Source organism: Prochlorococcus sp. RS04 (assembly GCF_001989455.1).
Lineage (GTDB): Bacteria > Cyanobacteriota > Cyanobacteriia > PCC-6307 > Cyanobiaceae > Prochlorococcus_A.
Window position 1 is genome coordinate 623,679 of record NZ_CP018346.1, and the last position, 461,373, is coordinate 1,085,051.

470 protein-coding genes, 10 tRNA genes, 1 other RNA gene and 1 riboswitch (2 of these 482 running past the window's edge) are annotated in these 461,373 nt (G+C 32.0%); of the genes, 266 read left to right on the forward strand and 215 right to left on the reverse strand.

Annotated features, from left to right (window positions below; translation table 11 throughout):
* Window positions 1-782: the 5' portion of an NAD(P)/FAD-dependent oxidoreductase gene (locus tag BS621_RS03635; RefSeq protein WP_025913212.1), read on the reverse strand. It extends 175 nt beyond the left edge of the window; the window shows 782 of its 957 coding nt (coding positions 1-782); its start codon is at window positions 780-782; its stop codon lies off the left edge, out of view.
* A 254-nt stretch (window positions 783-1,036) separates the two neighbouring features.
* Here BS621_RS03635 and BS621_RS03640 point away from each other — a divergent pair, with 254 nt between their 5' ends.
* Both BS621_RS03640 and BS621_RS03645 read left to right on the forward strand, forming a co-directional pair.
* On the forward strand, window positions 1,037-1,354 hold the full coding sequence (locus BS621_RS03640; RefSeq protein ID WP_077141844.1) for a hypothetical protein: 318 nt from the start codon (window positions 1,037-1,039) through the stop codon (window positions 1,352-1,354).
* Window positions 1,351-3,018 carry an ABC1 kinase family protein gene (locus BS621_RS03645; protein WP_077141845.1) on the forward strand — a complete coding sequence of 556 codons (1,668 nt, stop codon included), beginning with the start codon at window positions 1,351-1,353 and terminating at the stop codon, window positions 3,016-3,018. Before BS621_RS03640 ends, BS621_RS03645 begins: the two co-directional genes overlap by 4 nt.
* A gap of 4 nt (window positions 3,019-3,022) precedes the next feature.
* Here BS621_RS03645 and eno read toward each other — a convergent pair whose 3' ends face one another.
* Window positions 3,023-4,315 carry a phosphopyruvate hydratase gene (gene eno, locus BS621_RS03650; RefSeq protein WP_077141846.1) on the reverse strand — a complete coding sequence of 431 codons (1,293 nt, stop codon included), beginning with the start codon at window positions 4,313-4,315 and terminating at the stop codon, window positions 3,023-3,025.
* Between the two features lie 261 nt (window positions 4,316-4,576).
* Here eno and BS621_RS03655 point away from each other — a divergent pair, with 261 nt between their 5' ends.
* The 10 genes from BS621_RS03655 (at window position 4,577) to BS621_RS03700 (ending at window position 13,792) form a co-directional block, all read left to right on the forward strand.
* Window positions 4,577-7,342, forward strand: coding sequence for an ATP-dependent Clp protease ATP-binding subunit (locus BS621_RS03655; protein WP_077141847.1), 2,766 nt, complete (start codon window positions 4,577-4,579; stop codon window positions 7,340-7,342).
* A 61-nt stretch (window positions 7,343-7,403) separates the two neighbouring features.
* A complete protein-coding gene (secE, locus tag BS621_RS03660) occupies window positions 7,404-7,646 on the forward strand; it encodes a preprotein translocase subunit SecE (RefSeq protein ID WP_077141848.1) in 243 nt (80 codons plus the stop codon).
* A 51-nt stretch (window positions 7,647-7,697) separates the two neighbouring features.
* On the forward strand, window positions 7,698-8,309 hold the full coding sequence (gene nusG / locus BS621_RS03665) for a transcription termination/antitermination protein NusG (protein ID WP_011817697.1): 612 nt from the start codon (window positions 7,698-7,700) through the stop codon (window positions 8,307-8,309).
* A 67-nt stretch (window positions 8,310-8,376) separates the two neighbouring features.
* A complete protein-coding gene (gene rplK / locus BS621_RS03670) occupies window positions 8,377-8,802 on the forward strand; it encodes a 50S ribosomal protein L11 (protein ID WP_002805232.1) in 426 nt (141 codons plus the stop codon).
* A gap of 66 nt (window positions 8,803-8,868) precedes the next feature.
* Window positions 8,869-9,576, forward strand: coding sequence for a 50S ribosomal protein L1 (gene rplA / locus BS621_RS03675; RefSeq protein WP_029968747.1), 708 nt, complete (start codon window positions 8,869-8,871; stop codon window positions 9,574-9,576).
* A gap of 190 nt (window positions 9,577-9,766) precedes the next feature.
* Window positions 9,767-10,294: a 50S ribosomal protein L10 gene (gene rplJ / locus BS621_RS03680; RefSeq protein ID WP_077141849.1), complete on the forward strand. Its 528-nt coding sequence runs from the start codon at window positions 9,767-9,769 to the stop codon at window positions 10,292-10,294.
* Window positions 10,295-10,322: 28 nt separating this feature from the next.
* A complete protein-coding gene (gene rplL, locus BS621_RS03685) occupies window positions 10,323-10,718 on the forward strand; it encodes a 50S ribosomal protein L7/L12 (protein ID WP_011817694.1) in 396 nt (131 codons plus the stop codon).
* Between the two features lie 47 nt (window positions 10,719-10,765).
* On the forward strand, window positions 10,766-11,485 hold the full coding sequence (rnhA, locus tag BS621_RS03690) for a ribonuclease HI (RefSeq protein WP_077141850.1): 720 nt from the start codon (window positions 10,766-10,768) through the stop codon (window positions 11,483-11,485).
* Between the two features lie 6 nt (window positions 11,486-11,491).
* A complete protein-coding gene (locus tag BS621_RS03695; protein ID WP_077141851.1) occupies window positions 11,492-12,661 on the forward strand; it encodes a quinone-dependent dihydroorotate dehydrogenase in 1,170 nt (389 codons plus the stop codon).
* Between the two features lie 9 nt (window positions 12,662-12,670).
* A complete protein-coding gene (locus BS621_RS03700; RefSeq protein WP_077141852.1) occupies window positions 12,671-13,792 on the forward strand; it encodes a pyridoxal phosphate-dependent aminotransferase in 1,122 nt (373 codons plus the stop codon).
* Here BS621_RS03700 and BS621_RS03705 read toward each other — a convergent pair.
* Window positions 13,771-14,862 carry a UDP-N-acetylglucosamine--N-acetylmuramyl-(pentapeptide) pyrophosphoryl-undecaprenol N-acetylglucosamine transferase gene (locus BS621_RS03705; RefSeq protein WP_077141853.1) on the reverse strand — a complete coding sequence of 364 codons (1,092 nt, stop codon included), beginning with the start codon at window positions 14,860-14,862 and terminating at the stop codon, window positions 13,771-13,773. The two genes, BS621_RS03700 and BS621_RS03705, sit on opposite strands and share 22 nt — an antisense overlap.
* 41 nt (window positions 14,863-14,903) lie before the next feature.
* Here BS621_RS03705 and BS621_RS03710 point away from each other — a divergent pair, with 41 nt between their 5' ends.
* On the forward strand, window positions 14,904-15,629 hold the full coding sequence (locus tag BS621_RS03710; protein WP_077142658.1) for a hypothetical protein: 726 nt from the start codon (window positions 14,904-14,906) through the stop codon (window positions 15,627-15,629).
* Window position 15,630: 1 nt separating this feature from the next.
* On the opposite strand, the gene BS621_RS03715 is transcribed toward BS621_RS03710, so the two are convergent.
* Window positions 15,631-16,839 carry a phosphoglycerate kinase gene (locus BS621_RS03715; protein ID WP_077141854.1) on the reverse strand — a complete coding sequence of 403 codons (1,209 nt, stop codon included), beginning with the start codon at window positions 16,837-16,839 and terminating at the stop codon, window positions 15,631-15,633.
* A 218-nt stretch (window positions 16,840-17,057) separates the two neighbouring features.
* On the opposite strand from BS621_RS03715, the gene ylqF reads away from it, so the two are divergent.
* Window positions 17,058-17,930 (forward strand): ribosome biogenesis GTPase YlqF, encoded by an 873-nt coding sequence (gene ylqF / locus BS621_RS03720; RefSeq protein ID WP_077141855.1) that lies wholly within the window; start codon window positions 17,058-17,060, stop codon window positions 17,928-17,930.
* Window positions 17,921-18,880 carry an RluA family pseudouridine synthase gene (locus BS621_RS03725; RefSeq protein ID WP_077141856.1) on the forward strand — a complete coding sequence of 320 codons (960 nt, stop codon included), beginning with the start codon at window positions 17,921-17,923 and terminating at the stop codon, window positions 18,878-18,880. Before ylqF ends, BS621_RS03725 begins: the two co-directional genes overlap by 10 nt.
* Here BS621_RS03725 and BS621_RS03730 read toward each other — a convergent pair.
* Complete coding sequence (locus tag BS621_RS03730) at window positions 18,873-20,471, reverse strand: ABC transporter ATP-binding protein (RefSeq protein WP_077141857.1); 1,599 nt, start codon at window positions 20,469-20,471, stop codon at window positions 18,873-18,875. The two genes, BS621_RS03725 and BS621_RS03730, sit on opposite strands and share 8 nt — an antisense overlap.
* A gap of 54 nt (window positions 20,472-20,525) precedes the next feature.
* On the opposite strand from BS621_RS03730, the gene BS621_RS03735 reads away from it, so the two are divergent.
* A complete protein-coding gene (locus tag BS621_RS03735) occupies window positions 20,526-22,835 on the forward strand; it encodes a RelA/SpoT family protein (protein WP_077141858.1) in 2,310 nt (769 codons plus the stop codon).
* An 18-nt stretch (window positions 22,836-22,853) separates the two neighbouring features.
* Here the strand turns inward: BS621_RS03735 and BS621_RS03740 are convergent, their stop codons facing one another.
* Complete coding sequence (locus BS621_RS03740) at window positions 22,854-23,297, reverse strand: DUF2062 domain-containing protein (protein WP_011817683.1); 444 nt, start codon at window positions 23,295-23,297, stop codon at window positions 22,854-22,856.
* Between the two features lie 66 nt (window positions 23,298-23,363).
* Between BS621_RS03740 and mnmE the strand changes: the two genes are divergently transcribed.
* The 4 genes from mnmE to BS621_RS03760 all read left to right on the forward strand — a co-directional run bounded on the left by mnmE (window position 23,364) and on the right by BS621_RS03760 (window position 28,646).
* Window positions 23,364-24,746: a tRNA uridine-5-carboxymethylaminomethyl(34) synthesis GTPase MnmE gene (gene mnmE / locus BS621_RS03745; protein WP_077141859.1), complete on the forward strand. Its 1,383-nt coding sequence runs from the start codon at window positions 23,364-23,366 to the stop codon at window positions 24,744-24,746.
* Window positions 24,747-24,828: 82 nt separating this feature from the next.
* On the forward strand, window positions 24,829-25,695 hold the full coding sequence (nadC, locus tag BS621_RS03750) for a carboxylating nicotinate-nucleotide diphosphorylase (protein ID WP_077141860.1): 867 nt from the start codon (window positions 24,829-24,831) through the stop codon (window positions 25,693-25,695).
* A 27-nt stretch (window positions 25,696-25,722) separates the two neighbouring features.
* A complete protein-coding gene (gene argS, locus BS621_RS03755) occupies window positions 25,723-27,537 on the forward strand; it encodes an arginine--tRNA ligase (RefSeq protein WP_077141861.1) in 1,815 nt (604 codons plus the stop codon).
* Window positions 27,537-28,646, forward strand: coding sequence for a pyridoxal phosphate-dependent aminotransferase (locus tag BS621_RS03760; RefSeq protein WP_077141862.1), 1,110 nt, complete (start codon window positions 27,537-27,539; stop codon window positions 28,644-28,646). The genes argS and BS621_RS03760 overlap by 1 nt, the downstream gene beginning before the upstream one ends.
* On the opposite strand, the gene BS621_RS03765 is transcribed toward BS621_RS03760, so the two are convergent.
* The 6 genes from BS621_RS03765 to prfB form a co-directional block, all read right to left on the reverse strand.
* A complete protein-coding gene (locus BS621_RS03765) occupies window positions 28,643-29,368 on the reverse strand; it encodes an MBL fold metallo-hydrolase (RefSeq protein WP_077141863.1) in 726 nt (241 codons plus the stop codon). The genes BS621_RS03760 and BS621_RS03765 overlap by 4 nt on opposite strands.
* Before the next feature lie 20 nt (window positions 29,369-29,388).
* Window positions 29,389-29,985 carry an anthranilate synthase component II gene (locus tag BS621_RS03770; protein WP_077141864.1) on the reverse strand — a complete coding sequence of 199 codons (597 nt, stop codon included), beginning with the start codon at window positions 29,983-29,985 and terminating at the stop codon, window positions 29,389-29,391.
* A 12-nt stretch (window positions 29,986-29,997) separates the two neighbouring features.
* On the reverse strand, window positions 29,998-30,408 hold the full coding sequence (locus tag BS621_RS03775; RefSeq protein WP_025933002.1) for a diacylglycerol kinase family protein: 411 nt from the start codon (window positions 30,406-30,408) through the stop codon (window positions 29,998-30,000).
* Window positions 30,409-30,414: 6 nt separating this feature from the next.
* Entirely contained in the window at window positions 30,415-30,954 is a 540-nt protein-coding gene (gene ybeY, locus BS621_RS03780; protein ID WP_077141865.1) for an rRNA maturation RNase YbeY, read from the reverse strand.
* 6 nt (window positions 30,955-30,960) lie between these two features.
* Window positions 30,961-31,143 carry a DUF3285 domain-containing protein gene (locus tag BS621_RS03785; RefSeq protein WP_011817674.1) on the reverse strand — a complete coding sequence of 61 codons (183 nt, stop codon included), beginning with the start codon at window positions 31,141-31,143 and terminating at the stop codon, window positions 30,961-30,963.
* 3 nt (window positions 31,144-31,146) lie between these two features.
* A protein-coding gene (prfB, locus tag BS621_RS03790; RefSeq protein WP_156858201.1) for a peptide chain release factor 2 occupies window positions 31,147-32,266 on the reverse strand; the annotation gives its coding sequence in 2 pieces (ribosomal slippage) (window positions 31,147-32,190 and window positions 32,192-32,266; 1,119 coding nt in all).
* A 76-nt stretch (window positions 32,267-32,342) separates the two neighbouring features.
* Here prfB and grxC point away from each other — a divergent pair.
* Window positions 32,343-32,597: a glutaredoxin 3 gene (gene grxC, locus BS621_RS03795; RefSeq protein ID WP_025937944.1), complete on the forward strand. Its 255-nt coding sequence runs from the start codon at window positions 32,343-32,345 to the stop codon at window positions 32,595-32,597.
* 5 nt (window positions 32,598-32,602) lie between these two features.
* On the forward strand, window positions 32,603-33,526 hold the full coding sequence (gene gshB, locus BS621_RS03800) for a glutathione synthase (protein WP_077141867.1): 924 nt from the start codon (window positions 32,603-32,605) through the stop codon (window positions 33,524-33,526).
* Here the strand turns inward: gshB and BS621_RS03805 are convergent.
* On the reverse strand, window positions 33,519-34,931 hold the full coding sequence (locus BS621_RS03805) for a chorismate-binding protein (protein WP_077141868.1): 1,413 nt from the start codon (window positions 34,929-34,931) through the stop codon (window positions 33,519-33,521). The genes gshB and BS621_RS03805 overlap by 8 nt on opposite strands.
* A 101-nt stretch (window positions 34,932-35,032) precedes the next feature.
* Here BS621_RS03805 and menA point away from each other — a divergent pair, with 101 nt between their 5' ends.
* From menA to BS621_RS03820, 3 genes are read left to right on the forward strand one after another with little or no spacing between them, the layout of a single operon-like run.
* Window positions 35,033-35,950, forward strand: coding sequence for a 2-carboxy-1,4-naphthoquinone phytyltransferase (gene menA / locus BS621_RS03810; protein ID WP_077141869.1), 918 nt, complete (start codon window positions 35,033-35,035; stop codon window positions 35,948-35,950).
* Window positions 35,947-36,912, forward strand: coding sequence for an o-succinylbenzoate synthase (locus BS621_RS03815; RefSeq protein ID WP_077141870.1), 966 nt, complete (start codon window positions 35,947-35,949; stop codon window positions 36,910-36,912). The genes menA and BS621_RS03815 overlap by 4 nt, the downstream gene beginning before the upstream one ends.
* Window positions 36,909-38,111, forward strand: coding sequence for an AMP-binding protein (locus BS621_RS03820; RefSeq protein WP_077141871.1), 1,203 nt, complete (start codon window positions 36,909-36,911; stop codon window positions 38,109-38,111). Before BS621_RS03815 ends, BS621_RS03820 begins: the two co-directional genes overlap by 4 nt.
* 3 nt (window positions 38,112-38,114) lie before the next feature.
* Here the strand turns inward: BS621_RS03820 and BS621_RS03825 are convergent, their stop codons facing one another.
* Entirely contained in the window at window positions 38,115-38,567 is a 453-nt protein-coding gene (locus BS621_RS03825; protein ID WP_077141872.1) for an acyl-CoA thioesterase, read from the reverse strand.
* A 9-nt stretch (window positions 38,568-38,576) separates the two neighbouring features.
* The gene (locus tag BS621_RS03830; RefSeq protein ID WP_077141873.1) at window positions 38,577-39,764 is read right to left on the reverse strand and encodes an NAD(P)H-quinone oxidoreductase subunit H; all 1,188 of its coding nucleotides are present in this window, start codon (window positions 39,762-39,764) and stop codon (window positions 38,577-38,579) included.
* Between the two features lie 38 nt (window positions 39,765-39,802).
* On the opposite strand from BS621_RS03830, the gene rsmH reads away from it, so the two are divergent.
* Window positions 39,803-40,705, forward strand: coding sequence for a 16S rRNA (cytosine(1402)-N(4))-methyltransferase RsmH (gene rsmH / locus BS621_RS03835; RefSeq protein WP_077141874.1), 903 nt, complete (start codon window positions 39,803-39,805; stop codon window positions 40,703-40,705).
* A 13-nt stretch (window positions 40,706-40,718) separates the two neighbouring features.
* Here rsmH and BS621_RS03840 read toward each other — a convergent pair whose 3' ends face one another.
* Window positions 40,719-41,864: a cysteine desulfurase family protein gene (locus BS621_RS03840; protein ID WP_077141875.1), complete on the reverse strand. Its 1,146-nt coding sequence runs from the start codon at window positions 41,862-41,864 to the stop codon at window positions 40,719-40,721.
* Window positions 41,865-41,923: 59 nt separating this feature from the next.
* On the opposite strand from BS621_RS03840, the gene BS621_RS03845 reads away from it, so the two are divergent.
* The gene (locus BS621_RS03845) at window positions 41,924-42,652 is read left to right on the forward strand and encodes a response regulator transcription factor (protein ID WP_077141876.1); all 729 of its coding nucleotides are present in this window, start codon (window positions 41,924-41,926) and stop codon (window positions 42,650-42,652) included.
* A 1-nt stretch (window position 42,653) separates the two neighbouring features.
* Here the strand turns inward: BS621_RS03845 and bchM are convergent, their stop codons facing one another.
* Window positions 42,654-43,355, reverse strand: a complete 702-nt coding sequence (gene bchM, locus BS621_RS03850; protein WP_077141877.1) for a magnesium protoporphyrin IX methyltransferase — start codon at window positions 43,353-43,355, stop codon at window positions 42,654-42,656.
* Between the two features lie 89 nt (window positions 43,356-43,444).
* On the opposite strand from bchM, the gene purE reads away from it, so the two are divergent.
* The gene (gene purE, locus BS621_RS03855; RefSeq protein ID WP_257787468.1) at window positions 43,445-43,981 is read left to right on the forward strand and encodes a 5-(carboxyamino)imidazole ribonucleotide mutase; all 537 of its coding nucleotides are present in this window, start codon (window positions 43,445-43,447) and stop codon (window positions 43,979-43,981) included.
* Between the two features lie 15 nt (window positions 43,982-43,996).
* Here purE and cysC read toward each other — a convergent pair whose 3' ends face one another.
* On the reverse strand, window positions 43,997-44,620 hold the full coding sequence (gene cysC / locus BS621_RS03860) for an adenylyl-sulfate kinase (protein ID WP_077141878.1): 624 nt from the start codon (window positions 44,618-44,620) through the stop codon (window positions 43,997-43,999).
* 42 nt (window positions 44,621-44,662) lie between these two features.
* Window positions 44,663-44,974 carry a translation initiation factor SUI1 gene (locus BS621_RS03865; RefSeq protein ID WP_077141879.1) on the reverse strand — a complete coding sequence of 104 codons (312 nt, stop codon included), beginning with the start codon at window positions 44,972-44,974 and terminating at the stop codon, window positions 44,663-44,665.
* A gap of 48 nt (window positions 44,975-45,022) precedes the next feature.
* On the opposite strand from BS621_RS03865, the gene trpB reads away from it, so the two are divergent.
* On the forward strand, window positions 45,023-46,267 hold the full coding sequence (gene trpB / locus BS621_RS03870) for a tryptophan synthase subunit beta (protein WP_077141880.1): 1,245 nt from the start codon (window positions 45,023-45,025) through the stop codon (window positions 46,265-46,267).
* Here the strand turns inward: trpB and BS621_RS03875 are convergent, their stop codons facing one another.
* Entirely contained in the window at window positions 46,268-46,618 is a 351-nt protein-coding gene (locus BS621_RS03875; RefSeq protein ID WP_077141881.1) for a rhodanese-like domain-containing protein, read from the reverse strand. It lies immediately after the preceding gene.
* Window positions 46,619-46,707: 89 nt separating this feature from the next.
* Between BS621_RS03875 and BS621_RS03880 the strand changes: the two genes are divergently transcribed.
* The 9 genes from BS621_RS03880 to BS621_RS03920 all read left to right on the forward strand — a co-directional run bounded on the left by BS621_RS03880 (window position 46,708) and on the right by BS621_RS03920 (window position 53,953).
* The gene (locus BS621_RS03880) at window positions 46,708-48,168 is read left to right on the forward strand and encodes a hypothetical protein (RefSeq protein ID WP_077141882.1); all 1,461 of its coding nucleotides are present in this window, start codon (window positions 46,708-46,710) and stop codon (window positions 48,166-48,168) included.
* A gap of 123 nt (window positions 48,169-48,291) precedes the next feature.
* Window positions 48,292-49,437 carry a citrate synthase gene (locus BS621_RS03885; RefSeq protein ID WP_077141883.1) on the forward strand — a complete coding sequence of 382 codons (1,146 nt, stop codon included), beginning with the start codon at window positions 48,292-48,294 and terminating at the stop codon, window positions 49,435-49,437.
* A 75-nt stretch (window positions 49,438-49,512) separates the two neighbouring features.
* Window positions 49,513-50,631, forward strand: coding sequence for an NADH-quinone oxidoreductase subunit NuoH (nuoH, locus tag BS621_RS03890; RefSeq protein ID WP_156858202.1), 1,119 nt, complete (start codon window positions 49,513-49,515; stop codon window positions 50,629-50,631).
* A 68-nt stretch (window positions 50,632-50,699) separates the two neighbouring features.
* Window positions 50,700-51,326 (forward strand): NAD(P)H-quinone oxidoreductase subunit I, encoded by a 627-nt coding sequence (gene ndhI, locus BS621_RS03895; RefSeq protein ID WP_077141885.1) that lies wholly within the window; start codon window positions 50,700-50,702, stop codon window positions 51,324-51,326.
* A 13-nt stretch (window positions 51,327-51,339) separates the two neighbouring features.
* Window positions 51,340-51,939, forward strand: coding sequence for an NADH-quinone oxidoreductase subunit J (locus BS621_RS03900; protein WP_077141886.1), 600 nt, complete (start codon window positions 51,340-51,342; stop codon window positions 51,937-51,939).
* Between the two features lie 18 nt (window positions 51,940-51,957).
* Window positions 51,958-52,278, forward strand: a complete 321-nt coding sequence (gene nuoK, locus BS621_RS03905; RefSeq protein ID WP_032567656.1) for an NADH-quinone oxidoreductase subunit NuoK — start codon at window positions 51,958-51,960, stop codon at window positions 52,276-52,278.
* Between the two features lie 9 nt (window positions 52,279-52,287).
* Complete coding sequence (locus tag BS621_RS03910) at window positions 52,288-53,199, forward strand: NAD(+) kinase (protein ID WP_077141887.1); 912 nt, start codon at window positions 52,288-52,290, stop codon at window positions 53,197-53,199.
* Entirely contained in the window at window positions 53,200-53,673 is a 474-nt protein-coding gene (locus BS621_RS03915) for a CYTH domain-containing protein (protein WP_077141888.1), read from the forward strand.
* Window positions 53,674-53,764: 91 nt separating this feature from the next.
* The gene (locus tag BS621_RS03920; protein ID WP_077141889.1) at window positions 53,765-53,953 is read left to right on the forward strand and encodes a hypothetical protein; all 189 of its coding nucleotides are present in this window, start codon (window positions 53,765-53,767) and stop codon (window positions 53,951-53,953) included.
* Here the strand turns inward: BS621_RS03920 and BS621_RS03925 are convergent.
* Window positions 53,916-54,194: a helix-turn-helix domain-containing protein gene (locus BS621_RS03925; protein WP_011817646.1), complete on the reverse strand. Its 279-nt coding sequence runs from the start codon at window positions 54,192-54,194 to the stop codon at window positions 53,916-53,918. The genes BS621_RS03920 and BS621_RS03925 overlap by 38 nt on opposite strands.
* Before the next feature lie 77 nt (window positions 54,195-54,271).
* Between BS621_RS03925 and BS621_RS03930 the strand changes: the two genes are divergently transcribed.
* Complete coding sequence (locus tag BS621_RS03930) at window positions 54,272-55,162, forward strand: methylenetetrahydrofolate reductase (protein ID WP_077141890.1); 891 nt, start codon at window positions 54,272-54,274, stop codon at window positions 55,160-55,162.
* On the opposite strand, the gene BS621_RS03935 is transcribed toward BS621_RS03930, so the two are convergent.
* The 5 genes from BS621_RS03935 to BS621_RS03955 all read right to left on the reverse strand — a co-directional run bounded on the left by BS621_RS03935 (window position 55,146) and on the right by BS621_RS03955 (window position 61,828).
* A complete protein-coding gene (locus tag BS621_RS03935) occupies window positions 55,146-56,324 on the reverse strand; it encodes a nucleotidyltransferase family protein (RefSeq protein WP_032515839.1) in 1,179 nt (392 codons plus the stop codon). The two genes, BS621_RS03930 and BS621_RS03935, sit on opposite strands and share 17 nt — an antisense overlap.
* A 48-nt stretch (window positions 56,325-56,372) precedes the next feature.
* On the reverse strand, window positions 56,373-57,194 hold the full coding sequence (locus BS621_RS03940; RefSeq protein ID WP_077141891.1) for a segregation/condensation protein A: 822 nt from the start codon (window positions 57,192-57,194) through the stop codon (window positions 56,373-56,375).
* A 123-nt stretch (window positions 57,195-57,317) separates the two neighbouring features.
* Window positions 57,318-58,922: an NAD(P)H-quinone oxidoreductase subunit 4 gene (locus tag BS621_RS03945; protein WP_077141892.1), complete on the reverse strand. Its 1,605-nt coding sequence runs from the start codon at window positions 58,920-58,922 to the stop codon at window positions 57,318-57,320.
* A 121-nt stretch (window positions 58,923-59,043) separates the two neighbouring features.
* Window positions 59,044-61,065 (reverse strand): NAD(P)H-quinone oxidoreductase subunit 5, encoded by a 2,022-nt coding sequence (locus tag BS621_RS03950; RefSeq protein ID WP_077141893.1) that lies wholly within the window; start codon window positions 61,063-61,065, stop codon window positions 59,044-59,046.
* Between the two features lie 34 nt (window positions 61,066-61,099).
* A complete protein-coding gene (locus BS621_RS03955; protein WP_077141894.1) occupies window positions 61,100-61,828 on the reverse strand; it encodes an NnrU family protein in 729 nt (242 codons plus the stop codon).
* A gap of 83 nt (window positions 61,829-61,911) precedes the next feature.
* Here BS621_RS03955 and BS621_RS03960 point away from each other — a divergent pair, with 83 nt between their 5' ends.
* Window positions 61,912-62,856, forward strand: a complete 945-nt coding sequence (locus tag BS621_RS03960) for a LysR family transcriptional regulator (RefSeq protein ID WP_077141895.1) — start codon at window positions 61,912-61,914, stop codon at window positions 62,854-62,856.
* 6 nt (window positions 62,857-62,862) lie between these two features.
* Here the strand turns inward: BS621_RS03960 and BS621_RS03965 are convergent, their stop codons facing one another.
* Together BS621_RS03965 and ndhM are read right to left on the reverse strand one after the other, a co-directional pair.
* Window positions 62,863-63,486, reverse strand: a complete 624-nt coding sequence (locus BS621_RS03965; protein WP_077141896.1) for a DUF3172 domain-containing protein — start codon at window positions 63,484-63,486, stop codon at window positions 62,863-62,865.
* Entirely contained in the window at window positions 63,483-63,830 is a 348-nt protein-coding gene (gene ndhM, locus BS621_RS03970) for an NAD(P)H-quinone oxidoreductase subunit M (RefSeq protein WP_011817637.1), read from the reverse strand. The genes BS621_RS03965 and ndhM overlap by 4 nt, the downstream gene beginning before the upstream one ends.
* Window positions 63,831-63,920: 90 nt before the next feature.
* On the opposite strand from ndhM, the gene pds reads away from it, so the two are divergent.
* Both pds and BS621_RS03980 read left to right on the forward strand, forming a co-directional pair.
* Entirely contained in the window at window positions 63,921-65,321 is a 1,401-nt protein-coding gene (gene pds, locus BS621_RS03975; protein ID WP_077141897.1) for a 15-cis-phytoene desaturase, read from the forward strand.
* A gap of 34 nt (window positions 65,322-65,355) precedes the next feature.
* Window positions 65,356-66,264, forward strand: coding sequence for a phytoene synthase (locus BS621_RS03980; protein WP_077141898.1), 909 nt, complete (start codon window positions 65,356-65,358; stop codon window positions 66,262-66,264).
* A 7-nt stretch (window positions 66,265-66,271) separates the two neighbouring features.
* On the opposite strand, the gene BS621_RS03985 is transcribed toward BS621_RS03980, so the two are convergent.
* Window positions 66,272-66,691, reverse strand: coding sequence for an RNA recognition motif domain-containing protein (locus BS621_RS03985; protein WP_025931301.1), 420 nt, complete (start codon window positions 66,689-66,691; stop codon window positions 66,272-66,274).
* A gap of 58 nt (window positions 66,692-66,749) precedes the next feature.
* Window positions 66,750-67,967, reverse strand: coding sequence for a CCA tRNA nucleotidyltransferase (locus tag BS621_RS03990; protein ID WP_198025685.1), 1,218 nt, complete (start codon window positions 67,965-67,967; stop codon window positions 66,750-66,752).
* Between the two features lie 14 nt (window positions 67,968-67,981).
* On the opposite strand from BS621_RS03990, the gene BS621_RS03995 reads away from it, so the two are divergent.
* Window positions 67,982-68,233: a Ycf34 family protein gene (locus BS621_RS03995; RefSeq protein ID WP_077141899.1), complete on the forward strand. Its 252-nt coding sequence runs from the start codon at window positions 67,982-67,984 to the stop codon at window positions 68,231-68,233.
* Between the two features lie 9 nt (window positions 68,234-68,242).
* A complete protein-coding gene (locus BS621_RS04000) occupies window positions 68,243-68,896 on the forward strand; it encodes a molecular chaperone (protein WP_077141900.1) in 654 nt (217 codons plus the stop codon).
* Window positions 68,897-68,900: 4 nt separating this feature from the next.
* Here the strand turns inward: BS621_RS04000 and BS621_RS04005 are convergent, their stop codons facing one another.
* The 5 genes from BS621_RS04005 to rpaB (BS621_RS04025) are packed head-to-tail and all read right to left on the reverse strand — an operon-like array spanning window position 68,901 to window position 73,669.
* Window positions 68,901-69,521: a lysophospholipid acyltransferase family protein gene (locus BS621_RS04005; RefSeq protein ID WP_077141901.1), complete on the reverse strand. Its 621-nt coding sequence runs from the start codon at window positions 69,519-69,521 to the stop codon at window positions 68,901-68,903.
* A gap of 6 nt (window positions 69,522-69,527) precedes the next feature.
* On the reverse strand, window positions 69,528-70,424 hold the full coding sequence (gene fabD / locus BS621_RS04010; RefSeq protein WP_077141902.1) for an ACP S-malonyltransferase: 897 nt from the start codon (window positions 70,422-70,424) through the stop codon (window positions 69,528-69,530).
* Window positions 70,425-70,442: 18 nt separating this feature from the next.
* Entirely contained in the window at window positions 70,443-71,450 is a 1,008-nt protein-coding gene (locus tag BS621_RS04015) for a beta-ketoacyl-ACP synthase III (RefSeq protein WP_077141903.1), read from the reverse strand.
* Between the two features lie 53 nt (window positions 71,451-71,503).
* Window positions 71,504-72,922, reverse strand: a complete 1,419-nt coding sequence (gene plsX / locus BS621_RS04020; RefSeq protein WP_077141904.1) for a phosphate acyltransferase PlsX — start codon at window positions 72,920-72,922, stop codon at window positions 71,504-71,506.
* Window positions 72,923-73,669: a response regulator transcription factor RpaB gene (gene rpaB / locus BS621_RS04025; RefSeq protein WP_025892447.1), complete on the reverse strand. Its 747-nt coding sequence runs from the start codon at window positions 73,667-73,669 to the stop codon at window positions 72,923-72,925. It abuts the gene before it with no gap.
* 107 nt (window positions 73,670-73,776) lie between these two features.
* On the opposite strand from rpaB (BS621_RS04025), the gene radA reads away from it, so the two are divergent.
* Window positions 73,777-75,138, forward strand: coding sequence for a DNA repair protein RadA (gene radA, locus BS621_RS04030; protein ID WP_077141905.1), 1,362 nt, complete (start codon window positions 73,777-73,779; stop codon window positions 75,136-75,138).
* A gap of 5 nt (window positions 75,139-75,143) precedes the next feature.
* On the opposite strand, the gene BS621_RS04035 is transcribed toward radA, so the two are convergent.
* Window positions 75,144-75,665, reverse strand: coding sequence for a photosystem I assembly protein Ycf3 (locus BS621_RS04035; protein ID WP_025932958.1), 522 nt, complete (start codon window positions 75,663-75,665; stop codon window positions 75,144-75,146).
* A gap of 121 nt (window positions 75,666-75,786) precedes the next feature.
* Here BS621_RS04035 and BS621_RS04040 point away from each other — a divergent pair, with 121 nt between their 5' ends.
* From BS621_RS04040 to BS621_RS04050, 3 genes are read left to right on the forward strand one after another with little or no spacing between them, the layout of a single operon-like run.
* Complete coding sequence (locus tag BS621_RS04040) at window positions 75,787-78,081, forward strand: heavy metal translocating P-type ATPase (RefSeq protein WP_077141906.1); 2,295 nt, start codon at window positions 75,787-75,789, stop codon at window positions 78,079-78,081.
* The gene (gene tmk / locus BS621_RS04045) at window positions 78,082-78,720 is read left to right on the forward strand and encodes a dTMP kinase (RefSeq protein ID WP_025971598.1); all 639 of its coding nucleotides are present in this window, start codon (window positions 78,082-78,084) and stop codon (window positions 78,718-78,720) included.
* Window positions 78,717-79,679, forward strand: coding sequence for a DNA polymerase III subunit delta' (locus BS621_RS04050; RefSeq protein WP_077141907.1), 963 nt, complete (start codon window positions 78,717-78,719; stop codon window positions 79,677-79,679). The genes tmk and BS621_RS04050 overlap by 4 nt, the downstream gene beginning before the upstream one ends.
* 2 nt (window positions 79,680-79,681) lie before the next feature.
* Here the strand turns inward: BS621_RS04050 and BS621_RS04055 are convergent, their stop codons facing one another.
* Window positions 79,682-80,464 carry a response regulator transcription factor gene (locus BS621_RS04055; protein WP_077141908.1) on the reverse strand — a complete coding sequence of 261 codons (783 nt, stop codon included), beginning with the start codon at window positions 80,462-80,464 and terminating at the stop codon, window positions 79,682-79,684.
* Between the two features lie 397 nt (window positions 80,465-80,861).
* On the opposite strand from BS621_RS04055, the gene BS621_RS04060 reads away from it, so the two are divergent.
* Complete coding sequence (locus BS621_RS04060; RefSeq protein WP_077141909.1) at window positions 80,862-81,221, forward strand: DUF7326 family protein; 360 nt, start codon at window positions 80,862-80,864, stop codon at window positions 81,219-81,221.
* A 431-nt stretch (window positions 81,222-81,652) separates the two neighbouring features.
* Window positions 81,653-81,850, forward strand: a complete 198-nt coding sequence (locus BS621_RS04065; protein WP_077141910.1) for a helix-turn-helix transcriptional regulator — start codon at window positions 81,653-81,655, stop codon at window positions 81,848-81,850.
* Window positions 81,851-81,881: 31 nt separating this feature from the next.
* Here BS621_RS04065 and BS621_RS04070 read toward each other — a convergent pair whose 3' ends face one another.
* The 4 genes from BS621_RS04070 to BS621_RS04085 all read right to left on the reverse strand — a co-directional run bounded on the left by BS621_RS04070 (window position 81,882) and on the right by BS621_RS04085 (window position 84,400).
* The gene (locus BS621_RS04070) at window positions 81,882-83,255 is read right to left on the reverse strand and encodes a restriction endonuclease (RefSeq protein ID WP_198025683.1); all 1,374 of its coding nucleotides are present in this window, start codon (window positions 83,253-83,255) and stop codon (window positions 81,882-81,884) included.
* Window positions 83,256-83,324: 69 nt separating this feature from the next.
* A tRNA-Asn gene (locus BS621_RS04075) sits at window positions 83,325-83,396 on the reverse strand.
* A 48-nt stretch (window positions 83,397-83,444) separates the two neighbouring features.
* Window positions 83,445-84,119, reverse strand: a complete 675-nt coding sequence (locus BS621_RS04080) for an ABC transporter ATP-binding protein (RefSeq protein ID WP_077141911.1) — start codon at window positions 84,117-84,119, stop codon at window positions 83,445-83,447.
* A gap of 8 nt (window positions 84,120-84,127) precedes the next feature.
* Window positions 84,128-84,400 (reverse strand): hypothetical protein, encoded by a 273-nt coding sequence (locus BS621_RS04085; protein ID WP_077142662.1) that lies wholly within the window; start codon window positions 84,398-84,400, stop codon window positions 84,128-84,130.
* Window positions 84,401-84,551: 151 nt separating this feature from the next.
* Between BS621_RS04085 and cysK the strand changes: the two genes are divergently transcribed.
* Together cysK and BS621_RS04095 are read left to right on the forward strand one after the other, a co-directional pair.
* On the forward strand, window positions 84,552-85,520 hold the full coding sequence (gene cysK / locus BS621_RS04090) for a cysteine synthase A (RefSeq protein WP_077141912.1): 969 nt from the start codon (window positions 84,552-84,554) through the stop codon (window positions 85,518-85,520).
* A 16-nt stretch (window positions 85,521-85,536) separates the two neighbouring features.
* Window positions 85,537-86,214 (forward strand): DnaJ domain-containing protein, encoded by a 678-nt coding sequence (locus BS621_RS04095; RefSeq protein WP_025954281.1) that lies wholly within the window; start codon window positions 85,537-85,539, stop codon window positions 86,212-86,214.
* Between the two features lie 11 nt (window positions 86,215-86,225).
* On the opposite strand, the gene BS621_RS04100 is transcribed toward BS621_RS04095, so the two are convergent.
* Window positions 86,226-86,462 (reverse strand): NAD(P)H-quinone oxidoreductase subunit O, encoded by a 237-nt coding sequence (locus BS621_RS04100; protein WP_077141913.1) that lies wholly within the window; start codon window positions 86,460-86,462, stop codon window positions 86,226-86,228.
* Between the two features lie 136 nt (window positions 86,463-86,598).
* On the opposite strand from BS621_RS04100, the gene BS621_RS04105 reads away from it, so the two are divergent.
* Entirely contained in the window at window positions 86,599-87,525 is a 927-nt protein-coding gene (locus tag BS621_RS04105; protein ID WP_077141914.1) for a TIGR01777 family oxidoreductase, read from the forward strand.
* Here the strand turns inward: BS621_RS04105 and BS621_RS04110 are convergent.
* Genes BS621_RS04110 through BS621_RS04125 form a run of 4 tightly spaced genes read right to left on the reverse strand, consistent with a single transcriptional unit; the run spans window position 87,476 to window position 89,769 of the window.
* A complete protein-coding gene (locus BS621_RS04110; protein ID WP_025890277.1) occupies window positions 87,476-87,745 on the reverse strand; it encodes a hypothetical protein in 270 nt (89 codons plus the stop codon). The genes BS621_RS04105 and BS621_RS04110 overlap by 50 nt on opposite strands.
* Window positions 87,738-88,940: a lipid-A-disaccharide synthase-related protein gene (locus BS621_RS04115; RefSeq protein WP_077141915.1), complete on the reverse strand. Its 1,203-nt coding sequence runs from the start codon at window positions 88,938-88,940 to the stop codon at window positions 87,738-87,740. The genes BS621_RS04110 and BS621_RS04115 overlap by 8 nt, the downstream gene beginning before the upstream one ends.
* Before the next feature lies 1 nt (window position 88,941).
* Window positions 88,942-89,370 carry a tetratricopeptide repeat protein gene (locus tag BS621_RS04120; protein WP_077141916.1) on the reverse strand — a complete coding sequence of 143 codons (429 nt, stop codon included), beginning with the start codon at window positions 89,368-89,370 and terminating at the stop codon, window positions 88,942-88,944.
* A gap of 6 nt (window positions 89,371-89,376) precedes the next feature.
* A complete protein-coding gene (locus BS621_RS04125; RefSeq protein WP_025921325.1) occupies window positions 89,377-89,769 on the reverse strand; it encodes a HesB/IscA family protein in 393 nt (130 codons plus the stop codon).
* Window positions 89,770-89,868: 99 nt separating this feature from the next.
* On the opposite strand from BS621_RS04125, the gene zds reads away from it, so the two are divergent.
* Window positions 89,869-91,323 (forward strand): 9,9'-di-cis-zeta-carotene desaturase, encoded by a 1,455-nt coding sequence (zds, locus tag BS621_RS04130; protein WP_077141917.1) that lies wholly within the window; start codon window positions 89,869-89,871, stop codon window positions 91,321-91,323.
* Window positions 91,324-91,326: 3 nt separating this feature from the next.
* Entirely contained in the window at window positions 91,327-91,797 is a 471-nt protein-coding gene (locus tag BS621_RS04135) for an SRPBCC family protein (RefSeq protein ID WP_077141918.1), read from the forward strand.
* Here BS621_RS04135 and BS621_RS04140 read toward each other — a convergent pair.
* From BS621_RS04140 to BS621_RS04150, 3 genes are read right to left on the reverse strand one after another with little or no spacing between them, the layout of a single operon-like run.
* On the reverse strand, window positions 91,790-92,587 hold the full coding sequence (locus tag BS621_RS04140; RefSeq protein ID WP_077141919.1) for a uroporphyrinogen-III synthase: 798 nt from the start codon (window positions 92,585-92,587) through the stop codon (window positions 91,790-91,792). The genes BS621_RS04135 and BS621_RS04140 overlap by 8 nt on opposite strands.
* A complete protein-coding gene (gene rbfA, locus BS621_RS04145) occupies window positions 92,574-92,966 on the reverse strand; it encodes a 30S ribosome-binding factor RbfA (protein ID WP_077141920.1) in 393 nt (130 codons plus the stop codon). Before rbfA ends, BS621_RS04140 begins: the two co-directional genes overlap by 14 nt.
* Complete coding sequence (locus tag BS621_RS04150; protein WP_002806502.1) at window positions 92,966-93,175, reverse strand: DUF751 family protein; 210 nt, start codon at window positions 93,173-93,175, stop codon at window positions 92,966-92,968. Before BS621_RS04150 ends, rbfA begins: the two co-directional genes overlap by 1 nt.
* Window positions 93,176-93,229: 54 nt before the next feature.
* Here BS621_RS04150 and BS621_RS04155 point away from each other — a divergent pair, with 54 nt between their 5' ends.
* Window positions 93,230-93,955 carry a glutathione S-transferase family protein gene (locus BS621_RS04155; protein WP_077141921.1) on the forward strand — a complete coding sequence of 242 codons (726 nt, stop codon included), beginning with the start codon at window positions 93,230-93,232 and terminating at the stop codon, window positions 93,953-93,955.
* Here the strand turns inward: BS621_RS04155 and BS621_RS04160 are convergent.
* Window positions 93,942-94,649 carry a DUF6816 family protein gene (locus tag BS621_RS04160; protein WP_083703280.1) on the reverse strand — a complete coding sequence of 236 codons (708 nt, stop codon included), beginning with the start codon at window positions 94,647-94,649 and terminating at the stop codon, window positions 93,942-93,944. The genes BS621_RS04155 and BS621_RS04160 overlap by 14 nt on opposite strands.
* Window position 94,650: 1 nt before the next feature.
* Between BS621_RS04160 and BS621_RS04165 the strand changes: the two genes are divergently transcribed.
* A complete protein-coding gene (locus BS621_RS04165) occupies window positions 94,651-94,908 on the forward strand; it encodes a chlororespiratory reduction protein 7 (RefSeq protein ID WP_011375677.1) in 258 nt (85 codons plus the stop codon).
* Here BS621_RS04165 and BS621_RS04170 read toward each other — a convergent pair.
* Entirely contained in the window at window positions 94,905-95,462 is a 558-nt protein-coding gene (locus BS621_RS04170) for a shikimate kinase (protein ID WP_077141923.1), read from the reverse strand. The genes BS621_RS04165 and BS621_RS04170 overlap by 4 nt on opposite strands.
* Window positions 95,463-95,512: 50 nt before the next feature.
* Between BS621_RS04170 and BS621_RS04175 the strand changes: the two genes are divergently transcribed.
* From BS621_RS04175 to petL, 5 genes are all read left to right on the forward strand, one after another.
* The gene (locus BS621_RS04175) at window positions 95,513-96,439 is read left to right on the forward strand and encodes a 6-pyruvoyl trahydropterin synthase family protein (RefSeq protein WP_075439142.1); all 927 of its coding nucleotides are present in this window, start codon (window positions 95,513-95,515) and stop codon (window positions 96,437-96,439) included.
* Window positions 96,436-97,086 carry a dihydrofolate reductase family protein gene (locus BS621_RS04180; RefSeq protein WP_077141924.1) on the forward strand — a complete coding sequence of 217 codons (651 nt, stop codon included), beginning with the start codon at window positions 96,436-96,438 and terminating at the stop codon, window positions 97,084-97,086. Before BS621_RS04175 ends, BS621_RS04180 begins: the two co-directional genes overlap by 4 nt.
* Window positions 97,087-97,103: 17 nt before the next feature.
* A complete protein-coding gene (locus BS621_RS04185; protein WP_077141925.1) occupies window positions 97,104-98,258 on the forward strand; it encodes a peptidogalycan biosysnthesis protein in 1,155 nt (384 codons plus the stop codon).
* Window positions 98,259-98,317: 59 nt separating this feature from the next.
* The gene (locus BS621_RS04190) at window positions 98,318-98,704 is read left to right on the forward strand and encodes a DUF4346 domain-containing protein (protein WP_077141926.1); all 387 of its coding nucleotides are present in this window, start codon (window positions 98,318-98,320) and stop codon (window positions 98,702-98,704) included.
* Between the two features lie 64 nt (window positions 98,705-98,768).
* Window positions 98,769-98,861: a cytochrome b6-f complex subunit PetL gene (gene petL / locus BS621_RS04195; RefSeq protein WP_011375671.1), complete on the forward strand. Its 93-nt coding sequence runs from the start codon at window positions 98,769-98,771 to the stop codon at window positions 98,859-98,861.
* 3 nt (window positions 98,862-98,864) lie between these two features.
* Here petL and rimO read toward each other — a convergent pair whose 3' ends face one another.
* Window positions 98,865-100,229, reverse strand: coding sequence for a 30S ribosomal protein S12 methylthiotransferase RimO (gene rimO, locus BS621_RS04200; protein ID WP_077141927.1), 1,365 nt, complete (start codon window positions 100,227-100,229; stop codon window positions 98,865-98,867).
* Window positions 100,230-100,334: 105 nt separating this feature from the next.
* Here rimO and BS621_RS04205 point away from each other — a divergent pair, with 105 nt between their 5' ends.
* Window positions 100,335-101,270 carry a vitamin K epoxide reductase family protein gene (locus BS621_RS04205; RefSeq protein ID WP_077141928.1) on the forward strand — a complete coding sequence of 312 codons (936 nt, stop codon included), beginning with the start codon at window positions 100,335-100,337 and terminating at the stop codon, window positions 101,268-101,270.
* Here BS621_RS04205 and nadB read toward each other — a convergent pair.
* Together nadB and BS621_RS04215 are read right to left on the reverse strand one after the other, a co-directional pair.
* On the reverse strand, window positions 101,260-102,927 hold the full coding sequence (gene nadB, locus BS621_RS04210; RefSeq protein WP_077141929.1) for an L-aspartate oxidase: 1,668 nt from the start codon (window positions 102,925-102,927) through the stop codon (window positions 101,260-101,262). The genes BS621_RS04205 and nadB overlap by 11 nt on opposite strands.
* Entirely contained in the window at window positions 102,927-103,694 is a 768-nt protein-coding gene (locus BS621_RS04215; protein ID WP_077141930.1) for a DUF3120 domain-containing protein, read from the reverse strand. Before BS621_RS04215 ends, nadB begins: the two co-directional genes overlap by 1 nt.
* A 178-nt stretch (window positions 103,695-103,872) precedes the next feature.
* Between BS621_RS04215 and BS621_RS04220 the strand changes: the two genes are divergently transcribed.
* From BS621_RS04220 to BS621_RS04240, 5 genes are all read left to right on the forward strand, one after another.
* Window positions 103,873-105,252, forward strand: a complete 1,380-nt coding sequence (locus BS621_RS04220; RefSeq protein ID WP_077141931.1) for a TIGR03279 family radical SAM protein — start codon at window positions 103,873-103,875, stop codon at window positions 105,250-105,252.
* A gap of 25 nt (window positions 105,253-105,277) precedes the next feature.
* Window positions 105,278-106,705 carry a TolC family protein gene (locus tag BS621_RS04225; protein WP_077141932.1) on the forward strand — a complete coding sequence of 476 codons (1,428 nt, stop codon included), beginning with the start codon at window positions 105,278-105,280 and terminating at the stop codon, window positions 106,703-106,705.
* Between the two features lie 2 nt (window positions 106,706-106,707).
* The gene (locus BS621_RS04230) at window positions 106,708-107,508 is read left to right on the forward strand and encodes an inositol monophosphatase family protein (protein ID WP_077141933.1); all 801 of its coding nucleotides are present in this window, start codon (window positions 106,708-106,710) and stop codon (window positions 107,506-107,508) included.
* A gap of 90 nt (window positions 107,509-107,598) precedes the next feature.
* Window positions 107,599-108,513, forward strand: a complete 915-nt coding sequence (locus BS621_RS04235) for a YihY/virulence factor BrkB family protein (protein WP_025922022.1) — start codon at window positions 107,599-107,601, stop codon at window positions 108,511-108,513.
* A gap of 11 nt (window positions 108,514-108,524) precedes the next feature.
* A complete protein-coding gene (locus BS621_RS04240) occupies window positions 108,525-108,866 on the forward strand; it encodes a hypothetical protein (protein WP_077141934.1) in 342 nt (113 codons plus the stop codon).
* 4 nt (window positions 108,867-108,870) lie between these two features.
* Here the strand turns inward: BS621_RS04240 and BS621_RS04245 are convergent, their stop codons facing one another.
* From BS621_RS04245 to BS621_RS04255, 3 genes are all read right to left on the reverse strand, one after another.
* The gene (locus BS621_RS04245; protein WP_012006908.1) at window positions 108,871-109,017 is read right to left on the reverse strand and encodes a high light inducible protein; all 147 of its coding nucleotides are present in this window, start codon (window positions 109,015-109,017) and stop codon (window positions 108,871-108,873) included.
* 70 nt (window positions 109,018-109,087) lie between these two features.
* Window positions 109,088-109,471: a hypothetical protein gene (locus BS621_RS04250; RefSeq protein WP_025924047.1), complete on the reverse strand. Its 384-nt coding sequence runs from the start codon at window positions 109,469-109,471 to the stop codon at window positions 109,088-109,090.
* 24 nt (window positions 109,472-109,495) lie between these two features.
* Entirely contained in the window at window positions 109,496-109,759 is a 264-nt protein-coding gene (locus tag BS621_RS04255; protein ID WP_077141935.1) for a DUF2973 domain-containing protein, read from the reverse strand.
* 169 nt (window positions 109,760-109,928) lie between these two features.
* On the opposite strand from BS621_RS04255, the gene BS621_RS04260 reads away from it, so the two are divergent.
* A complete protein-coding gene (locus BS621_RS04260) occupies window positions 109,929-111,050 on the forward strand; it encodes a trypsin-like peptidase domain-containing protein (RefSeq protein ID WP_077142663.1) in 1,122 nt (373 codons plus the stop codon).
* Window positions 111,051-111,310: 260 nt separating this feature from the next.
* On the opposite strand, the gene BS621_RS04265 is transcribed toward BS621_RS04260, so the two are convergent.
* The gene (locus BS621_RS04265; protein WP_077141936.1) at window positions 111,311-112,939 is read right to left on the reverse strand and encodes an ABC-F family ATP-binding cassette domain-containing protein; all 1,629 of its coding nucleotides are present in this window, start codon (window positions 112,937-112,939) and stop codon (window positions 111,311-111,313) included.
* A gap of 71 nt (window positions 112,940-113,010) precedes the next feature.
* Here BS621_RS04265 and BS621_RS09420 point away from each other — a divergent pair, with 71 nt between their 5' ends.
* Window positions 113,011-113,187: a hypothetical protein gene (locus BS621_RS09420; RefSeq protein WP_198025671.1), complete on the forward strand. Its 177-nt coding sequence runs from the start codon at window positions 113,011-113,013 to the stop codon at window positions 113,185-113,187.
* Here the strand turns inward: BS621_RS09420 and BS621_RS04270 are convergent.
* On the reverse strand, window positions 113,165-113,395 hold the full coding sequence (locus BS621_RS04270; RefSeq protein WP_025931252.1) for a hypothetical protein: 231 nt from the start codon (window positions 113,393-113,395) through the stop codon (window positions 113,165-113,167). The two genes, BS621_RS09420 and BS621_RS04270, sit on opposite strands and share 23 nt — an antisense overlap.
* A 34-nt stretch (window positions 113,396-113,429) precedes the next feature.
* Window positions 113,430-113,768 carry a hypothetical protein gene (locus BS621_RS04275; protein WP_025922015.1) on the reverse strand — a complete coding sequence of 113 codons (339 nt, stop codon included), beginning with the start codon at window positions 113,766-113,768 and terminating at the stop codon, window positions 113,430-113,432.
* 117 nt (window positions 113,769-113,885) lie between these two features.
* Here BS621_RS04275 and BS621_RS04280 point away from each other — a divergent pair, with 117 nt between their 5' ends.
* On the forward strand, window positions 113,886-114,188 hold the full coding sequence (locus tag BS621_RS04280) for a ribbon-helix-helix domain-containing protein (protein ID WP_025924041.1): 303 nt from the start codon (window positions 113,886-113,888) through the stop codon (window positions 114,186-114,188).
* Window positions 114,189-114,194: 6 nt separating this feature from the next.
* Here the strand turns inward: BS621_RS04280 and BS621_RS04285 are convergent, their stop codons facing one another.
* The 4 genes from BS621_RS04285 to BS621_RS04300 are packed head-to-tail and all read right to left on the reverse strand — an operon-like array spanning window position 114,195 to window position 119,377.
* Window positions 114,195-114,899: a potassium channel family protein gene (locus BS621_RS04285; protein ID WP_011862125.1), complete on the reverse strand. Its 705-nt coding sequence runs from the start codon at window positions 114,897-114,899 to the stop codon at window positions 114,195-114,197.
* Window positions 114,900-114,917: 18 nt separating this feature from the next.
* Window positions 114,918-116,321, reverse strand: a complete 1,404-nt coding sequence (locus tag BS621_RS04290) for a potassium transporter TrkG (protein ID WP_077141937.1) — start codon at window positions 116,319-116,321, stop codon at window positions 114,918-114,920.
* 4 nt (window positions 116,322-116,325) lie between these two features.
* Window positions 116,326-118,134 (reverse strand): SLC13 family permease, encoded by a 1,809-nt coding sequence (locus BS621_RS04295; protein WP_077141938.1) that lies wholly within the window; start codon window positions 118,132-118,134, stop codon window positions 116,326-116,328.
* A gap of 49 nt (window positions 118,135-118,183) precedes the next feature.
* Window positions 118,184-119,377 carry an NAD(P)/FAD-dependent oxidoreductase gene (locus tag BS621_RS04300; protein WP_077141939.1) on the reverse strand — a complete coding sequence of 398 codons (1,194 nt, stop codon included), beginning with the start codon at window positions 119,375-119,377 and terminating at the stop codon, window positions 118,184-118,186.
* Window positions 119,378-119,472: 95 nt separating this feature from the next.
* On the opposite strand from BS621_RS04300, the gene BS621_RS04305 reads away from it, so the two are divergent.
* Complete coding sequence (locus tag BS621_RS04305; protein WP_077141940.1) at window positions 119,473-120,195, forward strand: phosphoadenylyl-sulfate reductase; 723 nt, start codon at window positions 119,473-119,475, stop codon at window positions 120,193-120,195.
* A 15-nt stretch (window positions 120,196-120,210) separates the two neighbouring features.
* The gene (locus BS621_RS04310) at window positions 120,211-120,900 is read left to right on the forward strand and encodes a type III pantothenate kinase (protein WP_077141941.1); all 690 of its coding nucleotides are present in this window, start codon (window positions 120,211-120,213) and stop codon (window positions 120,898-120,900) included.
* Here the strand turns inward: BS621_RS04310 and bcp are convergent.
* Window positions 120,897-121,364, reverse strand: coding sequence for a thioredoxin-dependent thiol peroxidase (gene bcp, locus BS621_RS04315; RefSeq protein ID WP_077142664.1), 468 nt, complete (start codon window positions 121,362-121,364; stop codon window positions 120,897-120,899). The two genes, BS621_RS04310 and bcp, sit on opposite strands and share 4 nt — an antisense overlap.
* On the opposite strand from bcp, the gene BS621_RS04320 reads away from it, so the two are divergent.
* Window positions 121,364-122,020, forward strand: a complete 657-nt coding sequence (locus BS621_RS04320; RefSeq protein WP_077141942.1) for a 4'-phosphopantetheinyl transferase family protein — start codon at window positions 121,364-121,366, stop codon at window positions 122,018-122,020. The two genes, bcp and BS621_RS04320, sit on opposite strands and share 1 nt — an antisense overlap.
* On the opposite strand, the gene BS621_RS04325 is transcribed toward BS621_RS04320, so the two are convergent.
* The 5 genes from BS621_RS04325 to BS621_RS04340 all read right to left on the reverse strand — a co-directional run bounded on the left by BS621_RS04325 (window position 122,017) and on the right by BS621_RS04340 (window position 126,920).
* Window positions 122,017-123,306, reverse strand: coding sequence for an AAA family ATPase (locus BS621_RS04325; RefSeq protein ID WP_077141943.1), 1,290 nt, complete (start codon window positions 123,304-123,306; stop codon window positions 122,017-122,019). The genes BS621_RS04320 and BS621_RS04325 overlap by 4 nt on opposite strands.
* Before the next feature lie 33 nt (window positions 123,307-123,339).
* Complete coding sequence (locus BS621_RS04330; protein WP_077141944.1) at window positions 123,340-124,977, reverse strand: alpha-D-glucose phosphate-specific phosphoglucomutase; 1,638 nt, start codon at window positions 124,975-124,977, stop codon at window positions 123,340-123,342.
* Between the two features lie 32 nt (window positions 124,978-125,009).
* Window positions 125,010-125,180 carry a hypothetical protein gene (locus tag BS621_RS09245; RefSeq protein WP_011375642.1) on the reverse strand — a complete coding sequence of 57 codons (171 nt, stop codon included), beginning with the start codon at window positions 125,178-125,180 and terminating at the stop codon, window positions 125,010-125,012.
* 12 nt (window positions 125,181-125,192) lie between these two features.
* Window positions 125,193-126,293, reverse strand: coding sequence for a DUF4912 domain-containing protein (locus tag BS621_RS04335; protein ID WP_077141945.1), 1,101 nt, complete (start codon window positions 126,291-126,293; stop codon window positions 125,193-125,195).
* A 273-nt stretch (window positions 126,294-126,566) separates the two neighbouring features.
* Window positions 126,567-126,920 carry a hypothetical protein gene (locus BS621_RS04340; protein ID WP_077141946.1) on the reverse strand — a complete coding sequence of 118 codons (354 nt, stop codon included), beginning with the start codon at window positions 126,918-126,920 and terminating at the stop codon, window positions 126,567-126,569.
* A 95-nt stretch (window positions 126,921-127,015) separates the two neighbouring features.
* Here BS621_RS04340 and sufB point away from each other — a divergent pair, with 95 nt between their 5' ends.
* Genes sufB through BS621_RS04360 form a run of 4 tightly spaced genes read left to right on the forward strand, consistent with a single transcriptional unit; the run spans window position 127,016 to window position 131,740 of the window.
* Window positions 127,016-128,458 (forward strand): Fe-S cluster assembly protein SufB, encoded by a 1,443-nt coding sequence (gene sufB / locus BS621_RS04345; protein ID WP_077141947.1) that lies wholly within the window; start codon window positions 127,016-127,018, stop codon window positions 128,456-128,458.
* 21 nt (window positions 128,459-128,479) lie between these two features.
* Entirely contained in the window at window positions 128,480-129,265 is a 786-nt protein-coding gene (sufC, locus tag BS621_RS04350) for a Fe-S cluster assembly ATPase SufC (protein ID WP_077141948.1), read from the forward strand.
* Between the two features lie 4 nt (window positions 129,266-129,269).
* Window positions 129,270-130,487, forward strand: a complete 1,218-nt coding sequence (locus tag BS621_RS04355) for a SufD family Fe-S cluster assembly protein (RefSeq protein ID WP_077141949.1) — start codon at window positions 129,270-129,272, stop codon at window positions 130,485-130,487.
* Window positions 130,487-131,740 carry an aminotransferase class V-fold PLP-dependent enzyme gene (locus tag BS621_RS04360; RefSeq protein WP_077141950.1) on the forward strand — a complete coding sequence of 418 codons (1,254 nt, stop codon included), beginning with the start codon at window positions 130,487-130,489 and terminating at the stop codon, window positions 131,738-131,740. Before BS621_RS04355 ends, BS621_RS04360 begins: the two co-directional genes overlap by 1 nt.
* Here the strand turns inward: BS621_RS04360 and BS621_RS04365 are convergent.
* Window positions 131,737-133,662, reverse strand: coding sequence for an alpha/beta hydrolase family protein (locus tag BS621_RS04365; protein ID WP_077141951.1), 1,926 nt, complete (start codon window positions 133,660-133,662; stop codon window positions 131,737-131,739). The genes BS621_RS04360 and BS621_RS04365 overlap by 4 nt on opposite strands.
* Window positions 133,663-133,737: 75 nt before the next feature.
* Here BS621_RS04365 and def point away from each other — a divergent pair, with 75 nt between their 5' ends.
* The 5 genes from def to BS621_RS04390 are packed head-to-tail and all read left to right on the forward strand — an operon-like array spanning window position 133,738 to window position 137,323.
* Window positions 133,738-134,343 (forward strand): peptide deformylase, encoded by a 606-nt coding sequence (gene def, locus BS621_RS04370; RefSeq protein WP_025932903.1) that lies wholly within the window; start codon window positions 133,738-133,740, stop codon window positions 134,341-134,343.
* A 4-nt stretch (window positions 134,344-134,347) separates the two neighbouring features.
* On the forward strand, window positions 134,348-134,689 hold the full coding sequence (locus tag BS621_RS04375) for a histidine triad nucleotide-binding protein (protein ID WP_077141952.1): 342 nt from the start codon (window positions 134,348-134,350) through the stop codon (window positions 134,687-134,689).
* A 46-nt stretch (window positions 134,690-134,735) separates the two neighbouring features.
* Complete coding sequence (locus BS621_RS04380) at window positions 134,736-135,014, forward strand: hypothetical protein (protein ID WP_077141953.1); 279 nt, start codon at window positions 134,736-134,738, stop codon at window positions 135,012-135,014.
* Between the two features lie 42 nt (window positions 135,015-135,056).
* Complete coding sequence (locus BS621_RS04385; RefSeq protein ID WP_025932900.1) at window positions 135,057-137,039, forward strand: ABC transporter ATP-binding protein/permease; 1,983 nt, start codon at window positions 135,057-135,059, stop codon at window positions 137,037-137,039.
* 8 nt (window positions 137,040-137,047) lie between these two features.
* On the forward strand, window positions 137,048-137,323 hold the full coding sequence (locus BS621_RS04390; RefSeq protein ID WP_077141954.1) for a chlorophyll a/b-binding protein: 276 nt from the start codon (window positions 137,048-137,050) through the stop codon (window positions 137,321-137,323).
* On the opposite strand, the gene BS621_RS04395 is transcribed toward BS621_RS04390, so the two are convergent.
* Both BS621_RS04395 and psbX read right to left on the reverse strand, forming a co-directional pair.
* Window positions 137,324-138,253, reverse strand: a complete 930-nt coding sequence (locus BS621_RS04395; RefSeq protein ID WP_077141955.1) for a Ycf66 family protein — start codon at window positions 138,251-138,253, stop codon at window positions 137,324-137,326.
* Between the two features lie 80 nt (window positions 138,254-138,333).
* Complete coding sequence (gene psbX, locus BS621_RS04400; RefSeq protein ID WP_025931229.1) at window positions 138,334-138,519, reverse strand: photosystem II reaction center X protein; 186 nt, start codon at window positions 138,517-138,519, stop codon at window positions 138,334-138,336.
* Between the two features lie 90 nt (window positions 138,520-138,609).
* On the opposite strand from psbX, the gene BS621_RS04405 reads away from it, so the two are divergent.
* Window positions 138,610-138,915 carry a YggT family protein gene (locus BS621_RS04405; protein WP_077142665.1) on the forward strand — a complete coding sequence of 102 codons (306 nt, stop codon included), beginning with the start codon at window positions 138,610-138,612 and terminating at the stop codon, window positions 138,913-138,915.
* A gap of 18 nt (window positions 138,916-138,933) precedes the next feature.
* Here the strand turns inward: BS621_RS04405 and accC are convergent, their stop codons facing one another.
* A complete protein-coding gene (gene accC / locus BS621_RS04410) occupies window positions 138,934-140,283 on the reverse strand; it encodes an acetyl-CoA carboxylase biotin carboxylase subunit (protein ID WP_025931227.1) in 1,350 nt (449 codons plus the stop codon).
* A 261-nt stretch (window positions 140,284-140,544) separates the two neighbouring features.
* On the opposite strand from accC, the gene BS621_RS04415 reads away from it, so the two are divergent.
* Together BS621_RS04415 and BS621_RS04420 are read left to right on the forward strand one after the other, a co-directional pair.
* Window positions 140,545-140,626: transfer RNA gene (locus BS621_RS04415), tRNA-Leu, on the forward strand.
* 4 nt (window positions 140,627-140,630) lie between these two features.
* Window positions 140,631-141,917 carry a glycosyl transferase gene (locus BS621_RS04420; RefSeq protein ID WP_077141956.1) on the forward strand — a complete coding sequence of 429 codons (1,287 nt, stop codon included), beginning with the start codon at window positions 140,631-140,633 and terminating at the stop codon, window positions 141,915-141,917.
* Between the two features lie 3 nt (window positions 141,918-141,920).
* On the opposite strand, the gene BS621_RS04425 is transcribed toward BS621_RS04420, so the two are convergent.
* The 4 genes from BS621_RS04425 to BS621_RS09250 all read right to left on the reverse strand — a co-directional run bounded on the left by BS621_RS04425 (window position 141,921) and on the right by BS621_RS09250 (window position 147,261).
* A complete protein-coding gene (locus tag BS621_RS04425) occupies window positions 141,921-142,964 on the reverse strand; it encodes a PRC-barrel domain-containing protein (RefSeq protein WP_077141957.1) in 1,044 nt (347 codons plus the stop codon).
* A gap of 45 nt (window positions 142,965-143,009) precedes the next feature.
* Window positions 143,010-146,600 (reverse strand): chromosome segregation protein SMC, encoded by a 3,591-nt coding sequence (gene smc, locus BS621_RS04430; RefSeq protein WP_077141958.1) that lies wholly within the window; start codon window positions 146,598-146,600, stop codon window positions 143,010-143,012.
* Window positions 146,601-146,676: 76 nt separating this feature from the next.
* The gene (locus tag BS621_RS04435) at window positions 146,677-147,039 is read right to left on the reverse strand and encodes a hypothetical protein (protein WP_077141959.1); all 363 of its coding nucleotides are present in this window, start codon (window positions 147,037-147,039) and stop codon (window positions 146,677-146,679) included.
* Between the two features lie 84 nt (window positions 147,040-147,123).
* On the reverse strand, window positions 147,124-147,261 hold the full coding sequence (locus BS621_RS09250; RefSeq protein ID WP_100883046.1) for a hypothetical protein: 138 nt from the start codon (window positions 147,259-147,261) through the stop codon (window positions 147,124-147,126).
* Window positions 147,262-147,447: 186 nt separating this feature from the next.
* Here BS621_RS09250 and BS621_RS04440 point away from each other — a divergent pair, with 186 nt between their 5' ends.
* A complete protein-coding gene (locus tag BS621_RS04440) occupies window positions 147,448-147,909 on the forward strand; it encodes a DUF883 C-terminal domain-containing protein (RefSeq protein WP_077141960.1) in 462 nt (153 codons plus the stop codon).
* Between the two features lies 1 nt (window position 147,910).
* On the forward strand, window positions 147,911-148,297 hold the full coding sequence (locus tag BS621_RS04445) for a phage holin family protein (RefSeq protein ID WP_077142666.1): 387 nt from the start codon (window positions 147,911-147,913) through the stop codon (window positions 148,295-148,297).
* A 1-nt stretch (window position 148,298) separates the two neighbouring features.
* Here BS621_RS04445 and BS621_RS04450 read toward each other — a convergent pair whose 3' ends face one another.
* Together BS621_RS04450 and BS621_RS04460 are read right to left on the reverse strand one after the other, a co-directional pair.
* Window positions 148,299-149,423, reverse strand: coding sequence for a THUMP domain-containing class I SAM-dependent RNA methyltransferase (locus tag BS621_RS04450; protein WP_077141961.1), 1,125 nt, complete (start codon window positions 149,421-149,423; stop codon window positions 148,299-148,301).
* A gap of 627 nt (window positions 149,424-150,050) precedes the next feature.
* The gene (locus BS621_RS04460) at window positions 150,051-151,013 is read right to left on the reverse strand and encodes an aldo/keto reductase (RefSeq protein WP_077141962.1); all 963 of its coding nucleotides are present in this window, start codon (window positions 151,011-151,013) and stop codon (window positions 150,051-150,053) included.
* A gap of 150 nt (window positions 151,014-151,163) precedes the next feature.
* Between BS621_RS04460 and BS621_RS04465 the strand changes: the two genes are divergently transcribed.
* A complete protein-coding gene (locus BS621_RS04465; protein ID WP_025880073.1) occupies window positions 151,164-151,835 on the forward strand; it encodes a nucleotide-binding protein in 672 nt (223 codons plus the stop codon).
* A gap of 168 nt (window positions 151,836-152,003) precedes the next feature.
* On the opposite strand, the gene argJ is transcribed toward BS621_RS04465, so the two are convergent.
* On the reverse strand, window positions 152,004-153,242 hold the full coding sequence (gene argJ, locus BS621_RS04470; protein ID WP_077141963.1) for a bifunctional glutamate N-acetyltransferase/amino-acid acetyltransferase ArgJ: 1,239 nt from the start codon (window positions 153,240-153,242) through the stop codon (window positions 152,004-152,006).
* 77 nt (window positions 153,243-153,319) lie between these two features.
* On the opposite strand from argJ, the gene coaE reads away from it, so the two are divergent.
* Window positions 153,320-153,937, forward strand: a complete 618-nt coding sequence (gene coaE / locus BS621_RS04475; protein ID WP_077141964.1) for a dephospho-CoA kinase — start codon at window positions 153,320-153,322, stop codon at window positions 153,935-153,937.
* A gap of 3 nt (window positions 153,938-153,940) precedes the next feature.
* Here coaE and gatB read toward each other — a convergent pair whose 3' ends face one another.
* Window positions 153,941-155,413 (reverse strand): Asp-tRNA(Asn)/Glu-tRNA(Gln) amidotransferase subunit GatB, encoded by a 1,473-nt coding sequence (gatB, locus tag BS621_RS04480; protein ID WP_077142667.1) that lies wholly within the window; start codon window positions 155,411-155,413, stop codon window positions 153,941-153,943.
* A gap of 79 nt (window positions 155,414-155,492) precedes the next feature.
* On the opposite strand from gatB, the gene thiO reads away from it, so the two are divergent.
* Window positions 155,493-156,602 (forward strand): glycine oxidase ThiO, encoded by a 1,110-nt coding sequence (gene thiO, locus BS621_RS04485; RefSeq protein ID WP_077141965.1) that lies wholly within the window; start codon window positions 155,493-155,495, stop codon window positions 156,600-156,602.
* Window positions 156,603-156,605: 3 nt separating this feature from the next.
* Here thiO and ndk read toward each other — a convergent pair whose 3' ends face one another.
* Complete coding sequence (ndk, locus tag BS621_RS04490) at window positions 156,606-157,064, reverse strand: nucleoside-diphosphate kinase (RefSeq protein WP_025932884.1); 459 nt, start codon at window positions 157,062-157,064, stop codon at window positions 156,606-156,608.
* A 122-nt stretch (window positions 157,065-157,186) separates the two neighbouring features.
* Here ndk and speA point away from each other — a divergent pair, with 122 nt between their 5' ends.
* Window positions 157,187-159,133: a biosynthetic arginine decarboxylase gene (gene speA / locus BS621_RS04495; protein WP_077141966.1), complete on the forward strand. Its 1,947-nt coding sequence runs from the start codon at window positions 157,187-157,189 to the stop codon at window positions 159,131-159,133.
* Here speA and alaS read toward each other — a convergent pair.
* Entirely contained in the window at window positions 159,118-161,778 is a 2,661-nt protein-coding gene (gene alaS / locus BS621_RS04500; RefSeq protein ID WP_077141967.1) for an alanine--tRNA ligase, read from the reverse strand. The two genes, speA and alaS, sit on opposite strands and share 16 nt — an antisense overlap.
* A gap of 119 nt (window positions 161,779-161,897) precedes the next feature.
* Here alaS and BS621_RS04505 point away from each other — a divergent pair, with 119 nt between their 5' ends.
* From BS621_RS04505 to BS621_RS04515, 3 genes are read left to right on the forward strand one after another with little or no spacing between them, the layout of a single operon-like run.
* Window positions 161,898-163,673, forward strand: coding sequence for a diflavin flavoprotein (locus BS621_RS04505; protein ID WP_077141968.1), 1,776 nt, complete (start codon window positions 161,898-161,900; stop codon window positions 163,671-163,673).
* 16 nt (window positions 163,674-163,689) lie between these two features.
* A complete protein-coding gene (locus tag BS621_RS04510; protein WP_077141969.1) occupies window positions 163,690-165,492 on the forward strand; it encodes a diflavin flavoprotein in 1,803 nt (600 codons plus the stop codon).
* 16 nt (window positions 165,493-165,508) lie between these two features.
* The gene (locus BS621_RS04515; RefSeq protein WP_077141970.1) at window positions 165,509-166,033 is read left to right on the forward strand and encodes an NAD(P)H-dependent oxidoreductase; all 525 of its coding nucleotides are present in this window, start codon (window positions 165,509-165,511) and stop codon (window positions 166,031-166,033) included.
* Between the two features lie 21 nt (window positions 166,034-166,054).
* Here BS621_RS04515 and mrdA read toward each other — a convergent pair whose 3' ends face one another.
* From mrdA to cbiD, 6 genes are all read right to left on the reverse strand, one after another.
* Complete coding sequence (gene mrdA, locus BS621_RS04520) at window positions 166,055-167,842, reverse strand: penicillin-binding protein 2 (RefSeq protein ID WP_077142668.1); 1,788 nt, start codon at window positions 167,840-167,842, stop codon at window positions 166,055-166,057.
* 13 nt (window positions 167,843-167,855) lie between these two features.
* A complete protein-coding gene (locus tag BS621_RS09430) occupies window positions 167,856-167,999 on the reverse strand; it encodes a hypothetical protein (protein ID WP_198025668.1) in 144 nt (47 codons plus the stop codon).
* A 108-nt stretch (window positions 168,000-168,107) separates the two neighbouring features.
* Window positions 168,108-168,716, reverse strand: coding sequence for a hypothetical protein (locus BS621_RS04525; RefSeq protein WP_025932875.1), 609 nt, complete (start codon window positions 168,714-168,716; stop codon window positions 168,108-168,110).
* An 82-nt stretch (window positions 168,717-168,798) separates the two neighbouring features.
* Window positions 168,799-169,512 carry a PD-(D/E)XK nuclease family protein gene (locus BS621_RS04530; RefSeq protein WP_077141971.1) on the reverse strand — a complete coding sequence of 238 codons (714 nt, stop codon included), beginning with the start codon at window positions 169,510-169,512 and terminating at the stop codon, window positions 168,799-168,801.
* 72 nt (window positions 169,513-169,584) lie between these two features.
* Complete coding sequence (gene guaA / locus BS621_RS04535; protein ID WP_077141972.1) at window positions 169,585-171,171, reverse strand: glutamine-hydrolyzing GMP synthase; 1,587 nt, start codon at window positions 171,169-171,171, stop codon at window positions 169,585-169,587.
* Between the two features lie 54 nt (window positions 171,172-171,225).
* Window positions 171,226-172,338: a cobalt-precorrin-5B (C(1))-methyltransferase CbiD gene (cbiD, locus tag BS621_RS04540; protein ID WP_077141973.1), complete on the reverse strand. Its 1,113-nt coding sequence runs from the start codon at window positions 172,336-172,338 to the stop codon at window positions 171,226-171,228.
* A gap of 87 nt (window positions 172,339-172,425) precedes the next feature.
* On the opposite strand from cbiD, the gene BS621_RS04545 reads away from it, so the two are divergent.
* Complete coding sequence (locus BS621_RS04545; RefSeq protein ID WP_077141974.1) at window positions 172,426-173,562, forward strand: pyridoxal-phosphate-dependent aminotransferase family protein; 1,137 nt, start codon at window positions 172,426-172,428, stop codon at window positions 173,560-173,562.
* 1 nt (window position 173,563) lies between these two features.
* Here BS621_RS04545 and BS621_RS04550 read toward each other — a convergent pair whose 3' ends face one another.
* A complete protein-coding gene (locus tag BS621_RS04550) occupies window positions 173,564-173,761 on the reverse strand; it encodes a hypothetical protein (RefSeq protein WP_025932869.1) in 198 nt (65 codons plus the stop codon).
* Between the two features lie 133 nt (window positions 173,762-173,894).
* Between BS621_RS04550 and BS621_RS04555 the strand changes: the two genes are divergently transcribed.
* The 3 genes from BS621_RS04555 (at window position 173,895) to BS621_RS04565 (ending at window position 175,503) form a co-directional block, all read left to right on the forward strand.
* Complete coding sequence (locus tag BS621_RS04555) at window positions 173,895-174,407, forward strand: AbrB family transcriptional regulator (protein ID WP_077141975.1); 513 nt, start codon at window positions 173,895-173,897, stop codon at window positions 174,405-174,407.
* A gap of 55 nt (window positions 174,408-174,462) precedes the next feature.
* On the forward strand, window positions 174,463-174,927 hold the full coding sequence (locus BS621_RS04560) for a DUF6554 family protein (protein ID WP_077141976.1): 465 nt from the start codon (window positions 174,463-174,465) through the stop codon (window positions 174,925-174,927).
* A gap of 174 nt (window positions 174,928-175,101) precedes the next feature.
* Window positions 175,102-175,503 (forward strand): HNH endonuclease, encoded by a 402-nt coding sequence (locus tag BS621_RS04565; RefSeq protein WP_077141977.1) that lies wholly within the window; start codon window positions 175,102-175,104, stop codon window positions 175,501-175,503.
* Here BS621_RS04565 and BS621_RS09665 read toward each other — a convergent pair whose 3' ends face one another.
* Entirely contained in the window at window positions 175,504-175,731 is a 228-nt protein-coding gene (locus tag BS621_RS09665) for a transcription factor TFIID (RefSeq protein WP_077141978.1), read from the reverse strand.
* A 35-nt stretch (window positions 175,732-175,766) separates the two neighbouring features.
* Here BS621_RS09665 and BS621_RS04575 point away from each other — a divergent pair, with 35 nt between their 5' ends.
* Entirely contained in the window at window positions 175,767-176,645 is an 879-nt protein-coding gene (locus BS621_RS04575; RefSeq protein ID WP_077141979.1) for an NAD(P)-dependent oxidoreductase, read from the forward strand.
* 21 nt (window positions 176,646-176,666) lie between these two features.
* Window positions 176,667-177,701, forward strand: coding sequence for a 4-hydroxythreonine-4-phosphate dehydrogenase PdxA (pdxA, locus tag BS621_RS04580; protein ID WP_077141980.1), 1,035 nt, complete (start codon window positions 176,667-176,669; stop codon window positions 177,699-177,701).
* Here pdxA and accB read toward each other — a convergent pair.
* On the reverse strand, window positions 177,678-178,184 hold the full coding sequence (gene accB, locus BS621_RS04585) for an acetyl-CoA carboxylase biotin carboxyl carrier protein (protein WP_077141981.1): 507 nt from the start codon (window positions 178,182-178,184) through the stop codon (window positions 177,678-177,680). The genes pdxA and accB overlap by 24 nt on opposite strands.
* Entirely contained in the window at window positions 178,184-178,744 is a 561-nt protein-coding gene (efp, locus tag BS621_RS04590; protein WP_077141982.1) for an elongation factor P, read from the reverse strand. The genes accB and efp overlap by 1 nt, the downstream gene beginning before the upstream one ends.
* A gap of 44 nt (window positions 178,745-178,788) precedes the next feature.
* Between efp and BS621_RS04595 the strand changes: the two genes are divergently transcribed.
* Window positions 178,789-179,880 (forward strand): peptidylprolyl isomerase, encoded by a 1,092-nt coding sequence (locus BS621_RS04595; protein WP_077141983.1) that lies wholly within the window; start codon window positions 178,789-178,791, stop codon window positions 179,878-179,880.
* Window positions 179,873-180,859 carry a thiamine-phosphate kinase gene (thiL, locus tag BS621_RS04600; RefSeq protein ID WP_077141984.1) on the forward strand — a complete coding sequence of 329 codons (987 nt, stop codon included), beginning with the start codon at window positions 179,873-179,875 and terminating at the stop codon, window positions 180,857-180,859. Before BS621_RS04595 ends, thiL begins: the two co-directional genes overlap by 8 nt.
* On the opposite strand, the gene gap is transcribed toward thiL, so the two are convergent.
* Complete coding sequence (gap, locus tag BS621_RS04605; RefSeq protein ID WP_025932858.1) at window positions 180,860-181,882, reverse strand: type I glyceraldehyde-3-phosphate dehydrogenase; 1,023 nt, start codon at window positions 181,880-181,882, stop codon at window positions 180,860-180,862.
* Window positions 181,883-182,075: 193 nt separating this feature from the next.
* On the opposite strand from gap, the gene murC reads away from it, so the two are divergent.
* The 3 genes from murC to BS621_RS04620 are packed head-to-tail and all read left to right on the forward strand — an operon-like array spanning window position 182,076 to window position 184,763.
* Entirely contained in the window at window positions 182,076-183,485 is a 1,410-nt protein-coding gene (gene murC, locus BS621_RS04610; protein ID WP_077141985.1) for a UDP-N-acetylmuramate--L-alanine ligase, read from the forward strand.
* A gap of 16 nt (window positions 183,486-183,501) precedes the next feature.
* Window positions 183,502-184,395, forward strand: coding sequence for a UDP-N-acetylmuramate dehydrogenase (gene murB / locus BS621_RS04615; protein ID WP_077141986.1), 894 nt, complete (start codon window positions 183,502-183,504; stop codon window positions 184,393-184,395).
* 17 nt (window positions 184,396-184,412) lie between these two features.
* On the forward strand, window positions 184,413-184,763 hold the full coding sequence (locus BS621_RS04620; RefSeq protein WP_042849498.1) for a YbaB/EbfC family nucleoid-associated protein: 351 nt from the start codon (window positions 184,413-184,415) through the stop codon (window positions 184,761-184,763).
* On the opposite strand, the gene rsgA is transcribed toward BS621_RS04620, so the two are convergent.
* The 5 genes from rsgA to msrB form a co-directional block, all read right to left on the reverse strand.
* Complete coding sequence (rsgA, locus tag BS621_RS04625; protein ID WP_077141987.1) at window positions 184,729-185,646, reverse strand: ribosome small subunit-dependent GTPase A; 918 nt, start codon at window positions 185,644-185,646, stop codon at window positions 184,729-184,731. The genes BS621_RS04620 and rsgA overlap by 35 nt on opposite strands.
* Window positions 185,636-185,866, reverse strand: coding sequence for a sulfurtransferase TusA family protein (locus BS621_RS04630; RefSeq protein ID WP_077141988.1), 231 nt, complete (start codon window positions 185,864-185,866; stop codon window positions 185,636-185,638). The genes rsgA and BS621_RS04630 overlap by 11 nt, the downstream gene beginning before the upstream one ends.
* The gene (gene dnaJ, locus BS621_RS04635) at window positions 185,863-186,990 is read right to left on the reverse strand and encodes a molecular chaperone DnaJ (RefSeq protein ID WP_077141989.1); all 1,128 of its coding nucleotides are present in this window, start codon (window positions 186,988-186,990) and stop codon (window positions 185,863-185,865) included. Before dnaJ ends, BS621_RS04630 begins: the two co-directional genes overlap by 4 nt.
* A 29-nt stretch (window positions 186,991-187,019) precedes the next feature.
* Window positions 187,020-187,739, reverse strand: a complete 720-nt coding sequence (grpE, locus tag BS621_RS04640; RefSeq protein ID WP_077141990.1) for a nucleotide exchange factor GrpE — start codon at window positions 187,737-187,739, stop codon at window positions 187,020-187,022.
* A 74-nt stretch (window positions 187,740-187,813) separates the two neighbouring features.
* Window positions 187,814-188,308 (reverse strand): peptide-methionine (R)-S-oxide reductase MsrB, encoded by a 495-nt coding sequence (msrB, locus tag BS621_RS04645; RefSeq protein WP_077141991.1) that lies wholly within the window; start codon window positions 188,306-188,308, stop codon window positions 187,814-187,816.
* A 22-nt stretch (window positions 188,309-188,330) separates the two neighbouring features.
* Between msrB and dusA the strand changes: the two genes are divergently transcribed.
* Entirely contained in the window at window positions 188,331-189,335 is a 1,005-nt protein-coding gene (gene dusA, locus BS621_RS04650) for a tRNA dihydrouridine(20/20a) synthase DusA (protein WP_077141992.1), read from the forward strand.
* Here the strand turns inward: dusA and BS621_RS04655 are convergent.
* From BS621_RS04655 to BS621_RS04680, 6 genes are all read right to left on the reverse strand, one after another.
* Window positions 189,332-189,940: an RNA recognition motif domain-containing protein gene (locus tag BS621_RS04655; RefSeq protein ID WP_077141993.1), complete on the reverse strand. Its 609-nt coding sequence runs from the start codon at window positions 189,938-189,940 to the stop codon at window positions 189,332-189,334. The two genes, dusA and BS621_RS04655, sit on opposite strands and share 4 nt — an antisense overlap.
* 111 nt (window positions 189,941-190,051) lie before the next feature.
* Window positions 190,052-191,431: an argininosuccinate lyase gene (gene argH / locus BS621_RS04660; RefSeq protein WP_077141994.1), complete on the reverse strand. Its 1,380-nt coding sequence runs from the start codon at window positions 191,429-191,431 to the stop codon at window positions 190,052-190,054.
* Between the two features lie 62 nt (window positions 191,432-191,493).
* Entirely contained in the window at window positions 191,494-192,837 is a 1,344-nt protein-coding gene (locus BS621_RS04665) for a PP2C family protein-serine/threonine phosphatase (protein ID WP_077141995.1), read from the reverse strand.
* Window positions 192,838-192,904: 67 nt separating this feature from the next.
* Complete coding sequence (ftsY, locus tag BS621_RS04670; protein ID WP_077141996.1) at window positions 192,905-194,284, reverse strand: signal recognition particle-docking protein FtsY; 1,380 nt, start codon at window positions 194,282-194,284, stop codon at window positions 192,905-192,907.
* A gap of 66 nt (window positions 194,285-194,350) precedes the next feature.
* Complete coding sequence (gene nusB, locus BS621_RS04675; RefSeq protein ID WP_077142669.1) at window positions 194,351-194,968, reverse strand: transcription antitermination factor NusB; 618 nt, start codon at window positions 194,966-194,968, stop codon at window positions 194,351-194,353.
* A 3-nt stretch (window positions 194,969-194,971) separates the two neighbouring features.
* Entirely contained in the window at window positions 194,972-195,706 is a 735-nt protein-coding gene (locus tag BS621_RS04680; RefSeq protein WP_025931176.1) for a DUF502 domain-containing protein, read from the reverse strand.
* Between the two features lie 144 nt (window positions 195,707-195,850).
* Here BS621_RS04680 and queG point away from each other — a divergent pair, with 144 nt between their 5' ends.
* From queG to BS621_RS04695, 3 genes are all read left to right on the forward strand, one after another.
* Window positions 195,851-196,807 (forward strand): tRNA epoxyqueuosine(34) reductase QueG, encoded by a 957-nt coding sequence (gene queG, locus BS621_RS04685; protein ID WP_077141997.1) that lies wholly within the window; start codon window positions 195,851-195,853, stop codon window positions 196,805-196,807.
* A complete protein-coding gene (locus BS621_RS04690) occupies window positions 196,804-197,667 on the forward strand; it encodes a tetratricopeptide repeat protein (RefSeq protein ID WP_077141998.1) in 864 nt (287 codons plus the stop codon). The genes queG and BS621_RS04690 overlap by 4 nt, the downstream gene beginning before the upstream one ends.
* Before the next feature lie 77 nt (window positions 197,668-197,744).
* Window positions 197,745-200,186, forward strand: a complete 2,442-nt coding sequence (locus BS621_RS04695) for a DNA gyrase/topoisomerase IV subunit A (protein ID WP_077141999.1) — start codon at window positions 197,745-197,747, stop codon at window positions 200,184-200,186.
* On the opposite strand, the gene purF is transcribed toward BS621_RS04695, so the two are convergent.
* The 7 genes from purF to BS621_RS04730 form a co-directional block, all read right to left on the reverse strand.
* Entirely contained in the window at window positions 200,183-201,643 is a 1,461-nt protein-coding gene (purF, locus tag BS621_RS04700) for an amidophosphoribosyltransferase (protein WP_077142000.1), read from the reverse strand. The two genes, BS621_RS04695 and purF, sit on opposite strands and share 4 nt — an antisense overlap.
* A 47-nt stretch (window positions 201,644-201,690) precedes the next feature.
* Window positions 201,691-204,030, reverse strand: coding sequence for a phosphoribosylformylglycinamidine synthase subunit PurL (gene purL / locus BS621_RS04705; protein ID WP_077142001.1), 2,340 nt, complete (start codon window positions 204,028-204,030; stop codon window positions 201,691-201,693).
* A gap of 3 nt (window positions 204,031-204,033) precedes the next feature.
* Complete coding sequence (locus tag BS621_RS04710) at window positions 204,034-204,741, reverse strand: PRC-barrel domain-containing protein (protein ID WP_077142002.1); 708 nt, start codon at window positions 204,739-204,741, stop codon at window positions 204,034-204,036.
* 1 nt (window position 204,742) lies between these two features.
* Window positions 204,743-205,900, reverse strand: a complete 1,158-nt coding sequence (gene dnaN / locus BS621_RS04715) for a DNA polymerase III subunit beta (protein ID WP_077142003.1) — start codon at window positions 205,898-205,900, stop codon at window positions 204,743-204,745.
* A 335-nt stretch (window positions 205,901-206,235) separates the two neighbouring features.
* Window positions 206,236-207,339 (reverse strand): threonine synthase, encoded by a 1,104-nt coding sequence (gene thrC / locus BS621_RS04720; protein ID WP_077142004.1) that lies wholly within the window; start codon window positions 207,337-207,339, stop codon window positions 206,236-206,238.
* Window positions 207,340-207,345: 6 nt separating this feature from the next.
* Complete coding sequence (locus tag BS621_RS04725) at window positions 207,346-207,915, reverse strand: alpha/beta hydrolase (protein WP_077142005.1); 570 nt, start codon at window positions 207,913-207,915, stop codon at window positions 207,346-207,348.
* Window positions 207,916-209,772, reverse strand: coding sequence for an ABC1 kinase family protein (locus BS621_RS04730; RefSeq protein ID WP_077142006.1), 1,857 nt, complete (start codon window positions 209,770-209,772; stop codon window positions 207,916-207,918).
* A 68-nt stretch (window positions 209,773-209,840) separates the two neighbouring features.
* Here BS621_RS04730 and BS621_RS04735 point away from each other — a divergent pair, with 68 nt between their 5' ends.
* The 3 genes from BS621_RS04735 to BS621_RS04745 all read left to right on the forward strand — a co-directional run bounded on the left by BS621_RS04735 (window position 209,841) and on the right by BS621_RS04745 (window position 216,090).
* The gene (locus BS621_RS04735) at window positions 209,841-211,520 is read left to right on the forward strand and encodes an AAA family ATPase (protein ID WP_077142007.1); all 1,680 of its coding nucleotides are present in this window, start codon (window positions 209,841-209,843) and stop codon (window positions 211,518-211,520) included.
* A 54-nt stretch (window positions 211,521-211,574) separates the two neighbouring features.
* On the forward strand, window positions 211,575-214,478 hold the full coding sequence (uvrA, locus tag BS621_RS04740) for an excinuclease ABC subunit UvrA (RefSeq protein ID WP_077142008.1): 2,904 nt from the start codon (window positions 211,575-211,577) through the stop codon (window positions 214,476-214,478).
* Between the two features lie 202 nt (window positions 214,479-214,680).
* Window positions 214,681-216,090, forward strand: coding sequence for a glycosyltransferase (locus BS621_RS04745; RefSeq protein WP_077142009.1), 1,410 nt, complete (start codon window positions 214,681-214,683; stop codon window positions 216,088-216,090).
* On the opposite strand, the gene BS621_RS04750 is transcribed toward BS621_RS04745, so the two are convergent.
* Genes BS621_RS04750 through BS621_RS04760 form a run of 3 tightly spaced genes read right to left on the reverse strand, consistent with a single transcriptional unit; the run spans window position 216,024 to window position 217,621 of the window.
* Window positions 216,024-216,269, reverse strand: coding sequence for a hypothetical protein (locus BS621_RS04750; protein WP_025882542.1), 246 nt, complete (start codon window positions 216,267-216,269; stop codon window positions 216,024-216,026). The genes BS621_RS04745 and BS621_RS04750 overlap by 67 nt on opposite strands.
* 10 nt (window positions 216,270-216,279) lie before the next feature.
* Window positions 216,280-217,356 (reverse strand): phospho-N-acetylmuramoyl-pentapeptide-transferase, encoded by a 1,077-nt coding sequence (gene mraY, locus BS621_RS04755; RefSeq protein ID WP_077142010.1) that lies wholly within the window; start codon window positions 217,354-217,356, stop codon window positions 216,280-216,282.
* Complete coding sequence (locus tag BS621_RS04760; RefSeq protein WP_025923746.1) at window positions 217,340-217,621, reverse strand: DUF3134 family protein; 282 nt, start codon at window positions 217,619-217,621, stop codon at window positions 217,340-217,342. Before BS621_RS04760 ends, mraY begins: the two co-directional genes overlap by 17 nt.
* 285 nt (window positions 217,622-217,906) lie before the next feature.
* Here BS621_RS04760 and BS621_RS04770 point away from each other — a divergent pair, with 285 nt between their 5' ends.
* Window positions 217,907-219,121 (forward strand): argininosuccinate synthase, encoded by a 1,215-nt coding sequence (locus BS621_RS04770; protein WP_077142012.1) that lies wholly within the window; start codon window positions 217,907-217,909, stop codon window positions 219,119-219,121.
* A gap of 3 nt (window positions 219,122-219,124) precedes the next feature.
* Here the strand turns inward: BS621_RS04770 and rpsF are convergent, their stop codons facing one another.
* Both rpsF and BS621_RS04780 read right to left on the reverse strand, forming a co-directional pair.
* Complete coding sequence (rpsF, locus tag BS621_RS04775; RefSeq protein ID WP_077142013.1) at window positions 219,125-219,586, reverse strand: 30S ribosomal protein S6; 462 nt, start codon at window positions 219,584-219,586, stop codon at window positions 219,125-219,127.
* Between the two features lie 103 nt (window positions 219,587-219,689).
* Window positions 219,690-220,550 carry a shikimate dehydrogenase gene (locus tag BS621_RS04780; RefSeq protein ID WP_077142014.1) on the reverse strand — a complete coding sequence of 287 codons (861 nt, stop codon included), beginning with the start codon at window positions 220,548-220,550 and terminating at the stop codon, window positions 219,690-219,692.
* A 117-nt stretch (window positions 220,551-220,667) separates the two neighbouring features.
* Between BS621_RS04780 and dnaK the strand changes: the two genes are divergently transcribed.
* Entirely contained in the window at window positions 220,668-222,575 is a 1,908-nt protein-coding gene (gene dnaK / locus BS621_RS04785) for a molecular chaperone DnaK (RefSeq protein WP_025929009.1), read from the forward strand.
* Here the strand turns inward: dnaK and BS621_RS04790 are convergent.
* On the reverse strand, window positions 222,572-223,654 hold the full coding sequence (locus BS621_RS04790) for an FAD-dependent oxidoreductase (protein ID WP_077142015.1): 1,083 nt from the start codon (window positions 223,652-223,654) through the stop codon (window positions 222,572-222,574). The two genes, dnaK and BS621_RS04790, sit on opposite strands and share 4 nt — an antisense overlap.
* Before the next feature lie 48 nt (window positions 223,655-223,702).
* Between BS621_RS04790 and purU the strand changes: the two genes are divergently transcribed.
* A complete protein-coding gene (gene purU / locus BS621_RS04795) occupies window positions 223,703-224,557 on the forward strand; it encodes a formyltetrahydrofolate deformylase (protein ID WP_077142016.1) in 855 nt (284 codons plus the stop codon).
* A gap of 9 nt (window positions 224,558-224,566) precedes the next feature.
* Here purU and BS621_RS04800 read toward each other — a convergent pair whose 3' ends face one another.
* The gene (locus BS621_RS04800) at window positions 224,567-225,925 is read right to left on the reverse strand and encodes a ClC family H(+)/Cl(-) exchange transporter (protein WP_077142017.1); all 1,359 of its coding nucleotides are present in this window, start codon (window positions 225,923-225,925) and stop codon (window positions 224,567-224,569) included.
* Between the two features lie 9 nt (window positions 225,926-225,934).
* Window positions 225,935-228,508: a bifunctional aconitate hydratase 2/2-methylisocitrate dehydratase gene (gene acnB / locus BS621_RS04805; RefSeq protein ID WP_077142018.1), complete on the reverse strand. Its 2,574-nt coding sequence runs from the start codon at window positions 228,506-228,508 to the stop codon at window positions 225,935-225,937.
* A gap of 97 nt (window positions 228,509-228,605) precedes the next feature.
* Here acnB and BS621_RS04810 point away from each other — a divergent pair, with 97 nt between their 5' ends.
* Window positions 228,606-229,673, forward strand: coding sequence for a 3-deoxy-7-phosphoheptulonate synthase (locus tag BS621_RS04810; RefSeq protein ID WP_077142019.1), 1,068 nt, complete (start codon window positions 228,606-228,608; stop codon window positions 229,671-229,673).
* Here the strand turns inward: BS621_RS04810 and BS621_RS04815 are convergent.
* The 4 genes from BS621_RS04815 to BS621_RS04830 form a co-directional block, all read right to left on the reverse strand.
* Entirely contained in the window at window positions 229,666-230,307 is a 642-nt protein-coding gene (locus tag BS621_RS04815; RefSeq protein ID WP_077142020.1) for a diacylglycerol/polyprenol kinase family protein, read from the reverse strand. The genes BS621_RS04810 and BS621_RS04815 overlap by 8 nt on opposite strands.
* Before the next feature lie 5 nt (window positions 230,308-230,312).
* Window positions 230,313-231,332 (reverse strand): RpoD/SigA family RNA polymerase sigma factor, encoded by a 1,020-nt coding sequence (locus BS621_RS04820; protein ID WP_032516192.1) that lies wholly within the window; start codon window positions 231,330-231,332, stop codon window positions 230,313-230,315.
* 208 nt (window positions 231,333-231,540) lie between these two features.
* Complete coding sequence (gene ppk1, locus BS621_RS04825; RefSeq protein WP_077142021.1) at window positions 231,541-233,619, reverse strand: polyphosphate kinase 1; 2,079 nt, start codon at window positions 233,617-233,619, stop codon at window positions 231,541-231,543.
* Window positions 233,616-234,887 (reverse strand): MFS transporter, encoded by a 1,272-nt coding sequence (locus BS621_RS04830; protein ID WP_077142670.1) that lies wholly within the window; start codon window positions 234,885-234,887, stop codon window positions 233,616-233,618. The genes ppk1 and BS621_RS04830 overlap by 4 nt, the downstream gene beginning before the upstream one ends.
* 57 nt (window positions 234,888-234,944) lie before the next feature.
* Between BS621_RS04830 and cobA the strand changes: the two genes are divergently transcribed.
* Window positions 234,945-235,748, forward strand: a complete 804-nt coding sequence (cobA, locus tag BS621_RS04835) for a uroporphyrinogen-III C-methyltransferase (protein WP_077142671.1) — start codon at window positions 234,945-234,947, stop codon at window positions 235,746-235,748.
* Here cobA and BS621_RS04840 read toward each other — a convergent pair.
* The 10 genes from BS621_RS04840 to mazG form a co-directional block, all read right to left on the reverse strand.
* Entirely contained in the window at window positions 235,721-236,548 is an 828-nt protein-coding gene (locus tag BS621_RS04840; protein ID WP_077142022.1) for an aminotransferase class IV, read from the reverse strand. The two genes, cobA and BS621_RS04840, sit on opposite strands and share 28 nt — an antisense overlap.
* Window positions 236,545-237,849 (reverse strand): anthranilate synthase component I family protein, encoded by a 1,305-nt coding sequence (locus tag BS621_RS04845; protein ID WP_077142023.1) that lies wholly within the window; start codon window positions 237,847-237,849, stop codon window positions 236,545-236,547. Before BS621_RS04845 ends, BS621_RS04840 begins: the two co-directional genes overlap by 4 nt.
* On the reverse strand, window positions 237,846-238,520 hold the full coding sequence (gene queC, locus BS621_RS04850; RefSeq protein ID WP_077142024.1) for a 7-cyano-7-deazaguanine synthase QueC: 675 nt from the start codon (window positions 238,518-238,520) through the stop codon (window positions 237,846-237,848). Before queC ends, BS621_RS04845 begins: the two co-directional genes overlap by 4 nt.
* Window positions 238,521-238,526: 6 nt before the next feature.
* Window positions 238,527-239,198, reverse strand: a complete 672-nt coding sequence (locus tag BS621_RS04855; protein WP_077142672.1) for a 7-carboxy-7-deazaguanine synthase QueE — start codon at window positions 239,196-239,198, stop codon at window positions 238,527-238,529.
* Between the two features lie 24 nt (window positions 239,199-239,222).
* The gene (locus BS621_RS04860) at window positions 239,223-240,833 is read right to left on the reverse strand and encodes a CTP synthase (RefSeq protein WP_077142025.1); all 1,611 of its coding nucleotides are present in this window, start codon (window positions 240,831-240,833) and stop codon (window positions 239,223-239,225) included.
* A gap of 75 nt (window positions 240,834-240,908) precedes the next feature.
* Complete coding sequence (gene aspS, locus BS621_RS04865) at window positions 240,909-242,705, reverse strand: aspartate--tRNA ligase (RefSeq protein ID WP_077142026.1); 1,797 nt, start codon at window positions 242,703-242,705, stop codon at window positions 240,909-240,911.
* A gap of 55 nt (window positions 242,706-242,760) precedes the next feature.
* Window positions 242,761-243,873 carry a glycine cleavage system aminomethyltransferase GcvT gene (gene gcvT / locus BS621_RS04870; protein WP_077142027.1) on the reverse strand — a complete coding sequence of 371 codons (1,113 nt, stop codon included), beginning with the start codon at window positions 243,871-243,873 and terminating at the stop codon, window positions 242,761-242,763.
* Window positions 243,874-243,923: 50 nt separating this feature from the next.
* Window positions 243,924-244,805: an agmatinase gene (gene speB, locus BS621_RS04875; RefSeq protein WP_077142028.1), complete on the reverse strand. Its 882-nt coding sequence runs from the start codon at window positions 244,803-244,805 to the stop codon at window positions 243,924-243,926.
* A 1-nt stretch (window position 244,806) separates the two neighbouring features.
* The gene (gene speE, locus BS621_RS04880) at window positions 244,807-245,658 is read right to left on the reverse strand and encodes a polyamine aminopropyltransferase (RefSeq protein ID WP_077142029.1); all 852 of its coding nucleotides are present in this window, start codon (window positions 245,656-245,658) and stop codon (window positions 244,807-244,809) included.
* Window positions 245,655-246,509 carry a nucleoside triphosphate pyrophosphohydrolase gene (gene mazG / locus BS621_RS04885; protein ID WP_077142030.1) on the reverse strand — a complete coding sequence of 285 codons (855 nt, stop codon included), beginning with the start codon at window positions 246,507-246,509 and terminating at the stop codon, window positions 245,655-245,657. Before mazG ends, speE begins: the two co-directional genes overlap by 4 nt.
* Window positions 246,510-246,607: 98 nt before the next feature.
* Here mazG and BS621_RS04890 point away from each other — a divergent pair.
* The 4 genes from BS621_RS04890 (at window position 246,608) to BS621_RS04905 (ending at window position 250,488) form a co-directional block, all read left to right on the forward strand.
* Window positions 246,608-246,679: transfer RNA gene (locus BS621_RS04890), tRNA-Val, on the forward strand.
* Window positions 246,650-247,036, forward strand: coding sequence for an AIR synthase (locus tag BS621_RS04895; RefSeq protein ID WP_077142031.1), 387 nt, complete (start codon window positions 246,650-246,652; stop codon window positions 247,034-247,036). Before BS621_RS04890 ends, BS621_RS04895 begins: the two co-directional genes overlap by 30 nt.
* A gap of 96 nt (window positions 247,037-247,132) precedes the next feature.
* Window positions 247,133-249,895 carry a valine--tRNA ligase gene (locus BS621_RS04900; RefSeq protein WP_077142032.1) on the forward strand — a complete coding sequence of 921 codons (2,763 nt, stop codon included), beginning with the start codon at window positions 247,133-247,135 and terminating at the stop codon, window positions 249,893-249,895.
* Window positions 249,892-250,488 (forward strand): TVP38/TMEM64 family protein, encoded by a 597-nt coding sequence (locus BS621_RS04905; RefSeq protein WP_077142033.1) that lies wholly within the window; start codon window positions 249,892-249,894, stop codon window positions 250,486-250,488. Before BS621_RS04900 ends, BS621_RS04905 begins: the two co-directional genes overlap by 4 nt.
* A 4-nt stretch (window positions 250,489-250,492) precedes the next feature.
* Here the strand turns inward: BS621_RS04905 and BS621_RS09435 are convergent, their stop codons facing one another.
* The 3 genes from BS621_RS09435 to BS621_RS04915 all read right to left on the reverse strand — a co-directional run bounded on the left by BS621_RS09435 (window position 250,493) and on the right by BS621_RS04915 (window position 252,519).
* Entirely contained in the window at window positions 250,493-250,645 is a 153-nt protein-coding gene (locus tag BS621_RS09435) for a hypothetical protein (RefSeq protein WP_198025666.1), read from the reverse strand.
* A gap of 116 nt (window positions 250,646-250,761) precedes the next feature.
* Window positions 250,762-252,075 carry an ATP-dependent DNA ligase gene (locus tag BS621_RS04910; RefSeq protein ID WP_077142673.1) on the reverse strand — a complete coding sequence of 438 codons (1,314 nt, stop codon included), beginning with the start codon at window positions 252,073-252,075 and terminating at the stop codon, window positions 250,762-250,764.
* A 24-nt stretch (window positions 252,076-252,099) separates the two neighbouring features.
* A complete protein-coding gene (locus BS621_RS04915) occupies window positions 252,100-252,519 on the reverse strand; it encodes a hypothetical protein (protein WP_011819289.1) in 420 nt (139 codons plus the stop codon).
* Between the two features lie 85 nt (window positions 252,520-252,604).
* Between BS621_RS04915 and BS621_RS04920 the strand changes: the two genes are divergently transcribed.
* Window positions 252,605-253,132, forward strand: coding sequence for a SprT family zinc-dependent metalloprotease (locus tag BS621_RS04920; protein WP_077142034.1), 528 nt, complete (start codon window positions 252,605-252,607; stop codon window positions 253,130-253,132).
* Window positions 253,133-253,215: 83 nt separating this feature from the next.
* On the forward strand, window positions 253,216-253,779 hold the full coding sequence (locus tag BS621_RS04925) for an RNA helicase (protein ID WP_077142035.1): 564 nt from the start codon (window positions 253,216-253,218) through the stop codon (window positions 253,777-253,779).
* Here BS621_RS04925 and BS621_RS04930 read toward each other — a convergent pair.
* Genes BS621_RS04930 through BS621_RS04950 form a run of 5 tightly spaced genes read right to left on the reverse strand, consistent with a single transcriptional unit; the run spans window position 253,759 to window position 259,218 of the window.
* Window positions 253,759-254,334 (reverse strand): chorismate lyase, encoded by a 576-nt coding sequence (locus BS621_RS04930; protein ID WP_225866743.1) that lies wholly within the window; start codon window positions 254,332-254,334, stop codon window positions 253,759-253,761. The genes BS621_RS04925 and BS621_RS04930 overlap by 21 nt on opposite strands.
* A 48-nt stretch (window positions 254,335-254,382) precedes the next feature.
* Window positions 254,383-256,350, reverse strand: coding sequence for a tRNA uridine-5-carboxymethylaminomethyl(34) synthesis enzyme MnmG (mnmG, locus tag BS621_RS04935; RefSeq protein ID WP_077142036.1), 1,968 nt, complete (start codon window positions 256,348-256,350; stop codon window positions 254,383-254,385).
* Window positions 256,351-256,362: 12 nt separating this feature from the next.
* Complete coding sequence (gene dnaB / locus BS621_RS04940) at window positions 256,363-257,745, reverse strand: replicative DNA helicase (protein WP_077142037.1); 1,383 nt, start codon at window positions 257,743-257,745, stop codon at window positions 256,363-256,365.
* Window positions 257,746-257,803: 58 nt separating this feature from the next.
* Complete coding sequence (gene rplI / locus BS621_RS04945) at window positions 257,804-258,259, reverse strand: 50S ribosomal protein L9 (RefSeq protein ID WP_025895206.1); 456 nt, start codon at window positions 258,257-258,259, stop codon at window positions 257,804-257,806.
* A 20-nt stretch (window positions 258,260-258,279) separates the two neighbouring features.
* Window positions 258,280-259,218, reverse strand: coding sequence for an acyl-CoA desaturase (locus tag BS621_RS04950; RefSeq protein WP_025953891.1), 939 nt, complete (start codon window positions 259,216-259,218; stop codon window positions 258,280-258,282).
* 75 nt (window positions 259,219-259,293) lie between these two features.
* On the opposite strand from BS621_RS04950, the gene BS621_RS04955 reads away from it, so the two are divergent.
* From BS621_RS04955 to BS621_RS04975, 5 genes are all read left to right on the forward strand, one after another.
* A complete protein-coding gene (locus tag BS621_RS04955) occupies window positions 259,294-259,992 on the forward strand; it encodes a hypothetical protein (RefSeq protein ID WP_077142038.1) in 699 nt (232 codons plus the stop codon).
* Between the two features lie 18 nt (window positions 259,993-260,010).
* Window positions 260,011-261,303, forward strand: a complete 1,293-nt coding sequence (locus BS621_RS04960; protein ID WP_077142039.1) for a methionine gamma-lyase family protein — start codon at window positions 260,011-260,013, stop codon at window positions 261,301-261,303.
* A 2-nt stretch (window positions 261,304-261,305) separates the two neighbouring features.
* On the forward strand, window positions 261,306-261,695 hold the full coding sequence (gene gcvH / locus BS621_RS04965) for a glycine cleavage system protein GcvH (protein WP_077142040.1): 390 nt from the start codon (window positions 261,306-261,308) through the stop codon (window positions 261,693-261,695).
* A 43-nt stretch (window positions 261,696-261,738) separates the two neighbouring features.
* The gene (gcvP, locus tag BS621_RS04970) at window positions 261,739-264,648 is read left to right on the forward strand and encodes an aminomethyl-transferring glycine dehydrogenase (RefSeq protein ID WP_077142041.1); all 2,910 of its coding nucleotides are present in this window, start codon (window positions 261,739-261,741) and stop codon (window positions 264,646-264,648) included.
* A gap of 129 nt (window positions 264,649-264,777) precedes the next feature.
* Window positions 264,778-265,026, forward strand: coding sequence for a hypothetical protein (locus BS621_RS04975; protein ID WP_025891214.1), 249 nt, complete (start codon window positions 264,778-264,780; stop codon window positions 265,024-265,026).
* Between the two features lie 12 nt (window positions 265,027-265,038).
* Here BS621_RS04975 and BS621_RS04980 read toward each other — a convergent pair whose 3' ends face one another.
* From BS621_RS04980 to rpmI, 6 genes are all read right to left on the reverse strand, one after another.
* Window positions 265,039-266,172 (reverse strand): glycosyltransferase family 4 protein, encoded by a 1,134-nt coding sequence (locus BS621_RS04980; RefSeq protein WP_077142042.1) that lies wholly within the window; start codon window positions 266,170-266,172, stop codon window positions 265,039-265,041.
* Between the two features lie 27 nt (window positions 266,173-266,199).
* Window positions 266,200-267,393 (reverse strand): NAD-dependent epimerase/dehydratase family protein, encoded by a 1,194-nt coding sequence (locus BS621_RS04985; protein ID WP_077142043.1) that lies wholly within the window; start codon window positions 267,391-267,393, stop codon window positions 266,200-266,202.
* 168 nt (window positions 267,394-267,561) lie between these two features.
* Window positions 267,562-268,356 (reverse strand): thiazole synthase, encoded by a 795-nt coding sequence (locus tag BS621_RS04990; RefSeq protein ID WP_077142044.1) that lies wholly within the window; start codon window positions 268,354-268,356, stop codon window positions 267,562-267,564.
* Between the two features lie 2 nt (window positions 268,357-268,358).
* A complete protein-coding gene (locus tag BS621_RS04995) occupies window positions 268,359-268,916 on the reverse strand; it encodes a tetratricopeptide repeat protein (protein WP_077142045.1) in 558 nt (185 codons plus the stop codon).
* A gap of 38 nt (window positions 268,917-268,954) precedes the next feature.
* Window positions 268,955-269,302, reverse strand: a complete 348-nt coding sequence (gene rplT, locus BS621_RS05000) for a 50S ribosomal protein L20 (RefSeq protein WP_077142046.1) — start codon at window positions 269,300-269,302, stop codon at window positions 268,955-268,957.
* 28 nt (window positions 269,303-269,330) lie between these two features.
* Window positions 269,331-269,528: a 50S ribosomal protein L35 gene (gene rpmI / locus BS621_RS05005; RefSeq protein WP_011819271.1), complete on the reverse strand. Its 198-nt coding sequence runs from the start codon at window positions 269,526-269,528 to the stop codon at window positions 269,331-269,333.
* A 91-nt stretch (window positions 269,529-269,619) separates the two neighbouring features.
* Here rpmI and BS621_RS05010 point away from each other — a divergent pair, with 91 nt between their 5' ends.
* Entirely contained in the window at window positions 269,620-271,173 is a 1,554-nt protein-coding gene (locus tag BS621_RS05010) for a SpoIID/LytB domain-containing protein (protein WP_077142047.1), read from the forward strand.
* Between the two features lie 12 nt (window positions 271,174-271,185).
* Entirely contained in the window at window positions 271,186-272,487 is a 1,302-nt protein-coding gene (locus BS621_RS05015; protein WP_077142048.1) for a glycosyltransferase family 2 protein, read from the forward strand.
* Between the two features lies 1 nt (window position 272,488).
* On the opposite strand, the gene BS621_RS05020 is transcribed toward BS621_RS05015, so the two are convergent.
* The 4 genes from BS621_RS05020 to tig all read right to left on the reverse strand — a co-directional run bounded on the left by BS621_RS05020 (window position 272,489) and on the right by tig (window position 277,911).
* The gene (locus BS621_RS05020; RefSeq protein ID WP_077142049.1) at window positions 272,489-274,246 is read right to left on the reverse strand and encodes a DNA polymerase III subunit gamma/tau; all 1,758 of its coding nucleotides are present in this window, start codon (window positions 274,244-274,246) and stop codon (window positions 272,489-272,491) included.
* A gap of 58 nt (window positions 274,247-274,304) precedes the next feature.
* Entirely contained in the window at window positions 274,305-275,672 is a 1,368-nt protein-coding gene (clpX, locus tag BS621_RS05025) for an ATP-dependent protease ATP-binding subunit ClpX (RefSeq protein WP_077142050.1), read from the reverse strand.
* A 104-nt stretch (window positions 275,673-275,776) separates the two neighbouring features.
* Window positions 275,777-276,421 carry an ATP-dependent Clp endopeptidase proteolytic subunit ClpP gene (gene clpP / locus BS621_RS05030; RefSeq protein WP_011819266.1) on the reverse strand — a complete coding sequence of 215 codons (645 nt, stop codon included), beginning with the start codon at window positions 276,419-276,421 and terminating at the stop codon, window positions 275,777-275,779.
* A 65-nt stretch (window positions 276,422-276,486) separates the two neighbouring features.
* Window positions 276,487-277,911 carry a trigger factor gene (gene tig, locus BS621_RS05035; RefSeq protein WP_077142051.1) on the reverse strand — a complete coding sequence of 475 codons (1,425 nt, stop codon included), beginning with the start codon at window positions 277,909-277,911 and terminating at the stop codon, window positions 276,487-276,489.
* A gap of 123 nt (window positions 277,912-278,034) precedes the next feature.
* Here tig and BS621_RS05040 point away from each other — a divergent pair, with 123 nt between their 5' ends.
* From BS621_RS05040 to BS621_RS05050, 3 genes are all read left to right on the forward strand, one after another.
* On the forward strand, window positions 278,035-279,066 hold the full coding sequence (locus BS621_RS05040; protein ID WP_077142052.1) for an aspartate-semialdehyde dehydrogenase: 1,032 nt from the start codon (window positions 278,035-278,037) through the stop codon (window positions 279,064-279,066).
* Window positions 279,063-279,965, forward strand: coding sequence for a 4-hydroxy-tetrahydrodipicolinate synthase (dapA, locus tag BS621_RS05045; RefSeq protein WP_011819263.1), 903 nt, complete (start codon window positions 279,063-279,065; stop codon window positions 279,963-279,965). Before BS621_RS05040 ends, dapA begins: the two co-directional genes overlap by 4 nt.
* Before the next feature lie 80 nt (window positions 279,966-280,045).
* On the forward strand, window positions 280,046-282,034 hold the full coding sequence (locus BS621_RS05050) for a ribonuclease J (RefSeq protein WP_077142053.1): 1,989 nt from the start codon (window positions 280,046-280,048) through the stop codon (window positions 282,032-282,034).
* Here the strand turns inward: BS621_RS05050 and tilS are convergent.
* Window positions 282,031-283,050, reverse strand: a complete 1,020-nt coding sequence (gene tilS, locus BS621_RS05055; RefSeq protein WP_077142054.1) for a tRNA lysidine(34) synthetase TilS — start codon at window positions 283,048-283,050, stop codon at window positions 282,031-282,033. The genes BS621_RS05050 and tilS overlap by 4 nt on opposite strands.
* Before the next feature lie 85 nt (window positions 283,051-283,135).
* Between tilS and BS621_RS05060 the strand changes: the two genes are divergently transcribed.
* Both BS621_RS05060 and uvrB read left to right on the forward strand, forming a co-directional pair.
* Window positions 283,136-283,912: a DUF561 domain-containing protein gene (locus tag BS621_RS05060; protein WP_075487484.1), complete on the forward strand. Its 777-nt coding sequence runs from the start codon at window positions 283,136-283,138 to the stop codon at window positions 283,910-283,912.
* Window positions 283,913-283,941: 29 nt separating this feature from the next.
* A complete protein-coding gene (gene uvrB / locus BS621_RS05065) occupies window positions 283,942-285,981 on the forward strand; it encodes an excinuclease ABC subunit UvrB (RefSeq protein ID WP_077142055.1) in 2,040 nt (679 codons plus the stop codon).
* 7 nt (window positions 285,982-285,988) lie between these two features.
* On the opposite strand, the gene BS621_RS05070 is transcribed toward uvrB, so the two are convergent.
* Complete coding sequence (locus BS621_RS05070; protein WP_077142056.1) at window positions 285,989-287,749, reverse strand: aspartate kinase; 1,761 nt, start codon at window positions 287,747-287,749, stop codon at window positions 285,989-285,991.
* 39 nt (window positions 287,750-287,788) lie between these two features.
* Window positions 287,789-288,790, reverse strand: coding sequence for a DNA polymerase III subunit delta (gene holA, locus BS621_RS05075; RefSeq protein WP_077142057.1), 1,002 nt, complete (start codon window positions 288,788-288,790; stop codon window positions 287,789-287,791).
* 58 nt (window positions 288,791-288,848) lie between these two features.
* Here holA and BS621_RS05080 point away from each other — a divergent pair, with 58 nt between their 5' ends.
* Window positions 288,849-289,472: a precorrin-8X methylmutase gene (locus BS621_RS05080; protein WP_077142058.1), complete on the forward strand. Its 624-nt coding sequence runs from the start codon at window positions 288,849-288,851 to the stop codon at window positions 289,470-289,472.
* Between the two features lie 31 nt (window positions 289,473-289,503).
* Here the strand turns inward: BS621_RS05080 and mutS are convergent, their stop codons facing one another.
* A complete protein-coding gene (gene mutS, locus BS621_RS05085; RefSeq protein WP_077142059.1) occupies window positions 289,504-292,245 on the reverse strand; it encodes a DNA mismatch repair protein MutS in 2,742 nt (913 codons plus the stop codon).
* Window positions 292,246-292,385: 140 nt separating this feature from the next.
* On the opposite strand from mutS, the gene psbZ reads away from it, so the two are divergent.
* From psbZ to BS621_RS05105, 4 genes are all read left to right on the forward strand, one after another.
* Entirely contained in the window at window positions 292,386-292,583 is a 198-nt protein-coding gene (gene psbZ / locus BS621_RS05090) for a photosystem II reaction center protein PsbZ (RefSeq protein WP_002807211.1), read from the forward strand.
* Window positions 292,584-292,632: 49 nt separating this feature from the next.
* Window positions 292,633-293,109 carry a 6,7-dimethyl-8-ribityllumazine synthase gene (ribH, locus tag BS621_RS05095; protein WP_011819254.1) on the forward strand — a complete coding sequence of 159 codons (477 nt, stop codon included), beginning with the start codon at window positions 292,633-292,635 and terminating at the stop codon, window positions 293,107-293,109.
* Between the two features lie 62 nt (window positions 293,110-293,171).
* Window positions 293,172-293,243, forward strand: a tRNA-Gly gene (locus BS621_RS05100).
* Window positions 293,244-293,288: 45 nt separating this feature from the next.
* On the forward strand, window positions 293,289-293,720 hold the full coding sequence (locus BS621_RS05105) for a nuclear transport factor 2 family protein (RefSeq protein WP_025915236.1): 432 nt from the start codon (window positions 293,289-293,291) through the stop codon (window positions 293,718-293,720).
* Between the two features lie 27 nt (window positions 293,721-293,747).
* Here the strand turns inward: BS621_RS05105 and BS621_RS05110 are convergent, their stop codons facing one another.
* Entirely contained in the window at window positions 293,748-294,203 is a 456-nt protein-coding gene (locus BS621_RS05110; RefSeq protein WP_077142060.1) for a GNAT family N-acetyltransferase, read from the reverse strand.
* A gap of 175 nt (window positions 294,204-294,378) precedes the next feature.
* Between BS621_RS05110 and secA the strand changes: the two genes are divergently transcribed.
* Entirely contained in the window at window positions 294,379-297,210 is a 2,832-nt protein-coding gene (secA, locus tag BS621_RS05115; RefSeq protein ID WP_198025659.1) for a preprotein translocase subunit SecA, read from the forward strand.
* An 8-nt stretch (window positions 297,211-297,218) separates the two neighbouring features.
* On the opposite strand, the gene cysE is transcribed toward secA, so the two are convergent.
* From cysE to miaA, 4 genes are all read right to left on the reverse strand, one after another.
* Complete coding sequence (cysE, locus tag BS621_RS05120) at window positions 297,219-297,953, reverse strand: serine O-acetyltransferase (RefSeq protein ID WP_077142061.1); 735 nt, start codon at window positions 297,951-297,953, stop codon at window positions 297,219-297,221.
* A gap of 6 nt (window positions 297,954-297,959) precedes the next feature.
* Complete coding sequence (locus BS621_RS05125) at window positions 297,960-298,946, reverse strand: GntR family transcriptional regulator (RefSeq protein WP_077142062.1); 987 nt, start codon at window positions 298,944-298,946, stop codon at window positions 297,960-297,962.
* Between the two features lie 77 nt (window positions 298,947-299,023).
* Window positions 299,024-299,596, reverse strand: coding sequence for a translation initiation factor IF-3 (gene infC / locus BS621_RS05130; RefSeq protein WP_025937720.1), 573 nt, complete (start codon window positions 299,594-299,596; stop codon window positions 299,024-299,026).
* 53 nt (window positions 299,597-299,649) lie between these two features.
* Window positions 299,650-300,549, reverse strand: coding sequence for a tRNA (adenosine(37)-N6)-dimethylallyltransferase MiaA (gene miaA / locus BS621_RS05135; RefSeq protein ID WP_077142063.1), 900 nt, complete (start codon window positions 300,547-300,549; stop codon window positions 299,650-299,652).
* Between the two features lie 150 nt (window positions 300,550-300,699).
* On the opposite strand from miaA, the gene gyrB reads away from it, so the two are divergent.
* From gyrB to BS621_RS05165, 6 genes are all read left to right on the forward strand, one after another.
* The gene (gene gyrB, locus BS621_RS05140) at window positions 300,700-302,667 is read left to right on the forward strand and encodes a DNA topoisomerase (ATP-hydrolyzing) subunit B (protein ID WP_077142064.1); all 1,968 of its coding nucleotides are present in this window, start codon (window positions 300,700-300,702) and stop codon (window positions 302,665-302,667) included.
* Window positions 302,664-302,993, forward strand: a complete 330-nt coding sequence (locus BS621_RS05145; RefSeq protein ID WP_077142065.1) for a hypothetical protein — start codon at window positions 302,664-302,666, stop codon at window positions 302,991-302,993. The genes gyrB and BS621_RS05145 overlap by 4 nt, the downstream gene beginning before the upstream one ends.
* Before the next feature lie 3 nt (window positions 302,994-302,996).
* Complete coding sequence (locus tag BS621_RS05150) at window positions 302,997-303,362, forward strand: fluoride efflux transporter FluC (protein ID WP_077142066.1); 366 nt, start codon at window positions 302,997-302,999, stop codon at window positions 303,360-303,362.
* A gap of 1 nt (window position 303,363) precedes the next feature.
* Entirely contained in the window at window positions 303,364-303,693 is a 330-nt protein-coding gene (locus tag BS621_RS05155; RefSeq protein WP_077142067.1) for a CrcB family protein, read from the forward strand.
* Window positions 303,694-303,736: 43 nt separating this feature from the next.
* A complete protein-coding gene (gene mgtE, locus BS621_RS05160) occupies window positions 303,737-305,143 on the forward strand; it encodes a magnesium transporter (RefSeq protein ID WP_077142068.1) in 1,407 nt (468 codons plus the stop codon).
* A gap of 100 nt (window positions 305,144-305,243) precedes the next feature.
* On the forward strand, window positions 305,244-306,245 hold the full coding sequence (locus BS621_RS05165; protein WP_025934110.1) for an RpoD/SigA family RNA polymerase sigma factor: 1,002 nt from the start codon (window positions 305,244-305,246) through the stop codon (window positions 306,243-306,245).
* Here the strand turns inward: BS621_RS05165 and BS621_RS05170 are convergent.
* A complete protein-coding gene (locus BS621_RS05170) occupies window positions 306,230-307,144 on the reverse strand; it encodes an alpha/beta fold hydrolase (RefSeq protein WP_077142069.1) in 915 nt (304 codons plus the stop codon). The genes BS621_RS05165 and BS621_RS05170 overlap by 16 nt on opposite strands.
* 89 nt (window positions 307,145-307,233) lie before the next feature.
* Here BS621_RS05170 and BS621_RS05175 point away from each other — a divergent pair, with 89 nt between their 5' ends.
* Window positions 307,234-308,232 carry a carbohydrate kinase family protein gene (locus BS621_RS05175; RefSeq protein ID WP_077142070.1) on the forward strand — a complete coding sequence of 333 codons (999 nt, stop codon included), beginning with the start codon at window positions 307,234-307,236 and terminating at the stop codon, window positions 308,230-308,232.
* On the opposite strand, the gene tsaE is transcribed toward BS621_RS05175, so the two are convergent.
* Window positions 308,190-308,627 (reverse strand): tRNA (adenosine(37)-N6)-threonylcarbamoyltransferase complex ATPase subunit type 1 TsaE, encoded by a 438-nt coding sequence (gene tsaE / locus BS621_RS05180; protein WP_077142071.1) that lies wholly within the window; start codon window positions 308,625-308,627, stop codon window positions 308,190-308,192. The two genes, BS621_RS05175 and tsaE, sit on opposite strands and share 43 nt — an antisense overlap.
* 50 nt (window positions 308,628-308,677) lie before the next feature.
* On the opposite strand from tsaE, the gene ahcY reads away from it, so the two are divergent.
* Together ahcY and BS621_RS05190 are read left to right on the forward strand one after the other, a co-directional pair.
* Window positions 308,678-310,096 (forward strand): adenosylhomocysteinase, encoded by a 1,419-nt coding sequence (ahcY, locus tag BS621_RS05185; protein WP_077142072.1) that lies wholly within the window; start codon window positions 308,678-308,680, stop codon window positions 310,094-310,096.
* Between the two features lie 2 nt (window positions 310,097-310,098).
* Window positions 310,099-310,758 carry a DedA family protein gene (locus BS621_RS05190; protein WP_077142073.1) on the forward strand — a complete coding sequence of 220 codons (660 nt, stop codon included), beginning with the start codon at window positions 310,099-310,101 and terminating at the stop codon, window positions 310,756-310,758.
* Here BS621_RS05190 and BS621_RS05195 read toward each other — a convergent pair.
* Entirely contained in the window at window positions 310,755-311,126 is a 372-nt protein-coding gene (locus BS621_RS05195; RefSeq protein ID WP_025934104.1) for a single-stranded DNA-binding protein, read from the reverse strand. The genes BS621_RS05190 and BS621_RS05195 overlap by 4 nt on opposite strands.
* Window positions 311,127-311,260: 134 nt before the next feature.
* Between BS621_RS05195 and BS621_RS05200 the strand changes: the two genes are divergently transcribed.
* The 6 genes from BS621_RS05200 (at window position 311,261) to BS621_RS05225 (ending at window position 316,376) form a co-directional block, all read left to right on the forward strand.
* Complete coding sequence (locus BS621_RS05200; protein ID WP_011819234.1) at window positions 311,261-312,313, forward strand: rod shape-determining protein; 1,053 nt, start codon at window positions 311,261-311,263, stop codon at window positions 312,311-312,313.
* A 4-nt stretch (window positions 312,314-312,317) separates the two neighbouring features.
* Window positions 312,318-313,067 (forward strand): rod shape-determining protein MreC, encoded by a 750-nt coding sequence (gene mreC, locus BS621_RS05205; protein ID WP_077142074.1) that lies wholly within the window; start codon window positions 312,318-312,320, stop codon window positions 313,065-313,067.
* Window positions 313,067-313,606, forward strand: a complete 540-nt coding sequence (locus BS621_RS05210) for a hypothetical protein (RefSeq protein ID WP_077142675.1) — start codon at window positions 313,067-313,069, stop codon at window positions 313,604-313,606. Before mreC ends, BS621_RS05210 begins: the two co-directional genes overlap by 1 nt.
* 159 nt (window positions 313,607-313,765) lie before the next feature.
* Complete coding sequence (gene rpaB / locus BS621_RS05215; protein WP_025934101.1) at window positions 313,766-314,512, forward strand: response regulator transcription factor RpaB; 747 nt, start codon at window positions 313,766-313,768, stop codon at window positions 314,510-314,512.
* 50 nt (window positions 314,513-314,562) lie between these two features.
* Entirely contained in the window at window positions 314,563-316,101 is a 1,539-nt protein-coding gene (gene lysS, locus BS621_RS05220; RefSeq protein ID WP_077142075.1) for a lysine--tRNA ligase, read from the forward strand.
* A 29-nt stretch (window positions 316,102-316,130) separates the two neighbouring features.
* Window positions 316,131-316,376 (forward strand): hypothetical protein, encoded by a 246-nt coding sequence (locus tag BS621_RS05225; RefSeq protein WP_025934099.1) that lies wholly within the window; start codon window positions 316,131-316,133, stop codon window positions 316,374-316,376.
* Window positions 316,377-316,402: 26 nt separating this feature from the next.
* On the opposite strand, the gene smpB is transcribed toward BS621_RS05225, so the two are convergent.
* On the reverse strand, window positions 316,403-316,897 hold the full coding sequence (smpB, locus tag BS621_RS05230) for an SsrA-binding protein SmpB (RefSeq protein ID WP_025937704.1): 495 nt from the start codon (window positions 316,895-316,897) through the stop codon (window positions 316,403-316,405).
* A 52-nt stretch (window positions 316,898-316,949) separates the two neighbouring features.
* Here smpB and ruvB point away from each other — a divergent pair, with 52 nt between their 5' ends.
* From ruvB to thiC, 5 genes are all read left to right on the forward strand, one after another.
* Window positions 316,950-318,008 carry a Holliday junction branch migration DNA helicase RuvB gene (gene ruvB / locus BS621_RS05235; RefSeq protein WP_025937703.1) on the forward strand — a complete coding sequence of 353 codons (1,059 nt, stop codon included), beginning with the start codon at window positions 316,950-316,952 and terminating at the stop codon, window positions 318,006-318,008.
* Entirely contained in the window at window positions 317,995-318,783 is a 789-nt protein-coding gene (locus tag BS621_RS05240) for a tetratricopeptide repeat protein (RefSeq protein ID WP_025937702.1), read from the forward strand. The genes ruvB and BS621_RS05240 overlap by 14 nt, the downstream gene beginning before the upstream one ends.
* Window positions 318,784-318,786: 3 nt before the next feature.
* A complete protein-coding gene (locus BS621_RS05245; protein WP_077142076.1) occupies window positions 318,787-319,971 on the forward strand; it encodes an amidohydrolase in 1,185 nt (394 codons plus the stop codon).
* The gene (locus BS621_RS05250) at window positions 319,968-320,183 is read left to right on the forward strand and encodes a DUF3188 domain-containing protein (RefSeq protein ID WP_025937700.1); all 216 of its coding nucleotides are present in this window, start codon (window positions 319,968-319,970) and stop codon (window positions 320,181-320,183) included. Before BS621_RS05245 ends, BS621_RS05250 begins: the two co-directional genes overlap by 4 nt.
* Before the next feature lie 63 nt (window positions 320,184-320,246).
* Window positions 320,247-320,345, forward strand: a riboswitch (TPP riboswitch).
* Window positions 320,346-320,381: 36 nt separating this feature from the next.
* Window positions 320,382-321,752 (forward strand): phosphomethylpyrimidine synthase ThiC, encoded by a 1,371-nt coding sequence (thiC, locus tag BS621_RS05255; protein WP_077142077.1) that lies wholly within the window; start codon window positions 320,382-320,384, stop codon window positions 321,750-321,752.
* 14 nt (window positions 321,753-321,766) lie between these two features.
* On the opposite strand, the gene tkt is transcribed toward thiC, so the two are convergent.
* From tkt to acpP, 3 genes are read right to left on the reverse strand one after another with little or no spacing between them, the layout of a single operon-like run.
* Window positions 321,767-323,773: a transketolase gene (gene tkt / locus BS621_RS05260; protein WP_077142078.1), complete on the reverse strand. Its 2,007-nt coding sequence runs from the start codon at window positions 323,771-323,773 to the stop codon at window positions 321,767-321,769.
* Window positions 323,774-323,816: 43 nt separating this feature from the next.
* The gene (gene fabF, locus BS621_RS05265) at window positions 323,817-325,061 is read right to left on the reverse strand and encodes a beta-ketoacyl-ACP synthase II (protein WP_077142079.1); all 1,245 of its coding nucleotides are present in this window, start codon (window positions 325,059-325,061) and stop codon (window positions 323,817-323,819) included.
* A 6-nt stretch (window positions 325,062-325,067) separates the two neighbouring features.
* A complete protein-coding gene (gene acpP / locus BS621_RS05270; protein ID WP_002808065.1) occupies window positions 325,068-325,307 on the reverse strand; it encodes an acyl carrier protein in 240 nt (79 codons plus the stop codon).
* Between the two features lie 133 nt (window positions 325,308-325,440).
* Between acpP and psaC the strand changes: the two genes are divergently transcribed.
* Window positions 325,441-325,686 carry a photosystem I iron-sulfur center protein PsaC gene (psaC, locus tag BS621_RS05275; RefSeq protein WP_007099573.1) on the forward strand — a complete coding sequence of 82 codons (246 nt, stop codon included), beginning with the start codon at window positions 325,441-325,443 and terminating at the stop codon, window positions 325,684-325,686.
* 81 nt (window positions 325,687-325,767) lie between these two features.
* Window positions 325,768-327,663, forward strand: a complete 1,896-nt coding sequence (gene glmS / locus BS621_RS05280; protein ID WP_077142080.1) for a glutamine--fructose-6-phosphate transaminase (isomerizing) — start codon at window positions 325,768-325,770, stop codon at window positions 327,661-327,663.
* 30 nt (window positions 327,664-327,693) lie between these two features.
* Here glmS and rimM read toward each other — a convergent pair whose 3' ends face one another.
* Window positions 327,694-328,233 carry a ribosome maturation factor RimM gene (gene rimM / locus BS621_RS05285; RefSeq protein ID WP_077142081.1) on the reverse strand — a complete coding sequence of 180 codons (540 nt, stop codon included), beginning with the start codon at window positions 328,231-328,233 and terminating at the stop codon, window positions 327,694-327,696.
* A 24-nt stretch (window positions 328,234-328,257) separates the two neighbouring features.
* On the opposite strand from rimM, the gene BS621_RS05290 reads away from it, so the two are divergent.
* A complete protein-coding gene (locus BS621_RS05290; RefSeq protein ID WP_077142082.1) occupies window positions 328,258-328,443 on the forward strand; it encodes an NAD(P)H dehydrogenase subunit NdhS in 186 nt (61 codons plus the stop codon).
* A 3-nt stretch (window positions 328,444-328,446) separates the two neighbouring features.
* Here the strand turns inward: BS621_RS05290 and BS621_RS05295 are convergent, their stop codons facing one another.
* Window positions 328,447-329,196, reverse strand: coding sequence for a ribonuclease III family protein (locus BS621_RS05295; RefSeq protein WP_077142083.1), 750 nt, complete (start codon window positions 329,194-329,196; stop codon window positions 328,447-328,449).
* 22 nt (window positions 329,197-329,218) lie between these two features.
* Window positions 329,219-329,601, reverse strand: an RNA gene (gene rnpB, locus BS621_RS05300) — RNase P RNA component class A.
* A gap of 38 nt (window positions 329,602-329,639) precedes the next feature.
* On the opposite strand from rnpB, the gene BS621_RS05305 reads away from it, so the two are divergent.
* From BS621_RS05305 to BS621_RS05315, 3 genes are all read left to right on the forward strand, one after another.
* Window positions 329,640-329,713: transfer RNA gene (locus BS621_RS05305), tRNA-Arg, on the forward strand.
* A gap of 78 nt (window positions 329,714-329,791) precedes the next feature.
* Window positions 329,792-330,124: a hypothetical protein gene (locus tag BS621_RS05310; RefSeq protein ID WP_011377237.1), complete on the forward strand. Its 333-nt coding sequence runs from the start codon at window positions 329,792-329,794 to the stop codon at window positions 330,122-330,124.
* 31 nt (window positions 330,125-330,155) lie between these two features.
* The gene (locus tag BS621_RS05315) at window positions 330,156-330,611 is read left to right on the forward strand and encodes a hypothetical protein (protein WP_077142084.1); all 456 of its coding nucleotides are present in this window, start codon (window positions 330,156-330,158) and stop codon (window positions 330,609-330,611) included.
* On the opposite strand, the gene BS621_RS05320 is transcribed toward BS621_RS05315, so the two are convergent.
* Entirely contained in the window at window positions 330,604-333,150 is a 2,547-nt protein-coding gene (locus BS621_RS05320) for a glycogen/starch/alpha-glucan phosphorylase (protein ID WP_083703281.1), read from the reverse strand. The genes BS621_RS05315 and BS621_RS05320 overlap by 8 nt on opposite strands.
* Before the next feature lie 150 nt (window positions 333,151-333,300).
* On the opposite strand from BS621_RS05320, the gene BS621_RS05325 reads away from it, so the two are divergent.
* Genes BS621_RS05325 through BS621_RS05340 form a run of 4 tightly spaced genes read left to right on the forward strand, consistent with a single transcriptional unit; the run spans window position 333,301 to window position 337,838 of the window.
* Window positions 333,301-334,668, forward strand: coding sequence for a cation:proton antiporter (locus BS621_RS05325; RefSeq protein ID WP_025922676.1), 1,368 nt, complete (start codon window positions 333,301-333,303; stop codon window positions 334,666-334,668).
* 43 nt (window positions 334,669-334,711) lie between these two features.
* A complete protein-coding gene (locus BS621_RS05330) occupies window positions 334,712-335,611 on the forward strand; it encodes an alpha/beta fold hydrolase (RefSeq protein ID WP_077142085.1) in 900 nt (299 codons plus the stop codon).
* Window positions 335,612-335,620: 9 nt separating this feature from the next.
* A complete protein-coding gene (locus BS621_RS05335; RefSeq protein WP_077142086.1) occupies window positions 335,621-336,475 on the forward strand; it encodes an aldose epimerase family protein in 855 nt (284 codons plus the stop codon).
* A gap of 13 nt (window positions 336,476-336,488) precedes the next feature.
* Window positions 336,489-337,838: a four-carbon acid sugar kinase family protein gene (locus BS621_RS05340; protein WP_077142087.1), complete on the forward strand. Its 1,350-nt coding sequence runs from the start codon at window positions 336,489-336,491 to the stop codon at window positions 337,836-337,838.
* A 2-nt stretch (window positions 337,839-337,840) separates the two neighbouring features.
* Here BS621_RS05340 and BS621_RS05345 read toward each other — a convergent pair whose 3' ends face one another.
* Window positions 337,841-339,265, reverse strand: coding sequence for an NADP-dependent isocitrate dehydrogenase (locus BS621_RS05345; RefSeq protein ID WP_077142088.1), 1,425 nt, complete (start codon window positions 339,263-339,265; stop codon window positions 337,841-337,843).
* 212 nt (window positions 339,266-339,477) lie between these two features.
* Here BS621_RS05345 and BS621_RS05350 point away from each other — a divergent pair, with 212 nt between their 5' ends.
* The 5 genes from BS621_RS05350 to BS621_RS05370 are packed head-to-tail and all read left to right on the forward strand — an operon-like array spanning window position 339,478 to window position 342,661.
* Window positions 339,478-339,909, forward strand: coding sequence for a hypothetical protein (locus BS621_RS05350; RefSeq protein ID WP_077142089.1), 432 nt, complete (start codon window positions 339,478-339,480; stop codon window positions 339,907-339,909).
* A gap of 57 nt (window positions 339,910-339,966) precedes the next feature.
* Window positions 339,967-340,677 carry a biliverdin-producing heme oxygenase gene (locus BS621_RS05355; RefSeq protein WP_025934079.1) on the forward strand — a complete coding sequence of 237 codons (711 nt, stop codon included), beginning with the start codon at window positions 339,967-339,969 and terminating at the stop codon, window positions 340,675-340,677.
* 5 nt (window positions 340,678-340,682) lie between these two features.
* A complete protein-coding gene (locus BS621_RS05360) occupies window positions 340,683-341,393 on the forward strand; it encodes a 15,16-dihydrobiliverdin:ferredoxin oxidoreductase (protein WP_077142677.1) in 711 nt (236 codons plus the stop codon).
* Window positions 341,394-342,155: a phycoerythrobilin:ferredoxin oxidoreductase gene (locus BS621_RS05365; protein WP_077142090.1), complete on the forward strand. Its 762-nt coding sequence runs from the start codon at window positions 341,394-341,396 to the stop codon at window positions 342,153-342,155.
* 32 nt (window positions 342,156-342,187) lie between these two features.
* Entirely contained in the window at window positions 342,188-342,661 is a 474-nt protein-coding gene (locus BS621_RS05370) for a low molecular weight protein-tyrosine-phosphatase (protein ID WP_077142091.1), read from the forward strand.
* A gap of 2 nt (window positions 342,662-342,663) precedes the next feature.
* Here the strand turns inward: BS621_RS05370 and BS621_RS05375 are convergent, their stop codons facing one another.
* The gene (locus BS621_RS05375; RefSeq protein ID WP_077142092.1) at window positions 342,664-344,196 is read right to left on the reverse strand and encodes a bifunctional pantoate--beta-alanine ligase/(d)CMP kinase; all 1,533 of its coding nucleotides are present in this window, start codon (window positions 344,194-344,196) and stop codon (window positions 342,664-342,666) included.
* A gap of 98 nt (window positions 344,197-344,294) precedes the next feature.
* Here BS621_RS05375 and purM point away from each other — a divergent pair, with 98 nt between their 5' ends.
* The 3 genes from purM (at window position 344,295) to BS621_RS09440 (ending at window position 346,269) form a co-directional block, all read left to right on the forward strand.
* Complete coding sequence (purM, locus tag BS621_RS05380) at window positions 344,295-345,338, forward strand: phosphoribosylformylglycinamidine cyclo-ligase (RefSeq protein WP_077142093.1); 1,044 nt, start codon at window positions 344,295-344,297, stop codon at window positions 345,336-345,338.
* A gap of 132 nt (window positions 345,339-345,470) precedes the next feature.
* Window positions 345,471-346,115 carry a histidine phosphotransferase gene (locus tag BS621_RS05385; protein WP_077142094.1) on the forward strand — a complete coding sequence of 215 codons (645 nt, stop codon included), beginning with the start codon at window positions 345,471-345,473 and terminating at the stop codon, window positions 346,113-346,115.
* Entirely contained in the window at window positions 346,102-346,269 is a 168-nt protein-coding gene (locus BS621_RS09440; protein ID WP_198025654.1) for a hypothetical protein, read from the forward strand. Before BS621_RS05385 ends, BS621_RS09440 begins: the two co-directional genes overlap by 14 nt.
* A gap of 211 nt (window positions 346,270-346,480) precedes the next feature.
* On the opposite strand, the gene BS621_RS05390 is transcribed toward BS621_RS09440, so the two are convergent.
* Window positions 346,481-346,551, reverse strand: a tRNA-Cys gene (locus BS621_RS05390).
* A gap of 42 nt (window positions 346,552-346,593) precedes the next feature.
* Here BS621_RS05390 and BS621_RS05395 point away from each other — a divergent pair.
* Window positions 346,594-347,823 (forward strand): lipid-A-disaccharide synthase-related protein, encoded by a 1,230-nt coding sequence (locus BS621_RS05395; RefSeq protein ID WP_225866687.1) that lies wholly within the window; start codon window positions 346,594-346,596, stop codon window positions 347,821-347,823.
* Between the two features lie 35 nt (window positions 347,824-347,858).
* Window positions 347,859-348,125: a hypothetical protein gene (locus tag BS621_RS05400; protein ID WP_077142096.1), complete on the forward strand. Its 267-nt coding sequence runs from the start codon at window positions 347,859-347,861 to the stop codon at window positions 348,123-348,125.
* Window positions 348,126-348,128: 3 nt separating this feature from the next.
* On the opposite strand, the gene BS621_RS05405 is transcribed toward BS621_RS05400, so the two are convergent.
* Entirely contained in the window at window positions 348,129-348,764 is a 636-nt protein-coding gene (locus BS621_RS05405) for a ribonuclease D (RefSeq protein ID WP_077142097.1), read from the reverse strand.
* A 163-nt stretch (window positions 348,765-348,927) separates the two neighbouring features.
* Here BS621_RS05405 and BS621_RS05410 point away from each other — a divergent pair, with 163 nt between their 5' ends.
* A complete protein-coding gene (locus BS621_RS05410) occupies window positions 348,928-349,485 on the forward strand; it encodes a cofactor assembly of complex C subunit B (RefSeq protein WP_025928914.1) in 558 nt (185 codons plus the stop codon).
* Window positions 349,486-349,513: 28 nt separating this feature from the next.
* Here the strand turns inward: BS621_RS05410 and hemF are convergent, their stop codons facing one another.
* Window positions 349,514-350,542 carry an oxygen-dependent coproporphyrinogen oxidase gene (hemF, locus tag BS621_RS05415; RefSeq protein ID WP_077142098.1) on the reverse strand — a complete coding sequence of 343 codons (1,029 nt, stop codon included), beginning with the start codon at window positions 350,540-350,542 and terminating at the stop codon, window positions 349,514-349,516.
* Between the two features lie 160 nt (window positions 350,543-350,702).
* Between hemF and BS621_RS05420 the strand changes: the two genes are divergently transcribed.
* From BS621_RS05420 to BS621_RS05455, 8 genes are all read left to right on the forward strand, one after another.
* On the forward strand, window positions 350,703-351,773 hold the full coding sequence (locus tag BS621_RS05420) for an Mrp/NBP35 family ATP-binding protein (protein WP_077142099.1): 1,071 nt from the start codon (window positions 350,703-350,705) through the stop codon (window positions 351,771-351,773).
* A 3-nt stretch (window positions 351,774-351,776) separates the two neighbouring features.
* Window positions 351,777-353,045: a rod shape-determining protein RodA gene (rodA, locus tag BS621_RS05425; protein WP_077142100.1), complete on the forward strand. Its 1,269-nt coding sequence runs from the start codon at window positions 351,777-351,779 to the stop codon at window positions 353,043-353,045.
* A complete protein-coding gene (locus BS621_RS05430) occupies window positions 353,045-354,409 on the forward strand; it encodes a sensor histidine kinase (protein WP_077142101.1) in 1,365 nt (454 codons plus the stop codon). Before rodA ends, BS621_RS05430 begins: the two co-directional genes overlap by 1 nt.
* Window positions 354,410-354,520: 111 nt before the next feature.
* On the forward strand, window positions 354,521-354,943 hold the full coding sequence (locus BS621_RS05435) for a photosystem I reaction center subunit II PsaD (protein ID WP_025937671.1): 423 nt from the start codon (window positions 354,521-354,523) through the stop codon (window positions 354,941-354,943).
* 59 nt (window positions 354,944-355,002) lie between these two features.
* On the forward strand, window positions 355,003-356,523 hold the full coding sequence (locus tag BS621_RS05440) for an anthranilate synthase component I family protein (protein ID WP_077142102.1): 1,521 nt from the start codon (window positions 355,003-355,005) through the stop codon (window positions 356,521-356,523).
* Entirely contained in the window at window positions 356,524-357,633 is a 1,110-nt protein-coding gene (gene gshA, locus BS621_RS05445; protein WP_077142103.1) for a glutamate--cysteine ligase, read from the forward strand.
* A gap of 61 nt (window positions 357,634-357,694) precedes the next feature.
* Complete coding sequence (gene ppc / locus BS621_RS05450; protein ID WP_077142104.1) at window positions 357,695-360,664, forward strand: phosphoenolpyruvate carboxylase; 2,970 nt, start codon at window positions 357,695-357,697, stop codon at window positions 360,662-360,664.
* A gap of 3 nt (window positions 360,665-360,667) precedes the next feature.
* Complete coding sequence (locus BS621_RS05455) at window positions 360,668-361,114, forward strand: hypothetical protein (protein ID WP_025934059.1); 447 nt, start codon at window positions 360,668-360,670, stop codon at window positions 361,112-361,114.
* Window positions 361,115-361,125: 11 nt separating this feature from the next.
* Here BS621_RS05455 and BS621_RS05460 read toward each other — a convergent pair.
* A tRNA-Arg gene (locus tag BS621_RS05460) sits at window positions 361,126-361,199 on the reverse strand.
* Window positions 361,200-361,276: 77 nt separating this feature from the next.
* On the opposite strand from BS621_RS05460, the gene recF reads away from it, so the two are divergent.
* Window positions 361,277-362,368, forward strand: coding sequence for a DNA replication/repair protein RecF (gene recF, locus BS621_RS05465; protein WP_077142105.1), 1,092 nt, complete (start codon window positions 361,277-361,279; stop codon window positions 362,366-362,368).
* Window positions 362,369-362,420: 52 nt separating this feature from the next.
* Window positions 362,421-362,855, forward strand: coding sequence for an adenosylmethionine decarboxylase (gene speD, locus BS621_RS05470; RefSeq protein ID WP_077142106.1), 435 nt, complete (start codon window positions 362,421-362,423; stop codon window positions 362,853-362,855).
* A gap of 6 nt (window positions 362,856-362,861) precedes the next feature.
* On the opposite strand, the gene larE is transcribed toward speD, so the two are convergent.
* Window positions 362,862-363,686 carry an ATP-dependent sacrificial sulfur transferase LarE gene (gene larE, locus BS621_RS05475; RefSeq protein WP_077142107.1) on the reverse strand — a complete coding sequence of 275 codons (825 nt, stop codon included), beginning with the start codon at window positions 363,684-363,686 and terminating at the stop codon, window positions 362,862-362,864.
* A gap of 108 nt (window positions 363,687-363,794) precedes the next feature.
* Between larE and BS621_RS05480 the strand changes: the two genes are divergently transcribed.
* Window positions 363,795-364,955 (forward strand): cob(I)yrinic acid a,c-diamide adenosyltransferase, encoded by a 1,161-nt coding sequence (locus BS621_RS05480; RefSeq protein WP_077142108.1) that lies wholly within the window; start codon window positions 363,795-363,797, stop codon window positions 364,953-364,955.
* On the opposite strand, the gene moeB is transcribed toward BS621_RS05480, so the two are convergent.
* Complete coding sequence (gene moeB, locus BS621_RS05485) at window positions 364,952-366,115, reverse strand: molybdopterin-synthase adenylyltransferase MoeB (protein ID WP_077142109.1); 1,164 nt, start codon at window positions 366,113-366,115, stop codon at window positions 364,952-364,954. The genes BS621_RS05480 and moeB overlap by 4 nt on opposite strands.
* 294 nt (window positions 366,116-366,409) lie before the next feature.
* Here moeB and BS621_RS05490 point away from each other — a divergent pair, with 294 nt between their 5' ends.
* Complete coding sequence (locus BS621_RS05490; protein ID WP_011819180.1) at window positions 366,410-366,775, forward strand: CAAD domain-containing protein; 366 nt, start codon at window positions 366,410-366,412, stop codon at window positions 366,773-366,775.
* Window positions 366,776-366,782: 7 nt separating this feature from the next.
* Here the strand turns inward: BS621_RS05490 and BS621_RS05495 are convergent, their stop codons facing one another.
* Window positions 366,783-367,661 (reverse strand): fructosamine kinase family protein, encoded by an 879-nt coding sequence (locus BS621_RS05495; RefSeq protein ID WP_077142110.1) that lies wholly within the window; start codon window positions 367,659-367,661, stop codon window positions 366,783-366,785.
* A 4-nt stretch (window positions 367,662-367,665) separates the two neighbouring features.
* On the opposite strand from BS621_RS05495, the gene crtD reads away from it, so the two are divergent.
* Window positions 367,666-369,171, forward strand: coding sequence for a C-3',4' desaturase CrtD (crtD, locus tag BS621_RS05500; RefSeq protein WP_077142111.1), 1,506 nt, complete (start codon window positions 367,666-367,668; stop codon window positions 369,169-369,171).
* On the opposite strand, the gene BS621_RS05505 is transcribed toward crtD, so the two are convergent.
* A complete protein-coding gene (locus BS621_RS05505; protein ID WP_077142112.1) occupies window positions 369,161-370,000 on the reverse strand; it encodes a prephenate/arogenate dehydrogenase in 840 nt (279 codons plus the stop codon). The two genes, crtD and BS621_RS05505, sit on opposite strands and share 11 nt — an antisense overlap.
* 95 nt (window positions 370,001-370,095) lie before the next feature.
* Between BS621_RS05505 and BS621_RS05510 the strand changes: the two genes are divergently transcribed.
* Complete coding sequence (locus BS621_RS05510; RefSeq protein WP_077142113.1) at window positions 370,096-371,544, forward strand: DNA helicase; 1,449 nt, start codon at window positions 370,096-370,098, stop codon at window positions 371,542-371,544.
* A 29-nt stretch (window positions 371,545-371,573) separates the two neighbouring features.
* Window positions 371,574-371,819, forward strand: a complete 246-nt coding sequence (locus BS621_RS05515; protein WP_077142114.1) for a DUF2839 domain-containing protein — start codon at window positions 371,574-371,576, stop codon at window positions 371,817-371,819.
* Window positions 371,820-371,821: 2 nt separating this feature from the next.
* Here the strand turns inward: BS621_RS05515 and recA are convergent, their stop codons facing one another.
* From recA to ndhN, 5 genes are all read right to left on the reverse strand, one after another.
* Complete coding sequence (gene recA, locus BS621_RS05520) at window positions 371,822-372,919, reverse strand: recombinase RecA (protein ID WP_025934047.1); 1,098 nt, start codon at window positions 372,917-372,919, stop codon at window positions 371,822-371,824.
* 112 nt (window positions 372,920-373,031) lie between these two features.
* On the reverse strand, window positions 373,032-373,808 hold the full coding sequence (locus tag BS621_RS05525) for an HAD family hydrolase (protein WP_077142115.1): 777 nt from the start codon (window positions 373,806-373,808) through the stop codon (window positions 373,032-373,034).
* Between the two features lie 16 nt (window positions 373,809-373,824).
* Window positions 373,825-373,896 (reverse strand) — tRNA-Gln (locus BS621_RS05530).
* Window positions 373,897-373,990: 94 nt separating this feature from the next.
* A complete protein-coding gene (locus BS621_RS05535) occupies window positions 373,991-374,998 on the reverse strand; it encodes a Light dependent period protein LdpA domain-containing protein (RefSeq protein WP_077142116.1) in 1,008 nt (335 codons plus the stop codon).
* A gap of 5 nt (window positions 374,999-375,003) precedes the next feature.
* Entirely contained in the window at window positions 375,004-375,480 is a 477-nt protein-coding gene (gene ndhN, locus BS621_RS05540; protein WP_077142117.1) for an NAD(P)H-quinone oxidoreductase subunit N, read from the reverse strand.
* A gap of 279 nt (window positions 375,481-375,759) precedes the next feature.
* On the opposite strand from ndhN, the gene rplC reads away from it, so the two are divergent.
* From rplC to prfA, 30 genes are all read left to right on the forward strand, one after another.
* Entirely contained in the window at window positions 375,760-376,413 is a 654-nt protein-coding gene (gene rplC, locus BS621_RS05545; RefSeq protein ID WP_025923608.1) for a 50S ribosomal protein L3, read from the forward strand.
* Window positions 376,410-377,042 carry a 50S ribosomal protein L4 gene (gene rplD / locus BS621_RS05550; protein WP_077142118.1) on the forward strand — a complete coding sequence of 211 codons (633 nt, stop codon included), beginning with the start codon at window positions 376,410-376,412 and terminating at the stop codon, window positions 377,040-377,042. Before rplC ends, rplD begins: the two co-directional genes overlap by 4 nt.
* Window positions 377,039-377,341, forward strand: a complete 303-nt coding sequence (locus BS621_RS05555) for a 50S ribosomal protein L23 (RefSeq protein ID WP_011377190.1) — start codon at window positions 377,039-377,041, stop codon at window positions 377,339-377,341. The genes rplD and BS621_RS05555 overlap by 4 nt, the downstream gene beginning before the upstream one ends.
* A gap of 12 nt (window positions 377,342-377,353) precedes the next feature.
* Window positions 377,354-378,217 (forward strand): 50S ribosomal protein L2, encoded by an 864-nt coding sequence (rplB, locus tag BS621_RS05560; RefSeq protein WP_002807290.1) that lies wholly within the window; start codon window positions 377,354-377,356, stop codon window positions 378,215-378,217.
* A 37-nt stretch (window positions 378,218-378,254) separates the two neighbouring features.
* The gene (gene rpsS, locus BS621_RS05565; protein WP_011819167.1) at window positions 378,255-378,533 is read left to right on the forward strand and encodes a 30S ribosomal protein S19; all 279 of its coding nucleotides are present in this window, start codon (window positions 378,255-378,257) and stop codon (window positions 378,531-378,533) included.
* Window positions 378,530-378,916: a 50S ribosomal protein L22 gene (gene rplV, locus BS621_RS05570; RefSeq protein WP_077142119.1), complete on the forward strand. Its 387-nt coding sequence runs from the start codon at window positions 378,530-378,532 to the stop codon at window positions 378,914-378,916. The genes rpsS and rplV overlap by 4 nt, the downstream gene beginning before the upstream one ends.
* Entirely contained in the window at window positions 378,916-379,647 is a 732-nt protein-coding gene (rpsC, locus tag BS621_RS05575; RefSeq protein WP_025937652.1) for a 30S ribosomal protein S3, read from the forward strand. Before rplV ends, rpsC begins: the two co-directional genes overlap by 1 nt.
* Window positions 379,648-379,658: 11 nt before the next feature.
* A complete protein-coding gene (rplP, locus tag BS621_RS05580; protein ID WP_025934038.1) occupies window positions 379,659-380,141 on the forward strand; it encodes a 50S ribosomal protein L16 in 483 nt (160 codons plus the stop codon).
* On the forward strand, window positions 380,138-380,356 hold the full coding sequence (gene rpmC / locus BS621_RS05585; protein ID WP_025934037.1) for a 50S ribosomal protein L29: 219 nt from the start codon (window positions 380,138-380,140) through the stop codon (window positions 380,354-380,356). The genes rplP and rpmC overlap by 4 nt, the downstream gene beginning before the upstream one ends.
* 9 nt (window positions 380,357-380,365) lie before the next feature.
* Entirely contained in the window at window positions 380,366-380,632 is a 267-nt protein-coding gene (rpsQ, locus tag BS621_RS05590; RefSeq protein ID WP_025923604.1) for a 30S ribosomal protein S17, read from the forward strand.
* Window positions 380,629-380,994, forward strand: a complete 366-nt coding sequence (gene rplN, locus BS621_RS05595; protein ID WP_002807235.1) for a 50S ribosomal protein L14 — start codon at window positions 380,629-380,631, stop codon at window positions 380,992-380,994. The genes rpsQ and rplN overlap by 4 nt, the downstream gene beginning before the upstream one ends.
* Entirely contained in the window at window positions 380,995-381,351 is a 357-nt protein-coding gene (gene rplX / locus BS621_RS05600) for a 50S ribosomal protein L24 (RefSeq protein ID WP_011819161.1), read from the forward strand.
* A 74-nt stretch (window positions 381,352-381,425) separates the two neighbouring features.
* The gene (gene rplE, locus BS621_RS05605) at window positions 381,426-381,965 is read left to right on the forward strand and encodes a 50S ribosomal protein L5 (RefSeq protein WP_011819160.1); all 540 of its coding nucleotides are present in this window, start codon (window positions 381,426-381,428) and stop codon (window positions 381,963-381,965) included.
* 9 nt (window positions 381,966-381,974) lie between these two features.
* The gene (gene rpsH, locus BS621_RS05610) at window positions 381,975-382,376 is read left to right on the forward strand and encodes a 30S ribosomal protein S8 (protein WP_011819159.1); all 402 of its coding nucleotides are present in this window, start codon (window positions 381,975-381,977) and stop codon (window positions 382,374-382,376) included.
* A gap of 12 nt (window positions 382,377-382,388) precedes the next feature.
* Window positions 382,389-382,928, forward strand: a complete 540-nt coding sequence (gene rplF, locus BS621_RS05615; protein WP_011819158.1) for a 50S ribosomal protein L6 — start codon at window positions 382,389-382,391, stop codon at window positions 382,926-382,928.
* Window positions 382,929-382,942: 14 nt separating this feature from the next.
* Window positions 382,943-383,311: a 50S ribosomal protein L18 gene (gene rplR / locus BS621_RS05620; protein WP_025934034.1), complete on the forward strand. Its 369-nt coding sequence runs from the start codon at window positions 382,943-382,945 to the stop codon at window positions 383,309-383,311.
* 16 nt (window positions 383,312-383,327) lie between these two features.
* Complete coding sequence (gene rpsE / locus BS621_RS05625) at window positions 383,328-383,948, forward strand: 30S ribosomal protein S5 (RefSeq protein ID WP_025934033.1); 621 nt, start codon at window positions 383,328-383,330, stop codon at window positions 383,946-383,948.
* Window positions 383,949-383,952: 4 nt separating this feature from the next.
* A complete protein-coding gene (rplO, locus tag BS621_RS05630) occupies window positions 383,953-384,408 on the forward strand; it encodes a 50S ribosomal protein L15 (RefSeq protein ID WP_077142120.1) in 456 nt (151 codons plus the stop codon).
* Window positions 384,409-384,440: 32 nt separating this feature from the next.
* Complete coding sequence (gene secY / locus BS621_RS05635) at window positions 384,441-385,760, forward strand: preprotein translocase subunit SecY (RefSeq protein ID WP_025934031.1); 1,320 nt, start codon at window positions 384,441-384,443, stop codon at window positions 385,758-385,760.
* Window positions 385,760-386,308: an adenylate kinase gene (locus tag BS621_RS05640; protein ID WP_077142121.1), complete on the forward strand. Its 549-nt coding sequence runs from the start codon at window positions 385,760-385,762 to the stop codon at window positions 386,306-386,308. Before secY ends, BS621_RS05640 begins: the two co-directional genes overlap by 1 nt.
* 45 nt (window positions 386,309-386,353) lie before the next feature.
* Window positions 386,354-386,470: a 50S ribosomal protein L36 gene (gene rpmJ, locus BS621_RS05645; RefSeq protein WP_011377173.1), complete on the forward strand. Its 117-nt coding sequence runs from the start codon at window positions 386,354-386,356 to the stop codon at window positions 386,468-386,470.
* Between the two features lie 41 nt (window positions 386,471-386,511).
* Window positions 386,512-386,877, forward strand: a complete 366-nt coding sequence (gene rpsM / locus BS621_RS05650; RefSeq protein ID WP_025934029.1) for a 30S ribosomal protein S13 — start codon at window positions 386,512-386,514, stop codon at window positions 386,875-386,877.
* 44 nt (window positions 386,878-386,921) lie between these two features.
* Entirely contained in the window at window positions 386,922-387,314 is a 393-nt protein-coding gene (rpsK, locus tag BS621_RS05655) for a 30S ribosomal protein S11 (RefSeq protein WP_002805825.1), read from the forward strand.
* Window positions 387,315-387,367: 53 nt separating this feature from the next.
* On the forward strand, window positions 387,368-388,306 hold the full coding sequence (locus BS621_RS05660; protein ID WP_077142122.1) for a DNA-directed RNA polymerase subunit alpha: 939 nt from the start codon (window positions 387,368-387,370) through the stop codon (window positions 388,304-388,306).
* A 14-nt stretch (window positions 388,307-388,320) separates the two neighbouring features.
* On the forward strand, window positions 388,321-388,671 hold the full coding sequence (gene rplQ / locus BS621_RS05665) for a 50S ribosomal protein L17 (protein ID WP_025895051.1): 351 nt from the start codon (window positions 388,321-388,323) through the stop codon (window positions 388,669-388,671).
* Window positions 388,672-388,709: 38 nt separating this feature from the next.
* Window positions 388,710-389,516, forward strand: coding sequence for a tRNA pseudouridine(38-40) synthase TruA (gene truA, locus BS621_RS05670; protein WP_077142123.1), 807 nt, complete (start codon window positions 388,710-388,712; stop codon window positions 389,514-389,516).
* 114 nt (window positions 389,517-389,630) lie between these two features.
* Window positions 389,631-390,062, forward strand: a complete 432-nt coding sequence (gene rplM, locus BS621_RS05675; protein ID WP_077142124.1) for a 50S ribosomal protein L13 — start codon at window positions 389,631-389,633, stop codon at window positions 390,060-390,062.
* Between the two features lie 9 nt (window positions 390,063-390,071).
* Window positions 390,072-390,482 carry a 30S ribosomal protein S9 gene (rpsI, locus tag BS621_RS05680; RefSeq protein ID WP_011819147.1) on the forward strand — a complete coding sequence of 137 codons (411 nt, stop codon included), beginning with the start codon at window positions 390,072-390,074 and terminating at the stop codon, window positions 390,480-390,482.
* Between the two features lie 13 nt (window positions 390,483-390,495).
* The gene (gene rpmE / locus BS621_RS05685; protein WP_077142125.1) at window positions 390,496-390,756 is read left to right on the forward strand and encodes a 50S ribosomal protein L31; all 261 of its coding nucleotides are present in this window, start codon (window positions 390,496-390,498) and stop codon (window positions 390,754-390,756) included.
* A gap of 27 nt (window positions 390,757-390,783) precedes the next feature.
* Entirely contained in the window at window positions 390,784-391,878 is a 1,095-nt protein-coding gene (prfA, locus tag BS621_RS05690; protein WP_025972581.1) for a peptide chain release factor 1, read from the forward strand.
* Between the two features lie 10 nt (window positions 391,879-391,888).
* Here the strand turns inward: prfA and BS621_RS05695 are convergent, their stop codons facing one another.
* Window positions 391,889-392,446 carry an HNH endonuclease gene (locus BS621_RS05695; protein ID WP_032520888.1) on the reverse strand — a complete coding sequence of 186 codons (558 nt, stop codon included), beginning with the start codon at window positions 392,444-392,446 and terminating at the stop codon, window positions 391,889-391,891.
* A 17-nt stretch (window positions 392,447-392,463) separates the two neighbouring features.
* Here BS621_RS05695 and alr point away from each other — a divergent pair, with 17 nt between their 5' ends.
* The gene (gene alr, locus BS621_RS05700; RefSeq protein ID WP_077142126.1) at window positions 392,464-393,663 is read left to right on the forward strand and encodes an alanine racemase; all 1,200 of its coding nucleotides are present in this window, start codon (window positions 392,464-392,466) and stop codon (window positions 393,661-393,663) included.
* Between the two features lie 61 nt (window positions 393,664-393,724).
* Window positions 393,725-393,813, forward strand: a tRNA-Ser gene (locus tag BS621_RS05705).
* 35 nt (window positions 393,814-393,848) lie between these two features.
* Here BS621_RS05705 and BS621_RS05710 read toward each other — a convergent pair.
* Both BS621_RS05710 and cobJ read right to left on the reverse strand, forming a co-directional pair.
* Window positions 393,849-394,637 carry a TIGR01548 family HAD-type hydrolase gene (locus tag BS621_RS05710; protein WP_077142127.1) on the reverse strand — a complete coding sequence of 263 codons (789 nt, stop codon included), beginning with the start codon at window positions 394,635-394,637 and terminating at the stop codon, window positions 393,849-393,851.
* A 97-nt stretch (window positions 394,638-394,734) separates the two neighbouring features.
* Window positions 394,735-396,537, reverse strand: coding sequence for a precorrin-3B C(17)-methyltransferase (gene cobJ / locus BS621_RS05715; protein ID WP_077142128.1), 1,803 nt, complete (start codon window positions 396,535-396,537; stop codon window positions 394,735-394,737).
* A 334-nt stretch (window positions 396,538-396,871) separates the two neighbouring features.
* On the opposite strand from cobJ, the gene psaA reads away from it, so the two are divergent.
* The 3 genes from psaA (at window position 396,872) to BS621_RS05730 (ending at window position 402,497) form a co-directional block, all read left to right on the forward strand.
* Entirely contained in the window at window positions 396,872-399,175 is a 2,304-nt protein-coding gene (gene psaA, locus BS621_RS05720; RefSeq protein ID WP_025927692.1) for a photosystem I core protein PsaA, read from the forward strand.
* 27 nt (window positions 399,176-399,202) lie between these two features.
* Window positions 399,203-401,431 carry a photosystem I core protein PsaB gene (gene psaB, locus BS621_RS05725; protein WP_011819135.1) on the forward strand — a complete coding sequence of 743 codons (2,229 nt, stop codon included), beginning with the start codon at window positions 399,203-399,205 and terminating at the stop codon, window positions 401,429-401,431.
* A 103-nt stretch (window positions 401,432-401,534) separates the two neighbouring features.
* A complete protein-coding gene (locus BS621_RS05730) occupies window positions 401,535-402,497 on the forward strand; it encodes a glycosyltransferase family 2 protein (protein WP_077142129.1) in 963 nt (320 codons plus the stop codon).
* 4 nt (window positions 402,498-402,501) lie between these two features.
* On the opposite strand, the gene BS621_RS09670 is transcribed toward BS621_RS05730, so the two are convergent.
* Window positions 402,502-402,666: a hypothetical protein gene (locus BS621_RS09670; RefSeq protein WP_225866688.1), complete on the reverse strand. Its 165-nt coding sequence runs from the start codon at window positions 402,664-402,666 to the stop codon at window positions 402,502-402,504.
* A gap of 320 nt (window positions 402,667-402,986) precedes the next feature.
* Between BS621_RS09670 and BS621_RS05740 the strand changes: the two genes are divergently transcribed.
* Together BS621_RS05740 and BS621_RS05745 are read left to right on the forward strand one after the other, a co-directional pair.
* The gene (locus BS621_RS05740; protein ID WP_011863629.1) at window positions 402,987-403,100 is read left to right on the forward strand and encodes a photosystem I reaction center subunit VIII; all 114 of its coding nucleotides are present in this window, start codon (window positions 402,987-402,989) and stop codon (window positions 403,098-403,100) included.
* Between the two features lie 27 nt (window positions 403,101-403,127).
* A complete protein-coding gene (locus tag BS621_RS05745) occupies window positions 403,128-403,727 on the forward strand; it encodes a photosystem I reaction center protein subunit XI (protein ID WP_025891181.1) in 600 nt (199 codons plus the stop codon).
* A gap of 52 nt (window positions 403,728-403,779) precedes the next feature.
* Here BS621_RS05745 and BS621_RS05750 read toward each other — a convergent pair whose 3' ends face one another.
* Window positions 403,780-404,538 carry a C40 family peptidase gene (locus BS621_RS05750; RefSeq protein WP_077142131.1) on the reverse strand — a complete coding sequence of 253 codons (759 nt, stop codon included), beginning with the start codon at window positions 404,536-404,538 and terminating at the stop codon, window positions 403,780-403,782.
* Window positions 404,539-404,541: 3 nt separating this feature from the next.
* Here BS621_RS05750 and BS621_RS05755 point away from each other — a divergent pair, with 3 nt between their 5' ends.
* Entirely contained in the window at window positions 404,542-405,450 is a 909-nt protein-coding gene (locus BS621_RS05755; protein ID WP_077142132.1) for a serine hydrolase, read from the forward strand.
* Here BS621_RS05755 and BS621_RS05760 read toward each other — a convergent pair.
* Together BS621_RS05760 and BS621_RS05765 are read right to left on the reverse strand one after the other, a co-directional pair.
* A complete protein-coding gene (locus BS621_RS05760; RefSeq protein ID WP_077142133.1) occupies window positions 405,447-405,659 on the reverse strand; it encodes a hypothetical protein in 213 nt (70 codons plus the stop codon). The genes BS621_RS05755 and BS621_RS05760 overlap by 4 nt on opposite strands.
* Before the next feature lies 1 nt (window position 405,660).
* Window positions 405,661-406,284 carry a recombinase family protein gene (locus BS621_RS05765; protein ID WP_225866689.1) on the reverse strand — a complete coding sequence of 208 codons (624 nt, stop codon included), beginning with the start codon at window positions 406,282-406,284 and terminating at the stop codon, window positions 405,661-405,663.
* A 345-nt stretch (window positions 406,285-406,629) separates the two neighbouring features.
* Between BS621_RS05765 and lipA the strand changes: the two genes are divergently transcribed.
* Window positions 406,630-407,523 (forward strand): lipoyl synthase, encoded by an 894-nt coding sequence (gene lipA / locus BS621_RS05770; RefSeq protein WP_077142135.1) that lies wholly within the window; start codon window positions 406,630-406,632, stop codon window positions 407,521-407,523.
* A gap of 6 nt (window positions 407,524-407,529) precedes the next feature.
* On the opposite strand, the gene BS621_RS05775 is transcribed toward lipA, so the two are convergent.
* Together BS621_RS05775 and gltB are read right to left on the reverse strand one after the other, a co-directional pair.
* On the reverse strand, window positions 407,530-407,823 hold the full coding sequence (locus BS621_RS05775) for a YciI family protein (RefSeq protein WP_025934014.1): 294 nt from the start codon (window positions 407,821-407,823) through the stop codon (window positions 407,530-407,532).
* A complete protein-coding gene (gene gltB / locus BS621_RS05780) occupies window positions 407,824-412,395 on the reverse strand; it encodes a glutamate synthase large subunit (protein ID WP_077142136.1) in 4,572 nt (1,523 codons plus the stop codon).
* A 195-nt stretch (window positions 412,396-412,590) separates the two neighbouring features.
* Between gltB and rpsL the strand changes: the two genes are divergently transcribed.
* The 7 genes from rpsL to BS621_RS05815 all read left to right on the forward strand — a co-directional run bounded on the left by rpsL (window position 412,591) and on the right by BS621_RS05815 (window position 418,948).
* Complete coding sequence (rpsL, locus tag BS621_RS05785) at window positions 412,591-412,965, forward strand: 30S ribosomal protein S12 (protein WP_002805703.1); 375 nt, start codon at window positions 412,591-412,593, stop codon at window positions 412,963-412,965.
* A gap of 25 nt (window positions 412,966-412,990) precedes the next feature.
* Window positions 412,991-413,461, forward strand: a complete 471-nt coding sequence (gene rpsG / locus BS621_RS05790; RefSeq protein ID WP_025923576.1) for a 30S ribosomal protein S7 — start codon at window positions 412,991-412,993, stop codon at window positions 413,459-413,461.
* 96 nt (window positions 413,462-413,557) lie between these two features.
* Window positions 413,558-415,633, forward strand: coding sequence for an elongation factor G (gene fusA / locus BS621_RS05795; RefSeq protein ID WP_025937624.1), 2,076 nt, complete (start codon window positions 413,558-413,560; stop codon window positions 415,631-415,633).
* A 45-nt stretch (window positions 415,634-415,678) separates the two neighbouring features.
* Window positions 415,679-416,878 carry an elongation factor Tu gene (tuf, locus tag BS621_RS05800; protein ID WP_077142137.1) on the forward strand — a complete coding sequence of 400 codons (1,200 nt, stop codon included), beginning with the start codon at window positions 415,679-415,681 and terminating at the stop codon, window positions 416,876-416,878.
* A 100-nt stretch (window positions 416,879-416,978) separates the two neighbouring features.
* The gene (rpsJ, locus tag BS621_RS05805) at window positions 416,979-417,299 is read left to right on the forward strand and encodes a 30S ribosomal protein S10 (RefSeq protein ID WP_077142138.1); all 321 of its coding nucleotides are present in this window, start codon (window positions 416,979-416,981) and stop codon (window positions 417,297-417,299) included.
* 56 nt (window positions 417,300-417,355) lie between these two features.
* On the forward strand, window positions 417,356-418,012 hold the full coding sequence (locus tag BS621_RS05810) for an LON peptidase substrate-binding domain-containing protein (protein WP_025937623.1): 657 nt from the start codon (window positions 417,356-417,358) through the stop codon (window positions 418,010-418,012).
* Entirely contained in the window at window positions 418,013-418,948 is a 936-nt protein-coding gene (locus BS621_RS05815) for a methyltransferase domain-containing protein (protein WP_077142139.1), read from the forward strand.
* A 1-nt stretch (window position 418,949) separates the two neighbouring features.
* On the opposite strand, the gene pheA is transcribed toward BS621_RS05815, so the two are convergent.
* On the reverse strand, window positions 418,950-419,795 hold the full coding sequence (gene pheA / locus BS621_RS05820; RefSeq protein ID WP_077142140.1) for a prephenate dehydratase: 846 nt from the start codon (window positions 419,793-419,795) through the stop codon (window positions 418,950-418,952).
* A gap of 52 nt (window positions 419,796-419,847) precedes the next feature.
* On the opposite strand from pheA, the gene BS621_RS05825 reads away from it, so the two are divergent.
* The gene (locus tag BS621_RS05825; protein WP_077142141.1) at window positions 419,848-420,366 is read left to right on the forward strand and encodes a DUF1997 domain-containing protein; all 519 of its coding nucleotides are present in this window, start codon (window positions 419,848-419,850) and stop codon (window positions 420,364-420,366) included.
* Here BS621_RS05825 and BS621_RS05830 read toward each other — a convergent pair.
* Together BS621_RS05830 and BS621_RS05835 are read right to left on the reverse strand one after the other, a co-directional pair.
* A complete protein-coding gene (locus BS621_RS05830) occupies window positions 420,352-420,969 on the reverse strand; it encodes a ribonuclease HII (protein ID WP_077142142.1) in 618 nt (205 codons plus the stop codon). The genes BS621_RS05825 and BS621_RS05830 overlap by 15 nt on opposite strands.
* Window positions 420,926-422,758 carry an Rne/Rng family ribonuclease gene (locus BS621_RS05835; RefSeq protein WP_077142143.1) on the reverse strand — a complete coding sequence of 611 codons (1,833 nt, stop codon included), beginning with the start codon at window positions 422,756-422,758 and terminating at the stop codon, window positions 420,926-420,928. Before BS621_RS05835 ends, BS621_RS05830 begins: the two co-directional genes overlap by 44 nt.
* Before the next feature lie 296 nt (window positions 422,759-423,054).
* On the opposite strand from BS621_RS05835, the gene BS621_RS05840 reads away from it, so the two are divergent.
* Both BS621_RS05840 and clpS read left to right on the forward strand, forming a co-directional pair.
* Window positions 423,055-424,281 carry an LL-diaminopimelate aminotransferase gene (locus tag BS621_RS05840; RefSeq protein ID WP_077142144.1) on the forward strand — a complete coding sequence of 409 codons (1,227 nt, stop codon included), beginning with the start codon at window positions 423,055-423,057 and terminating at the stop codon, window positions 424,279-424,281.
* Window positions 424,282-424,313: 32 nt separating this feature from the next.
* Window positions 424,314-424,631, forward strand: coding sequence for an ATP-dependent Clp protease adapter ClpS (gene clpS, locus BS621_RS05845; RefSeq protein WP_077142145.1), 318 nt, complete (start codon window positions 424,314-424,316; stop codon window positions 424,629-424,631).
* A 15-nt stretch (window positions 424,632-424,646) separates the two neighbouring features.
* On the opposite strand, the gene BS621_RS05850 is transcribed toward clpS, so the two are convergent.
* The 4 genes from BS621_RS05850 to BS621_RS05865 all read right to left on the reverse strand — a co-directional run bounded on the left by BS621_RS05850 (window position 424,647) and on the right by BS621_RS05865 (window position 429,148).
* Window positions 424,647-426,266, reverse strand: a complete 1,620-nt coding sequence (locus BS621_RS05850) for a photosystem II high light acclimation radical SAM protein (RefSeq protein WP_077142146.1) — start codon at window positions 426,264-426,266, stop codon at window positions 424,647-424,649.
* A 106-nt stretch (window positions 426,267-426,372) separates the two neighbouring features.
* The gene (locus BS621_RS05855) at window positions 426,373-427,464 is read right to left on the reverse strand and encodes a glycosyltransferase family 2 protein (protein WP_077142147.1); all 1,092 of its coding nucleotides are present in this window, start codon (window positions 427,462-427,464) and stop codon (window positions 426,373-426,375) included.
* Between the two features lie 37 nt (window positions 427,465-427,501).
* Complete coding sequence (locus BS621_RS05860) at window positions 427,502-429,058, reverse strand: ArnT family glycosyltransferase (RefSeq protein WP_077142148.1); 1,557 nt, start codon at window positions 429,056-429,058, stop codon at window positions 427,502-427,504.
* Window positions 429,059-429,076: 18 nt separating this feature from the next.
* Window positions 429,077-429,148 (reverse strand) — tRNA-Thr (locus tag BS621_RS05865).
* Between the two features lie 53 nt (window positions 429,149-429,201).
* Between BS621_RS05865 and BS621_RS05870 the strand changes: the two genes are divergently transcribed.
* Complete coding sequence (locus BS621_RS05870; protein WP_077142149.1) at window positions 429,202-429,438, forward strand: DUF3493 domain-containing protein; 237 nt, start codon at window positions 429,202-429,204, stop codon at window positions 429,436-429,438.
* A gap of 16 nt (window positions 429,439-429,454) precedes the next feature.
* On the opposite strand, the gene infB is transcribed toward BS621_RS05870, so the two are convergent.
* The 4 genes from infB to rimP are packed head-to-tail and all read right to left on the reverse strand — an operon-like array spanning window position 429,455 to window position 435,072.
* Entirely contained in the window at window positions 429,455-432,841 is a 3,387-nt protein-coding gene (infB, locus tag BS621_RS05875; protein WP_077142150.1) for a translation initiation factor IF-2, read from the reverse strand.
* Between the two features lie 56 nt (window positions 432,842-432,897).
* Entirely contained in the window at window positions 432,898-433,170 is a 273-nt protein-coding gene (locus BS621_RS05880; RefSeq protein ID WP_083703282.1) for a YlxR family protein, read from the reverse strand.
* On the reverse strand, window positions 433,167-434,570 hold the full coding sequence (nusA, locus tag BS621_RS05885; protein WP_077142151.1) for a transcription termination factor NusA: 1,404 nt from the start codon (window positions 434,568-434,570) through the stop codon (window positions 433,167-433,169). Before nusA ends, BS621_RS05880 begins: the two co-directional genes overlap by 4 nt.
* Before the next feature lie 34 nt (window positions 434,571-434,604).
* On the reverse strand, window positions 434,605-435,072 hold the full coding sequence (gene rimP / locus BS621_RS05890; protein ID WP_077142152.1) for a ribosome maturation factor RimP: 468 nt from the start codon (window positions 435,070-435,072) through the stop codon (window positions 434,605-434,607).
* Window positions 435,073-435,233: 161 nt separating this feature from the next.
* On the opposite strand from rimP, the gene BS621_RS05895 reads away from it, so the two are divergent.
* Complete coding sequence (locus BS621_RS05895; RefSeq protein WP_077142153.1) at window positions 435,234-436,364, forward strand: trypsin-like peptidase domain-containing protein; 1,131 nt, start codon at window positions 435,234-435,236, stop codon at window positions 436,362-436,364.
* Window positions 436,365-436,411: 47 nt separating this feature from the next.
* Window positions 436,412-437,125, forward strand: a complete 714-nt coding sequence (gene rpiA / locus BS621_RS05900; RefSeq protein WP_335681503.1) for a ribose-5-phosphate isomerase RpiA — start codon at window positions 436,412-436,414, stop codon at window positions 437,123-437,125.
* Here rpiA and hisD read toward each other — a convergent pair.
* Window positions 437,122-438,408: a histidinol dehydrogenase gene (gene hisD, locus BS621_RS05905; protein WP_077142154.1), complete on the reverse strand. Its 1,287-nt coding sequence runs from the start codon at window positions 438,406-438,408 to the stop codon at window positions 437,122-437,124. The two genes, rpiA and hisD, sit on opposite strands and share 4 nt — an antisense overlap.
* 123 nt (window positions 438,409-438,531) lie before the next feature.
* Between hisD and rpsT the strand changes: the two genes are divergently transcribed.
* The 13 genes from rpsT to BS621_RS05965 all read left to right on the forward strand — a co-directional run bounded on the left by rpsT (window position 438,532) and on the right by BS621_RS05965 (window position 453,824).
* Window positions 438,532-438,825, forward strand: coding sequence for a 30S ribosomal protein S20 (gene rpsT, locus BS621_RS05910; protein ID WP_077142155.1), 294 nt, complete (start codon window positions 438,532-438,534; stop codon window positions 438,823-438,825).
* Window positions 438,826-438,843: 18 nt separating this feature from the next.
* Window positions 438,844-439,653, forward strand: a complete 810-nt coding sequence (locus tag BS621_RS05915; protein ID WP_077142156.1) for a TatD family hydrolase — start codon at window positions 438,844-438,846, stop codon at window positions 439,651-439,653.
* 222 nt (window positions 439,654-439,875) lie between these two features.
* On the forward strand, window positions 439,876-443,169 hold the full coding sequence (gene rpoB, locus BS621_RS05920) for a DNA-directed RNA polymerase subunit beta (protein ID WP_025937605.1): 3,294 nt from the start codon (window positions 439,876-439,878) through the stop codon (window positions 443,167-443,169).
* A gap of 38 nt (window positions 443,170-443,207) precedes the next feature.
* Window positions 443,208-445,112: a DNA-directed RNA polymerase subunit gamma gene (locus BS621_RS05925; RefSeq protein WP_025937604.1), complete on the forward strand. Its 1,905-nt coding sequence runs from the start codon at window positions 443,208-443,210 to the stop codon at window positions 445,110-445,112.
* 32 nt (window positions 445,113-445,144) lie between these two features.
* Window positions 445,145-449,245 carry a DNA-directed RNA polymerase subunit beta' gene (locus tag BS621_RS05930; RefSeq protein ID WP_077142157.1) on the forward strand — a complete coding sequence of 1,367 codons (4,101 nt, stop codon included), beginning with the start codon at window positions 445,145-445,147 and terminating at the stop codon, window positions 449,243-449,245.
* 54 nt (window positions 449,246-449,299) lie between these two features.
* Complete coding sequence (locus BS621_RS05935; RefSeq protein WP_011863593.1) at window positions 449,300-449,452, forward strand: high light inducible protein; 153 nt, start codon at window positions 449,300-449,302, stop codon at window positions 449,450-449,452.
* A 29-nt stretch (window positions 449,453-449,481) separates the two neighbouring features.
* Window positions 449,482-450,528: a 23S rRNA (adenine(2503)-C(2))-methyltransferase RlmN gene (gene rlmN / locus BS621_RS05940; protein WP_077142158.1), complete on the forward strand. Its 1,047-nt coding sequence runs from the start codon at window positions 449,482-449,484 to the stop codon at window positions 450,526-450,528.
* 48 nt (window positions 450,529-450,576) lie between these two features.
* On the forward strand, window positions 450,577-450,723 hold the full coding sequence (locus tag BS621_RS09445) for a hypothetical protein (RefSeq protein WP_198025653.1): 147 nt from the start codon (window positions 450,577-450,579) through the stop codon (window positions 450,721-450,723).
* A gap of 17 nt (window positions 450,724-450,740) precedes the next feature.
* Window positions 450,741-451,508, forward strand: coding sequence for a HEAT repeat domain-containing protein (locus BS621_RS05945; RefSeq protein ID WP_077142159.1), 768 nt, complete (start codon window positions 450,741-450,743; stop codon window positions 451,506-451,508).
* 148 nt (window positions 451,509-451,656) lie between these two features.
* Window positions 451,657-451,872: a DUF2997 domain-containing protein gene (locus tag BS621_RS05950; protein WP_025933988.1), complete on the forward strand. Its 216-nt coding sequence runs from the start codon at window positions 451,657-451,659 to the stop codon at window positions 451,870-451,872.
* Window positions 451,859-452,251 (forward strand): DUF1257 domain-containing protein, encoded by a 393-nt coding sequence (locus tag BS621_RS05955; protein ID WP_025933987.1) that lies wholly within the window; start codon window positions 451,859-451,861, stop codon window positions 452,249-452,251. Before BS621_RS05950 ends, BS621_RS05955 begins: the two co-directional genes overlap by 14 nt.
* A gap of 9 nt (window positions 452,252-452,260) precedes the next feature.
* A complete protein-coding gene (locus BS621_RS05960; protein ID WP_077142160.1) occupies window positions 452,261-452,620 on the forward strand; it encodes a ferredoxin in 360 nt (119 codons plus the stop codon).
* A gap of 10 nt (window positions 452,621-452,630) precedes the next feature.
* The gene (locus BS621_RS05965) at window positions 452,631-453,824 is read left to right on the forward strand and encodes an aldo/keto reductase (protein ID WP_077142161.1); all 1,194 of its coding nucleotides are present in this window, start codon (window positions 452,631-452,633) and stop codon (window positions 453,822-453,824) included.
* Window positions 453,825-453,826: 2 nt separating this feature from the next.
* Here BS621_RS05965 and rsmG read toward each other — a convergent pair whose 3' ends face one another.
* Window positions 453,827-454,540, reverse strand: coding sequence for a 16S rRNA (guanine(527)-N(7))-methyltransferase RsmG (gene rsmG, locus BS621_RS05970; RefSeq protein WP_077142162.1), 714 nt, complete (start codon window positions 454,538-454,540; stop codon window positions 453,827-453,829).
* Window positions 454,541-454,630: 90 nt separating this feature from the next.
* On the opposite strand from rsmG, the gene BS621_RS05975 reads away from it, so the two are divergent.
* Window positions 454,631-455,071 carry a J domain-containing protein gene (locus BS621_RS05975; protein ID WP_077142163.1) on the forward strand — a complete coding sequence of 147 codons (441 nt, stop codon included), beginning with the start codon at window positions 454,631-454,633 and terminating at the stop codon, window positions 455,069-455,071.
* Between the two features lie 16 nt (window positions 455,072-455,087).
* A complete protein-coding gene (locus tag BS621_RS05980; RefSeq protein ID WP_025889355.1) occupies window positions 455,088-455,345 on the forward strand; it encodes a DUF3143 domain-containing protein in 258 nt (85 codons plus the stop codon).
* 8 nt (window positions 455,346-455,353) lie between these two features.
* Here BS621_RS05980 and bioA read toward each other — a convergent pair whose 3' ends face one another.
* Genes bioA through BS621_RS06005 form a run of 5 tightly spaced genes read right to left on the reverse strand, consistent with a single transcriptional unit; the run spans window position 455,354 to window position 459,918 of the window.
* A complete protein-coding gene (bioA, locus tag BS621_RS05985; RefSeq protein ID WP_077142164.1) occupies window positions 455,354-456,655 on the reverse strand; it encodes an adenosylmethionine--8-amino-7-oxononanoate transaminase in 1,302 nt (433 codons plus the stop codon).
* Window positions 456,656-457,321: a dethiobiotin synthase gene (gene bioD / locus BS621_RS05990; protein WP_077142165.1), complete on the reverse strand. Its 666-nt coding sequence runs from the start codon at window positions 457,319-457,321 to the stop codon at window positions 456,656-456,658. It lies immediately after the preceding gene.
* Entirely contained in the window at window positions 457,318-458,076 is a 759-nt protein-coding gene (locus BS621_RS05995; protein ID WP_077142166.1) for a methyltransferase domain-containing protein, read from the reverse strand. Before BS621_RS05995 ends, bioD begins: the two co-directional genes overlap by 4 nt.
* 1 nt (window position 458,077) lies before the next feature.
* Complete coding sequence (locus BS621_RS06000) at window positions 458,078-458,782, reverse strand: hypothetical protein (protein ID WP_077142167.1); 705 nt, start codon at window positions 458,780-458,782, stop codon at window positions 458,078-458,080.
* Window positions 458,779-459,918, reverse strand: coding sequence for an aminotransferase class I/II-fold pyridoxal phosphate-dependent enzyme (locus tag BS621_RS06005; RefSeq protein ID WP_077142168.1), 1,140 nt, complete (start codon window positions 459,916-459,918; stop codon window positions 458,779-458,781). Before BS621_RS06005 ends, BS621_RS06000 begins: the two co-directional genes overlap by 4 nt.
* A 139-nt stretch (window positions 459,919-460,057) precedes the next feature.
* Here BS621_RS06005 and BS621_RS06010 point away from each other — a divergent pair, with 139 nt between their 5' ends.
* On the forward strand, window positions 460,058-461,373 hold the 5' portion of the coding sequence (locus BS621_RS06010; protein ID WP_077142169.1) for a DEAD/DEAH box helicase. It continues 1,411 nt past the right edge of the window; only the first 1,316 of its 2,727 coding nucleotides appear in the window; the start codon lies at window positions 460,058-460,060; its stop codon lies beyond the right edge, outside the window.

Below are 461,373 nucleotides of genomic sequence, written 5' to 3' on the forward strand. Positions count from 1 at the left end.
ATTACTCCTCCGTCTTCTTTTAAAGCAATTTGATCACCTAAAAAATCAGTAATAGGCTTTGAACCACTCATATATACAAAGACTCCATCTAAATTTAAATTGATAGGATTTTCTTCTTGCTTATTTTTTACAACAACACCATTTACACCCATATCATCGCCCAATATCTCCAATAATCTTGTTCTACTCCAATGTTTTATATTTGAATTATCCATCAATTCCATAGCTTCTTCATTATCTGATTTAGGGTCACTTGATGTAATCCAATGCACAGTTGATGCAAATTTAGTTAGGACAGTTGCCTCTTCAATTGCCTCCTTGTTTACTCCAACAACGGCAACTTCTCTATTTTTATAAAAAGCCCCATCACATGTAGCACAATAACTTACTCCTTTGCCAAGAAAATCCGCTTCGCCCTTAAATGATGCAGGCCTACCCATTGCACCACTTGCAAGTACAAGTGCTTTAGCTTTGAAAGTGCCTTCAGGTGTATAAACCATTTTCCATTCACCACTAGCGTCTATTCCGAACACTTGTGCTCTTCTATAGTCTGTACCATATTGCACAGCCTGTTCTCTCATTAAAGTAAGTAATTTCTCCCCACTTATATCAACCGGAACACCTGGATAATTAGCTATTTGATGGGTTATTGCTAAGGCTCCAACAGATGGATTTTTATCTAAAATTACTGTCTTTAAGTTTGAACGAGATGTATAAAGTGCGCAAGTACATCCGGCCGGGCCTCCTCCGATAATAACTACATCTGACTCAATGATTTCCAATTTAATAAAACTCCTTTTTAGTAGTTAATTAGATGAGCTCTTGGTTAGAAGAAATCTTTAATGTAAATACCTAACCATGTTTATAAATATAAGTTAAAAGAAAAAAGAGAAAAAAGCATAATATAGAAACAAACTTACATAGGAAAAACATAAAAAATTAAATATCAAAATGATCAGTTACGTGAAATGTTCTGTATTGATCTATTATTAGTTCATATCGAAACAAAAATTGCCGAAGAAACAATATATTTTTTATGACCAACTCTGACTACATTTTAAAAGCTGCCATTAAGAAAGTAACCGAAAAATTAAACGAGATATTAGTTGAAAAAATTGAAGAAGCAACAAATATTGCTCAGGATGCTCCAGAAATTTTCAAAAAAAAATTTGATAGTTTAAAAGAATCCATAATCGAAGAAGCCTCAAGAATGGAAAAAGCGGAAAATATTCAAGAGAATGAGTCCTCAAATACTTATCAAGATTCCAAAATAAAAAAAGCTTTATATGAAATTGAAGGTATCAGTAAGCAAATTGATCTCCTTAATCAAACTATAAATAATCAAATTAAATGAGTTATCACATTTTTCATTATCGTTTAAAAAAATTGAAGAGAGCCTTTCTTATTTGGATAACTCTGATTTCGCTTTTAACAATTTTGTGGATAGATAATATTAGATTTACAATTTTCCAAACTAAAAGTAATGAAAAAAGTAGGGTCCAAATTCAAAGAGCTAGGTGGTTTACTAATCAATTAATAAAGCTTGGTTCAGCATTTATTAAAATTGGACAATTATTATCAGCGAGACCTGATTTGATTCCTAATACCTGGATACAGGAATTGTCTAAATTGCAGGATCAAGTTCCTAATTTTTCATTTGCGCAAGTTGAAGAAACTATAAGAGATGAACTAGGGTCTAAGTTTAATGAAATAGATCAAATAATATGTGATCCGGTTGGATCAGCATCACTAGCTCAGGTTCATAGAGCGACTTTAAAAAATGGTAAGAAAGTGGTATTTAAAGTTCAAAGACCCAATTTAAAAGAATTGTTTATTATCGATTTGGGCATAATGCAGCAAATAGCAGGATTGTTACAGAAAAACAAGAATTGGAGTCGAGGTAGAAACTGGGTTGAAATTGCTAGAGAGTGTAGGAAAGTTCTCATGAAAGAGCTTGATTTTAATTGTGAAGCACAATATGCAGCAAGATTTAGACAGCAATTTCTTGATGATGAAAATGTTGAAGTCCCTGAAGTAATTTGGGATATGAGCAGTGAAAAAGTTCTTTGTTTAAGTTATTTAGAAGGAACAAAAATAAGCGATTTAGAAAAATTACAATCAAAAGAAATTGATTTACCTAAGATTGCTGAAGTAGGTGCCATCAGCTATTTAAAACAATTAGTAAATTATGGTTTTTTTCATGCAGACCCCCATCCAGGGAATCTAGCAGTTTCAAATGAAGGTAAATTGATTTTTTATGATTTTGGAATGATGGGCAATATCTCAAATAATCTTCAAACAAGATTAGGGGGGATGGTTAAGGCTGCTGCTCTTAGAGACGCCTCATCACTTGTTAGTCAATTACAACAAGCTGGTCTAATTTCAAAAGATATAGATGTAGGCCCAGTCAGAAGATTAGTCAGATTGATGCTTAAAGAAGCCTTAACTCCTCCATTTAGTCCAAATATTATCGAAAAATTATCTGGAGATTTATACGAACTTGTTTATGAAACACCATTTCAACTGCCAGTAGATTTAATCTTTGTGATGAGAGCTTTATCAACTTTTGAGGGAGTTGGTAGAATGCTTGACCCAGGGTTTAACCTTGTATCAGTTACAAAGCCTTATTTAATAGAACTTATGACTTCGAATAATCAAACTCCCAACGATTTAATTAACCAATTTGGAAGGCAAGTAGGTGAACTAGGATCAAAAGCTGTTGGGATTCCCAAAAGAATAGATGAAAGTTTAGAAAGATTAGAGCAGGGCGATTTACAACTGCAAATAAGAATGGGAGAGTCTGATAGACAATTCAAAAAAATGTTTACTGCTCAAAAAACTTTAGGCCATTCAATTCTTATAGGAAGCTTATCAATTGCATCTGCTTTACTTGTAACCAATAAACAAAATAATTTTGCATTATTGCCAATTATTTTTGCACTACCAATAAGTATTGACTGGATAAAGTGCCAATTAAGTATGAGAAAAGGCTCACGTTTAGAAAAACTTAAGCGCTAAAAAACTATATATTTTTGGGACCTAAACCTAAAGCTCCAGCAAATCTTGCTTGATTTCCCAATTCCTCCTCAATTTTTAAAAGCCTATTGTATTTTGCAATCCTTTCACTTCTGCTCAAAGAGCCTGTCTTGATCTGACCCGATCTTGTGGCGACAGATAAATCTGCAATTGTTGTATCTTCAGTCTCACCACTCCTATGACTAATAACACTTGTGAAACCAGACATTTTAGCTAACTCAATAGCTTCCAAAGTTTCAGTTAATGTTCCAATTTGATTTACCTTTATTAGGATTGAATTAGCAGATTTTTCCATAATCCCTTTCCTTAACCTTTCTGTGTTAGTAACGAATAAATCATCACCTACAAGCTGAACTTTATTACCTAATTCTTTGTTTAATTCTGACCAACCCTCCCAATCATCCTCAGCTAAACCGTCCTCTATTGAAACTATTGGATAATTAGAAACTAGTTTTGAAAGATATGAAATCATTTCAGAACTATTTAAACTTTTCCCTTCATATTTATAAGTACCATCACTATAAAATTCAGTGCTAGCAGCGTCTAAAGCTAAAGATACCTGCTCACCCGGCTTGAACCCGGCTTTTTGAATTGCTTCTAATAATAAGTCCCCTGCCTCTTCGCTTGATGACAAATTCGGGGCAAATCCACCCTCATCGCCTACAGCAGTAGATAGACCTTTTTGATCAAGTAATGATTTTAATGAGTGAAAAATTTCAGTACCCATTCTTAATGATTCACTGAAATTATTAACTCCATGTGGGACGAGCATAAATTCCTGAAAATCAAGACTATTTGGTGCATGAGCGCCACCATTTATTACATTCATCAATGGGACTGGAAGAAGATTGGATAATGGATCTCCAAGATATCTATATAGGGGAATGTCTAAAGCATTTGCTGATGCTCTAGCAGTTGCAAGACTTACTGCAAGGATTGAATTTGCTCCAAGGTTAGACTTATTAGGAGTTCCATCAATTTCAATCATTAATTTATCTACTGCAGTTTGATCTAAAGATGACAAACCACATAAAGCTGGCGATATTGTTTCATGAATTTTATTAACAGCATTCAAAACTCCTTTCCCCATATATTTTGAACCACCATCTCTTAATTCATGCGCCTCATGAGCACCAGTGCTAGCTCCGCTGGGAACAATTGCTCTACCAGTTGCACCACATTCCAAAAATACTTCTGCCTCTACAGTTGGATTACCTCTTGAATCAAGGACTTGCCTTGCTTCAACAGTATCAATAAGAAAATCAATAGTTTCTTTCACAATTTAATTATTACTATTTAAATCCTATTAATAGCTGAACTATTTGGCTAATATCTGAAATATATTTGTTAACCAACTATAATTTTTAATTTTATAAGAGCTTAGATATTATTTAACGTTTTTTTCATTCTAAAGTTCCCGCAAATCCTCTCATCTAAATAATTTTCAAATTCATCTTACAATTTGAAAATTATTGGATGATTATTAATGCAGATCCTATTTAGAATATTAATTAATAATCAACTATAGATTTTATAGTTTATGAGAGAAACACTTACATCCAGTCCTGAACTATTTAGCGATATTAGTTGGAATCTCCTTTTATTAGGGGAAGAAACCGCAAAAAAATGGGATCATAGCGAATTTAATATTGAACACATAATTCATACATTATTCTCATCAAGTGAATTCTTTGCCTTCATTGAAAAATTATCAATTGACCAAGATACAGTTTTAGACATAACAGAAGATTTTTTAGAAGAGACACCAACAAATGAGTCAGATATTTTTACTATCGGAGAAGATTTAGAAATTTTATTAGATAATGCGAATCAGATTAAAACTCAATGGGGATCGAGATTAATAGAAATCCCTCATTTACTTATTGCTCTTGGAAGAGATTTAAGAATTGGAAATTATGTTTTTGAAGAAGGAAACCTTTCAATGGAACAATTAGAGGAAGAATTAAAGTTTTACCCAAATATTAATCAATCAAAAAATTCTTTTAATTATGGGAATGTAATTGAAATAAATAATCAATCTAATTTTGAATCAAAAAACGAGACTAACGAGACTTTTGTAAAAGAAGAAAAATTTAAAAAAGCTATTGTTCCATTACCAAAAAGTGAACTTAAAATTGAACCCAAAAAACAAGTTGGAAAAGATGAAAATGCTCTTTCAATTTATGGAAAAGATTTAACAGAATCAGCTAAAAAAGGCTTACTGGATCCCGTTTTAGGAAGAGAAAATGAGATCAATAATTTAATGAGGGTACTCTGCAGAAGAAACAAAAATAACCCTATACTTATTGGAAACCCTGGAGTTGGTAAAACCTCAATTGCAAAATTACTTGCTCAATTAATTGTAGAAAAAAAAGTTCCTGATACTTTAAAGGACTTAAAAATTATTTCACTTGACTTAGGTGCATTAGTTTCTGGGACCAAATTTAGAGGTCAACTAGAGGAAAGACTGAGTTTAATAATGCAGGAACTAAATAATCCAAACCAAGGAATGATTCTATTTATTGATGAAATTCACTCAATATTAAGTTCTGACAGATCTTCTACCGACATCAGCAATATCTTAAAACCTTTACTAGCTGAAGGAGAACTTAGATGTATCGGCACAACAACACCTGAGAAATTTCGTGAAACTATTGAAAAAGATCAGGCATTAAATAATTGCTTTCAAAAGATAGCTGTTAATGAACCTTCAGTAGAATTAAGCGCAAAAATATTACAAGGGATCAAAAAGAAATATGAATCACATCATGGCATAAAAATTTCTGAAGAGGCTGTGAACTATTCTGCAAAATTGGCCGATAGATACATCAGCGATAAATGTCTCCCTGATAGTGCAATAGATTTAATTGATGAAGCAGCTGCACAGTTGAAAATCGAGTCTAATAATATGCCTCAAATCATTCTCCAACAAGAAAACAAACTTAATACTATTGATGAAAAATTGAATAATTTGCAAGGAGAAAATATCGAAGCTCAAGAAAAACTATTTAATAATAGACAACAATCAGAGGCAAAATTGAACGTTCTTTTGGAAAATTGGAACAATTTACGTGAAGAAATGGAGGAATTATCTATTTTAATGAAAGAAGAAGATAAGCTAACCAAACAAATAAATGATAAATCAAATCGCGAAATTGAAAATGATCTAGAGTATTTAGAAAAGCTTGAAGAAGAGTTAAGTGAAGTAGAGAATGACATACAAAAACTTGAAGAGAACTTTAATAAAATAAAGAAAAATAGAAATTTCCCTTTTAAATATCAAGTTGAACCTGATGATATTGCAGATGTTATATCAAAAATCACAGGTATTCCAATTTCTAAAGTAGTTTCAAATGAACGTAAGAAATTAGTCAATCTAGAAACAGAACTAAGTGAAAAAGTTATTGGACAAGAAAAAGCCATAGAAGCTGTTTCTGCTGCAATTAGAAGAGCTCGAGTTGGTATGAAAAGTCCTAAAAGACCTATTGGATCTTTTTTATTTATGGGTCCTACTGGTGTTGGGAAAACAGAATTAGCAAAATCTCTTGCAAGAGTTTTATTTGATGAAGAAGACGCACTTTTAAGATTAGATATGAGTGAATATATGGAGAAAAATGCCGTAGCAAGACTTTTAGGAGCACCCCCAGGTTATGTTGGTTATGAAGAGGGAGGTCAATTAACTGAAGCTGTAAGACGTAAACCCTATTCAGTAATACTTCTTGATGAGATAGAAAAAGCACATGCAGAAGTATTTAATATCCTTTTGCAAGTCTTAGACGAAGGAAGATTAACGGACTCTCAAGGAAGGACCGTAGATTTCAAAAATACGGTAATCATTATGACAAGTAACCTAGCTGGTAAATCTATACTTGAGTATTCACAAAAGATTTCTAAAAGTGAGGGAAAGTTAGAAAAAGATCAACAAACTCTTGATGATTCAATTAGTAATGCATTGTCTTCAATTTTTAGACCTGAATTTTTAAATAGGATTGACGAAGTGGTAAAGTTTGAACCATTATCTATTGATGAACTTCAAAAAATAATCATTCTACAAACAGAAGATTTAAAGAACCTGCTACTTGAGCAGAAAATAAATATCGCTATAGACAAAAAAGTTATCAACAAAATTGCAAACGATTCTTACGAACCTGAATATGGTGCTAGGCCACTTAGCAGGGAACTTAGAAGACAAATAGAAAATCCCTTGGCTGCAAAACTTTTAGAGGATAACTTCAAAAATAAAAAAAATATAACAATTAAACTTAACCCTGCTAAAAAAGATGAGATCGTTTTCAAACCTAGCTGAGGAGTAAATCAATAAGCTAAAATAAAAACTAAAGCATAAAGCTTAATTTCAAAAAAATTTTGTGACAAGTCCTACTACTAATAAAGAACCTCTTAAACAGGATTCTCCTGAAGTTGAAGAGCCTAAAAAAAAGAATAATTTTTTTAGATCTACCTACGATGAGCTTAAACTTGTCGTGTGGCCTAACAAACAACAACTTTTTAGCGAATCAGTAGCAGTTATAATTATGGTATCTTTTTCTGCTGCAGCCATTGCTTCTGTTAGCAGATTCTATGGATGGGCAGCCTCGCAAATTTTTGGTTGAATTTTCTCCCGAATATCCATTTATAAAGACCTTAATTAAGCTTCCAGAAAAATGAGTAATGAATTAACTACAAACCTTGCTTCTTCAAAAGCAAATACAAGCATCGCAAGATGGTATGCAGTCCAAGTAGCATCAAGCTGTGAAAAAAAAGTAAAAGCAACTCTTGAGCAGAGATCAGTAACTTTAGGTGTTAATAATAGAATCATTGAAATTGAAATTCCCCAAACTCCAGGAATTAAATTAAAAAAAGATGGAAGCAGACAAACTACTGAAGAAAAAGTTTTCCCAGGTTATGTACTCGTAAGAATGATATTGGATGAAGATACAATGATGGCTGTTAAAAGTACTCCTAATGTAATTAACTTTGTCGGTGCTGAAGACGGTAGAGGCAGCGGAAGATCGCGAGGTCATATCAAACCTCGACCATTATCAAGACAAGAAGTTAATAGAATCTTTAAGCGCGCATCAGAGAAAAAAGCTGTAATCAAGTTAGATATTGAAGAAAAAGATAGAATCATTGTAACTAGCGGTCCATTCAAGGATTTCCAGGGAGAAGTTATAGAAGTTTCCGGAGAAAGAAATAAATTAAAAGCATTACTTTCAATATTTGGGCGCGAGACTCCTGTAGAATTAGAATTCTCCCAAATCAATAAACAAAATTAATTTCTAATTGTTCTTGTTTATCGAGTAAAATTATGATTTTCTACTCCAGCTTAAATTCTCTAATCTAATGGCAAAAAAAATTGTTGCAGTTATCAAGCTTGCTCTACAAGCAGGCAAAGCAAATCCTGCTCCTCCTGTAGGGCCCGCTTTAGGACAACATGGTGTCAATATCATGGCATTTTGCAAAGAATACAACGCAAGGACACAAGATAAAGCAGGTTTTGTAATTCCAGTCGAGATTTCTGTTTTTGAAGATAGAAGCTTTACTTTTATCACAAAAACACCTCCTGCTTCCGTCTTAATAACAAAAGCAGCTGGTATAGAGAAAGGTTCAGGTGAATCCGCAAAAGGCTCTGTTGGGAATATAAGTAAAGCTCAATTAGAAGAAATAGCCAAAACTAAGCTTCCTGATCTAAACTGTTCTAGTGTTGAATCTGCAATGAAAGTAATTGAGGGTACTGCTCGTAATATGGGCGTCTCTATCACTGATTGAGTTCAATACACAATTTCTCACTATTTAGGGGAGGTTATTTAATAACCGTTTGCACCCAATATTATTATGAAAAAACTATCTAAAAGAATGGCGGCTCTATCAACAAAGATAGAAGATCGCATTTACGCACCACTTGAAGCTCTTAGTATTATCAAGGAAAATGCTAATGCAAAATTTGATGAAACTATTGAAGCACATATACGTCTAGGTATTGATCCAAAATATACTGATCAACAATTAAGGACCACTGTTGCATTACCACATGGTACTGGCCAAAGCATCAAAATTGCAGTAATTACAAGCGGTGAGAATGTATCGAAAGCTAAGGCTGCTGGTGCAGATTTATTTGGCGAAGAAGATCTTGTAGAAAGCATCAACAAAGGAAATATGGAGTTTGATCTACTTATAGCAACTCCAGATATGATGCCAAAGGTTGCAAAATTAGGAAGAGTTTTAGGACCTAGAGGTTTAATGCCTAATCCTAAAGCTGGGACAGTGACGAATGACATTGCTAATGCAATAAAAGAATTCAAAGCTGGTAAGCTCGAATTTAGAGCAGATAAGGCTGGAATCGTTCATGTCCGCTTTGGAAAAGCAAGTTTCACAAAAGAGGCTCTATTTGACAACTTAAAAACCTTACAAGAATCAATTGATAAAAATAAACCAAGTGGAGCTAAAGGAAAGTATTGGAAAACTTTTTATGTAACTTCAACAATGGGGCCTTCAGTTCAATTAGACATAAATGCTGTACAAGATTACCAACCTGAAGGTTAACGCTTTGTAGTATAATTTAAATTGCAATAATACGGCCAAAGAAAGTAGGTAGATTTAGTTATTCTAAATTTTTAATTCCTACCGAGGACTCGTCTTAAATTATTTCTTTTTGGATCTAATAAAAGCGGCCTCTTTAAAAGAACTTTGCCGCATTTCCTGCTCTCCCTAAATTACGATCCAAAAAACATCAATGGGCCGAACACTAGAGAATAAGCAAAAAATCGTTACTGAGATTAAATCTCTTTTAGACGACTCGGAAATGGCTGTAGTTCTTGACTATAAAGGTTTAACTATCAAAGAGATGTCAGATTTGCGATCTAGATTGCAAACAACTAACGGCATCTGCAAAGTTACTAAAAATTCATTAATGCGCAAAGCTATTGATGGAGATAGTAATTGGAACGATCTTGAATCTTTATTGACCGGAACAAATGCTTTTGTGTTAATTAAAGAAGATGTTGGTGGTGCTGTAAAAGCAATCCAATCTTTTCAAAAAGACACCAAAAAATCCGAGACCAAAGGAGCTTTATTTGAAGGCAGACTTCTTAGCGATTCTGAAATAAAAGAAATTGCAAGTCTTCCATCTAAAGAAGTATTGATGGCAAAAATTGCTGGTGCTCTAAGTGGCGTAGCAACAAAAATTGCGATCTCTATCAATGAAGTGCCTTCTGGACTTGCTAGATCACTTAAACAACATTCTGAAAAATCAGAATCTTAAATCAAAACCCTAATTAACTTTTAAGAAAATGTCCGCAAAAACTGAAGAAATTCTTGAATCATTAAAATCTTTATCACTTTTAGAAGCATCTGAGCTTGTAAAGCAAATTGAAGAGGCTTTTGGTGTATCTGCTGCAGCTTCTGCAGGTGTAGTAATGGCAGCTCCTGGAGCAGCTGGTGGTGACGCTGATGGTGGCGCTGCTGAAGAAAAAACTGAATTTGATGTAGTTCTCGAAAGCTTTGATGCAGCTGCAAAAATCAAAGTTCTTAAGGTTGTAAGAAATGCAACTGGTCTAGGTCTTGGCGATGCAAAAGCACTTGTTGAATCTGCACCAAAAACAGTAAAAGAAGGAATAGCCAAAGCAGATGCTGAATCTTTAAAGAAAGAGATTGAAGAAGCTGGCGGTAAAGTTACACTTAAGTAAGAGTACATTTTTTCAAGCCGATAAACTTAATATCGGCTTCAAAAATTATGAATAGTGATAGTATTGCGATTGAAGCCGCAACTGATGGTGCCTGCAGTGGTAATCCAGGCCCAGGTGGTTGGGGTGGTTTAATAATTTTTGACGATAACAGCGAATTAGAAATAGGTGGTTCCGAGCAAAATACTACTAATAATAGAATGGAACTCACTGCGGCTATAAAAACTCTTGAGAAATTAAAAACCTACAAATTAAAAGAGAACTTTAAACTAAGAACTGATAGTAAATATGTCATAGAAGGTTATACAAAATGGATTATTAATTGGAAGAAAAATGGATGGAAAACAAGTTCAGGAAAACCAGTTCAAAATCTTGATCTATGGCAAAAAATTGATCAATTAAGAATTAATGGCCTAATAATGGAATATGTTAAAGGTCATAGCGGGGATAAACAAAATGATAGGGTTGATAAAATTGCAACTAATTACAGCAAAGGTATATCTATAGAAAGTAACTTAAAAAAAGTAGAATCCTCAGTTGATTTTTTTGAAAAAAATGCACCTGCAGAAATTCAGGAATTATTTTCCCGCAATGAATTAATTCAAAAATTTGCAGAAAAAAAGTACCTGTTAAGTTCACCTGAACTAGACATCTTATTAGGTGATGTAAACCACTTAAAGATAAAACAATATTCACTTTTTGAATGGCGTAATTGGAGATTGATTCCTAAAGATAAAAAATATTGGATAATAGAAAAAAAAGAAGCCTAATTTTTTATGAATGAACATAAGGGGGGATTTAAAAATCTTTATAAAAACTTGATTACCCCTGTATTAAAAAGAGACTCTGGAATTGATGCAGAATACTTAACAAATTTATCTCTTAGTCTCCTATCATTCAGTTCAAGAAAATATAATTGGCCTATAGTATCTTCTATCTTAAAAAATCTAAATGAAGAATTTTCTGTAGTTGATAAAAGGTTAACTCAGAACATATGTGGAATAAATTTTTGTAATCCAATTGGTTTAGCTGCGGGTTTTGACAAAAATGGAAATGCTGCAAATATATGGAAAGATTTTGGTTTTGGATTTGCTGAGCTTGGTACAGTCACTAAATTTGCTCAGTATGGAAATCCCAAACCAAGGTTATTCAGATTGGCAGCAGAAGAAGCAGCATTAAATAGAATGGGTTTCAATAATAATGGTGCTGAAAATCTAGTTAAAAACTTTGTCGAACAAGGTATTGAGTTTAAAAAAAACAGGGAGAATATTTGTTTAGGGATAAATTTCGGGAAGTCAAAAATTACAGGTTTATCTCAAGCAAAAGATGATTATTTAACTTCTCTAAAATTATTAATTCCATATTGTGATTACGCAGCGATAAACGTCAGTTCTCCAAATACTGAAGGGCTAAGAAAATTACAAGATCCAATTCTTCTAAAAGAACTTCTCAGAGAAATTAAAAACTTACCTAATTGTCCACCATTATTTGTAAAAATTGCTCCAGATTTATGCCTTGAAGATATTGAAGATATTTGCCAATTAATAATCGAGGAAAACATCGATGGAATAATTGCTACAAACACCAGCATTGATAGATTAGGTCTTGAAAATAGAAAGATCAGGCAAACTGGATTATTACTTTCTCAAGAAAATGGAGGATTAAGTGGAAGGCCTCTCCAAAAAAAAGCAAATCAAATAATAAAACATATACATAATATTGATAAAAAGATTATTTTAATTGGCGTTGGTGGAATAGATAGTCCTGAGTCAGCTTGGGAAAGAATTTGTTCTGGAGCATCATTAATTCAACTTTATACAGGATGGATATATAAGGGTCCACAATTAGTCCCAGATATACTTGAGGGAATTATAAAGCAACTTAATAAACATCAATTATCTAGTATAAAAGATGCAATTGGATCAGATTTAAAATGGGTTGAATAAAATTAGAGAATGAATAATGAACCTCATGATTACTCAACGTTAGCCACGCAAGGATCAAACTTGAAGCACGGTGGAAATGTATATGCAACTGCGAAAAAATTAAATTTATTACCCTCTGAAATAATTGATGCAAGTGCATCATTAGTACCCTTTGATCCCCCTCAAATAGTAATAGATTCAATTAATGAGGAAATTAAGAATCTTGGCTTTAGATATTACCCAGATAGAAACTTGAGTGATATGAAAGAAATAATCGGCAAATTTCATGGGATAAATCCAGACAATATATTGCCTGGAAATGGAGCTTCTGAATTAATAACCTGGGCAGGTTATGAAGCATCCAAATTCGGAATAAGTTGTATTCCTTCTCCATCATTTGTTGATTATGAAAGATCTTTAAATTGTTGGAATAGCAATTTTATACATTGCGAATTACCAAAAAACTGGAATGATATTTTCCCTCAATCATTTCCGCTGCATCCAAAAGGTGATGTTATTTGGATAACAAATCCACATAACCCTACCGGCCAATTATGGGGAAAGAATTCATTGGAAGAAGTTGTAAAAAAATATAAATTAGTTATCTGTGATGAAGCTTTCTTATCGATAACACCTAATGGAGAGAAAGAATCTTTAATACCATTAACCCAAAGATTTGACAATTTATTAGTCTTGAGAAGCTTGACCAAAATCTTCAATATTCCTGGTCTTAGATTAGGTTACGTTATTGGCTCATCGAAAATACTAAAACAATGGGGAATAAATAGAGATCCTTGGCCTTTAAATTCATTTTCTATTAAAGCCGGAATTGATCTACTAAGTAATAAGAAATTCTATGAACAGTGGACAAAACAGATTCACAGCTGGATAAATATTGAAAAAAAAAGAGTATTTGAAAAATTATCAAAAATAGAGAACCTTAAAATTCATAACTCTTCAACCAACTTTTTTTTAATAGAAAGTAAAAAATCCTTGTCGCCTAATATAAAATACTTAGAAAATAAGGGAATATTGCTAAGAGAATGTACTTCATTTAGATTTCTGGATGAAAAGTGGGCAAGAATAAGTTTGCAGAATAGGAAAAATAACACTCTTTTATGTAAAGAAATTCAGAATTCCTTTAAAAAATAATTAAAAAATTTTCTAATCTCAATTTTAGATTTGATTTTATTATTATTTTCCATATTCTTCTTCATAAGATCTAAAATTTCATAGTAATATTTTCCGTTTTTTGATTTTCTCTTAAAAATTCTTTCTATAGTTTCTTCAAAAACTTCTTTAGAAATTTTCCTTTGATTCATTAAAATTGAGCCTCCACTTTCAGCAAGAATCATTGCATTTTTCTCCTGGTGATTATTTTTAGAATAAGGAAATGGAATTAAAATTGAAGGTTTTTCAGTTTCTATAAGTTCATTTATTGTTCCTGCACCAGATCTCGATATTACAAGATCACAGTTTTGAATCAAAGCTGCGATTTCATTAGTAAATTTCTTTTGAACATAATTATTGAAATTTTTTACATTAAAGGATTTTTGATTATATTCGCCAATAATATGAACAATCCGAAACTGTTTTTTCATTAAAAATTCAATAGATTCGTTAAGAATTTGATTTATAGCTTTTGCTCCTTGGCTACCTCCCATAACAATCAAAAGAGGTCCTTTCCCTTTTGGGACCCATTCTGGCAAGGGATGGGATTTATAGAATTGATCTCTTAAAGGAGTACCAGTGAAAATAGTTTTACAATTTCTTAAATAAGAATTTGTTTTCTTAAATCCTAGAAAAACATAGTTACACAAAAAACCAAAATATTTAGTGACCATTCCTGGAATTAAATTTGATTCATGAATAATGACAGGTATCCTGAGAAGTTTTGAAGCAACAATAGTAGGAGCAGATATATAACCTCCAGTCGTAAAAACCAAGTTAATTTTTTTTTCTTTTAAAATCCTAATTATTTGGAAAGTTGACATTAAAATTTTTATATATTGATAAAACAAAAAAATATTTTTTCTTGGTGTCTTTATATTTAAAGTCTTCAAATTATATTTTTGGGGAATAAAATTCACATCAAGTCTTTGCTGAATACCCAACCAATGAATATTCCACTCATCTTCTACCTCTTTAGAAACTGCTAAAGCTGGAAAAATATGGCCTCCTGTTCCACTAGCTGCAACTAATAAATTATTTTTTTTAGACATAAAAACTTTAATTAGTAGAATGAAAATAATAAATGATAAATATGTTGAATTTAAACTTATTCAGAAATATAGGATTCCCTCTCTACTTATTTGTTTATCTCATTCTCCCCTATTCAGCAATAACGCAAACTTTAAAAGTTGATTTTATAAGGAATTTAGAAACCTCATTAAATAAGCGAGACTTAGAGTTTATTAGAAAAAATTTTAGAAATGATGAAAACCAAAATATACCAAAACAGTTCTCAAAAATTATCAATGATTTTCCTGATAGCAAATGGAAAATCAAAAGATTAGAGTCATATATTCCAAATAAAGAAATATTGAGAATAAGTGTTTCAGGAAGAAAAATAGTTAATGGAGAAATGCATACACTCGAATCCGATTTCGATTATGTTTTTTCAGTTCTAAATGGAAAAATTGATGAAGCTACCATTAAAAATTTATTTACAACAATAAGAAATGATAATAATAAGATAGATATTAGTTTTAAAATCCCTGAAAAAGTTCTTACTGGTTCAAAATATGATATCGATATAATCCTAAATAAGCCACTTGAAGAAGTTATCATAACTGGAGCAATTAAAGCTCATCAAGTAAATTCATTGTTTGAACAAGAAATATTATTGGAGCCATTAGCATCTGGGGGAATCTTTAAAATGACGAGAGCCCCTTCAAAACCAGGGATACAAATTTGGTCAGGAATCATAGCTCACCCTGAAGGAATGATTACTTTCACAAAGAGTATTGATATTGTTGATAAAATATAGCCTAAACGTCGTTTAAAGCAGCTACACCAGGTAAGGTTTTACCTTCTAAAAGTTCCAAACTTGCGCCACCTCCAGTAGATATATGAGACATTTTCTCAGCTAATCCTGCTTTTTCAACTGCTGCAACTGAATCTCCACCACCAATTATTGTACAAACTTCAGAAAAAGCACTTAAGTCCGCAAGGGTCGTAGCTATAGCATTTGTACCTTCTGCAAATTTATCAAATTCGAAAACTCCCATTGGCCCATTCCAAATTATTGTCTTACATTCTGCAAGAGCATTCTGAAAAACTTTAATGGAATCTGGACCAATATCAAGACCCATCCAATCTCCACTAATTGAATCAATTTGAGATATTTTACTTTCGGCGTCAGGCGAAAATTCATTAGCTAAAACAACATCAGTAGGTAATAATAATTCGACTCCTTTTGCTTTTGCTTTTGCTTCTAAATCCCTGGCAAGCTCAAGTTTATCTTCTTCTACAAGGCTCTTTCCAACATCTAGACCTCTAGCTTTATAAAAAGTAAAAATCATACCTCCACCAATCATAATTTTGTCACATTTATCTAGCAAAGAATCAAGAACACCTATTTTACTACTTACCTTTGATCCTCCAACTATTGCTGCTAAGGGACGCTTTGGAGCATCTATCGCTCCTTGTAAGTATTTTAATTCTTTTTCTAAAAGGAATCCAGCTACTGATGGACTTAAATAATTAGTAACTCCCTGAGTTGAAGCATGCGCTCTATGAGCAGCACCGAAAGCATCATTTACGTACATATCTGCATGTGATGCTAATTTTTTAGCAAACTCAAGATCGTTCTTTTCCTCTTCACCAAAAAATCGAACATTTTCAAGTAAAAGAACATCTCCATTAGATAAGCTATTTGATTGTGCAACTGCTTCATCACCAATACAACTGTTAGTAAGAGCAATATTTTGCCCCAACAATTCACTTAATCTTGCTGCTACTGGAGTTAATCTCATTTTGTCATTTACCTGACCCTTTGGTCTACCAAAATGAGCAGCTAAAATAATTTTTGCAGAATGATTAATAAGATATTCAATAGTTGGGATCGCTGCACGAATACGCGTATCGTCGGTTATTTGACCATCTTCATTTAATGGAACATTAAAATCTACTCTTACAAGAACTTTTTTTCCTTCTAAATGTGTCTTATCAAGACTGGAAAGAGATAATTTTGACATTAAACTAAACAAGCTATATTTATAATCTCAAGACCCTAACGCTAATTTGGGCTTATTGGGTTAAAAAGTAGTTACTGTTACCTATGCCTTAATAAATTTTAAGAATTAACGATTATAAAAATATTTCATTAATAAAATTTATACTAAACTTTAGAAGTAAATACTTTTGAAACTTATAAAAACTAAAAGGAATACAAAATTTTATTTGATTTATTGAAGTGGACATACCCAAAATCCAATGGTACCCAGGCCATATCGCAAAAGCAGAAAAGAAATTATCTGAAGTTATCAATAAAGTAGATTTAGTTATAGAAGTTAGAGATGCAAGAATTCCTTTGTCGACAGGACATCCACACTTAAATAAATGGATAAATAATAAAAAACATATTCTTGTTATTAACAGATCAGACATGATCTCCCTTCATACAATCAATAGTTGGAATAAATGGTTTAATGCTAAAGATCAATATCCTCTTTGGTGTGATGCCAAAAGAGGAATAGGTATTAAAGAAATTTGTAAGTCAGCCAAAGATTCTAGGTCGTCAATCGACGATAGAAGACTCTCTAGAGGAATGCGAATTAGGTCAATTAGAGCCCTTTTACTTGGTTTCCCAAACGTAGGAAAGTCAGCATTAATTAATAGAATTGCAAAAAAAAGAGTTGTAGATAGCGCTAGGAAAGCAGGCGTGACTCGTAATTTAAGATGGATAAAATTAGAAAGTGGTATAGATCTGCTAGATGCTCCTGGTGTTATACCTCCAAATTTAGAAGATCAAAAATCAGCACTTAATCTTGCACTGTGTGACGATATTGGTGAAGCTGCTTATGAAATAGAGAGTGTTGCAATTGGGTTTATCAAAATTATATCCACTCTCAACAAAGATAAGAATGCGAATATCTCAGTTAAACAAATATCTAATAGATATGGAGTTGATATTGCAAAAGGCTTTAAGAGTCCTTCTGCTTGGATGAACGAAGCAGCTTCAAAACATACCTCAGGCGATATAAGAAGAATGTCTCATAAGTTATTAGAAGATTATAGAAATCAAATGCTGGGTAAAATTGCTTTAGAAGTCCCACTATGGAATTAAATAATCAAAATTCTTTCGGCATTGGAGAAGGTGAGCTTATAGAAATTATTTATGAGCTACCTCTTCCTATGAGGCTAGACAGATGGTTGGTAAGTAAAAGACCAGAACAAAGTAGAGCAAGAATTCAACATTTTATAAATTCAGGTTTAGTACTTGTAAATTACAAGACTGCTAAAGCAAAGACCCCATTAAAAAATGGCGACAATGTTCAAATATGGATGCCTCCTCCAGAACCTCTTATTTATTTGAAACCTGAAAAAATGGATTTAAATATCCTTTTTGAAGACGAGCACATCATAGTAATCAATAAACAATCAGGTCTAATAGTTCATCCAGCCCCTGGACATAAATCAGGCACTTTAGTGAATGGATTACTTTTTCACTGTAAAGATCTACCTGGAATTAATGGGAAACTAAGACCTGGGATTGTTCACAGATTAGATAAAGATACCTCCGGATGTATGGTGGTTGCAAAAAGCCAAGAGGCATTAGTAAATCTCCAGAAACAAATTAAAGAAAAAATAGCATCACGCGAATATATTGCAGTAATTCATGGGGCACCTAATTCTGGAGAAGGTCAAATAGTGGGACACATTGGCAGAGATAAATTAAATAGATTGAAATATAAAGTAGTTGAAGAGACTTCAGGAAGATATGCCTGTACCTATTGGAAATTAGAAGAAAGGTTTGGCAATTACTCATTAATGAGTTTCAAACTAGATACGGGGCGAACCCATCAAATAAGAGTTCATTGCGCTCACATTAATCATCCAATTGTGGGTGATCCACTATATGGAAGATGTAAAAAACTACCATGTAAATTAGATGGCCAAGCTTTACACGCCGTTAAGCTTGGACTTATACATCCAATAAATGGTAAAGAAATGATATTTGAATCAGAATTACCATTAGATTTTAAAAAATTACTAAGTATTCTAAAAGTTAAATAAGATTTAAAGAGGAATTTAGAAGTGATTTTGTATACGTGTTTTTAGTTTTAGTGAATATTGTAGAACTTTCTCCTTCATCAACTATCTTTCCTTGATTCATAACTAGCAACCTATCACAAAATTTTTTAGCAATGCCTAAATCATGGGTAATAAAGATAATCGTTAAATTCATTTTTTCTTGAAATGCTCTAAGTAATTCAAGAATCTCTATTTTTACTGAAGCATCCAACATATTTACGCTCTCATCACAAATTAAAATTTTTGGATTCAACAATAGCGCCTTGGCCAATGAAATTCTTTGCAATTGACCACCAGATAATTGGTTAGGATAAGAATTAAAAAAATCATTATTTAAGGGAAGATTTAAATTTCTTAACATTAATCTTATTTCTTTTTCGATTTTTCCTTTATCTGAAATTTTTTGAATAAAAAATATATCTTCCAAAATACTTTTAATTGTCATTTTCGGGTTCAAACTTGAAAAAGGATCTTGAAAAATAATTTGCACTTTATTGTTCTTTTTAAAAGATTTATTTTTTTTCGATGCATGATTTTTATCATAAATTTTGATTTCACCACCTCTTACTTTAAGAAGTCCAATTAAAGCCCTGCATAATGTACTTTTACCACTCCCTGAAGAACCAACTATTCCAAGAGTCTCATTCTCATATAACTTGAAACTAACTTCATTTAAAGCCTTATTCCATTTATTAATGAAAATTGAAGAATTTAATTTATACCAATGTCTTAGGTTATTTACCTCTAGAATGACCTCATCTCGAGAATTATTTTTAGTATTTGGTTCTAATACTATTTTTGAAGCATTTACTAACTTTTTCCCGATATCTGATTTTGGTGATTGAAAAATATCTAATATATTCCCTTTTTCAACAATCGATCCCTTTTCAATTATTGCAACTTTTTTACACCACTTTGCTGCAAGATTAATATCATGACTAATTAAAATTAAAGTTGTATCAAATTCATTACATAGATGAATTATTTCTTGCATAATTTCAAAACTTGTTTTTGTATCTAAGCTTGTTGTAGGTTCATCAGCTATTAATAATTTAGGTTTCAAAGCAAGTGCCATTGCTATAGAAACTCTCTGTCTCATTCCGCCGCTAAATTGATGTGGGAAAGAATCAAGTCTACTTTCTTCAATTCCGACTTTTTGAAAAACTTCTCTTACTAATTTTTTAATGGCTAAAGATGATTTAGTTTGATCATGTGTTTTAAATAATTCATATAAATGATCCCCAACTCTCATTAGCGGATTAAGTTTTTTTATAGAGTCTTGAAAAATAAATCCAAAATTCTTTCTTCTAAATAATTGTGCATCTTTGTTTTTTATTTTCCTAGGATCTTCATTAGAAATCGATAGATACCCTTTAGAAGTGGCCTTTGCAGGCAATATATTTACTAATGTTTTTGCAAAAGTGGTCTTTCCACATCCAGAAGGTCCTATTATGGCCAAATGATCTCCACTATCTATTTCCAAATTAAAATTTTTGATAATAGGTTGCTGTTTTAGACCATATTTAACAGTAAGATTTTTAACTACAATAATTTTTTCTTTATTTTTTTCCATGATTTATAGCAAATTTTTCTAGACATAAATAAAATATATCTAAAGCAATATAAAATGTCCGAGGCAGCTGCAAATTCAAAAGAAAAAAACGAAATTGAAGTTTCCAAAACTATTTTGCCTGAAAATAAAAAATATGAAAGTGAATCTTTGAATTATCAAATAAAAATTCCCGATTGGCTTCTTAAAGATATTCATAATTTTGAAAAATCAAATAAAGAAAATGATGAGAATCAAAACCTTATAGTAAAGGCTTTTAAACTTGCTTATAAAGCTCATGATGGACAATTCCGTGCGAGCGGCGAGCCATACATTATCCACCCGGTTGCTGTTGCAAATCTCCTTAAAGAAATAGGTGCTAGTTCGTCTGTTATTGCTGCAGGCCTTTTGCATGATGTAGTTGAAGATACTGGCATTGATTTATCCGAAATAGAAACAAATTTTGGATTGGAAGTAAAAATACTTGTAGAGGGTGTAACAAAATTAGGCGGCATTCACTTTAACAATAGGACTGAAGCACAAGCTGAAAATCTTAGGAAAATGTTTTTGGCTATGGCCAGCGATATCAGAGTTGTCTTAGTTAAACTTGCAGATCGACTTCATAACATGAGAACAATTGAATGGCTAAATGATGAGAAAAAACTAAGAATAGCGAGAGAAACAAGAGAGATTTATGCACCATTAGCTAATCGACTAGGAATAAACAGATTTAAATGGGAATTAGAAGATTTAGCTTTTAAATTCCTAGAGCCTAAAGAATATCTAGATCTTAAAGATCAAATCGCCGTTAAAAGAAGTGATAGAGAAAAAAGATTAAAAGTAACTTTGAATCTTATGAAGGAAAACTTGATTTCAGCAGGTTTGAAAAATTTTGAAATAACAGGAAGGCCAAAACATCTTTATGGCATCTGGAGCAAAATGGAAAGACAACAAAAGCATTTTCACGAGATTTATGATGTTGCTGCCCTAAGAATTATCGTGGACAATTCAGATAGTTGTTATAGAGCTTTAGCAGTTGTTCATGATACTTTCAAACCAATTCCAGGTAGATTTAAAGACTATATAGGATTACCAAAACCCAATGGATATCAATCCTTACACACTTCTGTGATTGGAAGACATCGACCTATTGAAGTTCAAATTAGAACTACTTCGATGCATCAAATTGCTGAATATGGTATTGCCGCACATTGGCAATATAAAGAGGGTGGTTCTCCTGCTAAAAGTAATGCCGAGAGATTTAATTGGCTTAGACAATTAGTAGAATGGCAACAAGAAGGAAATGAAAGGGATCATAATGATTATTTAGCTTCAATTAAAGAAGATTTATTTGATGAAGAAGTATTTGTAATCACTCCAAAAGGAGATGTTGTTGGTTTAAGGAAAGGATCTACCGCGATAGATTTCGCCTACAGAATCCATTCTGAAGTTGGAAATCACTGTAATGGAATAAGAATTAATGAAAAGCTTTCTCCATTATCTACAGCACTTCAAAATGGTGACTTCATAGAAATTTTGACAAATAATAATGCTACTCCAAGCTTGGATTGGCTGAACTTTGTAGTTACGCCAACTGCTAAAAATAGAATTCGCCAATGGTATAAGAAAAGCCATCGTGATGAAACGATTAAAAGAGGTAGAGATTTACTTGAAAAAGAAGTAGGTAGAAACGGTTTTGAAGCATTACTTTCTAGTGAAGCCATGAAAAAAGTTGCAAATCGATGCAATTTAAAAACTACTGAAGACCTTCTTGCATCTCTTGGTTTTGGTGGTTTGACTTTGCATCAAGTATTAAACAGACTAAGAGAAGAAATAAAATTACAGACAGAAGATGTTAAAAATGATTCTGACTCTGAAATAGCAAAATCACTTAAAAGTAATAATAATTTATCCACTAATCAATCTAATAAAGCAGCAAAAACACCAATTTCCGGGATAGAAGGTCTTGATTACAGAATAGGTAAATGCTGTTCCCCACTCCCAGGCGAGGATATTATCGGAACTGTGTCGCTCGGCAATCATGGGATAACTATACATAGGGAAGATTGTGAAAATGTAATACCAATTCCAATAGAGAGAAGATTACCTGTCGGTTGGAATCAAGATAATAAAACTGGCGATAATAAGTTTCCAATTCAGCTACGAATAGAAGTAATTGATCGAGTTGGAGTTCTTAAAGATATTCTTATGCGGTTATCTGATAAAGGTATAAACGTTAGTGATGCCAATGTTAAAACTGCTTATGGTAAACCAGCTATTATAAATCTTTGTGTAGGTCTTGAAAGTTATAATCAACTTCACAAAACAATTGAACAAATTAAATCAATGGCAGATGTTTTAGATATTGCCAGAGTTGGGCAAAGTTAATTTTAAAATCAGATCAATCTATCTTTTACTTTTTATCTTGTAGATAAAGAAAACAATACTGCCGCAAATCAAAGCTAATAAAATACCTACACAAGATGAACCTAAGAGTAATTTTAGGGAAAAAATTCTACCTTGTTTCCATAAGTCATCAATAACTAAACTTTTTTCAAGAATTTTATTAGAAGGATTATTTAAAAAAATCGAACCAACTTTATAGTTAAAATAATAAAGTGGAATATAAGTAAAAGGGTTGCTGATCCAGGTACCAATTGCAGCTAGAACAATATTTCCCTTAGCTATTTTCGCAAAAAATACTCCCATTAAAGTCTGAAAACCAAAAAAAGGAAAGCAACCACTAAATACCCCTATAGCTAAACCTTTAGCATTAAAGAAAGGACTTCCATTCTGACTCCTAAATAATGATAGAATTTTCTTATAGGTAATATCTCTTTTAAATCTCATTCAGAAAGAAAATTTCAAAATTAAATTCTTGATAATCTTACTTAATTATCCATAACAAAGCGAGAGATGGATTCGATATTTACTACAGAAGATACGATAGCCGCAATTGCTTCAGCTATAAGTATTGGGAAGGGAGGAGTTGCGATAATAAGAGTATCAGGGAAAGACGCAATAAATTCTTGCAAAAAGATTGTTCAAACTAAATCTAAATATGCATGGGAATCACATAGGGTTTTTCGTGGTTTTATTCAGGAAAATAAACAAAATAAATTTATAGATGAGGTTTTAATTTTAGTTATGAAATCCCCAAATAGCTTCACAGGAGAGGATGTAGTTGAACTTCATTGCCATGGCGGAATTATCATAGTAAATAAAGTTTTAAAGATATTATTATCTAGTAATTCTAGAGTTAGGCTTGCAAACCCAGGAGAATTTAGTCAAAGAGCTTTTCTTAATGGAAAAATAGACCTTACTCAAGCCGAGTCGATTAATCAATTAATTAATGCAAGCAATACCAGATCAGCAGAGTTAGCCTTTAGCGGGGTTCAAGGAGAAATAAAGAAAAAAATTGATGATATTAAAAATGACCTTATAAATCAACTTTGCGAAATAGAAGCGAGAGTTGATTTTGAAGAAGACTTCACAGATTTTGATTACACCAAATATCTAAAAAACATTAAAAAAGTCAAAGAAAAAATAGAATTACTAATAGAAAATGCAAAAAGAAATTCATATATTCACAATGGAATATCGATTGCGCTTATAGGTAAAACAAATGTTGGTAAAAGCTCTTTATTAAATTTGCTTGCAAAAAAAGAGAAAGCAATCGTAACTAATATTCCTGGAACAACTAGAGATGTTATTGAAGTTAATTTAACAATTAATGATGTTCCAATGAAAATAATTGATACTGCTGGCATAAGAGAAACTCATGAACAAATTGAAAGTATTGGAATTAAAAAAAGTTTTGGGAAAATAAAAGAGTCAGATTTTATAATTTATATTTATAGTCTTGAAGAAGGATTTAATGAAGAAGACAAAAAAATAATACAAGAAATTCCCAAAGAAAAATTAATTACTATCTTGGGTAATAAAAAAGATTTAATTGATTGCAAAAATATTAATTCAAATGAGTTAAAAAACACAATTTTTATGAGTATTAAGAATAATGATGGTGAAAGATTATTAATAGACACAATTATAAAAAAATGCGGATTAAAACAAGTAGAAAATATCAATATATTTTTAAACGAAAGACATCTAAGAAATTTGTCTGCTTGCTTATCTAATTTAAATGATACTGATGAAATAATTGAAAATAAATTGCCATTTGATTTGTTATCTATTGAACTGAGAGATGGAATTCAAAACTTATCTAAAATAACTGGTCAAGAATTAACAGAGGAACTTCTAGATAATATTTTTTCTAAGTTTTGTATTGGTAAATAAATTTGAGTTAAATTACATAGTGATATATAGTTGATTCTCTAACTTCAGTTTAATTTTTATTAATTAATTATTTATTAGTTTAGTGGATTTAAATACTCCTATAATAAGTAAAATCATTGATAATTGGATCGATGAAGATATAGGTAGTGGAGATCTTACAAGTTCCTCTATTACAGAAGAGAATGGTAATGCATATTGGATTGCAAAAGAAGAGGGTATATTCTGCGGGGTTGAAATTATAAAAGAAATTTTTAGAAAAATTGATTTAAAAATTAGTCCAAAATTTAATATCTCTGATGGAGATAAATTTGTTAAAGATCAAAAACTCTTAGAAATATATGGGCCTTCAAAAAGTTTACTCGCTAGTGAAAGGATCAGCTTAAATATAGCAATGCATTTATCTGGAATATCAACATATACAAAGAATCTTACAGATAAATTAGAAGGCACAGATATAAAATTAGCAGATACTAGGAAAACGACTCCTGGCTTAAGAATATTTGAAAAATATGCATTCAAATGCGGAGGTGGGGTGAATCATAGAATGGGATTATACGATGCTGCTATGATCAAAGAAAATCATATTGCATGGACAGATAATCTTAAGAATGCAGTACAAAATATTCGCTTAAATTCGCCTTTTACAACTCATATCATAATTGAAGCTGAGAATATCGACCAGGCAAAAGAAGCAGTATTAGCAGGAGCGGATAGTGTCTTATTAGATGAACTTAGTCCTGAAATAATCAAAAAAAACGTTCAAGAATTAAGAGAGTTATCAATTAATAGTCTACAAAAAGAAGTCAATAAAAATTTGATAATAGAAGTTTCTGGAATTAACCCTCAAGAAATCAGTAAATATCTAATAAAAGGTATTGATTTGATTTCAACAAGTTCTTCAATCACCAAAAGTAATTGGATTGATTTGAGTATGCGTTATATTAATTAATCATATAGATAAATAATTGAATAATTAATGCTAATCATTTTTAAAGAATTAACAAAACAATTTGAACAATCTCTTTTAGAAAGTCTTGAAAAAAATGATAAAAAAGGAGAATTCGCAATTCTTAGCAAGAATTTAATTACACAATCATCAAAAGAAGAATTTGGTGATTATCAATGTAATGTTTGTTTAAGTTTATCTAAAATATATAAAAAGAACCCAAGAGATATTTCTAATGATTTTATTAACCTTTTAAATAAAAATAAAATCATAGCAAAATTATGTAAGAGTCTACAAATAGCTGGACCTGGATTTATAAATATAAAATTAAAAGATGAGGTTCTAATAAATGAAATTAAGTCAAATATTCAATGCAATAGGGCTGGTATACCTCTAATTAGAAAAGATTTAGATAATGGTTTGTCCAATAAAGTTATTGTAGATTTTTCTAGCCCTAATATTGCTAAAGAAATGCATGTAGGGCATTTAAGATCAACAATAATAGGTGACTCAATATCTAGAATTTTCGAGTTAAGAGGTTATGAAGTATTAAGACTCAATCATGTTGGTGATTGGGGAACACAATTTGGCATGCTTATTACTCAGCTCAAAGATTTATATTCAAATGATCTAGAAGAAATAGGAAAGATCAAGATAAGTGATTTAGTTGAATTTTATAAAGAATCAAAAAAAAGATTTGATAACGAATCTGAATTCCAAAAAAGATCTAGAGAGGAAGTAGTTAAGTTACAAAGCGGAGATATTAAATCGATTAAAGCTTGGAAATTATTATGTGATCAATCAAGGAAAGAATTTGATGAAATCTATAAAGATTTAAAAATAAAAATAGAAGAAAGAGGTGAATCTTTTTATAATCCCTTTTTAAAATCAGTTATTGATGATTTGAATTTAGAAAAAATATTAGTAGAAGATCAAGGAGCAAAATGTGTATTTTTAGATGGGATGACTAATAAAGAAGGCAAACCTTTACCGCTAATTATTCAAAAAAAAGATGGAGGTTTTAATTATGCCACCACAGATCTTGCTGCTATAAGATACAGATTCAATAAACCTCCTAATGGCGATGATGCTTCAAGAATTATTTATGTAACTGATCATGGGCAAGCAAATCATTTTGCTGGTGTTTTTCAAGTTGCAAAAAAAGCAAAATGGATACCAGAAAATTGTCAAGTAGACCATGTCCCTTTTGGGTTAGTTCAAGGAATTGATGGCAAAAAACTAAAGACAAGAGAAGGTGAAACAATACGCCTAAAAGATTTATTAAATGAAGCAGTTAGAAGAGCAAAAGAAGATTTATTGAAAAGATTAGAAGATGAAGATCGTTATGAGACCGAAGAGTTTATAGCAAATACTTCAAGAATTATTGGATTAGGAGCTGTTAAGTATGCAGATTTAAGTCAAAATAGAATTACTAATTATCAATTTAGTTTTGATAAAATGCTTTCCCTTAATGGTAATACTGCTCCTTATTTGTTATATACACTTGTAAGAATTTTAGGAATTAAAAGAAAAAATGATTTTGTTTATGAATCTAAAGATTTTCAGTACGTAAATTATGAACATAAATCTGAGTGGAAACTTATCAGAAAATTACTTAGGTTTGATGAAGTCATAATTTCTATTGAAAAAGACTTAATGCCAAATAGATTATGCAATTATCTGTTCGAGCTATGTCAGACTTTTAATAGATTCTATGATCAAGTTCCAATCCTCAAAGAAGAAAAAAATATAAAAATCTCTAGGCTTAATTTATGTGACCTAACTGCAAAAACACTAAAATTAAGCTTAGAGCTTTTAGGAATTGAAACTTTAGAAAGAATGTAATGAATGATTTTGATCCATTAAATAATCTTTTCCCAAAACCAAGAGAAGAAATAATAAATATGCAGTCTTACTCTGCACCTTTAGAAAATAGAAGAAATTTACTCCGCTTAGACTTTAATGAAAATACTTTAGGTCCAAGTCCTAAGGTTTTAGAGGCATTACAAGCGATAAAATTAGATGAGATTTCAATTTATCCAGAATATAATTTTTTAAAAAAATTTTTATGTGATAAATATCTTGATTCAAGAAAATTTGGTAATGATGAAATAGGAATTTTCAATGGAGCAGATGCAGCAATAAATGCAATTTTCAATTGCTTTGGAGAAAAAGATCAGATATTTCTAACCACAAATCCAACTTTTGGTTACTATTCTCCTTGTGCAGAAATCCGAGGAATGAAAAAAATAAGTTGTTCTTACATTGGAGAAAATTTTCTATTCCCCATCGAAGAATTTAGGGAAAAAATAATTAAGCATAATCCAAAGTTAATATTTATTTGCAATCCAAATAATCCAACAGGAACTGTTCTAAGCTCTCATGAAATAATTAATTTAGCCAATATCAATAATGATTCATTAATAGTTGTTGATGAACTTTATGAAAAATTTAATGGAGATAGTCTTCTTGAATCGATAGATTTTGAAAAGAATAAAAATATATTAATAATCCAATCTCTTTCAAAAACTGCAGGTCTAGCTGGTTTAAGAATAGGTTTTACTTTTGGCAATAAAAGTTTAATTCAGTACATTAATAAAGTTACAGGACCATATGATGTAAACAGCTTTGCTATAACAGCTGCATTAGCAGCACTTAAAGACAAATCATATATTGATAATTATGTTTTAGAAGTAAAAAAGGCGAGGGAATGGATTTTAAATAAATTTAAATCAACAAAAATCAGAACTCACTTTAGTGGAGGTAATTATTTTTTAATTTGGCCAAAAAAAGATCCTAAAATTTTAATACAACAGATGAGAGAAAAAGGTATTCTTATTAGAAGTATGGAAAACAAAAAAGATATCGGTAATTCTATAAGGGTTAGTATTGGAACTAAAGAACAAATGATTTTTTTCTGGGACAATTACAAGATATTAGATTTAAAAAATTAATTACTGAAAATATAAATTGTATTTTGATCGATTCTTTTAGGTTTTATTTGAAAATCTTTTCCAACATATTTTACTTTAAAATCTTTCATATTTTCGACAAATAAATCAGCATTTGAGAAATCACATTCTTTATTAATTTTTTTGCCGCGATCAAAGTGAACAGGAATAACTACATTAGGTTTTAGAAGCTTAACTATTTTTGAGGCTTCTTTACCATTGTAAGATTTTATTCCTCCTCCAATTGAAATAAATAATATATCTGGACTAGACAAAATAATTTGACTGTTTATATCAATATCACCAGCAGCTCCTCCCATATGAACAATTTTAAGATCATTCTGCTTCCAACTCCAAACAGTTGCCATCCCAAATCTTCTTCCATCTACTCTGTCATGTGGTACAGAAATTCCATTTAATAAAATATCCTCAAATTGATAGATTCCTGGCTCAACGAACATTAATTGATCATCAGGGTTATATCCTTCATCTGGAAGCCTAGAACTAGCCAAAATAAAATCTACGTTAACTTCTTTAGGCTCCTTTAAATTACTTGCACAACCTATTGCTTTAAAGGGATTTATAAGAATAGATTTATCTGCACTAGTAATTAAAAAACTACTATGTCCCAAACTTTTTATTCCTAAGTTCCTTGCCAATAATGAGGTAGGTAAAAAAGAGCTAACTAATATCAAAAATAAAAAGTTTTTAATTTGAGAAATCATAATATTAATTTTTTTTTATTTTACTTTTGTTCAGCCATTTTTAGAAAATTACTAATTAATTTATGACCAAATTGAGTCAACACACTTTCAGGATGGAACTGTACCCCATGTAAATGTTTATATTCTTTATGAGAGATAGCCATAATTGTTGAGTCTTCTAAAGTCGCAGTTATGTCGAAACAAGATGGTAAAGAACTTGAATCAACTATAAGACTATGGTATCTAGTAGCCACAAATGGAGTCTCGATATCTTTAAACAATCCTTTTTGATTATGAAATATTTTTGATGTCTTACCATGCATAAGTTTTTTCCCAACTATAACCTTACCTCCAAAAGCTTGGGCCAAAGCTTGATGACCTAAACAAACTCCCAAGGTCGGAATATTTTTAGATAATTTTTTTAGAATTGGCAGACAAATTCCAGATTGATCTGGATTACCAGGTCCTGGAGATAAGAGAATTCCACCAGGATTTAGTTCGATAATTTCTTCTAGAGTAATTTCATCATTTCTTTTAACTATTAATTCTTTAGTTATTTGATGCTCAACTGAAAGTTCTCCTAAATATTGAACAAGGTTATAAGTAAAACTATCGTAATTATCAATAACAAGAAACATATTTATATAGATTTAAAATAACAACTTTATTTTAGGAACAAAGATATATACAGCAATAATAACAGAATTAATGGAAGCTAATAATACTGCTCCTGCAGAAGTATCTTTTGAAATTTTAGCCAAAATACTAAATTCTTTTTTCACTACTAAATCAACGATTGATTCAATAGATGTATTCAATATTTCTAATATTAAAACAGACATTATTGTTGCAATCAAAATAACATAATTACTTAGACTAATTTTGAGTAAAAAACCAATTATTAAACTTGTAACTGCAAAAATTAATTGAATTTTAAAATTTCTTGAAGTTTTTAATACATAACTAATACCACTGAAAGCATACTTAAAACTTATAAATACATTACTAGAAGTTTTGTATGATTCTTTTCTATTTTCTAAATAGTTTATTTTTTTTTCCATAGATTTTTAATCTAATCGAGTAATTAAATATTCTTGGAAATTTAACATATTTTCTAAATCATGTTCATTATTATGTTCCCATCCCAAAAGATGTAAAAATCCATGACTAGCCAACCAGATCACCTCTCTATAAATTGAATGTTTATATTCATAAGATTGCTCAAGTGCCATCTCTAATGATATAAAAATATCTCCCAACTCTATATGATCTAAATTATTTAGAGATTCATCAGAAATAATTGGAAAAGATAGAACATCAGTTGGACCATTTTTTTGCATCCATTTCTTATTCAAAGAAGCAATTTCTTGATTTGATATTATCTGTAAGCCTAATGAAAAAGATTTTTTTTCAAAAATATAATTTGTTAATTCATAATCCTCTTTTTTTAATATTGTATTTATCCAAGATAAAAAAACTTTCTCCCAAAAAATAGATTCAAAAATAAGATGAGTTTTAGTATCTTTTAACTTATTTGAAAATTGAGAGAAATCATTACATTGAAAAACCAAATCTAAATTTATTTCAGAAATAATTTTTTCTTTCATACATTCTTAAACTGGAATATTGGGCTTACCTATTGTGGCCACAAGTATTAATATCCCAATTAAAACTAGAAAGGTTATTGAAAAATGAGAAATACTTTTTGAGCCTTTCCTTACCATATTTCTCATAGCAAGCTTTATAAAGCTTGGAGGAGAAACTTTTTTTTCTAAAATTTCGTTTTTATTTTCCATTAGTTATTCAATAGATTCATTAGAAATATTCATACGTAATAATTCATGAATAAATGGTTCAAGTCCACCATCTAAAACACTATCTAACTCATTAGTCTCCTGCATAGTCCTAAGATCTTTTACCATTTGATAGGGATGGAAAACATAATTTCTTATTTGATTGCCCCATGCAGCTTCTACAATATCACCTTTAATATCAGCGACTTCAGCAGCTCGTTGTTCTTTAGCAATCACTAATAGTTTAGACTTTAGAAGTAACATAGCTTTTTCTTTATTTTGTAATTGAGATCTTTCTTGAGTACATCTTACTGAAATCCCTGAAGGCAAATGAACAATTCTCACAGCTGTTTCTACTTTATTAACATTTTGTCCTCCAGCTCCACCGGATCTACTCGTTGTAATTTCTAAATCTTTTTCAGGTATATCAAGTGAAATATTATCATCTAATTTTGGCATAACCTCTACCCCAGCAAAGCTGGTTTGTCTTTTGCCATTGGCATTAAAAGGAGAAATTCTTACTAATCTATGAGTTCCTTTTTCATGTTGCAGATAGCCATATGCATATTTTCCATCAATTTCAAACGTTACACTTTTAATACCTGCTTCTTCTCCTTGAGATAATTCATTAATGACAAGGCTCATTTGATTATTATCGGCCCATCTTGAGTACATTCTTAATAATATCTCAACCCAATCCTGCGCATCTGTTCCACCCGCACCTGCGTTTATAGAAACTACTGCTCCTTCCTTATCGTATTCACCACATAACAATCTTTCAAATTCCCATTTATCCAAATTCTCTCTTAATTTCTTTAATCCCAGCTGCGATTCTAAAATCATTTCCTCTTCGGGTTCTAGAGAATAAAGTTCAAGAGAGGCATTAGCATCAGAAATAAAAGTTTTCCATTTTTCTAACAATTCGAGTTGTGCTTTGACATCATCAAGGATTAACATTTGCTTTTTAGCTTCTTCTTGATTTTCCCAAAATTCAGGCTGAGCAGAAATTTGCTCTAACTCTTTCCTTTTCGCTTTTAATCTTGGAACGTCAAAGACAATCCTGAGCATTACCCAGGCGCTCTGTTAGTTCCGAAAGATCTTTTTTGAAATCTGTAATATCTATCAAAATAGAATTTAAATGTTATTTATAATCTAACAAGCACTTTTGTTTAATAGTATAAACTAAGTATTATTTTAAAAAAATGTCTAAAGTTGAAATTTATACTTGGCAATATTGCCCATTCTGTATTCGAGCAAAATCACTACTCAAGAAAAAAAATATAAATTTTACAGAATATAAAATAGATGGCGACGAAGATGCCAGAGCATTGATGATTGAAAGAGCTGATGGTAGAAGAACATTACCACAAATATTTATAGATAATGAGGGTATCGGAGGCTGCGATGATCTCTACGCATTAGAAAATGAAAATAAATTAGAAGCATTATTAAACTAGATCTTATGAAATTTCTATTCGTAATAGATCCAATTAAAAATATAAATCCCCTAAAAGATTCAACTGCTGCTTTAATGCAAGCATCATCAAAAAAAAATATTGAAATCTGGAGTTGTACTCCTCAAGACCTAGAAGCTAGAGGTGATGAAGTATGGGCATCTTCGGTAAAAGTTGAGGTAATTCCGTGGATTTCTTTCAAAGAGAATGATTGCATACCTCTCGCCGAATTTAATTGCATTTGGATGAGAAAAGATCCTCCTGTGAATGAGGCTTATTTATATGCAACCCATCTTTTAGAAGTTGCCGAAAGAAAAGGAGTAAAAGTAATTAACAAACCCTCATCGTTAAGAGCTTGGAATGAAAAGCTAGGTGCTTTAAGATACAGCCACTTAATGGCACCGACAATAGTTGCGAGTAAGGTAAAAGATCTTATTAATTTTGCAAATATAAATAATGAAGTAGTCATAAAACCTCTTGGAGGAAAAGGTGGTCAAGGTGTTATAAGGATAAATAAAAATTCTCCAGGAATTAAATCAATCATTGAATTAATCACTTCTCAAGAAGAATTACCAGTTATGATGCAAAAATTTATTCCTGAAGTCATAGAGGGTGATAAAAGAATAATTATCGTAAACGGAGAAGCAATTGGATCAATAAATAGGATTCCTCAAGGAGGCGATTTTAGGAGTAATTTAGCGATGGGAGGCAAGGCTGAACCCACATTATTAACAGAAAAAGAAAAAAGTATCTGCTCAGAATTATCTCAACACTTCAAAGATGAGGGTTTATTTTTTGTAGGTATTGATGTAATAAATGGAATGCTTAGCGAGATTAATGTAACCAGTCCAACAGGTTTAAGAGAAATTGAAAATTTATCCAATAAAAAAGTTTCAGAGGAAGTTATTGAAAAATTAGTAGAAATTATCTAGGATTTTTAGCGCAAAATATCTGTTTTACTATAGATTCAAATTTTAATTTAATCTCATCTATTTCTTTCTCTAAAACGGAGCCAGAAACTATCCCTGAACCTGCAGTAAATTCAATATTTTCTTCAATACATCTTGCGCCTCTTATTGCTAAAAGAAATGAAGCATTGCCTGATGAATCAACCCAACCCATTGGAGAAGCATAATTTCCTCTAGGAAAAGACTCAAGAGTGTTTATCCAATCCAATGCTGCATTTTTTGGGTATCCACAAACAGCTGGAGATGGATGTAAGTTTTTAAGCAATTCAAAAGGACAAATATTTTCAACTTTAGAGAAAATGAGTGTTTGCAAATGAGAAATATCTCCATATGAATTTACCTTTATATCACTTTTTTTAAAGTTTGTTATTTTTGAAACTTCTAAAGATTTAATCAAATGTTGTATTACATAATTATGTTCCTTTAAGTCTTTAGTACTTTTTAGGAGTTTCTTAAAATTTGAATTAGTAGGGATAGTTCCGGCAAGAGCCTCTAAAGTTAAATTAGGTTTAGAAAAAGAAAATAATTTTTCTGGAGATGCTCCAAACAAAATATCCTTACTATTCCTTTTCCAAACGTATATACATGTATTTGGTTGCTTCTTTTTAAATCTTTTTAAAATTTCTACTAAATCTAGTTTATTTTTAAGTTTTATTTTAATCCTATTTGCTAAAACTATCTTTTCGAGGATATCTTTCTCTACTAATTGAATTCCTCTTTTTACTACTTTTTTCATCTTTGTTTTAGAAGTTTCTAATGAGCGTGAGAAATCATCAATAAAAGGGGAATCAAAACTAGTTTTTAAGCTAGATGATTTTATTAATTCTGAGCCAGAATTAATAACTTGATTTCTAATTGTCCATATTTCTTCAATTAATGTTCTTAATGATGATTTACCTTCAACATGACCATTGATTCTTAACCAGCAATTCTTGCCACTTTTAGTAATTAATATTTTTGGCAAAATGGCTTCCAAACTAGGGATATCTGAAGGTAAATTCTTATTATTCAAATTTTCAGAGAAAGAAAATAGATAAATTATTTTTGAAAGTGCAGAATTATGCGATTCACTAGTTAAGTTTATTAAATTTTGAAAATTCTCAGAATTAAACTCTTTTGCTACCTCAAATCTTTTTGGGCCATCCAGAGTAACATATTTACACTTCTCGAAAGCTATATATGAAATGCCATCAGATTCCTCCCAAAATGAAGAAAACGGATATTGATTTATTAACAATTCATAAACTTGAAATAAATCAATACAAGGAATCTCAACACAAATACTTACTAATCCAGAACTTTCAACTTTCTTATCGAAAGAGGAAAATACATCTTTTAAAAAATCTGTTAAGTTTAAATCATTTTTCATTACTTATTGAAAATAACTAAAAATGATGCAATAAAGTAAAAAATGTAACTCAATTTATAAACTACATTCAATAATTATCTAATTTTGCGTGTTAATTAAAAATGGACGAAGATAAAAAAAAATTATGGAAAAAAGCAATAAAATGGCCTCTTTATTCTGTTGCTATACTTCCAGTTTTAATAACAGGGGCTTACTTGCTCAATCAATATGAAGAGGTAAAAATTTATAATTTGATTTCATTTACTTTAGCTGCAATTTTGATATTACTTTGGGAAAATCTAACTAATGATTTATACGACGCTGAAACAGGAATCGATGAATTTAAATTCCATTCAATTGTAAATCTTGTAAAAAATAAAAAAATAATTTCATTTATTGCATATACATCCTTAGTTATTGGTTTATTAATAATTTTAATTATTTCAGTATCAACAAGTATAAACATTTTTATTTTGGTGGCAGCTTGCTGCTTCTTAGGATATTTATATCAAGGTCCTCCTTTTAGATTGGGCTATCAAGGTTTTGGAGAACCATTATGCTGGCTTGCATTTGGACCTTTTGCGTACTCTGCAGTCTTAATTGCGTTAAATCCGTCTAATATTTACTTCGAAGATATTCCATGGAAAGTTTCTTTATTACTTGGTTCAGGACCTTCCTTGGCAACAACTCTTGTATTATTTTGTTCTCATTTTCATCAAATTTCTGAAGATAAAAAGCATGGGAAAAATTCACCTTTAGTTCGCTTAGGGGCAAAAAAAGGTTCTCAATTTGTGCCTTGGATAATTTTTGCAATATATATTTTTCAACTTTTCACAATAGTTTATGGATTTATTCCAGTGTTTTGCATCCTTTATTTGCTTAGTTTCCCTCAAGGAATAAGACTTATAAATTTATTAAAATCTTCCTATGCAAAACCTTCTGCAATAAAAAATTGCAAATTCGTCGCAATAAAATTTCAAACTCTTAATGGAATTGGTTTAATCACAGGATTAATATTTAATTACTTTCTAAATAAATGAACTTAATATTTCAAAAAAAATCTTATAGCTTTAAGTTATCGGCCAAAGTAGAAAATTCTAAAACCAATTACCAAACAAAATCAGGTTGGATAATTAAATTAATAAGTAATGATAAAAAAATAGGGTTTGGAGAAGTTTCACCGCTACATAAAAAAGACTTAAAAAAGTGTGCGAAACAACTAGATATGATCCCTGAGCATATAGAGGAATTTAATTTATCTGAGCAAATAAATATTTTTCACCCATGCATTCAATCTGCAATAAATTCTGCATTAGCTGAGATCAATGGAAAAATAATTTTTAAAGAAAACTACTACTTTGATGAAATTGGTAAAACAGCCATATTGTTAAATCATGAAAATGTAGTTTCAGATCTAAATGATATTAAAAAAAGACATTGTGATGTTGGAAAATCATTAACCTTAAAATGGAAAGTAGCACTAAAAAATAACCATGAGGAAGAAGCAAAATTAGAAGAAATTCTAAGCAAAATAGGTAATAATATTAAGTTAAGAATAGATGCTAATGGTTCTTGGGGAAGAGACATAGCTAATAGATGGGCTGATATTTTGAAAGATAATAAAAATATAGATTGGTTAGAACAACCTCTCTGTGTTGATGATATTGATGGACTGACAGAACTAAACAAAAAAATTCCAATAGCTTTAGACGAATCACTTTTAAAATTTCCAACTTTGATTGATGAGTGGAAGGGTTGGCAAATTAGAAGGCCTTCTCAAGAAAATAATCCAGTTAAGCTTTTAAGAGAATTAGAAAATAAAAAAGCTTTAATATCTATAAGTACCTCATTTGAAACTGGAATAGGAAAGAGATGGCTCCATCATTTATCTTCTCTACAATTACAAGGACCAACGCCAAAAGTTCCTGGTTTAGCAATGAATAAATTCCCTAATTCGTTTCTATTTTTAAATGAAGCAAAAAAGATATGGGATCAACTATGAAAAATAAAATTCATACTATTGAAGTTGAAAATAACGAAACTCAATCTGTAGAAAAAATTATTGAAAAAATTAGAGAGAATAAAATTATTTATGTAAAAAACAAATTTTATGAAGACAAAGATGTATTAGATTCAATTACTGAAAATGGGCCAGCAATTATCTTAAACAGTAGTGGGAGTTCTGGAAAACCGAGACAATGTTTTCACCATTTAAATAATCTTAAATTATCTGCAACTACATCAGGTCAATGGCTAATAGAGCAAGGATTTGAATTACAAAACTGCTTAATTTTAAATACTTTACCCCTGAACCATATAAGTGGATTAATGCCAATTTTTAGAAGTCAAACTTGGGGATGTGATTGTATTAATATTTCTCCGAATTTGATAAAAAAAACTAGAGAACTTTTACTTTTCACAATTAAATTTAAAAAAAACAAAAAACACTTGGTTACGTCATTAGTACCTACACAATTACAAAGACTTTTAGCTCAAAAAGATGGAATTAGTTGGCTAAAAATTTTTGATCTAATTTGGGTAGGTGGAGCTTCAATTTCAGACGAAACTGCAGAACAATGTATAAAAGAAAAAATAAACTTAGCACCTTGTTACGGCTCAACTGAAACAGCAGCAATGGTTACAAGTTTAAAACCAAAAGAATTCTTAATGGGTTTTAAAAATGTTGGAGAAATACTTCCTGATACAAAAATAAGAATTAACGCACAAGGATTAATCGAAATAAAATCAGCCAGAATTGGAATCGAAATAATAGATTCTTTAAAAACTGAAAATTTCAAAAATAAAAATGGTTGGTGGCAAACAAGTGATTTAGGTGAAATTAAGCAAATCAATAATTCTTACTATTTAAAATTTGTTGGAAGAAGTGATAATGCCTTTAATTCAGGAGGAGAAGTTGTTTTCCCTGAAGTAATTAAATCTAGATTAAATGATTTCATTATGAAAGAAAATATCCCAATTAATAAATTCAATATTTCGAAAGTATCTAACAAATTATGGGGAAATAAAATTAAAGTAATAGTTGAATTTAGAGAACTTACAAATGATAAAAATATTGAAATTTCTTTAAATTTATTAAAAAATTTTTCTCAAAGTTGGCCTAAACATGAAAAGCCTGAAAAGTGGATTGTTAAAAACAAAAATAGCATTACAGAAAAAATAAACTATAAATTTAAAAAATAATAATCAGCATTCTTTTAAATTTGTACTAACATTAGAAGCCTCTATCCATCTTTCTAGCTGATCGGGAATTTCTATTTTATTTCTTGAATCAACATCTAAAGAACAGTGTATAATTTTCCCTTCGGCTACTTTATTTCCATTTTTTATAAAAAAGCTATTTACTTGAAACAAATGTGTATTAATTTTATGAGGGGCAATTTTTACTTTTAAGAAATCTCCAATTTTTATAGGCGCAAGAAAGTTTGCTTCGCAGTTTACTATGGGAAAAATAATTAGATTTTTACGTATAGAAAAATCTGGAAAAATTTCTTGATATGGAATCCCATAAATTTCGATACTCTCTTCCCAAGCTTCGTGCGACCATTTTAATAAGTTATGAAAATGAATTACACCTGCAGAATCACAATCACCGAATCTTACCTTCTTCTGCAATATCAACCAGTCAGCGGGTTTCATTTAAAGAACTTATCTATCAACAGATCCCATAATGACATCTATTGAGCCAAGAATTGCCATAATATCGGCAATTTTGGCACCTTTAAGAATATGAGGCAATATTTGCAGATTATTTAAATCAGCTGCTCTGATTTTAAATCTCCATGGGGTAACTTCATTATTTCCTTGAATGAATACACCTATTTCTCCTTTACCGGACTCTAATCTTGTATACAATTCTCCGTTAGGAATTTTAAAAGTTGGAGCAACCTTCTTGGCTACATATTGATAGTCCATACCAAATATTTCACTTTTCTTATCTTCAGTCGCCATTCTTTGAGCTTCTAAATTTTCTGTTGGACCTCCTGGAATCATTTTGCAAGCTTGGCGAATGATACTTAGTGATTGTCTCATCTCTTCAACTCTTACTCGATATCTCGCGTAACAATCTCCTTCTTTTTCAGAAGCAATGTGCCAATCAAAATCGTCATAACATTCATAACTATCGACTTTCCTTAAATCCCAGGAAACCCCAGAAGCTCTAAGCATTGGCCCAGACAAAGACCAATTAATTGCCTGGTCTCTTTGTATTGTTCCTAGACCTTCAATTCTTTTTCTAAAAATTGGATTATTTGTGATTAATTTTTCGTATTCATCTATCTTAGGACCGAACCAATCGCAAAAGTCTAAACATTTTTCTAACCATCCGTATGGGAGATCACATGCTACTCCACCGATTCTAAAGAAATTATTATTGATTAGCCTTTGTCCAGTAGCAGCTTCCCAGAGATCATAGATCATCTCTCTTTCTCTAAAAATATAGAAAAATGGAGTTTGAGCTCCTACGTCAGCTAAAAAGGGACCAAGCCATAAAAGATGATTAGCAATACGATTAAGTTCGAGCATAAGAACTCTGATGTAACTAGCTCTTTTGGGAACTGGAATATTAGCTAATCTTTCAGGAGCATTTACTACAATAGCTTCATAAAACATTCCTGCGGCATAATCCATTCTGCTTACATAAGGGACATACATTACATTTGTCCTATTTTCAGCTATCTTTTCCATTCCTCTATGTAAATATCCAATTACTGGCTCACAATCAATGACATTCTCACCATCAAGAGTTACAACTAACCTTAAAACCCCATGCATTGAGGGATGGTGAGGGCCAAAATTGACCACCATTGGTTCTGTTCTAGTCTCTAGCTGAGCCATTCAAAATTTAACTTCTAAATAAATCTTAGTCGAAAGTTATGCAAACTGACCTATCTGATTCATCTTTTTTCAATCATCAATCAGTTATGACATATGAGATTATGGCCTCATTAGAGCATTACCCACTGATAAATAACAATCAACTTAAGGGAATAGACGCAACTTTAGGCGGAGGAGGGCACTCTTATCATTTATTGAGAAAATATTCGGATTTAAATATAATTGGACTTGATCAAGATCCATTCGCGAGAAAATCAGCATCAAAAAAACTTGATGAGTTTAAAAATAGGATTGATATAAGGGCTTCAAATTTTGCGGATTTTGTACCTAAAGAAAAAGTTTCTTTTGTAATTGCAGATCTTGGAGTAAATAGCAACCAAATTGATGACCCTAAAAGAGGATTTAGTTTCCAAAAAAATGGTCCACTTGATATGCGCATGAATCCTTTTCTTGATGTTGATGCAGAGAAATTAATTGAGGCTTTAAATGAAAAAGATCTAGCTAACCTAATCTATAAATACGGTGAGGAGAGATTATCAAGAAAGATTGCTAGGAAAATAAAATTGGATTTGAAGGAAAATGGGAAATATTCTGGAACAAAAGAGTTAGCTTATTCTATTGCAGGCTGCTTCCCACCAAAACAAAGATATAAAAAAATACATCCAGCAACAAGAACATTTCAAGCACTAAGAATTGCTGTTAATAAAGAAATTGAAGTATTAGAAAAATTTTTGCAAGTTGTACCTGAATGGCTTTTGCCAGGAGGTATTATTTCTATTATTAGTTTTCATTCCCTTGAGGATAGGTTAGTTAAAAGTTGTTTCAAGAATGATCAAAGACTAAAAAACCTGACAAAAAAGCCAATAACTCCTTCCGAACAAGAAGTTGAACTAAATAAAAGAGCTAGAAGTGGAAAATTAAGAATTGCTCAATTAAATTAAAGGCCAATAATTTCTATCGTAATGATCTGATCGTATTTGTAAGAATATGAATTGCTTGTTTTATGTCTTTTGAATTAGTGCTTAATCCAATACTTAACCTTATTGAAGATTCTGCTTCTTTAAGAGATCTACCTAAGGCTAGTAAAACATGAGATGGTTCACCGTTACTACATGCAGATCCAGTAGAACAAATTATTTTAGATTTTAAAAATTTATGAAACTTTGCTCCATTTAAATCCAATACAGTCAAATTTAAATTGTGAGGTAATCTTTTTTCTATGGAGCCATTAATTAATAAACCAGAATTATTTTTTAACAACCCCTCTAAAAGGTTATTTCTGTAAAAAAGTAATTTCTCAGCATTATTTTTTTGATTCAAAACTGCTATCTCTATTGCTTTAGTAAAGCCAACTACTAAAGGAAGAGGTAATGTACCAGACCTAAGACCATATTCCTGACCTCCTCCAACAATTAAAGGCTCAAGATTAATTTCTTCATCAATCAAAAGAAGTCCTATCCCTTTAGGACCATATATTTTGTGAGAACTCATCGTTATCATGTTTACATCTGATAAAAGATTGTCTAACGCCATATAACCTAAACATTGTGCAAAATCAGAGTGAAATGTTATTCCTCTCGATTTACATATCTTTGAAATATTCTCTATGGGCTGAATAACTCCTATTTCATTATTTGCCAACATGACACTAACCAGAAATGTATCTTCTCTTATATTTTTTTTGAATTGTTCTACTGAAATTAAGCCATCTTTCTCAGGATTAATTGCTGTAACCATAAATCCCTCTTTTTTTAGTTGGTTTAGGGGCTCCAAAACAGCTTTATGCTCTGTTTTTAAGGTAATAATATGTCCATAATTTCCTGTTTTTTTATAGAAATTTCTAGCAAAGCCTAACAAGGCTAAGTTATTAGATTCAGTTGCCCCGCTTGTAAAAATAACTTTTTTATTCTTAAGAAATAAATTTTGTTCTATTTTTTCTCTTGAAGCTTCCAAAATAGCGCTTGCGTTAATCCCCGCCAAATTAGATTTGCTTGCAGGGTTAGAAAATATCTCACTCCAAAAAGGTTTCATAGAATCAACAACATCTTTAGAGCAAGGAGTCGAAGATTGATAGTCTAGTAGTATGGGAGTTGATAGCATTATGTTTAGTATATAAAATTCTGTTTATTACTAGAAAATCAAATTTAAGAATTTAAAAAATGAATGAAATTAATCAAATAAATAATGAACCTGTAAGAAAATCAAGAATTTTATTAGTTGATGATGAGCCTGGTTTAAGAACAGCTGTTAAAACATTTCTAGAAGATGAAGGGTTTGAAATATTTATTGCAGTTGATGGCGAGGATGGTTGGGAAAAAGCTCAAACAATTTTCCCAGATTTGATAATTAGCGATGTTATGATGCCTCGAGCCAACGGTTATGATTTATTAGAAAAAATTAGAGAGGATGAAAAATTAGGAGGAACTCCAGTGATTTTTCTAACTGCAAAAGGAATGACCCTAGACAGAACAGAAGGTTATCTTGCAGGAGTTGATGATTACATTTCCAAACCTTTCGATCCCGATGAATTAGCTGCAAGAGTTAAAAATGTAATCAACAGACAAGAACGACTATTAAAAGAAGCGGCACGATTCGCAGATATTGACGTAAGCAAAATGGCAAAACAAATTACTGAAATAAAATCTATGCTCACAGACCAAAACCAGACTAATCCAGAAAATAAAATTAATCTTCCTAGTTTTACTCCTAGAGAAGCAAGTGTCCTTCAACTAGTAGCAGAGGGACTGATGAACAAGGAAATTGCTAGAAAGCTTGAAACATCTATTAGAAATGTTGAGAAATATGTAAGTAGACTTTTTATCAAGACAGGTACATCAAGCCGAACAGAATTAGTTCGTTATGCACTTGAAAATCATTTAGTAAAATAATTTATTTAATTTTTTCGAATTCAATTAGTTTTGAAAAATAAAAAGGGGCTTGATTTAATTTCTTTTTAACAACTTTAAATCCTCTTTCTTTAGCAGCATTAATAATACCCTTTTCTTTCAATGTATATGCCCTTGTAGTTTTACTTGGCCCAGGAAATAATTTTCCAATATTTTTTAGAACAGCAAGAACTGGAGTATAAGGAGCAAAGCTGACGATTAGTTTTTCTTTGCTTAAATCGCATAGATGTTGAACCATTTCTTCTGCGACTGGTTGAGGATAATGAATAAATACATCCAAACAAACTACAACATCAAATAACCCTTTTAGTTTTTCCAGATCACAGACTTCATATTTAATTTTACCTTGACTCAAACCTAATTCATGAATGCGTTTTTTTGTTTCTTTAATCATTTCAGAAGAAATATCACTCACCTGTAGTTCTTTTATACCGAGTCTTAATAAAGGTATGGAAAGACTTCCTACACCACAGCCTGCATCACAATAACTTTTTTTTGTTAGTTCAGGATAATTTTTGATGTATGAGACTACATCATCTACAGTTTTTTGATGTCCTTTCCTAATATTTTTCTGAACTGTATTAATTTCATCAGATTTGCTATAAATTTTATTCCATCTTTCAAAGCCAGTTCCATTAAAATACTCCCTTACTTCACTTTTTTCGACAATCTTATTTGACGTCATAATATTCTATGAAAATTTATTCTTTTTATACTAACTAACTGGCGCCAAATTAATTGCACGCCATTATAGGAAAGAATTGATTTGTTATTTTGTCAGAATTGAATTCTAAAGATATTTATAAAATTGCTGTCGTAATGGGTAGTGATTCAGATCTAAAAACATTGAAACCAGCCATTGATATTTTAAGAGAATTTGGAATAAAAACTGAAGTTTGTATACTTTCTGCTCATCGAACACCTATTGAAATGATGGAATATGCAAAAAATGCAGAATCAGAAAACATAAAAGTAATAATTGCCGGTGCTGGGGGTGCTGCTCATCTTCCGGGAATGCTGGCATCTATAACTTGCATTCCTGTAATTGGCGTACCAGTAGAGAGTAAGACACTTAAGGGGGTTGACTCTCTTTTATCAATCGTTCAAATGCCCGCTGGAATTCCAGTTGCAACAGTTGCAATTAATGGAGGTCAGAATGCTGGATTATTGGCTATAGAGATGATCAGTTTATTTGATGAATCCATAAAGAAAAATTTGAAAGAATTCAGAGAAAATCTACATACACAAGTAAGAAATAAAAATAGTAAGTTATCAAATATTGGACCTGACAATTATCTTCAAAATAAATGAACTAATATTTTTCTATTAGACCTTGTTAAGAAAGTTTTCTTTTTTAAGGTAGTTAATAATTTTTTCAACGGAATCATTTAAATCTAACGAACCTGTATCAACAACAATTTCGGGATTAAGAGGAGCTTCATATGGACTAGAAATCCCTGTGAATTCCTTAATTTCTCCCAAACGAGCTTTCTTATAAAGGCCTTTAGTATCCCTATTTTCGCAAACTGTGATATTAGCAGCACAATAAACCTCAATAAAATCTTTAGATCCAATAATTTGTCTCACCTTATCTCTATCGCTAATAAATGGCGAAACGAATGCTGTAATAGTTATTATCCCAGCATTCATAAATAAATTCGCAACTTCGCCAATTCTTCTTATATTTTCTTCTCTATCTTCATCCGAAAAACCAAGATCTTTACATAAACCGTGTCTAATATTATCTCCATCCAACACATAAGTCGAAAAACCATCTAAGTGTAAAACTTCATTTAAAGCGTTGGCCAAAGTACTTTTGCCAGAACCAGATAAACCTGTAAACCAGATAACCATACCTTTATGACCTCTCATTTTCTCTAGCTTTTCTCTATCAATAGTTAAGTTATGCCACTTTATGTTGGTTGACTTTGTTTGATTTTGTTCTTTCATTTTTTACTTCATCAAAATTAAAAACCTATCCTAACCCTTGCTTCATAAATTATGAAATCCCTCTTTACGAAGAAACTCAATTGATTTCGATACCATATCACCCTGTAACTGGATATTTCTATCAATTAATGTTCCTCCAGTCCCACAAAAAACTTTAATTTTTTTTAGTAATTCTTTTAATAAGATTTCATCCTCAGTGCCTAAACCTCTAATTAAAGTTATAGTCTTGCCCTTTTTACCTTTTTTTTGTTTTGAAATATTTATTTTTGATCTTTTATTAAAAGTATCTACCTTAGCTCTTTCTTCAAATTTGTTTTCTTGATTATCAAATTCGATCCAATTCTTTTTTCCCATTATTTTCAATATAATCTATAGTTAGTTAATACTTATTCTATAGAAAAAGTGGTAAGTACATTTTCTCGCAAAGATCAAAACTATAAAAATGACGATTTAAATCAACCCTCCAAAGAGGGAAGATTTGGAAAATATGGAGGTCAATATGTTCCTGAAACGCTAATGCCCGCTCTTTTTGAGCTTGAAAACGCTGCATCTAATGCATGGAAAGATAAACTTTTTGTAGAAGAATTAAATCATCTACTTAAGACTTATGTAGGAAGAGAAACACCACTTTATGAAGCCAAAAGACTTACTGAACATTACAAAAATAACCAAGCAACTCCTAGAATATGGCTTAAAAGAGAAGATTTAAATCATACTGGGGCCCACAAAATTAATAATGCTCTTGGACAAGCTTTATTGGCAATAAGAATGGGCAAAAAAAGAATAATAGCAGAAACTGGAGCAGGTCAGCATGGAGTTGCTACTGCTACTGTTTGTGCGAGATTTGGCTTGAAATGTATTATCTACATGGGTGCTGAAGACATAAAAAGGCAATCCCTTAACGTTTTCAGAATGAAACTTTTAGGAGCTGAAGTTAAAGTTGTAAATTCTGGAACTTCAACACTTAAGGATGCTACTAGTGAGGCCATTAGAGATTGGGTTTCTAATGTCGAAACCACACACTACATTTTAGGATCTGTTGCCGGCCCACACCCTTTCCCAAAGATTGTGCGAGATTTTCATGCAGTTATAGGTGAAGAAACTAAAAAACAATGTTTGGAATCATTTGGATCTTTGCCCGATATTTTGCTTGCTTGTGTAGGTGGGGGATCAAATGCAATGGGGCTTTTCCATCCTTTTGTTAAAGACACTAATGTGCGGCTTATTGGAGTTGAAGCCGCAGGAAGCGGAGTTGATACTGACAAACATGCTGCCACTATCACTAAAGGGTCAGTTGGAATTTTGCATGGATCAATGAGTCTTCTCTTGCAAGATGATAATGGTCAAGTACAAGAAGCTCACTCAATAAGTGCAGGTTTAGATTACCCTGGAGTAGGACCTGAACATAGTCATTTAAAAGATATAGGTAGAGCAGAATATGGATCAGTCACAGATCAAGAAGCTTTAGACGCTTTAAAACTTGTTAGTGAACTAGAAGGAATTATACCTGCACTTGAAACTTCCCATGCCTTTGCTTGGTTAGATAAATTATGCCCTACTCTTGAAAAAGATACTCATATAGTCATCAATTGCTCTGGTAGAGGCGACAAAGATGTTAATACTGTTGCATCTTCATTAGATATTTAATCAATACCTTGGGATTGATTGGTCAATATATCTACTCCATCCATCAATACCCTCCTCCAAATTCCATATTTCGCTCACAATATTATTATCCAAGCACCATTGAGAAAAGTTATAACTTCTTATTCCTGCATGACAGGTAACTACAATTTCTCTTTCTAATAAACCAGTAAATATTTCTTCAACATATTCAGATGTGACTTTACTAATTGGTATATGTAAAAATTCTCTTGAGAAACGTGCTATTTCAAGCTCTGACTGTTCTCTTACATCAATCAAAACTGGATCTTCTTTCTCAGAATTAAACCAATCATTGAGACTAGAAGCATTTATAGATTTTGGATAACTTCCCAATTTATAGAATATATTATATGTTATTTACAATTTAATAAATTAAGTTGCAGTAGGAAGTTTATTGTTAAAAATAAAAATAAACATTGATAATGAAACTTAGAATAGTAGCAATAATACTATTATTATCTTTATTACTTTTTTTGGGTTTTAAAAAAGTTTCTGCTAATAAGAATAAGGAGCAAAGTACAAATTTCGAGCAACTAAATATCTTAAGATATATACCTGAAAACAGTAAGTTATTATTTATTTCAAATTTAGATAGTTTTCATGTTTTTAATAATAATGAAAAAGAGAAAAATTCAACAAAACAAGATGACTTTGTTTTAATAAAAGACTCAATATTAGATTACTTAGGTATAGATCTAGGCAACAATAAATTAGAAGATATTTATAACAATGAACTTACAATCTCATTTTTTGAAAATAATAAAAATTTTAAAGATGATATTTTGATTATTTTTAAAATTAAGCCTGAAAAAACAATAGACGATTTATTAAATTTGCCTAACAAAATTGATCAAATTAATGAGATAATTTCAATTAATAGAGAAAACAAAATAAATTTCCTTAACTACATATATCGAACAGAGGATAATTATATAATTGCTTCATCAGATAAAAAATTGATACAAAATAGTATTGACTCTATTAATGACTTTAAAGAAAAAAAATTCCAATATGAAGGAGAACTTTTTGGACTCAAAAATCAAAAAAATATATTATTTACAAAAAAATTTGGGGAAAGTATATTTTTTGATAAAGAAATTTTTACTAATAAAAATGAGGATATTGTAGCTACTACGTTTGATTTAAAAAATAAGCATTTAATTTTAAAATCATATTTACTTAATAATAAAAAAAATATTGATATTATTGCTTATGATAAGTTTATAAATAAAGAAAATAAGTATAAAGATAATCCTCAAGTTTCAATTTTTACTGAAATTAAGAATTTTGAAAAATATCTAAAACCTTTTATAAATAATTTTGAACAAAGTTTTGTCGAAGATTTTAACCAAAATACAAATCAAAACATCTTAATTCTCAATTCAAAAAAAGATTGGCTTTTAACATTTGAAAAAAATACTGAAAATCAATTTGATTTAAGTGCTTTGAAAAAACTAAAAGATTTCAACAAATACACGTTAAAACAAAATGAAGATATTTACTCAATATACTCCAAAGATATTCTTGAAGAAAAAAACGATGCAATAAAACAATTAACTTTTGAAAATATCTATTCAATAGAATCAGGAGGTTTGCAATTCATAAGTAATTTTTTAATAGATAGTAAAAAACTAGAAACAATCTCAAAAAAATTTTTCAATCTAAAAAGTTATAAAGATAAATCTACTTTTCTTTTTGCCAAAGTTGATATCAAAGATGAAAATTCCAATAAAATTAAATATTTACCTGATTTGGAAGATCTTAATTTTCTCATTAGAAATATTTTAAAAATATCAAATGAAGAATATCTAGAAATCATAAGTCAATCTATTCCAGAAAAAAATCCAATTCTTTATACAGAAACAAGTTTTAGAATACCTTAATAAAGTTATTCAAATAAGCTTCAAAGACAATCATTTGAAATTTTTGTGAAGTTAAAACTTGTGGTTAATTAAAAATTATTTGACTATCTTTAATCTATAAGTATTTGATATTGAATTAAGCAATTGGACAATAAAAAACTAATTTTAAAACCAGGATTAGAGGGTGTCCCAGTTACTAATTCATCTATATGTGATATTGACGGCAACAAAGGAAAATTATTATACAGAGGTTTCTCCATTGAGGAACTATCCAAAAAAAGCAGTTTTTTAGAAACTGCATACCTATTGATTTGGGGTGAATTGCCCACAGCTATTCAACTTAGAGATTTTGAACAAGAAGTTCAGATGCATCGAAGGTTAAGTTTTAGAGTCAGAGATATGATGAAATGTTTCCCTGCGACAGGTCATCCTATGGATGCTCTCCAATCTAGCGCGGCTTCTTTAGGGCTCTTCTATTCGCGCAGGGCAATAGATGATCCTAATTACATCTATAACGCAGTTATAAGGCTAATAGCAAAAATACCCACAATGATTGCTGCGTTTCAACTTATTAGAAAAGGACAAGACCCGATCCAACCTAGAGATGATTTAACTTATTCATCAAATTTTCTTTACATGCTGACTGAAAAAGAACAAGATCCTATAGCTGCAAAAGTTTTTGATAGGTGTTTAATTCTTCATGCCGAACATAGTTTAAACGCTAGTACATTTAGCGCTAGAGTTACTGCAAGCACTCTTACAGACCCATATGCTGTCATCGCCTCTGCAGTAGGAACGCTTGCTGGACCATTGCATGGAGGAGCAAATGAGGATGTGATTGCAATGTTAGAAGAGATTAAAACCCCAGAAAATGCTGGTTCCTTTTTAGATAAAGCAATAAAAAATAAAAGTAAGATAATGGGCTTCGGTCACAGAGAATATAAAGTCAAAGATCCAAGAGCAATAATTCTTCAAAAACTGGCCGAAGAACTTTTTATTAGATTTGGAGCAGATGAAATGTATGAAGTTGCTAAATCACTTGAGGCAGAAGCAATACCAAGACTTGGGCCTAAGGGTATATTCCCTAACGTAGATTTTTATTCTGGTCTAGTTTATAGAAAACTTGGAATTCCTCGTGATTTATTTACTCCAATTTTTGCTATATCTAGAGTGGCTGGTTGGTTAGCTCATTGGAGAGAACAACTTGGAGCAAATAGAATTTTCAGACCATCGCAAATCTACACAGGTGCAGCACCAAGAGATTGGATCAGCTTAGAAAATAGAGAATAATATTTGCAGCTTTTCATAAAAAACACACATATTGTTTGTGAAGAGTTAATCTATTAAGTAAATAACAAAAAAATTTTGGAATACGGATTAGATCTCGAATATAGTTTTAATGAATTCTTAAAAGGTTTTGGCCTGTCCAGCGAAATCGCTCATATAATCTGGCTCCCTCTACCTATGCTTTTGGTTTTGGTAGCGGCAGTTGTTGGCGTTTTAGTAACAGTTTGGCTTGAAAGAAAAATATCTGCTGCTGCTCAACAGAGAATAGGTCCCGAATATGCTGGAGCGCTTGGCGTCCTTCAACCAATTGCAGATGGTCTCAAGTTACTTGTCAAAGAAGATATTATTCCTGCCAAAGCGGATGGAGTTCTCTTCACTGCAGGACCCATATTAGTCCTTGTCCCAGTGATTCTCTCCTGGCTAATTGTTCCTTTTGGACAAAACCTTTTAATAAGTAACGTTGGTATTGGAATCTTCCTATGGATCGCTTTAAGCAGTATTCAGCCAATTGGCCTTCTTATGAGCGGATACGCATCAAATAATAAGTATTCTTTATTGGGAGGTTTAAGAGCAGCCGCTCAATCAATAAGTTATGAAATTCCTTTAGCTTTATCTGTACTGGCTATAGTACTTATGACAAATTCTCTAAGTACTGTTGACATTGTCAACCAACAAAGTGGTGCTGGAATACTAAGTTGGAATATATGGAGACAACCAGTTGGTTTTATAGTCTTTTGGATTTGTGCTCTTGCAGAATGTGAGAGACTTCCATTTGACTTACCTGAAGCTGAAGAAGAATTAGTCGCAGGATATCAAACTGAATATGCAGGGATGAAATTCGCATTGTTCTATCTTGGTAGTTACATTAACTTAATCCTTTCAGCTTTATTGGTATCAATACTTTATTTAGGAGGATGGGGTTTTCCTATTCCAGTTGAATTAATAGCTAAGTTTCTAAATTTGCCAATTAATGCACCCTTCATACAAGTTTTCACTGCATCAATAGGAATTGTTATGACTGTATTGAAAGCATACCTTTTGGTTTTCATTGCAATATTATTGCGTTGGACAACTCCTAGAGTAAGGATAGATCAACTATTAGATTTAGGATGGAAGTTTCTTCTGCCAATTTCTCTTGCTAATCTTTTGATAACTGCAGGTTTAAAACTTGCATTTCCTCAATTCTTTGGTGGTTAAACTTAAGTAAAAATACTTAAATTTAAAATTAATCCACTAAAATAAAATAACTAAGTAAATTATTCAAAATGAACAATTTCCTTCATCAAATAAATAGCTATATCAAAGAAGCAATAAACGCTGGAAAATATTTATATAATGGCTTATCAGTAACTTTTGATCATCTTCGAAGAAGACCTGTTACTGTCCAATATCCATATGAAAAATTAATACCTTCTGAAAGATATAGAGGAAGGATACATTATGAATTTGATAAATGTATTGCTTGTGAAGTTTGCGTGAGAGTATGTCCCATAAATTTACCAGTAGTTGATTGGGTAATGAATAAAGAAACCAAAAAAAAGGAACTTAGAAATTATTCTATTGACTTTGGAGTTTGTATATTTTGCGGAAATTGTGTTGAATATTGTCCAACCAATTGCCTTTCAATGACCGAAGAATATGAATTAGCTACTTTTGATAGACACAATTTAAATTTTGATAATGTTGCACTTGGTAGGTTACCTACAAACGTCACAACAGATCCTTCAGTTAAACCTCTAAGAGAACTTGCCTATCTTCCTAAGGGTGTCATGGACCCTCATGAAATCCCAGCTTCAGATACTAGAGTTGGTAAATTACCTGAAGAAGTTTATGATTGGATGAGACCAGAATCCAATGAAAATAAAGATAAAGCTTCTAATCCAAACAATTAAATTACATTAATTTATGTCCATTGCAATAACAACTCAAATTATTTGTTTTACGATTTTATCTTTAGTCATCCTTATTGGAGCTCTTGGCGTTGTATTACTAGAAAGTATTGTCTATTCAGCCTTTCTTCTAGGAGGAGTGTTCATGAGTGTGGCAGGACTATATCTTCTTTTAAATGCAAGTTTTGTCGCTGCAGCACAAGTTTTAGTTTATGTAGGTGCAGTTAATGTATTAATAATCTTTGCAATAATGCTAGTCAATAAAAAAGAAGATTTAAAGCCAATCAATGATATTAAATCGAGAAGAATCATATCAACATCAATATGCTTAACCCTTTTAAGTCTTTTAATAAGAGTTGATTTGACTAATGTATGGAGCCTCTCAAGTCCTCAAAACTCTATAGGAGAAGAATCAACTATCAGAATTGGTGAACATCTATTTAGTGATTATCTCCTCCCATTTGAAGTAGCATCAGTTTTACTTTTAATGGCAATGATTGGAGCTATTGTTTTAGCTCGAAGAGATGTAATGAGCAAGGATATTTCAACTGGATTACCTGTTGATCAAGAGTTAATTGAAAAATCATCAGAACCATTACTTACAAATAAAAGTTAAACTTTCAACTTTCTTATGATGAGTTTAGAATCAATTCCTATTCAAGCGTTTTTAATAGTATCTTCAGCTCTATTCTGTATTGGGATTTGGGGATTATTAAATAGCAGAAATGCAGTAAGAGTTCTTATGAGCATTGAATTAATGCTTAATGCAGTAAATATAAACTTAATGGCTTTTTCTTCCTATGTTGATAATAATTTAATTCAAGGACAAGTTTTTACAATTTTTGTGATTACTGTTGCTGCCGCAGAAGCAGCAGTTGGATTAGCTATTTTATTATCTCTTTATAGAAATAGGGTAACTGTAGATATGGAAAGTTTTAATTTATTAAAATGGTAAAACCACTAAATGAAACTTTCATTGGTGCTTATTGTATATCGTTCAGATAGTTCTACAGCTCAAGAGGCTTCTAAATTTTGTGAAGAAGTCCTAAAATCTAAAAATATAAAATCAAAAAGAATAGATAGTGATTTTCATAAAAACGAAATTGAAAAATATCTTTGTAATCCAGAATTACAACCAAATATTGGCATAGTTCTTGGTGGAGACGGAACCTTGCTAAAATGTGCAAATGCTTTAGCTGATTATGACATTCCTTTATTGAGCATTAATATTGGTGGCAATCTGGGGTTCCTTACACAAGAAAAAGATTTTTTGTTTGATAAATCTTTTATTGAAATCCTTGAAAACGAAGAATATACAATTGACTTTCGTAATAGATTAAATTGTAATGTTTGTATTAATGGGAAAAGTTTTGAGAAAAAGATTATAGAAAGCTACGAAGCCTTAAATGATTTTTATTTTAAATCTGTTGAAGAAGACATTTCTCCCACCAACCAAATACAAATTGAAATAGATAATGAAAAAGTTAGTGAATACAAAGGTGATGGATTAATCATATCTACATCTACTGGTTCAACCGCCTACTCAATGGCCGCAGGGGGGCCGATAGTACACCCTTCTATTGATGCAATGATAATTAACCCTATTTGCCCGATGAGCTTGGCCAGCAGACCAATTATTATACCTAATACAAGTGAAGTAATCATAAAACCTGTAAAAAAAAGTAAAGGGGGAATTAAATTATGGAGAGACGGTTCAAAATGCATGACTATTAAGGAAAATTACTATTGTGAGATCAAAAAAGGGCAATCACCCTGCAAAATAATAAAGTTTAAAAAAAGCAAAAGTTACTATAATACTCTTATAAAAAAACTAGATTTGAAAGGTGATTTATCTCAAAAAAATTTCAAAAATTAAATGTCCTTAGAAATAGAAAGAAGATTTCTCATAAAAAATGATAATTGGAAAGAATTTATTAAAAAAGAAATTTATATTGAACAAGGATATTTATCCAAAAGTTTAGACGATTGGATTATTAGGGTTAGGCTTATAGGCAAAAACTCTAAAATTACTCTTAAAAAACATATCAAAGGCTTTACCAACTTTGAATTTGAATACTCCATTCCACGAAGCGATGCTGAAATAATAATGTCAAATCTTTCAAATACAATTAAAAAAGATAGATTCTTTCTAGAAATTGAAAAAAAACTTTGGATTATAGATTGCTTTAAAGAAAATAATTATCCACTTGTAATTGCAGAAATTGAACTTTCTAATGAAGAGGAAGTTTTATTTCTTCCATCTTTCATTTCAAAAGAAATTACTGGGCTGACCCATTACTCCAATTTCAGTCTCGCTAACAATCCTTTTTCGCAGTGGAAAGAAAACTAGTTAACAACTTGCAAAAGTTCCTAGTCAAAGGAGCCACTCATCTTTTATATTTTCTTTATATTTTAAAAAAGTATTTTTTTATTTTCTTCAAATGTATGGTCTTTACGACAAAGAAGGAATATTGAGATTTGTTGATTCAGACAAGGATGCTTGTATTGCATATGCTGAACTCTTCGAATTAGGATCTACAAATTATTGTCTAATAGATTTAGCTAATGATGCAAAACAAGTAAAGAGTAATACTAATCTTGATCAGAGTCTGGGAGTGTACAACAATTAAATCCATCTCTACAAATCTTGCCGTTGTCCATTGCCCAATTCAAAAGCGCTACTCTGTTTTTAGAACCAGTTTTTGTAAACATATTGCTTACATGATTATCAACAGTTCTTTTACTAATAGTTAGTTTTACCGCAATTTCTTGATTTGTAAGCCCATCAGCTACGAGATCAATGATTTCCATCTCCCTTGCTGAGAGACCCATCATATCAATGTTGTTTACTTCTTCTTCAACCATTTGCATTTAAACAGTTCCTTTTTTATATTAATTAAGTTTAGCAATCTCAGTACACTTGTTAACCAAGTAGGAAACAAAAGCAATTGAAATCAAAACTTCAGCAGACTTTAGAAAAAAGATCTAAGGTAATAACGGCGGAGTTAATGCCGCCAAGAGGTGGAAGCCCCATAAGATCTCTTAAGATAGCACAACTTTTGAAAGATAAGGTACATGCTGTTAACATTACCGATGGAAGTAGAGCTGTTATGAAAATGTGCAGCTTGGCAATGTCCAAACTATTACTGGAAAATGGGATAGAACCAATAATGCAAGTTTCTTGCAGAGATCGTAATAAAATTGCTTTACAATCAGACATTCTGGGAGCAAATGCTTTAGGAATTAGAAACATCTTATGCATTACTGGTGATTCAGTAAAAGCTGGGGATCAACAAGATGCCAAGGCCGTACATGAATTTGAGTCTGTTAGATTGCTTCAACAAATTCAGTCTTTCAATCAAGGAATTGATCCTACTCTAGGAGAACTTTCCGATAAAAAAACATTTATTTTTGCAGGTGCTGCAGCTGATCCAAATTGCAGAAATAAAAGAAGTCTAGAAAATAGAATGAGAAAGAAAAAAGAGGCTGGAGCTGGATTTATACAAACACAAATGGTTATGGAAAAAGAAAATTTGATAGAGTTTTGTGAAAAGATTAGCGAGCCTCTTGAAATTCCTGTAATTGCAGGTGTATTCCTATTAAAGTCTTACAAAAACGCTCTCTTCATAAACAAATACGTTCCAGGCGCAGACATCCCTGAAAATATCTTAAATCGTCTAAAAGATGCTAAAGAGCCATTACAAGAAGGTATTAAAATTGCAGCTGAACAAGCTCATGATTTTATGAATATCGCAAATGGTGTTCATATAATGGCCGTAAAATCAGAGCATTTAATTCCTGAGATTATTGAAAAAGCTAATCTTAGTCTGGAATATTAATCAAATCAGTACCTAATAATTCTGCCATAGCTTTCTGCTGAGGCGATGGCTCAGTCAAATCAGATCTTCTTGAATCTGCTATTAACCAATCTAAAGATGCATCTTGCAAATCAAAGTGATCTCCATTTTTACCGACACAATATTTACCAAACACTAACTTATCCATAAGTCTTACACCTTTACCAATTTTAGAATAATCAAAAATAATTGAATTATCTATGGTTGCTCCCTCGCAAATGCAACAACTTGGACCAATCATAGAAGGGCCAATAATAGTTGCTCCATCTTCGATCCTAGTCATACCTCCTATATAAACCGGCCCAGTAATATTAACCTTTTCCCAGTTAGCCGCTACATTCAAGCCGGTAAAAACTCCTGGTTTTATTTCCTTACCTGGTATTTGCACTTGTCTTACTTTACCTTGTAGAACATTTCTAATAGCACTCCAATAATCAGGAACTTTTCCAATATCTACCCATTCAAAATCCATTGGTAATGCAAAAAATGGTAAATCCATTTCAACAAGTTTAGGAAAAAGATCAGCTCCAATATCAAATTTCTCTGCTGAAGGTATATAATCAAAAATTTCAGGTTCGAAAAGATAAATTCCTGTATTTATAGAATCACTTAAAGCTTGATCAACTGTTGGCTTTTCCTGAAAAGCCTTTATTCTCCCATTTTCATCAGAAACTACGACACCGTAACTTGATACTTGATCTTTAGTTACCTTCTTTGTTATTAAGCTTGCAATAGCTCCTTTCTGCTTATGTTTTTTAACAGCTTGAGTTAAATCTAGATCAACTAAAGCATCACCACATAAAACAACAAAAGTTTCATCAAAGAAATTTTGAAAATCCTGAATTTTTTTTAATCCTCCTGCGGATCCCAAAGCATCACCTATTAATTCTCCATCTTCAATTCTTCCCTCAAAACTATAAGCAATTTCTACTCCAAATCTTTGCCCATCCCTAAAATAATTTTCAATTTCTTCAGCCAGATGAGAAACATTTACCATTATTTCCTTAAAGTTATGTTCTCTTAAAAGTTCCAAGAGAAACTCCATAACAGGTTTTTGCAAAATCGGAATCATCGGTTTCGGAATCACATGCGTAATAGGCTGAACACGTGTACCCTTACCTGCAGCAAGTATCATTGCCTTCATGAATTCTAAACCTCTTTTTAAAGATTATACGTTATTACTAATAAGCTCCTAAACAGCAGAAGGAACGGTCTTGCTTACATCAAGATTCTCTATAGGCAATTGAGCTAAACCTCCTTCAGGAATTATTCTTTTAATTTGAATTGGGCCATATAAGGAGTTAATTTGTTTAATTTCAATTTTGTTTTCAGATGATAAAAATAACAAGGCCCAAAAAACCCCCAAACGATCTTTATCTAAATCATTTTTTACAACAGCTTGCCATTTCTCAACTAGATATTCAAAATCTGTCCACTGTAATGCTTTTTCCCACCCATCAATAAATTTACCTAGTGCTTTAGTGGTTTCCGGTAGTTTCTCACGATGCGCTAATGATTTCACTTGAGAAATTAAAGCTTTATCTGAATATTTTTTATTTCTTTTTCTCTTCATTAGTAGAAGGTCTTGGGTTTCTATAACTTCAGCAATAGACTCTAACTGACTTACCAGTTCTCCCAGAGTTGTTGTACGTTTGAGAATTGGTTGTGCTATTGACCTCCTCCTTAGATATTTTTCAGGATATTTTGGTATATCAAATTCTTGGTCAATCCAATCTTGATCATCCAAGTCAAAATCATCTTCAAAATCGGAAGAATTATCTTTGAAAACATCAGATTCCAAAACTTGAGCCTTTAAATTAACCAGTACGGAAGCAGCAAAAAAAGCTTCGCTTGTCTCAGATAAATCCTTATGATAGGAACTTTTGCTATATGATTTGCTGCCGAAAGATTGTGAATATTGCTCTAAAAAACTATCAATTACACTTATTACATCAATATCCCATGGATCAAGATCACCTTTACCTGCGGCGTCTTGAAGAAACTTAATCAACAATCTAGGCCCTAATTGTTGTCTATGAATAGGGTTGTAGTTAGATATTTTTAAATTGGTAATAACTATACATAAGATATACCCTTAATTATTTAATGCCAAACAATATCGCATTAATTTTAAAAATTATATAGTTGGAGCTTTTAGGATCTCATTTGTTTTAGTTCCTGAAAAAATATTTGTTTTCACAGCACTTTTAACTGCAGTTAAATCTCGATCGACCAAATTATTGATAGATGCAATGTAACTTTCAGTAACTAATCTTGGGTACAAACCTATTCCGATAATTGGTAAAAGTAAACAAGCAATAATATAAACTTCCCTTGGCTCTGCATCTATAAGTTTTCGTTCTTCGATCAATTTAGGATTTTCTTTACCAAAGAAAATTTCTCGTAACATTGAAAGTAGATAAATAGGAGTAAGTATTACACCGATAGCAGCTAAAGAAGCCATCACTACCCTAAACGGAAGTGTATACACTTCATCAGTAACAAATCCTGTAAATACCATCAATTCGGAAACAAATCCACTCATACCAGGCAAGGCTAGGGAGGCAAGGGAGCAAGCAGTCCATAGGGCAAACATGATTCTCATTTTTTGTCCTACACCACTCATTTCATCAAGTTTAAGAGTCTTTGTTCTGTCATAGGTGGCACCAACAAGAAAAAATAAACTTGCACCGATTAATCCATGACTAACCATTTGCAGCATAGCTCCACTTGTTCCAAGGCTACTAAAACTCCCTATACCAATAAGAACAAAACCCATATGACTTATCGAACTATATGCAATTTTTCTTTTAAGATTTCTTTGAGCAAAAGAAGTTAATGCAGCATAAATTATATTGACTACCCCTAGAACTATTAATAATGGGGCAAATTGAGCATGAGCAACGGGTAATAATTGTGCATTAAATCTTAAAAGAGCATATCCTCCCATCTTTAATAAAATTCCTGCTAGAAGCATATGAACAGGAGCTGTAGCCTCTCCATGCGCATCTGGAAGCCAAGTATGAAGAGGTACTATTGGTAGTTTTACTCCAAATGCAATTAAAAGCCCGATATAACATAATATTTGGAATTTTTGACTAAAATCTTGAGCTGCCAAGTGAGAAAACTCAAAGTTCGGAATTTCTGTGCCATAGAACCCCATTGCTAACGCTGCCAAAAGGATGAAGATAGAACTACCAGCTGTATAAATAATGAATTTTGTTGCTGCATATTGTCGATTTTTGCCACCCCATATAGCTAATAATAAATAAACGGGAATTAACTCAAGTTCCCAAGTCAGAAAGAATAAAAGCATATCTTGTACTGCAAACACAGCGATTTGCCCACCATCCATAACCAATATCAAAAAGAAAAATAACTTTGGTTTGAACTTAACTGGCCATGCAGCAAGAACTGCTAAAGCAGTTATAAAACTAGTCAACAATATTAACGGCATAGACATGCCATCAGCGCCAACAGACCAAGTAAGACCTAAATCAGGGAGCCAGCTAATATTTTCTTTCAGTTGAACATTTTCATTACTAATATCAAAGCCATTTATATATGAACCTACAGTTATTAAAAAAGTTATTAATGCAATAGACAATGCAAACCATCTCACCTCTTTGCCATCCCCTTTATCTGGGAAAAAAGGTATCACAAATGCACTACCAATCGGGAATAAAATTGAAGCAGATAACCAAGGAAAATTTGACAATCCAGCTCCCAAAGTTCCCAACATTTGTGTCGCAAAATGTGTATAAAAATAAGTGCTCAATTTAATAAGAAATTTATCTTAAATAAAGTCTAGAAATTTTCTGTATTTTTTCACCCCAATGGACAGTGAAGACACACAATTGTAATTAAGATACTTGTGGGGATTGAATACCAAATATAGCAACTAGTAGAATTACCCCTCCAAAAACAATAAGCGCATAAAATTGAGCCCTACCAGTCTCAAAATATTTTAAACCTTCTCCACTACCTAAAGTTACGAGTCCAGTAAGATTTACAACGCCATCAACAACCTTAGAATCAACCTCTAAGACTTCTTTAGCAAGTTTTCTACTACCCTTAACAAAAAGTTTTTCATTAATATCATCTAAATACCATTTTTTGGATAAAAACTTGTTGATACTAGGAAACTTTTCGGCAAATAAAACTGATAAATTAATTTTTTTCACAAAATATGCCTGATAAGCAATAATGATTCCTGCTGATGCAATAAGAACTGAAGCTATCGCTAAAGGCAAAAATTCTTTTAATTCGAATGCTTTTGCAGCAGTCTCTGCTTCTTCAGGATCTAGTAAATTTGCAATTTTGCTATCCCATGGAAGTCCCATAAAACCGATAATTAGAGACGGTACAGCTAGAAATACTAAGGGAAATGTCATTGACCAGGGTGACTCATGAATAGAGCCATGCTCTTCATGCTGTTCTTCATTTTCTTCATCTTGGTTTGTTTTAGAGGCTATTAGAAGCTCTTTTTGCAATTCTTTATCCTCCCCTCTGAAATCTCCTTCAAATGTCAAGAAATAAAGCCTAAACATATAAAAAGCAGTCATACCAGCTGTTAGAAGTCCTATAAACCAAAAAGCTGGAAATGATATAAAAGCATTTCCGAGGATCTCGTCTTTACTCCAAAAACCTGCCAATGGGGGAATACCACTAATTGCTATGCAACCTATTAAAAATGTTGTTGATGTATATGGCATTTTTTTTCTTAAACCGCCCATTAATCTCATATCTTGAGCTAATACAGGCTGATGACCAACTACTTCTTCCATAGCATGTATTACTGAACCAGATCCCAAAAAGAGCATTGCTTTAAAGCAAGCATGAGTCACTAAATGAAAAATTCCTGCAACTGGTGCTCCACAACCCATCGCAAGCATCATATAACCAAGCTGAGAGACTGTGCTATAAGCTAAACCTTTTTTTAGATCCATTTGGGTCAAAGCTATAGAGGCTCCTAAAAAACAAGTAATCGTACCAACTAAAGCAATAATGAACTGAATAGAGGGAAATATTGAATACAAAGGTTGAAGTCTTGCTACAAGAAATATGCCTGCAGCAACCATTGTTGCAGCATGGATAAGTGCAGAAATAGGTGTAGGGCCTTCCATCGCATCAGGCAACCAGACATGAAGAGGAAACTGAGCAGATTTTGCCATTGGTCCTAAAAAAACTAAAAAACAAAGTAATAAAGCAGCCCAAATAGGTATCGAATTATCAGATATTGATTGAGAAATTCCGGTAGCTATTTCATTAAAATCAAAACTATTTGTTGCCCAAAACAGGCCAAGGATTCCAAGTAATAATCCAAAATCTCCCACTCTATTAACAACAAATGCTTTTTGTGCAGCGTGGGCAGCGCCATCCCTGTCATACCAGAAACCAACCAACAAATAAGAACACATTCCAACTAATTCCCAAAAAACATAAATTTCTAATAAATTCGGACTAACTATTAATCCCATCATTGAACTACTAAATAATGCTAAATATGTAAAAAATCTGACATAACCTTTGTCATGCGACATATAACCATGAGAGTAAATCATCACCAGCAACGTTATAGTCGTTACAAGAGCAAGCATTACACTCCCCAAAGGATCAAGGACAAAACCCATCGGGATTGTAAAATCGCCAGCACTCGCCCATACAAATAATTTTTCTACAGATTGATAACCATTAACTTGTTCAATCAGAGCTTTGTAACTAATTACTGCAGAAATTCCAACAAAAGAGATGAGACCTACAGAAACAATTTCTCTAGAATTATTAATTTTCTTGTTAATACTTATTAGGCCTAAACCAGAAAGCACTGCTCCAATAAGTGGAAAAACAGGAATTAACCAGGCAATTTCTGAAGCTTGAGGCATGTTTTAAAAAACTTATATTTAAGATTTTAAACTGTCAATTGAAAAATTCAGACAAAAATGATGAATTAAATGTTTTAACAGCAATATTTATATATTGATGAGACCACCAAAGTACTCCGATTGCAATTAATATGCCAAATTGAGATAACCTAAAAAATTCTTTAACCTTAAATTCTTGCCTCCCCTGAAGTATTGCCATGAAGGGGATTATGGAAGTATTTTTTTTAAAATTTTCAAATTCTTCTCCAAATCTATTTGCTAATCTCTTGTCACCATGCCAGATTGCAAAAAGATGATGCAAAACTAAGCCAATAGAAGTTACTAATGTAAATGATGTACCAATCCATAAAGTATGAGCAAAACACCAAATTATCTGACCAAATGCTTGAGGATGTCTTGTAATTCGCATTATCCCAGTTCCATAGATTCGTACTTTAGGTTTTAAAACCGAAGGAATTTCTAGCAAATTATAAGTAGCGGGATATAAAAATAAAAAACTTATTGCAGTTAAGAACCAAACAACCATAAAAACAAAATTATTGCCCTGTAAATTCCATAATCTGATTCCGTCATATCTATGAGCCAAAAAATAACTGATCAAGATAATTGCAGATGGCAAACTTAAAAAAACAAAACATAACCGCCATAATCTCGGACCCATAATAGATTCTGCTTTGATTCTTAAAGCAGCTCCCCCACTATGAATTACCGCAAAAATCAAAATCAATAGTAAAATGATTAGGGAAGTTTTATGAGTCTCCATATATTTAAAATGTTCAAATAATTTTTGTTCTTAACAAGAATGCACCAAAGCATTAGAATTATAAGAAATTGTAGGCATAATAGATGCCAGAATTACCTTTTACACTCGACCAATTAAGAATATTAAAAGCTATAGCAGCTCAAGGAAGTTTTAAAAAAGCTGCAGATCTCTTATATGTAACTCAACCTGCCGTGAGTTTACAAATACAAAATTTAGAAAAACAACTTGAAATCACAATTTTCGACAGAGGTGGTAGGAAGGCTCTATTAACTGAAGCAGGAAGACTATTACTTGAATATTGTGAACGAATTTTGAATCAATGCGACGAAGCTTGCAAAGCTATTGAAGATTTAAATAGCTTAAAAGGTGGAACTCTTGTTATTGGAGCGAGCCAAACAACGGGTACCTATTTAATGCCGAGAATGATAGGACTATTCAGACAAAAATACCCTGATGTATCCGTTCAACTTCAAGTTCATAGTACGAGAAGAACTGGTTGGAGTGTCGCCAATGGACAAATTGACTTAGCCATTATTGGCGGACAATTACCTGGAGATTTGGAAAATTTGCTACAAGTAATTCCATATGCCACTGATGAATTGGCATTAGTTTTACCATCTAAACATCCACTTTCGAACAAAAAAGAGCTTCTAAAAGAAGACTTATACAAATTAAATTTTGTAACATTAGACTCACAATCTACAACAAGAAAAGTTGTTGACAAACTTCTCCAAGATTCTGGGCTTGATATTCAAAGATTAAAAATTGAGATGGAACTTAACTCTCTTGAAGCAATCAAGAATGCAGTTCAATCAGGTTTAGGAGCTTCCTTTTTGCCTGTTGTTTCTATTGAAAGAGAATTATCGGCTGGAACAATCCACAAAGCATTCATTGCTGATTTAGAGGTTAAAAGAGAACTTAAATTAATTACTAATCCGTCAAGATATTCATCAAGAGCATCAGAAGTATTTAAGAAAAACATTCTTCCACAATTTGCTAGTTTAGAAAGTCCTTTGAGGCATATATAATTTCGATCAAAACTGAATTGCTTCTTTGTTAATGCCTACCCCGCCGTCTTCGGCTTGTCCATCTCCTTTTATTATGAATTTATTTTCATTTACATCAGTCTGATAAACGCACTTAACTATTGGCTTATCTCTTATAGAACCGATATAAGCAAAAGTATTCATCCTTTGCTTACATTCTCTTACATCTTCATTACTAATTGCGCCCTGTTTTTGTAACACTGTCCAATTCTCTCTTCTAATCACACACCCTGGCTGAAGAGCTGGTTGCGTTACAAAACTAGTAGATGGATTTAAAGTCGTATACATTTCAACATCAATAACAAAAGCACTAGCTCCCCATTGTCTACAAAATTCAGGGTCTGGAACAGCCATATCTAATTGTTGTTGACTTGCTATATTTCCCTGCCCGCCATCAGTTGTACTGGTAATAGCGCTCCCAATACCAACTCCTAATATTAATACTCCAGCAAGTACGGCAATGGTTCCTGTACTAAAGTTGATCTTTTGTTCAGAGGAAGCAGGCAATCTATTGCTTCTTTGACCATACGGATCCATGTCCCTTGGATTTGGAGGATAATAGCTTCTATTTGAGCCTCTTCTTGGCCTTCTATTCGATGGTGGTCTATTCACAGTACTTCATTAGTTTTTGGTAAACCCATTGAATAATTCATGACTCTACAATCAGGGTTATAACTAAGCTGACCGTTTTGAAGCAAAAATTTAATTAGACCTTCGATTTCTGATCCTATTTTTCGAAGTTCATAATCATCTAAATCCTTTCCTGCTCTCTCTTTTATTAATTCATTGAATTTTTCATTTATTTTGTTTAGAGAATCTTCGTTCCAAATAAATTCGTTATCGGGATCTAAATCAAGAGTTAGTTTATTGGGATGAAACTTTAATTCTTCATCTACCACTTCGGCAGTAAAAATTCTTACATGCCTAGTAGTCGATTTTAAAAGCATTTTTTCCATAATTTTACGAAATAATCAACGAAAAAAACTATTATGTTCTAACTTTAATGTAGCTTATTAGTAAGTGTTAATTTATTTCTTGATTTTATAATGCGTGTTGTAATTGCTGGTGCTGGTTTAGCAGGTTTATCTTGCGCTAAATATTTAGTCGATAATGGACATATCCCGATTGTACTAGAAGCTAGAGATGTTCTAGGTGGGAAAGTTGCCGCATGGAAAGATGAAGATGGAGATTGGTATGAAACTGGTTTACATATATTTTTTGGAGCCTACCCAAATATGTTGCAACTTTTCAAGGAATTAGATATAGAAGATAGACTTCAATGGAAAAGTCATTCAATGATTTTTAATCAGCCATCAGAGCCCGGAACTTATAGTAGATTTGACTTTCCTGATATACCTGCCCCAGTAAATGGAGTTTCAGCAATACTTAGCAATAATGATATGCTTTCATGGAATGAAAAGATTCTATTTGGATTAGGTTTAGTGCCTGCAATGTTGAGAGGCCAAAATTACTTAGATAAATGTGATACAAAATCATGGACAGATTGGCTAAAAGAGCACAATATACCGGAAAGAGTGAATGATGAAGTTTTTATTGCGATGAGTAAAGCTCTTAATTTCATTGGACCGGATGAAATATCATCTACAGTTTTATTAACAGCATTAAACAGATTTTTACAAGAAAAAAATGGTTCTAAAATGGCATTCCTTGATGGGGCTCCTCCAGAAAGACTTTGCCAGCCAATGGTTGATTATATTACTGCTCGAGGTGGAGAAGTCCACATGAATAGTCCATTAAGGCAAATCAACCTTAATGATGACAGCACCGTCAAAAGTTTTACTATTGCCTCTTTAGATAAAAACGAAAAGAAAGAGCTCACGGCTGATGCTTATGTAAGTGCAATGCCCGTAGATCTCTTTAAATTAATGATCCCTAAACAATGGAGAGGATTAGATGCATTTTCAAAATTAGATGGTTTAAATGGTGTGCCAGTCATTAATATTCATTTATGGTTTGACAAAAAATTAACAGATATCGACCATCTACTATTTAGCAGATCACCACTTCTTAGTGTTTACGCAGATATGAGTATTACATGTAAAGAATACGAAGATCCAAATAGATCAATGCTTGAATTAGTTTTCGCACCAGCAAAAGATTGGATTAATAGAAGCGATCAAGACATCGTTGATGCAACTATGGAAGAGTTGAAGAAATTATTCCCAACACATTTCATGGGTGACGATAAAACCAAATTAAGAAAATATAAAGTAGTCAAAACACCAAGATCGGTCTACAAGGCAGTTCCTGGATGTCAAGAGTTTAGACCTAGTCAAAAATCACCAATAAAAAACTTTTTCTTAGCTGGTGATTATACAATGCAAAAATATTTAGCATCTATGGAAGGAGCTGTTTTAAGTGGTAAATTATGCGCGGAATCAATCAATAAGAAATATTCCAAATCCTCTCAAAATGTTTCTTCATAACATTTGCAACATACTTTAATTAAGCTAAAACTTTTTGAAAAATTCAATTTCTCAACTTGATCAAGCATACGAGATATGCCGAAAAGAAACTCAACAATGGGCTAAAACCTTTTATTTGGGTACTCTTTTATTACCTCAAGAAAAGAGAAAAGCTATTTGGGCTATTTACGTATGGTGTAGAAGAACAGATGAAATAATGGATAGCATAGAAGCCTCTACTAAATCACAAGATGAGCTTTCAGACAATTTAGATGAATGGGAAGAAAATACTAAAAGTGTGTTTAAAGGAAATATCAAATCTGAATTAGACTTAGTTTTATTAGATACCATCGAGAAATATCCACAAAGTATTAAACCCTATTTAGATATGATTGATGGACAGAGGATGGATCTGAATAAATTTAGATACAAAGATTTCGATGAATTAAAACTCTATTGTTATAGAGTCGCAGGAACTGTTGGTTTAATGACTCAAAATGTAATGGGGATTGATAGTGCTTATACATCAGCCCCGTGGAGTGACATGCCTGACCCCTCTGAAGCAGCTATAGCTCTAGGTATTGCAAATCAATTAACCAATATATTGAGAGATGTAGGGGAAGATAGACACAGAGGAAGAATTTATCTCCCGCAAGCAGATATTGAAAAATTTAATTATTCTGAAGAAGAACTGTTAAAAGGAAAAATAAACAATCAGTGGAAAGCACTGATGAACTTTCAATTAACAAGGGCACGCGAATGGTTCCAAAAGTCTGAGGATGGTATTAAGTGGCTATCTGCTGACGCAAGATGGCCAGTATGGACGTCTTTACGTCTTTATAGAGGGATATTAGATTCTATTGAAAGATTAGATTATGATGTCTTTAATAATAGGGCTTTTGTAAAAAATTCAGTAAAAGCTCTTGAAATCCCAATATCTTTTTTAATTTCTCGAATTAAGTAATAGGTAACTAGGCAGGCGTCTTCTGATTAGCTAACAAATCTTTCAATTTAGATAATTCTCCAGCCCATCTTGGATCAGGAGCTTCTAGGTTGGGAGCATCGCTATGAACAATTTTCTTAAAGTTTTTCCTCTTTTTATTGTTGTTTAATTTTCCACCGTTTCTTTTGTTTGAAGCAGAATCTTTTTTTTCTGATAGCTCTACTCTTAATTTAGAACCATTAAATTCAAAACCATTTAACTTTTGAATTAATAAATCAGCATTATCTTCATTATTAGCTGTTGCGAAACCAAACCCCCTGCATTCCTTAGTTTCCTTATCTAGAACTGCTTTAAATCTAATCGAGTCAGAAACTGACTTTAAAAGTGTATCAAATTCTTTTGGATTAAATCCTTGTGGTAAGTTGCCAATGTAAATGCGAATGCTCATAAATTTTTAAAAATGATTTTGAAGTCTGAACTTCTAAACAAAACTAAGCTATGTGTATTTAATCACATTTTGGTGCATTTTGTTCAATCCATCGCTTTGCTTTATAAATAGCTTCATCAAAATTATTTAATCTTTTATATGCAAGTTCCTTAGAAAGATACCGTAACAGCTCTCCTAGGATAGGCCCATCCTTTATTCTTAAATTTTTTTTGATTATGTCACCATTAAGTAAGTTTGAAGGATGAAACAATTTATCATCATTGTCGCGCCATCTACGAAGCCAATTTAATCGTAAGTTTTGAGGTAAATGAAAAATAAATATTGGAAGAAACATCTCTAATTCTTTATGTAATGCAAATCTATCTGATTCAGAAAATTGAGCGATATTTTTTTTCTCCAACAAAAAGTGCCATTTTCTTAACAACTTAGTTTTTTCAATTTCAGCTTTACTAAATTTAAGTTTCTCTAAAGATATAACGTCTAATAATTGAGCAATAAAAAATGATGGCAAAAATTTTTCTTTTTCTTCCTGATTAAGTTCTACATAATTAATTTTCTCTAAATCCAAAAAAAAAGAATCTTCAGATAAATTATCAGTAGCAAATATATTTAATTTTTTTATCAACAATACTGCATCAAGAGCGCTGGCTCCATGAACTATTTTCTGTATTTCATTATTAATCCTCTCTTTAGCGACAAGATATAATTTCCCTTTATTTTTTTTAATGAAAGTAATTAAATTAAGATCAACTTTAAAATTCAATTCTGAAACAAATCGAAAACATCTTAATATTCGTAAAGGATCATTTAGTAAATTCTTTTCAGAATGAGTTCTAAGCAAAGAAATCTCTAGATCTTTAAGACCATTTAATGGATCAACCAAACACTTCTTATCAAATAAAAAAGCAATTGAATTAATTGAAAAGTCTCTAGAACATAAATCTCCTTCTATCGTAGATGAAACCTGATTAGCAATATCAATATAAATATGATTAAGAATAATTCTTACTACTTCTCTTTTTTCATCTAAGATTATAAATTTTGATCCAATACTATCTGCAATCTTTTTTCCAATTTCAATTGCATTTAAAGGTACCACAATATCAACATCTACCTTTTTAGTTTTTCTTGCCAAAATAATATCTCTTATGTAACCACCAACCAAATATGATCCTTTAGGTAAAAAACCTAATATTAAATCCAAATTATGAAATTTTATACTTCTTTCTAATTGATCAATTATTAGTGTATGATCTGTGTGAATGCTACTTTTCATTTTATTTATTAATTATGTGCATTTGCATCAACTGTAAATGGGTTGATAGATGTATCACATATCATGATGTTGAGAATAATCATGGTGTTGATCATATTTGTGATCTTCCTGATTTTAAAGCAAAAAAACCATTGATTCATATCAATATAGTTAAGGACAATAATGGTGATTATAAAACTGATTGGGATGTTCAATCTTGTGAAAGTTTTGAAAATGAATTTGGTAAATGGTCTAAGTGTAATCCAGGTATGGAATTACCTGTTTAAAGGTAATAGATGACAAATAAACTCAAACAAAGAGAAAATTACCCTATATTAGTCATTCACAGCACAGACAATTCTTTTGGCTTTGGGTATAGAAAAAACAATACCCTTGAATCTGATGAATTATTTATCAAAAAATTTGATAATGACCTTTGCAACAACTTAGTTAATGATCTTGACAAATTCATTTCCAAAGAAAATTTACAAAAAATAAAAAAGTTATCTGTCAGCATAGGGCCAGCAAATTTTAATGCTTCACGACTTGTTGTGGTTTTAGCAAGAACTATCTCACAACAGATAAATTGTCCTCTAGACAGTTTTAGTGCATTTGAAATAATGGCAAAAAGAATTGCATCAAAGAATAATATCTTTAAAAACAAAAAATCATTCTGGATTTACAAGAAATTAAAACGAAAGGGTTTAATTGCAGGTAAATATGAAATTTATCACAAAGAAAAAGACTCCTCTGATCTAGTCATCCGAGAAACAGTTTTACCTAAAGTTGTCAAAGAACTTGAGAGTAAAGAAGTTACTTTTGAGGCAAATTATGATGATAAAGAAGATTTAAAAGAACTATTAAACTTAGCAAATAAAAATTTATTAAATTCAAATTTAGATTCCTGGAAAAAAGTTTTGCCTCTTTACCCTATTTCTCCAATTAACTAAATATTTATCCAATCAAATTATTAATTTTATCTTGAAGGTAAATTGTTACAGAATTCAGATCATTTTTTGATGAACTTTGTGGAGGTTGAACAGGTTCTCCAACTTTAATAACAATTTTTGAAAACAAAGGAATAAAGAATTTAAATCTTATTAGTCTATGAGAATTAACTATTGCAACAGGCAATAATAATTTTTGATTTTTAAAAGCTAATAATGCTGCGCCTTGTTTGGGCTTATTTACTCGACCATTTTTTTGACGCGTACCATCAATAAATATTCCAATACAATTTTCATTTGATAATTTTTTACAAGCTGTTTTAATGGTATTTTTATCAACAATTCCTCTTTTTACAGGATAAGCTCCACAAGCCTTGATAATAAAACCAAGTACGGGTATTTTAAATAGCTCTGCCTTGGCCATAAAAGATATATTACGTCTAAGAGCATGTCCTAACAAAGGAGGGTCAAGCAAAGAACCATGGTTAGAAACCATAATATAAGAATTTTTTTGCGGAATATTTTCTCTACCTATTAATTGACCTCTAAATACAAATTTATAAATTGGCAATACAAACAAGTTGCTAACTAATTGATAGATTAATTTTTGAAAAACATCATTTTTCATACTTGATTAATAAGTTAGTTGATTAGAAGATGAAACTTGAGAAATTTTTAAATCTTTCATATGTCTTTTTGCTAAACCGCTAAGCACATTTGATGGACCAACTTCAACAAAATGAAGATCATTATCTTTTGCCATTAAATCCATAGTTTCTCGCCACCTTACGCCATTACACATTTGATTTTCCAATCTCACTTTAAGCTCATCAGGATCATCACATAATGAAGGTTCATAATTACTTATTACTGGGAAAGAAGGATATTTAAACTTAATCTGTTTTAAATACTCAGAAAATTTAACTGCAGATTTATTCATGAATGGTGAATGGAATGCACCTGAAACATTTAATTTTAGGAATCTTTTACAAGAAATTTCTTTCGATAGATTGTCTAACTCTTCATTAGATCCTGATAAGACAACTTGGGAAGAGCTATTATCATTAGCAATTACAACATCTTTACTTTTTTTGACTAATAAATTAAGTTCATTTCTATCAAAACCAATTACTGCTGCCATAGATCCTTGCTCAGCATTTACCATTAATTGAGATCTTACTTTTATTAGTGATACACAGTCTTCGAATGAAAAAACTTCCGCACAATATAATGCAGTTATTTCTCCCAGACTATGCCCAGCAACATAAGTTGGTTTAAAACCATTTTCTTTTAAGGCATCTAATAAAATTGATTCAACCAAAAAGAGGCAGATTTGTGTATTTCTTGTATAATTCAAATCACTAAGAGGATTTGTTGGATCATTATTTAACTCGCAAATTTCAAATAAATTTCTCTCAAATATCTCAGAAGCATAACTAAACCTCTCTTTTGTACTCGGCAAATTTTCAATTTGTTTTGCCATTCCAATTTTTTGCGAACCCTGTCCAGGGAATACCCATGCAACTGTCATAATGTTCCTATTTTGTTTTTAACCCCATTTAATTAGGGCTGCACCCCAACTTAACCCAGCACCGAAACCACTTGTAGCAATAATATCATTTTGTTTAATTCTATAATCTCTTACAGCTTCATCCATCATGAGTGGAATTGTTGCTGCTGACGTATTGCCATATTTTTCTAAATTACTAAGAATCTTTTCTCTGGGAATTTTTAACCTTTCTCCTACAGAATCCAATATTCTTTGATTAGCTTGATGCAGTAAGAGCCAATCAACTTGATTAGACTTATATCTCATTTTTTTCAACAACTTTTCAAGAATTAGGGAAACTTCTTTAACTGCGAATTTATAAACTTCCTGACCATTCATCTGAATTGGAGAAAAACCTCCACTTAAAAAGTCAATTTCATCAACTATTGAATTCTTATCCTTTTTTGATGGAAGATTAAGAAAAGAACCCCTTCCCCCATCAGTTCGCATGTCAAAACCGATAAAATTATCAAATTCATTTGTGGCTTCAATTGCTAATGCACCGGCACCATCTCCAAAGAGGATACAACTTCTTCTATCATTCCAATCAACAAAACTTGATAATTGATCTGCTCCAATAACAATAGCCCTTTTAAAACTACCCCCTTTTAAAAATTGTGAGGCTGTTATTAAGGCGAATAAAAATCCACTACACGCTGCAGTTAAATCGAAAGCTACAGCATTAGCTGCCCCTAATTTACCTTGAATGGATGGGGCTGATCCAAATAAATCATGCGGAGTAGAAGTAGCTAAAACAATCAAATCAATCGTTTTAATATCCCAATTAGCCATTTCTATAGCGTTTATAGCAGCCTTATAACCCATCTCAGTAACATTATCTTCTACGCTAGAAATTCTTCTCTCAGAAATGCCAGTTCTAGATTTTATCCATTCATTGCTTGTATCAACCTTTTGACTAATTTTTTGATTGGTTAGGATTTGATCAGGTACATAACTTCCGCTTCCCTTGAATGACAATCCAATCTGATTAAATTTAATTCCTTCCAAAAGAGTTTTTTAGTTACTTATATTAGTCAAACATAAATTTGACTCAATATGTTTTATGAATTTAAAACTTGAAGCTTTTGCAGTTGATTCAAATTGTCCATAACACCATGATTCACAGCAGAGTGAGCCAAGCGAAGAGCACTTACTACTGATAAAGATTTGCTACTTCCATGACCAATAACGCAAATACCATTCACCCCAAGTAATAAAGCGCCTCCATGTTCGGCATGATCTAATCTTTTCTTAATTCTAAGTAGATTACTTCTTAAAAAAGCTGAACCAACTTTCCCCCGCCTTCCACGTGGCAGCTCAGATCTCAAAATATCTAATAAAACTCCTCCCACAGATTCAAGAAATTTCAACAATATATTTCCAGTAAATCCATCACAGACAACTACGTCAAAACTACCTGATAGTACATCTCTCCCTTCACAATTACCTCCAAAATCAAAACTTTTTTCAGAAGATAATAATTCAAATGTTTTTAAGGATAAATCATTACCTTTACATTCTTCTTCTCCAATATTTAAGAGGCCAATTCTTGGTTTTTGTACTTGAAGGACATCTTTTGCATAAATATTACCTAGAAGAGCAAATTGATGCAGATAAGATGGCTTACAATCAGTATTTGCACCGACATCTAAAACTAATACCGGGCGAGTTTGATCCCTTGTTGGAAACAATGCTCCTATAGCTGGTCTCTCAATGCCTTTCAATCTCCCAATTCTAAATATGGCAGAAGCCATCATGGCGCCTGAATTACCCGCTGAGTAGACAGCTTCAGCTTTATTATTTCTCACTAAATCCATTGCAACGTTTATACTTGCATTTTTCCTTTTTCTAACTGCGGTAGCTTCTTCATTCATCCCAATAGGTTCTCCACTATCAATTAATTCAAGACGATTATTATCTATTTCATTTTCTAATAATTCTGCTAAACCATTTTTTCTTGCTGCATCTTTAACTTTTTCAATTTCGCCGACAAACTTTATATTTATTGGAAATCTACTTATTGCTTCTAGGCAACCTCCAAGAATTGGACCAGGAGCATAATCACCACCCATCCCATCAACTGCGATCCAAATTCTTTTAGATTGAGATTCCTCCACCCTATCTAAAATATTATCGTTATTTTGTAATCTTTTTAATGGGTCAAAAACTAATGGCTGCAATGTATTTTTAGCTATTGAACTAGCATTTGAAACTACACTACTAGCAGTATTAACAACAGATTCAGCACTTGAAACTACATTACCTGCAACATTACCTGCAACATTACCAGCAACATTACTAGCTGTGGTTACTACTGATCCAGCACCAGAAACCATATTACCCGCAACATTACTAGCCGTTGCTGCAGAACTAGCAGCAGTATCAACTATAGAGGTCACAGCCGAATTTCTTTTATACCAAATTACTAATCTTCTAATGGCTCTAGGCTTGTTAATTTTTTGCGCAGTTTCTTTCCCCATTTATTTACCATCAAAGGGAGCAATATCGACAATCCGTTGAAAAAGATATCCTGTACCCCTTGCTGTCAATATTAATTCTGGATTTGCTGGATCTGCCTCCAGTTTGGATCTTAATCTTGAAATATGAACATCGACAACTCTTGTATCTACATGTCTCTCGGGAGTATATCCCCAAACTTCTTTCAAAATCTCTCCTCTACTAAATGGCTCTCCTGACCTACTCACCAAAAGCTCTAAGAGACTAAATTCCATACCAGTTAATCTAATTCTCTCATCACTTTTAAAAACTTGTCTTCGATTTGTATCAATTTTTATATCCGTAACCAAAATTAATCCTGAATTAGGCATTCCAGGAATTTGCTCTTTGTCGATTCTTCTAAGAACACACCTAATTCTAGCTTCTAACTCCTTTGGGCTAAATGGTTTTACTACATAATCATCAGCCCCTAATTCTAAACCTGTTATCCTATCTGCAACATCTCCTAATGCAGTTAACATAACAATTGGAACATCAGAATCTTTCCTTAACTCTTGACAAACTCCATAACCATCTAGTTTTGGCATCATAACGTCAAGTACAACTAAATCAGGTTCATAATCTTTAAATAACTTTAGTGCTTCTTTGCCATCACTTGCAGTTACAACTTTGTAGCCAATCATGGAGAGACGCGTCTCCAGAATTCTTCTAATACTTGCCTCGTCATCTGCGACAAGTATAGTTTCTTTAGTTTGACTAGATAGAGCCATATGTTTCTATTAGCTAATCAGTAAGAGAATTTATTATTAACCTAATCTAACTTGTAGAGGGGCAATATCCCAAACATTCTAGTTCCATTACTTTATTCAGAGACTAAATGTCTAGCAAATTATCTACTTTTATTTGTCAGAATTGCGGATCTGAAACTTCTCAATACTTTGGTAGATGCCTAAATTGCAACTCATGGAATTCCATTGTTGAAGAAATAAAAAGCAAGAGATCTAAATATCAAGAAATAAAAAATATTAAAGTTAATAAAAAATCTATACAGTTTAACGAGATTTCATCAAAAAAAATATCAAGATTTACAAGTGGTTTTAGAGAATTTGATCGAGTGCTTGGAGGTGGAATAGTACCTGGATCTGTTGTTTTACTAGGAGGAGAACCAGGTATAGGTAAAAGCACAATAGTGCTTCAATCAGCAGGAAAAATATCTCTAAATCAGAAAGTTTTATATATAACTGCAGAAGAATCTTTAGAACAAGTAAAAATTAGATGGGAAAGATTAAAGCAAAACAGTATTGATTTACAAATTTTTGCAGAAACCAATTTATCCCTAATTATTGAAGAGATCAAACGCGTAAGTCCGAGTTTCGCAATTATTGATAGTATTCAAGCCATCCATAATCATGAAATGCAAAGTTCCCCTGGATCGGTTTCTCAAGTTAGAGAATGTTCATCTGAATTGCAAAATCTTGCCAAAGAAAATAACATTGCGCTTCTAATAATTGGTCATGTAACCAAAGATGGTGCTTTAGCTGGCCCAAAAACTCTAGAGCATTTAGTGGATACAGTAATAAACTTTGAAGGAGATAATATTTCCTCACATAGATTACTAAGAAGTATAAAAAATCGATTTGGATCGACCTTCGAGATTGGAATTTTTGAAATGCTTGAAGAGGGTTTACATGAGATAAAAAACCCAAGTTCAATTTTTACAAATAAAGAAAATATTTCAGGTGTAACAACTACGATTACAAATGAAGGCTCTCGACCATTAGCAATTGATATTCAAGCACTGGTAAATAAAACTTTCTACAGTAACCCAAGACGTACTACAACTGGAATAAGCATAAATAGGTTGCATCAAATTCTAGCTGTTATTGAAAAACACGTAGGAATAAAATTATCTGAATTTGATTGTTATATAGCTACTGGTGGAGGGTTTGAGATTAATGACCCATCCTCTGACTTAGGTGTAGCAATTTCAATTTTATCAAGTTTGAAAAATATTCCTCCTTTGGCAAATAGCTCATTTATTGGGGAATTGGGTTTGAGCGGTCAGGTTAGAAAATCGAATAACCTTCGTACAAAGATAGAAGAAGCTGTAAGACTAGGGATCAAAAATATCGTAGTGCCAAAATTAGAAGTAGAACTAAATAATAATTTTCAAAATTTAATAAATATCAAGGAGATCTCCAATATTAATGAAGCAGTTAATTATTCTTTTTCAAAATAAAAAAATCAAAGATACATATCAATTGAGCTTCTGCCTGAGTTTTTCAACCAATTCTCAATATCTAAATATCCACCTGGATAAAGTCTCACTGCTTTAGACCAGACTTCAGCAGCTTTATCAAACCAAATATCTCTTTGATCTAAATCACCATTTTGCTCAGCATATCTTCCCCTTTTTTCATAAATTAAACCTATATTTTTCAAGCATGATGGTTGTTTGGGGTTTTCTACTAATGCTTTTTGATAAGTTTCAATAGACAAATCTTCTTCACCGTTACTCATATATATGATTGCCATATTTTTTAAAGTCTCACCCCTATCAATTTTATTTTCTTCAAGCAGTAAACTCTCTTTGTAATACTCTAATGCTTCAGAATAATCCCCATTATTTTGTGCAGCTAAGCCATCTCTATAATAAATATATGCCTTTTTTTCTTTCTCAGCGATAGGCATTATTTTTACAATAGATTCAGCAATTACAGTAAAAGCTTTATCAATAAAATTGTCTCTGTTTTGATTACTAGGCACTGCTCAAAATCTAATAAAATTAATATAGTAATTTAAAAAATTACTATTTAAAAAGTCTATTACATTTATTATTATAGTTAAATATAAAGACAAGCATTAATTTGCTTCTATCGTGAAAAATATGGAGAGCATTCAATTAAGCGTTAAAGGAATGAAGTGCGGAGGTTGTGTTAGTACTGTTGAAAAAATATTGAATAATTCTGATGGTATTGAAAATGTTTCTGTTAACTTGCTTACTGAAAGTGCATATTTTGAAATTACCCAGAAACATATAGATATAGAATCAGTTCTCGAAAATTTAAAAGAGAATGGTTTCCCAGCAAAGATTTACATAAATGATTTTTCAAAAAAAATAAATAAAACAGAATTAGAAAAAAAAAAGAAGTGGAATAATCAATGGAAAAAACTAACTTTTGCCCTATTACTTTTATTCTTTTCAGGATTAGGTCATCTGGCAGAAGGAAGATATATAAATTTTCCAATATTAGGTAATATATTTTTTCACGCTTCATTAGCAACGTTAGCTCTATTATTTCCTGGCAGAGGAATAATTATTAATGGATTCAAATCATTTATTAAGAACCATCCCGATATGGATTCTTTAGTAGCTCTAGGTGTAATTAGCGCATATACAACAAGTCTTCTATCCTTAATATTTCCTGCCACTGGTTTTCCTTGTTTTTTTAATGAGCCAGTTATGCTGTTAGGCTTCATACTGATTGGGCGTTACTTAGAAGAAAGAGCAAGATATCAAACTGGTTCATCCATTGGAGAATTATTAGATCTTCAACCTGAAATGGCAAATATCTACACAGAAGACAATCAAATAAAGTCAATAAGAGTGAATACTTTAAGACCTAATCAAGAGATTCAAGTTTTAGCAGGAGACAGAGTACCTGCTGACTGTATTGTTACCCGAGGTAATTCATATGTTGATGTTTCACATATTACTGGAGAATCCAAACCTATAGAAGTAAAGGAAGGCGAAAATCTATCTAGTGGGTCTTTAAATCTTAATTCAACTCTTAGACTAAAAGTACAAAAGGTCGGAGGAGATTCTTCTCTTGCAAAACTAGTAAATCTGATTGAGTCTGTAAACGCTAGAAAACCTCGCATCCAAAGCATTGCTGATGAAATTGCAGGTAAATTTACATACTTTGTACTTATTTTTGCTACTCTAACCTTCTTCTTTTGGTGGAAGGGGGCAAGAAACATATGGCCTGATTTATTAAGTCACAATAATGAATTAATCACTCACTCAAGCCATACACTTCATAGTTCGCTTGGTAGTAATGCTGAGAATTTCCTGAGTTTAGCAATTCAATTATCAATTGCCGTTTTAGTGATAGCTTGTCCTTGTGCATTAGGTTTGGCCACCCCAACCGTAATCACTGTCGCATCAGGTAAAGCAGCAAAAAAAGGGGTTTTATTCAAAGGCGGGGACAAAATAGAGATGGCTTCAAAAATTAATCACATTATTTTTGACAAGACCGGTACTTTAACAAAAGGTAAGCCTTTCATTGTTGATTACAAAAATAATAATGATCATACATTTTTATTGAAAATAGCTGCCAGTTTAGAAAAAGAAAGCAGACATCCAATCGCAGATGCCTTAATTCAAGAGGCAAAAAAGCAAAATTTAAGTTTATTTCCAATAAAAAAAATTTTCACTCATTCAGGGCGCGGTATTTCAGGAGAACTTGAGTCAATTGATGGACTTATTAATATTGGAAATATTGAATGGCTACTAAGCAAAGGAATAATTATTGATAGTAATGCAAAACAAGTCATTGAAAATGAAGAAACAAAAACGAACACTATCATTGGAGTAAGTATCAAAGATAATTTATTAGGCTTTATTTTGCTCGGAGATTTACTAAGAGATGATTCAATTAAAACAGTTCAAAATTTAAGAGAAAACAAATTTAAAATTAATATTTTAAGTGGCGATAGAAAACAAACAGTTTTAGCTTTAGCAAAAAAAATTGGTTGTAAAGAAACGGAAGTAAAATGGGATCTTCTTCCTGAAATGAAGCTTAAGACTATAGAAACTTTAAAAATTAACAATAAAGTGGCAATGATTGGTGATGGTATTAATGATGTCCCAGCCTTAGCATCCTCAGACTTAGGAATTGCGGTAGGATCAGGGACTCAAATAGCCAAAGCAAATGCAGATGTAGTATTAATGGGAGATCAACTAAATGGATTAACCTACGCCTTAAACCTTGCAAAAAAAACTATAAGAAAAATAAAGCAAAATCTAACATGGGCTTTTGGTTACAACTTACTAGCTATACCTTTAGCCGCGGGCATTCTATTCCCTAAATACGGTATTCTTCTTACTCCGTCAATAGCAGCATTATTGATGGCTATTAGCTCTATTACAGTTGTAATTAATGCTTTATCTTTGGATTAAATGAAAGGAAAATTTATCGTTATTGAGGGTATTGATGGATGTGGTAAAACTACCCAAATAGATGAACTATCTAAGTGGCTTCCTAATAGTGATCTAATAAAGAAAGGGTCTAAATTAATCACAACTAGAGAGCCTGGAGGCAGTCTTTTAGGAAAAAAACTTAGAGGACTGATTCTTGATAATAATGAAAATAACAAGCCTTCATCTCTTGCAGAATTATTGCTTTATTCAGCAGATAGAGCTGAACACGTTTCCAAAATTATTTCACCTGCTTTAAATAACAATGATTGGGTAATAAGTGATAGATTTTCCGATTCCACACTGGCTTATCAAGGTTATGGAAGAAATATAAATTTAGAAATAATTAAAAATATTGAATCTATTGTGTGTCAAGGAGTATCTCCAGATCTCACTTTCTTCTTAGAAATTTCTCCAGAAGAGAGCATATTTCGAAGAAAAAATGAAATTCCAGACAGAATAGAGTCAGAGGGTATTAGATTTTTAGAGAGAGTAAATGAAGGCTTCAAACTTATTGCCAAACAAAAAAACTGGAAAGTAATATCTGCTTCACAAAATATTAAAACCATTTCTAATCAAATTAAAGAAACTTTGCTAAACAATTTTTCTAATAACAAATGATTGAGGTTAAAAAAAATAATTATTTCTTGAATGAAGAAGTCAATACCTTTCTTCAAAACATAATTAAAAACAAATCATTGGCTAATGGTTATATATTTTATGGTGCTGAAGGATTAGGCAAAAAGCAAACTGCTCTTCAATTTATAAAAGAGATTTTCAAACAGTCTTCACCAAGCAAAAATGTTGAAGAGAGAATTACAAACAATAACCATCCTGATTTTTTAATTATTGAACCTGATTCTCTTTTGGCAACAAAAAGTTCAGGAAGTGTCGAACTTGAAAAAACAATAAAAAGTGGATCCGAGATTATTAAAATTACTCAAATACGTAATATCAAAACCTTTCTTAGTCAAAAATCAATAAACTCAGAAAAAAAAATTGTTTTGATTATTGATGCTCACCTCTTAAACGAAGCGGCCTCAAATTGCCTTTTAAAAACTTTAGAAGAACCTAGTAACGGCATTTTTATTTTACTAACATCTAAATTAAACCTTCTATTAGATACGATCATCTCAAGATGTCAAATCGTAAGATTTCGATCTTTTTCTAGTAAAGAAATAAAATCAATTTTAAAAGAATATCTAAATACTTCTAAATTAAAGATAAATACAAAATTAAAATTTGAAGATTTAATAAACTCTGCAAATGGATCTCCAAAAAAATTATTGAAAAATATTGAAATTTGGAATGATTTTTCAGATGAAATTATGAGTAAATTAGATTATCCAATTAAAAATAGTCTGGAAATATTAGAAATATCTAAATCAATATCTGAAAAATTAGAAATTTTTCAGCAGATTTATTTAGTAAATTTAATTCAAACAATTTGGTGGAGAAAAACAAAAAATATAGGTTTAGTTAAAAAACTTGAAAATTTAAAATCTCTCTTAAGAAAAAATATTCAACCAAAGTTGGCATGGGAAATAACTTTTTTAAAAATTTCAATGGAAGATATATGAGATTAGTCTGCTGCAGAATTTATCAGGTCTGGATTTCTTGCTTGAATGAACTCTTGCCTAGCAGTTTCCACTTGAGAACCAATAGGTAACTCGAGACAATATCCAGCACCGTATACAGTTTTTATATATATAGGTTTGCGTGGATCGGGTTCAAGTTTAGTGCGTAAGTGCCTAATATGTACTCTTATTGTCTCAATATCATCATCAGGTTCATATCCCCATACTTCTTTAAGAATTAATGCTGGCGATACAGTTTGACCATGTCTCTGCAAAAGACAATGAAGAAGTTCAAATTCAAGATGCGTTAACCTAACAGGAGATTCAAACCAAATAGCTTCAAATCTTTCAGGAACAAGAGTTAAGGGTCCATAATTCAATATTTCTTGCTGATTACTAGAATTTAATTGTGCTCTATTGGTTCTTCTTAATAAAGCTTTTATGCGTACATATAATTCTTCTAAATCAAATGGTTTAGTAATGTAATCATCTGCTCCAGAATTAAACCCAGTAACCTTATCTTTAAGGCCTCCTAATGCAGTTATCATCAAAATTGGTATATTTGATGTTCTTTCATCTCTTCTTAGTCGCTGGCATAAAGTCAATCCATCAACACTTGGTAACATTAAATCTAGGAGTATTAAATCTGGTGAATATTGAAGAGCTAATGCTTGTCCTTTAATTCCATCTTCAGCTTTTTGGACATCAAAACCAGAATGTTCTAAATGCCTAGCCACCAAATCACGCATATCACGATCATCTTCAATTAAAAGGATTGAAATTTTCATATTTATGAACTATTAAATTAAAATTAAATTTTTGTATATTCTCTCAAGAATTTATAAAGATTGCTGAATAACTGTAAACAATTTTATCAATTAGATTTATAAAAACTTTGTTATATCAAGAGATTAGATAGAAATTGCAAATTTTAAAAAAGTTGAAATTTTAGAATTTCTTTCGATTTGATTCACTTTTTCTTAATAATCAAAGGATTATTAGAAACAAATAATGGTTCCAATTAAAAAATATTTAACTCAAATTGCCATTCTAAGGTCTACAAAAATTGAATTAAATGGAGATTTTCAGTTTTCAAATAAGAATTAACTAAGTTTAAAATTTTTAGTTTCTCCGAAATGTTTAAACTCATAATTTTGTCTATATTAAAAAAAATTTACGTAGTCTATGAAAAAAAAGTCCATTATCTATTCTGATTTATCAAAAAAACAACTAGAAACTCTCAAAGAACTTTACATTCAGAAAAAAGTTGAATCGATGAGTCATCAAGAACTTAAACAATATGTATTAGAAATTATTTCTCATCAGATAAACGATACTATTGGCAAAGAAGAGGAAATGGAAGCATGGAGAGAAATGTCAGATTTTTTTGGAGAACAATTTGAAATAATTATCTTAGAGATACAAACAAAATACATTGAAGATAAAAACGTAATTGAAACAGAAATAGATTCTCAGAAGCAAAGAATAGAATTACTTGAAAGGCATAATTTGCATGAAGAGAAAAAGGATATGTGGGATGACTAGAATTTCCCGAATGGTGCAGTAATTCAAACGATATGAAAAAGAATATGTCTTTGATTTAAAAAATCAATCAAAGAGCTTATTATTTCATTTTTTTGGAGGATTTAGTAAATGTTCTAATTACTGTTCTTAATAAACAATATTTTAGTTATAAACCCATAATATTTAAAGTAAATTATAATTATTTTTAATGTTCTAATTACTGTTCTTAATATTATAAAATCATATACTTGATTGCATCTTTGGCTAACCACTATTTAACAAAAAGGAGTAGAAGAAATAAAAAAAGTCACCTTTTTAAGGTGACTTAGATAACTTTTTAAAATTTGTAAACTCCCCGGGCGGTAGTCAGGGTGATGTTTCCTGAAGGTGTATGAATGAATATGACATAAGAAATTTGCGATTTCGATATATTTCCCCACCATTTCCCCACCATGACAAACCCAAATAATCGTCCCTTTCTAACTATTAGAGAAGTATCAGAACTTCTTGGAATTTCAATTTCTACGATTAATAGACAAGTTAAAAAAGGAACATTTCCGCCAAAACATAAATTATCTACCAAGAGAATCGGTTTTCTTAGGTATCAAATAGATCAGTGGATAGGAGGGGAAAGAGATAAATGGAAATAAAAAATTTTATAAATCTACTCTTAAATCAGAATCATTCAAAAAGTATTTCCTCAGGATCTCTGTATTGAATTACGCCTTCGTATTCTAAATCAATTTTTTTTAAATATTCTGCTACATTTTTAAAACCTTGTTCAAAAACAATTTCATTAACCACTTCAGCAAGTTTTTTGCCATTTATTAATAAAAGAGGATACTTATCTTCAAGAATTTCAATTTGTACTTTATCTGAAAAATAAGAAGTAGTTACATATACACCCAACCATCCTCTTTTGAGTTTGGCGACAGTTCTTGCAATATGCTTGCCTCCTGTTGGACTATTTAAGGATTCACATTTTGCTTGTCCTAATACAATAACTTTTGCACTTCCAAAACCAGTCCCAATATCCATCCTTCCTATAAAGTCTATTCCAGAATCTCCACTACCTTTTGTTATCCACCCTGCTTTATAGTCTTTTGCAGACTTCCTTATTAAAGATTCTGTTACGATAGACGCTAAATTCTCAAATCTGAGTTTTTTGTTGTCATAAAAATCATATATTTCTTTGAGCGTTTTAAATTCTTTTGAACCTTTTTCTGGTTTTTGTTGTGAAGTTGGAAGAACATTCAGTTTAAATACATTTCTTCTTAAACTATCAATACTTTTATTCCCTAATTCAATCCATTTCTTCCATGATGAAGGTGCTTTTTTTATTGTTTCCTCTATAGATAAATTTTTATCTCTCCGAAGGTTTATCCATTCCCAGTCAAAATATTCATTTTCTGTAGTCATCTCCAATACAGCAAAATCAAAAACATAATTAACAAAATCTTTATTGGTTTTTCCGTTATGTTGAACTATTCTCTCTGCATTTGTAATTATTCCAAATCCATTAAACTCCAAAAAACCTTTTTGCTTTCCATCAATTGATTTTCTTTTAAAAAATATTATCGGGCATGCCCCTCTTCGCACATCAATATTGCTTGAATTATGTATTTCAAATTGCTTAAGTAGTGCTTTATTGCCTGATTTTTTCTCAGGATCTCCTATGTCCTTATTATCTCCGTAATATCTAATATGACCTTTTTGAATATTATAAAAATCTTGCCATGGAGTAACTAAAGAACCACTTTTATGCGGACTTGAAGAAGTGATTATGGCAGGTGTTCTTTCTATACTCTTATTTCGTACTTTTCCTATAGGATTAATTCCACTTTCTAACAAAACTAAATTTTCATTTGGTAAGTCCGTATAAAATGAAAAATTAGGATAACCATCAATTTCAATTTGATCTCTCACTTTATCTTTTGGATATCTAAATATTTGCCCAATTTTTAATTTATTCATAATTTTCTCTGAACAAATATTTATATTTATTTTGCCAGATATTGAAAATAATTCCCCACCATTTCCCCACCATTTCCCCACCACAAACTTTAATATCAATAAAAAAAGACCTCTATTGAAGTCTCCTGAAAGTTTTAGTAATAGATGTAACTCCCCGGGCGGGATTCGAACCTGCGACCAATCGATTAACAGTCGATCGCTCTACCGCTGAGCTACCGAGGAATATAAATGAATTTAGCTCTTTAAAGTACCTTATGACAAGTAAAATATTTAATTATATTGAAATTTTGATGGTTCTTGCCAGCTAGATAAAAAACCATTTTTCAACTCTGCTATTGCATCAGCATAAGCTAATTCTTCATAACGATGAGTAATCCACAAAGCTGATAGAGGTTTTTTATTGTTACTTGTAAGATTTTTAATAGTTTGTAAAACTTTTAATTGACTGGTTTGATCAAGTAACGCTGTAGGCTCATCTAAAAGAATAAAGTTTCTATTACTAATCAGAGCACATGCAATAGTTAAGCGTTGTTTTTGTCCGCCGCTCAAAGTATGAACTGGTCTTTTTTCAAAACCAGTCATTCCTACCTGATCAAGCACATATTCAATTTTTTTATTAATTTCATTTTGACTTATATTCTGATTAATATTAATCAGAAGTTCGCTCCTGCAATTTGGCATCAATATTTGATGATCAGGGTTTTGAAACACCATGCCAATATTTGCATTAGAGTCAATGACACCATTTTTTGGTTTGATTATTCCATTAATTAATTTTAAAAGAGTACTTTTTCCGCTCCCGTTTTTGCCTACAATCATCCAAAATCCAGGTTTTTTTATTGAGAAGTTACATTTAAAAATTAAATTTTCTTTTTCTCCAAGATATGAAAAAGAAACATCTTTGAATTTAATATGAGGTATTTCATTTTCAAGGGAATCTCTCATTAATTCTATTAATCTATGTTGAGAGAAAATCCTGGTCTTTTAGCTCCTCCTGCTACTGACGATTTTTCATACATCTGAACAGAAATGATTTCTTTAGCTCTTACAGCAATTAATTTATCTTGCACTTTGTCACACCTTAGTTCGATCAAGTTTGAGGATTCTGAAGTTTCATTCATATAACTTTTTATTTCATCATAAATTCGTTTAACATCATCAAATTCCTTCTTCTGAATTGATATTGGAAAAGGTGAATATCTCAGACTTAGTTCCAACGAATACATAATCATAATAAAATCTACCTCTTATATTACTAAATATTTTTGCGGAGGAAGTTATTAAAATTAAATTCTTTTGAGAAAATTATATAAAGATCTTTAAATACAATTATCATAAGTGTAGGAGATTTTATTTTGCATTTTAAAAAATAATTTCATGGAAATAGCAAATGATATAACTTCTCTAGTTGGAAATACCCCATTAGTAAAATTAAATCGAATCAGAAAGTATTTTGATTGTTATCCAGAAATAATAGCCAAACTCGAAAGTTTCAATCCATCAGCTTCCGTTAAGGATCGGATCGCTTATTCAATGTTATGTAAAGCTGAAGAAGAAGGATTAATAACACCGGACAAAACAACTTTAATAGAAGCAACTAGTGGGAATACTGGCATCGCACTAGCAATGGTTGCCGCAGCAAAAGGCTATAAATTGATATTAACTATGCCGGATACGATGAGTATTGAGAGAAGGGCAATGTTAAGAGCATATGGCGCTGAATTACAGCTAACACCAGGGAAAGACGGAATGAAAGGAGCTTTAGATTTAGCTAATGAGTTGTCTTCAACAATTGCAAATAGCTATCAATTTAATCAGTTTGAAAACTTTGCTAATCCAGATATTCATGAAAGAACGACGGCTCAAGAAATATGGTCCCAATCCAATAACAATTTAGATGGACTAGTTACAGGAGTAGGCACAGGAGGAACAATTACTGGTTGTGCACGTTTTTTGAAAAAAGTTAATCCAAATTGCAAAATTTATGCCGTAGAGCCCAAAAAAAGTGCTGTGATTTCCGGAGAAAAAGCAGGATCTCATTCGATTCAAGGAATTGGAGCGGGTTTCGTACCAAAAGTTCTTAATACTAAATTAATTGATGAAATTATAAAAATAGATGACGATGAAGCATTTTATTATGGGCGTTTATTAGCTAGATTAGAAGGCCTTTTATCTGGCATCAGCAGCGGTGCAGCTTTAGCAGCAACTATAAAAATCGGCAAAAGAAAAGAACTAATGAATAAAAGATTAATAGTTATTCTTCCAAGTTTTGGAGAAAGATATTTATCAACAGCAATGTTTGAATCTAATACTTCAATTCAAGCCAGAAAAGATGGTTATCTTTAATGCATAATTTATAAAAATGGAAAAAAATTTATATGAAGAATTAGGTCTCAAACAAAATGCAACCAGAAGTGAAATTAAATCTTCATATCGCTCTTTAGTTAAGCAACACCATCCAGATGCAGGCGGCAAGAAAGAACGATTTCTTGCAATACAAAATGCCTGGGAAACTCTTAATGATCCTATCAAAAAGAAACAATATGATAGCAGTTTTTCCTTTTCTAGCTCATCATTTGATTCATTAAATGAAAATTGGGAGGAGAAATTTAATTCAAAAAAACATAATTCTTCAATTAAGGACAAAGAAGTTGAAACATGGATTAAAGAAATTTATAGTCCGATAAATAGATTAATTAGTCAAATCATTAAACCTTTGAATAACGAAATAAAAGAACTATCTGCGGATCCATATGATGACGAACTAATGGAAAATTTTTGCAGTTATATTATTCTTTCACAAAAGAAAATAGAAAAAGTTGAAAAAATTTATAACAAAAAAATAGTTCCAAAGTCTATTTCAGCTTTAGGCCTCGATCTATATCATTGTTTTTCACAAGTTAAAGATGCACTATCAGAATTTGATAGATATACGCAAGGATACGTAGATAATTACTTATTTGATGGCAAAGAAATGATCAAAGAAGCAAAAAGAATACAATCAAAGATGTCTATAGAGAAAAAAAATAAAAACTTTTAGATATAAAAATTTTATTGAGTATATTCTTTAAGTTGATCTAATTTGAACCAAACATCTGGAACAGGTCTGCGCCATCGAACCTGAGCATATTCGTCTTTAACTGAAAGAATCTCTCCAGGGCCTTCAAAGACATAATTAGGTAGATCATCATCACTGGCTAGCGCTTCGATACTTTTTATATAATTTTCTCTATCGATAAAAACTAAGCTTCCTTTCTTGAGAGGTTTCTTTGGAATAGATTCTGTCATAATAAATTCAAGAAAGATATTTGAAATCCATTATACAAAAACTTGTTTGAAAACTATTGAAAAAAATTTATACCGGAATAATAATTACAAACGTCTGAAAAATTTAATAGCCTTAAATGATAAACATTTATAAGATATGCGTCTTTTACTACTTGGCTGCACTGGATTTGTTGGTAAAGAATTAGTACCAACACTACTCAATGAAAATCATGAAATATACATTGTAAGTAGAAAACCCATTAATAAATTAAAGCTTGATTTAGATTTCAATAAGTTTAAATTTTTTCAAATAGATTTATCAAGAGAAAAAAACTGGAATAACGAAAATCTTCTAAATATTTTAAGAGAGACAGATGGAATTATTAACTTGATGGGAGAACCCATAGCAGAAAAAAAATGGACTTCTGAACAAAAACAGGAGATTGAAAATAGTCGTATTAACACCACAAAATTTATGATGAAGACCCTTAAAAATTTAAAAATAAACCCAAAAGTCATCATAAATGGATCTGCTATAGGTTATTACGGTACAAGTTTGTCTAGTGAATTCACTGAAAATAGTCCTGGAGGAAAAGACTTTTTATCTAATCTTTGCAAAAAATGGGAATCGGTCGCCGCTGAAAAACCATTTTTCTCAAGGTTAGTTATTTTTAGAATTGGAATTGTTCTAGAGAAAGATGGAGGAGCATTAGGAAAAATGCTCCCTATATTTAAAGTTGGATTAGGTGGGCCAATTGGAGATGGTAAGCAATGGATGAGTTGGATTCATAGAACTGATTTATGTGCATTAATTATTCAAGCATTAGTTGATAAAAAGTATTCGGGAGTATTTAATGCTGTTGCACCAAATCCAGTATTAATGAAAGAATTTTCTCAGACTTTAGGCAAATGTCTTAATAGACCTAATTTACTCCCAGTGCCTGGAGCGGTTTTAAAAATATTGTTAGGAGATGGAGCGAAAGTTGTTTTAGAAGGACAAAAAGTAATTAGCAGTAAAATCAAAAATTATAATTTTAAATATCCTCTTCTTGAGAAAGCAATTTACGCCTCCACCAAGAATTAATACCGTTTACTAAAGCACCAATAATAAGAATTGTTATCAATGGAACTACAAGAGGATTCCAAACTATCTGAATAAAATTAATAAAAATAAATATCCCATTAAATTGCATGATGATTGCAAAAATAAAAAATATTGCAAAAAAAATGACTGTAAATAAATTTATTAATAACAAATTATCGATAATTTGTTTTAACTTATTTTGATTATTCTCCTTAGTCATTTTTTATAACAATATTCATATCATCAACAATTTTAAGACAAGCTTTGTTTTCACCCAGTCTTTTTTTAGCGTTTTCATTACATGAGATCATAAACTTCTTATTTAGCTGTATGAGGTATATGATTTTTATGATCAATTTAATTGTCTGATTTATTTGATCATTTTTATCTTTAAAATTACTGGCACAAAAAACATATTTCCCAAGTAAACGTCTTTGCGCTTCTGCAAAAGTTTTTGTAAATTGTGGACCTTTACCTTCAATCTGAATAACCGGTTTTCCTAATCCAATCGCTTGCTCTGCTGCTGTTCCTGCCATGCTAATACAGCATCTACTTTTCAATAATATTTTATCAAAATTATTCCAATATATATTCACTTCCAAAAATTTATATTGGAATTTCAAGAGATTATTATCTTTTAGATTTTCTATTTTTAACCATCCTCTTTTTTGAAATATCTCCTTTATTTTTGATGAAGATAGAGCATTAACTATTGCAAAATTAAACTGAATTTTTTGAAAATATCTTAAATCTGACAATGCCTCTAATACCTCTAAAATCAAAACAAAATTATCTAAAATTTCAGGGAATCTACTTCCTGGAAATAATCCAATACTAAATTCATCTTTATTTAATTCTTCGTTTCTAGGAAAAAACTTATCCATAAATGGGTTGCCTAAAAAAGACACTTTCTTTTTTAACTGCAAAGTTAAATCATCAGCTGTAAGGGAATCTCTCGTATATATTTTTTTTGCTTTTTGTGAGAGCAAGAAAATTTTAGAAGGCCATGGTAATTTCAACTTCCCTTCATAATGGCTGGAATAAGCAACTAGATACGTAAAAAAATCTTTCTTACAAAACCATGCAAAAAAAACTGGCACAATATCTCCAACTACAAAAAAATAATCATATTTTTTTTTTATTTTAAAAGTTAAATATAATCTTTTTAGAAGATAAAATATTTCTCCTCCTAATATTTCAGTAAGTCTTCCCTTAAAAGAATTATAACCAATTCCTCCAGTTCTAAATTCCTTCGTTTTACCGATAATCTTGATTTTTTCTTTTTCGTAATGGTTTCCCATACCAACAATTGGCAAAGCATGAACAGAATAACCACTTTTTACGAATTGTTTAGCTATTAGACTGCCAGATAGATCTTCTCCATGCCCATTACTTAAAATTAAAATCTTAAACAACTTAAAATTCCAACCATTTTTTTACTTTGGTTAACTCAGGCCAATCTGGATATCTACTTAATCCGTCTTCAACAGTTTCTTTCAACTCACTTTTCACATCTGGCATCATCATAGACATTTTTTTTATTAACTCAATATGATCCCTAACACCTTTATTATTGGTAGCCAAAAGAGCTAAAGACAAATTCATTCTTGCTTGTGGATCTTGCTGATTTAATCGAACAGCTTGTCTGGCAGCTGACAAAGCTTCTTCATTATTTTTCAAAAGTAATTGGAGCCATGATAAACAAGTCCAAGCAGCAAAATGATTTGGAATTTGCTGTATAATTTTTTGAAAATCTTGAACGATTGGAATTAAATCTTGCCCTGCTTTATATCTTGATAAAGCTGCATTAAAATCCTCTTCGATGGGATTAATTTCGTTATTCATTATTTATTAAACTGCAAAAGAGCTTCCACAACCGCAAGTTTGAGAAGCATTGGGATTTACAAAGTTAAAGCCGCCTCCAATTAATTCCTTACTAAAATCTAACTGCATTCCATAAATATACAAAAGACTTTTAGGATCACAAACAACTTGAAAGCTTTGATCAGCTTTTAATGAATAATCATAAACTTTATCATCGGAATTTATTTCATCAGTTCCTATAAAATCCATCGTATAACTCATCCCACTACAACCGCCAGATCTTACTCCTACCCTTAGTGCTTTTTTATCACTTTGGCCCTTCAATAAATTTGCAATTTGTTCTATAGCATCATTCGTAATTAAGATACCTTTGCCATCATCAGAATTTTTAATTTCCTGTTTAACTTCTACATTTTCCATAAACAAGGGATTTCTACTATTTATAATATAAAAACTTAATCAATAGGGTGCATAGAACAAACGTTATCCAAACTTGATTTGTTATAATTTTAAGAAAAAGTGAAAATTGCAATAGTTGGTTCTGGATTAGCTGGTCTTACAGCAGCAGTCAATTTAGTTGATGAAGGCCACGAAGTAGAAATTTACGAGAGCAGGTCATTTTGGGGAGGTAAAGTTGGAAGTTGGGAAGATAAGGATGGCAACCACATAGAAATGGGTTTACATGTATTTTTTTACAATTATGCAAATCTGTTTAAATTAATGAAAAAAGTAGGAGCTTTAGACAATTTACTCCCGAAAGATCATACTCATCTATTTATCAATAATGGTGGTAATTTAAAATCGTTAGACTTCAGATTTCCTTTAGGTGCTCCTTTTAACGGACTTAAAGCTTTTTTTACCACCGAACAACTTACTTGGGTTGATAAGTTCAGAAATGCCCTAGCTTTAGGGACAAGTCCAATCGTTAGAGGATTGATAGACTATGAAGGTGCAATGAAAATAATTAGAGATCTAGATAGAATTAGTTTTAAAGAATGGTTTTTAAACCATGGTGGAAGTGAAAAAAGTTTAGAAAGAATGTGGGATCCTATCGCATATGCATTAGGTTTTATTAATTGCAAAGATATTTCAGCAAGATGCATGCTAACTATATTCATGATGTTTGCTTCAAAAACAGAAGCATCAAAACTTAATCTTTTAAAAGGTTCCCCACATAAGTGGTTAACGCAACCTATCGTCGACTACATCACAAACAAAGGAGCAAAAATACATCTTAACCATAAGGTAGAAGAAATCATTTATGAAAAGGAATCTTCCTCTTATTCAGTAAATCAATTAAAAATATCTTCTCCTGAAGGAATTAAGGCAGTGTTTGCAGATAAATTTCTAGCTGCCTGTGATGTTCCTGGAATTAAAAAAATAATTCCAAAAGAATGGTATCAATTTAAAGAATTTGAAGGTTTAAAAAAACTTAGAGCTGTAGCTGTTGCCACAATCCAATTAAGATATGACGGTTGGGTTACTGAATTAAAAAAAGATAATACTGGAAACGAACCAATTGGACTAGATAACCTTCTTTATTCTGCTGATGCCTCTTTCAGTTGTTTTGCTGATTTAGCACTAGCAAGTCCAGCAGACTATAGAAAAAAAGATATGGGATCGCTTCTCCAATGTGTTTTAACTCCTGGCGATAGATGGATGGGAAGATCCACAGAAAGAATTACAAAAGAAATTGATAAAGAGGTTCGCCGTCTATTCCCATCCTCAAAAAACCTTAAATTGCTTTGGAGTAACGTGGTACAAATTCCACAATCACTCTATAGAGAAGCTCCCGGTATGGAACCTTTCAGACCCGATCAAAAAACATCTATATCTAATTTCTTCATGGCTGGTAGTTATACAAAACAAGATTATATAGACTCTATGGAGGGAGCTACAATGAGTGGTCATTTAGCTGCCGCCGCAATTTTAGAGAAGAAAGCCGAATTAGCAAAAAATCTTGCAGTAAGTTAATTAATGGGTACTTGGCTAAAACATGACGTAATAACAGTTGTTAATGCGCCTCTTGAAAATGTATGGGACACATGGAGCGATTTAGACTCAATGTCACTTTGGATGAGCTGGATTGAATCTGTAAAAACAGTTGACGAAGAGACTAATACATTACCAGATTTAACAGAATGGACTTTAGCTGCAAATGGCTTTAGATTTAAATGGAAAGCTCAAATTACAGAAAGGGTTGAAAAAAGCAAACTTAAATGGAAATCAATAGGAGGGTTACCAACTGAGGGATCAGTAGTTTTCGAAAGTAAAACTGATCAAATCACAACGGTAAATTTAGCAATAACTTATGAACTACCAAAAATGATTGCTCGGTTTATGGAAGAAAATATTTTAGGCAAAATGGTTACAAATGAATTACAGGCCAATATTGATAGGTTCAAAGATTTAGTTGAAAAGAACTATACAAAAAAATTTTCTAATTAAAAATATTAATTGCTACATCTAGTAGTCCTTCAAAAGTATATTTTTTTGCCTGACTATCAACTCTTCCAAAAATCTTGTTACATATTTTTGTTGTCTGAGGTCCAATAGTTAATAACTTAATTTGATCAAAATATTCTAACCATTGTTTACCAAGTTTTTTCTCTAGTAAAAAAGCAGCATTTACTACGGTTTTACCGCTTGAGAAAATAATTGCATCGACTTTTCGATTAGAAATAATATCAATTGTTTCTTCCGGAATTGATTCAGGACATCTAGTTTCATATGCAGCAACCTCAAATACACGAGAACCAGCCTTTCTAAATTGATCTGCAATTAAATCCCTACCACCTGTTTGAACTCTTGGTACAAAAACTCGAAGTCCATAACCAGATACTGGGAAATTATCAATTAAACTTTCAGCAACAAATTCTGGAGGTATGAAATCAGCCTTAATCCCAAAATCATCAAGAGTTTTTGAGGTTTTTTCTCCGACTACGGCGATTTTTGTTTTTTTAGAACATTCTTTTAATGAACTATTAAAGTATCTAAGTCTTTTATCAACAAATTTGATCCCATTACTACTGGAAAAAATAATCCAATGAAAATCATTTATTTGACTTAATGCTTCGTCAAGAGGATTCAAATCATCAGGATCAGCAATACTTATTGCAGGTAAATCAAATACATTAGCGCCCTTGCATATGAATATTTTTTTTATATCCAATATCCCTTCTTTTGATCGAGTAATAATTATATTTCTTTGATCAAGGGGTAGATCAACTTTCGGCATCCTTGTCCTCAAAATTATGATTTTGATTTTTATTTTTTAATTCATCGAGAAGTTTCAAGACTGATAATCCTTTATCAAGAACAACATCGTCTTTAAAAATTATCTCTGGAACTCTTCTCATCTCAATTCTTTTTCCTAAACTATGCCTTATAGAACTTTTTGCAATATTCAAGTTTTCAACAATCTCTTTCCTCACTTTCTCTTGAGCAGTTGAAGTTATGTAAATTTTACAGTGTTGCAAATCATTTGATAAATCAATCTTAGAAATATTGACGAAATGATCTCTAATAAGATCATTTTCTAAATCATTATGCAAAATAAGGGTTATTTCTTTCTTCAAAAGAGAAGAAACTTTTGCAAGACGGTAATTATTTGGCATTATGGTTGTAAATTTATTGGGTTTGTCATCGCTTGCAAGACAAAATAAACAGTTATGAAAGCACTTAAGACAGAAGATATCAAACCTACTATTGTGAGTGGATTTGATCTATTCTTGAATAAAGGTTCAAGCAAAGCAACAAGTCCCCCAACAATGATAGATATCAAATACTTTGGATATCTCGCAACATTAGAGAAAAATTCGCCCATCAGCTCCACAAATAGATTACTTTTTTAGCTAAGTTTTAACAAACATTAAACAGCATGATTACATTATATCAATTTAGGCATAGTGCTTTTTGTTTAAAAACAAGAATGGCTCTTCATGCAAAAAAACTACAATATCGCGTTGAAGAAGTAACACCTGGAATAGGGCAATTTGAAATCTTTAAATTATCAGGTCAAAAACAAGTACCTGTAATAGTCGATAGTAATGATCAAGTTATTAATGACTCTTCAACTATTTGCGAATATATAGATAAAAAAAATGATAACAATCCGCTTTTTCCTGAGGACCCAATATTATTTGCACAATGCAAACTAATTGAAGATTGGGCAGATACTACAATGGCTACAACTTGTAGAAAATCTTTAATAAAATCTGCCATAGAAAATCCACAGCTAAGAACTGCATTACTCCCAGATGAAATACCTTCTTCAGTTAAAAGTATTGTTGATAAATTACCTTTTGAAAATCTTAGTAGAATTTCTAATGTAGTTTTGTCTTCTAAAGATAATTTAGAACTCCAAAAATTACTGGAAGCTTTATCAAAATCCTTGATCAACAAGAAATATTTAGTTGGAGATAGTTTATCAATTGCAGATATTTCAATTGCTGCTCAATTATCCCTTCTTAAATTTCCAAAGTCTGCAGGACCCATTCTTTCAGGAGAAGGGAGCCAAGAATACATAAACAACCCTTATTTAGAAAATCTTTTCATTTGGAGGAACAACTTAGAAGAATATCTTTTTAGTGCTAACTCTCAATAAATTCAAACTTCAATTTATATTTATTTGTTTTTATAGCATGAATAGAAGGATCACCAACTTTTGAACCATAAGAAGCAACATATTGCACTCCACAAATTGATGGTTTGATTGAATTATCAACTTCCAATATTTCTTCGGAACATTTTTGAAATTTACTAATGGTCTCTACCTGATTAATCCTTGAAGCACCTGGCTTATGTGCAGTTTGTATAACTAGCTCATCTGCGAAAAAAATATCATCATTTTGGATCTGATTTCTCCCTGTAATTCTTGAATCGATATAAAAATCATCTTTTAAATAAGTAATTTGATTATTAATAGATTGAGGATCATTTACAACCTTGATTAAGGTATCACCAAATATTGCTTTTCCAATAGATTCAGAATTTTTTGCACGATTACCGACAACTAAATCTGAATCATTCTTAAAGAAATTTACTTTATAAATAACTGGCTCTTCTGAATCATTAATTATATCTTGAGAAGTAACCAGCCAATTCCCCTCGAACCATTTAGGATAAATTAAATCCTCAGAAGTATCCGACAATTTAAAATTTGGTAAATATAATTCTGGCCATTGATTTACACGATTTTCCAAAAACTCTCGTACATTAGAATCTACAAAAGCAAAAGAACTTTCTACAAAAATTCCTTGAAAAATCAAGCAAAGAATTAATCCAAGAAGAATCTTCATTATGTCAAATCCACTAATAAGAGCATCAGATCATTATGTATTATTAGAGCCAGATTCAAAAGAAAAAATTGTATCAAAGCAAGAAGCAATTTTATGGTTGAAGAATTGGCTCAGTAAGACAGAAACACAAACAATATATCAAAATATAGAAGATCCTGATCAGGAATTTTTTGAAGAATTATTAGAAAGCACTTATGAACTAGAAATAAAATTAGGATACGTTATCAAATGGTTTGCAGTAAGAATTGAACCAGATTAACTATTTATTTCTTTATGAATTGCATTAATTATTTTCATAGCGACTTCTTCAATATTTTCCCTTTTTACTTGAATTCTTAAATCTGCTTGAGAATACAAATTTTCTCTAGATTGAAAAATGCTCATATATAAATCATTTAGATTCTTTCCCTGAAGAAGTGGTCTATTTTCAATTTCATTTTTCAATCTTCCAATTGCTATATCTTGGTCGAGATCTATCCATGCAGTTATTCCCTGCCTTAAGATTCCCCAGTTTTCCGATTTGGTAACTATTCCTCCCCCGGTAGAGATTACTAATGAAGGAATTTTGATAGTTTCTTTAAGGCAGCTTGCTTCTAATTCACGGAAATTATTTTCTCCTTCATCATTAAAAATTTGATTGATAGATTTTTTTGCCAACTTCTCTATTAACGTATCTAAATCAATATATTTATACTTCAATAATTCAGCCAGCTTCAAACCGGTTTGTGACTTACCAGAACCCATCATTCCTATTAAAAATATGCTTCTGCCCTTTAAAGTATGAATTATTTTTTTGATAATGGATTGTTCCATAAAGACAAAAGCGTATTTAAAACCTTAAGATAGTATTATCGCAGAAAGTTATGACTTCTACACAATCCAAACCATTACATGGAAAAGGACGTGAATGCGTCATAACTCGACGTGCCTGCTTTAGTTCTAGTCATCGTTATTGGCTTCCTGAAAAAACCCCAGAAGAAAATTTATCTCTTTTTGGAAATTGCAGTATTGCACCAGGTCATGGTCATAATTATGAACTTATTGTTTCAATGGGTGGAGAACTAGACTCTGATGGAATGGTACTTAATCTCTCTGATGTAAAACACTCTATTAAAGATAAGGTTACTGGACAATTAGATTTTCGTTTTTTAAATGATGTCTGGCCTGAATTTAATGTTAATAATCGAGAAGGTATACTTCCCACGACTGAGGCATTAGTAAAGGTTATTTGGAGTCGTCTAAAGGATGATTTACCTCTTACAAGTCTAAGGCTTTATGAAAACCCAAATTTATGGGCAGATTATTTTGGAAAAAACATGGAAGCATTTTTAACAGTACAAACTCATTTTGCAGCCGCTCATAGACTTGCAAAAGAAGAGATTTCCTTTGATGAAAATAAAAAAATCTATGGGAAATGTGCCAGAGTTAATGGACATGGTCATAACTATCTTGTCGATATAACTGTAAAAGGAGACATTGATAAAAGAACGGGGATGGTTTGCGACTTATCTGCGCTCCAGGAGATAATTAATGATTTGGTTGTTGAACAACTAGATCATACTTTTCTAAATAAAGACATCGAATTTTTCCAGAATTGTGTTCCAACTGCTGAAAATATAGCTTTATATATTTCTGATATTCTTAAAAATCCAATACATGAACTTGGTGCAACATTACACAAAATAAGACTCCAAGAGAGCCCAAATAATGCTGCAGAAATTTATGTTGATCAAAAGCTAACCAATTCATTGAAGTTAAAACTTGAAAATAGTTTAGTCTCACAAACTTGAGTATCCCAAGAGTAATAATTGTTATAGCATCTAGTATTGATGGGAGAATTGCATTTCCTGGAGGTGGAGAATCGCATCTTGGAAGCGAAGAAGATAAAAAAATGTTAAATCAACACTTATCAATGGTTGACGCCACCATTTTTGGTTTAGGTACTTTAATAGCTCATCAATCAACTTACCTAATTAAAAATCTCAATGGTAATGAAGAAGTAACAATATCAAAAAAACAACCAATTTCTATAGTTGCTTCAAATAGCAAAAAATTTAACAGTAATTGGGAATACTTTCGTCAACCAATTAGAAGATGGCTAATAAGCTCAAGTAAAGTTGATAATTCATCGAATAATGACTTCGAGAAACAACTCTTTTTCGAAGATTCATGGAGTAAAACTTTAATTTCACTTAAAAAACAAGGGATAAATGATTTAGCTCTTTTAGGAGGTGCAAAACTTATAAATTCTTTTATAAAAGAGGATCTAATAACAGATATAAAAATTACAATAATTCCACAAATTATTGGAGGTAAATATACATGGATCCCTCCAGAAGCAACAAATGAAATTTTTAATCTCAAAAGACTATGGGAAATAAAATCAATTAAAAATTTAATGAATAATGAAATCCATATTCATTACAAAAGAATTTGAAATAGATTCAATAATAAATGAACCAAAAAATACATAAAGTTGAAGTCAAATTTTCAATCAAGGAAATCTCCAAGGAGATATGGAATGAATTAACAAATGAAATCAATAATCCATTCTATGAATGGACTTGGCTTAAAAACCTTGAAATATCAAAAAGTGTCTCAAGAGAAACTGGATGGCAACCTCTATATTTTGTTGCTTATAAAAATGAAGAAATATTAGGAATTGCGCCACTTTTTTTAAAAAATCATAGCTATGGAGAATTTATTTTTGATCAATCCTTTGCAAGATTGGCTCAAGAGCTGAATTTAAATTATTACCCTAAATTAATTGGAATGAGTCCTTATAGTCCTGTAAATGGATATCAATTTCTTTATAAAAAAAATGAAGATAAGAAAGAAATTACAAATTTACTAATAAACCATATCGAAAGCTTTGCGATTACAAACAAAATTCTAAGTTGTAATTTTTTATATATTGACGAAAGCTGGGGCAACTATCTTAAATCTTTGGGATACCATAAATGGATAAATTCCAGCAGTGAATGGAGGAGTAATGGAGAAAAGACGTTTGATGATTTTCTTTGCAGATTTAACTCTAATCAGAGAAAAAATATCAAAAAAGAGAGGAAATCAATTACTAAACAAGATATTAAAGTAGAAATTTTTAATGAAGATGATATCAACCAAGAAATCCTCAAAAAAATGCATAATTTTTATGAACAGCATTGTTCTAGGTGGGGAGTTTGGGGAAGTAAATATCTAACATCTACATTTTTCGAAAAAATTGTTGCTAATAAAAAAAATATCTTACTTTTTAGCGCATCAAAAAATGATTCAAATGATATTTTTGCTATGTCGATGTGCGTTAAGAATAAAAAAAACTTATGGGGTAGATATTGGGGTACTCAAGAAGACATATCTAATTTACATTTTGAATTATGCTACTACCAGCCAATTGAATGGGCAATAAAAAATAATATCCATTTTTTTGATCCTGGAGCAGGTGGTAAACATAAAAGGCGGAGAGGTTTTTTTGCAAAAAGCACTATTAGCTTGCATAAGTGGTTTGACAAAAATATGGAAAATATAATTTATCCTTGGCTAAATGAAGTTAATAAACAAACCGAGAAGGGAATTGAATTTGAGAATAATTCTATACCCTTTAAATAAAAATTATATGGCTTTTATAAAGATTATATTAGTAATATAGTTTTTATTAACTTCTAATAATGGATTCAAGTCAAAGTTTAGATGAAAAAATAAAGATTGATAATAATCTATCTAACCGATATATAGACTTAGATCCAAACGGTTATTTCATTATAAAAGTAGATTTAGAAGAAAATAAAATAATTTTAGAGCACTTCCTAAATAATATTAATGATGAGGGATATGCGCTTGACCCAGAAACAAATGAACCAATTAAGTGCGACTCTCAAAATAAAAGAGTTTGTAATGAAGTTTTTGAAGGAATTAGTGCGAAACAACTTGGAATATTGATCACTGAAGAAAGAAATGACTTAATAACAAGATTCGATCATGCTCTATATTTAGGCCGGGAACTACAAAAAGCAGAAGAATGTTTATACAAAAAATTACCATATATCCAAGATTAAGAAATTAAACGAAAAAATCTAATCTTTTCATCTGATGTTAAATTAAATAAAAATAAAAAAATTAATGAACATCATCTTCTATTTTGCATTTATTGGTTTTGGTTTTGGAGCTGCTTTCGCATTAGATAAGCTCTTAAGAGCAGTTAAATTAATTTAAAAACTACAAAATTTTAATAATCTCTCCATACAAATCATATTCATCCGCAAAAGAAATATTTGCTTCAACAAATTTACCAATATAATTTTTCAAATCATTTTTAGTATTTATAGATAAAATCACATTTCCGTCAATTTCAGGAGAGAAATTGTAGGACCGACCTATTAATTCGTTGTTATCTGATATTTTTTCTACCAAAACTTTCATTTTAGAACCAACATATGCCTGATTTTTATCTTTAGAGATATTTTGTTGAACTGAAATAACATTATCTTTTCTTGCCTCTGCAACCTCTTGGGATACTCTATTTGGTAAATCAAAAGCTGCAGTTCCGTCCTCAGGAGAGAAAATAAACACTCCTACATGATCAAATTTGTGTCTATACAAAAATCCCAGAAGATGTTCAAAATGTTCTTTTTTTTCTCCTGGGAAACCAACAATGAGACTAGTTCTTAATACAGCAGATGGAATTTCTTCTCTAATTTTCTCCAAAATTGATTCATTCAAAGAAGCTTGCCAAGGCCTATTCATACTCTTCAAAACATCTGAATGACTATGCTGAAGTGGCAAATCAAAGTAAGGCACGATATTCTTTGAATCTTTGAAAGCTCTAATAACTTCATTAGTTAAACCTGTTGGATAAGCATAATGTATCCTTATCCATGGAATTGGAACTTTAGAAAGCTCATTCAAAAGTTTTGCTAATGATGGTTTTCCATAAATATCTTGACCATAATTAGTTGTTATTTGACTAATTAATATGATTTCTTGAATACCATTTTTTGCAAGACTTTTGGCTTCTGAAACTATAGATTCTATTGTTCTACTTCTTTGAGGACCTCTCAACTTAGGAATAATACAAAAAGCGCAATTATAGTTGCAGCCTTCAGCAATGCGAAGATAAGCAACAAATTTATTTTTATCTACAAAACGAGGCATTTCCTCATCTGCAATAAATTCAGGAATTTTTGAAACTTCATTAACGATTTCCCCTTTTTCTACTCTGTCTAAAACATTGGCTATTTTTTGATAATCTCCTGTTCCAACCAAACCTTTTATTTCAGGTATTTCTTTTATGAGCTCATCTTTAAAATGCTGAGCCATACAGCCTGCAACTATTACTTCCTTGCCTTGATTTGTATATTCTAGAATTTTTCTAATAGATTCTTCTCTAGCTGTTTCAATAAAACTGCAAGTATTTACAACAACAACATTTGCATCATTTATATTGCTTTCAACTTCATAACCCTCTCTATCTAATAAACCTTGCATATGTTCAGTATCAACAAGATTTTTCTCACAACCGACATGACTAAATGCAACCTTAGATAGTTTTTTTTCTTTTACAATGAGACTATTTTGTTTCACAACTTGAAAAATAAGAATTAAAAGATTTAAAAAGCATTTCGTATATAACTGTCATGCCTAGATAATATTAGGATAGATAATGTAAATAACAAACTTTCTTTTTGTATGGCCCTTAAGACTCTAAACAGAAGAAATAAAAAAGATTTGAAATGGCCAAAAATCATAATCGCAATTCTTAGCACTATAGGCATAGTTGATACAGGTTCGATTACTTTAAAAAACTGGGGATTATTTACTTCGCTTTCATGCCCCGGGATACAAAATGGTTGTGAAACAGTTTTAAATAGTCCATGGGGTACTTTATATGAAAATAATCAAGTTAATGTCCCTCTCTCATTAGCTGGATTTATAACATATTTTTCAATATTAGTTTTCACAATAATACTCTCGCTTAATTTAATTTCCCCAAAAGAAAAATTAAATAAGTTTTTATGGTGGTTAATATTTCTAATTTCTTGTGCGTCATCAACATTTAGCTTTTTATTGATAAATATAATGTTCTTTAAGATTCAAGCATATTGCTTTTTTTGTATACTTTCAGCAATTTTATCGTTTTCTATCTTTATAATTTCTATGATTGGAGCAAAGTTCGAAAGTAGAGAACCAATGATTTTTAGAGGTTTTATTGTAGCAATTAGTGTCCTGCTGGGGGGCCTAATTTGGTCAACAAATGTTGACCCCTCTAATGCTATTGATGTTGCAAACCCCACTGAAAATGTATCACCAATAATTACCACTTCAAGCTCTCCCCAGAAGATAAAATTTGCAAAATTTTTAAGTGATAACAATATTGTTATGTATAGTGCATACTGGTGCCCGCATTGCCATGATCAGAAACAATTATTTGGTAAGGAAGCAGTTAAAGAATTAAAAGTTGTTGAGTGTGCCAAAGATGGAAAAGATAATGAGTATGAGCTATGCCAAACGAAAGGAATCAGTGGATTTCCTTCTTGGGAAATAAATGGAGAAATTATTAGTGGCACGCGTGACTTAAATGAATTAGCTACAAAAACAAACTATCAGGGAGATCTTAATTTTTAATAAATCTTTTTTGAATTTTTTGATCTAACTGTTGTCTTGTATGGCATTCCCAATTTTTCTCTTTATCAGGGAAATCATCTCTATAATGCCCTCCTCTACTTTCTTCTCTAAATAGACAAGCTTTTAATAAAGTAATAGTAGTTATTTGTCTATTCTTTAAATCAAGTAAAAGATTTAATGCTCTTCTATTACGTTCACTGAGTTTTACTTTTTGATCAAATTTTATTTTTTCAAGACAATTTAGTAAATCATTTGTATTTAATTTATCTATATCATTTTGAATGCAATTTAAAAATTTACTCATATTTACCTTATTTCGAGATACACCTAAATTTAACCAACATAGTTTTCTTAGTTCATCAATTTTTTCAGCAATTATAGAAATTTGATCTTCTTTAGGATCTTCAATATCAAACTCTTGAAATGATCTATCAAGTTGTTCAAATTTAGAAAGGTCATTCAAAACAATTGAAGACATTTTTCTTGCGAAAACAAGACACTCCATCAGGGAATTACTTGCCAGTCTATTAGCACCATGCACACCTGTAGAAGCAACTTCTCCAACAGCATATAATCCTTTTCTTGTTGAAGATGCATTTAGATCAGTTTTAACACCCCCCATCCAATAATGAGCTGCAGGAGCTACGGGAATAACCTCATTTAAAGGGTTAACGCCATAATCCTGACATCGACTCAAGATCGTGGGGAAGCGCTCTACAATTTTTTCTGGATCAATATACCGAAGATCTAAGCCAACATGGTCTGCATTATTATCATGCATATTTTTCATAATTGCTCTACTTACCTGATCTCTAGTAGCTAGATCACGATTTTCAAGATTTTTAACAGGACTTTCACCATTTTTATCAACTAATATCGCTCCTTCCCCTCTAAGTGCCTCAGATATTAAGAAGCAAGGTGCACCATAAAATTTTAAAGCGGTTGGATGAAATTGCACGAACTCTAAATCTTCAATAGCAGCTCCTGCTTTCCATGCAAGAGCAATACCTTCACCAGAGGATTGAGCAGGATTTGTTGTATTTGTGAATAAGTGCCCACCCCCACCTGTAGCCAAAACAACAGCTCTAGATTTAATCCAATATAAATTTGCTCCATCAAGAACCTGAACTCCTCTACATTCTTTATTTTCAATGAGAAGTTCAGTTACTCTTACACCTCTACAGTGAAGAATATTTTTTTGATTCTCAATATGATCTTCTAGAACTTCAACTAATGCTCGTCCAGTACGATCTTTAACATGTAAGACTCTTCTTCGTGAATGGGCTGCTTCCAAGGTAGTAGCTAGTTGATCAGAACTTTGATCAAAAATCATCCCTAAATTCTGCAACCTTTCTACACAACCTGGAGCTTCTTTAACTAGCATTTCTACAGCTTGAAAATCACATAGTCCATCACCTGCTTTTAAAGTATCCTCAGCATGAAGATCAAATGAATCATCTTGTCTAACAACAGATGCAATTCCGCCTTGAGCCCATCTACTGGAAGATACCTTACTAGTATTTCTATTTAAAAGAAGCACTTTTAAACTTGAGGGTAATTCAAGACAAGTCATAAGGCCAGCAGCTCCAGCGCCTATAACGATTACATCCCAATTATCTATTGGTATCAGTTCTTGCGAAAATGGAGGCCTTAACATTAAACCAATCCACTAAAAGTTGGTTGCAGAATTGCTAAAACAATAAAAATACCATCAACAATTAATGTCGTTTGAACTACGTAACCAAAAACTAAGAGTGCTTTACCACTAGTAGTATTAATTGTGCCAGAATCTAAAATTTCTTTTGAAATAAACCAGAGTATAAGAGCAACAAAAACAATAATAGATAATGATTTTATTTGAATAAGACTCTCTGAAGTTTTTTGAAGAATCATGGGTGCATTTTCAGAATCTGCTGTAATTACCTGCTTCCATTGATCCATGATTCCGATTAAAAATATTGTAATATCAGTGACTGCGGTTCCAAATAAAGAAGAGATATAAAAACTTGAACCTATTTTCCAATTAGTACCAAATCCAATTAAAGCTAATGGGAGCACTACAGCTTCAACAGGTATGTGTAGGATAGGAAATGGGCTTAACCATCCCCAGAACAAACATCCACCAAGCCAACTACCTGATATACCAAGTAATAATGAACTGACAATAAACCACTTATTTGATCCTTTCTGATTCAAAACAATTGCCACTAAGGCAATAACAAAAGTAAAACAAAGAGCACTTATTGGTTCTAACCTAACCCAAGGTGCTTGAACAAAAATAGGTAAAATTACAAAAAAAGAAGACCACAATCTTAAAGATATAGGATTTGATAAAAAACTATTTTCGTATGAATCAACTTTCTTGTTGGATTCATAGTTGAATTTATCTTTTACTTCTAAATTTTTTGTAATTAATTCTTTCAATGAAAAAGGTAATTTTAATTAATCTAAATCGTGTTTTAGAAAACTGCGAATGCCATATTTTAATAAATAAAAGGCCCATAATTTAACACCTATATTTAGTTTTTTAAAAGTATTTAATACACTTTGAATCATATATAAGTTTAGAATAAATATAAATAAGAGTATTTGGCCTTAAATTGTGTGGCAAGAAATTAATTACAAGGAAGATCCCATTGATCTTTTGGTTCCTAATATTACTTATAAAATAAACCCTGCAGAAATTGAAAGTATTGAAGCTAATTCTATTGCTGAAGAAATCGGATTTGAAAAAGGTGATTCAATAATTAGTATTAATGGGAAAAAACCAAGAGATTTAATTGATTATCAAATTCTGATTAGTGAAGAAATTTTAGACATATCAGTTTTAGATAAAAATCATGAGATTCACAATATAAATATTGAAAAAGATCAAGACGTTAATTTAGGTATAAATTTTAAAGATGCATTATTTGATTCAATAAAGCAATGCAATAATAGATGTCCATTTTGTTTTATTGATCAACAGCCAAGTGGTAAAAGAAAAAGCCTTTACATAAAAGATGATGATTATAGATTAAGTTTTCTATATGGCTCTTATTTAACTCTTACGAATTTAAAAAAAGAAGACTGGGAAAGGATTGCTTTGCAAAAACTATCCCCACTTTTTATTTCAGTTCATGCTACTGATCCCGCCACAAGAGAAAAATTATTAAAAAATAAAAAAGCAGGAGTGATACTTGATCAAATTTCGTGGTTTGAAAAAAACTCTATTCAAATACATGCTCAAATAGTTGTTTGTCCAGATATTAATGATGGGGATATTCTTGAGAAATCAATTTTGGAACTTGCTGAATTCTACAAAAAAACCTCTCAAACAGTACTTTCAGTGGCAATAGTTCCTGTAGGACTTACAAAATTTAGACCAGAAAATGATGGATTGAAATCAATAAGCCCAGAATACGCCAAAAAAACTATTAAACAAGTAGAGAGAATTCAAGCCTCTCTACAAAATACTCTTGGGACTCGTTTTTGTTGGCTAGCAGACGAATGGTATTTAATTGCTGGGACAAACTTACCTAGTTACAAAACCTACGAAAATATGCCACAGGAATCCAATGGAGTTGGGACTATTAGAAACTTTCTAGAAACATTAAAAGAGAAGACTCAAAACCTACCCCAAAAAGTAAAAAAGCCAAAAAAAGTTAGTTGGATTGTTGGTAAATTAGTTTATGAAGCCCTAATTCCTACAGTTAAAAAATTAAACTTAATTAATGGATTAACAATTAATTTATATGGTTTGCCAAGTATTTATTGGGGCCAAGATCAAGTTGTTACAGGTCTTCTTACTGGAGAAGATCTAATTTACGGGCTGAAAAATAAGGATTTAGGAGAAGCTGTTTACATACCATCTATTATGTTAAAAATTAATACTGATTTATTTTTAGATGATAAAAATATTCAAGAAGTTGAGAATCAAATAAATACTAAAATTCACGTTCTTGATGATTCAAATGATATTATTAATACTTTGATTGGTTAATCGAATATTTTCGAAACTATAAAACATGCTTAGAAGAGTAATAAATCCTTTCTTATTATTGCCGCTTACATTAAGTATGAATACCTTTAATATTCTATCGAGCGAAACAAAAAATTACATTGATAATGTTTTAGAAGAAAAATCAAATACTACTTTTGTTGATTATCAAGAAATAGAAAAACTTGTATTAAATAATCAAGAATTAAAATCATTACAAAACTTAGTAGCCTCTGCAAGCTTTAATCTTTCCAGTCAAATTGCCAAAAGATACCCATCCTTAAATTTTCAAGCCAATGGGATACCAAAATATGTCGCAGGTAAAAATTACAGTAGCAGTTCAGCTACTTTAAAAACATCACAATTTACGGCTAATCCCTCCCTGAATATTAAATGGGATGTAATTGCCCCGCTAAGAGGATATGAAATTAAAATTGCCAAAACAAATTACAAAATTGCAGAAAATAATTATGAGATTAAGAAAAAAGATTTAATTCAAGAAGCAAGAATCAGATATCACAAATACAAAAAATCATATGAAGATATTCAAAATAAAAAATTCACACTTGATTTATCTATTACAAGTTTAGAAAATGCTAAAGCGAAGCTAGATGCTGGAATTGGTACAAAATTTGAAGTTCTTGAAGCAGAAGCTCAATTCTCTCGAGATCAACAATCACTTAATGAAAAGAAAATTGAACATGAAATTAATAAAATTTCTCTTAAAGAAATTCTTAATGTTAAGGGAGATTTCGAAACTAATAAAGAGCAAAACCTTATAGGGTTTTGGAATCATAAATTGAATAAAAATATTAATGAAGGTTTGGATAAAAATCTTTCCTTAAAAAATCTTATTCTTCAAAAATCAATCAAAAAGAGCCAAGCAGAGAGCTTTTTAGCTCAAAATAAGCCAAATATCTATATCAGTAATTCATTATCTAGTACATTTTCAAAGGGTGACTCTTTAGCAACTAATATCGACTCTGAAAAATCTGGATCTAATTATACAAATACCATAAGTCTAAATTTTGCATGGAGTATTTTTGATGGCGGACAAAATAAGAACTCTTACAAATCAAAAATAGCAGATGCAGAAGCCGAAAAATATACTTATGAAAATCTAAAAAATGTTTTAACAACAAATATTAGTAAAGCTTATTTAAATCTTAAATTAAATGAAGAAAAAATAATCTCTTCTCTCAAAGAAATTGAATCTAGCAAAGAGTCTGTAAGGCTTTCCAGACTTAGATATGATGTTGGAATATCAACTCTAAAAGATGTTCTTATTAGGCAAAGTGAATTAAGTAATGCGAAATCAAAAAATATTAATGCAATATATAATTACAATCTGAATATAGATGAATTAGAAAGATTAACTTTCCTTGCTAAAAGTAATAATTGTTTAGATAGGAATAATACTAAAATTAAGGATACAGAGTCTATTTGCAATATATAAAGATGAATCCACCAAATTTAACCAATAAGCAACTAAGTGAATTAGATTCTTTATTTGAATTGGTTAGTCAACGTCAAACAAAAGATTTTGGAAATATTAGTGCCAGCAATAAAGCAGATGGATCATTATTAACAAGTTGTGATTTATGGAGTGACAAAACAATCGTAGATGGCTTAGCTTCAATAGCTCCAGGTGAGGGCGTCCTTAGTGAAGAAGGGCAAAAGTTAATTCCAAATTCAAAAGCTTACTGGGTGGTCGATCCACTCGATGGGACAACAAATTTTGCTGCCGGTATTCCTTACTGGTCTATATCTGTAGCAAGGTTCGTTGATGGTAAACCACAATCTTCTTTTTTAATAATTCCTACATTGAAAAAAAAGTTTGTATCCATAAAAGGTGAAGGGGTTTGGTTGAATAACCAGCGAATAGATCCTAGACAAAATAATCGTCAAAGTGAGTGCATTTCATTATGTAGTAGATCAATAAAAATTTTACAAAAAAAACCAAATTCAGTATTTCCAGGCAAAATCAGACTCTTAGGTGTATCGAGTTTAAATCTTACGAGTGTAGCAATGGGACAAACTTTCGGAGCAATTGAATCAACCCCTAAGATATGGGATATTGCAGCAGCCTGGCTGCTATTAGAAGAACTCAACTGTTCTATAAAGTGGTTAGAAACAGATCCTTTAAATTTAGTGTCTGGAGAAGACTTGAGCAATGTTAATTTTCCATTAATTGCGTGTAGATCTATAGAAAAATTTGAAATTTTAAAGCCATGGGGCAATTTATTATTAGAAAAATAGTTGCATCATAAATAAAAAATTGCTTGAAAAATTTCTTAATCAGATACAATAAAAATTAAGTAAATAAATAAATATTTGAAGAAAATTAATATGCAGAGAAGTTCAACATGGATACTGAAAAGTTTATGGGGAGCTTGTGAGCGATGGAACAAATCTGATTGTGTTGATTTAAGCGCTGCATTTGCATACTACACACTTCAATCATTTTTTCCCATCCTTCTAATTTCTCTTTCAATAGCTTCATGGTTCCTAGGAAAACAAGAAGGATTAGATCAACAAATAATTGCCATTGCTGCTCAACTTTTACCTCCTTCAGTAGTTGAATTAGTAGAGACAACATTATTTAATTTGATAGATCAAGGTTTTGGAGCAGGAATTCTTGGGGCTATGTTTTTGCTATTTACAGCAGGAAATGCATATCTATCTCTTCAAAGAGGTTCGGATAGGCTCTGGGAGGACGAAATTCCTTCTAAAAAAGTTAATGCTGCTTGGAGAGTGCAAGCTTCGAAGTTTCTCCGAAATAGAGTTGAAGCCTTTTTGATAGTATTCTTTATTGGTTTTTTAATGGTACTAGATCAAATTAGTGCAAATCTTAGGATGATCCCAAGTAACGTTTTAGAAAATCTTTCAAAATCTAATAATCTAATTTCCGATTTACTATTAAAGTTGCCGTTATTACAAGTTGGTCAGTTTGCAATACCACTAATTGGCTTTTCCTTAATGGCTCTTTTATTACAAGCACTTTTACCCAGTAGAAAAGTACCATTGAAACCACTTTTGCCTGGATCTTTTCTTATTGGAATTGGCCTAACTACTTTGAACCTAGCAGTAAGTAAAAGTATTCTCTCACTTGGAGCAAGATTTCAAGCATACGGTTTTATTGGAGGTTTTCTTGTACTTACTTTGTGGGTATGGCTATTAGGAGTGATTTTATATTTTGGACAATGTTGGAGCGTAGTAATTGCTAATATGACTTTAGTAAATAAAAAAAGAAATCATAGATAAGGATAACTAAGGTGAATTATTTTCTTAAAGCAAATAAAAATCTTCTTACCTACTCATTAATAATACTTATCGTTATTCCAATTTTTGGATTAAACTTTTTCATTAGCTTTATTGGAAATATCCTACTTCTTTTATTTTTAATTCCTCTTCTATTATTAGCTTTAATGTTTATAGGTTTTAATTCTTTTAAATCTAAAATTAATACATGCAGTAATTGTGGAGCAATATCACTAGGTTTAAGTGAAACCTGCATGAATTGTGGGGCAGATTTAGAAAATATAAAGAAGAGTAGTCAATTAGATAAAAAACCTAGTGAAAGTACCATTGAAGTGAAAGCAGAAGAAGTAAAGTAAAATATTAACCAATTCCAATTTGTCTAAGAATACTTTGTCCAGTAATTAATTCAGTACCAAGACCAATCAAAATCCCCATCATAGCCATACGGCCATTCCAGGTTTCTGCAAAATTTACAAAGCCAAATCTTGGTTGATTGTCATTATTCATAATTAACTAGATTATCTATCAAATCATTTTAACGTTTTAAGGAAGAATTTATGATAAATAAATCAATTATTTATTTAACATGTCTTACACCATCAACAGGTCGATACTCATCTCCAGTTAATTCCTCATAAACAATTGCTGGCAATCCTGTGTCAAACATTGTTTGCAATGCTTCTTTTAACATAGGATTCCAACCACCAGTACTAACTTTTCCATGCCTTACAGTCCAGTCCCAAGTCCCTTGAAGATCTCTGGGTAATCTACCTTCTCTATCTCTTCGCGCGACTAAGTCTAAAGACTCAACTATACCAACGATAACTGGATTTTTACCGTAAGAAGGGGTAAGACTTAATTCAAGTCTAACTGGATCTTCTTTAACCATTTTTAAACGAAACCTTGGTGGCAACTTTAGAGATCTTAATACCGCTGAAACAATTTTTGTTCTTAATTCCAATTTTTTTCCTTAGATGTAATTTGATTAATCAGTTGTTGAACCTTTCTCTTCTAATGTGGAGTCATTGTCGTTCGAAAATCTTACTGTTAATAACTCCTCTTCAGTTATGTTTCCTGATTTATCTAAAAGTTCAGGATGTATTGTGTACTTTTTTTGTTTAAGACTGGAAGTACTGAAACGTTTATTATTATTATCGGATATACCCCAGCCATTAGACATCACTTTAAAAGCTTTCCAAACTAAATAAGTTAAGGCCGCAGAATATATAATTGGAAATAAAATAGTCATTAAGCTTATAAATTAGTTAATTATATTTTTTAATATCATAGCCCGAAAAAAAGAAATTTAGCTTAAGTCATTAAATTATTCTCTAGATTCAAATAATTTAATTAGTAGTTATATTTAAATTACACTTGTGTGGTGTATTAAATCCCTCGCAGAACTTCAAAAATCAAAATTGAAAAGATACATCCAAAAGATATTACTAGTCACTTCATTAATTACAGTAGGCATTAGATATCCTGCAAAAGTAATATCCCAACCATTAAGTAAACCAAAAATTAATGAAGTTAATTTATATTCAAACAAATCTTTTATAACTAAAGCTGTAGAAAGAACCGGTTCAGCTGTGGTGACAATTGATACTCAAAGATATGTTAAAAAAAGAAAATTTCCTAGAAATTCTCAACTATTTATTGACCCATATTTTGAAAGATTTTTTGGGTTAGATTTACCTAATGACAATCGGCCTAGGATAGAGCAAAGCCAAGGGAGTGGATTTATATTTGCAGATGGACTCATAATGACCAATGCTCATGTTGTGAATAGATCAGATAAGGTGATTGTTGGTTTAACCAATGGCAAAAAATTTGAAGCAAAACTAATAGGGCAAGACTTTTTTACTGATTTAGCAGTTCTAAAAATTGAAGGGAAAGGACCTTGGCCAAAAGCAAAATTGGGCAATTCGGCAAAGATTAAAGTTGGAGATTGGGCCATAGCAGTTGGAAATCCATTTGGACTGGAAAACACAGTGACCCTTGGTATTATTAGTAATCTAAATAGAAACGTTAATCAATTAGGAATATATGATAAAAAGCTTGAATTGATACAAACAGACGCTGCTATTAATCCTGGAAATTCTGGAGGACCACTATTGAATAGCGAGGGAGAAGTAATTGGTATTAATACGTTGATAAGATCAGGTCCAGGAGCGGGTTTGAGTTTCGCAATCCCAATTAATAAAGCTAAGGAAATTGCCTATCAACTTATAAAAAATGGAAAAGTAATACATCCCATGATCGGGATTAGCCTAATAGAAGAAAAGAATTCTGAGAGCAAAAATAATTCCGTAAAAGTTGGATATGTAGTACCGAACAGCCCAGCTGAAAAGAGTGGAATCATGATAGAAGATACTATAGTTAAAGTCGGCAATAAAAATATTGAAACAGCATCAGACGTTATAGACCAAATAAGTAAAAACGGTATTAATAAACAAGTAAATATATTATTGAAGCGTAGAAATAAATTTATTCAATTAAAAGTAATACCAACTGATATAACTAATCTAGAAAAAAACTAAAAGATTTAATTGTCATTCTGTTTAAGTATTTCCACACACCTGGAAATACATCTACCATCCCTTATATCACAGGTAGTAATGCATTCAAAATAACTTTCAATAGGATCAGAAATTTGCAAATGTTTTTCTTGGAAATCGTAATTTTTCATTTAAATTATTAAAAACTATTTTTGTATTTTTAAGATTAATAAGGGAAGGTAAACTCTGTAAAGATAAATGAGTGATCTTACTTAGCTAAATGTAAATTTTATTAAAAGTAATCAAATTTTTTTTTGACTTTGAGTTTTTTCTAAAAAATATTCGTAATTACCATCATATGAAAATAACTTTGAATCTTTAATTTCGATAATTCTATTTGCAACCTTTGAGATAAAATACCGATCATGAGAAATGATTAATAATGAACCTTTATAATTTTTAATTGCTAATTCTAAGTTTTCCTTAGATTGCAGATCCAAATGATTAGTTGGTTCGTCCAAAAGAAGAAAATTACTAGGATTAATTATCATGAGCGCCAATGCTAATCTTGCCTTTTCTCCTCCACTGAGTTGTTTAATATATTTAAAAACAGTTTCATTTTGAAAGCCAAAACCTCCTAAAAATGTTCTAACTTTTTTTTGAGACCATTCTGGAGACTTATTACATATTAAATCAATAACCCTTTCTTCAAGTGAAAGTGCTTCAGCCTGATTCTGTTCATAATAGCTAGTAATTATATTATGTTTACCAAGATTAATTTCTCCAATTTCAGGAGATAATTTTTTCATAATAATTTTAAGCAATGTAGATTTGCCGCAGCCATTAGGTCCCAATATTGCTATTTTCTCCCCAGAAGAAATCTTTAAATTAATATCTAAAAAAAGAATTTTATCCTCGAAACTATGAGACAAATTTTTGATATTTAGAACTAATTTTCCTGAGCGAGGGCACTCTGGAAAATTAAAAACAGGACTTTTTGATTTTGCTATGGGAGCCTCAATTTTAGAAATCTTTTTTAATTGTTTTTCTCTACTCTTTGCTTGAGAACTTCTAGTTGCACTAGCTCTAAATCTATCTATATACCTCTTCTGTAACTCAATTTCTTTTTGTTGTAATTGATATGCCTTATTTTGTGATTCTTCATTTAAAGATTTCTGTTCAACAAAAAAAGAATAGTTCCCATTATATGTTTCAGATGTTCCTCTATCTACAAAAATTATTTTTTTACATAATTTATCTAAGAAATATCTATCATGGCTGATTATTATAACTGCAATCTTAAGCGATGATAGATATTCTTCCAACCAAAAAATAGTTTCTAAATCTAAATGATTAGTTGGTTCATCCAGTAAAAGTAAATCAGGTTTTTGTAAAATTATTTTTCCAAGTGCAACTTTCATCTGCCAACCACCTGAGAAATTGCCAACTAATTTATCAGCATCTTCTGTAGAAAAGCCTAATTTTGGTAATATTTTTTCTACATCAGATTGCATTTTATAACCACCTAAAGCTTCAAATTTTGCTTGATATTTTGCGAGTTGATTTACAAATATTTCAAATTCATCAGAATTTTTTTTTATATCCAATGATTTCATTTTATTCTCAATTTCTAAAAGTTTAACGGCAACAAGTTGTATATCTTTAAAAGAACTTTCTAATTCCTGTCTCACTGAAAAATTTAAATTACAATCAAACTCCTGTTTTAAATGGGCAATTTTAGGATTTCCCTCTTTGATGATCGTTCCACTTGTTTGCTCTTCCTCTCCAATTAAAATCTTAAACTGGGTTGATTTACCTGCACCATTAGAACCAACTAAGCCAACTTTTTCGCCTTTCTTAATCTCCCAACTAATATTTTTTAAAACAACATCTGTAGAATAAATTTTGCTTACACCTTCAAATCTAATCACTGTTTTAAAATAGAATTTACAAAATCTGTGGCTTATTTACTAAAAAATATTTTGTGGAATAAAATTAAACTATGAAAAGAATAGAACAAATTGTAGTGATTTTCATAGCTGCAGCTCTTGCAATTCCAAGTTATTGGTTTTTTTGGACTTTAGCTGGTGGAGGTGGTTATAACAAAAGGGTAAAACCTATTAGTAATCCAAATAATAATTATTCTAAACCTTTTACTAAAGACCTCCTCGAGCCTTGATTAACCACATTTTAGTTGCTTCATCATCAATAGTACTCAAATATTCAATAACCTCTTCTTTAGTCACAGAAATATTTAGCTCGTCACCAATATCGCATATTTTATCTAAGGCTTTTTTGGGATTAGTTAAAGCTGTCATAAAAAGACTTTGTTTCTTTTTGGAATCGTTAGCTATTAACTTATAGAGCTTTTCAGCGTTACTGGACATGTTTTTGAAATCTATTTATTAATAGATTATTACTTCAAGCTACATTTTGTTCATTATATTTATTATTAGATAAATCATTATCCACATCTTTTATCTCTTTTGCAGATGCATCTGCCATACTTCTTGCGTCTAAACATAAAACTTTTCTTAGTTTCGCAAAGTTAGCTGCGTGAGATTTTCTGCCATCTTTTTGAGCATAATACTCAGACTGCTGAAGAATTTGGTGAAGATGAGTTAACAAATATGGGCTAATCACAGCTGATACCAAAACGTCGCTATTTTCATTACCGTGAGAATCAGAATTAGCTAATCTTTTTTTCGGTTTATCAATTATCGACCTTTTTGGAGAATCAATTTTTCTTGAATTTTTCATGGGACAATAAAACAATTAATTGATAGGGACGTAAATTTCCTTACTAATAATATACACAAAGATAGTATCCTTGACTAACTGTGTATACTAATAAGTAACAGTTATCAACTTTAACTCATGGCTACCCGCCAAAACTCAACTAATGGGAAGCCTAAATCCCCCAGAATTCAAGTAGTTCTTCCAGAATTAATATGTGAGCAATTAACTATTTTGGCCGATAATGAATCTAGGACAGTAAGTAATATGGCAAAAGTGTTAATACAAGAGGGTATAAAAAAATATTTCGAAAAAGAAAGTAAATCACCGCTTTCAGAAAATAATTTAAATACTGATAAATTTAGAGATGAACTTGAAAAACAAAACGTCAGAAGATTAAAAAGAGCTCCTCAAAGGATTAGATACTATAAAAAATCTGATTAAAAATAATTAATTTTGAGGCAATTTCTGTAAATCTACAGTTTTACCCATGACTACCAAAATATTTCCTCTTTCCAAAATATATTTTGCTGGAGGATTAACTGTTAACTCTTCAGCAGGTCCTGCAGCAAGAACATTTACTAAATAATTTTTCCTCAAATTTAAATCTCTTAAAGATCTTCCAATAAATTCCTCTGGAACTGTTATTTCATCTATACCAGTTTGATTATCTAGTTCCAATCTTTCGATTAGGTTTGGTCTTACTAGTTCTAAACCTAATCTTTCTCCTTGCATCCTAGATGGGAAAACAACTTTATCTGCACCTACTCTTTTTAACATTTTTTCGTGCAAGTCACTGGTAGCTCTCGCTATTACTCTTTTCACTTTGCTACCTTCACTATCCTTAGCAATAAGAGTAGTAGTTATACTTGCTTCAATGGGTTCACTAATACCCACAACAACAGTATTCATTTCAAGAATTCCCGATTCCTTCATAGACTCTTCATCAGTACAATCTACAACTCTCGCTTCTATCGAAGGTTCTAATTGTCTTAAATCGTCAATAGCTTTTTCCGAATAATCTGCAGCCAAAACATCTGCACCATTACTAATAAGTTCTCTGCAAACTGCGGTTCCAAATCTTCCAACGCCGACAACTGCAAAAGTGAGTGCTTCATTTTCTCTCTTTTGAGACCACTGCCACCAATCAGCCATAATAAAACTCAGTCAATTCTAAACATATAGATCAGCCCTAGGATAGCCAATTCTCTTTTGTCTATCTATTCTACTCTTATAAAGAGCCTGCCAAAGTGCACTTAAAAGCAAAAGGATCCCAAGTCTGCCCACAAACATACCCACAATAAGAATAAATTGACCAAAATGATTTAATTTTGCAGTTAAACCAATATCAAAACCAACTGTTGCAAATGCAGATATGCAAGTGAACAGAATTTCTAGAAATGTAAAGGATTCTTTTTTAACAAAAGTATTAGTTGTACTAAGTAACATTGCCATTAAAAGAACAAAAAGCAAAGATCCAACTGTTATTCCAACTGCTTTTAGAATAACTTTATCTGAAATTAATCTATTGCTAATAATTACATCTTTCTGACCTCTTAAAGTTGATCTAGTTGCAGCCATTAAAGCAATAAATGTAGTTGTTTTTATTCCTCCACCAGTACCTCCGGTACTTGCTCCAATAAACATAAGTGTCATTAATAATAAGAGGCCCGTATCTGATATAGAGTTCAAAGAAATCGGAAAATTTGTAAAGCCTGCAGTTCTTGCACTTACTGTTTCGAAGATAGATGACATTAACCGTTCAAACAGATTTAAATCATTAAAAAATTGACTATTTAGCAATGATTCAGTGATAAAGAATCCTAGTGATCCAAACAATATTAGAGACAAACTTGTCCTAATAACCAGTCTGGAATGAAGGCTTAATTTCCTATAAGAAAGATTTTTTTTATGACTCCAAATATCATCAATAACCCGCCAGCCCAATCCACCCATAACAATGAGAAAAACAAAAACACTATTCACCAAATAATTGGTTCTATAGTCTTGAAGACTATTTGACATTAAAGAAAATCCTGCATTGTTATATGCAGAAATACTATGAAAAATCGAGGACCATAGTCTTTCCCAATTATTTTGAATATCTACAAATCCAAAAGAATATAAGACAATTGCGCCCAAGGATATGATACTAATCGCCGTAATAGCAATGCTTTGAAAAGTTCGACCAATTCCTCCAACTCCAAATTCATCTAAAGTCTTTCCTTTGTCTAATCTCGTTCTGAGTTTTGTCCCCTTTACAACAAACCCTTGTAAAAATGTTGTAATGGCCATTAATCCTAGACCACCTGATAAAAGCATAAAAGCTAAGAAAACTTGGCCAAAGAAATTTAAATCAACACCAATATCTATTATGGTTAAGCCGGTAACGGTTATAGCAGAAGTTGATGTAAAAAATGCTTCCCACAAACCAACCTTTGAAGATGAACATAATGGAGAACTCAAAATTAAAGTTCCAAGACAAATAATAAATAAACCTGTAACAATAGTAAACTGAGGTACAGATAGCTTTTTGTAAGCATCTTTTAACTTATAAACTTTACTTGAGAATTTCACGATATTACCCGTAATTTAAAATTATCAATGCCGGTACTGTAAAAGACATTATAAGTGTTAATCCAGCTCCGTATTTTGCGATATCAAAAAACCTATATCTTCCAGGACCATAAACCATTAAATTTGTTTGATAACCCATTGGAGTCAAGAAAGATTGACTAGCACCAAATAAAACAAGCATTATTAAAGCACTTGGTGAAATCCCTAAAACATTTGAGAATTCAATAGCAACAGGCAAAATCAAAGCCACCGAAGCAGCATTACTTATAAATTGTGTAAGAATAACTGTCGATACAAAAATTAGGACTAGTGCAAAATACAGAGGCATTCCATTAAGGGCAAAATTTAGATTGACAGCAATTAAATCTGCTAATCCTGTTACTTGCATAGCCACACTAAAACATGATAAGGACCCCAACAATAAAATGACGTCTAACCTAATTGATTTTTGAATCTCTGCAGGTCTTAAACATCCACAAGCAACCATAGCAATTACTGCTAAAAGAACTGAACCTACTAATGGAATATTAGAAACCGAAGGCAAAACTACCATTCCTATTGCAATTGCAATTGATATAGGTTTTTTTATCAAAAAAGGTAAGTCATCTTCGAATTGATCTAAAACAAGTAAATCATTACTAGCTTGCAAACCTCTTATTGAATCTAACGGTGCTTGCAATAATAAAACATCTCCAGCCCTTAAAACAGCTTGACCTAATCTCTCCTGAACAGTTTGTTGACCTCTTCTTAATGCTAAAACCGTTGCATTATGACGCTGCCTAAATCTTAATTCTCTCAAACTTGCACCCGCTAGAGTTGAACCAGCTGGCAACAGGGCTTCAAAGGTCTTAGTACCTTCATCATCTGAGAAAACATTAGCTGCATCGAAAGAAGTTTTGTTTTCTCCTAACAAAATGGTATGTTCCTGCTGCAATCTAAATAAGTCAGCTCTTGTAACTCGGATTATTAATCTATCATCCGGCTCAATCTTTCTATCAGCCAAAGGAGGAAGAATAACTTTTCCATTTCGTTGCAATTCCAGAACATCAACGTCAAATCGTCTTTGCAATCTACTATTTCTGACAGATTGTCCAACTAATTCTGAAGTAGAGGGAATAGTAACTTCAGTAAAATATATATTCATATCACCATTTTTAACAAACTCCTTCTCTCTTCCTCTATCAGGCAAAAGCATGTCAGAAACTAGAATCATATAGGTTGTACCTATAAGCCACACAGGAATTCCTATTGAAGTCAAACTAAATAATTCCAAAGCTCCATAACCTAATTGTTGACTAATATCACTTACAAGAAGATTTACTGAGCTGCCTAATAATGTCAGAGTTCCACCGAGTAAAGTAGCAAAAGAAAGAGGTAATAAAACTTTTGATGGGGATATATTTCTTCGCTCGCACCAACTTTCAATTAAAGGTAACAAAGATGCCACTACTGGTGTATTAGGCACAATTCCAGATATTGGAGCAATCAAAAAAGCTATTAAAGAAATTAATTTCCTAGGAGTTCTTATTCTTTCAGAAGAAATCAATTCTCTTACTCTGTCTAAAGCACCACTTTTAAATAATGCAGAAGAAACTGCGAATAAACCCATAAGAGTAATTAAGGAAGGGCTACCAAATCCAGCTAAAGCTTTTTCAGGAGAAAGGACACCTGTAGCTATGAATATTCCAACACATAACAAACCAGTCAATTCTGGCGCAATAGTATTTTTTATAAATAAAATTATAGACATTATTAAAACAACTACCGTTAAAAACGCATCAAAATTATTAATAATTACTGCAATTAAATTCATACGAAAGTTATTTAACTCAATATACCCAAAAACAAAATTTCAAAAAAGTTTAATTGGAATTATCTTTTTTAAGAAACTTTTTAAAAATAGATTTTTTTTGGAATATCCATGAAGATGCAGATTTTAAGCTTTCAGTAATATCAGGCAACTTGGAAGCATATATTAGTCTTCTTGCCTCAAAGGCCAATTTCCCAGATAAAGTAACCCCAAGCCCGGAAATTGAAGCTTCGCCTATTCCTAAGCTAATCATTTCACCATTGTCTTTAAATTCAAAGGGTAGAGGATCCTTCCCTTGAATTAAAAGTTCTAAATTATTAGCCAGATGATTTCCCTCCTGCATAGCGACCTGAGCAGTTATGGGTAAATCCTCCATGCCTTCAATAACTGAAATATCGCCAATAGCAAAACAGTTTTTATATTTTTCTATTTGCAAATTATTATTAACTAAAATTCGTCCAAATTTTTTTGTTATTTGATCAGTTTCTAAGTAAGACAAATTAGGGGTCACGCCTGCAGTCCAAATAACAATATCTTTATCCAAAGAAGTTATTCCAGCCTCACTAGAAATACTAATTTTAGTTTCTGAGACTTCTTTAACTATGGAATTCAAAAGAACGTTTATTTTTCTTTTTTCTAATGCCTTCTCTGCTTGCTCTCTATTAAAAATTTTGTTTTTATTGAGGATTTCATTTGATTTTTCTATTACATTAATTTCAAATTGGTCTGAAAATATATCTTTAATTTTGCATGCTAACTCAATGCCAGAGGGACCACCTCCAACTATAAATAACTTTTTATGCAACGCAGTATCTTGTGATTTTTTTAAAAAAGAATTTAATTTATTTAGATCGTGAACATCATTAAAAAAATAACAATTTTCATCTATACCTTTTATTAACAAACTATTTGGGATGGATCCTGTACAAATAACAAGATACTGATAACTTAATTTTAAATTGTCACTAAATTCAAGTATATTTTCTTTGAAAGAAATTTTAGTCAAACAATTTCTTAAAAAAGTTATGCCAGCATCAGAAAAAATATTTGCAAATTTTGGAGTGGCTTCCCAACTTCTTATTTCTTTACTTAAAACTTCGTACATTAGGGGTTTAAATATAAAGTTAGTTTCAGAATCAACTACAAGAATCGGCAAAGAAGGATTAAGATTTTTTAAATTCAAAGCAAATGTCATACCTGCAAAACCTGCTCCAACTATTACTATTGGTTTTTGTATTGATTTCATTAGAGAAATATTGTTATCCGTAAATGTATTATTAAACTATACGAATAATTTTTAAATTAAGCGAAATAACATTAAACTCATAACGGGATTCAAGAATGATTGAAAAAATCCACAAAGATATTCAAACTAACTTGAGGAAACATAATCAAGAGTTAGTAGATATGAATCCTCAAGAAATGCTTTCGTGGGGTTATGAAAAGTTTGATAATCAATTTGCTATTACAACGAGTTTTGGTATACAGTCATCAGTTCTTTTAGATATGGTCAGTAAATTATATCTACAAAAAAAAATCAAAATATTTTGGATTGATACAGGTTACCTGCCTCTAGAAACATACCATTACGCTGAAAAGCTTATTGATAATTTATCCTTAGAAGTTGAAGTTCTGCAAAGTGAATTATCTCCAGCAAGAATGGAGGCCAAATACGGAAAACTTTGGGAAACAAATAAAGAGAGTGATTTAGATAAGTATCATGAGTTGAGAAAAATAAGACCTTTGGAAATTGGTCTAGAAAAATATAATATTTCCTGCTGGGCAAGCGGAGTTAGATCAAGTCAAACAGACAATAGAAACAAAATGAAATTCCTGGACATAATTCGTCAAAGACTCTCTTTAAGACCTTTATTAAATTGGACAAATAAAGATATTTATTATTATATGGAAGAGAATAATTTACCTGCCCATCCACTTTTTATCAAAGGTTATTCTTCTGTAGGAGATTGGCATTCAAGCAGTCCCGATGGTATTGAAACAAAGGGCAGAGATACAAGATTTGGGGGGATTAAACAAGAATGTGGAATACACACTAATAATTAAAATGATCATAGAGTAATGATCTCAGATATAAATTTTTTATTAGTAGGCAATAGTAGGCTTCACTGGGCAAAGTATTCTAAAAATCGATCTAAATTCTTTCATACCATGAAAGAGGAAAAAGTTCCCGAAAATATAGATCTTGATCAATTAATTTGGGCTTCTGTAGGAAAACTACCAAATTTTTTGCTGAAAAAAGAAAATGAGATAAAAACTAAAGATATTCATTTATCAAATCTTCCTGATTATTTTGGAATTGATAGAGCTCTTGCTTGTCTCGCAGCTCTAAAAATTATTGAAAACCCTTTAAAAAAAGATTTTCTAATAGCAGATTTTGGAACAATATTATCGATAACAAAATTGAATTCAAATGGATCTATTATTGGAGGTCAACTTATTCCAGGTTTTCTAACACAATTAAAATCAATGGAACAAAATACAAAAAATCTTAAAGTTCCAAAAAAATATGATATTCCGATCAAAGATTTTTTAATAACTACAGAAGAAGCAATTTTAAAAGGAGTAATCAACTCTCTTACTGGGGTGATTAATAATTTATTTAATCCTGAAAAAGATATTTTAGTAATCTGTGGTGGAGACTCTGAACTCCTGACAAAATCACTAAAGACTCAAAAAGAAAATATTATTAAAGCTCCTAATTTAGTTATGGAGGGAATGATTATTCACAACCTGACCATAAATAATTAGCTTAACTTAAGGTCTGCAATTATATGATCAGCCATTATTGCTGCTTTTACTTTTAAGTATATTTTTTCGATGTTACCATCAGTATCAATCAAAAAAGTATTTCTCATCATTCCCATATATTCTTTTCCCATGAATTTCTTAAGTCCATAGCTATCGTAATCAGAAGAAACTTTGAAAGGTTCAGGATCAGTTAAAAGAATAAAAGGTAAATTAAATTTTTCTATAAACTTCTGATGAGAGGATGCATTATCTTTACTAATACCAAGCACAACAATATTATTTTTTTGGAGTAAATCCCAATTCTCTTTAAAATTACATGCTTCTTTAGTACATCCTGGAGTATTATCTTTTGGATAAAAATATAGTATTATTCTTTTACCTTTAAAATTACTAAGAGAAACTTCTTTCTCAAAAGAATCTTTTAATTTAAATTCTGGTGCTTTGTCGCCAACCTTAAGAGCCATTGAAATTATTAAATAAGTATAGATATAAAATACCAAAAATTTGGTTTTATGAGATTAAAGGTGTGCAAGATGTCGCAACGTTAGAAGAAATTAAAACCGCAAAAAACCTAACAAGTTCAAGATCAAAGATTTTTTTAGAAACAAGAGCGTATTTGCGACAATCACTTTCAACACTTTTTGGATTAGACCCCCTCAAAATTCCAATTAATGCTCTTCCTGGAGAACCTCCAAGTTTACCCTCTGGGATGGGAAATATTAGTTTAAGTCATTGTAAAGATGCCATTATTATAGTCTGGCATAAAAGTAAAATAGGGATTGATATTGAGAGAACAGATAGAGATTTTAATCATATAAAATTTGCAGAAAAATATTTTTTTCATACCAATAAATCAAACCATAATAATTATTTGACAAAAAATATGATATTAAATCAATGGTGTACTGTTGAAGCGGCTATAAAATGGAATCATGGAAAATTAGCTAAAGATATTAACCATTGGCAATATTTTGAAAATCCAAAGGCGTTAATTCATAAGAAGAAGAACATACATTTAAATTATTCACAGATTAATTTCCATAATTGGACTATCGCTTTAGCCTACGAAGAAAAAACTTCTTTAAATCCTGAGATTATTTGTTGTTCGAAAAATTTTTAGTTTTCTGTTCTTCTAAGCAGTTCTTCATGTTGAGTTTTTTCCCATCCATTATTATTTGGTTCCCATATTTTTAAACCTCTTAAAGATTTGGGAAGATATTCTTGTGCGACCCAATTACCTGGATATTTATGAGGATTGACATAACTATTTGAATTATTTTTTAAATGAAGTGGCACATCAAAAGCATTGGTAGATTTTATTATTTCAATTGCTTTGAAAATACTTTTCGTGCTGTTACTTTTTGGAGAAATAGCTAAATATAAAGAAGCCTGCGTTAAAAAATATAATCCTTCAGGAAAACCAACTCTATCAAAAGCATCACAACAGGATTGTACAACCACTAGGGCATTAGGATCAGCTATTCCAATATCTTCACTGGCAGATATAAGTAATCTTCTAAAAATAAAATTAGGATCTTCGCCAGCCTCCAGCATATTCGCAAGCCAGAATAAAGTTGCATCTGGATCAGAACCTCTTATGGACTTGATAAAGGCACTTATTACATCGTAATGATTTTGACCATTTTTATCGTAAACAATATTTTTCTTTTGAATTGCATCCTCTGCTATTGAGAGATTAATGTTGATTTCTTTAGTATCATTTTCAGCAGTTGTTTCTATTGCCATCTCTAGCGCATTGATTAATGTTCTTGCATCGCCACCAGAAAATTTAATTAAATGACTCATAGCATCTTGAGTCAAATGAACCTTTTTTGAATCTTTTTTTTTAGAATAGTAAGTGATGACTTTTTGTATTATTTTCTGCAAATCATTTTCTGCCAAAGGAAGTAGTGTAAAAATACGAGACCTACTAACAAGCGCTTTATTGACAGCAAAGAAAGGGTTTTCAGTTGTAGCACCAATAAAAGTTATAGTTCCATTTTCTATTGAAGGTAATAAAGCATCCTGCTGAACTGATGTAAATCTATGAACCTCATCGATAAATAAAATTGTTTTTCTTTTTGAATTTATTAATCTATCTTTTGCATTAGCGATTTCATTTCTTAATTCTTTAACACTAGATAATACTGCATTTAACTTAATTAATTTTGACCGCGTATTAAAAGAAATAATTTCAATAAGAGTAGTTTTTCCAACACCAGGAGGGCCAGAAAAAATAAAATTACTAATCTTATCGTTTAATATTGCACTTCTTAAAAGCGAATTCTCATTCAGGATTGGTTGTTGACCAAAAAAATCATCCAAATTCTTTGGTCTTAATTTATCCGCCAAAGGTGCATTGTTTTCTATCTGAGAATGATTAGCAAATAAATTTTCTGAATGCATATAAATAAAATCAAAAAATCATTACTTTCAATTCTATGTAATTACTGTAGGAGTTTCCATTTGAGTAAGTTTTGAAATGTTCAATAAAGCATCTAAATCATCTATTAGAGGTTTCAAAGCTATCTGAGGATTTAACGAAAGATTCTGTTGAGGATCGAAAAATTTCTCAAAGTAAAGTCTTAATGTTGCACCCTTAGTTCCAGTTCCAGAAAGGCGCACAATTACTCGAGAATTATCATCAAGGACCAATCTTAAACCTTGATTTTCACTTATGGAATTATCAACGGGATCTAAATATGAAAAGTTATCTGCAACTTTAACTAAATGACCAGCAAAACTATTTCCTCTTAAATTTTCGAGCATAGAAGTTAGATTACCAAAAATTTGATTAGCAATATTTGAGGGAATTGCCTCATAATCATGTCTTGAATAATAATTCCTACCAAATTGTTTCCAATGATTCTGCATCAAATCACTTACCGAACATTTTTTCTCAGCTAAAACTTGTAACCAAAACAAAACTGCCCATAGTCCATCTTTCTCTCTCACATGATTACTACCTGTTCCAAAACTTTCTTCTCCACATAAAGTAATTAAATTAGAGTCTAAAAGATTTCCAAAAAACTTCCAGCCAGTAGGTGTCTCAAAACAAGGTATATTTAATGCTCGAGCAACATTATCAACCGCTGAGCTGGTTGGCATGGATCGTGCCACACCTGTAATACCATCTTTATAACCAGGGACACATTTTGTATTAGCAGTGATGACTGCAAGGCTATCACTCGGATTTACAAAACATCCACTTCCTAAAATCATATTCCTATCTCCATCTCCATCACATGCAGCACCAAAACTATAAGATTTTTTATTTAGTAACAAATCAGCCAAGTGGGATGCGTAAGTAAGATTAGGGTCAGGGTGTAAACCTCCAAAATCTTTTAACGGGTTACCATTCATGACACAATCAGGGGGAAGACCCATTTTTTCAACAAAAATATTTTTTGCATATGGGCCTGTGACCGCATTCATTGCATCAAATATTAACGAGAAGTCATTTTTTAAAAAATCACTAATTTGATCAAAATCAAAAATTTTCTCCATCAAATTAGAATAATCTGTTAATCCATCAATAATTTCTAAGGTAGTTTCGTCGTAAGCATAAATTCCATATTCACTAAAATCAGGTAATTGAAATTTACAAATTTTATAACTAGTTAGTAATTGCGAAGCCTTAAAAATCTTATTAGTAATTATCTCCGGAGCTGGGCCACCATTGGAGATATTCAATTTCACTCCAAAGTCTCCATCAATCCCGCCAGGATTATGGCTTGCAGAAAGAATAATTCCACCAATAGCGTTTTCTTTTCTAATTAAGTGTGATGTCGCAGGAGTAGATAATAAACCATATTTTGGAACAATAACCTTTTGAACTTTATGAGCAATGCATATTTGGACAATTTTTTCTATTGCTTCAATATTGCCATATCTGCCATCACCACCAACTATTAATGTTGAACCTTTTAAATCTTCTAATGATTGTAAGATTGCTTCAATAAAAACTTCTAGATAATGTTCTTCCTGAAACTTTAAAGTACTTTTTCTTAATCCAGAGGTACCTGGTTTTTGATCTAGAAAAGGAGAATTAATATTAATTACACTATCTTGGTTCATATTTTTAAGAAACTTACAGAAATCTAACTAAATTAATGAGGCATTTCGGAAGTTCTTAACATAGCGATAAACCATAATGAAGAAATTAATAATGCACTAAGGATTCCATAGTTAACGCCAAATTTAGAAATTGTAATTGGAACTATTAGTGGAAAAGTTAATGCCCCAAACAATGGAGTAAACGCTACAATTTTTTTTAGCATTACTTTAATTTATTAAAACCACTCAGTCTCAGCATTATCTTTTTCATTAGTATCGTCAAGTGGTGTAGTTCTATCAAATTTCATTGTTATACTTTTTTCTTGTTCACCAGATACATCAACAGCTTTAATATCATATTTTTGAGTCCCGTCTCTAAATGGAACTTGAATTCTAAAAGTACCATCTGCAGCAAGGGGTACGTCTTCTCCACCTATTGTCAGTTTTGCAGAAGGTTCTGTAGCTCCATAAACAATTAATTCAGCATCAGCAACGAGCCAAAAAGATCTATTTTTAACAATTCCGCTTCCAGAATCATTTAAACCTGATGACCATTTACCAGCGCCTGAGTCTGTAAGATTATCATTGAGGTTTGTTGAATTTACATTTTCCATAAATTCTTCAGAACCAACTTTTCTTCTAAGAGGAATGTTGGTTGCTGCTTGGTATAACCTTTCATGCATACCATTTTGTTCTGAAACAACAGGATTAGAAATATCTGGTATTGAGTCAGAAGTAGAATCTAAATTAAAAGGTACGAATTTATCAAGAATTTGCTCAGAAGGATGAGACCCAGGAACATGACTTATCGAAGAAAATGCCAATGACATCCAGTTAAAACCATATTTATAACCTAATTCAACTTTATAGTCTCTATCTGCAAGTGGGATTGGCAAGTACCACTCAGTACTGTAACTATCAACTGCTATCTCCCTTAGTGTTCCTTGATTCAAATTGCTGCCTTCAGAACCAGATGCATCAAATAATCTTAAACATAATTTATTAGCTCCCAAAGATTGTGCTTTTTCTCTATCTGCATCAGAAATTTGCCAAAAAACATAAGCCCAATCTGGATCTCGGGGTAAGAAAACTACATTTGTTTTAACATCTTCACTACTTCTGAAAGTATTGGACTCATGAGTTTCTTCAGGTTTTGCCTGGGGAGATGCAGTGTATGTTTTCTTTGTAGATTTTTCTTGGTATTTAAGTATTAATTCAACTAAAACAGCTTTTGTTTTGCGACTATATAGCGGAACCGATAATTTACTTGCTTCTTGACGTAATTGTCTGAGGGTTAGTGAGAGTAATTGATCTTTATTAATGATCCCGTCAGCCACTTTAAAATCTCCGTTTTTGTTTGGGATCAGTATGTTCTTTTTTTTGGGGAATTGTGTGTCTTTTTGGCCTGTCGTCAGGATCCTCTGACTACTAAAAAATTCTCAAAATTGATATTTCTCTTCAAAACAGTTGGTATCAAAGAAATTAATTAATTTTAAGAACTTTTTGAAATGTAAATTAATTTTCTTTTTTTTTAAATTTTATTACCTGAATTTGTTAACGACTCAACAAAAATATATTTTTTCTTCGGGATCATTTAAATAAAAGGAAATTCAGCGTTGTTCAACTAGAAGTACTAAATCATCTATTTCTAAATCCTCAATACTTTTACCTATTTTTTTTGAAAAAGTACTTAATTTTTTCGAAGTGGATTCCAACTGCTCATAAAAAAGATTACTAAATTTTTTATCATCAAATTTTTTGGATTGGTTATCACACCATTCTCTCAAAGGGTTTTTATTTTGATATTCCAAACTGTTATCTGCATTGATAATTTTTAAAATCTGAAGGCAATGAGCGAGTATTCTTAAATGATGTTTCTGCATTATGGATAGATCAAGATTATCAATTTCTTGAATAGTTTCTATGTTTAATGGGTTAGACATGGGATCAAGATGATTAGACATTAATTTTTAGTTTTAATAAAGGAAAAAAACTCAATATTTGGGGTATCTTTCGTTAAAGTATATAGAGCTAAGTGTAATAAGTTATTTTTGATAACATGGTCAACGAAAATTTAGTTCAAGATGTAGTAAAAGAGCCTTATAAATATGGTTTCGTTACTGATATTGAAACTGAAAAAATAGAAAAGGGCTTAAATGAAGATATTATAAAATTAATTTCGCAGAAAAAAGAAGAACCAAAATTTCTTCTCGATTTTAGATTAAAGGCCTTTAAAAAATGGCAAAAAATGAAAGAGCCTGATTGGGCAGCATTAGGATATAAAAAAATTGATTATCAAGATATTATTTATTACTCTGCTCCTAAGCAAAAAGAGAAAATTTCTAGCTTAGATGAAGTTGATCCCAAACTTCTTGAGACTTTTGACAAATTAGGAATACCCCTCACGGAGCAAAAAAAACTCACAAATGTAGCAGTAGATGCTGTCTTTGATAGTGTTTCTATAGCTACAACATTTAGAGAGGAACTTGCTGAACATGGAGTTATATTTTGCTCAATTAGTGAAGCAGTAAAAAATCACGCGGATTTGATTGAAAAATATTTAGGTACAGTAGTTCCAGCTAGTGATAATTATTTTGCAGCGCTAAATTCTGCTGTTTTTAGTGATGGTTCTTTTGTATATATCCCAAAAGGTGTTACCTGCCCTATGGATCTATCTTCCTACTTCAGAATTAATAGTGGAGATTCAGGACAATTCGAAAGAACACTAATCATTGCTGAAGAATCAAGTTCTGTAAGTTATCTAGAAGGTTGTACAGCGCCAATGTTTGATACAAATACTCTACATGCAGCAGTTGTAGAGCTTATAGCATTAGACGATGCTTCCATAAAATATTCAACAGTACAAAATTGGTATGCTGGTGATGAAGAAGGTATTGGCGGAATTTTTAATTTTGTCACCAAGAGAGGAAAATGTTTAGGTAAGAGAAGTAAAATTAGCTGGTCTCAAGTTGAAACAGGGTCTGCTATTACATGGAAATATCCTAGCTGTCTTCTTTTAGGGGAAGAATCTGTAGGAGAATTTTATTCAGTGGCTCTCACCAATAACCTTCAGCAAGCAGATACCGGCACAAAAATGATCCATATTGGTCCTAAGACCAAATCAACTATTGTTAGCAAAGGTATTAGTGCAGGTAACTCAAAAAATAGCTACCGAGGTCTTGTCAAAATGGGAACAAAAGCTAAAGGATCAAGAAATTACAGTCAATGTGATTCAATGTTAATAGGGGATCAAGCTTCTGCAAATACATTCCCTTATATCAAATCTCAACAACCCAATTCTGAAATTGAGCATGAAGCAAGCACATGTAGAATCTCAGAAGATCAACTTTTTTATCTCCAAAGCAGAGGTATAGAATTTGAGGAGGCAGTATCGATGATGGTTAGTGGTTTTTGCAGAGATGTATTTAATCAATTACCTATGGAATTTGCTGCTGAAGCAGACAAGTTACTGGCACTTAAACTAGAGGGATCAGTAGGGTAATTAATCAATTTCTAAACTGAAATGCAAAGTAAAATGAAAGAATCAGATCCAATTTTAGAAGTTGAAAATCTCTCTGCATCTACTGATAATCTTCCAATTTTAAAAGGAGTTTCACTTACTGTCTATCCTGGAGAAATCCATGCCATTATGGGAAGAAATGGATGTGGCAAAAGTACTCTTTCGAAAATCATTGCAGGACATCCCTCGTATAATATTACAAATGGCGACATAAAATTTTTAGGTGAAAACATCAACTCTCTAGAACCTGAAGAGAGATCTCAATCAGGAATTTTTCTTGGTTTTCAATATCCAATTGAGATTCCAGGTGTAAGTAATCTTGAGTTTCTTAGAGTTTCAACAAATGCTAGAAGGAAATTCCTCAACAAAGAAGAATTGGATACTTTTGATTTTGAAGAATTAGTTAAGGAAAAGTTAGAAATTGTAAAAATGGATAAGGCATTCCTATCAAGGAGTGTAAATCAAGGTTTTTCCGGAGGTGAAAAAAAAAGAAATGAAATTCTGCAAATGGCTTTACTTGAGCCCAAGATAGCAATATTAGATGAGACCGATTCTGGTCTTGATATCGATGCTCTAAGAATAGTGGCATCAGGAATTAAAAAAATATCTAATGCACAAACTGGAATTATACTTATTACCCACTATCAAAGATTATTAGATGAAATTAAACCAAATTATGTCCATGTTATGTCAGAAGGACAAATCATAAAAACTGGTGAAAGTGATCTTGCTCTAGAGCTTGAGGAAAAAGGATATGAATGGACTGATAACTTTATAAAAAAGACCTAAACAAATGGAAATTATTGAAAAAATAAAAACCAATAAATCTAACAATAACCTAACAGAAATACAAAAAATCTGTCTTCATAAATTACAATCGAGCCCTCTCCCTAATCCTAAAAGTGAACTATGGAGACTTTCAAATAAATCAAAATTATCAAACTTTTTAGATTACTCAGTTAATGAAAAAGATTCAACATTCGCTATACCATATCCTAAACATTCTCAAAGTACTATTAGATTAATAATTGGTGAGAATTGCCAAATTAAATTAATAAAGAAAAATTATTCAATACAGCAATTAAGTGAGGATGAATTACAAAAATATATCAAAGAACAGATATCTTTTTTTAAGCAAAACGAAAACTGGAGTGAACTACTAAATCTGTCTTTAAGTTGTAAAAATAATATTTTGGGATTAAAAATAAATGGATCAAAAATTCCTCCTATTGAAATTTTTAGTCATGCATCAAGTAATTCTTTTAACGCAAAAACCCTCGTTATATTTTTAGAAAAAAATTGTGATGTTGAATTATTACAAGTAAATCTTGGTAAAGAAAACTCTTCATTATCTCAATCAACTTTCTTTTGCTTGAAAGAAAATAGTTCTTTAAATCATGGTGTTGTTTCTTACGGTGAAAACAGATCAAATCTATTAAATTCTCTCAATGTGATTCAACAAAAAAATAGTTCATACAACTTAGGATCTTTACATTTCAAATTCAATTACGCGAGATTTGAAATTAGTATTAAACAATCTGCGGGAAACGCTAAAACAACTATCAAAGGTATGCAAATAACAAAAAAAGATGAGCAGATTTCAACCTATACAAAAATAGAATTTAATGGCCCAAATGGATTTCTAGATCAAATTAATAAATCACTTGCTGATGATAAATCACATGCAATATTTGAAGGTTCAATAATAGTTCCGAAAATTGCCCAGAGAACTGATGCTTCCCAATTAAGCAGAAATTTACTCTTATCAAATCTCGCACAAATAGATACAAAACCTCAATTAGAAATAATTGCTGACGATGTCAAATGCAAACATGGAGCTACAATTTCACAACTAAACGAAGAAGAACTTTTTTATATGCGAACAAGAGGGATCACATTAACAGAAGCAAGTAAACTACAATTAAGTTCTTACTTTCAAGAAATAATTTCATTTATTCCCATTTCAAAAGATAGATGGGATTTACTTGATAAACTTTTAAATGAAAATTAATGGAAACGATTCAAAATTTTCCTAAAATAACGAAGAAAGACTTTCCTCTTTTAAATAAGAACTTAAGAAGTAATGAGCAAATTATTTATCTAGACCATGCTGCAACCACACAAAAACCAATACAAGTATTACAAAAAATTGATGAATATTACAAAAACTTTAATGCCAATGTACATAGAGGGGCACATCAATTAAGTGCTAAGGCAACAAAAGAATTTGAAAATGCACGATATTTAATTAGCAAATATATAAAAGCGAATACAGAAAAAGAAATTATTTTCACTAGAAATGCTACTGAGGCAATCAATCTAGTAGCTAGATCATGGGGCGAATATTCATTAAAAGAAAATGATGAAATTCTTTTATCAATAATGGAGCATCATAGCAATATTGTTCCATGGCAAATGGTTGCAGCAAAAAATAAATGCAAATTAAAATTTATAGGTATAGATAAAGATGGGAAATTAGATATAGACGACTTTAAATCAAAACTTACATCTAGAACTAAAATGGTTAGCCTAGTACATGTTAGTAATACTCTAGGTTGCTGTAATCCAATAAAGGAAATAACTAAATTAGCTAAACAAAAAGGTTCTTTAGTGTTAATAGATGCATGCCAAAGTTTGGCTCATCAAAAACTGGATGTGATTGATCTTAATATAGATTTTTTAGCTGGATCAGGACATAAACTATGCGGTCCAACAGGTATTGGTTTCCTCTGGTCAAGAAAAGAAATCCTAGAAAAAATTCCTCCTCTCTTTGGAGGTGGCGAAATGATTCAAGATGTTTTTGAAGAGACAAGTACTTGGGCAGAGCTACCACACAAATTTGAAGCTGGAACTCCAGCCATTGCAGAAGCAATAGGTCTTGCAGAAGCAATTAATTATATAAACAATATTGGATTGGATGAAATTCATAAATATGAAAAGACTATTACTAAATATTTATTTGAAAAATTAAATCAAATAGAAAATATTGAAATCATAGGTCCATCGCCGGAGATAGATCCAGACAGGGCCTCACTTGCCACCTTTTATATAAAAAATATACATTCAAATGATATTGCTGAAATTCTTGATTCAAAAGGAATTTGCATCAGAAGTGGTCACCATTGCTGTCAACCTCTTCACAGATATATTGGAATTAAATCAACAGCAAGAATAAGCATGAATTTCACAACCAATAAGGAAGAAATTGATATGTTTATAGAAAAATTAAGAGATACTATTGATTTTCTAAAAATCAATTCTTAAATATTCAAAGCATTTTTTAAAAATTCCTGAGATTTTTGCATTACTACTTTTTTATTTTCAAGGTTTCTAAAACCATGCCCTTCATTATCGAAAAAAATAACTTCTGAATATTTATTATTCTGATTTAAAATTTCTTGAATTTTTAAAGTTTGTTTATAAGAAATAACAGTATCTTTTTTTCCATGAAACAATAAGATAGGTTTTTTTATTTTATACATATGTTTTATCGGCGATCTATCTATATAATCATTACGATTTTTTGCATAATTTCCTACCAAAGAATTTAAATAATCTTTCTCAAACCTATGCGTGTTGTAATGCATATCCTTCAAATCAAGAACAGGATATTTGCAAATTGCCGCTGTAAAAATTGAACCATATAATAAACAATTCAAGGCAGTTAACCCACCTGCACTATTCCCAAAAATTACTACTTTTTCTCTATCAACTTGATTTGATTTAATCAATTCAAGAGCTAGTGCTTTGCAATCATAAGAATCAACAATACCCCATTTATGATTCAACCTCTCTCTATATGCTTTCCCAAATCCTGATGATCCTCCATAATTGACTTCAGCAACAAAAAATCCCTTCGACGTCCAATATTGTACTTCAGAATTATATGAACCATCAAAACATGAAGTTGGTCCACTATGTGCTCTAACAAGAAGCGGTGGCTTTTTAAAATTTTCAACAAGCGGTTTATAAAGAAAAGAATGAGTAGATTTAGCTTCAAAACCTTTAAACCAAAATGTTTCAGGTTTTGAACAATCTTCTATATGATCACAAAATATCTGCTCAGAAAAATTTGATAAAACTTTTTTTGCAAAATCAATTTCAAATAAAATTCCCAAAAAATCAAATCCATAACCTTTAAAAAGAACTTTTTTCCTAAAAACGCTGAAATCACTTATTGAGGTAAAAGGAGTAGAAAATTCTTTCACAAATTCAAGATCTTCATACTGTTCAACTATTAAACTATTTTCTTTTTTTGCGACACAAAATAAATTTTTTATATTCCCTGAAAAATATGTTATTCCAGTAACCCATTGCGGTGCTCCATATTCAATCAAATTTCTCTTTACTCTTTTCTTAATAACAATACTCTCAATTTTACTAACATCTAAAAACAATAAGTTCCACCATCCAGAACTATCTTCAGAACATACTAAAAGTGTTTCACTGATCCAATAGGGTTGAAAAAAAGAAACGTTTTTTTTGGAATTTATTAGCTTATTTGAAAATTTGTTTATTTTTTGTATCTCGCCATCTAAATCTATTTGAGCAAAAAACAGTTCATTTTTCTCCCAGGGCATATAAGGAGAATCCCACTCTATCCAAGAAAGTAAGTTGGCAGAGGTATTAGAAGATAATTCTGCAGCAAAATTTTTAAATTTTTTTATTCGATGAATATCTTGTTTAGTTTTTTTTAAATTTAAAGAAAATAAATAATCCCTATTATTTATTTCGCAAATTCCATACAAAAAATTTTTTTCAGAAATAACAAAAGAAGAATCAAAATTTCCATCAATTGATTTAGATAATTGACTAGGTTCTTGAACAGGAACGAGATATTTATTTTGGCTTCTATCATTTGAAGCTGCCTCTTTAAAAATTTGAAACCATACTGCCTTAGTAATCTGATCTATCCATATCAAATAAAAATTATTTTTAATATTTATACATTTATAAGATTTACCACCATATCCATGAAAATTATTTTTAATATTATATTTTTTACTTGTTAATTTCTGAGGAAACGCTTCTTTATCATTAAATGGTCTTGCAAAAATTGCATTTTCATTTTGACTTTCACAAACAACATCAATCCAAAAAATGGTATCCCTAATAATAGTTAATTCCTTAAAAGATATTTTTTTAGATTCAATTTGCTTAACTTTTAGCTTATCATTATTACTCATATAAAAATCATAAATAACGTAATTTAAAGTGCTAGTATTTTTATAGCTAAACTTATAATTAAAAACTTTTTTAACGTGGCAAACCATTTTTCACAACTTGCAAAAAAGTCAAGAACGAATGGAAGCTCGGAAAAAATTGCAAAAGAACAAACAGGTAAGCCATCTTTAGAAATTTATAAACTTGGTGATGATGTATTAAGACAAAATGCCAAAAGAATAACTAAGGTTGATGAATCGATTAGAAAACTTGTTAGAGAAATGCTTCAAAGCATGTATGCAGCTAAAGGAATTGGACTTGCCGCACCACAAATTGGCATCAACAAAGAGCTTCTTGTCATAGATGTAAATTTTGAAGATTCAGCAGCAGAACCTCTAATATTAATCAATCCAGAAATTACAGACTTTGGAACAACTCTTAATTCATACGAAGAAGGCTGCTTGAGTATACCTGGCGTCTATTTGAATGTTGTTCGACCATCAACTATCAAATTAAAATTTAGAGATGAAATGGGGAGACCTCGTAAAATGAAAGCAGATGGACTCCTGGCGAGGTGTATTCAACACGAAATGGATCACTTAAACGGAATATTATTTGTTGATAGAGTTACATCAAAAGATGATTTAAACAAAGAACTTATAAAGGAAGGGTTTAACGAAAAAGACGTAATTTCTATTAATTAATCTAATGACCGAAACTACAATTTTTCAAAAAATAATTAATGAAGAAATACCCTGCGATAAGCTTTATGAAGATAAGTTTTGTATCGCGTTTAATGATATCCAAGCGCAAGCACCAGTACATTTTTTAGTGATCCCAAAAAAGCCGATTATTAGTTTATTAAATTGTTTTGAAGAAGATGCAAATTTATTAGGGCATTTACTTTTTGTTGGTAGCAAAATAGCTAAATCAAAAAATTTAACTAATTGGAGAACAGTAATTAATACTGGAGCAGAATCGGGACAAACAGTTTTTCATTTACATATTCATTTTTTATCTGGAAGAAAAATGAATTGGCCCCCAGGTTAAAACTCTCGAAAGAAATGTTTATGGGTTATAAATAAGTAAAAACAAAATGAATACACCAGACTCCTTAAATACAGAATCCAAAAATTTATTCAATCTAATATTAAAAAATTGGGAAGAGCTAGACGATTCACTTAAAACTAAATTAATTAAAATTTGGAAAGTTTTAACTTATAAATGGCAATTACAAATTTTATTTAATCTACCTTTTCTTTTATGGTGGGTATTAGATAAATCTTTTCCAAATGTACATAAATTTGATATGACAATCTTGAATTACTTAAATTTACCTGACTGGGCACTTTCATTTATTGGCTTTGGTCAATAGACTGCTAAAAGTTATAATTTATTTTATAAAACTTGTCGAGCGATGAATAAAGCAGTTAATAATAAATCCAAAATACTATACCAATTACAAAAATTAAGGAAGCTATCTCAGCCTTTTTTTCTTCCCATAGACCAATGTAATGGGTTTCAATTCATATGGCTTTTGATTTCTCTTTTATTTTGCGTTGGTGGAATAGTACTTGTTGGACTTACAGGAATAATAAGTTTTTTTGAAAGCTTTCAACCAATTTTTCTTGAAAAGTATTTCGGAGGTGTAGTAAGTACCGTCAATTCAATTTGGGCTGGTAGCTGGGGATTGCTTTTCTCTGCCTTATTTCTAATTGGATCAGGGAGCTTTTTTAGCTTAAGGCGTCAATTAAAAAATCGTAGATGGTTACATTGGTTATTCCTTGCGATAATTGTATTAATGCTTTTAGCTGTAAACGGAATAAACGCAGGTATTGGATTCATTGCGAGAGATTTAACAAATGCTTTAGTAGAAAAACAAGAAGATGGGTTTTATCGGATTTTGGGAATTTACGCTTGTTGTTTTGCTGTGGCTCTACCAATACGTGTTTCCCAAATATTTTTTACATATAAGTTAGGAATAATTTGGAGAGAATGGCTATCTAAAAGTTTAGTCAAAGATTATATGACTAATAAAGCTTATTACCAATTAAATCCCAATGATGAAGAACAAACCGATGTAGATAATCCTGATCAAAGAATCACAGATGATACCCGAGCTTTTACCGGGCAAAGCCTCTCTTTCACATTAGGTATTTTTGATGCCCTACTAACATTTTCACTTAATATTCTTATTTTATGGAGTATTAGTACAACACTTACTTTTTCTTTGTTTGGTTACGCTGCATTTGCAACTTCTATCCTTTTAATTGCTGGAAAAAATCTTGTAAAGATTGACTTTGATCAACTCAGATATGAAGCAGATTTTCGATATGGTCTAGTACATATTAGAGATAATGCTGAATCAATAGCCTTTTACTCTGGGGAGAATCCTGAGCGAAGTGAAACTGAAAGACGTTTGGGAGAAGTGGTGCGAAACTTTAATTTACTGATTATATGGAGAGTAATAATAGACGTCATGAGAAGATCCATTAATTATGCTGGAAATTTCTTTCCATATTTAATAATGGCAATCCCTTACTTTAAAGGTGATATTGATTATGGACGCTTTATTCAGGCAAGCTTTGCATTTGGAATGGTTGAAGGTTCGTTATTTTTCATTGTTAATCAAATCGAAGAACTTGCAAAATTTACTGCTGGTATTGGCAGATTAGAAGGATTCCAATCAAAAGTTGAATCAATTAGTCAAACCAACCCAACAAGCAATCAAAACGTTATTTCTGATTACCCCTCAATTCTTATCAATAATGCTGACCTTTGCCCACCAGGATCAAATAAAACAATAATTAAAAATTTAAATTTGAGCATCGACAATAACCAATCACTTTTGGTTGTAGGACCATCTGGGTGCGGAAAAACATCTTTACTAAGAATGATTAGTGGTTTATGGGAACCCGATCAGGGAATAATTAAAAAACCAAAAATTGGGGAATTATTATTCATACCTCAAAAACCATATATGTTACTTGGTTCTTTAAGGGAACAATTATGTTATCCCACAGAAGTTAAGAAATTTAGTGATGAACATCTTACTTCTGTACTTCATGAAGTAAATTTAAAAACCTTAGTTGATCGGTATCCTAATCTTGATATCAAGCAAGATTGGCCAAGAATTCTTTCCCTAGGCGAGCAACAAAGACTGGCTTTTGCGAGACTTTTACTAAATTCTCCAAGATTTGCAGTACTTGATGAAGCAACAAGTGCTTTAGATATTAATACTGAAAAAAAATTATATAGTTTATTAAAGAAACGAGAACTTTCTCTTATTAGTGTTGGGCACAGGCCTAGCTTAAAAGACTTTCACGAGAATATTTTAGAATTAAATGGACAAGGAGAATGGAAATTATTGACTTCGGATAAGTATAATTTTAAGGATTAACAAAAAAAATGAATTCTAAAGAAGATCATACTAACTCAGAAGTCACTAATTTAGAGGATGAGAGTTTTATAGACCAGCAGAAAGATCCAAATTACATCAGTGAACAAACTGGAGAAAATAAATTAGATGAAAAATCTATAGAAATTAATGATGAATATAAATTTGGGTGGAGTAGTTATTCTGAAATAACTAATGGAAGATTTGCAATGATTGGCTTCCTTGCAATAGTATTGATTGAATTATTTAGTAAACAATCGTTTTTAAAATGGGCAGGAATCTTTTAATTAATCATCAAATCTAGAACTGTTATCTCTAGGTTTCTTCTTGTTTGTGCCAACGTTATATCTACTATTTTGATTTTTTGAACTTGATCTTGGTGAAGAGCTTACTCTACGAGTTCCACTTGATTTTTTGACTTGATTAGCATCTTTAAATGAAGCATCTTCTACTTGAGCTGTTGAGGTTTGCTGCCTAATAGGGGATCTAGTAGGTTTCTTTCTTAATGGGGAAGAGTCACCAGGAGCAGAGTTATTATCTTGTCTAGAAACTGTGCGATTCATTCTGGGTCTTGACCCTGTTTTAACTTCGTCGCGAGATAAATTTCTTCTCTCACCAAAGTTATTTGTTTCTGGTCTTTTATTATTTCTATCTTCAGAAGTCTGTCTTCTCCTTCTTATAGGTTCATCATTTTCAAACTGACTTATTTCCCTTGTAGATGACCTACTTCTACTCGCTGCAGCAGAGGGTATAGCTCTTGAAACACTCCTCCTACGAGATCTCCCCTCCGTATATTCCTCTTCAAATTCATCTTCTTGAGGTTTAAATCTTCTGGATGGTCTTTCAGATTCTTCAAACCTATCATAATCGTCATTAATTCGGCCCCTATAATTTCTGGGAACATCAGAAATAGAATCATCATCAAAATAACTTGACCTTCTAGCTTGATCAGTTGCAACTCCCCTTAATCGCACACTTTCATATGCGAAAAAAACTGTAGTTCCTGCTAATAAAAATTGACCAAACTGAAGGATAGGATCTAACCTCCAGCCTTGAAAAAATAATATTCCTCCGCACAAAAGTCCTATTGCTGCGAAGAAAACATCATAATCCCGTGCCAAGGCAGGCTTAAAAGACCTCAAAAAATAAAGGCCTCCTCCACATACCGCGAGAACTATACCAACAATACTGGCCCAATTGAGACTAGCATTGACCACATTCTTTCTCCAAAAATTTATTTTTAAAAGGGTTTCTTATATCCCCTATATATACAGTGTACTTAAAACTTCTACAAAAACTAGCGTCTTCCAGTAGAAGTGCGATCGAGGGAATCTTTCTGGCTAACAAAAATCAAAAATGCAGTGGCTGGAATAACGATAAGTAATGCAGCGGCAATAAAACTACCTAGCATTCCAACTGCGGAATTATTTGCAACTTCAGCAGAAAAATCTGCGGCTAGTAATAAATTTGAGATTTGAAGCACTTTTTAAATATTAAATTCTCAATTTATAATACGAATTAAATACGTTTCAATGGGTTATTTATTAAGATGAATTAAATAATTGTGATTTCCTTGCTTGTAAACTCTCTTCAAATATTAGATATTAGTTTAGGAATTTCTCTTTCATATCTGACTATAGTTTTTCTAGTAAGATTAATACTTACTTGGTACCCAAAAATTGATTTAAGTAAAGGGTTATGGTTATTAATTTCAATACCATCAAGCTCTATTCTTAATTTAACCAGAAAACTAATTCCTCCAATTGGAGGCGTTGATGTTGGACCCGTAATTTGGATCGGAGTTATAAGCTTTTTAAGAGAAATTTTAGTCGGTCAGCAAGGGCTTATAAAACTTGCATTACATACACATATTTCATAGAAATCACTTAATTATTTCTCAGTAATTTGGCAATAATTCTTCCTCTACATATTTAGTATGTATCTTACCCTGCTTAAATTTAGATTTATTCAGTAAAGTTAGATGAAAGTTGATTGTTGTAGGGATACCTGTTACTGCACATTCATTTAAAGCCCTATTCATACGTTTAATTGCAGTATTACGATCTTTTCCCCAGACTATCAGTTTACCAATTAATGAGTCATAGAAAGGAGGTATTTCATAGCCTGTATAAACATGACTATCTACCCTTACACCGGGGCCACCAGGAGGAAGCCATCCAGTTATTTTTCCCGGTGATGGTCGGAAATTGTGAGAAGGATCTTCAGCATTGATTCTACATTCAATAGCGTGACCGTTTAAATGGATGTCGTCCTGATTAAATTCCAATTTTGCTCCGCTTGCGATTTTAATTTGCTCAGCTATTAAATCAACTCCTGTAACCATTTCAGTTACAGGATGTTCAACTTGAATCCTAGTATTCATTTCCATAAAATAAAAATTATTATCATCATCAACTAAAAATTCAACTGTCCCCGCTCCTTCGTAGCCGATACTTTTTGCAGCTGCAATAGCTGCGTTCCCCATTTTTTTTCTAAGCTCAGTGTTAATTGCAGGACTAGGAGATTCTTCTAGTAACTTCTGATGCCTTCTTTGAACAGAACAATCTCGCTCTCCTAAATGAACAACATTACCCGACCTGTCGGCCAAAATTTGAATTTCTACATGTCTAGGCTTCTTTATAAATTTCTCCATATATAACCCATCATTACCAAAAGCTGCTTCTGCTTCTCCTTGAGCTGCTTTAAACATTTTTTCGAGATTATCTGAGTTTTCAACCAACCTCATGCCTCTTCCACCTCCTCCAGCAGTCGCTTTAATAATTACCGGATAGCCTATTTCATCTGCCAATTTATAAGCCTCATCAACGTTTGATAACAAGCCTTGACTACCAGGTACAGTTGGAACTCCAACTGCTTCCATAGTTTCTTTAGCTGTAGATTTATCTCCCATAGATCTAATAGCTTTAGGAGATGGGCCAATAAAAACTATGCCGTGATCATTACACATCTCAGCAAATTTATCATTTTCCGCAAGAAATCCATAACCAGGATGAATAGCATCAACTCCTCTGGATGTAGCAGCAGCAAGTATATTTGGAATATTTAAGTAACTCTTATTACTTAATGAATCTCCGACACAAACCGCCTCATCGGCAAGCTGAACATGCAATGCTTTTTTATCTACAGTGCTAAAAACTGCAACAGTTGCAATACCCAGTTCTCTACAACTTCTGACAATTCGTAAAGCTATTTCTCCACGATTAGCAATTAAAACTTTTTCAACCATTATGAAAACAAAATTGAAGAAATGAAATGACTTAAAATAAAAAAATTATTTGCCAAAGTATTCAACAAAATTTTTTAGTGATCAGAGGACATTTTTTACAATACAACCTAAAACGTTATATATGTATAAAAATTTGTTTTATGCAATAGAAAAAGTATTCATCATTTTCAAAAAAATTCTTGTCGAACTAAATACTAATTTCAGCCAATAATGTATTATATCTTTAAGGTTTAGGTATCATCCGATTGCTGAAAACCCTTTGCGGACGTGGCGGAATTGGTAGACGCGCACGTCTAAGGAGCGTGTGGCTTCGGCCTTGCGAGTTCAAGTCTCGCCGTCCGCATTTAATGTATTCTGCTTTAACTGCAATGAAAAAAAAATCAGTTGCAGTAGTTATAATTTCCAATGGTCCTGGTGAATTAACTACATGGGTAAATCCTGTAGTGGAAGAGCTTAACAAAATAAAAAAAACAGTATGTGATGACGATAAACACGATTTCACTCTTAGGTTAGTCCTTGTTCCTTGCCCAAATGCCACTGGCAAAGAATTTTTAGTTGCAAATTCATGGAATAAATTCGAATTAATTACAAAATCCAAAAGTTTTTGGAAATTATTAATAAATCCACATTCTTTTGCAAATTGGCCAAAAAAAGGGTTAGTTATTTTCCTTGGTGGGGATCAATTTTGGGGTATTTTATTAGCGAAAAGATTAGGTTATCTAAATATCACATATGCTGAATGGGTTTCGCGATGGCCTAAATGGAGCAACGAAATTGCTGCCATGAATATAAAAGTAAAAGAGTTAATACCTAAAAGATACAAATATAAGTGTAAAGTCATTGGCGATTTGATGGCAGATATCAAACTTAATAGCGAAATATCATTAAGAAATAAAGAAAAACACTACATTGCATTGTTGCCTGGTTCTAAGAAAGCAAAGCTTTCTGTTGGAATCCCTTTCTTCCTAGAAGTTGCAGATCATATCGCAGAAGAAAATCAAGATATAAATTTTATAATTCCCATTGCACCAACTACTGATAAAAGTGAATATTTATTTTTTCAAAGCAACAAAAATCCAATTGCTAAATATTACTCATCAAAAATCAAAACAATTAAAAACTTCAAATCCTCTCGTTTTGATTATGTAATTGAAACATCAAAAAATACAAAGATTTATCTAATCAAGAAACATCCTTGTTATGAAATATTGAAAGAATGTGATCTTGCAATTACAACTGTAGGAGCAAATACAGCAGAATTAGCAGCAATTAGTCTTCCAATGTTAGTTGTTCTGCCAACTCAACATTTAAATATGATGAATGCATGGGATGGAATTTTTGGAGTAATTGGAAAAATTTCATTCATAAATAGATTCCTAACTTTTATAATCAAAAATTTTTATTTTAAAAAAAAGAAGTTTTTTGCTTGGCCAAATATTAAAGCTAAAAAAATGATTGTCCCTGAAAGGATAGGTAATATTTCGCCAATAAAAATTGCAAGAGAAGTATTATCTCTTATTCAAAATAGAGATCAATTAAAAAATATTAGGGATAATCTACACAAAGAAAGAGGCGATAAAGGTGCTTCAAAAAAACTTGCTTCTATGATTGTTAATTCAATAAAAAAACTTTAACAACTACCAAGGATCATCAATTTCAAACTTTTCTGATTTATTATTATCTTGAACTAAATTTTGTTCATCTAGTGGCTCAATATCTAAAGTTTCAGTTGCATTTTGAATTGTTCTTTTCGAAGCTAAATTAGTAGTTGATTGTTTTTTTTGCTTAAAATCAATGTTGTTTTTTTCATCTATTTGATTAAAACTCTTTTGATTCTCCATCTGATCAGAATCATCATTCTCCATGTATAGCTTTTTTCTGTTATTTATTTCCTCTGCTGAACCCTTTATTTCAACATATTCAAGTTCATCTTCATAATCATCTTCATAATCATCTTGTTCAACAACTTCTTCATATTCCTCGACCAAATTATTTTGCTGTTCCGATTCAGAACCTGAAAGTAACTGATTCTCAACAGGTACAAGATTTGCTGAGTATCCATTTACTTCCCTTTCATCCCAGGAAGAACCCCCAACTCCAAGTTTCTCAAGTAATCCACTACTAAGCTGCTTCAATTTCTCTTCCGCACCTTCATAAACAATAATCCTATCGGTACCACTACTTACAATTTCCTCAACAGGTATTTCCCAAGTACTTAAGACTCCCTCACCTAAAAGAGGAACACCAACAGCACCCATAACAAGAGATATCAAATCCCCAGTCTCAATATCAAAAGAAAAGCCCAGAACTCTTCCTAAAAGTTGTCCAGATTCTGTAATCACTTGACAATTAATTACCTTTCCATATCTTTCTGGAGAAAAATTCTCACTCAAAGAATCTAAGGAGTCAACTAATATGACATCTCCAACTTGCTTTATACTTTCTAAAGGCATCCATTTTGGCAAACCTGGTAAAAATCTTGTAAGTGGATTATCTCTTAGTCCCAAAGCAACAACCTCTCTTCTATCGATATCAACAATAACTTCGCCAACTACGCCTAGCCGCCTCCCAGTATCAGTAGTTATTACTTGTGTTCCCATTAATTCTGACCTTAACCATAAACGTTCGCTAGGAACTGAGTTAGGCAGATTCTTATTAGCAGATGTGTTAGACAAGCTCATAAATTTCTTTTTATCATTCTGACGTATAAATTTAAAAAAGTGTGTTTATGCAGCATTTGGTAACCCAAGAACTTGAGTATAAGCACCTCTTGCTTGCGCAACACCGATTGTTCGTTCAGATGCACTAATCATAGGCCTTCTATGACTTACGACTATAAATTGAGCATTTGATGACTGATTTGATATTAGTTTTGACAACCTTTCTACATTAATACCATCTAAAAAACTATCAACCTCATCTAATGCATAAAAAGGTGAAGGCTTATACTTTTGCAAAGCAAATAAAAAACTTAGAGCAGTTAACGATTTTTCACCACCTGACATAGATGCTAATCTTCTGACATTTTTTCCCTTGGGATGAGCCACTAAAGTTAATCCTCCTTCTAAAGGAGAATTAGGATTTTCAAGTTGAAGAAATCCATCTCCATCAGATAAATTTGCAAAAATTTCTCTAAAATGTTTATCAACTTCAGTAAATGCTTGCATAAAAGCTTCTTGACGCATCGTAGATACAGTTTCTATTCTCAGCAATAATTCAGATCTTTCATTAGATAGAATTTCTAATTTTTCTCGCAAACCATTTAATCTCTCAATTAATTCTTCTAGTTCATCAAGAGCTAACATATTGACAGGTTCTAAGCTTTCTAGTTTTGAATTTATAATCGAAATTTCTGATTGCAAAGATTCAAGACTCTTCCCTTCATATTCTCCGAACTCCGGGGAAGGATTAGGTAGATCTTTTTTATAATTTTCTAATTTTATTTTCTCGCTCCTCATCTCTTCTTTAAGGGAATGCATATCCCTTTCAAGATATTCAAGCTTTAACAGATAGTTATTATATTCTTGCCTTTTATTTGAAATTGAAGAGTTTAATTCATCTCTTTTCCTTCTCAATAAACCTAAATTCTTCTCTAGAGAATTTTTTTGATTATCGAGATCTGAAAGTTCTTTTTTAAATTGATCCCTTTTTTCTATCCATTCACTATGAGCAATTGCGAGTTGTTTAATAGATTCCTGCAAGTTTTTTTCTTGTAGTAAAGTAATTTTTAATGAATTATTAATTCGCTCTTTATTTAAAGCAAATTGATTCTTTTTATCTAGTAATGTATTTCTCTCTTTAATAAGTAATTCAAGTTTTTTATCAAGATTATTAAAATCGTCATTAAAAGCTATTAATGATGATTTTTGATTTTTTTCATAATTTACCTTTTGAATGGTTTGCAGTTGATCAAACTTATCGTGATAAGGCTTTAATTGATTTTTTAAATGACCTAACTCGTTAACTAATAAATTATTAGCAGTATCAAGTTTATTTAATCTCGATTTACAATCCTCAATTCTTTGCGAGACAACTTTAAGAGAATCTTGATTTACTTCAATTTCTTTATTAAATGAGGCGCAATCCTCAATTATTTGACTGCGGTTAGAATTTAATATATTAAGTCTATTATTTTTTAGTATCAAATCATTATTTGACTCTTTTAAAGCTTCTTCGATAACTAATAATCTTTCTTTAATAGGAGTGGAATCATCAATATCATTATTAATTCCAAACCTGTAAGCCAAATCTTTATTTAACTTACTGCCTCCTGTAATAGCACCACTTGCTTCTAATAATTCACCACTTAAGGTAACCAACCTATTTTTTTGTATAGATAACCTTGCTGAGGATAAGTCTGAAAAAACCAAAGTATCTCCAAAAACATATCGAAAAACATCCGAATAAACTTCATCAAAAGTAATTAGATTAATAGCTTTATCAATAAATCCATTCTCCCTGTTATTTTCAAATCTTGAAATCGCATAATTCTTTTTTTGACTTTTAATTCTATTTAAAGGCAAAAAAGTTAATCTTCCCGCTTTCTTCTTTTTAAGAATTTCAATTGCTTTTGCAGCAATATGATCATTATCAACAACAATTTGTCCTAACCTATTTCCAGCAGCAATTTCTAATGCATATCTATTTTTCTCGCTGACCTCTCCAAGTTGAGCTACATAACCATGTATACCCTCTAACCCTGCCTCTAAGAGAATTCTGAGAGCATATGAACCTCTAGATTCGTTTAAAGCTTCCTTCCTGCTTTCAAATCTAGATAAATCCTTTTCAAGCCTTAATTGCTCGTTATTTAGCCTTGATTTAGTTTTAATTAATAAATCGATTTCATTTTTTAAAGAATTAATTTCTGCGCTATTACTTGCCAAGTTTTTATTCTTTGTATCGGATGTCTCTTTTTTTCTTTGATTTCCCTGGAAAAGTTTCTGCTTTTCTAAGTCTAAGGATTCGATCTGTGACAATATCTCATCTTTTTGAATATTATTTTGAATGGTTTCTTCTTCAATTTTCCTTTTTTTTATTTCCAAAGGATTAATTTGATTTTTTATACTTTCAAGCTCAGCATTTAATTTGATACTTTGTTTTGAGAATTCTCCAGATTCTCCAGCCGCATCAGAAAGTTTTTTTCTTGATAGTTTGTGTTTTAAAGTGAGATCATCAATTTGCAAGTTCAATTGATTTAAAAAATTATCATCGAAATTTTCTTGTCTCATCTTTTCTGACTCGATATTCCTCTTAGAAATTGCAATTTCATCTCTCTGTTTTTGTAATTTAATACCTTCTTCTTTATTCAGACTTGATATCCTATCAAGTTCTCTCAAGCTAGAATTAATACTTCCAATATCAGAATTAACTTTTATCAATTTATCCTCTCCTTTCTCCTTAAGCTCATCAACAAGTATTTTCAAAGCATCTTCTAAAACTGATATTTCTTTACTAATAGATTCTTTTTCTTTATTAAACAAGATTTTATTTTTTTCAATTTCACTTTCTTTTTTTTCTATAGATTCAACATGCTTAACTTGTTTTTCAAAAATAAGAACTTTCTCTAATTCTATTATTTGTAATAGTTTTGCCTTTAACTCTTTATATCGCTTTGCTTTTTCACATTCTTTTTCAAGCTTATTTTTACTAGATTGCAATTCATTTTCTAAAATTTCACATCTTTCTTGTCTTTCAAAAACGTCATTTAATTTTGCATTAGTTTGTTCTATTCTTGTATCAAAAAGTGCGACTCCTGCTAATTCATCAATAAGATTTCTCCTCTCCTTATTATTCATTGATACTATTCTTGTTACATCACCCTGCATAACAACATTGCTGCCCTCAGGATCAACACTAATATCTCTTAATATTCTCTGTATTTGTTGCAAGGTACATTGTTTGCCATCAGAAGTATAAGTAGAAGCATAAGAGCCACCTGGCATAAGCCTTAATTTTCTAGAAACTACCCATTCTTTTTGACCTTTATTAAGGGCAATTTCTTCTTCTTCTAGTTCCAAAGGCGGAAGGTCCTCTCTAGGAGACCAATCTTGAATATTAAATTTTACTGATACAGATGTTTCTGATGACTTACCCTCTTTAACTTTGGAGTTATTTATTAGATCTGGTAATCTTTCAGCCCTCATACCTCTACTATTAGCTAGACCTAAACAGAATAAAATTCCATCTAAAATATTACTTTTCCCAGAACCGTTAGGTCCTGTAACCACTGTGAAGCCTTCTTCAAGAGGAATTTTTACATTTCCCCCAAAAGATTTAAAATTTTCAAACTCGACCTGATTGATATGTACCAATCTCAAGTCTCAATAGCTAAATAAGAATAACTAATTTGCAAAAATTCTCAATAGAAATATTACGTTTATTTATAAATGAATATTAATAATTTTTGCTCAATCTACAAGAATTAGCCGAAATTTCAAACAAACCAGAAAGAAGTTCACCATCCAAAATGAATCGATAATTTTCAGAGTCCAAGTCTATAGAAACGTTTTTAAATATTCCATGATCAATTCTTTTTACAAAACCTCTATTATCAGAAAGTTCATGTTCTATCCTGGATAGCCATATAAGTCTATGATTGGGCTGCTTAGAAATTTCTATAGAAGCTTGATTTAATAAAGGAAGTTTTAAAAATTTCCAAGTTAAACAATCTATTCCATTTTCAACAAGAAAATCATAATGAATATCTTTAGACTTACCATTATAAACTTCATGTTCCAGCAAAACCCATTTATCCATTATTTAGTTGATAAATAAATTAAATCTTTTTGCAAAACAAAGTTTAGATAAAGATATTTTTTCTTAAAAAATGGTCCCTTTTATTTAATTACCTGCATCAGGAACAAATCTTAAAGCGATGAATAGCAAACTTCCAGCCCCAGCAATAGCTGCAGCTACTAATCCAAAATCTGTAGGGATTGTGCGAGATGCAAAAATTAATGATGCAAATGTAATATCCATGATGAAATTTAAACTCATTTAATAATTCCAGTAATAGCTTAACAAAAGCTTCTTGCAGAACAGAGTAGATAAATAAAATGTAAATAAACTTTTATATGTTTTATTTTATATAAATCCCACAATTATTTAGATAAGGGTTCCAAATTAAGAAAATGGGTCTAATCTTAAAATAAATAAGTTTGAATAATGGAGACTTACCATCCTCCCAAAGAAGTAGAAGATAAAGAAGATAACTCTAATCTTCCTGAAAGAGAAGTTCTCTCGGAAAAATGGTTACTCGAAAAAATTGACAGTTTAATACCTTTAATAAAAGAAAAATGGCCAAACATTGCACAACAAACCCTTGAAGCCACAAAAGGGAGTATTGACGATTTAGTTGAAGTAATAGCAAACCATAGTGGAACCTCAGCGATTAGAATAAAAAGCCAACTATTTGAAATAATTGATTCAATAAGAGAAAACAATTGGGAAATATCAGAAAAAATTGAGCCTATAGAAAGTCAATTAGAAGAATTATTAGAAGAACTTAACGATACACTTAGACCAAAAATAGAAAGTCCTATAAGAAAAAAACCATTATTATCTATTGCTATTGCAGCTGGTATTGGTTTACTAATAGGAACGCTCCTAAACAGTGGTAGAAAATAATATGGAAAAACCAAAAAATAAAAACTTTGCAAATACCGCCTCCAGAATTTCAGCGATTGCAAGTTCAGTTATGGATTTGCATGTAAGAATAGCTCTTCAAGAAGTAGATAGAGAAAAAAGAAGATTAATTAGTGGTGGAATATTTTTGGCAATTGGCAGCACATTATTATTATTAGTACTAATTTGCATCCATATTATTTTCTACCTTTTTCTAACAAAATATAATAACTGGAATATTGAATATAATTTATTACTCATAATATTAATCGATTTATTTCTTGCAGGCTTAAGTTTAAAACTTGGAGGAAAATTAGCCAAAGGACCATATCTTCCTCAAACATTAGAGGGTTTAGGCAAGACAACAAAAGCCGTTTTAGGCAAAAAATAAATTACCTTATTAAATACTTTATCCATCTACAATCTATTCCCCCATTACTAACAGGAATTTTCAATGAAGATTTCATTTTCAAATATTTTGTTAGTTTTGGATTTCCACTTAGCAGCCAAAATTCCCAACCTGAAAAATTATTCTTTAGGAAGATTCCCATTTGTTCATATAAATAAATCAATTCATTTTCATCGCCTAATTTTTTGCCGTATGGAGGATTACATATGATTATCCCAGGTGTGCAACTTAATTGGAGTGCTAAAAAATCATTATTTATAAGCTCAATATAATTTTCTAGTCCAGCTAATGATATGTTTACATTCGCCTGCTCAAAAACCTTTTGATTAATTTCACATCCTATTATTGTTGGCAATTTTTCATAATTTATAATTTTATTTTTTGCCTTATTTTTTTCATTAAGATAAATATCTTTTCTAAAGTCCAACCAATTCTCAAAAAGATATACTTGATCAATATTTATGGGAACTCCAAGGTATTGGTTGACTGCCTCAATTAAAAAAGTTCCCGAGCCGCACATAAAATCTATTAATGGAACTTTGCCATTCCATTGAGTCATATTTATCAATCCAGAAGCTAAATTTTCTTTTAATGGAGCATTTCCAATTGCGGGTCTATAGCCTCTTTTGTGTAAGCTTTCAACGCTGCTTTGAAGACTGAGAATTGCTTTATTATTATTTAAATGCAGATGAATAATAAAATCAGGATTAGCTAGAGAAATATTTGATCTTTTATTCCAAACTGCCTTTTGCAAATCAGTTATAGAATTTTTTACTTCAAGAGCAGTGAAATGAGTATGACTTAAAGAAGATGTTCTCCCAGTCACTTGAACATTAAACGTTTTATCAAAGTGCAACCAATTTAACCAATCAAATGAATCTCTAACCCCCGCATATAAAGATTGCTTGTCATAGCAATTAAAACTTGCAATTTCTCTATAAAAACGAAAAGCTAATCTGGAATAGAAATGAACTCTATAAAAAGTTTCAAAATCACATTCAAAATTAATAAATCTTTTATAAGTATTAATATTAAAGCCGCCTAAATTTGAAATTTCTTCTGCTAAAGATTTCTCTAGTCCCTCCGGAGATGATGCCACTACATTCATATACGATAAAACTTAGTAAAAAAACTATTCAATAACCATTTTGCCTGTCAGAATATAAATGTCCAATTGGACTAGGTGATCTCAACCGATGTTTCGGACAGCGGTTCGATTCCGCTCAACTCCACTATTTGGGGTTGTAATGGTTTCGACGGGGCATAAGGAAGGTGACTGAAGCCGGCTCGGTTAGAGCAAAAACACAAATGCTAACAAAATCGTTAGTTTCTCCCGTCAAACAGCACCTGTTGCTGCTTGATCCTAAAGGAGATGGGGTTATATCAGCCTTATCAACCAAATGATACGAGGAGTCTGGAAGGACTCCACTTTTTTAAATAACTAAGAAGTTGTAGTAGATAATTTTTGAGTGTGTAATTATTGCTGCAATTACTTGTATTAAAAAGAATTTTTTTAATTTTATAAGTATAAATACTGAGAAGATAAGTTTTAAATTAATTTATCTTATTAAGAAATCCAATCTTGCAAAATGGAATCTAATAAAAAACTAAATGACTTGATAATAAATCTCAAACCAAAAGTTATTAGATTCACTGGTGAAAAATTTCCCAATGAACTATGGAATAGTGGTTGTCAAATCAAAAAAAATAAGAAAATATCTAGCTGAAAATTTAATTAATTACTCGAAAAAGGATTTTTCGGCATTTTTTTTAAACATTTTTTTGAAACTTCCTGAAGTACTTTAAATTCATTCTTTTTTAAATTCCAATTAAATACATTAGATACATCTATAACTTGAGATTTTTTTCGCATTCCAACTAGTGGAATAGTTCCTTGATAACAACACCAATTAATTGCTACTTGCGCTTGGGAAACTGATCTTTGATGCGCAATTCTTTTTAGACACTTCCGCAATTCATATGTTGGTTTTTTATAGTTTTCAAATAAGGAATTACGAATAAAACTTTTTTCTTTGTTTTCCTCTTTATCTGGATCAATACAAAGTATTCCAAAGGACAAAGGACTATAAGCAAAGAAATCAATATTATTTTCGTCGCAAATTTTTTTTACCTGATATTGTTTTCCTAAATCGGGAGCAAGCAAAGAGAACTGTATTTGAACACTCTTTAGGTGCTGATCTCTTTTTGCTAAGAAATTAATTAATTTCATCAATCTTTTAGGGCCTATATTTGATAAACCTATTTGAAAATCAAAGCCTTCATCTTTTAAATCGCAAAGATTATTCAACAGCCCTAATTCCTGCCAAGGATTGTATTTTGCAGTTGACCAATGTAATTGCACTATATCTAATTTGTTATTAAGTCTCTCTAAACTTTTCAAAAAAGGTTTATTGAAGCCTCTGTTACCTATTCTCCAGGGATAAGGTGCAAGTTTGGTTGCTACTTGAATTGTTTTTTTCTTTGCTGAAGGAGTATTTAGTAAAAATTTTCCTATCAACAATTCACTTCTGCCCTGAAGATTCCCTGTACCGTAAGAATCTGCAGTATCAATTAGATCGAAACCTCTTCGTAACGCTTCATTATATGTCTCACGTAAATCATCGTCATTTGTAGATTGGTAATTCCAGAAAAGCTTATTTCCCCAAGACCACGTACCTAATCCAATTCTTTTCTTCACTAGCCAATTTAAATAAGGAACTTTATAAGGTTATCTAAAAATATTAACTTCTTTAAAATATTTCAAAAAATAAGTTTTAAAGCATTAAAAATCAATTTCTCTTGACATTAAGAAATTATTCTCCAAAGTAAGAGAAATAAAAATAAAAAATTGTTCATTACCGTTTGCGGACAAAAAGGGGGGGTGGCCAAAACCTGCACAAGTATTCACCTTGCAAGCGTTTGGCATTCTGAAGGTAAAAAAGTTTGCATAGTCGATGCCGACAAGAATAGATCTGCTTTAGCATACGCATCAAGAGGCAATCTTCCATTTCCAGTTTTCCCCGTCAATTCAGCTGCTAAAGCATCAAGATCATCAGAAATTGTAATAACTGATGGCCAAGCTAGCAGTGATCAAGAAGAACTTAAACACTTAGCATATGGTTCAGATTTAGTTATCTTACCTACAACTGCAAAAGCAAGATCAGTAGAATTAACTGTTGAACTAGCTAATTTATTAAGCAACTTAAAAGTTAACCATGCTGTAGTAATAGTAAAAGTTGATTTTAGACAACAAAAAGCAGCGCAACAAGCCAAAGCAGCTCTAGAAAATTTTGGTTTATATGTTTTTGACACTTTTATACCCTTACTCTCAGCATTTGATAAAGCAGAAGCCTCTGGCAATGCTGTATTTGAAGCTGTAGACGATTTAGGCAGATCAGATCCTCGTCGAATGACGGGCTGGTCTGCTTATTGTTCAATTGCCTCACAAATTCCATGCCTGATTTCGAAGCCCTCATCCGACACCAACAACTTAAACAACCAACAACCAATAAGCGCTTAAAAGTAGTTGATTCTCCTAAATTTGAAGAGAAAAAAGAAGAAGAAGCAATAATTAGACAATCTGGATTATTAGTTAATTTTTTTGGAGGTTTTATAGGCTCTGTAATTGGAACTTTAACAATACTGTTTCTCTGTATTAATGAATATCTACCATTAGATTTACTAAAACTTAAGTAGTATATTCGCTGTTTATTTCAACATATTTTTTAGAAAGATCGCACCCCCAAGCTTTGCCTTTCGATTCGCCAGAATTTAGATTAATCATAATTTTTACAATATCATCTACCAAATATCTACCTTTCATTCTGGACTTAATATAGTCTGTGACTTTTTGTGGATCATATTTATTTAACTGGCCTTTTTCCAAAATTTGGGCGTTTCCTATATACAAGTCAACGTCATTTAAATTAAATTTAACTCCAGAATTACCTGCAGCAGAAATGATTCGTCCCCAATTTGGATCACAACCATGTATTGCAGTTTTTACCAAGGCAGAATTACAAATAGATTTCGCGAGCATAATTGCATCATCTGTATTTTTTGCTCCCTGTACCAAAACTTCTAATAAACAATTTGCTCCCTCTCCATCCCTTGCAATATTTTTTGCCAAGTTCTGACATACAATATCAATCCCTTGTTGGATAATTGGAAAAAACCTTTTTTCAATTTTCTCTCCTGCATTTATTCCAACAAAAGAATCATTTGTACTTGTCTCTCCATCAACTGATATTGCATTAAATGATTTTTGAACCGCAATAGCAATCATTTTGTCCCATTCTTCTTTTTGAATACCCGCATCACAGGTTAGAAAAGCAAGCATTGTAGCCATGTTGGGGTAAATCATTCCTGAACCTTTTGCAAATCCTGCTATTTTTATTTTTCTACCTTGAATAATCGACTCTATTGACACTTTTTTCAAAGTCAAATCAGTAGTTAAAATTGCTTCTGCTGCATTTTCAAAATTATTACCCTTTAAATCACTTACTAAATTCGGTAAATTTTTTACTAAATCATTTATTTTTATTGGAACACCAATTACACCAGTTGAGCACATTAAAACTTCTTCTTCTTTAATTCCTAAAAGTTCCGCAATCTTTCCTGTAGCAATTTGAAAATGTTGAATGCCAAGATTTCCTGTACATGCATTTGCTTGACCAGAATTAATTAGTATTGCTCTTACAAAGCCTGAAGTTGTTTTAATCCTTTCCTCACAAATATCCACACAAGAAGCTCGAACTATTGATTGGGTAAACATCCCACTAAAAATACTTCCTTCTGGAGCGAGTATTAGTGCTAAATCTTTTTTATTAGAAGCTTTTAAACCAGCAGATATCCCAGCAAAAAGAAACCCCTTGGGTGTTACCTTACTGTCATCAACAAACGACCAATTGGAATCTAACTGGCTCAAACTTTTTGGTATTTTTAATTCATACTAACTACTCTTTAATACTAAAGAAACTAAGTAATTAGATTATTATTAATTATATGGATATTCTTCAAAAATTAAAAAACAACCAAAGAAGGATTGGTTTAACAGGAGGTATTGCAAGTGGGAAGACAACCATAACTAATTACATAAGAAAACATAAAAACATACCAATATTAGATGCAGATCATTTTTCAAGAGAATTAATCAAACCAAACACATATGGATATAAGAAAATTTTAGATTATTTTGGAAGTAAAATTATTGATAATAAAAGTAATTCAGAAAAGGAAATAAACAGAAAACTTTTAAGGAACATTATTTTTAAACATTCAGCAAGCAAGGAATGGATTGAAAAACTACTTCACCCCTTAATTAAAGAAAGAATGATAGAAGAATGCAGTCAATACAAAAATAATCAAACTATAGTATTGGTTATTCCATTATTGTTTGAAGCAAAATTTGAAGATATTTGCACTGAAATATGGTTAGTTAAATGTCCTAAAGAAATACAAAAAAACAGACTTATCAAAAGAGATCAAATTAGCGACAAAGAAGCCTATGAATTGATAAATTTTCAATTAAGTTTTGAAGAAAAAAGAAAATTCTCAGATATTATTTTAGACAATTCGGATGATCAAAATAAATGGATCAATACGATAAAAGAGCTTCTTTAAGCTTTAACTATTCAATTTTTCCATAAGAAGTTTATTTGCAAGTTTCGGGTCAGCTTTACCTTTGGTTCTTTTCATAAGTTGACCAACAAAAAAACCAAGTAACTTAGTTTTGCCATTTTTAAATGCTTGAACTTCATTTGGATATTCATTTATAAGTTCATCAATTATTGGTGTAATACTTGAAGAATCAGATATCATAGCCAACCCTTTTTCTTCAACTAATTTTTTCGGAGAAATATTTGTTTGAATAAGTTCAGGTAGAATTTCTTTTGCAATTTTTCCACTAATTATATTTTTTGAAATCATACTAATCATTTCAGCAAGATTTTCAGGACTAAGCTTTAGGTCACTAAAACTTAGTTTGTTTGATTTTAAATAGCCCACAATATCACTTGTTACCCAATTTGAAGCTAGTTTGGCCTCGGCACCATTTGCCACTGTTTCTTCAAAAAAGTTTGCCATGCTTATTTCATCAGAAATTACCCTTGCATCATATGCAGACAACCCAAATTGACTTACGTATTTACTTCTTTTCTTTGAAGGTAATTCTGGTAGTTCTTTAAACCATATTTCTTGTTGGGCTTTTGTTATTTCAATTGGACCTAAGTCAGGATCAGGAAAATATCTATAGTCACTGCTACCTTCTTTTAATCTCATACTTTTCGTTAATTGCTTAGCTTCATCCCATAACCTTGTTTCTTGGAAAATTTTTCCTCCATTTTCATAAACTTCTATTTGTCTGGCTATTTCATAATCACAAGCCTTTTGAATTGCAGAAAATGAATTCATATTTTTTATTTCCACTTTGGTACCAAAAGGAGCATTAGGTCCTTTTCTAACTGAAATATTGACATCACAGCGTAATGAACCCTCTTGCATATTTCCATCTGATACCCCTAGATATCTAACTGTTCTTCTAATCTCTGAAGCATATTCAGATGCCTCTTTACCTGATCTAATATCTGGTTTACTTACAATCTCACAAAGTGCTATTCCGGCACGATTGTAATCAACTAAAGAATACTTAGAGCCAGCTAATCTATCACTTCCTGAATGGACTAGTTTTCCGGCGTCTTCTTCCATATGAAGCCTTTCTATACCAATTTTTTTGATATAAGGTTCTTTGTCCTTTTCAATTATTTCAACCTCTAACCAACCATTTTCAGCTAGTGGCTCATCAAATTGTGAAATTTGATAATTTTTAGGCAGATCAGGATAAAAATATTGTTTTCTATCAAATTTACAATGTTCTGCAACGTTTAAATTTAATGCCAACGAAGTTTTTACAGCATACTTAAGAACAGTCTCATTCAGAACTGGAAGAGTTCCTGGTAACCCACAAACTACAGGATCTATATGAGTATTAGGTAAATCACCAAAAGCTGTTGACGCAGATGTGAATATTTTACTTTTCGTATTAAGCTGTACATGAGTTTCCAAACCAATCACAGCTTCCCAAGATTCCAAATTGTTCATTATTAAAAGTCTCTTTATTAATATTATTGGATATAAAGGAAAAGAGGACCAAAACACAAATAAAAATATTAATTTTTAAATGGCACAAGATACCAAAAATTCAATATTAATCATTGGCGGTGGACTTTTAGGTTTATCTATTGCTTATGAATTTTCTAGAAATAACTTCAAAGTTTTAGTTTTAAGCAAAAACAGAAATGAATCAGCTGGATTTGTTGCTGCAGGAATGTTAGCTACTCATGCCGAAGGACTTGAGGATGAATTACTAAAATTTGGCCAAGAAAGTCAAAATCTAATTCCAAAGTGGATAAAAAGTATTGAACAAGATAGTAATATTAGATGCGGTTTAAAACAATGTGGCATAGTAGTTCCTTTTAAAAACAAAGAAGATCTTGAAGAGTTTCCCACTTATGAATATGGAAAATATTTAAATCACAAAGATCTTCAAACAGAAATTAATGGAATGAATTCAATTTGGAAACATGGTTTACTTTTTGAACAAGATGGGCAAATAGATAACCGAAGAAGACTAATGCGTGCTCTTGAGAGAGCATGCTCCTTGCATGGAGTCGAATTTCAAGAGGGATCAGAAGTAGAGGATTTAACATTCGAAAAAAACAAAATTACAGGTGCAAAAGTTTTATGTGCCACTGGGGAAATAAAAAAAATTAACTGCGAAAAAGCAATTATATGCAGCGGTGCTTGGAGTAAAAAAATTTTTAATAAGATTCCAGTCTTTCCTGTAAAGGGACAAATGCTATCAATACAAGGTCCAACAAATTTTTTGAAAAGGGTTATTTTTGGTCCAAAAACTTATCTAGTTCCCCGTGATGATGGACTCATTATAGTTGGAGCAACAGTTGAAAAAGATTCAAAATTTAATCAAGGTAATACTCCTAATGGAATAAAACAACTGCAAGAAGGCATTCTCTCCTTATTGCCAGAAGCTATTAATTGGCCACAAATGGAACATTGGTGGGGATTTAGACCTTGCACACCAGATCTAAAACCAATAATTGGAAAATCAAAAATTGAAAATCTTTTTATAGCTACAGGGCATTACAGAAATGGAGTTTTATTTTCTGCAATAACAAGTGATCTTCTTTTGAAAATAGTTCAAAATAAAAATCTCAAAAAAATAGAAAAAAGCTTTCTAGAAAAATTTAGTTTAGATAGATTTGCGATTTAAACTTTAATTTTCAGATCGCCATTTAGAATCAGAAGTTTCCCACTCACATAATTCCTCTTCGTTAAACCACAGATCAATTTCAAATTTTGCTGTATCTTCTCCGTCAGAACCATGAATAATATTCCTCCCAATATCAATAGCTAAATCACCTCTAATTGTTCCAGGCTCTGCTTCCAGAGGTTTTGTTGCACCTATTAATTTTCTGGCACTCAAAATAACTCCTTCGCCTTCCCACACCATTGCTACAACAGGTCCACTTGAAATAAAGTCTACTAAATCACCAAAAAAGGGTCTTTCTCTATGTACTCCATAATGATTTTGAGCAAGTTCTTTTGAAGGAATTAATTGCTTTAAACCAACCAATTTAAATCCTTTTTTTTCAAATCTGCCAATAATCTCAGAAACATATCCTCTTTGAACTCCATCTGGTTTAATTGCAATAAAGGTTCTCTCTTTGGTCATTTAGTTAATAATCACTCTATGTATATTCAACTTTTGGGTGGTAACTTGGCAAGTAATCATTAAAATAAAAGATATTGTTTTGAGTTATTTTCAAAAACATTTATTAATCACTAAGACATAAATTGACCAATTTTGAGCCGAAAAAATTAAAGAATATTTGGACTATTGAAGATAGTATTTCGACTTATAACATAGATAAATGGGGAGATAAATATTTTTCTATAAATTCCAAAGGAAATATATCAGTCACTAAAGATATAAAATCTGAAAATAAGATTGATCTTTTTAAACTTGTCAAAGAACTTAAGAGTAGAGAAATAAATCCTCCATTAATCATAAGATTTAATGATATCTTGAAAGATCGCATAAATGCATTACATGACTCTTTTTTAAAAGCAATAAAAACCTATAAATATAAGAACATTTATCAAGGCGTTTTTCCTGTTAAATGTAATCAACAGAAAAATGTCCTAGAAAAGATAATAGAGTTTGGTAGCCAATGGAATTTTGGTTTAGAAGTAGGAAGTAAATCAGAACTATTAATTGGCCTTGCACTTCTTGAAAACCAAAATTCATTATTGATATGCAACGGATATAAAGATAAAAAATATATTCAGATTGCTACTTTGGCCAGAAAACTCGGCAAAAATCCAATAATAGTCATTGAACAAAGAGATGAGGTAAAAAGAATTATTCAAGCAGTTCAAGAACTTAACGCGACTCCATTAATAGGGATTAGAGCAAAGTTATCAAGTAAAAGTAGCGGTAGGTGGGGTAAATCTATTGGGGATAATTCGAAATTTGGATTATCAATTCCAGAAATTATGTTGACAATAAAAGAACTAAAAGAAGCGAATCTTATCAACGAAATGCAATTGCTCCATTTTCATATAGGCAGCCAAATAAGTGATATTGCTGTTATCAAATACGCATTACAAGAAGCGAGTCAAATATATGTTGAACTATGCAAACTAGGAGCTCCAATGCAATATATAGATGTTGGTGGAGGATTAGGGATAGATTTTGATGGAACTAAAACCTCCTCAAACACCTCTACTAATTATTCTCTACAAAATTATGCTAACGATGTAATTGCAACTATTAAGGATTCATGTGAATTAAATAATATCAAGCATCCAACCATAATCTCAGAAAGTGGAAGAGCAATAATTAGTCATTGTTCAGTTTTAATTTTTAATGTCTTAGGAACAAGCCATGTCAGTTCCGAACTACAAATTTTTGATAACAAAAATCAACAATTAATAATTGCAAATTTACTTGAAACTTTCTATGAATTAAAAAAACTTAAAAATAAAAAAATAAATTTATCTCAAATAATTGAACTATGGAATGATGCAAAAAAGTTTAAAGAAGATTGCTTAGTCGCTTTTAGATTAGGATTTTTAAGTTTAGCAGAAAGAGCTTATGCCGAAGAACTTGCTTGGGCTTGCGCAAAAGAAATTTCTAATAACCTGAATAATGATCAAATCAATCACCCTGATTTATCTGAAATTACAGAAACTCTTGCATCAACTTATTATGCAAATTTATCTATCTTTAAATCTATTCCCGATAGCTGGGCAATAAATCAGATTTTTCCAATAATGCCAATACATAGGCATTTAGAGGAACCTTTCTGCAAAGGCAATTTTGCAGATTTAACTTGTGATTCAGATGGGAAACTAAATAATTTTATTGATGATGGAAAAATTAAATCATTACTAAATTTACATAAGCCAGAGGAAGGTAAAGATTATCTAATTGGAATTTTTATGACTGGAGCCTATCAAGAAGCATTAGGAAACTTGCATAATTTATTTGGCAGTACAAACGTTGTTCATATAGACATAAATCAAGATGATTCATATAAGGTCAAAAATATAATTAAAGAGGACAGTAAATCTGAAATTTTACAATTATTAGATTACAGTTCAGCTTCTTTGGTTGAATCTATAAGAATTAATACTGAATCAGCAATTGATCAAAAAAAATTAACTATTGAAGAAGCAAGGAAATTAATGGATCAAATCGAAATTAGTCTCAGAAAAAGTAGTTATTTATCAGAATGACTATCAAATTTTTTTTTCAAGTAATTTTTAGCATAATCTAGAGCATCAGTTAACTTATCAATATCTTTAGCACCTGCCTGAGCAAAGTTAGGCTTTCCTCCTCCACCTCCCGAACAAATTTTTGCAATCTCATTAATTAATTTACCTGCATGCAATCCTATTTTTACTACGTCATCACCTAAAGAAACTACAAATAACAACTTTTTAGTTTCTGGATTTGGTATTCCCCCAAGAATCACCATTGCTTTATTTCCTAAATGCGAAGTTAAATTAAGTGCTGCAGATTGCAAAGAATTCCCATCTAAGCCATCAATCTGATTAACTAAAATTGAAAAAGAATTTACTATTTCTGCGGATGATTTTATAGAAGAGTATTTAAAATATGCAATTTCATCTTTCATTTTTTGTATCTCTTTATTCTTATTAATAAGCTCTGCTTGCAAATTATTAACCCTTTCAAAAAGTTGATTAGGATTTGCTTTCAACAAATCACTTAGTTGATTTACTAAAGCATTTCTCTCACTGAAATAGTCTAATGCTGACTGGCCTGATAATGCTTCGATTCTTCTGACTCCAGCTGAGATTCCTTCCTCACTAATTATTTTGAAAGAACCTAATTCGGATGTGGTTTTAACATGTGTGCCACCACAAAGTTCCATTGAAACTCCAGGTACATTAACAACGCGCACTTCATCATCATATTTTTCTCCAAACATGGCGACTGCACCCTTTTCAAGAGCCTCACTCTTAGACATATTTTTTATTTCTAAGGCATGATTTTCTATAATCCAAGAGTTAACTAAAGTCTCAATCTTAGAAATTTGATCTTTAGAAATAGGATTAGAGGAATTAAAGTCAAATCGTAATTTATTAAAGGCTACTAATGAACCTTTTTGCCCAACGCTTTCATTGACAACTGATTTAAGTGCAGATTGTAATAAATGAGTAGCTGTATGATTTGCAGCAGCCTTAGCTCTATTAGAGGAACTAACATTAGTCTTAACTTTTTGTCCAATATTTAATATTCCTTTTTTGATCGTTCCATAATGCAAAAAAACATTTTTCTTCCGCATAACATTATCAACCAAGACCTCTACATCTTTTGAAAATATCGTTCCAATATCACCAACTTGCCCACCAGATTCTCCATAAAAAGTTGTCTGATCAAGAACAATTAAAACTTTCTGACCTTCACTTGCTTGCTTAACTAATGTTGAATCCAGGAATATACCCTTTATTTCGGCTTCCAAAAGGAGTGAATTATAACCATTAAAAACAGTTTTTTTAAAAAGATCTATTTCTCGCTCTAATGATCCCTCTAATGTCAAATCAATATTACTTGAAGCAGCTTTAGCTCTCTCTTTTTGTGCATTCATTTCTTCTTCAAAACCCTTTACATCTACACTGATACTATTTTCTTCTGCAATTTCTACAGTAAGTTCTAGAGGAAATCCATAAGTATCATAAAGTTCAAAAGCTTTAAAACCAGAAATTAATTTCTGCCCTGAAGCAATTAACTCATCTAGCAATTTCTCTCCTCTTTCAAGAGTTTCCCTAAATCTTATTTCTTCAATTTTTATCTCATTCAAAATTAAAGCATTATTATTTTTTAAATCAGGATAATTATTTTGCATTAAATTGATCCCGACAGTAGCAACTTGGGGTAGAAATTCATTTGATATACCTAATAATCTCCCGTGTCTGACCATTCTTCTAATAAGCCTTCTTAATATATATCCCCTGCCGAGATTACTTGCTGCTACTCCATCAGAAATTAAATGAATGACAGCCCTTGTATGATCACCAATGATTTTTAAAGAAATTTTATTTTTTTCACCTGAAGAAAAATAATCAATATTTGCAATCTCACAAATTTTTTGAATAATAGGAAAAATTAAATCTGTCTCATAATTATTTTGCTTTTTTTGTAGTATTTGAGCCATCCTTTCAAGACCCATTCCTGTATCGATATTTTTAAATTTTAAATCTGTCAATTTTCCATTGGTATCACGATTATATTGCATAAAAACAAGATTATAAAATTCAATAAAACGATCTCCATCTTCTAAATCAATATTCTGCAGACCCTTTTCAGGATGAAAATCATAATAAAGTTCTGAACAAGGTCCACATGGACCTGTTTTGCCAGATGACCAAAAATTATCTTCCTCACCTAGTTTCACTATCCTATCTGGATGAATACCAATTTCATCTCTCCAAATTTTTGCAGACTCTTCGTCTTCGTGAAAAACACTCACAATTATATTTTCAACAGAAAGTTGATAAATATTAGTAACTAATTCCCAAGCCCATTGAATAGCCTCTCGTTTAAAATAATCTCCAAAAGAGAAATTACCAAGCATTTCAAAAAAAGTGTGATGTCTAGCTGTAACTCCAACGTTTTCTATATCGTTTGTTCTGATGCACTTTTGGCTAGATGTAGCCCTTTTTGATGGTCTTTCTTTTAAACCTAAAAAAACTGGTTTAAAAGGTAGCATGCCTGCAATTGTGAGCATAACCGTAGGGTCATCTGGAATTAAAGATGCACTTGGAATGATTTTATGTAATTTTTCACTATAAAATTTTAGAAAAGCATTTCTTATCTCATCTCCAGTAACTATTTTTTTAATTAATTGAGATGTCATTTATCCAGAACAAGAAGATTAAAAATTAAAGAAAAGCGTAATTTCGGTTATTTCGCAAAAATAATCACGCGGATTTATATTCTACATAACTAAAGTTATTTTATAACGAGATTTGTCCTATGCTAGCCTCTGCCCAGACAAGTAATTCTAAATTGGCACAAATAAATAACAAGTTGACAGTTCAATCTCAAAACTTCGCTATTGATTCTTGTGCCATAAGATCTCTGGATTGGGATCGCAGTAGATTTGATATTGAATTTGGCTTAAGAAATGGCACTACTTACAATAGCTTTATTATTAAAGGTGAAAAACTAGCAATAATTGATACTAGTCACGCAAAATTCGAAGAATTATGGTTTGAAGAATTACTAAAAGAGGTAAATCCACAAGAAGTGGATTATCTAATTACAAGCCATACAGAACCTGATCATTCTGGATTAATAGGTAATCTTCTAGAATTAAACAAAAATATCACAGTAGTAGGATCAAAATTAGCTCTTAAGTTTATTGAAGACCAAATACATGTTCCCTTTAAGCGACTTGAAGTTAAAAGTGGAGAGTTTTTAAATCTCGGAACTAACCCTAATAGCGGTTTAGAACATAATATTGAATTTATTAGCGCACCAAATTTACATTGGCCAGATACAATTTTTTCATATGACCACAGCACTCATGTTCTTTACACATGTGATGCATTTGGACTTCATTATTGTTCCGATGAATTTTATGACACTGATCAAAAAGAAATATATGATGATTTTCGTTTTTATTACGATTGCCTAATGGGTCCAAACGCTAGAAGCGTTCTGCAGGCAATTAAAAGAATAGATAAGCTTCCTGAATTAAAAACAATAGCTGTAGGTCATGGGCCTTTGCTTCATAATCAAGTTAATTTTTGGAAAGGAAAATATCAAGAATGGAGTAGCAATAAAAGCAAAGGTAATGATTTTGTATCAGTCTGCTATATCAGCGACTATGGTTATTGTGATCGACTAAGTCAAGCGATATCTCATGGAATAAGTAAAGCAGATGCACAAGTTCAATTAATTGATTTAAGATCTTCTGACCCCCAAGAATTAACAGGTTTAATTTCAGAGTCAAAAGCAGTAGTTATCCCTACATGGCCAGTAGATTCAGATAATGAATTAAAAGAATCCCTTGGTACTTTATTTGCAGCACTAAAATCAAAACAATTTACAGCTGTCTATGATGCATTTGGTGGAAATGATGAACCAATAGATTCTTTAGCAAGTAAATTAAGAGAACTCGGTCAAAAAGAAGCTTTCTCTCCTTTAAGAGTTAAAAACATTCCAGACCCTATTATCTACCAACAATTCGAAGAAGCTGGAACTGACTTAGGCCAATTGATCAACAAAAAGAAAAATATTGCCTCAATGAAGAGCCTTGATTCTAATTTAGATAAGGCGTTAGGAAGATTAAGTGGAGGATTATATGTAGTTACAGCTAGCCAAGGAGAAGGTTCTACATTTAGACAAAGTGCTATGGTCGCAAGTTGGGTGAGTCAGGCAAGTTTTTCTCCTCCAGGTATTACGGTTGCAGTAGCAAAAGATAGAGCTATTGAGTCATATATGCAAGTTGGAGAAGGTTTTGTTGTAAATATCTTGAGAGAAGACAACTATCAAAAAATGTTCAGACATTTTTTAAAAAGATTTGCTCCTGGAGCTGATAGATTTGCAGATGTAGATGTAATAAGCAACATTGCAGAAGGAGGACCAGTCCTATCAGATTCACTCGCCTTTCTAGATTGTAAAGTTAGTTCCAGACTGGAGACTCCTGACCATTGGATAATTTACGGAATTGTTGAAAATGGTAATGTCTCTGACTTATCATGCAAGACAGCAGTTCATCACAGAAAAGTTGCTAATCATTATTAGCTAAAAAGTTTTCAAAATGTCAGAGATTAATATTAGCTTAATTGAAGAAAATCAAAACTTTTCACAATTTGAAATTGCTGAAAATTTCACTTGCATCAGATTTCTTGATCATAATAAAGAAAGATTTGAACTTGAATTTAATCTCGAAAAAGGAACATCATTTAACACTTTTTTGATAAGAAATAATGAAGAACTTTTTATTATTTATCCACCTGAAAAGCAATATTTAAATTCATTTAACAAGATAATTTCTAACTTTTTTAATCATTTTAAATTAAAAAAAATTAACGTCATCTCTGGACATATCAATCCCCAGATAATAGAAACTATAAAAAACTTAAGTAAGCAATTTAAAGACTTAACTATAACTTGCTCAAATCCTGGCTTTAAACTTATTAGTGAACTTTGGAATCAAAGAAATCCTAACTTAAAAGACTTCGTCGAAATTCAATTACCCGAAATTAACATAATCAAGAAAGAACTTTATTTAGAATTAGAAAACATTTCACTAGAGTTAATTCCTATTCCAACTGCACGTTGGCCTGGAGGACTAATAATTTATGAACGTAATCAAGAAATACTCCTAAGCGAAAAAATTTTCTCTGCTCATATTGCATCTGAATATTGGTCTGAGACAAATCGAGTAAGTACAGAAATTGATAGAAAACACTTTTATGATTGTTTGATGGCACCAATGTCTAATCAAGTGGTATCAATAACTGAAAAAATTGCAGATTATGACATCAAAACTATTGCACCATTGCACGGTCCAGCTATCGAATATAGCTTAAAAAGCTTTTTAAATGACTATATTCGATGGGGTGAAAATCTCACAAGAAATAATCCTAAAATCGCTCTTATTTATGCAAGTGCTTATGGAAATACAGCTTCCATAGGGGATGCTTTGGCAAAAGGGATAAATAGAACCTCTGTTGAAGTAGAAAGTATTAATTGTGAATTTACATCAAATGATGTACTTATAAAATCTATCCAAAATGCTGATGGATATTTAATCGGATCTCCCACACTTGGGGGGCACGCCCCAACACCTATTGTAAGTGCATTAGGGACATTATTATCAGAGGGCAACAGAGATAAACCAGTTGGGATTTTTGGAAGTTTCGGCTGGAGCGGTGAGGCGATAGATTTACTTGAATCAAAATTAAAAGACGGCGGTTTTCACTTTAGTTTTGATCCTATAAGAATTAAATTCAGTCCAAATAAACCAAAAATTAAAGAGCTAGAAGAAATAGGAACCCATTTTGGGAGAAAAATTATAAAAAAAGCTAAGAAAAAACCCAGAAAATCAGATACTGGGATGATTACAAGTAAAACGGATCCAAAGTTACAAGCTCTTGGAAGAGTAATTGGTTCACTGTGTGTTCTAACTGCTTCTAAAGGAAAAGATGAGAATAATATCAGAGGAGCTATGCTTGCATCTTGGGTTAGTCAAGCAAGTTTTTCTCCACCAGGATTAAGTATTGCAGTAGCAAAAGATAGATCGGTAGAGTCTCTTCTGCAAATAGGAGATTCATTTGCGTTAAATATTTTAAGTGAAAAAGATTTTAAAAAACCTTTGAAAAGATTCACAAAGCCATTTGCACCCGGAGAAGATAGATTTGAAGGAATAAATATTGAATTAACTCCTAATGAACAGATAATCATTCCTGAATCGCTCGCATGGTTAGATGCTTCTGTAAAAGAGAGAATGGAATGTGGAGATCATTGGGTAATTTACGCTGAAGTACTACACGGTAATATACTAAAATCCGATAGTCTCACGGCAGTTCATCACCGCAAAACAGGTGCTAACTATTAATTTATTTATCTAATTTATGACTGAAACAAAAGATTTAATAATCATTACGGCTAGTTGCGGTAAAAATTTAGAACTTTCTGAAAAATTCCTTGAAAAAAGTAATGAACTTAAAATAAGTTCAGAAATTTTAGATCTTACCACTCTTGATATTCCATTATTTAATCCAAGAATTCACAGCAAAGAAAATATCCCAAATGAAATAGAAGAATTGAAAAAAAAGCTTTTCAAGATTGAAAAGTGGGTGATTTGTGCGCCTGAATATAATGGATCTATACCTCCCATTCTCTCCAACTTCATAGCATGGCTTTCTATTTCGGGGGATGACTTTAGGAATTTATTTAATGGTCAACCGATTGCAATAGCAACATTTTCTGGTGGTATAGGGTTAGAACTACTTACCTCATTACGCATCCAATTAGTTCATTTAGGAAGTCAAGTATTAGGGAGACAACTTTTGTCCTCATATAGTAAACCTATAGATACAAAAACTATAGAAGATATTATTCAAAGACTTTTACAAATGAAAAAATTAAAAACATAAACATTTAAAACCTAATAAATTTTATTCTTTTTTATTCCAAACTTTCAAAATTTCTCTAGCCATAGGCAGTGCATGTACTGATCCCCCACCCGGAGTATTTTGTGCAAAAGCAACTACAAGTAATTCGCTATTTTCAGAGGGAGTAAAGCAAACGAACCAAGCGTGATCTAATCCACCTTCACCGTCTTCAGCAGTTCCAGTTTTACCTGAAACTGGAGGTAAATTTGAAACTCCATAATTAATTGATACTCCTGTGCCAGACTCTACTACTTTCTTGAGACCACTTCTTATTAACTGAATATTTTTTGAATCAATATCCACTTTAATAGGTTTATTATCTGAAAGACTTTCTTCATCTTTTTTAACTAGATAAGGAGTAACTAGATAACCTCCATTTGCAATTGCGGCATATGCTCTAGCTATTTGAATAGGGGTAACTTGTACAACAAATTGTCCAATAGACATACTCGCAATATCTTCTGGCACCCAAGGTGTTCTTCCTGGTTGTCCCCATCCTCTGCCTTCTTTAGCCCATTCACTACTAGCTACTAATCCTATATTTTCTTGTTCAGAAATTTCAATTCCAGATAAAGAATTAAAACCAAGCTTTCGTGAGACCTTATGAATTTCATCAACTCCTACTCCATAACCTACTTGATAAAAAAATGTATTACTTGAAACTCTTAAAGCATCTTCATAACCTATTATCCCAAAGCCTAAATCATTATGCTCTCTAAAACATTGGCTACCATAAGTTATACATGGTTTCGTATCTAACATAGTTTCTCTAGGGAATTTGCCACTCTCTAAGCCAGCTAAAGCCGTCACAATTTTCCAAACACTTCCTGGATCATAAGCATTTAATGCTCTATTAAATAACGGTTTTTCAGGAGAATTAAAAAGTTTATTATATTCTTTCTCAGGTTTAAAATCCTTTGAAAAAAAATTTAAATCAAACGTAGGTTTACTTGCCATTGCTCTTATTGCACCATCTCTTGGATCCATTACTATTATGGCTCCAGCTTTTTTATCTTTAAGAACTTCCTCAGCAACTAATTGCAAATTAAGGTCAATTGTTAGTTCAATATTATTACCTTGTACTGAAGGTCTCATACCCAATGATCTTTGAAATTTTCCTAAAGAATTTACTTCAACGATTTCTCCACCCCATTCACCTCTTATTAAATCTTCGTAAACATATTCGATTCCAGTTCTACCGATTAAGTCATTTAATTTGTAACCATTCTTAGATAAGAATGTATATTCTGATTCAGTAATTGGCTGAGTATAACCAATCACATGGGCAGCAAGAGATTTATAAGGATAATTTCTAATTAATTTGGTAGCTATTTCAAAACTAATTAAATTACCTTCATTCTCCTTAAATTTTATTAATTGATCTACATTTAAATCATCAAGAATAATTATTGAAAGTTTCTGATTTTTTAGACCATCAGCGTATTTTTTTTGAATTTCATTACTATCAATATTTAACAAGTTAGAAATACTTGATTTATGTTTTTCCCAATTGTTTTTATTAACAGATTGAGGCTTTATTATTAAAGAATATTTAACTCTACTATCTGCTAAAACATAACCATTTTTATCTAGTATTTTTCCGCGTATTGGCTGTGAAGCAATAAGTCTGATCCTATTCTCATCAGACATCTTCTTAAAAGATTCATAATTTAAAAGTTGTAAAAAAATTAACCTAAATAAAATCAATAAAAATGATATGGAAGAAAAAATAAGTAAGACTAGTGGTTGTCTTTTTAATGAAATAAGTTTTTTATAAGGACTTGTTTTTATCAAAATATAAAAATTATTTAAATATAATTTTTTCCAATAAAGCAATGTTTGATTTGATCTCTTTAAGTCTAGTAATTAAATCTTTATAATCACTATCTTCATTTTTCAGATCTAACTCATCATTTTCAATATTAGTTGAATTCAAATTTTCACTCATAAAACTTATGCTTTTTTTAAGCAATTATTCTATTTAGTATAATCTTAAATAAGAAATTTATTTTCAAAATTATATTAACTCATATACTTAAAAAATATCAAAAACAAATTAATTTAATTGATCTATATTTTGTTCAAAATAAGGATTACAACTATTCTTTGATATCCCTAAAGACCATCCAATAAATGAAGAAATAAATATTGTAACGATTAACGGCAAAATTGCTTGTTGAGTATTTACAAGGCTAAACCATTCCCTCCAACTACTAAAAAATCTTTCTCTTTGAAATTTTCTTTTTTCATTTTCTAATAATCTCGCTTTTTTGGCGAAAGATTTTGTCACCCACTTTTCAAAAGGAATCTTTTTTATAATCGCCATTTTTCTCTCCACTTCTAATAATTGTCCAGAACTAAGCTGAGGATGAAATGTACTTATCAATTCAAGAGTTTTTAAAAACATCTCAACAGTTGCATCTTTTATAAGCTTTTGCTCATGGCTTAAATCAGCCCACTCTATTTCTGGATAAAAACGGTTTCTGTTTGGTGAAATTTGATCCTCTGACATTTGACCAGGTTCTCTTAGCCATCTATTAGTATTTTCGTCAAATCTCCGCCAATATAAAAAAGGATTAATAAAAATTGTTTTACCAGATACTTTTACTACATCTTGTTGAAGATGATTAGTTATCTTTCTTTCAGAATTTTTCGATTTTATCAAAAGTCAAAATTAATAATCTAATTAAAGATTATCTTTTATTCATTATTTTTCCAGAAATATGAAAAAAATTATCCTATAAATACTAAGTTGTCGATAATTGCCAACGCTTCTTTAAATAATTACAGTATTCACAATTTAAGGAAGGTTTTGGAAAAACATCAGAACGTAATAAATTAACCGCATCAATTATCTTATTTTCTACCCATGCAGTAGAACAATCTAATTTAATAAGATGTACGTCAAAATTTAATTGGTTATTAAATAATTTTTCATTTTTCTTTCCATTGAAATATAAAAGATAAGCTTCTTTTGCTACTTGAAAACCGTTTTTTTTAAATAGCCACTGATACATTTCTAATTGTCTCTTATAAGCTTTTGCATATTCGTATTTATTAAAAGTCTCAGACCAATCAAAATTATTTCTAGATGTTGCTTTTACATCAACGATAATAAGATCACCATTTTTTTTTTGCCAAATATCATCCACAGCTCCACCAAAATCATAGTTATGTTCAACTGACATATATCTTATTCCTTGGAAATTACTCCTCCAACGTTCTAAATCTTTGTGTTGGAAAGGCACAGCATCAATTCCATATTCAATAAATAAAGGATGAGGCTCCTGAATTTTTCTATAATAATCAAATTCATTTTTACATAAATTATCTACAGCTATATTTAAGGTAAATGGTAACGATGGCGGTTTTATTTGATATTTTTTGTCCAATACGCAACATCTTGGACAACTAAGATATTTCTCAACTGTAGATCGACTTAGTTTAATAATATCGGACATTCCATTTTATAAATCACTTAAAAATTTCTTACTTAAATAAAAAACTTTAAATTTTTTTAAGAATTTGAAGACTTACTCCCACTCAATAGTTCCAGGAGGTTTGCTTGTTATATCATAAACAACTCTATTGACTGAATCAACTTCGTTTACGATTCTATTTGCTATCCTCTCCAAAATCTTAAAAGGAATTTTTGACCAATCCGCTGTCATGCCATCCTCACTTGATACACAACGTAAAACTATTGGCCATGCATAAGTCCTTTTATCTCCCATCACTCCAACAGTTTTAACAGGTAGCAATACTGCAAAAGCTTGCCAAATATCATTGTAAAGATCTGCTTTTTTAATTTCATCTCTTACTATCCAGTCTGCATCTCTTAAACAATCAAGTTTTTCATTGTTAACCTCTCCCAAAATTCTTATAGCTAATCCAGGGCCTGGGAATGGATGTCTTTTAATAATTTCATCCGGCAAACCTAAAGCAGCTCCCACTTTTCGTACTTCATCCTTAAAAAGTTTTCTTAATGGCTCAACCAATTTAAATTGTAAATCTTTTGGCAATCCACCAACGTTATGATGACTTTTTATTTTTACAGCTATTCTTTCACCAGTCTTAGGATCAATATTAGTACCAGCACTTTCAATAACATCTGGATAAAGTGTACCTTGAGCTAAATACTGAAAAGGCCCCAATCTATTGCTTTCTTCCTCGAATACTCTGATAAATTCTTCACCTATAATTTTTCTTTTTTGTTCTGGATCAGTAATACCTTTTAATTTGGTAATAAACCTTTCCCTTGCATTAATATATTCAACTTTTATGTGAAATTTCTTATCAAAAAAATTCATTAAAAATTCTGGTTCACCTTTTCTCATGAAACCTTGGTCTATAAACATGCATGTAAGCTGATTTCCAATAGCTTTATTGAGAAGAAAAGCAAGAGTTGAGGAATCAACTCCTCCAGATAAGGCAAGCAATACTTTTTTATTGCCAACTTGCTCTCTTATTCTGGGAATAGTTTCCTCTATATAAGTTTCTGTTGTCCAATCAGCCGCACAACAAGAAATTTTATAAACAAAATTTTTAATTACCGTCATCCCAAACTCTGAATGAATAACTTCAGGATGAAATTGTACGCCAAATAATTTCTTAAAGTCATTTGAAATTGCTGCATGTAGTGTGTTCTCGGTATGAGCAATTTTATTAAATCCATCAGGCAAACAATTAATAGAGTCGCCATGACTCATCCACATAATAGATTTATCTTCTACATCAGAAAGGAGATCAGATTCTTTGTCAATACTTATTGGTGCTCTACCATATTCAGCTCTTTTGGTTGCTGAAATAACAGATCCGCCGAGTTCTTTGACCATTAATTGCATTCCATAGCATATGCCAAGAATAGGAATTCCTAAATTAAAAATTTTTTCATCGCACTTAGGAGCATTTTGTTCATATACAGAATTTGGGCCTCCACTCAAAATAATCCCTTTAGGGTTAATATTTTTAATTTCCTCAATTGAAATGTAATTACTAACTACAAGAGAAAAAACATTAGTTTCTCTAATTCTTCTTGCAATCAATTCAGAATATTGAGATCCGAAATCCAAAATTAATATTGAAGGATCTCGTTCTTTTTTTAAAGTTATTTGACTCATGTATAAAAGTTAACTCAATTTATTTACAAAAGCATAATGAATTTCAAATTACTCTCATTGAAAATAAGAAATATAATTATTGCCGTTAATTCCAGCCCACCTAATTTTCCTTTTTCTATCAAAAATGATTGATGCGATTTCCATATCGGTTCTTACATACCTATTAACATAAGTAAAAGAACGCTTTTCGATCGTATTTGATAAATTCTTGAATAATTTATCAGCTAAAGATTTATTAAATCTCTCAAGAATTTGTAATGCATTCTCAAGATTATCTAACTGAGATAATTCAACTATTATTTCAGGTGGTAGCTTTTCTTGAACAGCTAAATAAATAAGAATCTCAATTCTTGCATCAGCCAAATGATTATGCGTATGAAAAATACCGCCTGCTAATTTAATTAATTTCCCATGATAACCAAAAAGAATAACAGTTTTAACTTTTTTTATTGCAGCATCAACTAATAATGGTCCTATCCAATTTCCAATTTTGATAATTGGCAAATTAACATTATAACTTTTAGCCAAATTTAACCCATTTTCACCAATAACAAATATCACTTCCCCTGCAAAATCATTTTGAATTAACTTTGCTAGATTATTTTTAGCCTCTTCTAATTGATCAGGTGAAGCACTCGAATAAGTCTCAGCAGAAGTACCAATAATAGATAATCCATCAACAATACCAAATGACTTATTACTAGTTCTTTCTGCTAAAAACAACCCATTTGGGAAAATAATTTCTAAATTTAAATTAAAGCCGGCAGGAATACTATCTAACAAATTTTCAAATAAAACTTCTTTGGCAAAATTAGAAATGCATATCTCTGATGTATCTTCTTTTATGCCTACACCAGATCCTGCAATAATATTTATTGGAATTTTTTGAACTGGATTACTAAAAGAAATTTTTTCTAAAGAGGCTATTGTCCATATCTCTAAGTTTTGTGTAATGTCAAGATCTAAGCCTGACTTTGCAAAGGTAATTCCTAATGCATGTGAGTCATCTTTAAGTAATCCAACAGAATGAATCTCGATTTTTATTTCTTTTTTTTCATTAGGAATTTTTATTAGTTCATAATTCTTAAATGGTAACCCTACTAGTTTATTTAATGCTGACCTAGCAGCTCCAGCAACCCACAAAGGTAAAGAAAATCCTTTTTTCAAATCAAGTAATTGAAAAATATATAATGAGAACTAATCTAAGAATGACCTATTTAATAAAAAGTGGCCATACAACAAAAATTATCATTGATGATTCCTGGACCCACACCAGTTCCAGAAAAAGTTTTACAAGCATTAAGTAAGCATCCAATAGGCCATCGCAGTAAAGAATTTCAAGATCTCGTAGAGAGCACAACAAAAAATTTACAGTGGCTTCATCAAACTCAAAATGATGTTCTAACAATCACTGGTAGTGGGACTGCCGCAATGGAAGCTGGAATAATAAATACCTTAAGTAAAGGAGATAAAGTCATTTGTGGAGAAAATGGAAAATTTGGCGAAAGATGGGTAAAAGTTGCAAAAGTATTTGGTCTGGAAGTAATAAAAATTGATTCCGAATGGGGCACGCCACTTGATCCAGAAGAATTCAAAAAGGTATTAGAAGAAGATAACCAAAAAGAAATAAAGGCGGTTATTTTGACTCATTCTGAAACATCAACAGGTGTAATTAATGATTTAGAAACCATTAGTTCATATATTCGCGCCCACAACACAGCTTTATCAATTGTTGACTGCGTTACAAGTCTTGGAGCTTGCAATGTACCAGTAGATGAATGGGAATTAGATATCGTTGCTTCAGGATCACAAAAGGGATATATGATACCTCCAGGGCTTAGCTTTATAGCAATGAGCCAAAAAGCATGGGAAGCTGCAGAAAAATCTAATTTACCAAAATTTTATTTAAATTTAAAATCCTACAGAAAAAGTCTTTTAACTAACAGTAATCCATATACCCCAGCAGTTAATTTAGTTTTTGCTTTAGATGAAGCTTTAAAGATGATGAGAGAAGAAGGGTTAGATAATATTTTCCAAAGACACAATAAACACAAATTAGCAATGAGCAATGCAGTAAAAGCTTTAAATCTAAAATTATTTGCTGATGAAAAATATTTAAGTCCGTCAATTACTGCGATAAAAACTGAAGGGATTGATGCTGAAGAATTTAGAAAAACAATAAAGAATAATTTTGATATTTTACTTGCAGGTGGTCAAGATCATCTGAAGGGGAAAATATTCAGAGTTGGACATCTAGGTTATGTAAACGATAGAGATATTATTACGGTAGTTTCAGCTATGAGTAATACACTTCTCAAGCTCGGTAAAATTTCAGCTCAACAAGCTGGTGAAGCATTAGTTATGGCATCAAAATATTTAAAGGGAAATTAAGTTAAGTACCTGGCTCTTCAACATTTCCACCTAATTCAACAATCTTTTTTCTTAGAACGATTGATTTTTTTTCATCACCGTTAGTTTGAGCTATTGCAAGGGCAAACTCTAATTTTTCTAGCTGGTGGCCAGACTCAAGAAAAGATAATTTTTTCTTTACGCGGTTTTTATTATCTTTGTATGAAATTTGTGAAGACATAAAAATTCATGCTTTAATTAATATTATGCCAACAAAAGGGGACATTACGAGAGGAAACCAAAAATATTATTTGACTATAAACTTAAACAAAAAAAAATTTTTCTAATATTATGTTCAAACATCCTAGAAATTTATGCCTAACATAAATCTTATCTACTATCTTTTTGCAGGTTGCATTTTTGGAGTTTTAGCTCTAAAAACAGGAATTCCTGCGGCTCCTCTAGCAGGCGCTTTAATAGGCGCAAGCATACTAAGCATAAGTGGCAAAGTCGAAATTGCAGAGTGGCCAATCGGAACAAGAACAATTTTAGAAATCGGAATTGGAACAGTCATTGGTACATCACTAACAAAAGACTCCTTAGTTGATATTCAAAGTTTATGGAGGCCAGCTATATTAATAACTTTTACTTTAGTTATTACTGGATTAGCAATTGGATTATGGACAAGCAGATTACTTAATATAGATATTATTACAACAATTCTAGGAGCTGCACCTGGAGGAATTAGCGGAATGAGTCTTGTAGGTTCAGAGTATGGAGTAGGACCTGCGGTAGCAACTTTACACGCTGTAAGATTGATTACTGTACTCTTAATTCTTCCTTTAGTTGTAAAATGCTTGAATATATTTGGAGTGATTAAATCTTAAATTTCTATAGACATATTCACAATAAAAGATATTTTTAAATAGAGGTAAAAGCATAATGCAAAGATTAAAGAAGAAAAAACTAATACCATTAGCGTTTGCAGTTTTCGCTCCTCTAACGCTTAATACACCAAAAGTAAATGCAAGTGCATTTGGAGCAGAAATTTTTTGTACAATGAGAGACGGCGGAAATGACCATGAAAGTAGTTGGGATGCAGCTTATACTTACATAAAAAAACAAAAGGGGGGACTTTTCAAAGTTTCACCAAAAAATGCCGCAGCTCAAATTACTGAAACAGTTATAAGAGAAAGAGAAAAATTTAGTTATTGCATTGAATATTTAGATAATCTTCATCCAAATAGAAAACTAATACGAGATTTAGAGAAAGAAGAAAAAAGAAAAGAAAAAGAAGCAAAAGATAGAGAAAATAAAAGAAAAAGATTAGAAAAAGAATTAGAAGAAGCTAATGAAGAAATTTCGGAAGAATTTTCAGATGAAACACTTGATAGATATAGTTATTAACTTTAGATATTGATAATAGTTAAAGGTTCCAAAAGATAGAAATTTTTTATAAATACTATTGTGTATCTAAAAACACTAAATCATTTTTTTACTGAGAAATTTAGGCTAAAAAGCATAAATAAATGTTGACTTTTAATATATTCAAGCGATTATTTACTTAACTAAATATTCTGAATGCATATTAATGATGCGGTGTTTTTAGAGGATTTATGTCCTAAGTTCAGACTTAGACAATGGCGAAAATCTATTCATAAGTTTACTGGAAAAAGTTGTATATATTGCGGAAAACCATCTGAATCTATTGACCATGTAATACCACGTAGCCAAGGAGGATTAAGTAAAACAGAAAACTGCGTCCCTGCATGTCTTTCATGTAATGGAGATAAATCAGATGAAAATGCTTTGTATTGGTATAGACGGCAAAAATTTTACGATCCCCGAAGAGCAATGGCTATAAGAGCTTGGTTAGAAGGGGATTTAAGATTAGCTATTAGATTACTTCAATGGGCCAATCCTAATTTTAAGGTTAAAAATGAAAATTTAACAAAAGATGAATCAGAATATAAAGCAGCTTGACTACCAAACATTACATATTTCTCTAGAGTTGTGAGTCTCACATATATTTTCCAATTCTTTTGGAGATTCTTGGAATATTAAAATTGTCGAAAATGAAATAAATAAGACAAATAAATTTTGGTAGAATTTAAAATTAACTAAGCTAAATTCTTTCTCTACAGGAAGGGGGTGACTTTTGCTAATACAGAAAGTTTTTGATCTTACATGGGGTTCAAAAGCTGTCTTCATTGTCAATTAATACATATGTACTACTTTATCCCAACATGAAGAAGCCTGCAAGTTTACTCGGAAATAAAAATAAATTTTTAATCTTGGGATGTGGTTTCAGCGGTAGTTTTTTTGCAAAAACTATTCGAAAATTCGGTTGCACTGTTTTAACAAGTTCAAGATCTGCAAGAAAAGATCCAAATAGTTTTATTTTTAACAGTGAAAACGATGTGGTTCCTGATGAAAAAATTTTTGATGGAGTCACGCATATTCTTAGTTGCATACCTCCTGACAAAAATGGTAATGATCCCGTACTAGAAAGCCTTCAAAGTAAACTACAAGATTTATCCCTTGAATGGATTGGATATTTATCTACCACAGGAGTATATGGAAACACTGATGGTGGTTGGGTTTCTGAGATAGATCAGCCAAATCCTTTTCAAAAAAGAAGCCATAATAGATTAAATTGCGAAAAAAAATGGATTGAATCTAGTTTGCCCGTGCAAATTTTTAGATTACCTGGTATCTATGGTCCAGGAAGATCCACCTTTGAAGCAATCAAAAATCAAAAAATTCGAGTTATTTCAAAAAAAGCTCAAGTTTTTTCAAGGGTTCATGTTGCTGATATTACACATGCAATTATTTTTTTATTACAAAATAAAGATCGTTTAAAGTTTCACCAAATCATAAATATTGCGGATGATGAACCCTGTTCTCAGATAGAAGTTATTCAATATTGCTACGATTTACTTGGTTTAAAAATGCCAAAGCCAATATTATTTGAAGATGTAAAAGATGCATTATCGCCTATCGCTCAATCTTTTTGGATAGAAAATAGAAGAGTTTCAAACAAACTTTTATGCGAAACACTCGGATATAAACTAATTTATAAAAACTTTAAATTAGGCTTAAAAAATTGCTATCTGAACAGTTAAAAAAATAAATTAAAAAGTTTTATGAATGTTCAAAATACAATCAAATTATTAAAAGTGGTATTGAGTGTCGGAGATGAGTCAGGTATTGGACCTGAAATAATCTTAAAAGCCCTTTATTCTAGTCAGATACCCAAGAATATTGACATTGTAATAGTTGGATCAAAAAAAAATCTACAAAATACATATAAAAATCTTAGATCATTAGGATTAGAAAACCTTGCAAATCCAAAAAATTTAAAGATTCATGATCTCGAAATTTCTTCATTAGATGATGATCCTAAATCAAGTTACGGTAATTCAAGTTTCCAATATTTAACGAAAGCAATAGAACTTGTAAAACAATATCCTAATTCAGCACTTGTAACTGGACCAATTTGCAAGAAATCTTGGTCTCTAGCAGGTCATTACTTCTCTGGTCAAACTGAAGTATTAGCAAAAGCATGTGGAGTGAAAAACGTTGGAATGTTATTTACAGCAAAATCACCAATTACAGGTTGGAGATTTAATACTTTACTAGCTACAACCCACATATCCCTTTCTGAAGTTCCCAAGAAATTAACTACAGAATTAATTCACTCTAAATTGGATCTTTTCAAAGATTTTTGTAATACCTATTCTGATAAACCTACTTTAAAAGTCGCAGGATTAAACCCTCATGCCGGCGAAGAAGGTCTTTTAGGTCATGAAGAAAAGGATTGGCTCAATGATGCATTAATTACGTGGAATGAGAAAAATAAAGATATTAGATTATTTGGCCCTTTATCACCAGATAGTTGCTGGAATTCTTCGGTAAGAGCATGGAATGACAAAAATGCTGAAAAACATGATGGCATTCTTGCTATGTATCATGATCAAGGTTTAATACCAATGAAAGTAATAGCTCTTAATTACTCAGTAAATACCACAATCGGTTTACCTTTTATAAGAACATCTCCAGATCATGGAACAGGATTTGATATTGCTGGCAAAGGAATTGCTCAATCTCAAAGCATGATTGAGGCTATTAAGGCTGCCGTAGAGATGACTAACAATTCAAGACTGCTTAACACGCATTAAAACTTGACCAAATTCAACTGGTGTTCCATTTTCAACGAGAATCTCTACAATTTCAGCATTAAATTCAGATTCAATTTCATTCATTAACTTCATTGCTTCCAAAATACAAATAGTTTGACCGACCTTAACGTTATTTCCTACTTCGACAAATGGCTCCTCGCCAGGCGCTGCAGCCCTATAAAATGTCCCAACCATAGGAGAAGTAATTTCAGTTAGGTCAGAACGTCCTGGGGGCGCCACCTGAGGCGGTTCAGGCTCATTAACAACGGAGATATTATCATTAATAGTTTTTTGATTAGCAATTGTCTGCTTATCAAATGAAGTATTAGAAACTAAATTATTAATAACTTGATTCTGATCAAATACATTCCTTTTTATTTCGAGTTTAAAATCTTCTCCCTCTAGCGAGAACTCCTGTATATCACTTGTAGAGATTTTCTCTATTAAGCGATCTAAGTCATCATGATCTAATTTCATAGCCATTAATTTTCACGTCCAAGATAAGTGTCATTTCGAGTATCAACTTTAATCATTTCTCCCACAGAAATAAATAAAGGAACCATAACTTGAGCACCTGTTTCAAGAATAGCTGGTTTGGTGCCCCCGCTAGCAGTGTCACCTTTAACTCCTGGATCAGTCTCTGTAACTTTCAAAGTAATAGATATTGGAAGGTCTACTTCTAAAACTTTACCATTGTGGAAAATTACATTAACCTCCATTCCCTCTTTCAAATACTTTGCGCCTTTACCGATTTGTTCAGAGTTGAGTCTTGTCTCTTCAAAACTTGTCATGTCCATAAAAACATAATCACCAGACTCCACATAAGTATGCTGCAGGTTAGACTTCTCAAGGATAGCCTGCTGTACTGATTCTCCGGCTCGAAAAGTTTTTTCAACAACGTTGCCGGTTTGAACTGATTTTAATTTTGTTCGTACGAAAGCAGAACCCTTACCAGGCTTGACATGTAGAAATTCTACAACACGCCAAACTTGTCCATCCAATTCGATGGTAGTACCTGTGCGAAAATCGTTACTGGAAATCATTCCTGTATTACATCACCCAAGGATCATAAACCTGCAAGAGTGCTATGCAAAAATTCTTATCAAATCAGAACAAACTTTTCTTAATTATATCAATTGTAATTTTACAGTTTTTTCTTTTAAAACCTATTCAAGTATTAGCTGATTTACCTACTGGAAATGCAGTAAAAGACCCTAATGCAATCCTCAGAAACGCACTCCCTATCAAGCAAGTTGAGTTACAAGAAATTCAACACAAATTGGAAGAAACTAGTGACCTTGTAAGAGGAGGAAGATGGCCCGCTCTTACGAAAACTGTTACAAAATGTCAATCTTTGCTAAAAAAATACCAAAGTAAAATTATTCAAGAATTACCAAAAGATAAAAAGAAGATTGCTGAAAAAACATTTTTAGAACTCAAAGAAAATTTTGATAGCCTTCAAGATTACTCTAAATCAAAGGATAAATATTCGTTTATAACGACTCGAAGAAATGCTTTAAATAAAATAGGTGGATTAGAAGAATATTTTTTACCAAAAGAATTTCCATACTCTATTCCTCAGGAATTTGATAATTTACCAAGATTACTAGGCAGAGCAAAAGTCAATATAAAAACCTCCAAAGGAGATATGCAAGCAATTGTGGATGGATTTAACGCCCCACTTACAGCAGGAGCATTTATAGATTTATCTTCAAAAAACTTCTACAAAGATTTACCCATTAACAGAGCAGAAGAATTTTTTGTACTGCAAACAGGTGATCCAATTGGTGATGATATTGGGTACATAGATACTGAAACAAACGAAGAACGTCACGTTCCCTTAGAAATAAGAATTCCTGATGAACAAGATACTTTTTACAATCAAACTTTTGAAGATTTAGGTCTTTACACAGAGACACCAACATTACCTTTTGCAACACTTGGAACTCTAGGATGGTCCCATTCAAATGCCGCAGTTGATGATGGGTCATCACAATTTTTCTTCTTTTTATATGAAGCAGAATTAAATCCAGCGGGTCGCAATTTAATTGATGGAAGGAATGCTGCCTTTGGTTACGTTGTAGATGGATTTGATGTATTAGAAGAGCTTACTAAAGATGACACAATAATTTCTATTGATGTTTTAGAAGGGATTGAAAACCTCAAATTAAATGCATAAAGAAATATTAGAAGATATAGGGGAAAAAGAATTAATAAATAGGCTAGGAAAATTTATGCCTAAGAATCAAGTTTCAGATGATTGCGCTTTAATCAAAACTAAAAATGAAAATTTACTTGTTAATACTGATTCTTTAGTGGAAAATGTTCATTTTAATGACATTAGTATTTGTCCTCAAGACCTTGGGTGGAAAGCAGTTGTAAGCAACATCTCTGACTTATTATCTAGTGGAAGCAAAAAAACTATTGGTATTACAATAAGCCTAGTTCTACCTGTTCGAACTGAGTGGATTTGGGTTGAAGAAGTATACAAAGGCATAAATAAAGCATTAAAAGAATATGGCGGATTGATTCTAGGGGGAGACTGCTCAAAGGGGAATGAAAAAATCATTTCAATTACGGCCTTTGGAATTCAAGGTGAGCTTGAATTAAGAAGAAACGCATGTAAACCAGGAGATATAATCTTAAGTACAGGAATTCATGGTCTTAGCAAACTGGGATTTTTGATACAAAATAAAATTAATTTTGATAATGAAATTTCTCTTAATGAAAGATTAATCGTTAAGTCTATTGAACATTTTTGTCGCCCTAGAATTTACCCAAATTTTCTAAATAATCTCCTCAAAACTCGCTCCAATAAAAATATAACGAGAATAGGATGTACTGATAGCAGTGATGGCCTATTTCAAGCCTTACAAGATTTAGCAATAGCTAGCAACTGCAAAGCGATCATAAACTATAAAAAAATACCTAAAGATAAGGATTGGCCTAAAGGAGAAAAATGGGACGAATACTATTTTTTTGGAGGAGAAGATTATGAATTAATTTTCTCATTGCCCAAAAAATGGGCAGAAAATTTATCTAAACTTGATAAAAATATTAATGAGATTGGTTTTTTTACTGATGGTAGACCATCAATAGAATTCAAAGATTATAAAAAAAACAAATTATTTAACAACACACCTTTCAAACACTTTTAATTACTCCCAATTTTTAGCAACAATTTCTGCTAAATCTACAACTCTCTGACTATAACCCCACTCATTGTCGTACCATGCAAGCACCTTTACAAGGTTATCTCCAATACACATAGTAAGATCACTATCTACAATTGATGATTCATTGGTACCTGCATAATCGCTTGACACTAATGGTTCATCTCCATACTTAATAATGCCTTTCATTGTACTTAGAGATGCTTCCTTAAGGGCATTATTGACTTCTTCAGCAGTGACAGATTTAGAAGATTCAAAAACAAAATCTACTGCTGAAACGTTAGGAGTTGGAACTCTCATTGCAATTCCAGTTAATTTGCCTTTCATTTCTGGGTATACAAGAGCTACTGCTTTTGCAGCTCCTGTAGAAGTAGGAACTATGTTTGTAGCAGCGGCTCTAGCCCTTCTTAGATCTCTATGACTATTATCTAAAATTCTTTGATCACCTGTATAACTATGAATTGTAGTCATCAAACCTTTATTAATCCCAAAAGTTTGATCTAAAACTTTGACTACTGGAGCTAAACAGTTTGTTGTACAACTAGCATTACTCAAAATATCGTAATCTTTATGATTATATGTATCAGCATTAACTCCAACTACATAAGTACCAACGCCATCCCCTTTACCAGGCGCAGTTAAGATAACTTTTTTTGCTCCTACTTCTAAGTGCTTACTTGCACCTACGTCTGTATTAAATACTCCAGTAGATTCAATAACCAAATCTACACCCCAGTCTTTCCAGGGGAGATTCATTGGATTTCTATCTGAGAAACATTTAATTGTTTTGTTATTAATTACAAAAGTATCATCAGTATATTGAATATCAACACCATCAAGTTGACCAAGGACTGAATCGTATTTTAATAAATGAGCATTAGTCTTAGGATCTGATGTAACGTTAATTCCGACTACTTCAATATTGGTGTAAGCACCTCTACTAAGCCAACAACGCATAAAATTTCGACCAATTCTGCCAAAGCCGTTAATTGCAACACGCAAAGTCATAACTAATAATTTCTAAATGATTAACCTAAGTTGCTGATCATACTGAATTTTGTGCAATAACGTAAGGTTTTTTTGATTTATTAAGCAAATAAGTCTAGTTTTGTATTAATTCAAGGAAAAAAAACATTTTTTTTTAAGAAAAAATAGCAAAATTTTACCTAGAAGTTATTTTGATTTAAGTAAAAGATAAACATTGGATAAAAAATTACTTTTGAAAAGTCATTTTCATTTTATTGGGATCGGAGGTATTGGGATGTCAGCATTAGCAATAGGTTTACTTAAAAAAGGTTGTTCAGTTTCAGGATCTGATTTAGTAAAAAACAATGAAACTAATAAATTGGAGAAACTAGGAGCAGTAATCTTTACTTCTCAAGTTCGACAAAATATTGAATTTGTTACTTCAAAATTTACCAACAGATTGATTAATTTTGTTGTAAGCTCCGCGATCAAGCCAGAAAATGAAGAATTTTCGTATTGCAAAGAAAAAAATTTATCAATAAAACATCGTTCAGAGATACTTGCGATGCTAATGCGCACTTATACGGCATTAGCGATAGCAGGCAGCCACGGAAAAACATCAACTAGTACATTTCTTTCTACGATACTTGAGTTATGCACGCGTAATTCTTCTTCAATAACTGGAGGAATAATTCCTATTTACAACTCTAATTGTCATCTAGAAAATACAAAATACTTAGTAGCTGAAGTTGATGAATCTGATGGAACTATTAACAAATATAAATCTGATATTGGAATAATCAATAACATTGATTTTGATCATTGCGATCACTTTTCTAATTTAAGTGAAGTCATATCTTCTTTTAAAAGTTTCGCTAAAAACTCTAAAAAATTATTACTTAATTTTGATTGTGAAACCTCAAGAAAAAATTTTTATTCTAATTGTAAGTGGTCAAACTCTACGGCTAAAAACGTAGCATATGCAATAATCCCGACTGAAATCAATTCAAAGTATACAATTGGAAAATATTATGAAAATGGAAATTTTATCAGTAATTTAAATATTCCAATTCCAGGACTACACAATCTATCCAATATCACCGCAGCAATAGCAGCTTCCAGAATGATAGGAGTAGATTTTAAAGAAATTAAGAAAAATTTAAAATATTTGAAACTGCCAAAAAAAAGATTTGAATTTAGAGGCCAAATAGATGAAAGAAATTTATATGATGATTATGCTCATCACCCAAACGAAATAAAAGAGACGATTAAATTAGGAAGATTATTTATTGAGCAAAAAAATAATAATGAATTTCAAAAAAATAGATTAGTTGCTTTATTTCAACCTCATAGATATTCTCGAGTAAAGCAATTTAATAAAGAATTCGCTGAAGAATTATCAAAAGCAGATGTTATTTATGTGACAAGTATTTATGGAGCAGGAGAAGGAAACGAAGATAAAATTACTTCGAAAATTATTACAGATTTGATTTATAAAAAAAATAAAAATGTTAGTTACATAAATAATTATTATGAAGTTTCAAAGAATTTTTACGAATTAACTCAAAAAGGGGATTTAATTTTGAATATGGGAGCTGGTGATTGTCATAATTTCTGGTCAATTTTAAATGAAAAAAATAATTAAAATTAATAACTAATTTATGAATAAAAAAATTTTTTCTGAAAACTGTAATTTAAGTAGTTATACAACTATAAAAGTGGGAGGAGTGGCTGAATATTTTGCTGAGCCAAGAAGTATTGAAGAACTTTCATATCTAATAACATGGGCTAATTTAAATAAACAAAGATGTCAAATAATTGGCGCAGGTTCAAATCTTTTAATAAATAATATTTTTATAAAAGGCTTAGTTATTTGTACAAAAAAATTAAAATCACTAAAGATAGAAGCATATTCAGGAATTATTGAAGCGGAAGCAGGTGTAATGCTCCCAACATTATCTAATTTTCTTGCTAAAAATGGATTACAAGGAGGGGAATGGGCTGTCGGAATTCCAGGAACATTAGGAGGAGCAATTTATATGAATGCTGGCACAGGTAATTTTTCGCTAGCAAAAAATCTTATTTCCGTAAAAGTTATTAATAATAAAACTCTTGAAAAACTTGAAATTGAAAAAAAAGATATCAATTTTGAGTATAGATTTAGCTCTTTTCAAAGAAACGATTTATCAATTATTAGTGCAAGATTACATTTTGAACCTAATGGAAATATAAAAAAATTAATTCATACAACCAAAAATAACCTTAAATTAAAAACAGAAACACAACCATATCATCAACCAAGTTTTGGAAGTGTTTTTAAAAATCCTGAAAATAATTATGCTGCAAAAATAATTGATGATATGGGTTTAAAGGGATTTAAAATTGGCGGTGCTGAAATTTCTACAATGCATTCAAATTTTATAATTAATACTTCTTCAGCAAGTTCAAAAGATATTTACGAATTAATAACAGTAATTCAACAAAAAGTACTACAAAACAAAGGGATTTATTTGCAACCAGAAGTAAGAATGATTGGTTTTGACTATCCTAACTAAAGAAACGTTTTTACAAAATGGCGGGTTTTGGACTTCCTAACTTTGGACAACTTACAGAAGCTTTTAAAAAAGCTAAACAAATTCAGCAAGATGCTCAAAAATTACAAGATGAACTTGAAAATATGGAGATTGAAGGCAAAAGTGATGATGAGATGATAAAAGTTTGGATAAGTGGCAACCAACTTCCTTTAAAGGTAGAAGTACAAGAAAATATTTTAAATGCAGATAAAGAAAAAATAGAGCAAAACATTCTACAAGCTATTCAAAAAGCTCATGAATTATCAACCACAACTATGAAAGAAAGGATGAATGATTTGACTGGTGGATTAAATCTTAATCTTCCTGGTTTTGAGAATAGTGACTCTTAGACGACTCAATCATTTCTTTATAAAAAGAATATCTTTCGAAGGATTTATTTAAATTACATCCCTCATCATTTAAATGTAAGCAGTTACGAAATTTACACTTAATTCCTTCTTCGATTACCTGTTTATATATTTCTGAATAAAGATTTGGTAACAACTTAATATCAACCTCTAGGGGCTGCATGTTAAAACCTGGAGTATCCACAATGTAACTTTGATTCGACATAGAAAATAACTCAACATTTCGAGTAGTATTTTTTCCTCTCTTAATTTTATTGGAAACTGGAGAAGTGCTATTTTGAAGACCTGGAATAATCTTATTTAGCAAAGTAGTTTTGCCAACGCCTGAAGGGCCCATAAAAATTGAACATTCTTTTTGCTTTAACTCGGCTAATAAATTTTTAAAACAATCAGATTTCTGTAAATTTAAAGTTATTACTTGGTAACCCCATTTCTCAAATTTATCAAGTAGATATGATCTTCTTTTATCAGAAATTAAATCACACTTTGTCAAAACTAATGAGACTTCAACTCCCATTGATTCTGCTGATATCAAAAACCTATTAACTTGAGATAAATTTAACTCTGGTTCTTCAACGGAAAAAGTAACATATATGTTAGAAATATTTGCAACTGAGGGTCTAACTAAAAGATTTTTTCTTTTTTTTAGACTTGTTATCACTGCGCGTTTACTTTTAATATCAATTTTTTCAATCGCTACTTCGTCTCCAACATAAATTAATTGATCCTTGAAATTTATAGACTTTTTAACCTTACATAAAAATTTCTCGCTATTTCCAGAGTTTTCTTGATTTTTTAAATCAACTAAAAAAAAATGATTAAATTTTTTTGTAACTAAACCTAAATATTTGCTGTTAATTTTCATTCAATATTTTTATTTTTATAAATTTTTCATTTTCTTTAATTTGTTTAAAGAACCATCCCATCTCTCTTAAATTGTTTAATACCATTTCTTCTGGTTCACCTTTATCTAGTTCAACAATAAGTTGCTCATTTTTAGATAACTTCTCCAAAGCCAATTTAATTTTGACGACATTTAAAGGACATGGAACAGATTTAAGATCCAAATGCTTTATGGAAGTCATGAAGATTCTTTACCAAATAATTTACTAAAAAGTCCACTACTGGAATTAATATTTTTATCTGAATATTGAGAAGCTAAATCCTCTAAAAGCTCTCGTTCTGCGTCGGTTATACGAGTTGGTAATTTTACTTTTACTAAGACTTCATGATTTCCTCTCGCAACCGGGTTACCAAGTCTAGGTACTCCTTTATTCTCAAGAGAAAGAGTTGTATTTGGCTGCGTTCCACTTGGAATTTTTAAATTAACATCTCCATCGACTGTAGTAATTTTTACAGTGTCACCTAAAATAGCCTGTAAATAACTTACTGCTATTTCTGAGTAAATAGTTACACCATCTCTTTTAAGTTTTGAATCATTCTTAACCTTTATAAAAACATAAAGATCTCCAGGTGGACCTCCTTTCAAACCAACATTTCCCTCGCCGGAAACTCTTAATTTAGTGCCAGTATCAACTCCTGCAGGAATGTTAATTCTTAATTTTTTTCTGACTTGCTTTACGCCATTGCCACCGCAAGTTACACATGGATCTGCAATTATCTGGCCAACACCATTACATGAAGGACATTCAGCTACTTGCGTGAAATTACCAAAAGGTGTTCTTGTAGCTCTTCTAACTTGTCCACTTCCACCACATGTTGAACATGTTTTGGGGCCGGTTCCTGGTTTTGCACCTGTTCCCCTACAGACTTCACATGTCTCCAAATGAGGAATTTTAATTTCTCTTTGTTGGCCAAAAATTGCATCTTTAAAGTCAACATTAAGGTCATACCTTAGATCATCTCCTTGTTGAGGACCTCTTCTTTGTGTTCTTCCACCTTGGGGATTTTGCCCTCCAAAGCCATTGAAAAAAGTTTCAAATAAATCTGCAAAGCCACCCATATCTCCCATATCAGGCATTCCAGCTGCACCCCCAAGGCCAGCCTCTCCAAATTGGTCATATCTTGCTCTAGTTTCAGGATCAGCTAATGCTTCGTAAGCCTTACCAATTTCTTTAAATTTATCTTCCGCTCCAGGTTCTTTATTAACATCAGGATGGTATTGTCGTGCTAATTTTCTATAAGCCCTTTTTAAGGTATCTGCATCAGCATCTCTTGAAACTCCAAGTATTTGGTAAAAATCAGCCATTAGATAATGCTCAAATAAGAATTTGGAATTTATACATCTTCAGAAGTATTTGCCTCTGAATTAACATCCCCTTCAACTGTATCCTGTTCTACTTCCTGTTGTGAATTTTGTTTGCCGGGTCCCATAGAAACCTTAACCAATGCATGTCTCAAAACCCTACCCTCTAGATGATATCCTCGCTGTAATTCTTCAATAATAAAATCCTCTTCTAACTCTTCACTAGGTTCTCTTAATACAGCTTCATGCAAGTTTGGATCAAATTGCTGACCAACAACTCTCATGGGTGAAACTCCCTGTTGTTTTAAAACTTCTACTAATTGTTTATACAATCCTTGATAACTTCTATGAAGAGCTTGAGCTTCTTCACTTTCTGGTTTAAGTTGTTGTCTTGCTCTCTCAAAATTATCAACAATAGGTAGTATTGCAGTTAAAGTCTTTGAAACAAGTTGGGTTTTTAAATCGTCCTGATCCCTAGACTGCCTTTTTCTGAAATTATCAAAATCTGCTGAAATTCTTACATATTGATTTTTTAGTGTTTCATATTCTTTTTCTAATTGTTCTAATCTTGCATCATTATTTGAGATAGTATTTTTTAATTCTTCAGTATTTATTTCCTCCGTTTTTGGAGAAGATAATTCATCAATTTCGGTAGTTAAATTTTGGGTAGATGATGTATCTTCAGGAGCATTATCCTGATTAGAATCATCATTTTCTTTATTATCAATATTGTCTGATTGATTTTCAATCATTTTTCTAAAATTTATTAGAACTATTGTCCAATAAAGTGATGCACAAAACAAGTTGCGGAAGGCCGCACAAATATTTATTTAGGAACAAACCTTAAGGCTAATCCATTGTTGCAGTATCTTTTGCCAGTGGGAAGTGGCCCATCATTGAAGACATGTCCTTGATGACCTCCACACCTAGAGCAATGATATTCGGTTCTAGGAACAATTAACTTGAAATCAACTTTTGTTTCTACTGATCCTTGAATTGAGTCCCAAAAACTTGGCCATCCTGTACCACTATCAAATTTTTTATCTGAAGAAAAAAGCGGCAAATCGCATCCTGCACAGTGAAAAATCCCTTTCCTCTTCTCATTATTTAATTGGCTGCTAAAAGCTCTTTCAGTCCCTTCCTCTCTCAAAATATAATATGATTCCGGACTAAGCCTAGCCTTCCATTCATCTTTTGATAAATTCCAATCTTCTTTAGAAGGCAGTGAAGATGCTAATACTTGGATGGGATTAAAGATTTTTTTTAAGATTGACATGGTAGGAATTAGAATAAAAGTTCTTCTTGATAGAAATTGATTCATATATTTAAATCACAAAAAAATAATGGATTTCATTAAGCCTAATTCTATTAAAAATATTCATAAATTAAGTATTGCTCCAATGATGGATTGTACTGATAAGCACTTCAGAATGATAATGAGAAAAATAAGTTCTCAAGCTCTTTTGTATACGGAAATGATTGTGGCCCAGAGTTTAGTTTTTACAAATAAAAAAGAAAATTTTCTAGATTTTAATGACGAAGAACACCCGATATCAATTCAGTTTGGAGGAGACGACCCTAAAATCCTTAAAGAGGCAGCCCAAATGGCACAGGATTGGGGTTATGACGAAATAAACTTTAATGTTGGTTGTCCTAGTCCAAGGGTCTGTTCTGGAAATTTTGGGGCTTCACTTATGAAAGAACCTGAAAAAGCTGCAAAATGTATAGAATCCTTAAAAAATAATTGCAACTTACCGGTTACGATCAAACACAGAATCGGTGTAGACAATGATGATAGTTTTACTAATTTGAATAATTTCGTAAGAATTATCGCAAATGCTGGTGCAGACAGATTTACAGTTCATGCGAGGAAAGCCATATTAAAAGGTCTAAATCCAAAACAAAATAGGAGCATACCACCACTAAATTATGAAGTAGTAAAAAAATTGAAAAAATCAAATCCAGAATTATTAATAGAAATCAATGGAGGTTTAACAAATATCGATGAATCACTAAAAGCCTTGAGTGATTTTGATGGGGTCATGATTGGACGGTCAATTTATAAACATCCTTTGAGATGGGCTGAAATTGATCAAAAGATTTATGGAATTAATAAAAAACCCAATTCAGCTTCAAATATTATATTCTCCTTAATTCCATACATAGAAGCGCATTTAAACAATGGAGGAAAATCTTGGGATATTTGTAAACATCTTATAAATTTAGTTGAAGGTATACCAAAAGCTAAAATTTGGAGAAATCAAATTACTAATAAATCTATAAAAAATGAATTAAATATTGAATATTTATTTAAATTAACGACATCACTTGAAGAAATGGGTTATTAATTTGTCTCGTTTGAAGCATTGCTGTCATTGGACACGCCCCTTTTTCTTCTGATCCTACCATTTTCATATTCAGAATTATCAGAATTGCCATAGCTTCTGTCTTCCCAACCTTCTGCTCCAGAAGATTTATTAGCGTTAGAGTTATTAGATCCATTATTGCCGCCACCGTAGCCGCCGCCTCCATAACCACCATTATTGCCGCCACCGTAGCCGCCGCCTCCATAACCACCATTATTGCCGCCACCGTAGCCGCCGCCTCCATAACCACCATTATTGCCACCACCGTAGCCGCCGCCTCCATAACCACCATTATTGCCACCACCGTAGCCGCCGCCTCTTCCTCCTCTACGAGACCCACCAGAACCTCTTGGCTCAGCTTTATTAATTCTCAATGGTCTACCCATAAGCTCCGTGCCTTGCAAACCATCAATAGCTGTTGACTCAGTCGCCTCATCTACCATTTCAATAAATGCAAATCCTCTTTTCCTTCCAGTATCTCTCTCCAATGGAAGAGAACAATTTTGAACCTGACCAAAAGGAGCAAACAACTGTATAACGTCTTCACGCTCTGCGCGGAACGGCAAATTGCCAACAAAAATACTCACTTTAAACTCAACAAAAAATTTTCTTATAAAAAACTACAATGAGTAGTCCCATATCGTTGCTCTGTTATTCTACTTCAAAGCATACCCTTGTTGTAGAAAAATAATTGAGATTCATAGTAACAACCTTTTTTGCCAATTATTTACCTCTTTTTCTACCTGAACAAAACCTGTACCACCTTCACTATTTCTTGATTTAACGACATTAAGAGGTTTAAGATCCTTAAAAACATCCTCATCAAATTCGGGATGAAATTTTTTAAATTCCTCAATTTTGAGATGTTTAAATAACATTTTTCTCTCCAAGCAATATTTAACCATTTGACCAACAACTTGATAAGCAGTCCTAAAAGGAACATCTTTATCAACTAAGTAATCTGCCAAATCAGTAGCATTAGAAAAGTCGTTTTCTACAGAATCAGATAGATTTTTAATATTAAATTCAATACCCTCATTTATTAAAATAGTCATTGCTTTAATACAAGAAGTTATTGTTTCTGAAGTATCAAATAATGGCTCTTTATCCTCTTGAAAATCCTTATTGTAAGAAAGTGGCACACCTTTAACCATCGTTAACAACGCCTGGAGATGTCCATACACTCTTCCTGTTTTACCTCTTATCAATTCTGGAACGTCAGGATTTTTTTTCTGCGGCATTAAGCTACTTCCTGTGGCACATTTATCTGTTAATTTTGCAAAAGAAAATTCATCAGTTACCCACAAAATTATTTCCTCTGAAATTTTACTCAAATGAGACATCAATATCGCAGATGCAGAAACAAACTCTATACAAAAGTCTCTATCACTTACTGCATCAATACTGTTTTTATAAATCTTTTTAAAACCCAATTCTGCGGCTGTAAAGTGCCTATCTATTTTTATTTTTGTTCCAGCTAATGCTGCTGCACCTAAGGGAGAAATGTTAACTCTTGAGCGTACTTCTTTATATCTTTCATGGTCTCTTTGGAGCATTTCTACATAAGCCAATAAATGATGAGCCAAAGACAATGGTTGAGCTCTTTGCATGTGGGTATATCCGGGAATTAAGGTATAAATATTGGATTTCGCAAGATTTAAGAAGGATTTTTGCAAATCGGTTATTAAAATTTCAATATTGTCAATCTCTTTTCTAAGCCACAATCTTATATCTGTACCAACTTGATCATTTCTACTTCTACCTGTGTGTAATTTTTTTCCAGTTTCACCAATTAAACTAATCAGCTTTTCTTCTATGCAATAATGAATATCTTCAGAAGGTGGACTAGGAGAAAATTTACCCTCCAAATACTCTACTTTTATCAACTCTAATCCATTAATAATTTGCAAAGCTTCAGCAGAAGATAAAACTTTTGTTTTGCCAAGCATTTTCGCATGAGCAATCGAGCAATCTAAATCTTCTAAAATAAGTTTTCTATCGAAACCAATTGAGGCATTAAACTTTTCAATAAAAGGGTCAAGTGCATTATCAAACCTTTTACTCCAAACTTTTGCCATATCAATTAGTTAAATTAGGTACCTCTAATAAAGCATTATTTTATATAAGTGACAAAAAATATCTATTTCAATTGAAAAATAACCATTGAAGCATCATCTTCAAGATGTCTATTTTGCCCTGTAAAATCATCTAACTTTTTAAATATTTTATTTAAAATTTCTTGGGATGTATAAGATTGCTTGCATAATTTTGAAAGAATTTTAATTAATCTTTCTTCATCAAATCTTTGTCCTAAAGAGTTAGAAGTATCAATTACTCCATCTGTATAATAAAGAACTAAATCATTTTGATTAAGCTTTATTTCACCACAGTGATATTCAGCATCTTTTTGTAGTCCAAGAACAAATCCTTTTGCGTCTAATTTAAAAATTTTCTGATCTGCACTTTTCCAAAGCAGAGGAGGATTATGGGCTGCATTAGCAAATCTCAATTTTTTAGTTCTAGGATCATAATCTGAGTAAAATAATGTCACAAATCTATGCGATTGATCTAAATCATTTAGTGCTAGTTGATTCAAATCGTGCAAAATTCTATCTGGAGGCAAACCTGTAAGAACCTCTGCACGAAGCATTCCTCTTAACATAGTCATTAAAAGACCGGCTGGAATCCCTTTACCCATGACGTCACCTATTACAAAAGCCCATCTTGATTTTTCTTTCCTTTTTTCAGAGATATTCGTCTTTAAGCACATAAAGTCATAGTAATCTCCACCGAGCTGAAGAGCTGGTCTACAGTGCGCAGCCATGTCTATACCATGGATAATTGGACAATAATCGGGTAATAATTGAGATTGAATTTCAGCACCAGTTGAAATTTCTCTATCTACATTTTCATGCTTTTTCTTTGTTTTTATTAAGTAGTGATTTTCTAATCCAACAGCTAGACAATTTTCAATAAAGTTAAAATTACTATCTTCAGTAATCGACCGTCTAGAAATATCTTCACTAAAAATATAAATAAATCCTCTACATTTGCCTCTAGATATTATTTTTTTTGTTTCAATTTTATATTTTTTAAATTTATTTTTTAAAGCATTTTCAAAAGTTAGAATTTCTTTTATTTTAAAATTTTTTGAAAAATGAAATTGATGCAAAAAAGAATGAATCTCTTCTTGAAATGTTAAATATTTATAATTAGCAGAAATTTTAATATTTTCATTCCATATCTCCCCCTCGTAATTTAAAGGCATAATTAAAATTATATTCTCAGAAAAAATATGTTTAAAAATTAAGCATACATAATCCAGTAATTTATTTATATTGGAAAATGACTTTAAATAATATGCTAAGGAAGATGCAATTTCAGCAAATTTATATTTATTTTTTAGATTTACTTTAGAATCATTTTCTAAAAAATTTTGGATAAATTTATTCGAAAATATTTCTTCTTTTTGATTATTTGTCAAAACAAATCTATTAGATAAATATGTTTTAACATTAAATTTAAGTTTTTAAAAAAAATTAATTAAATATTTATTTATCTGCAAGCATAGCCTCTACAAATTCATAACTATTAAAAGGCCTCAAATCTTTTATACCTTCTCCAGCTCCAATAAACCTTATAGGCAAATTTACTTCTTCAGATACAGCTAAAGAGACACCTCCTCTAGAAGTGCCATCTAATTTAGTAATAATTGCTCCACTTAAATCTGCTGATTTAGCGAAACTTTTAGCTTGTTTTAAGCCATTTTGTCCCTGACTAGCATCTAAAACTAATAATGATTCAACAATTGCATCTGGGACTTTTTTATCAATAATTTTTTTTATTTTTGCTAATTCATCCATCAAATTATTTTTTGTTTGTAATCTACCTGCTGTATCAACAAGTAATAAATCAACATTTCTTTTTTTTGCAGAATTAATTGCATCAAAAACTACAGCAGCTGGATCAGCATTTTTTGATTGATTAGATATAACGTCAACATTACTTCTGTCTCCCCACACTTTAAGTTGTTCTACTGCAGCCGCTCTAAAAGTATCAGCAGCAGCAATCAAAGTTTTATAATTACTTCTTGATGACAAATATGCTAATTTTCCTAATGTAGTAGTCTTACCAACACCGTTAACTCCTACTAATAACCAGACATTTAATTTACCCTTTTGGGGAACTAAAAGATCAGAGCCCGAATTTTTTATTGGTTTATCAATAATTAATTTTAATTCCTTCTTCAAGAATTTTATCCCTGCTTCTGCTCCAACGACTTCCTCGTTTAATTTTGTTCTAAGTGAACTTATAACTTTATCGGTTGAATCAATCCCTACATCAGCTCTTATTAATAGAGTCTCTAAATCATCAAGAGATTCAGGAGTAAGAGGATCATCTCCCAATTTATCCAATAATTCAGTGACAAATCCTTTTCGGGTTTCTTCTAATCCTCTCCGTAATTTAGTTAACCAATCAATTTCGTCAATCGAAATTTGATTTATTTTTTTTCCTTGAGCAGCTAGTACCATTGCAGACCAAGTAAAATTATCATCAAATTCTCCTAATTCAGGTTCAGCAATAGTTTTAGACTGACCAGCAATATTTTCTGTATTAGGAATATAAATCAATTCTTGCTTTTGCTCTTCCTGTTTCTCTAATTCTTGCTTTTGCTCTTCCTGTTTCTCTAATTCTTGCTTTTGCTCTTCCTGTTTCTCTAATTCTTGCTTTTGCTCTTCCTGTTTCTCTAATTCTTGCTTTTGCTCTTCCTGTTTCTCTAATTCTTGCTTTTGCTCTTCCTGTTTCTCTAATTCTTGCTTTTGCTCTTCCTGTTTCTCTAATTCTTGCTTTTGCTCTTCTTGTCGTTTTTTTAAAAGTGCATAAGCTTGTGCAGCCCATTCACGAGAATTATCAGAATCAGTATTAGTCATTATTACCTATAGTTCGTAATTAAAATTTTCTAAATACTATTTATTTATATCAAATAATTATGACAATTAAATTGATTGTAATCTCCTTAAAACTCCATTAATAAATTTTCTTCCTTGCAAATCACTATATTTATTAGCCAAATTAACAGCCTCATCACAAGCAACAGCTACAGGTGTGTTCAAAAAATTGATATCAACGTAAGCAAGACGCAGAATATCCCTATCAATTCTTGGTAATCTTTTTAATCTCCAGCCATCCATTACTTGATCAATATCAGAATCAATACTTTTAAGATTATTAACTATATTACAAATCCTTTGATTTACATCCTCTCTAATATCTATTTGACCGCTAGAAACAATTAATTTTGGAAAGTCTAAAGTTACAGAGAGTGTATTCATTACGGTTTCAATTTTTGTAAGAGATTTTTTTAACTCATCTCGAACATTTGAATAAGAGGAACCAACACCCTCTTGCAATTCACTATCTAATATTTTTTGTGAAGCATTTTCTAACTCTGACTCGCAATTATCTAATTGCTCTCTGCAATGGTTTATTAGAGAATCCAAAGCAGATTCAAAAATTTCTTCTATCTGAAATTTATTTAATTTAAAATCACCTTTATCTTTTATAAGGCCAAGAGAAATTAAAGATAATTCTCTAGAAAGGGATCTATTATGCATCAATTAAGAAGAAGTATTAGTGGAAGCTCGTAATTGAGAAAACAATTTTGAAAATGTTGGATTTGTGGTGTTATTTTTCTCATCTGGATTAACTATCCCAGCAGAAATTATTGTTCTAAAAGCATCTTCAACAGAAATATCCAAATCCTTAACAGAAGACTCAGGAACAAGTGTATACCATCCAGTGGTTGGGTTTGGTGCTGTAGGAATAAAAACACTAAGTAACTTTTCTTCCAATTCTGGCTGTAGAGAAGGTCCTACATCTCCAGTTACAAAGCCTACACTATATAGTCCCTCACGAGGATATTCAACTAAAACAACTCGTCTAAATCTATTAGATTTATTACTTAAGAAAGTTTCTAGTAATTGTTTAAGAGTCTTATAGACCGCTCCAGCTACTGGAATTTTTGATAAAGTACCCTCGCCAAATTCTAACAACCATCTTCCTACAAAATTTCTCGCCATTAAGCCTATAAGCAGAATAGCTAATAAAGGAACAGTTAAACCTAAAGTGAGATTAATTAAATCTTGTAATAAAGGATTTAAGTTAATAAAAGGATTAAGTTGTTTTGGGACTGAAGTAACTAACGTTAAAACAAATTTACTTACTAGTGATGACAGCCAGATTGTTGTTGCTAGTGGTATTACAACTAACAACCCAGCAATAAGATCATTTTTAAGATCTTGTTGCAGCCTAGATCCTAGATTGGAATCTTGATTTTGATTAGATTCAACCAAAATAACGTTTTAACTATATTAACTTTACTAATAATTTAACTGTTTTTACTAAGTTAGGATATATTTTTCTTAAATATATCTATTTTATTTATAAGTTTATTCTCCAAAAATAACTTTTAAAAGAAATGCTTTAAAGAAAAAGAAATGATGAATACGATTCAAGACAAAAAAGAAATAAGTAAAAAATTAAAAGAAAGAGCTATTTTTGAAGGTTTTACAATTGCCGGAATAGCTTCAATACCAGGTAGTTCGCGCGTAAAATTAAGAACCAATGCATTAGAAAGATGGTTAGCAAATAACTATCATGGTGAAATGAAATGGATGGAAGCAGAAAAAAGAAAAAATATAGACTCACTTTTTGAGGATGCAAAAAGTGTTTTAAGCGTTGGATTTAATTACATTAATTCACAAAACAACAACAATAATTTCCTCAAGGTTGCTAAATTTGGCCAAGGGGATGATTATCATAAAGTAATTCACAAAAAATTAAAGAATATTGGTAAATGGATCAACGTAGAAATCCCTGATTGCAAATGGAAAATATGTGTTGATACATCTCCACTTCTTGAAAAAGCATGGGCAGAGGAATCAGGTATTGGTTGGATAGGCAAAAATAGTAATTTAATAAGTAAAAAAAACGGTTCTTGGTTTACTTTGGGTTTTATGCTTCTCACAAAAGATTTAATGCCAGATAAACCTCATCAATCACTTTGTGGAAAATGTGATCTTTGTATCGAACATTGTCCAACAAAGGCAATCGTAGAACCATTTGTAATACAATCAGATCTTTGCATTGCCTATCACACAATAGAGAGCAGAAATAAAACTATTCCAAAGAAAATAAAAAAAAATTTAGGTGGCTGGGTTGCAGGATGTGATATTTGTCAAGACGTTTGTCCATGGAATAAATCAGTGGCATACAACAATAATTCTGAAACTACACCGAAAGAATGGATTAAAAATCTTAATATTGAGTCCCTAGATTGGGACGATAAAACATGGCAAGAAAATCTTAAAGGAACTACTTTGAAAAGAATTAAACCGTGGATGTGGAAAAGAAACATACAAGCAAATATAGAGAATAATAAAATTAAAATATGAAGAAGTTTTTTAAAAAAACAATCTGGATCTCATTAATCTGCTTTTACTTTTTTCAAATAGAAAGAGTTCGAGCAATAGTTCCCTATTATTATTTGCCAACAATAAAAAATTTACAAAAGCAAAGTTTATATATTGGCAAAAATGCATATCAACTACTTTATTTTGGTCAATATAAAGACAGTCTTAACTTAGCCAAAGTAGCTGTAAAAATTAATTCAAAAGATGAAAAACTATGGTTGATTTTGGCTGAAGCACAAATAGCTAACAAAAAATACAAAAACGCATTAAATTCTCTAAATAAAGCGGAACAGATCAATTCAAATATTAGCGAAATATATTTTGCTAAAAGTAATGTTTATTTAAAAACTTCCGAAGAGACAAAAGCAAAAAATGCTTTAGAAAAAGGAATAAAGATTGAGCCTAATAACCACAAAGCTATTTTTCAATTAGGAAATATTCTATTAATGGAAAAAAATTATTTGGGAGCTATCAAATTGTTTGATAAATCTATAAAAATTAAACCTGATTTCTGGCAAGCAATCAATAACAAAGGTTTAGCTTATTTCGAGAGAAACAATATAAATCTCTCAATCAAACTTTTCGAAAGTGCAATCTCAATTGAAGAAAATGCTGAACCATTACTAGGCCTAGCCTCATGTATAAATATCAATGATAATAAATTAGCAATTCAATTAGCAAAAAAAGCTTTGGCTAAAGATCCCAAATATGTCAATTATGATTTTAGAAGAGAACAGTTATGGGGAGAAAAATTACAAGCCACTACGGAAATTCTTTTACAAAATGAACAACTAAGAAAAGATGTAATACTGGCAAAATCCAAAATAAATGAATCATCTTAGTGTTCAATACTGGTAAATATTGTTTTACCTATTAGTCTTAATTTAGTTAATTAATATTTATTCAAGTTTGCGCTTTAATGGATAAGAAAAACTTCACTTCCATCTCGCTTCAAGAAGAAATGCAACGTTCTTATTTGGAGTATGCGATGAGCGTCATAGTTGGACGTGCGTTGCCTGATGCAAGAGATGGTCTTAAGCCTGTACAAAGAAGAATCATTTTTGCAATGTATGAATTAGGTTTAACTCCTGATAAACCATTCAGAAAGTGTGCAAGAGTTGTTGGAGACGTACTTGGAAAATACCACCCTCATGGAGATCAAGCAGTTTACGATGCATTGGTAAAGCTAGTACAAAATTTCTCAACTAAATATCCTACTCTTGATGGCCATGGAAATTTTGGATCTGTAGATAATGATCCGCCGGCAGCAATGAGATATACTGAGACCAGATTAGCTCCAATAGCTCATAAGGGATTTCTTGAAGAAATTGGATCAGAAACAGTAAACTTTTCAAATAACTTTGACGGTTCTCAAAAAGAACCAGATGTTCTTCCAGCCCAACTTCCATTTTTATTGTTGAACGGCTCATCAGGTATTGCTGTTGGGATGGCAACAAATATTCCCCCTCACAATCTAGGCGAAATTGTAGATGGTTTAGTTGCCTTAGTTAAAAATAAAGATATTAGTGATAAAAAACTTTCTAACATTATCAAAGGACCTGATTTTCCTACAGGTGGAGAATTAATTTATAGTCAAGCAATAGAAGAACTTTATCAAACTGGAAAAGGATCTATAACTATAAGAGGAGTTTTAAATACGGAAGAGGTAAATTTAGGCAAAGGGAAACATAAAAAAAATGCAATAATCATTACGGAACTTCCTTACCAAATTAATAAAGCAGGTTGGATTGAAAAGCTCGCAGAACTTGTTAATTCAGGTAAGATTATTGGGATTTCTGATATTAGGGATGAGAGCGACAGAGATGGAATGAGAATTGTAATAGAACTAAAAAAAGATTCTAATTCTGAACTTGTTATTTCTAATTTATATAAGAAAACAACTCTCCAAACAAACTTTGGTGCAATATTCTTAGCATTAATTGAAGGTAAACCTGTACAACTAAATCTGAAAAAATATCTCAACAATTTTCTTGAATTTAGAGAAGAAACAATTAGAAAAAGAACTTTTTATTTTCTGAAAAACACTCTTGATAAACTAGAAATATCAGAAGGTTTATCTAAAGCTACAAAAAACATAAAAAAAGTTATCACAATTATTGAAGAATCAGATAATTCTGTGCAAGCTAGATCAAAATTAATAGAAAATTTTTTCTTAAGTGAAAAACAGGCAAATTCTGTTTTGGATATGCCACTAAAAAAATTAACAAATCTAGAAAAAAATCAAATTGATAATGATATAAAAAATTTAGAAGAAAAAAAGAATTATTTTCAAAAATTGTTGAACGAAAGAGAATTGTTACTTGAATTACTTATAGAAGAATTATTAGTATTAAAGAAAAAATACAACGTTATACGTAAAACAAAAATAATTAAAAATATAAATCAAAATGAAGAATTAGAAACGCTTAATAATCAGATATTAGAAGACTTTATAAATAAAAAAACAAAATTATACGTAGACAATAGACTTTATTTGAAAAAGATGCTTTTAAGTAATTACAAGAAATCATTTGAGGTTGTAAATAAAATTATTGATAATAAAAATATTCAAAAATTTATATGTAATATTGAAAAAAATATAAAATTAATTGGAATTACAAATACTGGAAAAGTATTTAACATTGATTGGGAATCAAGTATTAATAAAGACTATAAATTAGATAATAAAATTCTTGGAAATATTCATCCAAATGAAATAATAAATTTTCATTCAATTAAAAAAGAAACAAGAAATTATTTATGCATATTAAATTCAGATGGAAAATTTAAAAAAGTTTTATTTGACGAAGATATGATTAAAAGCAATAGATCTTTCACTATTACAAAATTAAAAAATAATTTAAAAACAATTGATTCTTTTATTTCTAATGAAAGCCAAGATTTAATAATATTAACCTCTATAGGAAGAATTTTTAAATTTAATTTATCAAATAAATTTTTAACACCAACTTCTAAACAATCCCAAGGATTGAAAATTGCAAAACTTTTACCCTCAGAAAAAATCGTTTCTTGTTGTACATTTAATGATGGAGAAAATATTTTTTTAATATCTAAAAAAGGAAAAATCTTTTGCATAAATAGTAATGAAATTTACTGCTCATATGAATACAGTTTGGGATATTTGAATGAAAAAACCCAACTTAAAAACGATTACTTCCTCAAAATAATGGCCAGTAACCATTACCTTGATATTGAAACTAATAAAAATAAATCTGCAAGATTAGACCTAAATAAATTAAATTTCAAATCCAATAAATCAAACTTTTTAATTGATTGTTTAAAATTAGATGATGATGAATACCTTGAAAATTGTTTCCGACTTGAAAATTTTCTCGACTAAGATTTATATTCATTTTCAACCCAATTTAAGTACTCTTGATTTACTGTTCCAGTTACATAATCACCAGTAAAACAACTCATCTCTAAACCTTTAATAGGAGAATCACCAATTATGGATTTACGCAAACTTTCAACACTTTGATAAACAAGGTTATCAATTTCAAGTTTATCTGCGATTTCACTTATTGTCCTATTATGAGCTATTAATTCATCTCTATTAGGCATATTAATTCCATAAACGTGAGGATAACGAACAGGAGGGGCTGCTGATGTAAAAAAAACTTTATTTGCTCCTGCATCTTTAGCCATCTGGACAATTTCTTTTGAAGTAGTACCTCTTACTATCGAGTCATCAACAATTAATACATTTTTATTTTTAAACTCTGCACTCATGGCATTCAATTTTTGCCTTACAGATTTCTTACGTTTCTGCTGACCAGGCATTATAAATGTTCTGCCAACATATCTATTTTTAAAAAAACCTTCTCTATATTCTATCCCTAACTGTCTTGCAACTTGCATTGCCGCGGGTCGAGAAGAATCAGGAATGGGCATAACTACATCAATATCTCCAGAATTGATTGTTTCTTTTATTGTTTCTGCTAAGTAATCTCCCATCTTTAAACGAGCTTTATAAACTGAAATTCCATTCATAATTGAATCTGGCCTAGCTAAGTAAACATATTCAAAAGCACAGGGAAATAACCTTGGATTTTCAGAACATTGCTTAGAAAAAAACTCTCCATCAAGATTTATAAAAACAGCTTCTCCTGGATCTACATCTCTCACTACTTCATAATCATTATTCTCAAGTACTAAAGATTCGCTTGCAACCATCCATTCTTCTTTTTTAGTGGTTAATGAAAATCTTTTTCCTATTACTAATGGCCTAATACCAAAAGGATCTCTAAATGCTAATAAACCATGTCCTGAAATTAACGCAATTGAAGCATATGACCCTTGAATTCTTTTATGTAAAGATTTGACCGCATTAAAAATAATATCAGGTTCTAATTCTTGATTATGAATTTGTTCTTGTAGTTCTGTGGCAAATACATTTAACAACATTTCAGTATCACTTGAAGAATTTGTATGCCGCTTGTCGACATTAAATAACTGTTTTTCTAAATCTCTTGTATTAGTCAAATTTCCATTATGTATCAAAACAATTCCATAAGGAGCATTAACATAAAAAGGCTGTGCCTCTTCTACACTTTCTGCTGATCCCTTTGTTGCATACCTAACATGACCTAATCCAATTTTGCCAATTAAATTCCTCATATCTCTAGTTCTATAAGCAGTATTAACCTGACCTTTAACCTTATGTATATGAAAAACAGTATTTTCCATTGTTGCTATACCTGTTGAGTCTTGCCCTCTATGCTGCAAAAGCAAAAGACTATCGTAAATTTGTTGATTTACATCATTTGAAGAAACGATTCCAACTATTCCGCACATAAATTAATATCTTAAAATGATTAATAGTTGAGAAATTTTTTTCATATTTAAAAATAATCTGAAATACTATTATTAAATTTTTCGGTTAATTCCTCAACCCTAATATTGCAAATATTTTTTTCGTTGATTTTTATTTTCAGCGAGTGACTAGATACGTATCCTATTTTTTTTACATAAACACTTGATGGAAAATTTTTTTTATTTTGTTTTAAATAATTAAACCATGCATTTTGTTTAATTTTACTAATTGAAAAAATAATTCTTGACCCCCCTTCCGCAAACAATAAATTATCAACTCTATTTAAATCTTTCTCTAATTCTATAGTTGCACCCCTTGCGGACAAAATACAAGACTCTGCTAAAGCTATAGCTAAACCTCCGTCGCTTATATCATGAGAAGAAACTACAAGACTGTTTAAAATCGCATTCCTTAAAAAATTCTGGCAAAACTTTTCATCCAGCAAATCTATTTTTGGAGGCCGACCTGTGATTTCTCCATGAAAATATTCCAGATAAGAACTAGCTGCAATTGTCATATCTGATTTATATGAACCAATTAACCAGATTTGATCTTCAATATTTTTCCATTCACTACTAATAGCTTTTTCGACATTATCTAACCTACCAACCATTCCAATAACAGGAGTAGGATTAATAGGGGTAATTAGATTATCTTTATTTTTAGATTCATTATATAAAGATACATTACCTCCTGTAACAGGAGTTTCTAAAGCTTTACAGGCTTCAGCAATTCCATTACATGAAGATGAAAGTTGCCAATATCCTATTTCATTCTCAGGGGAAGAAAAATTTAAATTATTTGTAATTGCTACTGGTTCAGCACCAACACAACTAACATTTCTAGCGGACTCTGCAACGGCAGCGATAGATCCTCTAAAAGGATCAAGCGCAACCCATCTACTATTGCAATCAACTGAAGCAGCGACACCAGAAAATACTTTAGTTTTATTTTTTTTATTTTGTTCCCTTAGTCTTACTACGGCTGCATCTGATTTTCCAGGTTTAAAAACTGTATTTGACTGAACTTGAGAGTCATATTGTTTAAAAATCCATCGTTTAGAAGCTATTGATGGATTAGAGAGTAGTTTTAAAATGATTTCGGAAAAAGAGAAATTCTTATTTTCCTTCAATGAAAATATTTTTTGATCATGAATTTCTGGCAAATCATTTTCTTTCCATTCCCATTTATTTAAAAGATCATCTGGTGGGTTATTAATCACATTGTGAAAATTTACTGGAGTATCATCAGATAAGGCAGCAGTAGGTATTTGGGCCACAATTTTATCTTTATGAGAAATAATTACCTCATTAGTTCCTATCACTTCACCAATAACACTGGCATATAATCCCCATTTATTAAATTTTTCAATAAGATCATTAATTTTTTTTTCTTTAACAACAAATAACATTCTTTCTTGCGATTCCGATAATAAATATTGGTATGAGGACATATCATCTTCTCTAGAAGGAACCAAATCTAAATCAATAGATATCCCTAAATTTCCATTTGCGGCCATTTCTGCGCTACTGCATGTTAAACCTGCAGCACCCATATCTTGAGCTGCAATTACATCCCCTGTCTTAAAAGCATCCAAACAAGCTTCAATAAGACTTTTCTCAACAAATGGATCACCTACCTGAACAGCAGGTCTATCATCCAATGAAGTTGTAGTTAATTCTGAACTAGCAAAACTAGCACCACCAACACCATCTCTGCCAGTTGTATTACCAACATATAACACTGGTGATCCTACGTTTTTAGCTCCAGAACAAACGATTTCCTCAGTCTCTAAGAGTCCTAAAGCCATAACATTCACTAGAGGATTTCCAGAGTAACTATCATCGAATTCAATTTCACCTCCAACAGTCGGCACACCTACGCAATTCCCATAATGTGCAATACCGGATACAACACCTCGTAGTAAATCAACATTTGATGATTTATCAAGGTTGCCAAATCTCAATGAATTCAAGACAGCGATTGGCCTTGCACCCATTGTGAATATATCTCTTAAAATTCCTCCTACACCTGTTGCTGCGCCTTGAAAAGGTTCAATAGCAGAAGGATGATTATGACTTTCTATTTTAAAAACAAGTTTTTGATTGTTTCCAACATCAATAACACCAGCATTTTCTCCAGGTCCAACTAAAACATTTTTACCTTTAGTGGGAAACTTAGATAGTAAAGGTTTTGAATTTCTATAACAACAATGTTCAGACCACATAACGCCAAACATGCCTAATTCCGTTCTGTTAGGTTTTCTCTTTAATCTTTTGCAAATTTCTTCATAATCATTAAGTGTTAAATTTTCAACTTGTAATGCTTCATTGAGATCATATCGATCATTATTTTCTTGATTTATCATTATTTATATCCAAGGGTCATCTTCTTTTTTTTCACTAGAAGGTATATATGTTCTTTTATTATTATAAAAACTTTTTTCTTCAAAATCTAAGTTTTGGCTAATATCTTCATCTTCTTCAAGCCAATCCTCTAATCTGTTAGAAGCAATATTTTTCATGTCATCAAATCTATCAAAAATTTTTTTTCCTTTTTGCATAAATTCATTTTTAATACTTGATTTAATTAAAGATAAATCATCTAAAGAATTACTATCACAGAATACCAATCCCGGTTGTTGGTCATTGATATTATCAATAGTTAATTTCCATCTACTAGAACCTGGAATCTTAGGATTAGATCTAGAAACTAAGTAATATTTAATTTTTCCCGTTTTAATTTCAAATAAAAAATCTGCAATCACTCCTATTTTTGATCCATTTATATTTATAAGATTAGCTTCTATTAAAGTTGGGAACCTATTTAAAGTTGCTAAATCCGAAATAGCTGGATCGCCTTTGACATAAATTTCATTATCTATTATTTGAGTGATTTGATTTAATCGCCAAACATTTCTTTTTAAATCAAAATTTGAAGGACGAGAGTACCATCCTAGAATCCGGTGAACTGGAGGGTGCATCCAAACATTTTCACCATTTCCATAATTAAGGACCATATTGCCCTTAACATTATAATTTAGTAATTCACTTAATAAAATTTCTTTTGGTAATTTCAAATTAAGAACGAACCTGCACAGGCATAACTAAATAAGTAAAAGAATTAAGATTATCTTCTGGCACAAAAACGGCTGGAGTAGTTGCAATATTACACTTTAAAAGTACGTTTTCAGAAGCAATCACTTTTAAACCTTCTAACAGATATCTTACGTTAAATGCAATATCAAAATTTTCTCCAGAGTAAGAAACAGGTATTGATTCATTTGCATTTCCAATATCTTGAGCATCTGCGCTGATTGAAGCTAAATCTTTATCATCTAATTTAATCTTTACAACACTACTTTGCTGATCGGCTAAAACAGCAATTCTTTCTAATGCATCAATTAATTTTTTTGTATTAAAATTTAGAATTTTAGAAAAAGAATCAGGAATTAATTGTGAATAATTAGGATAAGTACCTTCTAAAGTTCTTGTAGTAATTATTTGATTAGTTGATATAAATACTACTTGTCCTTTGTCATAAAAAAGCTTAATTGAATTTTCTGAACTTCTCAAAGATACTAATTTTTCAATTTCTCTTAATGATCTAGTTGGGATAGTTACAGATAAATCATCAACATTTGAAGATAAGTTTTCTTTATTTTCAATATGTTCTTCATTACCAATTAAAGCAACAGCCAATCTGTGGCCATCTGTAGAAGCAGACTCTAAATAATTTGGTTTGAAAGTAAAATTAACACCTGTGAGTAGTTGCTTTGAATCATCATTACTGCTTGCAAAAATAGTGGATTTTAAGGCCTTTAAAAAAGAAATAGGATCAATATTCAAAGAAGTGCCGCTTTCAACAAATGGTAAATTAGGGTATTCATCAGAGGGTATCCCTTTTAGGTTAAAAGAACCTCTATCACTTTTTATTAGGATATTATCTGAATTCTCCTCTACTTCTAGAGAAACAGGAGTTTCATTAGGTAGTTTGTTTACTATTTCTGATAAGAGTTTTGAAGGTATAGTTATAGCTCCACTATTTTTAACAGTTCCATCAAAAGAAGTTTGAATTCCTAAATTCAAATCAAATCCTGTGACGCTAATTTTATTAGTGCCTTCATCAGCTGTTAAAAGTATGTTTGCAAGAATTGGATGCGTTGGCCTTGCAGCAACTGCCTTGCTTACTAGTTGTATAGCATTATTTAGTTCATTTTGATTACAAATAATTTCCATCAGAATTTGGAACTTTTTACAAATACAATATACTTTTTTCGTAAATTAAATTCAATAAATTTATTTTTTACTCTTTTCTAATAAAAAAAATTAATAAAATAAAATCTTTAGTAGTAGTAGTTCTTGTGGAAACTGTGGAATTCTTAAATTAAACATCTTATTTATTTAGTTTATGAAGAAAAGAATATGTGTAAAAAATTTCTTAATTGTTGAATATTTTTTTCTTTTTTTTAAAATTTTAAATTTATTCAACAAATAGAATTTCTTGTTATATACTTTTCAACAAATGAGGTTTGTTTTTAACTGATTTCCACAGACACTATTTTTTTTGGATTTTAATATCCCAAGATTTTAGTTATATTTTTTAATGAAGGTTCTACATTTTTCCTAAAAATAGCATCATTATTTTCTATAGCGCAATTAGGATCTTTCAATCCATTTCCAGTTAGAACACAAACAATAGTCGATTCTTTTTGAATTCTATTTTTATTTTTAATTAGACCAGCAACAGATGCTGCACTGGCAGGTTCACAAAAAACCCCCTCTTTGGCGAGTATTTTATAAGCATCGATTATTTCTTCATCTGTAACTGACTGAAAATCTCCTTTACTCTCTTTTCTTACTTTTTTTGCTTTTTCTCTATTTACAGGATTCCCAATTCTTATTGCAGTTGCAATTGTTTCTGGATCTTTAACTATTATATTTTTTACTAATGGAGCAGAGCCTTCGGATTGAAAACCCATCATTATTGGTAATTTCAGATTACTTTTTATTTTTGAATACTCTTTAAATCCCATCCAATAAGCAGTTATATTTCCCGCATTACCCATTGGAATGCAAAGCCAATCAGGAGCATGACCTAAGTCATCAAATATTTCAAAAGCTGCCGTTTTTTGTCCTTGTATTCGATATGGATTAACAGAATTAACAAGTTCTATAGGATGTTCTGAGGATAAATCTCTGACAATTTCAAGAGCCATATCAAAGTTTCCATTAATAGATATTATTTCGGCGCCATACATTAATGCTTGAGCAAGCTTTCCTTGTGCAACAAATCCTTCTGGGATTAAAACATAAGGTTTTAATCCTCCTCTTGAAGCATATGCAGCAGCAGCAGCAGAGGTGTTTCCAGTACTTGCACAAATTACTGCTTCACGGCCTTCTTCTTTTGCTTTGCTAATTGCCATAGTCATACCACGATCTTTAAAAGATCCTGTTGGATTAAGGCCATCATATTTTAAAAAAACTTTTGTTCCGTTTCCAATTAAGTTGCTTATTGAATCGCTTAGAATTAGTGGAGTATTTCCTTCATTAAGGGAAATAATAGGAGTTTTTTTTGTAACTGGTAGATATTGTTTATAAGCTTCTATTAGACCTGGCCACCTTTTTTTTCTGTAATTAATACGCAGTTTATTTTTGATTTTATTTAATAACAACATAATCGTTTAATTTGTTTTGATTTTTTCTAGAGGAGAATTAGTGAAAAAGGTTAATAATTCTGAAATCGATTCTACTTTATTCATAACTTTGCTCAAAGCGCTTACATCTAAAATTACAGTTTTGGTTGGGTATCCTTCAAAAAAATTTATTAGATTTATTTTTCCATTCCCTATTTGAATTCCTTGAATTACGCTTGCTCTAAGGGCTAACATACCTGTTCTTTCATCAGTTGCTTTGGGTGGATGGATAATAGATGAAAGTCTTGTAAAAAAAACATTTCCTATTTCAGAATATACTAGTTTGCTTGCGATAGTAATAGGAATCTCAAAATCTTTATTTAAAATTGTTCTAATTTCATTATCGGGAGAACCAGTTGCTTTCAAAATTCTTTCTAAATTTTTTGAGAGTTTACCCTCTTTAGCAAAAGTTTTTAAAGAATTTACTTTAATTGTTCTAGAAAATATGTTGTATGTGATTTTAATTTCTTCTGCACTATTAACTTTTGGAATATTAAATAATGGAGAAATTACTAAAATAAAAAATATTTTAACTATTAATAATTTATTAAACTTCATTTAGATATTTGCACCAGCAGCAATCTTAACAAGTCTTACTACTCCTTTTTCAGTTACTTTTTTTGCAATTTTTATACCCATTTCTTTTGTATAGGGCTCATTTATAAGTCTTGGAACTCTTTTTAGAAAAATGTCAATTGAATACCCGGGTACTTTTTGTAAAATCTCTAAAAAGTTTCTCAACGGTTCTACATACATTATAAGGTCACTTAAGTTATTATTTTCGTTAATAGTATTTAATTTAATTGATTGTGGAAGATAGTTATTCAAACTTTTCAATATTTTTAGACTAAGTAAATCTATTTGATTCGTTAAACCTTCAACTATCTCATTTCTAAGAAATCCTCCATTTGTAGAAAAAAGAAGATTTATAACTTCGTCTAAAAGTTTTTCCAAATCGAGATTTGTTTGCTTTGCAGCGTTAGCAAGAAGATCTTCTAAACGGTCCCATTTAAATTTTTTATTATCAAAAAGCATTTCTTTAAGGCTTTCCCTCAATTGTGGATCAGGGTCTTCCATCAATCTTCTCGCAAAATATGGATAAGCTGCGCCTAATATTTTGAAGTTTGGATCTACGCTTAAAGCTATTCCTTCTAATGTGAGTAATGACCTAATTATAAGTGCATAATATGGGGGAAGTCTGAAAGGGAATTTATACATAACACCAGACATATCGTCTGTAACGCTCTTAAAATCCATTTTCGAAACACCTTGTTCAACAGCGTTAATGAAAACATCTTGAAACGCCGGAACAATGGGCTCTAAATTAACTTCTTCTGATAAAAATCCCAATTTTACGAAATCTTGGGACAATTTATCGAAGTTTTTATTTACTAAATGTACGACTGCTTGAATTAATCCTGATCTAGACTCTCTGGAAACTTCGCTCATCATTCCAAAATCTAGATAACATAATCTTCCATCTTCTAAGGCTAATAAATTTCCTGGATGTGGGTCTGCATGAAAAAAACCATGTTCTAAAAGTTGTTCTAAACTGCATTGCACCCCTATATCAATCATTTCATCAGGATTAATTCCTAATTTTTTTACGTTTTCTAAATTTGTTAATTTTGTACCTTCTATCCATTCCATTGCTAAAACTCTTCTTGAAGTTATTTCTTTATAAATCTTTGGTACGGCAATCATTTTGTTATGTTTATGCATATCTCTAAATTTTTCTGCATTTGCAGCTTCGTTTAGATAATCCATTTCTTCAAAAACTCTTTTGCCTAATTCATCAATCAAAGCAACTAAATCACTTCTTATTAATCCGATGTTATTTTTGAGCCAATAAGCAATATTTCTAACTATGTAGAGATCTAAGGTTATTTGTTCTCTTAAACCTGGCCGTTGTACTTTTATTGCAACTATTTCTTCGTTTTTTAATTTAGCTTTATGCACTTGCCCTAAAGAGGCAGCTGAAATTGGCTCTCTATCAATTTCTAAAAAAAGCTCATTTATTTTGTATCCTAAATCTTCTTCTATTAATTCCATGGCTTTTTCTCCATCAAATCCAGGGAGTTGATCTTGCAATTCAGATAATTCTTCAAGAAGAATTCCTGGGATTATATCGGGTCTTGTAGATAAAGCTTGGCCTGCCTTAACAAATGCAGGTCCAAGTTCTACCAATAAATTTGTTAATTCTCTTGCTCTACATCTTGCTTGTTGTTCATTTTTCAATCTCCCAGTTAATTTATCCCATCCAACGGAGAAGATGTAAGCAAAAATGGGTATGAGCGTTTGCCAAAGTCTTTTTAAAAGTCTTTTAGGATTTTTTTTGTAAATTTTAGAAATTGTTTCCGGATCATAATTTAATAGTCCAGATACTTCAATAAAATCAGTAAAATCTTCTTTCATAACTTTATATATTTAAAACCTTTATTTTTTTAAAAAAGAAGTTAATTTTTTTATATGGAAGATTTATCATGTTAATACAACTAAAAATAGAAAATATTGCCTTAATAGAAATTATAGAAATTAATTTTGAAAAAGGTTTGAATATCATAACTGGGGATTCAGGTTCAGGAAAATCATTAATTTTGGATTCCCTTAATGCTTTATTTGGTGGAACTAATATACCTCTAAAACATTTAATACGTCCAGGAAAAGATTTTTGTGTTATTGAGGCAATATTTTCTTCTTCTTCCCAAGTTAATAATTGGTTAATTGGTAATGGTTTTGAAACAACTTCTTCAGAATTACAAATTAAAAGAAAATCTTATAAAAAAAACAATAAAATCTTATCCAAATATAGCCTTAATAATTTACCAATTAATAGACAATCATTAGAAAAATTAGGAGGATTTTTAATAGATTCTGCAGGTCAATCTGACACTTTCATTTTTGATTCTTTAGATAAGAGAAGATTAATTATTGATGACTTATGTTCCCAAGAATTTAGAGAGACTAGCGAAAGAATAAAAAGTATATGGGGAGAAACTAAAGTTTTAAAAGGATTATTGGATGAAAAAATAGAATTTTCTAAGAATCAAGAAGAAAAAAACTTAGCAATTAAACACATGTTGAAGAGTTTAGAAGAAGCTGATTTAAGTTCCAGTGAAGAAATTTTAGAATTAGAGTTAGTAGAAAAAAAACTTGTAAATAATTTAGAAATTAATAATTCAATAAAATCATCATTAGAAAATTTAAATAATTTCAGTCATGATGAGCCGTCAGTAATTTCTTTCATAAATAAATCAATAAAGATTTTAAATAAAACAGCAGATTTCGATTTAAAGATTCAAAAATTTAGAGAGAAGTTATTAAATATTCATGCTGATATTGACGATTTAATTTTTGATCTAAACTCATATTTGCAAGAAATAGAAAATGATGAATCTAATCTTTCAGAAATACAAAAAAGATTATTCTTTTTAAAAAACTTAGAGAGAACTTTTTTATTGGACCTTACTCAATTAATTGAAAAGCGCGATCAATTAAAGACGTATTTTCAACAAAATGATCAAGGTAGTGATATTTCCAGGATTCAAGCTCAGATTGAGAATTTACAAAGTAATTTAAATTCTTTATTTGTTATTCAATCTACTGAAAGAAAAAAAATTGCTAAACAGTTACAAAATTCAGTAATGTCGATTTTGAATAATCTAGGTTTAGAAAATGCAAATTTTTCAATTCAATTTTCTGAATGCAAGCCTTCTGGCGATGGAATTGACGATATAAATTTTTTGTTTTCGGCTAATCCTGATCAGAAGCTTGCTCCATTATCAAATGTTATTTCTGGCGGAGAAATGTCAAGATTTTTATTAGCTATTAAATCTAGTATTTCTAAACAACCTAATACTTTCTTTTTAGATGAAATTGATAGTGGTTTAAGTGGTAAATCTCTATTTTCTTTGGTTGAGCTTATAAAAGAAATTTCTAAAAATCAACAAGTCTTATGTATTACACATCAGCCATTCCTAGCTGCTAGGGGATCAACTCATTTCAAAGTTAATAAAAACGTTATTAATGGAATAACTTATACCTCAATTGCAAAATTAACTACAAAAAATCAAAGAAAAAATGAACTAATAGAACTTATAGGTGGAGGTTCATGCGAAGTAAACGAATATGCTTCTAGACTTCTTGATCGCTCAGCTGCGTAGAATAAAAAAAATTCTACTATAATAGTTTTTTTAAATCATAATTTAGATTTAAACATGGTTAATAAAGTTGATAGTAGTTTTGGAGAAGATAACTCAATTAATATTAGAGGAGCTCGTCAGCATAATTTAAAAAATATCGATCTTTCTCTACCTCGGAATAAATTTATAGTGTTTACAGGTGTGAGTGGAAGTGGTAAAAGTTCTCTGGCCTTTGATACTATTTTTGCTGAAGGTCAAAGAAGATATGTTGAGAGTCTTTCTGCATATGCAAGGCAATTTCTGGGTCAAGTAGATAAACCAGATGTTGACAATATTGAAGGTTTATCACCTGCTATTTCAATTGATCAAAAATCTACAAGTCATAATCCTCGATCAACAGTTGGAACAGTAACAGAAATACAAGATTATTTAAGATTATTGTTTGGTCGCGCTGGTGAGCCGCATTGTCACCACTGCGGGATTCCAATTGCGCCTCAAACAATTGATGAAATGGTGGATCAAATTCTTCTTTTACCAGAAGGAACAAGGTACCAATTGTTGGCTCCTGTTGTAAGAGGTAAGAAAGGAACACATACAAAATTAATAAGCGGATTAGCTGCTGAAGGATTTGCTAGGGTAAGAATCAATGGAGAGGTAAGAGAACTTGCTGATAGTATTGAATTAGATAAAAATCAAATTCATAACATAGAGGTAGTAGTTGATAGATTAATTGCAAGAGAAGGAATACAAGAAAGATTAAATGATTCACTACAAACTTGTCTCAAAAGAGGCGATGGCTTAGCAATAGTAGAAGTTGTTCCAAAAAAAGGAGAAAATTTACCTTCTAACTTAGAGAGAGAAAAACTCTACTCAGAAAATTATGCATGTCCTGTACATGGCTCTATTGTGGAAGAACTTTCTCCTAGATTATTTTCTTTTAATAGCCCATATGGTGCCTGCCCAGATTGTCATGGTATCGGTTATTTAAAAAAATTTACTGAAGATAGAGTTATACCTGATAAAACATTGCCTGTTTATGCTGCAATAGCTCCTTGGAGTGAGAAAGACAATACTTATTACTTCTCTTTACTTTATTCTGTAGGTCAAGCTTATGGTTTTGAATTAAAAACTCCTTGGAAAAATTTAAGTGATTTGCAAAAACAAGTTCTACTTTTGGGATCAGATAAACCAATATTAATTCAAGCTGATAGTCGTTTTAAAACTTCTAGTGGTTTTGAAAGACCTTTTGAGGGAATTTTACCAATTCTAGAAAGGCAATTGAATGAAGCCAATGGAGAATCAGTTAAACAAAAATTAGAAAAGTATCTAGAATTAGTTCCCTGTAAGACATGTTCTGGAAAAAGATTAAGACCTGAGGCTTTGGCAGTGAAACTTGGTCCATACAAAATTACTGACTTAACTTCTATAAGCGTTTCTGAAACCCTAAATCATGTAGAGCGCATCATGGGTTTAGGTAAGACAAAGAAAGAAAATATATCTTTATCAGAAAAACAAAAGCAGATAGGTGAATTGGTTTTAAAAGAGATTCGTTTACGTTTGAAGTTTTTAATTAATGTAGGTTTAGATTATTTGACTTTAGATAGACCAGCTATGACTTTGTCTGGTGGTGAGGCTCAGCGTATTAGATTGGCTACACAAATAGGTGCAGGTCTTACTGGCGTTTTATATGTATTAGATGAACCAAGTATTGGTTTGCATCAGAGAGATAATGACAGATTATTAGAAACATTAAAAAGCTTAAGAGACTTGGGAAATACTTTAGTTGTCGTTGAACATGATGAAGATACTATGAAATCTGCAGATTATTTAGTAGATATTGGCCCAGGAGCAGGTGTTTATGGTGGGGAAATTATCGCTAAAGGATCTTATCAAGATGTCTTAAATTCAGAAAAGTCATTAACTGGAGCTTATCTCAGTGGAAGGAAATCGATTCCTACTCCAAAAGAACGTAGATCATCTGTAAAAAAAAGTTTAATTTTAAATAATTGCTCTAAAAACAATTTAAAAAATATTTCTGTTGAATTTCCTTTAGGAAGATTAGTTTCTGTAACTGGTGTGAGTGGAAGTGGGAAGAGCACTTTGATAAATGAATTACTTCATCCTGCATTATGTCATTCTCTAGGATTAAAAGTCCCTTTTCCTCAAGGTGTAAAAGAGTTAAAGGGTATAAAGGCAATTGATAAAGTTATCGTTATAGATCAATCTCCAATAGGAAGAACTCCACGATCAAATCCTGCTACTTATACTGGTGCTTTTGATCCTATAAGACAGATATTTACTGCCACAGTTGAAGCAAAAGCAAGAGGTTATCAGGCTGGTCAATTTAGCTTTAATGTGAAAGGAGGAAGATGCGAAGCTTGTAAAGGTCAGGGAGTGAATGTAATTGAAATGAATTTTTTACCTGATGTTTATGTTCAATGTGAAGTATGTAAAGGAGCTCGTTTTAATAGGGAAACTCTTCAGGTGAAATATAAAGGTTTCAATATATCTGATGTCTTAGAGATGACTGTTGAACAAGCTGCAGAAACTTTCTCTGCAATACCTCAAGCTGCTGATAGATTATCTACATTGGTAGATGTCGGTTTAGGATATGTCAAATTAGGTCAACCAGCCCCTACATTATCTGGTGGAGAGGCTCAAAGGGTTAAGTTGGCTACGGAATTGTCCAAAAGGGCTACTGGAAAAACTTTATATTTGATTGATGAACCAACTACAGGATTAAGTTTTTATGATGTTCATAAATTAATGGATGTGATACAACGTTTGGTAGATAAAGGCAATTCAGTAATTGTTATTGAACATAATTTAGATGTTATTAGATGTTCAGATTGGATTATCGATTTAGGACCTGATGGAGGGGATAAAGGAGGAGAAATCATTGCAGAAGGTATTCCAGAGGATGTAGCTAAAAATCCTATAAGTCATACAGCAAAATATCTTAAAAAGGTCTTAATTTAAAAAATACTTGTTGTATTTCTTTGTATTTTTAATTATCTGAATAAAACGAAAGTCTTCTTTTGAGGAGCATTATTTCAGTGTTCATCTGCTTTTATAAAACTTTCGTTTTAAATAAATTTTAAAAATCATAATGCTTTCTTAATATTTTCTTTGCAAATTTCAGCTTATTTGTATTAGAGGGCTTGAACGGAGGATTTGCTGAATGAGGTTTAAATTTTTACATTTACATTTGCATGGTCTTATACGCTCTAAAAATCTTGAATTAGGTAGGGATGCAGATACAGGAGGGCAAACACAATACGTATTAGAGTTAATTAAAAGTCTGGCAAATACTTCAGAAGTTGATCAAGTAGATTTAGTGACTCGTTTAATTAACGACCCTAAAGTAGATCATGAGTATTCTCAAAAAGAAGAGTTTGTAGAACCTGGAGTTAGAATTTTAAGATTCAAATTTGGACCTAATAAATATATAAGAAAGGAATTGTTTTGGCCTTATTTAGATCATTTAACTGAAAAACTGATTTCTTACTATAAAAAAAACAAAAAGCCTAATTTCATTCATGCACACTATGCAGATGCTGGTTATGTAGGAGTTAAACTAAGTAAATCCCTAAATGTTCCTCTTATTTTTACTGGTCATTCTCTAGGAAGAGAGAAAAAAAGGAAATTGCTTGATACTGGTTTAAAAAATAATCAAATAGAAAAACTTTATTCTATAAGTAAAAGAATTGAGGCAGAAGAAAAAGCATTGAAATCTGCAGATATTGTCGTTACAAGCACTAAACAAGAGTCAATTTATCAATATTCCCAATATTCTTCTTTTTCACCTCATAAAGCTAAAGTTATTCCACCTGGTGTTGATCATAATAAATTTCACCATATTCACTCGACAACAGAGACAGCTGAAATTGATAACATGATGAAACCTTTTCTCAAGGATTCTTCCAAACCTCCATTTTTGACTATTTCTAGAGCTGTACGAAGAAAAAATATTCCATCTTTGATTGAAGCTTATGGAAGATCTGAAAAATTAAAAAGAAAAACTAATTTAATTTTGATTTTAGGTTGTAGAGATAGTACTTCAAAACTTGACCCTCAACAAAAAGATGTTTTCAATAATATTTTTGAAACAATTGATAAATACAATTTGTATGGAAAGGTAGCTTATCCAAAAAAACATCTTCCAAATCAGATCCCTGCTTTATATAGGTGGGCTGCTAGCAGAGGCGGCGTATTTGTAAATCCAGCTTTAACAGAGCCTTTTGGTTTAACTCTTCTTGAAGCTTCTTCATGTGGATTACCAATAATATCAACAAATGATGGAGGGCCTAAAGAAATTCGTTCAAAATGTGAAAATGGACTTCTAGTTGATGTTACTGATATTGATGAGTTGAAAGTTATTCTTGAAAAAGGAATATCAAATAATAATCAGTGGAAAATATGGAGCAGAAATGGAATTGAGGGTGTTAACAGGCACTTTAGTTGGAACACTCATGTACGCAATTATTTATCAGTACTTACTAAAGAATTTTCAAGTTCAACTAGTTATTCTTCATCTGACATTAAACAAAGTTGTTTAAAAGGGACTTCCTCACTTATAAAACCCCATTGATCAAAAACCTCAGGATCAGGGTGAAGAATTAGTTGATTATTTTGAGTTTTCTTTAGTTTAAAGCCCTTCTTAGATAGTTTTTTCATTAAGTTAGCGGTTTCTTCAAATCTTGATGCCATTGCATCAAGACTTGAGCAGTCACTTGTTAACCCATTATCTTTCCATGTAAAAAAATTCATAACAAATTTTTCAAAGATTGATTTTTAAAACTATACCTAAAATTACGAGTAAAATGTTGATTTTCCAAAAATTTTCTACTATTTTTTGTTCTTTCACTCCTTTAAGTTCAAAGTGGTGGTGTAGTGGAGTCATTAAAAAAATGCGTTTACCTCTATGAAATAATTTTTTTGTAATTTTAAAAAACCCTACTTGAATTATTACTGATAACGATTCAATAATAAATATTCCTGAGAAAATAGATAAGGTAAAAATGCTATTGGTTAGTAACGCTATAGAACCCAAAATTGCTCCTATACTTAGAGATCCGGTGTCACCCATAAATATTTTTGCAGGATAACTATTGTACTTTAGAAAACCTAAGCATATGCCTGACATCGAAAAACATAAGATGCTAAAAACAATAAGTTCTTGTTGTTCTTTCAGTAATATTTCTGTTCCTAATCCATAAAAGATAATCCCACTGCATCCAGCCGCTAATCCATCTAGTCCATCAGTCAAATTTACTGAATTACTTATGCCCACTAGTACTAAAAAAGAAACTGGCAATATGAAAATATTCATATTTATTCCCCAGGAGTCAGAAATTGTTATTAAGGGACTGATTAAATTTTTTTCGTAGGCTAACAATATAAAAATTATTGAGATGACACTTTGTAAGAATAATTTCTCTTTCGTTTTTAAACCTGTGTTCTCTTTTTTTTTAATGCTTAAAAAATCATCTAAAAAACCTATAACAAAGAAACTAAAAATATTAAGTAATAAAAGATTTAATTTTAGAGAACCTAAATTGATAGTTATTATTAAAAGTAAAATTAAAAAAGGGACAATAATAAAAATTCCACCCATGGTTGGAGTATCGCTTTTTTTAAAGTGATTAGCTGGGCCTTCATTCCTAATATTTTGAAGTAAATTAAATTTTTTGATAATCTTTATACCATTTTTCGTTGTAAAAACAGAAATAAAGAAAAATAATATGTAAACTCCTGTAAAAATAAAATTATTAAAAAAATAGGAGGTAATTATTAAAGCAAAAGTAATTAATATAAATAAAGATTCAAATTTTAACTTTTTAATCTTCCCAATCATCTTCTAATGAAGGATCTTCTTCAGTTTTATAATCTTCCTTTTCCCCCATTAGCGCTGAAAGTTCTTCTTCCTCAATTGTACTAATCTCTTGGGAATCTCCATCTTTTTCTGCAACGAGTCTACCTGTATTTTCAAGCCAAGATAGTAGATCAGGCTCCTCTCTTAATGGCAACACAGGAGCTGGATCATCTCTGTGGTAGCAAGTTAAAGCTGGATTGACTTCAGAAATATCGTCTAATCTAAGTTTTAGTTTGTTTGAATCCATTATATATTATGTTCTATATATAAGATAATACATAATGATGCATACTAAAAACTTTGTTTGATAAAGGAAATTTAAAATACTTTTTTATCTGGCTAATTTCATTGTTGCTGTCTGGATTATTAAAACTTATTGGATATTTGAATCCCGATGTTTTAATAATTAATAACTTTCTTCTCTTATTACTAGTTTTTGGTCCAGCTCTTTTAGTTACAATAGTATTAGTTTTTAATAAGTTTTCAAATTCTTAATTACGTCAAAAAATTTAAATTTATGGAGCAAATTTAGATGCAGCAGGTAAAAAAAGTTGTACTAGCTTATTCTGGTGGCGTAGATACGAGCGTTTGTATTCCATATTTAAAGAATGAATATGGAGTTTCAGAAGTGGTTACTTTTGTAGCAGATCTTGGTCAAGGTGAGGATTTAGAACTTATTAGGCAAAAAGCTTTAAACTCTGGTGCATCTCAATCAATTGTTGGCAACTTAGTTAATAGTTTTGTTGAGAGATACGCTTTTCCAGCCATTAGAGCAAACGCATTATATTTAGATAAATATCCCTTATCTACTGCTCTTGCTAGGCCTTTAATTGCCGAAAATCTTGTAAATATTGCTCGAGAGTTTAATGCTGATGGAGTGGCTCATGGATGCACTGGTAAAGGGAATGATCAAGTTCGATTTGATTTAGCAATAAATGCTTTAGGTCCTGATTTAAAAATAATTACTCCCGCAAGGAAATGGAATATGAGCAGGGAAGAGGCAATAGTGTACGGAGAAAAGTTTGGTATTCCTGCACCAGTATCAAAAAAATCACCATATTCAATAGATGTTAATTTACTTGGTAGGAGTATTGAAGCAGGTATATTAGAAGACCCAATGCAAGAAGCACCTGAGGATATATTTTCGATGACATCATCTATTGAGGATTCACCTGATTCTCCTCAAGAAGTAGAAATTGTTTTCAAAAATGGGTTTCCTGTTGGAATTAATGATGAATCTCTATCTCCCGTAGAGATTATTAAAAAAGCTAATGTTCTCGCAGGAGAGCATGGTTTTGGAAGAATTGATATGATTGAAGACCGAGTAGTAGGAATTAAAAGTAGAGAGATTTACGAAACACCAGGCCTCTTGCTTTTAATCAAAGCTCACAAAGAATTAGAAAGCATTACGTTAAATCCAGACGTTGTCGACTTTAAAGGAATAGTTGAAAAAAAATGGGGTCAATTAGTTTATCAAGGTTTTTGGTTTGGACCTCTTAAAGAAAGTTTAGATGCATTTATATCGTCTACTCAAACTGCAGTTAATGGAAGAGTAAAGATTAGACTTCATAAGGGGAACGCAATAGTAATCGGTAGAATGTCGGAAAATCATTCACTTTACAGGGAAGATTTGGTAACTTACGGCAAAGATGATGTTTTTAATCATTCTTTAGCAGAGGGTTTTATTTATATGTGGGGTATGTCTAATAAAATTTGGGCTGAGTTAAATTCAAAAACAAAAGATTAACATTTAAGATTCTGCATTTTCTTTAGTTTCAGCTTCATCTTTGCTTGAATTTGATGAATCTGCACTTGCTACTGGTTCTTTTTCTTTAGTTTCAACTTTCGCATCTGGATTATCTTTATTCTCTGTTGCAGATGTATTTTTATTCGAAGGTCTTGGGGTTGGTAAAGGGCCCTCTTGTTTAACAGTCATGTATCTAATAACATCCTCACTTAGTCTCATTGCTTTTTCAATTTTGAAGATATGTTGCCCATCACCTTGATGACTTAGTTGTACGTAAATACCTTCTCTATGTTTTGCTATTTGATAGGCTAATCTTCTCTTGCCTCTCATTTGACTATCAAGAATAGTACCGCCAAATTCTTCTAAAAGCTTGTTGTATTTATCAATGTGATTAGTTACTTCATCTTCCGCAATGTCTGGGCGGAGGATATACATGGTTTCGTAATAAGATTGTTGATCGTTCATAGTTTCAGACAAGGTCTTTGGCTCATGAATTGATGTGATGAGCGTCTGTTCATTACTTACGATACATTACGATAGGCAATTTATTGATAAGTAGGATCAATTTTTAAAGATATTTTTTTAGTGCGTCATTCATTACATGAAAAGGTACTTCTAAACCATTTGTCCAAAATGATAATGATTTTATTCCTTGGGCAACAAGCATTTCTAAACCATCTATAGTCATGCATCCTTTTTTGGCGCAAAATTTCAATAAAGTAGTTGGGGCAGGATTGTATATTAAATCGTAAACAATTGTTTGCGAGTTAAGAGATTTCCAAAATGCTTCGCCATATGGAATTACATTATTTTCATATTTAGTGGTTTTCATCCCTGCTGGTGTTGTATTTACAATCAAATCTGCTTCACGAATTAAAATTTGAGCTTGATCATCACTATTCAAAAAACCCTGCAGTTGAATTTGATTATCAAAGTTTTTTATTAATTCATCTAGTGATGATTTGTTACGTGATATTACTGAAATTGTTGAAAGATTTAAATTTATTAAACCTTGAATAACAGATCTTGCTGCACCCCCGGAGCCAAGAACTATTGATTTTTTCTTTGCTAAGTTGAAATTTTTTAATGGATAAATAAATCCTTCTACATCAGTATTAGTTGCGCTCCATTGTTTTTCAGAATTTAATTTCAGGGTATTAATTGCTTTAAGTTTGTTAGCAATAGGGGAGATTTCACTACAAAGGTTAAATACTTTTTCTTTGTGTGGAATTGTAATGTTTAAACCTTTGCAATTAATCTTTTTAAAAGAAGTAAGAACTAATTCTAGATCTTCATCTTTACAGGGTACAGCAATATAAATTAAATCTAAGCCTAAATATTGAAGGGCAGCATTTTGCATAATTGGGGACAATGAATGGCTTACTGGATTGCCAATTAATGCGATGAAAGATGTCTTACTTGAAATCATGTTTAGAATTTTAACCCTAAAAGTAATGGTCTGTTCGGGAACCACACCCCGTCTTTGAGTAACAATAATGACGACAATGACCGATTATGGAGAATAACAAATATAAAGAATTTACCCATGGGTAAGGTAGTAGGAATTGATTTAGGAACAACAAATAGTTGTGTCGCCGTAATGGAAGGTGGTAAGCCTACTGTAATAGCAAATGCTGAGGGTTTCAGAACTACTCCATCAGTTGTTGCATATACAAAAAATCAAGATCAGCTTGTTGGGCAAATTGCAAAACGACAAGCTGTAATGAACCCTGAAAATACTTTTTATTCTGCAAAACGTTTTGTTGGTAGAAGAGTTGATGAAGTTAATGAAGAATCTAAAGAAGTTAGTTATTCTGTTGAAAAATCTGGTTCTAGTGTCAAATTAAAATGTCCTATTTTGGATAAACAGTTTTCTCCTGAAGAGGTGAGTTCTCAGGTTTTAAGAAAGTTAGCAGATGATGCAGGTAAATATCTTGGTGACAAAGTTACACAGGCTGTAATTACAGTTCCAGCTTATTTTAATGATTCCCAAAGACAGGCTACGAAAGATGCTGGAAAGATTGCAGGTTTAGAAGTTCTTAGAATCGTTAATGAGCCAACTGCTGCGGCTTTAGCATATGGTTTGGATAAAGAAAATGAAAAAATTCTTGTTTTTGATTTAGGTGGAGGTACATTTGACGTTTCAGTTATTGAAGCTGGTGATGGAGTAACTGAAGTTCTATCTACATCTGGAGATACACATTTAGGTGGTGATGATTTTGATAGATGCATCGTAGACCACTTAGCCAATACTTTTAAATCTAATGAGGGAATTGATCTCAGACAAGATAAGCAAGCTTTGCAAAGATTGACTGAAGCTGCAGAAAAGGCAAAAATAGAGCTCTCAAATGCCACGCAAAGTGAAATAAATTTACCTTTTATCACAGCGACGCCTGAAGGGCCAAAACATTTGGATTTGAACCTTACTAGAGCAAAGTTCGAGGAATTAGCAGCTTCTTTAATTGATAGGTGTAAGACCCCAGTTGAGAGAGCTATAAGTGATGCAAAAATTTCTACTAGTGAAATTGATGAAGTTGTTATGGTTGGAGGCTCATCTAGAATTCCTGCTGTTTTAGATTTAGTTAAAAAAATAATTGGTAAAGAACCAAATCAAACTGTTAATCCTGATGAAGTAGTAGCTGTTGGAGCTGCAATTCAGGGAGGAGTTTTAGCAGGAGAAGTTAAAGATATTTTGTTGCTCGACGTTACTCCACTTTCTCTAGGTGTAGAGACTTTAGGGGGAGTAATGACAAAAATGATAAATCGAAATACTACAGTACCCACGAAGAAATCTGAAACATATTCAACTGCTGTAGATGGTCAAACAAATGTTGAAATACACGTTTTACAAGGTGAAAGAGAAATGGCTTCTGATAATAAAAGCTTAGGAACTTTTAGATTGGATGGTATACCTTCAGCACCAAGAGGCGTTCCGCAAATTGAAGTTACATTTGATATCGATGCAAACGGTATTCTTAGTGTTACTGCTAAAGATAAAGGAAGCGGTAAAGAACAAAGTATTTCTATTACTGGTGCTTCCACTCTATCTGATAATGAGGTAGAAAAAATGGTCAAAGATGCTGAATCAAATGCATCTGCAGATAAAGAAAAAAGAGAAAAAATCGATTTAAAAAATCAAGCTGAAACACTTGTCTACCAGACAGAAAAGCAACTTGGTGAATTAGGAGACAAAATTGATGCTGCAGCAAAGTCTAAAGTTGAAGAAAAAAGTAATGCTTTAAAAGAAGCAACTTCAAAAGAAGATTATGAATCAATGAAAAAACTTCTTGAAGAACTTCAGCAAGAACTTTATGCAGTTGGTTCATCTGTTTATCAGCAACCAGGTAATCAGCCACCATCACCTGGCGCTGCCGGCGGTCCTGATCAGAGTGATTCAAGCGAAAAAGGTGGAGATGATGTAATTGATGCAGACTTTACTGAAACAAAAGATTAATAAAGGTAATTTTTAATTTCATTAGCAACCCATTTAGAACAAGCCGGAGCCAGTAAAATTCCATTTTTATAAAAACCTGTACATATAATTAGCCCATCTTCAAGGTTTTTCATTATTGGTGAAGGTTCACCATCTGGCCTTGACCTTATTCCAAACCATTTTTTAGAAATTTTTCCTTTCATCAGCCAATTTGGTTTTTTATCGAGAAAATTTGTAAGTTTTTCGAATGTATTTTCTTCTGGCTTAGTACTATATTCATCAGTTGATCCAATAATTAGCTTATTGTTTGATTTTGGAATTATATTTTTACCATTTATGTTGAATTGTTTTGGCAGCGATAATAAATCAACTTCTGCATCATTTATCTCAATTTCTATAGCTTGACCTAAAACAGGTTTTAATTTGATGTTGTGAGATAGGCTACCTATTAAATCAATCGCTTTTAGTGAATTACATAAAATAACCATGTCAGATTTGATGTTTTTATTATTCCTTGTTGTAGAAATCCATTGATTGTTTGATTTTTTTATTTTTATTATTTCTTCTCGCAAATAATTTACTTTTTTATCTTTTAGATATTGATTTAATGTTTGAAGTAAAGAAAGAGGATTTATTCTTCCATCTTTGAACGAGATCATTCCTTTTATATTTGTTGTTTGGAAGGCTTTATTAATATTTTTGATAAATATTGAGTGTCTTTCTAAAATTCGCAAGTTTTGATCATTATTTTCATAAACAAATTTCTCTAATTTTCTAAACTTTTCTTTATCTGTAGTTAGTTGTATTAATGGTTTTTCGATATTTAATTCACAATTAAATTTTTGAAGGAATGTAATCCATTGTGGCCATAATTCAATGCTTTGTTTCCTGAGATCCCAGCTTCTACCTCTTCTTTTTTGATACATATTACCCATTAGTAAGCCTAAAGCTGCATTGCTACTATTTTGGTGTTGAGCTGGATCTATTATCGTTACATGGAAACCTAATTCTGATAATTCTAAGGCGTTAAATTTTCCAATAATCCCTGATCCAACAATAACTATGTGTCCTTTTTTAAAATTTTCTTTTAAGCTTTTCATTGATATATTAGATATACTTGCTTATTTGACTTAATAGTTAAAGATTTTTTGGAACATCCTTCAATTATATTCAAAATTGTTTGTCCCGATCGTCCTGGTCTTGTAAGTCTACTTACAAGTTGGATTTCAAATTATGGTGGCAACATAAAACATTCTGATCATCATACAGATCAAGATGCAGGATTATTTCTTAGTCGAATTGAATGGAATAGTAACAATGAATTTATTAATAGAGATGAAATTTATAAAGAATTTGAAAAAATTGCAGATGAAGTAAATGGAAAATTTAACGTAAATTATTCAGATGAAATTCCAAATGTTGCTATTTTCGTGAGTAAACAAAATCATTGTTTGATTGATTTACTTTGGCGAGTAAGAAATGGAGAACTCAAAATGAAAGTCCCGTTAATAATTTCAAATCATTCTGATCTTGAAATTATTGCAAATGACTTTAATGCAAAATTTGTTCATATAGATACCTTTAAAACTGATAAATCTATTGTTGAAGATCAATTTTTACATTTACTAAAAGAATATGAAATTGATCTCGTTGTATTAGCTAAATATATGCAAATTTTGAGTGACTCTTTTTTAAAAAAGTTTTCTTCAATAATAAATATTCATCATTCTTTCTTACCTGCATTTAAGGGCGGGCAACCATATCATCGAGCTTGGAAGAGAGGCGTTAAATTAATCGGTGCTACAGCTCACTATGTTACTGAAGATCTTGATGAAGGACCGATAATTGAGCAATGCACAGTTAATGTAAGTCATAGGGATGAAGTTGACGATTTGATTAGAAAAGGAAGAGATATTGAAAGAATAGCTTTAGCAAGAGCAGTTAGATTACATCTGAATCATCAAGTATTTGTTTATAACAGCAAAACTGCTGTTTTTGATTGAAGATAGTTTTTAGTCTTCTAATTCTATTTGTATTTGTCTTTCATAAATTGATTCTTCATTAAAAACTCTTGCTATCAAGAAACTGGCAATGCAGCTGATTAACACAGGTTTCATTATTAATAAATTTTTTGTTAAAGCGAAAGCTAAAAACATTGCGGTAATTGGTGTTCGCGAACATCCTGCTACGAAAGCTCCCATTCCCGCAAAAATGTATGTACTTGGCGCATGTCCTGTCGCAATTTCCACCCAGCTCCCCATTATTAGTCCAATTGACCCACCTAAAGTAAGCATTGGATAGAACAAACCTCCAGGAGCTCCAGATGCTGCAGCTAAGCCTGTCGTGATAAATAATACTAAAACTGCTAATAAAGCAATTCCAATACTTGTATTTTGTTCAGCTATTATTTTCTGTAATTCATCTAAATTATGAAATGTACTGGGTAAACAAGAGTAGATGCTTCCTAAAATAAGTCCACAAATACTCATTTTTAAAATAAATTTATTTTTATACCACTTTTTGCCAAGATTTTGCATCAACAAAACATATCTGCTGTACAATTCTGCAAATATTCCAATAATTATTCCTAGTAAAACTAAGTAGATAAAATCTACAGGTAAGAAAAAAACTGATGGGTCATATTCTTTTTGAATCAAAAATCCGAGGTTAAAATCAAACCCTCCTGCTTTAGGATCTAAGCCTAAGGCTTGAATAATATCAGCAGATGAATCTGCAATGAAAGTTGTAATTACTACTAATAGCAAAATTACTGGTCTTGCAGAGTTTAATAACTCTTCTATTGCATAGATAAACCCTCCTAATGGAGCGCTAAATACTGCAGCTATTCCAGCACCACCCCCTGCTGCTACTATTACTCTTCTAAAAGCTGTGGGAGCTTTGAGCCACTTGGCCATTTGCCAAGCTACTGATCCTCCCATTTGAACGGATGGACCTTCTGGACCCAAAGGGAATCCACTACCAATCGCAATAATTCCTGATATTAGCTTTACTAAGCCTACTTTTAAATTCATTGGAACTTTTTTATGTCTTAAAAAACCCATGATTTGACTAACTCCTGAACCTTTTGCAGCAGGTGCTATATTTTTGATCAAATATCCTGCAATAGCTCCTCCTAGAGCTCCAAAAATAGGTAAGACCGCAATAGATGGGAATTGGTCTAATAATGCTAATCTCCAATTATTAATAAAATAGATTCCAGTTTTAAAAGATATGCTTGTAATTGAGGCTCCTAAACCTGTTAATAAGAGCGAAAATGCAACGACTAGAGATCTTTGTTTTAATAATTTTTTGATGCTACGAGATGAATTATTACTTGTTTTTTGAATATTATCTTTTATAAAGTTTGGCATAGTCCATGATTACTTTGTCAAGCTGAAATCGTTTATTTCATCAAATTGAAGATAGCGATAAAGTTCATCTGAATATGGATTAATTTTATTTTTAGTAATATCCTGATATTCCTCAACTTCAGGTATTTTGCCAAGCAGTGCGCAAACTGCTGCTAATTCAGCGCTGCCTAAAAAGACTTGTGCATTCTTGCCAAGTCTATTGTCAAAATTTCTTGTACTAGTAGAAAATACTACGGAACCTTCATCTACTCTGGCTTGATTTCCCATACATAAAGAACAGCCCGGTAACTCTAACCTTGCACCACAATCTTCAAAAATTTTATAGTAACCTTCAGCTTTTAGAGTTTCTTCATCCATCTTTGTTGGTGGACAAATCCATAATTTAGCTTTTAAATTTTGTACTCCTTCAAGAACTTTTGCAGCTGCTCTGTAATGACCAATATTTGTCATGCAAGAACCTATAAAAACCTCGTCAATATTTGTATTTGCAACATCAGTGATTTCTTTTACATTATCTGGATCATTAGGGCAAGCAACTATAGGTTGTGTTACTTTTGCTAAATCAATTTCAATGATTTCTTCATACTGAGCGTTTGAATCTGGTTGAATTAATGATGGTTTGTTTAACCAATTTTTCATATCATTTATTCTTCTTGAAATCGATTTTGAATCTTCATAATTACTCTCGATCATTTTTTCTAGTAGGCAAATATTACTTTTTAAATATTCTTGAACAGTTTCTTGGGATAAAAGTATTGTGCTACCTGCGCATGAGCGTTCTGCAGTAGCATCAGTAAGTTCAAAAGCCTGTTCAAGTTTTAGGTTTGGTAATCCTTCAATTTCCATAATTTTCCCGTTGAATATATTTTTCTTATTTGCTTTTTCAACAGTTAAGAGTCCTTTTTTAATTGCGAAGAGAGGGATTGCATTTACTAAATCTCTAAGAGTGATTCCTGGTAATAATTCTCCCTTAAATTTAATCAGCACAGATTCTGGCATATTTAATGGCATTGATCCTATTGCAGCGGCAAAGGCAACAATGCCCGAGCCTCCAGGAAATGAAATGCCAAGAGGAAATCTAGTATGACTATCTCCGCCAGTGCCAACAGTATCTGGGAGAAGCATTCTATTAAGCCAGCTATGAATTATGCCGTCTCCAGGCTTAAGAGCTACTCCACCTCTTTGAGATATAAAATCAGGTAATTCTTTATGGGTAACTAGATCTACTGGTTTAGGATACGCAGCTGTATGACAAAAACTTTGCATCACTAAATCTGCAGTAAATCCTAAACAAGCTAGTTCTTTTAGTTCATCTCTAGTCATTGGCCCAGTAGTATCTTGACTACCAACTGTGGTCATAATCGGTTCACAGGTCATTCCTGGCCTTACTCCCTCTAAACCGCATGCCTTGCCCACTATTTTTTGAGCTTGAGTAAAGCCGGCATTACTTTCTGTTGGATTTTGTGGTCTAGTAAATATTTCACTTGGTTGATAATCTAATTTGTTTCTAATTTTGTCCGTAAGAGATCTTCCAATCATAAGATTTATTCTTCCTCCAGCTTGAATTTCATCAGTAAGAGTTGATGGATACAACTCGAATTTGCTTATTAATTCTTCAGTATTTGAATCTTTTTCAATTTTTTTAATAATGCCTTTATAAGGATATATTTTAATAACATCTCCTGTTTTCATTTGAGATACATCAGCTTCTATAGGTAAAGCTCCTGAATCTTGTGCAGTATTGAAGAAAATTGGGGCTATTTTGCTGCCAATTATTATTCCACCTGTTTTTTTGTTGGGAACAAAAGCGATATCTTCTCCTATATGCCAAATGAGTGAATTAATAGCAGATTTTCTAGAACTCCCTGTTCCAACAACATCTCCAACATAAGCTATTGGTAAATTTTGTTTTTTTAAATTATCAAGAATCTTTAGTCCATCTGGTTTTTTAAATTCCAACATAGCTAATGCATGCATTGGAATATCCGGGCGTGTTGTTGCATGTACAGCTGGAGATAAGTCGTCTGTGTTTGTCTCACCGTCAACTTTAAATACTAAACAAGTAATCTCTTTCTCCAGAACTTTTTTATTTATGAACCATTCTGCATTTGCCCAACTATTTACAACTTCTTTTGCATAAATATTACTGTGAGATAATTCATGAATTTCATTAGCCGAATCGTAAACAAGAATAATATTTTTTAAAACTTCTGCCGCTTTTTTTGCGAGTAAACTATTTTCTCCTTTAAGGATTTCAACCAAAGAATTTACATTGTATCCGCCTATCATTGTTCCTAGTATTTCAATTGCTTTTTCGGGATTAATTGATTTGCAATATTTTTCGGAATTAACAATAGCCGTAAGCCAGCTTGCTTTTACGTAAGCAGCCTCATCAACTCCTGGGGGTACTCTATTTATTAGTAAATCAAGTAAATAAGATGAATCGTAAGTACTATCTTGTTCTAATAATTTTGTAATACAATTTGTTTGTTCAGCATTTAAAGGTAAAGGTGGTATACCTTTGGCAGCTCTTTCAGCTACATGATCTGCATAATCTTTTAGCAATGTTTCCAAATTCTTCATTAGTAAGGTTTAATGCCTAATCTATTGTTATTTTTAATATTGAAAAGGAGAGTATTCATAAATGCTTTTTTAAATATTCAAACTTCTTAATTAATCAATGACGACATCTTCAAATAATTCAGCTTTAGAAAAGACATCAGATTTACATGTTCTTGAAACACGTCCATTAATACCTCCAAGCAGATTACATAATGATATACCCTTAGATCACGACTCTGCTAATACAGTATCTAAAACAAGAAGATCGATACAAAATATTTTGCATCATAATGATCAGAAGCTTTTAGTCATTGTGGGTCCATGTTCAATTCATGATCTTGAGGCGGCAAAGGAATATTCAAAATATATTCAAAAATTCCGAGAAATGTATAACGATAAATTAGAAATAATTATGAGAGTATATTTTGAAAAACCAAGAACAACTATTGGTTGGAAGGGATTGATAAATGATCCTCATCTAGATGATTCTTATGATATTAATACTGGTTTAAGAAGGGCAAGAAGTTTGCTTGCATATTTAGCAACTCGAGGCATACCTTCTGCTACAGAATTACTAGATCCAATTGTTCCTCAATACATTGCCGATTTAATAAGTTGGACAGCCATAGGTGCGCGGACCACAGAAAGTCAAACTCATAGAGAAATGGCATCAGGATTATCAATGCCTATAGGCTTTAAAAATGGAACGGATGGTTCTTTTACTACTGCAATTAATGCAATGCAGTCAGCTTCAAAATCCCATCACTTCTTAGGTGTAAATGAAAATGGAATGGCTTCTATAGTTAATACTACAGGAAATCCAGATGGACATATAGTTTTAAGGGGCGGTTCAAAAGGCCCAAATTTTGAAAGTGATCATGTACAAAGAATTTCAGCGGAATTGAGGCAGTGTAATCTTCCCCATAAAGTGATGATTGATTGTAGTCATGGAAATTCCAATAAAGATTTCCGAAAACAGTCAGAAGTGCTAAAAAATGTAGCTTCTCAAATTAGTAATGGTGAAAAAAATATTTTAGGAGTTATGCTTGAAAGTCATTTGAAGGAAGGAAATCAAAAACTTTTAAAAAAAGAAGATCTCCAGTTTGGTAGAAGCATTACAGATGCATGTATAGATATAGAAATAACAAAGGAATTAATCGCTATTTTATACGATTCACTTAGCTAGTTATTAAAAAATTAAAAAATAATGCTGAAGAGATTGGAACTATGAAATTATCTATTCCTAGAATACTAAATTGTTCGAGCAAAGTCGCAATAAAAGCTATTGTAAAATAATTTAAATTTAGACTATTTTGTTGAGAATATCCTATTGAGCAAGTTACTATCAAACTTGTTAAAAACATTGTTATGGTTCCATATAAAGATTTTTTTTGTTCAAAAAAAATCCAACTCTTTGAGTTAAAGCTTTTTCCTATTAATCCAGCTAATCCATCACCAAAAGTCATTATGAAAAATCCACTAATTAGTGCATATGGATCTTTATCCCAGAAAAGATAAATCAAAATAAATAAACTTAGACAATAAAATAATGTCCCATAACTTTTTCTCTCAACATCCTCAATTGTTGGAAATAATTTATAGTTGTAATTGGTGAAAACCATTAATGCAACAATTCCCGTAAAAATTAGAGCAGAGTTTTGATTAATTTTTAAAAATTGAGCAATTGGTATTAAAGGACCTATTCCAATATGTATTATTTTTCTGACTATTTCTTTGTTATCTTCATTATATTTTTTAAAAACTATTGAAATTAAAAAAATTAAAAATAAATATAATAAAATTACAGTAAATTTTATCAATTTGGTTAAGCTGCTTTTTGATGAGTTGTCATTACTCGAAGCTTTAATATTGCTTTAGCTTCTAGTTGCCTTACCCTTTCTCGCGAAACATTAATTTGTCTTCCTATTTCTGCGAGTGTTAATGGTTCTTCACCATCTAGCCCAAATCTGAGCCTCATGATTTTTTGCTCTCTTTCATTTAATTGGGAAAGCCAAGTTCCTAAATGCTCTTTTTGAATAGTTCTATCCATACCTTCCATAGGCTCTTCACAGTTTGGATCAGGTATGAGTTCACCAAGTGTACTTCTGTCTTCTTCCCCTCTTGCATGTGCATCTAGGGAGGCGCAGGGAGCACTTTGAGAAATTAAATCTTCTAAATCTTTTTGATCAATTCCCATCTCAGTTGCCATTTCCAATCTTGTAGGTTGTCTGCCAAATTTGTGTGATAATTCTCTGGAGACTCTTCTCATTTTGGATAGTTTTTCACTTATGTGAATAGGCAAACGAATGGTTCTAGCACTGTTATCAATTGCCCTCGTCATTCCTTGTCTAATCCACCAATAAGCATAAGTTGAGAATTTATATCCCATAGCAGGATCAAATTTATCTACGGCTCTTTCAAGTCCAATAGCTCCTTCCTGGACAAGATCTAATAATTCAAGCCCTTGGTTTTGGTATTTTTTTGCAACTGAGACAACGAGCCTTAGATTAGCTGCCATCATTCTATCTCTTGCTCTTTTGCCAATCTTAATTTGATAAAGATTTCGTTGGGTTCTATCAGTTTCAGGAATTTGTAGCAACTTTTTCATGTTTTGAACATGATGAGCTAACTCTATTTCTTCTGCTGGAGTCAAAAGAGGTACTCTTCCAATGCTACTTAAGTAATAGCCAATAGAATCTGAAGCGAGTCTGCCAGATTTTTTTTGGCTTTGTTTTGCCGTAAGACTGGATTTCGATTTGCGAGATTTGCCCGCAGTGTTTGGTAATCTTGGCTCATCAAAATTATTATCTGAAGAGCTTTTCGCAGATTCCAGAGGGATCCCCATCACCCTGGCCTCCTAAATAATGGATTTTTTAAAAAGCTAGCACTGAAATTGAAATAAAAACTACTTTTACGTTGAAATTTTAAAGACAAAAAATTTTTTTTTAAAGCTTATTTCTTGAAATCCATTGATATGAAATGATTTTATAAAAAATAAAAAAAATTTAAAATATTAAGTATTTTTATAAATGTTGTAAAAATCAATATTAATTTTATTTTTCTATGAGGTCAATTTGCGAACGATTATGCGATGAATCTAATTCATATTTCGAATATGAACCATCATCTTTCATTATCCAAGAAAAGTAATTATCTTTAATGTAAGTTTGCAAAAGCGTGTATATTTTAGATTTCAATTCATAATCCTCTATAGGAGTAACAGCTTCTATTCTTCTATCAAGATTTCTTCTCATCCAATCTGCACTCCCTATAAAAACCTCATTATCCCCGTTATTACAAAACCAAAAAATTCTTGAGTGTTCTAGAAAATGGCCAATAATGCTTATAACTTTAATATTTTCACTTAAATTTTTTCTTTGGGGATATAGGCAACAAATACCTCTTATGATTAGGCTAATTTTTACACCCGAGTCTGAAGCTAAATAAAGCAGTTTAATTATTTCTGGGTCTACTAAAGAATTCATTTTTGCGATTATTTCGGCTTTTTTGCCTTCCTTTGCATTTTTAATTTCTCTCTTTATCAGAAATATAAATTTCTCTCGCATCGATGAGGGAGAAACTAATAACTTTTGATAACTTTTTTGTTTAGAGAAACCAGATAAGTAGTTAAATAACTCAAGTAAATCAGATGCAATATCAGGATCCGTTGAAAGTAATCCTAAATCTGTATAAAACTTTGAAGTATTAGAGTTATAATTTCCTGTTCCAATATGGAAATAATTCCTTAATCGTCCTTTCTCTTTTCTTACTGTTATGGCAATTTTTGTATGTGTTTTAAATCCGATGATTCCATATACAACATGAATGCCAGCTTGTTCAAGTTGTTTGGCCCATTGAATATTATTGTCTTCATCAAATCTTGCTTTTAGTTCAACAAGAGTCATTACTTCTTTACCATTCTCTGCAGCTCTCATTAAAGCTGCAATTATAGGGGAATCTTGGGAAACTCGATATAAAGTAATTTTTATAGCCATTACAAGTGGATCATCAGCTGCTCTGTTTATAAATTCTTCAACTGAAGTTTTAAATAGGTCATAGGGATGATGAAGCAGAATATTTTTTTTCCTAAGTATCTTGAAAATAGAATTAGGGTTTTTGTTTGAAGGCAAATCTAAATGTTTTAATTCTGGGTGAGTTTTTCCAATTAGTAGATTTTCTTTTAAATCATCTCTATCAATTTTTGTAAGCTGATTTAAATCGTCTAGGCCTAATAAACTTTTGCAAAAGTATATATATTCTTTCTGTATTTCGATACTTTCAATAAGTAACTTTAGAATATTTTCTGGCATATCTGACTCCACTTCTAATCTAACTACGTCTCCACCTAATCTTCTTTTTTGCAAACTTTGTTCAACAGCTAAAAGTAGATCATCAGCTTCAAGTTCTTTTAATTCTAAATCTGCATCTCTTGTCACTCTAAAAAAAGAGTAATTTATACATTCCATTCCGTTAAATAAAGTATTTATATTATTCCCAATTAAATCTTCAACACTTATGAAATAGTGAGAACTTTCATCACTAAGTTGAGTAATTTCATTGGGAATTCTTATAAATCGGGGTATATTTTTTGTTGGTATTTTTACTCTGACAAACTGATTTTTAGAATTCTCCTCATCCTTTATTAAAGCTGCTAAATTTAGACTTAAATTACTTATAAAAGGAAATGGATGTGCCGGATCAACAACTAATGGAGTTAATAAAGGGAAAATAGATGTTGTAAAGAGGTTATTACACCAATTTCTTTGATTATCACTTAGGTCCTTATATTTTTTTAAAATTACACCTTTTTCTTTTAATTCATTTTTTAATTCATTATTTACATAGTTTTCTTGGAGAATAGTTAACTTCTTTATTTCATTATTGATTTTTTTTAATTGCTCTTTAGGGGTAAGTCCGTCAATACTTTTTTTAGTAATTTCTGCTTCAACTTGAGCCTTTAATGAAGCTACTCTTACCATAAAAAATTCATCTAGGTTATTACTAAAAATTGAACAAAATTTTACTTTGTCTAAGATTTTGTACTCCTTTTCCATTCCAGTAAGGAGAACTCTTTTATTAAATTCAATCCAACTTAATTCTCTATTAATAAAAACATTAGCCTGGGGTTTCATTTCAATACTTTTGATTTTTGATTATTAAAAGAATTATTACTTTTACCCTCTGCAATAAGGTATATCATGAAAAGCAAGATAACGGAACCAGCTATAAAAGGAGATTTAGGACCAAAACTATCATAAACCCTTCCTGCCATTGCAATTCCTAGAACCCCCCCAAGACTCTGTAGACCCTGAAGATTACTTAAAATTGATCCTTGTTTATCAATGTCTAATTTCTTTGATATTAGTGCTCTTAAGGTGGGCGTAATTAATCCTGCCCCAACGGCTAAAAATGATACAGCTGAATAAATATTAATTGTCGCATTTTCTTTTGGAGCAGTTATTAAAAGAGCACATGCTACAAGAATGAAGCCTGATCCGATAAGTGTTAATCGCATTTCTCCAAATTGTTTTACAAGAGGCCCAATCAGTCCTCCCTGAACGACAATTGCAATTATTCCTACTACAACAAGAGTTCCACTTGATGCTTTTGTCGTCCAGTTTAAAGATTCTTGAAGGAAGAATATAAGTATATTGGTCAATCCAGTAAAAGCAATAAAGTAAATAAAAAAAGCTAATGATAATTTTTTAATCTTTTCTTCTTTGAAAACTGTAAATAGGTTTTTTAAAGGATTTTTTATAAAAGGTTTTGATTTATTTGAGTCACTATTAGGCTTGGTTTCCGGTAAGTAAAAAAATACAAGGAGGAAATTTATTATTGGAATGATTGAGGCTATCAAAACTGGAATAATAAAATTATTATTTGTATTTTTGGCAAAAATAACAACAAAAATATTACCTAAGAAAAAACTTAAACCAAAAGCTACACCAATAAGTCCAAATGTTTTTGCTCTTTTTTCAGGGCTTGAAATATCTGCAAGAATTGTTGTTGCAGTAGCTGCAGTTCCCCCACTTAAACCGTCAATTAGTCTTGCTAAAAATAATAAAAATAAAGGGATAGAGGCTATTGAATTTGACCAATTAAATAGAACCGTAAAAGATAATATTGATATTCCTATGACTGAACCAGTAATACAAAAAAGAGTGACAGGTCTTCTTCCATATCTATCGCTCATAAGTCCTATAAAAGGAGAAGCTGTAAATTGAGCTAATTGGTAAGTGCATGATAATAAACCATATGTACTTGCTTTAGAATCAAAAAGTAAAACAAAGGAGGGTAATATAGGTAGTAGTATGCTTTCACTTAAACGATCATTGAGAAGAGTAATAAAGGCACTAAGTAGAGTAAATTTTTTATTTGGTTTTAATAAACTTTCTTTCACAATATTTACCTTCATTACCATTAACTTCTACTACCATACTTGTTAATGGAGATTATTGTGCCCGGCATTGTTTATTTAGTTGGAGCAGGTCCTGGTGACCCTGAGCTTCTAACTCTAAAAGCTTTACGCCTAATAAAAAATTGTGATGCATTAGTACATGATGCTTTGATCCCGGATGAAATAACAAAAGAGGCAGGAAAACATACAGAAATTTTCCATGTAGGTAAAAGAGCTGGAAAGTGTTCTGTACCTCAGAATGAAACTAATGCTCTTATTTTGAAATTGGCAAAAGAAGGCAAAAATGTTGTACGGCTTAAAGGGGGAGACCCATTCGTTTTTTCTAGAGGTGGTGAAGAGGTATCGATTTTAGAAAAAAATGGAATTTCAGTTGAAATAGTTCCTGGTATTACTTCTGGAATAGCTGCCCCTACATATTTTGGTATTCCACTAACCCATAGAGATGCTGCGAGTTCCGTAACTTTCGTCACTGGACATGAGCGTGTAGATAAGGAAAAAAAGACAGTGAATTGGAGAGATTTAGCTAAAGCATCAGATAGCTTAGTAATTTTTATGGGTATAAAAAATATTGAATTTATTGTGGAAGAATTAATTCTAGGTGGTTTAGATAAGAGTACTAAATGCGCTGTTATTCAAGAAGCTACTTTAAAAAATCAAAAATGTTTGATAGAGAAATTAGATAATCTTCCAGATAAAATCAAAGATAAAGAATTTTTAGCTCCATCAATTATCATTATTGGAAAAATTGTTGAATTTAAGGTTAATAACAATATAACTAAAGTATCTGATGTCTATTTACCAGATATTAATAAAGTTCAACTATATAATAAATCCCAAAAGTAAATTGGATCGAATTTAGGTTTAAGCTTTAAATCATCAACTTGATAAATTTGTCTGCAAGATAAGCTATTAATTGCAACTACTATGTCATCATTTTGAAATTCTGGAGGAATAAATTCTTCTTTTACAATTTTCAATTTTAAAGCTTGAGAAACCATAATTCCCTCTAAACAGCCGCTCTCTTTTCTAGGAGTTATCCATTGATTATTTCTTTTAATTAGAAGATTAAATGTACTTCCACAACAAAGTTCACCTGAGGTATTCAAAAGGATAGAATCATCAAATGATTTTTCATTAGCTTCTGTCAAAACTTGTATTGCCTGATTATATGAAAATGTTTTGCATTTACTTATAAGACTGAATTCATTTATTTTTTCCTTTTGACTAATGCAAACGTTTATCGGATTAAAATTTGGTTTGATTCTATAAAACTCAAGCCATAAATTGTCCAAATTTTTTGTCTCTAAAGTGCTATCAATTCTTAGTGTTCGACCTTCATTAGTTCCTCGACTATAGTTTATTCTTACTGAAGCAAATTGATCATTTTTAAGCGATAACTTTTTAATTCCATCGTGAATAAGTTGTCTCAAAGTTAATTTATTTATTTTGAGGTTAATATTTAAAATCTTGCTACTTTTTTCTAATCTTTTCAGATGTTCATCAAAAAGAATAGGTTTGTTTTCTTTTATCAAGATGGTTTCAAATATACCATCAGCAAATTTTAATCCTCTATTATTAGCAGCAATAAATATTCTATCAATATCCAACCATTGATCCTTGTGCCAGCCTAATGTTTCAATCATTTTAGTGAATCAATTAATGGTAAAAGTTTCCACTTTAGTTCATCAGTTTCCTCCTCCGGGTCTGAGTCAATAACTATTCCGCAACCAGCATATATATTGATTTTTTTGTCTTTAATTAAAAATGATCTTATTAGTATATTGCTGTCAAACTCTCCATTCCAATCAAGCTTCAAAAATGAGCCACAGTATGGTCCGCGTTCACATTTTTCTAATTCAAAAAGTCTCTGGCATGATCTTAATTTAGGTGCTCCAGTTATAGAGCCCCCAGGCCAACAAGCTTTTAGTAAATCAATCCAGTTCGTGTCTTTTTTTAATTTGCCTCTGATTACTGAAGTTAGATGATGAACTTTTAAGAAACTTTCAAGTTTTAATATTTCTGGCACCATAATACTTCCTGTTTCGCAAACTTTACTTAAATCATTTCTTATTAGGTCAACAATCATAATATTTTCGGCTCTATCTTTCTCGTTAGTTATTAAATCGATAGCATTAAGTGCGTCTTGATTTAAATCTTTATCTCTGGATCTAGTTCCTTTGATAGGTCTTGATTCTACAAAATTTTTATTATCTATTTTTAAAAATCTTTCTGGCGAGGTAGATAATACAGCCTCTTTATAATTATTATTTATTATTATTCCTCCAAAGGGAGCTCTTAATTTTTTTCTTATTTTCAAATAAATATCCAGAGGATTATAGTTTTTGGAAGATTCAATTTCGCATTTAGTTGTTAGGTTTGCTTGAAATATATCTCCTAAGGAAATTAATTTTTTCAATTTTAAAATATTTTTCTGAAATTTTTCAGCCATTTCGTCCAAATTTATTTTTGAAAAATCAAAATTCAACTTTGTTTTAATAATATTTTCTTCTTCGATATTGTTGATTATGTTTTTATAATTCATCAGTTCAGATGAGTTTGTGCCTTCGATAATTATTTCTTTTTTTATTAGATTACATTTAATGATTGGATCATATGATGCAATCCATAAAGTTGCCATATTAGATTTTTTCCATGGGTTTTTTGGTTCTATGTAAACTCCAGCTTCATAACTTAACCATCCGATCCAAAATCCTTTTTCAATATTTCTTAAATTGTTAAATGGATTATTAGTTTTGTCTAAGTTATTGATATCTCTTGATTGGATTATTTTTTTAGGTTTAATTCCTATTATTGACCATTCCCCATTTTCTTTGCCATCGCTGTCTAGCCAAGCTAATCCTTTATCTCCAAATTTTTTTGTTAGATGATGCGTAATCAGTGCTGGATCTATCCATTTTTCTAGAATTATTTTTTTTATTTTCATTTTTTATTATTGTTATTAAGCCATTTTTCATAAGCAGCATTTCTAATTCTGCAGCTATCACACTTACCGCATGGTTTTGAATTACCCGAATAACAACTCCATGTTTTATCTAAAGGGACATGATTATCAAAAGCTAATTTAATAATTTCCTCTTTATTTAAATCTAATAGTGGTGTCCAAAGTTTTATTGGATTATTTTCTCTTCCTCTTTTATTGGCTAAATCTGCTAACTCTTGAAATTTTTTAATGTAGTCAGGTCTGCAATCTGGATAACCAGAATAATCTAGTGCATTAACTCCTAATCCTATAAAATCAGCATCTATTGCTTCGGCATAACTTAGGGCAACGGAAATAAATATAGTATTTCTCCCAGGAACATAAGTATTAGGAATTTTATTATTTTGTACTCCTTCTATTGGAATATTTTTTTGAGTATCAGTTAATGACGAGCCTCCCCATAAAGATAAGTCAAGCTTAATGATTTTAAATTCTTCGATATCAAAGTGTTTTGCAATTATTGATGCAGAATTTAATTCTTTTTTATGACGTTGACCGTAGTCAAATGAAAGACCAAAAATTTTAGCTTCGGATTTTTTGGCGATACCAGTAACTGTAGAAGAATCTAAACCTCCAGATAATAAAACTACTATCGATTTATTTTTAATAGTCATATGTTTTTAATTAATTTTTAAGTATTTGTGAGTTTGAAGGCTCAATTTCCAATCGGGGTTATTTTTTACGAAATCAATAGCAAGAGAAAAACCATTCGCATTGTTCCATGCTGGCTGTAAATAAAAAATTTTATCTTCTTTTTTTAAGCCATCTTCGCTTTTATAGAGTTGATATTGTTTTAAAGTTTCTTTTTTTATTTGAATAGCAAATTCAATATCTTCTATTTCATTTATGATTATTTTGATCTCATTACAGTGTTTTAAAAAATAATTTTTTGGAGGTGAGTGTCTTTTAGGAGATAAAGTAATCCAGTCATAGCTTCCTGATATCGAATTAACTCCACTTGTCTCAATATGAATCTTCATTGGCTTTTGTTCTTCTCCCATTGTCATTTTTTTTATAGCTTTGCAAAAATTATCCAAGTTATGTTGTAAAGGTTCTCCACCTGTAATGACGCAAAAAGATGCTCCTTTTTTTCTGGCAATTTTTATGCGATCTATTATTTTTTCAATTGATATAGAAGGGTGTTTTTTCTCGTCCCATGAATTCTTGGTATCGCACCACGAACATCCAACTTTGCATCCGGCTAATCTTACAAAAAAAGCACTTTTTCCAGCGTGATAACCTTCACCTTGTAATGAATGAAATTGTTCGACTAAGGGTAAAAAATTTGTCATTTTCATTCAAAAAAATAAAGAATATTAATTTGATTGAGTTAACTTATCTTGAGAGGCTTTTATTAATCCTTTAAATAAAGGATGAGGTTTGCCAGGTCTTGATAAAAACTCAGGATGATATTGACAGGCTAAGAAGTATGGATGATTTTCTAACTCAATTAACTCAACTAATCTGCCATCTGGTGATGTACCACTAATTTTGTATCCAGAATCTAAAAAACTTTGTTTGTAGTAATTATTAAATTCGTATCTATGCCGATGTCTCTCATAAATAACATCCTCATCATATAAGTTTTTCCCAGTTGTATTTTTTGTCAGTCTACATGGATAAACTCCAAGTCTCATTGTCCCACCTAAATCAACTACATCTTCCTGTTCTGGTAATAAATGTATCACTGGATTTGGAGTGTTTGGGTCTAGTTCTGAACTAGATGCATCTGGAAGATTAGCTACATTCCTGGCCCATTCTATAACTGCACATTGCATGCCAAGGCACAAACCTAAAAAGGGAATTTTATTTTCTCTTGCGAATTTTATAGCCGAAATTTTTCCATTTACTCCTCTATTGCCAAATCCCCCGGGTACGACAATTGCATCAACTTCATTTAAGTAAGTTTCTGCTGAATTTTTTTCTATCATTTCAGCACTTACCCAATGTAAATCTAATAAAGCCCTTTGTTCAATGCATGCATGTCTTAAAGCTTCAACAACGGATAAATATGCATCTCCAAGTTCAATATATTTGCCTACAAGTGCAACTTTTATTGGATCTCCAGGATTTCTTAGGTTGTGTATTAGTTGCTCCCAATTTTTCAAATCACATTTTTTATCTTCAAGGTCTAAATACTTCAAGGTTTCTTTGCATAAACCTTCTTTTTTTAAAGAAAGAGGTACAGAATATATACTGTCTGCGTCTAAAGCTTCAATTACAGAGTTGATATTGACACCGCAAAAACCACTAAGCTTTTTTTTAAGAGCTTCATTGATAGATTTATCACTTCGGCATACAAGTAAATCTGGCTGAATTCCAATTGATCTTAATTCTTTCACTGAATGTTGTGTTGGTTTAGTTTTTATTTCCCCAGAGGTTTTGATGTAAGGAAGTAATGTTACGTGTATGTATGCAACATCGTTCCTATTGACATCATTTTTGAATTCTCTTATTGCCTCTAAAAAAGGTAGAGATTCAATATCACCAACTGTTCCACCAATTTCAGTAATAATAATATCTGCATTGCTGTTAGCGGCTACTCTATGAATCCTTTCTCTAATTTCTCCCGTTATGTGAGGTATAACTTGCACAGTTCCACCGTTATAATTACCTCTTCTTTCTTTATTAATAACTGCTTGATAAATAGATCCCGTAGTCACACTATTTAACCTAGTCATTGCAGTATCAGTAAATCTCTCATAGTGACCTAAATCTAGATCGGTTTCAGCCCCATCTTCGGTTACAAATACTTCTCCATGTTGAAAAGGGCTCATTGTTCCTGGATCAACATTTAGATATGGATCTAGTTTTAATATTGAAACACTATATCCCCTAGATTTTAATAATCTTCCTAAGCTTGCAGCTACAATCCCTTTACCAATGCTAGAAACTACTCCTCCGGTGACAAATACAAATTTTGACATTAAATATTTTTAATTAAGCACAGCCTCCTTATATTTTATTTAAACAAAAAACTTTTAGAACATCCATATATATTCTTATTCATCAATTGTTATTTCAATATCTAATTCTTTTAATTGTGATTCAGAGACATTGGAAGGTGCATTTGTGAGAAGACATTTTGCTTGTTGATTTTTTGGAAACGCAATGGTTTCTCTGATTGAATCTGCACCAATGATCAGCATGGTAATACGATCCAATCCAAACGCTATTCCACCATGAGGAGGAGCCCCCATTTCTAAGGCTTCTATTAAAAATCCAAATTTTTCATCAATCTCTTTATCAGTAAGTCCTACCGTTTTTAGAACCTGTCTTTGTAAGTTCGCCTCATGAATACGTAAAGAGCCACCTCCTAACTCCAATCCATTAAGAACTAAGTCATAAGCATTTGCTGTAGAGCTCTCAATTTCTTTTTTCAAGTTTTCAGAATCTTTAGATTTTATATTTTTTGGAGAACAAAAAGGATGATGTAAAGCTTCATATCTATTTTCATCTTCATTTCTCTCAAACATAGGGAAGTCAGTTACCCATAAGAAATTCCATTTGCTTTTATCTATGAGATTTAATTCTTTTGCGATATATTGTCTAACCCTATCTAATGACTGATTGACAATTTGTTTATCTCCAGCTCCTAAGAGGATTAAGTCTCCATCTTTTGCTTCTGTGATTTTTAAAATATCAGCTATATGCTCTTCACTTAAATTATTTTTAATTGCCCCAATAGTCTCAAGCTCATCTCCTTTGACCCTTATAAAGGCTAAACCACCAGCTCCTGCGTCTTGAGCTACTTTGAAGATGTCACCTCCCGGTTTAATTCTTACGTTGCTAATACTTGAATTGCCTCCTTTGACTGTTATGGATTTTATATACCCTCCAGACTTAATTGCCTTGGTGAAAATATTAAATCCAATATTACCTAATACTCCTCCTAAATCTTTCAATAACATTTGATATCTAGTATCTGGTCTATCAGTACCGTAATTATCCATTGCTTCCTGCCATGTCATTCTTGGAAAAGCATTATTAAAATTAATATTTAACACTTCTTTCCATATTTTTTTTATGAGACTTTCATTAAAAGAAATTATTTCTTCTTCACTAATAAAGCTCATCTCAATATCTAATTGAGTAAACTCTGGCTGTCTATCTGCCCTTAAGTCTTCATCACGGAAACATTTTGCGATTTGATAATACTTATCTAAGCCCCCAACCATTAAAAGTTGTTTAAAGAGTTGTGGGGATTGAGGTAAAGCAAAAAATTCTCCATTTGAAAGACGTGCAGGAACAAGAAAATCGCGAGCCCCTTCAGGAGTTGACTTTGTAAGTAATGGGGTCTCTACTTCTGTAAATCCAAAATTATCAAGAAATTCTCTAGCAACTTTAATAATCTTATGTCTTGTTTTTAAATTTTTTAGTAATTTTCCCCTTCTTAAATCAAGGTATCTATATTTTAATCTGAGTTCCTCTTTTGTATTTTCATAATCATGTATAGATACTGGAAAAGGTAAGTTGTTTTTAATTTGGTTGAGAATTTGCAAATCTTTAACCTTAAGCTCTAACTCTCCAGTACTTAAATTTGTATTTATGGAATCTTTGGGCCTTTCATTAATAATTCCGCTGACCATTATTACTGTTTCATTTCTTAGAGTTTCTGCCTGTTTAAATAGATCTGCACCATCATCGGGGTTAATTGTTATTTGTAGGAATCCACTATGGTCTCTTAAATCAATAAAAATTACACCACCATGATCTCTTCTTCTATCTACCCATCCGCATAAATTAACTAATTTACCAATATCTGTATTATTGAGTTCTTCACAAATTTTGTTTCTCATCTAAGTATGGTTTATTTATCAATAACTTATAATAATTCTTTAAGGGTAAATTTAGTTAATAATTCTTTTTATAAAACGCTCTTTTTGTTATAACCCCGTTGAATTTTTTGCCTCTTATTAATATTTCAACTTCATTATTTATTAAGGCATGCGAAGTATTGATGTATGCAAAAGCAATAGCTTGTTGTTTAGTTGGAGACCAACTGCCGCTAGTGATAGTTCCAATATTCTCATCACCTTTAAGCACTGCGCACCCTTTTCTTCCTATTGCTTTACCTTTTATAGAGAGACCAACTAACTTTTTTTGAATGCCTAATCTTGACTGCTCTTCAAGAACTCTTCTGCCAATGAATTCGTGATTATTTTCTAGATGTACTAGCCATCCTAACCCTGCTTCATATGGAGAAGTTTCTTCATTTATGTCTTGGCCATAAAGATGCATGCCTGCTTCAAGTCTGAGAGTGTCTCTAGCTCCTAAACCACAAGGTGAAACATTTTTGGAAATTGAGAAATCCCATAAATTAATTGCTGCTTTTTTAGATAAAAGTATTTCTAGACCATTTTCTCCTGTATATCCTGTCTTGGAAACAAAGATTTTTTCTTTAGGCGAAATATGTTCAAAAATTTTATATTCGCATCCAAAGTTAGGGATATGTGATATCGAAGATTCAATCCATTCTTCAAATAAATCAAAAGAGTTTTTTCCCTGTAGTGCTAAAAGTACTTTGTCTTTTTTAAAGTTTGTTATCAAAATTTCAGACATATTTAAATTATTTGTTATCCACAGAAAATCTTCTTCATATCTGCTTGCATTAACTATTAACAATAATTCTGATATGTCATTTTCTTGTATACCGAGGTCATAAATTATTAAGTCATCTATTATTCCTCCTTTATCATTGAGCATTACTGTATAAAGCCCCTGACCTTCAGAAAAGGAGTATAAATTAGTAGGAAAAAGTTTTTGAATATAATCCTTTGGATTGATTCCCTTGATAGAAATCACACCCATGTGAGAAATATCAAATATTCCTGCTGAATATCTAACTGATTCATGCTCTTTAATTAATCCTGAAAATGATATGGGCATTTCCCAACCTGCAAAATCCACTAATTTTGCATTGGATTCAACATATTTTGAATAAAGAGGACTTTTTAGCAAATCCATGAAATATTTAGTTTCTATTTAGTATTTCTACACTTTAGTTTAGAAATTTTTTATTGCATATTTTCTAATGACAAAATTAAGCTTCTAAGTACTTTGGCTGCAACTATGCTACTTACTCCGCTTCTATCAATTTCTGGAGATAATTCCACAATATCTGATCCCACGATTCTAAGGTCTTTTAAAGTTTTAAGTATCTCTTCAAAATCATTCCAAAAAAATCCTCCCGGTTCTGGAGTGCCCGTCCCTGCTACTAAACTGGGATCAAACCAATCTAAATCTATTGTTAAATAGATTGGAGACTTAGCGTATGGAAGAAGAGCTTCTTTTAACTCATATGCATTTTCGCCTGGACAAAAGTTAACTAATTGGTTGTTATTATGCATAATTTCAAATTCATCCTTAGTCCCACTTCTAATTCCTACTTGCAAAATTTTCTTTTCAGGTAGCACTTCTAAGCATCTTTTCATAGTACAAGCATGACTATGTTCATTTCCTATATATGATTCTCTTAAATCTGCATGAGCATCAAGTTGAACTAATATCAAATCTGGATATTTTTTTACTAATGCTTCAATTGCACCTCTTGTAATAGAGTGTTCGCCGCCAAGCATAATAGGACTAAGGCGTTTACTAATTAAATAATTTGTTGCTGATTTAACCGATTCAATAACGGACTTTGAGTCATTTTTATCAATTAGTATTGATCCAAAATCAACATACATAATATCCTCTAAATCTTTTTTTATTTTTGGACAATATGTTTCTAAACAATTACTGACTTGTCTAATTGCTTCTGGACCAAATCTCGCTCCTGGTTTAAACGAACATGTCCCGTCATAATTAACTCCAAATATACCAATTGAGCAATTCTCAGGACTTCTTTTTGCTCCCATATAAATTGCATTTTCGTTATCAAATAAATTTTTTGTCATCTTATGAATCTAGTTCTTTTACAATTTTATTTGGCATCATTTTGAATGCTGCATTTTGAAAATTTAAATTCCAAATTTCACATCCTTTTTCTATTTTTACTACTTCATCATAATTTTGTTTTGACAAATTTAGATCTTCTGAAGAAGCAAATGTCCAACTCCAAATACCGCTTGGATATATAGGCACAAAGGAATACATAGTTTCAGAAACTTTAAATATGTGTTTTAGGGTTTTCAAAATATTTATGTGAATATTTTTGAAGGATTCAGGAGATTCGCTTTGCGTTGCTAATATCCCCCTTGGTGAAAGTATTCTTTTACATTCTTTATAAAAAGAATCTGAAAATAATAAATTTGAAAATTCTGAAGGATCTGAACAATCTATAAATATAACGTCGTAAAAATTATCTCTTGTTTTTTTTACCCATTTAACGCCATCATCAACATGTATTTCTAATCTTTTGTCATTCCATGCTTCACCTCCAATTTCTTTTAGAAATTTTTTAGATATTTTGATTACTTCCTCATCAATTTCTACTAGATCAATTTTTGATATTTGAGAATATTTAACGCATTCTCTTACAGTACCACCGTCACCACCGCCAATAATTAGAACATTAGGTTTTTCGTCAATGCTACTTAATGCAGGATGCACAAGACACTCATGATAATATTTCTCGTCTTTTAATGATGTCATCCAGCAACCATCTAACATTAAAGCTTTACCATAATATTCATTTTCAATAACAATAATTTCTTGATATTTTGAGGTTTTTTTAATTAGAATTTTCCCATTTAGCCCGAATCTAGAGCCTTTATGATGTTCATCTATCCATGTTGTAATATTTGTCATTTGTTTTTAGGAATTTTTCCCGCTAGTTTTTGTTTGGCTATTTGCCAAAGCCTTTGAAAGTCTTTAGGAGTTTGTTTTTTAATATTATCTCCTGCATGCTCTTCGACGATTGAAAATCTGTCTAAAAATTTTATATTAGTTTTTTGAAGAGCTGATTCAGGATTAATCTTTAAAAAGTTTGAGAGATTAAGAAGAGTAAAGTATATATCCCCAAATTCATTTTTTATCTCTGAATCATTTTTACTTTTAATTGCTTCCTTTAATTCATTAATCTCTTCTTCTAACTTGTTAAAAATCTCATCAGTACTTTCCCACTTGAAACCATGTTCTTTAACAATATTGGTGATTTTATCTGTTCCAACCGTTGGCGGTAAATTTTTAATTTTTAAATTTAAGTTTCTACTAATTGAAGATTTCATATGAGGTGCTTCTTTTTCTAAATTTTTTATACTTACCCAAATCTGTTGTGATTGTTTTAATGATACTTTTTCTTTTTTGTTAAAAATATATGGATGTCTATTAATAATTTTCTTGTTAAGTTTTTTTATAACATCATTTAGTGCAAATTCTTTTTCTTCGTAACCGATTTCAGCATGAAGCATTACTTGTAATAAAATATCTCCTAACTCCTCACATATATTATCTGCATTTTTTTCATATATCGCATCTATAAATTCATTACTTTCTTCATACAAAAATGGGATCAACGATACATGAGACTGTATTTTCTGCCATGGGCAGCCCCAAGTTTTATCTTTTAATGCTTTGATATTAGATATTAAGATTTTAAAACTATTTATAGTCTCTAAATCGGAATTGTTTTCCAATTCATATTTATCGTTTGAAGACATAGGATATATTTTATTAATTAAATTTTGCCTCAATCATGAAATATTTAAATACTTAGTATAAATTTTTCAACTTCATCTATTAGAATGATTTATTATAAGGGCGATTAGCTCAGCGGTAGAGCGCCTGCCTTACAAGCAGGATGTCCCTGGTTCGAACCCTGGATCGCCCATTTATTATTTTTCTAATGACTGAGATCGTCAATCTTTCAATCAGTCAAAGTGCTGCTTCAGAACTATCTAGGCAAGCTTCTTTTGGAGGTTCTCCTGGAGAAATGTCGATTGATTTGGTAGAGGATAAAAATTGTTCCGAAGGATGGATGCATATTCAATTAAGGCCAGGTACACGTAATGGATCCCCTATTTCAAGAACTGAAGGAGTAACTTTATATGCGGATCTAAAAAAGTTTAATTTACTGAAAGATTTAAAATTAGATTATTACGGTGATTTGAGCGGTGGTGGATTTCTTATTTCAACACCAAAAAATGCAAAACGTTGTTCTTGTGGTTCTGGTTTCAAACTTTTGTAGAATGGATGTGTCTTTTTTGCAAACTAATATTATTTTCAATAATTAGCTGCTCTCAAGATAAAATAAACAAAAAGTTTATTGAAATAAAATTTGCACATGACAGAGATGAATGATCAATTATCTTTAGAGAATTATTCACCTTTTGAAGTAGAGAAAAAGTGGCAAGAAAAATGGGAAAGTCTAAAGGCGTTTAGTCCTAACCCTGAGGATGATGGGAAGCCTTTTTGTGTTGTTATTCCGCCACCAAATGTAACTGGATCTTTGCATATGGGGCATGCATTTAATACGGCTTTGATAGATGTTGTAGTACGTTTTCAAAGACTTTTAGGGAAGAATGTTTTATGTTTACCCGGAACTGATCATGCTTCAATAGCTGTTCAAACTATTCTCGAAAAACAATTAAAAAGTGAAGGCAAAACAAGCGAGGATATTGGAAGAGATGAATTTCTTAAAAGAGCATGGAACTGGAAAGAACAAAGTGGCGGAAGAATAGTTTCTCAATTAAAAAGGATAGGATATTCAGTTGACTGGACTAGAGAAAGATTTACTCTTGATCAAAAATTAAATGAAGCAGTTATTGAGGCTTTTAATATTCTCTATAAAAAGAATTTAATTTATAGAGGCGAATATTTGGTTAATTGGTGCCCTGAATCTCAATCTGCCGTAAGTGATCTTGAAGTTGAAATGCAAGAAGTAAATGGTCATTTATGGCATTTTAAATACCCTTTACTTTCTGCAAGTGGTGAACTGTTAGATAAGTACTTAGAAGTTGCAACAACAAGACCAGAAACTCTTTTGGGTGATACTGCTTTGGCAGTTAATCCTGATGATAATAGATATAAAGAATTTATTGGTGTCAAAGTAAAAGTCCCTTTCGTTGATAGAGAAATACCAATTATCGCTGATTCACATGTTGATAAAGATTTTGGTACTGGTTGTGTGAAGGTTACTCCAGCCCATGATCCAAATGATTTTGCAATAGGAAAAAGGCATAATTTAAAACAGATTAATGTAATGAACAAAGATGGAACTTTAAATATTAATGCAGGTATTTTTCAAAATTTAGATAGATATGAGGCTAGAAAGAAAATTATCAAAGAATTGGATAATTTAGGCCTTTTGACAAAGATAGAAGATTATAAACATACTGTTCCTTTTTCTGATAGAGGTAAGGTGCCAATTGAACCTTTGTTGTCAACACAATGGTTTTTGAAAATGGATGATATATCGCAAGGATGTCTTAATGAAATTGATTCTAAAAAACCATCGTTTATTCCTCCACGCTGGGAGAAAGTTTATAAGGATTGGTTAGAGAATATTAATGATTGGTGTATCAGTCGGCAATTATGGTGGGGGCACCAAATTCCAGCCTGGTATGTTTTAGATGAATCTCAAGACTCAATAGAACAAAATACTCCATATATCGTTGCAAGAAATGAAGAGGATGCCTTAATCGAAGCTAATAAAAAATTTGGATTAAATATTAAATTGGTTCGTGATAAAGATGTTTTGGATACATGGTTTTCAAGTGGTTTATGGCCTTTTTCAACCCTTGGTTGGCCAAATACAAATGATCCGGATTTTAAAAAATGGTATCCAAATAGTGTTCTTGTTACTGGTTTCGATATTATTTTCTTCTGGGTGGCAAGAATGACAATGATGGGGAATACTTTTACAAACAATATTCCTTTTAAGGATGTTTATATTCATGGTCTAGTTCGAGATGAAAACAATAAAAAAATGAGTAAAAGTTCAGGTAATGGTATTGATCCAATACTATTAATTGATAAATATGGTTCTGATGCTCTACGATTTGCTTTAATTCGAGAAGTTGCAGGCGCTGGACAGGATATCAGGCTTGATTTTGATAGGAAAAAAGATACGTCTTCAACTGTTGAAGCTTCAAGAAATTTTGCGAATAAACTATGGAATGCAACTAAATTTGTGTTAATTAATAAAACTTTTAATAATAATTATTTGCTTAATGAGAGTGATGTAACTTCTTTAGAGTTATGTGATAAGTGGATTTTATCGAAATTGAATCAGGTAAATATAAAAGTCGCTGCTTTGTTGAAAGAATATAAATTGGGAGAATCTGCGAAACTTCTATATGAATTTACTTGGAATGATTTTTGTGACTGGTATGTAGAATTTGCTAAACAAAGGTTCAATAATAAAGAAAATAAAAATAGACAAATATCTGAAAAAGTTTTAATAAAAGTGCTCAATGATATTTTGGTAATGATTCATCCTTTTATGCCGCACATTACTGAGGAACTTTGGCATGTGCTGCAACAAAAACCAGATAATGCATTATTATCTCTCCAAAAATGGCCAATTCACGAAAATAAATTTGTTGACAATAAGCTTGATAATTCCTTTCGGCAACTTTTTGAAATTATTAGGCTGATTAGAAATTTGAGAGCTGAATTAGGTCTTAAGCCATCAGAAAAAGGTCCTGTATATTTAATTTCAGATAATGATGAATTGATTAATTTTTTAAAAACTTTAGTTGATGATATTCAAACCTTAACTAAATCTTCTGAAGTATTTATTTTTAAAACTAATGTTGTTGATAAAAAAGAGTTTGCTAAATCTTTTTCCGGGATAATTAGTGATTTAGAGGTTTACTTACCTTTTCAGGATTTTGTAAATATAGATGCATTAAAGGAAAGGTTAACAAAGGATTTAAAAAAGGTGACTATTGAATTAGACAATTTAAATAAGAGATTATCTAATAAAAATTTCGTTGATAAGGCTCCAAAAGATATTGTTGATGAGTGCAGATTTAAATTAAATGAGGGTTCGGTACAACAGGAAAGAATTACTAAAAAACTCGAACTTTTGAATTTAGAATGAATATATTTCTTGAAAATATTTATAATTTGTCTTTTTTTTTTAATACTGGAATTGGGATCTTTTCGTTTGTTTGTATTTATATTTTAATTGTTTTATTAATACTTCCAGCTTCTTGGTTATCTTTATTATCAGGTTTTTTATATGGCTCATATTTAGGATCAATTATTGTTTTCATTTCCGCTTCAATAGGAGCATCAGTTGCTTTTTTTGTATCTAAAAGTTTTTTTGCAAAAAAGTTAAAAAATCTTTTTAGCCGTTATCCAAAATTAAGTGTCATGGAAAAAATAGTAGAAAAAGGCGGATTTAAATTAATTTTTTTAGCGAGATTATCGCCGATATTTCCCTTCAGTATTCTTAATTATTTTTATGGTTTGAATAATGTTAAATTTAGAGATTTCGCTCTTGGCCTTATTGGAATAATTCCAGGCACTTTTCTTTATTGCTCAATAGGTAGTTTGGCAAAAAGTATTCAGGAGTTAAAAAATGTGCAATCACCAAATAATTTATATATTACTAGCATTGGTATTATTTCAACTTTTTTAGTTGTATATTTCTCAGCTAAATACTCCAGAGAATATTTTGAAAAATCCTAAGAATTTACTCTTTAATATTCCAATCTCTAATTGATGCAATTAAGATAAACCACAACAGTCTAAATTTACCTAGTAAGGTTTTGTTTGCTTCTAATTCGATGTATTTTGCTTGTCCGCAAGGTGTTTTTATGAAGTTGAAAACTGTTTTCTTCGTCATAAGTCTCTCAAAAAGTATTGATAATTATTCTTATATTTTATAGCCAATATTTTTATTTTTTTATTTAAAAACCACATTTTTCTTTGACTACTTTGTTGAATATTATTTTTTAAAATTTAAACTTTTTCTCCAGCTTTAAATCCTCTAAAGCATTTGAATCTAGGAAATCTAAGACTAAAAGCTACCGCATCCTTGGATTTCGTTTTAGCATCAGCTCTGATTTCTACAAGTTGACCTATAAGTTGACTCCGTTTTGACCAATATTCTTGACGTTGGATATCACTAAATCCGCTTCCGCAACTAAGACTGTATTCATACCCATCATCTTCCCCTTCTACTAGGACAGCTCCTAGTCTACCTTTATTGCGACCTGTTCCTTCCTCAACCGATACAACCTTTAAAGTGACTTCAATGAAAGGTTTTGCTTTTAACCAACTGTGTGTTCTTTTACATTCATACATAGCATCGGGATCTTTAATCATTACTCCTTCATATCCACCTTCCACGGCAGCTTTATTCAGCTCTACAAATCTTTTTTGTCCCTTAATGGTGTCGAGATCTACATTTTCCCATTCAAGTGTTTTTATATGTCTTAGAAGCATAGAATGTTTTGCTACCCATTCTTTTACTAATAAACTTCTTGCTTTTTGACTAGTGTTCCATCTCCCTTTTTGGAAGTATTCAAGGGGACATAAGTCAAATAGGTGGAGAACTGCGTCTTTTGTTTGTTTGCCATCTTTTCTATGAACCTGTTTCATTAAATCCTGAAAGTTAGCACTCATTACTTCACCATCTAGGACTAAGTCATGGGGAGCAGGATCTTCTTTTAACACGTTTTCTATTTCTGAGATAATATGACCAAAATTATGGAATTGTTTCCCATTACGAGAAAACATTTCTACTTTATTTTGTCTAATAATAGTTAAGACGCGCACTCCATCTAATTTGATTTCAATTTGCTTTTTTCCTATCATTTTTTTTTCATGATTTGCACTGTCATGAGCTAAGGGACATGAAAAAATAGGAATCGCATATTTGGGAAATTTCTTGGCTATCTTGTTGATTGTTTTTTCAGATACACCACATCTAAGATCTTTAATTAAAACTCGTCTATAAAATCCATTCCACTCTTCTTTTTTGGCAGATTCCATAGCCGTAATAATTGCATCGCGAGCAGCGTGACCTGTAAGTTCTCTTTGAATAAGCTTATTTGCTAATACCCTAAAATCTTTCCATAAAAAATTTTGACTTTTTTCATTCTCTTTTTCAGGAACAATTTTTACACCAAAAGTTACCAATGGATCAAGTGCCATACGGATTCCTTCAAAAAAATCATCTAGACCTTGATCCATTGCTTCTGAGATGATTTTTTCTTTATCTAATCTACTTGGATGTAATTCTAATTGATGTATTATCTCTTCTTTAAACAATTCTTTTTGCCTCACAAGAAATTATTAATTCACTTTTGCTATTCTGTCTATTTTCCAATCATTGTCAGTTTTTGCAAAAGTAAAATCTAATGGGAGCTCATCTTGTTTATCCTCTGATTTTAAATTCAAAGTTATTATAATTTGATCTTCTTGGACTCTAGGCCTTCCTGATTTTAAATTTCTGTATTTATTGAGATTTAAACTAGCTAAGAATTTAAGAAAGTCTTGGCGCTTCACATGAGTTTTATAAGTTTTTGTAGTCAAACCATAAGCTGCATCAATTCTGCCAGCAGCTATTTGATCAAAAAACTTTCTTACTAATGGATTAATTCCTCTTGCGCTTATAACTAATTTGACTGCATTAAAAGTCCAAAAAGAAACTAGTACAGCTCCGCCAACTAATAGTGCTTTAATTCCTATATCTTTAACTAGTGTTGCATCCATGTTGATTTAAGTTTTTTATTACTTTAAGAAAAGAAATCGTTTTTGATGGCTTTTTTTGTCAAAATAATACTAATTTTAATCCATAATGCCTGTAATTCCTCTTTTACCTTTATTTCATAAATTTAATAGCCAATATTTTGAAAATTCTCTAGCGGTTAATAATCAACCTTTAGTAAAAGTTAGATGGAGTGATAATAGATTAAAAACCACTGCTGGTTTTTATAAAAGAAAAAGAATTAATGGCCTTGTAGATTCTGAAATTATCTTATCGAAACCTATTTTGAGTAAATTATCTACTAGTGAAATAAACAGTACTTTATGTCATGAAATGATTCATGCATGGGTAGATAGGATATTAAAAAAAAATGAGATACATGGTCCAAATTTCTTAGAAAAGATGAATGAAATTAATAATAAAGAGAAGAATTTTCAAATTTCTGTGAGGCATTCATTTCCTATTGAAAGGAGAGAATTAAAATACATAGGAACTTGCCAAAATTGTGGTGAGAAATTTTTCTATAGGAAAAGGATAAAGAATATTGCTTGTAAAAAATGTTGTGTAAATTTCTTTAATGGATCATGGAATAAAAAGTGTTTGATTTTGTTTGATTAAAAATATATGATGTGTTTTTGTTTCTATATTTGGAATTATTTATTTTTTTAATGTAGTTTATATTTTAAAAAGCATAATAATTTATGGATTCAAGGAGAATTAGAAATCTAAGAAATAGTTTTGAGAAAAATATTGTTGATAAACAGGTTGATAAAATTTTCGAAACTGGAAGACAATTTGTTGATGGAGTATCTGGTGCCAGGCCAGGAAAAAGAAGGAATTCAGATTTTCAAGGAATAACAAGTAAGAGTGTTAAAAAAGTAGGAAGATGGGTATCTGAAAAAGTGGATTTATTTTTTGATGAAGATAATGATGATTGGAATGATGAGAATTTTTACGATGATAATAGGGATATTAAGACATTTTCCAGAGAATCAAATTCTTATGAATCTGCTAAACAGCACTCAAAAAGACCTTTAGAAGCAATATCTTTAAGGCAACCAAAAAATTTACAGACAACTGAGCAAAAAAAATTACCTTACGTTAAAGAGAGTAAGGACGAAGATTGGCCAGATGAAATGGATTTCAAAGTTGAAAGATGGCAAAGAGCTTCAGAAAAAGAGATTAATACTTCGAGAGATCAATCAATCCAACAAGTTCAATCAAAATCAAGAAATCTTCCTAGATCAAGAAGAAGAAGAGTATAGTTTCGTAAATTCTTTAATTCCTGAATAGCCTAATAAACTTTCTAAATGTGGATTGAATACTTCTCTAATAATTGTTAGGGGCTTTTTGTCTCGAAAAAATCTATAATTTCTTGACCAGAATGGACCTTTAAAACAAAATTGATCCTCTAACCAATTTGAATTAACAAGTGAAATTCGATCAACTTCTCTAAACAATTCTGATCTGTCTTGTGTCAAATTCTTCCAAATTGGTTCTTCTTTGGCTTTTAAATTTTCATTCACTTGTTCTGCATTCCACCAACTTTCAGCCCATGCTAGGTTTTTATTATTGTTTTTAATCCATACTTGTCTTCTAATTAAAGGTCCATTTAACTGATTTAATTCTTTAGGTCCCTCTGCGATGAATAGAGGATCTATTTGCATTGAAATTAATTTAATTTTCGTCTCTTGATTAGTTAAAAGCTGTAAATGTCTAGTTGGACTTCCATCCCCAAGCAGCATTAATTTCCATGGACCAGATATTTTTGGTAATGAATTTTTCATTAAAAAAGTAGAGGCTTTTTCTTCCCATAAAATTTTTGGTGATTTAAAAAGTTTATTATTCAGTGCTCAGACGGAATCCTTTTATGATGATAACTTTTTTTCGACAAAAATATTTGCCTTTTCTTTTTTTATTTCTCTTATTTTTAGCCAAACAAGTAATGCAGTTAAATCAGCTTTGCTAACCCCAGGAATTTTTGAAGCATCACCAAAATTTTTGGGCTTTATTTTATTCAAATTTTCTCTAGCTTCTAAAGATAATGTCTCTATCTTTTCATAATTTATTTCTTGAGGCAGAGATTTACAGCTTTGACGATTTATTTGTTCTATGTTGTTTTTTTGTCTTTTAAGGTAACCCTCGTATTTAATATCTATTTCAACACCTTCCTGTATTGAAGAAGCTAGATTTCTTTCATTCAAATTATATTTAATTAGATCTGAATAATGAAAGTTTGGTCTTTTTAAAAGTTCTTTCAAAGTTGTTGAGCCTTTAATTTTTGATCCCATTTCTAATTCTATTTTTTTTGATATTTCATCGGTATTTTTTAAACGAGTGTTATTTAATCTAAATTTCTCTTTTTCGAGAAGGGTCATTTTTTCTTGATAGGCCGACCATCTTTTCTCATTAATTAGCCCTATTTGATAACCTAATGGTGTTAATCTTCTGTCTGCATTATCTCCTCTTAGAGTTAACCTATATTCACTCCTACTAGTGAGAACTCTGTATGGTTCTTTGAGATCTTTTGTTATTAAATCATGGATCATTGTTCCTATATAACTGCTTTCTCTAGTGAAGATTATTGGCTCTTTTTTGTTTAATTTTCTTGTCGCATTGACACCTGCAACTAATCCTTGTGCTGCTGCTTCTTCATAACCAGTAGTGCCATTAATTTGTCCGGCGCTAAATAAATATTCAATTTCTTTCGTTTCGAGTGATGTTTGGAGCTGTGTTGCAGGTATATAGTCATACTCCACAGCATATGCTGGTCGCAACATTTTACATTCACCTAATCCAGGTAAGGTCCTTAAAAGTTCTAATTGAATATTTTCGGGTAAACCTGTAGAAAATCCTTGTACATATATTTCAGGGCTATTAATTCCTTCAGGTTCTAAGAAAATTTGATGTGATTCTTTATCAGCAAATTTGACGATTTTATCTTCAATTGATGGACAATATCTTGGCCCCTTACTATCAATAAAACCCCCGTAAATGGGAGTTAAATGTAAATTGTCTCTTATTAATTGATGTGTTTTGGTAGTTGTTCTTGTGATATGACAACTAACTTGGGGCATATTATTTTTTATAACTGGGTCAAACGAAAAATATTTATCTGCTGCAGTACTTGGTTGAATATCTAATTCATCAAAAATGATACTTTTTTTATCAACTCTTGCTGGAGTACCTGTTTTTAAACGTTCTGTTTTGATACCAATTTCGTGCAAATTCTGAGTAAGACCTTGTGCGGCTTGTTCACCCGATCTGCCAGCAGACATTGATTTATTTCCTATCCATATTCTTCCTTCTAAGAATGTACCAGCTGTGATGATAACTGATCTTGCTGAATAATAACTACCAAAGAATGTTTTTACACCCTTTATTCTTTTTTTTAAGATTTTTTTTGAGTTCAATCCAATTTGTTCAGTTTTTGCAATATCCAGTTCAGTAATCATTGCTTCTTTTAAAGATAAATTATCTGTATTTTGTAGTATTTCGATCATTTTTTTTGAGTATTCTCTTTTATCTGTCTGAGCTCTTAACGCCCATACAGCTGGGCCTCTACTTGCATTTAATATTCTTTTTTGAATAGCTGTCTCATCGGCTAATTTACCAATAATTCCACCTAATGCATCAACTTCATGAACCAACTGACTTTTTGCTGGTCCCCCAACTGCAGGATTACACGGTTGCCATGCAATTCTATCTAGATTGATTGTAAATAAGGCAGTAGAAAAACCTAATTTTGCTGTTGTTATAGCAGCTTCGCATCCTGCATGTCCTCCTCCAATAACGATGACGTCAAAAGATTCATTTGTTGAGTGATGATCTTGCATTTTAGGAGCGATTTAATTAGCTAAATTCCTAAATCTCGTAAATTGAGGTTCAAATAATAATTTAACAGTTCCTACGGGTCCATTTCTATGTTTAGTGACAATGATTTCTGTAATTCCTCTATCTTCAGTCTCCGGATTATAGTATTCATCTCTATAAATCATTAATACTAAGTCTGCGTCTTGTTCAATAGATCCTGATTCTCTTAGATCACTTAACATTGGTCTTTTATTTGTTCTAGACTCAACTCCTCTACTCAGTTGAGATAAAGCTACTACTGGTACTTTTAATTCTCTTGCCATGCTTTTAAGACCTCTTGTTATTCGTGAAAGTTCTTGCACTCTATTATCAGGGGTTGATCCTTCCATCAACTGCAGATAATCAATCACAATTAATCCAAGTTCTTTTTTTTGTTCAGCTATTAATCTTCTGCACAGAGATCTCATCTCTAGAACACTTAAGTTAGGCTTGTCATCTATAAATATTGGTAATTGACCTAATGAATTGATACCTTCTCCTAGTAATGGCCATTCATCTTGCTGTAATCTTCCTGTTCTTAACCTGCCACTTTCGATTCCCACTTCCATAGACAGCAATCTATATGTCAACTGTTCTTTACTCATTTCAAGGCTAAATACACACACAGGTAAATCTTGAGATTGTGCAACATTTTTAGCCAGATTAAGAACTATTGAAGTTTTCCCCATTGAAGGTCTTCCAGCAACAATTATTAAATCACTTCTTTGAAAACCTTGAGTCATCGCATCAAGATCGTAGAAATTAACAGGAATTCCAGCTACTGAAGTACCTAATGATCTTGACTCTATTTCATTGAAGGTACTTGTAAGGATTTCAGCTGCTTGAGTCAGACCTTTTGAAGGTTTTTCTTGACTGATTTCAAATATTTTTTGCTCTGCTTTATCTAGAACTTCATTGGTATCTTGAGTTTGATCAAAACCTAGTTGAACCACTTCATTTCCAGATCTAATAAGTTGCCTTCTCATGAATTTGTCGTTAATTAAATTAGCAACTTGTTCTATGGAAGCTGTAGAGGAAACATTTTCAACGAGTTCTACAAGTTTGCTGTTTCCTCCAATTTTTTCTAGTGATCCATTATCTGCTAACCAAGCACTCATTGATGTTAAATCAGTTGGTTTTCCCTGGGTATGCAACATTAATGCTGTTCTATAAATCTCTTGATGGGCATTTATATAAAAAGCTTCAGGTTTAATTAAGTCTGCAATTCTTCCGATCGCGTCTGGATCAAGAAGTATCCCACCAAGAACAGCTTCCTCTGCTTGAACGTTTTGAGGAGGAACTAATCCAGTATTTTCACTGTTAAATTCCTTTTTAAAATTTTTATTTTGCCCATTATTTGGAAAAGGTACTGAAACCATATCTTTAATTGCTTAGATATATACTCTGACTACTTTTCAAAATAATGCAACAAATTGATTAACTTGTTACTTCAATATTTACTTCAGCATTTACTTCTGGATGTAATTTTATTTTTGCAGTAAAGGAACCTAAATTATGGATATCAGGAACAGTAATGTTTCTTCTATCAATTTCTTTTTTAGTAGCTGCTTCAATCGCTTCGGCAACATCACCATTGGTAACCGTTCCAAAAAGGACGCCATCTTCTCCAACCTGTTTTTTGATAGTGAACCTACCTATTGTAGATAATGCAGTTTGGAAATCTAAAGCTTCTTGCTTTAATTTGTCAGCAGCGATTTTTTCTTTTTCTTTTTTCCTCTCAATTTGTTTGAGGACTGCTGGTGTTACATTCATTGCCTTGCCATAAGGTAATAGAAAATTTCTTGCGTATCCTGGTGCTACATCAACTAGATCTCCTTCTTTACCTAGCGATGCGATTGATTCAGTTAATGCGACTTGTACTCTTTTAGCCATGAAAATATTGAACAATATAGTTAATAATAAGACCTAGAGGGTAACTTTACTTTTTTTGCAAAACCAAATTTTGCAAGAATCTTAATATGTTCCCATGTTATGTCTATTTGACCCTTAAATAATCCTTGTTTTGCCGAATTGGGAAATGCATGATGGTTATTATGCCAACCTTCTCCAAAGGTTAATGCAGCAACCCATGCATTGTTTTTAGATGAATCACCACTTTCAAATGGTGCTTTACCCCAACAATGCGTCGCGGAGTTGACTAGCCAAGTTATATGATAAACAACCACAAGCCTCAATGGAATTCCCCAAAGGACTAGCGCCCATCCTCCAACTCCTAATTTTTGACCTATTGCGTACAATGAAAGTCCAATAGGAATTTGTAAGAATAAAAAATATTTATTTAAAAATCTATAGTATGGATCCTTGATTAAATCTGCACTTAGTTTTGGAACAGCTTTTAGTGCTTCTACGTCTTTAAACATCCAACCCATATGACTCCACCAAAACCCCTTTTTACTATTGTGATGATCTACTTCAGTATCTGAAAAAGAGTGGTGATGCCTATGTAAGCCTACCCAATCTATTGGTCCATGCTGACAACTTATGGCTCCACATGTAGCAAAAAATCTTTCTAACCATCTTGGTACAATGAACGATCTGTGTGATAACAATCTGTGATATCCAAGGGTGACGCCTAAACAAGCAGTTACCCAGTAAAAAAATAATAATGAAGTGACTGCAGGGAGACTCCAAAATTTTGGTTGTAAAGCTACAAGGGAAAGAATATGTATTGCAACCATAAAAACTATTGTTCCCCACGTTTTATGGAGTCTTGGAGGATATCGTTTTGAATGACTGGAAGGTTCCAGTAATTTTTCTGAGAGTTCTATAACTTTTTCAGCTGGAACAGGTTTTTTTAATTTTGCTGTTTCTTGGAAAATTACTGAATTCATGATATTGAAATACTATTTTCAAAATTACCGATATGTAATATTATCATACTATACTATTGATAAGTTTAATTATCTGTGAGTCTCGGATATCGCGATAAATTATCTAGAGGTAGAAGGGCTATGGCTCATTTGATTCACCTTTGGCATGAAAGAAATGGTTGGTCTCACAGAGTATTGCCATTACTTTCAGAGGTTCTTGATTTAGGTAAAGTTCATAATTCGCAAATTTCTAATCTTAGAAATGGGAAGTTATCTTCGCCAGGTCCTGAAGTTTTTCTTGCTTTAGCTCAAGTTAATACGATTCTTGATCAGGGAATTGAAAAAATCAGGGATCGTTTTGAAAGTGATTACCCAGAGTTATGGAAATCTTTGGAAGAGTCAGCATTACCCCTAAAAAATGATTCTGGTAATCCTTTGTCAGCTGGAGAGTTATTTGAGATATTTTCAGGATTAAAACCTCTACCTTCATCTTTTGACTGGTATATAGAAGATGAAGAAGCTTCTGCTTTAAGTGATGCTCTTTCAGTGCATTTTTGTCAGAATAAGGCTTGGAGATCATGTAAAATGGAGGTAATGGAAGCCTATGCTGTCAATAAATCTGCCCGTAGAGAACGTTTTGCTGAGGTAATTGCAGGAATTAGAGATTATACCGCAGAAGAATTAGATGGAGAACTTCTTGATTTATATGAGGCTTCAAAAAAACTTTCTTATTTTCAGGGCAGGGGACCTAATGCTTTCCTCGCAGAATTAAGAAATTTAGCTTCTGAAAAATAACATGAATTTTTATAAGAAATGATTCTTGATAATAACTTTAAACTGGCTGAAAACGCTGTTCTTTCTGTCGAAGAGAGTTTAAGTAAAGTTTTCCAAGAAAGGTCTAATCAGGTTTTCTGGAAATTAGAAAATATTTTGACAATTTTTAAGGAAGAAAAAGTTTCTACTAGTCATTTCAATCAATCTTCTGGTAGTGGTCATGATGATATATCTAGAGAAAAAATTGATGCGGTTTTTGCAAGATTGTTTCTTTCTGAAAAGGCTGCTGTGAGGATGCAATTTGTAAGTGGAACCCATGCAATAAGTTCTGTCTTGTTTGGAATTCTTCGACCTGGAGATGTAATGTTATCTCTTACAGGACAACCATATGACACGTTAGAAGAAGTCATAGGAATAAGGGGAGGAGGAAAAGGATCACTTAAAGATTTTGACATTGAATATAAGCAAGTAAATATCTGCGAGAATTTTGATTCTTTTGAAGAAAAAATTGTTCATTTTTTTAAAGAAAATTCATGCAAATTAGTATTCATACAAAAAAGTTGTGGATATAGTTGGAGAAAGTCTCTTACGAATCATCAGATAGAGAAAATTTGTAGTCTTATTCATGCTCTTGACCCTAACTGTATATGTTTTGTTGATAACTGTTATGGGGAGCTTGTTGAAGATAGTGAACCAATTTCTAAAGGGGCAAATATAATTGCTGGATCATTGATTAAAAATTTGGGCGGAACAATAGTTCCTACTGGTGGGTACGTTGCAGGAGATGCAGAGTTGGTTGAGATGGCATGTTCTAGATTAACCTCACCAGGTATTGGTTCTTCTGCAGGAATAAATTTTGGACTAGGAAGATTAATTTTGCAGGGTTTGTTTTTAGCACCACAAATGGTTCACGAATCACTAAAAGGTGCCGATATGGTTGCAGCAGTCTTTAAAAATTTGGGATTTAAGGTTTTACCAGAGCCAGCAACTTATAGATCTGATCTTATTCAGTCAGTAAGATTGAATAATTCTGATTTGGTACAAAAAGTTTGTCAATCTTTTCAAAATTCTTCACCAGTGGATTCTTTTCTAAATGTTGTTCCATCATCAATGGATGGATATGATTCAAAATTATTAATGGCAGGAGGTACCTTTATTGAAGGTAGTACAAGTGAATTTTCTGCTGATGCCCCTCTAAGAGATCCTTACAATATTTTTGTTCAAGGTGGTTCTCACATAGCTCATATCAAAATTGCATTAATTCGTTTATTATCTGAACTATTAGAGGAAAAATTAATTTCAAAGGATTCTCTACTTCCTTTATCTGCTTAATCATGTCTTACAAGTTTCCAGACAACCTCAACTATGCTGATACTCATGAATATGTCTTGGAAGAAAATGGATTATTAAAAATTGGAGTTAGTGAATTCGCTATAGATCAATTAGGAGATATTGTTTTTGTTGAATTAGCAGATGAAGGTGCGACTTTAGAGAAAGGCGAGACTTTTGGAACAATAGAATCAGTTAAGGCCGTTGAGGAAGTCTATCTACCTTTTTCAGGGGAAATAGTATCTGTAAATGAAAGTGTTATTGAGAACCCTGAGCTTTTACAGAATGATCCGATTGGAGACGGTTGGTTAGTTATCTTGAAACCAGAATCAAAAGCATCAATTGCTGATTTGATGACTTCAGATGTATATAAATCAAAGGTTATGCCAAATTAAAGCAAAATCTTTATACATGGGTTAAGTTATAGAAAAATTGGACATGAAATCCACGGTTAATTCAAATTTATTTATTAATAGACACCTTGGCTTGAGTGATCCAGATGAACAGAAAATGCTCTCTAAGCTTGGTTTTAATAATATTGATCAATTTATAAATCAAGTTATTCCGGAAGACATTCAGCTTAATGATAAATCTTCAGAAATATTGCCCCAAGGTTGTTCAGAGATTGAGGCTTTAAACGAATTAGAAGAGATTGCGAATAAAAATACTAAAATGAGATCACTTATAGGCCTTGGTTATTATGACAATCATATGCCTAAAGTAATCCAAAGACATGTTCTTGAAAATCCAAGGTGGTACACGTCTTATACTCCATATCAAGCAGAAATTGCACAAGGAAGATTAGAAGCGCTATTTAATTTTCAGACTATTGTTTGTGAACTAACAGGTTTCCCTGTCGCCAATGCATCTTTGTTGGATGAGGGTACTGCTGCAGCAGAAGCCATGGCCATGAGTTTTTCTGCAAGAAAAAATAAATCTTCAAAAGTGTATTTAGTAGAGTCAAATGTTTTTGATCATACTTTTAATGTTCTACAAACCAGAGCAAAACCTTTGGGAATATTCTTAAAACGCTTTACTCAAAGCAACCTTCCTAATCATGATGATGTTTTTGGAATGTTGTTGCAATTACCTGGTAAAAATGGACAATTATATGATCCCACATTCTTAATATCCCAAGCACATAGATCAGGAATTATAGTCACGGCATGTATTGATCCATTAGCACAAGTTTTGATTAAACCAATTTCTGAATTTGGTGTTGATGTAGCAGTGGGTAGTATGCAAAGATTTGGGGTACCAATGGGTTTTGGTGGCCCCCATGCAGCATATTTTGCTTGTAGCGAAAAATATAAAAGGCTGATACCTGGAAGAATTGTTGGGCAAACTCTCTCTAAAAATGGAGAAAAGTCTCTAAGACTAGCATTGCAAACAAGAGAGCAACATATTAGAAGGGAAAAAGCCACCAGTAATATTTGTACTGCTCAATCTTTATTAGCCATAATTTCTTCTTTTTATGCTATTTATCATGGACCCTCTGGATTAACGCAAATTGCTAAGAGATTAGTTGAGTTGAGAATAAATTTAGAATCAAGTTTAGCTGCTTTAGGTTTTGATATTCCTGATGGGATTAGATTTGATAGTGTTGATGTTTATTCTGAGCACTCCCAGAGGATCCATAATGAAGCTTTAAAAAATGGCTATAACTTAAGAATTTTGCCATTGGGATCAACTATTGAAAATTCAACTGGCTTTGGGATCTCTTTAGATGAGCTTAGTAATGAAAAAGAAATAAAAGATATTTTGACTTTCATAGCAAACCTACTAGAAAAAGAAGAAGATTTAGAGCATATAATATTTGATAAAGAATTTCATCTTGAAAGTTTAGCGTTGAGATCCAGTGCATGGATGCAGCAAGATATATTCACAAATTACCAAAGTGAAACTGAATTAATGAGATATATATTCCGACTTGCAGAAAAAGATTTTTCTTTGGTAGATGGGATGATGCCATTGGGAAGCTGTACCATGAAGTTAAATTCTGCAGCAGAGTTAAATCCAGTCTCTTGGGCTAATTTATCTTCCATGCATCCTTTTTCACCACCAGATCAAACCAAGGGCTATTCAAAAATAATATCTGACCTAGAAAAATGGATAAGTGAGATTGTTGGTTTAAAATCAGTTTCTTTTCAACCAAATGCAGGCTCTCAAGGTGAGTTTGCAGGTTTATTGGCAATTAATTCTTATTTTGAATCAAAAGGTGAACTATTAAGAAAAAAATGTTTAATTCCAAAAAGTGCTCATGGAACAAATCCTGCTAGTGCAGTCATGGCAGGTTTTGAAGTTTTAACTGTTGAATGTGATGACGAAGGAAATATTGATTATCAAGATTTGTCAATCAAGGTCAAGAAATTTGATAACCATATAGGGGCTCTTATGTTGACTTATCCCTCTACTCATGGAGTTTTTGAATTACAAATCAGAAAGATATGTGATTTAATTCATTCTGTGGGAGGATTTGTCTATTTGGATGGAGCAAACTTGAATGCTCAGGTTGGATTATGCAAACCTGGAGACTATGGCGTTGATGTTTGTCATTTGAATTTACATAAAACATTCTGCATTCCACATGGAGGTGGTGGTCCAGGAGTTGGCCCAGTTGCTGCATCAGAAACTTTAAGCCCATACCTTCCTACTCATTTTTTAATGGATAATAATTTATCTAATAGTTTTAATTTCGTATCTTCTGCCAAGCATGGGAGTGCAAGTATTCTTCCAATAAGTTGGATGTATATAAAAATGGCAGGTCTTAGTGGGTTAAGGAAAGCAACTTCGCACGCAATTTTATCTGCAAATTATATTGCGCATTCCCTAAAACATAAATTCAAGATTCTCTATAAAGGAAAAAATGATTTTGTCGCACATGAATGTATTTTAGATTTTAGAGATTTAAAATCCAAAACTGGATTGAGTGTTAATGATTTAGCTAAACGATTAATTGATTATAGTTTTCATGCCCCAACAATTAGTTGGCCTGTTTCAGAAACCATAATGATAGAACCTACTGAAAGTGAAAGTTTGGCAGAAGTAGATAGATTTTGTGAGGCTATGTTATTGATTGGAGAAGAAATCAGTGAAATAGAAAACAATTATGAATTAAAAAATAATAATGTAATAAGCAATGCTCCCCATACGCTGAAAGAGTTAATTGCTGATAATTGGCAATATCCTTATTCAAAAGAAAAGGCTTCTTTCCCTTATAAAACTCCAACAACTATTAAGTTTTGGTCTTCAGTTTCTAGGATCAATAATGCATATGGCGATCGCAATTTAATTTGTTCTTGCAATGTAAATCAAGATGAGACTTTAGAAGAAAAAAAATGTGCTTAAAGGACTAGCGTCCCTGTATTTACTTAGTTATTATCAATGTGAATAAAAATTTAATATTTTCTTATAGAATTTTTTTAAATTTTTTTATTAAAATATTCGAGCATCAAATTTTTTGGGGTATTTGAAGCTATGACCAAAGATTTTAAATCTGGTAATGTTAAGCACCTGCCAGTTAAGAACGTAGATTTACCAAATTTCGTCAATAATTTTTCAGGAGATAACTCAAACATTTGTTCCATTGAGGGAACTAACGTTATAAGAGTACCTTTTGGTAAAAAATTTTCAAAGAAAAAAAGGCCTGAAAAGAATCAAAATATTGCTACTCTAATACTTCCTTTAAGTTCGTATAATAATCCCACGCCTCCACACGTAGCATAATCTAAATCAAAATTAATCTATCTCTTTAAGAGTATCTGAATAATAGTTTTGCAGTTGTAATGTTGCTTGATTCCAATCCCATTTTTCTGCTTCGTTTCTTGCCTCTTTTCTCATAACTTCTCTTTTATCTTCATTCTCTAGGATTTTTTTTGTCGCTTCAATCAAACTTTGTTCCCCATTATCTTTTTCATCAGGATCATATAAACAACCATTAATTCCATCGCTAATAATATCTGGAATCCCCCCCTTGTTGGCTCCGATAACTGGACATCCTGCTGCCATTGCTTCTAGTAAAACTAACCCAAGTGTTTCTGTACTAGATGGAAATAAAAATATATCTCCTGAGGCATAGGCGCTAGCAAGTTCATCGCCAGATAAATATCCTATGAAGTTAGTCTTGGTATTTTCGAAAATTTTTTCAAGCTGGTTTCTATATGGTCCGTCACCTACAAGTGCTAGACAAGCATTAGGAATACTTTCTAAGACTGGTTTAATTCTTTCAATTTGTTTTTCTGCTGATAATCTTCCTACATAAATCAATAAGTAATTAGCGTCGTTATATTCCCCAAATAATTTTTTTCTCATTTTCTCACTTCTCAAATCTGGTCTGAAACTGAAAGTATCTACTCCCCTTTGCCATAGAGCAGTCCTTTGAATACCTTTATCTTTTAACTCATTGACCATAGCGGTGGAAGTACATAAATTTAACAAGGCTTGATTATGAGCTGCTTTAAGTAACTCCCACAAAAGTGGCTCTAACATACCCATACCGTAATGTTCCAGATATTTTGGAAGATGAGTATGGTAACTGGCAATTAAAGGAATATTATTAGTTTTCGCTAACCATATGCCACCTAAGCCAAGTACGGCTGGATTAACAACATGTATCAAATCTGGGTTAAATTTTTCTAACTTATCTGAGACTGCAGGACCTGGTAAGCCAAGCTTCAACTCTGGGTATAAGGGTAATGGCATTGCAGCAACTCCAACTACAGTTGCACCCATATATGACTCTGGACACCCTTCTGGACAAAAAATTATAACTTCATCACCATTTTTTATTAAAAATTCAATCGTTTTAGTCAGTCTTGTGACTATGCCATCAACTTTAGGTAAAAAAGTTTCAGTAAACAATGCAATTTTCACTTTCTTAAGGTAACTATTTTAGAAATTTTAATTTGTCTTTATTGCTTTAGCTTGTTTTTTAGTCCAGGATGAAACACAAGGTATGCGCTTAAGATCACATCTATTGGAGTATTTTTTGGCAACTTCAACAACTTCTTCTAATAAGCCATTATCAAGAGTCGTTGGGTTTAAACCTAATTCTATAAAACATTTATTATCAACAATTAGATCATTTTCTACCGCTTCATTCCTTGGATTTGGTAAATAATTAATATCAGCTCCTGTTAGAGAAGCAACTTTTTTAGCTAGTTCTCCAACTTGATGACTCTCAGTCATTTGATTAAAGATTTTGACTCTTTCTCCAGATTTTGGAGGATTTTCAAGAGCAAGTTGTACGCATTTTACAGAGTCTTTTATATGTATAAATGCTCTTGTTTGCCCGCCTGTCCCATGTACACTTAATGGATATCCAATTGCAGCTTGCATTAGAAATCTGTTTAAAACAGTTCCATAATCTCCGTCATAGTCAAATCGGTTTGTCAATCTAGGATCTTTTAAAGTTGATTCTGTATTTGTTCCCCAAACGATGCCTTGATGTAAATCAGTAATCCTTACAAGATCATTTTTGTTGTAGTAAAGAAATAATAATTGATCTAAGGTTTTAGTCATATGGTAAACGCTACCTGGGCTTGCAGGGTGTAATATTTCTTCTTCAAATCGGCTTCCATCTGGTTGTGGAACTTCAACTTTTAGATAACCTTCTGGAATTGTTGCACCTCTATGTGATCCATATCCATAGACTCCCATTGTTCCTAAGTGAACAACATGAATATCTAAATTACTCTCTACTATTGCAGCAAGAAGGTTGTGGGTGCCATTAACATTATTATCCACTGTATATCTTTTGGTGAAACTGGATTTCATCGAGTAAGGTGCTGCTCTTTGTTCGGCAAAATGGATCACTGAATCTGGTTTTTCATCAATTAGCAAATTGAGTAATTTTTGATATTGTTTAGAGATATCCATATTAAGAAATCTCATGGGCTTACCTCCAATCTCTTCCCATGCAGAAAGTCGTTCTGTTATCGAAGCAATTGGAGTTAAAGATTCTACCTCTAGATCAATATCAATTTTTCTGCGACTTAAATTGTCGACAATAATAACATCATGATTTTGCTCTGCTAAATTCACCGCACAAGGCCAACCGCAAAAACCATCTCCACCAAGAACAATAACTTTCACTCAGAACTCCAGAATTAAAAGATTCAAAATATATTTATTAAATTACTACAGTGTGCTTCCACTTTGCGAAAAAACATTGTAAATAGTTTCAAATCTTCTTTCTTAATACGATAAATAAAGCAAATAATAAATTTTTACTTTCTTTATAACTTTTCTCAATTTAGAGAATTAGATAGATATGTTTTTTTCCGGTGAACTTGCTACTGCAAAATCTTGTTTTTTAATTCTTCCTGCCAGAAAAGCTTGCCTGCCAGCTTTTACACTATAATTTATCGCTTGAGCCATTAGAGGAGGATTTGCAGCTTGTGCTATTGCACTATTGATTAAGACACCGTCAGCTCCAATTTCCATAGCTTGAGAAGCTTCACTAGGGACCCCAATTCCTGCGTCAATTATTACTGGCACTTTTGCATTCTCAATAATTATCCTTATATTTGATAAATTTAACAAGCCTTGGCCGGAGCCTATGGGCGAGCCCAATGGCATTACAGTTGCACAACCTATTTCTTCTAGTCTTTTTGCAAGAAGAGGATCTGCATTAATATAAGGTAGTACAGCAAAACCCTTTTTGATTAAAATTTCGGCTGCTTTAAGGGTTTCTATTGGATCTGGTAGCAAATACTTTTTGTCAGGAATAACTTCTAACTTCACAAAATTATTTTCTTCTTGACCAGATAATTTTGCAAGTTCTCTACCTAAAATTGCTATTCTGACTGCCTCATCGGAATTAACACAACCAGCTGTATTAGGAAGCATCCAGTATTTTTCCCAGTTGATCTTTTCGAGTAAATTTTCTCCGGTCTGATCATTTTTAATTCTTCTAACAGCGACGGTTATAATTTCCGTTTCAGAATTTGACAAACTTTCCACCATATCTTGAGTAGATTTGTATTTGCCAGTACCAACCATTAATCTACTGGAAAATTGTTTTCCACCAATTAGTAAAGAAGAATAATTTTCCATATTTAGAATCCCTTATCTTTAATACCTTTATAAGGTTTATAATTGTTTCTTTTTTCTAACTCCTTACTTTTTTTAATTGCTGTTTTGTTTTTTGGATCTATCACCAAAACCTTTTGATAAGTTTCATATGCCAAGTCGTACTCCAGTAAACGTTGTTGTGCTGATGCGAGGTTATTTAGGGCTATAGGATATTTTGGAAGTGATTTGATTGCAGAGTTATAGTATTTAATTGCTTTCTTAAATTCATTTTGAGCAGCATAAGAAAATCCTAAGGCATTATTTATTATCGCTTTGGCTTCATCAGGTTCATTTTCATAATTTTCAATTGCTTTTAAAAAAGTTTTAGTAGCTTCAGAATATAATCTTTTTTTTATCTGAATAGACCCAAATTCATATAATTCTGCAGCTTGAGTGAGAGAGTCTAAACCTTTCTGCTCGAATTTTACTAAATTGAATTCTTCACTTCTTGTTTTTAGAAATTGTCTGAATACAAAAATAGAAATTATTATTAATACAACAAAAAGAATTATTAAATAAGATTGAAAGGAAGATATTTCCATTTATTTATAATTACTTTTCTAAATTATATTCTTTTTTATTACTTACTAACGGAAGAAACAATTTCTTCAAAGCACTTAGGATCGTTTAAGGCTAATTGAGCGAGCATTTTTCTGTTAATGATAATTTCTGAATTTTTCATGCCATTTATGAGCTTGCTATAGTTTGTTCCATTGATCCTCGCAGAGGCATTAATTCTAGAGATCCAAAGTCTTCTAAAATCTCTTTTTCTTCTTCTTCTATCCCTATAAGCATTACAAAGAGCTTTCATCACTCTTTGGTTTGCGGTTCTGAAAAGATTTTTGTTTCCGCCTCTAAAACCTTTTGCAAGATTTAAGATTTTGTTTCTTCTTTTTCTGGCTATGTTGCCTCTTTTTACCCGTGCCATGAATATCTAATAAAAATTGGTTAAAGATTTATGCGTATGGAATCATTAATCTTACATTATCAGCATCTCTTTCATCAACTACAGCTTTTGTTGATAGATGTCTTTTTAATTTTGAGCTTTTATGATCAAGCAAATGATTATGGAAAGCTCTTCTTCTCATAAATTTACCCGTCGCAGTAGCTTTAAATCTTTTGGCAGCTGATTTACGAGTTTTTAGTTTAGACATTTAAGTCAAATGTGTTTAATTAGGATAATCTAAACCTTTATACGCATTGGTGCAAATTAAAGTTTTTAATTGATAAGGAAAGTTCTAATTTATGAAACTTAAATTTGCCTTTTTAAACATATTTTTAGGCTGTATTTCTCTTTTAATAATAAACACTAATTTTATTTCAAATGCAAAAGGGGAAGAATTGCTAAAGGTTGAACTCCATAAAGAAATTAAAAAAGGAAAATTTTTAATTGGTTTAAAGCAATATTTAGGCGGGGAGAATGATAGTTTTTCGGAGAAAAAAAATATAAACTTTACAACTAATAAAGGTTTTTTAAATTTGATATCGTCCAACGGTATTAAACATAAATCAAAACAGATAAATATTACCTGGGCAGATATTCCCGTCAAAAATCCAAAAACAATTGAAAGAATTGTTTTTGGTCCTTTTGCTAGCTATGAATCGGCAAAAAAACAATCAGAGAAACTAAGAGATAAAGGATTTGAGACGACTGTTGCCTACCCTAAAAATTGGGAAGTATGGATTCCATTTCAAGATGATCTACCAGAGTTTGAATTAAAAAATAAGATTTTTAGAAAAATAAAAAATTTTCAAATTACTCCTGTTCTTAGAAATGACTACAGTGGTATGAAACTTGAAGGTCCTATATATATTTATTCTGAAGACAAAATAAAAATAAATGGTGTTAATTTTGGCAAAAATTTTTACTTAATAAAGGATTTATATGGAACTTGGACCTTAGTTCAAAAAATTGAATTTGATGACTATTTGGCAGGTGTTTTGCCATATGAAATTGGACCGAATTCTCCTTTAGAAGCACTCAAGGCTCAAGCAGTTATTGCAAGAACTTGGGGCATATTTAACTCTAATAGATTTAATATGGATAAATATCATTTATGTATAAGCACTCAATGCCAAGTTTATAAGCCTTCTGAAATTTCATATAAAAACGTACAAAAAGCCATAGAAGAAACTTCAAATTTAATTCTCACTCACGAAAATCAACCAATAAATGCTTTTTATCATGGTTCTAATGGTGGGGTATCTGCTACTGCAGGCGAGTCTTGGCAAATTCAAGATTATTCTTATTTCAATTCAATCATTGATGGTTCTAAATCATTAAATAAAATTTTTAAACTTCCAATTACAAATGAATCTTATTTAAATAATTTTTTAGATTTTGATAAAGAACAGTTTTATGGGAGTAATCATTCTCTTTTTCGATGGAATAAGAAAATTTCTAATCTTGAAATTAAAGAAAAGTTAATTAAAAATAAACTTATAAATATTAATGAAGATGTTTTGGATTTAAATTCTATTGAACGTGGTTCTAGTGGCAGAGTGACAAAATTGGAAATACAAACGGACAAGGGTAATAAATCTATTGTTCTTGTTAAAGATGATATTCGACGGGTATTAAATTTTATACCTAGTAATTTGTTTACTATTAATAAATTAAATGATGATTTATGGCTTTTGAAAGGAGGTGGCTTCGGTCATGGTGTAGGTTTATCTCAGTCAGGAGCAATTGAAATGGCTAAATTAGGATTCTCTTATGAACAAATATTGAATCATTACTATCGAAATGCAAAACTAAAAAAATTTGAGATATTGTCTCAATGGAAGTTAAGTAATTAACAATTTACTTTTATGAGTAAAGGTTTTTATAAAAATCGAAGATTGAAGTCGTTTATATTTCTTAGTGCTTGTTTTTTAGTAGCTTTTATTCCTCATGCTAACAATATCGAAAATTTCCTTTACATAATATTGACTCTTTCTTTTGTGATTGTTTTTTACGGTTTAATAGTTATTTCTAGAAATTTCAAAAGGAACAACGTTTTAAATACTGTAAGCAGAAGAATTAGCAATAAAGAGTTACCTGTGCTTGATATTTTAGTCGCAGCTAGAGATGAAGAGAATGTCATATCAAGATTAGTTGAAAGATTATTTAGTTTAGATTATCCAACTAATAAATTAAATATTTACATAATCGATGATGGTAGTTCTGATAAGACGCCTTTAATTTTAGATCGATTATCTAGACAATATGACAAGCTAAAAGTCATAAGTCGTTCTCCAAATGCAGGAGGAGGAAAGTCAGGAGCTTTGAATTATGCCTTGAAATTTACCCATGGTGAATGGTTATTAGTTTTGGATGCTGATGCTGAATTAAAACAAGATTCTTTGATAAGGTTATTTAGTTTTGTAGAAGAGGGTGATTGGTCTGCAGTTCAACTAAGAAAATCAGTAACAAATGTAAGTAAGAATTTTTTAACTTCCTGTCAGTCAATGGAGATGGCTATGGATGCAATCTTTCAATATGGAAGATTATCAGTTGCTGGAGTTTCCGAATTAAGGGGAAATGGTCAATTAATTAAGAAAGAAACATTATTAGCATGTGGTTCTTTTAATGAAGATACAGTTACAGATGATCTTGATTTGAGTTTAAGATTATTATTATCAAAATCTAGAATTGGAATCTTATGGGATCCTCCAGTCATGGAGGAGGCAGTTGAGAATTTAAATGCTTTATTAGCACAAAGGCAAAGATGGGCAGAGGGTGGGTTGCAAAGATTCTTCGATTATGGAGATCAATTATTTACTAATAAAATTGATTATTTGCAGAAATTTGATTTAACTTACTTTTTCATCTTGCAATATGCATTACCAATCATTTCTATTTTTGATTTAGTTTTCAGTATTGCTTTTTTGGATTCACCAATTTACTGGCCTATTTCATTTACAGCTTTTATGTTATCTGGAATTGCTTTTTGGTATGGTTCTTCTTGTAAAAGTGAAGTACCAGTATTGCAAAAAAGCAATTTTTTGATGGTTTTTGTATCGGTTTTTTATTTATCACATTGGTTTTTAGTAATCCCTTGGGTAACTATAAAGATGTCTATTTTTCCCAAAAAGATACTCTGGCGAAAGACTCTTCATACGGGAGTTTAATCTATTCATCAAGGTCTATAATTTCTCCATTAAAAAAATTTGCTAAGTTTTTTGAACTATTATCATAAGTCTCCTCGTTAGATATTTTTGTTGACGAATTAGTTTTTGATTCTATTTTTTTTATTGGTTGGAAATTATTTACTTCATTTTGGGTTATTTCTGGAGTGTTTGTTGGGTTACTTTTATTTAATTGTTTGGTTGAAAAATTTAGTATTATTCCATCTCCAAATATCTTTTTTACAGTATTTTCAATTATAACTTTTCTGCTTTTTATCATACTTTCCCAGTTTGGAGATAATGCAATTGTGATTTTCTCCGAATCAAAACTTTCAAGTTCGGCTTGTTGTGAAAGTAACATTCTTGTTGATGGTAACTCTACTTTAGAAAGAATTAATTCCCATTTATCTTTTAAATTTGATCCAGGATTATTCTGGTTATTTTCAGAAATATTTTCAATACTTTTTTTTTCAAGAACTTCAAATTTTTCTAATTTTTCGTCCTTTTTTTCGATTAATTTTTTGTGAGTTATCTCTTCTTGGATAATTGGTTTTGGAATCTTATCTGAAATATTTTCTTTATTAATTGGAATGTTTTTTCTACTTGCATGCTTCTCCTCAGTCGTATTATTTTTACTTTCTTGTTTATTTTCAAAACTATTTATTTCTTGACTATCCAGAAGACCAGTTAAATGTATTTCAAACCAAAGCCTTGGATTATCACTTGATTTGATTTGATATTCAATATTTCTCAGATTATTATGCCAATTAATTATTGTTGATTTATTTATTGTTTTTGAGATTTTATCTAACTCATCTCGAAATTCATCAGACGTATAATAAAGGTCTGAATATTTATTATTAGTAGTGTGTAATAGTAGATCTCTTGTTATATTCAATAATCCGATAATTATTTGAATAGGTTCATTTCCGGCATCATATAATTTGTTGCAGGTTTCAATTAATGACTCTGGATTATTCTCAATCAATGATTGAATCAGATTTGTTAATTCACTTTCTGATACTTCTCCTAGGAGGTTTTGGATATTATTAATTGTTATCCCTTCTGGAAAAAGATTCAATTGTTCAAGGAGGCTTTGTGCATCTCTCATACCTCCATTAGACCTTTTTGCAATCATTTTTAACGCCTGAACTTCGTACTGAATGGATTCTTTTTCGGCGATTTCTGATAAATGTCGAAAAATATCACTAGGGCTTATTCTTCTAAAATCAAACTTTTGGCATCTACTTTTTATTGTATTTAATACTCTCTCAGGATTTGTCGTCGCAAGTATAAATACAACTCTTGAGGGCGGTTCTTCAATAGTTTTAAGTAAAGCATTTGAAGCTGCCATAGAAAGCATATGACATTCATCAATTACATAGACTTTCCATCTCGCTTGAGTAGGTGCAAATCTCGCTCTTTCTATAATTTCTCTTATATTTTCTACTCCTGTATTTGATGCTGCATCAATCTCGATAATATCTAGAGCACTCCCATCTGTAATTTGTCTACATAAGTCACATTTACAACAAGGAGTTATCGTAGGTTGGTCGAATGCCTGGCAATTTAGAGATTTTGCAAATATTCTTGCACTTGATGTTTTTCCAGTGCCTCTTGGACCATTAAAAAGATATGCAGGAGCAATTTTTTTTGTTAATAGAGCTTGTTTGAGTGTAATGGATATAAATTTTTGCCCAACAAGTTCGTCTAAGTTGTTTGGTCTATATTTTTGATGAAAAGGCTTATGTATATTTGGCATTTATTTTTCATTAATTAGAAAAAATTAGGGATTCAATTAAAAAAATTAAACTCTAATTTTATGCAGACTCTTTAATGATTCTTTTTGATCCTGAAGGTAGTTTAACAATTTTAGATGAGAACAAATTATCTACCATTTTTTTTGTAATTGTGAATTCTTTTACATTTTCTTCAGAAGGCAAAGTATACATAATGTCTAGCATTAGCTCTTCAATTATTGATCTTAATGCTCTTGCTCCTGTTTTTCTTTTGTATGCTTCATTTGCTATCGCTTCAACAGAATCAGGCTCAAATGATAATTCAACATTATCCATACTTAGCAAAGTTTTGAATTGCTTTACTAAGGCATCTCTTGGTTGGGTCAAAATAGATTCTAAAGTTTCTTTAGTAAGACGATCTAGTACAGCACAAACCGGAATTCTTCCAATAAATTCTGGAATTAGGCCATATTTCACTAAGTCATCTAATTCTAAATTTTTCAGGGAATCTCTTGGGTCTACTATCTTTTTTGTGTCAACTTTGTTTTGATCTGAATTGGTGGTAAATCCTATAGAATGTTTACCCATACGCTTTTGAACGATATCCTCTAAACCTATAAAAGCTCCCCCGCAAATAAATAATATTTGACTCGTATCAATTTGGATGCAGTCATGATAGGGATGTTTTCTTCCGCCTTGAGGTGGCACATTGGCAATTGTTCCTTCAAGCATTTTTAATAATGCTTGCTGTACTCCTTCACCAGAGACATCTCTAGTAATTGAAGGATTCTCGCTTTTTCTTGCAATTTTATCTATTTCATCAATATAAATAATTCCTTTTTGAGCTAGTTCTACATTCATTTCTGATTTCTGTAGAAGTCTTAAAAGTATGTTTTCAACATCCTCCCCAACATATCCAGCTTCTGTTAAAGTCGTTGCATCAGCTACTGCAAAAGGAACATCTAAAAATTCTGCTAACGTTTGCGCCAATAATGTTTTTCCACTTCCAGTAGGGCCGATGAGTAAAATATTTGATTTTTGTAATTTAGTTGCTTGTGAATCTGTTGCATTGTTATTTTTACTATCTTCTTTAACTTTCCAAGCTAATCGCTTGTAGTGATTGTATACGGCTACTGATAATATTTTTTTTGCAGATTCTTGTCCAACAACTTGATTATCTAGAAAACTTTTTATTTCTAATGGCTTAGGAATTGAGGTTAATTCTAAAGGAACAGATTTTTTTGGATTATCAGTTGGTAATTTCTTTTTAACTTGTGGAGAGTTGTTTGTGTTCGCTTGATTATCAAGTAATTCTTCATCGAGAATTTCATTACAAAGATCTATGCACTCATCACAGATATAAACCCCAGGACCAGCTATAAGCTTTCTTACTTGGTCTTGTGATTTACCGCAAAATGAACATTTAAGATGGGCGTCGAATTTAGCCATCGATAATAAGTTTTAAAGTGAAAGGTGTTAAATATTCCCTATTCACTAGGATTGCTTATAAATATCGATTCGTCATCTTATTCTTAAAAAATCAGAACCCCTTGTCACTTTTTGATAACTTTATCAATTAATCCATATTCGACTGCTTCTGAGGGAGATAAAAAGTAATCTCTTTCTGTATCTTCATTAATTTTTTCTAAAGGTTGACCAGTATGTTCTGCTAAGAGCGAATTTAATGTTTTCTTGAGAAAAAGTATTTCTTTAGCTTGTATTTCAATCTCTACTGCTTGACCTTGTGCACCTCCCAGAGGTTGATGAATCATAATCCTAGAATTAGGTAAAGCCAATCTTTTCCCCTTTGCTCCTCCAGAAAGTAGAAATGCCCCCATACTTGCTGCTACTCCAAAGCATATTGTCACTACATCAGGGGATATTTGTTGCATAGTATCGTATATTGCCATTCCTGCAGTTACTGAGCCTCCAGGAGAATTGATATATATTTGTATGTCTTTTTCGGGATCTTCCGCTTCAAGAAATAATAATTGTGCAACAAGTGAATCAGATACTTGATCATTAATTCCAGTGCCTAAAAAAATTATTCTCTCCCTCAATAGTCTTGAATAAATATCAAAAGCTCTTTCTCCTCTACCTGATTGTTCTATAACAGTAGGAACAGCAGCAATGGTTTTATTGTTACTTTCGTAAGAACTTATTGAGCTTTGGATTAAATGTTTTTTTTCTGAGTTCACAAATTAGTTTTCGTCTTATAAATAATTTAAAGGTTTTTTGTTTAATTAGTAGGAAATTTCATAAATTATTTTTTTTCTTTTTTATTTTGAGTTTTTGTAGTTTTTGTAGTTTTTGACGCAGTTTTTGTGGCTTTTGTTGTTTTTGAGGTTTTTGTAACTTTAGAAGTTTTTGTAGTTTTTTCTTTTACTTCAGAATTTTCTTCAAGCCAAATGATTAATTTTTCTTTGAGTAAATCGTTGGTTATTACTTCTGTTAATTTTTTAATATCTATTTGTTTTGAAGATTGAGAGATTGCATCTTCATAATCTTTCATTTTTGAATCAATTTCATCTTGCTCAACTTTTATGTTTTCTGTTTCAGCTAATGCTTTTAAAGCTAAATTTCTTTGAACATTTTTTTCAGCTTGAGGCCTTGTGGACTCTGCTAATGACTTAACTAATTCCGGAGTGAAAGTAGATTTAACATCAAGACCTTGTTGAGCGAATCTTTGAGCGGTTTGTTCAATATTATTCCTCACTTCTATATCAATCATAGATTTTGGAATTTCAGCAACCAATTCGTTTGTTAAGGCATCTAATAAAGCTTCAATTTTGATATCTTTTTGAGTTTTTTCAAAATTGTCTTTAAGTTGCTTTTCAATATCTTTCTTTAACTCTTTCAATGATTCTTTGTTGCCAGACTGTTTTGCAAAATCGTCATTAAGTTCAGGCAATTCTTTTTCCTTAAGATCCTTAAGATTTACTTCAAAAATTGCTTCTTTGCCTCTTGAATCCTCATGAGAATAATCATCAGGAAATTTAAGGTTAAGTGTTTTATTATCACCAATTTTCATCTTTACGATTCCCTCTACGAAACCGGGAATCATTTTGTTTTTTTCTAACTCAAGATCCATTGATTCACTTGTTCCACCATCAATCTCTTTACCAGAATCTTTATACTTTCCTTTGAAACTAACAACAGCAATATCTCCTAATTTTGCTGCTCTATTGGTAACTGGAATAATGTTTGCAAACTGATTTCTAGATTTTTCTAGCGCTTCATCTATTGACTTAGGATCAAACTTTGTCTTTGAAATTTCAACACTTAGTCCTTTGGATTTTTTAAGTTTTAATTCTGGGGCAACATCAGTTTGGAGAGTAACCTTAAGTGATTTTTCAGGACTAAACTTTGCAAGTAAAGATTCAAATCCATCTACTAATTCTGGCTCACTTAGTGGCTCTATAGATTTTATTTTTAACGCTTCTTGCCATGATTTATCAATAATTTTTTCCAGAGCAGAAGCATGTAATTGTGCGATGCCAATTCTTTGGATTAAGACTTGTTTAGGAATCTTACCAAGTCTAAATCCCGGAATTTTAGCCGAACGACTGATAGAACTGATTGTTTCATTTACACACGTTTTGCATGTCTCAGATGGTATTTCTAATTCGAATGAAATTCTACTTTGAGGCAGAGGAGTTGTTTTGACTATTAGTGCATCTTTAGCCATGTTTTCTAAGTTATTACTATGAACCGAATCTTAATTATTTCACATTATGTGATTTCCTTGAAAGTTAATTTTTTGATAAAGTAAAAAAAATAGTCAATCTATTTATAAAAATCATTTTAAAGTGTGAGACAATCTCCGTATTTGCCTAATAGGCCATTAAAAGTTGCTGTTTTAGGTTCTTCAGGTGCTGTGGGATCTGAATTGCTAAAAATTCTTGAACAACGTGATTTCCCAATATCAGAATTGGTCTTGCTTTCATCAGAGCGGTCAGAAGGAAAAAAAATTATTTGGAAAGATGAAGAATTAGTTACAAAAAAAACAACTAAAAAAGAATTTAAGAATCTTGATTTAGTTTTGGCTTCAGCTGGCGGAAGTATTTCAAAAAAGTGGTTGTCTACTATTATTGATCAAAATGCTTTACTGATAGATAATTCAAGTGCTTTCAGATTAGATAAGAACGTTCCTCTTATAGTCCCTGAAGTTAATGCTAGTGATGTACTTAATCATGATGGGGTAATAGCAAATCCAAACTGCACTACCATTTTGTTGACATTAGTTTTAGCTCCATTAAACAAACTTTCGACTATTCAAAGAGTTATCGTCTCAACATATCAATCTGTCAGTGGTGCAGGCCAACTGGCGATGGAGGAACTAAAACTTTTAACTGAACAATATCTTCAAGGAAATCCTCAAAAAAGTGAAGTTTTGCCATACTCCCTTGCTTTTAATTTGTTTTTACATAATTCCCCTATGCTTTCAAATAATTACTGCGAAGAAGAGATGAAAATGCTTAATGAGACAAGGAAAATATTAAATATTCCTGATTTAAAGTTCTCTGCTACATGTGTTCGAGTCCCAGTTCTGAGAGCACATTCTGAATCGATCAATATTGAATTTGCGGATGTAGTCGAGCCTAAAGATGCTCTTGAAGAATTAAAAAAATCTCCTGGAATTGAAATTATTGACGATTACAAAAATAATAGATTTCCTATGCCAAATGACGTTATGGGAAGGGATAATGTTGCTGTTGGCAGGCTAAGAACTGATATAAGTCATCCTCATGGATTAGAATTATGGTTATGTGGAGATCAAATTAGAAAAGGAGCAGCTCTGAATGCTGTTCAAATAGCTGAGTTATTAATTCCAAAAAAATGATTACAGACAAAACTGAGTGTAATAATCCACTATTTGGAAGGATATTGACTGCAATGGTTACTCCATTCACTGAGAATGGAGATGTAGATTATGAACTAGCTATAAAACTTTCAAATTATCTTTTTGAGAACGGTTCCGATGGAATTGTGTTGTGCGGTACTACTGGAGAATCTCCGACCCTTTCATGGGCTGAACAGCATGATTTATTTATTGCGGTAAAAGGATCTTTGGATGCAAGCTGTAAAGTAATAGTTGGCACTGGTAGCAATTGTACAAGCGAAGCTGTGGAAGCTACAAAAAAAGCTTACGACTCTGGTGCCGACGGTGCTTTGGTCGTTGTTCCTTATTACAATAAGCCGCCTCAAGAAGGTCTTTATAAACATTTCAGTTCTATTGCTAAATCTGCAAAGGATTTGCCTCTTATGCTATACAACATTCCTGGCAGGACTGGTTGCAATTTATTACCTGATACTGTGAAGAAACTTATGGATTTCTCAAATATTCTCAGTATTAAAGCTGCAAGCGGTAGAATAGAAGAAGTAACAGAACTAAGAGCTATTTGTGGCTCCGAACTCTCTGTATATAGTGGCGACGATTCATTGTTGCTTCCAATGTTATCTGTAGGTGCTGTAGGAGTAGTAAGTGTTGCAAGTCATTTAGTTGGATTGCAATTGAAAGAGATGATTCATTCTTTTCAAAGTGGAAAGGTTTCCAATGCTCTTGCTATTCATGAGAAACTTCAGCCTCTTTTCAAAGCACTCTTTATGACTACTAATCCAATCCCAATTAAAGCTGCTTTGGAGCTATCTGGATGGGATGTAGGTAATCCTAGAAGTCCTTTGTCACCTTTAAACAATGACATGAAAAAGCAACTATCTTTTATCCTGAATTCCCTATAATAGGGATTATATTTAACTTGATAATTAAATTTAAATAAACCTTATTTGATTACAAGCAGGCCTTCATAAATTTCAAAATTATGCAATCAAGTACAAATTCAACTGTAAATAGATCTACTCATGATTCATCTAGATCTAAAAGTAATACTCCAGCTCTACGAGTAATACCTCTTGGAGGATTACATGAAATAGGAAAAAACACTTGCGTTTTTGAATATGGTGATGAATTAATGCTTGTTGATGCTGGCCTAGCTTTCCCATCTGATGGTATGCATGGCGTAAACGTTGTGATGCCTGATACAACTTTTTTAAAAGAAAATCAAAGAAGAATAAAAGGAATGATTGTCACTCACGGGCATGAAGATCACATTGGAGGTATTTCTCATCATCTAAAGCATTTTAATATTCCCATTATTTATGGCCCAAGACTGGCAATGTCAATGCTTAGAGGAAAAATGGAAGAAGCAGGGGTATCTGATAGAACAACTATACAGACAGTAAATCCAAGAGATGTTGTAAAAGTAGGACAACATTTTTCTGTTGAATTTATTCGAAATACTCATTCTATTTGCGATAGCTTTTCTTTAGCAGTTACAACACCTGTTGGCACAATTATTTTCACTGGAGATTTTAAGTTTGATCATATGCCAGTAGATGGAGAGCAATTTGATATTGAAAGAATGGTGCATTACGGAGAGAAGGGTGTTTTATGCATGTTCAGTGATTCTACTAATGCCGAAGTTCCAGGTTTTTGTCCTTCTGAGAAGACTATCTATCCCTCTTTAGAAAAACATATTGCAGAGGCAAAAGAACGAGTTATCCTTACCACTTTTGCTAGTTCTGTGCATAGAGTGACAATGATCTTAGAATTGGCTATGAAACATGGAAGAAAGGTCGGTTTGTTAGGTAGATCGATGATAAATGTTATTGCTAAGGCAAGAGATATTGGTTATATGAAATGCCCAGATGATTTGTTTGTTCCTATCAAACAAATTAGAGATTTGCCAGATAGGGAGACCTTATTATTAATGACGGGTAGTCAAGGAGAACCCCTTGCAGCGTTAAGCAGAATCTCTCGTGGTGAACATCAACATGTTCGTCTTAAGACAACTGATACTGTAATATTTTCAGCCAGCCCAATTCCTGGTAATACTATTTCTGTTGTTAATACAATAGATAGATTAATGAAACTCGGAGCAAAGGTTGTTTATGGAAAGGGTGAGAATATTCATGTTTCTGGTCATGGTTTTCAAGAAGATCAAAAGTTAATGTTGGCACTCGCAAAACCTAAGTTTTTTGTTCCTGTTCATGGAGAACATAGAATGCTTGTTTGTCATGGGAAGAGTGCACAAACTATGGGGGTTCCAAAGGACAATATCTTAATTATTGAAAATGGTGATGTAGTTGAGTTAACACCTAATTCTATTCAAAAGGGTGATCCTGTAAAAGCTGGTGTTGAACTGCTTGATAACTCACGAAATGGGATAGTAGATGCTCGAGTATTAAAGGAAAGGCAGCAATTAGCTGGGGATGGTGTAGTAACTGTTTTAGCTCCTATTAGTACAGATGGGAAGATGGTTGCGCCTCCTAGAGTTAATTTGAGAGGAGTTGTCACTACTGCAGAGCCAAGAAAAATGTCTATGTGGACAGAACGAGAAATAAGCTGGGTCTTAGAAAATAGATGGAAACAATTATCCAGACAAACTGGGCCGAATAATTTTGAGGTAGATTGGATTGGTGTACAAAGAGAAATTGAAAATGGTTTATCGAGAAGAATGAGAAGAGAATTACAAGTTGAACCACTTATTTTGTGTTTAGTTCAACCTGCTCCAAGTGGAACTCGTGCTTATATTCCAAAGATTACCGAAGAGCAAAATTTCTCCAATAGAAATAGAAATAATAATAATTTCTATAAGAAATCAAACAATAATAATCATCCTAATAGTTCAAATAACCCACAAAATACCCAAAAAAGTCCAAAAGTATCACAGAATCCATCAGCTGAGACTGCTAAAGAAGATTCATTTGAAGGTAGAACAAGAAGAAGAAGATCAGCTGTATCATCTTAACTTTTTTCAAAATTTATATAGTTTATATAGTTTTTATCCCAAACAATTTTTAAAAACTTTTGCAAATTAATTTGACCTTTATTTTTTTCATAAATTGAAGTTGCTAATTTTGTTAGATTTTTAGAACTACATTGCTTTGGAGATATTTCTTTTAAAAATCTATTTAAAATTGTGCACCTCGCTTCAATACACATACCATTTAGGAGATTCCTATCAATACCTTTAACATCTTTACAATAAAAATACGCTAGTTCACTTAGATCATTACGTTCATTATTGTATTTGCTCATTTTTTGGGAAAAATTATTTATCCTTTCAGAACAACCAGGATAGATGACTTCTAAGGTAGGAATAATTTTTTTTCTTACTAAATTTCTTTTTAATTTCAGATCTGAATTTGTAGGATCTTCCCAGACTGGGATCTTCATTTCATTGCAAAATTGTTTTGTATCTTCCCTACTGAAAATTAATATTGGTCTTATTAAATAAATTTGATTTTCTATTAATCTTTTACTCTCAATATTACTCAGACCTGCAAAATTGCTTCCTCTAGATAAATTGAGGATAAATGTTTCTGCATTATCACTACTCGTGTGACCAGTTAGCAAATAAATATTATGTTTTTCCTGGTTTTTATTTAATAAAGTTTTGGCTCTTTCACATAATTTTTTATATCTCCATTCTCGTGCTTTTTCTTCTGAAGATATACCTTCTTTATTTGCTTGATCAAAAGAGAATGATATATTTTTATCTACGCAATAATCTTTTAATTCAAGAGCATATAGTGATGATTTTTCGTGCCACTGATGATCACCGTGCCAAACACTAATAGACCAATTATGTAGTTTTTTTAGGTCATTAATTAGGGTTAATAAGGCCATTGAGTCTTGACCCCCCGAAACACTTATTAAAATATTGGATCCTTTGGGAATTAATATTTTTTTGGCAAGAATCTCCTTATGAAGCTGATGATGCCATGATGACCAATTTTTCTGACTTAATTTTTTATCAGTCATTTTGTGTTGCTCAGATAATATTTTTTAAAAAATGCACTGTTTTACTAAAACAATGTCACAATCGGGTAATAAATTCATTAAGTAAATGAGTCTGATTAATCTTTTGCCACAAAAAATCAAAGAAGAGTTAAGAAGCAAATCCTTACTCAAAGTTATTTCAGGATTGAATAATTTCGATGTTCAGTCTGTGAAAATAATTGTTGAGGCTGCTTCATTAGGAGGTGCAGATCTTGTCGATATTGCTTGTAAACCTGAACTCGTTGATTTAGCACTTAAGAATTCAACACTTCCAGTTTGTGTTAGTTCAGTAGTGCCTCGATCTTTTCAAGATTGTGTAAAAGCAGGAGCATCATTAATTGAGATAGGAAATTACGATACTTTTTATGAAAAAGGCATTCATTTTTCAGATAAAAAAGTTTTAAACATTACAAAAGAGACGAGGGATTTATTACCTAATTTTCCTTTATCAGTAACTGTTCCTCATACTATGCCTATTGATAAACAAGTTGATCTTGCTGTAAAGCTAGTGGAAGAAGGCGTTGATATTATTCAAACAGAAGGTGGTACCAGTTCTACTCCTTACTCTCCAGGAATTCAAGGTTTTTTTGAAAAATCAGTACCAACTCTTGCAGCTACTTACGCTATTCATCAAGAATTTAAGAAACAATCTCTGAATATACCAATCATGAGTGCCTCTGGATTAAGCCAAGTAACTTGTCCACTAGCAATATCTTCTGGAGCCTCAGCAGTTGGCGTTGGATCGGTGGTTAATAAATTAGATGATTTAATATCAATGATTGCGGTTGTTAGGGGCTTAAAAGAATCTTTGAAAAATTCAATAATTGGAGAAAAAATTTCTTAAGATAGCAACATCCTTTAGCTACTAGCTTGATGAACAACTATAAGCTTCAAGCTCCTTACGAACCAAATGGAGATCAACCAGAAGCTATTAAAAAATTAGTTAAAGGCGTAAATAATGGTAAACAGTTTCAGACTCTTTTAGGAGCTACTGGAACTGGAAAAACATTTACCATTGCCAATGTAATTCAACAAACAGGAAGGCCAGCACTTGTTTTAGCCCATAACAAAACGTTGGCTGCACAACTATGTAATGAATTAAGGGAATTTTTTCCCAAAAATGCTGTTGAGTACTTTATTTCTTACTACGATTATTATCAACCTGAAGCTTATGTACCTGTAAGTGATACTTACATAGCCAAAACTGCTTCAATTAATGAAGAAATAGATATGCTTAGGCATTCTGCAACACGCTCATTATTTGAAAGAAAAGATGTAATTGTTGTAGCCTCAATAAGTTGTATTTATGGTCTTGGTATACCGAGCGAGTATTTAAAAGCTGCAGTAAAATTTGAAGTGGGAAAATCAATAAATCTACGTTCTTCTTTGAGGTCTCTCGTTGAAAATCAATATACTAGAAATGATATTGAAATTACTAGAGGTAGATTCAGAATTAAAGGTGATGTTTTAGAAATCGGTCCAGCTTATGAGGATAGATTAATTAGGATCGAATTATTTGGTGATGAAGTCGAAGCTATTAGATATGTTGACCCTACTACAGGAGAAATCCTTGAAAGTTTGGAACAAGTTAGCGTTTACCCAGCGAAGCATTTTGTGACCCCAAAAGAAAGACTTGAGAGTGCAATAAGTGCAATTAGAAGTGAATTAAAAACTCAACTGGATAAATTTTCATACGAAGGAAAATTATTAGAGGCTCAACGTCTAGAACAACGCACAAAATATGATTTAGAAATGCTTAAAGAGGTTGGTTATTGTAATGGAGTTGAGAATTATGCTCGTCATTTATCAGGCAGAGAGGAAGGTTCACCTCCAGAATGCTTAATAGATTACTTTCCCAAAGATTGGTTGTTGGTCGTTGATGAGAGTCATGTAACATGTCCTCAACTTCATGCCATGTACAATGGTGATCAATCTAGAAAAAAGGTTTTAATAGATCATGGTTTTAGATTGCCCAGTGCTGCAGATAATAGACCTTTAAAATGTGAAGAGTTTTGGGAAAAATCAAAACAGACATTATTTATAAGTGCAACTCCTGGCCAATGGGAATTAGATCAATGTGATGGTGAATTTATTGAGCAAGTTATAAGACCAACTGGGGTATTAGATCCTGTAATTGATGTAAGACCTAGTGAGGGCCAAATAGAAGATCTGTTATCTGAAATAAGAATTAGAGCTGAAAAGAATCAACGAGTGCTAGTGACAACACTTACTAAGAGAATGGCTGAAGATCTAACTGATTTTTTATCTGAAAATAAAGTAAGAGTTAGATATTTGCATTCCGAAATCCATTCAATTGAAAGAATTGAAATTATTCAAGACCTCAGAATGGGCGAATATGATGTTTTGGTAGGAGTTAATTTATTAAGAGAAGGACTAGATCTTCCTGAAGTATCCTTAGTTGCCATTTTAGATGCTGATAAAGAAGGTTTTCTCAGAGCTGAAAGGTCATTGATTCAAACAATAGGAAGAGCTGCAAGACATGTTGAAGGTGTTGCTTTGCTTTATGCAGATAATTTCACAGATTCAATGAAAAGAGCAATATCTGAAACTGAAAGAAGAAGAACTATTCAAAAAAAATATAACCAAGTCAATGGTATTACTCCAAAACCTGCAGGCAAAAAAATAGAAAATTCAATATTATCTTTTCTAGAACTTTCCAGAAAACTAGATGCTGGTGGTTTATCTAAAGATTTAATAAATATAGTTAATAACAAAACTGACGTAATTCTCGGTTCCAGTGATAATCAATGTTTGCTCGAAGAATTGCCTGACTTAATAGAAAAGTTAGAAATTAAAATGAAAGATGCAGCAAAAGAGTTAAATTTTGAAGAAGCAGCAAATTTGAGGGATAGAATCAAAAAATTAAGACAAAAATTGGCAAGAAATAATTAAAAAGAACTTATTTTTCTAATTCGAAATGATTATGAATTGCATTAACTGCTTTGTCACAATCTTTTTCTAAGACAATACAGGAAGTCCTTATTTCACTAGTGGCAATCATTTCAATATTGATATTTTGGTCAGCCAATGCTCTAAATATTTTTCCAGCCGTTCCAACTTTAAATGCCATTCCCGCTCCTACAGTACTTACTTTGGCTATAGCAGGGCCATCTTCAACGTATGATCCGGGTAATTTTTTTGTTAAGGCTTCAAAAACTAAGTTAGCTTTTTCTCTATCTTGTTTATTCATTGTAAGACTAATATCTTTAGTTTTTAAAGAGGAAATTCTTTCAGACTGAACGATAGTATCGATAAGTAAATTATTTTCCGCTAATGCTAAACATATCGATGCTGCTACACCTGGACGATCAGGCAGTTTTCGAAAACTTACTTGAACTTGGTTTTTATCTAATGCAATTCCTCTTACTTCAGGTTGATCTTGCTTTTTATTGATTGGATTAACAAATATTTGTGTATCGGATAACTTGAATTTCTCAGCAACAAATCTTATAGCTTTTGGTATATTATTGATTTCAATTACACAGCTGACTTTAATTTCGCTAGTAGCTATTAACCTGACATTTATATTAGCTTGAGATAAAGTATCAAATAAATCAGCTGAAACACTAGGTCTGCCCATAATTCCTGCTCCTTGAATACTTAATTTAGTCATGTTTGTTTTTAAGTTATATTCTCCTCCTAATTGACTAGTTATAAGTTCACATTGTTCTGCAGTCTTTTTAACTTCTAATTCACTAACAGTAAATGTAATATCGTTTTTATTTCCATCATTTGTCGCTTGTATTATTAAATCTACACTAATACTTGCTTCTGAAAGTTTTTCAAATATTTGTGCAGCAATCCCAGGCCTATCAGGAATATTTGAGAGACTGAACACTGCTTGGTTTTCTAATACCTCAAGGCTATTGACTGTTTTTGTTAATTCTAAGCTTCCTCTTTTTAGTGGGAGAGGTTGGATTTGACTTTCAAGGAGAGTCCCACTTGAGTCACTTTGGCTTGATTTGACACACAATTTTATTCCATAATTTCGAGCAATTTCTACTGCTCTTGGATGCAGAACTGAAGCACCGACACTTGCAAGTTCAAGCATTTCCTCGCAGCTAATTTCATCTAAGAGTTTTGCATTAGGAACAATTCTTGGATCAGTAGTAAGAACCCCTGGAACGTCTGTATAAATTTCGCACGTCTCAGCTCCTAAAGCTGTGGATAAAGCTACTGCGGAAGTATCTGAACCACCTCTACCCAAAGTTGTAATTTCCATTGAACCAGTATGGCTTAATGTTGTCCCTTGAAATCCAGCCACTACAACTACAAAACCCTGATTTATATAATTTTGGATCCTTTCTGTTTTTATATCCAGAATTCTCGCTTTCCCATGAATTGATTCAGTAATAATTCCAACCTGACTACCGGTCATTGAAATTGCAGGTATTCCGTATTCGTTTAATGCCATTGAGAGAAGAGCTATGGTTACTTGCTCTCCAGTTGATAGAAGCATATCCAATTCTCTTCGATTAGGATTTTTACTAATTGATTCCGCTAAACAATTTAAATCATCTGTAGTTTGCCCCATTGCAGAGACAACTACGACAATTTCATTTCCTGCTTCTTTACTTTGACAGATGCTACTAGCAATATTTTTAATTTTTTTAATATCACCTACAGATGTACCGCCAAATTTTTTTACTAGTAAAGCCATATTTAAATCATAATGTAAATTCTTAAACTTATAATTTGGTTAACTTAAATTAATTAATTTCTCTGTAAAAACATTTATAGGATTATTACCTTGTTTTAGTAATGATTCAATATCTACTAAGTTACTCATTAAATTAATTAAATATTCTTGAGATATATTTTTGACTTTTCTTCGAATAAAAAAAATTCGTTTTGGATTAGAAATGCCTGCAAGATTACAAATCTTTTCTGCATTATCATTACCTGAATTTACTGCTAATTTTATAATGGTATGAATTCTTATTTGACTAATTAAACCTGCATTAAGTCTTAAAGCAGGTTCTCCTTTCTGTATTGAATAATTTATTTCTATGAGGCTTTCATTAATATTTTTTTGTAAGAGAAGATCAATGATTTTGAAAATATTGGATTGATGATCACTAAATATTTTTCTTACATCAATACTTTTAAGAAAAAGTTGTGAATTCGAATCACTTGATACTGCAGAAAGGTATGTTTTTGCTTTGGCTAATTCATTTATTAGTTTAAAGCTATCATTACCAACTGAATCAATTATTAATTCAGCTGCATTTTTATCAATTTTGATATTCATTCCATTTGCTGCATCTTCTAAAAATTTTTTTTGTCCTTCATAGTCCCAGATTTCTGGTAAAGAAAATGACTTTTCTTTAGCTAAATTATTTTTGATAAGTTTTTGTAAAAATTTAGTACTCTTTAGTCTTGAGTCTGGTTTTTTTGTATTTTGTAAAATGAAATAAGTATTTTGAGGTATATTGTCATGAATTTTTTCAAATTTAGTTCTTAGATCCTCATTTTTGGCAGTAAAAATTGGATTATTTTTTAATGTAACTATTCTGTATCCCTCTCCAAAAGGAGGTGTAAGAACTTCATCAAAAGCTTTTTTGACTTGCTCATCATCATCGCCATTTAAATTTGTTACGTTTATTTCTTTCCATTCTTTGGAAACTTCCTTATCAATTAATTTTTGAATAAATGTATTTTGAGCATTTAAATCATTACCCCATAATATTTGTATTGGCATAATAGCTCAATAAAAACCATATATTAACTATGATTACTTCTAACACAAATTAAATTTAATGGTAATAGATCATCCAATTTTTTTGGAAAGCATCAGATTCATAAGATCTCATTTATTAGCCAATGATCTAAATTATTTGGAAAAAAAAGTGTTAGAGAGATTAGTCCATACTTCAGGAGATTTTTCAGTTCAAAATCTTGTAAATTTTAGTGAAGGTGCCTGCGAAAAAGGGGTGCAGGCACTTAAAAATGGTGCTCCGATTTTAACTGATACTGATATGGCTGCAGCAGCAATAAAAACCATGGCAGAAAATACCACTAGGAATGAAGTATTCACCGCTAGAATGTGGTTTGGAAAAAATAATCATGCAAACTTAACTAAAACTGCATATGGCTTAAGTGAAGGTTGGAAGGAGTTATCCGCTATGAATTCTGGAAGCAAATCACCTATTGTAGTTATTGGCAGTTCGCCTACAGCGTTAACTTATTTAATTGATATTTTAGAGAATGCAAAAGATTTTCCTAGTTTAATTATAGGAATGCCTGTTGGATTTATTGGAGTAGAGAAAAGTAAAAACAAACTAATTTCTACCGATTTTCCTAGAATTGTTTTGAATTCAACTAGAGGAGGTGCTGCCATGGCAGCTGCTGCGGTTAACGCCTTATTGAGGGAGACTATTTAAAGAGTATTTATTTTATAAAAATTTCAAAAATTTACTTAATATCATAATTTAATTTGTTATTTTCTTCTAAAGAATTTAAAACTGATTTTGCTTTTTCTATAACTTCTTTTGGAACTCCTGCTAATTTAGCTGCTTCTATGCCATAGCTTTTATTTGAGCCCCCTTTAATAATCCTGTGGCTAAAAATTAGCTGGTCGTTATTTTGTTCTACTAAAACTTGAAAATTTTGTATATTCTTATTTGAATTTTTTAAATAATTAAGCTCATGATAGTGCGTAGCAAAAATAGTATTACATTTAATTTTTTTTGCAAGATATTCACTCACTGACCAAGCTATTGAAAGTCCATCAAAAGTAGATGTCCCTCTGCCTATCTCATCAAGTAAAACTAGTGAGCTAGAAGTTGCCTGATTTAGAATTGATGCAGTTTCAGACATTTCTACCATAAATGTTGATTGTCCAGATGATTGATCATCAACAGCCCCAATTCTTGTGAAAATCCTATCTGCAATCTTGATTTCAGCATTATTAGCAGGAACAAAGCAACCAATTTGTGTGAGAATTTGTATTAAACCAAGTTGTCTTATAAAGCAACTTTTTCCGCTTGCATTGGGACCGGTTAATATAATTAATTTTTGATTATCCTCAAAAGAGATATCGTTTGCTACAAACTTTTTATCACTTAATAATTGCTCTACAATTGGATTTCTTCCTGCGATAATTTTTGTACTATTTTTTGTCATTGAATCATTTATTGGTATTAATGAAGGTTTTATAAAATTGTTTTCTAATGAAGTAATTGATAAACCAAGTAGTGCATCAAGAGATGCTATGGATTTTGCGATTGATCTTATTTGTTTTGTTTTTTCAGCAACTATATTTCTTAATTCGCAGAAAATTTCATATTCTTTTGATGAAGCTCTACTTTTTATTTGGAAAATCTTATTTTCTTTATTTTTAATTTCTGAAGTGATATATCTTTCTTCATTAGTAAGTGTTTGCCTTTTGATCCAATGTTGTGGAGCTAAATTAACTTTTGACTTATTAATAGAAATGTAATAACCAAAATTTTTATGAAATTGAATTTTTAGGTTTGAAATTTTGCTAATTTTCCTTTCCTTTAATTCTTCTTTTTTTAGCCACTCAGAGTAATCATCCATTAAATTGCGTAAACCATCCAATATATTGTCAACACCATCGTGGATCATGCCTCCTTCACTAATATTTAGAGGAGGATTTTCTACTAGTTTAAAACTTATGGTATCAGCTAATTCTAAGAGTCCTTCATCAATATTTTTTAATTGATCAGTCCAATTTGGGAGATCATATTTAAATAATTCGATTATGGATTTTAGTCTAGGCAATTTTTTTAAACCTTCAGCTATTGCAATTAAGTCTCTAGGACTTGCATGACCTGCACAAGCTCTACCTGCAAGTCTTTCTAAATCCCCCATTGCTCTAAGTAAATTTTGGGTATCTGTACGTAATTTTTTAGATTCAAGAAAGTTTGTAATTATATTTTGTCTTTTATAAATTTCATTAACGTTTAATAGTGGTGAATCTATCCACCTTCTTAAACACCTTGCACCCATGCAAGTATAAGTTCTATCAATACTCCATAGTAGAGAACCTACATAATTGTTTTCTCGTTGTGTATTTTTGATTTCTAAGTTTTTTTGAGTTTGATAATCAATAATTAATTTGTTGTGACCATATTGGATTTGAGGAAAGTCTAATGAGATTTTTAAAGAAGAATCTTTATCTAAATTTGAAGGATTAATTTTTTCTAAATAATTTAATAAACCTCCAAGTGATCTAGTTGCATTGTTTAAATTTTTAAGTCCTATTCCCTCTAGGTTTGCAATGTGGAAATAATTTTTTATTAGATAATTTGCTTCATTAATTCCAAAAGTAGTCTCTTGAGAAACAGTATATGTAATTTGACTATTTCCTTTAATTAATAAATTTCTTACTGTATTGCTTCCCACAATGATTTCTGAAGAATCTAATTTAATAATTTCATCAAATAGTTTTGACAGAGATTGGCCTTCTAAAGTTATTAATTCTCCTGTGCTTACATCAGCTTTTGATATCCCCCATTCATAAGATTCATCTGAGTTGGCTTCTGATAAGTAAATAGCAGTAATCCAATTATTTTTCTTTGCTATCAACATCCCCTCTTCAATTACAGTTCCAGGAGTTATTATTCTTGTTATTCCTCTTTTAATTGGAGTCCCATAATTTCCAGAACTTTTTTCTAATTGATCGCATATAACCACAGAATAATTTTTTTTAATTAAATCAGCACAGTATCTCTCCATTGCATGATGGGGAACCCCTGCCATAGGGATCTTACCAATCTCTTTGCCAGCATCTTTACTGGTAAGCGTTATTTCTAAAAGGTTAGATATTAATACAGCGTCCTCAAAAAAACATTCAAAAAAGTCTCCTAATCTATAGAGTAATAACCTATCTTTATTTTCTTCTTTTAGAGTTACATAATGCTTCATTACAGGAGTTAATTTCAGTTTTGAAACTGTTTTATAGCTATAAGATTCTTCATTGATGCAAACATTTTTGTTATTTGAAATTAAATCAGTCTTGAATTTATTTATTAAATTAGTTGAATTTTTTCTTTGTCTGGGTCTTTTTTGCGATTCTTTTTTTAAATCTTCCAAAGATAAATCTTCTGGAATTTTTGTTATTTCTTTTTGTTCATTATTATCATTACCAATCGCAAATAAATTCTTTTGAATTATCGTATCTTCTTGCATACTTTTTTAATTCCTAAATAGATATTAGGTAGAATTTTTTTTTTTGCATTTAAAGTGGCTAAAGTATGTAAATTTTCTCTAATAATTATCATTTTCATGAGATTATAGTATTTATAATATTTGAAACCTAAGACTGAATTATGCAGGCTGTTAACTTTTTCTTCGTAAACGCTCTATTATTTGCTTCTTTAATTGCGGTAGTTGGAGTACCCGTTTTATATGTGACTCAACCTTCTACTGAGGAAGGACAGCGAGAAAGTAGGAGAAAAATTTATTCTATTGCTGCTGTTTGGGTTGTTTTGGTTTTTGTTACAGGGATAGTTTCTTCATTAGTTTGAACTTAATACCTTTTCGTGAGAGTCTATTAATATACCTAAGTAAAATTTAATGGCTATTTTTGAGGGTTCTTTTACTACTGCCTCTACTTTAAAAGTTGGGATTGTAATAGCAAGATTTAACGATTTAATTACAAATAAAATTCTATCTGGTTGTCTTGATTGTTTAAAAAGACATGGTTTAGATACTTCTGAATTAAGCAATCAAGTAGATATAGTTTGGGTTCCAGGTTCATTTGAGTTACCAATCGCAGCTAAAACCCTCATGAAAAAAAAGAGTTATGACGTTGTAATTGCTCTTGGGGCTGTGATCCGTGGTGAAACTTCCCACTATGATGTAGTTATATCTGAGGCGAGCAAAGGTATTTCGCAAGTTTCAAATGAAAATAATGTTCCAATTATTTTTGGAGTTTTAACTACTGATACTATGCAGCAGGCTTTAGAAAGAGCAGGGATTAAGAATAATCTTGGTTGGAATTATGCTTTACAAGCAATTGAGATGGGATCTTTAATTAAAAATTTAAATTAATTGAAAAAAATTTAATTATTTTTATCATTGATCCCTTCTTTGAGATAAAATAAAAAAGTCATGCGGATGTAGCTCAGTGGTAGAGCATCTCCTTGCCAAGGAGAATGTCGAGAGTTCGAATCTCTTCATCCGCTTTTAATGTTTGTATCTTTTAGAATACTTACAAAGGTAAATTCGTAATGACAAGAGTAATTTCTATTGAGGATTTAAAGGGATTATTTACTAAACCTTATGGAACAGATGCTCCTACAAAACAAAAGTGGGCTGAATTTTATAATGAGAATGTTATTTTTACAGACCCAACTCAGGAAACAGAGGGCTTAGATTCTTATGTTAAAGCTCAAGAAAAGCTAGTTAAAAGATGTGATGATGTTTTTTTAGAAACTCATGCAATTTCCATAACTGGGGATTGTGGATTTGTTGAATGGACAATGGGTTTAAAAATTATGGGTAAAGAATTTATTTATCCAGGAACTACTCGTTTATTATTTGGCGAAAATGGATTAATAAAAGAGCACAGAGATTACTTTGATTTTTGTGGTCCAACTTTTGGACCAGTGCCTATTTTAGGACCTTTTATAAGATGGCTTTATAGTAAATTTGTATCTTGATTTTGTTTTTATTAAAAACAGAGTTTTTTATATTTCTCGAATTAATAAATTTTGAGATTTAACTTCTTTAAAATCAAATTGAGAATAAAATAATTTTTTATTTGTTGTCATTAAATATAATTTTTTTGTATTTTTAATTTTTTTTGAAGATAAAAGACTTTTCACAATTAATGTGCCAAAACCTTTGCCTTGGTGATTTTGATCTATAACAATATCCCAAAGCACTCCGCGATAAATCCCATCGGTTAAAGCTCTACCAAAACCAACTATTTCCTTACCGACCCAAAGACTTATTACAACATCACTATTAGCAAGACATTTTTTTAGATCATTAATTGTTCTATCTTTTGCCCAGAAAGCATTGTTATCTAGTAATTTTTTTAGCTTAATTAGTCCGTTTGTTGGTTTAAGATTAGGACCTAATCCAAAAATCCTTAATCCTAAAGCTCCTTTACTATGTTTGATTAGAGATATTTCTTTCATTTATTAAAAAGATTTTTGAAAAGTGATGTCAGCTAGGTTATTTTTGTGACTTCAATCTAAACACCTTAATTGATCATTATCTATTAAATAAAGAGATAATAGCTTTCTTCATTTTGTTGTAACGCACTAATTTATAATGTTTGTAATAAGATGAATTTTTTAAGGACTTTGACTTATGCTAAAACTTTTGTTGGGAGATCCGAATACACGAAAGTTAAAGCGCTATCAACCAATAGTGGAAGAGATAAATTTTTTAGAAGAAGAAATTTCTCAATTGACTGATGATGAGCTTAGACAAGAAACTCAAAATCTTAAATCAAATATTTCAGCAGAATTAGATTTTAAAAAACAAAAAGAACTCCTTGAAGAATTTCTGCCTAAAGCCTTTGCAATCGTAAGAGAAGCAAGTAAACGTGTTCTTGATATGAGACATTTTGATGTTCAGTTAATAGGCGGGATGGTTCTAAATGATCGTCAAATTGCTGAGATGAAAACTGGAGAGGGAAAAACTCTTGTCGCAACATTACCTTGTTATTTAAATGCTCTTACAGGAAAAGGTGTTCATGTCGTTACTGTAAATGATTACTTAGCTAGAAGGGATGCAGAGTGGATGGGACAAGTTCATCGTTTTTTAGGTTTATCCGTTGGTTTGATTCAACAAGATATGAATCCAGTTGAGAGAAAGAAAAATTATGATTGTGATATAACTTATGCCACAAATTCAGAATTAGGATTTGATTATTTAAGAGATAATATGGCTACTGATATTAGTGAGGTAGTTCAAAGGAAATTTAATTACTGCGTAATTGATGAGGTTGATTCAATTTTAATTGATGAAGCAAGAACTCCTTTAATCATTTCTGGTCAAATTGAAAGACCACAAGAAAAATATCAAAAAGCTGCAGAATTATCTCAGGCATTAGTTAAAGCAAAAGAATTAAGTAAAGATGGTATTGATCCAGAAGGGGATTATGAAGTTGATGAAAAACAGAGAAGTTGTATATTAACTGATCAGGGTTTCGCAAAATGTGAAGATTATTTGGGAGTTAATGATTTATATAATCCTCAAGATCCTTGGGCGCATTATATAACTAACGCTTTAAAAGCTAAAGAATTATTTATTAAAGATGTAAATTATATTATTAAGAACGATGAGGCTGTAATAGTGGACGAATTTACTGGTAGGGTAATGCCAGGAAGGCGTTGGAGCGATGGACAACATCAGGCAATAGAAGCAAAAGAGGGTCTTAAAATTCAGCCTGAGACTCAAACATTAGCATCCATAACTTATCAGAATTTTTTCCTTCTATATCCCGGTTTAGCAGGAATGACAGGAACTGCAAAAACTGAGGAAGTTGAATTTGAAAAAACTTATAAATTAGAATCAACAGTTATACCGACAAATCAAATAAGAAAAAGACAAGATTGGTCTGATCAAGTATTTAAGACAGAGATTGGTAAATGGAAAGCCGTTGCTAAAGAAACTATACAAATTCATAGAGATGGTAGACCTGTTTTAGTTGGTACAACAAGTGTTGAAAAAAGTGAATTACTAAGTTCACTTTTATCTGCCGAAAACATCCCACATAATTTGTTAAATGCTAAGCCAGAGAACGTTGAACGTGAGGCAGAAATTGTTGCTCAGGCAGGAAGAGCAGGTGCTGTTACTATTGCGACTAATATGGCTGGAAGGGGAACAGATATAATTCTTGGCGGTAATAGTGACTATATGGCAAGGCTGAAATTAAAAGAACTTTTAATTCCTTTGTTAGTCAAGCCTGATAATGAGCATAAGCCACCAATACCTAAACAAAGAAATTCAAAATCTAAGGGTGGTTTTTCTACAAAAGCTGGTTCAAATTTGAAAAAGAACATTTCAAATTCTTCAACTAGTCTCTTCCCTTGCAAATTAGATGAAGCAATTGAAAAGAAACTCTCACTTTTATCTGATCAACTTGTTAAAAATTGGGGAGATAGACAACTTTCTGTCTTGGAGCTTGATGACAGAATAGCTACAGCTGCAGAAAAAGCACCAACAGATGATAACTTGATAAAGCTTTTGAGAGAATCATTGTCTGATGTAAAAGAAGAATATGAAAAAGTTTTGATTCATGAAGAAGAAAAAGTAAGAGAAGCTGGCGGTTTACATGTCATTGGTACTGAGAGACATGAATCAAGAAGAGTGGATAATCAACTTAGAGGAAGAGCAGGAAGACAAGGTGATCTTGGAAGTACAAGATTCTTTTTATCTTTAGATGATAATTTATTAAGGATTTTTGGAGGTGACAGAGTAGCAAATCTAATGAATGCTTTTAGGGTTGATGAAGATATGCCTATTGAGTCAGGAATGCTTACTAGGTCTCTAGAAAGTGCTCAAAAGAAAGTTGAGACCTACTATTACGATATTAGAAAACAAGTTTTTGAATACGACGAGGTAATGAACAACCAAAGAAAAGCAGTTTATGGCGAAAGACTTAGAGTATTGAAAGGAATTGATTTAAAGAGACAAGTAATAGGATATGGAGAAAGGACAATGATTGAAATTGTTGATGCTTATATTAATCCTGATCTTCCTCCTGAAGAATGGAATATTGATCAATTAATTTCTAAAGTCAAAGAATTTATATATTTATTAGATGATCTTAAATCTGATGATATTAATTTATTGTCAATAGAAGAATTAAAAAACTATCTTCAAGAGCAGTTGCGAATAGCTTATGACTTAAAGGAATCACAAATAGAAAAGATTCGTCCAGGATTAATGAGAGAAGCTGAAAGATTTTTTATTTTGCAGCAAATAGATAATTTATGGCGAGAACATCTTCAAGCCATGGATTCATTGAGGGAATCAGTCGGATTGAGGGGTTATGGTCAGAAAGATCCATTAATCGAATATAAAAACGAGGGATATGACATGTTTCTCGAAATGATGACTAATATGAGACGAAACGTTATTTATTCAATGTTTATGTTTCAACCTAAAACTGACGTTAATGAAAAAAAATAAATCAATATTTAATCATCTCCAAGAAATTCAAAAATTTCTTTGTCTTTAAGATTTTGAGAATCACCGAGTTTAGAAATATCAATAGATTCCGAGTTAGCTATACATTGTAGAGTTTTTTGTAATTTAAGAATTTCATTTTCAAGAGAATCTATCCTATCCATTAAATTTTTTATCACATTAGCTTCTGCATCCGGTAAAGCAGAGTGAGCTAACGGATTTACTTTGACACCACTTTGATGCACTACCCTACCAGGAACCCCAACCACAGTACTGTTGCCTTCTACATTTCGAACAACTACTGAGCCAGCTCCAATGCGGGTATTAGATCCTACTGTGATTGATCCAAGAACTTTTGCGCCCGCTCCGACTACAACATTCTCCATTAATGTGGGGTGTCTTTTGCCATGGCTTTTACCAGTACCTCCTAATGTCACTCCTTGATAAAGCAAACAGTTATTTCCTATCTCAGCAGTTTCACCTATTACAACGCCCATTCCATGGTCTATAAAAACCCGTTTACCAATTTTTGCTCCAGGATGGATTTCAATACCTGTTGCTAATCTATTTAGATGACTTAGTAAGCGGGGAATTAAAGGAATCTTTAATTGCCATAATTTATGCGTAAACCTATGTATAACTATTGATTGAAAGCCTGGGTAGCAAAGAAATATTTCTACTATTCCTCTTGCAGCTGGATCTCTCTCTCTGATAATTTCTATATCTGATTTAAAAGTTCTTAGCATATTAGTCTAATTAATAACTCCTATTTCTTTTTTTAATTGATTTATCGTTTCGTTACTTAAATAATTTTTAGCACATATTATTTGAGGTAATCTCATTAACTGAGAACGATTTTTTAATAGTGTGTTTTCTACAACTGATAAACTAGGTCCATCACAAACTATATGGTTCGAAGCCTTTAAAAGTGATAGTAATCTATTATTATTATCTGAGATTGCTGTCATAAGCATTAATTCACTACCTCGCATGCTGTGTATAATAATTTCGGCTGCTCTTAATAAGCCAGGACTTATGCTGACAATACCTACACAACTTCCTGCATTTAATTCCTTGAGAATTTTCAATTCTTTTTGAAAGTCGCTTAAGTCGACTGCAATAGCACGAACCCCATGTTGCTTAGCAACTTTTTCTAGAGGCTGTAAAAAATATCTGCTTGTCACAATCGTACCATTATTTGAATTACTCAAAACTTTTTCTAATTCTTCCATAGGAACAACCTCTACTGGTACATTAACTGTTTTAGAAAGGTCTTCTGCAATTAACATAGAAGCTCCAATATCTTCTCTAGGAGTACTGACTATAATTCTTGATCCGCATTTAATACGCCAATCAATTTCATTGTTCAATATCTCTCTTGTCTCTTGCAAACTGAATCCAAGATTTATTAAGTTGTTAATAACCGTCTTTACTTCTTGATCTGGTGCTTTGCTTATTCTATCTTTTGAGTAAAGTGATTTTGTAAATTCTCTTTTAGTAATATTATCTCTGACATAGATACCTGATCCAGCTATTGCTTCAACAACTCCATCTACTTCCAGTTGTCTGTAAACTTTGCTTATAGTATTCCGATGGAGTCCAGTCTGCATTGCAAGTTGTCTCGTACTTGGGAGTCTGTGTCCTGGTGGATAATGTCTTGATGCAATTGCAAAACAAATTTGATTATTTAATTGAGTAGATGCTGGTATATCACTTTCTTGTTGAATATGGAATCTCACTTTAGAAAAATCCTGACTAATTTAATTTTTGATATAGTGACACTTTAACATTCGTCATATTTTTTGATAACAATTTATCACTCATTATCTTTTTTAATAAGAGGAGTTTTCCTAGGGCTTAAAAACATAATCATGTTTCTCCCTTCTCTTTTGGGTTTTTGCTGAACTTCTGATTGCTCTTCTAAATCATTAGCCATTCTTAAAAGAAGTGTCTCAGCTAAATTTGAGTGTTGAATTTCTCTTCCCCTAAAAATTACAGTACATTTAACCTTATCTCCCGATTTTAGAAATTTAGTAGCTTGACCAATCCGAACATCATAATCATGCTTGTCAATTTTATACCTCATTTTTACTTCTTTAACTTCTGTTTGATGAGATTTTTTTCTTGCTTCTTTAGCTTTCTTTTCTTGTTCAAATTTATATTTACCGTAGTCCATGATTCTACAAACAGGAGGATTTGCTTTTTCGCTCACCAAAACTAAATCAAGTTCTCTTTGAGATGCTATTTCTAATGCTTTTAATCTATCTATGACGCCTAATTGTTTCCCATCTGAATCAACGACTCTTAATTGAGGGTATTTTATTCTTTCATTTATATTTGGAAGCTCTCTAACTGGAGCTCGTCGGTCAAAGCGTGGGCGTGGGGGCATTCAGTTAATTAAATAAATTGATTGGATGATGAATAAAATCTATTTTTATAAAGTTAGCTTAAAAAAGACTCTATCTTAATTATTGCATCTTTTAGCAGGTTTTTGTTATTAAGCCAAAGAGGATTATTTTTATTACGAAACCAAGTTTTTTGTCTTTTGGCAAATTGGATTGTTTTTGTCGCAGTTAATTCAATTGCTTTGTCAATTGTTGAACGGTTATTTAAAATATCCCGAGCTTCTCGATAACCAATTGTTTCTAAAATTGGCAAATCAAATCCGTATTTAGAGATAAGGTGGTTTGTCTCCTCAATAATTCCAGATAAAAACATATTTTTTGTTCTTTGAAAAATTCTTTCTTTTAAATTATCTCTATCTAATCCAAGCTCTAGGATTTTCCAGTTAGGCGGTTTTTGAACTTTTAGAGCTGATAAAGGTTTACCTGTTACGTAGAAGACTTCTAAAGCTCTTATTGTTCTAATTTGGTCAGCAAAATTGATTTTTTTTGTTGATAATGGATCACAATTTTTTAACAGGTCCCAACATTTTTCCTGACCAATTTCTTCTAATTGTCTTCTGAAATAATTTTGAGGAGGGACATCTGGTACAAAAAATCCTTTTGTGATTGAGTTCATATACAACCCACTTCCTCCAACAAGAAAAGGTAAAAAATCTTGTTTAATTTCTTCCTTAATAGATTTTTGAGCCAGTTCTTGAAATTGTTTTACATTAATTGGATTGATTGGTTCCTCAATGTCTATTAAAAAATGTTTTATTTTTTTTTGTTGGATTTTAGATGGCTTGGCTGTTCCAATATCCATCGACTTATAAATTTGCCTTGAATCGATATTGTGTATATGAGTTTTAAAATGTTCTGCAATTTCAATAGCTAATTCTGTTTTCCCACTTGCAGTAGGCCCAACTAAAATTATTACATGAGGTAGAGACAAAGACATATGAATTTCTGAAGAAAAAAATATTGGCTATATAATTAAAGTGATTAAATTTTTCATTGACTTCGAGCCTATATTTGATTGCGGTGGTAAGTTTAATGAAAGACCTTTTAAAAATAACATTTTAAAAGTCTAATATTTTTTTTATATTAAATGAGTGAGGACAAAAGATCTAATAAAATCTCAAATGAATATGGCGCTGAACAGATACAGGTTTTAGAGGGGTTAGAACCAGTTCGTAAACGCCCCGGGATGTATATAGGTTCTACAGGACCTAGGGGATTACACCATTTAGTATATGAGGTAGTTGATAACTCGGTTGATGAAGCACTTGCAGGCCATTGCGATCACATAGAAATAGTTCTTCGCGCAGATGGTTCTGCTTCAATTTCTGATAATGGACGAGGTATCCCAACAGATATTCATCCAAGAACAGGGAAAAGTGCCTTAGAAACTGTACTAACTGTTCTTCATGCAGGAGGTAAATTTGGAAGTGGTGGTTATAAAGTTTCAGGGGGTTTGCATGGAGTAGGAATATCTGTAGTTAATGCTTTAAGCGAATGGGTTAATGTGACTGTTTATAGAGATGGAAGCGAATTTAATCAAAGATTTGAAAAAGGCGTATCAAAGGGTGAATTGGAAACTAAAAAGCAGACTGGCAGACCTTCTAAGAAAGGAACAACTATTTGCTTTAAACCCGACAAAACAATTTTTTCTGGAGGAATTGAATTTGAATATTCTCTTCTTTCATCTAGATTAAGAGAGCTAGCTTATCTTAATGGCGGAGTAAAAATTGTTTTTAGAGATGAAAGAAATCAATTATCAGATGGTTCTTTTAAAGAAGAAATTTACTTGTATCAAGGAGGTATTAAAGAATATGTTGAATACATGAATGCTGAAAAAGATTCTATTCATCCTGAAATAATTTATGTTGACTCACAGAAAGAAAATGTATATGTAGAAGCGGCTTTGCAATGGTGTTCAGATGTATATTCAGATAATATTCTAGGATTTGCAAATAATATTAGAACTATTGATGGAGGAACTCATATTGAAGGGCTAAAAACAGTTCTGACAAGAACTTTCAATAATCTTGCAAAAAAGAGAGGTAAAAGAAAAGATATTGAGAAAAATTTAGCTGGCGAAAATATTAGGGAGGGTTTGACTGTTGTTTTATCAGTAAAAGTTCCAGATCCAGAATTTGAAGGGCAAACAAAAACAAAATTAGGAAATACTGAAGTACGGGGGATTGTGGATTCTCTCATTGGGGAGGCTCTCACAAAATATATGGAATTCAATCCTGGAATTTTGGACTTGATTCTTGAAAAAGCAATTCAATCATTTAATGCAGCAGAAGCTGCAAGAAGGGCTAGAGAATTAGTAAGAAGAAAAAGTGTTCTTGAAAGTTCTACCTTGCCGGGCAAATTAGCAGATTGTAGTTCTAGAGATCCCTCAGAATCAGAAATTTATATAGTTGAAGGAGATTCAGCTGGTGGCTCCGCAAAACAAGGACGAGATAGAAATTTTCAGGCTATTTTGCCTCTAAGGGGTAAGATTCTTAATATTGAAAAAACTGATGATACTAAAATATATAAAAACACAGAAATACAGTCGTTAATAACAGCTCTAGGATTAGGAATAAAAGGAGAGGAGTTCGACGAGAGCTCTTTGAGATATCATAGAGTTGTAATTATGACGGATGCTGATGTTGACGGTGCTCATATAAGAACTTTATTGCTTACATTTTTTTACAGGTACCAAAGAGAACTTGTGGAGAAAGGTTTTATATACATTGCTTGTCCCCCTCTTTATAAAGTTGAAAGAGGTAAGAATCATAATTACTGTTATAACGAGAATCAATTAAAGGATACAATTCAAGGTTTTGGAGAAAATGCAAATTATAATATCCAAAGATTTAAGGGATTAGGTGAGATGATGCCAAAACAATTATGGGATACAACTATGAATCCTCAAACGAGGATGATGAAAAGGGTTGAAATTGAAGATGCACTTGAAGCGGACAGAATATTCAATATATTAATGGGAGATAAAGTTGCACCAAGAAGAGAATTTATTGAAACTCATAGTAGCAACTTAGATATGGCCACTTTAGATATATGATTTATAAAGTTCTCAAAAATTTTTGTTTAATTACTTTTGCATTAATTGCTCCAATTACATTACCTGCTGGTGGGATCCAAAAAAGTTTACATCAAAATAAGTTCCCTAATAATACAAATGAAATTATATTGAGTTCCAATACTTCTCTTTATTCATATCCTGAAATTTTTGCTAAGGAATTATTAGTGCTTGATGTAGGTACAACCTTAACAGTATTACGTAACTGGAAAGTAAGCAAAAATGAAACTTGGGTTAGGGTTAAATTAGCTTCTAATAAATTTTTAGATAATCCTAATAAGATTTTAAAAGGCTGGATAAAAATGTAAATTTTGGATTTTAGTTCAATAAGTATTATTTTACTTGGCAGTACTTTTGGATTAATCATGAGAATATATATACAAGATAATTTTAAAAAAAGTATATGTTTTGATATTCAAAATACTTCAATAGTAAATTTTTTATCATCTTTTTTTTTAGGAATTTTAGTAGCTTTAAATTTTCTTAATAACGAAATATTAGTGTTATTTTATGGTGGTTTTTTAGGATGTTTTAGTACATTTTCTTCATTTATATATCAACTTTTTGATTTATTAAAAAAGAGAAAATTTCTCAGATTATTTTTCCACTATATTGAAGTGATAATTTTTTCATTCCTTTTCTTTTATTTAGGTTATTTTATTATTCAGTTTTTTTAAAGTGAAAATAAAAAATTTTATTTATGTTCTTTTAGCTGCGTACCTAGCTACTTTTTTAAGGTTAACTATAAAAAATAATTTTTTAATTTCAATAATTGGATCATTTTTAGTGGGTTTTTTTATCAGTAGAAAATTAAGTTATGCAACTGAAAAAATTTTATTGAGTGGTTTTTTTTCTTGCTTTACATCCTTTAGCGGATTTATATTTTTTTTATACACATTTTTAAACCAAGGGAATTGGATAAAGTTTATAATTCTCTTTAATTTAATTATTATCGTAAATTTATTTACAATGCTTTGTGGTTACTGGATAAGTAGAAAAATGACTTAGATTTCATATAATAGTGTTGTTACTTTGATAAGGGATTATATTTATGAATGAAAATAATCTTGAAACTGTTACATCGTTATCTTCAGATTTAAGTACAAGAGAGAAAATTACTATTCAACTTGAGGAATTACTCATCGCAGGAAATTATGATGAGGCAAAGTTACTTTTAGAGCCTTCCCAACCAGTTGATATTGCAGATGCTATAGGAAGCCTTCCACTAATATTGCAGGCATTAGCATTTCGATTATTAAAGAAAAATGAAGCAATTGAGGTATATGAATATTTAGATCCAATAGTCCAGCAAACTTTATTAGAAAGACTTCGTTCAGGAGAGGTTTTAGAAATCGTTGAAAAAATGTCTCCTGATGATAGGGTTCAACTCTTCGATGAATTACCTGCAAAAGTTGTACGAAAATTTTTGTCTGCTCTTAGTCCTGGCGAAAGGAAAGTAACAGCTGAATTACTTGGATATGAGCCAGAAACTGCTGGAAGATTAATGACAACTGAATTTATAGACCTTAAAGAGATGCAAACAGCAGCTGATGCTCTTTCTTTAGTTAGAAAAAGAGCCCCATTTACTGAAACTATTTATAGCTTATATGTTACGGATAAAGAAAGACATTTAACTGGTATTCTTTCTTTAAGAGATCTTGTAACTGCTGATCCCTCCAAGCCAATTGGTGAAGTTATGACAAGAGATGTAGTTAATATCTCTACTAATACGAATCAAGAAGAGGTTGCTAGAGCAATACAAAGATATGATTTTTTAGCTCTACCAGTCGTTGATAAAGAAAAAAGACTGGTTGGAATAGTAACTGTTGATGATTTAATTGACGTTATAGAACAAGAAGCAACAAGGGACATTTACGCAGCAGGGGCAGTGCAACCAGGAGATGAAGATGATTATTTCCAAAGTAGTTTGTTTACGATTGCGCGAAGAAGAATTTTATGGTTATTAATTTTGGTTTTTGCAAATGGTTTAACGACAAAAGTTATAGCTATGAATGATCAAATATTAAAAGAAATAGTCTTATTAGCTGCATTTATTCCACTACTTATTGGTACTGGGGGAAATGTTGGTGCTCAAAGTTCAACGGTTGTCATTAGAGGTTTAAGTACTCAAAAATTGAAGTCTCTGGGTGCTATTAAGGCAGTTGTTAAGGAAGCAATCACAGGCGCTCTTTTAGGTGTTTTCATGATGCTCGTAGTATTTCCCTTCGCGTGGTGGCAAGGAGAAGGGCCTTTAATCGCCTCTGCGGTCGGAATAAGTTTAATATCCATAACAACTTTAGCTGCTACAACAGGTGCGATCCTCCCTTTGTTGTTTGACAGAATGAAATTGGATCCAGCCTTAATGTCCTCCCCTTTCATTACAACCGTCACTGATATTGCTGGTGTATTTATTTATCTCAGTACAGCACAATGGCTGTTAAACTCATCATTAACCTAAATTCACTAGGTATTTATTCTCATTTTTGTAAAAATGTGGATTTTTTTGTTTAACTTTACATTTCTTAATGGTATTGTTTACAAAACATCATTCAACTTTCATGTCTTCTGAAACAATAAGTGAAAATAAACTAGCGTCAATTGCTAGTATAAAAGCAAGTAATGATGTAGATCTTGTACGGTCATACTTAAGGGATATAGGAAGAGTTCCATTACTATCTCATGAGCAAGAAATTACTCTAGGTAGACAAGTTCAAGAGTACATGGAAGTTGAAAGAGCTGAATTAGAGATTATTGAATTAACAGGAGATAAGCCTAGTATTGACGAATTATCGACCAAATTAAATTTAACTTCCTCCATTATAAAAAAAAGGTTGAGAGCTGGACAGAGAGCTAAGGAAAGAATGGTGGCAGCGAATTTAAGATTGGTAGTAAGCGTTGCAAAAAAATATACAAAAAGAAATATGGAACTTTTAGATTTAATTCAGGAAGGGACTATAGGATTAGTTAGAGGAGTTGAAAAATTTGATCCAGCCAGAGGTTATAAGTTTTCAACATATGCATACTGGTGGATTAGACAAGGTATTACAAGAGCAATAGCTGAAAAAAGTCGAGCGATAAGGCTACCAATTCACATAACTGAAATGTTGAATAAGTTAAAAAAAGGTCAAAGAGAGCTCAGCCAAGAAATGTCTAGAACGCCAACTGTAAGTGAACTTGCAAAATACGTAGAGCTTCCAGAAGATGACGTTAAAGATTTGATGTGCAAAGCTGGACAGCCAGTAAGTCTTGAAACCAAAGTTGGTGATGGTGAAGATACTGTTTTATTAGATTTACTTGCAGGGGGTGAAGATTTGCCAGACGAACAAATAGAGATGGATTGTATGAGAGGTGATCTGCATTCTCTTTTACATCAATTGCCCGATCTGCAATGTAGAGTTTTAAGAATGAGATACGGAATGGATGGTGATGAGCCAATGTCTCTTACAGGAATTGGAAGGGTTCTAGGAATAAGTAGGGATCGAGTAAGAAACCTAGAAAGAGATGGATTAAGAGGCTTGAGAAGACTTAGTGACAATGTAGAAGCTTATTTTGTTTCTTGAATAAATTCATTTATTAACTTATTTGTTTGTTCAGGTTCTTCATCATGAGGACAATGTCCAGCGCCATTAATAATATCTAATCTTTTGATATTCCTAAATTGTTTCTTCCACTCTCTTGCTTCATTTAAAGATTCCCAAGGATCGTCCTCACCCCATATCAATTGGATTGGAGAATCAACTTTATCGAAAAGGTCAGTAGCAAGATAGTCATCAAATAAGTTAATAAAACCACGAAAAGCTTCTTTAGAATTTTTCCTCTGAGAGGGTTTATAAAGTATGTCAATTAATTCTTTATCGATATTTTTTCCTGAAGGGTAAGCTTGTTCAAGTATTTTCTTTATAGTTTTTGGATTGGCGGCTCTTGTAAAAAGTGTATTACTAATCACCCTTTGTCTGACTATTGTTTTAAGGACGGGTCTTAGTAGATTCATTAAAATATTACTTTTTTTTAAACGTTTATCATCCATAGTTCTTTGTGCACAATCTATCAAAATGATACCTTTGCAATTATCTTTGAGGCTTTCAGCAGCTTTCAATGCAATAACACCACCAATTGAATTTCCTACCAAGTAAACAGGAGATTTTATTACCTCTGCACAAAATGTTGAAATTTGGTTAGCCCATAAGTCAAATGAATATTTAATTGAATTTTCTTTTTCAGGTTCGTAATTTAATAAAGCACTAGGCTGACTACTTTTTCCAAATCCTAATAAGTCAATTGCGTAGCAGTTAGAAAATTTACCAAGAAAATCTTGATTATGTCTCCAGTGGTTTTTTGATGCACCAAATCCATGCACTAATAAAATTTGAATATTTTTTTCAGAAGAATATTCTTTGGATAAAGACCAAGAAATTTCCCAATTTTTCCACTTCCAAGTTTCAGATTTATTTAAAGACACTATGTATACCCATTTAATTAAACTTTAATTCAAAAAAAAATTATTCGTTTTTAGTAAATTATTCTTAGTTAAGAAAAAGCTTTCATTTTATGAAAAAGAAAAAGGTCATATGTATTGGAGAGGCTTTAATAGACAGAATCAGAAATAAGTCAAATAAAGGTTTTACAGATTTTTTGGGTGGTGCGCCTGCTAATGTTGCTTGTGCATTAAGAAAATTAAAAATAGATTCAACATTTATAGGAAGTTTGGGTAATGATGATTATGGAAAAAAATTTATTGCGCAATTTGATCAATTGGGCGTTAATTTTGATTTCTTGCAATTAGATAATGATTCATCTACCCGCGTGGTTAATGTAGATAGAGATAAATTTGGAGATCGTTTTTTTTCAGGCTTTGAGAACAGTTCTAATTCACGCTTTGCAGACGAAGTTCTTAGCAAGAAATTAATTGAAAAAAAAATTTCAAATTTGGAGAAATCTTTTTTAGAAACAAAATATTTGGTTATGGGAACGATATTATTATCATCTCCAATGTCAGCAGAGACTATTTTTTTTCTTCTAGAACAGGCTAAAAAATTTGAAGTCAAAATAGTTATTGATTTGAATTGGAGAGAGGTCTTTTGGGATCACTCAAGTTTTTCATCAGAAATTAGTAAAGCCGAAAGAGTAAATTTAATCAAGAAATTTTTAAATCATGCGAATGTTTTAAAACTTGCTAAAGAAGAAGCAACTTTGTTTTTTGAGGATAAAAATCCCTTGTTAATATCTCAACAGTTGTCTAATAGACCAGATGTAATAATAACTGATGGAAAAAATCCCGTTGAATGGTATATCAATGGATTGCAGGGAATTACTGAAACTCTTAATTCACAGAAAATTGTTGATACAACTGGCGCAGGTGATGCTTTTCTAGCAGGCTTAATTTCAAAATTAATTTCTTCTGGCTATCCTTCAAATGAACAAGATATTGAAGATTGCATTAAGTTCGCAGGTGTTTGTGGATTATTAACTTGTCTTGGTGAAGGCGCCATTGAGCAACAGCCATATTATGAAAAGGTTAATAAATTTTTGGGATCTCTTATTTCGTAGTTTCTTCCATAATCTTTTGCGTAACTAATTTCTATTTTCCAGAAATTATCAATAACTGGTTCTATTAATTCTGGCCATTCAATAACTAAAATAGCTTGTCTTTGTATTGCCTCTTCTTCTTCAGAAAAAAATACTTCTTTTGCTGAAGAAACATTTCCTAACCTGTATAAATCAAGATGAATTAGTGGAATTTTCCCGGAGTTATAGTGATGCGATAAAGCAAATGTAGGGCTTGTAATGTCTTCAGAGATTGATAAGCCTTTAGCAATCCCTTGTACGAATGAAGTTTTCCCAGCCCCAATTGGACCCTGTAATAAAACAATTGATTGGGGATTTAATTTGTGTGAAAGTTTTTTCCCTAAATTTAAAGTTTCTTTTAAATTCTCAATAAACACAAAATTACACAAAAATCATTTATAGTTTAATAGAAAAAGTATTACTAGATATGATTATCGCGAATTCAGTCAGTACCACTACACCAAATTATGTAATTGCCGACATATCCTTATCAGATTTTGGCCGTAAAGAAATTAAAATTGCTGAAACGGAAATGCCTGGATTAATGGCACTTAGAGATAAATATCAATCAGAAAAGCCACTCAAAGGTGCAAAAATAGCTGGAAGTTTACATATGACTATTCAGACTGCAGTCTTAATAGAAACTCTTGTTGATCTTGGGGCAGAAGTGAAATGGGCTTCATGCAATATTTTTTCAACTCAAGATCATGCGGCGGCGGCTATTGCAGATAAAGGAATTCCTGTATATGCAAAAAAAGGTGAGACACTTGATGAATATTGGCAATATACCCACTACATTCTCGATTGGGGTTCAGACTCTCCAAATATGATTCTTGATGATGGTGGGGATGCAACTGGTCTATTGATACTCGGCAGTAAAGCAGAAATAGATTTGTCTGTTTTAGATAATCCCGGTAATGAAGAAGAAATTGCTTTATTCAATTCTATTAAGTCTAAATTAGAAAATGATAGTGACTTCTATTCTAGAATTAAAAGTAATATCATTGGTGTCACTGAAGAAACGACAACTGGAGTTGCAAGACTTTATCAACTGCAAAAGCAAAATGCTTTACCTTTCCCTGCTATCAATGTTAATGATTCAGTGACTAAGAGCAAATTTGATAATTTATATGGCTGTCGCGAATCTTTAGTAGATAGTATAAAGCGCGCAACTGATGTGATGATTGCTGGGAAGGTTGCTTTGGTAATGGGTTTTGGAGATGTAGGTAAAGGTTCAGCTCAGTCACTAAGAGGACTTGGTGCAATTGTAAAAGTTGCTGAAGTTGATCCAATTTGTGCTCTTCAAGCAGCAATGGAGGGTTTTAGTGTTGTTACGTTAGACGATGTTGTGGAAGATATAGATATCTTTGTTACAGCAACTGGGAACTATCAGGTAATTACAAACGAACATCTCGTCAAGATGAAAGATGAGGCCATAGTTTGTAATATTGGTCATTTTGATAATGAAATTGATGTGGCTTCATTGAAAGATTATCCATGGGAAAATATTAAGCCGCAGGTTGATCACATAACTTTACCAAGTGGCAATAAAATAATTCTTTTAGCCGAAGGTAGATTAGTTAACTTAGGCTGTGCCACTGGACATCCAAGTTTTGTTATGAGTAATTCTTTTACTAATCAAGTATTAGCTCAAATCGAACTTTTCAATAAGTCAGAAAAATATGCTAAGGAGGTTTATGTTTTACCAAAGCATTTAGATGAAATGGTAGCAAGATTACATCTTGATAAAATTGGTGCAAAATTAACAAAATTAACTAAGGAACAAGCTGATTATATTAATGTCTCTGTAGAAGGACCTTACAAACCAGAGCTTTATAGATATTAAGTTTGAGTTTAATTTTTGTAAATTTTCTTACTTCAATTCCCGACTATATTAGTTTGGCTGTTGAGAAGAATTCAACAATTGCATACCTCACTATTTGTTTGGCTATGTTTTTGGAAAACATAATACCTCCAATTCCTTCGGAAATAATAATGCCACTGGGAGGTTTTTTTGTGTATCAACAAAAATTAAATTTCTATATTTTAGTTTTTTGGGGATTACTTGGAACTATTTTAGGATCATTGCCTTGGTACTATTTAGGTAGATTAGTAAATGAAAAAAGACTTTCAAATTTTCTAGATAAAAAAGGAAAATATTTGGGTATTTCTTCTAGTGATTTAAGTAAAAGTAAAAGGTGGTTTGATAAATACGGTGTTTCTTTAGTTTTTTGGGGCAGATTAGTACCAGGTATACGAACTTTAATCTCAGTTCCTGCTGGCATAGAACTTATGCCATTAAGAAAATTTTTGCTTTGGACTACGTTTGGGAGCCTGATATGGGTAGCCCTTCTAACATATTCGGGTTATTTATTTGGTGAAAATTATCCAATCATTCAAACTTATTTAGATCAAATCAAATATTTTGTAAAGCCAATTTTAATTTTAATTTTCTTATACTTCTTTATAAGAATACTTATTAGATTTCTTAAAAAAAATAGAGCTTAAAAAGGAATTTCACTTGAGTTATTGCTGTTGGAATACTGGTTATTATCAGAATCCTTTCGTGAGCCTAGTAAGTTTAATTTATCTACCCTAACAACTGGTTTATATCTATCTTCGCCAGTATTTTTATCTTTCCAACTATCAATTTTAAAGCTTCCTGTAATTCCTATTAATGATCCTTTTTTCACATAATCTGCGGCTATTTGTGCTTGCTTGCCCCATATTTCTAAATTAAACCAATCTGGCTCTTCATCTCTGCTTCTTCGGTTAACTGCAATTGTGAAATTTGCTACGATACTTCCTGATTCAAAATATCTGACATCTGGTTCTCTTCCTGCTCTGCCAACAAGATTAATAGTGTTAATTTGCATAATTTTTTTTTTTTTAATACTACTCTTATTTCCAGGTTCTGCTCAAAGTTTTACGTGCTATTCATAACTAAACAACAGAATTCCGAGAGCTTATCAAAAAATAGATATATTATTTAAAAAAAGAAATTCTTATTGTGATTTTTAACAGATTTAAATTTTCTCGAGATATTGGCATAGATTTGGGAACCGCCAATACTCTTATACATGTATCAGGAAAAGGCGTTGTTTTACAGGAGCCTTCTGTGGTAGCTATGGATTTAGAAGAAGGGATTCCATTAGCTGTTGGTAAAGAAGCAAAGTTAATGCTTGGAAGGACCCCTGGGAATATAAGAGCTGTAAGACCACTAAGAGATGGGGTTATCGCAGATTTTGATGCTGCAGAACAAATGATAAAAACATTTATTCAAAAATGTAATGAAGGCAAGGGGATTGTAGCGCCAAGAATAGTGATTGGTATCCCAAGTGGAGTTACTAGTGTTGAACGAAGAGCAGTAAGAGAAGCTGGATTAGCGGGAGCTAGAGAAGTTCATTTAATTGATGAACCTGTCGCAGCAGCAATAGGAGCATCACTACCAGTAACTGAGCCAATTGGAACAATGATTGTTGATATTGGTGGAGGTACTACTGAGGTTGCAGTATTAAGTTTAGGAGGAACTGTTTTGAGTGAATCTGTTCGAATAGCAGGCGATGAAATAAATGAGTCAATAGCTCTCTATCTTAAAAAAGTTCATAATTTAGTAGTTGGAGAGAGAACAGCAGAAGATATCAAGATTAAAATTGGATCTGCATTTCCTGATGATGATTTTGATAAAACTACTTTAGAGGTTAGAGGTTTACATCTTTTATCTGGTCTACCTAGGTCAGTCACTTTGACATCAGGAGAAATCAGAGAAGCCATGGCTGAAACACTTAGTAAAATAGTTGAAGCCGTAAAAAGAACTTTAGAGCGAACCCCTCCTGAACTTGCTGCAGACATAGTTGATAGGGGGATTATGCTTGCCGGAGGTGGAGCTTTAGTTAGAGGTATTAATGATTTATTGAGCGATGAAACAGGAATTTTTACTCACATAGCAGAAAACCCACTGCTTTGCGTAGTGAATGGTTGTGGAGAGGTGTTGGATGATTTTAAAAAACTTAAAAGAGTTGTTGACACTCCAGAATTTATAAGAAATGCCATAAGAGATTAATGTTATGTTAAATGTTCGACGAATTTCTACTAGTCGTTGGTGGCATAAAAAGAAAAATTGGCTATTTTTTGCGATTTTTTTATTTTTGGTTTTTGTAAGAATATCAAAAGGAGCTTTTTATAAAGATTTTTATTATTTTATTTCAAAACCTTTTTGGCCTGATCCAAATCAAAAAGAAATTGTTTTTGAGAGTATTAACCAAGAATATTTAATAAAGTTAAATCTTCTTAGAAAAGATAATACAAGATTGCGACAGATCTTATCTCTTCAAGAATCATCTAATGATGAATATATTTCAGCTGCTGTTATTTCGAGAAAAACAGGTAGTTGGTGGAGACAAATCATTTTAAACAAAGGTTCAAAGGATGGAGTAGAAATTGGTGATATTGTGATTGGTCCAGGTGGATTATTAGGAAGAGTAAAAAATACTTCTTTATTCACTTCGTCGGTAACTTTAATAACTTCTTCAGAAAGTAAGTTAGGTGTTTGGGTGGATAGAATTCAAATCAATGGATTACTAGTCGGTTTAGGAGATGATTACCCTAGCCTAATACTTTATTCAAAAGATACTGATATTAAAGTCGGAGATTTTGTATCATCATCTCCTGCTAGTACGTTATTACCTCCAAATATCCCTATTGGTATTGTCCAATCTATAGATGAGACATTGCAATCAAAAAAAACGGCAAAAATTTCACTTTTAGCAAAACCTCATGTAATTGATTGGGTTCAAATTTTGAAAGTAAATATTTAATGAATAAATTTTTTACAAAAAAATTATCCATAATAAGCTTTATTTTTATCCCAATTATTTTTTTGTGGCACCCTAATTGGCTTGGATTTTTAGGTGTTCAGCCATATTGGCCATTATTTTGGTTATTGCCTTGGTCAATGATTAATGGATCAATCAATGGATTAATATTTGGTTTGTTTTTAGGTCTCATCTTAGATTCTCTAACTTTAAATGAAAGTTTTACTCAAATACCAGGCTTAATTTTTTGTGGGTTTTTGTTTGGGAGAATTAAATTACATAGTGATATTTTGTTGGGACATTTTAGGTATGGTTTAATTTGTTCTTTTGGAAGTTTTTTATGTGGGACTTTTTATTTTTTACAAATTTTGTTTAGAAATTATTCAGATATTAATTCTTTAATTTTGATTCCCAGTGTTAGAAATATCTTAGCTGAAGTTTTTTTGACAGGTTTTTTTGCTCCCTTTATTTGCTCCCAACTTTTAAGAATGTTTAAATTTTCAAAAAGAAAAAAAATAGTAATAAATTTTGCTGAGAGGTAAAAGTGTTTGAAAAATTTATACACCTTAAGATCATTTAAAATGTTTGTAAACCTTAGGAATATCTCTTTGAGGGTTCGTAATGTTATATTTTTAATTGTTAGAATAAATATTCAATGCAATAGTTCTTTGCTTTGAAATATCGAGAAATCTTTTTTAACTATGTCAAAAGCAAGAATCTTAGTTGTTGATGATGAACCAGCAGTTTTGAAGGTATTAGTTACAAGGCTTCAACTGGCAGGATATCAAGTTTATTCAGCCACTAACGGCGAAGAAGCTCTAGAGTCTTTTCAAAGGGATTCTCCTGATTTGATTGTTCTTGATGTTATGCTTCCAAAAATGGATGGGTTTGCTGTTTGTAGAAGAATTAGAGCTGAATCAGTAGTTCCAATAATATTTTTAACAGCTCTAGAGGCTATTTCAGAAAGAGTTGCGGGTTTGGATTTAGGGGCTGATGATTACTTATCTAAACCTTTTAGCCCAAAAGAGTTAGAGGCTAGAATAGCTACCATTTTGAGAAGAATGGGCCCAACAGTATCGGTTACGGAAACTAAAGAAGTTCCATCGGGTAAAGGAGTTATGAAATTTGGAAGTTTAGTTGTTGATACTAATCGCAGACAAGTTTCTCGAGCTGGAGATAGAATTAGTCTTACTTATACTGAATTTAGCCTTCTAGAATTATTGTTTGACGAGCCTGGAAAGGTTGTCCCGAGAGCAGAAATTTTAGAACAATTATGGGGTTATCCTCCTCGTAGAGCAGCAGATTTAAGGGTTGTAGATGTATACGTAGCTAGATTAAGAGGTAAGTTAGAACCAGATCCAAGAAATCCAGAATTAATCTTAACTGTTAGAGGGATTGGTTACGCATCCCAGAGAGTTGGCGAAACAGCAACATCTTTGGCAAGTTGAGCAATAGTCTGATAATTTTATTAAATAAAACAAATATATTAAAATAAATTTTGTCTGAAATAAAAGAAGCGCGCTTACAAAAAGCTAGTTCACTCATTAATAAAGGATTTGCTTCTTACGCACAGAGCTTTAAGGTATCACATACTACCAGTTTTCTTATTCAAAAATTTGATTATCTAGAAAATGGTCAAGAGGAAGACTTCAGTGTTTCTATTGCTGGTAGAGTTCTGGCAAAAAGGGTAATGGGCAAAATTGCCTTTTTCACAATAAGCGATCAAGAAGGTCAGATTCAGCTTTATCTAGATAAAAGGATTATTAATTTCAATTTAGAAAAACAAAAATTACTTTCTTTTGAAGATCTCAAGGAAATAGTAGATATTGGTGATTGGATAGGCGTCTATGGAACTATTAAAAAAACTAATAAAGGTGAGCTTTCAATTAAAGTAGAAAAATGGGAAATGTTATCCAAATCATTACAACCTCTCCCAGATAAATGGCATGGATTGACTGATATTGAAAAAAGATATAGACAACGTTATTTAGATTTAATTGTAAATCCTCACTCCAAAAATGTATTTAAAACCAGAGCAAAATGCATAAGTTTTATAAGAAAATGGTTAGATAATAGAAATTTTTTAGAGATAGAGACTCCAATTCTGCAATCTGAAGCTGGTGGTGCTGAAGCAAGACCATTTATAACTCATCACAATACATTAGATATTCCTTTGTATTTAAGAATAGCTACAGAATTACATTTAAAGAGAATGGTTGTTGGAGGTTTTGAGAAAGTATATGAATTAGGAAGAATATTCCGTAATGAGGGGATAAGTACAAGGCATAATCCAGAATTCACCTCAGTTGAAATTTATGAAGCTTATTCTGATTATGTGGATATGATGAATTTAACTGAAGAATTGATTAAAGATATCGTAGCTGATGCATGTGGTTCTTTAATTATAAATTATCAAAATAAAGAAATTGATTTTTCTAAGCCTTGGTTAAGAATATCCATGAAAGCTATTGTCAAAAAATATACAGGGATTGATTTTGATTCTTTCAGTGGAGACTTTCTAGCAGCAAAACAAGCCGTTAAAAATATCAATGTTGATTTTTCTAATAAAGTAAATACTATCGGAAGACTTTTAAATGAGGTCTTCGAGCAAAAAGTAGAATCAAAACTTATAGAACCCACTTTTATTATTGATTATCCTGTTGAAATTTCTCCTTTAGCTAGGCCTCATCATGATAATAAAGAAATAGTTCAGAGATTTGAATTATTCATTGTTGGACGAGAACTGGCAAATGCGTTTAGTGAGTTGATAGATCCAGTAGATCAAAGAGAAAGAATGCAATTACAGCAATCTCTTAGAGATGAAGGAGATCTTGAGGCTCACTGTATAGATGAAGATTTTTTGAATGCTTTAGAGATTGGCATGCCGCCTACGGGAGGATTAGGTATAGGCATTGATAGGCTAATTATGTTAATTACTAATAGCGCATCGATTAGAGATGTAATCCCTTTCCCATTGTTAAAACCAGAAATAACTTCTAAAAAAAGTGAAAAATTACCCTCGAATGAAGTAAAATAATTAAATTAATCCAATACGAAATTTTTTAAATGAGTGGTGAACGTGTTGGTTTCCGTTTCAAACACGCGGATGCAGTAGTAAAAAGAAATCCTCAAGGCCGATCAAGACGAGGATGGGTTATTGAACCAGTAGAGCAAACTACAAGTAGAGGAACAAAAATGCCTGCATATAAAATTCGCTGGAGAGATAGTGAGAGGCCAGAAACTGTATTGCAGCATATGCTAATTGCAGATCCAGATCCTTCTCCACCTCCAGGTTCAGTAAGTTTAGATTGATATTTTCAATAATTCTGCCTAATCTTTTATCTCTTTAGTGCAGAGTTGATTTCTTTTTTTATGCTTTTTTGTTTTTCATCTTGTCGTTTGTCATGTAATTTTTTCCCTTTACCAACTCCAATAGTTAGTTTTATCCATGAGCCTTTTAAATAAAGAGATAATGGAACAATAGTCATTCCTTTTTTTTCAGTATTGGATTTCATTTTTATTATTTCTTTTTTATGTAGTAGCAACTTTCTATTTCTTAGGGGATCATGATTAAAGAAAGACCCCACATTTTTATGTGGTGAAATGTGAACATTTAATAATAAGATCTCACCATCTCTGAATGAACAGTATCCGTCTCTTAAATTTGCTTTTCCGTTTCTAATGGACTTTACTTCAGTCCCTAAAAGCTCAATTCCAGCTTCGATTGTTTCAGATATTGCATATTGAAATTTTGCATATCTATTATCAGCTAGAAGTTTAAAATTATTTCCTTTATGAGTATTTTTTTTAACTTTGTTTGAATTTTTTGCCATTTTAGTTGTAAAAAATCTTTCTACTCAGAACAATTGCAATTAACCTTTCATTATGGCAATAATTTCTTCCAATATAGGCGATAATGACTTTTCTTTTCGTAAAAAAGAACTTAGGCTAGTTGATTCAAAAAACATTCCAGAAGAAAAGAGAAATAATAATTTGAACTTAGCCCGGCCTCTTAATTTAAAAGAATTTATTGGCCAAGAACAACTTAAATCTTCTTTAAGAATAGCTATAGATGCTTCAATTATTAGAAAAGAACCTTTGGAGCATATTCTTTTATATGGACAGCCTGGTCTAGGTAAGACTACTCTTGCTTTTTTGATAGCCCATGAATTGAATACAAAATGTAGAGTTGCGACTGCACCAGCAATTGAAAGACCAAGAGATATTGTAGGTTTACTTCTTGGATTAAAAGAAGGTGAAGTTTTATTTATCGATGAGATACATCGCTTAAATAGGTTAACTGAAGAGTTGTTATATTCTGCAATGGAGGATTTTAGACTTGACTTAACTATGGGAGCTAATAGAGGAGCCCGTTGCAGAACAATTAATCTTCCAAGGTTTACTCTGATTGGCGCGACAACTAAATTAGCCTCAATAAGTGCTCCTCTAAGAGACAGATTTGGGATATCTCAGAAAATTGAAATTTATACATGTGATGAATTAAAACAAATTATTGTTAATTTCTCCCGATTAATAAACCTCAATTTAGAAGAAGAAGCATCTTATGATTTGGCAAAGATATCTCGAGGGACTCCAAGAATTGCTTTAAGATTATTAAGACGAGTTAGAGATTATGCTCAAGTTGTTATGAAAACTAATACTATCTCTGTGAATTTAATAAAAAAAGCTTTAAATTCTTACCAAATAGACGAAAAAGGATTGGATTCTTTAGATAGACACTATTTGTCTTTTCTTAACCAAAATAATAATATTCCAACTGGCCTTGATTCAATTGCATCTGGTTTGGGCGATGATTCCTCAATGTTAGAATTTGTAGTTGAGCCATATCTCATTAAAATTGGTTTTCTAACAAGAACTCCTCGAGGAAGATTGCTTACTGCTTTAGGAAAAAAGTACATTAATTCAAAAGATGATAACTTTTAAAAAAGTTAAGGTTTGTTTTTTATTAATTTTTATTTTCTTCAATATTTTTTATATTGCACCATGCTATTCATTATCTTTGAGAGAAGATTTGTTTAAAAATGCGTTAGATCTTAGTTCAGGCGGAAAATTTAATCTCGCTTTACAAGAATGGAATCAATATCTCGATTCTTATCCTGATGATGCTGCAGGTTTTAGCAACAGAGGAAATGTAAGACTTGTTGTAGGAGATGTTAAGGGATCAATTGATGACCAAAATAAGGCAATAAGTTTGAATCCTAGTGAAATAGATCCTTATATTAATAGGGGGATAGCTGAGGAAGCATTGGGTTTATGGTCGCAAGCTAAAAAGGATTATATGTTTGTTATTTCCCTAGATAGTAAAAATTTCTCTGCATTATATAATCTAGCTAACGTCGAAGGATCTACATCTCATTGGGATAAAGCAAGAGATTTATTCTCAAAAGCTTCTTTATATAATCCAGGATTTGCCATGGCTAGGTCAAGTTTGGCGTTAGCAGATTTCCAGTTGGGAAATATTGATGAAGCTGAAAAGGAATTAATAAAGTTAATTAGACGTTATCCAACTTTTGCAGATGCTAGGGCAGCTTTGACAGCTTTGAATTGGTCTAATGGTGAAGCTGGTAAAGCAGAGAGTAATTGGATAGCGGTAACTGAATTAGATCCTAGATATAGTGATGAAGAATGGTTAAAAAAAATAAGGAGATGGCCTCCACAACCAATTAAAGATTTAATGAATTTTATCGATTTAAAATAAGTAATGAATAGAGATCAGTTACACAAAAAAATTGATTCGTTTAATGATGAACTAATTAACCTAAGAAGACATATTCATGAACATCCTGAATTAAGTGGACTTGAAAATCAAACAGCGATCTTGATCAGTGGTTTTTTAAAAGATATTGGTTGGAATGTTAGAGAATCTATAGGTAGAACTGGAGTTATAGCTGATTTTGGTCCCTTAGACAAGGGGATTATAGGTTTAAGAGTGGATATGGATGCTTTGCCAATATTTGAGGAAACTAAATTAAGTTTTTCTTCAAAAGTAGATGGTGTTATGCATGCCTGCGGTCACGATTTGCATATCTCGATTGGATTGGGTGTGGCAAAAATTATTAAGGATTTAAAACTAAATTTTGGGACTCGGATAATTTTTCAGCCTGCTGAAGAAATTGCGAGTGGAGCTAGATGGATGATTAAGGATGGTGCAACTAATGGTTTAACCCATATTTTAGGAGTTCATGTTTACCCCGATTTATCAGTAGGGACTATTGGTATTAAAGAGGGAAGTTTAACTGCCGCTGCTGGAGAACTTAATGTTGAGATTAAAGGAAAATCAGGCCATGGTGCTCGACCTCATGAAGGAGTTGATGCTATTTGGACGGCCTCAAAAGTTATCTCGGGAATTCAAGAATCAATAACACGGAAGTTAGACCCTCTAGATCCAGTAGTAATAACTTTTGGGAAAATAAATGGCGGCAATGCATTCAATGTTCTCGCAGAAAAGGTTAATTTAATTGGTACTGTTAGATGTACTAATCGTAAAGTATTTACGAATATTGGTAATTGGCTAAATGAAAATATCACTTCTTTAGCTAATAGTTGCGGAGCTGAAGCAAAAGTAATATTTAGAGAAATCACTCCGGCAGTTAATAATAATTCTGAAATTAATAAAGTCCTTAGAGATTCGGGAGTTAAGGTTTTAGGGCAAGAAAATGTTATCGAATTGCAAAAACCATCATTAGGAGCTGAGGATTTCGCTGAATTTTTAAAAGATATTCCAGGGGCTATGTTTAGGCTTGGCGTTTCGAGTTCAAATGGATGTGCTCCGCTTCATAGTTCTAAATTTGATCCAGATGAAAGAGCTATTGCTGTTGGAATTAAAGTGATAACAGAATCCATAGTACAGTTAAACAATGAAAAAATTAATAAAATTGGAAAATGAATATTAATAAAAGATTTATTTTATCTTTTGTAGCTCCCTTCATGATTCTCATATCTGCTATCGGATTGATATTTAGGGACAATTCTAGGAAGATTTTTTATTTACCTATTGGCGTAATGGGGGTTGTAATTATTTTGGAGAGGGGTATAAGCAGACAATTGGATAGGAAAAATATTCTTAAAAAGATAAAGTCTTATCAAAAAGCTAAATAAAATCACTTTATTTATTTTTACGCAACATGAGATGACTATTTTTTAGAAAAGAGCTATTAATAATAATAATACTAGGGGTGCTAAGAATTTTAACTTAGCTGAGATCATACCCTTTGAACCTGAATCATTAAACTTGATGCAGGGAAGTGAAGATTTGATCAAACTTTAGTAATAACACTTTTAAAAAATTTGTAAATTATGAGAAGTTCGTGGATTAAGCCTCGCCTTGGGAAAGACAATGTAACTCAAATGAACTTTGCGAGAAACGGATATATCACTGAAGAAATGGATTTTGTTGCTAAAAAAGAGAATCTCCCTTCTTCTTTAATAATGGAAGAAGTGGCAAGAGGCAGATTAATTATTCCAGCTAATATTAATCATTTGAATCTTGAGCCAATGTCAATAGGAATTGCTTCAAGATGCAAAGTTAATGCCAATATTGGTGCCTCCCCTAATGCAAGTGATATCAATGAAGAAGTTGAGAAGCTAAAACTGGCAGTTAAATATGGCGCTGATACGGTTATGGATCTTTCTACAGGAGGAGTAAATTTAGATGAAGTTCGGCAAGCAATAATTCATGAGTCTCCTGTCCCTATTGGAACAGTTCCTGTCTATCAAGCATTAGAAAGTGTACATGGTTCAATAGATAGATTAACTGAAGACGATTTTCTTCATATTATTGAAAAACATTGTCAGCAGGGTGTAGATTATCAAACCATACATGCCGGGCTATTAATAGAGCATTTGCCGAAAGTTAAAGGAAGAATTACTGGAATTGTCAGTAGGGGGGGAGGTATTTTAGCCCAATGGATGTTACATCATTTTAAACAAAATCCTCTCTACACAAGATTTGATGACATTTGTGAGATTTTTAAGAAATATGATTGTACTTTTTCTCTAGGAGACTCATTAAGACCTGGATGTTTACATGATGCTTCTGATGAAGCCCAGTTAGCTGAATTGAAGACCTTAGGAGAGCTTACTCGAAGAGCATGGGAACATAATGTTCAAGTAATGGTTGAGGGTCCTGGTCATGTACCTATGGACCAAATTGAGTTTAATGTGAGAAAGCAAATGGAAGAATGTTCAGAAGCCCCATTTTATGTGCTTGGTCCATTAGTTACAGATATATCACCTGGTTATGACCATATATCAAGTGCTATTGGGGCGGCGATGGCAGGGTGGTATGGAACTTCAATGTTATGTTATGTAACGCCAAAAGAACATCTAGGTCTACCAAATGCAGAAGATGTGAGAGAAGGCTTAATTGCTTATAAAATAGCTGCTCACGCTGCTGATATAGCAAGACATAGAGCTGGAGCTCGTGATCGAGATGATGAACTTAGTCATGCAAGGTATAACTTTGATTGGAATAAACAATTCGAACTTTCATTAGATCCTGAAAGGGCGAAGCAGTACCATGATGAGACACTTCCTGAAGAAATCTTTAAAAAAGCAGAGTTTTGTTCAATGTGTGGCCCTAAACATTGTCCAATGAATTCAAAGATTTCTGATGAATCTCTTGATCAGTTAAAAGATAAGCTTGAAGGATGCAATACTTCAGTGTAGTTATAAATTAGTAGTTATAGAATTTCCTTCGTCTTTTTAACTACGTTTTCGACAGTAAACCCAAAATTTTTCATACATTCTCCGCCTGGTGCTGATGCACCAAACCTATCCATAGTAATACAAATTCCGTCAAAACCTGTATATTTATGCCATCCAAATGAATGTGCAGCTTCTACTACAACTCTCTTTTTCACACTACTAGGTAAAACACTTTCTTTATAGGATTCTTCTTGCTCTTCAAAAAGTTCTACACAAGGCATAGAAACAACTCTAATTTTTTTACCTAAGCTTGAAATTTCTTTACTTGCTTCAATGCAAAGATTCAGTTCGCTGCCGGTACCAATAAATATTAAGTCTGGTGTTCCTTCACAATCTGAAACTACATATCCTCCTAGAGCAACTTTGTCGATAGAAGTATTTTCTTGATTTGGCATACCTTGTCTACTTAAACAAAGGGCGGAAGGTCTTTTTCGATTTTGAATAGCAAGCTTATAAGCTCCACTCGTCTCATTACCATCTCCAGGCCTGAAAACTAGCATGTTAGGCATGGCGCGAAGAGAAGGGATAGTTTCAATAGGTTGATGTGTTGGGCCATCTTCTCCTACTCCAATTGAATCGTGAGTTAAGACATAGATCACTCCTAATTCGCTAAGTGCTGAAAGCCTCATTGAGCCTCTCATATAATCGGCGAAAACAAGGAAGGTTCCACCATAAGGGATAAGCCCACTATTGTGATAGGCAATACCATTAAGTACAGCTGCCATTGCATGCTCACGTACACCAAAATGTAAATATCTTTTTTCAGGGCTATGTGGCTGGAATGATCCAGTTTCTCCTTTTATATCTGTGTAATTAGAGTGAGTTAAATCTGCAGATCCGCCAATTAATTCAGGTAAATTAGGACCTAGAGCACCCAGACATATTTGTGAATGCTTTCTGGTGGCTAACCCTTTATCATCAGGCGAATAAGAGGGGAGATCCGAGTCCCAACCCTCAGGTAATTGACCGTCTAACATTCTTTTTAACTCGGCTCCTTCAGAGGGATATTTTTTTTGATATTCTTCAAATTTAGTATCCCATTCCTTCTCTAAATTTTCACCTTTGTTTATTGAATTTCTAAAATGCGCATATACTTCATCGGGTATTTCAAATGGAGGGTATTCCCAATTTAGAAATTCTCTAGTTAATGCAGCTTCTTCTTCTCCAACAGCTGCTCCATGAATTCCAGCCGTATCTGATTTATTTGGAGAACCATAACCTATGGTTGTAGAAATCTTTATAATTGAAGGCTTGTCTGTAATTAATTTTGCTTTTTCAATAGCTTCAGTGATTCCTTTAACATCATGATTCCCATCTTCAACATGTTGTACATGCCATCCATAAGCTTCATATCTTTTTAAGACATCTTCGGTAAAAGAAACGTCGGTTCGCCCATCAATTGTAATTTGATTATCGTCATATAGTGCAATTAATTTTCCAAGTTTAAGGTGACCAGCTAATGAACAGGCCTCTGATGCAATACCTTCTTGATTACAGCCATCACCCATTATTACGTAAGTATAGTGATCAACGATATCGCAATCAGGCTTATTAAATTTAGCTGCTAAATGTGTTTCAGCTATTGCTAAACCAACTGCATTTGAAATTCCGGCTCCAAGAGGTCCAGCTGTAACTTCAACACCTTCAGTTTCGAATGTTTCTGGATGTCCAGGTGTTTTTGATCCCCACTGCCTAAATTCTTTAATATCTTCTATGGAAACTGATTTATATCCTGTCAAATGAAGCAAGGAATATAACAGCATACAGCCATGACCAGCTGATAATACAAAACGATCTCTATTGAACCATTTTGGGTTATTAGGGTTGTGATTAAGTATGTTTTGCCATAATGCATAACCCATAGGAGCACATCCCATTGGCAATCCGGGATGTCCACTATTAGATTTATTTACTGCATCTACAGCAAGCATTCTTATACTATTTACACAAAGTGATTCTAATGAAACAGATGCAGCGACCATTGTTTTAAAAAAAGTTAAGTTGGAAATACAGAATTGGTTGTCTTCAATTCATTTTGCTGAAAGCAAGGCAAACATTGTGACCACCAAAGCCGAAAGAATTAGAAAGAGCAACTCCTATTTGAGCTTCTCTTGCATTATTTGGTACATAATCAAGATCACATTCAGGATCTCGATTGACGTAGTTAATTGTAGGAGGGATAAAATTATGTGTCAAAGAAAGTATACAAGCTACAGCTTCTATACCTCCTGAGCCTCCTAAGAGATGACCTGTCATCGACTTAGTAGAGCTTACAGGAATGAGGTAAGATCTGTCTTTAAAAATAGATTTAATTGCAGAAGTTTCATTTTTATCATTAGCTGATGTACTTGTTCCATGAGCATTTATGTAATCAACTTTTTCATGGTTAAGACAAGCATCTTCAATTGCTAATTTGATAGCTTCGGCGCCTCCTATCCCGCCTGGAGATGGAGCAGTTATGTGATGAGCATCACATGTTGTTCCATAACCAACAATTTCTGCATAAATTCTCGCATTCCTTTTTTGTGCATTTTCTAAAGTTTCTAAAACAAGAATTCCAGATCCCTCTCCAATAACAAATCCATCTCTTTCTGCATCAAATGGTCTGCTAGCAGTTTGAGGGCTTTCATTTCTGGAAGAAAGAGCTTTGGCACTGGCAAAACCAGCTACTCCGAGAGGCGTAATACTTGCTTCTGCTCCTCCACAGATCATTGCATCTGCTTTTCCAAGTTGGAGTAATCTAAATGAATCACCAATTGCATTTGAACCGGCAGCGCAAGCGGTGGAAACAGAGGAACTTGGTCCTTTGGCACCCAAAGCGATTGCAGCTAATCCAGTGGCCATGTTTGGAATCATCATTGGGACTGTAAATGGACTTACTCTTTTAGGCCCTTTATGACTTAATATTTGAGCTTGACTTTCCATAGTTAGTAAGCCTCCAACACCAGAACCAATAATCACTCCAATTCTTGATGCGTTAGCTTCAGTAATTTCAAGTCCTGAATCATTAAAGGCTTGCTTTGCAGCAATAACTCCAAACTGGGAAAAACGATCCCATCTTTTGGATTCTTTAGCTTCAATAAAATTTTCAGATTGAAGATTTTTTACTTCTGCAGCAAATTTGCAGGGATGTTGTTCAGGATCAAAGAGAGTAATATCTGAAACCCCATTAGTACCTGTTTGAAGACCGACTAAATATTCATCAATGTTATTACCAATTGGAGTTACTGCTCCGATACCAGTAATAACTACTCGATGGAAATTTGGCATCCTATACTAACCTTTTTTTTCTTCGATGAATTTTACTGCATCGCCAACAGTTGCTATTCCTTCTGCTGCTTCATCAGGAATTTCAATATCAAATGCTTCTTCAAGAGCCATTACTAATTCAACAGTATCTAGAGAATCAGCACCTAAATCATTTTGGAAATTTGAATCTGATTTGACCTCTCCTGCTTCAACGCTTAATTGTTCTGAAACTATAGAACAGACTTTTTCGAGGATTTCTTGTGACATAGTTTATGGAAATTACTAATTATCTATATGATTTTATGCCCTAGAGTTAACAAGAGTGAAGCATATCTTAATTTTTTTAATTTCTTTGTAAGACAATAGTATTATAAAACGAGGTTCAAAAGACAATTTTTACATGTCACACGCAGTTAAAATTTATGACACTTGCATTGGTTGTACCCAATGTGTCAGGGCTTGCCCACTTGATGTTTTAGAGATGGTTCCTTGGGACGGCTGTAAAGCTGGCCAAATAGCTTCATCTCCTAGAACGGAAGATTGTGTAGGTTGCAAAAGATGCGAAACGGCATGTCCTACAGATTTCTTAAGTATTCGTGTTTATTTAGGAGATGAAACTTCTAGGAGTATGGGCTTAGCATATTAATTTTTATAGTGCAGTTTTAAGAGAGTCCATGTTTTTGTAAATAGGCATTTTGTTTCAATATAATTGAAAAAAAAAATGCGTATGTGTGGAATAGTTGCTGTAACTGGATATAAAAAAGCTTTACCATTATTAATTAATGGTTTAGAAAAACTCGAATACAGAGGTTATGATTCTGCAGGTATTGCAATAATAAATTCCGAAACTAATTGTATTTCTTGTAATAAAGCAGAAGGAAAACTTAAGAATTTAATAAGTAATCTTAATGATCATAATATTCCTGGAACTGTCGGTATAGGACATACTAGATGGGCAACTCATGGAAAACCTGAAGTTAAAAATGCACATCCTCACATTGATAGTTCAGGAAATATAGCAGTTGTTCAAAATGGCATTATTGAAAATTTTCAAGATTTAAAAAATAAATTAGAGGAAGAGGGCATTATTTTTAATTCTGATACAGATACCGAGGTAATTCCCCATCTAATTCAAAGAGAGTTAAATAATTTAAGTAAACTTAATCTTGAGAATAATGGTTCAACATTATTAGTAGCTGTGAGAAATGTATTATCGGATTTAGAAGGATCTTATGCTTTAGCAGTTTTGTGGTCTGGTGCTCCAACCTCTTTGGTAGTTGCAAGAAGACAAGCGCCCTTGATTATTGGTTTGGGTGAAGGAGAATTTATTTGTGCTAGTGATACTCCAGCAATTGCAAACTTTACGAATATTATTTTGCCTATGGAGGATGAAGAAATAGCTTTGTTGACTCCACTTGGAATTGAAATATATGACTCAGGCAACGAGAGGCAGTATAGAAATCCAGTTTCTTTAAAAGTCTCAGAGCAAATAATAGATAAGATGAATTTCAAACACTACATGTTGAAAGAGATATATGATCAACCACAGACTGCAAAAAACTGGTTGGAAAATTATTTAATTAAGAACTCAGATAATGATCAATATCAAATTAACTATCCCTTTGATACAGAGTTTTTTGAATCAATAGAAAGAATTGAAATTATTGCTTGTGGTACAAGTAAACATGCTGCAATGGTGGGCAGCTTTTTATTAGAACAATTTTCAGGTATCCCTACAAATGTTTTTTATGCAAGCGAATTTCGATATTCACCACCTCCACTATTGCCGAATACATTAACTATTGGAGTCACTCAATCCGGAGAAACTGCAGATACAATTGCTGCTATAGATATGGAAATTAAAAGACGTTCTTCAATTGACAATGAACAATTTAAACCCAATCTTATTGCAATAACAAATAGAAAAGAGAGTTCTATAGGAAGGCAGGTCTCAAATATAATTGATATCTGTGCAGGAATAGAAGTTGGAGTCGCAGCAACAAAAACTTTTTTTGCTCAATTACTTTCTTTTTATGGATTAGCCATAAAATTTGCTCAAATTAAAGGCAATCAAAGTTCTGATGAAATAGGTAAATTAATAAACGAACTTATAAAACTTCCTCCATTACTTGAAGATCTCTTAGAGAAACATAATAAATCTTCAGAAAAGCTAGCACATGACTTTTTTAATATTAAAGATGTTATTTTTTTAGGAAGAGGAATCAATTATCCTATTGCCCTTGAGGGCGCGTTAAAACTTAAAGAAATTAGTTACATTCATGCAGCTGGATATCCTGCTGGTGAAATGAAACATGGTCCAATAGCTTTGTTAGATAAAAAAGTACCCGTAATTTCTATTGCCTCTCCTGGTGAGGTTTTTGATAAAGTTATAAGTAATGCTCAAGAAGCAAAAGCTAGAGATTCATATTTGATAGGGATTGCTCCTGAATGTAATGGAACTGAAATCTTTGATTATTTGATGAAAGTTCCTTCCTCTAATGAATGGATTTCACCTCTACTTAATATTCTGCCTCTACAGTTATTGAGTTATCATATTGCAGCTCATAGGGGACTTGACGTGGATCAACCAAGAAATTTAGCTAAAAGTGTAACTGTTGAATAATAAGTTTCTTACAAATTTTTCATTTTTAATTTAAAGCTCTAAAAGTCCATTTGGAGGATTGATGATTAGAAAATTATTTTTTATATCTACTAATGGGACTATTTCTTTCACAAATGGTATAAGAACTTTTTTTTGATTTTTAAATAGTTCAACTACAAGTAAATTATTTTTTTCATTTTCTAAATTGATAACTTTCCCAATTTTTTTTAATTCATTATTTTCTAAAGTCTTGACCTCGAGATTTACGAGTTCTAACAAATGGAATTCTTCCTTTTGTAGTTTGGGTAGTTTATCGGCTTTTACAAGAATTTTAAATTTTTTCAATTGTTCTGCATGATTTCTTGTATTTATTCCTTGGAACTTAAGTATGAAGGTGGCTTTACCAGGCTGTTTGAAACCAGATATTAGTTCTATTTTTGAAGGAGCTTCATTTTCTTTTTGCAACCATCTAATTCCCGGTTTTAAAAATCTTTCTTCAAAATCACTTAGAGATTTAACCTTTACCTGTCCATTAATTCCATGACATGATGTTATTAATCCAACAGTCAACCATTCATTTTTATTTATCATATATTGTATTAGAAAGAGTGTTTTATGGAATTTTCTACTAAACCCATACTCCCTGGATCTTTTGTTGTTGTAAAAGACACCAATTCTATTTATAGAGGATATAAAGGGTTTGTACAAAGAGTGACGAAAAAGAGAGCAGCGGTTCTTTTTGAAGGGGGTAATTGGGATAAACTCATAACTTTTCAGCTAACCAATTTAGAAATAGTATAAAAATTATATTTTACCTGTAGTAATAAATTTTTCTATCAAAATTCTAGCTGCATTTGTTTCTGCTTGTTTATGAGACTTGCCGAATGCAGATGATTCTTTTAATCCTTCGATAAATATATTGCAAGAAAATCTTTTGGGGTCCCCATTTTTTTTAGAGACTTCTATTATTTTATAAACTGGCAAATCGAAACCTTTACTTTGACACCACTCTTGCAATACTGTTTTAGATTTGAATTTATATGGAGCTTTTAAAAAGATTTCTGAATCTTCTTCCCAAATATCATCTAACCAAAGATTTACTTCCTTAATGGAATTAAAGCACTTGTAAACAGCACCGATTAAAGCTTCTGTAGCTTCACCAATAATAGTATTTTTTGAATTTTCATCGCCAAGAGCTTTAGGCCCCTTAATTATTAATTTTTCTATATCAATTTTTTCACCTAGTTTAGTTAACCATTCATCACTTACAATTTGTGCTCTTAGCTCTGATCTTTCTCCAACACTCATTTGAGGATATTTTTTTTCAATAAAATTAGAAGCCGCTAATCTGAGAACTGCATCTCCGAAAAATTCTAGTTTTTCATAATTCAATATTTTGTTCTCCGAAGAGTGGATAAATGCTTGATTAAAATTTTGAATAATTGAAATATTTTGAGCACTAATTATTTCGGAAAATCTTTTTGATTTAATATTTAAAGATTTTAAAAAAGTAGTTATTTGATTAATCCTCTTTGCGTTAAGTATATTTGTCATCTGATTTGAATAATCACAACAATTTAGAAAGCAGGTCATAAGCCGGGTTCTGTTCATCTTAATTTATAAGATGGGCAATCATCTATCTAGAACTGGAATTACTTCACAGTCTCAAGCGGCGCTGATAAGTAGATTGTGTAATGGTCATAAATCTACAAAGCCTTGCTCCCAGCCGGGGTTTACCTAGCCAACACTTCTCAATGTTGCTGGTGCGCTCTTACCGCACCCTTGCACCCTTGCCATACATAAAGTATTAGGCGGTATGTTTCTGTGGCACTATCCTCACGGTTGCCCGCACTGGGAATTACCCAGCAAGCCTGACCATATGGGAGCCCGGACTTTCCTCAAGAAAGTTTTATTTTGTTTCCAAAATAAAACTTTCTTGCGATTGCCTCTCCTGCTTTCATTTAGCATAATGCTTAATACTCCAAAAATCATCTATTGGGGCTGTAGCTCAGCAGGATAGAGCAACGGTTTCCTAAACCGTAGGTCGTGGGTTCGACTCCCGCCAGTCCCGTAAAAATAAAAAACTATATGTAGTATGTGTGCAAATTTGCTACTCTCTAGCTAGCGTATAGTTAGTAGTAAATCTTTTATGGCTAAGTTGCATGATATGCGTTTAAAGCTTCTAATTCAACAAGAGCATGAACGCATTTCTAAATCCCAACCTAATGATTTAGATCTTTCAATAGTTCAAGCAAGATGTCTGTGCTGGCTTGCTCTATTGGCGGAAGCTCACGAAGATCAAGCAAATGATGCAGAAAAAAGAGGCGATGCCGAGCAGGCAATGGGATGGTTTGCTGATTCTATGAGACTAAGAGATGTTATTAATTTGGTTACTAGTATAGAAATACCTTTGCCAGACAGTCCAGATTCTCTAGATGAAAATGACGAATTATTGGATGGCCCTACAATTTTGCCCAAATAGTGAGATGATATAGAAAGAATTATTTTTTCTTTTGACTGAAGAACCATGTCAATGCTCTGATTGTCAGAGATTTTATAGAGAGCATGATCGTCTAATTAGAGAATTTCCTACTTTTAAGCAGCAACAAGAATTGAATTGGGCATCTATTCAATCGTTTAGAACTCTTTGTACTAAGGTTACTGATGAGTTGCAGAGAGAATTATCTGAAAGAGAATCAAATGAAGAAACCAGTACAAAAGAAAAACATATTTCTGATACAGAAATTACTGAAGCTTTAGATGAACTGGAAAGTGTCAATGCCTATTTATATTCAATTGAAGCTTTAATGGAAAGAATATTTGATACAAAAATTTCAAACAATATTGAATCAAAATTTAAAGAAATTGCAAATGAATTAGCTCCAGACCCATTAAATATGGATAGATTGATTTTGAATAGACTATTTCATCAAACCCCAGATTCACCAGATAAGAAAAATATTAATTAGTTAATTCTTCCACATCGCAAGTAATTTCAACAGGCATAGGAGATACTTTCCAAATAGATTTACAATATTCTCTAATAGATCTATCTGAAGAAAAATATCCAGATCTAGCAGTATTTAATAATGCCATTTTATTCCAAGATTTTTTATTATTCCAGCATTCACTTACTACATCCTGCTTATTTAAGTAATCTTCAAAGTCAGCCATAACAAAAAATGGGTCATGTCCTGTAAGGCTGTTTAATAAAGGTTTAAATAATTCTTTATCCCCATTGCTAAAGTGTCCTATTTCAATTAGGCGTATAACCTCTTTGAGCTCTGGGCATTTATCAATAAAAGTTTTGGGGGAGTAATTATTATTTTTTAAGTCCATAATTTCGCGTTCAGTTTTACCAAAAAGGAAGAAATTCTCTTTTTTCACAAGATCTCTTAATTCGACATTAGCTCCATCTAAGGTTCCAATAGTTAAAGCTCCATTCATTGCAAATTTCATATTTCCAGTTCCAGATGCCTCTTTTCCAGCAGTTGAAATTTGTTCTGAAAGATCCGTTGCAGGATAAACTATTTCACCAAGTTTAACGTTGTAGTCTGGTAGAAAAACAACTCTTAATAGACCGTCCATATCTGGATCGGAATTGACTACGTCAGCAATACCATTTATGAATCGAATCATCAGCTTTGCCATAAAGTAGCCTGGTGCAGCTTTACCTCCAAATATTATTGTTCTTGGCACTTCATATTTGTTTGTACCATTTTTGATTCTTAGATATTGAGCAATAATTTGAAGAGCATTTAAATGTTGCCTTTTATATTGATGTATTCTTTTTACTTGAACATCAAATAAACTTGATGGATCTACAAGTATTCCAGTTTTTGAATGGATAAAACTAGCTAATTTTCTTTTGCCATTTAGCTTAGTTTCTTCAAAATTTTGTAAAAAATTGTTGTCATCTTTTTTTTCTTCTAATTTCTTTAGAAGTTCCATATTTGTTATCCAATTTGGACCAACTTCTTTTTCAAGAAGGTTAGATAAAGATGGGTTAGATAGGGCAACCCATCTTCTTGGAGTAACCCCATTAGTTACATTTGTAAATTTTTCAGGCCATAATGCTGCGAATTCAGGCAGAAGTTGTCTTTTTATAAGATCTGAGTGAAGAGCTGCGACACCATTTATATGATGGGCTCCAATTGTAGCTAAGTGGGCCATTCGCACTGATTTGGAACCTTCTTCATCAATTATTGAAAGTTTTTGAAGGATTTTGTCCTCTCCAGGGTAACGAAGTCTTAATTGCTGTAGAAATCTCCAATTAATTTCATAAATAATTTCTAGATGACGAGGAAGAAGATCGTTAAATAAACCTAAATCCCACTTCTCTAAAGCTTCTGGTAGTAATGTGTGGTTGGTATAAGCAACTGAGGAGGTTGTTATATTCCAAGCTTTATCCCAGCCAATTTGATATTGGTCAATAAGAAGTCGCATTAATTCTGCAACTGCAATAGCAGGGTGGGTATCATTTAATTGGACTGTCCAATGCTTAGGGAATTCTGTTATTGGTATTGATCTTTTTTCAAGGCTTCTCAACATATCTTGAAGAGAACAACTTACAAAAAAGTGTTGTTGTTTGAGTCTTAATCTTCTACCTTCGTCAGTTCCATCATTTGGATATAGAACTTTTGAAAGTGTTTCAGAGGCCACTTTTTCTTCTACTGCGCCATAATAATCACCAATATTGAATGCATAAAAGTCAAAACTTTCAGTTGCATCAGCTCTCCATAATCTTAATCTGTCACATGTATTTACTCTGTATCCTAAAACTGGAACATCATGAGGTACTCCAATAGCATGTTCAGAGGGAATCCATCTTGATCTGTAGTTCCCTTTATCATCTCTATAACTTTCAGTTCTGCCTCCAAAACCAACGAAACATGATTCGTCTGGTTGTGGAAGTTCCCATGGCCATCCACCTTTTAACCATTTGTCAGTTACTTCAACTTGCCAACCATCTCTAATTAACTGATTGAATATTCCAAATTCATATCTAATACCATAACCAACCGCTGGGACTTGTAGAGACGCTAATGATTCCATATAACAAGCTGCAAGTCTGCCAAGTCCACCATTTCCTAATCCAGGCTCCTCTTCAACTTCAAGAATTGTTGCCAATGATTCAATACCAAATCTTTTTAGGGCATCTTCTGCCTCTTGAGTTATTCCAAGATTTAGAAGATTATTACTTAATTGAGGGCCTATTAAAAATTCTGCTGATAAGTAGGCGACTGTTTTTTGTGGTTTTTTTCTTATAACTTCTTGGCTAGCTAAATATCTTGTCATTAACCTATCTTTAACTGCGTAACTCAAAGCCATATACAAGTCGTGAGGACTTGCAGAGGTTGCTAACTTTCCAAGAGTGTAGAAAAGATGGGCTGTCATTCCTTGAAAAACAGCATCTGAATCCATCCCAGCTTTCTCAGGATCTAAATAGCAGCCTGGTGTGGGCAAGCGCAGATCAAAGGGTTCGTTGGAATTCATTGTATTAGCCATATAACAGACAATAGCCATTTTTAAGAAAATTTCTTTGTTGTAACTTCAGATCCACACTTGTTGAGTATTTTTGCTTTTTTCTTACATATTTCTTAAAGTGGGCCCTCAATAAACTATCTTCCAAGTAGGTAGTTTATTTTTTACACTTAAATGTACTCTTTACTTGCTGAATTAAGTGCACATGATTTAGAAGTTGCTGAAACATTGATCGGAGTTATAAGATTTTTATTGATCTTTTTAGCAGCAAGAGCATTAGCAGAAGTATTAGTAAGACTAAGTTTGCCAACTATTGTAGGTGAGCTTCTTGCAGGGGTTGTAATAGGAGCATCAGGATTTCATTTATTGATACCGCCCTCAGCTGGAACTGAACTAAATGAGGGACTTGTAAATGTAATTAGTTCATTAGCTTCAATCCCCCCAGAAGCAGTACCTGATGTTTATTTCGAAAGCTTTCCCTCGCTCCAAGCGGTAGCAACACTTGGTTTATATGCACTTTTATTTTTAACAGGCTTAGAAAGTGAGTTAGAGGAATTGGTAGCTGTCGGTGCTCAGGCTTTTACTGTTGCTATGGCTGGCGTAATTTTACCGTTTGCGTTTGGAACTCTTGGATTAATGTTTATTTTCCAAGTAGATCTAATTCCAGCAGTTTTTGCTGGAGCATCTATGACAGCCACAAGTATAGGAATTACTGCGAGTGTTTTCGGTGAATTGGGATATTTGAAAACTAGAGAAGGACAGATTGTTATTGGTGCAGCAGTTCTAGATGATATTTTGGGAATTGTTATTCTGGCAGTTGTAGTCGCTCTTGCTGCAGGAGGTACTTTAGAAATTGCTCCTATTGTTAAATTAGTTGCAGCAGCTGTAGTGTTTGTTATTGCTGCTATTGCATTAAGTAGAACAGCTGCTCCAGGTTTTGATTGGTTATTAGATAGATTAAAGGCTCCTGGAGCCGTGGTGGTAGCTTCTTTTGTGATACTTGTATTGTGTTGTTTCGTGGCAACAGCCATTGGATTGGAAGCAGCCTTAGGGGCTTTTGCAGCTGGATTGATTCTTAGTAGTTCTAAAAATAATCATGCAATACAACAATCTGTTTTACCTTTAGTTTCCTTATTCGCAACTATTTTCTTTGTATTAGTTGGAGCTGGAATGGATTTATCTGTTATCAATCCACTCGATCCAACAAGTAGATCAGCTCTTGTAGTTGCAGGATTTTTATTAGTTGTTGCGATTATTGGAAAAATTGCAGCCGGATGGGTATTTTCAAGTGATAAGCCTACAAATAGATTAGTTGTAGGATTGGGTATGATGCCTAGAGGAGAGGTTGGTTTAATTTTTCTTGGGCTAGGAACAAGCGCTAAGTTATTAACTCCTTCTCTTGAAGCGGCTATTTTGTTAATGGTTATAGGAACTACATTTCTTGCACCTGTACTCTTAAGAATTGTTCTAAAAGATAAGCCCCCAAATGATGGTAATAAAATTTCAGATGATGTTGCAGCTGATCCTGTGGGTCTTCTTTAGTAAATAAGTTTATTAGAATTAATAAATATAGAATTTTTAATAAATGGAAAAGTCAGCTCTGATAGATAGTGATGTAAATTATAACTGGAATTTTTTAAATTACCCAATTCATACAGTTTCCGCTAAGCCGGAGCAAACATCAAAAGAATGTGCAATTTTATTAATTCATGGTTTTGGGGCTTCTACGGATCATTGGAGATTTAATATCCCTGTTTTGAGTACAAAATACGAAGTTCATGCTATGGATTTACTCGGTTTTGGAAAAAGTCCTAAGCCTCAAGATATCGAATACTCAGGATCTCTATGGAAAGACCAGGTTGTTGCTTATGTAAAAGAGAAAATAAAAAAACCTACAATTGTTGTTGGCAATTCATTAGGTGGTTATGCCGCATTAGCAGCTGGTGCAGAATTAAATGAGTTAAACGCAGGAGTGATCTTACTTAATGCTGCTGGATATTTTAGTGAAGAAAAAACTATCAAAAAGAATATGTTGCAAACTTCAATTGAAACAGTAGCTGGCATATTTTTGAAAAATATTGTTCTTCAACGTTTGATTTTTGAGAATATGAGAAATCCAAACAATATTAAAAAAACTTTGAATCAAGTTTATGTTGATAAAAAAAATGTTGATGATTTTTTAGTTGAGTCAATAAGGAAGCCTTCTCTAGATTTCGGAGCTTTTAATGTTTTTAGAAGTGTATTTAACCCATCAGGTCCTCAGGGATTGCCGTTGGATAAGCTATTCGCAAAATTAAATGCACCATTATTACTTCTTTGGGGAGGGAAAGATCCATGGATGAATACTCCAAAAAAAAGAAATCTATATAAAAAATTCACACCAAAGAATACAAAAGAAATTATTCTCGATGCAGGACATTGTCCTCATGATGAGATACCTGAATTAGTCAATCAGCATATTTTGGATTGGGTTGATTCTCTTTAAGTAATAATCGTGAAACTTGAATTATCTAATAAGGACCAAGGAATTTTTGTCTTTGAATTAGATAAAAATAATTACATTAAATTTTGTCCTGAAAGAGGAGGCGTTATTACAAATTGGGTTTCGGATGGAAATGAAATACTTTATTTCGATGAAACAAGATTTATGGACAAGACAAAAAGTATTAGGGGAGGAATTCCAATTTTGTTTCCAATTTGTGGAAATCTCAATACCTCTAGTTCAGTATTTGGAAATGGTTATTTGCAATTGCCACAACATGGTTTCGCTAGGGATTTGCAATGGCAATACTCCTTCAATCAAAATGAAAAAATTTTATGCTTATTTTTAAATGCATCTAAAAAAACCAAAAAATATTATCCTTTCGATTTCGAACTAAAAATAGAAGTTACCTTAAAAATTAACTCTTTAGAATTTGAAATTAAAATTCATAACAAAACAGACTTTACTATGCCTATAAATTTTGGTTTGCATCCTTATTTTAATGTTTCAGATTTCAAAAATTTAGAGTTTTTTGATAATCCACTTAATTGTCAGGATCAAGAAAGAAATACTATAAGGAATACTTTGGATGAATTAAACAAAATTAATTTAGGAGTTGATCTACTTATGTATACTTCCGGCAGAAGTTCTTTTCGAGATAAAATTTTTAAAAGAGAAATAAATTTAAATCATCCCTATCCTTTTGATTTAGGCGTTATTTGGAGTGATCCTCCAAGAAAAATGATATGTCTCGAACCTTGGACTAGTCCCCGAAATTCTTTTGTTGATGGATTTAGAAACATTATGATTCCTTCAAATGATAGTAAAAGGTTAAATGCCTCAATACAAATAAAATCTCTTAAGTAATTTTGTAATACTAATGAAATTTGTCGTTATAGATGATGATCCTACAGGCTCTCAAACTGTTCAAGATTGCTTATTACTGCTTAAGTGGGACTGCTCAACTTTAGTCAAAGGTTTTGAATCTAAATCTAATTTATTTTTTATTTTGGCTAATACAAGGTCGCTATCGGAAAATGATGCGAAATTAACAATAGAGGAAATTTGCAAAAATCTTAAGACTGTCATTACTTCTCAAGCCTATGAAGAAGAAATTATTTTTATAAGTAGAGGAGACTCTACTCTTCGAGGACATAACTTTTTAGAGCCAAGTGCCCTGAATAGTTGTTTAGGTCCTTTTGATGCCACTTTTCATATTCCAGCTTTCATAGAGGGTAAAAGATTAACAATTAATGGATCTCATTTTGTTGATAAAACTCCTATTAGTCAAACAATTTTTGCAACAGATAAAATTTTTGGATATGAGACAAGTAATGTTAAGAATCTTTTATTTCAGCAGAGTAAATCGCAAATAAATTTTGAAGATATTCAAAATCTTTTATTGTCAGATATCGAAATGCTAAATGATGAAGAAAATAATATTGTTTTTAAAACATTAAAGAACTTGAAGAATAATAAACATGTAGTTGTAGATGTAGAAAATTATTCTCAACTAAAAAAATTTTCTTTAGTAATTAAAAAATTAATTAAACAAAAAAAATTCCTCTTTCGAACTGCAGCAAGTTTTATAAGTTCAATTTCTGAGAAAAAAAGTGTCTCTCAGAGTAAAAAATTTTTCTATAATTTAAGAATAAGAAATAAAGAAAAGAGCTTTCTTCCAGGACTAATAATTGTTGGATCTTATGTAAAACTTTCAACAATGCAATTGAATAATTTGTTAGAGATAAGAAATTGCAATCCAATTGAATTAGATGTTTTTGAATTTTTTAAAATTTCTTCATTAGATAATAATAAGAAGCAAATGAATTTGTTTAAAAATAAATTTTTGAAAGAAATTAGATTTTCTTTTGAGAAAGGGAAAACACCTGTCTTGTTTACTTCAAGAAAATTTATGTCTTTAGATTCTTCTGAACTATTGAATTTTTATAATTTACTTGCTTGTTTTATTGCTGAATTAGTCGCAGATTTGAAGTATGAAATAGGATATTTGATTTCGAAAGGTGGAATAACAACAAATTTGATTCTTAGTAATGGACTTAATGCAGATTATGTTTATCTTGAGGGACAGATTTTTAAAGGTATTTCAGTAGTGACTTATGACCTAAAAAATGACGAAAAACTTCCTATCGTTACTCATCCTGGAAACATTGGCACTGAAGATTCACTCGTTAATATTTGGAAAGTTTTTGAAAGTAAAAATAATTTTTAAAATTAGAAATTTGAGATAATTTCTTCAGCAAAACTGCTGCAGGATAGTGGCTCTACTTTTGGTTCCATTAAGCGCGCTAGATCATAGGTGACTTTTTTTTGCTCTATTGCCTTACTTAAACCATTAGTAATTAAGTTAGCTGCTTCATTCCAACCAAAATATTCAAGCATCATTACACCACTAAGAATTACTGAGCCTGGATTAATCTTGTTTAAGCCGGCATGTTTTGGAGCAGTACCGTGCGTAGCTTCGAAAATTGCTGCATTATCTCCAATATTTGCACCGGGAGCCATACCTAGGCCTCCAACAATTGCTGCAGCCGCATCAGAAACATAGTCTCCATTAAGGTTTAATGTTGCAAGAATTGAATATTCTTGAGGTCTAGTTTGAATTTGTTGAAATATACTATCAGCTATCCGATCATCAATAAGAACAAGTTTTCTCCATTTCCCATCTCCGTGAGAATTTGATATTGATGCAATAACTTCTTTAATTTCTTCGCAAATGAATGCTTTTTTGTTATTTGTTAGCTTGTCAAAACCTGGTTCAATTTTTCGACCATTATTTTCAATTGTAATTTCTGGGTTTTTCTGAATATTGTCTAAAATCCAGCTTTCTCTTTCTGTAATGCAATCTTCTCTAAATTCATTTACTGCTAATTCATATCCCCAATCTCTAAATGCACCTTCTGTGTATTTCATAATATTCCCTTTATGTACAAGAGTGACATGCCTTTTATCTCCTGATAATCTTTTAGCATGTTCAATAGCTTTTCTAATATGCCTTTGGCTACCAGTTTTACTCACTGGTTTTATTCCAATGCCTGAACCGTTTGGTATGGATCTATTTTTTAAATTTTTACTTTTTGGTATGACTACGTTGTTTAAGTGATTAATTAATTCAAGACAATTATTATCCTCTGCTTCCCATTCAATTCCCATGTAAATATCCTCAGTATTTTCTCTATAGACGATAACGTCTAAATTTTGGGGGTTTTTGTGAGGGCTTGGAGTTCCTGAATAATATTTGCATGGTCTAACACAGCTATATAAATCAAAGATTTGCCTTAATGCAACATTAAGAGATCTAATACCTCCACCGATGGGAGTCGTTAAAGGACCTTTGATGGCTACACCAAAGTGTTTGATTGCTTCAATAGTATCTTGAGGGAGATAGTTATATGTTCCATAAAGCTCACAAGCTTCATCGCCTGCATAGACTTTAAACCAATTAATTTTTCTTTCTTCTCCATAGCTTTTTTTAATCGCTGAATCAAGAACGATTTGAGTAGCAGGCCAAATATCAACTCCAGTACCATCACCCCTAATAAATGGGACAATTGGATTATTAGGAACATTAGGTTTGCCTTGATTAAAAGTTATTATCTCGCCTTCATTAGGTAAAGTTAATTTTTCAAATTTTGGCATAGCATTCTATTAATGAAAGATAACTCATTGAAGTTCCTCGTATTGTAATTTGCGATGAGTTGTTTTCTTTAAAACCTAGAAATTTATTATTCAAATGTGAACAGAGAATACTTTATTGATCAGCATTTCAACATCTTTATTAAAAGAAAAAGAAGTTAATAAGCAAGTTCAAGCAAATTGTGTCATTTTCAAAAAAATGTAATCAGCTACTTATGAATGCGAGTTCAAATGTAAGTAATGTTGAAATAGCTAATAAAATTGCTTCTACTGCAGCTTTGTTTCGGAAATATTTTCCTGATGCAAGTGTAAACTTTAGTCCATGGGACAATTCAAATAATGAATCCATGCAAGATACTATTGATTTTGCTTTCCATTTTCCTGGTTGGAGTCCTCTTATTGAATGCAGAGCAATACTTTTACAATTAAGAATTGAAAGTGATAGTAATTGCAGAGTTCCGAAACTGTTGGGAATTATAATGAGAGGTATGATTGTTCCCTCCGAGAGATGGAGAGTGGCTACTATCGGTGATTGGGAAATGACTGGCACTCATTTACCGCAACAGGAACAAAAAGATAACCTTTTTTTGGTTTGTAAAGAACTTCATAAGCTATTCTCTACAACATCCGCTGGTAACAAAAATTAGCTGTTTTATGTATTTTCCTTGTAGATTAAATACACTTACACAAATAATTCAAAATATATGGCAGTCGCTCTTGCAGGACAATTAAGAGAAGGGACAAAAAAATCCCACACTATGGCAGAAAATACTGGCTTTGTGGCATGTTTTTTAAAAGGAGTTGTTGAAAAAAAATCTTACAGGAAATTAATTAGTGATTTATATTTTGTTTATGAAGCTATGGAAGAAGAAATTGAAAGACTAGTCAATGAGGAACATCCCGTAATAAAACCTATAGGTTTTAAATCATTATTCAGGAAAGAAACTCTTGTAAATGATCTAAAATTTTATTTTGGTGAAAACTGGAAGAATGAAATTAATATTTCTCACTCAGCAAGAGAATATGTTGAAAGAATCCGAGAGGTCGCAAAAAAATCACCAGAGTTATTGGTTGGTCACCACTACACACGCTATATAGGAGATTTATCTGGGGGCCAAATCTTGAAAAGGATCGCTAAAAAAGCATTGAATTTGGAGGGAAATGATGGTTTAAATTTTTATGAGTTTGAATTAATTGCTGATGAAAAGAAATTTAAGGAAGAATATTCCCTTACTTTGAATCAACTTCCAATTAATCAAAAAACGGCTGATCAAATTATTGATGAAGCTAATCAAGCATTTACTTACAATATGAAAATGTTTAAGGAGCTTGAAGGTAACTTGATTGCTGTTTTAGGAAAGATTGTATTCAATTACATTACAAAAAAAGTTAGGAAAGGAAGTACCGAGACCTAATGCTTATGTTTGATTCATTAGTTGATTTCCTTAAAACCAATATTGATGAATTAAATGGACATGAAGTAAAAATATCTAGTGAATTTAAAGAACATCACAATGAAGACTCAAAATATATTATTAAAAATTGGCTTTTTTCATCTCCCGAATATAGAAAGTGGCGAATAACAAGATTAGATGGTGGTAAAAAACTGCAAGTGTTTAATACGGTCGCATATCCTAATTTTGATAGTGAATTGCCTATTTTAGGAGCTGATATTTTATGGTTTGGAACTTCTCAAAAGTTATTAGCAATACTTGATTATCAACCTTTAATTCAAGAAAGCAAATATCTTGAAAAATATTGTTCAAGTTTAGGTAGTATTAAGAAAAAATATTCTGCATTTGATAATAATAAAATGAAGAATATATATGATTCAAAAAAATATTTCTCCCCATGGGTGATTATATGTAGAGGAAATAAATTAAATCTTGATAGGGATTTAAATAATATATTCCATTCATTTGTAAATAATTATTTGAAAATTTATAAATCGAATCCTGTTAATCAATTTTTAAATGCGGAAGAAATAAAGATTAATCATATTAAATATGATAAGTACAGTTTTGAAAAAGACCCTGCAGATAAATTGTTTAAATCTTTTTTTGGAGAAAAATGGACAAAAAAATTTATCAATAAATTTCTATTTACATTAAATAATGAGATTATTCATTGAATGTTAATTCAAGATACTATTTTTTATAGGCCAGATTGGAAATGGCATGATTTCTTAAAATATTTAATAAATAATTTAAGTAAATATAACTGTTTAGAAAAAAAAATACCCTCGGAATATTCTTATAAAGATTCAACTTATGGTTCAAAAAAATCAAAAAAAAATGTGAATCTATCTACTTGGGGTGTAACGCATAAAAAAAGAATTCAATTTGCAAGGGCAGTTTGTATAAATAGTCCAAATTATTCTGTTTTAAATTTTTTAATTATTCCTAATACTATTTATAACGTCCCATTTTTTGGAGTAGATTTTGTTTCTCTACCTAATAGTTATTTAATAGTCTTAGATTTTCAGCCTTCATTAAAAATACAAAATCAATACAAGAATGAGTTATTAGAAAAACTTATAAAACTCAAAAATCATTGTCATTCATCACTCCCATTAGCTGAAAAAATGTCTGCGGATGTAGCTAGATTTTTTTCTCCAGGAGTAATATGGTCAAAATTACCAAAAGATGAAAGAAGTGATTTTTTAATTACTAATCAGCTTTATACCTCATTTAAGGAATATATTGATTTGTATTTGGAAATTCTTTTCGAAAGCAAAGAAGTCAATATTGAACTGCAAAAAGAATTGATAAACGGTCAAAATAATTATTTGAATTATAGAAGAGAAAACGATCCAGCAAGGCCAATGTTGTCGAGTTTGTTTGGTAAAGAATTTACTGAATCTTTAATTGAAGAAGTTTTATTTACTACTTAAAAGCCTTATAATTTACTGAAATTTGAAATCATATGAATAAAATTTCTGTTCTTTTTGTATGTTTGGGAAATATTTGTAGGTCTCCTGCAGCAGAAGCTATCTTTATAAGACTACTTGAAAAAAAGGGATTGACCGATGCCTTTATTGTTGATTCTGCTGGAACTGGGAGTTGGCATATTGGAAAAAAAGCTGACTCTAGGATGAGAATTGCGGCAGAAAGAAGAGATATAAACATCTTAAGCAGGGCTCGTCAAATTAATAGCAAAGATTTTGAGGAATTTAACTATATTCTTGCTATGGACGATTCAAATTTTAAAAATATTCAAGATCTTAAAAATAGAACAGCTTCAAATGGTTTTGCATCAATAAAAAAAATACAAGATTTTAGATCAGTTTTTAATGAGCAAGAAGTTCCTGACCCATATTTTGGAGGTGATGAGGGCTTCGATTATGTCCTTGATATTTTAGAAGACTCTGTAAACGGTTTTATGGAAAGTATTTCTTGAATTTATTTGATCTCAGTCTCTTTAGGAATCTTGTCATTGTAAAGGTCAATAATTTTATCCACAACCTCATTAATCGTATATCCGTCCGTAATAATTTCTATTGCATCATTCGCCTTAATTAGAGGCGAAATTTCCCTATTGGAATCTTCAAAATCTCTTTTCTTTATAAGTTCTTTTAATGTATGGAGGTCTATTTCTTGTGAGTCTTTACTATTTTTATCAGATTTTCTTCTTTTTGCTCTTTCATCGATGCTAGCAGTTAAAAATATTTTAAGTTCTGCATGAGGAAAAACAGTAGTTCCTATATCTCTTCCCTCAGCTACAAGTCCGCCTGATTCTCCAATTTTTCTTTGTTCTTCTACTAAGAATTCTCTTACTTCTTTTATTGAGGAAATCTTAGAAACGATGGAACTTATCTTTTGCGACCTAATTTCTTCAGTAACACAGTAGTTATTAACATAAACATCCTGATGTGAATTTGTATTCGACTTGAAAACTATAGATATACCTTTAAGAATATTCTGTAAATTTTTTTCTTTTTTATAATTAATTTTTTCTTTTATCATAAGCCAACTCAATGCCCTATACATTGCGCCAGTATCTAAATATAAAAGTTTAAGTTTCTTCGCTATTAACTTTGTTACAGTACTTTTACCTGAACCTGCAGGACCATCAATTGCAATAATCGGCCTTCTTTTCATTAGGAAAACGTGATCAATTAATCTTGTCTCTCCACATCTTATCGCACCAGCCAGTAAAGAAATATTATCTTTAGGTCTTGCTTTTTGGAGTGTATGAGGGTGTAAATGTTCTAAATATTCAATTGAAATTTTTTTTGCTAATAGTTTTTTAATTATTTGGTTTAAATCGATCTTTTTATTTTTTTGAAAATTTTTTTTTGCTTCTAATAACTCACTTGAAAAAAAATTAATCAATTTTCTTTCGTTTTTTGATAAATGTACATTACGTGAACTTAAAGGAATTCCATCAAAATCTCTTTGTGTAGGAATGGATTTAATAGCAACATTTAATTTCTTTCTAAGGACAAGATTTTTTAAAATTAAAAGTTGTTGCCAATCTTTTTCTCCTAAGTAAAGATTTTTTGGCTTGATGATATTAAGTAATCTATAAACTACTGTACAAACGCCATCAAAATGTCCCATTCGATTTAATCCACATAATGCAGAAGATAATTCTTTTGGAGCTTTTAGGAATTTAATATTTTTATTATTCGGTGGATATATATCTTCATTACTTGGGATGAAGATAGCATCTGCGCCATTCGAAAAGGAGATTTTTATATCATTATCAATTGTTTTAGGGTAATTCTCTAAATCTAACTTGTTATCAAATTGAAGTGGATTAATAAAAATACTTACTAAATTAACATTTGAATTGTCATTTTTTGCTGTTGATATAAGTTTAATATGACCATCATGAAGATTACCCATTGTTGGAATGAAGTTAATTTCACTATTTAAATTTCTCCTCCAATTTTCTATTTCTTCAGTTTTCCTTATGATTACTTTCTTCACTTTGTTTTTAAAAAATAAATCTATTTGATAAATAATTACTGGACAAAAACAATCTTAGGAGGAATATCTATATAGGGAAAGTCTATCATTTTTATTTCATGGATTACAAAACATCAGGTGTGGATATAGAAGCTGGGCGAGAATTTGTTTCTGAAATTAAACAGGCAGTTGAAGGAACTCATACATCTAATGTGATTGAGGGTATTGGCGGGTTTGGAGGTTTGTTTAGAATTCCTATCGATAGTTTTAAAAAACCAGTTCTTGTTTCAGGAACTGATGGTGTTGGAACAAAATTAGAATTAGCACAAAGTAAAAACTTTCATTTTGAGGTTGGTATTGATTTAGTTGCTATGTGCATGAACGATATCATTACTAGTGGTGCAAAACCTTTATTTTTTCTAGATTATATTGCTACCGGTAAGCTCGATAAGAAACAATTATTGAGGGTTGTTCAGGGAATTTCACATGGATGCAGAGAAAATAACTGTTCATTACTCGGCGGAGAAACTGCTGAAATGCCTGGATTTTATTCAAAAAATAAGTATGATCTTGCAGGATTTTGTGTTGGAATAGTTGATGAGGATAAGCTTATTAATGGTAAAAAAGTCTCTGAAAATGACTTAATAATTGCTTTAAAAAGTAATGGGATTCATAGTAACGGTTTTAGTTTAGTAAGAAAAATTATTCAAAACAATAATCAAATAGATAAAGAATTTGAAAAAGTTTCTCACTTAAATTTTTATGATGAGTTATTGAAACCTACAAAAATTTACAATAATGTGATTAACCAAATGTTATCTGAAGATATAGAAATTAAAGCAATGTCTCATATAACTGGAGGAGGAATTCCAGAAAATTTACCAAGATGTATTCCTTCTGATTTTATTCCTTACATCAATACCAGTTCATGGCAAATACCTACTTTATTTAAATTCCTTAAAGAGGAAGGATCTATTCCCGAAAAAGATTTTTGGAATACTTTCAATCTTGGAGTGGGATTTTGTTTAATTATTGATAAACAATTTAAGGAAGCGATATTAAGTATCTGTAAAGATCATGATATAGATAGTTGGGAAATTGGAAAGATAGTTCGAAAAAATGATTCAACAATTAGTAAATTTTTACCAGAAATTTTAACTTAAATTTTTTTATCTTTTTCAAATGCGTTTTAAAAAATTATTTTTTATACCCAAATGAAAAAGTTAGGTGTAATATAATAAAATTACAGCCGAATTATATCGGAAGTTTAAGTATTAAGATTTAACCTTTATTCAATGCCCTTTGCAAATAATCAAAGAATCACACGTAGACGTAGTTCAGCTGGTCCTACACCCCCCAAAAGACCAATAGGTAATAATTCTGAATCAATTGGTAGACAGGCTCAAGGCCCAAGGCCAACTTTCTTGACACTAAGAGATCATGGGAAAGTTTTTGTCGCTGATTTACCTAATTTGTCCGATGGTCAATTAGCGCATATTAGTAAAGAAGCTAATGAAGTTTTAAATAGTTTGGAAAAAAGACTTAGTGATCTTGAAAATGAACCTAATGTTAGTAATCCGGAAAACGATACGCTGATAAAAGCTTCTACCAAAAGAGATGTCACACTGAGGTTTATTAAATCAATAGAAGAAGAACAAGAACATAGAAAGAATAATCCTGCTTTACGAGATGCTGCATCTGAATCGTTACCTAGAACTTTTCTGGAGGTTGCAAGACATAGATTGCCTGGAGCAACTTTTGATTCACTACTCCGAGAGGCTCTTGAAGCTTGTGCAGTTGATGAAAGTACTGAAGAAAATAAAGTTATTGATGAGCCTAAAGAAACTGTAAAAATTATGGATATACCTTCTTCCAACACTAATGCTTCACTTGTTGTTAGTATCGACTCAAGTGATGATTCTAAGAATGACTCTATTTGATTCAACACAAGAGTTAATAAATTTAAAAGAACAAAATAATTCAAAAATTAATCTTACTTCAGATAAAGATCCTATTTTATGTAATCATTGCAAAAGGACTGCATCAAATGGTGTTAGATGTTTAGGAATGTGTGTAGCAGATAATGATTACTAGAATAATTCAAATTCTCATATAAATAATCTGATGAAAATAATTAATAAATTAACTAAATTTTATTTATTAATGGATATCAAGTATTATTTAAAAAAAAATAAAGAAAAGATTATTTTTCTGTATATCAATAAGTAATTGAAAGTTTATACCCTTTATTTGAAATTGAAGTTCTTAGAAAATTTCATAATTAAATGTGTAAAAAAATTAAATAAGGCGGCACCCAGATTCGAACTGGGGATAAAGGATTTGCAATCCTCTGCCTTACCACTTGGCCATGCCGCCGAAAAAGATTCGATTGAGTCTTTTTATGATCTTAACAGTAAGGTGTCTCATTCTCTATTATTTATATGCAACGGTCATGGAGAAGATGTAATCGCATCGGAGATAATAAAAAGATTACTAAAAAAAATAAAAAATAAAAATATTGAAGTTTTGCCGTTAGTAGGAAATGGAGATGTATTTAATTCCATAAAATCAAAGAATTTTCGTAAAATAGGATATTTAAAAGAGCTGCCTAGTGGAGGTTTTAGCAATCAAAGTCTGAAGGGATTTGTGCTTGATTTGTTTGCAGGATTTTTAATCGATAATTTAAGAAATTTTCTACTTGTAAAACAGAAGTCAAAACATAAATGCAAAATTATCGCTGTAGGCGATTTTTTGCCATTAATCTACGCTTGGAGTTCAGAATGCGACTTTAGTTTCATTGGAACCCCCAAAAGTGACCATACTTGGAGTAGTGGGCCAGGTTGGGATTTAAGCGATTTTTATCATAAGTTGAAAGGTTCTGAATGGGATCCATGGGAAATGTTTTTAATGAAATCTCCAAGATGTAAAAATTTAATTATGAGAGATAAAATTACAGCTAATAATTTGTATAAAAAAAATATTGATGCAAAATACTTGGGTAATCCAATGATGGATTTTGTCAATGTAACAAACGACAAGATATCAAATATTATTTCTTTTAAAAGGATTATTTTATTAGTTGGCAGTAGATACCCTGAAGCTCTTAAAAATCTTGATAATTTTCTAAATTGTTTGCAAGATTTTGATTTATCAAAGGAATTGGTAATACTTTTGCCTTTGAGCATTAACGCGAATGTGATTCAAATTCAAAATTATTTAAATAAATATGGTTTTATAAAGCAAAGTAAAGTTAAATTTCTTATTGATGAAGATTCAGTATGGAAAAAGAAAGATCAATATCTAGTGATAGGAAAAGGTAAATTCAATTCATGGGCCAGTATGGCAGAAGTTGGTTTGTCTAATGCAGGAACTGCTACAGAGCAAATTGCTGGCCTTGGAATTCCATCCCTTTCTCTACCGGGACCTGGACCACAATTTACAAAATCATTTGCAAAAAGACAATCAAGATTATTGGGAGGTAGTGTTTTAGTTTGCAAGAACAAAAAAATTCTTTTAAAACGTTTAAGTTTTCTTTTGAAAGGAAAAGTTTATAGGTCAGAACAAGCAAAAATTGGAAAAAAAAGAATGGGGGAATCCGGAGCAAGTAAGAAAATCGTAGATGCCATAAACCTTCATTTGTTATCTTAGTAAATGGCACTAGCTTATTAATTATTAATTCTTTTATGTATCCAATAAATGATCGGCAATATCTAAAAATTTGTGCAGAGATTGCAAAACTTATGAGTATAAGCTTATCTTCTGCTAAAAAGAAAGTAGAAATTCAAATTGCAAAAGAAGGCTCGAAAACTATTCAAGAAAAAATACAAGTTGCACAAAATGTTTTAAAAATTTGTGAAAAAAATGGTGGAGATAAATTAAGTTCTTCAAGAATACTTGATAAGCTTATGGAAACCCTTGATGGTGAAGATAATTTTTTAACTGAAGATTGATTTTTAATGTTCAAATATATTTGAGAATTTTAGTATGTCTAAATCAGCATATAGAGAAACTGTTTCGAAACATTTTTGAGCTAATTCATATCTATTCTCTCTTTCTAAGATAACTTTTAATTTATGCATGGCTTCAATTAAATATCTAACATCATTTGCTGCATAATCTAATTGATCTTTTGTTAAATCTTCGTTGCTACCCCAATCACTACTTTGCGAGCTTTTGTCCAGTTCTATACCTAACAATTCATTAATTAAATCCTTTAAACCGTGTTTATTTGTATAAGTTCTTGCCAACTTACTAGCAATTTTTGTACAAAAAATATTTTTTGTATTAATCTCAAGATTGCATTTTAGAGCTGCTACATCAAATCTTGCGTAGTGAAATATTTTAGTAATTTTTTCATCTTCAAGAAGTTTTTTTAAATGAGGTGCAGAAGATGTATTAAGTTCGATTTTTATACACGATGTTCTTTTAAATTCATTGCATATTTGTACTAAACAGAGCCTATCTCTTCCATGAATTAAACCCATTGCTTCAGTGTCAATAGCTAGGTAGGATGATTTTTTATAAAGATTGTATAAATCTACTGTTAAATCGTTATAAAGAAGATCAATATTTTTATTTTTAATAGTCATTTTTAATAAGTATTTAAAGAAATTTAAGGTTTAGAATATTACTTAAGATTTTATATAATTAAGAATTTTTATCTAATAGGAATATTTTACAGAATAATTCTAAAAAATTATAATATGATGTAACTTTAATTTTTATTCTCAAGTTACTAGAAAAAATTATTTAATGTCATATTCCTTAAATTCAACATTATTGCTGACAATTCTCTTGGCCATAGGATTATTTTTTTTTCTTAGGGCTTCCAGTAAAGATAGAACAACCATCGTTGAAATTTCATCTTCTCAGCAGCCAATTAAGGTTTTAAATGGTTTATGTGAATGGCTTAATTTGAGGGGATGGAAGCAAACAGGAGGAGATTTTGAACAAAGAATTTTAATATTCAAGGGTCAAGTTGTTTCTAGTAAATTCTTAGCAATTTTTTTAGGTTTTCTTGGCGGTTTTGGTTCATGTGCTTTGGGATTAGTAATTATTCAAATATATCCTGAATTGGGTTGGTGGCCTATTCTTTTGGGATTAATTGGTGGACCCTTGTCTGGAATTGTTTATTTTAAAAAATCAGCAAGAGAGGAGAAATTTGAATTAAGGTTGATCAACGAAAATGAAAATGATTCAACTTTTATGAGACTTAGAGCCCATAGGGATGAATTAATCTCTTTAGAAAATGAACTTGGAGAAAAACTTCAATTGAAAAGTGACGGTTCTTTATTTAAAACACCTATTTAAGATACTTTAAAATTTTATTCGATAATTTTTAATCAAAAATATTGTTCTCTATACAGAATTTCTCTAAATCTTTATCGTTTAACCAATCTTGGGGTTTTGTAAAAATTGATGTGAGAAATTCCTCTCGAGAATTCTTTCTAGCTTTATATCCATATTCCCATCTAGCTAAAGGCGGTAAGGACATTAATATAGATTCAGTTCTGCCATTTGTTTGTAGTCCAAAAATTGTCCCTCTATCCCAAACTAAATTGAATTCGACATATCTACCTCTTCGATATAGCTGGAATTCTCTTTCCTTTGATGAATATGTTTGAGAAGCTCTTTTTTCAATAATGGGTAAGTAAGAAGGGAGGAATGCCTGCCCACAATTTTCTGCTAAAGAAAATAAATCATCCCAATTTAAATTAGATCTGCCAATATTTTTTGAAGCTTTTGATGCTTCTCCATTTTGATTATTTCCTCTATAAATATTGCCTGAACCATCTTGATAATCATAAAAAATACCTCCTATGCCTCTCGATTCATGTCTATGCTTCAAGAAGAAATATTCATCACACCATGGTTTGAAAACTTTATGCAAATCTTGATCAACTTTCTCACAAGCTTTTTTATGTTCATTATGAAAATTCCTTACATCAGAAAGATAAGGATAAAAAGGGGTTAAATCAGCACCTCCTCCAAACCACCAAACAGGACCAGCTTCGAAATATCGATAATTCAGATGAACTGTAGGAATATAGGGATTCTTAGGATGCAAAACCATAGAAGTTCCCGTAGCGAACCATTCATGACCTTTTGCTTCGGGTCTTTGAGAGATTATAGATTGAGGTAATTCCTTTCCCTGTACTTCCGAGAAATTAACGCCTGCTTGCTCAAAAATAGAACCATTTTTCAATACTCTAGATCTTCCACCGCCACCTTCGTCTCTTAGCCAGGATTCCTCTGTAAATTTCCCTTTGCCATCTACATTTTCAAGTCCTGAACAAATTTTGTCTTGTAGAGTTAATAAGAGATTTTTAGTTTTTTCTCTCGAGTTTTTAGGAGGTTCTTTCAACATGTATTTAGTAAATCTTGAAGAAAAAAATTTTTTTGGTTAATTATAAGTTTCTCTTTATAATTTCTCTTAGGGGGTCCTTATTGCCTATTATTTGATAGTTCGACATAGTTCTTAATCTTTTAAACAGTCGACTACCATTGTCAAAATATTTAAAAATTTAATGACCACAATAGAAGATGCGAATTTTGCTTTACAAAAAGTTCTAGATGCTGGATCACAGAAAAATGTAATTGAATTAGCTTGGATTAAAAATGTAAGAGTAACTATACCGAGAGTAATCGTAACATTATCATTACCATCGTTTGCAAATTCTCAAAGAGATAGAATTGTAGAAGAGGTTAGAGGCGTACTACTGGATTTTGAAGATATTGATGATGTTCAAATAGAGATAGATAATAATCCTTCCAAAACAGAATCTCAAAATCAAAGTAATGCTCCTGAGTTGCAGAAGATTGATGGGATTCGACATATCATAGCTGTAAGCAGTGGTAAAGGTGGAGTTGGAAAAAGTACCATTGCAGTTAATCTCGCTTGTTCTCTAGCTAAATTAGGCTTTAAAACTGGTTTGTTAGATGCCGATATATATGGACCTAATACTCCCTCAATGATGGGAGTTGCCGAACAGAATCCAAAGGTTACAGAAGGTAGTGGCAGTGATCAAAGGTTAATACCAATAAATAAATATGGAATTTCATTGGTATCAATGGGTTTCCTCATAGAAGAAGGTCAGCCAGTTATATGGAGAGGACCAATGCTTAATAGTATTATCAGACAATTTTTGTACCAAGTTGAATGGAATAATCTTGATTTTTTGGTTATTGATTTGCCTCCAGGAACAGGAGACGCTCAAATATCTCTTTCTCAATCTGTGCCTATTTCTGGAGCTATAGTTGTCACTACTCCTCAACAAGTATCTTTGCAAGACGCAAGGAGGGGATTAGCAATGTTTAAACAACTCGGAGTACCTTTACTGGGTATTGTAGAAAATATGTCAGTATTTATTCCGCCAGATATGCCAGGTAAAAAATATGCAATTTTTGGTAAAGGTGGTGGGCAAACATTAGCTAACGAAAATGACTTACCATTGTTAGCTCAAATTCCTATTGAAATCCCTCTCGTTGATGATAGTAATAAAGGCGTACCAATCTCAGTAAGTCAGCCAAATATAGAAAGTGCTGTTGTATTTGGTAATTTAGCTCAATTAATTAAGAATCAATTTGTTGATAGTTAATTGATGTTTAAGAGAATTTCTTTATTAAATAAAAGAGGATTTTTACAAAAAAAAGAAAACTTTGATAGAGGTTTTTTATTTACTCCACTACTTATAATTCCTCTGTTTTTTGTCATTATTTCGGGTTTCTTAATAAAAAGTATTCAGGGTGATCTATTAGTATCAAATTATTTGAGTCATATCCTAACTGGTTTTTTATGTTATTTTTTAGCATTTTTTATTTCTTATATACCCTTAGAGAGAATTAGAAAGTATATAGTTCCATTTCATTTGTGTACTTTAATATCCTTATTACTAATTTATTTTTTTGGGATTTCAGTTTCTGGAGCCCAAAGATGGCTAAACTTGAGCATCTTTTCTTTTCAGCCTTCAGAAGTAGCTAAACTTAGTACTGTATTAACTCTTGCTTTAGTACTCGATAAAAAAATAATTTTAACAATAAGAGATTTAGTATTGCCCTTATTAGTAGTAATTATTCCTTGGTTATTAATTTTCTTTCAGCCTGACTTAGGCACCTCTTTAGTTTTACTTGTTTTGACGAGTGTGATGCTCTATTGGTCGCAAATGCCCATAGAGTGGATTTTGATATTGGTATTTTGTATTATCACATCTATATTGTACCTAACCTTACCAACTCTTCTTATTTTCTGGATTCCAGTTATAGGATATCTTGCTTATAGATCTTCAAAAAAGAAAATTATTTTTTCTGCTATCGCTATTTCGTTCCATTTATTAGTGGCAAAACTGACACCAATTTTGTGGCAATATGGCTTAAAAGAATATCAAAAAGATAGATTAGTTTTATTTTTAGATCCAAATAGAGATCCACTAGGTGGCGGATATCATTTGATACAGAGTCAAATTGCAATTGGTTCTGGAGGATTATTTGGGACTGGTTTGCTACAAGGTAAGCTGACAAATTTGCAATTTATACCTGAACAACATACTGATTTTATATTCAGTGCTTTAGGGGAAGAATTAGGTTTTGTGGGGTGCACTATAGTTTTATTTTTGTTCTTTTTTTTGATAAAAAAACTTATTAATATTGCATCAATTGCTAGGACTAACTTTGAATCTCTAATTGTTATCGGAATAGCCTCAACTTTTTTATTTCAAATAATTATTAACTTATTTATGACTATTGGATTAGGACCAGTTACTGGGATTCCCCTTCCTTTTATGAGCTATGGTCGAACGTCAATGGTGACTAATTTTATATCTATTGGATTTGTTTTATCTATATTGAAACGTTCTAGATCACTAAGAAGTTGATGAAATCACAAATAACCATAAAAAAAATTCAAGAGTTTTTAATTAAAGGAGTTCAAACCATATATGTTGATGATGATACATCCAGAAGAATGTGGTGGGCTTCTTTAGAAGTTATTCAAAAAGAATTCCTATCTCAGAATTATAAACAGGGGGGTATCTGGATCTCCTCTCCTTTGCCCGCTTTTAATGATAAAAAATTTTTAAATCAACTTCATGGATGGCTTTGGTCTCCTGAGGGGTTTCCATACTTTCAAAATGAGAATGCAGGTTTTTTACCAGTCAATAATTCAGAAAAGATAAAAAAAGATTTCGATTTATTTAGTAATTATAAAGTCTTAAATCTTTGTCAGGAAGATGGCTATGAACCTTTTTTGATGATAATCACCCCAAATTTTCAATGCGTATTATCAATTGTAGGAGAAAAAGATAAGAAAATTCTATTAATGAAGTGTGATGAAGAAAGCCTAAAACTATCAATTGAATTAATGCATGCAAAATTAAATCAAGAAAATTATGAGGAAGGAGTAAAATTTCGTAATGCAATAAATAATTTAGGTAACCTTAAAATTAATAAGCAATTTGAAAAATTATTTTGGCCAATATTATCGGCAAAATTAGCAAATAATACGCCAAGTCATAACATACAAAATTTTGTGAAAAATGATGAAAAAAATGCGCAAATCACTGAAGCAAAATTATTACGTGCAATTTCTCATGAAGTAAGAACTCCTTTGGCAACAATAAGAACTCTAATAAGTTCTACTTTAAAAAAATATAAAATGGATGAATCAATGAGAAATCGTTTAATTCAAATAGATAATGAATGTAATGAACAAATTGATAGGTTTGGTTTAATCTTTAATGCAGCAGAATTAGTAAGTAATGAAGTGCCATCGTTGAATAACTTGGCGAAAATTAATTTAGCCGAAATTTTCAAAAAGCTTGCTCCTTTTTGGAATAAACAATTAAATCGTCGTGGTATTTCTTTGAAGATAGATATCCCCAAACAACTTCCACAAATTTTGAGTGATTCTGAAAAATTAGAATTAATGTTAAGAGGATTAATTGATAAAAATACCAGAGGATTAAAAGAGGGTAGTACTTTAATTTTAGAATTAAGGCCAGCTGGTCAAAAGCTCAAACTTCAACTCAAAGTACAAAAATTAGATAACAATCAAGAAGAGATTCTAAAAAAAGATAATAGTTCTGATCTTGGTCCAGTTTTAAATTGGAACCCTCAAACTGGAAGTTTACAACTTAGTCAAAATGCCACTCAAAAGTTATTAGCTAGTTTAGGAGGGCATGTCACACAAAGACGTGATGCAGGATTGACGGTATTTTTCCCCATTTCAGATGCAAAATGAAATGAGAATTAAGTTAAACATATATTAAATAATGTAGAAAATTTCTTGTGAATTTATAATTTTGCAAAATATGAATGCTAGTTTCTTATTATAAATAATTCAAAATTTAGGATGACTGAAACTTTAGTTGGTCAATTTCCAAAGCATATAGGAAGTACTGGGGGTTTATTAAACTCAGCAGAAACCGAAGAAAAATATGCAATTGTATGGAAAAGTTCAAAGGAACAAGCATTTGAATTGCCTACCGGTGGTGCGGCTATTATGAATGAAGGAGATAATTTAATGTACTTTGCAAGAAAAGAACAATGCCTTGCATTAGGGACACAATTAAGAGCCTTCAAACCAAGAATTGAAGATTTTAAAATCTACCGAATTTTTCCAGGTGGCGATATTGAATTTTTACACCCAAAGGATGGTGTTTTCCCTGAAAAAGTAAACGAAGGAAGAGAGAAAGTAGGTCATAATCCAAGAAGAATAGGTGAGAATCCTAATCCAGCTGGTTTGAAATTTACAACTAAGAATACTTTTGATTAACTTCCTTAAAGTTGATATAAAAGAAGAAAATAATTATAATTTGGGCTGGCATTATTAATATGAACAGCTCACAGAAAGATAATTTTTTAAAGGCTTATAAAGAAGGTAAAAACTTTATACCTATAGTTGAAACTTGGCCAGCAGATTTAGAGACTCCATTGTCAACTTGGTTAAAATTATCCTCAAAAGATTCTCATGGTGTTTTTCTTGAATCGGTTGAAGGTGGGGAGAATTTGGGTAGGTGGAGTATTGTTGCTACTAAACCTCTTTGGGAAGCAGTTTGTCATGGAGAAGAAATAGTTAAAACTTGGAATAATGGCAAAACTGAGACACATAAAGGTGATCCTTTCGATATTTTAAGAAGTTGGACAAAGGAATATAAGTCAACCATGCTTGATGACTTACCATCAATTGGTCAGTTATATGGCTCTTGGGGTTATGAATTAATAAATCAAATAGAACCAAGCGTTCCAATAAATGAAATACCAGAAAACAACATCCCCGATGGTTCCTGGATGTTTTTTGATCAGTTAGTTGTTTTTGATCAAATAAAAAGATGTATTACTGCAGTCGTTTATACAGATACAACTTCTTCAAAAGAGTGCTTAATTGAGGAGTTGTATCTAAATGCAGTTTCTAAAATTCAGAAAACTAGAAATTTAATGAGAGTTCCTCTGACAGAAAATGAGTTTTTAGATTGGAATGAAAATGAGAATTTGAATTTAGATCTAGAAAGTAATTGGGAGAAAAAAGATTTTGAGGATGCAGTTCTCTCTGCAAAAGAATACATAAGAAGGGGAGATATCTTCCAAATAGTTATAAGTCAGAGATTCCAAACTCAGGTCAATAATGATCCCTTTAATTTATATAGAAGTTTGAGGATGGTTAATCCATCTCCATATATGTCATTTTTTGATTTCGGCTCATGGTATCTGATAGGTTCAAGTCCTGAAGTAATGGTTAAAGCAGAAAAAAATAAAAATAGTCAGATTGTTGCAAGCTTAAGACCAATAGCTGGTACAAGACCTAGAGGAATTGATAATCAACAAGACTTGGAATTAGAAAAGGAATTATTAAAAGATCCAAAAGAGATAGCTGAGCATGTAATGCTAATTGATCTTGGGAGAAATGATCTTGGAAGAGTTTGTGAAATTGGTACTGTCAAGGTTAAGGATTTAATGGTTATTGAGAAATATTCACATGTTATGCATATAGTCAGTCAAGTTGAGGGAATCTTAAAAAACAATGCTGATGTATGGGATTTGCTCAAAGCATCCTTTCCCGCTGGGACAGTAACTGGCGCCCCAAAAATAAGAGCTATGCAATTGATTAAGCACTTTGAAAAAGATGCTAGAGGACCTTATGCTGGTGTTTACGGATCTGTTGATATTAATGGTGCATTAAATACAGCAATTACGATAAGAACCATGATAGTTAAACCCTCAAGAGATGGAAAATATGATGTATCAGTGCAAGCAGGAGCTGGAATAGTTGCTGATTCTTTCCCTGAAAATGAATATCAAGAGACGATAAATAAAGCAAAGGGAATACTTAAAGCATTAGCCTGTTTGGATAAATAAATGAGTCAAAATAATCTTTATAAGGGTTTTGAGGTGGAACTTTTTACGGGTTCTTTAAATTCTCATATTGGTGTTTCGGCTGAAATTGAGAAAAAATTTCGTAATTTTGTAAAAGAGCCAGATAACAGAAACGTTGAATACATAACAACGCCTGAAAAAGACTATGGTTCTTTGTATGAGAAATTAATAACTCCAAGAAAAAAGTTAAGGCAGTGGCTAAATACAAAAAATTTAACAATCATTCCTTCATCCACTCTTTGTTTTGAACACGATATTCAATTTCAAAGATCTGATATTGACAACGTCTATCATCAATTTATTCAAGATAATTATGGAATATCTATTGCAACTTCAAGTGTCCATATTAACATAGGAATAGATGATTTAGATAAACTTTTTACAGCTATAAGACTTATAAGATCTGAGGCTGCTCTATATTTATCATTAAGTGCTAGTTCACCTTTTTTAAATAATAAAATTACGAATAATCATTCTCAAAGATGGATTCAGTTTCCTAAAACCCCTAGTAGGGTTCCTTTTTTTGTAAATCATAATTCTTATATCGACTGGATAGAGCAAAATATATCTAATAAAAACATGCAAAATATTAGGCATTTTTGGTCGTCAATCCGACCAAATGGTCCTCAAAGACCTTTGATTCTTGATCGTTTGGAATTAAGAATTTGTGATTTTGTTCACGATATTAATTTGCTTTTAGGGATAACGGCCATGATAGAACTAAGGATTTTAAATCTTTTTGAAAATATAAATACCTTAGATCCCATGAATGCTAGTATTTTTTCTATGGATGAGTTGTCAGAAATATGTGATCAGAATGAAATTAATGCTGCTAAAGATAGTCTGAATTCAGAGTTAATTAACTGGCAAGATGGCAAAAAAGTTATTTGTAGAGAATGGATTCAAAGCTTGTTATCAGATTTATCATCCACAGCAGAAAATTTTGGTATGAAACATCTTTTAGATCCTATATATAAAGTGCTTGAAGAAGGCAATCAATCTATGAAATGGATCAATCAATATGAAAAAGGGCTTTCTATTGAGCAGATAATGAAAATTTCTATCGAAGATATGATTAGGAGTGAGGCCTAGAATGTTTGATTATTTAAATAAACTTTGATCTGAACATTTTCACTTGTGACATAATGATTATATGGAATCTTTTCGACAGATAAAAAATAATAACGTGGATCTGATAAGTAACAATGATCCACTAGATAAAAATCGTCTTTTAATTGAAGATCTCTGGGAATCTGTGCTCAGAGAAGAATGCCCAAATGATCAAGCAGAGAGATTGATACAGCTTAAAGAATTAAGTTATTCAAAACAAATTGATGGTGACAGTTCAAAAACTTTTAAAAATGAAATAGTTGATATTGTAAATTCTATGGATTTAGCAGAATCTATAGCAGCAGCACGGGCGTTTTCATTATATTTTCAACTCGTGAATATATTAGAACAAAGAGTTGAGGAAGATAGATATATTCAAAGCTTTACCAATAAGGATGTTCAAAAATCGCCCGATAATCTTGATCCTTTTGCCCCAGCATTGGCTAGGCAAAATGCTCCAGTAACTTTTAGAGAATTATTTTATAGGCTAAGGAAATTAAATGTACCACCAGGAAAATTAGAGGAGTTATTGCAGGAAATGGATATTCGTTTAGTTTTTACTGCACATCCGACGGAGATCGTAAGACATACTATTAGACATAAGCAAACAAGAGTAGCAAATTTATTAAAAAAAATACAGATTGAGCAATTTCTAACAAAAGAAGAAAAAATTTCTTTAAAAACCCAATTAAAAGAGGAAGTAAGACTTTGGTGGAGAACAGATGAATTGCATCAATTTAAACCTTCAGTTTTAGATGAAGTTGATTATGCCTTGCATTATTTTCAGCAAGTTTTATTTAATGCGATGCCTCAATTGAGGGGCAGGATCGCTGAAGCACTTACCGAAAATTATCCAGATGTTCAGTTGCCCTCAGAATCATTTTGTAACTTCGGTTCATGGGTAGGATCTGATAGGGACGGTAATCCATCGGTCACACCGGAAATAACATGGAGGACTGCTTGCTACCAAAGACAGTTGATGTTGGAAAGATATATTATTGCGACGTCTAATCTTAGAGATCAATTAAGTGTGTCGATGCAATGGAGTCAAGTCAGTTCTTCCCTATTAGAATCACTCGAAACTGACAGGGTTAAGTTCCCTGAAATATATGAAGCTAGAGCTACAAGGTATAGATCAGAACCCTACAGATTAAAATTAAGTTATATTTTAGAAAAACTAAGGTTAACACAAGAAAGAAATAATTTATTAGCTGATAGTGGGTGGAAATTTGACTTGGAGGGAGAAACTGATAACAAAAATCTAGATAAAGTTGAAAACTTATATTACAAGTCAGTAAAAGAATTTACTTATGATCTCGAACTAATTAAAAATAGCTTGATTAGTACAGATTTAACTTGTGAGTCAGTAAACACTTTACTTACTCAGGTTCATATTTTTGGATTTTCTTTAGCAAGTTTAGATATTCGTCAAGAGAGTACAAGGCATAGTGACGCTATACAAGAGCTTACAAGTTATCTTGATTTATCTGTTCAATATGACCAAATGTCTGAGGAAGAGAAAATTAAATGGCTTATAGACGAATTAAATACAAAAAGGCCTTTAATTCCAACTGACGTTAATTGGACAAAAACTACAGAAGAAACTTTTTCAGTTTTTAAAATGGTTAAGAGACTACAGCAAGAATTTGGAAGTCGCATTTGTCATTCTTATGTAATTTCAATGAGTCATAGTGCATCTGATTTGCTTGAAGTTCTTTTGCTGGCAAAAGAAATGGGACTTCTTGATCAAAATTCACAAAAGTCAAAATTATTGGTTGTTCCTCTTTTTGAAACTGTGGAAGACCTTAAAAGAGCACCAAAAGTAATGGAAAAGTTGTTTAAATTAGATTTCTATAGATCATTATTGCCAAAAGTAGGAGAATCTTTTAAACCTCTGCAAGAATTAATGCTTGGATATTCTGATAGCAATAAAGATTCAGGGTTTGTTTCTAGTAATTGGGAAATTCATAGAGCTCAAATAGCTCTTCAAAATCTCTCAAGTAGAAATAACATATTGCTAAGACTTTTTCATGGAAGAGGTGGTTCTGTAGGGAGAGGAGGAGGCCCAGCCTATCAGGCAATATTGGCTCAACCAAGCGGCACTTTAAAAGGGCGAATAAAAATAACGGAACAAGGTGAAGTTTTAGCTTCTAAATATAGTCTTCCCGAACTGGCTTTGTACAATCTTGAGACTGTAACTACAGCGGTAATTCAAAATAGTTTGGTAAATAATAGACTTGACGCTACTCCAGAATGGAATCAATTAATGTCTAGGTTGGCAGAAACATCAAGGTCTCATTACAGAAAATTAGTGCATGAGAATCCTGATCTGTTAAATTTTTTTCAAGAGGTCACTCCAATAGAAGAAATAAGTAAATTACAGATTTCTAGTAGGCCTGCTAGAAGAAAAAAAGGTGCAAAAGATTTGTCAAGTTTAAGAGCTATTCCATGGGTATTTGGTTGGACACAAAGTAGATTTCTTTTACCAAGTTGGTTCGGAGTAGGCACTGCATTGTCATCTGAATTAAATTCAGATCCACAACAAATTGAATTATTAAGAGTTCTGCATCAAAGATGGCCATTTTTTAGGATGCTTATTTCTAAGGTAGAAATGACATTATCTAAGGTGGATTTGGAAGTTGCTAGATATTATGTTGATACTCTTGGCAGTAAAAAAAATAAGGATTCTTTTGATGATATTTTTGAAGTAATTTCTAAGGAATATAATCTTACAAAATCTTTAATACTTGAAATTACTGGTAAAAATAAGCTCCTAGAATCTGATAGAGACTTGAAATCTTCAGTTAGCTTGAGAAATAAGACAATTATTCCATTAGGGTTTTTGCAGGTTTCACTTTTAAGAAGATTAAGAGACCAGACAAGACAACCTCCAATAAGCGAATTTATGATAGATAAAGATGAATCTAGAAGGGCTTACAGCAGAAGTGAACTATTGAGGGGAGCACTTTTAACTATTAATGGGATAGCAGCTGGTATGAGAAATACAGGTTGATAATTGCAGTATTTTTCTAAAAAAAAACTTGTTCTCCCAGAAGGTTATTTTGTTAACTCTTCTCAAATTCCATTAGCTAAAGAAGTTAATAAACTTTTAGCTAATTGTGGTTGTGAGACGTTTCCAATAAAACCTCTTTCTGAGGCTATTCAGAAAAGTAATTTCTTCTTCACCATACAGAATGAATTAAAGAATAAATTATATGGTTTTGTAAGGGTTACGTCAGACAGGGGATTGAATGCTAACTTGTGGAATTTAAGTGCATTGCCAGGGAATAATCAGCAACTTTATTATTCAATATTGCTTCAAGTAACTCTTGAGAAAATAAATAGAGAAATGCCTGGATGCAGTATTTCTGTACAGGCTCCAGTATCTTCTTTTTTAAGTTTAGAGAAAAATGGATTTATACTAGATCCAAATGGAATAAGAGTAATGGGATATAAACTTTAAAAATCATTTTACGAGCATGGAGGGATTCGAACCCCCGACTCTCAGAACCGGAATCTGATGCTCTATCCAACTGAGCTACATGCCCTTTAATTTTTCAATTTCTTTAAAGAGAATCTAAATATTTTAAACTTAGCTAATTTAATTAATGAATGCACAAAAAAAATTTTTTTAAATAAATTAAAAATTAAAAATTTTCGGAACCATAAAAGTTTTGAAATTGATCTAAAGGAGCAAAGAGCAATTGTTCTTGGCTGCAATGGTATTGGCAAATCAAATTTACTTGAATCGGTTGAATTTTTAAGTCAATTAAAATCAAATAGAGCACTAAGCGATAAAGATTTAATAGAGAACGATAGTGATATGGCTGTAGTTATAGGACAAATAAATTTTAAAGACGATTTAAAGTTAAATTTATTCCGTAAAGGGCCTAAAAGAATTTATGTTAATGAATCAATCTTGAAAAAACAGAGTGAAATAAAGAATTATATTCGGAGTGTATGTTTCTGTTCTAATGATATAGATATTGTTAGAAGTGAACCAAGTTATCGAAGAACATGGATTGATAAAGTCGTATCTCAGCTTGAACCAGTATATCTAGACTTGATAAGTAGATTTAATAGGCTTTTAAAACAAAGAAGTCATTTTTGGCGTTCGGAAAGTTTCTTAAAAACCCAATCCACAGATATTGTTGAAAGCTTTGATATTCAAATGTCAATAATAAGTACAAGAATTTTTCGGCGCAGAAGAAGAGCTTTATTAAAAATAAAACCATATGTTGAATATTGGCATAATCATTTAAGTAAATCTCAAGAGCAAATAGACATAAATTATCTATCGGGGATACAAAATATAAGTCCAGAAGAAGAAGAAGAAGAAGTTATTAGTAAAAAAATAGCAGAACAACTCTTAAATCAGCGTTCAATAGAAGCATTGACTGGTAAATGTAATTTTGGCCCTCATCGTGATGATATTGAGTTTCTAATTAATAATGTTTCAGTTAGAAAATATGGTTCCTCAGGACAGCAAAGGACTTTTATCTTGGCTTTAAAGATGGCTGAACTCGATTTATTAACTAAAACACTAAATGTTCCTCCAATACTTATATTGGATGATGTCTTGGCGGAATTAGATTTAACTAGGCAAAATTTATTATTAAATTCTGTTGGTAAAGATAGTCAATGTTTTATAAGTGCGACACATTTAGATAAATTTAATCAGTCTTTCTTAGGCTCTTCACAAATGATTCACTTATAATTTTTAAAAAGCATGTTTTTTAGCTAATCTTAATTTCATATAAATTTCTTAAATGGAAATCTACAAAAAAAATCAAATTTTAAGTTCGTTAAGTAATGAGCAAAAATTAATTCATCAAAGTAAACACCTTTTGTTGGAACTTTATAGATGCGATCGCGAAAAATTAAATGACGAATCCTTTTTGCGCTGTATTTTAAATAGAGCTGCTAAATTGGCAAATGCAACAGTTTTGAATTTGATAAGTAATAAATTTGAGCCTCAGGGGGTTACGGCAATTGCATTACTGGCAGAATCTCATATTTCAATACATACTTGGCCTGAATCTAATTATTCGGCAGTCGATATTTTTACATGTGGTCAAAATATGATGCCTGAACTAGCTAGTCAATATTTAATTGAATTTTTGATGGCTAAAGAACATTCTTTGCGTGTCATTGAGCGAAATCCACCTTCAGCAGTCTCTAATCAGATCAGAACGGTTGTTTAACAATATTTACCTATTTAATTTTCCGCTTACAAGTCCCTCAAGATCTAAACTTGTGCAATTAAATCCTAAATTAGAAAAATATTGAACTAACTCACTAAAATTATATTTGTTAAAAAAATGCTTTAATTCATCTTGGGGAATTTCTATTCTTGCAGTTGAGCCTTGGCATCTAACTCTAACCTCCGATAATCCACATTCTTTAAGATATTCTTCTGCTTTCTCAACCATTTTTAGCCTTTCACTAGTTATTTCGTGGCCATAAGGAAATCTTGATGATAAACAAGGTTGAGCAGGTTTATCCCACCAAGGAAAACCTAATGCTTTTGATATATCCCTAATGTCTTGTTTTGAGACTTTAAATTTTGCAAGGGGAGAGATAACTCCTGCTTGTTTTGAGGCTTGTATGCCTGGTCTGTAATCTTTAAGGTCATCCAGATTGACTCCATCTAAAACTATCTTGTAATTAAGTTTTTTAGAGAGGTAGGTTGTATGTTTGTGGAGCTCTTTTTTGCATGCAAAGCATCTATCCCTAGGATTTTCACTATAACTTGATTGGTCTAATTCTGATGTTTTAATCTCTACATGCTTTACTCCAATCCATTTTGCTTGCCTTCTTGCTTCTTCACGAAGAGTAGTGGCTAATGCAGGAGAAATTCCAGTTATGGCAATTGCTTTGCTACCTAATTGCTCGAATGCTAATGATGCTACTAATGTACTGTCAACTCCTCCGGAATAAGCAATACAAACACTATCAAGATTCTTAATGTATCTTCTAATTGTATAAAGCTTTTCACTTTGTTCATCAGAGAGAATTTCTAGTTGATTGAACATGCTAATTACTTTAAAATTCAAATTACCTATGAATAGGTTGAATTTATTATTAAATCTTTAATAATATTCTTATCTATATCTTAGATTAAATTTACTAATTTTGTTCAATTGACGAATACGAGTAGAAATAGAGGAATTGGAATTGTCACAGCAAGTGACAGCCAAGAGAGATCAAAAGGTCAATTACATATTTATGATGGAGAGGGTAAGGGGAAAAGTCAGGCTGCATTGGGAGTAGTTCTGAGGACAATAGGATTAGGAATATGCGAAAAAAGACAGTCAAGAGTTTTACTTCTAAGATTTTTAAAAGGCCCTGAGAGACCATATGACGAGGATTCAGCTATAGAGGCTTTACAAAGAGGCTTTCCACATTTAATTGACCATGTAAGGACAGGAAGATCCGAATTTTTCACTGCTGACCAAGTGACAAAGTTTGATGTTGGTGAGGCCGAAAGAGGCTGGAATATTGCTAAAGGAGCAATTGCTAGTTCTCTTTATTCTGTAGTTGTACTGGATGAGTTGAATCCAGTTCTTGATTTAGGAATGCTTGATATCAATGAAGTAGTTAATACTCTGCAAAATCGTCCAGATGGATTAGAAATAATTATTACTGGAAGGGCAGCCCCACCCTCTTTGGTAAGAATATCTCAACTCCACTCAGAAATGAGACCACGTTTGACAGGAGACTTATCAGAACTATCCAAAAAAAGTAGTTATAGTGGTGGAATTGAGATTTATACAGGTGAAGGAAAGGGTAAATCCACAAGTGCACTCGGTAAGGCTCTTCAAGCTATCGGTAAAGGAATATCTCAAGATAAAAGTCATAGAGTTTTAATATTACAGTGGTTAAAAGGTGGAAATGGATATACCGAAGATGCTGCCATAGAAGCTTTGAGAGAGAGTTACCCTCATTTAGTAGATCATTTGCGTTCAGGCAGAGATGCCATTGTATGGAGGGGTCAACAACAACCAATTGATTATGTTGAGGCTGAAAGAGCATGGGAAATTGCTAAAGCTGCTATTTTGTCTGGCTTGTATAAAACAATCATTTTAGATGAATTGAATCCAACTGTTGATTTAGAGTTGTTACCTGTGGAATCAATACATCAAACGCTCTTAAAAAAACCAGCAGATACAGAAGTTGTAATTACTGGGAGGTGTAAAAATGAACCTTCATACTTTGAACTAGCTGATGTTTACTCTGAAATGGTTTGTCATAAGCATTATGCAAATGTGGGAGTTGATTTAAAAAGAGGAGTTGATTACTAACTTATTCTTAAAAAATTATTTCCACAATATTTTTTTATTTTTTCAATGCCGCCTTCAATAGATCTTGACTGAATTTTGAATTTAGACAAGATTCTTGAAGCTTTTTCAGAGCGTTTCCCCGATTTACATATAGTGAAAACCTCTTTATTTAAACTTTCTTTTTGAATAAATTTTAAGTCAGATTCTTGCTGTAAATAACTCAGGGGAATTGAGATAGATCCCTCTATTGCAGATTTAGAAAACTCTTCATTTTCTCTAACATCAATTAAAAGAATTTTGTTAGATTTTGCTTTGTATAAATTATTAAAGTCATTAGCATTTATACTTTTAATTTCATCGTTTTTCCCACAATATTCATCACTATTATAAAAGCTCTCAAACTGAGACAGATTTTTTATTCGTTTATTTAACTGATCACTTTTTAGATGTAATTTTTTCATATTCATATTAAAAAGATCAAAAATTAAAATTTTCCCATCTAAAATTTCACCTTTTTTTAAAATGATTTTGATAATTTCATTAACCTGAAGAATTCCTATTAAACCTGTTGAAACACCTACAACCCCGTATTCTGCACAACTAGGGACAGCATTTTTTGTAGGTGATTCTGGAAGTAAGTCTCTTAAATTAGGACTATTTTTATATAAATTAAAAACACTCACTTGCCCTTCAAAGCCTTGTACACTTCCAAAGACTAGGGGTTTATTTAATATCAGGCATGAATCATTTATTAAATATCTTGTGCCAAAGTTATCCGAGCAATCACAAATAACATCAAACTCCTTTATTAATTCAAGAGCATTTTTAGGATTAATTCTCTCTGAAAAGGTTAATATTTCACAATTAGGATTGAATTTTTTAATTCTTTTCCTAGCAGAATCAATTTTAAGATTGCCAATAGTATTTGTTTCATGAATTATCTGTCTCTGGAGATTAGACTTTTCAACTTGATCGTTATCAACTATTCCAATTCTCCCAATTCCTGCTGCAGCTAAATAAAGCAAAACGGAAGACCCAAGCCCACCTGCTCCAATACATAATACAGAGCTGTTTTTAAGATTTAGTTGACCCTCATAACCTATCTCTTTAAGGGTAAGGTGTTTTTGATATCTTTCTTCTTCATCAGGGTTTAAGAAATTAAATTTTATATTTTTGGACATTGAGATCCTTTAATTTTTGGGAGCTAAACTATGAAAATATAATAATTAAAATAAAAATTTTAGACTTTTAAAGTTTTCTTATTGCTCTGATTTATTAATGTTTTTGTTAGAACTAGATGATAATGTGAAGTTTTTATAAATCAATTTTAAGTTCAAATATCTTCAGAAAGCCTGCATACCAACGCCTCTAAAAAAATACAAAATGTTTCGGTTCGAAACTTTGCACAACAAAAAGGTAGTCAATAGACGTTTTTTCCGATACTGTCTGGTTCATATATTAAGTTTACTGAATTCATGAGTGATAACACTCCAGAGTCAAACCAAGACTCCGGCTCCGATACAAGCTCAGAAACCAAAAGTTTTTCAGAGAAGTACTCTGATGTTATGGGAAAAGTCAACGAAACCCTTGGTAATGTTGATTGGACTCAAATGGGTAAGTACGGCAAAGCGGCAGGCATAATTGCTGTTGTCGTAATAGCTCAGATAATAATTAAAGTTGTCATTGACACGATAAACTTTTTCCCAATTCTCCCTGGTTTACTAGAACTACTGGGCGTAATTGTTGTCGGTCAATGGAGCTGGCAAAATCTTCGTACCAGTGAAAATCGTGAAGCTGTTTTAGATAAGGTACAAAATCTTAAGAAGACATATTTAGGGTAGTTAAAGATTACATATTAAGAATTGCTTTTACGTAATCTTCAACTTGGTTTAAGTACCCTCCTCCAAACATATTGGCGTGATTCAATATGTGATAAAAATTATAAATAATAATTCTTTTTTCAAATCCGTTTTTTAAAGGAAAAATTCTATGATATTCTTCATAAAATTCTTTTCTAAAACCTCCAAATAGTTTTGTCATAGCTATATCTACTTCATTATCTGCCCACCAAGATGCGGGGTCAAATATAACCCCCTTTCCATTTTTGTCCATTCCTGCATTTCCTGACCATAAATCACCATGTACTAGAGCATTAATTGGTTTGTGATTCAGCAATTCTGATTTAATTTTTTCTTTAACTTTATTTATAATTTCTTTATCTAAAATTCTCGATTTAAGACTTAATAATTGAGGTATTATTCTTAAGTTTAAAAAACAATCTATCCAATTATCTTCCATGCCTTTTTTCTGATCTGTTGTTCCGATAAAACCCTCAACTGGAAACCCAAACATTTTGGGGTTAGATTCAGCTGATTTCAAGTGCAATTCACCTAAACCTTTTCCAAGTTTTTTTTGGTCAAAGTTATGCATATCTATCCATTCAATTAAAAGAATCTCTATATTTTTTATATTTTTATATGCAATAACTTCAGGAATAACTAAGTTTTCTTGATTAATGTATTTTCTCAAATTTTGGAGACAATATTTTTCAAATTCAAGAAATTTTTTGTTTCTAATGTTTCTTTTAAGGAATAACTTTTTGTTTGAGAATTCTATTCGCCATGCATTATGAATATCGCCACCATGTACTTGTTCAATACTTTTTGGATAGGTTTCACCTAATTCTTCACAAATTTCGTTAATTTCAATAGGAGATAATTGTTGCATTTTAATGAAAAAGTCTGAAGTTATTGTTGTAGGCGCCGGTATAGCAGGACTAACTTCTGCAGCGATTTTATCAAAACAAGGCTTATCAGTGACTTTAATCGAATCTCATACTCAAGCCGGAGGATGTGCCGGTACTTTTAAAAGAAAGAATTATACTTTCGATGTTGGCGCAACTCAGGTTGCTGGTTTAGAGAAGGGAGGAATACATTCTAGAATTTTTGATTTTTTAAATATTCCATCCCCTGAAGCAACAATTTTAGACCCTGCTTGCATTGTTGATTTAAATGATGGTGGTAATCCTATACCTATTTGGTATGAAAAAAGTAAATGGATTGCTGAACGAGAAATGCAGTTTCCTGGGAGTCAAAGATTTTGGAAGCTTTGTACCCTAATACATGAAAGTAATTGGATATTTGCTAATAATAATCCTGTATTACCAATAAGTAATTTTTGGGATTTTTCTCAACTTTTTAAGGCACTAGTACCTTCAAACCTTGTCACAGGTATCTTACTTAAATCTACTATTTTTGATCTATTGCGGATATGTGGATTATCCAAGAATGAGCGCTTGATTAAATTCTTAAATCTTCAACTAAAACTTTATTCTCAAGAGGACGTTTATAGTACTGCAGCATTATATGGATCTACTGTTCTTCAGATGTGTCAACAGCCACATGGTCTGTGGCATCTTAAAAAATCTATGCAGTCTTTAAGTGAAGCATTAGAAAGTTCATTAATTAAAACTGGAGTTAATTTAATTTTTGGACAAGAGGTTAATTCTATAACTTTTGACGACGTAAATATGTGTTGGCAACTATTTGCTAATTCGAAAAAAAAATCATTTATCTATCAAGCAAAAGATGTGATTTATACCGCACCTCCACAATCTTTGCTCAAGCATTTGAAAGATCCTTTAGAAAGAAAAAAAAATTATAAAAATCGACTTAATAATTTGCCTGATCCAAGTGGAGCTGTAGTTTTTTATTCAGCATTAAAAAAGGAACATATTAAAAAAACATTCTCCAATCATTATCAATTTGTTTCAAAAGAATTTTGTTCGTTATTTGTATCAATTAGTGATGATGGTGATGGAAGAGCCCCAAAAGGTGAGGTTACTTTAATTGCCAGTATCTTTACCAAAACTAAAGATTGGTTTGATCTAGATAAAGAAACTTACTTAAAGAAAAAAAATGGTTTCATGAAAAAAATATCCCTTGAATTGGAAAGTCAATTTGATATTGATCCTGAAAAATGGCTACATAGAGAATTAGCAACTCCATTGGGCTTTGAAAAATGGACAAAAAGACCTAATGGAATAGTAGGCGGGCTTGGTCAAAATCCAGATATTTTTGGTTTATTTGGATTATCAAGTAGGACACCTTTTGAAGGTTTATGGTTATGTGGAGATTCGATTTATCCAGGAGAGGGGACTGCAGGTGTTAGTCAGTCTGCATTAATGGTTTCAAGGCAAATTTTAGCTTCCAAAGGTATAGAAAATTTTAGTTTATAAAATTTTGTCTGTTTTCTTTTGCTTCAGCAAGTTTTTTAGAAAGTAAATCCCAATTTTTTTCTTTAATAAGAGATTCCAGTATATTCAGCTTATTTTTAAAATTATTTATGGAATTTAAAACATTGATCTGATTATTAATAGCTAAATCTAGGCCTAGTTGTTCATTGCCTCCGCCAACTCTCGAAGTGTCAGCAAATCCCGTAGCAGCTAATTTTTGTGAGAGATCTAATAAAGATTGATTATTTTTTGTTTGCGCAGTTTCTATGAGAGCAGAAGCTAAAAATATAGGCAAATGAGAAATTAGAGATACTGCTTCATCATGCTCTTTTGGCGAAGCTTGGCAAATTTCGCAATCCATTGATTTTATCAGCTCGGAAATAGTTCTGACTGAATTTAAATCACTATTTTGTGTTGGGGTAATAATCCATTTTGCATTTTTAAAAAGACCTTCAAAACCTGAATCCACTCCTTTTTTTTCTGTGCCTGCCATTGGATGAGATCCAATAAAAAGAGGATGTGAATTTTCCCATGTATTTACAATTGGTTCTTTTACAGACCCTACATCAGTTAGTATTGATTCCTGAGGTATTGATGCTACTAATTGTTGCGACGGACTGATCAAATCTTTGATAGGCAATGCCAAAATTATTAGCTCACATTTTTTTAATAAGCTCAGATCACAGCTAACAAAATTTGCAAGTTTTTTATCCTTAGCTTTTTTTTCATTAAATTCATTATTTGCTATTCCATAAATTGTATGATTTAGACTTTGGAGTTTTAATCCTAAAGAACCACCAATTAATCCTAATCCTACTATTCCAATTTTCATAAATTAATTAATTCAAGACCCTTTTTTATTGATACCAATTTTTTGTATATTAGGTTCATAAATTTTGCATGTTTTTGAAATTAAATTAATTATAAATGCTTGAAATTTTAAGTCATCAATATTTGAAAAATTTTTTGAGAGATCAAAGTATTAATTGGGAGCACATATATTCTTTTGGGAGGATAGTTTCCAAATGTATTGAAAATGATTCTACCTACCTAATTAATTCAGAAATTTTCTCTAGCTATGATTGGTTACCTCCAATTTTGATTTCTTTATTTTTAAAAGAAGAGGATTCAACTTTTATTTTATCTAAAGAAAAAATCCAATATATAATCCAATTTCAGATTGATTTATTGAAAAATCTAGGTTTTAATTTTATTTTGAAAAATGATCAATTTATTTTTGCAAATCATCATGTTCACTTGATAACTATCCAAAATTTTCTTAATGATCCCAATTCTCGTAATCTTAGAAATCATCGAATAGTTTATTCAGGAATTGAGGATATAAAACAGGATTTAAAAAATCATTTTAGGATTTCATTACTTAAAAAGGATTGGACAAAAAATTTGAAAGAATTTGAATTAATCAATCAAAAATTTATAAAAATATATGATTCGTTGAAGAAAAAGTTCTTTTTGAGAAAGGTCTTAGGAAATAGTTATATCAGTTTAGATGAAAATGAAATTAGTTTCTTGTCAAACTTTTTTCATGAAAATTCTTTTTATTCTGATAAATTTTTAAGCGTTAACAAAGCATTATCTCAAGGTTGGGCATGCTGGGTAAAGTTAAACGATACAAATTTAGATTGGAATTTGTATTTACAGCCAATAGATGAACTTTTTCAAATTAAGGAATTTTTTTCAAATAATAAATTTGTTTTTTTATCAGCATTGAGAAAAGATAATTTTTTCCAAATGTATTTTAAAAAGCATAGTTTAGATATTGATTTGGTTATTAATTTTAAGAGTAATTTTGAAGAGAAAAAGATTTCTTTATATATACCCACTAAACAGTTGCTTCCTAATAATCCTCTTTTTACCAATTCAATCTTGGACAAATGCAAAAAGTTAATACTTTTTAGAAAGGGTTTAACTTTAGTGTTGTCTGATGATATTGATTTAAAAACTAATCTTGCTACAGAATTAGCTTCTACTTACGGGAAAAGAGTATTGCTAGAGACAATTCCCTCAGGTAGAAATGAAATCCTTTGCTCTAGTTTTGACTGGTGGATTATGAATTCTTATTTAATTCAAATTCCAGAACAAATTATCATTCCTTTACTTCCGATTCCGAATATGTCAGAACCCATTAATGCAATTACCGTCTCTCATAAAAAGAAGCTTTCTCAAGATTGGTTTAGAGAGTTTTTTCTTCCTCAAGCTAGAATTAAACTTGAAAGATCTATTTCTCCTTTAAGAAGAAATTCAGGTAAGTTAATAATCCTAGATGGAAGAGCAAATAAAAGAAACTGGGGAAGATTACTTTTGCAAAACATTCAACCCTCAAAACAAATTCACTATATGCTACCTTTTGATTAGGTTATGATTTTGTAAATAACTAAAGAAATATGGGAGAAGCAAAAAGACGCAAAACACTTGGTTTACCTCCAAAAAAAAATAATACTAAAACTCAAATTGATGAGTCTCCAAGATTATTTGAATGGCTTCCCTTTACACTCAATCAAAGAGATAAACTAATTAAATTAAGTATTAAGGCCAGTTGGTTTGGAATCGGAGGGTTAGTAATCTTATGGATTGTAGTGAGATTTATAGGCCCTGCTGCTGGGTGGTGGACTTTAGCTGATTCTTTATAAATCTAAGCTACTGTTTTTATATCATTAACAGCGATTGTATTAGCAGGACTGCTATTTAATGCTTTCATTGAATTAGAACTGACTTCAGTTCCTTCTGTTAATTTCTCTTTAACTATAGATTCTACTTTATTCCTGATTTCTAAGTTTTGATCAAGCCAAATAATTGTATTATCTCTTCCTTGCCCAATATTTTCTCCTTCATAACTATACCAAGCACCTCTCCTTATGATGATATTAGTCTCTTCTGCTAAATCTAATAAGCATCCTGTTGTACTAATACCTTTCCCAAAGAGAATATCAAATTCTGCAATTCTAAATGGTGGTGCAACTTTGTTTTTTGCTACTTTCACTTTTGCTCTTATGCCATATTCTTCAGTACCTCTTTTAAGAGTTTGAATTCTTCTGATATCAAGTCTTACTGAGGCGTAAAATTTTAATGCATTCCCTCCTGTGGTTGTTTCTGGATTGCCGTATGTAACGCCAATTTTTAGGCGTAATTGATTCAGGAATATTACCGTACATCCCGATTTGCCAATATTTCCTGTTATTTTCCTCATTGCTTGGCTCATTAGCCTTGCTTGGCTTCCAATTACGTGATCTCCCATCTCTCCTTCTATCTCGGCTCTTGGGGTTAGTGCTGCGACCGAGTCAACAACAACAAGATCTACCGCACTCGATCTTATAAGTTGGTCAACTATTTCTAGAGCCATTTCACCAGTATCTGGCTGTGAAACTAACAAATTTTCAACATCAACACCTAAAGAGGCCGCATAAACTGGATCGAGTGCATGCTCAGCATCTACAAATGCAGCTACTCCTCCATTTTTTTGGACTTCCGCTATCGCGTGAAGCGTTAATGTAGTTTTTCCTGAACTTTCTGGTCCGTAAACTTCTACTACTCTTCCTTTTGGATAGCCTCCTCCTAATGCTAAATCTAATGTGAGCGCTCCAGTAGATATTGTTTCTACTTTCATTCTTGAGGCGTCACCAAGTCTCATTATTGAACCTCGTCCAAAATTTCTTTCTATTTGACCTAAGACAAGACTTAATGCCTTGTCTTTTTCTTTTGATTCAGTTTTTTTCTTTTCTTCAAGGCTCATTGTTTGATTTATTGGTTAAAGTTCTTGTAATTATTCTAAATTTGGAAATTTTTATTTAAACCAAACTTCATAAATACAAACTATAGTACATCTGTACTCTAGCTGATTATCTTTAAATTGCAACTAATTCTCCAAGGTTTCCTAATTTTAATAATTTGATTTCATTACTTAACTTATTTTTATCTGATTCTTTCAAATATCCCCAATCAGCTAGGAAGCATGGAATGTGAGAAGTTTCTGAATTTTGTTTAATATCGATTAGAGTTTTTTTTCTATCTTCTATAAATCCTAAAATTTCATAAGTTTGTGTAAGTTTTTCAGCTATTTTGATTTTTGTTCCTGATTCATAACCAAAAATAAATTCTGGAAAAATATTTAATTGTTTAAGAATTTTTTCTGCAAATATTTTACCTTTAGTAGTTATAACTCCAGTTTTTATTCCTCTTTTGCTTAATTCTTTCATAAAATTTATAATTTCAAAAAAAGGTTTATGTAAATTTACCCACGATTTAAAATCTTTATCAATTTGGTACTTGCGAGACTTATCTAACATTTTTTGTATATCTTCTGCTATCCAGGAATTTTCATTTAATATCCTCTGGCAATTTTGATGATAATTATTAATGAAATCATCTTTATTATCACTTTTTAATGGATTTTCTGTTTTTATAATTTCGTGAACAATTAGAATCATTTCCCAACCATATTTAACCCAAGGCCTAATTTCTTTGAAAGAATTTGGTACTCCTTGATAAAGTTTTTGATCAATAGTGATGTTGGGTGAATTTAAATATCTTTCACAGGCCAGCAAGGAGCTATGCCAATATTCTTCCATTCCATCAACTATTACTCCATCAAAATCAAATAGAAAAATTTTTTGAGAAGACACCAATTGAATATTAGAACTGGGCCGCTAGGATTCGAACCTAGGAATGTCGAGACCAAAACCCGATGCCTTACCACTTGGCGACGGCCCATTAAGTTTCCATTTTAATACATGAAAAGATTTTTTTCTATCCAAAAAATACAAATTTTTTATAAACATGGCGCTAGTTTTGAAAAATAAAAATATTATTTGAATGAGCTCGATTTCCATGGCTCTAGAAATTTCTGAGCTTTTTTGATCGCCAAACCCATTATTTCAGGATAGTCATAGAGTTTTTTGTTATTTTTGTGAGCAAATTCAATAAGGGGCTGCATAATTTTTCTTGCAGCACTTCCAAATGCTATTCCATCTGGGAGATTATTTGAATTCAACAATTCATGAGTTTTTTCATTTGTTCCTCCTGCTAATTGAATTAATCCTGGTGGAAGATCTGAACCGATTTTTTCAAACAATTTAACAGCATCTCTACTTGTTGTAAGAGCAAGATCTCCAGACATTGGCCTTCCATCTAGTTGCCAAATAAGGGGAATATCTAGCTCATTCAGAATTTCATATCTTTCCCAAAGAGCTTTCAAAAGATCTTCGGGCTCTTGGGTCCTTTTAAAAGATTGATTTAATCCACAACTAATAGATATCTTGTCTAATTTCATTCCAGAACTTTTAAGGATACTTACAACTTTTGTGAAAGAATCTAGGCGATTGATTTCTGTGTGAATTTCTACTGCATTAGGCCTTATTTTTTGAAGTGTTGATGCTAAATTATTTTTTGACAAATTATATTCATATTCACTAATTAGATTTAGAGGACAACTATTTAAACATCTTCCACATCCATAACATTTACTCTCTTTAATTCCAAAATTATCAATTGCAAAGGTGGGGCATACTTTTTCACATGGTCTTGGACAACTAGGGGGACATTTTAAAGGATCAAATTTTGCTTTTCGAAAGTGGATATCATTACCATCACTAATACTTATCATTAATCCAGGGGAGTTTTTAAAGACTTTTTTTGCCCAATCGATTCCTTTTTTTGCTGCATAAACTATAGATTCTTCTGCTGCAACATCTATGTAGTCAACACCAGCAGCAGTATAAATTGCACATAAATCTTCTATGGCAACAATATCTTCATTACTGGCACCACATATTAACTTAATCCATTTATCTTTTTTATTCTTGGTTTTAATCAAACAATTTAACTTTTAAATTCATCCAAAATATAATTACTTAATGATTTCCATTCAAGTTTTCTTGAACCCCCCATTTCAACAACTATTGTTAGTTTATTATCGTTAGTGCAAATCTCTATTAAGCTTTCTAATTCAGATTGAGATAATACTTGACCTTCTAATAACCAAAGTAATTTATTTTTATCATTTTCATTAAATAACTCAGAAGCTTGTGGGATAACTTGTTGAACTTCCCCAAGCGCTCCGTTTCTTCCAATACTTTGATGACCAAGGTGAGGTGGTCTAACGCCATGCAATTTAAGCAAAAAAACTTCTGGGTCTCCAAGCCCTCTTGCTGAAGTTATAAAAGTTTTAAAGCCTTTGGCCCTCATTCTCCTCAAAAGACGAGTTTCATAACCACCTTCAAGAGGAGCAAATATTGCGAGACATTTGTTAGTTTTTAAATCGTTATGAAACTTTTTCCCTGAGAGAAGTAATGGCATAAAAATTTCCTTTATTTCTATTTTATTTTATTTTATGGTACTTGATGATGTACAATTGTGATTCAGTGAATTTTTAAGCTCGCAAGCTAGCCAAGCCTCTGAAAATTTCACATTTTTTAGCGTTTCGTTAAAAAACTCAGGTGGGTTTATCCCGAGAGAAACTATCTATTATTTCAGATAAGTCTCAACCTTACTAATTGTTTTTTTATTAACTTCACCTTAATAACTGAAGGGTTTAGATAATTGAAAAATTATTACGAGCTAGCCTAATTTAGTCTTATGTCTATCGGAATTTTAGGAAAGAAATTGGGCATGTCCCAACTTTTCGATGATAAAGGTAATTCGGTACCAGTTACTCTTATAGAGGCAGGTCCGTGCCGCGTCACTCAATTGAAAACAACTGCTTTGGATGGTTATACCGCCGTTCAGATAGGTTATGGCTTGTCCAAAGAGAAGCATTTAAGCAAACCTGAAAAAGGACACTTATTGAAATCAGGTGAAGAACTTTTAAAGCATTTGAAAGAATATAGGGTTGAAGAAACTTCATCTTATGAAATCGGAAAACAAATAACTGTAAAAAACTTTGAGGTTGGTCAAAAAGTTGATATCAGTGGCAAATCTATGGGTAGAGGTTTTGCAGGTTACCAGAAAAGACATGGTTTTAGCAGAGGTCCTATGAGTCATGGTTCAAAAAATCATAGAGCACCAGGATCTACAGGAGCAGGAACAACTCCGGGTAGAATTTATCCAGGGAAAAGAATGGCAGGAAGATATGGAGGAAAACAGATAACTACCAAAGGATTGTTAGTTCTAAAAATTGATGATCAAAAGAATTTACTTGTAGTAAAGGGTTCTGTTCCAGGTAAGCCCGGCTCAATTGTCAACATTAAGCCAAATAATGTTGTAGGCAAAAAAGGAGGTGAAAAATCATGACAACACTTGAAACTTTAAAGTGGGATGGTAAAAAATCAGGCAAAGTTACTCTTGATTTAGCAGTTGCTAAAGAAACTTCTTCCGCAGACTTAATCCATAGAGCAGTCCTTAGACAGCTAGCAAATAAAAGACAAGGGACAGCATCAACTTTGACAAGATCAGAAGTGCGCGGGGGCGGCAGAAAGCCATACAAACAGAAAGGTACAGGAAGAGCTCGTCAAGGATCAATAAGGACACCCTTAAGACCAGGTGGCGGAATTATTTTTGGACCGAAGCCACGTTCTTACAATCTTGATATGAATCGTAAGGAACGTAGATTAGCTCTTAGAACAGCTCTTATGTCCAGAGTATCTGATATGAAGGCTGTTGAAGATTTTGGATCTACTTTAAAGCAGCCTAAAACAAGTGATATCATCAATGGCCTTACTCGATTAGGTATACAAAAAACTGAAAAAGTTTTGGTTATTCTTGATAGCCCTTCCGATATTATAAAAAAATCTATTAATAATATTGAGAAAGTAAAATTAATCGCCGCCGATCAATTAAATGTATTTGATATTCTCAATGCCAATAAATTGGTAATAGGTCAAACAGCGATAGATAAAATTCAGGAGGTTTATGCATCATGAGCAAATTATTCGATTCTCGTTTAGCCGATGTAATACGAAAGCCAGTTATTACTGAAAAAGCTACAAATGCACTAGATCTTAACCAATATACTTTCGAAGTAGATCATAGAGCGGCTAAACCACAAATAAAGGCAGCTATTGAAGCCTTGTTCAGTGTTAAAGTCATAGGTGTTAATACTATGAATCCTCCCAGGAGAACAAGAAGAGTCGGGAAATTTTCCGGTAAACGTTCTCAGGTCAAGAAGGCAATTGTACGTCTTGCTGAAGGAGACAAAATCCAACTATTTCCAGAATCTTAAGGAGTTTTAATCATGGCAATACGTAAATTTAAACCTTATACACCTGGCACTAGGCAGAGAGTAGTTACTGACTTTAGTGAAATCACAAGTGCAAAACCTGAAAGATCTCTAATAGTTTCAAAACATCGAGTTAAAGGCAGGAATAATCGTGGAGTTATCACTTGTCGTCATCGTGGAGGTGGTCACAAAAGGCAATATAGATTGGTCGACTTTAGAAGAGATAAAAGAAATATCAACGCTAAAGTTGCAGCTATACACTACGATCCTCATAGAAATGCAAGGTTGGCACTTTTATTTTACGAAGATGGAGAGAAAAGATATATTATCGCTCCAGCAGGAGTAAAAGTCGGACAAAATGTCATTTCTGGAGAAAGTGTTCCAATTGAAGATGGAAATGCCATGCCGCTTTCTGTTATGCCATTAGGATCTAGTGTTCATTGTGTTGAGTTATACGCAGGTAGGGGTGCTCAAATGGTTAGATCCGCAGGAGCTAGTGCTCAAGTTATGGCAAAAGAGGGAGATTATGTTGCTTTAAAACTCCCATCTACTGAGGTAAGACTTGTAAGAAAAGAATGCTACGCAACTCTTGGTGAAGTAGGTAATTCTGAAATAAGAAATACTAGCTTAGGTAAAGCAGGAAGAAGAAGATGGCTTGGAAGAAGGCCTCAAGTAAGAGGTAGTGTAATGAACCCATGTGATCATCCACATGGAGGAGGAGAGGGAAAAGCACCAATTGGTAGAGCAGGTCCAGTTACTCCATGGGGTAAGCCAGCTCTTGGACTAAAGACACGTAAAAAGAACAAACCAAGTAATAAATTAGTTGTTCGAAGACGTCGTCGCGTTTCTAAGAGGAGTAGAGGAGGAAGAGACTCTTGATCACTTCATTTATTATTTCAATTTCTATTACATAATCATGGGACGTTCACTAAAAAAAGGACCTTTTATAGCAGATAGCCTGCTCAAGAAGGTAGAAAAACAAAATACCGATAATGACAAGTCTGTTATTAAAACTTGGTCAAGATCCTCTACGATTTTACCTTTAATGATCGGTCACACAATCGCTGTACATAATGGCAAGACTCACATTCCAGTATTTATTACTGAACAAATGATTGGTCATAAACTAGGTGAATTTGCTCCTACACGCACTTACCGAGGTCATATAAGAGATAAGAAAGGAGCAAAATCATGACAAAAACACCTGAAACACCAAAAACAGCTATTGCTCATGGGAATTATGTTCGCGGATCAGCCTCTAAAGTGAGAAGAGTTTTGGATCAGATAAGGGGTAGATCTTATAGAGATGCATTGATTATGTTGGAATTTATGCCTTACAGATCTACAGACCCCATTACTAAAGTTCTAAGATCTGCTGTTGCTAATGCAGAACATAACCTTGGAATGGATCCATCTACCCTAGTTATTTCCTCTGCATGGGCTAATAGTGGTCCAGTAATGAAAAGGTATAGACCCAGAGCTCAAGGTCGAGCTTTTTCAATTAAAAAACAGACTTGCCACATCAGTATTTCTGTTGAGTCTGCTCCTACTCAAACTAATGCGGAGGTACAAAACTAATGGGACATAAAATACATCCTTCTGGACTAAGATTAGGAATTACACAAGAGCATCGCTCTAAGTGGTTTGCTACTTCTAAAACATATCCAATTCTTCTCCAAGAAGATTTTAAAATTCGTACCTTCATACAAAAAAAATATGGAGCAGCAGGAATTAGCGATGTCTTAATAGCAAGAAAAGCTGACCAACTGGAACTTGAATTAAAAACCGCAAGACCAGGAGTTATAGTTGGAAGACAAGGAAGTGGTATTGAAGAATTAAGATCTGGCATTCAAAAAACTATAGGTGATAGAACAAGGCAAGTCAGAATAAACGTTGTTGAAGTTGAACGCGTAGACGCTGATGCTTTTTTACTTGCTGAATATATTGCTCAACAACTAGAAAAAAGAGTCGCCTTCAGAAGAACTATTAGGATGGCCTTACAAAGAGCTCAAAGGGCTGGAGTTCTAGGTCTTAAAATTCAAGTAGGGGGTAGGTTGAATGGTGCTGAAATAGCTAGAACTGAATGGACTAGAGAAGGTAGAGTACCTTTACATACTTTGAGAGCTGAAATTGACTACGCAACACGTGAAGCTAATACAACTTACGGTGTTCTAGGTATTAAAGTTTGGGTTTTCAAAGGTGAAGTTCTTCCCAAAGAAGAACAAACTATCCCTGTGGGTGGGAGCCCTAAGAGGAAAGCTAGTAGAAGACCTCAGCAATTTGAGGATCGTTCAAATGAGAATTCATAGGAGGTATAAAAATGCTTAGTCCAAAACGTACTAAATTCCGTAAACAACATAGAGGCAGAATGAGGGGTGTAGCCTCAAAAGGTAATACTATTGCATTCGGTCAATTTGCTCTCCAAGCTCAAGATTGTGGCTGGGTAACTGCACGTCAGATTGAAGCAAGCAGAAGAGCTATGACTAGATATATCAAACGTGGCGGTCAAATCTGGATAAGAATATTTCCTGATAAACCCGTAACCATGAGACCTGCCGAAACCAGAATGGGTTCTGGTAAAGGTAATCCAGAGTTTTGGGTCGCAGTTGTAAAACCTGGAAGAATCCTTTTTGAAATGGGTGGTGAGGATATCACTGAGGAAACTGCAAAGGAAGCTATGCGTCTGGCTCAATACAAACTTCCTGTAAAAACTAAATTTATCTCAATTGATAAAAATCTAGAAAATTCCTCCCAAGAAAATACAAAAAATACTAAAAAATCTCAAGAGGAGGTTAAACAATGAAAAACTCAGAGTCACTTAAAGAATTTAAAAAATTAAATTCTGAAAAAATTACTGAAAAGATTGACCAATTACGAAAAGATCTTTTTGATTTGAGATTCAAGCAAGCAACAAGACAGCTCAATGAAACTCATAAATTTAAAATTATCAAGAAACAAGTTGCGCAATTACTCACTCTCAGTAAGAGTCAATCTGCTTCTAAAACAACTTCTGATTAATTATTAGTTATGGCACTTAAAGAAAGAATTGGTACTGTTGTCAGCGACAAAATGGATAAAACAGTTGTTGTTGCTGTTATTAACAGATATCCACATCCCACTTATAAAAAAATTGTAAGTAGAACTACTCGATATAAGGCGCATGATCCAGAAAATACATGCGTTTTAGGTGATCGAGTTAAAATTAGAGAAACTAGACCACTTAGTGCTCAAAAAAGATGGGCAATAGAAGAGATTCTCAATAAAACAAGTCAGGCTAAGGAGGTTAAAAAATGATTCAACAAGAAACTTATTTAACAGTTGCCGATAATAGCGGAGCAAAAAGACTCCAATGCATTAGGGTTTTAGGTTCTAATAGAAGGTATGCACATGTCGGGGATGTAATCGTAGCAACTGTAAAAGATGCTCTTCCTAACATGGGAGTTAAGAAATCTGAAGTTGTTAAAGCTGTTATCGTCAGAACTAAAGCAACATTAAGAAGAAATACTGGTAATTCAATCAGATTTGATGACAATGCGGCAGTATTGATTAATGAAGATAAGAATCCAAAAGGTACTAGAGTCTTTGGTCCTGTAGCTAGAGAACTGCGGGATAAAAATTATACAAAGATTGTTTCTCTTGCTCCGGAGGTGATTTAAATGTTGGATTCATTAAAGCAAAAGAAAAATTTCCAGAGAATAAAAATGAGAATCAAAACTGGAGATTTAGTAAAAGTAATTAATGGCAAGGATAAAGGAAAAACTGGTGAAGTTTTAAAAACTATCCCTCTTGAAAATAGAGTAGTTGTAAAGGGAATTAACCTTAGGACAAAACATGTAAAACCAACTCAGGAAGGGGAAACTGGAAGAATTCTTACAGAAGAAGCATCTTTACATGCATCAAATGTAATGTTTTTTTCAAAGGATAAAAATCTTACAAGTAAGATTGAATACTTTATTGATAAAGAGGGGGTTAAGAAAAGAAGATTGAAGAAAACTGGTGAAGTAATTGATTAATTTTTCATCAGAAACCAGATTTCAACTTTTTCTAATTTATCAATTCTGACAAAGACCAGAATTAACAAAAAATTATGACTCTAAAAAATCGCTACAAAGAATCAATAAGACCAAAACTTTTAAAGGACCTTGGTCTTAAAAATATTCATCAAGTACCTAAAGTTGTCAAAGTCAACGTTAACAGAGGTCTTGGTGAAGCAGCTTCGAATTCGAAAGCTCTTGAAGCCTCTTTAAATGAAATGGCAACAATTACAGGACAAAAGGCTTTAGTAACTAGGGCCAAAAAAGCTATCGCGGGTTTTAAAATTCGTGAAGGTATGCCAATTGGTTGTACTGTAACTTTGAGAGGAGACAGGATGTATTCTTTTTTGGAGAGATTTATAAATCTAGCTTTACCAAGAATAAGAGACTTTAGAGGAGTTAATCCAAAAAGTTTTGATGGGAGAGGTAATTACACCGTTGGCGTGAAAGAGCAATTGATTTTTCCTGAAATCTCTTTTGATAAAATAGATTCAATAAGAGGTATGGATATAACTATTGTCACTAGTGCAAAATCAGATCAAGAAGGTAAAGCTCTTTTGCAGGAGTTAGGAATGCCTTTTAGTAAGAATTAATTTAAAACTATGTCAAATCACGATCCTATTTCCGATATGCTTACTCGAATTAGAAATGCGAGTCAAAAAAAGCATACAACCACAACAATCCCAGGTTCAAAAATGTCCTTAAGTATCGCCAAAGTACTCCAGAAAGAGGGTTTCATTTCTGATATTAATGAGGAAGGTGAAGGTTATAAATCACAAATAATACTTGGCCTTAAATATAGTGGAAAAAACAAATTTCCTACTATTCGATCTATGCAAAGAGTTAGTAAACCTGGTTTGAGAATTTATAAAAATACTAGAGGTTTACCAAAAGTTCTTGGAGGTCTTGGAGTTGCCATAATATCAACTTCTAAAGGCGTTATGAGTGATCGCGATGCTAGAAAGCAAGGCATTGGCGGCGAAGTCCTCTGCTATGTTTATTAAGGAGAATTAATCATGTCAAGAATCGGAAAAACACCAGTACTTATTCCAGAGAAAGTTACAGTTGATTTTGATGGATTAACAGTTACAGTTAAGGGCCCAAAGGGTGAGTTAAAACGTCTCATGCCTGAGGGAGTTAGTTTTGATAAGAAAGATAATACTGTTGTCGTAAGTCCTACCACAACCAAAATACATTCAAGGCAGAGACATGGTTTATGTAGAGCTTTAATTGCAAATATGGTTGAAGGGGTTACTCAAGGCTTTTCAAAAAAACTAGAAATTGTAGGCGTTGGATCAAGAGCACAAGTAAAAGGTAAAAATCTAGTTGTAAGTGCAGGATATAGTCATCCTGTAGAAATGATCCCCCCTGATGGTATAACATACAAAGTTGAGAGTAATACAAACGTTACCGTATCTGGAATTGATAAGGAAATTGTTGGCAATGAAGCAGCAAAAATCAGATCAATTAGACCTCCAGAGCCATATAAAGGTAAAGGAATTAAATATCATGATGAGAGAATTCTCAGAAAAGCTGGTAAATCTGGCAAAAAATAATTCCAATTAAAAAAATGACCAAACTTTCCAGGAAATTACAAACCCAAAAAAGACATAGAAGATTAAGGAGAATCTTAATTGGAGACGCAACTCGTCCAAGATTGTCTGTTTTTCGCTCTAATAACCATATTTATGCTCAGGTTATAGATGATAGCGCTCAAACAACTATTTGCTCAGCTTCAACTGTTGATAAAGAACTAAGAGAAAAATCCGAGAAATTACCTTCTGATTGTAATTCCTCTTCTATTGTTGGAAAATTATTAGCAAAAAGAGCGATAAAAAAAGGTATTAAGCAAGTAATTTTTGACCGTGGAGGTAATTTATATCACGGCAGAGTAAAGGCACTTGCAGATGCTGCTCGAGAAGCCGGCCTAGAATTCTAACTTTTAATTTTTTACTATGACTGACACTCCAACAAAACAAGAAATTCAATCCAAGAACGATAATGTTCCTGCAGCTACGCCCGTAGAACAAAAAAAGAATAATCGTAATGATCGAAAAAGAAATAGAAGAGGTGATTCAAAAAATCTAGAGAGAGATTCTGATTGGCAAGAAAGAGTTGTTCAAATTCGACGCGTTTCTAAGACTGTTAAGGGTGGAAAAAAAATGAGTTTTAGAGCAATTGTTGTAGTAGGTAATGAAAAAGGTCAAGTTGGAGTTGGAGTTGGCAAAGCAGGGGATGTTATTGGTGCGGTTAGAAAGGGAGTTTCAGATGGTAAAAAGAATCTTGTAAGGGTTCCCTTAACCCCAAATAATTCAATACCGACTTTATCTTTAGGTCGAGATGGTGCGGCTAATGTTCTAATCAGACCAGCTGCCCCAGGTACAGGAGTAATTGCTGGTGGTTCAATAAGAACAGTTCTAGAATTAGCTGGCATAAAAAATGTTTTAGCAAAAAGATTGGGTAGTAAAACACCTTTGAATAATGCTAGAGCTGCTATGGTAGCTCTCTCTCAATTAAGAACACACAAATCTGCCTCTAGGGAGAGAGGCATCTCACTTGAACAGCTCTATTCTTAAAATTATGACTTCAACATTAAATTCACTTAAATCAAACTCTGGCTCGAGAAAGAAAAAATTAAGAAAGGGTAGAGGAATTGCAGCAGGTCAGGGTGCATCATGTGGTTTTGGAATGAGAGGACAAAAGTCACGTTCTGGAAGACCTACACGTCCAGGTTTTGAAGGTGGCCAAATGCCCTTATATAGAAGAGTTCCCAAATTAAAGCACTTTGAAATAATTAATCAAAAGAACTTTTCCATAATAAATTTAGAAAAATTAAATGATTTCAAAGATAACGATACAGTTAACCTTGACTCTCTAGTTAAGAAAGGATTGATCTTCAAGCCTAAATTTCCTTTAAAAATCCTTGGTAATGGAAAAATTAATGTAAAGCTAAAAGTCCAAGCTCATGCATTTACAAAAGTTGCAAAACAAAAAATTGAGGACGCAGGTGGATCCTGCGAGCTTATAAATAATTAATAAATTTACTAAAAATTTAGGTAAACCTTAAAATGTTTGTCAACAAAAGTAGAAATCCTAGCGCTTCTGAAATACTTTCCCAATTATTTTTAAATAAAGAGTTAAGGAGTAGAGTTTTAACTACTTTAGGTCTGCTCCTTTTAGTAAGACTTGGTATATATATCCCTATGCCTGGTATTGATAGGGTCGCTTTTAAAAGTTTTATAGATCAAGGGGGGCAATTAATAGGTTTTTTAGATATTTTTACTGGAGGAGGAATTTCAACCTTAGGAATATTCGCATTAGGCATACTTCCCTTTATTAACGCATCAATTATTATTCAGCTTCTCACAGCTTCATTGCCTGTGCTTGAAGATCTACAAAAAAATGAAGGAGAAGCGGGGAGAAGAAAAATTGCTCAAATAACTAGATATGTTTCATTAGGATGGGGTTTTTTGCAAAGTATAATTTTTTCCTTAATTCTTAGACAATATGCTATTGAGGGGATAAGTGAAACTACATTTGTCTTGCAAACCTCCATTGCCTTAGTTACTGGCTCAATGTTAGTAATGTGGTTTAGTGAAATTATTACGGAAAAAGGGATAGGTCAAGGTGCTTCACTGGTAATTTTTTTGAATATTGTTTCGACTTTACCTAAGGCTCTAAGTTCAACCATTGAAAAAGCTCAAACCGGCGATAGAGGAGATGTTTTAGGTATAGCAGTTTTACTTGGAGTATTTTTACTGACAATTGTTGGGATCATTTTTGTCCAAGAGGGAGCAAGACGCATTCCTATTGTTAGTGCAAAAAGGCAGATAGGAAGTTCAACACTACTTCCTACAAGGCAAAGTTATTTACCTTTGAAATTAAATGCAGGAGGAGTCATGCCCATAATATTCGCATCTGCTTTAATCTTTTTACCTATAACTATTGCAAATGTTACGGGTAATCCAGTCTTAATAAAGTTAGCCAGTAGTTTAAATCCTGGATCTTCTAATCCATGGCCATATGCTCTTACATTCTTCTCCTTGATTTTGGGGTTCTCCTATTTTTATGCATCTCTTACTATCAATCCAGTTGATGTAGCTTCAAATTTAAAGAAAGGAGGAGTAGCGATTCCAGGAGTTAGACCTGGAACAAATACAGCCAACTACCTATCAGGTATACAAAATAGGTTGACTTTATTGGGAGGATTATTTCTGGGTTCAGTAGCTATAATCCCAGCTGCAGTAGAAAGAGCTACTAATGTGCAGACCTTTCAAGGTTTAGGAGCAACTTCATTGCTTATTCTTGTGGGTGTTGCTATTGATACTGCTAAGCAAATTCAAACTTATGTTATTTCACAAAGGTATGAGGGACTAATTAACAATTAATGAAGAAACATATACTATTTTTAGGTGCTCCTGGAGCAGGGAAAGGGACTCAAGCGGAATTGCTTAGTCAAACTAATTCTTATTTACACCTTTCTACTGGTGAATTATTAAGAAAAGAAATCGAAATGAATAGTGCCCTTGGTATTCAGGTAAAGGATATTATGAATCGAGGGGAACTTGTTAGTGATGAACTCGTATTAAAGATAGTAAGACAAAATTTACTCAAGGATAACAAAGGTTGGATTCTAGATGGTTACCCAAGAAATTTATCTCAAGCAAATTCATTGAATGAAGTCTTAAATGAAATAAATCAACCTTTGGAATTAGTTTTTTATTTAGATATCCCTGAAGAAGTACTAATTAAGCGTTTGCTTTTGAGAGGTAGAAAAGATGATACGGAAGAGACAATTAAAACAAGAGTTGACATTTATAAAAAAACTACAGAACCATTGATTCGATATTTTAAAGATCTCTCATTGTTAGAATATATTGATGCTGATAGAGATTTAAAAACCATTTCCTCTGATATCAAACTAAAAATGGCTTGATGATGATGTAGAATATAGTATTAACGTTTTATTTGTTAAACCCCTATGAAGGTCAGATCTTCAGTCAAAAAAATTAGCCCTGACGATCAGATCGTGAGGAGAAGAGGTAAAATCTATGTTATTAACAAGAAAAGACCTCGCAATAAACAGCGTCAGGGTTAAATTTTAACCCTTAAATTCAAACTTTTACTTATTCAAAAAACGTGGCCAGGATTGCAGGAATTGACATACCTCGCGAAAAGCGAGTTGAAATTGCACTTACATACGTCTATGGAATTGGTTTAACGAGATCGAAGCTAATTCTTGCTAATACGGGTGTAAACCCAGATACTCGTGTCAAAGACCTTTCAGATTCTGATGTGCAAAAACTAAGAGGTGCCACAGAAGATTTCACTTTAGAAGGGGATTTGAGAAGAAAAGAGGGAATGGCTTTAAAACGTCTACAAGATATAGGGTGTGTAAGAGGAAGAAGACATAGAATGAGTCTTCCAGTAAGGGGTCAAAGAACTAGAACCAATGCAAGAACAAGACGGGGTTCTAGGAAAACAGTTGCTGGAAGAAAAAAATAAATAACTAAATCTATTTACAAATTGAAGTATTAACTTAAAACATCATGGCAGCTACAGTAAAAAAAACAGGTTCAAAGAAATCTAAACGTAATGTACCTAATGGTGTGGTACACATCCAAAGCACATTTAATAATACTATCGTCTCAATTACTGATACCTCTGGTCATGTAATTTCTTGGTCTTCTGCTGGCGCAAGTGGATTTAAAGGAGCTAGGAAAGGTACCCCATTTGCTGCGCAAACAGCTGCCGAAGCTGCAGCTAGAAGAGCACTCGATCAAGGTATGAGACAAATAGAAGTACTAGTTAGAGGGCCTGGCGCAGGTAGGGAAACGGCCATAAGAGCTTTACAAGTGGCCGGATTAGAAATAACTCTAATAAGAGATGTCACTCCATTACCTCATAATGGATGTAGAAGACCTAAACGAAGACGCGTTTAGGTCTTAACCATTCTCAACCCCCCCCCAAAAAACTCTTAACCTCATTATTTTCCGTGTTGCAATACCAGATTGACAGAATCGACCATCAAATAGCAGATGATCGCTCCCAAACAGGAACTTTTTTAATTGGCCCACTAGAAAGGGGACAAGCTACAACTTTGGGTAATTCCCTTAGAAGAGTCCTTATGGGAGGACTTGAAGGGAGTGCAGTTACTGCAGTAAGAATAGCAGGAATTAATCATGAATATGCCACTATTCCTGGAGTTAGAGAAGACGTTTTAGATATTCTTCTTAATTGCAAGCAACTATCAATAAATAGTTCAAATCCAGAGCTAGAAATCGGCAGGTTAGTAGCGAATGGTCCAATGGAGGTGAAGGCAAATGACATCCAATTCTCTTCTCAAGTTGAAATTGTTGATGGTGAAAAACCCATTGCGACTATCCAGGAGGGTCATAACTTAGAGTTGGAAATCCATGTTGAAAGAGGTGTTGGATATAGACCCGTAGACCGCAAGAGTGAAGAAACAACTGCAATTGATTTACTTCAAATAGATGCTGTATTTATGCCAGTGAAGAGAGTTAATTTTACGATTGATGAAACTGCTGTAGCAGAAGGCGGAACGGGAAGAGAAAGATTAAAAATGGAAGTCGTAACAGATGGCTCAACAAGTCCTGACGATGCTATTGCTGAAGCTGCAAATCAGTTAATAGAACTTTTTCAACCCCTTGCTACTGTCACAATGGTTGAGGAAATTCCTGAAGAACCTGAACCATCTCCTGAAGCTCAAATTCCTCTAGAGGAACTAAACTTGTCCGTTAGAGCATATAATTGTTTGAAAAGGGCGCAAGTTAACTCAGTTTCAGATTTAATGGGCTTCAGTTATGAAGATCTTCTTGAAATTAAGAACTTTGGCTCTAAATCTGCTGATGAGGTTATTGAGGCTCTTGAGCGCATCGGCATTTCTATTCCACAAAGCAGAACATCTGTTTAACAATTTTAAAGATTATGAGACACCAACTTAGAATTCCATTATTAAGTAAACCTGCTGACCAGAGGAAAGCACTTCTAAGAGGTTTAACTACTCAATTAATTAGGGAAGGTAGAGTAACTACAACAAAAGCTCGTGCTAAAGCTTTAAGAAATGAAGCTGAAAGAATGATTTCACTCGCTAAAGATGGAAGTTTGGCCTCTAGGAGAAGGGCTATTGGATATATTTATGATAAAAAGTTAGTTCATTCATTATTTGAAAAAGCAAAGGAAAGATATGGAGACAGAGATGGTGGTTATACACGCATAGTAAGAACTGTATCTAGAAAAGGTGATAACGCTCAGATGGCCATAATCGAGCTTGTTTAAGTTTGTTAATTAAAGGGGCTTTTACTAAAGAATAACTTTTGAAAAGGGTAGCTTTACTAGTCCAATATGACGGAACTCATTATTCAGGTTGGCAAAAACAAAAAAATGCAACTACTGTTCAAGAAATTTTAGACAGATCTCTTTTAAAGATTACGAATCATACAGTAAAGACTTTTGCAGCAGGTAGGACTGATGCTGGGGTTCATGCATCAGGTCAAGTAGTACACTTTGATGTTGATTGTGTTGTTCCAGGAAATAGTTATTCTGATATCTTAAATAGTCTCTTACCCTCATCAATTAGGATCTTGGAATCAGTTGAAGTAAAAGATAGTTGGCATGCATGCTATTCAGTAATGTATAGACATTATCGATATGTCATTAATAACAGTAAATTTCCAAACTTGTTCATCAATAATTGGTCATGGCATAGATATCAAAAAGTCTTAGATGAAGTTTTAATGTTAAATGCATCCAAGAAAATGATTGGAGAACATGATTTTTTTGCTTTTCAGAAAAGTGGTAGTAGTAGAACAAATTCAATTACAAAAATAAAAAATATAGATATTAAAAGAGTTGAAGATTTGATTTTTGTTGATATTAAAGCTACTGGTTTTCTATATGGAATGGTCCGCTTAATTATTGGTCAACTAGTTTTAGTTGGAGAAAACAAAATATCGCCAGAAATTTTTACAGATAGATGGGTAAACAAAAAGAAAAATGATGTTAAAGAATCTGCTCCAGCTAAGGGGTTATGTTTTGTAAATGCTGTTTATGAAGAAAATGTTTTTAAAAAGATTAATAACAATGATCTTTTCCCTGTATTTTTAATTAAGGGTTTTTCTTAAGTAAGTTTTAATTAAGAGAATTTTTTGTGTAAATCATTCAAAACTGTTGTTTAATATTCCTTCAATAATGTAGAATTTAAGACTAATTAAAATTTATTTGCAGAAATTTGGTAAATGAATAAAACAATTACTCCATCTTTAGAAACAATTGAAAGAAATTGGTTTTTAGTTGACGCAAAAGATAAGACGCTTGGTAGACTTGCTACAGAAATCGCAACTGTATTGAGAGGTAAGAATAAACCAACATTTACACCTCATCTAGATACTGGAGATTTTGTCATTGTAGTAAATGCCGAGAAAGTTGAGGTAACAGGCAAAAAAGCATCACAAAAATTGTACAGGAGACATTCTGGAAGACCAGGAGGAATGAAAATTGAAAAATTTGAGTCTTTAAAAGAAAGAATTCCTGAAAGAATAATCGAGCAAGCTGTTAAGGGCATGCTGCCTCATAATTCTTTAGGAAGACAGCAGCTTAAAAAACTAAAAGTTTATAAAGGTGCTGATCATCCTCATGCTGCTCAGAATCCTGTATTATTAAATAGTTAATTTATCAAAATGAATAGTCAAATAAAAAACAAAGCTGTGTATTGGGGAACTGGAAGAAGAAAAACTTCAGTAGCTAGAGTTCGCTTGATTCCAGGTAATGGACTTATAAAAATTAATGGTCGTTCTGGAGATGATTATTTAAACTTTAATCCCCTGCACTTAAATTCAATAAAAGCACCTTTGCAAACATTAGGCCTTGAAAATTCTTATGATATTTTGGTAAATGTCTTTGGTGGTGGATTGACTGGCCAGGCAGATGCTATAAAGCAAGGTGCAGCAAGGGCACTTTGTGAATTATCTCCTGACAATAGGAAACCGCTAAAAACTGAAGGCCATCTGAGTAGAGATCCTAGAGCTAAGGAAAGAAGAAAATATGGTCTTAAAAAAGCAAGAAAAGCTCCTCAATTCTCTAAACGTTAAAGGAATTTAAATTATGCCAAAATCAGAAATTCATCCAAAATGGTATCCAGATGCAAAAGTTATTTGTAATGGAGAAGTTGTAATGACTACTGGCTCAACCCAGCCTGAATTACATGTTGATGTTTGGAGTGGAAATCATCCCTTCTTCACCGGAACTCAAAAGATTCTTGATACAGAAGGTAGGGTTGATAGGTTTATGAAAAAATATGGAATGGGTTCAGCTAATTCAGCCACATCAAAAGATCAAAAAGAAAAAAAAGATTCTAAAAAATAGAATTTTCAAAATTAAGCATAATTTCAATTGGAATACTCAACATTAATTGCAAGGTTGAAAACTGCTTCAGAAAGTTTTGAAAATTTGGAAGTGCAACTTGCAGATCCTGATATAGCTAATGATCCAAAAAAATTAGAATCAATCGCAAGAGAAAGGTCAAAATTAGAACCTTTGGTGATTGATTTTAATAAGTTGCTTGATACTGATAAAGAAATCGAAGATTCAAAAAATCTATTAAAGGAGAATAGAAATGATAAAGAAATGGAATCTTTGATAAATGAGGAGTTAATAACTCTAGAGGAATCTAAGAATGAACTGATTCAAAAAACCACAATCGCCTTGTTGCCAAAAGACCCAAGAGATGAAAGAAGTGTAATGTTAGAAATCAGAGCCGGTGCTGGAGGTAATGAGGCTTGTATCTGGGCGGGCGATTTAGCAAGAATGTATGAAAGATATGGACAAAAAATTGGATGGTCTGTAAAACCTGTTAGTGCTTCCGAGTCAGATATGGGTGGATTTAAGGAGTTAGTTATCTCCGTTAAAGGAGATTCTGTATATAGTCAACTTAAATTTGAGGCTGGTGTACATAGAGTCCAAAGAGTTCCAGCTACTGAATCTCAAGGTAGAGTTCACACCTCTACTGCTACAGTTGCAGTTATGCCTGAGGCTGATCCTGTTGAAGTTAAAATTGATCCAACAGATCTAGAGGTTGGAACAGCAAGATCAGGAGGTGCAGGGGGACAAAATGTTAATAAGGTAGAAACAGCTATTGATCTTCTCCACAAGCCTACAGGAATAAGAGTTTTTTGTACTCAAGAGAGATCACAATTGCAAAATCGCGAACGAGCAATGGAAATTTTAAGAGCTAAATTGTATGAAATTCAATTAAAAGAAGCCAATGCAAAAGAGAGATCACAAAGGCTTTCCCAGGTTGGAACAGGCGATAGAAGTGAAAAAATCAGAACTTATAATTTTAAAGATAACAGGACAACTGATCATAGATTAGGTTCCAATTTTTCTCTTGAGCCAATTCTTGCTGGTCAATTAGAAGAAGTGATTAATGCATGCATAGCTCAAGAACAAAAAAGAATGATGGAAGATTTTAATAAAGAAGTAAATTAAGATTTTTTTATTAGATTGCAACCCCTATTACGTATTTACTCCATTCTTTATGCTTGCCAGAGTCAATTTGTCTTGTAGCTTCAAAATTTAGATTACTTAATGGACGATAAGGCCTGCGTTTTAAGGGCATATTCGCCTCTTCGGGAGTTCGATTACCTTTTTGTACATTACATCTTAGACATGCTGTAGTAACATTTTCCCAGTTATCTGTTCCACCTCGGCTTCTCGGTAAAACATGATCTATTGATAGGTCACTACCCCTATAGTTACAGTATTGGCAAGAATTATTATCTCTCAGAAGAATATTTTTTCTTGTTAAAGAAACCTCTCTAAAAGGAACTTTGACGTAGTAACGAAGTCTTATAACTGTCGGCAACTTTTTCCCACTATGAATTGAATATGTTTTATCTTCCTCTAAGCTTTCTGCTTTACCTTTAATCATCAAAATTACTGCTCTTCGCCATGAAGTGATGTTTAAAGGTTCATAAGAGGCATTTAAAACTAGAGTCTGGCCCATGCCAAAATACAATTTACATGTCATGCTAACTGTATATTTCAATAAGCGCATATATTTGTGCAAAGTTAATGCAAAATAGGCAAACAAATCAGTTACTTAAATTTGACAAATTTCCAAATTTTGAAAAAGATATAGATTTTAAACAAAGAGCATGGATTGAAGTTAAAGGTAAAGCAATAGAAACAAACGTTAGACAGTTAAGATCAAAATTAAGTAAAAATTGTCAATTTATGGCAGTCGTTAAAGCTGATGGATATGGACATGATGCGGAATTAGTATCACAGTATGCTATCAAAGGTGGAGCATCTCAATTAGGTGTTGCCACATTAAATGAAGGCATTAAGCTACGTTCTTCTGGAGTTAAAAAACCAATACTTATCCTCGGAAATCTTTATACGAAAAGGGATCTTATTATATGTTTTAAAAATGATCTTATGCCAACTATCAGTAGTATAAGAGAATGTTTAATTTGCAATAACATTGGTAAGCACTTTGGATCGAAATTTCCTTTACACCTTAAAGTTGATACCGGAATGTCAAGATTAGGATTTGAATACGATAAATTTGTTCAGCAATTTGAAAAAATAAAATCTTTTGAGAACATTTTAATAAAAGGAATATATAGTCATTTATCCTCTGCAGATGAACTCAACTCATTAGATCCAAAAAGTATTACACAATTACAAAGGATGAAGTTTCAGGAATTATTAAAGCAAATTAATGTTTATAGAAATAAAAATATCAAGATTCATTTGGCTAATTCAGCGGCAATGCTTCTTGATAAAAATTTCCATTTTCATATGGTACGTATTGGATTATCTATGTATGGATATAAACCTTTATCAAAATCAAATAAAAATTTATTGCTTAAACCAGCTCTATCTTTGAAGGTTAAAGTAGCTTTTATTAGAACTATTGATAAAGGTGTAAGTGTAAGTTACGGAGGTAAATTTGTAAGTTATAGAAAAACTAAATTAGCTGTATTAAGTATTGGTTATGCAGATGGAGTACCAAGAAATCTTTCAGGCAAGATAAACGTTATTCATAATAATAAATTTTATCCTCAAGTTGGATCTATAACTATGGATCAAATGATGATAGACATAACAGATTCGAATGAAATTAAAGTTGGCAGTACAATGGTATTACTAGGATCTGTTGGAGATAAAACAATTTCTCCTCTTGATTGGGCTAGAGAATCTAATACTATTCCTTGGGAAATTCTTTGTTCTTTTAAAAATAGATTACCGAAAGTTAGAGTTGATTAGACATTTCGATTAAATAAAAAATTTTGAATATTTGCATAAAAATTGATAATGTATAAGAACTGGAGAGGTGGCTGAGTGGTTGAAAGCGGCTCCCTGCTAAGGAGTTACAGGAGGTAACTTTTGTCGAGGGTTCGAATCCCTCCCTCTCCGTGATTTATTTTGAAGATTTTTAATTAATATTTGTTTTAAAACGAGTCAAGATCAATATCTTCTAAGTCATAAATAGAATTTAAAATCAAGTCAGCGCCTGCATTTCTAAGATTTGTTTCGTAAGAATTACGTTCTTTTAATCGAGAATTTAAATGTAAATGAGGGGGAGCTATTCCGATACTTATGAATTTCTGAGATGGTATTTCCTTTCTAGCGTTTATAACTGTATTTATATCTGCAATAGTATCTCCTACATATGCAATGGGAATATTTGATTCACCAATTTTATCTCCAATAAGCTTTTTTGATAAGTTAATAAAACCTTTAGGATCAGGCTTATCAGGGGCATCTCCCATAGATATTAATGGTGGTGATTTTAGTCCAAGTCTTTTTTCTAAAACAAATTTTGCAGAAGCAGACTCTGCACCACTAACAAAGCCCCAGATTATTCCATTATCTTGAATTAAATCAAAAAACTTTTTATCAACTAATAACTCCTCATTTGTTATGTAACCCGACCAGTATTTACTATCTTTACTTGGATCTACACCAAAGTAAAACTTTTCAAAACATTTTACTATCTCCTCTCTTGGAGGAATTTTAAGTTTTAAGTTTTCTTTTTTTATGCATCTTTTTATAAGTTCTAAACTTAAATCCCAATCATTATTCCAGATCCCTTCATTTTTGGCATTATCAATATCTATATAACTTGGCTCCCATCCGGTAAATTTGCAGACAGTTTTTTTTAATGAAAGTCTGTAACTATTCTCTACGCTGCGGATTACCCCATCAATGTCAAACAAAATTAAACCAATATTTTTCAATTAATTTTCTTACATCATTATTATAAAAGATTAGTATTCTTATAAAGAAAAAGCAAAGAAAAACATTCTATTTATAAAAATTATGGATTAGCGAAACTTAATTTTGTAAATATCCTCTGGGAGTAAGAAATATTTCGTCAACTAAGGTTGTTTGAGAATTGCCAATAATAATGATTGATAACATATCAATCTCTTTAAAAGGAATGGTATTTAAAGTAAAATATTTTTTGGTTTGATTTTCTCTACCTACTTGTCTAGCTAATAAAACTGGAGTATTTCCATGCCTAGATTGTAAACATATATCTATTACACTTTTAAGCTGCCAATTTCTCTCAATGGATTGAGGATTAAATAAAGCTATTACAAAGTCGCCCATAAGAGCTCCTTTAATTCTTTTTTCTATTAAAGGCCATGGAGTTAATTTATCGCTTAAGCTTACTGAACAAAAGTCATTCATTAGTGGTGCTCCACTAATTGCAGCAGCTAATTGAACACTACTTATACCTGGATGTACTTCAAAGTAAGGTCTATATTCTTTTTTGATTTTTTGTAGTAATTCTAAAAGTAAACCTGCCATTCCATAAAACCCGGATTCACCTGACGAAATTAAAGCCACTTTTATTCCTTCTTCAGCCAGTTTAATTGCTTTACTGCATCTCTCTTTTTCCTCAGTAAGTTTACTTTCAATTAAAACCTGATCATTCCTTTTTAAGGGTTTTATTAAATCTAAATACATTTTGTATCCAATCCAAACAGTACATCTTGAAAGTGCTTTCCTTGCATTATTGGTTAGGAAGGAGATATCACCTGGCCCACTTCCAATAATATGGATCTCACCATGGGTTGGATTATATTGATTTTTTGATTCTGCGATAGCGATAGTTACTGCCCCAGATTGATTTTTGAAAATTCTTTTTTCTTCTAATAATTTTGATTCTTCTCCTGCTGCGAGTAAGCAAGAGGCTTCTGCTACGGAAGGTGTACCAATTTCCTTTTGCACGACATTTGATGGATTTGGAACAATTATTGTTGAAAGATCTTTTTTATTAAAAAACTTTATAGGCAAGTTTTTTTCTTCAGAAAGTTCTAAAATTCCTTTCTCATCTTTTTTTATATCTATAGTTGCAAATCCCGCAATTGATTGCTGCGATAAATTTCCTGACTCCAAAAGATTATTTAAAGAATTTGCTATTAATTCTTTGCTTGTATTTCTTTCACATCCAATACCAATCCATAATACAGGCGGGTGCCAAGTTGTTCCATGATTTTCGAATATACTCACATAAAATGTTGAATCTGGTTTTTCATTTTCTTTTTTATCAATTTGATTAATAATCTCAGCTGATTCTGAAGTTTTCCATAAATTATTACCAGATAATTGTTTGCAAAATATTTCTTCGTTTTTAGCTTGTTTAATTACTAGTTTTGACCAATCGTTTATTTCGCCAGACCTTTTCCACCCCCATTGATTTCCAAATGCATCAAGATTTAAGAGGCTTTGATCATTGGAATTATTAGTTTCTATAATTTCGCCACCAAGTAAATTAGCAATTTGACATGAAATATTTTGCGTATTTGACTGATGTAAGCCAATTAATGGAACTATCTTGGAACATTTGTTATCTATAACTATTACTCCTGGATCTTGATCTTTAGAGGTTAAAAATGGATTTATTATGCGTATTGATGCAGCAATTGAGCCTATAAAAATTATTAAATCTGTCTTCGGCCATTTTTTTAGTAATATTTCTCTAGGTTTTTGTATTTGAATAAGTTCATTTTCCTTTCCATCCTCTTTTGAAGAACCCGCAATATATATGTCTTTGACAAATTCGGTTTTTTTAAGCCTTTTTAAAATTTCTTTTGAATTATTAGATAGACCTATCGCAATGCCTTTCAAATTAGAAACTATTGATAGTAACTTTGAAATTATATCCTGTCGCTGGATTTAAAAAATTTTCTTTGAAATATAAAAAAAAATTTAAGAAATTTGTATAAATTTTGAGTAAAAATACTCATAATTTAGTCATAGACTAGAATTTAACAAAATATTCATATAGTAACAATCATTAGAACATTTGTTACGTTAATGCATAACGAAAGAATCTTTGCCTTATTATTTTTGAAACGAATATCTAAAGTTCCGAAGGATTCGTTTTCTTGAACATTATCATTAAAAATAAGTTCAAGATCCGATCAATCGGCTTTAATGTCATTTATTTTCGAGGTGCTAGATGACCATCAGCCCACCAGAAAGTGGAGAAAAAAACAAAAAAGTTTTGGAAGATCCTGTCAAGGCCGATCCAAGACCTATTGATTTTGCCAAATTAGATAAGCCAGGATTCTGGTCAAGTAAATTATCTAAAGGTCCGAAAACTACAACTTGGATCTGGAATTTGCATGCTGATGCACATGATTTTGATGTGCATACAGGCGATGCTGAAGAAGCAACAAGAAAAATCTTTTCAGCTCATTTTGGACATCTTGCAGTCATTTTTATATGGATGAGTGCTGCATTTTTCCATGGAGCAAGATTTTCTAATTACTCAGGTTGGTTAGCTGATCCAACTCACGTCAAACCAGGAGCTCAGCAAGTATGGGCAATCGTTGGACAAGAAATGCTTAATGCTGACCTTGGTGCTAACTACAACGGTATTCAAATTAGTTCAGGAATATTCCACATGTGGCGAGCATGGGGAATCACTAATGAGAGTGAACTTATGGCTTTAGCAATAGGTGCTGTAGTAATGGCGGCACTTATGCTTCACGCTGGAATTTTTCATTATCACAAAGCAGCTCCAAAAATGGAGTGGTTTCAAGATATTGAGTCTATGCTTAATCACCACATAGCTGGTTTAGTAGGTTTAGGATCATTAGCATGGGCTGGCCATTGTATTCATATCGGAGCTCCTACTGCAGCTCTCTTAGATGCAATTGATGCAGGCTCTCCTTTAGTTATTAATGGAAAAGAAATAGCAACTATTGCAGATATGCCTATGCCGCATCAACTATGCGATCCACAAATTATCGGTCAGATATTTCCAGGATTAGCAAGTGGTACAGGTAATTTCTTTAGTTTAAATTGGTTAGCTTTTTCAGACTTCCTTACTTTCAAAGGTGGACTTAACCCTGTGACAGGAAGCTTGTGGATGACTGATGTTTCACATCATCATTTAGCTTTTGGTGTAATAGCGATAATAGGTGGTCATATGTACAGAACCAATTACGGTATTGGTCATAGTATGAAAGAAATATTAGATTCACAACAGGGAGACCCAATATTATTCCCTGCCCCTAAAGGTCATCAAGGTCTTTTTGAGTTCATGGCAGAAAGTAGACATGCTCAGCTATCAGTAAACCTAGCGATGCTTGGATCAATAAGCATACTTGTATCTCATCACATGTATGCGATGCCTCCATATCCTTATATAGCTACTGACTATATGACAGTTCTTGGATTATTTACCCATCACATGTGGATAGGTGGATTATTCATAGTAGGAGCGGGTGCGCATGCCGGAATTGCAATGGTTAGAGATTACGATCCAGCAAAACATATTGATAATGTATTAGACAGAATTCTTAAGGCAAGAGATGCATTAATCAGTCACTTGAACTGGGTTTGTATGTGGTTAGGATTCCATAGTTTTGGACTCTATATTCACAACGATACTATGAGAGCTTTAGGTAGACCCCAAGATATGTTTAGTGATTCTGCTATCCAACTTCAGCCAATCTTTGCTCAATGGGTACAGAGTATTCAAGCATCTGCTGTTGGGACTTCTCTTTTAGCAGGTACTGCAGAAGCTTTGCCTCACAAAGCTTTAAGTGAAGTCTTTAATGGAAGTTTAGTAGAAGTTGGTGGAAAGGTAGCTATAGCGCCAATTCCACTAGGGACAGCTGATTTAATGATTCATCATATTCATGCTTTCCAAATCCATGTAACTGTTTTGATACTTCTTAAAGGAGTTCTTTATGCAAGAAGTTCAAGGTTAATTCCTGACAAAGCTTCTTTAGGATTTAGATTCCCTTGTGATGGTCCTGGAAGAGGTGGTACATGTCAAGTTTCTTCATGGGATCACGTTTTCTTAGCACTCTTCTGGATGTATAACTGTTTATCAATAGTTATTTTCCACTTCTCCTGGAAAATGCAGAGTGATGTTTGGGGACTTACTGGTGGTAATTTTGCACAAAGTTCAATTACTATCAATGGTTGGTTAAGAGATTTCCTCTGGGCTCAAGCTTCTCAAGTATTAACAAGCTATGGTCAATCAATAAGCATGTACGGTTTGATGTTCTTGGGAGCTCACTTTATATGGGCGTTCAGTTTAATGTTCCTCTTCAGTGGAAGAGGATATTGGCAAGAATTGTTCGAATCAATTGTTTGGGCACACAATAAATTAAAGGTTGCACCAACCATTCAACCTCGAGCTCTATCTATTACTCAGGGACGTGCAGTAGGTGTTACACACTTCCTTGTAGGTGGTATAGCTACCACATGGGCCTTCTTCCATGCTCGCCTTTTCGGGCTGGGCTAATAACCTGAACTTCACCTTTTTAATTCAATGGCAACAAAATTTCCATCATTTAACCAGGGTCTAGCTCAGGACCCCACAACCCGACGAATATGGTACGGAATAGCTACCGCTCATGACTTTGAAAGTCATGACGGTATGACCGAAGAAAAACTCTATCAGAAGCTATTCTCTACACATTTTGGACATCTAGCAATAATTGCTCTCTGGGTAGCCGGTAACTTATTTCATATTGCTTGGCAAGGTAATTTTGAGCAATTTGTACTAGATCCAACTCATGTTCGCCCTATAGCTCATGCTATTTGGGACCCTCATTTTGGATCTGGTATAACAGAAGCAATGACACAAGCTGGAGCAAGCGGTCCAGTAAACATAGCTTATTCTGGTCTCTACCATTGGTGGTACACAATTGGAATGAGAACTAACGAGCAACTCTTCCAAGCTTCAATATTTATGAGTATTTTGGCATGTTGGACTCTATTTGCTGGTTGGTTACACTTACAGCCTAAATTCAGACCTTCTTTAGCTTGGTTTAAAAATGCAGAGTCAAGATTAAATCATCATTTAGCTGTCTTATTTGGTTTTAGTAGTATCGCTTGGACGGGCCATTTGGTTCATGTTGCTATACCTGAATCAAGAGGTCAGCATGTAGGTTGGGATAACTGGTTAACAGTGCTTCCACATCCTGCAGGATTAGCTCCTTTCTTTACTTTAAACTGGGGAGCTTATGCCCAAAATCCTGATTCTTTAGATCAAGTATTTGGAACAGCTGAAGGAGCTGGAACAGCAATCTTTACTTTCTTAGGTGGTCTTCATCCTCAAAGTGAAGCATTATGGCTTACCGATATTGCGCATCACCATATTGCGATTGGAACAGTTTTTGTAATTGCTGGTCATATGTACAGAAATACTTTTGGTATTGGTCATAGCCTAAAAGAAATTACAGAAGCCCATAATACAAGACACCCTAATGATCCTCATAAAGGTAGTTTTGGAATTAACCACGATGGAATATATGAAACAGTAAATAATTCATTACATTTCCAACTTGGATTAGCATTAGCATCCCTTGGTGTAGCAACTTCTCTTGTAGCTCAACACATGGGTGCACTTCCTTCTTACGCTTTTATTGCCAGGGATTACACTACACAATCTGCTTTATATAGTCATCATCAGTACATAGCAATGTTCTTGATGGTTGGTGCATTTGCACACGGAGCTATTTTCTTTGTAAGAGATTATGATCCGGAATTAAATAAAGATAATGTACTAGCAAGAGTTCTTGGAACAAAGGAAGCTTTGATAAGCCATCTTAGTTGGGTAACAATGCTGCTTGGATTCCATACTCTAGGAATTTATGTTCATAACGACGTTGTTGTAGCTTTTGGTAATCCTGAAAAGCAAATTCTAATTGAGCCCGTATTCGCTCAATTTGTTCAAGCTGCTCAAGGTAAAATGATGTACGGCTTTAATGCTTTATTATCTGATCCAACAAGTTCAGCAAGTCTCGCCGCTAATTCATTGCCAGGTAATCACTACTGGATGGATTTGATTAATAGACAAGATGCATTAAGTGCTTTCTTACCTATCGGTCCTGCAGATTTCTTAGTTCACCATGCTATCGCTTTAGGTCTTCATACAACCGCTTTAATACTTATCAAAGGAGCACTTGATGCTAGGGGAACAAAATTAATTCCTGATAAGAAAGATTTAGGTTATGCATTCCCTTGCGATGGCCCTGGACGTGGCGGTACTTGTGATAGTTCATCTTGGGACGCTATGTACTTAGCTATGTTCTGGGCATTAAATTTACTAGCATGGGTAACTTTCTACTGGCATTGGAAACACCTAGCAATCTGGCAGGGAAACGTAGCACAATTTAACGAATCAGGAACTTATCTAATGGGTTGGTTCAGAGATTATCTCTGGTTAAACTCTGCTCAACTTATTAATGGATATAATCCATTTGGAGTAAATTCCCTATCTCCTTGGGCCTGGATGTTCCTATTCGGCCACTTAGTTTGGGCTACTGGTTTCATGTTCCTAATATCATGGCGTGGTTACTGGCAAGAATTAATTGAAACATTAGTTTGGGCACATCAGCGTACTCCAATTGCTAACCTTGTTGGCTGGAGAGATAAGCCAGTTGCACTTTCAATTGTTCAAGCTAGATTAGTTGGACTAGCACATTTCACGATTGGAAACATACTTACATTTGGGGCATTTGTTATCGCATCCACTTCAGGTAAATTTGGTTAAATTTCCCTTAAATAATTTAAATCACCACGTTTGTGGTGATTTTTTTTGTTTAATTTTAATGTTCTAAATTAAGTTAAAATTGTGTAATTATTATTAGATATAAATGTCAGATATAAAACAATTAATTTCTATTATCGTCCCTGTTTTCAATGAAAGCGATAGTATTGGTCTTTTATTGGATGAAGTTATAAATGTAATGTCATCTCATAAAATTAATTTTGAATTGATTGTTGTAAATGATGGTTCTAAAGATAATACTCATCAAGTATTAAAGGAACTAACTCTCAAAATTAAAGAATTGTCAGTAATTTCCCTTCGCAAAAATTATGGTCAAACTGCAGCAATGTCAGCTGGCTTTGATAATTCTAAGGGCGATATTGTTATTACTTTGGATGGTGATTTACAGAATGATCCAAATGATATTCCTTTATTAATTTCAGAGATTAATAATGGTTTTGATTTGGTTTGTGGTTGGAGGTTTGATAGAAAAGATAAATTAATTAATAGAAAGATACCATCAAAAATAGCGAATAAGTTAATAGCTCACGTTACAGGTTTGAAGTTACATGACTATGGTTGCTCATTAAAAGCATTTAAGAAAGAAATAATAGAAGATATAAAGTTATATGGGGAACTTCACAGGTTTTTGCCCGTTTTAGCTAATATTGAAGGTGCAAGAATCAAAGAAATTAAAGTAAATCATAGGAGCAGGCAATATGGATCTAGTAAATATGGAATTGATAGAACTTTTAGAGTTTTAATGGATTTACTAACTGTTTGGTTTATGACTAAATTTTTAACAAGACCGATGTATGGATTTGGTTTTGTTGGAATTATAAGTATTTTCTTTAGCCTTGCGATAAGTTCTTATTTGATAGTTTTAAAAATAATGGGTGAGGATATTGGAAATCGTCCGTTGCTGATGTTTGCATTAATATTAGGAATTGCTGGTGTTCAATTATTTAGCTTTGGATTGTTGAGTGAACTTTTAATTAGGACATATCATGAAAGTCAAAGTCGTCCAATTTACAGAATTAGATCAATAAACAGTGCTAAGCAAAATTGATTGTTTACTTGAACTGTCTTATTAATAAAGCTGAAATTTCAACGACTTCAGGAGAAATATCTCTTAAGCCTTTTCGTAAAATTGGTAATGTTGATTTATCAGCTAATTCTTCCGCAATTTTTAATGCCTTTAATTTATTATCTGTATCACCCTTAAAAAGACTAATCATTTTATTTCTTTGAGAATTTTTATAAAATATTGAGTACTTTTTTTCTTCGTGATTGTATAAATAACTATTTTTTTTAGATAGAAATTTATTATTACTTTTTTTATTTTTCTTTAATTTAATAGAATTTAAATTGCTTTGATTTATTAACTTTTTAAAGCTTCTTTTTTTAAAAACTAGAAGTAATATTCCTATAAAAATAATAAGTAAAATTGCGAAAAAATTTAACATGTAAAAAGTTAATAATTTTTATATCATCCAGTAATAAAATTAACATTATTTCGCTGATCAATACTAAAGTGTTTAAAGATGTTTAAAGAACTATGCCATCTGATTTACCAAGTCTTTTACCCTCAATTTTTGTTCCATTAATTGGTATAGCAATGCCTGCTGTTTTTATCGTATTGATTGGAAGATTAATTACAGCAACTGAATAAATTATCAAACACTAAACTATTAAAAAAATGAGCGACTTTCAAAAATCATTCTCTGAATCAACAAGTTCTATTAAGTTTGATGAGAAATACATAGATACTTCTGTACAACCAAATGATATTGGCGTAGCAGAACAATGGGCAGTAAAAACAGTTGCTGATCCTTGTGTTGGTAATTTAGCTACTCCAGTTAATAGTGGTTATTTTACAAAAGCCTTTATAAATAATTTACCTTTTTACAGAGAAGGTATTTCTCCTAATTTTAGAGGTTTAGAAACTGGAGCAGCTTTTGGATATCTTCTATACGGACCTTTTACTATGACTGGCCCACTAAGAAATTCTGAATTTGCTCTAACAGCTGGACTTCTCGCTACTATTGGAGCTGTTCATATTTTGACAGCACTTTTTGTGCTATACAATGCACCTGGTAAAGCACCTAATGTTCAACCTCCAGATGCGACTGTTAATAATCCGCCAAAGGACTTATTTACAAGAGCTGGTTGGGCTGATTTTACAAGTGGATTTTGGTTAGGAGGATGTGGAGGAGCTGTTTTTGCTTGGTTACTTGTTGGGACATTACACTTAGATACCATAATGCCAATCATTAAAAATATTTGGACTGCTGGTTAATTTCTAAATAAAAGAATAAGTAATATTTTAATTTAAAGTTGAGCTATATTAATTAACGTATAGTACGATCCCATCTATAATTTCTAACTACTCTTCCTGCCGAAATAAGTTTAGATTTATAATGGAATGAGATTTTATCATTAGACTTTTTTAGGGTATCTAATCCTATTCCATTTCTGCCAAAATCCACTCCAGAGCTATGGTAATAGAATCCGTCTCCTTTGTAGATTCCAATATGATCACATTTTCCTTCATTTCCAAAAAATAAAAGATCGCCAGGTCGTAGAGCCGCATACGATTCTTTGAAATAAAAAAGGTGCTTACAAAAACTTTTTATTTGAAAAGAGTCTCGAGGTATAAAAATTTGATGCTTTAAAAAAGCAGTCTGAATTAATCCAGAACAATCAAAATTGGGTCCTAATGTACCTCCCCAAAGATATTCATTATTTAACTCAGATTGATCTTTGATCCATTTTAAAATTGAGTTAACTTTATCTTTTATAAAGAAGTGTTCATTTTCTAAACTGTTATTTTTTTTGAATTCGTATTTCTCAATAATTAATCCATCTAAATTTATCCAACAGACGTAACCATCTTCATATAGTTGAACTAGTATTCTTGAATATTTATGGTTGTTTTGATAAATATTTGGATAAATAAGCCTAAAAATTCTATTTTTAAATATTTCAGTAACTAATTTATCTTCTGTTTCATTTTGATATCCCGAAATATTAACTTTTAATTGCCACCAAATAGTTTTTGAAAAATTAGTTTGTTTAAATAGTGAGATAGGATTTTTATAAATTTCCATTCAATGTCCTTTTACTATTTAAGTCAGGAGATGGGTCTAGCCTTAAATGATATTTTAAGGAGAGTATGCTCTCATGATAAAGATTTTTCAAGAGAAGATATTTCGATAACTTGGATTAATTATAAAAGTGAAAATAAAAGTGTATTTAAAGGTTTTGGAACTGGCATTAATAACAAAAAAATGGTTTACCCTGCCAGCATAGTCAAGTTAGTTTATGGCCTTGCGGCATTTTATTGGATTAAAAAAGGAAGTTTATTATTATCAGATGAAATTATTGATGCTGTAGGGAAAATGTTGTCTTTCTCTAGTAATAATGCAACAAGCTTTTTAATTGATTTACTTACTGGAACAACAAGTGGCCCTCGTATTGAAGGCGAATTATGGGAAAATTGGAAATACCAAAGAAGTATAATAAATGATTGGCTACATGATTTAAATTGGGAAGAATTGGTTGGTATAAATTGCTGTCAGAAGACTTGGGATGATGGGCCATTTGGTCGTGAGAAAGAATTTTATGGATATGATAATAAAAATAGAAACGCTATGAACTCTGATTCAGCTGCAAGGGTTATGGAGGAAATTATGATTCATATTGATTATCGAGAAAATAATTTAAATTTGCGAAGTTTTTTAAAAAGAAATTTAAATAAAGTTGTTCTTAAAAACGATTCTTTTAATCAAATAGAAGGTTTTTTGGGTGAAGGATTACCAGAAAGCATTAATCTTTGGAGTAAAGCAGGCTTAATGTCTGAAGTTAGACATGATTCTGCTTGGTGGATTAATAATCAATCTCTACAAACTTTATTAGTAGTTTTTTGTAATGGAGAAAAATATTCCAAAGATTCTTCCCTTTTACCGTTTATAGCAAAAGAAGTATACGATTTTAATAAGAGATATACTATTGAGGACTAAAGTGAATCTTCTAAGAAATTAGAATCTAATTTGTCAGTATAGGCTTCATAAGGCAACATCATTACTTCTGCAAAATCTAAATCATTCATAATCCATTCTCTATATTCAGCCAATAAACTTTTTCTATCTTCATTATCTAATTCATAAATGCGCAACGCTGTATCTTTAAAATTTTCTTTAATTAAATTTTCAATTTCTTTCCTCTTCATTTTATGCTAGTTCTCCTTCCAAAATTACTCTTCTTATTGTTGACAAAGCAATTCCTGTTTGTGATCTGATTGATCGATAAGAATATCCTTCATTACGCAATCTGATTACTAAAGATTCTTTTAGAGGACTTATTTTGGGCCTTCCTCCCAAATTATTTCCAGATAATTTTCTGCGTAATAATTGTTCTTTTTTTCTTTCACCTAAACTTTTGTCTTCTAAATTATCTAATTCATATAAAATCTTAAAAATTGAAGAATTTGCATTAGAAGATTCATTAGCAGCAAAAAAACCAGTCAAAGTTCGCAATTGGATATCCTTATTAATAAGTTTATTTATGGTAATCAAACATTCTTGTTTATTTTTAAATGCTCGATCAAGCTGAGTTATTATTAATTGATCGCCTTTTGATAAGGAATTTATAGCTTTATTGAGTTGGGGTTTGATTTCTTCATCTAAACTTATAAATTCAGAGAACACTAAACTGCAGCCCTCTTCCTTCAAAATTTTTATTTGTTCTTCTAAATATTCATATTCGTTATGAGTAGCTCTAGCATAACCTATTGCTTTAGAGTTTTTACTTTTTTCCGATAATAAAATACGTTTTCTTTTGAATTTAAAAGTCAATGTTTTATTACATATATTTTTTACTGTATCAAAAAATATTAAAAAAAACACTTTTTAGTACAAAATAAAGCTGTTATGATCAACTTTTTAGCCATATTTTTAAAGTTAATGTGTTCTGATATCTATATTAAAAATAACGTTATGAAATCTGATTCAATTTTAGTTAATGAAACAAGAACGTTGTGTAATGAGTAAATCTAATTAAAAAATTTTCTTAATTGCAGAAGGATTAGTTGAATTCATTTATTTATTTACTTCTGTTGAATGAGCTTCCTCTTTGAAATTATAAATAGTTAATTCATCTTGTTTTTAGTAAAATAAAATTACAGGTCAAGCAGATTTAATGTGACTAATAATACTAATAGTTTAATTTCAAAACCTGAATGGTTAAGGGTCAAAGCTCCACAAGTTGAGCGAATTGGTAATACTGCAAATTTATTAAATGATTTAAATCTCAATACAGTATGTCAAGAAGCAAGCTGTCCAAATATCGGCGAATGTTTTGCTAGTGGAACTGCAACTTTCCTCATAATGGGCCCTGGTTGCACTAGGGCATGTCCATATTGCGATATTGATTTTGATAGATCTAAGAGAGACTTAGACCCAACTGAACCATATCGTTTAGCTGAAGCTGTTTTTAGAATGAAGCTTAAGCATGTTGTAATCACATCAGTTAATAGAGACGATCTTGAGGATGGTGGCGCATCTCAATTTTTTCAATGTGTTCATCAAATAAGAGAAAAATCTCCTGAAACTACTATTGAGCTTCTAATACCTGATCTTTGCGGCAACTGGAAAGCGCTTGAAAAAGTTCTTGATTCAAATCCAAATGTTTTAAACCACAATATTGAGACTGTGTCTTCGCTATATAAAAAAGTAAGACCTCAAGGCAAATATGAAAGAACTCTTGAGTTGCTTAAAAGAACCAGAGACTATTCTCCCAAAATTTATACAAAGTCAGGCTTCATGCTTGGTTTAGGGGAAAAAGACGAGGAGGTCTTAAGTCTGCTTAAGGATTTAAAAAGTAATTTCGTTGATATTGTTACTATTGGCCAATATTTATCTCCTGGCCCTAATCATTTACCTGTTAAAAGATTTGTAAGTCCTTCAAAATTTAACTACTTTAAAGTGTTCGGGGAAAAAGATTTAAAATTCATGCAAGTAGTTAGTTCTCCTTTAACTCGTAGTAGCTACCATGCTGAAGAAATTCAAAAACTTATGAAAAAGTATCCAAGATAGTTATATTCATTTATTTGGATCAACCCACTCATTTAATTTCCATTCAACTAGATCATTTTTAATCATTGGATCATTCTTAATTATTTTTAGTGCATTTCTATAGTTATTCATCTCAAGAATAAGTAATCCGCCGTCACCCGGCCTATTTAACTCATCTACCAAAAATCCACTTTTTATATTAATTCCCTGTGTTTTTAATTTTTTTACCCAATCAATATGTTCGTTAATTATTTTACGTTTTAAATCATTATTAATTAAGTATTCTTTTTTTATAATTTCAGTTTTTACAAAGAAAGGCATTTACATTTTTTTTATACCAAGCATCTCTTCTTCGCTTGGGGGAACAATTAATTTGAAAGTACTCTTAAAATGAGACCAATTTTCAATTATTTTGGCAGCCTTTAAGCTATTTGTTTTTGCTTGATATTCTCTAAGAATTTCCAATAAGATATTTTCCTGTTTGGATGAAGTTATTTGATGAATGCTTACTATTTCTTTATTTACTTTGTTACTTAAATCATTATTTTCATCGATTATAAAAGCTATTCCACCGGTCATGCCTGCACCAATATTCCTTCCTGTGGAACCTAGTATAACTACTTTCCCACCAGTCATATATTCACAACAATGATCACCTGCTCCTTCTGTTACCGCTGTAGCACCACTATTTCTAACCGCAAATCTTTCTCCCGATTTTCCTAATGCAAATAATTTTCCACCTGTTGCTCCATAAAGACAGGTGTTTCCTAAAATAACTTGTTCGGAGGAGATTTCATTTATTTTTGGTGGAATAATTGTGAGTATGCCTCCATTCATTCCTTTACAAACATAATCATTAGCTTCTCCGATTAATTGAACATTCATTCCCTTCAATAAAAAGGCACCAAAGCTTTGTCCTGCATATCCTTTGAAATTTAAGTTGATTTTGCCTTTGAAGCCAGTGTTGCCATGAAGTTCTGCGATTTCGCCTGATATTTTCGCACAAACACTTCTATCGGTATTTTTTATCTCAATTTCTTTGTTTAATATTTCGTGATTTTTAATTGAATCTATAAATTTAGTATCAGACAAAAACTCGTCTTCTAATACAGAACCATTACTATGGGCAGTTTTTAAGTGTTTTAACCATGATCTATCAGTGGTTGAGTGTTCATTTACTAAAGAAGAAAGATCAATATTAGAAGTTTTTGGAAGATCGATATTTCTTGCAGAAAGAAATTCTTGATTACCAATCAGTTCTTCCATATTAGAGACACCGATACTACTCATAATCTGTCTTACTTCTTCAGCAATATACAAGAAAAAATTGACGACATTTTCTGGAATACCTTTAAATCTTTTTCTTAATTCTTCTTTTTGTGTGGCAACTCCAACAGGACACTTGTTTGTATGACAAACCCGAGCCATTATGCATCCTTCAGCAATCATCGCTACAGAACCAAAACCGTATTCTTCAGCGCCTAGTAAAGCTGCAATAACTACGTCCCAGCCTGTTTTAAGACCTCCATCAGTTCTCAAAATTACTCTTTCGCGTAAGTTATTCTCTAAGAGAGATTTATGAACCTCAGCAACACCAAGTTCCCATGGTAAACCTGCATGTTTAATAGAACTCAGGGGTGAAGCACCTGTACCTCCGTCATGGCCTGATATTTGAATTACATCTGCATTAGCTTTGCTTACTCCAGCAGCAATAGTGCCTATACCAATTTCAGAAACAAGTTTAACGCTTACTTTCGCTTTTGGATGAACTTGATGTAAGTCGTGGATAAGTTGAGCTAAATCTTCAATTGAATAAATATCATGATGCGGGGGAGGAGATATTAAAGCTACCCCAGGTTTACTATTTCTTAGTTTTGCGATGTAAGAATCAACTTTTGGACCAGGTAATTGTCCCCCCTCTCCGGGTTTTGCACCTTGAGCCATTTTAATTTCGAGTTGTTTACCACTTCTTAGATATTCAGGTGTAACTCCAAACCTTCCTGATGCTATTTGTTTAATAGCTGAGCATGCGGTGTCTCCATTCTCTAAGCCTTTAATAAATGGCAACGTCGCTGACTGAGTATTTTCATCGATATCATTTAAAACATTAAAACGAGCTGGATCTTCTCCTCCTTCTCCACTATTACTTTTTCCACCAATTCTATTCATTGCAACTGCTAAAACTTCATGCGCTTCTCTGGATAAAGCACCTAAACTCATTCCCCCTGTACAGAACCTTTTGCAAATTGATTCAACACTTTCAACTTCCTCTAATGGAATACTTTTTCTTGTTGAATTAATTGTTAGTAAATCTCTAAGAGATGTTGTCGGTCTATTACTAATAAGTTTTTTGTAAGTTTCAAAATGATCGTATCCTGGTCCTTGTTTTACCGCTGAATGTAAAACCTTGGACATCTCTGGGTTATTGGAATGATATTCTCCATTATTTCTAAATTGTACAAATCCTAAAAATTCTAATTTCTTTATATCGATCTCTGGATAGGCTTTCGTATGTATTGAAAGTGTTTCATTAGTTAATTCTTTTAGTGTTATGCCTGCTATACGACTTGTTGTGCCATCAAAGGCAATTTTTATTAAGTCAGATCCAAGGCCTACAGCTTCAAAAATTTGTGCACCATGGTAACTAGATAAAAGTGAGATGCCTATTTTTGAGAGAATTTTTCTTAGACCGTCTTCTAAAGCTTTTTTAATATTTTCTTGAACATCAACTGTTGATAATGGATTTATTTTTTTGCTATCAATGAGTTTTTGTGTTTTTGGATGTTTTAACCAGTGTCTACCTGCTTCGAAGGTCAACCAAGGGCAAACTGCACTTGCTCCATATCCAATTAAACAAGCTAAGTGATGTGTGCTCCAGCATTGACCAGTCTCAATTATTAGAGAAGCTTTTAGCCTGATTTCTTTTTTAAGAAGATAATGATGAATTGCTCCAACAGCAAGTAAAGGAGGTATAAAAGTCTTTTTAGGATTAATTCCCTTATCAGAAATGATAATTAAAGAGCAACCTTCTTTTATAGACAGCTCACTCTGTTTACAGATTGCTTTTAATTGGTTCTCCAAGCCTTCAATACCTTCTTCTAAATCAAACAAACTTGAAATTGTCTGTGATTTAATTTTTGATTTTTTGATGGAAATGAGTTCTACCTCATTAAGAATCGGACTTTGTAAATGAACAAAGGGTTTAGCATCTTTAATTTCAAATGGTGTACATCTTTCTCCTAGATGCATCTCTAAACTCATTACAAGTTTTTCTCTCAGAGGGTCAATAGGAGGATTAGTAACTTGCGCAAATCTTTGCTTAAAGTAGTCGTATAAAATATGTGGCTTAGATGAAAGAACTGCTAATGGGATGTCATCGCCCATGCAATATGTAGGCTCTTTAGCTAATGAAGCCATTGAATCTAAGATAAGGTCATTATCTTCCGCTGAAAACCCGTATGCAGTTTGTTGTTGCAACAACTCAAGGTCTTTTAGTTTGCAGTCTTTAACCCATTCATTATTTTCAATTTTGATAGTTCTATTACTGAAAAGATTTTTATAATCATGCCTTTGAGCGGCTTCAGATTTTACTTCCCAATTTCTTAGGATTCTATTCTGATGAAAATCAACTGCCAACATTTGTCCTGGTCCTAATCGCCCTTTTTCTATTACTCTTTCTTCTTCAAGATCTACTACTCCTGTTTCAGAACCCATTATTACAAAACCATCATTTGTGACTGAATATCTTGCTGGTCTTAGGCCATTTCTATCAAGCGTTGCTCCGACAAAATTTCCATCAGCAAATACAAGGAGTGCTGGACCATCCCAAGCCTCTTGCAGGCTTGCAGAATATTCATAAAAAGCTTTTATATCATCTCTCTGCTCAAGTTCTGGTTGATCTCTAAATGCTTCAGGAACAAGTTTTAATAATGAGTCAGTAATGGGCTGACCTGAACGAATATTGATTTCAAGGGTTGCATCAAGATTTGATGAATCACTTTTGTTTACATCTACAATAGGCTTGATTTCATTAGATAACTCTCCCCAAAAATCATCTATATGTGTTTCTGAAGCCTTAGCCCAGTTGATATTACCTAAGAGAGTATTTATTTCGCCATTATGACCCAAAAATCTCATGGGTTGAGCTAGCGGCCATTTTGGAAGTGTATTAGTACTAAATCTACGATGATAAACAGAAAATGAAACTTTAAAACTCTCTTCTTTTAGATCTTGATAAAACTCGGATAATATTTCAGAGCGAACCATACCTTTATAAACAACTGTTTGAGAACTTAGTGAGGCAAAATAAAATTCACAATCCCCAACATCATTTTTAAAAGTTTCTCTTATTTTTTTCTCAATTCTTTTCCTTAATTGAAATAAAAGCCTTTCAACATCCTGATGATCTTTTTTAGCTATATATAAAATCCACTGACAGATGAATGGAGCATTTGCTTTAGCTAAAGGACCTAAGATTTCATAATTAACAGGTACTTTTCTCCAAGATGTTTTGTTGACTTTTAATTTTTCTGCTTCTTGATCACATATCGATTTGCATAATTCAATTTTTTCTTGTTTATTAGGCATAAAAATCATGCCTAAACCTCTATTAGACTCTTGATTATTTTTTAGATTAATTTTTTCTTCTAGATATCCCCATGGAATTGAACATAAAATTCCCGCTCCATCTCCTGAATCACTATCTCCTCCACAACCTCCTCTATGTTCCATGCAGTTAAGCCCTTTAAGGGACTGTTTAAGGATCCAATTGCTTTCGACCCCTTTAATATTTGCTATGAAACCAACTCCACACGCATCTTTCTCCCCAATTATTCCATTTGGGGAATAACTATCTTGATATGGGCCAACGATTCTTTTGATACTCTCTCCCATAGATTATTTAATTCTATTTAGTTATTTATGTATTCCTATTATAAAAATAAATATGAAAATAAATCTAAAGATAATGAATATTTACCAAAGAATTTTAATTTGACAAATTTTAAAAAAAATATAATTAAAAACTTTTAGTTCGTGCTCGTAAAAGGTTATGATAATAAAATATTTATTTTTATCTAAGTTTAATAGATGCCCACCATCTCACAATTAGTAGGTTCAGAAAGAAAACGTCTGACAAAGAAAACAAAATCTCCTGCATTAAAAGCTTGCCCTGAGAGAAGAGGGGTATGTACAAGAGTCTATACATCAACACCAAAGAAGCCAAATTCAGCTTTGAGGAAAGTTGCTAGGGTTAGATTAACTTCTGGTTTTGAGGTAACTGCTTATATTCCTGGGATTGGACATAATTTGCAAGAACATTCTGTAGTACTACTTAGGGGTGGAAGAGTCAAGGATTTGCCAGGAGTTAGATATCATATAATAAGGGGAACTTTAGATACGGCTGGAGTCAAAGATAGACGTCAATCCAGATCTAAGTATGGAGCAAAAGCTCCAAAAGATTAATTTGCAAACATCACTTTTTTAAATTATGTCACGTCGTAATGCAGCGGTAAAAAGACCAGTTCTGCCTGATCCTCAATTTAATAGTCGTCTTGCTTCAATGATGATTTCTCGATTGATGAAACATGGTAAAAAATCTACAGCTCAAAGAATATTGTCTGATGCGTTTTCTTTAATAAGCGAAAGAACAGGTGGTAATGCAGTGGAATTATTTGAAACAGCTGTAAAAAATGCTACTCCTCTTGTCGAGGTAAGAGCTAGAAGAGTTGGTGGTGCAACATATCAAGTACCTATGGAAGTGCGCCAAGATAGGGGAACGGCTATGGCATTAAGATGGCTTGTTACATTCTCTCGCGCAAGAAATGGAAAAAGCATGTCCCAAAAACTTGCTGGAGAGTTGATGGATGCAGCAAATGAAACAGGCAGTGCCGTTAAAAAAAGAGAAGATACTCATAAAATGGCAGAAGCTAATAAAGCTTTTGCGCATTACAGATATTAATTTCATCAAAAGGCACTTAAGTAGTTTATTATTATTAAAGTTTGCTCATAGGGTGAACTACACTTATCAAAAATTATTTTATTTGGAGCTTTAAAATTGGCACGCGACTTTCCCCTAGAACGAGTAAGGAACATAGGTATAGCCGCTCATATTGATGCAGGTAAGACAACAACAACTGAAAGAATTTTATTTTATTCAGGTGTAGTTCATAAAATAGGAGAGGTTCATGATGGTGCTGCAGTAACAGATTGGATGGATCAAGAAAGAGAAAGAGGAATAACTATTACTGCGGCTGCAATATCTACTAGTTGGCAAGATCATAGGATTAATATTATTGATACTCCTGGACACGTTGACTTTACTATTGAAGTTGAAAGATCAATGCGTGTCTTGGATGGAGTCATAGCTGTATTTTGCGCAGTTGGTGGAGTTCAGCCTCAATCCGAAACGGTTTGGCGTCAAGCGGATAGATACTCTGTTCCAAGAATGGTTTTTGTTAATAAAATGGACAGAACTGGTGCGGATTTTTTAAAGGTTAATAAGCAAATTAAAGATCGACTAAAGGCAAATGCACTTCCAATCCAGTTACCTATTGGTGCTGAAGGTGATCTTACAGGCATTATTGATTTAGTAGCCAACAAAGCATATCTTTACAAAAACGATTTAGGTACTGATATTGAAGAAGCACCAATCCCATCTGACATGGAGGACGAAGCTTCTGAATGGAGATTAAAGTTAATGGAAAGTGTTGCAGAAAATGATGAAGAGTTAATAGAAATATTTCTCGAAACCGGAGAATTATCTGAAGAGCAACTTAAAAAAGGTATTAGAGAAGGAGTTTTAAAACATGGATTGGTTCCAGTATTATGCGGTTCAGCTTTTAAAAATAAAGGTGTCCAACTTGTATTAGACGCTGTAGTTGATTACTTGCCAGCTCCAGTTGATGTGAAACCAATACAAGGTGTTTTGCCAAGTGGCAAAGAAGACGTTAGACCTTCAGATGATAATGCTCCTTTCAGTGCATTAGCATTCAAAGTGATGTCAGATCCCTATGGGAAATTAACTTTTGTAAGAATGTATTCAGGTGTTCTTTCAAAGGGAAGTTACGTAATGAATTCTACTAAGGATGCTAAAGAGAGAATTTCTAGATTAGTGATTCTTAAGGCTGATGAAAGAGAGGAGGTTGATGAATTGAGGGCTGGGGATTTAGGTGCTGTATTAGGCCTGAAGAACACAACAACTGGTGACACTTTGTGTAACACAGAAGATCCAATAGTTTTGGAGACATTGTTTATCCCTGAACCTGTTATCTCTGTAGCTGTTGAGCCAAAAACTAAAGGCGATATGGAAAAATTATCAAAAGCATTAACTGCTTTGTCTGAAGAGGATCCAACATTCAGGGTAAGTACAGATCCTGAGACAAATCAAACTGTTATTGCAGGTATGGGTGAGTTACACTTAGAAATCCTTGTTGATAGGATGTTAAGGGAATTTAAAGTTGAAGCAAATATAGGAGCTCCACAAGTTTCATATAGAGAAACTATTAGGTCTAGTTCTAAAGGTGAAGGTAAATATGCAAGACAGACTGGAGGTAAAGGTCAATATGGTCATGTGATTATTGAAATGGAACCTGCTGAAGTTGGTAAAGGTTTCGAATTTGTAAACAAAATTGTTGGTGGAGCTGTACCAAAAGAGTATATTGGACCTGCATCTAATGGAATGAAAGAGACCTGTGAATCTGGTGTTCTTGCCGGTTATCCACTCATTGATGTAAAAGTAACACTAGTCGATGGTTCATTCCACGATGTAGACTCATCTGAAATGGCCTTCAAAATTGCAGGTTCCATGGCTTTTAAAGACGGGGTTAAAAAATGCAATCCTGTCCTTTTAGAGCCTATGATGAAAGTTGAGGTTGAAAGCCCTGACGATTTTCTTGGATCTGTAATTGGTGATCTCTCTTCCAGAAGAGGTCAAGTAGAAGGACAATCTGTTGACGATGGATTGTCTAAGGTACAGGCCAAAGTGCCCTTAGCCGAAATGTTCGGTTATGCCACTCAACTCCGATCAATGACTCAAGGTCGGGGTATATTTTCGATGGAGTTCGCAAATTATGAAGAAGTTCCTCGTAATGTTGCTGAAGCTATCATTTCCAAGAATCAGGGCAACTCCTGATCTCTAAACTAAAAAACTCTTAAACCCTCGATTCTTTAATTCAAAATGGCTCGCGAGAAGTTCGAAAGAAACAAACCACATGTCAACATAGGTACTATTGGCCATGTTGATCATGGAAAAACAACACTAACAGCTGCTATTACAAATGTATTAGCCAAAAAAGGTCAAGCACAAGCTCAAGACTATGGAGACATTGATGGTGCTCCTGAAGAAAGAGAGCGTGGCATTACCATTAATACAGCTCATGTTGAATATGAAACTGAAGGCAGACATTATGCTCATGTCGATTGCCCAGGACATGCTGATTATGTGAAAAACATGATCACAGGGGCCGCCCAGATGGATGGAGCTATTCTAGTTTGTGCAGCTACAGATGGTCCTATGGCTCAAACTAAAGAGCATATTCTTTTAGCTAAACAGGTTGGAGTTCCGGCTCTTGTAGTTGCTCTTAATAAATGCGATATGGTCGATGATGAAGAAATTATTGAACTTGTCGAAATGGAAATTAGGGAACTGTTAGATAGTTATGACTTCCCCGGAGATGACATTCCTATAGTTCAAGTTTCAGGTTTAAAAGCACTCGAAGGCGATTCTACTTGGGAATCAAAGATTGAAGAATTAATGAAAGCAGTTGATGCTAGCATCCCTGAGCCAGAAAGAGAAGTTGATAAACCATTCTTGATGGCAGTTGAAGACGTTTTCTCGATTACTGGTAGAGGAACTGTTGCTACTGGAAGAATTGAGAGAGGTAAAGTTAAGGTTGGAGAAGAAGTAGAAATAGTTGGAATAAGAGATACAAGAATAACAACTGTTACTGGAGTTGAAATGTTCCGAAAACTTCTTGACGAAGGTATGGCTGGCGATAATGTTGGTTTACTTTTACGGGGTGTACAAAAAGAAGATATTGAGAGAGGAATGGTTCTTGTGAAGAAAGGATCTATTACCCCGCATACTCAGTTTGAAGGGGAAGTTTATGTTCTCAAAAAAGAAGAGGGTGGAAGACATACTCCTTTCTTTGCAGGATATAGACCACAGTTCTACATCAGAACAACTGATGTGACAGGTCAAATAACTGCATTTACTTCAGATGATGGCTCTAATGTTGAAATGGTTATGCCAGGAGACCGAATTAAGATGACTGGAGAATTAATTTGTCCAGTAGCTATTGAACAAGGCATGCGATTCGCTATACGTGAAGGCGGACGTACTATCGGTGCTGGGGTTGTTTCTAAAATACTCAAATAATAAATTTTAATTTTAGAAACTTAACCTCAATCATCTAATATAGGTTTATGGACAAGGGTCATTTTAATCAATGACCCTTAACTTGAAGTTATTTGAAACTATGACTGCATCAATTGCACAACAAAAAATAAGAATAAGGCTCAAAGCATTTGATAGAAGAATGCTTGATCTATCTTGCGACAAAATAATCCAAACTGCTGATACTACTTCTGCCTCAGCAATAGGTCCAATACCTTTACCTACAAAAAGGAAAATTTATTGTGTCCTAAGATCACCACATGTTGATAAAGATTCTAGAGAGCATTTTGAAACAAGAACACATCGAAGAATAATAGATATCTACAATCCTTCTGCAAAAACTATTGATGCTTTAATGAAACTAGATCTCCCTAGTGGTGTAGATATAGAAGTTAAACTTTAACAAATCCCGAAACCGACCTAAATTGATTAATATAAATAATATTAGATGAGGTTTAAATGGGAGAACTCTCAGTAAGGGAATTACCTCTATTTCCTTTGCCAGAGGTAGTCCTTTTTCCTCAAGAAGTATTGCCTTTACATATTTTTGAATCGAGATATAGGATTATGCTCCAATCCGTTCTTGAAAGTGATTCTATGTTTGGAGTGATTAAGTGGGATCCAACCACTAAAAGTATGGCTAATGTTGGATGTTGTGCACAAATTTTAAAACATCAAACTGCAGAGGATGGGAGAAGTAATATTATCACTCTCGGCCAACAAAGATTTCAAGTTTTAGAAATTACCCGTTCGACGCCATTTTGTTCTGCGATGGTTAGTTGGATTAGTGATAATAATATTGATGATTTGCAAAAATTAGATTCTTTAAAAGATTCAGTAAAAGAAGCACTTAGTGATGTTATTAATTTAACGAGTAAGTTAACTAATACTAAGAAAAATTTACCTGATAAATTACCTGACAACCCAATGGATTTATCATTTTGGATAGGAGCTCATTTGGGCGGCCCTGTTGCGGAAGAACAGCAAAGACTCCTTGAGGAGAGAAATACTTTTACTCGTTTGCAAAGAGAATATGAAATGCTTGATCATACAAGAAAACAACTTGCAGCAAGAACAGCATTGAAAGAGAGTTTTCCTGATATAAAAGAAAATTAAATGTTTGAATTATTATTCCCTTTTTTTTTAATAGTTTTATTCATTCTAGTCCTAACTATTATTTGGAGAAATAATGCTAGAAAATATATTTCTACTAGTACAGTAGCTTCTGCATATGATGCTTGGACCAAGGATAAATTACTTGAGAGATTATGGGGAGAACATATACATTTGGGTTTTTATCCTTCAGGGGTAAAAAATATTGATTTTAGGAAGGCTAAAGTTCAGTTTGTTCACGAATTAGTCAAATGGAGTGGTTTAGATAAATTACCACAGGGATCCAGAATACTTGATGTAGGTTGTGGAATAGGGGGAAGTTCTAGGATTCTTGCAGAATATTATGGGTTTAATGTTACTGGCATTACAATTAGTCCGGCTCAAGTTAAAAGAGCACGAGAACTTACTCCTTATGGGCTAAATTGCACCTTCCAAGTTATGGATGCTTTGGATTTGAAATTTGAAGATGGATCATTTGATGCCGTCTGGAGTGTTGAAGCTGGTGCACACATGAATGATAAAACTAGGTTTGCAGATGAATTACTTAGAACTCTAAGACCTGGAGGTTATTTAGCTTTGGCTGATTGGAACTCAAGAGACCTTGGGGCATACCCTCCATCATTTTTTGAAAAGTTAGTTCTTAAACAATTACTTGAACAATGGGTACATCCGAATTTTATTAGCATTAATGAATTTAGTAACATTCTTAGAACCAACGAAAATAGTTCAGGAAGAGTTATTTCTGAAAATTGGAATTCCTATACAAATCCTTCATGGTACGACTCCATTATTGAAGGAATTAGAAGGCCCTTTGTAATTTTGTCACTTGGTCCATTTGCGATAGTTAAGTCGATTAGAGAGATTCCAACAATACTTCTCATGAATTGGGCATTTAGAAAAGGTTTAATGGAGTTTGGAGTTTATAAATGTAGAGGATAAATTAATTTAGTTCAACATTTTCAGAAAAATAATTTCCAAAATCTACAAAATTCTTGCAAAGTGGCTTTAACTTATTTTTTAATTCAAGAAAATGTTTAATGTTATTTTGATTATTGATTTCTAAATCAATATAAATTATGTATTCGCCTAATTCTCTTTTTGAAGGTCTCGATTCAATTTTACTCATATTAAATCCAAAATCTGCAATATAATTTATAGCTTTTAGTAGAGCACCAGGTTTATTTGAGATTAATGAGAAAGCAAAACTGGCAATATTAGCTAAATTTGAATTTGATTCCCTGCTCAATAAAACAAATCTAGTGCAATTACCTGGAACATCATTAATAGGAAAGGCTAATTCTTTAAGTCCCTCGATTTTAATTAACGATTTTGAACCGATAGCAGCTCTGAATTTACTCCCCTTGATCATATTGACAGCTTCTGATGTTGAATTTGTCGGGAGAGGAATTGCATTTGGAAGATTCTCAGATAACCATTCTGAACATTGAGCTAATGCTTGGGGATGAGATAAAACTTCTGAAATTTTTGAAAGTTCTCCATCACTAATTAATGCATGTTTTATAGGTAAAACAATTGCTTTATTTATAAAAATTTCAGGAAATTTCCAAAGGGCATCTAGAGTAGCTGTAACTCCCCCTTCTACAGAATTTTCTATAGGGACTACAGCAGCATCACAATTGTTGCACGCTATTGATTTAATGACCGAATGTAACCCATTACATGGTACAAATATAGGTGTCTGAAAATTGGCAAGCTTTGATAATATATGGGCTGCTTTTTCTGCGTATGTTCCTTGAGGACCTAAATATGCAACTTGTTTGCGCATGATTAATTTTAAAAAAAAAAGAGATCAAATAAGCATTGGAGGAATATAGAAAATGCTATTGTCTTTTGATGCTAAACAGAAACTCAAGCTTTCTGTAACACGTAATAAAGAATATCTTTCTAAATATCTTTTGGAAGAAGAAAGAGTTGTTGGAGCAATGCTTGACTCCAAAAAATTAGTATCAGAAGGAGTAGGTAGATATAAGTATACAGTAACAAGTTTTAAGGTTTTTCAATTAGATATTAACCCTGTTGTCTCAATTGCAGTAGAAAATAAAGATGGAATTTTAAAAATGAGTGCCCTCGAAAGCACATTGGATGGTTTAGGCATGATAGATGATTTTAATCTTATTTTAAAAGCGAATTTGGAAGCAACTGATATAGGTTTAGAAGGTGAGGCACTTCTTGGAGTATCTGTAAGTCAACCCCCTCTTCTGAAGCTCATACCAAAGAAAATTTTGGAATCTACTGGTCATTCGGTATTAAATGGGATTCTTTTGGGTATAAAGTCAAGAGTTCAACAGCAACTCGTAAAAGATTTTTTAGATTGGTGTGAATTAAATAAGATTTGATTTCTTTAAAAAACTTTTCCTATGAAGTTCATTTATTCCATTTTTTTTGATTAATGAAAGATGCTCTCTGGTTCCATAACCTTTATTTTTAAATATCATGTATCCTGAGTATTTTTTTTCTAACCTCTCCATTAGATCGTCGCGATAAACTTTGGCAACTATGCTTGCTGAAGCTATCGAGATAAACTTTGAGTCTCCTGATACTATGTTTTTCTGCATTCCGTCCCATGGCCTTAATAATAAGGGACCATCAATTATTAATTCAGATGGCTTTTCTTTTAATTTTTTTAAAGCCCTTATCATTGAAAGTTCTGTCGCAACTCTGATACCTAACTTATCTATTTCTTTGGCCGAAGATTGCCCAATTCCATAATCTGAAGAGAGTAATAAAATTTTTGGTAAAAGTAATTTTCTTCTTTTGGGAGTTAGTTTTTTACTATCTGTCACTCCAAATTGTTTTAAGATAGATATATTTTTTTCATTTAATACTACAGCTGCTGCAAAAACCGGACCAAAAATTGCTCCCCTTCCAACTTCATCTATTCCAACTTCGAAAACTTTATTCAATGCTTGCTGAAGATCTTCTTCTTTTTTTTCTTGCATTGTTTAGCTCATCTATAAGTTCAATTTCATCCTTTTTATCTGTAAATACAACTTCATTATTATCTTTAGTTTTATTTGTTGATTGATCTTTAGAATTTACATTTGCTTCAATTTTAATTTGAATGTTTTCTTCTCCCAATTTTGAGATTTTTTTAATTTGTTTTGTTTTTGTTTTTGTTTTTTTATTATCTAAGGATTTTTCCGTTTCTTTATTACTTTCTTTTAAACGCACAAAATTATTGCTGGTGAGATATTCTTTACCTAACTTTATAAGTGGATTAATACCTAATTGACTGAAAACAATTTTTTCTTCATTTGTAAGATCAACTGTGATTGTATTTTTTTCTTTTGAATTTGATTGGTTAAAATTATCATTTTCATTATCATTTTCTTTTTTATTAGAAGCATTCTTTTTACTTAGGTCTTTGGAGTTAATTAATTCCTTATCAATTATTTTTTCCTGCTCATCAGTTGATTGAGAAGTATCTGAATCTAGAGATTTTATATTGTTTGATTGATTCGACTGATTTTCAACATTTTTAATTTTTAAGTTAGAAATTTCGTGATTTAATATATTTTCTACATGTCCGGTACCATCGCATGTAGAACATTTTTGACCGAATAATTCATATATATTTTGACCTTGTCTTTTTCTGGTTAACTCTACTAAGCCTAATTCAGTAAGCTGAGCTATTTGAGGCCTAGCAGAATCATCTTTTATTGCTGAGGTAAAATGCTCAAGTAACTGAAATTGATCTCTTCTAGATTCCATATCGATAAAATCTATTACTATAACTCCACCAATATTTCTTAATTTCATTTGCCTTGAGATTTCAACTGCTGCTTCGCAGTTTGTCCACAAAACAGTTTGTCTTGAATTTGCGGATCTTGTAAATGATCCAGAGTTTACATCGATTACTGTTAAAGCTTCAGTAGGTTCGATAATGATATAACCTCCCGAAGGAAGATCTACTCTCGGCTGGAGAGCTTTTTGAATTGTTTTCTTAATTTCGTACTTTTCGAAGATATGTTGATTTAAATTGTTATCGTGAAATTCAATCTCTATATCAGATTCATAATTTTTTAAAAACTCTTTTGCCCTTGCAACTGAAAAATTACTATCAATAATTATGCTTTTAGTTGTTCCTTTAATATGATCTCTTAAGATCTTAAGAGAGAAATCATCATCTCTTTTTATTAAATTTGGTGGATTAGAAGCTTCTGAAACTTTTAGTATATTTTCCCATTGTTGAATTAATTGTTCTAAATCTTCAATAAGAAGTTCTTCTTTTATTTTTTCAGCTTCAGTTCTAAATAACAAGCCTGTGGTGGGTGGTTTTATTAAAACTCCAAGAGCTTTTAAACGGCTTCTTTCTGTTTCTGTATTTATTTTCCTTGAAATATTTACTCCTTGACCATAAGGTTGTAATATCAAGTATTTCCCTGGGATTGAAATACTTCCCGTTAGTCTGGGGCCTTTAGATCCTGTGGGTTCCTTTATGACCTGTACTAAAACTTTTTGTTTTGGTTCTAGTAATTCAGTTATTCCAAATGTCCCTTTTTTAAGTCTTAGTGGACCTAAATCTGAAACATGGATGAATCCATTTTTCTCGCTTTCACCAATATTTATAAAAGCTGCATCAATGCCAGGGAGAACATTTTCAACTGTTCCTAAAAAAATATCGCCAATTTGATATTGACCTTGTGCGACGATTAATTCATCAACTCGATCATCTGTGAGTAGTGCTGCTATTCGAGCCTGCTCAGCGATGATAATTTGCTGAGACATATAATTGATTCTGAATGATTTGGATTTTGAAAATCGTCTAAACTAAACAATTAAATTTTCTTTTATTAAAGCAAGTTTTTTATAGCTTTTATTTTTTACTTTTTAAAATTAATAAAGTTAATAGTGATTGAATTCTGCTATCTATAGAGCTTTAAACGATTTTTAAACTAATTGAAATTGAATTCATAGCTATGACTATATCTGAAATTAATCATAACTAGAATAATATTAACATCTAATCACCATTAAAGCACGTTGATACATTATTCTAATATTGGTGAAATTTTTTATCTAAAGTGGTCCAAGTAAACGAAAATTATTTAAAACTCAAAGCAGGCTATTTATTTCCTGAAATTGCTAAAAGGGTAAAAATATATTCTCAATCAAATAAGAATGCTGAAATTATTAAGCTTGGTATTGGAGATGTTACAGAACCATTACCGAGAGCATGTATAGAAGCTATGGGTAAAGCTTTAGATGAAATGGGAACAATAGATGGTTTTAGAGGATATGGACCAGAACAAGGCTATTCATGGCTCAGAGAAAAAATATCTGAGCATGATTTTATTTCAAGAGGCTGTCAAATTTCACCTGAAGAAATCTTTGTTTCTGATGGTTCTAAATGCGATAGTAGCAATATTTTAGATATTCTTGGCAAAGATAATTCAATTGCAGTAACAGATCCTGTTTACCCAGTTTATGTAGATAGTAACGTTATGACTGGCAGAACTGGAGATTCTCTGGAAAATGGTACTTATCAAGGATTGACATATCTTGCAATAAACGAGGGGAATAACTTTTTGCCAGAACTGCCTGAAAAAAAAGTTGATATTTTGTATCTTTGTTTTCCTAATAATCCGACTGGAGCAACGATTAATAAAGCAGAATTGAAAAAATGGGTTGACTATGCTCTTCAAAACAAATCCCTAATACTTTTTGATGCAGCTTATGAAGCATTTATTCAAGATAATGATATTCCACATTCAATATATGAGATTGAGGGAGCAAAGGATTGTGCTATTGAATTTAGATCTTTTTCAAAGAATGCAGGATTCACTGGAGTTAGATGTGCTTTTACAGTAATTCCTAAAAATCTTAAAGGTTTGAGCTCAACAAATGAGGAAATAGAATTATGGCCTCTTTGGAATAGGCGACAATCTACAAAGTTCAATGGAGTAAGTTATGTGGTTCAGAAAGGAGCAGAAGCTGTTTATTCTCTTGAAGGGAAGAAACAGGTGAGAGATTTAATTGATTTTTATATGGAAAATGCAAAAATAATGAAAAATAAACTTCAGAATTCAGGATATAAAGTTTACGGTGGGGACAATGCTCCTTATATCTGGATTAAAGTTCCAGATCAAATGACATCTTGGGACTTTTTTGATTTCCTTCTCCAAAAAGTTAGTGTAGTGGGAACACCTGGGAGCGGATTTGGATTAGCAGGAGAGGGTTATTTTCGCTTGTCAGCATTTAACTCACGATCAAACGTCCTTGATGCAATGGAAAGAATAATTAATATATAATTACAAGTACAACTTAAACTCTAATAAATTTAATGCTTCCTTTAAAGTTAGAACAAAGTGTAAATAATAATTCAGTAGTGATTGAAAAGAAACCTGCTGAATTAAAAAATAAATCTCCAAAATATAAGGTTTTACTTCATAATGACCCAGTTAATTCAATGGAGTATGTCACTATTTCACTCCGAGAAGTAGTGCCGCAATTAAGTGAACAAGATGCTTTAGCTATAATGCTTGAGGCACATAATACTGGTGTGGGTTTAGTAATTGTTTGTGATTTAGAGCCAGCAGAATTCTACTCAGAATCATTAAAATCTAAAGGAATTTCTAGTTCAATTGAGAAAGAGGATTAATAACCGTTACAGTTATTATTTAGAATGAGCTAATTTCCTTTCTGATAAAGGACGGACTTTCAAGGATTCTTTTAAGGAAGACTTTCCATATTCTCTCTCAAGAATATCGATGACTGTTTTGCCAAATTCGTCTTCAGGATTATCAAATGCTTCTAAGCAAACCTGACCAAGTTTTTTCCCTAATGAGCCTGGATTCCAAAGAAGTTTTCTTGCTGTCCAGGGCATCATGCTCATTGGATTATAATTTGGCTTTAAAATTTTTTGTTCTAATGCGTACTTCTCAAGAAGAGTGTGTGGTTGCAAACCTATAAAAAATATAGCTGGATCAACTAAGCCTTTACCAAAAATATTTTCTAATTCTCTATGGTAAGCAATTGTTTGTCTTATGGTGCTGGGCGTTTCATCAAAAACATTAAATGAATAATTGACTGAAACATGATTCTTGAAACCTGATTTGACTAGCATTTTGCAATTATTTAATACAGTTTCAAGGTCATACGCTAATCTCATTTTTCTAACAAGTTCTTGAGATCCAGACGTGATACCTATTTCAAAATAGCTCATACCTGTATCAACCATAAGCTGAGCTAGCTCAGCATCAATATTATCTGCTCTAATGTATGCAGCCCAATTAATATCGTCCCAGCCTTGGTCTTTAATTGCTTGTAAGAGTGTTTTTGCATCTTCAATATGTTTTTTGGCGGGAATAAACTGTGCATCAGTAAACCAAAATCCTCTTACTCCAAGATCATATAATTGCTTCATTTCTTTAATTACTTCCTTAACAGGATTAACGCGAACCTGCTTCCCCTCCACAACTGTGTAAACACAGAAACAACAATTATGAGGACAACCTCTTTTTGTTTGTACCCCTACGTAATAATCACCACCTTCTATATACCAATCGAATTCAGGCCATATTGATTTAATATATTTATAGTTGCAGGCAGTTTTAACAGTTCCTGAAGGTTGTTCATGTATTAGTTTGTTGCGAGGTTTTTGTCCAGCAATATAACATCTTTCTTTTTCTATTGAATCTCCTCTAATGATTTTTTCTATGAGATTTTCTCCCTCTCCAACTGAAATAACAGTTCCTTTTGGGAGTAAATTCCCCAATTGTTCATAGAAGACACTAACAGCACCACCTCCTAAAATAACTTTTACATTTCTATTGTATTTTTGTGCTCTTTTTAGTCCCATCTTGACTAAAGAAGTATTTTTATATATTTCTCCATAATGAGATGCGATTAATTGTAATCCTCCCCATGAACCTCTAATTTTTTTTAGGATATTTTTCGAGTAGAAGACTTCAAAAGAGTTTTGTAGGGGATTTCCACTTCTACCATCAACAGGTGCATAAATTTGTATATCTCTCCATGAAAAAATGATTAGATGTGGTCTAAATTGATCAATTTTTCTAGCTAAATATTTGGAAACTTTATTTGATGGAACTATAGCTAGATCAATGAATTGCTGCTGTAAACCTGGAAAACATTTATGTATATGGTCTGCTAAATAAATAGGTCCTATTGGAAATATTGGATTACATGGCAATCTTACAGTTAGTATTTTTCCATAGTGCTTACTTTGGTAATTTTTTTTATTTAATTTTTCGAACTTCAAATTAAAATTCATGTCATAAAATTTAATGAATTTATTTCCTATAAGAATCTAACTACTTTATTACTAATTTGGAGAAATTAAAAATACTAAGAAAATACTCACGAAAATTTTATTTAATTCAGATATCAGAAATCATATAAATCCAGCATACTTTAAGAAGTTTTAATCCATCTACCCATCTAGATATATTTGGTGCTCCAGATTTTCTGGCGTAATATCTAACAGGATAATTTAGTATTTTAATGTTATTGTTCGCAGCTTCAAATATTATTGTAAAGTCTCCAAATGGGTCAGACTTGGAATCCCAACTACCATTTTGTTTCATAAGTTTAAAGAATTTTCTTGAAAAAACTTTTGTTCCACAGAGTGAATCTGATACGGATTTATTTATGAGAATTGATAGAAAAATTGCGAAGAGTCTATTGCCTATATAATTTGCCCATCTCATCGCATCTTTTTCCATTGGAAAAGTTGTCCGGGCGCAATTAATTAGGATATTTTGATTTTTGGTTGATTCTATAATTGCTGCAATACTGTCATCAATATCTACAGTAAAATCACTATCAATTATGGCGAGGGTCTCACCTGAAGAAATATTAAATCCTTCCACGACAGCATTTTTCTTCCCTTTAGAAGTTTGTTTTAAAAGAGATATCTTGAAGAAATTTGAGAAATTTTCTTTTAATTCTTTCAAAATGTCATATGTATTATCATTGCTATTACCTTCAACAAATATGATTTCTAATTTATTCGGTATATCCTTGAATTTATTTAAAGCATTAATCAAAAGTTGTTTATTACCTGCTTCATTTCTTGCCGGAATTACTATTGATATTAAATGTTTAGAAATATTTTTACTATATTTGTAAAAAACTATTTCGAGTTCATAAGCAAGTTGTTTTATAACTGGTATTTTCCGAAAAATATTTTTTATAGATTTTGGAATTACTTTAGTGGGTATTGGAGTTAGTTTTTTTGCTTTCCATCTAATTGATCTGTAGTTATAAATTTCTGCTAAAGATTCGATATCGCATAAAGTTATTCTTGCTTTTCTAGTAGTTTCTCTAAAAATTCTTGAATCTAATCTTAGCCATCTAGTGATTGGCTCCCAAGTATTACCACGGACCTTAATAGAAATAAATTCGTTATTGTCTTTGAATAATTGATGAAGTTCATTATTTGTTAAATTCCAACTATTGACAGATCTCATTATTAAAGATTAAAAACGACAACTTATTATATATGGATTATTTAGTTTTTAATATTAATTTCCATGGATTTAAAACATCATTTTCATATATCACTTCATAAGAATCATCATTATTTTTTATTGTTTTAAGGTCAGTTGTCCATGCTAATTCAGATTTTTTTAATGCATTAATACTTTCTATTCCTCGACCTAATTTAGGAGTTGATAAAGAAATTCTTATAATTTTTGATTGCGATCGTGAGTTGCTGATTCCTGTTTTATCAACCATGATCGTTTGATTTTTTACTAAATCAAGGGATGAAACATATTCCATTTTTTCTCTTAGTTCTCTTGATCTATCAGTGAATAAACCTGATTGCAAAATAAATGAAGTAAATAAGTAAGGCCCAATTATGAGAGTTATTAATATTTCTTTGTACGAACTGTTATGTTTAATTAATGACCAAGATAAGCAGAAAGATAATAATCCAAGAATTATAAATGTATTTTCTTTTGTATTAAAATTAATTAAATCTTTAAGGAAAAAATAATATGTGAAAGTTAGGGCAAATATGAATAATGGAATTATTTTTGAAGTCATAAATATAAAAAATCGACCATATTTATAAGAATTGAATAAATATTTTATTCCTACATATGTGTTTAATGAAAAAATAGATGAGATTTGTAGGGTATAGTATGGAGTTTTTGTAGAGAAAATGCTAACGGTCGCTAATAAAATTAAGGGAAAAAAAGCAAGTATATATTTATTCTCTTTACTTTGAGAAATATTGTATATTGTGCCAATAATTGCGAAAAAACTCCATGGTAGAAATGTTACCGGGACATTCCAGAAATAATAATAGAAAGGATTTGTAAAAGTATTTTTACTTGATAGAAAGTTAAACTTTTCAATTAAGTAAAAAATAATATTTTTGTCTAAATAAGGGTTGATTGAAAATGTCCAGAATAAAAAAGGAATAAATCCAATTAGTAATCCTAACCAAAAGAATTTGTTCAATAAAAAATTTTTTTTTAAAAAAATATATGGTAGGAGTGAAAATAACGGTACAAAAACTAAAAAAGTTTTCATCATAAAGGCTAAACCAATCCAAATTCCAAAAAGCAGAATATAGAATTTGTTTTTTTTACTTTTTATTTTGACTAAAGCTAATACTCCAATAGTTACTAAAAATGAATAAATAATATCTTGAGTGGCAAGGTGTGAGTAGTCAAACCATAGATATGTAGTAGCAAGGATTAGTGGAGATATAATCGCATATTTTTTATTAAATAATTCTTCATGTAATTTATAAGTCGTAAATAGCATCAATATGGAAGCGACCGTTGTTGGTAGATATGCAGAAAAAATATTTCTTCCAAATAAGTCTTGCGACTTTGCTATTAAAAACTGTAACCCTATTGTTCTATCTAAAACATATTCATCCCACCAAAGTGGAATTGTCCAGTTACCTTTTTCTAATATCCATCTAGCTTGTAGTGCATAAAAACCTTCATCAAAAGCAATATAACTTCTTTTGCCAAAATAAAATAGGAGAGGAATAAAAATAAATAATTTAAAAAGATATCTAATTTTTAAAATTTTATTAACCATTTTTATTTGCTTAGTAAGTGCCGATAATTGGAATTGAACCAATGACCTACTGTTTACGAGACAGTTGCTCTTCCGCTGAGCTATACCGGCAAATTAAATATTGAATTTTTCATATAGACTTAATTTTATAATTGAAAGAATTTATGTCAAAAATAGATCCTGAATTGAAAAAGAAATTATTAAAGGAATCCCAAGCACCTTTCAAGGGATTGAGAAGAATATTGTGGATTGCTTTTAGCGGTTCTGCATTTTTGGGACTTCTAATAATGCTTTCCAGAATTGCAAGCGGGACTGAATTACAGCAAAATAACCTTCTCATACAGTTGGGTGCTTGTTTAATATTTCCTACTTTATTAATCCTTGACAGAAATAAAGATTAATAAGCTAGATGTTTAATTATTGAGATAAAGTCCTCTTTTTGGTGACAAATTTGAATGCTTCGATTACATCTCCTTCAATCCATGAAGAGAATTTATCGCAGCCAACTCCACATTCAAATCCTGTATTTACTTCTTTCACATCATCTTTAGCTCTTTTTAGAGAGTCTAAATTACCCTCAAATATTACTTTCTCTGATCTAATAACTCTCAAATAACAATTCCTTTGTAATTTGCCACTTTGGATATAACATCCTGCAATAGCTCCTTTACCGACTGCGAAAGTTGCCCTAACTTCAGCTTGCCCTAATGATTCTTCAACAAGATCGGGTTCAAGTAGCCCTTCCATGGCCAACTGAATATCTTCAAGGAGTTTGTAAATTACCTCATATTCTCTTATGTCAACGTCATTAGCATCAGCTGCTCTCTTCGCGCCAGAAGCCAATGAGGTATTAAATCCAATGATTACTGAACCAGATGCAGCAGCGAGATCGATATCCGTCTCAGTTATTTCTCCGGGAGCAGAAAGTAGGACTCTGACTTGAACTTCATTTTTTGGTAATTGTTCTAGTGATCCTAATATCGCTTCAACACTACCTTGAACATCAGCCTTAAGAATTAAGTTTAACTCCTTTAATTCTCCATCATTTGCTTGTGTTGATAAGGATGATAAGCTGACTCTTCTAGAGGCCATTTGCTGAGCTAATTTTGTTGCTCTAGCATCTGTTGCCCTTTCTCCAACAATGGCTCGACCAGTTTTCTCATCAGGGTAGACTTCGAATTCATCTCCTGCAGTGGGTACTTCACTGAATCCTAGTGCTTCAACTGGGAATGATGGCCCTGCTTCTTTGATTCTATTACCATGTTCATCAACCATTGCTCTAATTTTTCCAAGAACTGAACCAGCAGCTAAAACATCTCCTGACTTCAAAGTTCCATTTTGTACTAACAAAGTAGCTACAGGGCCTTTTGCTTTGTCTAGGTGTGCTTCAATAACAGTACCTTTTGCAAATCTATCAGGGTTAGCTTGTAGATCTTCTACCTCTGAAACTAATAAAATCATTTCGAGTAATTTATCAATGTTTTGTTTTTTGATAGCACTTACTGGAACCATCACTGTATCTCCTCCCCAATCTTCAGCAATTAAATCTTTTTCTGATAGTTCCTGCTTCACTCTGTCAGGAGATGCCCCTTCTTTGTCAATTTTATTTATTGCAACAACTATTGGTACTTTTGCTGCTCTTGCATGACTGATAGCTTCTAGTGTTTGAGGCCTGCAACCATCATCTGCAGCAACCACAAGAACAGCTACGTCTGTAACCTTTGTGCCCCTTGCTCTCATTGCAGTGAAGGCTTCATGACCTGGGGTATCAAGAAAAGTTAATTTTTTCTTTTGAGATTCATGTTCAAATTCAACTTGATAAGCACCTATGTGCTGAGTGATGCCCCCTGCTTCCCCCGAAGCTACTCTTGATTCTCTGATGGAATCTAAAAGACTTGTTTTGCCATGGTCTACATGACCCATGACTGTAATAACGGGTGGTCTTCTTATTAGATTATCAATATCTTCAGATTCAATCATATCAACAGTTTTCTCAGCAGCTTCTTGGATGTCATCTTGCAAAACAGGTACTCCAAATTCTTCTGCTACTGTTTCAATAGTTGCTAAGTCGAGTGATTGAGTAACAGTTGCAGTTATCCCTTTAAAAAAAAGAGATTTGATTATTTCAGAACTTTCAAGGCTTAATTTATCAGCTAATTCTTGAACAGTTAAATTATCTTCGGGAACTATTATCATTTCAGGTCTTACTTGTTTGGCCTCTTTGGCAGCCTTTAATTCCATTGCTCTCCTTTTCTGCCTTTGTCTTGTGGTCTCTTTTTTCTTCTTCTTAAATTGTTTGATAGATTTTTGAGATTTAGTTTCTTCAGACTTTTCTTTCTTAGGACGCGCCAGACTTGCTGATAAAATTGAAATTTTCTCGCCTGAATATCCACTGGTTTCAGATGTTAATGAATCATCATTTTCACCAATAATATGAACTTTCTGCCTTTGTTTTTGAGGATTTTTACTTCTTAATGCTTCAAGTTTTGCGCTATCATCCCAGTCTGTCTTTCCAGGTTTCTTTGAACTATTTGAAAATGCTCTATGAGGAGGTTTTTTGGAACTTGGAGTAGCATTTGGACGATTATTAGGCGCTTTCGCCTTTTGCTTAGGTGCATCGATATTTTGTTTTGAGTTATTCTTTTTACCTAGATTGTCTTTCTCAGAGTTACTATTTTTTTGAAGTTGTAAAAGTTCGTTAGGTGATACTGGCTTCCTTATCCTAGAAGAATTTTGGCCATTGAATTTAGAACCAGGCCTATTATTGGGCATGCCAGGTCTGTTGGGAGAACCAGCTCTATTGGGATCGCCTTGCCTATTAAATGAGCCAGGTCTGCCTTGATCTGAAGGTTTGTTTCTTAAACCAGGCCTATTGGGCATGCCAGGTCTATTGGGAGAACCAGTTCTATTGGGATTGCCTTGCCTATAAAATGAGCCAGGTCTGTCTTGATCTGAAGGTTTGTTTCTTAAACCAGGCCTATTGGGCATGCCAGGTCTATTAGGAGAACTAGGTCTGTTTGAGACAGTTTGTTTAAAAGCAATGTTTTGCTTATTGTTATTTTGCTTATTAGAATTTATTTTTGGATCTTCTCTTCTAATTGGAGCTCCTACGAGCTCAGGGGTTTTCATTCCATTATTAAAAATTTTTGTTGTAGGTTTGTTCGTATTTTGATCAGGTTTATTTGATAGTCGTCTTTTATCCCCTGAACTTGAGATGTTCTGGGAAGATTCGTTGGATTTAACATTATTATTTATGTTTTTAGGCTTTGCAATTAGTTGAATAGGTGGTTTTGCCGGACTTTTGATAGGTGGGGTTGTGTTATTTGCAAAAGTTTTTTTATCTTGGTTTACCTTCTGTGAAGGTTTACTATTTATATTTTTATTTGTAAGATTTGCTCGAGATTGTGAACTGTTGGTATTTGTGGGTTTATTGAGAATTGTAGGTTTATTTGAAATTATTTTTTGACTCTCAGGTTTATTAAGAGGTTTAATCAATAATGGCTTTTTTTTTGAATTGTCTTCAAGAGGTTTCCCTTTCATAGAAGCGATAACTGAAGATTCATTTTCTTTATTTTGTTTATAATTTTCTTTTTTAATCGAAGGTTTCTTAATAGAAAGAATTTTTTTATCTGAATTTTTTTTATTAATAAGATTTTTTATTTTTTTTGCTTCCTCTGCACTAATTGAACTGCTGTGGCTTTTTACTGAAATTGAAAGTTTTTGAGCGGCATCCAATATATCTTTATTTTCCAGATTTAAGTCTCTGGAAAGTTCATAAATTCTGATTTTATCGCTGATAGTCATTTAATCTGATTTGTACTCTTTTGGAATTGAAGAGGATTTAATTTAATTATATTCCCTTAATGGGGATAGTTATTGTAGCTTGTAATTTCTTTTTCAAAAATTTCAATAAATTCAGGCTTTAAAAATGTTTTTAAAGCTTTTTGAAGCTTTTTTTTGATCTTGGAATCTGAGTAGCATTTTTTTGACTTGCAAATGTAAGCTGATCTCCCCATTCCCTTTTGAAGTGTGATGCCTTGCTTATAATCTTTAGTAATTTTTAAAAGATCTTTCCGGTCATATGTTTTTCTACATGAAATGCATACACGCAAAACAGGGATTTGTTGTGTCACCGTTTTTTCTCCTCTTTGGCAGATATCTCAGTATCTTGAACAGTCTCTAATGGATCATTATCTGTGAATTCTTCTCCTTCGTATTGTTCCTCTCCATATTCTTCTTCATCTTCGGGAAGGGGATAAAGCTCTCTTAATCTTGCATCTTCTGCCGCACGCTCAGCTTGTTCTGCTTCTAATCTAATTTCAGCATCTCTCTGGAGATTCTCTTCTTCTTCTCTTTGAATGATTAATTCAGAGACTGCAGCATCTTCTGCTTCCTGATCGTATTCATGTGAGTTTTTAACGTCAATCTTCCAACCAGTTAATCTTGCGGCAAGTCTTACATTTTGACCTTCTCTACCAATTGCGAGACTTAATTGATCAGGTGGAACTAGTACGTGCGCATGTTGCCCTGCTGGGTCTACAAGTCTTACTTGATCGACTTTCGCAGGACTTAAAGAGTTTAAAATATACTGTATTGGATTAGATGACCATTTAATAACATCAATTTTTTCTCCTCTTAATTCATTTACTACTTGTTGAATCCTTGCTCCTCTAGCTCCAATACAGGCACCTACAGGGTCCACTTCTTCTTCGACACTATCTACAGCTACTTTTGTTCTTGGCCCAACAGCTCTTGAAGGAGGGTTGGCTTCTCTTGAAACAGCAACAATTTTCACTGTGCCTTCTTGAATTTCAGGGACTTCATTTTCAAATAAATAAACCACTAAACCAGCATTTGCTCTACTTACAAAAAGTTGCGGCCCTTTTCTTGCAATTTCGCTAACTTCTTTCAAAAATACTTTGAAAGTTGCATTTGCTCTATAATTATCATTTGGTAATTGATCTCTCTTGGGAAGTTCGGCCTCTACTTCAGGTCTACCAATACCCGAACTTACTCCCATAATTACTGATTGTCTTTCAAATCTTATAACTCTTGCAGTTAAAACAGGATCTTCCAAATCCGCAAATTCTTCTTGGATCATTCTTCGTTGTTGATCTCTTAATTTTTGAGCTAAAACTTGCTTTGTTGTTGAAGCAGCCATTCGCCCAAAATCTTCTTTTTCTGGAGTAACGTCTAAAACAACTGTGTCGCCTATTTGCGCATCTTCAGCTACTTGTTTAACTTCTACAAGAGATATTTGATGATCTTCGCTCTCAACTTCTTCAACTATTATTTTACTCGATAATATCCTATAACCTTCTTCATCTAGATCTAGTCCAACATCAAAATTACTGAAATACTCTTCATCAAATGGATCTTGATTAACTCCAATGTAAAAAGTTTTTCTATATTTTTCGTATCCTTTTAATAAAGCTTCGCGTAAGGCTAATTCAACGATATTAGGAGGTAACTTTTTTTCCTCACTAATGTCTTCAATGAGATTGTTTAAACCTGGGAGAATAACTAATGCCATCTATGATGGGGATTTGAATAATGGTTGAAAATAATTAATCTTTTAATGTACAAAGACTAATTTTTAGTACTTCATCAAAAGGGATTTTTTTAATCTTACCTTTTATGTTAATGGCTAAATAATCTTTAGACTTTTCATAAAGTAAACCATTCAGAAATTTTATTTTTGAATTCTTTTGGTTTAACTCAACATTAACTGGAAAACCTTTAAAAGTTTTGAAGTCTCTTTCTGAGGTTAGTTCATCACTGACCCCTTGACTACTAATTTCTAAGACATATGAACAATTTAAAAGATTTGATTTTTCTATTTCGTCAGATGCTGGGGTATTAAATGCCGCACAATCATCTAGGGAAATGTCATCCCCATCAGTTTTTCTTATAGTTATTTCAATAACAATTGGATTTTGATTAGTTCGTATATTTAAACCGCAGATTTCTAAATCCCGCTCATTAGCAACTTTTTCTAATAAAGCTTCTAGTTTACTTTTGTTTTCTTTATTCAAATTTATTTTTTTAATTTATTTAGAATTTATTTTCACACATTAAGAAGTTTTTTCTATAGAAAAATTTAAAAATTTGCATTTTATGGATGTAAACAAAAAAACAACAATAATCTCTTTCTTCAATTAGATTTATTAAATTAACTCAAAAAACCATTAATGAAATGAAGTATCTCAAGATTAAATTTATTAATTTAATCCAAATATTCATTATTTTTTGTTTTTGCATACTCAATTTCTTTCAAGATGCTGAAGTTTTAGCTTTAACTTCCTTTGAAAGTCATAATTTCGTGTCATCCGCAGTTAAAGATATTGGCCCTGCAGTTGTCAAAATTGACACTGAGCGCTTGGTAGAGAGGCAACAATTTGATCCTACTTTACTTGACCCTTTGTTAAGGGATTTACTTGGCGAGCAAGGTATTTCTCCTGAAAGGGAGAGAGGGCAGGGCTCTGGGGTTATCATTAATGAGAATGGTTTGGTTCTAACAAACGCTCATGTCGTAGAAAGAGTCGATAATGTTTCAGTTACTTTGGCAGATGGATCTATTTGTGATGGTGAAGTTTTGGGCACAGATACAGTAACTGATCTTGCTTTGGTAAAAATTGATGAAGATGCTTATTCTGGGTTTGCTCCACTTGGAAATTCTGAAGATCTTGAAGTTGGAGACTGGGCAATAGCACTTGGTACTCCCTATGGTCTTGAAAAAACAGTTACCTTAGGGATTGTAAGCAGCCTGCATAGAGATATTAATAGTTTAGGATTTTCAGATAAAAGGCTGGATCTTATTCAGACTGATGCGGCAATAAATCCAGGCAATTCTGGGGGGCCACTCATAAATTCTAATGGTGAGGTAATTGGAATAAATACATTAGTGAGAAGTGGCCCTGGAGCTGGTTTAGGTTTTGCGATTCCCATCAATCTAGCTAAAAGTGTTTCTGAACAGCTACTTAAAAATGGGGAAGTTATTCATCCATATTTAGGGGTTCAATTAATTTCTTTAAATCCTAGAATTGCTAAAGAACATAATCGAGATCCCAATTCGTTAGTTCAATTACCTGAAAGAAATGGAGCTTTAATCCAATCAGTAATACCTAATAGCCCCGCTGAAAAGGCTGGTTTAAGAAGAGGGGATTTAGTAATAGCAGCCGAAAATATATCTATTAAAGAGCCTAAAACTCTACTAGATGAAGTAGAAAAAGCTCAGATAGGAAAAGAATTTCTTTTAAACATTTTGAGAAATAATAAAGAGATACAGATAAATATCAAACCAGAACCTCTGCCAGGTTTGACATAAAGCACCCATTGAAATTTAATAATCTATAACAATTAGAGAAAAAGATTTTGGATTCACAAACTCAAATGAAAAAAGTAGTTGCTGATGCAGCAATAAAGGAAGTAAAGAGTGACATGATTCTTGGATTAGGTTCCGGATCTACAGCTGCGTTAATGATAAAAAGCCTTGCGGATGAAATGCGTTCTGGGAAACTCCAAAATATAAGAGGTGTTGCAACTTCTTTTCAATCAGAAGTTTTAGCGCTTGAACTGGATATCCCACTTATCGATCTAGCTTCTGTGTCTCAAATTGATCTAGCTATTGATGGAGCAGATGAAGTTGATCCAGGATTTCAATTAATAAAAGGAGGAGGAGCATGCCATGTTAGAGAAAAATTAGTGGCATCTAAAGCTAATCAGTTGTTGATTGTTGTTGATGAAACTAAACTCGTACAAAATCTAAATCAATCTTTCCCTTTACCTGTAGAAGTTCTTCCAAATGCTTGGAAGCAAGTTCAGGAAGTCATTTCAGAAATGAATGGCAGTTCTTCTTTAAGAATGGCTACTAAAAAAGCTGGCCCTGTTGTAACTGACCAAGGCAACCTTATCCTAGATGTATTATTTAAAGACGGTATTAAGAATCCAAAAGACATAGAAATGAAGATTAACAATATTCCAGGAGTATTAGAAAATGGATTATTCGTTGATCTTACAGATAAAGTATTAGTTGGTAAAATTGAAGACAACAATCCAGTGGTTTATTCACCCTCAAGAACTAGCTAATCTTCAAATCTTATCTCTACAGAGTTAGAGTGGCTATGTAATCCTTCACTTTTAGCAAGATTAATAATATCAAGACTATGAACTTTTAAACTTTCTTCATTAAATTCAATTATTGAAGTATTTTTCATAAAAGTTTCAACCCCTAAAGAACCGCTAAATCTAGAATTTCCTGAAGTGGGTAAAGTATGATTTGGTCCCGCAAGATAATCTCCAACAGCTTCTGGCGTCCATTTTCCTAAAAATATCGCTCCTGCATTCTCTATACTTGCAAGAATTTTTTTTGAATCTAAGGTAAGGATTTCTAGGTGTTCAGGAGCAAAGTTATTACTTAGTTCAACACATGATTCGTAATTCTCGCAAATCACAATTAAACCCCAATTTTTTATTGATTGCATGCAAATTTCTTTTCTTGGATGATCATCTATTTTTTTATAAAGTTCTTCCAAAACTTCTTTTGCCTGGTTTTTTGATGTAGTTAAAAGTATTGATGAAGCTAAAGGATCATGTTCTGCTTGCGCTAATAGATCAGATGCTATATGAGTGCTCTGAGCTGTTTCATCTGCAATTATTAATATTTCACTTGGACCAGCTAGAGAATCAATCCCTGTAGAACCATAAATGAGTTTTTTCGCAGTTGTAACATATATATTCCCTGGACCTGAAATAACATCAACTTTATTGATTTGACTTGTGCCAAATGCTAAAGCACCAATTGCTTGAGCTCCTCCAATTCTAAATACTTTATTGACCCCTGATAAGTAAGCTGCAGCTAAAACAGTTTTGTTTATTTCCCCTTCTTTATTCCCAGGAGATACCATAATAATTTCTTCTACTCCTGCTACTTTTGCAGGTATAGCATTCATCAATACTGTACTTGGATAAGCAGCTCTACCTCCAGGAATATAAATACCTGCATTCTTAACTGGTCTCCATCTCCTTTGGACGATATCACCATATTCACCTTTTATAGTGAAAGATTGAGGAATCTCTTTTTCATGGAATTTTTGAATTCTTTCATGAGCTACCACAAGTGAGCGCTTTAAATTGTTATCGATTTCATCCCATGCATTCTTTATTTGATCCGCACTCACTTGCATAGGGTCAGGGTCGAAGCCATCAAATTTTTTTGTATATTTTTCTACCGCTATATCTCCAGAAATTTTTACCTCTTGGATAATTTCTTCAACAATTCTATTTATCTTATTATTGTTTTCTGAATTAGTTCGAGTAGAAATCCTTTTTAATTCTTCAATAGCTTCTTTTTTTTTATTTATGATCTTCATTTGCTTAATTTTTCAAATAGATAGAAAGGCTCAAAACCCAATTTAATATCTTCTAAATTATATATGATTGATTAGTTGTCGATTTATTTGTTATGATAAAAATCTTCTATTTATGCACCCTCTGTGGCCAACAACAAATCAGCAAAAAAGAGAATACAAATTGCCGAAAGAAATCGTTTAATAAATAAGTCATATAAATCTACTGTTAGGACTTTAACCAAAAAAACCCTAGAGAACTGCGAAAAATACAAGAAAAATCCAAATGAGGATAATAAAAATTTAGTGAAAACAAGTCTTAATAAAGCTTTTAGCTTAATTGACAAAGCAGTTAAAAAAAATGTTCTTCACAAGAACAACGGAGCTAATAAAAAATCGAAAATCAACAATTTTGTAAAAACTGCTCTTACCACTAAGTAATAACGACAGATCACTATTATGAGCGATATAGAACTCATAGACTCGCACTGTCATTTAATATTTGAGAATTTTGAGAGAGATCTTGAAGATGTTGTTTTAAGATTGCGCTCAAGAGGTGTTAAAAAATTAGTTCATGCTTGTTGTGAATTAACAGAAATTCCAAAGTTGAAAAAAATATCCCATAAATTTCATGAAATTTACTACTCAGTTGGTTTGCATCCGTTAGAAGCAAAAAAATGGGAACAAAGTTCAAAATCTCTTTTAAAAAAATCAGCTCTAGAAGATAGACGAGTTGTAGCTATTGGGGAATTAGGCTTGGATTTTTTTAAAAATGAAAATAAAATTCAGCAGATTGAAGCACTTATTCCGCAAATGGAGTTAGCTTATGAACTTCAATTGCCCGTAATTATCCATTGCAGAGATGCTGCAAATGAAATGATTGAGATATGTAGTGATCTCTCTAGAAGAGGGAAATGTCCTGATGGTGTACTTCATTGTTGGACGGGAACACCAAAAGAAATGAAGCAATTCTTGAATCTTGGATTTTACATAAGTTTTAGTGGTATAGTAACTTTCCCAAAAGCACATGAAATTCACGAGTGTGCCAAAATAGTTCCAAATGATAAATACTTAATTGAAACTGACTCACCATTTTTAGCTCCTGTCCCTCATAGGGGTAAAAGAAATGAACCTGCGTTTGTTGAAAATGTTGCCAATTATATGGCAGATTTAAGATCTACTGAATTAATCACAATTGCTAGAGAGTCATATAAGAATGCTGAAGATTTGTTTAAATTTGACTTGTTAAGTAGACGTAGCAGCTGTTAGTATTAGGAATTACTGGAAATTTTTCTTAATTTTTTTGACTTTAACAAACACAGTTAATTATTTATCAGCATAAAACAAAATTTAATTCTTATTTTTTAGATTGTTTTTTGTTGAAATCGAGATTTAATTGTTTATCTCATTTTAAGTGAAAAGTTAAAGAACTAATTATTAAGTAGATTAAAAGTAAATAGTAAATCTCACAAAATCGCAGGGTTTTCTTGGATGAGCAGTAGCGCTTTACAGGTAGCAAAAACAGCTACTTATCTACCAGATTTAGTTGAAGTACAAAGAGCAAGCTTTAAATGGTTTTTGGAAAAGGGTTTAATAGAAGAATTACAAAATTTTTCCCCCATTTCTGATTACACAGGTAAATTAGAATTACATTTTGTCGGTGAAGAGTACAGGTTAAAAAGACCTAGACATGATGTTGAGGAAGCGAAAAGAAGAGATGCTACATTTGCATCCCAGATGTATGTGACTTGCAGGTTAATTAATAAAGAGACAGGGGAAATTAAAGAACAAGAGGTATTTATTGGCGAACTACCATTAATGACTGAAAGAGGAACTTTCATTATTAATGGTGCCGAAAGAGTTATTGTTAATCAAATTGTTCGAAGTCCTGGAGTATATTTCAAAGATGAACTGGATAAAAATGGTCGAAGAACTTACAACGCTAGCGTTATCCCTAATAGAGGAGCATGGTTAAAATTCGAGACTGACAAAAATAATTTACTTTATGTGAGAGTTGATAAAACTAGAAAAATTAATGCTCATGTTCTTATGAGAGCGATGGGTCTTTCAGATAATGATGTGGTCGATAAACTTAGGCATCCCGAGTTTTATCAACAATCAATTGAGTCAGCTAATGACGAGGGTATTAATTCAGAAGATCAGGCATTACTTGAGCTATACAAGAAGCTACGTCCTGGTGAACCACCCTCCGTTTCTGGCGGACAACAACTATTACACAGTAGATTCTTTGATCCCAAAAGATATGATTTAGGCCGAGTTGGTAGATATAAAATAAATAAAAAATTGAGACTTACCGTCCCAAACGATGTGAGAACACTTACCCATGAAGATGTTCTTTCTACTATTGATTATTTAATTAATCTCGAATTGGATATTGGCGGAGCTAGTTTGGATGATATTGACCATCTTGGTAATCGAAGGGTTAGATCTGTAGGAGAACTTCTTCAAAATCAAGTTCGTGTTGGACTTAATCGTCTAGAGAGAATCATCAAAGAAAGAATGACTGTAGGAGAAACAGATTCTTTAACTCCAGCTCAACTAGTCAATCCCAAACCTTTGGTTGCTGCCATAAAAGAATTTTTTGGCTCAAGTCAATTAAGTCAGTTCATGGATCAAACTAATCCTCTAGCTGAATTAACACATAAGAGAAGAATCTCAGCATTAGGTCCAGGGGGTTTAACTCGAGAAAGAGCAGGCTTTGCGGTAAGAGATATTCACCCTTCACATTATGGAAGATTATGTCCTATAGAGACTCCTGAAGGTCCTAATGCGGGACTTATAAATTCTTTGGCTACCCACGCTAGAGTTAATGAGTACGGTTTTATTGAAACACCTTTTTGGGAAGTTAATAACGGTAAAGTTAATAAGGAAGGTAATCCGGTTTATCTTTCTGCTGATTTAGAAGATGAGTGTAGGGTGGCTCCAGGTGACGTAGCGACTGACAAGGACGGCAATATAATTGCAAATCTAATACCAGTAAGATACAGACAGGATTTTGAAAAAGTCCCTCCTCATCAAGTCGATTACGTTCAGCTTTCTCCGGTTCAGGTAATTTCAGTTGCTACTTCACTTATTCCTTTCTTGGAACATGATGATGCTAACAGAGCTCTTATGGGATCAAATATGCAACGCCAAGCCGTCCCATTGCTAAGGCCAGAACGTCCTTTAGTTGGTACAGGTTTAGAATCTCAAGTTGCTAGAGATTCGGGAATGGTTCCCATAACAAAAGTTAATGGAACTGTATCTTATGTAGACGCTAATGAGATTGTTGTTAAAGATGAGCATGGTAATGAACATTTTCACTACCTTCAGAAATATCAAAGATCAAATCAAGATACCTGCCTCAACCAAAGACCTATAGTTAAAATTGGAGACAAAGTTATATCTGGGCAGGTTTTAGCAGATGGATCCGCATGTGAAGGAGGCGAAATAGCTCTTGGTCAAAACGTTTTAATTGCTTACATGCCATGGGAGGGATACAACTATGAAGATGCCATACTTGTGAGCGAGAGGATGGTAACTGATGATTTATATACCTCAGTACATATTGAAAAATATGAAATTGAAGCAAGACAAACGAAGCTAGGACCTGAAGAAATCACAAGAGAGATTCCTAATATCTCGGAAGAAAGCTTGAATAATCTTGATGAGATGGGAATTATTAGGATTGGTGCTTTTGTAGAGAGTGGAGATATTCTTGTAGGAAAAGTGACTCCAAAAGGGGAATCAGATCAACCACCTGAAGAAAAACTGTTGAGAGCTATTTTCGGTGAAAAGGCTAGAGATGTGAGAGATAATTCCCTCAGGGTACCTAAAACTGAAAAGGGAAGGGTTTTGGATGTTCGCATTTATACTAGAGAACAAGGTGATGAATTACCTCCAGGAGCTAACATGGTTGTTAGAGTGTATGTTGCTCAGAGAAGGAAAATTCAAGTGGGTGACAAAATGGCTGGGAGACATGGAAATAAAGGAATTATAAGCAGAATCTTACCAAGAGAAGATATGCCTTATTTACCAGATGGTACCCCTGTGGACATAGTTCTTAATCCTCTAGGAGTTCCAAGTAGGATGAATGTAGGTCAAGTTTTTGAATTATTGATGGGCTGGGCAGCCTCCAATTTAAATTGCCGGGTTAAAGTTGTCCCATTTGATGAAATGTATGGAGCTGAAAAATCACATCAAACTGTTCAAGCATTTTTAGAGGAAGCTTCAAAACAGCCAGGTAAAGCATGGGTTTACAATCCTGAAGATCCTGGAAAGTTATTACTTAAAGATGGTAGAACGGGGGAACCCTTCGATCAGCCAGTTGCTGTAGGATACTCTCATTTCCTCAAATTAGTTCATTTGGTGGATGATAAAATTCATGCAAGATCCACTGGTCCTTACTCTTTGGTTACACAGCAACCCTTGGGCGGTAAAGCTCAGCAAGGTGGACAAAGGCTTGGAGAAATGGAAGTATGGGCTCTAGAAGCTTATGGAGCTGCTTATACTCTTCAGGAATTGTTAACAGTTAAATCTGATGATATGCAAGGAAGGAATGAGGCGCTTAATGCGATCGTAAAGGGTAAACCGATCCCAAGGCCTGGTACTCCTGAGTCATTTAAAGTTCTTATGAGGGAATTACAATCTCTAGGCTTGGATATAGGGGTTTATACAGACGAAGGAAAAGAAGTAGATTTAATGCAAGATATCAATCCGAGAAGAAATACTCCATCAAGGCCGACTTACGAATCACTCGGAACCTCTGAATATGAGGAAGATTAAATACTCAATTAAAACCTTTTAATTTAAATTCGCCAAAAATGACAAACAGCAACTTAAGAACTGAAAATCACTTTGATTACGTCAAAATTTCAATAGCTTCTCCACAGAGAATAATGGATTGGGGTCAGAGGACATTGCCCAATGGACAAGTAGTTGGTGAAGTGACTAAACCTGAAACTATCAATTACAGGACACTTAAACCTGAAATGGATGGATTATTTTGTGAAAAGATTTTTGGGCCATCTAAAGATTGGGAATGCCATTGTGGAAAGTATAAAAGAGTAAGACATCGCGGCATTGTTTGTGAGAGATGTGGGGTTGAAGTAACTGAAAGTAGAGTCAGAAGACATAGGATGGGATATATAAAACTCGCTGCGCCAGTTTCCCATGTTTGGTATTTGAAAGGAATCCCTAGTTACGTTGCAATACTTTTGGATATTCCGCTTAGGGATGTAGAACAAATAGTTTATTTTAATTGTTACGTCGTTTTAGATCCAGGTGATCATAAAGAACTTAAGTATAAGCAATTACTCACTGAGGATGAGTGGCTCGAAATTGAAGATGAAATTTATGCTGAAGATTCAACTATAGAAAATGAACCTTTTGTTGGAATTGGTGCTGAAGCACTGAAGCAATTACTTGAGGACCTTGATTTAAATCAGGTTGCTGAGGAGCTTAGAGAAGAAATTACTAATAGCAAGGGGCAAAAGAGAGCAAAGCTTATAAAAAGAATAAGAGTTATTGATAATTTCATTGCAACTAACGCAAAACCAGAATGGATGGTTTTAGATGCAATACCAGTAATACCTCCTGATCTGAGACCTATGGTACAGCTTGATGGAGGAAGATTTGCAACTTCAGATTTAAATGATTTATACAGAAGAGTTATAAATAGAAATAATAGACTAGCTAGGCTTCAAGAAATTTTAGCTCCTGAAATCATAGTAAGAAATGAAAAAAGAATGCTTCAGGAGGCAGTTGATGCCCTTATAGATAATGGAAGAAGAGGGAGGACTGTTGTTGGAGCAAATAATAGAGCTCTTAAGTCTCTAAGTGACATAATTGAAGGAAAGCAAGGAAGATTTAGACAGAATCTTCTTGGAAAACGTGTTGACTATTCAGGAAGATCTGTAATAGTAGTGGGTCCTAAATTAAAAATGCATCAGTGTGGTCTCCCAAAAGAAATGGCTTTAGAGCTCTTTCAGCCTTTTGTAATCCATAGATTGATACGACAAAACATTGTGAATAATATTAAAGCTGCAAAAAAATTAATACAAAAAGCTGATGACGAAGTTATGCAGGTACTTCAGGAAGTTATTGAAGGTCATCCAATTCTCTTAAATAGAGCCCCCACCCTGCATCGTTTAGGAATTCAAGCTTTTGAACCTAAATTAGTTGGAGGTAGAGCAATACAACTTCATCCTTTAGTTTGTCCTGCATTCAATGCTGACTTTGATGGAGATCAAATGGCAGTTCATGTTCCTTTAGCTTTAGAGGCACAAACCGAAGCACGCATGCTTATGTTGGCTAGTAATAATATTCTTTCTCCCGCTACTGGAGAACCAATTGTGACTCCATCACAAGATATGGTTTTAGGATCTTATTATCTGACGGCTTTGCAACCGAATTATCAAAAACCAGAATTTGGAGATAATAAGACTACTTTTGCTTCATTAGAAGATGTTATTTTTGCCTTTGAAGATAAAAGACTATGCCTGCATGAATGGGTTTGGGTTAGATTTAATGGAGAAGTTGAAGATGAAGACGAAATGCGTAGCCCACAAAAAACTCAAGAGCTAGAAGATGGTTCAAAATTAGAAATTTGGAATTTAAGAAGAGACAGATTTGACTCTAATAATAATTTAATAAGTAGATTTGTGCTGACAACTGTTGGGAGAGTAGTTATGAACTATACCATCATCGATTCTGTATCTAAAACTTAATCTTTAAAACCATTTTTCACTTATTTAAAATCATGACTTCATCTAAATCTAAAAAAACATCCAGAGTTCGTAAAACTACTAAAAACTCAAAAAAGAACAATCCAGTTACAATGCCTGAACTTGCTAAAACGCCCCCATCATTTAAAAATAAGGTAGTTGATAAGAAAGTCTTAAAAAATTTAGTCTCTTGGGCTTATAAAACTCATGGAACAGCTATAACTGCAGCCATGGCAGATAATCTAAAGGATTTAGGATTCAAATATGCTACCCAAGCTGCGGTCTCTATCTCAGTAGATGACTTAAAAGTTCCTGAAGCTAAACAAGATTTAATAGGACAAGCTGAAGAGCAAATATCTGCTACAGAAGAATGCTATAGACTTGGTGAAATTACCGAAGTTGAAAGGCATACAAAAGTTATAGATACCTGGACTGAAACTAATGAAAGATTGGTAGATGCTGTAAAGAATAATTTTAATCAAAATGATCCACTAAATTCCGTTTGGATGATGGCTAATTCAGGAGCAAGAGGTAATATGTCTCAGGTAAGACAACTTGTTGGTATGAGGGGATTGATGGCTAATCCTCAAGGGGAAATCATTGACCTGCCAATAAGAACTAATTTTAGAGAAGGACTCACTGTTACTGAATATGTAATTTCTTCTTATGGAGCAAGGAAAGGTTTGGTGGATACTGCCTTAAGAACTGCCGATTCTGGTTATTTAACTAGGAGATTAGTTGATGTTGCTCAGGATGTAATTGTAAGAGAAGAAGATTGTGGAACAGAACGATCAATAGTTGTTGAAGCTGAAGATGGTAAATTTGGAACAAGGCTTCTTGGTAGGCTTACCGCTGAGGATATTTTTGATCCTGAAGAAAACCTTGTTGTTCCGCAAAACACTGCTATAAATCCTGCATTGTCAGCAGAAATTGAGAAAGCATCTATTAGTGAAGTAAAAATAAGATCCCCATTAACATGTGAAGCTAACAGATCCGTTTGTAGGAGGTGCTACGGATGGGCATTGGCTCATAATCATTTGGTTGATTTAGGCGAGGCAGTTGGAATTATTGCTGCTCAATCGATTGGCGAGCCAGGAACTCAATTGACAATGAGAACTTTCCATACTGGAGGTGTATCAACTGCCGAAAGTGGAGTTGTAAGATCAAAAGTTTCTGGTAAAGTTGAATTTAGTTCAAAAGCAAAGGTTAGAGGTTATAGAACTCCACATGGCGTGGAAGCTAAACAAGCAGAAGTTGATTTCATACTCAAGATTGTTCCTCAAGGAAATAATTCTGGCAAAGCTCAAAAAATTGAAGTTTCTAGTGGATCGCTTTTATTTGTAGATGACGGTGAAGAAATTAGTTCTGATATTACTGTTGCTCAGATTATTGCTGGAACCGTGAAAAAGAGTGTTGAAAAAGCAACAAAGGATGTTATTTGTGATCTAGCTGGTCAAGTTAGGTATGACAAGGTTATTCAACCAAAGGAGGTAACTGATAGGCAGGGTAATATTACCTTAAAAGCTCAAAGATTAGGCAGATTGTGGGTTTTAGCAGGAGATGTTTATAATTTGCCACCAAATGCTAGACCGGTTATATCATCTGGGAAATCTGTAGATGAAGGGACAGTTTTAGCAGAAGCAAGTCAATCAAGTGAGTTTGGAGGACTAGTTCGATTAAGAGAATCAGTAGGAGATTCTAGAGAAGTTCAGATTGTTACTACTTCAATGTCTTTAAGTAATTTTAAATTAATTGAAGAATCTACTCACTCAGGTCAAATATATAATTTGGAATCCAGTGATGGGACATCTTATCGTTTAAACATTTCCCCAGGAAGTAAAATCAGTAATGGTGAGGTAATAGCAGATTTAACGGATGAAAGGTTTCGTACAAAAACTGGTGGGCTTGTAAAATACGCGCCAGGATTAAGTGTCAAAAAAGCGAGATCATCTAAAAATGGTTTTGAAGTAAGTCAAGGAGGGACATTGCTCTGGATTCCGCAAGAAACACATGAAATCAATAAGGATATATCTCTTCTAATGATTGAAGATATGAAATGGATTGAAGCTGGAACAGAAGTTGTAAAAGATATTTTTAGTCAAACATCAGGTATTGTTACAGTTACGCAAAAAAATGATATCCTTCGTGAAATAACTGTAAGAAATGGAACTTTTCATGAGTGTGATGATGAAGAAGTTTTGAATAGATTTACAGAAGAAGGAAATCTTGTAAATCCAGGCGAAAAGATTTTAGATGGTGTTGATAATAAAGAAATTCTATTTGTTCAAAAATTAGAAACTCCTAAATGTCGAGGCTTGTTATTAAGAACTGTTGAAGAATTTACTATTCCTGACCAGGCCCAATTACCTCAACTATCACATGTTAAGCAGGAAAAAGGTCCGCATCTAGGCTTAAAAGCTATCCAAAGGCTTTCCTATAAAGACGGTGAGTTAATAAAATCAGTTGAAGGGGTTGAATTACTTAGAACACATTTAAGTATTGAAAGCTTTGATGCTACTCCTCAAATGACTATTGACGTTGAGTCTATTGAAGATAAAAATGATGCATCAATCAATAGATTAAATTTAGTAATATTGGAGTCTATTCTTGTAAGAAGAGATACCATATCTGACTCTAGTCATGGCTCAACACATACAGAACTGCAAGTCAATAATAACCAAGTAGTAAAAGCAGGAGATGTAATAGCTACTACTCAAATTCTTTGTAAAGAGAAGGGATTTGTTCAATTACCAAATGTTGTTGATGATGAGCCAATAAGAAGGTTAATTGTTGAAAGAGAAGAAGATAAGATTGAAATTAAAATTAGTGGTAAAGCAGTAGTTAAAGTTGGTGATCGTGTAGTTGATGGTGATCCTATTAGTGATTCTGTAAAATCAACTTCTTGTGGAGAAATAGAAGAGATTTCTAATAGTTCAGTAATCTTAAGACTTGGTAGGCCTTATATGGTTTCTCCTGATTCAGTTTTACATGTTAAGGACGGAGACTTGGTTCTTAGGGGAGATGGTTTAGCTTTACTTGTTTTTGAAAGGCAGAAAACAGGAGATATCGTACAAGGATTACCTCGTATTGAAGAGTTATTAGAAGCTAGGAGACCTAGAGATTCAGCAATTCTATGTAAAAAATCTGGAATTGTTCAGATTAAACAAGGTAATGATGAAGAATCAGTTTCTTTATCTGTAATTGAAAAAGATGATTTAGTTAATGAATATCAATTATTAATTGGAAAAAATATAATGGTTAGTGATGGACAACAAGTTAAAGGTGGAGAATCTTTAACCGATGGACCAATTAATCCACATGAACTATTAGATTGCTATTTCAATGATTTAAAAGATCAAAAACCTCTTATAGATGCAGCTCGAGAATCTATATCAAAATTACAAAGAAGTATGGTAAATGAGGTGCAAAATGTTTATAAATCACAGGGTGTAGCTATCGATGATAAGCATATTGAAGTTATTGTTAGACAGATGACAAGTAAAGTCCGTATAGAGGATGCAGGGGATACTACTCTTTTGCCTGGGGAACTTATAGAGTTGAGGCAAGTGGAAGATACAAACCAAGCAATGGCAATTACAGGAGGAGCTCCTGCAGAATTCACCCCTGTTTTGTTGGGTATTACTAAAGCCTCACTAAATACAGACAGTTTTATTTCAGCAGCATCATTCCAAGAAACCACAAGGGTTCTTACAGAAGCTGCAATTGAGGGTAAATCTGATTGGTTAAGAGGCTTAAAAGAAAATGTTATTATCGGTAGATTAATTCCTGCGGGTACGGGTTTTAGCGGATTTGTAGAGGAACTATCCTCAGAGGCTGGTCCTCATCCCGATATCCTTGCTGAAGAATCTGGTGGTTATAGAAGAACTCAAAACTTAAGACCAGACTATACAGTTGATATGCCACAATCTCCAGCTGTAAGCTCTACTGCAATACTTGATGATCCTAGTGATGAAGATTTGGAGACTACTCGAAACCGACATGGAATCGATCCCTCTTCCAGCAATTTTGCTGCCTTTGCAAGGCCTAATGCTGAAAATCAATTTTCTGAAGATCAATTACCAGATCCTGCAGCATTAGAGGGATTACAGGAAGAAGGCCTTCTTTCTGATGAATAAATATTTTCCATAATTATTTTTAATGACTAGAATAGATTTTTATGTTCGTAAGTGATGATTAAGCCAGAGATTGTCCCTAAAAGAAAATTACCTCGTTATGGATTCCATTTTTATAATGAAAGACTTAATGGAAGAATGGCCATGATTGGATTTATTGCGCTAATTCTTACAGAATTCTTTTTAAAACATGGTTTGTTGTTATGGTAAAAATAGTTTTGAATTAAAGAATACATAATTTGAAAAATCTTCTTGGAAGTAGTGTTAAAGATTTAGAAAATGTGGCTATGGATTATGGCCAAGCTGCTTTTAGGGGTCGCCAAATCTACAATTGGATTTATAACTATAGAAATAAGAAGAAAAATATTGATCAAATAGAAGTTTTACCTTTAGATTTTAGAAAAAAATTACAGGATGATGGTTTCAAAGTAGGTGAATTAAGTATTCAAGAAAGAAATTTAGCTAACGATGGCACTCTAAAGTTGTTATTGACTACAAACGATAATGAAAATATTGAGTGCGTTGGGATACCAACTGAAAAAAGACTAACTGCTTGTCTTTCTAGTCAAGTGGGATGCCCTATGGACTGCAAATTTTGCGCAACTGGCAAGGAAGGTTTGAAGAGATCTTTAAAAGCAAGTGAAATTTTAGATCAAATTTTATTTATCGAAAATGAAATGAATAGAAAAGTGACCAATATTGTTTTTATGGGTATGGGTGAACCTTTATTGAATATTGATGACTTGCTCGTGTCAATTAGATCTATAAATGAGGATTTTCAAATTAGTCAGAGAAAGATAACTGTAAGCACTGTAGCTATTCCAAAAATGATAAGTAAATTATCAGCAAAGTCTTTCCAAATATTAGGTAATTGTCAATTTACTTTAGCAATAAGCTTACATGCTTCAAACCAAAAAATAAGAGAAACGATAATACCAAGTGCAAAAAACTACAAGATCGAAAATATAATTGAAGACTGTAAGCAATACGTAAAAGATACTGGTCGGAGGGTAAGTTTTGAATATTTAATGCTAAATGGGGTTAATGACAAATTAGAACATGCTAATGAATTAAGTAATTTGCTGAAAGGGTTTCAATGCCACGTAAATTTAATACAATACAATCAAATTGATGAGGTTGAATTTCAAAGAGCCTCTCTAAAAAATCTTCAATCATTTCAATCTAGACTTTCTCGTAATGGGATCGCTGTTAGCTTGCGAAAAAGTAGAGGTCTAGACAAAAATGCGGCATGTGGCCAGCTAAGACAAAATACAAAAGTTAAATAATATTATCCATTAAAAATTTTTTAAAAGTTTCTTAAACAGGTTATTATTGTGATAATTAATCTTAAATCTTTGGGTTTTATTAAGACAAAAATTTTACCTTTCGCTATTGTCTCACTTTTTGGGATTGCCTTCTTTGCAGTTAGTGCAAGAATTTGGTTGCCAGGAGATATGATGTCTCCTGCCCCTATAAATTAATATTTTTAGTTTTTATAATGACAAAAAATAATGATCCTAATAAAGAAAGCTTAGTTGATATCGCTGTTGATCCAGAAGTTTTAGCGAGAGAATTAGCCTTAGAAATTGAAATAGATCCTTTAGAACAAATTGATGAAGATTCTTTTTCAAAAGGTTTAAACATAACTCAAGAGTGCAATGAAGCATTAAAAATGCTCAAAGGTAACAGAGAAGAAAGAATACAGGGTTTAAGAATATTTTGTGAATATAGAGATTCAAGATCTTTTCCTCTTTTGTTACCATTACTTGACCAACCTTGTCCTGTTGAAAGAATGAGTGTGGTATATGCTTTAGGCCGTAATCCATGTCCTACCGCGGTTGAGAAACTTGTCAGTCTTTTGGAGACTGACGATAATGCTTATGTCAGAAGAGCAACTGCATGGAGCTTAGCTAATTATGATAATCAAATTGTTTTGAAGCCATTAATAAATGCTTTGAAGAACGACGTAGCCGCAGTAAGGTTGTGGTCATCTAGTTCTTTAGCTGAAATCGGAAATGTTTCTTTGGAAAATGCTCAATTAGCAGCAGAACAACTTTTAATAAGTTTAAAAATAGATAATGAACCGGGTGTAAGAAGTAATTGCATCTGGTCATTGTGTAGATTGTACGAAAAACTAAACTATACAATTCAAGAAAGTTTCGTTGATGAATGTACCAAGATAGCTCTTTTCGATAAAGAACCTTCTGTTATGGAAGAAGCAAAAACTGCCTTGGATTCAATGGGGATGCAAGGTTTTTATAACTAAATTTCTTAATTTTTTTTCAAGAACACTTGATAACTAATTAATTTATCAGATATTCAATATAAAAATTAAAATTAATTAACTTGTACCAACTGAAACAAAATATTTTCGTTATTCTATATAAAGTAAAAGTACTCATTACTTGAATTTAATGCCTCAAAAAACTTTGAGATTCAAAATTCATCAAGACGGAAGAGTTGAAGAGACTGTTGAGGGATTTACTGGTAATTCATGCAATGAAGCTACAAAAAATCTCGAAGACGCTCTCGGTAAAGTAACAGTTAAGAATAAAACTTCTGATGCTTTCATCTCTAATAAAAGTGAAAACTTAACACAATTAATTAACGATTCTAATGTCACATTTTAGTACAATTAAAACTCAGCTCAAAGAAGTAGAGCCATTAATTAAGGCTTTAAATCATTTCGGTTATAGTATTAATCAAGAAGAAAAGTTTGTAAAAGGATATAAAGGTCAATTCACAGCCGTTGATATAAGCATGAATTTACCTGGTGATACCCAAGTTGGATTTAAATGGGATAACAACTCTAATTCATATGAATTAGTTACTGACCTTGATCTATGGAAATTTGAGATTCCAGTAGAAAGATTTATCTCAAAAGTTACACAAATGTATGCATACCAAACAATCATTTCTAAAACGCAAGAAGACGGATATCAAATCGTAGAGCAAAAAAATAAAAATGATGGTTCTATTGAATTGGTCTTAACCAAGTGGGAAAACTAATTTCAAGATATGGATTTTACGGATCCATTTCATAATACTGAAGAAAATATTGAGATTACAGGCTATGAGTCCGTTTTGGGCGGTCAATTAGCCGAAAAAGCTGTATGGGTTGATGAAGCAAAGTGTATTGGCTGTCAGTACTGTGTTCACGTCGCTTCAAACACTTTCACTGTTGATGAATTTCATGGTAGAAGTCGAGCTATTAGGCAAGATGGAGATAGCTCTGATGTCATACAAGAAGCAATAGATACATGCCCTGTTGATTGTATTCATTGGGTCAAATTTGAAGATTTAGATGATTTAGAGAATAGTCTCGATAGGGATATGTTTCAAACATTTGGAAAGCCACCGAGAATGAATAAGCACTAATATCAAAAAAATGCAATATCGTAGATTTGGTAGAACCAATCTGAAGATTCCTGTTTTATCTTTAGGTGGTATGAGATTTCAAAAAAGTTGGGATCAATTAGATTTTTCAGAGGTTTCATACGAAGAACAAAATAAAGTAGAAAATATATTAGATCTTGCAACACAATATGGCTTAAGTCATGTAGAAACCGCCAAGTACTATGGAACTTCTGAAGTGCAATTAGGGATGTGTTTTAAAAATACTAAGAAAATCCCAAATATAATCCAAACAAAGATTCCACCAAATAGTGATCCGGAAATTTTTGAGCGAGATGTATTATCTAGCATTGAAAAATTGAAAGTTAAAAAAATTGATTTGTTAGCAATACATGGTATCAATACTGCTGAACATTTACATCAGGCTATTCGAGATGGAGGTTGCATTGATATTTTGAAGAATTTTCAAAAAGAAAATTTAATTGGATCTATTGGATTTTCAACCCATGGAAAATCTTCACTTATTGAAAAGGCAATATCAACAAACTTATTTGATTATGTAAATTTGCACTGGTATTTCATTAATCAGGAAAATACAGAGGTTATTAATTTAGCCAATAAGCATGATCTTGGGGTTTTCATAATAAGTCCCACTGATAAAGGGGGACATCTTCATACTCCCACAAGAAAAATGTTGGAACTTTGTAAACCACTTCATCCTATAGTTTTTAATGATCTTTTTTGCTTAAGAAATCAAAATGTCCATACTTTGAGTGTCGGTATTGCAAAAGAGACAGATTTTGCTCTGCATTTAAAAGCTGTCTCGTTGTTATCAGAATCTGAGAAGTATGTGCCTAAGATAATTAACAAATTAAGGCAGGAATCAATTAATTCCTTAGGTTTAGAGTGGCATCAAAATTGGAATAGAAATTTACCAAGTTGGGAATATACTCCGGGAAATATTAATATTCCTGTTCTGCTTTGGCTTTCAAATTTAATTGATTGGTTGGGTATGGAAGGATATGCAAGAGCTAGATATCAATTGCTTGGTAATGGAAGCCACTGGTTCCCAGGATTCAACGCGAATTTACTAGATGTAGATGTTTCTGAAGGGCAATTATTGAAAGTATTAGAAGGTCATATAAATCCAAAAAAAGTTATAAAAAAATTGAGAAATTTAAAAGAAAAGTTTGGAGATAAGAATGCTAAAAGATTATCAAGAAAATAATTTTATAATGGATTTTTTTCAGGTTTGCCAACTTTTCTTGGGTAAATTTCAGGACAAAAATTCTTTGGTTGAATAAGAATAATATTTCGGGTGCCTTTATTTCTTGGTAATAGTCTCTCTTTTTTATCTTTAACTTTCCCTTCTAATATTTCTAAAGTTTTATCTAGATTTTTGCTTTCTTGATTCGTCCATTTGCCACAATATAAAACTCCATACCCTTCTTTTTTTAACATCGGTAGTATATATTCTGAAACTGTTGATGGGTTGCTAACCGCTCTAGTTGTTGCAATATTAAAATTATTTCTCATTGACGATTGGTGGGCTAAATTCTCAACACGATCATTGATTACATGAATATTGTTTTTGAAATTGATCTGCTCAACTAAAATTTTTATTGCATCTGTTTTCTTTTTCAAAGAATCAATTAGGTATATCTCAGAATTAGGATGAGTTATTGCATAAGCTAAACCTGGGAAGCCACAGCCTGATCCAATATCTAAAAATTTTTTATTATCAAAATTAATATTCGTGAAAGCTTTGAATGGCCAAATGCTGTCAAAAACTTGAGATACCCAATAATCATCACCATCAGTTAATCTTGTGAGATTGGTCTTATTATTTAATTCTTTAATTTTAATTTGTAACTCTTGAAATAAATTTATTTCTTCTTCAGTTAATAAGGAAAGAATTTCTTCTGGAATGTTTTGTTTTTTCATTTTGTTATAAATATGAATTTTAACCATCCATTAAATACATTCTATTTAGTAAAAATTTATTAGAATTACATTATTAATAAAAAGATTATCTTGAAAGGGGAAACTTCCTATTACAAAATTTTAGGTGTAAATGAAAATGCATCCAATCATGAATTACGAAAGGCATTTTGTAAACTTTCTATTGAGTTGCATCCCGATACAACCTCATTAGAAATAGACGTTGCTAAAAGTAAATTCCAAGAAGTTCTTGAAGCTTATGAACATTTAAATAATAGTAATTTAAGGAAAATATATGATGACAAACTAAAAGAAAACTCTAGGATTACAAATAATACTAACGATTTAAATAATTTAGTAATCGATTCTAATAATCAAAATTTAATAGGAAATAGAAGACCTTTTTCGAATGGAGAATTGTTTTCGTTGTTTCTTTTAATTATCATCATTTCTATAAGTTTAATTGGTTCAATTTTTATTGCTTCTTTTACTGGAAAAGAATTAGAGACAATACCGCTTTGGCTAATTAAATAATTTTTAAAAAAAGTCTGTGAATCCCTCTAAAAAACCTATCAATCAAAATTCACTGCAATCATTGGAATTGTGGTTAACTGATTTAGGTGCTGTGAAGGATATTAATAATCCATCTAAATGGTATCTGTTACTTTCAAATTGGAATGCAACTATTATTTTTGAACAAGAAGATTTAAGTGTTATGTGGGAAAGTGAAGGACAAGAAACTAAAAGATTATTTTCTTACTGCATTAATAGAGAAGATGTGGAAAATGCAATACTGCAGGGACCTTAAACTTCTATCTAAAGATTGTCTAAGATTTGCCTTATTATCCAGTAACTTTTCCCCAATTGATCATCTGTTATACAGAGAGGCGGCAAGAGGTAAATAACATTCCCGAGGGGCCTAATGAATAAACCTTGCTCCATTGCAAGACTTTTTATTTCTTTCCCAATATTATTGAAATAACCTTTTTTGTTCCCAATATCTAAATCAAAGGCAGCAATTGTGCCTGATACCCTTACCTTCTTTATATAAGGTAAGTTTTTAAATTTAATTAGATGAGATAAATGTTTTTCTTCAAATGAAAGATATTTTTGTGGTTCTTTTTCTAGTAAATCAAGGCTAGCGTTTGCTGCAGCACAACCTAAAGGATTAGCAGTAAAACTATGTCCATGCCAAAAAGTTTTTCTTGGGGAATCATCAATAAAGGATTGAAAAATTTTTTCTCTACATAAAGTTATTCCCATCGGTAAAAATCCACCAGTTAAACCTTTTGAAATACTTATTAAATCAGGAATGATTTTTGCCTTTTGAAAAGCAAAAAGAGTTCCACATCTTCCAAACCCAGTCAAGACTTCATCGGCAATTAATAAAGAATTATTATTTTTTATAATTTCTGAAACTTTTTTTATAAACTGAGGCCTAACCATATTCATCCCTCCTGCTCCTTGAACAAGTGGCTCAAGGATTACAGCAACTGTGGGAGTTTTAAGTAGAGTTTCTAATTTTTGGATCGCCTTATTTTCTTTATTTTCTACTTCTTCATCGTTCATCCAAGTTGAAGGCCATGGGACTCTTCTAACTGGAAACATAAGATTATCGAAATTCTCATTAAAAATATTTCTTTCACCTAAAGCCATTGCGCCAAATGTATCACCATGATAGGCACCATCAAAAGCTACTATTTGAGTTCTTGTCTCTCCTATATTTTGCCATGATTGGAAGGCAATTTTTAAAGCGACTTCCACTGCAGTAGAACCGTTATCAGAAAAGAATAATCTTTCTAGTTTTGTTAATTCACTAAGTCTTTCCGCTAATTTTTTTGCCTGTGGATGTAAGAAATCAGCGAATATAACTTGCTCAAGTTTTTTTGATTGATAAAAAATAGCATCCGCAATATATTCGTTACTATGACCATGAAGAGTTACCCACCAACTACTAATTGCATCTATTAATTCTTTTTCAGGATCTTTAGTAAATAGGAGAGCATCTTTACCGTGAGTTACTTTTATTTGCGGTTTGCTTTTATTGATTTGCGTAAAAGGTGGCCAAATATTTGGGTGCCAATTTTGATTTGGAGTTTTTGAATCCAAAGATTTCATTTAACTTATTTTTGAGTTTAATAGTGAGATCAACTTATTCTTGATGTCTAGTTCTTTCCATAGTATATCTAAATTATTTGAGTCCATTTTTTTGATGTAAGGAAATTCAGCAATTAAAGGTATACCACTAAAATCAACTAGAGTTTTTGGATTATCTAGGTGTTTTTCTCCATTGACTACTAAACCTAAAATTTCAATATTTCTTCGTTTTAAGGCCTCAATACTAAGTAAAGTATGGTTAAGAGTTCCAAGTGAGCTCTTACATACAAGTATTACCGGAAGATTCCATTCTTTTATTTGATCTATTTGCAAAAAATTGCGTGTTATTGGAACCATTAATCCACCTGCAGTTTCTATGATTAGTGAGCCTTTCACTTTTGGTAATCTCAAATTATCAAAGTTAATAGCTTTTTGATCTATTTCAGCAGCCCAATGCGGAGATAGAGGTTTTGTAAAGACATAAGCTTCTTTGATTATTTTCTCTTTACTTACTTGTGCAAGTTTTTCAACAGTTTGGCTATCAGTTTGGGATTCAATCCCACTTTGAATGGGTTTCCAATAAAAGGAATTTAATCCTTTAACGAAAAAAGAGCTTATTAAAGTTTTCCCAATATCAGTATCTGTTCCGCAGATTATAAATTTGAAAGTATTTTTGTGACTACTCATAATTTATTTATGACTTGAATCTCAATTTGCCATGAAAGGTTCACTGTATTATTGTAATTCTTTGGCCAAAATTTTTGAATTTCCTTTAACTCTTTCACTGTTTTGCGTTTACAGTTTGTTGATTGTGCTCCTACATTTTTAATGCTTCTAAAAAGTTTATATACATCTTCAAAATTTTCAAGATAATTAAACTGTTTTGAATAATGTATTTCAGTTGATTTGAAATCTTTTAATAATTCTTTAGAGCAAAGGAAATTAAGACCACTATATTCAATATCAATTTTTTTACAAGTATCTTTCCATTCAGGAAAACAATCTTTTGTTGGATATGAAATGATTAAAAAACCTCCAGGTTTTAATTTGCTAAACCAATTTTTTATTATCTTTTCTGGGTTGTTTAACCAATGTATGCAAAAGTTAGATGTTAATAGAGAACAGTTATTTATTTCAGAAGGTAAATCATTATTCAAGTCCCATAAAATTTTTTTTCTAGATAATTTATTCTCAAGAAGCATTTTCTTGCTGAAATCAATTCTGGATACTTTTTGGGAAGAAATTTTTTCTATTTCATCTGCTAATAGTCCTGGTCCTGACCCTAGATCTATCCATTCACCTTTTTTTTGGGGATTTAAATCTTTGATAAGATGAACAATCTTTTTTGCAAAAAATTTCTGAATATTTGAATGCTCTAAATACCTATATGCAGCATCATTGAAATTATTTTGTATTTTCTCATTCCACTTTTTATTATCCATTTCAATCGTTAAGTGTATTATGTAAGATCTCGTATAAATTTACATTATTTAGGCAATGACCTTGTTGAGCTAATCTAATTAAAATTGGCTTCCTTTCAAGTGTTTTATTTAAGGAATCTAAAAAGTTTTTATTTGATTCGTTGTCAAGAATCAAATCATTTTCTGATTTTATAAAAATAATTTTGCAATCTTTTCTAAAAAATACTTGAAAATCTCTATTGATGTAAAGTTCTTTTAAATCACTTAAAAGAAGAGTTTTATTTAAATTCTCTAAACTTTTATAAAAGATATTTTTAAAACTATTATTCATATGATTTGGCATAAATGATCTATATATAAATTCTTTCAACATATCCTTAGGTTCATCTTTTATGATTTTTTTTTCCATTCTTTTTAGAGACCTTAAAATAAAGTTTCTCTTATTACTTAAAGGAAGAAAATTATTAAAAGAATTTATAAGAATAATATGAGTTGCATCTTTTAAAATTTTTTTTGGCATTAAATGAAAACCAAATGAATGACACAAAGTCATTCTGATTTCTTTTTTAGATTCGCTTTTAATCCATTTCGCTTGATAATTATTTGTCGAAAAATAGCCCCTTTCATTATCTTGCCAATGCCAATTATTATTTAAAAAATCAACTTTATAATCATCCCAGAAATACTTATTTAGTCCCCACCCATGTTGAGTAATAATTTGTTTCATTTAAACTCTTTTAATACTGCAATGAAATTATTTAGCAGATTAAAATCTAAGTTTCTTCGTATTGTTATTCTAATTCTTGATTGCCCCACTGGAACAGTTGGAGGTCTTATCGCAATTGCTAAAAACCCATTTTCTTCGAGATATTTTTGTAGATAAATTGCTTTCTCTTCTTGGCCAACAATAATTGATAAAATGTGAGAATCCCCCTGAACTGGAAAACTAAAATTTTTAATAATTTCATCTTTCCATACATTCGCAGAAGATAACAAATCATTACTCCATTCTTTATTTTCTAAAATTTTTTTTAAACCTTCTAGTGCCCCAGCAGCCAAAGATGGCGCAAGTGCTGTTGTATACCTAAATGCACCACTTGTTTGGATAAGATATTCTCCAATTTCTGAATTGGAAGCTATGAAAGCTCCACCGCTTCCAAATGCTTTTCCAAAAGTTCCAGTAATCATAGTTATATCTGAACGACAATTAAAACTTAAACCCCTGCCTTCAGGGCCCAAAATCCCAATTGCATGAGCTTCGTCAACTAATAATTGAACACTATTTTTTTTGCAAATTTCCGTTATTTCTCTGAGCGGAGCAATTGATCCCTCCATGCTATAAAGAGATTCAACAACAACTAAAATGGAATTTTTTGTGGGGTTAGATTTAATAATTTTATCTTCTAAATCTTTTAAATTATTGTGTGAGAATCGAACTAGTTTTGCTTGAGCAGCTTTGACTCCAACCAATAAAGAGTTATGGATCAATTTATCTGCTACTACGATACTATTTCTGTTTGCTAAAGCCTGGATAGCGGCTATATTTGCTTGAAATCCGCTTGGGAAAAGTAACACTTTCTCTTGATCAAGCCACTTGGCAAGTTCTGTTTCTAATAATTTATGTATTGGCCTTGAACCTGTAATAAACCTAGAGCTTCCTGAACCAATGCCTTCTAACAAGCTTATTTCGTAAGCAGCTTTTATTAAATCCTTATCCCTGCTTAATCCAAAATAATCATTACTGCATAAGTCTATAAGTTTTTTATTTTGCGAATTTAAACTTAGAAGTTCGAAGGATTTTTTACCTAAAGAAAATGTTTTTAATTTGCGGATTCTATTTTTTGGAATTTTTACTTTTTTCATTTTGGCAAAATAAAATATAGTTGATTTAATTAAAAAGATTTAGATTTACTATTAAAGTTTGCAAGGTATTTTTTGTTTATTAATATCTATATAGATCATATATTAAGAAGTTAACTCATCCTCTCTTCAATCACAATTATTGCTTAATTTAGAGGAATATTTCCCCTTTCCGCTAGATGATTTCCAATTAGAAGCAATACGAGCTATTAATAGCGGGAATTCTGTTGTTTTAACAGCACCAACAGGTTCGGGCAAAACATTGATAGGTGAATTTGCTATATATAGAGGTTTATCTCATGACAGCAGAGTTTTTTATACAACACCTTTAAAGGCCCTATCAAACCAAAAGTTCAGAGATTTTGCTAATCAATATGGTGAGAATCAAGTTGGTCTTTTAACTGGAGATATAAGCATAAATAGAGAAGCACCAATCTTAGTCATGACGACTGAGATTTTTAGGAACATGCTTTATGGGGAATTTGATGAATTTGATGATCCCTTAGAAAATTTAGAATCTGTGATTCTTGATGAGTGTCATTATATGAATGACCCCCAAAGAGGTACAGTTTGGGAGGAAACTATAATCCATTGCCCTACTAGAACTCAAATAATAGCTTTATCGGCAACAATAGCCAATGCAGATCAATTGCAAAATTGGATAGAAAAAGTTCATGGGCCCACAGTACTAATTAATAGTGATAAGAGACCAGTCCCACTTGATTTTATTTTTTGTAGTGCTAAAGGCTTCCATCCACTTTTAAATAATAAGGGTAATGGAATTCATCCAAACTGTAAGATTTGGAGAGCTCCTAAAGGGCAGAAAATAAGAGGTAAAGTGGGTAGGATAATGCAACCAAAGTCTCCCTCAATTGGCTTTGTGATCTCGAAACTAGCTGAACGAAATATGTTGCCAGTTATTTATTTTATCTTTAGTAGAAGAGGATGTGACAAGGCTATTGAGAATATAAAAGATTTAACTTTAGTAAGTTATTCAGAAGCAAGTATGATATCCCAAAAATTAGATGTTTATCTTAAAAATAATCAGGAAGCAATTAAAGATAAATCTCAATGCGAGGCATTAAAACGCGGTATTGCATCTCATCATGCTGGATTATTGCCTGCATGGAAAGAATTAGTTGAGGAATTATTTCAGCAAGGTTTGATAAAAGTTGTTTTTGCCACTGAAACTCTTGCTGCAGGAATAAATATGCCCGCAAGAACAACTGTTATTTCTTCTTTATCTAAAAGGACAGAAGATGGTCATAGATTATTATTTAGCAGTGAATTTTTGCAAATGTCAGGAAGAGCTGGAAGAAGAGGAAAAGATACCCAAGGATATGTTGTTACATTGCAAACAAGATTCGAAGGTGCCAAAGAAGCAAGTGCACTGGCTATAAGCAAACCAAATGCTTTAGAAAGTCAATTCACTCCAAGCTATGGAATGGTACTTAATCT

Excerpts from the sequence above, each read along its gene's own strand:
- BS621_RS03640 (WP_077141844.1), top strand. The coding sequence starts at position 1,037 with ATGACCAACTCTGACTACATTTTAAAAGCTGCCATTAAGAAAGTAACC.
- BS621_RS03645 (WP_077141845.1), top strand. The coding sequence starts at position 1,351 with ATGAGTTATCACATTTTTCATTATCGTTTAAAAAAATTGAAGAGAGCC.
- BS621_RS03655 (WP_077141847.1), top strand. The coding sequence starts at position 4,577 with ATGAGAGAAACACTTACATCCAGTCCTGAACTATTTAGCGATATTAGT.
- nusG (WP_011817697.1), top strand. The coding sequence starts at position 7,698 with ATGAGTAATGAATTAACTACAAACCTTGCTTCTTCAAAAGCAAATACA.
- rplK (WP_002805232.1), top strand. The coding sequence starts at position 8,377 with ATGGCAAAAAAAATTGTTGCAGTTATCAAGCTTGCTCTACAAGCAGGC.
- rplA (WP_029968747.1), top strand. The coding sequence starts at position 8,869 with ATGAAAAAACTATCTAAAAGAATGGCGGCTCTATCAACAAAGATAGAA.
- rplJ (WP_077141849.1), top strand. The coding sequence starts at position 9,767 with ATGGGCCGAACACTAGAGAATAAGCAAAAAATCGTTACTGAGATTAAA.
- rplL (WP_011817694.1), top strand. The coding sequence starts at position 10,323 with ATGTCCGCAAAAACTGAAGAAATTCTTGAATCATTAAAATCTTTATCA.
- rnhA (WP_077141850.1), top strand. The coding sequence starts at position 10,766 with ATGAATAGTGATAGTATTGCGATTGAAGCCGCAACTGATGGTGCCTGC.
- BS621_RS03695 (WP_077141851.1), top strand. The coding sequence starts at position 11,492 with ATGAATGAACATAAGGGGGGATTTAAAAATCTTTATAAAAACTTGATT.
- BS621_RS03700 (WP_077141852.1), top strand. The coding sequence starts at position 12,671 with ATGAATAATGAACCTCATGATTACTCAACGTTAGCCACGCAAGGATCA.
- BS621_RS03705 (WP_077141853.1), bottom strand. The coding sequence starts at position 14,862 with ATGTCTAAAAAAAATAATTTATTAGTTGCAGCTAGTGGAACAGGAGGC.
- BS621_RS03710 (WP_077142658.1), top strand. The coding sequence starts at position 14,904 with ATGTTGAATTTAAACTTATTCAGAAATATAGGATTCCCTCTCTACTTA.
- BS621_RS03715 (WP_077141854.1), bottom strand. The coding sequence starts at position 16,839 with ATGTCAAAATTATCTCTTTCCAGTCTTGATAAGACACATTTAGAAGGA.
- BS621_RS03725 (WP_077141856.1), top strand. The coding sequence starts at position 17,921 with ATGGAATTAAATAATCAAAATTCTTTCGGCATTGGAGAAGGTGAGCTT.
- BS621_RS03730 (WP_077141857.1), bottom strand. The coding sequence starts at position 20,471 with ATGGAAAAAAATAAAGAAAAAATTATTGTAGTTAAAAATCTTACTGTT.
- BS621_RS03735 (WP_077141858.1), top strand. The coding sequence starts at position 20,526 with ATGTCCGAGGCAGCTGCAAATTCAAAAGAAAAAAACGAAATTGAAGTT.
- BS621_RS03740 (WP_011817683.1), bottom strand. The coding sequence starts at position 23,297 with ATGAGATTTAAAAGAGATATTACCTATAAGAAAATTCTATCATTATTT.
- mnmE (WP_077141859.1), top strand. The coding sequence starts at position 23,364 with ATGGATTCGATATTTACTACAGAAGATACGATAGCCGCAATTGCTTCA.
- argS (WP_077141861.1), top strand. The coding sequence starts at position 25,723 with ATGCTAATCATTTTTAAAGAATTAACAAAACAATTTGAACAATCTCTT.
- BS621_RS03760 (WP_077141862.1), top strand. The coding sequence starts at position 27,537 with ATGAATGATTTTGATCCATTAAATAATCTTTTCCCAAAACCAAGAGAA.
- BS621_RS03765 (WP_077141863.1), bottom strand. The coding sequence starts at position 29,368 with ATGATTTCTCAAATTAAAAACTTTTTATTTTTGATATTAGTTAGCTCT.
- BS621_RS03770 (WP_077141864.1), bottom strand. The coding sequence starts at position 29,985 with ATGTTTCTTGTTATTGATAATTACGATAGTTTTACTTATAACCTTGTT.
- BS621_RS03775 (WP_025933002.1), bottom strand. The coding sequence starts at position 30,408 with ATGGAAAAAAAAATAAACTATTTAGAAAATAGAAAAGAATCATACAAA.
- ybeY (WP_077141865.1), bottom strand. The coding sequence starts at position 30,954 with ATGAAAGAAAAAATTATTTCTGAAATAAATTTAGATTTGGTTTTTCAA.
- BS621_RS03785 (WP_011817674.1), bottom strand. The coding sequence starts at position 31,143 with ATGGAAAATAAAAACGAAATTTTAGAAAAAAAAGTTTCTCCTCCAAGC.
- grxC (WP_025937944.1), top strand. The coding sequence starts at position 32,343 with ATGTCTAAAGTTGAAATTTATACTTGGCAATATTGCCCATTCTGTATT.
- gshB (WP_077141867.1), top strand. The coding sequence starts at position 32,603 with ATGAAATTTCTATTCGTAATAGATCCAATTAAAAATATAAATCCCCTA.
- BS621_RS03805 (WP_077141868.1), bottom strand. The coding sequence starts at position 34,931 with ATGAAAAATGATTTAAACTTAACAGATTTTTTAAAAGATGTATTTTCC.
- menA (WP_077141869.1), top strand. The coding sequence starts at position 35,033 with ATGGACGAAGATAAAAAAAAATTATGGAAAAAAGCAATAAAATGGCCT.
- BS621_RS03815 (WP_077141870.1), top strand. The coding sequence starts at position 35,947 with ATGAACTTAATATTTCAAAAAAAATCTTATAGCTTTAAGTTATCGGCC.
- BS621_RS03820 (WP_077141871.1), top strand. The coding sequence starts at position 36,909 with ATGAAAAATAAAATTCATACTATTGAAGTTGAAAATAACGAAACTCAA.
- BS621_RS03825 (WP_077141872.1), bottom strand. The coding sequence starts at position 38,567 with ATGAAACCCGCTGACTGGTTGATATTGCAGAAGAAGGTAAGATTCGGT.
- BS621_RS03830 (WP_077141873.1), bottom strand. The coding sequence starts at position 39,764 with ATGGCTCAGCTAGAGACTAGAACAGAACCAATGGTGGTCAATTTTGGC.
- rsmH (WP_077141874.1), top strand. The coding sequence starts at position 39,803 with ATGCAAACTGACCTATCTGATTCATCTTTTTTCAATCATCAATCAGTT.
- BS621_RS03840 (WP_077141875.1), bottom strand. The coding sequence starts at position 41,864 with ATGCTATCAACTCCCATACTACTAGACTATCAATCTTCGACTCCTTGC.
- BS621_RS03845 (WP_077141876.1), top strand. The coding sequence starts at position 41,924 with ATGAATGAAATTAATCAAATAAATAATGAACCTGTAAGAAAATCAAGA.
- bchM (WP_077141877.1), bottom strand. The coding sequence starts at position 43,355 with ATGACGTCAAATAAGATTGTCGAAAAAAGTGAAGTAAGGGAGTATTTT.
- cysC (WP_077141878.1), bottom strand. The coding sequence starts at position 44,620 with ATGAAAGAACAAAATCAAACAAAGTCAACCAACATAAAGTGGCATAAC.
- BS621_RS03865 (WP_077141879.1), bottom strand. The coding sequence starts at position 44,974 with ATGGGAAAAAAGAATTGGATCGAATTTGATAATCAAGAAAACAAATTT.
- BS621_RS03880 (WP_077141882.1), top strand. The coding sequence starts at position 46,708 with ATGAAACTTAGAATAGTAGCAATAATACTATTATTATCTTTATTACTT.
- ndhI (WP_077141885.1), top strand. The coding sequence starts at position 50,700 with ATGAACAATTTCCTTCATCAAATAAATAGCTATATCAAAGAAGCAATA.
- BS621_RS03900 (WP_077141886.1), top strand. The coding sequence starts at position 51,340 with ATGTCCATTGCAATAACAACTCAAATTATTTGTTTTACGATTTTATCT.
- nuoK (WP_032567656.1), top strand. The coding sequence starts at position 51,958 with ATGAGTTTAGAATCAATTCCTATTCAAGCGTTTTTAATAGTATCTTCA.
- BS621_RS03910 (WP_077141887.1), top strand. The coding sequence starts at position 52,288 with ATGAAACTTTCATTGGTGCTTATTGTATATCGTTCAGATAGTTCTACA.
- BS621_RS03915 (WP_077141888.1), top strand. The coding sequence starts at position 53,200 with ATGTCCTTAGAAATAGAAAGAAGATTTCTCATAAAAAATGATAATTGG.
- BS621_RS03920 (WP_077141889.1), top strand. The coding sequence starts at position 53,765 with ATGTATGGTCTTTACGACAAAGAAGGAATATTGAGATTTGTTGATTCA.
- BS621_RS03925 (WP_011817646.1), bottom strand. The coding sequence starts at position 54,194 with ATGCAAATGGTTGAAGAAGAAGTAAACAACATTGATATGATGGGTCTC.
- BS621_RS03935 (WP_032515839.1), bottom strand. The coding sequence starts at position 56,324 with ATGAAGGCAATGATACTTGCTGCAGGTAAGGGTACACGTGTTCAGCCT.
- BS621_RS03945 (WP_077141892.1), bottom strand. The coding sequence starts at position 58,922 with ATGTTGGGAACTTTGGGAGCTGGATTGTCAAATTTTCCTTGGTTATCT.
- BS621_RS03950 (WP_077141893.1), bottom strand. The coding sequence starts at position 61,065 with ATGCCTCAAGCTTCAGAAATTGCCTGGTTAATTCCTGTTTTTCCACTT.
- BS621_RS03955 (WP_077141894.1), bottom strand. The coding sequence starts at position 61,828 with ATGGAGACTCATAAAACTTCCCTAATCATTTTACTATTGATTTTGATT.
- BS621_RS03960 (WP_077141895.1), top strand. The coding sequence starts at position 61,912 with ATGCCAGAATTACCTTTTACACTCGACCAATTAAGAATATTAAAAGCT.
- ndhM (WP_011817637.1), bottom strand. The coding sequence starts at position 63,830 with ATGGAAAAAATGCTTTTAAAATCGACTACTAGGCATGTAAGAATTTTT.
- pds (WP_077141897.1), top strand. The coding sequence starts at position 63,921 with ATGCGTGTTGTAATTGCTGGTGCTGGTTTAGCAGGTTTATCTTGCGCT.
- BS621_RS03985 (WP_025931301.1), bottom strand. The coding sequence starts at position 66,691 with ATGAGCATTCGCATTTACATTGGCAACTTACCACAAGGATTTAATCCA.
- BS621_RS03990 (WP_198025685.1), bottom strand. The coding sequence starts at position 67,967 with ATGAAAAGTAGCATTCACACAGATCATACACTAATAATTGATCAATTA.
- BS621_RS03995 (WP_077141899.1), top strand. The coding sequence starts at position 67,982 with ATGTGCATTTGCATCAACTGTAAATGGGTTGATAGATGTATCACATAT.
- BS621_RS04000 (WP_077141900.1), top strand. The coding sequence starts at position 68,243 with ATGACAAATAAACTCAAACAAAGAGAAAATTACCCTATATTAGTCATT.
- BS621_RS04005 (WP_077141901.1), bottom strand. The coding sequence starts at position 69,521 with ATGAAAAATGATGTTTTTCAAAAATTAATCTATCAATTAGTTAGCAAC.
- fabD (WP_077141902.1), bottom strand. The coding sequence starts at position 70,424 with ATGACAGTTGCATGGGTATTCCCTGGACAGGGTTCGCAAAAAATTGGA.
- plsX (WP_077141904.1), bottom strand. The coding sequence starts at position 72,922 with ATGGGGAAAGAAACTGCGCAAAAAATTAACAAGCCTAGAGCCATTAGA.
- rpaB (WP_025892447.1), bottom strand. The coding sequence starts at position 73,669 with ATGGCTCTATCTAGTCAAACTAAAGAAACTATACTTGTCGCAGATGAC.
- radA (WP_077141905.1), top strand. The coding sequence starts at position 73,777 with ATGTCTAGCAAATTATCTACTTTTATTTGTCAGAATTGCGGATCTGAA.
- BS621_RS04040 (WP_077141906.1), top strand. The coding sequence starts at position 75,787 with ATGGAGAGCATTCAATTAAGCGTTAAAGGAATGAAGTGCGGAGGTTGT.
- tmk (WP_025971598.1), top strand. The coding sequence starts at position 78,082 with ATGAAAGGAAAATTTATCGTTATTGAGGGTATTGATGGATGTGGTAAA.
- BS621_RS04050 (WP_077141907.1), top strand. The coding sequence starts at position 78,717 with ATGATTGAGGTTAAAAAAAATAATTATTTCTTGAATGAAGAAGTCAAT.
- BS621_RS04055 (WP_077141908.1), bottom strand. The coding sequence starts at position 80,464 with ATGAAAATTTCAATCCTTTTAATTGAAGATGATCGTGATATGCGTGAT.
- BS621_RS04060 (WP_077141909.1), top strand. The coding sequence starts at position 80,862 with ATGAAAAAAAAGTCCATTATCTATTCTGATTTATCAAAAAAACAACTA.
- BS621_RS04065 (WP_077141910.1), top strand. The coding sequence starts at position 81,653 with ATGACAAACCCAAATAATCGTCCCTTTCTAACTATTAGAGAAGTATCA.
- BS621_RS04080 (WP_077141911.1), bottom strand. The coding sequence starts at position 84,119 with ATGAGAGATTCCCTTGAAAATGAAATACCTCATATTAAATTCAAAGAT.
- BS621_RS04085 (WP_077142662.1), bottom strand. The coding sequence starts at position 84,400 with ATGTATTCGTTGGAACTAAGTCTGAGATATTCACCTTTTCCAATATCA.
- cysK (WP_077141912.1), top strand. The coding sequence starts at position 84,552 with ATGGAAATAGCAAATGATATAACTTCTCTAGTTGGAAATACCCCATTA.
- BS621_RS04095 (WP_025954281.1), top strand. The coding sequence starts at position 85,537 with ATGGAAAAAAATTTATATGAAGAATTAGGTCTCAAACAAAATGCAACC.
- BS621_RS04100 (WP_077141913.1), bottom strand. The coding sequence starts at position 86,462 with ATGACAGAATCTATTCCAAAGAAACCTCTCAAGAAAGGAAGCTTAGTT.
- BS621_RS04105 (WP_077141914.1), top strand. The coding sequence starts at position 86,599 with ATGCGTCTTTTACTACTTGGCTGCACTGGATTTGTTGGTAAAGAATTA.
- BS621_RS04110 (WP_025890277.1), bottom strand. The coding sequence starts at position 87,745 with ATGACTAAGGAGAATAATCAAAATAAGTTAAAACAAATTATCGATAAT.
- BS621_RS04120 (WP_077141916.1), bottom strand. The coding sequence starts at position 89,370 with ATGAATAACGAAATTAATCCCATCGAAGAGGATTTTAATGCAGCTTTA.
- BS621_RS04125 (WP_025921325.1), bottom strand. The coding sequence starts at position 89,769 with ATGGAAAATGTAGAAGTTAAACAGGAAATTAAAAATTCTGATGATGGC.
- BS621_RS04135 (WP_077141918.1), top strand. The coding sequence starts at position 91,327 with ATGGGTACTTGGCTAAAACATGACGTAATAACAGTTGTTAATGCGCCT.
- BS621_RS04140 (WP_077141919.1), bottom strand. The coding sequence starts at position 92,587 with ATGCCGAAAGTTGATCTACCCCTTGATCAAAGAAATATAATTATTACT.
- rbfA (WP_077141920.1), bottom strand. The coding sequence starts at position 92,966 with ATGCCAAATAATTACCGTCTTGCAAAAGTTTCTTCTCTTTTGAAGAAA.
- BS621_RS04150 (WP_002806502.1), bottom strand. The coding sequence starts at position 93,175 with ATGGGCGAATTTTTCTCTAATGTTGCGAGATATCCAAAGTATTTGATA.
- BS621_RS04155 (WP_077141921.1), top strand. The coding sequence starts at position 93,230 with ATGATTACATTATATCAATTTAGGCATAGTGCTTTTTGTTTAAAAACA.
- BS621_RS04160 (WP_083703280.1), bottom strand. The coding sequence starts at position 94,649 with ATGAAGATTCTTCTTGGATTAATTCTTTGCTTGATTTTTCAAGGAATT.
- BS621_RS04165 (WP_011375677.1), top strand. The coding sequence starts at position 94,651 with ATGTCAAATCCACTAATAAGAGCATCAGATCATTATGTATTATTAGAG.
- BS621_RS04170 (WP_077141923.1), bottom strand. The coding sequence starts at position 95,462 with ATGGAACAATCCATTATCAAAAAAATAATTCATACTTTAAAGGGCAGA.
- BS621_RS04175 (WP_075439142.1), top strand. The coding sequence starts at position 95,513 with ATGACTTCTACACAATCCAAACCATTACATGGAAAAGGACGTGAATGC.
- BS621_RS04185 (WP_077141925.1), top strand. The coding sequence starts at position 97,104 with ATGAACCAAAAAATACATAAAGTTGAAGTCAAATTTTCAATCAAGGAA.
- BS621_RS04190 (WP_077141926.1), top strand. The coding sequence starts at position 98,318 with ATGGATTCAAGTCAAAGTTTAGATGAAAAAATAAAGATTGATAATAAT.
- petL (WP_011375671.1), top strand. The coding sequence starts at position 98,769 with ATGAACATCATCTTCTATTTTGCATTTATTGGTTTTGGTTTTGGAGCT.
- BS621_RS04205 (WP_077141928.1), top strand. The coding sequence starts at position 100,335 with ATGGCCCTTAAGACTCTAAACAGAAGAAATAAAAAAGATTTGAAATGG.
- nadB (WP_077141929.1), bottom strand. The coding sequence starts at position 102,927 with ATGTTAAGGCCTCCATTTTCGCAAGAACTGATACCAATAGATAATTGG.
- BS621_RS04225 (WP_077141932.1), top strand. The coding sequence starts at position 105,278 with ATGCTTAGAAGAGTAATAAATCCTTTCTTATTATTGCCGCTTACATTA.
- BS621_RS04230 (WP_077141933.1), top strand. The coding sequence starts at position 106,708 with ATGAATCCACCAAATTTAACCAATAAGCAACTAAGTGAATTAGATTCT.
- BS621_RS04235 (WP_025922022.1), top strand. The coding sequence starts at position 107,599 with ATGCAGAGAAGTTCAACATGGATACTGAAAAGTTTATGGGGAGCTTGT.
- BS621_RS04245 (WP_012006908.1), bottom strand. The coding sequence starts at position 109,017 with ATGAATAATGACAATCAACCAAGATTTGGCTTTGTAAATTTTGCAGAA.
- BS621_RS04255 (WP_077141935.1), bottom strand. The coding sequence starts at position 109,759 with ATGACTATTTTATTTCCAATTATATATTCTGCGGCCTTAACTTATTTA.
- BS621_RS09420 (WP_198025671.1), top strand. The coding sequence starts at position 113,011 with ATGAAAAGAATAGAACAAATTGTAGTGATTTTCATAGCTGCAGCTCTT.
- BS621_RS04270 (WP_025931252.1), bottom strand. The coding sequence starts at position 113,395 with ATGTCCAGTAACGCTGAAAAGCTCTATAAGTTAATAGCTAACGATTCC.
- BS621_RS04275 (WP_025922015.1), bottom strand. The coding sequence starts at position 113,768 with ATGAAAAATTCAAGAAAAATTGATTCTCCAAAAAGGTCGATAATTGAT.
- BS621_RS04280 (WP_025924041.1), top strand. The coding sequence starts at position 113,886 with ATGGCTACCCGCCAAAACTCAACTAATGGGAAGCCTAAATCCCCCAGA.
- BS621_RS04285 (WP_011862125.1), bottom strand. The coding sequence starts at position 114,899 with ATGGCTGATTGGTGGCAGTGGTCTCAAAAGAGAGAAAATGAAGCACTC.
- BS621_RS04295 (WP_077141938.1), bottom strand. The coding sequence starts at position 118,134 with ATGAATTTAATTGCAGTAATTATTAATAATTTTGATGCGTTTTTAACG.
- BS621_RS04300 (WP_077141939.1), bottom strand. The coding sequence starts at position 119,377 with ATGAAATCAATACAAAAACCAATAGTAATAGTTGGAGCAGGTTTTGCA.
- BS621_RS04305 (WP_077141940.1), top strand. The coding sequence starts at position 119,473 with ATGATTGAAAAAATCCACAAAGATATTCAAACTAACTTGAGGAAACAT.
- BS621_RS04310 (WP_077141941.1), top strand. The coding sequence starts at position 120,211 with ATGATCTCAGATATAAATTTTTTATTAGTAGGCAATAGTAGGCTTCAC.
- bcp (WP_077142664.1), bottom strand. The coding sequence starts at position 121,364 with ATGGCTCTTAAGGTTGGCGACAAAGCACCAGAATTTAAATTAAAAGAT.
- BS621_RS04325 (WP_077141943.1), bottom strand. The coding sequence starts at position 123,306 with ATGCATTCAGAAAATTTATTTGCTAATCATTCTCAGATAGAAAACAAT.
- BS621_RS04330 (WP_077141944.1), bottom strand. The coding sequence starts at position 124,977 with ATGAACCAAGATAGTGTAATTAATATTAATTCTCCTTTTCTAGATCAA.
- BS621_RS09245 (WP_011375642.1), bottom strand. The coding sequence starts at position 125,180 with ATGCTAAAAAAAATTGTAGCGTTTACTCCATTGTTTGGGGCATTAACT.
- BS621_RS04340 (WP_077141946.1), bottom strand. The coding sequence starts at position 126,920 with ATGTCTAATCATCTTGATCCCATGTCTAACCCATTAAACATAGAAACT.
- sufB (WP_077141947.1), top strand. The coding sequence starts at position 127,016 with ATGGTCAACGAAAATTTAGTTCAAGATGTAGTAAAAGAGCCTTATAAA.
- sufC (WP_077141948.1), top strand. The coding sequence starts at position 128,480 with ATGCAAAGTAAAATGAAAGAATCAGATCCAATTTTAGAAGTTGAAAAT.
- BS621_RS04355 (WP_077141949.1), top strand. The coding sequence starts at position 129,270 with ATGGAAATTATTGAAAAAATAAAAACCAATAAATCTAACAATAACCTA.
- BS621_RS04360 (WP_077141950.1), top strand. The coding sequence starts at position 130,487 with ATGGAAACGATTCAAAATTTTCCTAAAATAACGAAGAAAGACTTTCCT.
- BS621_RS04365 (WP_077141951.1), bottom strand. The coding sequence starts at position 133,662 with ATGAGTAATAATGATAAGCTAAAAGTTAAGCAAATTGAATCTAAAAAA.
- BS621_RS04375 (WP_077141952.1), top strand. The coding sequence starts at position 134,348 with ATGACCGAAACTACAATTTTTCAAAAAATAATTAATGAAGAAATACCC.
- BS621_RS04380 (WP_077141953.1), top strand. The coding sequence starts at position 134,736 with ATGAATACACCAGACTCCTTAAATACAGAATCCAAAAATTTATTCAAT.
- BS621_RS04385 (WP_025932900.1), top strand. The coding sequence starts at position 135,057 with ATGAATAAAGCAGTTAATAATAAATCCAAAATACTATACCAATTACAA.
- BS621_RS04390 (WP_077141954.1), top strand. The coding sequence starts at position 137,048 with ATGAATTCTAAAGAAGATCATACTAACTCAGAAGTCACTAATTTAGAG.
- accC (WP_025931227.1), bottom strand. The coding sequence starts at position 140,283 with ATGGTTGAAAAAGTTTTAATTGCTAATCGTGGAGAAATAGCTTTACGA.
- BS621_RS04420 (WP_077141956.1), top strand. The coding sequence starts at position 140,631 with ATGTATTCTGCTTTAACTGCAATGAAAAAAAAATCAGTTGCAGTAGTT.
- BS621_RS04425 (WP_077141957.1), bottom strand. The coding sequence starts at position 142,964 with ATGAGCTTGTCTAACACATCTGCTAATAAGAATCTGCCTAACTCAGTT.
- BS621_RS04435 (WP_077141959.1), bottom strand. The coding sequence starts at position 147,039 with ATGGATAAATGGGTTTTGCTGGAACATGAAGTTTATAATGGTAAGTCT.
- BS621_RS09250 (WP_100883046.1), bottom strand. The coding sequence starts at position 147,261 with ATGGATATTACATTTGCATCATTAATTTTTGCATCTCGCACAATCCCT.
- BS621_RS04440 (WP_077141960.1), top strand. The coding sequence starts at position 147,448 with ATGGAGACTTACCATCCTCCCAAAGAAGTAGAAGATAAAGAAGATAAC.
- BS621_RS04445 (WP_077142666.1), top strand. The coding sequence starts at position 147,911 with ATGGAAAAACCAAAAAATAAAAACTTTGCAAATACCGCCTCCAGAATT.
- BS621_RS04450 (WP_077141961.1), bottom strand. The coding sequence starts at position 149,423 with ATGAATGTAGTGGCATCATCTCCGGAGGGACTAGAGAAATCTTTAGCA.
- coaE (WP_077141964.1), top strand. The coding sequence starts at position 153,320 with ATGGATATTCTTCAAAAATTAAAAAACAACCAAAGAAGGATTGGTTTA.
- gatB (WP_077142667.1), bottom strand. The coding sequence starts at position 155,413 with ATGAACAATTTGGAATCTTGGGAAGCTGTGATTGGTTTGGAAACTCAT.
- thiO (WP_077141965.1), top strand. The coding sequence starts at position 155,493 with ATGGCACAAGATACCAAAAATTCAATATTAATCATTGGCGGTGGACTT.
- ndk (WP_025932884.1), bottom strand. The coding sequence starts at position 157,064 with ATGACCAAAGAGAGAACCTTTATTGCAATTAAACCAGATGGAGTTCAA.
- alaS (WP_077141967.1), bottom strand. The coding sequence starts at position 161,778 with ATGACATCTCAATTAATTAAAAAAATAGTTACTGGAGATGAGATAAGA.
- BS621_RS04505 (WP_077141968.1), top strand. The coding sequence starts at position 161,898 with ATGCTAGCCTCTGCCCAGACAAGTAATTCTAAATTGGCACAAATAAAT.
- BS621_RS04510 (WP_077141969.1), top strand. The coding sequence starts at position 163,690 with ATGTCAGAGATTAATATTAGCTTAATTGAAGAAAATCAAAACTTTTCA.
- BS621_RS04515 (WP_077141970.1), top strand. The coding sequence starts at position 165,509 with ATGACTGAAACAAAAGATTTAATAATCATTACGGCTAGTTGCGGTAAA.
- BS621_RS09430 (WP_198025668.1), bottom strand. The coding sequence starts at position 167,999 with ATGAGTGAAAATTTGAATTCAACTAATATTGAAAATGATGAGTTAGAT.
- BS621_RS04530 (WP_077141971.1), bottom strand. The coding sequence starts at position 169,512 with ATGTCCGATATTATTAAACTAAGTCGATCTACAGTTGAGAAATATCTT.
- guaA (WP_077141972.1), bottom strand. The coding sequence starts at position 171,171 with ATGAGTCAAATAACTTTAAAAAAAGAACGAGATCCTTCAATATTAATT.
- BS621_RS04545 (WP_077141974.1), top strand. The coding sequence starts at position 172,426 with ATGATTCCTGGACCCACACCAGTTCCAGAAAAAGTTTTACAAGCATTA.
- BS621_RS04550 (WP_025932869.1), bottom strand. The coding sequence starts at position 173,761 with ATGTCTTCACAAATTTCATACAAAGATAATAAAAACCGCGTAAAGAAA.
- BS621_RS04555 (WP_077141975.1), top strand. The coding sequence starts at position 173,895 with ATGCCTAACATAAATCTTATCTACTATCTTTTTGCAGGTTGCATTTTT.
- BS621_RS04560 (WP_077141976.1), top strand. The coding sequence starts at position 174,463 with ATGCAAAGATTAAAGAAGAAAAAACTAATACCATTAGCGTTTGCAGTT.
- BS621_RS04565 (WP_077141977.1), top strand. The coding sequence starts at position 175,102 with ATGCATATTAATGATGCGGTGTTTTTAGAGGATTTATGTCCTAAGTTC.
- BS621_RS09665 (WP_077141978.1), bottom strand. The coding sequence starts at position 175,731 with ATGAAGACAGCTTTTGAACCCCATGTAAGATCAAAAACTTTCTGTATT.
- BS621_RS04575 (WP_077141979.1), top strand. The coding sequence starts at position 175,767 with ATGAAGAAGCCTGCAAGTTTACTCGGAAATAAAAATAAATTTTTAATC.
- pdxA (WP_077141980.1), top strand. The coding sequence starts at position 176,667 with ATGAATGTTCAAAATACAATCAAATTATTAAAAGTGGTATTGAGTGTC.
- accB (WP_077141981.1), bottom strand. The coding sequence starts at position 178,184 with ATGGCTATGAAATTAGATCATGATGACTTAGATCGCTTAATAGAGAAA.
- efp (WP_077141982.1), bottom strand. The coding sequence starts at position 178,744 with ATGATTTCCAGTAACGATTTTCGCACAGGTACTACCATCGAATTGGAT.
- BS621_RS04595 (WP_077141983.1), top strand. The coding sequence starts at position 178,789 with ATGCAAAAATTCTTATCAAATCAGAACAAACTTTTCTTAATTATATCA.
- thiL (WP_077141984.1), top strand. The coding sequence starts at position 179,873 with ATGCATAAAGAAATATTAGAAGATATAGGGGAAAAAGAATTAATAAAT.
- gap (WP_025932858.1), bottom strand. The coding sequence starts at position 181,882 with ATGACTTTGCGTGTTGCAATTAACGGCTTTGGCAGAATTGGTCGAAAT.
- murB (WP_077141986.1), top strand. The coding sequence starts at position 183,502 with ATGAATAAAAAAATTTTTTCTGAAAACTGTAATTTAAGTAGTTATACA.
- BS621_RS04620 (WP_042849498.1), top strand. The coding sequence starts at position 184,413 with ATGGCGGGTTTTGGACTTCCTAACTTTGGACAACTTACAGAAGCTTTT.
- rsgA (WP_077141987.1), bottom strand. The coding sequence starts at position 185,646 with ATGAAAATTAACAGCAAATATTTAGGTTTAGTTACAAAAAAATTTAAT.
- BS621_RS04630 (WP_077141988.1), bottom strand. The coding sequence starts at position 185,866 with ATGACTTCCATAAAGCATTTGGATCTTAAATCTGTTCCATGTCCTTTA.
- dnaJ (WP_077141989.1), bottom strand. The coding sequence starts at position 186,990 with ATGGCTGATTTTTACCAAATACTTGGAGTTTCAAGAGATGCTGATGCA.
- grpE (WP_077141990.1), bottom strand. The coding sequence starts at position 187,739 with ATGATTGAAAATCAATCAGACAATATTGATAATAAAGAAAATGATGAT.
- msrB (WP_077141991.1), bottom strand. The coding sequence starts at position 188,308 with ATGAATCAATTTCTATCAAGAAGAACTTTTATTCTAATTCCTACCATG.
- dusA (WP_077141992.1), top strand. The coding sequence starts at position 188,331 with ATGGATTTCATTAAGCCTAATTCTATTAAAAATATTCATAAATTAAGT.
- argH (WP_077141994.1), bottom strand. The coding sequence starts at position 191,431 with ATGGCAAAAGTTTGGAGTAAAAGGTTTGATAATGCACTTGACCCTTTT.
- ftsY (WP_077141996.1), bottom strand. The coding sequence starts at position 194,284 with ATGACTAATACTGATTCTGATAATTCTCGTGAATGGGCTGCACAAGCT.
- nusB (WP_077142669.1), bottom strand. The coding sequence starts at position 194,968 with ATGCATAATAGATCCCTTTCTAGAGAATTATCTTTAATTTCTCTTGGC.
- queG (WP_077141997.1), top strand. The coding sequence starts at position 195,851 with ATGATGAATACGATTCAAGACAAAAAAGAAATAAGTAAAAAATTAAAA.
- BS621_RS04690 (WP_077141998.1), top strand. The coding sequence starts at position 196,804 with ATGAAGAAGTTTTTTAAAAAAACAATCTGGATCTCATTAATCTGCTTT.
- BS621_RS04695 (WP_077141999.1), top strand. The coding sequence starts at position 197,745 with ATGGATAAGAAAAACTTCACTTCCATCTCGCTTCAAGAAGAAATGCAA.
- purF (WP_077142000.1), bottom strand. The coding sequence starts at position 201,643 with ATGTGCGGAATAGTTGGAATCGTTTCTTCAAATGATGTAAATCAACAA.
- purL (WP_077142001.1), bottom strand. The coding sequence starts at position 204,030 with ATGATAAATCAAGAAAATAATGATCGATATGATCTCAATGAAGCATTA.
- dnaN (WP_077142003.1), bottom strand. The coding sequence starts at position 205,900 with ATGGAAATTATTTGTAATCAAAATGAACTAAATAATGCTATACAACTA.
- thrC (WP_077142004.1), bottom strand. The coding sequence starts at position 207,339 with ATGTTGTTATTAAATAAAATCAAAAATAAACTGCGTATTAATTACAGA.
- BS621_RS04725 (WP_077142005.1), bottom strand. The coding sequence starts at position 207,915 with ATGAAGTTTAATAAATTATTAATAGTTAAAATATTTTTTATTTTAGTA.
- BS621_RS04730 (WP_077142006.1), bottom strand. The coding sequence starts at position 209,772 with ATGAAAGAAGATTTTACTGATTTTATTGAAGTATCTGGACTATTAAAT.
- BS621_RS04735 (WP_077142007.1), top strand. The coding sequence starts at position 209,841 with ATGTTAATACAACTAAAAATAGAAAATATTGCCTTAATAGAAATTATA.
- uvrA (WP_077142008.1), top strand. The coding sequence starts at position 211,575 with ATGGTTAATAAAGTTGATAGTAGTTTTGGAGAAGATAACTCAATTAAT.
- BS621_RS04745 (WP_077142009.1), top strand. The coding sequence starts at position 214,681 with ATGAGGTTTAAATTTTTACATTTACATTTGCATGGTCTTATACGCTCT.
- BS621_RS04750 (WP_025882542.1), bottom strand. The coding sequence starts at position 216,269 with ATGAATTTTTTTACATGGAAAGATAATGGGTTAACAAGTGACTGCTCA.
- mraY (WP_077142010.1), bottom strand. The coding sequence starts at position 217,356 with ATGATTGGGAAGATTAAAAAGTTAAAATTTGAATCTTTATTTATATTA.
- BS621_RS04760 (WP_025923746.1), bottom strand. The coding sequence starts at position 217,621 with ATGGATTCAAACAAACTAAAACTTAGATTAGACGATATTTCTGAAGTC.
- BS621_RS04770 (WP_077142012.1), top strand. The coding sequence starts at position 217,907 with ATGCAGCAGGTAAAAAAAGTTGTACTAGCTTATTCTGGTGGCGTAGAT.
- rpsF (WP_077142013.1), bottom strand. The coding sequence starts at position 219,586 with ATGAACGATCAACAATCTTATTACGAAACCATGTATATCCTCCGCCCA.
- BS621_RS04780 (WP_077142014.1), bottom strand. The coding sequence starts at position 220,550 with ATGATTTCAAGTAAGACATCTTTCATCGCATTAATTGGCAATCCAGTA.
- dnaK (WP_025929009.1), top strand. The coding sequence starts at position 220,668 with ATGGGTAAGGTAGTAGGAATTGATTTAGGAACAACAAATAGTTGTGTC.
- BS621_RS04790 (WP_077142015.1), bottom strand. The coding sequence starts at position 223,654 with ATGAAAAGCTTAAAAGAAAATTTTAAAAAAGGACACATAGTTATTGTT.
- BS621_RS04800 (WP_077142017.1), bottom strand. The coding sequence starts at position 225,925 with ATGCCAAACTTTATAAAAGATAATATTCAAAAAACAAGTAATAATTCA.
- acnB (WP_077142018.1), bottom strand. The coding sequence starts at position 228,508 with ATGAAGAATTTGGAAACATTGCTAAAAGATTATGCAGATCATGTAGCT.
- BS621_RS04810 (WP_077142019.1), top strand. The coding sequence starts at position 228,606 with ATGACGACATCTTCAAATAATTCAGCTTTAGAAAAGACATCAGATTTA.
- BS621_RS04820 (WP_032516192.1), bottom strand. The coding sequence starts at position 231,332 with ATGGGGATCCCTCTGGAATCTGCGAAAAGCTCTTCAGATAATAATTTT.
- ppk1 (WP_077142021.1), bottom strand. The coding sequence starts at position 233,619 with ATGAAACCCCAGGCTAATGTTTTTATTAATAGAGAATTAAGTTGGATT.
- BS621_RS04840 (WP_077142022.1), bottom strand. The coding sequence starts at position 236,548 with ATGATTGAAACATTAGGCTGGCACAAGGATCAATGGTTGGATATTGAT.
- BS621_RS04845 (WP_077142023.1), bottom strand. The coding sequence starts at position 237,849 with ATGAAAATAAAAAAAATAATTCTAGAAAAATGGATAGATCCAGCACTG.
- queC (WP_077142024.1), bottom strand. The coding sequence starts at position 238,520 with ATGACTATTAAAAATAAATCGATAGTAGTTTTATTATCTGGAGGTTTA.
- BS621_RS04855 (WP_077142672.1), bottom strand. The coding sequence starts at position 239,198 with ATGACAAATTTTTTACCCTTAGTCGAACAATTTCATTCATTACAAGGT.
- BS621_RS04860 (WP_077142025.1), bottom strand. The coding sequence starts at position 240,833 with ATGTCAAAATTTGTATTTGTCACCGGAGGAGTAGTTTCTAGCATTGGT.
- aspS (WP_077142026.1), bottom strand. The coding sequence starts at position 242,705 with ATGAGAAACAAAATTTGTGAAGAACTCAATAATACAGATATTGGTAAA.
- gcvT (WP_077142027.1), bottom strand. The coding sequence starts at position 243,873 with ATGGATTTGCTAAAAAGTCCTCTTTATTCAAAATATGTTGAATCCAAT.
- speB (WP_077142028.1), bottom strand. The coding sequence starts at position 244,805 with ATGACAAAAAATTTATTTGATAACGAAAATGCAATTTATATGGGAGCA.
- speE (WP_077142029.1), bottom strand. The coding sequence starts at position 245,658 with ATGACAAATATTACAACATGGATAGATGAACATCATAAAGGCTCTAGA.
- mazG (WP_077142030.1), bottom strand. The coding sequence starts at position 246,509 with ATGTCTTCAAACGATAAATATGAATTGGAAAACAATTCCGATTTAGAG.
- BS621_RS04895 (WP_077142031.1), top strand. The coding sequence starts at position 246,650 with ATGTCCCTGGTTCGAACCCTGGATCGCCCATTTATTATTTTTCTAATG.
- BS621_RS04900 (WP_077142032.1), top strand. The coding sequence starts at position 247,133 with ATGACAGAGATGAATGATCAATTATCTTTAGAGAATTATTCACCTTTT.
- BS621_RS04905 (WP_077142033.1), top strand. The coding sequence starts at position 249,892 with ATGAATATATTTCTTGAAAATATTTATAATTTGTCTTTTTTTTTTAAT.
- BS621_RS09435 (WP_198025666.1), bottom strand. The coding sequence starts at position 250,645 with ATGACGAAGAAAACAGTTTTCAACTTCATAAAAACACCTTGCGGACAA.
- BS621_RS04915 (WP_011819289.1), bottom strand. The coding sequence starts at position 252,519 with ATGGATGCAACACTAGTTAAAGATATAGGAATTAAAGCACTATTAGTT.
- BS621_RS04920 (WP_077142034.1), top strand. The coding sequence starts at position 252,605 with ATGCCTGTAATTCCTCTTTTACCTTTATTTCATAAATTTAATAGCCAA.
- BS621_RS04925 (WP_077142035.1), top strand. The coding sequence starts at position 253,216 with ATGGATTCAAGGAGAATTAGAAATCTAAGAAATAGTTTTGAGAAAAAT.
- mnmG (WP_077142036.1), bottom strand. The coding sequence starts at position 256,350 with ATGCAAGATCATCACTCAACAAATGAATCTTTTGACGTCATCGTTATT.
- dnaB (WP_077142037.1), bottom strand. The coding sequence starts at position 257,745 with ATGGTTTCAGTACCTTTTCCAAATAATGGGCAAAATAAAAATTTTAAA.
- rplI (WP_025895206.1), bottom strand. The coding sequence starts at position 258,259 with ATGGCTAAAAGAGTACAAGTCGCATTAACTGAATCAATCGCATCGCTA.
- BS621_RS04950 (WP_025953891.1), bottom strand. The coding sequence starts at position 259,218 with ATGAATTCAGTAATTTTCCAAGAAACAGCAAAATTAAAAAAACCTGTT.
- BS621_RS04960 (WP_077142039.1), top strand. The coding sequence starts at position 260,011 with ATGATTCTTGATAATAACTTTAAACTGGCTGAAAACGCTGTTCTTTCT.
- gcvH (WP_077142040.1), top strand. The coding sequence starts at position 261,306 with ATGTCTTACAAGTTTCCAGACAACCTCAACTATGCTGATACTCATGAA.
- gcvP (WP_077142041.1), top strand. The coding sequence starts at position 261,739 with ATGAAATCCACGGTTAATTCAAATTTATTTATTAATAGACACCTTGGC.
- BS621_RS04975 (WP_025891214.1), top strand. The coding sequence starts at position 264,778 with ATGACCAAAGATTTTAAATCTGGTAATGTTAAGCACCTGCCAGTTAAG.
- BS621_RS04990 (WP_077142044.1), bottom strand. The coding sequence starts at position 268,356 with ATGGAAAATTATTCTTCTTTACTAATTGGTGGAAAACAATTTTCCAGT.
- BS621_RS04995 (WP_077142045.1), bottom strand. The coding sequence starts at position 268,916 with ATGGAAATATCTTCCTTTCAATCTTATTTAATAATTCTTTTTGTTGTA.
- rplT (WP_077142046.1), bottom strand. The coding sequence starts at position 269,302 with ATGGCACGGGTAAAAAGAGGCAACATAGCCAGAAAAAGAAGAAACAAA.
- rpmI (WP_011819271.1), bottom strand. The coding sequence starts at position 269,528 with ATGTCTAAACTAAAAACTCGTAAATCAGCTGCCAAAAGATTTAAAGCT.
- BS621_RS05010 (WP_077142047.1), top strand. The coding sequence starts at position 269,620 with ATGAAACTTAAATTTGCCTTTTTAAACATATTTTTAGGCTGTATTTCT.
- BS621_RS05015 (WP_077142048.1), top strand. The coding sequence starts at position 271,186 with ATGAGTAAAGGTTTTTATAAAAATCGAAGATTGAAGTCGTTTATATTT.
- BS621_RS05020 (WP_077142049.1), bottom strand. The coding sequence starts at position 274,246 with ATGCCAAATATACATAAGCCTTTTCATCAAAAATATAGACCAAACAAC.
- clpX (WP_077142050.1), bottom strand. The coding sequence starts at position 275,672 with ATGGCTAAATTCGACGCCCATCTTAAATGTTCATTTTGCGGTAAATCA.
- tig (WP_077142051.1), bottom strand. The coding sequence starts at position 277,911 with ATGGCTAAAGATGCACTAATAGTCAAAACAACTCCTCTGCCTCAAAGT.
- dapA (WP_011819263.1), top strand. The coding sequence starts at position 279,063 with ATGATTACAGACAAAACTGAGTGTAATAATCCACTATTTGGAAGGATA.
- BS621_RS05050 (WP_077142053.1), top strand. The coding sequence starts at position 280,046 with ATGCAATCAAGTACAAATTCAACTGTAAATAGATCTACTCATGATTCA.
- tilS (WP_077142054.1), bottom strand. The coding sequence starts at position 283,050 with ATGACTGATAAAAAATTAAGTCAGAAAAATTGGTCATCATGGCATCAT.
- BS621_RS05060 (WP_075487484.1), top strand. The coding sequence starts at position 283,136 with ATGAGTCTGATTAATCTTTTGCCACAAAAAATCAAAGAAGAGTTAAGA.
- uvrB (WP_077142055.1), top strand. The coding sequence starts at position 283,942 with ATGAACAACTATAAGCTTCAAGCTCCTTACGAACCAAATGGAGATCAA.
- BS621_RS05070 (WP_077142056.1), bottom strand. The coding sequence starts at position 287,749 with ATGGCTTTACTAGTAAAAAAATTTGGCGGTACATCTGTAGGTGATATT.
- holA (WP_077142057.1), bottom strand. The coding sequence starts at position 288,790 with ATGCCAATACAAATATTATGGGGTAATGATTTAAATGCTCAAAATACA.
- BS621_RS05080 (WP_077142058.1), top strand. The coding sequence starts at position 288,849 with ATGGTAATAGATCATCCAATTTTTTTGGAAAGCATCAGATTCATAAGA.
- mutS (WP_077142059.1), bottom strand. The coding sequence starts at position 292,245 with ATGCAAGAAGATACGATAATTCAAAAGAATTTATTTGCGATTGGTAAT.
- psbZ (WP_002807211.1), top strand. The coding sequence starts at position 292,386 with ATGCAGGCTGTTAACTTTTTCTTCGTAAACGCTCTATTATTTGCTTCT.
- ribH (WP_011819254.1), top strand. The coding sequence starts at position 292,633 with ATGGCTATTTTTGAGGGTTCTTTTACTACTGCCTCTACTTTAAAAGTT.
- BS621_RS05105 (WP_025915236.1), top strand. The coding sequence starts at position 293,289 with ATGACAAGAGTAATTTCTATTGAGGATTTAAAGGGATTATTTACTAAA.
- BS621_RS05110 (WP_077142060.1), bottom strand. The coding sequence starts at position 294,203 with ATGAAAGAAATATCTCTAATCAAACATAGTAAAGGAGCTTTAGGATTA.
- secA (WP_198025659.1), top strand. The coding sequence starts at position 294,379 with ATGCTAAAACTTTTGTTGGGAGATCCGAATACACGAAAGTTAAAGCGC.
- cysE (WP_077142061.1), bottom strand. The coding sequence starts at position 297,953 with ATGCTAAGAACTTTTAAATCAGATATAGAAATTATCAGAGAGAGAGAT.
- infC (WP_025937720.1), bottom strand. The coding sequence starts at position 299,596 with ATGCCCCCACGCCCACGCTTTGACCGACGAGCTCCAGTTAGAGAGCTT.
- miaA (WP_077142063.1), bottom strand. The coding sequence starts at position 300,549 with ATGTCTTTGTCTCTACCTCATGTAATAATTTTAGTTGGGCCTACTGCA.
- gyrB (WP_077142064.1), top strand. The coding sequence starts at position 300,700 with ATGAGTGAGGACAAAAGATCTAATAAAATCTCAAATGAATATGGCGCT.
- BS621_RS05145 (WP_077142065.1), top strand. The coding sequence starts at position 302,664 with ATGATTTATAAAGTTCTCAAAAATTTTTGTTTAATTACTTTTGCATTA.
- mgtE (WP_077142068.1), top strand. The coding sequence starts at position 303,737 with ATGAATGAAAATAATCTTGAAACTGTTACATCGTTATCTTCAGATTTA.
- BS621_RS05165 (WP_025934110.1), top strand. The coding sequence starts at position 305,244 with ATGTCTTCTGAAACAATAAGTGAAAATAAACTAGCGTCAATTGCTAGT.
- BS621_RS05175 (WP_077142070.1), top strand. The coding sequence starts at position 307,234 with ATGAAAAAGAAAAAGGTCATATGTATTGGAGAGGCTTTAATAGACAGA.
- ahcY (WP_077142072.1), top strand. The coding sequence starts at position 308,678 with ATGATTATCGCGAATTCAGTCAGTACCACTACACCAAATTATGTAATT.
- BS621_RS05195 (WP_025934104.1), bottom strand. The coding sequence starts at position 311,126 with ATGCAAATTAACACTATTAATCTTGTTGGCAGAGCAGGAAGAGAACCA.
- mreC (WP_077142074.1), top strand. The coding sequence starts at position 312,318 with ATGTTAAATGTTCGACGAATTTCTACTAGTCGTTGGTGGCATAAAAAG.
- BS621_RS05210 (WP_077142675.1), top strand. The coding sequence starts at position 313,067 with ATGAATAAATTTTTTACAAAAAAATTATCCATAATAAGCTTTATTTTT.
- rpaB (WP_025934101.1), top strand. The coding sequence starts at position 313,766 with ATGTCAAAAGCAAGAATCTTAGTTGTTGATGATGAACCAGCAGTTTTG.
- BS621_RS05225 (WP_025934099.1), top strand. The coding sequence starts at position 316,131 with ATGAGTGGTGAACGTGTTGGTTTCCGTTTCAAACACGCGGATGCAGTA.
- smpB (WP_025937704.1), bottom strand. The coding sequence starts at position 316,897 with ATGGCAAAAAATTCAAACAAAGTTAAAAAAAATACTCATAAAGGAAAT.
- ruvB (WP_025937703.1), top strand. The coding sequence starts at position 316,950 with ATGGCAATAATTTCTTCCAATATAGGCGATAATGACTTTTCTTTTCGT.
- BS621_RS05240 (WP_025937702.1), top strand. The coding sequence starts at position 317,995 with ATGATAACTTTTAAAAAAGTTAAGGTTTGTTTTTTATTAATTTTTATT.
- BS621_RS05245 (WP_077142076.1), top strand. The coding sequence starts at position 318,787 with ATGAATAGAGATCAGTTACACAAAAAAATTGATTCGTTTAATGATGAA.
- BS621_RS05250 (WP_025937700.1), top strand. The coding sequence starts at position 319,968 with ATGAATATTAATAAAAGATTTATTTTATCTTTTGTAGCTCCCTTCATG.
- thiC (WP_077142077.1), top strand. The coding sequence starts at position 320,382 with ATGAGAAGTTCGTGGATTAAGCCTCGCCTTGGGAAAGACAATGTAACT.
- tkt (WP_077142078.1), bottom strand. The coding sequence starts at position 323,773 with ATGGTCGCTGCATCTGTTTCATTAGAATCACTTTGTGTAAATAGTATA.
- fabF (WP_077142079.1), bottom strand. The coding sequence starts at position 325,061 with ATGCCAAATTTCCATCGAGTAGTTATTACTGGTATCGGAGCAGTAACT.
- acpP (WP_002808065.1), bottom strand. The coding sequence starts at position 325,307 with ATGTCACAAGAAATCCTCGAAAAAGTCTGTTCTATAGTTTCAGAACAA.
- psaC (WP_007099573.1), top strand. The coding sequence starts at position 325,441 with ATGTCACACGCAGTTAAAATTTATGACACTTGCATTGGTTGTACCCAA.
- glmS (WP_077142080.1), top strand. The coding sequence starts at position 325,768 with ATGTGTGGAATAGTTGCTGTAACTGGATATAAAAAAGCTTTACCATTA.
- rimM (WP_077142081.1), bottom strand. The coding sequence starts at position 328,233 with ATGATAAATAAAAATGAATGGTTGACTGTTGGATTAATAACATCATGT.
- BS621_RS05290 (WP_077142082.1), top strand. The coding sequence starts at position 328,258 with ATGGAATTTTCTACTAAACCCATACTCCCTGGATCTTTTGTTGTTGTA.
- BS621_RS05295 (WP_077142083.1), bottom strand. The coding sequence starts at position 329,196 with ATGACAAATATACTTAACGCAAAGAGGATTAATCAAATAACTACTTTT.
- BS621_RS05310 (WP_011377237.1), top strand. The coding sequence starts at position 329,792 with ATGGCTAAGTTGCATGATATGCGTTTAAAGCTTCTAATTCAACAAGAG.
- BS621_RS05320 (WP_083703281.1), bottom strand. The coding sequence starts at position 333,150 with ATGGCTAATACAATGAATTCCAACGAACCCTTTGATCTGCGCTTGCCC.
- BS621_RS05325 (WP_025922676.1), top strand. The coding sequence starts at position 333,301 with ATGTACTCTTTACTTGCTGAATTAAGTGCACATGATTTAGAAGTTGCT.
- BS621_RS05330 (WP_077142085.1), top strand. The coding sequence starts at position 334,712 with ATGGAAAAGTCAGCTCTGATAGATAGTGATGTAAATTATAACTGGAAT.
- BS621_RS05340 (WP_077142087.1), top strand. The coding sequence starts at position 336,489 with ATGAAATTTGTCGTTATAGATGATGATCCTACAGGCTCTCAAACTGTT.
- BS621_RS05345 (WP_077142088.1), bottom strand. The coding sequence starts at position 339,265 with ATGCCAAAATTTGAAAAATTAACTTTACCTAATGAAGGCGAGATAATA.
- BS621_RS05350 (WP_077142089.1), top strand. The coding sequence starts at position 339,478 with ATGAATGCGAGTTCAAATGTAAGTAATGTTGAAATAGCTAATAAAATT.
- BS621_RS05355 (WP_025934079.1), top strand. The coding sequence starts at position 339,967 with ATGGCAGTCGCTCTTGCAGGACAATTAAGAGAAGGGACAAAAAAATCC.
- BS621_RS05360 (WP_077142677.1), top strand. The coding sequence starts at position 340,683 with ATGTTTGATTCATTAGTTGATTTCCTTAAAACCAATATTGATGAATTA.
- BS621_RS05365 (WP_077142090.1), top strand. The coding sequence starts at position 341,394 with ATGTTAATTCAAGATACTATTTTTTATAGGCCAGATTGGAAATGGCAT.
- BS621_RS05370 (WP_077142091.1), top strand. The coding sequence starts at position 342,188 with ATGAATAAAATTTCTGTTCTTTTTGTATGTTTGGGAAATATTTGTAGG.
- purM (WP_077142093.1), top strand. The coding sequence starts at position 344,295 with ATGGATTACAAAACATCAGGTGTGGATATAGAAGCTGGGCGAGAATTT.
- BS621_RS05385 (WP_077142094.1), top strand. The coding sequence starts at position 345,471 with ATGCCCTTTGCAAATAATCAAAGAATCACACGTAGACGTAGTTCAGCT.
- BS621_RS09440 (WP_198025654.1), top strand. The coding sequence starts at position 346,102 with ATGACTCTATTTGATTCAACACAAGAGTTAATAAATTTAAAAGAACAA.
- BS621_RS05400 (WP_077142096.1), top strand. The coding sequence starts at position 347,859 with ATGTATCCAATAAATGATCGGCAATATCTAAAAATTTGTGCAGAGATT.
- BS621_RS05405 (WP_077142097.1), bottom strand. The coding sequence starts at position 348,764 with ATGACTATTAAAAATAAAAATATTGATCTTCTTTATAACGATTTAACA.
- BS621_RS05410 (WP_025928914.1), top strand. The coding sequence starts at position 348,928 with ATGTCATATTCCTTAAATTCAACATTATTGCTGACAATTCTCTTGGCC.
- hemF (WP_077142098.1), bottom strand. The coding sequence starts at position 350,542 with ATGTTGAAAGAACCTCCTAAAAACTCGAGAGAAAAAACTAAAAATCTC.
- BS621_RS05420 (WP_077142099.1), top strand. The coding sequence starts at position 350,703 with ATGACCACAATAGAAGATGCGAATTTTGCTTTACAAAAAGTTCTAGAT.
- rodA (WP_077142100.1), top strand. The coding sequence starts at position 351,777 with ATGTTTAAGAGAATTTCTTTATTAAATAAAAGAGGATTTTTACAAAAA.
- BS621_RS05430 (WP_077142101.1), top strand. The coding sequence starts at position 353,045 with ATGAAATCACAAATAACCATAAAAAAAATTCAAGAGTTTTTAATTAAA.
- BS621_RS05435 (WP_025937671.1), top strand. The coding sequence starts at position 354,521 with ATGACTGAAACTTTAGTTGGTCAATTTCCAAAGCATATAGGAAGTACT.
- BS621_RS05440 (WP_077142102.1), top strand. The coding sequence starts at position 355,003 with ATGAACAGCTCACAGAAAGATAATTTTTTAAAGGCTTATAAAGAAGGT.
- gshA (WP_077142103.1), top strand. The coding sequence starts at position 356,524 with ATGAGTCAAAATAATCTTTATAAGGGTTTTGAGGTGGAACTTTTTACG.
- ppc (WP_077142104.1), top strand. The coding sequence starts at position 357,695 with ATGGAATCTTTTCGACAGATAAAAAATAATAACGTGGATCTGATAAGT.
- speD (WP_077142106.1), top strand. The coding sequence starts at position 362,421 with ATGGAAATCTACAAAAAAAATCAAATTTTAAGTTCGTTAAGTAATGAG.
- larE (WP_077142107.1), bottom strand. The coding sequence starts at position 363,686 with ATGTTCAATCAACTAGAAATTCTCTCTGATGAACAAAGTGAAAAGCTT.
- moeB (WP_077142109.1), bottom strand. The coding sequence starts at position 366,115 with ATGTCCAAAAATATAAAATTTAATTTCTTAAACCCTGATGAAGAAGAA.
- BS621_RS05490 (WP_011819180.1), top strand. The coding sequence starts at position 366,410 with ATGAGTGATAACACTCCAGAGTCAAACCAAGACTCCGGCTCCGATACA.
- BS621_RS05495 (WP_077142110.1), bottom strand. The coding sequence starts at position 367,661 with ATGCAACAATTATCTCCTATTGAAATTAACGAAATTTGTGAAGAATTA.
- crtD (WP_077142111.1), top strand. The coding sequence starts at position 367,666 with ATGAAAAAGTCTGAAGTTATTGTTGTAGGCGCCGGTATAGCAGGACTA.
- BS621_RS05505 (WP_077142112.1), bottom strand. The coding sequence starts at position 370,000 with ATGAAAATTGGAATAGTAGGATTAGGATTAATTGGTGGTTCTTTAGGA.
- BS621_RS05510 (WP_077142113.1), top strand. The coding sequence starts at position 370,096 with ATGCTTGAAATTTTAAGTCATCAATATTTGAAAAATTTTTTGAGAGAT.
- BS621_RS05515 (WP_077142114.1), top strand. The coding sequence starts at position 371,574 with ATGGGAGAAGCAAAAAGACGCAAAACACTTGGTTTACCTCCAAAAAAA.
- recA (WP_025934047.1), bottom strand. The coding sequence starts at position 372,919 with ATGAGCCTTGAAGAAAAGAAAAAAACTGAATCAAAAGAAAAAGACAAG.
- ndhN (WP_077142117.1), bottom strand. The coding sequence starts at position 375,480 with ATGCCATTACTTCTCTCAGGGAAAAAGTTTCATAACGATTTAAAAACT.
- rplC (WP_025923608.1), top strand. The coding sequence starts at position 375,760 with ATGTCTATCGGAATTTTAGGAAAGAAATTGGGCATGTCCCAACTTTTC.
- rplD (WP_077142118.1), top strand. The coding sequence starts at position 376,410 with ATGACAACACTTGAAACTTTAAAGTGGGATGGTAAAAAATCAGGCAAA.
- BS621_RS05555 (WP_011377190.1), top strand. The coding sequence starts at position 377,039 with ATGAGCAAATTATTCGATTCTCGTTTAGCCGATGTAATACGAAAGCCA.
- rplB (WP_002807290.1), top strand. The coding sequence starts at position 377,354 with ATGGCAATACGTAAATTTAAACCTTATACACCTGGCACTAGGCAGAGA.
- rpsS (WP_011819167.1), top strand. The coding sequence starts at position 378,255 with ATGGGACGTTCACTAAAAAAAGGACCTTTTATAGCAGATAGCCTGCTC.
- rplV (WP_077142119.1), top strand. The coding sequence starts at position 378,530 with ATGACAAAAACACCTGAAACACCAAAAACAGCTATTGCTCATGGGAAT.
- rpsC (WP_025937652.1), top strand. The coding sequence starts at position 378,916 with ATGGGACATAAAATACATCCTTCTGGACTAAGATTAGGAATTACACAA.
- rplP (WP_025934038.1), top strand. The coding sequence starts at position 379,659 with ATGCTTAGTCCAAAACGTACTAAATTCCGTAAACAACATAGAGGCAGA.
- rpmC (WP_025934037.1), top strand. The coding sequence starts at position 380,138 with ATGAAAAACTCAGAGTCACTTAAAGAATTTAAAAAATTAAATTCTGAA.
- rpsQ (WP_025923604.1), top strand. The coding sequence starts at position 380,366 with ATGGCACTTAAAGAAAGAATTGGTACTGTTGTCAGCGACAAAATGGAT.
- rplN (WP_002807235.1), top strand. The coding sequence starts at position 380,629 with ATGATTCAACAAGAAACTTATTTAACAGTTGCCGATAATAGCGGAGCA.
- rplX (WP_011819161.1), top strand. The coding sequence starts at position 380,995 with ATGTTGGATTCATTAAAGCAAAAGAAAAATTTCCAGAGAATAAAAATG.
- rplE (WP_011819160.1), top strand. The coding sequence starts at position 381,426 with ATGACTCTAAAAAATCGCTACAAAGAATCAATAAGACCAAAACTTTTA.
- rpsH (WP_011819159.1), top strand. The coding sequence starts at position 381,975 with ATGTCAAATCACGATCCTATTTCCGATATGCTTACTCGAATTAGAAAT.
- rplF (WP_011819158.1), top strand. The coding sequence starts at position 382,389 with ATGTCAAGAATCGGAAAAACACCAGTACTTATTCCAGAGAAAGTTACA.
- rplR (WP_025934034.1), top strand. The coding sequence starts at position 382,943 with ATGACCAAACTTTCCAGGAAATTACAAACCCAAAAAAGACATAGAAGA.
- rpsE (WP_025934033.1), top strand. The coding sequence starts at position 383,328 with ATGACTGACACTCCAACAAAACAAGAAATTCAATCCAAGAACGATAAT.
- rplO (WP_077142120.1), top strand. The coding sequence starts at position 383,953 with ATGACTTCAACATTAAATTCACTTAAATCAAACTCTGGCTCGAGAAAG.
- secY (WP_025934031.1), top strand. The coding sequence starts at position 384,441 with ATGTTTGTCAACAAAAGTAGAAATCCTAGCGCTTCTGAAATACTTTCC.
- BS621_RS05640 (WP_077142121.1), top strand. The coding sequence starts at position 385,760 with ATGAAGAAACATATACTATTTTTAGGTGCTCCTGGAGCAGGGAAAGGG.
- rpmJ (WP_011377173.1), top strand. The coding sequence starts at position 386,354 with ATGAAGGTCAGATCTTCAGTCAAAAAAATTAGCCCTGACGATCAGATC.
- rpsK (WP_002805825.1), top strand. The coding sequence starts at position 386,922 with ATGGCAGCTACAGTAAAAAAAACAGGTTCAAAGAAATCTAAACGTAAT.
- rplQ (WP_025895051.1), top strand. The coding sequence starts at position 388,321 with ATGAGACACCAACTTAGAATTCCATTATTAAGTAAACCTGCTGACCAG.
- rplM (WP_077142124.1), top strand. The coding sequence starts at position 389,631 with ATGAATAAAACAATTACTCCATCTTTAGAAACAATTGAAAGAAATTGG.
- rpsI (WP_011819147.1), top strand. The coding sequence starts at position 390,072 with ATGAATAGTCAAATAAAAAACAAAGCTGTGTATTGGGGAACTGGAAGA.
- rpmE (WP_077142125.1), top strand. The coding sequence starts at position 390,496 with ATGCCAAAATCAGAAATTCATCCAAAATGGTATCCAGATGCAAAAGTT.
- BS621_RS05695 (WP_032520888.1), bottom strand. The coding sequence starts at position 392,446 with ATGCGCTTATTGAAATATACAGTTAGCATGACATGTAAATTGTATTTT.
- alr (WP_077142126.1), top strand. The coding sequence starts at position 392,464 with ATGCAAAATAGGCAAACAAATCAGTTACTTAAATTTGACAAATTTCCA.
- psaA (WP_025927692.1), top strand. The coding sequence starts at position 396,872 with ATGACCATCAGCCCACCAGAAAGTGGAGAAAAAAACAAAAAAGTTTTG.
- psaB (WP_011819135.1), top strand. The coding sequence starts at position 399,203 with ATGGCAACAAAATTTCCATCATTTAACCAGGGTCTAGCTCAGGACCCC.
- BS621_RS05730 (WP_077142129.1), top strand. The coding sequence starts at position 401,535 with ATGTCAGATATAAAACAATTAATTTCTATTATCGTCCCTGTTTTCAAT.
- BS621_RS09670 (WP_225866688.1), bottom strand. The coding sequence starts at position 402,666 with ATGATTAGTCTTTTTAAGGGTGATACAGATAATAAATTAAAGGCATTA.
- BS621_RS05740 (WP_011863629.1), top strand. The coding sequence starts at position 402,987 with ATGCCATCTGATTTACCAAGTCTTTTACCCTCAATTTTTGTTCCATTA.
- BS621_RS05745 (WP_025891181.1), top strand. The coding sequence starts at position 403,128 with ATGAGCGACTTTCAAAAATCATTCTCTGAATCAACAAGTTCTATTAAG.
- BS621_RS05750 (WP_077142131.1), bottom strand. The coding sequence starts at position 404,538 with ATGGAAATTTATAAAAATCCTATCTCACTATTTAAACAAACTAATTTT.
- BS621_RS05755 (WP_077142132.1), top strand. The coding sequence starts at position 404,542 with ATGTCCTTTTACTATTTAAGTCAGGAGATGGGTCTAGCCTTAAATGAT.
- BS621_RS05760 (WP_077142133.1), bottom strand. The coding sequence starts at position 405,659 with ATGAAGAGGAAAGAAATTGAAAATTTAATTAAAGAAAATTTTAAAGAT.
- BS621_RS05775 (WP_025934014.1), bottom strand. The coding sequence starts at position 407,823 with ATGCCTTTCTTTGTAAAAACTGAAATTATAAAAAAAGAATACTTAATT.
- gltB (WP_077142136.1), bottom strand. The coding sequence starts at position 412,395 with ATGGGAGAGAGTATCAAAAGAATCGTTGGCCCATATCAAGATAGTTAT.
- rpsL (WP_002805703.1), top strand. The coding sequence starts at position 412,591 with ATGCCCACCATCTCACAATTAGTAGGTTCAGAAAGAAAACGTCTGACA.
- rpsG (WP_025923576.1), top strand. The coding sequence starts at position 412,991 with ATGTCACGTCGTAATGCAGCGGTAAAAAGACCAGTTCTGCCTGATCCT.
- tuf (WP_077142137.1), top strand. The coding sequence starts at position 415,679 with ATGGCTCGCGAGAAGTTCGAAAGAAACAAACCACATGTCAACATAGGT.
- rpsJ (WP_077142138.1), top strand. The coding sequence starts at position 416,979 with ATGACTGCATCAATTGCACAACAAAAAATAAGAATAAGGCTCAAAGCA.
- BS621_RS05810 (WP_025937623.1), top strand. The coding sequence starts at position 417,356 with ATGGGAGAACTCTCAGTAAGGGAATTACCTCTATTTCCTTTGCCAGAG.
- BS621_RS05815 (WP_077142139.1), top strand. The coding sequence starts at position 418,013 with ATGTTTGAATTATTATTCCCTTTTTTTTTAATAGTTTTATTCATTCTA.
- pheA (WP_077142140.1), bottom strand. The coding sequence starts at position 419,795 with ATGCGCAAACAAGTTGCATATTTAGGTCCTCAAGGAACATACGCAGAA.
- BS621_RS05825 (WP_077142141.1), top strand. The coding sequence starts at position 419,848 with ATGCTATTGTCTTTTGATGCTAAACAGAAACTCAAGCTTTCTGTAACA.
- BS621_RS05830 (WP_077142142.1), bottom strand. The coding sequence starts at position 420,969 with ATGCAAGAAAAAAAAGAAGAAGATCTTCAGCAAGCATTGAATAAAGTT.
- BS621_RS05835 (WP_077142143.1), bottom strand. The coding sequence starts at position 422,758 with ATGTCTCAGCAAATTATCATCGCTGAGCAGGCTCGAATAGCAGCACTA.
- clpS (WP_077142145.1), top strand. The coding sequence starts at position 424,314 with ATGCTTCCTTTAAAGTTAGAACAAAGTGTAAATAATAATTCAGTAGTG.
- BS621_RS05850 (WP_077142146.1), bottom strand. The coding sequence starts at position 426,266 with ATGAATTTTAATTTGAAGTTCGAAAAATTAAATAAAAAAAATTACCAA.
- BS621_RS05855 (WP_077142147.1), bottom strand. The coding sequence starts at position 427,464 with ATGAGATCTGTCAATAGTTGGAATTTAACAAATAATGAACTTCATCAA.
- BS621_RS05860 (WP_077142148.1), bottom strand. The coding sequence starts at position 429,058 with ATGGTTAATAAAATTTTAAAAATTAGATATCTTTTTAAATTATTTATT.
- BS621_RS05870 (WP_077142149.1), top strand. The coding sequence starts at position 429,202 with ATGTCAAAAATAGATCCTGAATTGAAAAAGAAATTATTAAAGGAATCC.
- infB (WP_077142150.1), bottom strand. The coding sequence starts at position 432,841 with ATGACTATCAGCGATAAAATCAGAATTTATGAACTTTCCAGAGACTTA.
- nusA (WP_077142151.1), bottom strand. The coding sequence starts at position 434,570 with ATGGCATTAGTTATTCTCCCAGGTTTAAACAATCTCATTGAAGACATT.
- BS621_RS05895 (WP_077142153.1), top strand. The coding sequence starts at position 435,234 with ATGAAGTATCTCAAGATTAAATTTATTAATTTAATCCAAATATTCATT.
- hisD (WP_077142154.1), bottom strand. The coding sequence starts at position 438,408 with ATGAAGATCATAAATAAAAAAAAAGAAGCTATTGAAGAATTAAAAAGG.
- BS621_RS05915 (WP_077142156.1), top strand. The coding sequence starts at position 438,844 with ATGAGCGATATAGAACTCATAGACTCGCACTGTCATTTAATATTTGAG.
- rpoB (WP_025937605.1), top strand. The coding sequence starts at position 439,876 with ATGAGCAGTAGCGCTTTACAGGTAGCAAAAACAGCTACTTATCTACCA.
- BS621_RS05925 (WP_025937604.1), top strand. The coding sequence starts at position 443,208 with ATGACAAACAGCAACTTAAGAACTGAAAATCACTTTGATTACGTCAAA.
- BS621_RS05930 (WP_077142157.1), top strand. The coding sequence starts at position 445,145 with ATGACTTCATCTAAATCTAAAAAAACATCCAGAGTTCGTAAAACTACT.
- BS621_RS05935 (WP_011863593.1), top strand. The coding sequence starts at position 449,300 with ATGATTAAGCCAGAGATTGTCCCTAAAAGAAAATTACCTCGTTATGGA.
- BS621_RS05945 (WP_077142159.1), top strand. The coding sequence starts at position 450,741 with ATGACAAAAAATAATGATCCTAATAAAGAAAGCTTAGTTGATATCGCT.
- BS621_RS05950 (WP_025933988.1), top strand. The coding sequence starts at position 451,657 with ATGCCTCAAAAAACTTTGAGATTCAAAATTCATCAAGACGGAAGAGTT.
- BS621_RS05955 (WP_025933987.1), top strand. The coding sequence starts at position 451,859 with ATGTCACATTTTAGTACAATTAAAACTCAGCTCAAAGAAGTAGAGCCA.
- BS621_RS05960 (WP_077142160.1), top strand. The coding sequence starts at position 452,261 with ATGGATTTTACGGATCCATTTCATAATACTGAAGAAAATATTGAGATT.
- BS621_RS05965 (WP_077142161.1), top strand. The coding sequence starts at position 452,631 with ATGCAATATCGTAGATTTGGTAGAACCAATCTGAAGATTCCTGTTTTA.
- rsmG (WP_077142162.1), bottom strand. The coding sequence starts at position 454,540 with ATGAAAAAACAAAACATTCCAGAAGAAATTCTTTCCTTATTAACTGAA.
- bioA (WP_077142164.1), bottom strand. The coding sequence starts at position 456,655 with ATGAAATCTTTGGATTCAAAAACTCCAAATCAAAATTGGCACCCAAAT.
- bioD (WP_077142165.1), bottom strand. The coding sequence starts at position 457,321 with ATGAGTAGTCACAAAAATACTTTCAAATTTATAATCTGCGGAACAGAT.
- BS621_RS05995 (WP_077142166.1), bottom strand. The coding sequence starts at position 458,076 with ATGGATAATAAAAAGTGGAATGAGAAAATACAAAATAATTTCAATGAT.
- BS621_RS06000 (WP_077142167.1), bottom strand. The coding sequence starts at position 458,782 with ATGAAACAAATTATTACTCAACATGGGTGGGGACTAAATAAGTATTTC.
- BS621_RS06005 (WP_077142168.1), bottom strand. The coding sequence starts at position 459,918 with ATGAAAAAAGTAAAAATTCCAAAAAATAGAATCCGCAAATTAAAAACA.